This is a genomic window from Micromonospora sp. 067-2 (assembly GCF_046549295.1).
Taxonomy (GTDB): Bacteria; Actinomycetota; Actinomycetes; order Mycobacteriales; family Micromonosporaceae; genus Micromonospora.
The window spans coordinates 226,879-648,664 of record NZ_JAJPWB010000002.1 but is presented as its reverse complement, the minus strand read 5'-3'; the positions used below and the strand labels follow the sequence as shown (position 1 = coordinate 648,664).

Below are 421,786 nucleotides of genomic sequence, written 5' to 3'. Positions count from 1 at the left end.
GGTGGTTGGGGTTGTGGGGCTTGGACGGTGGTGGTTGGGGTTGTGGGGCTTGGACGGTGGTGGTTGGGGTTGTGGGGCTTGGACGGTGGTGGTTGGGGTTGTGGGGCTTGGACGGTGGTGGTTGGGGTTGTGGGGCTTGGACGGTGGTGGTTGGGGCTGTGGGGCTCGGACGGTGGTGGTTGGGGCTGTGGGGCTTGGACCGTGGTGGTTGGGGCTGTGGGGCTTGGACCGTGGTGGTTGGGGCTGTGGGGCTTGGACCGTGGCGATTGGGGTTGTGGGGCTTGGGCCGTGGTTGTTCGGGCCGTGGTGATGTCGCAAACGATTCAGCTCCAAAGGGCCCGCGGAGTAGGCCGTCCACCGGCCGGGAAGGTTGTCCACAGCGTTATCCACAGCTCTGGTCGGGGCGTTGATTGCTTGCTGGCCGGCGGGGAACATCGACTTGTGACCGAGTCGACTGACCGTGCCGACGCAGCGGGCGCCGACGCAGCGGGCGCCGCCGATCTCGGCGGGGTGCTTCGTGCTCTGCGCCGTCGCGCAGACCTGAGCCAGCGAGAGTTGGCCGAGAGAGCCGGGGTGCCGCAGCCGACGCTGGCCCGGATCGAGTCGGGGCGAGCGATCGATCCTCGGCTTCGGACGGTGGAGCGGCTCGTCCATGCTGCGGGCGGAGAGGTTCGGATCGGCGTGCCGGAGGCAGTCCCCGCCATCTCCGTGCCGACGTCGGTTCCGCACGACGACATGCGGGACCAGGCAGGGCGGCGGTACCCGGCTCACCTGGACGTCTGGCCGGTCCACGAGCCTCGGGACTGGCCGGGTGCGTAGTGGGCGGAGTGGTACCGGTTGCCGCCCGAGCGGTATCCGCTTCCGTTGCCGCCGGCGGCGTACGAGGTGAATCGGCGGTATCGGGACAACCGACGCTGGGGTGCGGAGGTGCGCCGTTCGGCCCGGGTACGGCGGGTCACCGGCGGCGAGGTGCCCGACACCTGCTGGCGGTTCGTTGCCGAGCTTCCGGGCGGTGAGCTGGTCGGTGAGTTGCGGGCCCATGAGCGGTCCCCGCACCTGGAGTACGGAGAGTGGTACCCAGGCATGCCGGAGCGGGAGATGGTGCTCGACGGAGTGCTCGTCGCTGCCCGATACCGACGGTTGGGGCTTGGGCGCCGGTTGGTGACGGCGCTGATCACCGAGATGCGCGCGGCGGGAATCGACGGTGCGGCTGCGGTCGCCGAAAACCTCGGGATCGAGCTGCTGCTCGCGTGCGGCTTCGAGATCGAGGCCCGCCGGCCCGCTGCGCTACGGCTGGATTCCCCACGACGGCGTTTCGGCTGAGGTCGAGGGCTTCGGCCGGCGCTGCGGCTGCGGTCGGCGACACGCCAGGGCCGCGCGGTCAGCGCAAAGCTGGCGCAGCCGTGGTCAGGGCCGTGAGGGCCTCGCGCAGCCGCCACGCGTCGCGGTCCCGCGGGCCGATCGGGTTGGAGATGGTGCGCAGCTCGGCGAAGGGAACCCCGGCCTGCGCTGCGGCCACGGCCACCCCGTACCCCTCCATGGCCTCCGCGACCGCCTCCGGATGCCGTCGACGCAGGGCCTCGGTGCTGGCGGCGGTGCCGGTGACCGTGCTGACCGTGAGCACCGGGCCGCTCGTGGCCGCCGGAAGGGCGGCCCTCAACAAGGCCAGCAGCTGGGGGTCGGCCGGTACGACACTGCCGCCGCCGAGCAGCGCGGGCGGCATGCCCAGGTCGTCGAGGGGGATGAAGCCGTCCGGTGACTCGGCGCCCAGATCCGCGGCGATGGCGGCGGTGCCGAGAACGGTGTCGCCGACTGCGGCCCGACCGGAAAAGCCGCCGGCCACGCCGGCGCTGACCACCGCGCGGTACGGGCGGCCGGCCGCCTCGGCCAGGGCCAGCAGCCGAGCGGTGGCGGCGCCGGCCACGGCAGGGCCGACCCCGACCGGAGTCACCGTCACGCTGGCGTCGGCCAACCCGGCCCGGACCGCGTCGGCCTCCGCGGGCACCGCGGTCACGACGAGCAGACCGGTCACGACAGAGGCCCGGGGGATTCCCGGCGGGTGTCGTCGTCCACGCCTCCGCCCGGCCCGCCGACCGCTGACGAGGGACGGTAGATGTGGTAGCCCGGTGGGGCGAGCCCAGGGTCGTCGTAGTGCGGCGAGCCGGCCTGGTTGGGCGCCGGTGAGGTGGGTGTGTCGTCCGCCGGCTCGTCGGTCGGCTCGTCGTCGGTCAGTTCGTCGTCGCCCAGCGGGCGGCCGGCCAGCTTCTCGCCACGCAACCGGGCGGCGACCAGCACACCCCGGGCGGCGGCGAGCACCCCGACCCCGGCGGCGACCGCGATGCCGATGCGGCCATCGAACGGGACCAGCCCGAGCCCGCCGCCGGCGACGAAGGCGAGCATCAGCACCGTCTCCGAGTGGGCGAAGGAACTGGCCCGCAGCCGCTCCGGGATGCGCTCCTGGATCGAGGCATCCACGGCCAGCTTGGCCACACCGCTGGCCAGCGCCGTGACCAGGCAGAGCAGGGCGACCAACGGCAGCGAGAACTGGATGACCGCGAGCACGGCCACCCCGGCCACGATGATCATGCTGCTGGACTGGATGGCGGTTGGCCGGTGGATGCGCAGCCGGGTGCCGACGGCCGTGGCCAGGAAGCCGCCGACCGCCAGCGCGCCACCGACCAGCCCCAGCGCCCACTCGGCGCCCAGATCCCGGCCGAACACGACGGTCGTCAGGTCGCCCTTCTTGATCGCGAAGGCGAGGAAGAGCAGCAGGAAGCCGTACACCGCGCGCAGGGTCGCGGCACCGATCAGGGTGGCGATCACCAGCCGGCCGGCCGGGCGGCCCCGGCCCAGCGGCCGATCTCGCCGGCGTACGCCCAGCGCACGCAATGCCCGAGGGACCCGCTCCGGTGGCTCGGAGTCGGCCTTCGGTGGCAGGCGCAGGGAGATCACCATGCCGACCAGGAAGATCACTGACGCGACCCGCAGGGGCCACTGCGGCCCGAACCAGAACGCGGCCAGCCCGATCGGCGCCACCAGTGCGCCCGCCACCGTGCCGTAGACGCTGGCCCGGGCACCCACCTGTGAGAGGCCGAGCCCTTCCGGCAACAGACGGGGTACGGCCGCCGACCGGGCCACGCCGTACGCCCGGGACAACGCGAGCACCCCGAACGCGGCCGGATACAGCCCGAAGCCGTGGATGTAGTCGGAGATCAACCAGGCCAGGAACGCTCGCCCGAGCATGGTGGCGGCCAGGGCGTACCGCCGGCCGTGTCGAAAGTGGTCCAGCAGCGGACCCACCACGGGGGCGAGCATCGCGAAAGGCACCATGGTCACCAGCAGGTAGAGCGCGACCTTGCTGCGGGCCTCGCCCAGCGGCACGTTGAAGAAGATCGTCCCGGCCAGGCCGATGGCGATCAGGGTGTCGCCGGCGCAGGAGACGGCGTGCAGGTCGAAGAGGCGGACCATGCCGACCTCGCCGCCGGCGCCCCGGGCCCGGGCCCGGCCGGCCCGGGAGGTCATCCAGCGTCCGCTGCCCACGGACCCGCGCAGCAGCAGACGGATGGCGCGGATGCCGGTGCCGACGGTCCGCCCGAGGACGGATCGCCCGGAGCGGGAGTACGACGGCATGTGCACCATCCTCGCCCATCCGATCCAGGTGCGCCGCACCACTGCGGCGATTCACCGGGAGTCCCTGTCACCTGTATCGAGCGCATGGGGAACAATGGTGAAGTGACCAGGCCCGCCTCCACCCGTGCCGCCCGCCTCGACCAGGTCTGCGCCGCCGCCGTCGAGACGGCCCGCGCTGGCATCACCGAGGTGGATGCCGACGATGTCGGCGACCACCTGCAGGTCGTGGCCGAGGGCGATCGGCTGGTCACCCACTACTTCGAATGCCGGCTCGCCGGCTACTGCGGCTGGTGGTGGGCGGTCACCGTCACCCGGGTGCCGCGTAGCCGGACGGTGACCATCTGCGAGACGGTGCTGCTGCCCGGTCCGGACGCGCTGCTCGCGCCCGGCTGGCTGCCCTGGCAGGAGCGGTTGAAGCCCGGCGACCTGGGCCCGGGTGACCTGCTGCCGACCTCGCCCGACGACGATCGGCTGGCCCCCGGCTACCTGCTCTCCGACGACCCGGCCGTCGAGGAGACGGCCTGGGAGTTGGGCCTCGGGCGGGCCCGGGTGCTCTCCCGGGAGGGACGCACCGACGCGGCACAGCGCTGGTACGACGGCGACCACGGCCCGGCCGCGGCCATCTCCGCCGCCGCGCCGGCCGCTGCCCGCTGCGGCACCTGCGGGTTCTACCTGCCGCTGGCCGGCGCCATGCGGCTGGCCTTCGGCGCGTGCGGCAACTTCTACGCCCCCGACGACGGCCGGGTGGTGAGTGCCGACCACGGGTGCGGCGCCCACTCCGAGACGCTCATCGAGGTGGCCGAGAGTGTCGTCGAGGAGTTGCCCACGGTCTACGACGACAGCGCGATGGAGGCCATGTCGGTCAGTCGCGCCCCGGGCTCGGTGGAGGCCGCCGAGCCGTCGGAGCCGTACGGGCACCCCTGACGTTCCGCGTCGGGTGTCCCGCCGCGGCCGCCCGGCTCAGCTCGCGCGGCGGCGGCGTCGGTTGGCGTCGTGCCGCATCATCGTGGCGAGACCGGGAAAGCCCCACAGGAACCCGGCCAGACAGGTCCAGAGCCAGTTCTCGTGGTGATGGTCGGTCAGCCAGCCCCGGAAGAAGATCAACAGGATCAGACCGGCCACTGCCCACACGATCAGCCCGGCGACGGCGAAGGGCACCATCGGCGGATCCAGCGGCGCGGGCCGCAGTGGCTGCTCGTTCGGCACCGGGCAAGCGTACGCGATCAACTTTCCCTGCCGGCCGGTGATCTGGGACGATGCGCGCGACAAACCGGAAGATCACCTGCGAGGACCCGATGGCAGTAGCGCCGCCCGAGAACGGCACACGACCTGACCCCGCTCACCCCCGGAACGGTTTCGACCGGTTCTTCGAGATCTCCGCCCGCGGCTCGACGCTGAGCCGTGAGGTCCGGGGTGGCCTGGCCACCTTCTTCACGATGGCGTACATCGTGGTGCTCAACCCGCTCATCCTCGGTGGCGCCGTCGACGGGGACGGCAAGACCCTTCCGATTCCCGCGCTGGCCGCGGCCACCGCGCTGGTCGCCGGCCTGATGACCATCCTGATGGGTGTGGTCGGCCGGTTCCCGTTGGCGCTGGCCGCCGGCCTGGGCGTCAACGCCCTGGTGGCGTACGAGATCGCCCCCGAGATGACCTGGGCCGACGCCATGGGCCTGGTGGTGATCGAGGGTGTGATCATCGCGGTGCTGGTGCTCACCGGCCTGCGTACCGCGGTGTTCCGCTCGGTGCCGACGCAGTTGAAGACGGCGATCGGCGTCGGCATCGGCCTCTTCCTGACCATCATCGGCCTGGTCGACGCCGGCTTCGTCCGGCGCGTGCCGGACGTCGCCAACACCACCGTGCCGGTGGGGTTGGGCATCGGCGGCAAGCTGGTCAGCTGGCCGCTGCTGGTCTTCGTGGTGGGCCTGCTGGTCACGCTGGTGCTCGTGGTGCGCCGGGTGAAGGGCGCGATCCTGATCGGGATCCTGACCTCCACCGTGCTGGCGGTCATCGTGGAGGCGGTCGCCAACATCGGCCCGTCGTTCGTCGACGGCAAGCCCAACCCGAAGGGCTGGGCGCTGAACGTGCCGGAGCTGCCGAAGACGGTGGTGGACGTGCCGGACCTGTCGCTGCTGGGCAAGTTCAACGTGCTCGACTCGTGGGGCCGCGCCGGCTGGGTGGTCGTGCTGATGTTCGTCTTCACCCTGCTGATCACGGACTTCTTCGACACCATGGGCACGATGGTGGCCGTCGGCCAGGAGGGTGGTCTGCTCGACGAGCGCGGCACCCCACCGAAGGCCAAGGAGATCCTGCTGGTCGACTCGATCGCGGCGGCTGCCGGCGGTGCTGCCAGCACGTCCAGCAACACCTCGTACATCGAGAGTGCCGCCGGTGTCGGCGAGGGCGCCCGGACCGGCGTGGCCAGCCTGGTCACCGGCGTGCTCTTCCTGCTGGCGATGTTCCTGGCGCCGCTGGTGGTGATCGTGCCGTTCGAGGCGGCCTCGACGGCCCTGGTGGTGGTCGGCTTCCTGATGATGACCGCGGTGCGGACGATCGACTGGTCCGACTACGAGATCGCGATCCCGGCGTTCCTCACCATCGTGCTGATGCCGTTCACCTACTCGATCTCCAACGGCATCGGTGCCGGCCTGATCACCTTCGTGCTGCTCAAACTGGCCAGGGGTAAGGCCCGGGAGATCCACCCGCTGCTGTACGGGGTGGCCGCGTTGTTCGTGCTGTACTTCCTGCGCGGACCGATCGAGTCTCTGGTGCTCTGACATCTGCCTCCGGGCGGGGCAACAGAACCGGATTCCCCGCCCGGAGCAGCATGAACCTCCTCGTGAGCCTGGCCATATCGGATGTCGTTAGCCAGGCTCATTAGTTAAGCTAACTATCGTGACGGAGCGGACGGTGACGGCGGAACGCGTGCCACCGGCGCAACTGGCTCCCCAGTTGCGTGATGCGATCACCCGACTCAACCGGCGGGTCCGCCAGGCCCGACCGGTCGGCGACCTCACGGTCACTCAGGTCTCCGCGCTCACCAGCCTGCGGCTGGCGGGCGCGTTGACGCCGAGGGAACTGGCCGATGTGGAACGGGTGCAGCCACCGACGATGACCAAGATCGTCGCGAAGTTGGAGGACCGCGGCCTCGTGCAGCGGACCCCCCACCCGACCGACGGCCGGCAGGTCATCCTCGCGGCGACCGAAGGAGGGCAGGCCGTGCTCGACCAGTTCGAGCGGGCCCGCGACGAGTGGCTGGCCCACCGGCTGGCCGCGCTCGACGAGGACGAACGGGAGACCCTGCACAGGGCCGCCGAGATTCTCCAGCAGCTCGCTCGCGCCTGAGCAGGCCCGCGCCACCGGGCCGTGCCGTCACCTGTCGATGACGCGTACGTCCTTGAGGAGGCGCACCAAGAGTGCAGGCCAAGCTGAGCACGATGTTCCAGTCCCTACAGGTCCGCAACTACCGGCTCTTCGCATCCGGGCAACTGATCAAGCTGATCGGCGTCTGGATGATGTTCATCGCCCAGGACTGGCTCGTTCTCGAGCTCTCCGACAACTCGGCGACCGCGCTCGGCGTGGTCACCGCGCTGCAGTTCACCCCGGTGCTGCTGCTCACGCTGCTCTCCGGCCGGCTCGCCGACCGGTACGACAAGCGGGTGCTGCTCTTCGCCGCCAACGCGTTCTGGACCGTGCTGGCGCTCGGCATGTCCCTGCTGGTCCTCACCGACATGGTGCAGCTCTGGCACGTCTTCGCCTTCGCCGCGCTGCTCGGCACGGCCAACGCCGTGGAGACCCCGGTCCGCCAGGCGTTCGTCTCCGAGCTGGTCGGCACACCGCTGCTGCCCAACGCGCTGTCGCTCAACGCGGCCGTGTTCAACTCGGCGCGGATCATCGGCCCGGCCGTCGCCGGTCTGGCCATCGCCGCCTTCGACGTGGGGCCGGTCTTCCTCTTCACCGCGCTCAGCTCGATCGCGCCGCTGGTCAACGTGGTACGGATGCGCACGACAGAGTTGCACCGCGACGCCCTGCTGCCGCGCGACGAGCGGGCATCGGCCCGTGTGGTCGACGGGCTGCGGTACGTGTGGCGCCGGCCCGACCTGCTGCTGCCGATGGCGGTGATGTCGGTGATCGGCATGTCCCTGTTCAACTTCCAGCTCACCCTGGCCGCGCTGGCCAAGACGGTCTTCCACACCGGCGCCGCCTCCTTCGGTCTGTTCAGCACCGCGCTTGCGGTCGGCGCGCTGGGTGGCGCCCTCAGCGGCACCGGTCGGCGCAGCCGCCCGTCGGTCTGGCTGGTGCTCGGTGCCGCGATCGCCTGCGCCAGCTTCGGGACCCTGGTCGGCTTCGCGTCGACCTACTGGCTGGTCGTGGTGCTGCTGGTGCCGACCGGTTTCTTCATGGTCTTCTTCGCCCAGGCCGCCAACCAGCGGGTCCAGCTCGGCGTGGACGCCGCCTTCCGGGGACGCGTGATGGCCCTGTGGGTGCTGGTGTTCCTGGGCACCAACCCGGTCGGCGCACCGCTGATCGGTTGGGTCGCGGAGCACTTCGGTGCCGGTGCCAGCATCTGGATGGGCGGGCTCGTCTCGCTGACGGCCGCGCTGATCGGGCTCACCTGGCAGCTGCGCCACTCCGGTGCCCGGCTGCGCTTCCGGGTGCTGCCGATGCCCCGGTTCTACGTCACCTCCACCGACTGACGGAGGCGGCGGGAGGGTCCCTTGACATCGGACTTCGCCTGACAAGGGGCCCTCGCGCACCGTCGAGACATGGCACGTCCCGTTGAGCGGATGGCGCGGATGCGGCCAATCTGGTGGCGGGGCGGCACGCCGCGGCTTAGCGTCGATACGTGGGAGTCGGACGCGCGCTGATGCTGGCCCTGGCGTTGCTCGCCGTGGCCAGTCTGCCGGCGGCCTTCGCCCTGCTCTTCTGTGCCGACGAGATCATGGACCGGGTGGTGTGCGGGTGGTCCGAGTGGCGTGAACGCCGGCGGGAACGACGCACCATCGCCCGTCTCGACCGTGCCATCGAAGCCGACGCGCTGACCCGGGACATCGATCTCAGCGAGTTCGACAGGACCGACCGGCGCTCCCTGGAACAGCTCGCGGCCGACCTGCGCCGCCTCGGCGGGCAGCGGCTCGGCGGCACCGGCCGGTCGATGGTCTGGCACGGCGCGGTGCTCCAGGCGTACGACGACAGGCTTCGGCTGGCCTGCCGCGCCCTCGGCATCGCCGAACACCTCGCCGAGTTGACCGGCGTCGACCAGGAGATCGAGCGGGTCCGGGTGGAGGGCGTGCTGCACGCCGCCGGTCTGGCCCTGCCGGCGGCCCGGGCCGGGCGCCGTAACGGCACCGCCGAGCGGCGCGACGGTCGCGGGGCCTGATCATCCGGCACGTCGAGCGCCCCCGCGCCGACGGATGACGACACAGCCACCCGTCGACGCGAAGCGTCAGGAGGACTCGCGGGCGGCCGGACCGCTGCCGAACAGCACGTCGTCCCAGCTCGGCAGCCGCTTGCGTGGCTTGCCGTTGGCGTCGGTGGACTCGCCGCCGGCGGCAGCGGCCGCGCCCGTCCGGCGGGGCCGCAGCACCGCCAGCGACGGCACGGCCGGCACCTCCTTGGGCGCGTCCGAATCGTCGTCGAAGGCCGACCCCTGGCCACCGCCGAGCAGCGCCGCGGCGCCACCGCCGACCGGCCGCTGCCGGGGTGCGTCGGACCCGCCGAGGGCGGCCGGGGTACGCGGCTCCAGGCCGCGCCCCGACGAGTTGCCGAGCGGGCGGTCCAGCGAGGCGAGCAGGGCGTCCCGCCCGGCCCGGATCGGGTCCCGCGCGGTGCGCGGGTGCTCGGAAGCCGCCGGCAGCCCGTGCCCACCGCGGCTCGGCTCGCCGCGCGACGGACCGGGCAGGGCATGCCCGCCCCGCTCCGGCGCCGGCTCCTGGCCGAGGATCGGCGTGGGCCGCTCGGCGCACAGGTACTGCGCCATGTCGTCGTGCGGGGTGACAGCCTGCCTGGTCTTGTCGAGATCCCAGATCGCCTGCGCGGTGGCCTTGCCGGAGGGCCAGGTGGCGACGATCCGCCAGGTGCCGTCGTCGCGCCGGTATGCGTCCCAGGAGATCTTCTCGGTGTCGATGCCGTGCTGGCTCAGTCGGCCGTTGACCACCTCGGCGAGCGGGGTGGGCTTCTCCGCGCCCTTGAGCCGGGTGCGGCGGGCGTGCTGGGCGAGCATCGCCCGCTCCTGGAGGACCGGGCCTGCGTACCGCAGCACGCGGTCGACCGGCACACCGGCGATCCGGGCGACGTCCTCGGCGGACTCCCCGGAGCGGATGCGGGCCTGGATGTCTCGAGGGGACAGTGAGGGGATCGTTTCGGCGGTGCTCGGCGCCACGGCTAGCGGCGGAGCCCCCGGCTCGGCGTGCAACGCGCCGGAGATCCGGTCGTCGATCGGCAGGGCGAGCAGCCGCCCGACCTCGTCGGCGAGAACCAGAGCATGGCCGTCCTCGGAGAGGGCGACGAAGCGTACTGGGCGCATAACGTTGCCTCCGTCCCGCTTCGCTGGCCGCACGCCACGAGTCGGCCACCCAGGCGTCTCGGACCACCGTACGCGCATCTGCTTCGGGGTGGGGGAAGCGACACCCCGCATGTCGCGACTGAGCTGCAACGATGATCACGGTCGGTGTCCGCCGAGGCCCCGGCGAACACCGTCCGTGACGATCGTCTCAGAGCCGTTCGACCACGTAGTCGATGGACGCCGTCAGGGCCTCGACGTCAGCCGGCTCGATGGAGGGGAACAGAGCCACCCGCAGCTGGTTCCGACCGAGCTTGCGGTACGGCTCCGTGTCGACGATGCCGTTCGCGCGCAGTGCCTTGGCGATCGCCGTGGCGTCCACCTCGTCGACGAAGTCGATGGTGGCGACCACGTTGGACCGCAGTGCCGGGTCGCTGACGAACGGGTTGGCCACCGTGGACCGCTCCGCCCAGCCGTAGACCGTCGCGGCGCTCTCCGCGGTGCGCTTCGAGGCCCAGGCCAGGCCGCCCTGCGCGTTCATCCAGTCGGTCTGCTCGGCGGCCAGGAAGATGGTGGCCAGCGCCGGGGTGTTGTAGGTCTGCTGCAACCGGGAGTTGTCGATCGCGGTGACCAGGTCGAGGAAGGCCGGAATGTACCGCCCGGACGCCTTGATTTCGGTGGCCCGGTCCAGTGCGGCCGGCGACATCAGGGCCAGCCAGAGACCGCCGTCGGAGCCGAAGCACTTCTGTGGCGCGAAGTAGTAGACGTCGGTCTCGCCGACGTTGACCTCCAGACCGCCGGCGCCGGAGGTGGCGTCGACCAGCAGCAGGGAGCCCTCGTCCGCCCCCGCCACACGGCTGATCGGCACCGCCACGCCGGTGGAGGTCTCGTTCTGCGGTGTCGCGTAGACATCGACACCGGCCTCGGCGACCAGGGTCGGGGCGCCGCCCGCGTCGGCCTTGCGGACGGTCGGCTCGCCCAGGAACGGAGCGTCCCGGACCGACGTGGCGAACTTGGCGCCGAACTCGCCGAAGCTGGCGAACTGCGCGCGGTCGCGGATCAGACCGAAGGTGGCGACCTCCCAGAACGCGGTGGTGCCACCGTTGCCGATCACCACCTCGTAACCCTCGGGCAGCGAGAAGAACTCGGCGATGCCGGCGCGCAGCCGGGCCACCTGGTCCCGGACCGTCTTCTGCCGGTGCGAGGTGCCCAGGTAGCTGGTGGCCACCTCGGCGAGGGCGGACACTGCCGCCGGACGGACCTTGGACGGGCCGCAGCCGAAGCGTCCGTCGGCGGGCTTGATCTCGTCGGGAATCCGGATGGTCGGTGCGTCAGCCACGGTTCTGTTGGTCCTTCCGCAAGGGCGAGGGCGGGCCCGGCGACACTGCCGACCCTCATCCTCGCACCCTGGCCGGTGCCGGAAAGTCGGGGTCCCGAGGGCCGGTCTGAGTCCTTCGCCACATCCGGTGCCGCCCGCTCGGGCGGTGGTCAGGAAGGAGCCCCTCCTCGACGGCGGACGTCGAGAAGGGGCTCCCGTACGCCTCAGACGCCGTGCGGAACGGCGCCCCAACCCTCGACGTCGCTGGGCTTGCGGGTGTCCGGGCCCATGTAGCGGGCGGACGGGCGGACCAGCCGCTGCAGGCGCTTCTGCTCCAGGATGTGCGCGCTCCAGCCGCCCATCCGGGCGCAGGTGAACATCGAGGTGAACATGTGCGCCGGTACCTCGGCGAAGTCCAGCACCACGGCCGACCAGAACTCGACGTTGGTGGCGAGCACCCGGTCCGGGCGGCGGGCCTGCAACTCGGCCAGGGCCGCCTTCTCCAGCGCCTCGGCGATCTCGAAGCGCGGCGCGCCCAGCTCCTTCGCGGTGCGCCGGAGCACCCGGGCGCGCGGGTCCTCGGCACGGTAGACCCGGTGGCCGAAGCCCATCAGCCGCTCACCGCGGTCGAGTACGCCCTTGACGTAGCCCTCCGCGTCACCGCTGCGCTCCACCGCCTCCAACATGGTGAGCACCCGGGACGGGGCGCCGCCGTGCAGCGGGCCGGAGAGGGCGCCGATGCCCGACGAGATGCAGGCCGCCGCGTCCGCCCCGGTGGAGGCCACGATGCGGGCGGTGAAGGTGGAGGCGTTCAGGCCGTGCTCGGCGGCCGAGATGAAGTACGCGTCGACGGCCTTGACGTGCCGCGGGTCGGGCTCGCCCCGCCAGCGCTTCATGAACCGCTCGACGATGGTCTGCGCCTTGTCGATCTCCTTCTGCGGCACTGCCGGCAGACCGAGGCCGCGGGCGGACTGGGCGACGAAGGACAGCGCGGTCACCGAGACCCGGGCCAGGTCCTCGCGGGCCTGCTCGTCGGAGATGTCCAGCAGTTGGCTGAGCCCCCAGTACGGCGCCAGCATGGCGACCGCGGACTGCACGTCGACGCGGATGTCACCGGAGTGCACCGGCACCGGGAACGGCTCCGCCGGCGGCAGACCCGGCCCGAACCGACCGTCGACCAGCAGCGCCCACACGTTGCCGAACGAGACCTGGCCGATCAGATCCTCGATGTCGACCCCGCGATAGCGCAGCGCGCCACCCTCGCGGTCGGGTTCGGCGATCTCGGTCTCGAAGGCGACGACGCCCTCCAGTCCGGGTTTGAAATCGGCCATGTCGCTCTCCTGGATCTGGTCGGTGCGCCCGATCAGCTCATCCGGCCCGGTCGGCCGAGCGCCTTAGGCGACCCTCAGGGATGTGTTCGGAACATCTTGCCTGCTGAGTAACCGGATACGCGACCCACTGCGACTGTGCTGCACACGACATCCCCGAACGCGCATTCTGCGCGCCGCTCGGTGAGACTGGGTGGCGCGGGCTGGCCAGCGCGGGAGGGCGTCGCCGGGGCCGCCGAGAGGGAGTGGGGACGTGACGGGCGACACACCCGCCCCGGCCGCGATGCGTAACGAGTACGACGCGGACCTGGGCCTGACCGAAGCTGATCTGGCCGTCGACTGGCACACCCAGTTCGACCGCTGGTTCGCCGACGCGGTGGCCTTCGGGCTGCCCGAGGTGAACGCGATGGTGGTGGGCACCGCCGACGCCGCCGGGCGGCCGAGCGGCCGGACGGTGCTGCTGAAGGGGTACGACCCGGACGGTTTCGTCTTCTTCACCAACCACCTCTCCCGCAAGGGCGTCGAGGCGTCCGAGAACCCGTACGCCAGCCTGGTCTTTCCGTGGTTTCCCATGCAGCGGCAGGTGGTGGTCAGCGGGCGGGTGACGCCCGTCGACCGGAACGCCACCGAGGCGTACTTCGCCAGCCGGCCGCGCGGCTCCCAGCTCGGCGCGTGGGCCAGCCCGCAGTCGCAGGTCGTGCCGGACCGGGCGGCACTGGAGGAGCGCTACCGGACGGCAGCGGACCGGTTCGCCGACACCGCCGACATTCCCCCGCCGCCGCACTGGGGTGGGCTGCGGGTCCGGCCGGACATGGTCGAGTTCTGGCAGGGCCGGGCCGGCCGGCTGCACGACCGGCTCCGCTTCCGCCGCACCGACGAGGGCGCCTGGGCCGTCGAGCGGCTGGCACCGTGACCGGTGTGCGGCAAGCCCGGCCGCGCGGGACGCGGCGTTGGGCGATCGACCTGCGCCCGTTGGGCGTGCCCACGTACCGGCGGGTGTGGTTCGGCAACGGCGTCGCGATGTTCGGCTTCCAGTTCACCGCGGTGGCCGTACCGGTGGAGATGTTCGGGCTGACCGGGGGATCGTTCTGGGTAGGTCTGCTCGGCATCGCGGGGTTCCTGCCGCTGCTGGTGTTCGGGCTCTGGGGCGGCGCGGTGGCCGACGCCCGGGACCGGCGTCGGGTGCTGCTCGGCGGCGGCGTGCTGCTCTGGGCGTCGACGGTGGCGCTGCTGGTGCAGGCCCTGCTGGGCGTGGGCAGCCCGCTGTTGCTGCTGCTCCTCGTCGCGGTGCAGTCGACCGCCTTCGCGATCACCTCGGCCAGCCGGAGCGCGATCCTGCCGCGCCTGGTCCCGGAACACCTGGTGCCGGCCGCCAGCACGCTGAACTTCACCACGTTCACCGCCACCTCGGTCTTCGGGCCGCTCGCCGCCGGTCTGATCTTCGCGATCTGGCGGACGGACGTGGGACTGCCGCTCGCGTACGCGGTGGACGCGCTGCTGTTCGGCGCCTCGTTCTGGGCGACGTGGCGGTTGCCCGCGATGCCGCCGGAGCCGGATCCGGAGGCCGGGGTCGGCCCGCGTCGGGCCGGCCTGGCCAGCGTCATCGACGGATTCCGCTACCTGGCGACGACGCCGGTGCTGCTGATCTCGTTCGGGGTGGACCTCATCGCGATGGTCCTGGCCATGCCCCGGGCCCTCTTTCCGGAGATCGCCACCGAGCGGTTCCACAATCCGGCGACGGTCGGCTGGCTCTACAGCGCCATCGCGATCGGCTCGATGCTCGGCGGGCTCACCTCCGGCTGGATCGGCCGGCTCCGCCGGCAGGGGCTCGGGCTGGTGCTCGCGGTGGTCGGCTGGGGGTTGGCGATCGCGGCAGCCGGCCTGGCTCGGCAGCTCTGGCTGATGGTCGCCCTGCTCGCCGTGGCCGGGGCCGCCGACCTGGTCAGCTCGGTGCTGCGCCAGACGATGCTGCTGGTGTACGCGCCCGATCGGATGCGCGGGCGGCTCCAGGGCGTCAACACGGTGGTGGTGGCCGGTGGCCCGCGCCTGGGCGACCTGCGGGCCGGCACGATGGCCGCCGGTCTCGGCGGCGGGGTGGCCTGGGTGGCCGGCGGGCTCGCCTCGGCGGTGCTCGTGGTGGTGCTCGCGGTCGCGTTCCCGGCGCTGCTGCGCTACCGGGCCGCGACGGCGTCGAGCGGTGACCGGACGTGACCGGTTAGGGTCGCCGGCATGGAAAGACCCGATCAGCGCCCGTTCTCCGGCGCCCAGTGGACCATCTCCGCCGCCGGCCACGAGGCCGTCATCGTCGAGGTGGGCGGCGGGCTGCGGACGTACCGGCAGGACGGTGTCGACCTGGTCGACGGGTACCGGACCGACGAGGTCGCCCCGGGCTGCGCCGGGCAGGTGCTGGCGCCCTGGCCGAACCGGATCCGGGATGGGCGTTACGTGTTCTCCGACCGGACCCACCAGCTCCCGTTGACCGAGCCGGAGCGGCACGTCGCCATCCACGGGCTGGTCAACTGGGTGCCGTGGCGGCTGCTGGAGCAGTCCGCGGACGCGGTGACGGTCGGCTACGACCTGCCGCCGCAGCCGGGCTACCCGTGGCCGCTGCGGCTGCACAGCCGGTGGAGCGTCGGCCGGGACGGGCTGCGCGCCGAGCACGAGGTCACCAACATCGGCGATGACCTGGCGCCGTTCGGTTTCTCCGTGCATCCGTACCTGCAACTGCCCGGCGTCGCGGTCGACGACCTGATCATGCGGCTGCCCGCCCGTACCCGGCTGCTGGTGGACGGGCGGCTGCTGCCGGTCGGGGCGACCCCGGTGACCGGCACCGAGTACGACTGGACCAGCCCGCGCCGGATCGGTGCCGCACAGCTGGACCTGTGCTTCGGTCAGGTGGTCCCCGACGCCGACGGCGGTTCGTCGGTGAGCCTGGCCGCGCCGGACGGGTCGGCTCAGGTGAGCATCTGGGCGGACGAGGAGTTCGGCTGGTGGCAGGTGTTCACCGGGGACGCGCTCACCGGTGAGCGGCACCGCCGCTCGGTGGCGGTCGAGCCGATGACCTGTCCGCCGGACGCGTTCCGCTCCGGCAAGGACGTGCTCACGCTCAAGCCCGGCGCGACCTGGCGGGGCGCCTGGGGCATCCGGCCCGGGGCCTGATGGAGTTCGCCGAGGTCGTCCGCCGGCGGCGGATGGTGCGCAACTACGACCCGGACCGGCCGGTCCCGCCCGACGTGGTGAACCGGCTGTTGGAGCACGCGGTCCGCGCGCCGTCGGCCGGGTTCGCCCAGGGCTGGGGTTTCCTGGTGCTGGAGGAGGCGGCCGACCGGGAGCGGTTCTGGGCCGCCACCACGCCGGACGGTGGCGGGCGGGAGCGCTGGCTCACCGGGATGCGCCGGGCGCCGCTGATCGTGGTGCCGCACTCGAACGAGTCGGCCTACCTGCAGCGGTACGCGGAGCCGGACAAGGGTTGGACGGATCGGTCCACCGACCGCTGGCCGGTGCCCTACTGGCACGTCGACACCGGCTTCGCCGCGTTGCTGATGCTGCTCACCGCGGTGGACGAGGGTCTGGGCGCGTGCTTCTTCGGCATCCCGCCGCAACGGCTGCCCGACTACCGGAACGCGTTCGGCGTGCCGACGGAGTACCAACCCATCGGTGCCGTCACAATCGGTTACGGACTGACCGACCATCGGTCACCATCGCTACGCCGCGGCCGTCGTCCGATGGGCGAGGTCGTGCGGCGTGGCCGATGGGATTGAGCGCGGCGTCCCGTACGTCCCGGTCCGGGATCGGGCGAGCGGTAGCGAAACTGACATCAGGGAGCAGAACGGAGCGTGCGCTGGGCGGCTAGGCTGGCATGGTCATCGGTGCCGCGCCACGCGGCGCCTGCCGCGGCCCGGCTCGCCGCCGCCGGTCGGCCCGGCCACGGGGAGGGGAGCGTGCCGTCGTGATCTTCAGAGCGGTCCGGGACGGGCGTCCCTATCCGGAGCACAACCTGACGCTCAAGCAGTGGGCGGAGATTCCGCCACGACCCCTGCGCCTGGACCAGTTGATCACCACCAAGCGTGAGCTGGCGCTCGACAAGCTCCTCGCCGAGGACTCCACCTTCTACGGCGACCTCTTTCCGCACGTGGTGCAGTGGAACGGCGGGCTCTACCTGGAGGACGGCCTGCACCGGGCGTTGCGCGCCGCCCTGCAACAGCGCAACCAGATCCACGCCCGGGTGCTGGTGCTCTCCGAGGCGATCGAGTGACGAGCCCTTCTGCCACGGCTTGAGCCTTCGTTAAGGTGACGTCCATGACCGCTGCGCTGGACCTGCTCGACCTGGACCCGTCGCTCACCCAGGAGGAACGGCAGATCCGGGACGTCGTACGCCAGCTCGTCGACGACCGGGTGCGCCCGCACGTCGCCGACTGGTACGAGGAGGGCCGGGTGCCGGCCCGCGAACTGGCCCGGGAGTTCGGCAAGCTCGGGCTGCTCGGCATGCACCTGACCGGCTACGGCTGCGCCGGTGCCTCCGCCGTCGCCTACGGGCTGGCCTGCCAGGAGTTGGAGGCCGGCGACTCCGGCGTCCGTTCGCTGGTCTCGGTGCAGGGCTCGCTGGCCATGTACGCCATCTGGCGCTACGGCAGCGAGGAGCAGAAGCAGCGCTGGCTCCCGTCGATGGCGACCGGCGAGGCGATCGGCTGTTTCGGCCTGACCGAACCGGATCACGGCTCCGACCCGGCGTCGATGGCCACCCGGGCCCGCCGCGACGGCGACGACTGGGTGCTCACCGGCGGCAAGATGTGGATCACCAACGCGCCGATCGCCGACGTCGGGGTGATCTGGGCGCGCACCGACGAGGGCGTTCGGGGCTTCGCCGTACCCATGGACACACCCGGTGTCACGGCCCGGGAGATCCGTCGCAAGATGTCGCTGCGCGCGTCGGTGACCGGCGAGATCGTGCTCGACGACGTCCGGCTCCCGGCGGACGCGCAACTGCCCGAGGCGGTCGGGCTCAAGGCCCCGCTGAGCTGCCTCACCGAGGCCCGGTACGGCATCATCTGGGGCTCGGTCGGTGCGGCCCGCGACTGCCTGGAGACCGCGCTGACGTACGCCACCACCCGCACCCAGTTCGGTCGACCGCTGGCCGGCTTCCAGCTCACCCAGGCCAAGCTCGCTGACATGGCCGTCGAGCTGGTGAAGGGGCAGCTGCTGGCCCTGCACCTGGGTCGGCTTGCCGACAACGGCCGCCTGCGGCCCGAGCAGGTCAGCGTGGGCAAGCTGAACAACGTGCGGGAGGCCCTGGCCATAGCCCGGCAGTGCCGCACCATCCTCGGCGCCAACGGCGTCTCCGGTGAGTACCCGGTGATGCGGCACGCGAACAACCTGGAGAGCGTGCTGACGTACGAGGGCACCACGGAAATCCACCAGCTGGTCGTCGGACAGCGGCTCACCGGGCTCTCCGCCTTCGCCTGACCTGCCCGTTTACGCAATCCGGGCGCTCGCCGCGCGGCTGTCGTACCGGGGCCGTACCGTCAATGGCAGACGACGTGTCTGACGAGGACGGTGAGCGTGATGGCCCGCGACGCTGGCATCAACGAGCCCACGAGGGAGTTCCCCGGTTATCCGACCGGCGACGATCTCAAGGAGCGGTCGGCGGCGAAACCTGAGCCGACCACGGACACAAGGGGCGGCTCCGGCGGCCCGTCGACCGGCGGCCCGTCGACCGGCGGCCCCTCTGCCGGCGGCCCGTCGACCGGCGGCGCCGGTGGGCCGGCGCGCGGTCTGCTCATGTTGCTGGGGGCCGCCGCGCTGGCCGTGGTGGTGCTGCTCGGCATCCAGGCCACCGGGCTCCTGCCGGAGTTCCGCAACCCGTTCGCGAAGGAACAGACCGACCGCAGCCAGCCGCCGCTGCTGAAGTCGATCCAGGACCTGAGCCGCTACGTGGCCGCCGAGGGCAACTTCCAGGTCGTGGTCGACACCCAGAACGACCGGCGCAACGTTCCGGATTTCCTGCTCAACGAGCGCACCCTGTTCGTCGGGGCCGGCAGCGTCGAGGCCTACGTCGACTTCGGCAAGATCGGCGAGGGTGCTGTGGTCACGTCGGCCGACGGCAAGTCCGTCGAGATCAAGCTGCCGGCGCCGCAACTCGGTGAGACCAACCTCGACCTGGAAAAGAGCTACGTCTTCGCCGAACGGCGCGGTCTGCTCAACCGACTCGGGGACCTGGTCGGCAACGACCCCAACCGGCAGCAGCAGGTCTACAAGCTCGCCGAGGAACGAATCACCGGCGCCGCCCGGGACAGCGGGCTCTCCGCACGCGCCGAGGAGAACACCCGCAAGATGCTGGAGGGGCTGCTGCGTTCCCTGGGCTACCAGCAGGTCACGATCACCTACACCGCACCCTGACCCGCCGCGTACCCCGAACGCGAAGCGCCCGCCCCGACAGTCGTCCAGGGCGGGCGCTTCACCGTGCAGGTTCGGTGATCCGGGGTCAGTGCTGGGTGGACGACAGGTAGCGGCCCTCGTCCGGCATGAGGATCCACAGGATCAGGTAGACGATCACCTGCGTGCCGGGCAACAGCAACGACAGCAGGAACAGCAACCGGACCATCCCTGCCGACATCCCGAACCGCTGACCGAGGCCGGCGCAGACACCGGCGATCATGCGCCCCTCGCGGGGCCGAACCAGTTTGCGACTCATCGTCGTACTCCCACTCTGCGGCGGTACGCCGCGTCTGCAATCCACGGTAGAAAGGGATGGCCAGCTCGCCCTCCGTCCCGAGGAGGACCGGCTTTCCGTGGACCCGTAGGTGCTTACCCGTGCGGCGTCCCTCCAACGCACCACGCCCATCCACACCGCCCGCGTTCGGCCCCGCGCGATGATCGTGCTCGATCAAGGATGTAGTGGCATCGCAGTCGCGCGGAGGCCACTACATCCTGGATCGAGCACGATCATGCGGGCGGCCGGGCGGCCGGGCGGCCGGGCGGCAGGGCGGCAGGGCGGCGGGGCGGCGGGGCGGCGGGGCGGCAGGGCGGCAGGGCGGCAGGGCGGCCGGGCGGCGGGGCGGCGGGGCGGCGGGGTGGCGGGGTGGCGGGGTGGCGGGGCGGCGGGGCGGTGGGGTGGCGGGGTGGCGCGGTGGCAGGGTGGCGGGGCGGTGGCGGTGCGACGGCCGGGGGGTGGATCTCCGGCGGCGGTGTCGCGGCGGCGGGGTGGGCCGTGACCTGGGCGGGTAGGCTCGCTGGTTGGGCACCCACACCCCGGGTGGCCGGCGGCCGCCAACCCGGGCCGCCACGAGCGGGGCCGCCCTGACCGGGCGGCTAGACCGGGCCGGATCCCACACGACGGGACGACGGCGAGGAAGCGCAGCCATGATCAGTGTTTTTGACCTCTTCAGCGTCGGCATCGGGCCGTCCAGCTCGCACACGGTGGGGCCGATGCGGGCCGCTCGCACCTTCGCGGCCGGGCTCAAGGCCGACGGGCTGCTCACCGACACGGCGCGGGTGCAGGCCGAGCTGTTCGGTTCGCTGGGCGCCACCGGTCACGGCCACGGCAGCGGGCCGGCAGTGCTGCTCGGGCTGTCGGGTGAGTCGCCGGAGACGGTCGACACGGACACCGTCGGCCCTCGGGTCGAGCGGATCAAGGTCGAGCGGCGGATCAGCCTGCTGGACGCGCACGAGATCGATTTCGACCCGGCCCGGGACCTGACCCTGCACCGCCGCCGGTCGCTGCCGTACCACCCGAACGGCATGACCTTCACGGCGTACGACGGCAGTGGCTCTGAACTGCGCAACCGCACCTACTACTCGGTGGGTGGCGGTTTCGTGGCGGACGAGGCGGCCGCCGGCGCGGACCGGATCAAGCCGGACAGCACCCGGGTGAAGCACCCCTTCCTGACCGGGGCGCAGCTGTTGGGGGTGACCACGGCGACCGGTCTGTCGATCAGCGAGGTGATGCTGGCCAACGAACGCTCCTGGCGTAGCGAGGCGGAGATCCGCGCCGGCCTGCTGGAGATCTGGCGGGTGATGCGGGAGTGCGTGGAGCGCGGCTGCGAGCGCGACGGCGTACTCCCTGGTGGGTTGAAGGTCCGGCGGCGCGCGGCGGAGCTGCGGCGCAGCCTGGAGGCGGACACCGGCACCACCGACCCGCTGCGCGTGATGGACTGGGTGACGCTGTTCGCCCTGGCGGTGAACGAGGAGAACGCCGCCGGCGGTCGGGTGGTCACCGCGCCGACCAACGGCGCGGCCGGGATCATTCCGGCGGTGCTGCACTACTACACCCGTTTCGTGCCGGGCGCCGACGACGACGGCGTGGTGCGGTTCCTGCTGACGGCCGGTGCGATCGGTGTGCTGTTCAAGGAGAACGCCTCGATCTCCGGTGCGGAGGTCGGCTGCCAGGGTGAGGTCGGTTCGGCCTGCTCGATGGCGGCGGCGGGGCTCGCCGAGGCGCTGGGCGGAACCCCGGAGCAGGTGGAGAACGCCGCCGAGATCGGCATGGAGCACAACCTCGGGTTGACCTGCGACCCGGTGGGTGGCCTGGTGCAGATTCCCTGCATCGAGCGGAACGCGGTGGCTAGCATCAAGGCGATCACGGCCGCCCGCCTGGCGCTGCGCGGCGACGGGGTGCACGCGGTGTCGCTGGACAAGGTCATCAAGACCATGCGGGAGACCGGCGCCGACATGAAGGTCAAATACAAGGAGACGGCGCGCGGCGGTCTGGCCGTCAACGTGATCGAGTGCTGAACCCGGTGGATGCGGGGCATTCGTTCACCGACTGCTAACCTGTCGTCCGTTTCAGGAGGCGGGAGGCTGCGGTGACCTCTGGCGTCGCGGCGTTGTGGTCGCACCGCAGCTCGCTGCGCATCCTGGTGAGACGGGACCTGGCGGTCAAGTACCAGCAGTCGGTGCTGGGCTATTTCTGGTCACTGATCGAGCCGCTCGGCATGGGCGCCATCTACTGGTTCGTCTTCGGCGTGCTCTATTCCCGCGACACCGGGCGGCACCTCGGCGAGGCGGCCGGGTCGTACCCGCTCTTCCTGATCACCGGGATCTTCGCCTGGATGTGGACCAGTTCGGCGCTGAGTGAGGCGACCAACGCCCTGACCGGCCAGTCCCGGCTGATCACCACGATGAACGTGCCGCGTCAGGTCTTTCCGATCGGCCGGGTCACCGGCCGGTTCGCCGAGTACGTGGCCGGCCTGCCGATCCTGATCGCGATCGCGGCGATCTACGCGGCACACGGGCGGGTGCACGTGGGCTGGTCTCTGCTGGCCCTGCCGCTCGCGGTGGTCGTGCAGGGGATCCTGTTGATCGGGCTGGCGCTGCTGCTCTCCGCGTGGAACGTGCTGATGCGCGACGTGGAACGGCTCATGCGGCTGTTCATCCGGGTGCTCTTCTACGCCACGCCGATCATCTATCCGCTCAGCCTGGTCCGGCAGTCCGGTCTGCCCGGCTGGCTGAAGGTGCTGTACGAGCTGAACCCGCTGGTCGGGATCTTCCAGCTGCACCACGCGATCTGGTACCCGGACGAGTTCCCGGACGCCCGGCTGCTCGCCACCACGATCGCCGGCAGCCTGCTCGTGCTGGCCGCCGGCTGGTGGTCGTTCCGCCGGCTGGAGCCCGCCGTGCTCAAGGAACTCTGAGATGGCCGCGCCGATCATCGAGGCCGACGGCCTGGGCATCCGGTTCGTCCGCAACCGTCGCCGCCAGCTGCGGCTGCGGGAGTTGTTCATCCACCGGGGTGGGCGGGGTGCCCTGCCGGGCCAGTTCTGGCCGTTGCGCGACGTCTCGTTCACCGTCGAGCCGGGCGAGACGGTCGGGGTGATCGGCCGCAACGGCACCGGCAAGAGCACCCTGCTGCGGCTGATCGCCGGGGTGCTCATTCCGGACGAGGGCAGCATCCGGGTGCACGGCGCCGTGGCCCCGCTGCTGGAGCTGTCCGCCGGTTTCTCCAACGACCTGACCGGCCGGGAGAACCTGCACCTGGTCGGCGGACTGCACGGCCTGTCCACGGGCTATCTGAAGCGGCACTTCGACGAGATCGTCGAGTTCGCCGGTGAGCAGGTGGAACGGGCCATCGACACGTCGGTGCGGCACTACTCGTCGGGGATGAAGGTACGACTCGGCTTCGCGATCATCTCGCACCTGCCGCACCCGGTCCTGCTGATGGACGAGGTGACCGCGGTCGGGGACGCGGAGTTCCGCAAGAAGTGTTACGCGACGATTGATCGTCTGCTCGGGGAGGGGCGCACGCTGGTGTTGGTGTCACACAACGAAAAGGACCTGACCCGGTTCTGCCGTCGGGGGTTGTATCTCGACGCGGGCCGGTTGACGCTCGACGGCACCATCGCCGAGGCGCTCGACGCGTACCACGCCGCGGTTCCACGGTGACGCTCGCGATCGTGCTCGCCGGCGGGACGCCCGCGGCGGGCCTCACCACCGCGACCGGCGAGCCGTTGGCCGACCGTATCGCGGCCCAGCTGCGCCGGGCCGGCGCGGACGAGGTGCGCTTCGCCGCCACCCTCGAGGAGTTGGCCGCGCTGGCGGACACCGCCACCGGTTCGCTGCTGGTGACGGGCACCGACCTGGTCGCGCACACCGCCGTGCTGCGGCACCTGGCGACCAGCCCGGTGGGCCCGACGGTCGCATTGGTGCTCGCCGACCCGCCGGTGCCCGGGCGGACAGCCGTGCGCGAGGAGCGCGGCCAGATCACCGACGCCGACGCGGTGGACGCCCTCGACGGCGACGCGACCGGGGTGTTCGGTGGCGCGCTGCGGGTCGGCGTGGACGACCTGCCGACCCTGGCCGCGGCCGCCCGTGCCGCGGCGGCCGGCATGCTGCCCATCGTCACCCCACTCGGCCCGGCCGGGGACGTGTCGCCGCTGCCACCGGCCGGCGGCGGCGGGCCGACCGGTTCGGTCGCGGCCGGTGGCCCCGGGTCCGCCGTGGACCGGCTCGTCGCGGGCCTCGCCGCGCTGGGCACCCTGATCTTCGCCCAGCGGGTACGCCTGCTCGTCGCGCACCGGGTCGACGACGCGGCCGGGCTGGCCGCTGCCGAGGCGGCGGTGACGGCGGTCGACGAGGACCGGGCCGAGTTGCGGCTGTCGGTCAAGGAGAAGGACGACTTCTTCTCCACGTACTTCGTCAGCACCTGGTCGCCGTACGTGGTCCGGCTGGCGGCCCGGCTCCGGCTCACCCCGACCGGGGTGACGGTGATCTCGGTGCTCTTCGCGCTGGCCGCCGCGGTGCTGTTCGGTGTCGGCGGGCGACCCGCGCTGGTCAGTGGCGCGGTGCTGCTCTACCTCGGTTTCGTGCTGGACTGCGTGGACGGCCAGCTGGCCCGCTACACCCGGCACTTCAGTGCCTGGGGTGGCTGGCTGGACACGATGGCAGACCGCGTGAAGGAGTACGTGGTCTATGCCGGGCTGGGCTTCGGGGTGAGCCACGCCGGGCTGGGCAACGGCTGGGCGCTGGCGATCGCCGCGATGACGTTGCAGACCGTCCGGCACATGACCGACACCTGGTACGGGGTGCTGCACGACGAGGCGGCCCGCCGTCCCCGGACGACCGGTGCCAGCGGTGGGATCGGTGACCGGCTGAACGCCGCGTCGACGCGGGTGCAGGCGGACACCGGCTCGCTGTCGTACTGGCTGAAGCGGACCGTCGTCTTTCCGATCGGCGAGCGGTGGGCGCTGATCGCGCTGACCGTGGCGCTGTTCAACCCGCTGGTCAGCCTGATCGCGGTGCTGGTCTGGGGTGCGCTGGCGTTCGCGTACACCGGGGCTCTGCGGACGTTGCGGGCGCGCTGGATGTGGGTGCCGGTGCTGGACACGGTCGATGCCACCCTGCATCGGGACGACGGCCCGTTGGCGCGCCGGCTGCCCGTGGTCCGCCCGATGGGGCCGCTCACCCTGGCGGTGATCGCCACGCTCGGCCCGGCGGCGCTGCTGGTGGTGGCGCTGTTGGCCGACACGCCCGACCGGTTGCGCTGGGTGGTGCCGGTGGCGTTGCTGGTGCTGCTGGTCGGCGGCCTGGGCTCGGGGGCCGCGCACAACGGCCCGCTGGACTGGCTGGTGCCCGCCGCGCTGCGGGCCGCCGAGTATCTGTTCGCGATCGCGGCCGGGGTGGTCGGCGGTGCACCGGGATGGCTGATCTTCGGCTATGTCCTCGTGCTCACCGTGCACCACTACGACCTGACCGCACGGCTGGAGAAGCGGCAGGCGGCGCCGCCACTGCACCCGGCGACGCTGGGCTGGGAGGGTCGCTCGGCGCTGGTGACCCTCGCGGCGATTGCCGGAATCGTGAGTATCGGTCTGGTTACACTCGGTGCGTACCTTCTCGTGGTTTTCGTGGTGAGCGTGGTCCTGGCCTGGTTCGTCCGGCCGGCCCGGAGCGCGCGGGCGTCGGCCGCGCCGGTGGGCGCGGGAGGTGTCGCGCCGCGCTGACGGAGGGACGGCCGGATGACCCTGATCAGCTTCGTGGTACCGGCCTTCCGGGTGCAGGGATACCTGCGTGAGTGCCTCGACTCGATCCTCGGCCAGCCGGAGACCGACCTCGAAGTGATCGCTGTCGACGACTGCTCACCGGACTCCAGCGGCGAGATCATCGACGAGTACGTGGCCCGCGACCAGCGGGTCCGCTCGGTTCGGCTGCGGGAGAACGTCGGCCTCGGTCCGGCCCGTAACCTCGGGCTGGACCGGGCCGTCGGCGAGTACGTCTGGTTCCTCGACGGTGACGACTGGCTGGCGCCGGTCTGCCTGCCCGTGGTGGCCGACCGGCTGCGCGGCACCCGACCGGACGTGCTGCTGGTCGACCACGTCCGGGCGCACTGGAACGACACCGCCACCCGCAGCGCGATGGCCGAGGTCTTCCCCGAGTCGCCCGGCGCGGACACGTTCCGGCTGCGGGACCGGCCGGAGGCGATGCGGTTGCTGCACACCGCGTGGAACCGGCTGGTCCGCCGGGAGTTCCTGGTCGAGGTGGGGCTGCGCTTCGCGCCCGGCTGGTACGAGGACGTCTCGTTCAGCTACCCGGTGCTGATGGCGGCGCAGCGGATCGGCGTCCTCGATCTGGTGTGTGTGAACTACCGGCAGCGTCGCGCCGGTGCGATCACCCGCACCAGGGGGGACCGGCATTTCGAGGTGTTCCCGCAGTGGCACCGGGTCTTCCACCTGATGGACGACTGGGGACCGGCGGTGGGTGGCCTGCGGCCGGCGGTCTTCGAGCGGATGATCTGGCACTACCTGACCGTGCTCGGCAACGGCCAGCGGATCGCCCCGGAGCTGCGGCCGGCCTTCTTCGCGCAGATCACTGCCGACTACGCACGGTGGCTGCCGGGCGGCGGCTACCCGGCGCCGGACGGGGTGGAGGGGATCAAGCACCGGCTGGTCGCCACCGGCCGATGGCGGACGTTCAGCGCGTTGCGGGCCGCCAGCCGGGCCCGCGACCTGGCCCGCCGGCAGGCCCGCACCGCGCGACGCCGGTTCGGCCCGGCCGCCCGGCGGGGCGCCCGGCTGACCCGCGACGGCCTGCTGCGCGAGTACTACCGGGCGGAACTGCGCCGTCCGGTGGATCCGACGCTCGCGGTGTACGCGGCCTACTGGTACCGGGGGTACTCCTGCAACCCGGCGGCGATCTACGAGGTCGCCCGCCGGCTCGCTCCCGGGGTGCGGGGCGTGTGGATCGTGCGCCGGGACCGGGTGGACACCGTCCCGGCGGGCGCGGAGTACGTCGTCGCGGGCACCCCGGCGTACTACCGGGCGCTGGCCCGGGCCCGGTGGCTGGTCAACAACGTCAACTTCCCGGACTTCGTCCACAAGCGGCCGGAGCAGGTGCACGTGCAGACCCACCACGGCACGCCGGTCAAGGTGATGGGGCTGGACCAGCAGCGCTACCCGATCGGTGCGGGCCGGATGGACTTCGCCGGGCTGCTGCGCCGGGTGGACCGCTGGGACTACAGCGTCAGCGCGAACAGCTTCTCGACCCAGATGTGGGACCGGGCCTACCCGGCGTCGTACACCACGCTGGAGGTGGGCTACCCGCGCAACGACCGGCTGGTCACCGCTGGTCCGGATGAGGTGCGCCGGCTGCGTGCCGACTTCGGCATCGGCCCTCACGAGCAGGTGGTCCTGTACGCCCCGACGCACCGCGAGCACCTGCCCGGCTACCGGCCGCCGTTCGACCCCGACCGGTTCCTGACCGCGCTCGGTGACTCCGGTCGGCTGCTGATGCGCAGCCACTACTTCCACGACCGGGACCGCCACCCCCGCCGGCTGGTGGATCGGGAGCGGGTGAGCGACGTCAGCGGCTACCAGCGGGTCGAGGACCTCTATCTGATCGCCGATGTGCTGGTCACCGACTATTCCTCGGCGATGTTCGACTACGCGGTGCTGGACCGGCCGATCGTGCTCTACGCGCCGGACTGGGAGGCGTACCGGCTGGCCCGGGGGGTCTACCTCGACGTCACGGCGGAGCCGCCGGGCGCCGTGACGACGACCTTCGCCGACCTGCTCGACCTGTTCCGTACCGACGGGGTGCGCTCGGACGCGGCGACCAGGGCACGCGAGCACTTCCGGGTCCGGTTCTGCGCGCTGGACGACGGTCGTGCGGCGGAGCGGGTGGTGCGCCGGGTGTTCCTGGGCGAGCCGGCCGGGCTGACGCAGCCCTGCTGAAACCGCGTCTCGTAATGCCGCGTTTCGATCGATGGCGGCGTCATTCGTCGAACATGAGACGTTCACCCGATGTGCTGATCCAATGATCCTGGTCACAGTCTTGGGGGGCTGACCGCCGGCAGCAGGTCGACCGGATCGGCCGACGAACTGGGGGAGGAGACGGTGACCACCGTCGCGCTCAAGGATGTCACCAAGATCTTCAAGGACGGCACGTTGGCCGTCGACAGCGTCAACCTCGACGTGAACGACGGCGAGTTCATGGTCCTGCTCGGCCCGTCCGGCTGCGGCAAGTCCACCGTGCTGCGGATGATCGCGGGGCTGGAGGACCCGACCCAGGGCGCGGTGCTGCTCGACGGTGAGCTCGCCAACGACCTGCCGCCACGGGACCGGAAGATCGCCATGGTCTTCCAGGACTTCGCGCTCTACCCGCACATGTCCGTCGGCGACAACATCGCCTTTCCACTGCGGCTGGCCGGGGTGGAACCGACACCGCGGGGTGAGCGGGTCGGCGACGTGGCCAGTGCGCTGGGCATCGGCGACGTGCTCGCACGCAAACCCGGCCAGCTCTCCGGCGGGCAGCGCCAGCGGGTCGCGATGGGCCGGGCGATCGTCCGCCGGCCCGGGCTCTTCCTGATGGACGAGCCGCTGTCCAACCTCGACAGCGGCCTGCGCGCCGAGCTGCGCGCGGAGATCTCGGGCCTCACCCGCGAGTTGGGCGTCACCACCGTCTACGTCACCCACGACCAGGCCGAGGCGCTCACCATGGCCGACCGGGTGGCCATCATGCGCCGCGGTGTGCTCCAGGACGTGGGCACCCCCACCCAGGTGTACGGCCGGCCGGCGACGCTCTACGTGGCCGCCTTCCTGGGCAGCCCACGGATGAACCTGTTGGAGGCGTCGGTCTACGTCCACCTCGACCGGTACGTCACGCTCAACCTCGGGGAGCAGTCGCTCTACCTGCCCTGGAACGACATCCGCAGCCGGGTGGTGGCCCACTACCACGGTGAGCGGATCGTGGTCGGCATGCGCGCCGAGGCGCTCACACCGGTCTCCCCGGACAGCCCCGGCGACGTGCTGCGCGGCCGGATCCGCTATCTGGAGCACCACGGGCACGAGTCACTGGCGTTCCTGGACATCGGTGCCACCGCCATCGTGGTCGACGAGATGGGGGCGCCGCTGGATCCGCCACCGTTGGGCCAACGCGGCCTGCGCCGGTTCGGCTCGGTGATGCAGCGGCTCACCGGCAAGCCGGTGGAGGCGGTCGACGAGCCGGGTGAGGGCACCCGGACGAGCGTGCTTCCCGATCCGGGCCGGCACCACCGCCGTCCGGCGGAGCTGGCGGTGCGGCTGGCGCCGTACCCGGCGGTCGCCGCTGGTCATCCGCTCGCCGTGTCGGTCCGGATGGACGCGCTGCACTTCTTCGACGAGCGCGGAGCCCGGATCGACATCGGGTGGCGGTGACACCACGCCGAAGCGGGGTGGCGGCACCCCTGCCCGTTGTCCTACCGTCTGCGCACCGAGTCCACATCGAACGCCACCGAGAGGGGGCCACCCGTGTCGGGTGACCGTCCCAGCCCGCTCGTCATCGAGCGCATCCTTCGCGACCGGCAGGGCATCTGGCAGCAGATCGTGGCCGAGCATGACCTGAACCGGTTGACCGGGCGGATGCTGGCCAGCTCCGCCATCGCGCTCGCCTGCTACGGCGCGGTGCTGGGGGCATTCCACAGCCCGCTGATGGCGCTGACCTCCGCGCTGAAGCTGCCGCTGCTGTTCCTGGTCACGCTCGCCATCTGCCTGCCCACGCTCTACCTGTTCAACCTGGTCTTCGGCGCCCGCCTGTCGGTGCGTCAGTCGCTGTCGCTGGTGATGGTGGCGATCACGGTCACCTCGATGCTCGCGGTGGCGTTCGCCCCGATCAGCCTCTTCTTCCTGATCACCGCACCCGACTACGGGTTCTTCAAGCTGCTCAACGTGGCGATCCTGACCCTGTCGGCGGTGGTCGGGCTGCGCTTCCTGACCGGCGGGATGCAGGTGCTCAACGACCACGGCCTGCTCGCGCCGGAGGCGGCCCAGGCCCAGACCGCCCAGGCGGCGCTGCCCGCGGCCGCACCGGACTCCGGCCAGGTCGCCGCGCCGGTGGCCGTACCGGTCGGCGCAGCGGTGGCCGGCTCGGCCGGTTCGGTCCCGAACGGCGCGACCCCCGACGCCACGTCGTCCGCCGTGGCGGCCCCGGCGCAGGTCCCGGCCCAGGGGGCGCCCGCCGGCGTCTCGTTCCCGCCCGGCATGCTGCCCCCCGGCCACCCGGCGTCGCAGCACCAGTGGAGTGCCCGGCCGGTACGGCGGGGCGAGCCCACGGAGCGGCCGGCCAGCATGACGCTGCTCTACATCTGGATCCTGCTGTTCGGGTTCGTCGGCACCCAGCTCGCCTGGACGCTGCGCCCGTTCTTCGGCGACCCGGATCGGGACTTTGCCCTCTTCCGCAGCATCGACGGCAATTTCTACGCGGAGATCCTACGGACGATCGCCAACCTCTGAACACCTGCCGAACCTGGTAAACGGCTGATTGCGGGGCAGGTTACCGGCCGTTAACGTCGGGCCATGACCATCGACTCCCGCCAGGTGGCGGCCGGCATGTTGGAAGCCGTGCCGTTCGCCCGCACGCTCGGCTTCGAATTCGTCGAGGTGGCACCCGAGGCGGAGGGCGGGGTCCGGGCGGTCGTCCGGCTCCCCGACCTCCCGGCCACCCACAACCACGTCGGCGGGCCGCACGCCGGGGCCATGTTCACCCTGGGTGAGACGGCCTCGGGTGCGGTGGTGCTGGCCGCCTTCGGGCAGTTGCTCGATCGGGCCGTGCCGCTGGCCGTCCGCGCCGACATCGCGTACCGCACGTTGGCCCGGGGGCCGGTGCTGGCCACCGCGCGGCTCGGCCGGCCCGCTCTCGAGGTGATCGACGAGCTGGAGTCCGGCCGGCGGCCCGAGTTCCCGGTCGAGGTCGAGATCACCACCGAGGACGGCACGCCCACCTCGGCGATGACCGTCATCTGGACGCTCCGACCGAACTGAGCCGCGCGGACGGCGGCGGAAACGGGGTTTAGCGGCCCGGCTGGGTGGTTAGATTCTTAGCGTGCTGGGCCTACCTGCTCATGTGACCGCCTGTCTCTTCGATCTGGACGGTGTGCTGACGCAGACCGCCCGCGTGCACAACGCCGCCTGGACGGAGACGTTCGACGAGTTCCTGCGGCAGCGCGCGTCGGCCACCGGCCAGCCGTTCCAGCCGTTCGACCCCGGTCCGGACTACAACCGCTACGTCGACGGCCGTCCCCGCGCCGACGGCGTCCGGGCGTTCCTCGCGTCCCGCGGGATCGTGCTGCCCGAGGGCGGCCCGGACGACCCCCCGGACGCCGAAACGGTCAACGGCGTCGGCAACCGCAAGAACGTCCTGCTGCTGGAGCGCCTGCGGACCGCCGGCGTCGAGGTCTACCCGGGTTCGGTCCGCTATCTGCAGGCGGCCGCCGACGCGGGGTTGCGCCGGGCCGTGGTGACCGCGAGCGCCAACGGCCACGAGGTGGTCGCCGCCACCGGGCTGGAACCCCTGCTCGAGGCGCGGGTCGACGGCCTGGTCACCCGGGCGCAGGGGCTGCGCGGCAAGCCCCACCCGGACACGTTTCTGGCCGGCGCCCGGCTGCTGGGTGTCGACCCGGCGCAGGCCGCCGTCTTCGAGGACGCGCTCTCCGGGGTGGCGGCCGGCCGGGCTGGTGACTTCGGCTACGTGATCGGGGTCGACCGGGTCGGCCAGGCCGACGAGTTGCGCGCGCACGGCGCCGACATCGTGGTGAAGGATCTGGCCGATCTCCTCGACGCGGGCGACGTCGAGCCGCCGACACCGCAGCCGACAGGCCGGCGGGGTCCCGCGTGATCCGGGAGCGGGCCTATCCGGTCGAGCCCTGGCACGTCCGCGAGACCCGGCTGGACATGGACGTGCTGGCCCAGTCGGAGTCGGTCTTCGCGCTCTCCAACGGTCACGTCGGGCTGCGCGGCAACCTCGACGAGGGCGAGCCGCACGGCCTTCCCGGCACCTACCTCAACTCGTTCTACGAGTTGCGGCCGCTGCCGTACGCGGAGGCCGGCTACGGTTTCCCCGAGTCCGGGCAGACCGTCGTCAACGTCACCAACGGCAAGCTGATCCGGCTGCTGGTCGACGACGAACCGCTGGACGTGCGCTACGGCGAGCTGCTCGGCCACGAACGGATCCTCGACCTGCGGGCCGGCACCCTGCACCGGGAGGTGCACTGGCGCTCGCCGGCCGGCCGGGAGGTCAAGGTCCGCAGCACCCGGCTCGTGTCGTTCACCCAGCGATCGGTCGCCGCCATCAGCTACGAGGTGGAGGCCGTCGACGGCCCGCTCCGACTGATCGTGCAGTCCGAGTTGGTGGCCAACGAAACGCTCCCTCCGCAGAGCAAGGACCCCCGGGTCGCCGCGGTGCTGGAGTCGCCGTTGCAGGCCGAGGAGGAGCTCACCACACCCGACGGCGGGCAGATGATCCACCGCACCAAGGTCTCCGGCCTGCGGGTGGCCGCCGCCATGGAGCACGAGGTGCACGGCCCGGACCACACCACGATCGAGTCCGAGGGGTACGAGGACTGGGTCCGCACCACCATCGGCTGCGTCCTCAAGCCGGGCGAGAAGCTCCGGGTGGTCAAGTACCTGACGTACGGGTGGTCGAGCCGTCGCTCGCTGCCCGCCCTGCGCGACCAGGTCGGCGCGGCGCTGGCCGGGGCACGACTGGACGGGTGGGACGGGCTCTGCCGGGAGCAGCGCGGCTATCTCGACGAGTTCTGGGACGCGTCCGACGTGCGGGTCGAGGGTGACCCGGAGGTGCAGCAGGCCGTCCGGTTCGGCCTCTTCCACGTGCTCCAGGCCGGTGCCCGTGCCGAGCGGCGGCCGATCTCCGCGAAGGGGCTGACCGGCCCCGGCTACGACGGGCACGCCTTCTGGGACACCGAGATGTTCGTCCTCCCGGTGCTCACCTACACCCAGCCGAGCGCGGTACGCAACGCCCTCTACTGGCGACACAGCACCCTCGAGCAGGCCCGTGAACGGGCGGAGACGCTCAACCTCAAGGGCGCCGCCTTTCCCTGGCGGACCATCGAGGGCCCGGAGTCCTCCGGATACTGGCCGGCCGGCACGGCTGCCTTCCACATCGCCGCCGACATCGCCGATGCGCTGCGCCGGTACGTGCTGGTCACCGGGGACACCCAGCTGGAGCAGGAGATCGGGCTGGAGCTGCTGGTGGAGACCGCCCGGCTGTGGCGTTCGGTCGGCCACCACGACCGGCACGGGCAGTTCCACATCGACGGGGTCACCGGCCCGGACGAGTACACGGCGGTCAAGAACGACAACGTCTACACCAACCTGATGGCGCAGCGTAACCTGCTCACCGCCGCCGACGTGGTGATGCGCTACCGGGACGAGGCGTTCCGTTTCGGGGTGACCGACGAGGAGGCGGCGAGCTGGCGGGACGCGGCCATCTCGATGCACATCCCGTACGACAAGGAACTCGACGTCCACCAGCAGGTGGAGGGGTTCACCCGGCTTCAGGAGTGGGACTTCGGGCACACGCCGGCCGAGAAGTACCCGTTGCTGCTGCACTACCCCTACGTCCAGCTGTATCGCAAGCAGGTGGTCAAGCAGGCGGACCTGGTCCTTGCCATGCACTGGCGGGGAGACGCGTTCACCCCCGAGCAGAAGCTTCGCAACTTCCTCTACTACGAGCGCCGCACCGTACGGGACTCGTCGTTGTCGGCCTGCACCCAGGCGGTGCTCGCCGCCGAGGTCGGCTACCCCGAGCTGGCGCACATCTATCTGCGCGAGGCCGCGCTGATGGACCTGCACGACCTCAACGAGAACACCCGCGACGGGGTGCACATGGCCTCGCTGGCCGGTGCGTGGCTCGCCCTGGTCGGCGGGCTGGGCGGGTTACGGGACCACGACGGGCAACTGTCGTTCGCGCCGCGGCTCTCCAGCCGGCTGAGCCGACTGGAGTTCTCCCTGCAGTGGCGCGGGCTGGCCCTGCGGGTGGACGTCCGGCCACACCAGACGACGTACACCCTGCGTCATGGCGGCCCGGAGGATGTCGTCGAGCTGCGCCACCACGACCAGGTGGTGCGGGTCACCTGCGACGAGCCGGTGACCGTGCCGGTGCCACCGGCCGACCCGGCCGGCCCCCCGCCGGAGCATCCGCCGGGCCGGTCGCCGCTGCTGCGGTTGCCCGAAAGCCACGAGTGACGGCCGGGGCGGGAGTGCTCCCGCCCCGGCCGCCAATCAGCGGGCCGATCGCCCGGTTGCGGACGCCGAGGTCAGATGGGCTCGCCCTGGGAGGGGCGCCCGATCGCGTCCCGCGGGGCCATCGCCTTGGGATCGTCGGGTAGGCGGGCCGACGCGGCCTCGTCTCCGAAGTCCCGGTTCCGCTCGGCGTCCTGTTCCCGCCGGTTCCGTTCGTCCATCTGCTGCTGCCGGGAGGGCTGCTGCTGGGCCATGGCGATCCTCGCGATCCGTCGGGGCGCGGTTGCGCCGACACGGTCTGCGGTCGCTCGTCGCGTACCCGCCGGCCCAGCCGACAAACGGACCCCGATGCTCGACCGCGCCCTGGGCGCGGCGTGGGGTGGGCCGGGTGGGGTAACCGGGCGGAAGTCGAGCCAGCGGAGGTGGGCATGCAGGGGTGGCAGGACGAGGTGCGGATTCCGGTCGGGGACGTCGAGCTTCCGGCCGACCTGACGATGCCCGCCGGGGCGAGCGGAGTGGTGCTCTTCGCGCACGGCAGCGGAAGCTCCCGGCACAGCCCGCGCAACGTGGCGGTGGCCGGCACGCTCCACCGGCATGCGCTCGGCACGGTGCTGGTCGACCTGCTCACCCCGGCCGAGGACGAGGTGGACGCCCGCAGCGCCGAGCTGCGGTTCGACATCGGCCTGCTGGCGAGCCGGTTGGCGGGTGTCGTCGACTGGCTGGCTGCCGAGCGCCCCGCCGGCACCGTGCCGATCGGGCTGTTCGGCGCCAGTACGGGTGCCGCCGCCGCTCTGGTCGCGGCGGCATCGCGGGCCGACCGGGTGGGCGCGGTCGTCTCCCGGGGCGGCCGACCGGATCTGGCCGGCGACGCGCTGCCGCAGGTGCGTACCCCGACGTTGCTGCTGGTCGGGGGCCTGGACGACGAGGTGATCACGCTCAACGAGCGGGCGTTGGCCGAGTTGGGCGACGTCGGTGAGCTGCGGGTGGTGCCGGGCGCCACCCACCTCTTCGAGGAGCCCGGCACCCTGGAACAGGTCGCCGACCAGGCAGCGACCTGGTTCGAGACCCGCCTCGCCCCGACGTCAGCCTCCTGATCACCCAGCCGGGGCCGGAGTGGGGCCCGCGGGTGTGGTGCGGTGGCTCTGGATGGTGTCGATGACACGCCAGAGGACGGCGGTGATCGGGACGCTGACGAACGCGCCGGCGATGCCGGCGATCAGGGTGCCGGCGGTGACCGCCACCAGGATCACCGCCGGGTGCAGCCGGACCTGCCGCTTCATGACCAGCGGCTCCAGCAGGTTGCCCTCGATCTGCTGGACGGCGACCACGGCGGCCAGGGTCAGCAGCGCCGTTGTCGGGCCGTTGGCGGCGAGCGCCACCAGCACCGCGACCGCGCCTGCCACGGTCGCCCCGATGATCGGGACGAAGCCACCCAGGAACGTGATGAGCGCCAGCGGCAGGGCGAGCGGCACCCGGAGCACCACCAGGGCGACACCGATGCCGATGGCGTCGATCGCGGCGATCAGCATGGTGCCCCGGCTGTAGGCGCCCAGCGTCTGCCAACCGGCCCGGCCGGACTCCGCCACCACCTGTCGGTTGGGGCCGGTCATCCGGGACAGCACCCAGTGCCACATCGAGCGGCCGTCCTTGAGCAGGAAGAAGAGAAGCACCAGGGCGAGCAGCGCGGAGCCGAGCACCTCGGTGGCGGTCCGCGCACCGGCGATCGGGTCGACCGATCCGCTGCCCGCGGCCTGCCGAGCCTGGTCGACGAGGTCGTCCAGTTGCGCGTCGGTGACCGGCAGGCTGGAGGTGACGAAGTCCCGGCTACGTTCCAACCCCTGGGTCAACTGCTGGCTGAGCTGGTCGAACTGGCTGGCGGTCAGGTTCCACACCAGGGCACCGACCCCGACCAGGATGCCGAGCAGCAGCAGCACGGTGAGCAGCGCGGCCAGTGCCGCCGGCAACCGTAGCCGGCGCAGCAGGAGCAGCACGGGGTCGAGCAGCGCGGTGAGGAAGAGGGTGGCAGCCAGCGCGATGGCCAGCGGCGCCAGCAGCACGGCGATCTTTCCCAGCAGGTAGAGCCCGGCGACGATCACCACCAGGCAGGCGCTCCACAGCACCGCGGACCGGACCGGCCAGGGCAACCCGGACCACGCCTGCCGTGGCCCTGGCCCGCCCGAGGCCTTCCTCGCCCCGGTGTCCGTCCCGGGATCGCCTGCCACCATGTCGGTCCTCCTCGATCTCGGCGAGGTCGGTACCCGCCCGGGCTCCCGCCGACACCCCCGCGCCACCATCGGTCCGGAACGGGCCGGCGTGTCGGGTCTTGTCAGGACACTCCGGGCCAGGCCGCCAGGTAGCCGGCGCCGCCGGCGGGCAGGCCGCCCGACTGCACACTGTGGGTCCGCCAGAACTGACCCTTGTCCACCCGGGCCGCGGCCGCCGCGATCCCGGAGCCGGCGGCCACCGCGCGTACCGCGCCGGCGCCGCCGTCGGTGAAGACCGTCCAGGTGGTACGCCTGCGCAGGTCCGCCGACAGCACCAGCACCCAGGCGTCCCCACCGGAGTACGGGGCCAGTCGCCTGCCGCCGAGGGTGGCCCGGGTGCGGCCGGCGATCTGGTACGCCGACACGCCACCCGCGTACACCCGGCCGGACTCGTCTGCGGTGATCGCGTACGGCTTGATGGTGTTGCCCAGATTGCCCTTGGTGTCGATCCTGGCCAGCACCATCTGCCCGGCGAGCTGGCGGCCGGTGGCCGGATCGAACCGGGCCAGATAGGTGAGGTGCGCGTTCGAGGTGTTGGACGCCTCGGTGAACGAGTCGATCACCACGTTCGGCGCCGGCCTGGACGGGTCGGCGGCGGACCGGTTGAAGATGGTGTTTCCGCCCGCGGTCTCCCCGGCCAGGTAGAGGCGGCCGTCGCGGCCCACCGCGATCCGATCGGCCCGGCTGTCCGCGCAGAGATCGCCGAGCCGGTCGGCCGCGTGGTCGTACGCCCGCCAGCGCAGTGCGCCCCGCCGGTCGTAGGCGTGCAGGTAGGCGATCTGCACCGGTACGCAGCGGCCGGCATTGACCTGCCGGAACCCGCTCACGTAGATCAGGCCGGTGCGGTCGTCCACCGCCACGTCGCTGACCGTGCGGCCGGTCGGGCGGATGGTGGCGAGGGTGGTGCCCCTGAGGTCGTACACCCGCACGGTGTTGCCGGTGAGGGCGGCGACCGTGCCCGCGCCGCCGACCGCGACCCGGGTCGCCGCGCCGTCGCGCCGCCAGCGGGCGGCCGTGGCGCGGGGGTCGAGCAGGAACACGCCCCGGTCGGTGGCGACCGCGATCTCGCCGCCGCCGCGACGTACCTCCAGGTCTTCCACCACGCCGGCGAGCCGGGTCGTGCCGAGCGGCTTGCGGCCGGTGGCGTCCAGCCGGAGCACCGCGCCGGCGCCACCCTGACCCAGCGTGGACGCGGTGCCGCCGGAGAACCCGGTGAACCGGCCGCCGACCACGATCGCGCAGTCGTCGGAGATGTCGACGGCGTTGGCGCTGTCCGCGCCGTCCCGCCCGAGGTAGCTGGCGGCGGTCGGGTCCAGCACGCTGGCCGAGCGGGGAGCCGGGCCGGGATCGGGACAGTCCACGGTGGTCGCGGCGGGCGTACCGGTAACGGCGGGAGTGGCGGCTGTCGACGGCGGCGCGGCGGCGGTCGGTGTCACCGGGGCGGCACCGGACCAGCGCCCGCCCTGTGCCGGTGTCCCGTCGGCACAGCCGGCGAGGGTGACGACGAGCAGTGCCACGGTCAGGGTCGACCGCAAGCGGTTCGGGTTCCGGTGCACGCGCCTGCCCCTCTCCGGAGAGATACCGCAGCGGATCGTACGCGCAGTGCCGGGTGGGTGTCGCCGGCCCGATCCGGCCCCGGGTGCCCGGTTTCTCGGTGTTTGCGCTGGCCGGGCCAGGGAACTCGAACAACACGGACGAATATTCGAGGAGGATCGACCATGGGTGACTTCATGGACAAGGCCAAGGACTTCGCGGACAAGCACGACAAGCAGGTCGACCAGGGGTTGGACAAGGCCGGCGACCAGGTCGACAAGCGCACCGGTGGCAAGTACGGCGACCAGATCGACAAGGGCGTCGACCAGGCCCAGGCGCGCACCGGCGAGGGCGACCAGGTTCGCTGACCACCCCGACGTCTCCCGGGTCACCGCCTCCGCGGTGGCCCGGGAGTGTCTGTGTGGACAGCTGTCGTCGACGAACGTCCGGGGCGTTGTCCGCGACGGTGTGCTGCCGTACGCTTCTGCTCGGCCCGCCCTCACGGTTTCCAGTGAGGAGCAGTCATGCCCGTGAACCGCCTGCTGACCCTCGGGGTCGGCGCGTGCGCGGCGGTGGCGCTGAGCGTCCCCGTGGCCGCGGTGCCCGCCTCGGCCCACCCGTCCCACTCGCGCGGCGGCAGCCTGGTGCTGGTCGGTGGCGCGCTCGCCGACGACAACGCGGCCGTCTACAACGACATCGTCCGGCTGGCCGGGGGTGCCGGCACAGCACGGATCGGCATTTTCACCGCCGCTGCCCCGGTGCCCAGCGAGGACCCGGACGCGGACACCCCGGACTGTAACAACAGCGTCTGCAATGGTGACTACTACGCCAAGCTGTTCCGCACCTACGGGGTGGCCGACGCGCAGTGGATCCCGATCGACCTGGACCGGCCGGGCGCGGCCGAGGACCCGGCGGTGGTGCGGCAGATCAACTCGATGACCGGGTTCTTCTTCGGTGGTGGTGACCAGTACCGGTACGTCACCACGTTGACCCGGGGCAGCGCCCAACGGGACACCCCGGCGCTGGCCGCGGTACGCCGCAAGCTGCGCGGCGGCGCGGTGGTCGCCGGCACCAGCGCGGGCGCCCAGATCATGGCCGGCCGCGACATGATCACCGGCGGCTCCACCGAGCCGGGCCTGCGCGACGGCTCGCGGCCGGGCTACTTCGACGACGGGGACATCCTCGCGTACCTGCCGAAGGGTGGCTTCGGGTTCTTCACCGACGGTCTGCTGGACACCCACTTCTCCCGGCGTGGTCGGGAGGCCCGGTCGATCCGGCTCGCCTCGGACACCCGGCACGACCGGGTGTTCGGTCTGGACGAGAACACCGCGCTGGAGGTGACCGGCGTCGGTTCGCGGCACCGGTCGCTGCGCGTGCTGGGGCAGCGTGGGGTGAGCGTCCTCGACCTGCGCCGGGCCCGGGTGACCGACTCGGCGGTCTGGGGGATCGACGGTGTGCGGTGGAGCCGGCTCACCGATGGTGACCGGTACCGGGCCGACCGCTGGCAGCCGGTCGTCGCGCCGGGCAAGGAGCCGGTGCGTGGCGCCGAGGGCCCCTGCGCGGTGGTGCCGTCGGAGGACGTCTTCTACAACTACGAGTTGGTCGGCCTGGCCGAGGGCCTGATCGGCAACCGCGGCTGTGCCTCGGTCTCCGGCACCTCCTACGAGAAGGATCCGCAGTTCGAGGCGCGGTTGACCCGCGGGCGGGACTTCGCCGCCTGGCGGGCGGGGGAGAGCACCTCGTTCAGCGGTGTGGTGATCGGCATCGGCGCGGCCTGACCTGGGCAACCACGGCGACCCCGGGCCACCTGCCACCCGGGGTCGCCGTCGTGCCCGCCGTCGGGCTCACAGTGTCGAGTGGTTCACGAACCTGTAACAGAAGTTACGTATTGAGCAGTGAACGTGATGGATGTAACTTCTGTTTCATCGCTTCGTGGCCCCTCGGAGGTGCCCATGTCCCATTCCCGCAACCCCCTGCGTACCCGGCTCGCGGTTCTCACCGCCACGACCCTGCTGCTGACCGTCGCGCCGATCGGGGTGACCGCCGCCCAGGCCCAGGTCACCCGGAGCCGGCAGGGCAGCTCGACCGACGTCAGCCGAGCCACCTGGTCCGGCCCGGCCTTCACCATGAACGGCTCGGGCGGCATCATCACCGCCACCATGAACCAGGCGATCAGCGCGATCCGTGGCGGCTCCGGCTCGATCGATGTGGCGGTCGTCGCCGGGTCGGGCACGAGCACCCCGGAATGTGACGTGATCACCGGGTTGAGCGGCGTGAACTCCTGCACCACGCTCACCCTGACCGCCACCGCCGACGGCAACAACAGCCAGGTCAACACCGATATCCGCAACGCCGAGTTCGTCTACTTCGCGGGCGGCGACCAGTGTCGCTACGTCGCCTGGAAGGGCACCGCGTTGGAGGCGTCCGTGGAGTCGGTGGTCGCCAAGGGCGGCGGGGTCGGCGGCGGCAGCGCCGGGCACCACGTCAACAGCGACATCGTGTACGACGCCTGCGGCGGCAGCGCCACCTCGGCGATCGCCCTCGACGACCCGTACGACCAGTCGATGACCTTCACCACCGGCATGTTCCGCTGGCCGAACTACGCCAACACCATCAACGACTCGCACTTCGTTACCCGGGACCGGATGGGCCGGCTCATGGCCTTCGTGGCCCGTGCCGTCAAGGACGGTCGGACCAGCGGCGGCAAGGCGTGGGGGGTGGGGGTCGAAGAGGGCGCCTCGCTCTTCATCGACCGCAACGGGCTGGCCACGCTCAGCGGACCCAGCGCGTACGTGGTGCTCGGCGACCACCAGCCGGAGGTGGCCAGCTCCGGCCAACCGCTGACCTACTCCAACTTCAAGATCTGGAAGCTGGCCAGCGGCCAGAGCTACAACTTCGCCAACCGGCCGACCTGCGGGTACTACCTCAAGAGCGTGACCAACGGGTCGCCCAGCAGCAGCCTCTACAGCGGCACGCCGGTCACCGACTGCTCCAATCCACCGCCCACCAACCCTCCCGGCGGCGGGTCGAGCTATGCCGAGGTGGAGTCGAACGACTCCCGCACCGCGGCCAACGACGTGAGCGGTCTCAGCTACCCGCTGACCATCACCGGGGACATGAAGAGCGGCAGTGACCGGGACTACTTCGGGGTCAGCCTCGCCAGTGGACAGACCCTGTCGGTGGACTGCGCGGTGCCCAGCGCGTACGACGCGGACCTCTACCTGCTCAGCTCGACCGGAAGCACGCTGACCCGGTCGGTCAACAGCGGTGCGGGTGCCGACGAGTCGGCATCCACCACCCGTACCGCGTCCGGCTCGGCGACGTACTACGTCGAGTTGGAGGCGTACTCGGGTTCTGGCAGCGCCGACTACAGCTGCACCGTCAGCAGGTCCTGACCCCGCCCCGCGGCTGGAGCACGCCGGCCCGCCCCTCGGCGGGCGTGCCTCCGCCGCCGGAAGGAGTGGCCACCGGTGTGCCCGGGGTGGCCACTCCTTTCGGGTCGGCCCGGCCTCGCGGCGCTCCGAAGTCCCGTGCGCGCCGCGATTAGGCTCAGCCCGTGTTGACCTCCGATCCTGCCGGCGGGCCCGCCGGCGCAGTTCCCGACCCCGCCGTGGCCGCAGAACCGTCCGCCGTGCCCGCGGTCGGGGTGGCAGCCCTCATCCGGCAGCGCCTCGGTGAGTGCAGCCCGGCCGAGCGACGGGTGGCGCGGGCGTTGCTCGCCGCCTATCCGGCGGCCGGGTTGGGCACGGTGGCCGCACTGGCCGAGCGCGCCGAGGTGAGCGCCCCCACCGTGTTGCGCCTCCTGAGTCGCCTCGGGTTCGGCGGTTACCCGGAGTTCCAGCGCGCGCTGCGCGACGAGCTGACCGAGCGCGAGACATCGCCGCTGACCGCGTACCGGGCGGCGGAACGCACCGGCGATCCTCCGGCGGACGCGCTGGCCCGGGCCGCGGCCAGGCTGCCCGAGGCTGTCGCCCGTACGCTCGTCGACCTGCCACAGGGCGAGCTGGACGCGGCGGCGCGGCTGCTCGCCGACCAGCAGTTGCGCGTCACGGCGGCCGGTGGCCGGTTCTCCGGGCTGCTCGCCCACTACCTGGTGCTGCACCTGATGCAGGTGCGCGGCGGCAGTCGACTGTTGCCGATCAGCCCGGTGGAGCGCACCGACATGCTCGTCGACGTGGGCCGGCGCGACGTGGTCGCGCTCTTCGACTTCCGCCGGTACGAGGAGCCGACGCTGGCGTTGGCCCGGGAGGTGACCGCGCGCGGTGCCCGGGTGGTGCTGTTCACCGACCGGTGGATGTCCCCGGTGGCCGGGCTGGCCGAGGTGGTGCTGCCCGGTCGCGCCGAGTCGCCCTCGCTGTACGACAGCTTCGTTCCGGCATTGGCCCTGGTGGAGACGGTGGTGGCGGCGGTGATCGACCGGCTCGGGCCGATCGCGGGCACCCGGCTGAAGGCGATGGAGCAGGCGCAGCAGGAGTTCCACGTCGGCTGATCCTCATTACAGAAAACTGTAACCCCACCGAAATAGTAATGTGCGTTACAGTCCGGGAGCTGGTACGTCTGGCACCCGGAAGGACACCCCCATGCGCATCCGTCAGCTCGCCCTGGCCACCTCGGCCTCGGCCCTCCTCGCCGTCACCGCCGGCTGCGGCGGCACCTCCTCCACCGCCGCCGGCTCCGGTGACAAGGCCGCCGGCTCCGGTGGAAGGGCCGCCACCGTCACCATCACCGTCGAGGGCGTCGGCCCGATCAGCACCGACGCCAACCTCGCCGGAAAGGTCCCCGGCGACCTGCGCTCCCGAGGCACGGTGACGGTCGCCACCAACGCCCCCTACCAGCCGTTCATCGACTTCAAGCAGGAGGGACGGACCGACGAGTTCAAGGGTCTGGACTACGACCTCTTCCTCGCCGCCTCCGCCCGGCTCGGCATCAAGGCCACCTTCACCCAACAACCCTTCGACGGGCTGGTGCCCGGCCTGCAGGCCGGCAAGTACGACGCCATCGCCGGCGGCATCACCGACAAGAAGGAACGCCAGCAGGTCGCCACCTTCGTCGACTACTCCGCCTCCGGCACCGGCTTCCTGGTGCGCACCGGCAACCCGCTCGCCGTGAAGACCGTCGCGGACCTCTGTGGGCGCAAGGTCGCCGTGCAGAAGGCCAGCAACCAGGCGAAGAACCTGGCCGCCTACAGCAAGGACAGCTGCGCGGGCAGGGCGATCGAGGTCAAGGAATACCCGGAGAACCCGCAGGCGGTGCAGGCGCTGATCGCCGGCAACGTCGAGGTGGTCGCCGCCACCAGGGTCAACCTGGTGGACACCGCCGGCGCCCTGGCCGGCAAGGCCGACCTGGTCACGGACCCGGCCGCCCCCAACGGCTGGCTCGCCAGCCCGAACGGTTTCGGCTTCCTGAAGAGCAAGAAGGACGTCGCCGAGGCGTACCGGGCCGCCGTGCAGTCGCTGATCGACGACGGCAGCTACGCCAAGATCCTCGGCCAGTGGAAGCAGACCCCGATCGCCGTCAAGCAGGCCACGGTCGACCAGGCCATCGACTGACCTCGGCGGAGACGACCCCCTGAACCGCGGTCGCCGGGCGCCCTTCCGACTCCGTGAGGGCGGGCCCGGGAGGCGCCCGGCGACCGCTACACCGTTTCCGCAGGAGGCACTGCATTGAGCGAGACCGAGACCGTACGGGTGGTCCCCGTGCGGCACTACGGCCGCTGGCTGACCGCGCTGCTCGTGGTCGGCCTGGCGGCCCTGTTCCTCCGGGCGCTGCTGGACAGCCCCAACCTCGAACCCGCCACCATCGGCGACTATCTGTTCAAGGACTACATCCTCGACGGCGTGGTCACCACCCTGTGGCTGACCCTGCTGGCGATGGTGCTCGGCACCGCCGGCGGCGTACTGCTCGCCGTCATGCGCCTGTCGCCCAACCCGGTGCTGCGCGGCGTCTCCTGGGCCTTCATCTGGGTCTTCCGGGGCACCCCGCTGCTCGTCCAGATCATCTTCTTCGGCTTCCTCGGCGCGCTCTTCCCCCGGCTGACGTTGAGCCTGCCGTTCACCGGCACCGTCCTGTTCGACCAGCCGACCAGCGTGGTGGTCACCGGCACGGTCGCCGCCGTCCTGGCCCTGTCGCTCAACGAGATGGCGTACGCCGCCGAAGTCATCCGGGGCGGCATCCTGGCCGTCGACGGTGGGCAGACGGAGGCCGCCGCCGCGCTCGGCATGAGCCCGACGCTGACCCTGCGCCGGGTGGTGCTGCCCCAGGCGATGCGGGTCATCATCCCGCCGATGGGCAACGAGACGATCACCATGCTCAAATCCACCGCACTGGTGTCGATCATCGCGGGGCGTGACCTGATGACCGCCGTGCAGACCGTCTACCAGGGCAACTACAAGGTGATTCCGCTGCTGGTGGTCGCCGCGATCTGGTATCTGGCGCTGGTGAGCCTGCTCTCCGCCGGGCAGTGGGCGATCGAACGGCGATTCGGCCGCGGCTTCACCCGGGGAGGAGTGCGATGACGGTTACGGCGCACGACAGCGTGAAGTCCGAGACCGATTCGGATCGGCCGATGGTGCGCGCGGAGGCGGTCACCAAACGGTTCGGCGCGATCGAGGTGCTCACGGGCGTCGACCTCACGGTGGCACCCGGAGAGGTGTCCTGCCTGCTCGGGCCCTCCGGCTCCGGCAAGTCCACCTTCCTGCGCTGCGTCAACCACCTGGAACGCATCGACGGCGGCCAGCTCTGGGTCGACGGCGAGCTGGTCGGCTACCGGCGCAGCGGCGACAAACTCTACGAGCTGAAGGCACCCGAGGTGGCCCGCCGTCGCCGGGACATCGGGATGGTCTTCCAGCGTTTCAACCTCTTTCCGCACCTGACCGCGTTGGGCAACGTGATCGAGGCGCCGGTCCGGGTGCTCGGCGCCGCCCGCGAGGCGGCCCGCGCCGAGGCGATGCGGCTGCTCGATCGGGTCGGGCTGGCGGAGAAGGCGCACGCCTACCCCGGGCAGCTCTCCGGTGGGCAGCAGCAGCGGGTGGCGATCGCCCGTGCCCTGGCAATGCACCCGAAACTGATGCTCTTCGACGAGCCCACCTCGGCGCTCGACCCCGAACTGGTGGGTGACGTTCTGGACGTGATGAAGGGCCTCGCCGCCGACGGGATGACGATGGTCGTGGTGACCCACGAGATGGGCTTCGCCCGCGAGGTGGCCGACTCGGTGGCCTTCCTCGACGGCGGTGTGGTCGTCGAGACCGGCCCACCGGCAGAGGTGCTCGGCAACCCGCGGCACGAGCGCACCCGCGCCTTCCTGGACAAGGTGCTCTGATGGATCCTCTGCTCAGCGCCGCTGGCGACCGGCTCACCGCCTACCACGGGCGGCTGGCCGAGCTGGTCGGCATCGACTCCGGATCCGGGCACGTCGACGGGCTGCGCGCCGCAGCCGATCTGCTGCAGACCTGGTGTTTGACCGCCGGCATGGCGGTGGAACGGAAACCGGTCACCGACCCGTCCGGGGCACCACTGGGCGACGTACTGATCGCCCGCCGGCGCGGACGCGGCAACCGGCGGATCCTGCTCGCCGGCCACCTCGACACGGTCTTTCCGCCGGGAACGGCCGCCGCCCGCCCGTTCTGGGTGCAGGACGGACGGGCGTACGGGCCGGGGGTCAGTGACGACAAGGGCGGTGTACTCGCCGGCTTGGCCGCGATCGAGGTACTGGCCACGTTGGAGCTGGCCGAGTACGGCGAGCTGATCCTGGTCTGCACACCGGACGAGGAGATCGGCTCGCCCGGCAGCCGGGCACTGCTGCGTGAGCTCGGGTCGGAGGTCGACGTGGCGCTCTGCCTCGAGTGCGCCCGAGACAACGGAGACCTGGTCTCCGCCCGAAAGGGCGTCGCGGACCTGGAGATCACCCTGCGCGGCCGGGCAGCGCACGCGGGCATCGAGCCGGAACGCGGCGTCAACGCGCTACTCGCCGCCGCCCGGCTGACCGTCGCTCTGGACGCGCTCAACGGCCGTTGGCCCGGTGTGACGGTCAACGTCGGGCACCTGCACGCCGGAGACCGACCGAACGTGGTGGCCGACCGGGCCAGGATGCTGGTCGACCTGCGCGCCTGGCGTGTCGGCGAGTACGAGGCGGCGCTGGCCGAGATCCGCCGGATGGTGGCCGTGCCGACCGTTCCCGGCATTCGGGCCGAGGTGGCCGTGCACGCGCCCACCCCGCCCTGGGAGCCGGACCGGGCCGACCGCCGGCTCACCGAGCTGGCGGCGAAGGTCGGGGCAGGGCTGGGCGTACCGGTGTCACACACCGCCACCGGCGGATGTGCCGACGCGAACCTGCTGGCCGAGGCGGGCGCGGCGGTGCTGGACGGCCTCGGCCCGGTCGGCGGCGCGGACCACAGCCCGTCGGAGTGGCTGGACCTGGACTCTGTCGTGCCCCGCACGGCCCTGCTCGCCGGCCTGATCGACCAGGTCAGTCGGGACACCGGCGGCTGACATCAGGCAGGCCGTCCGCCCCGCCGGACAGCGCGGGTGGTGCCGGCGGTGTCGATGGTGCCGGCGGGGCGGACGGGCACGATTGCCCGGTCGACGCCGGGGTAAGCGCCGCCATGGCCGACGATCGCTCACCAGCCGACCGCGACCGGATGCGGCTCGGCGAGGCCGCCGAGCGGGGCGGTCAGGTGGTCGAACGGGTGCGGCACCGCAGCGGGCGCGCCAGCCGGGTCCGGGTCCGGCAGTTGGAGGTCACGGTGGTGATCGCCGTCCAGTCCGGGCTGGCCGCGGCACTCGCCGCCCTGATCGCCAAGAACTTCCTCGGCCCCGGAGCGCACGTATTCGCCCCCGCCGCCGCCGTCGGTACGATCGCCACCGCCATCGGGCAGCGGGCCCGGCGCACCTTCGAACTGCTGGCCGGTGTGGCCCTGGGCATCGTCATCGGAGACGGGCTGCGCTTCCTGGTCGGCTCGGGGCCGTGGCAGACCGGCGTGGTGGTCGCCCTGGCCATCGCCTCGGCGTTGCTGGTCGCCGGAAAGGGTGGCCCCCTGGTGGGTCAGGCCGGCGGTACCGCGGTGCTGATCGCCACGCTGGCCCCGACGAACAGCGGTCTGGAGGTGCCCCGGATCTTCGACGCGCTGGTCGGGGGACTCGTCGGCCTGGTGGTGGTTGCCCTGTTGGTGCCGGTCAACCCGATGCGGGTACTGGACCGGGCCGCGGCACCGATCTTCACGGTCCTCACGGAGCAGCTCGCCGAGCTGGCCGAGGCGTTGCGGGAGCGCGACGCCGACCGGGCCATTCGCGTGCTGGGGAGGCTCCGTGGCACCGACGACGACCTCGGTCGGCTGCACGACGCGCTGAGCGGGGCGGAGGAGGTGGTGACGATCGCGCCGGCCCGCTGGCACCGCCGGCAGCAGTACCACCGGTACGCCCGCAGCGCGGACCACCTGGAACGGCTGCTGCTGGTCACCCGTGCCATGTCGCGCTCGTCGACGACCGCGCTCCAGTACGACGAGCCGATCCCGCCGGAGTTGTCCGACGCGATGCAGCGGCTGGGCCAGGCGGTGGCGGAGATGCGGACTGACTGCCGTTTCGACAACGACCCGGGGCGGACCCGCGAACTGGTGGAACAGTGCGCCGAGTTGGCCGGGCGGGCCGCCGCCAAGGGGGTCAGATCGTTCGGCGACGCGCTCGTCACCGGCCTGCGCACCGCCTCCAGCGACCTGCTCCGGGCCACCGGCTGTGAGCCCGACGACGCCAACCGGATCGTGCGCCGAGCCGCTGGCGCTGGTGAGGCAGCGATCCACCCGCCGGTCCGGCTACACCTGCACCGTGCTCGGCCGACCCGGACCGCGGGCGCCCGGAGACGGTCGCACCTGGAGGCCCGCCAGCGCCACGAAGCTCGGGCCGGTCCCCCCGGCGGAGGGAGACCGGCCCGGTGAACTGCCCGGATCAGGAGGAGTAGCCGCGCTCGGCGATCCAGTTGGCGACCTTCGGCAGGCTCACCCAGTACTCACCGAGCGCCGGGTCGGCCGGGTCGGCGACCCGGATGGTGTCCCCACCATCGCGGTAGCCGACGAGGGTCAGGTAGTGGCCGCCCTCGTACGAGTGCGGATTGCCGTCGGTGTCCACGGTCGTGCCCTTGATGTTGGCCACCACCGGCCGTCCGGCGTCCACCGCGACCAGCACGTCCCGGCGCAGCTGCTCGACCTGCCCGGGGCGGGCCACCGAGTCACGGATCTCGGTGGTCCGGTACTTGCCGCCGGTCAGTTCGTTCAGCACCCGGGTGGTGTCCAGGGCCGAGGGGGTGCCCGCCTCGGTGGTGCCGAGAAGGCTGGCCACCTGGTCCTGCGGCACCGCCTTGCCCTGGGCGGACAGCGCGATCCGCGTCGCCGCCGGGCCGCAGTAGTAGAAGTTCGGCTGGGCCTGGTAGTCGATGCCGAGGATCCGTTCGGCGGTGCGGCCGGGCTGGCTGGCCGCGTCGTTCTGGCTCGACGAGGTCGGGATGCCGTGCACCGGGGCGGCCTGCGCGGCCACCGCGGGACCAAGAGCGCAACCGCCGGCGACCAGCAGGCCGGCGACGGACAGGCCGCTCTTCTGGATGATCGGGTTCATGGTCGAGTCTCCGTTCGGGGGTTGGCACCTCCGACTGGGCGGAGGGCAGCAGCACCGGGAATGGCGCTCGGCTCGTCGAATGGGCGACAGCCCGCGCAGGCTTCGCGACCTGGTGCAACGGCTGCCGGCCGGCTGGGATTCCGGGCTCTACGTGCGCCCGCTCACGGCTCTCGCGGATCAGGGCCGAAAAGCCGGTCACCGGGTCGCGAACCGTTCAGAAGCCGACGAACCGGACGCGGAGAACGGCGTAGGCCACGGGTCGCAGTTGCGACGGGTAGGTGGCGCTGGTCAGAGACTGCCCAGCAGGCCGGTCACGGTGATCTCGATGACCGCACGCTCCGGATTCGGGCGCGGAGTCCGGTACCGCTCGGCGTAGCGCCGCTCCGCCTCCGCCACGGCGGCGCGGTCCGTCCGGAGCACCGCACGGCCCTCGATCGTCAGCCAGCGGCGGCCATCCACGGAACAGACGGCCACCGGCGTGCCCGCCGCGCCGGCGGCGGCCACCAGGCGGGCCTTGCGGGAGGTGCCGGAGGTGATCACTCGGGCGAGCCCGGCGGTCGGGTCGAGGGTGACCCCCACCGGCACCACGTGCGGGGTGCCGTCGGCGCGCATCGTGGTCAGCGTCGCGAGGTGCCGCTCCGCGCAGAAGGCGGCGACGCGGTCGTCGCGTACGTCCAGCTGATGATCGCCCGTCATGCCCGTCCCCTGTCCGCCGAACCAACCTCGATCATGGCACGCGGCGGCGTACCCGGTCCGGGTCCGGCGGCGCGTCCGGCTGCCCGGGCAGGCGGCGATCCGCCGCCCGGCGCTTCGCAACCAGCCGGCTCAGATAGATCAGCGCGCCGGCCAGAACGCCCATGTCGTCCAGGTAGATCGGGTCGGGAAGCAGGTCGATCGGGAAGACCGTGTAGATCAGCGCCCCGTAGAAGGCGACCTTGCCGCCCGCGCCGAGCCCGGTCAGCAGACGCCGGGTCCGCACCACCCGCACCGCCAGCAGCACCGCGCCGACCAGAGTGGCGATGGCCAGAATGCCGGCGATCACCACGAGCACCCACGCCTGTCGGGACATGGCGTCACGCTAGCCCACCCGCGCCTCCCCGGCCCGGTCAACGGGGCCGGCCGGCCACCCGCTCAGAACGCCGGCACGGTGGCGCGACCTCGGGCGACCACCGCGTTCTCCCTGGTCTGCTCGGCCGCCGGCCGGACAACCTCGCTCAACGGCAACACGGACGCGGACTCCGCCACCCGCCGCCCGGTCGCCGCGTGGGCCTCCTCGCGCAGGCTGCGGGCCGCCGCCACGGCCAACTCCGCAGCCCGCCAGGCGGCCCGCTCCCGCTCCACGGCGGCGGCGTGCCGAGCCGCGAGGTTGTCGCGGATCGCGCGCTGCAGCACCAGTTCCTGCTCGACCGGGTGCAGCCGCGGGTCCCAGCCGTCGCGGTGCGCGAAGACATCACTGAGCTGCTCCACCGACAGTTCCCGCCGCCAGTACGCGTCCAACGCGGCCCGGTGCAGGTAGCGCTCGCGGTCGACGTACTCCGCCGGGGTCCGGGTGGTCTGCGGCGGCGGCACCGCGGCGGCGGCACCGAATCGTCGGACGCCTGCCTCGGCTGCCTCGTACGCGTGCCACGCGGCCTCGAGGGTCTCCTGCGCGGCCAGCCATTCCGCGCGGCGGCGCTGGGCGGTGGTGGTGGCCCGCCCGGAGGCCACCGAAACCTCCTGCGCGTAGCGGCTCTGCTCCCGTTCCTCGTGCGCCTGTTCGAGCTGGCTGGGCATGGCGGCGCGACGGATCAGGGATCCGGGGTCGAGGCGGAACCTGGCGGGCCGCAGCAGCAGGGCGGCGACAGCGACCACGACCACCCCGAGCAGGCTCAGCCAGATGGCGGCGGCCCGGGGCACGTCGGGCAGGACGGCGGAGAGGACGGTCTGCATGATCAGCACCTCGCGGTCGAACGACGGGTATCGACGGGTGGTGACGGACGGGTGTCCCGCTGGCGCGGGCCGGGTGAGCCGGCCGTGGGCGGGAGAGCTGCCAGGTCCTCGGGGTGGTCGACGCTGTGGGTCGCCTGCCGGCGGAGCGCAGTTCGAGTGGTCTCCGGCCGGCGTGATCACACCGACGACGTCCGGCACCGGGACAGGTGCCCCGTACCGGACCGCGTGGGTCGCGGGCGCGGGTGGCCGGCCGAGGTCAGCGAGTGGGCGGGCCGCGTCGGGCCGGGGTGCCGCGGCCGGGCTCGTTTGCGGTCGCGCGCTCTGAGCTGGCGGGGACCGGGCCGGTGGCGGCGTCGACGACCGTGCTGACCGGTCGGGGAGCGGCGGGCTGACTCGCCCGCTCGGTTGCCGCGGCGGCGGCGGGCCGGACCGTGTCCACCCGGCTGCTCACGGCGCTGGGCCGAAGCTGCGTGGGCGCGGGAGGTGAGGTGGCGGCGAGCGCGCCGCCGACGCCGACCGCGAGCACCAGTGCGGTGAACGCCAGCCGGGTCAGCTCACGCAGCGACCGCAGCACGACCCACCGGGCCGGGCGGACGACAGCTGCGGAGGACACCTGACCAACCTAACGCCCGCCCTGCGGTGACGCAGCTCCGTAACCGCCCGCATGGGCGTGATCGCCACCACCCCGCGCACTGTGGACGCAACGGTCGACGGCCTCATGACGGCGGCCCCGGGCTGGATGGTTGCGGTGGCGCCACCCGGTGGTCCGACGAAGTGGTGCGCCGGAGGTGGATTGGTCAGTCGGTGGTGCCGAGCACCGGTGGCGCAGCGTCCCCCTTGTCCCGCCACACCATGTCGTCCTCGGTCAGCCAGGTCAGCCGCTCGTCGGAGTCGTCGGCCTCCGGCCGGCCGTGCCCGCCGAGCACCCCCGGGCGTCGCCCGCCGCTGCCGCTGCCGCTGCCGCTGCTTCCGCTTCCGCCCGCCGCGCGGCCGGCGCTCTCGCCACGTCGACCGTCGATGCTGCGCCCGACCCCGGTGGCCGGGCGGTTCTCGGCTGCGGTCGGGCCAGCGGTCGGCTTGGCCGAGGCGGTGGGGGTGCTGCCCGAACCGGCGAGCGCGGTGGTGCGGAGCACCCCACCGGCCGGAGCCCCGCCCGGCGATCCGAAGAGCAGACCCGGCCCGGCACCGGAACCGGCACCGGCGATCGCGGCGGTCGGCCCGGACAGGCCGACCAGACCTGCGGCCCCGCCAGCGAGCAGTGCCCCGCCGACCACCGGGTCCGCGCCGGCCAGGGAGGTGCCTGCCCCGGAGTCGGAGCCGCCGCCAGGGCCGGTGACGACGCCCGGAACGCTGCCGGTGCCGGTGCCCACCGGAACGGCGACGGACCCGTCGCCGGCGACCGGTGGCACGGCGGCGCGGACGGGCGTCCCGATGGTCGCGTCGCCGGTGTGCGCGGTCTGCCGGGTGGCGGTGGGCGCGGCGCTCGGCGTGTCACTGTGCGGTGTGCTGCGTGGCTTCGTCGGGTCCTTGCGGGCCGTCTCCGGTGTGTCCGGGTCGGGAGCGGGCGGGTCGACCACCCGGTCGTAGGCGGACAGGTGGTAGCCGTCGGCCAGATCGGCCACCACCTTCACCATCCGCTGGTGGGCCTTCTCCTGCTCCTTCTTGTCCTGCTGGTGACCCATGAAGGCGCCGACCACCGCGCCGGGCACGCCGGAGGTGACTGCGCCGCGCAGCGCGCCACTGATCGCCTGGTCGTTGTCGTCGGTCGCCTCCGGGCTCTCCGACTGGATGTGCGCGGTGCGCAGATGGCCGGCCATCATGGTCAGGCCCTGCTTGACGCCGGCCATCCCCTCACCCAGCGCCTCGGAGTGGGCGACGATCAGCGACAACCGTCGCTGGAACTCCCGACCAGCCGAACCCGTCCAGGTGTTGCCGAGCTTCTCGAGGTCGCCGCCCAACTCCCGGCCCAGGCCGTCCAGGATGCCCTTGAGGGCGGTCCACTGGGCGGCCACGCCGTCGATCTGCTCCGGCTTGCCGGCCATCACACCGTCGTAGAGCTCCTGGTGGCTCTTGCCCTGGTAGCGCTGGGTGTATTCAGACACGCCCGTCCCCCTTCGGCTCCAGCGCCTGGTCGACACCGGTCAGCGCGGCGGTGATGTCGGTGGCATTGGCCGCGTTACGCGCCTCGGCGGTGCGGTAGCTGGTCAGGATCGTGCTGGTCGCCTGCTGTGCCGCCAGCACCGCCTGCCGAAGCCGCTGCGCCTGGACCACATAGGACTGGTGGACGTCGCTGTATCGGCGTGCGTTGTCGGTGGCGTCGAAGAACGAGCCCAACGCCGGGGGGCGGCACTGCATCTCGGTGTTGAGCTTGCGCAGCACCGACTCGGCCTGGCTCAGCCGCGCGGCCAGATGCTGGTGGAAATCCTCAAGGGACAGCAGGTCGACTTCCGTACGCCCGGTCATGGCAACATCCCCGTCGTTCTGGTTGACAACCGACAGCCACTCTCAGGTTAGTCCACCAGTGCGACACGAGGCGACCCGTCCGGGCCGCTCAGTCGTCGGCTCCGGTCGATGTCGTCGGCACGCCACCGCCCGCCCCACCGCTCGCCGGGGTGCCGTCGGGCGCGGAGGGCGGCGTCGTCGCCGGCGCTGCCGGGCCACCGGGTGCGAAGAAGTCCGACGCGTCCTCGCGGTTCAGGCTGGGCCCGGTCGGGATCAACGAGAGCAGCGAGCCGGGCACCGCCAGCGGGGTGATCCCGCCGTAGCCGAGGACGGCCAGCGTTTCGCTCGACCCGAGCGGGTAGCGGATGCCCTGCGGGCTGATCAGGTAGATCGTCGACCCGACGGCGACCGATCCGCTGGCCCCGGCACCGGGCGCGGCCTGGGCGAGCACGCCCTTGCCGCCGGGCAGCAGCACCGCCTCGGCCGTACGCACCGAGTCACGGGCGGTCTGGTTGACCGGCAGCGCACCCGACGCGCTGGCGGTCAGCTCCACCGGCACCCGGTCGAAAACCTCGACGGTGGTGGTCGGCGGGCCACCTCCACTGCCCGCCCGGTACGTCGCGCACAGCACGGTCTGCCCGGACCGGGTCGTGTACAGCGCGGGCAACCTCGGCGGCAGGCCCTCCTCGTCCACCCGCTGCTTGACCAGCCGCTCCCCGGCCTGATCGGGCGTGATGTCGGTGATCTGACCGCCGCCGCCGATCATCAACAGTGCGGTGATCTCGCTGATCGAGACGAGTCCTTCGCGGGTCAGCACGTAGTGCTGCCCGGCCGCCTGGAACACCTGACCGATGGTGGCCGGTCGACCGGTCGGCGACAGGCCGCTGGGCTCGCCCTCACCGGGCAGGGACGGCTTGCGCAGCGGCGGCCCGGCAGGCACGGCGTTGAGCAGTTGCTGGCCCACCGGCAGTGGTGCCGTGCCGGTCATCCTCAACGCCGCGATCGCCGGCTGGCCGCCGAGCACCTGGAGGCGGGCGCCGCCGGTGAGCAGGTACTGCTGCCGGTCCACGGTGACCAGCACCGCGCGGTCGCCCAGTGGTGTGCCGCCGGGCAACGCACGGTCGATCACCACCTGCGTGGAGTGGCGCTGGTCAGCCGGGTCGGGCACGTCGCAGACCGACCAGGGCAGGCCGGTCAGCGACTTGCGGCCGGGCAGGTCGTCCGGCGCGCCGACGATACCGACGGTGCGCCCGCGCGGCCGCTCCCGTAGCGACGCCTGGGACATCATCCGCACCGTCGGATCCGCCTTGTCCAGCACCAGCCGGGCCGACGTGTAGTTGAGCGTCGGAATCAGTTTCCCCTGCCTGAACACGTACGTCGCGCCGCTCTCGCGTTCGATGACCAGTGTGTCCTCCGCGAGCGGCGCGGCATTCCCGGTCAGTTGGCCGTACGCGCCCACCCCGCCGAGCACGATGGCGGCGGCGATCACACTGCCGAAGATCGCCATGCCGAGCCGTCGCATCGGCAGGTTGGTGGTCTCCGGATCGCCCGACAACACCGCGGAGACGATCCGGCGGGTGACGAAGCGGTACGCCTGCACCTGATCGCGGCGGGTCCGCATGACTAACCTCCGACGGGGTGGATCCGCGACGATCAGGTCGGAGCGCCGTCGCGGGCTTCCCTACGATAAGGGGCCGACGGCGGGTCTCCGGGACCACCGCCGGTGGCCGACGCCGGAACGACCCGGCGTGCAGCCGTACCGTGCAGGAGGGACAGTCACCGATGACGCAGGTTCAGGCGCGACCCGACCGAGTGACCGAGAACCCCTCCGGCGGCACGGCGCGGGCGATGCCACCGGCCGACCGGTCCGGCCGGGGCAGGGTCGGTCCGTTGCTGGTCGGGCAGCTCGTCGTGCTGGAGATGTGTGCGGTCGCCGTCTGGGCCGCGACGGCGGGACCCACGTGGCTGCTCGCCGCGGTGGGTACGGTGGCGGCGTTGGTCGTGGTTGCCGCGTTCGCCCGTCGGGGTGGCCGCTGGTGGTTCGAGGACCTGCTGCTGCGGCGGCGGCTGCGGCGTCGCCGTGAGCAGGCTGCGGCGGCGCTGGCCGACGGAACGGCGGTGGACCCCCGGTTGGCCGCGCTCGCGCCCGAGCTGAGCGTCATCGAGCTGACCGACCGGGGCACGCGCCTCGGGATCGGGCAGGACGCCCAGGGCTGGTTCGCCGCGGTCGCGTTGCAGCCGGCCCCCGGCACGACGGTCGGCTCGATGGACGCGTCGACGGTGGACCGGGCGCTGGGAGTGCTCGCCGACTTCGCCGCGCCGATCTCGCGGTCCCAGGTCGTCGCGCACACCCTGGTCTGGTACCCGGCGCCCGGCGCGCCACCGGCAGCCCACCGGACCGTGTGGGTGGCACTGCGGCTCAGCATCCAGGACGCCCGAGCGGAGACGGTGAGCCGGGGCGGCGGGCTTGCCGGCGTACACCGGACGATGGCCACCGGGATCGGTCGGTTGGGTAAGGCACTGACCGCCGCCGGGCTGGCCCACCGGCCACTGGGCCGCGACGAGCTGCGCGCGGCCGTGGTGTCGGCCGCCGGTCTGGACCTGGTGCCGGAGCCGCCCGCGGAGACCTGGTGGGGGCTGCGCGGTGGCGGCTGGACGCACCGCTGCCTGTCCCTGCGCGGCCGATCGGATGCCCCACTCGGTCCGCTGGTGGAGGCGATCACCGCGACCTCCGCGCCGTCGCACACGGTGGCCGCGGCGGTCTCGCCGGACGGTCGGGTGGCGCCGCCGTTGCTGCGCGTCGCAGCCATGGACAACCACGTCGAGGCGCTGGTCAAGGTGGTCGGGGACGTCGCACGGCGGGCCGGCGCGTCGACCCGGCCGGTGGACGGGCAGCACGCTCCCGGCGTGTACGCCAGCGCACCTGTCGCGTCGGCACTGGGCGGTGCAGCCCGCCCGGAGCCCCGCTGACCGTCCGTCCGGCCGGCGGTGCGTCAGGGGCGCAGGTTGACGATCCAGCCGTACAGGCCGCAGACCCAGACGGCGAGCGGAACCAGCGCGATGATCAGCAGGATCTCGACGATGTCGAGCAGTCGACCCCAGACCGGAGAGATGCGCTTGCCGGCCACGGTCAGGCCGTAGATCAGGCTGACCACGGCAGCCAGCACCAGCCCGCCGAGGATCAGGCCCAGTCGGACCGGCAGGGACCCTCCGGCGTAGGTTGCCGCGGCGGCCAGGCCCAGTCCGACAGTGCCGGTGAGCAGCACCGGAGTGCGCTGGGCGCGGCCCAGGAGCGGACGGGCCCGCAGCAGTGAGAGCAGGGCCAGCACCAGGCAGAGCAGCACCGCCGGCAGTCGGCCGTCCAGGGCCAGCACCAGTTGGGCGCCCAGCACCAGCAGTGACACCGTCCACAGCAGACCGATCAGGAACTGGTCGGCGCGCTCGCTGAGTTGCAGCACCTGCCTGCCGTCGACCGACTCGCTGTCGGTCTTCAGGTCCTCCGGGCCGGTCGGGATCGACGGCACCGGCAGCCGGGCCAGCCGGTAGGCGGCCATCGGCAGCGCCGGCACCGCGCCGAACGCGACCGCCGCCACCACCGAGGCCGCAGCCGGGGCGTCCATGCCGAAGACCAGGCAGAGCATCGCGCCCAGACCCGTGGCGGCACCCACCCCGACCGCGCCGAAGAAGAGCGGATAGCGGTCGCCGACCGCCAGCGCGGCCACCGCCCCGGCGATCACCACCGCGGTGGCCGCGAGCAGCACGTGCGGGCTGGCCAGGTCGGTCAGGGACCGGTCACCGGCGAGCAGCAGCAGACCACCGGTGCCGGCGTACACCAGGCCGACGACGGCCAGCACCGCCCCGGTCCCGCTGTCACCGGCGGCCCTGGACAGCACCGCGGCGCCCACCAGCAGCGCCACCGTGACGAGCAGAGCGGCCAGAGCGCCGGGCAGGTGTGGCGGGCCGGCGAAGAGCGTCGCGAGGGCTCCCGCGCCGAACGCCGCCGCGGCGAACAGCACCGCGAAGGACCGGGTCGAGCCGGCCTGCCAGGCGCCGGGGCGTTGGTTGGTGGCGGTCGCGACGGCGTCCACCACGTCGTCGAAGACGATCTCCGGCGCGGCGGCCGAGCGGGGGTTGAAGTACAGCACCTCACCGTCCCGGACGCTCAGCTGCGCGGCGGTGCGCCCGCCGTCAAGGGGTGCGCCGCCCAACCTGGAGAGTGCCCATCCGCCGTGCCGCACGCCCTCGTCGGCCAGATCCTCCCCGGCGTAGCGCAGCAGGGTGGGCAGCAGGTCGGCCATCGGCACGTCCGACGGTAGGGCCAGATCCATCCGGGTACGGGGAGCCACGATCGTGATTCGGCTCAGACCACCGGTCGCCGTCTTCGTCGCCACAGTGGCCTCCAGGTGTCCGTCTACGATCGGCTGGCCGTGGTGCCGCGATGCGGGTCCACCGCGCCCACGGGAGATTACCTACGATGGCGGGCACGTACGATGCCCACCCGCGGACTTCGGTTCGTGACGGCACGTCATCAGGGCCGCTTCTGGGGAGGAGACAGCCGTGAGCACGGTCGTGTTCCGCCGGCTCCCGCGTCAACCGGGGCCGGCTCTGCCACGCGGTGAGGTGCTGCTGGAGTCCCCTCCTGAGCTGCCCGAACCGACGCCCCGCGGGATGGGGCAGCTGCTCATGATCCTCCCGATGTTCTGCGGCGTCGGCGCGATGGCCTTCCTCTACGTCGGCAAGGGCGGCGGCAGCACGATGACGTACGTCGCCGGCGGCCTGTTCGGCGTCTCGATGCTCGGGATGGCCATCGGCTCCCTCAGCAACAGTGGCGGCAAGGACAAGGCCGAGCTGAACGCCGACCGCCGCGACTACATGCGGTACCTGGCCCAGATGCGCAAGCGCACCCGGCGCGCGGCCGAGCAGCAGCGCGCGGCGATGGCCTGGCGGCACCCGGAACCCGACGCGCTCTGGTCGATCGGGGCCTCCCGACGGCTCTGGGAGCGGCGGATCACCGAGGACGACTTCGGCGAGACCCGGATCGCGCTCGGCCCGCAGCGGCTGGCCGTGGAGATCGTTCCCCCGGAGACGAAGCCGGTGGAGGACCTGGAGCCGATGAGCGCCATCGCGCTGCGCCGGTTCGTCCGCGCGCACTCCACTGTGCCCGACCTGCCGACCGCGTTGTCGGTGCGCGCGTTCAGCAGGGTCGTGCTGCGAGGTGACCGGGAGCCGGTGCTCGACCTGACCCGGGCGGCACTGGGCCAGCTGGCCACGTTCCACGCACCGGAGGACCTGGTGATCGCCGTGGTCGCCGCGCCGGACCGGCAGTCGGCCTGGGGTTGGGTGAAGTGGCTGCCGCACGCCCACCACAGCGGGCGTACCGACGCCGCCGGCGCCCGTCGGCTGGTCTTCGCGAGCCTTACCGAGGCCGAGGAGTCGCTCGCCGGTGAGCTGGCCGGGCGGCCCCGGTTCGCGCCCGAGGCCAAGCCGCTCACGACCGCGCCGCACCTGGTCGTGGTGATCGACGGTGGCGAGATCTCACCGACCTGCCAGCTGGTCGGCCAGGGGCTGCTCGGCGCCACCATGATCGACCTTTCCGGAACGGTGCCGCGCGACGCCGGCCGCTGGCTGCTCTGCCTCGACGTCGGCGACGGAAGCACCCTCGACCTGGTCCGGGGCACCTCGTCCTCCCAGCTCGGCCGACCGGACCGGCTCAGCGCCGAAGCCGCCGAGGGGCTGGCCCGTCAGATCGCCCCCTTCCGGCTCTCCCAGCAGCAGACCAGTGACGACGAACCGCTGGCCCGCAGCACGGAGCTGCCGGACCTGCTCGGCGTCGGCGATGCCGCGGCGGTGGACGTCCGGCAGACCTGGCGCCCGCGCGGTCACCGGGACCGGCTGCGCATCCCGCTCGGCGTCGGCCCGGACGGCAACGTCGTCGAACTGGACTTCAAGGAGTCGGCGCACGAGGGCATGGGGCCACACGGCCTGGTGATCGGTGCGACCGGGTCGGGCAAGAGTGAGCTGCTGCGTACGGTGGTGGCCGCGCTGGCGGTGACCCACTCGTCGGAGGAACTGAACTTCGTCCTGGTGGACTTCAAGGGCGGCGCGACGTTCGCCTCACTGGAGGCGCTGCCACACACCAGCGCCGTCATCACCAACCTGGCCGACGAGCTGCCACTGGTCGACCGGATGCGCGACGCGCTCGCGGGCGAGATGGTGCGGCGGCAGGAGTTGCTGCGGGCGGCCGGCAACTACGTCTCCCGCTTCGAGTACGAGAAGGCCCGTGCGGCTGGTGAACCGCTGGCGCCGATGCCCAGCCTGCTGATCATCTGTGACGAGTTCAGCGAGCTGCTCGCCGCCAAGCCCGACTTCATCGACCTCTTCGTGATGATCGGCCGGTTGGGCCGTTCGCTCGGCGTGCACCTGTTGCTGGCCAGCCAGCGGCTGGAGGAGGGCAAGCTGCGTGGCCTGGACACCCACCTGTCGTACCGGATCGGTCTGCGTACCTTCTCCGCGGTCGAGAGCCGGATCGTGCTGGGCGTGCCGGACGCGTACGAGCTGCCGAACGCACCCGGTCACGGCTATCTGAAGACCGACACCAGCACGATGCTGCGGTTCCGGGCCGCGTACGTGTCGGGGGCGTACCGGGCGCCGGGGCAGCAGGCGTCCGCGTCGCAGGCCCTGGTGCAGCGCCGGATCGTGCCGTACGGCCTCGACTTCATCCCGGCGCAGCTCCCGCAGATGCCGGTCGACACCGCACCCGAGCCGGAGCAGCCGGCCGACGGCAAGGCCGTGGCGATGCTCGACGTGCTGATCGACCAGCTCAGGGGCCGGGGCCGCCCGGCGCACCAGGTGTGGCTGCCGCCGCTCGCCGACCCGCCGGGCCTGGGCGAGCTGCTCGGCCCGCTGGCGGTCGACCCGACGTACGGGTTGTGCACCGCCTCCTGGCCGGGCCGGGGTCGGCTCACCGTGCCGGTCGGCGTGGTGGACCGCCCGTACGAGCAGCGCCGTGACCCGATGATGGTCGAGCTGGCCGGGGCCGGCGGCAACGTGGTCATCGTGGGTCGTTCACTCAGCGGCAAGAGCACCATGCTGCGCTCGCTGCTCGCCTCGCTGTCGCTCACCCACACGCCTCGTGAGGTGCAGTTCTTCTGCCTGGACTTCGGCGGCGGCGCGCTGCGCAGCCTGGAGCGGCTGCCACACATGGCCGGGGTGGCCGGCCGGCGTGACGTCGAGGCGGTGCGCCGCACGGTTGCCGAGGTGGTCGCCGTCCTGGACGAGCGGGAGGCGCGCTTCGCCCAGCACGGCATCGACTCGGTGGCCAGCTACCGCCGTCGACGGGCCGCCGGTGAGTTCGCCGATGACCCGTTCGGTGACGTGTTCCTGGTGGTGGACGGCTGGAACACGCTGCGCCAGGAGTACGAGGAGCTGGAGCAGACCATCACCACGCTGGCCAACCGTGGTCTCGGTTTCGGCGTGCACGTGGTGCTCACGGCGGTGCGGTGGGCGGAGATCCGGATCAACATGCGGGACCTGCTCGGCACCAAGCTCGAGCTGCGCCTGGGTGACGCGTCGGAGTCCGAGATCGACCGTCGCTCGGCGATGAACGTGCCGGAGAAGTCGCCCGGTCGCGGCCTGACCCGCGACAAGCTGCACTTCCTCACCGCGATCTCGCGGATCGACGGGCGCCGCGACATCGAGGACCTGAGCGAGGCGTCGCTCGCCCTGGCCGGGCACGTGGCGGCCAACTGGCCGGGCCGGCCGGCGCCGAAGGTGCGGTTGCTGCCGCGCCGGCTGCCGGTGGCCGAGCTCGCCCGGATCATCGACCGGTCGGCGCCCGGCCTGCCGATCGGCGTGAACGAGTCGGCGCTGGCGCCGGTCTACCTCGACCTGGCCAACGAGCCGCACCTGACGGTCTTCGGCGACGCCGAGTGCGGCAAGACCAACCTGTTGCGGCTGATCGCCCGGGGCATCACCGAGCGGTACACGCCCGCCCAGGCCCGGCTCGTGATCGCCGACTACCGGCGCGGGTTGCTGGGTGCGGTGGAGGGCGACCACCTGCTGGACTACGCCCCGTCGAACCAGGCGTTCGCGCAGGGGCTCGGCTCGATCCGCAGTGCGCTGACCAACCGGTTGCCCGGCCCGGACGTGACCACCGCCCAACTGCGTGACCGCAGCTGGTGGAAGGGCCCGGACCTCTACATCCTGGTCGACGACTACGACCTGGTGGCCTCGGGTGGCAGCAACCCGCTCAGCGCCCTGCAGGAGCTGCTGCCGCAGGCCCGCGACATCGGTCTGCACCTGGTGGTCACGCGCCGGGTCGGCGGCGTGTCCCGGGCACTCTACGAGCCGGTGCTGCAGCGGCTGCGGGAGCTGGATTCGCCCGGTCTGCTGATGTCCGGCAACCGGGAGGAGGGTGCGGTCTTCGGCACGCTGCGGCCGAGCCCGCAGCCGCCGGGTCGGGGAACCCTCGTGCGCCGCCGCGACGGCCAGCAGCTGATCCAGACCGCCTGGTCCGAACCAGCCTGACGGGTCGGCCCGGCCCAGCCGTTCGGTACGTCGACGCTGACCTGATTCACCACTATCCATCGAAGGGCAGCGGTGAGGGCTGCGGAGGCTGGACAGGTTCCGCTACGGTCTTCACTGGAGTGTCCGTCGGTGGGGTGTCGCCACCTTGCCGCGGGGGAGGGGTGCGGCAGAGCCGCCACCACAACATGACGGAAGGGTGTGAAGCATGGCGTTCGAGGTCGAAGCTGCGACTCTGCATACCGCCGCGAGTGACGTGCGGTCCACGCGCAGCGAGGTCGACGGCGAGCTGAAGAAGCTGTGGAACGTGGTCGACGACCTGGCCATAGCGTGGAAGGGTCAGGCGTCCACGGGCTTCCAGTCGTTGATGACGCGCTGGAACGAGGACACCGTCAATCTGCTGACGGCGATGGACAACATCGCCGACCTGCTCGACAAGTCGGGTACGACGCACCAGGTCAACGACGAGGAGCAGCAGCAGATGCTGGACAAGTTCCACTCTGCTCTCAACCCGTGATCCGCAGACAGCAGAGGAGGAAACCGTGACGATCAAAGTTGACTACGCTGTCCTCGAGAGCAGCAACCAGCAGATGCAGGCCATCTCGAAGACGCTCGAGGAGAAGCTCGACACGCTGCGGTCGATGCTGACCAAGCTCCACTGGGACGGCGAGGACCGGGCTGCCTACGAGCAGCACCAGGCAAAGTGGGACGCGTCGGTCCGGGACATCAACCGGATCCTGAACGAGATCGGCGGCGCCGTCGGCATCGCCCGGGAAAACTACCTCACCACGGAGATGAGCAACTCCAAGGTGTGGGGCTGACGCGTAACACCGTGCGGCTCCGGTCCGGTTCCGCCGGGCCGGAGCCGCATTGCGTTGTGCCGCAGTCCTGTGCCGACGCCGTCAGCCGGTGATCGGCGCGTCGGGGCGCCGGCCAGGGCGCCAGCCCCGCCGACGACCGCGGACCAGGATCGGCCGGGCGACCAGCAGTAGTGCGGTGAGCAGGCCGCCGAGCAGCGCCGCCCAGATCGCGGCGGTGCGCTGCCAGCTCAGCGGGTCCTCCGTCCGGGTTGGTGCCGCAAGCGCGCCGGCGGGCGGGTCCGTCCGGGTGCCCAACAGGCTCGACAGCGCCCGGTACGGGTTGACCACGCCGTAGCCGACCTCCTCGTTGTGCCCGTCCGGCGGGTTGTCCGCCGTCCGTTGCAGCCGTTCGGTGACCTCCTGCGGGCCGAGGTCGGGGTAGGCCGACCGCACCAGCGCGGCCACACCCGAGACGTACGCGGCGGCGAAACTGGTGCCGCCCGTCGGCTCGATGCGGTAGCCGCTGCCGGACGGCGCCGGGCCGATGAGGTTCAACCCCGGGGCGGCGATGTCGACGTACGACCCGCTGATCGAGGTGCCCACGTGGCCGCCCTGCTCGTCCACGCCGGCGACCGCGAGAACACCGGGGTACGCGGCCGGGTAGGCGGGCCGGTTCTCCTGAGCCTGCTCCTGCTGGTTGCCGGCGGCGGCGACCAGGACGACGCCCTTGGCGAGCGCGTCCTCGACGGCCTTCGCGAGTGCGGGGTCGGGCAGGGTCACCAGGGACAGGTTGATCACGCTGGCGCCCTTCTCGACCGCCCAGTCGATGGCTGCGGCGATCTGTCCGGGTACGGCCTTGTCTCTGGTGTCCTTCTCATCCGGCAGCACCCGGATCGGCAGGATGCGTGCCGCCGGGGCGATGCCGCTGTAGGGGACGCCGGTGCCCTCCCGGCCCCCGATGATGCCGGCCACCATCGTGCCGTGGCCGGCCAGGTCGCACCGGCCCTGGTTGGCCGGCAGGCCGTTGAAGTCGCGACCCTCGAGCACCTGGCCCTGGAGCAGGGGGTGGCTGGCGGAGACCCCGGAGTCGATCACGGCCACGGTCACCCCGGCTCCCCGGGACAGTGGCCACGCCGAGGAAGGCTCCAACCGACGCAGCGCCCACGGCATCTCCGTGAGGGCGTTCTTGCCCGTCGGGCCGCAGGTGGGCGGTGCCGCGGCCGCCGGTGGGGGTGCCACCAGGGCGGTGCCGAGCAGGGCCGCCAGCATTCCACCGAGGACTCCGCGGACGGCACGGCGGGACGGCTTGGTCGCGCTCGACGGCTGGCTTTCGCGCACCCGCAGAGATTACCGCTGTGCCGCGTCGGGCTGCGGCCCGGCGACGCGGTCCGGACGGCCGGCTGCCGCGCCGGGTGGGTCGGCGAAGAGCGCGAGGAGGTCGCCGACCTGACGGTCCGCTTCGGCGGGGTGCCGGAACCGGCCGGCCGGGTTGAGGGTGTATTCGTTGCGCCGCCCCACCCGGGTGCGGTGCAGGTAGCCCTCGGCCTCCAGGTCGGCGACGATCCCCTGTGCGGCCCGCTCGGTGACGCCGACCTCGGCCGCCACGTCCCGCAGCCGGGCGGTGGGGTTACGGGCGATGGACAGCAGGACGTGCCCGTGGTTGGTGAGGAACGTCCAGTTCCGGCCGCCGCCGGTGTCGCCTGCCGTGCTCGCCATCCTGGGGCCGCCTTCCCGGTTGCCCGCCCTGCCGCCGCGCGTCGCCGGAGGACGCGCGGAGGGGCCGACGTATGAAATCTAACTCACGCATATCTTGACGCAACTTGTGGTGCGTGTGAGCGTGGAGCCGAGCCACCGCCCGCCCCCGGCTCGGCCTAGGAGCCGGTTGAGCAGGCCTGACGCAGAAAACGAGGTGTGGGATGAGTCGTCCCGGGACGTCCGGCGGGCAGCCGGACGCGCAGCGGACCGACGGGGCGCCGACGCTCACCGAGCCGGCCCGGGCGTACGCCGAGCTGGCCGCCGGCAACCAACGCTTCGTCAGCGGCTCCCCGCACCACCCCAACCAGGACGCCGGGCACCGGACGGCGGTGGCCGACGGACAGCACCCGTTCGCGGTGATCGTCGGCTGCTCCGACTCCCGGTTGGCCGCCGAGATCATCTTCGACCGAGGGCTGGGCGACCTCTTCGTGGTCCGTACGGCCGGGCACACCGCGGGCCCCGAGGTGCTGGGAAGTGTGGAGTACGCGGTGACAGTGCTCGGCACCCCGCTGGTGGTGGTGCTCGGCCACGACTCGTGCGGCGCGGTCCAGGCGGCCCGGGAGGCGGCCATCACCGGCACCTCGCCCCCGGGGCACCTGCGCGCCGTGGTCGACGCCGTGCTGCCCAGCCTGCGCCGTGCCGAGGCCGAGGGGGTGGACGACATCGACGGCATCGTCGACATTCACATCGCGCAGACCGTCGAGACGCTGCTCGCCCGGTCGCCCGTGCTGGCTGCCGAGGTGGCGCAGGGCCGGTGCGCGGTGGTGGGGCTGTCGTACCGTCTGGCCGCCGGGGTGGTCCGCCCGGTGACCGCCGTGCCGGCGGGTGCCGCGACGCTGGACGTACCGACCGGACCCGACGGGTCGGCCGCCGCCTGAGACGCGTCGAGGGCCGCCCCGCGACGCGGGACGGCCCTCGACGGGGAGATCTGCGGTTCAGAGCAGCGACATGTGTACGTGGTCGGTGTGGTTCGACGGCCCGCTGTACGACTTCCAGCCGGTGGCCGGGAACCAGATCTGCCGGTTCCAGATCACGTAGTAGATGCCGAGCCGATCGGCGTTACGGATGAGGAACGCGGCCACGTTGTTGCCGTACGTCCGGGTGTCCTCGTTGTGCCACGGGGCGAAGCCGCTCTTCTGCAGCGACCAGTCGCAGGCGCGGCCCTTCGGGTGCTCCCAGGGGCCGCCGGAGCGGAAGCAGCCGACGAACCGGTTGAAGCCGGCCCGCTTGACCTCCTTGTACGCGTGCAGGGTGCGCGGCGTGACGCAGCCGGAGGTGGTGGGGTCCTTCTCGCTGCACGACTCGGACTTCCAGTCACCGTCGGCGCTGCGGCCCGGGCCGACCCGGGCGACCGGCGAGGTCGCCGACACCAACCCGCCGGTGAAGCCCTTGCCGCCGACCAGCGCGAGCGCCTTGTCGGCGTCACGCTTCTCCTTCGCCATCAAGGCGGTCTGCTTCTGCTGCTCGCGGACCTCCGCGTCGAGGGCCAGCTTGGCCTGCTCGGCGAGGGTCTTCACCGCGTTGACCTCGGCGAGCTTCTTCTCATTGACCATGTTCATCTCGTCGAGCGCCGCGGCCCGTTGGACGAACGTGTCGGGGGCGTCGCTCTCCAGCAACATCGCGATCGCACCGATCCGGCCGGTCCGGTACGACTGGGCGGCGATCTGCCCGACCTGGGGAGCCAGCTTGTCCAGGTCTGCCTTGGCCCGGTCGACCTCCTGCGCCCGCTCGAGCTGCCGCTTCTTGGAGCTGTCCAGCTTGGACTTGGCGGAGGAGTAGTCGCGGTTGGCCTTCTCGATGACGTCGTTGAGCAGCGTCGGTTCGCCGTCCTCCTCGTGCCCGGATGGCGTGGGGGTCGCCGGGGCGGCGTGCGCGGGGAGAGGGCCGGCGAGCACGGTCAGTGCGGCGATCACGGCCACCACGGGTGTCAACCAGCGGCGTAGGGGTGCCGTCACAATATTCCCTTCCGTCGACCGCCGACCGGGTTAGCTGACGGGTTCGGGGCGGAAGTGGCCCCTACCGCTGACGCGGATTCACCCCACGTGCCTGGGTCCCCGGCTCGCCGGCTGGCGATTGGGCGGCGGCACCGCAGACGCTGCGTCGCGCCTTCAGCGGTGACCGGCAGCGAGGTTACCCGAGAGTCGACCGGCTGAGCTACGTCCAGATGCCGACTAAAAGCGTCATTTCGCCATGGCGTTGAGTGACCAGTGACGCGGTTCTCAGGGCGGGTGCCCCACCTCGTCACACTGAGGAGTGTCACCATGCCGTATCCGTGCTCCTGTCCGGCTCGGGCCACCGGTCGGTGGCGCTGGATGGGGGTCCGGTCCGCGTCGGGTCCGGTCCGGTCTCGTCGGTTCGACCGGTGCGGGGGGAGCTGAGGGCGGCCAGCGCTTCCGCGCGATCCGGCCTGGGTCGTCCATCGGGCGGGTCGGCCCTCGGAGCGGTATCCGGCCGCCCGGCGGCGGTCACCAGCGCGGCGAGTCCGGTGGTCAGCGGTACGGCGGCGATCAGGCCGAGCGTGGCGACCGCACTGCGGACGATCTCCTGCGCGAGGAACTCGCTGGTCAGGATCTGGCCGATGGGCCGCGTGTCGGCGGTGAGCAGGAGCAGCAGCGGTAGCGAGGCGCCCGCGTACGCCAGCACGATGGTGTTGACGGTGGAGGCGATGTGCGCCCGGCCGACGCGGGTGGCCGCCCGGTAGAGCTGCAAGCGGGTCAGCCCGGGGTTGGCGTTCGCCAGCTCGGTGACGGTGGCCGCCTGGGTGACGGTCACGTCGTCGAGCACCCCGAGCGAGCCGATGATGATCCCGGCGAGCAGCAGACCGTGCAGGTCCACGTTGGCCTGGAACATCGACAGGGTGGTGGCGTCGTCGCTGCCGAAGCCGGTGAGGTGGGTGGCGGCGGTGGCGATGGTGGCGAGCACGCCGGTCAGCACCAGGCTGCCCAGGGTGCCGAGGACCGCGACCGAGGTCTGCGCGGTGACACCGTGCGTCAGGTAGAGCACCACGAACATGATCAGGGCGGCACCGACCACCGCCACGAGCAGCGGTGACTGCCCGGCGGCGATCCCCGGCAGCACGAAGGCGAGCAGGATGGCGAAGCTGGCGGCCAGGCCGGCCAGCGCGGCGAGGCCCCGCCACCGGCCGAACGCGATGATCGCGGCGGCGAAGACCACCGCCAGCCAGACCAGTGGCGTGCCGCGCTGGTGCTCGGCGATGTTCCAGGTGCTGCTGGCGGGATCGGCGGGGTCGGTCAGTTCGACCAGGACGACCTTGTCGCCGACGTCGACCCGCGGTGCCCCGGGGCCGTCCGGCACCGGCGTCTGCACCTGCCGGCCGGCGGCAGGCCCGTCGGTCATCCGGACGTCCACGGTGCCGCACCGTCCGGCCCCGACATCCGGAGTGCCTTCGGGGCTGGGCGTCGGCGGGCACGGCTCGGTGACCACCCGGGTCACCGTGCCGTGGTACCGCGGCACGTCCGTGCCACCGGTGGTCTGGGGTGACCCGTCACGCGGCCAGAGCACCACCGCGGCGAGCACGGTGGCGACGAAGAGCGGCACCACCGTCGCGATGAGGATCCGTCGCACCCGGGGTGGGGCGGACGGAGCGGAATGGCTGTGGTCGGAACCCAATGCGGAGACTCCTCGACGATCCGGTGCGGGGTACGTGCCGGCGGGCCGGTCGGTTCACCGCCGCCGTGGGAATGCGACGACAGGCACGGCGGAGCGCTGGAGGGCGACGGCGGGACCACGGACGGTGAGTGCCCGGCTCGATCGGTCGGAGGCGACGCCGTGTCGTGGCGACGCTCGACCGTGCGGCAAACTCCGGAGGGTCATCGTGGGGAATGCTAACCACCGGGACCCGTGGACGCAGGTCGTGCCGGAGTGTCGTGCGGTCGACCGCTCCGCGCGGCCGCGTGCCGGGGTGGCGTGACGACCGGCGCTGGCGCGTTCAGCCGCGCTTCATCAGCCTGCCGACGGCCGCCATCATCTCGGTGGCCATCTCGTCGGCGCGGCCCTCGGCGGCCCCCTCGTGCATGCAGTGCCGGGCGTGCCCGTCGAGCAGGCCCAACGCCACCTTGTCCAGCGCGGCCTGGATCGCGGAGATCTGGGTGAGCACGTCGATGCAGTAGCGGTCGTCGTCGACCATCTTCTCGATGCCCCGAACCTGCCCCTCGACGCGGCGGAGCCGCGTGAGCAGCTGATCCTTGCTGGCGGTGTATCCGCGAATGGGGGTGGGTGCGGTCATGACGACCAGGATAGCGTACCCCCAGGGGGTATGGTACGGTCGTCCCGGCGGATACCCCCACCGGGTACCGGTAACGGGCGCGGGGCCTGACGCCACAGGCCCGGCGCCGACGGAGGGAGAACAGTTCGATGGTCAACACCACGACGTACCAGGTGCGGGGCATGACCTGTGGGCACTGCGTCACGGCGGTCAGCGCCGAGGTCGGCGCCATCGCGGGAGTGAGCGACGTCCAGGTCGACCTGGCCACCGGCCGGGTCACCGTCGCCAGCGACCGGCCGCTGGACGTGGAGACCGTCCGGGCCGCCGTCGACGAGGCCGGCTACGACCTCGCCGGCGCCTGATCACCGGGAGGCCGACATGAACACGGTGACCAGACTCGGCGGGTTCGCCCTCGGCCTCGCGGGGATCTTCGGCACGGCGTACGGGATCGGCCACGTGACCGGACCCTCCGCCCCGGTCGCCGAGAGTCGACACGGCGGCGGGGCCGCCCACGGGGAGGGTCCCGCGGGCCACGGGGAGCACGACGAGACGGCCGACCGGTCGCCCGGTGGCCTGCTCGTCTCCGACCAGGGCTACACCCTCGAACCGGTCGCCGCGCCGGTCGGCGAGTTCGCCTTCCGGATCGGCGGCCCCGACGGACGGCCGGTGACCGGATACGAGGTGGCGCACGATAAGCGGATGCACCTCGTCGTCGCCCGGCGGGACCTCTCCGGCTTCCGCCACGTGCACCCCGAGCTGGCGTCGGACGGCACCTGGCGGGTCGCCACCCCGCTGACCGGTCCGGGGCAGTGGCGGGCGTTCGCCGACTTCACCCCGACCGGGGGTGAGCCGCTCACCCTCGGTGTGGACGTGACCGTCCCCGGAGTGCTGACCGAACGGCCACTGCCCGCCCCGGCGACCAGCACGACCGTCGACGGTTACACCGTCACCCTGACCGGCGCGCCGCAGCCCGGGCGCACCGCACCGCTCACCCTGACCATCAGCAGGGACGGGCAGCCGGTCACCGACCTGGAGCCCTACCTGGGTGCGTACGGGCACCTGGTGGCGCTGCGCCGGGGCGACCTGGCGTACCTGCACGTGCACCCGGACGGAACGGCCGGAGACGGGCGGACGCCTCCCGGCCCGGCCGTGACCTTCGTCGCCGAGGTGCCCTCGGCCGGCAGCTATCGGCTCTACCTCGACTTCCGGCACGGCGCGGCGGTGCACACCGCCGAGTTCACCGTCGTGGCCGGCGCGCACGGGCACAACTGACGGGACCGGACGATGACCCCCACCAACAGACCGCTGCCCGAGGCGCCGAACCGGATCGAACTCGCCATCGGCGGGATGACCTGCGCCGCCTGCGCCGCCCGGATCGAGAAGAAACTGAACCGGTTGGACGGGGTCGCCGCCACCGTCAACTACGCCACCGAGAAGGCCACCGTCCGGTACGCCGACGGCATCACGCCGGACGAGCTTGTCGAGACCGTACGCAAGACCGGGTACACGGCCGCGCTGCCGTCCCCGCCAGCCACCACCGAGGAGCCGGTGGACGTGCTGCGCGGCCCGCGTACCCGGCTGTGGGTGTCGGGGGCACTCAGCGTGCCGGTGGTCGTGCTGGCCATGGTCCCGGCCTGGCAGTTCGACTACTGGCAGTGGCTGTCGCTGACCCTGGCCGCTCCGGTGGTGGTGTGGGGCGGGCTGCCCTTCCACCGGGCGGCCTGGACCAACCTGCGGCATGGCGCGGCGACCATGGACACGCTGGTGTCGCTCGGCACGCTCGCCGCGTTCGGCTGGTCGCTCTGGGCGCTCTTCCTCGGCGACGCCGGGATGCCCGGGATGACGCACCCGTTCCGCTTCGACATCACCCGCACCGACGGCGCGGGCACCATCTACCTGGAGGCGGCCGCCGGGGTGACGGTGTTTCTCCTGGCCGGCCGATATTTCGAGGCCCGATCCAAGCGAACCGCCGGTGCCGCCCTGCGCTCCCTGCTCGACCTCGGCGCCAGGGAGGTTGCGGTGCTGCGCGACGGGGTGGAGACCCTGATGCCGGTGGACCGGCTCACCGTCGGGGACCGCTTCGTGGTCCGCCCCGGCGAGAAGATCGCCACCGACGGGGTGGTCGACGAGGGCACCTCGGCCGTCGACGCCAGCATGCTCACCGGTGAGTCGGTGCCGGTCGAGGTCGGCCCGGGGGATGGCGTGGTGGGTGCGACGATCAACGCCGGTGGCCGGCTGGTCGTCACCGCCACCCGGGTCGGCGCGGACACCCAGCTCGCCCGGATGGCCGACCTCGTCGAGCAGGCGCAGAGCGGCAAGGCCGCCGTGCAGCGGCTGGCCGACCGGATCTCCGGCGTCTTCGTGCCGATCGTCATCACCCTCGCGGTGGGCACCCTCGGCTGGTGGCTCGGCACCGGGGCCGGCCCGACGGCCGCCTTCACCGCCGCGGTCGCGGTGCTGATCATCGCGTGCCCGTGCGCGCTCGGGCTGGCCACGCCGACCGCTCTCCTGGTCGGCACCGGGCGCGGCGCCCAGCTCGGCGTGCTGATCAAGGGGCCGGAGGTGCTGGAGTCGACCCGGCGGGTGGACACCGTCGTGCTGGACAAGACCGGCACCGTGACGACCGGCCGGATGACCCTGGTGGACGTGGTGCCGGCGAGCGGCGAGGACAGCGTCGAGCTGCTCCGGCTCGCCGGTGCGGTGGAGGCCGCCTCCGAGCATCCGATCGCCCGTGCGGTCGCCGCGCGTGCCGCCGAGGCCGGGCCGCTGCCCCCGGTGACCGGCTTCGCCAACCTCGATGGACTGGGCGTGACCGCGACGGTCGACGGGCGGGTCGTGCTGGTCGGCCGGTCCCGGCTGCTGCGGGAGCGCGGGCTCGACGTACCGCCGGAGGTCGAGTGGGCCGTCACCGACGCGGAGGCCGCCGGCCGCACGGCGATCGTCGCCGGCTGGGGCGGACGGGCCCGGGGCGTGCTCACGGTCGCCGACGTGGTCCGGCCGACCAGTCGTGCCGCGGTGGCCCGGCTGCGCGCTCTGGGGCTGACCCCGGTCCTGCTGACCGGGGACAACGCCACCGTGGCGCGGGCGGTCGCCGCCGAGGTGGGTGTCGACGAGGTGATCGCCGAGGTGCTGCCGGCCGGCAAGGTCGACGTGATCAGGCGCCTCCAGGCCGAGGGTAGGTCCGTGGCGATGGTCGGCGACGGCGTCAACGACGCGCCGGCGCTGGCCCAGGCCGACCTTGGTCTCGCCATGGGCACCGGCACCGACGTGGCGATCGAGGCGTCCGACCTCACGCTGGTCCGCGGCGACCTGAACGCCGCGGTGGACGCCATCAGGCTGGCCCGACGCACGCTCGGCATCATCCGGGGCAACCTGTTCTGGGCGTTCGGCTACAACGTGGCGGCCCTGCCGCTGGCCGCCGCCGGGCTGCTCAACCCGATGATCGCCGGCGCCACGATGGCCTTCTCGTCGGTCTTCGTGGTGGCCAACAGTCTGCGCCTGCGGCGGTTCCATTCGGCGGCCCCGACGACAGCTCGGAACGGGTCATCAGATCGGGATGATTGGACTGAGGATGGCCGGGGTACTGCTGGTGATGTAGCGACGCTTGCAGACGGAGGTTCGCAAATGGGTATCGACGACAAGATCAGCAACGCCGGCGAGGACGCGGCCGGTAAGGTCAAGGAAGGCGTCGGTCGCGCCACCGACGACGAGCAGCTCGAGGCCGAGGGCCGCGGCGACCAGGCGAAGGCCAGCCTCAAGCAGGCGGGCGAGAAGATCAAGGACGTCTTCAAGAGCTGACGTACGACGCGCTCCACGCGCCGGGCCGGTGATCGTTCACCGGCCCGGCGTGCTGTCTGTCCCGCCCCGTCCGCCGACCCTGAGAATCCCCGCGCGGCGCCGGGCTGGTCTCACCGTTGCCCCGCCAGTCGGGCGGCTCGCAGTTCCAGGTACCGCTGCTCGGGCAGGCTGGTCGTGCCGCGTGCCGCCGCCAGATAGGCGTCCCGCGCCGCGTCGGGCTCCCCGGCCAGCTCGAGCAGGTGGGCCCGGACCGCGGCGAGCCGGTGGTGCCCGGCGGTGCGCTCGTCGGCGTCCAGGGGTGTGAGCAGGGTGAGCCCGGCTTCCGGCCCGTCCACCATGGCGACGGCCACCGCCTGGTTGAGGGTGACCATCGGGTTCGGCGCGATCCGGGCGAGAAGCCGGTAGAGCGCGACGATCTGCGGCCAGTCCGTCGCCGCCGCCGTCGGCGCCTCGGCGTGCACCGCGGCGATCGCCGCCTGCAGTTGGTACGGGCCGGGCGGCGACCAGGTCAACGCCTCGGTGATCAGCGCGATCCCCTCCGCGATGGCCGTCCTGTCCCACCGGGTGCGGTCCTGCTCGGCCAGCGGCACCAACTCACCGTCCGCGCCGACCCGGACCGCGCGGTGCGCGTCGGTCAGCAGCATGAGCGCCAGCAGCCCGGCCACCTCGCCCTCGTCGGGCAGCAGCCCGTGCAGGACGCGGGCCAACCGGATCGCCTCGCCGGTCAGCTCGGCCCGGTGCAGGTCCGGCCCGCTGGACGCGGTGTAGCCCTCGTTGAAGATCAGGTAGAGCACCCGGAGCACCGTTCGCAGCCGCTCGTTCCGTTCGCCCGGTGCGGGCATGGTGAACCGGGCTCCGGCGACCTCGATCCGCTGTTTGGCCCGGCGGATCCGCTGGCTCATCGTCGCCTCCGGCACCAGGTGCGCCCGGGCGATCTGGGCGGTGCTGAGACCGCCGACCGCGCGCAGGGTGAGCGCCACCTGCGCCGAGGGAACCAGCGCGGGGTGGCAGCAGAGGAAGAGCAGCGTGAGCGTGTCGTCGGTGTCCGCCACCGCCGGCTGCGCGTCGGCTGCCGGTGCCATCCCGGCGTACGCCGGCTCGCGCAGCGCGACGGCCAGCTCGCGGTTCCGACGGGCGCTCTCACTGCGCCACTCGTCGGTGAGCCGGCGGGTGGCGACGGTGAGCAGCCAGGCGCGGGGGTTGTCCGGCAGGCCCTGCCCGGGCCACTGTGTCGCGGCGGCGAGCAGTGCCTCCTGGACCGCGTCCTCGCACCGGTCGAACTGCCCGTGCCGGCGGACCAGCAGGCCGAGGACCTGCGGCGCGAGTGTCCGCAGCAGGTCCTCGGCCGTCCGGTCGTCGGTCACATCTCCGTCCCGGCCTCATCCATGATCGGGCGGACCTCCATGGCGCCGCCGAAGCGCACGTCCGGCCAGCGGGCGGCGATCTCGGCGGCCCGCTGCGGGTTGGGGCAGTCGACGGTCAGGTAGCCGGCGAACTGTTCCTTGCTCTCCATGAACGGCCCGTCGACGATCTCCGGGTGGCCGCCCGCGAGCCGGACCGTCACCGTCTGCGACGGGTTGGCCAGCGCCTGGCCGCCGACGAACTCGCCGGTCTCGGTCAGCTCCTTCATGATCTCGTCGACCTCGCCGAAGAGCGCGGCGCGTTCCGACTCGGTCAGCTCCTCGGTGAAGCCGGGCCGGTTCCAGATCAGCAGCATGTACTTCACGGCGATGCTCCTCGGTTCCTGGTCGCACCCCGATCGGGGCGCGGCTCACCGGAGGGTCGGAGCCGACGGCCCGTTCCCTACCGCGCTCCGAAGGAGATCGCAGAATGTCTCGACGGTGGCGGTCCCACGCCGGGCGGATCAGCTCCGGTCGGGTCGGCCGGGTATCTGTCGGGGTTTCCGCCCGCCGCCGACATCCAGCGACGCCCGGTCGGCGGCAGAGGTGCCGGACGACCAGCCTTCGGCGTCACGGACGCTGAGCCGGTGCCGGGTGACACCGGGAAAGAGGGTGACCAGCCGCTCCTGGACCGCCTCGCCGCGGGCCGCGAGCACCGGCAGCAGCCGCTCCGGACCAGCCGCCTCGGCCGCCGCCCGGTCCGCCGCCTCGGTGGCCGCCCGCAACCGCTCGCCGATCCGCAGCGCGAACGCGTTGAGGAAGGACTCGTCCCAGACCTTCGTCCGGCGTCCCGCTCCCGGCCGGCGCTCGGCCCGCCCGCGCAGCATCGCGCCGGTGGCCTGGACCAGCAGCGAGGTGTACAGCAGTTCCACCGCCACCAGGTCGGCCGGCCAGCCCAGCACCGTGGCGAAACCGAGGTCGTCGGACCAGACCGCCTCGCACCGGTTTGCCGCCGCGACCTCCTGCACCAGCAGCGCCTTGGCCCCGGCGTACGGGCTCTCGGTGCCGAGCCGCACCCCGCCGGGCAGGTCACCACGGTCGGACCCGGCGGCCAGCAGAGCCTCGTCGATGCTGTGCCGGGCGATCAGCTCCTGCGCCTTGCCGGTCAACGCCTCCGCCTCGGCCGGGAAGGTCGTCGACTCGGCCTTGGCCAGCAGCGCCCGCACCCGGTTGAGCATCCCCGATCCGCTGCGGGTCGCGCCGGCCGGTCGGCTGGTGACCGCCGCACCGGTCGTGCCGGGTGGCGGGCGCAGCACCGCGATCGGCGGCAGGCTCTCCACCAGCGCGATCGTGTCCACGGCCGCGCGCAGCGCGTCGACCCGGTCCAGCCCGACACGTGTCGACCAGCCGGCCAGCACGCCCCGGTCGTCGTCCCACCACACCTCGGCGGCCAGCTCGCGTAGCTGCTCGTCCCACCAGTCCGGGACCGGTCCGGGCTGCTCGCGCCGCTGGGCGGCCATCGCGTCCCGGACGAGCCGGGCCGGCCGGGCGCCGAGCCGCCGGGTGGTGAGCCGGTCCAGGTCGGCCGGCTGCCAGCCGCGAGGCCAGAGACGTCCGACGCCGCGGACCAGGCGACGCAGCAGCGCCGCGTCCACCGCCGCCGCGCCGTCCGCCGCGCCGGTACCGACCATCAGCCGGTCCAGCTGCCGTTCGGCCTGACGTACGTCGGTGCCGCGCACCGCCCCGAGCACCTCGGCGACGAGTTCGTCCGCGTCCGGCACGTGCACCTCCTCCTGTGAACTCCGTGGCCGGCGCGGGTCCGCTGCCGGGTTGGTCGGTGGACGCCGCTGCCGGCATGGCGTTGGCCGTTCCGTTCCATGATCATGCCGCTAGTCGTGCCACCGGCGCGAAACGGGGATGTCGTCGCCCGCCCGAAAGCGGCGGCAGGCTGATCAATGGGCATTTTGCGGTAGTTTGGGCTTTGACCCGAGGCGAGATGCGAGGTGTGGGGTGGTCGGTTCACACCAGCCGGAGGCGCGCGTCAGCGCCGCGCCGGACGTCCGCTCGTCCATCCTCGCCGGCGTCCTGATCGGCGTCGCGGTGATGGCCGCGGTGGACGAGATCGTCTTCCACCAGCTGCTGGCCTGGCACCACTTCTACGATCGGTCCACCCCGACCGTGGGGCTGCTCTCCGACGGGCTGCTGCACGCCGCCGAGGTGCTGGCCCTGGTCGGCGGGTTCTTCTGGTTCGCCGACCTGCGCCGACGGGCCGTCCTGTCGGCCCGGCCGACCTGGGGTGGCGTCCTGCTCGGCGCCGGAGGGTTCCAGCTCTTCGACGGGCTGGTCGACCACAAGGTGCTCCGACTGCACCAGATCCGCTACGGCGTCCACCTGGTGCCGTACGACGTGTTCTGGAACGTGGGGGGCGCCGTGCTGCTGCTCGCGGGCGCCGCGCTGGTCTGGCGTACGCGGAACCGACGGCCACGCGACGGCCGGCGGTGACGGCGTCGCTCGCCGCCGGCACGGCCTGGTTCGCGGCGCCGGCGCTCCCGTCCGGCGGGAGCGCGACTGAGGCCCCGGCCTGGTTCGCGTCGTCGGCGCTCGCGCGCGGGGGGCACGCGGCGGATGCTCCGCCCTGGTTGCCGCTGGCGGTGGTTGGCCTGCTGGCTGGCGGTTACCTCGTGGCCGCCACACACGACCGAAGGGGCTGGGACCACCGACGCAGCGCTGCCTGGCTGGCCGGCTGTGCCGTGCTGGCGGTCGCGGTCGGGCCGCTCGCGCGGCTGCCCGACGACCCGCGGGGGCACATGGCCATGCACCTGCTGCTCGGCATGGTGGCCCCGCTCGGGCTGGTGCTCGGGGCTCCGGTGACCCTGCTGCTGCGGATCGCGTCCACGCCCACGCGCCGGCTCGTCGGCCGGCTGCTGCGCGCCCGTCCGCTGCGCCTGCTCGCCCACCCGGTCACCACGGCGCTGCTCGGCACGGGCGGGCTGGCCGTCGTGCTGCTCACCCCGCTCTACGCCGTGGCGGAGCGCCAGCCGGCCCTGCACCACGCCCTGCACCTGCACTATCTGGCCGCCGGTTATCTGTTCGCCTGGTCGCTGGTCGGCCCGGACCCGGCGCCGCGCCGCCCCGGGCTGGCGGTGCGGCTCGGAGCGCTGCTCGGCGCGGCGGCCGGGCACTCGGTGCTCGCCAAATACCTCTACGCGCACGCCGGAAGCCTGCCGCCCGGCCTCCCGGATCCGGACCCGGCGGCGTTCCGGTCCGCCGCCCAGCTCATGTACTACGGCGGCGACATCGCCGAGCTGCTGCTCGCCGTCGCCCTCTTCGCCACCTGGTACCACCGCCGAACCCCGCGCACCGCCGTCACGCCTCGATTGATCAAGGGGTTGGCGTCACCAGAGGACAGTTCTCTGACGCACACCTCCTGATCAGCTCGGAGGTGTGGCGGCCAGGGCGGCGGCGAGGAGCGTCGCCAGTTTGGCCGCACGGGTGGGGTGAGCGTGGCCGACCCAGGCGACCCGGCCGGCCAGGTGGTCGGCGAACGCCGGATGACCGCCGTGGTTCTGCGCGGCCAACCCGGTGCGTGCGGCGTTGTGCAGGACGGCGCGCAGTCGGTCGTAGTCGGCGCGCGGCACCGCCGGCCGCTCGTTGACCACGAGCCCGGCGAGGAGTTGCCGGTCGGCTCGGCCTCGAACCCGGGTCTTGCCCGGGTGCACCCGGAAACCCTCGTCCCGGGTCACCTCGGTCACCGCGGCGAGCAGGTCGGCTACCCGCCGGGGTGACAGTTCACCGGAGAAGGCGAGATCGTCGGCGTACCGCTGATAGTCGACGCCGAAGGCGGCGGCCAACCCGGTCAGCCGGCGGTCCAGCCGGAACGCGCAGAGATTGGCCAGCGCGGGCGAGGTGGGCGCGCCCTGCGGCAGGTGCCCGCCGCGCAGCACGGCGAGCCGCCACGCCCGGTCGGGCAGGCCGGCCGGCGCGCCGCGGAGCACCGCCGGTGGCGTCCGAGTCGTGCAGAGGCCGGTGAGCGCGTGCGCGACCGGCTCCGGATATCCGGCGGTGCGCAGGAGCCCGTACACCCGCCGGGCCGGCACGCTGCCGAAGAACGCGGCCAGGTCGACGCGGACCACCACCGCCCGACCGGCGTGCGCGGCCGCGAAGGTGTGCGCCGACCGGCCGGGCACGAACCCGTGCGCCGCCTGATGCACCGGCAGCGGGCCCAGCAGCTCGGCCAGCAGCCGCCGGTGCAGCGCGCGCAGTCGGGGCTTCGGCGCCTCGATCAGCCGACCACCGGCGGCCCACCGGTATCGGTAGTGGTGCAGCCGGCGATCGGCGGCGCGGCGGTTCATCCCCCGGCGGTCGGCGTACCAGTCGAGCTGTTCCGGGGTCAGGTCGAGCAACCGGGCCAGGGCGTCGAGGTCGTCCAGGACCGGGGTCGACCAGGGCCGACGTACCGTGCGGGTCGACGTGACCGGCCGGGCGCGGACCGCGATCGGCCGGCCGCGCTGCCGCGCCGTGCCGACCACCTCGGCGAGCAGCGCAAGGTCCGCGAGGAAGGCGGCCAGCTCCCGGGGCCGGTCCCGCGGAGCCCGGGCGTACGCGCTGAGCACGGCGTCCGCGACCGGCCACAGCCACCGCCGGCGTACGCCCAGCACGCGCCCACCCGACTCGACCAGGTCGCCGCGCTGCCACCGCTGGGCGGCGAGGAACGCGTCGCCGAGCGCGACGGCCAGGGAGGCGACTGTCGTCACGACCACTCCGGGATGTGTGGCAGCGTGCCCCGACGATGCCCGGTCGTACGGGTGCACGGGCTCGCAAAGCGTGCCGACGCACCTGTGGTGTGCTGCCCAGGTGGATGTGACGCCCCCGGGGTTACCCCGGAGGGACCTCGGCCGCGTCCCCGAAGGGATCGTGGCCAGGTCAGCTCGGGGCACGCTGCCATCCGGGCAGCCTAGCGCCCGACACCGGGCAACCGCAGATCCGAGCAACGTCAAAGTTCCTGCTGTCCCACCAGGTCACCAGGCAGCGCCTTTCCCGAGGTTGTTCGGATCGTGGCGGGCGGGTGCGGGGTTGGTCACGACCAGCCGGCGAGGATCTCACCGACCGGCAGGGCGTCGCGTTCCGGGTCGGGGGCCGGGGTTGGCAGAGCGGTCGGCGTCCGGTCGAAACGCGGCGCCGGGGCTGGCTGGATCTCACCGCTCACCTCGACGAAGGTGCCCCGGGCGGCGTTGTGCGGATGCCGGTGTGCCTCGCCGGGGGTGAGCACCGGCGCGACACACGCGTCCAGGTCCTCGAAGACCGCCGTCCACTCGTCCCGGGTCCGCTCGGCGAACCGCGCGGTGAACCGCCGGCGCAGCTCGTCCCAGCCGCTCGGGTCGTACTGGTCGGGCAGGTCCTCCTCGTCGGCGAGGCCGAGGCCGGTGAGCAGCGCGGCGTAGAACGCCGGTTCCAACGCGCCGACGGCCAGGTGGCCGCCGTCGGCCGTGGCGTACGTGTCGTAGAACGGGGCGCCACCGTCGAGCAGGTTGCGCCCGCGCGGGGCGGCCCACAGCCCGGTGCCGAGCAGCCCGTGCAGGAACGCGGTGAGCAGCGCCGACCCGTCCACCATGGCGGCGTCGACCACCTGGCCGACGCCGGAGCGTTCCCGTTCCAGCAGCGCGGCCAGCACTCCCACGGCGAGCAGCATGCCGCCGCCGGCGAAGTCGCCGATCAGGTTCAGCGGTGCGTGCGGACGTTCGCCGGCCCGGCCCAGCGGCTCCAGTGCCCCGGCCACGGCGATGTAGTCGATGTCGTGTCCGGCCCGCTGCGCCAGCGGCCCGTCCTGGCCCCAGCCGGTCATCCGGGCGTACACCAGGCGGGGGTTACGGGTCTGGCAGACCTCCGGCCCGAGACCCAACCGCTCGGTCACCCCCGGCCGGTACGCCTCGACCAGCACGTCCGCCCGCTCCACCAGGCGCAGCAGGTCTTCCACCCCGGCCGGGCTCTTCAGGTCCAGTGCGGTGACCCGGCGACCACGCTGCAACGGCCCGCCGGTCGGCGCGGCCAACCGCCCCGCTCCCGGGCCGCCCGGCCGGTCCACCCGCACCACGTCCGCGCCGAGGTCGGCGAGCACCATGCAGCCGAACGGCGCCGGAGCGAGGCTAGCCAACTCGACGACGCGCACCCCGGCCAACGGCCCACCCGAGGCCGTCACGCGGCGCGCACCGTGCTGGCCACGCCGCACCTGGCCACGATCGTGCTCGATCCAGGATGTAGTGGTGTACGAAGCCCTCCGATGCCACTAGATCCCTGATCGAGCACGATCATGCTGCTGGCCCCCTCGGTTGTCACGCGACGCCTACCGGCTCGGCGGGGTGAGCGGCCGAGGCGGCGAGCCGGTCGGCCAGGTCGGCGGGAGGCGTGAACCGGGTGCCGTAACGGTCGGCCAGCTCCACCGCGCGGGCCGCGAAGCCGGCCGGCCCGCCCGCGTACTGCCGGACGTAGCGGATCACCCCACCCGTCCAGGCCGGAAAGCCGATGCCGAAGATCGAGCCGATGTTGGCGTCGGTCTCGGTGCGCAGCACCCCCTCGTCGAGGCAGCGCAGCGCGTCGAGCGCCTCGGCGAAGAGCATCCGTTCCTGGAGGTCGGTGAAGGGCACGGCCCGGCCCGCGTCGGTGGTCAGCTCGGCCAGACCCGACCACAACCGGCCCCGGGTGCCGTCGTCGTAGGAGTAGAAGCCCCGGCCGGCCGCACGCCCCGCCCGGTCGTACGCGTCGACCAGCTCGTCCACCAGACGATGCGCGGGCAGCGGCAGGAAGCCTTCGCTGGCGGCCTCGAACTGCCGGCGGATCCGCTGGATCAGGGTGAGGCTCACCTCGTCGGCCAGCGCCAGCGGCCCGGTCGGGTAGCCGGCCTGCAGGGCGGCCTGCTCCACCGAGGCGGCCGGCACCCCCTCGGCGACCATGCCGACCGCCTCGTCGAGAAATCGGCCGATGACCCGACTGGTGAAGAAGCCCCGGCCGTCGTTGACCACGATCGGGGTCTTGCCGATCCGCCGGCCCAGGTCGAACGCCCGTGCCAGCGCGGCGTCGCCGGTCTGCTCGCCGACCACGATCTCCAGCAGCGGCATCCGGTCGACGGGGGAGAAGAAGTGCATGCCGAGGAAGTCGGCCGGCCGGTCCACTCCGGCGGCCAGCGCGGTGATCGGCAGGGTGGAGGTGTTGGAGGCGAGCAGCGCGCCCGGTGCCAGCACCGGCAGCACCTCGGCGAACACCGCCTGCTTCAGAGCCGGATCCTCGAAGACCGCCTCGATGACCGCGTCGCAGCCGCTCAGCGCGTCCACCTGGTCGGTGGTGAGGATCCGGTCCAGCACGGCTTGGGCCTGCGCCTGGGTGGCGCGTCCCTTGCGTACCTCGCGGGTCAGCAGCCGCTCGGCGTGCTCCCGGGCCCGGCCGGCCGCCTCCGCCGAGACGTCCCGGACGACGACGTCCAGGCCGGCGCTGGCGCAGGCGTACGCGATGCCGGCGCCCATCATCCCGGCGCCCAGCACCGCCACCCGGCGCACCGGGGCGACGTCCACCCCGGACGGTCGGGCCGCGCCGCCGTTGACCGCCTTCAGGTCGAAGAAGAACGCGCCGATCATGTTCTTGGCGACCTGCCCGGTGAGCAGGCCGATCAGGTGCCGGGTCTCGACGGTGAACGCGGTCTCCAGGTCGACCTGCGCGCCCTCGACGGCGGTGGCCAGGATCGCCTCGGGTGCGGGCAGCCGGGCACCCTTGAGCTGTTTGCGCAGGGTGGCCGGAAAGGCCGGCAGCTGCGCTGCGAGGGAGCGGCTGGCCGGGGTGCCGCCGGGCATCCGGTAGTCGGGCCGGTCCCACGGCTGCCTCGGGTGCGGGTTGGCCGCGATCCAGGCGCGGGCGGAGTCCAGCAGCTCGTCCGGGGTGGCGACCACCTCGTCGACCAGCCCGGCGGCCAGGGCGTCGGCCGGGCGCATCCGCCGGCCGGTGAGCAGCACCGTGGTCAGTGCCCCGGCCAGGCCGAGCATCCGTACCGTCCGGGTGACGCCGCCGGCGCCCGGCAACAGGCCCAGGGTCACCTCGGGCAGTCCGAGCCGACTGTCGGGCGCGTCCAACGCGACCCGGTGGTGGCAGGCGAGCGCGATCTCCAGGCCACCGCCGAGCGCCGAGCCGTTCACCGCGGCGACGACCGGCCGGCCGAGTGTCTCCAGCCTGCGCAGATCCCGCTTGATCGTGCCGAGTAGTTCGGCGAGCGCTGGCGCGTCGGCGTGGGTCGCCCGGATCATCTCCGGCAGGTCCCCACCGGCGAAGAAGGTCGACTTGGCGCTGGTCACGATTACTCCGGCGAGATCGGGCTCGGCCTCCAGCCGGTCCAGCACGCTGGTCATCGACGCGGCGTATGCGCGGTTCATGGTGTTGGCGGACTGCTCGGGGTCGTCGAGCGTGAGCGTGACGATGCCGTCGGCGCTGCGGTCGTACCGGATGGTGGTGGTCATTGGTCTTTTCCCCCGGGTCAGCAGCGCTCGAGAACGGTGGCGACGCCCATGCCGCCGCCGATGCAGAGGGTCACCACGGCGCGACGCAGGTCGCGGCGCTCCAACTCGTCCAACGCGGTGCCGAGCAACATGGCACCGGTCGCGCCGAGCGGGTGGCCGAGAGCGATCGCTCCGCCGTTGACGTTCACCCGGTCCGGGTCGAGGCCCAGGTCGCGGACGTACTTGAGGACCACCGCGGCGAACGCCTCGTTGATCTCGAACAGGTCGATGTCGGCGAGGGTCAGCCCGGCGGCGGCGAGCGCCTTGTGGGTGGCCGGGATCGGGCCGGTCAGCATCAGCGTCGGGTCGGCGCCGGTGACCGCCGCGCCGACGATCCGGGCGCGCGGGGTGAGGCCGAGGTCCCGGCCGACCTGCTCCGAGCCGATCAGCACCAGCGCCGCGCCGTCCACGATGCCCGACGAGTTGCCGGCGTGGTGGACGTGCTCGATCGCCTCCAGCCAGTGGAACTTCTGCAACGCGACCGCGTCGAAGCCGGCCGCATCGCCCATCGTGGCGAAGGACGGGGTGAGCCGGCCCAGCGCCTCCCGGGTGGTCTCCGGGCGGGGGTGCTCGTCCGCGGTGAGGATGTCCAGCCCGTTGCCGTCGCGTACCGGGACCACCGAGCGGGCGAAGTGCCCGCCGGCCCACGCCTTGGCGGCCCGCTCCTGTGACCGCAACGCGTAGCCGTCCACGTCGTCACGGGTGAAGCCCTCCAGTGTGGCGATCAGGTCGGCGCTGACGCCCTGCGGCACGAACGAGGTGGCCAGCGCGGTCTGCGGGTCGGTGGCCCAGGCCGCGCCGTCGGAGCCCATCGGCACCCGGGACATCGACTCGACTCCGCCGGCCAGCAACAGGTGCTCCCACCCGGAGCGGATCCGGGCGGCGGCGGAGTTGACCGCCTCCAGCCCGGAGGCGCAGAACCGGTTGAGCTGCACCCCACCCACCTGATCGGGCAGCCCGGCCAGCAGCGCGGCGGCCCGCGCCAGATCGCCGCCCTGCTCACCGATCGGGGTGACGATGCCGAGCAGCAGGTCCTCCAGCCGGTTGACGTCCAGGCCGGGGTTGCGCTCGCGCAGCGCGTCGATCAGGCCGACCACCAGCGAGATCGGCTTGACCCCGTGCAGCGCGCCGGTGTCCCGGCCGCGTCCGCGCGGGGTGCGGACCGCGTCGTAGACGTACGCCTCAGAGGGCACGGGCGATCAACTCCTTCATGATCTCGTTGGTGCCGCCGTAGATCTTCTGGACGCGGGCGTCGGCGTACATCCGGGCGATCGGGTACTCCGTCGTGTAGCCGTAGCCGCCGAAGAGCTGCAGGCAGCGATCGACCACCTCGCACTGCCCGTCGGTGAGCCAGGACTTCGCCATCGCGGCGGTCGCCACGTCCAGCTCGCCACGGGCGTGCCGGACGATGCAGTCGTCCAGGAAGACCCGGCTGACGCGGGTGCGGGTGGCGCACTCGGCGAGCACCATCCGGGTGTTCTGGTGGCCCATCAGCGGCTTGCCGAAGGCGGTGCGCTCCTTGGCGTACGCGACGGTCAGCTCGACGGCGCGCTCCATCACGGCGACCGCACCGACGCCGATCACCAGGCGTTCCTGGGGGAGCTGCTGCATGAGCTGGATGAAGCCCAGCCCCTCGGCGCCGCCGAGCAGGTTGGCCGCCGGCACCCGGAACTCGTCGAAGAACAGCTCGGCGGTGTCGTTGGCGTGCAGCCCGATCTTGGACAGCAGCCGGCCCCGGCGGAAGCCGGCCGGGTCGCCACCGACCTCGCACACCAGCAGCGAGACGCCGGCCGCCCGCTGTTCGGGGTCCGTCTTGACGGCCACGATGACCAGGTCGGCGAGGCCGCCGTTGGTGATGAACGTCTTCGCCCCGGTGACCAGGTAGTCGTCACCGTCGCGGATCGCCCGGGTGCGCATCGCCTGAAGGTCCGAGCCGCCGTCCGGCTCGGTCATCGCGATCGCGCCGACCAGGTCACCGCTGCAAAGGCCGGGCAGCCAGCGCCGCTTCTGCTCCTCGCTGCCGTACGTCGCCAGGTAGCCGGTCACGATGCCACTGTGGACGGCCAGCCCGAGGCTGCTCTCCCCGGTGTACGCCTGCTCGTGCAGCAGGACGGCCTCGTGGGTGAACCCGCCGCCCCCGCCGCCGTACTCCTCCGGCACGGACAGGCCGAGCAGCCCCAGCTCACCGGCGCGCCGGTAGTGCTCGCGATCCGGGTGGCCCTGTGCCAGCAGGCGGTCGGTGTGCGGCAGCACCTCCTTCGTGAAGAAGGTGCGGGCCAGGTCGGCCAGGTCGTCGTGCTCCGGCTCGCGCCACGGCGAGGGGGGACCGTCGGGGGTCGGCATGTGCACCACCCTCGCGCGCTGTTGGCGGCATGTCAATAAGTCTGGATCAACAGCCGCTCACACCCTTCCGGGTCGTCCGCGAAGGGCAGGTGTCCGCAGCCCGGTAGCGGCACGTGCCGGGCCTCCGGCAGCGCCACGCGGGCGCGCCGGGCCTGACTTCGGTACGGCAGCACGAGATCGCGCGTACCCCAGGCGACCGTCACCGGGATCTCCCGCAGCGCCCCGCGCGGATCGGGTGCCGGTCCTTTTCGGAGCTGCCACTGGCCGAACGCCGTGCGCGCTGCCGCAAAGCCCGGCGCGTCGGCCAGCGCCGCTGCCGAGTCGACGCACTCGTCCCGGTCCAGCCGGCTCGGACGGCCGTAGAACAGCCCGCAGATCGCCACCCGGCCGGCCCGACTCGCCAGCAGACGGGGCAACGCCGGGCGCAGAGCGACGGCGGCCGACCGGGCGCCGCCGACCGCCAGTTGACACCAGCGCCGCCCAACCGGCCCCCAGAACCCGATCGGTGCGAATGCGACGACCGCGCGGGCCAGCCCGCGCCGGCCCAGCTCCAACGCGATGCCGCCACCCAGCGAGTTGCCGGCCACCACGGGATGGCGCACACCCGACGCGGCCAGGAACGCGGCAACCCGATCGGCCAGATGCTCGACCGAGCCAGGCGAGGTGCCTACCGGCGGGTCGGGCCACCGGGGCGAGTCGCCGAACCCGGGCAGGTCGAGTGCGATCACCTCCCGGTGCCGCGCCACCCGGTCCAGTACCGGCTCCCAGACCTGCCACCGACTGCCGATGCCATGGATGAGGACCAGCGGCGGGCCGCTGCCGCGCCGCGAGTGGGCGAGCCAGGCAGGGTCCGCACGTCGCACGGTCCGACCCTGGCACACCGTCGATGCCGTCGACCAGACCTGCGGCGGTACGCTCGCGGAAAGAATTGTCGTACACCTGTTCTAGTCTTTGGTCGTGGTCGAGGAGTTGTCGCAGGCGGAAGCCGCAGTGTCGGGTTGTTCCGACGCGGTTGTCTGGGCCATGTCCGACGCTGATCTGGTCGCGGTGATCGATGCGTCGCACCGACTTCAGCAGCGGCTGGCGGCGGTGCACCTGACGGCTGTGCGGGAGTTGGATGGGCGGGGCACCGCTGTGGCGCATGGCGCGTCCTCGACGGTGGTGTGGCTGCGGGAACGGTTGCGGTTGACCGGCTCCGCCGCACGCCGACTGGTCGACCTCGCCGCCCTGCTGGACACCGGTGCCCCCGACGTTCGTCACGCCCTCGCCAACGGCAGCATCACCGTGGAGCAGACCCAGGTCATCGCCGACACGGTCGACACGGTGCACGCCGTGGCCGGCCCGGAGGCCGCCGACAAGGCGGTGGGGATGCTGATCGACTGGGCCGGGCAGTTCGATCCGACGCTGCTGCGCAAACTGGGCAGCCGCATCCTCGAGCACGTCGCGCCCGAGGTCGCCGACGCCGCCGCCCGAGCCGCACTGGAGGCCGCGGCTCGCCGGGCCGCCCGCGACCGGCACGTCACCATCAGCGAGCAGTCGGATGGTCGGCTGCGCCTGACCGGCAGCCTCGACACCGAAGCGGCCGCGGTGCTGCGTGCCGCCATCGACCCGCTCACCACACCCACCGGCCCGGATGACACCCGCACCGCAGGGCAGCGTCGGCACGACGCCCTCGCCGACGTGTGCCGTCTCGCGCTGCGTACCGGTGAGTTACCCGAGCACGGCGGCGACCCGGCGCAGGTCGTGGTGACCACCGACTACGACGCCCTGCTTCAGCAGCTCGACGCGGGTGCCCTGGACACCGGCCTGCAGCTCACTCCGGAGGCGGTACGCCGCCTCGCCTGCGACGCGGCCATCCTGCCCGCCGTGCTCGACGGCGCGGCTCAGGTCCTCGACGTGGGCCGGCAACGTCGCCTCTTCACCGGCCCGCTCCGTCGCGCCCTCGTGCTGCGGGACCGGGGTTGCGCCTTTCCCGGTTGCGATCGGCCACCGCGATGGTGCGACGCCCACCATATCCGTCACTGGGTCGACGGCGGCCCTACCAGCCTCGCGAACGCGGTGCTGCTCTGCGGCCACCACCACCGGCACCTGCACCACGGCGACTGGATCGTCCGGCTCGCCGGCGACGGCCAGCCGGAGTTCGTGCCGCCGGCCTGGCTCGACCCGGACCAGCTACCCCGCCGCAACCACTACCACCAGCGGACATGAGTCGTGGTCAGCCCCGCACCTCTCACGAGGCGACCCGGCTCCGCAACGCCCTCGCGACGAAGTGGCGATTACGGTTGGCGGAAACGGCCAGGTGATCGAGGCCGCGACGGCCTGCCGGTGGACAGCAGTGCAGGCCAGTCTCGGGCATTGGCCCAGTCGACGAAGCGGTGCCAGCCGACCTCCGGGTAGTCGCGGCGTAGCGCGGCGACGTCGACCGCCAAGCCCACGACAGTGAAGTAGTCGAACATGGCCGCCAGGTCGGCGGACCGCTGTCGGACGTGGGCCAGGGGCACCTGCTGGTGGGTGATCGCGCCGCCGATGGCACCGGCGAGGATTTCGGCCATCTGGGCGGGAGTGCGCTCGTCGGAGGCGATGTCGATGCGACGGCTGGCGAACTCGTCGGCGCGCTGCAGGACGAGCGCGGCGAACGCGCCGATGTCGACTGCCGGGATGAGAGTGAGCGGCCGATCGGCGGGCATCGGCCAGGCGAAGGTCCCGGTGCGCAGGCCGTCGAGGGTCCAGCCGCTGGCGTAGTTGTCCATGAATGCGGCCGGCGCTATGACCGTCCAGGGCACACCGGAGGTGCGCAGGTGCTGCTCGATCAGGTGCTTGCTCTCGTAGTGCGGGATCCCGGTGCCGCGGTCGGCGTGGGCGGCGGTGGTGAGCACGACGTGGCCGAGGCCAGCGACTGTCGCGGCGTCGACGAGGGCCTTGCCGTGCCGCACTTCGGTGGCAAGGTCGGTGCCGAACGGCGTGGTGACCGCGAACAGCGAGTCGCACCCGGCGAGCGCGGCATCGAGAGAGGCGCGATCGTCGAAGTCGGCCTGGCATACCTCGGCACCTACGTCGCGCAGGGCTTCGGCGACTGGGGAGGCGGGCTGGCGGGTGAGTGCGCGTACCCGGTGCCCGGCCTTCAGCAGCGCGCGTGCCGTGGCCCCACCCTGGGCTCCGGTGGCCCCGGTGACGGCAACGGTGAGCATGACTCCTCCTGGAGATACGATAGCTGCGTGAAGAATTAACTGCGTCGCGCAGCAGATTATCAGAACCGCTGCGTGACGCAACTAGTTGGGATGTGATGCGGATGGCGGCGACGCGCCGGGCCAGGTTGTACGAGGAACTGTCGATGGCGTCCCGCCGCTATCTGGCCGCGTACGTGCTGTTCAACCAGGCCATCGCCGAGCATCTCGGGCTGCATCCGACGGATGTGCAGTTTCTGAGCCTGCTCTCGGCGGCTCCGGCACCGCTGACGGTCAAGGAGATCGCCGAGATGACCGGTCTGACCACGGGATCGGCGACCCGTCTGGTCGACCGGCTCGAACGTGGTGGCTACGTGAAACGCACGCCCGACCAGGATGATCGGCGTCGGGTGCTGGTCACCCAGGTGCCTGCCCGCGTCGACCGCGTCACCGCGGTCTGGGACGACCTCGGCCAGTCCTGGCAGGCAATCCTCGACGACCACACCGAGGAGGAGCTTGAGGTGATCACCCGCCACATGGGGCGAGCGCATGACCTCAGCCACGCCCAGATGCGTCGCCTACGCTCCCAACCGAAGCCCGACTGAGACCGTCGGGCGCCAGCCGCTGTCGCGGCACGCCCGGTGACAGCGACGTGAAGCCCGCGGGCCTGCCGATCGAAGCCGTACTCGGCCCCGACTGGCAGGTCGAGTACGTGCCCGAGTCTGCGCCGTCTGGAGGTTCAGGGTCGTGTGTCGAATTGGGCGCGGGCTTCGAAGACTCGATCCATGTGTGTCTCCGCCCAGTTCTTGATCGCGATCATGACTGGAAACAGCTCGTGACCGAGCGGAGTGAGTTCGTAGTCGACGCGGACCGGCACCGAGGCCGTGATCGTGCGGGTGACCAGGCCATCGCGTTCCAGCGTGCGCAGGGTCTGGGTGAGCATCTTCTGGCTGACCCCGGCGATGCGGCCGGCGAGTTCGCTGTGCCGCTGTGGGCCGCCGGCCAGAGCGGGGATCACCAGTGCGACCCACTTGTCGGTGAGCCTGCTCAGCAGCTCACGGGTCGGGCACTGCTGCAGGAACGCGTCGTAGTCGCGTTTGGCCTGTTCACGGCGTTCAGCCGCGGTTGTCGTCGCCATCTTTCCCTCCAACGGTGCCCTAGGTACTTCGAGGTACCTACTTTCTCATGGTGCCCCTGATTCGTACGGTCTTGGTGATCACGAGAATCGACCAGGGGGACAGCGATGCGCGCAGTCAGCTATGCACAGTTCGGCGGGCCGGAGGTCCTGCACGTGGCCGACGTGTCGGTGCCCGAGCCGGGGCGGGGGCAGGTACGGGTGAAGGTCAACGCGTCCGTCGTCCATCCCGTCGACCTGATGGTCCGCGCCGGTGGATTCCCGGCCCCGCTGCCCAACGGTCTGCCGTACACGCCCGGCTGGGACGTGGCGGGCGTCGTCGACGTGGTCGGCGCGGCGGTCGATCAGTTCACGATCGGCGACGAGGTCATCGGCTTCTCACCGTGGCTGCAGACCACGGTCGGCGCCCACGCGGAGTACGTGGTGCTCGACGCGGCCTGGCTGACGCACGCGCCCGCCGGCGTCCCTGCGACCGAGGCGGCGACCCTGCCGACGAACGGCCTCGCCGCGGCACAGGCCCTCGACCTGCTCGCGCTTCCGGCGGGTTCGACCGTGCTCGTCACCGGTGCCGCCGGGCAGGTCGGCGGGTTCGTCCTGGCGCTGGCTCGAGCGGCCGGCCTGCACGCCACGGGACTCGCCGGAGCCGACGACCGTACGTTCGTGGAGTCGCTGGGCGCGGCGTTCCTGTCGCGCTCCGACACTCCGGCCGGGACGTTCGATGCGGTCATCGACCTGGCGGTGATCGGTGCCTCGCTGCTGGACCTCGTCCGCGACGGCGGCGGCTTCGTGGCCGCGTCGCCGCCGCTTCGCCCGGAGACGGTACGGGGAATCCGGACGGTCGCGCTGGAGGTGCTGCCGGACGGGTCGCGACTGGGTGAGCTGGTCAAACTCGTCACCAGCGGCGACATCCCGCTTCGAGTCGCCGGCGTGTACCCCTTTGCCGAAGCCGCGGCCGCCCACGACAGGCTGGCCCAGGGCGGCGTACGCGGCGGCGTCGTGATCGTCCCATGACCCCGGCCAACCTCTGCCGTCACGACCAACCGACGCTTCCGCGGTGAATACGCCGTCCCGCCCGGACTGGGGTTCGCAACCCCCGGCGACGAACGCTCGCGGTGCTCAGTCGGAGGTCGGGGCGTAGGCGAGCACCGTGACACCGGAGGTGAAGGTGGTGGTGTCGACGAGCTTCAGGCCGGTGACGCTGTCGGGGCGGAACAGCGGCTCGCCCTGGCCCCTGAGGACGGGGTAGATCCAGATCCGGTACTCGTCGAGCAGCCCCGCCGTGGCCAGGTGGTCGGTGAGCCGGCCGTTGCCCCAGATGAGGATGTCGCTGCCGTCCTGCTCCTTGAGCTTGGTGATCTCAGTGGTGAGGTCGTCGCCCGGGACGACGACGGTGGGGTTCCATGCCGTGGTGTCGACGGGCTGGGAGGCCACGACGTACTTGGTCATCGCGTTGACGTGGTCGGCGAAGGGGTTGCCGCCCCTGCTCGGCCAGGCCTGAGCCATGCCCTCGTAGGTGATGCGGCCCAGCAGCAGCGCGTCGCAGCCGGTGGTCATGGCCAGGGCGTAGGCCATGGCCTCCTCGCTGCTGTAGCTCATCGACCACTCGTGGGGGTTGTCGATGAAGCCGTCGAGGGTGGCGTTGGTCGAGGCGATGATCTTGCGCATGATGGCTCCTCGGGAGTGCGTACGGCTGGGTGGTGAAGGTGGGGGTGCGGTCAGGCGGCCGAGCGATTCCGGTGCCACGGGGAGCTGTCGACGAAGTGGGTGTCGAAGCGGTCCTGGGTCGCCAGCAGATCCTCCGGGTCGGCGCGGCCGCGGCGGACGTGGTCCAGCAGGCGGAAGTAGGCGAACCGCTCCACGCCCGGCGTGATCACGATCCGCACGTCGGCACCTGTCGCGGGAGCGGCTGCGAAGGCGTGGACGGTGTGCGGCGGGACCACGAGCGTGCCGCCGGCCTCGACCTCCACCACCTTCTCGCCCACCAGGACCTGGAGTCGCCCGTCCAGGACGAAGAACAACTCGGCCGAACCGCGGTGATAGTGCGGGGTCGCGCCGTCCCTGCCGCGCCCCAAGGTCGTACGACTGACACCCAGCAGGCCGCCGGTGGCCGACGCGTCGGCCAGCAGCGCGATGGTGTCCGACCCGGCACCCAGGAACTCGGCGTCCTGCGGGTGTACGACCAGGGGATCAAACCCGGGTCGCTCGTCCGGCGGCCTCCCCGGCGGGTGCGCTTCGCTCATGCCGATGATGATTACACGTCAGATAGTACGGCGTCAAACTATACGGCTATGTTTGTATCTGGCATCGAACTAGGATGAGGGCATGAGCGCCGCAGACACCTCCGACCACGCCCCGGCTCCCACCTCGCCCGGCGCTGCCCCCGGCAGGCGCGTGAACAGTCCGACAGCCGCTCCGGACGCGGTGGACGCGGTGGTCGCCGCCTGGGAGCGGGAACGTCCGGACCTGGACCTCGCCGCGATCGCGGTGGTCGGCCGTCTGGGCCGCGTGAGCCTTCTCCTCGGCCCCGCCCAGGAGAAGGTGTTCACCGATTTCGGCCTGCAACGCGGCGAGTTCGACGTCCTTGCAGCGCTGCGCCGCTCAGGCACCCCGTACGTCCTCAGCCCTTCACGTCTGTCCGACCTGCTGATGCTCTCCAGAGCAGGGATGACCAACCGGCTGGACCGGCTGGAGTCCGCCGGAATGATCGAACGTTCCCTGGACCGCGCCGACCGGCGCAGCTTCCAGATCCGCCTCACCGAACGGGGCTACGCCACCGTCGACTCCGCCATGACCCGGCACGCCGCCAACGTCACCGCACTGCTGGCCGGCCTCACACCCCGAGAACTGACAAGCCTGGACACCCTGGCACGCAAACTCCTGCACGACCTGACCGCCGCTGCCCCATGAACTCCAGCGACGGTCATCCGGCCGCGATGCCTGGGCCCATGTGTGTGATTCCGTGTGCGTCAGTCGTCTTCCTGTAGCCAGTAGACGGAGATGGCGAGGAGCGGATCCGCTCCGTCGTTGCGAATCTGGTGCGGCACCTTGCTCTCGAACGCCGCGACATCGCCGGCGCACAGAACTCGGGTCTGGTCCGCGCACGTCAAGGTGCCGGTTCCGGATACGACGACCCACACCTCACGCGATCGGTGTACGTCGAAGTCGTTGGACGTTCTCGGAGCAACTGACCAGCGGGCTATTTCGAACGGAGCGGGCGCCGTTGACGGGAACGGCAGCAGCGCGCGGTGCACCGGGCCGCCCTCGGTGAAGTCGTACCAGTGTTCGAATCTGACCGGGCCGCTGCTCATGCTGGAGTTCGGTTTCGACACGTGTCCAGACTGGTTCGCTGAAGCTGGTGTGTCTCGCGGCAATCGGACGCGGCGCTGCAGGACGCGAGCGGAGGTGGTCATGGTGTCACGGGGTCCGGGTGAAGGCCTCCCGATGACGCTGAGCCCAGTCCCGGAAGGTCGCAGGGGAGCGTGACAGTACCTTCGCCACGTCCTCGGTGAGGATGCGGTTGCGACCGGCGCGTGCCCAGGCGGTCCCGATGGCGGTGGCCTCGACGGCTGCCGGGGGCATCCCTGAGGAAAGTAGCTGTTGGGTTGCGCTGCTCGGGGGGATGTCCACGGTTTCGACGGGGCGGCCGATGACCTCGGCGAGTTGGCTCGCCTGGTCGGGCACGCTGAGCAGTTCCGGACCGGTGAGCGTGTAGGTCTTGCCAGCATGGGCGGGATCAGTGAGGGCGGCAACCGCGACCGCGGCGATGTCGCGCGGATCGATGACGCCCTGCTCGCCGTCGCCGGTCAGGTTGGGTATGGGTTGTCCAGCCCGGATGGCGTCCGACCAGTAGAGGCAGTTCGAGGCGAAGCTCGACGGCCGCAGAACCGTCCATGCCAGGCCACTGGCGCGGACCGCTTCCTCAGCCGCTTGGTGCCACGCGCCGACGGTTGCGGTGCCGAATCGTTCGCCGGTGCCGATCGCGGAGAGCTTCACCACCGAGTTGACCCCCGCCGAACGGGCGACCGCCAGCAACGCCACGTCATGGTCTGGCGTAGGTGTGGCCGGAGCGGTCAGCAGGAACACAGCGCGTACGTCGGCTACCGCCCGACGCAGAGAGGAGAGGTCTTCGAAGTCGGCCTGCACCACATCGACGCCCGGCGGCACTGTGCGGCCGGAAGGGGCCCTGGTCATCGCGCGAGCGTGGTGCCCGCTCTGCTGGAGGAGCTGCATGACATGGCGGCCGATGGTGCCGGAGGCGCCGGTAACGAGGATCATGATCTCACCGTTGCAGGACAGCCGTGGTCAGGCCTAGGAACTTTCGGCACAACCCGACGCGGGCACCGGATGTTGTCCTGCGCCACGACGTACGGTGCTGAACTGTGCAGCGCGAAAAGTTGGTCGCCGCGGAGATGGCCGATCTGCTTCGGCCCTGGTTCTCTGACGTCACCGCAGGAGCGCAACCTGTCATCCACGATGCCCCGGCAGTATGGAACAGCCCGACCATGCCGTCACACTGACCTGGCGGGTGGGCTCCGACGACCCGTACGACATCGTGATCATGGGACCTCGGACGCACGCCAGGTATCACCTCGGACGGCCTGGCCGGGACTGCCTCCAACTGCGTTTCCGGCCAGGACGGGCTGCTGACTTTCTCGGCCTTCCCCTGCGCGACCTTGCCGACCGGGCCGTTGCCGCTGCCGATCTGGGCAGTAGATCGGTGACAGCGCTCGTCCAGACGATCGCCGACGGCGGCGCGCTGGTCGCTCCGCAGTCACACGCGGCACGACTACGCTCGCTGGCCGAAGCGTTACCGGTTGCCCCGTCCTCGCATGCCGACCGCGCCGCTCTACGCCGGCGCATCGTCGCCGAGGCGACGGCGCTGCTGTCTGTCGACGATGGTCTGACACGCGAATCCGTCCACCGCGTCGCCCGGCGCCTGAATGTCAGCGAGCGACATCTTCGCACCGTGTTCACCGATGGAGTCGGTCTGACACCCAGCCGGTTCGTGCGCATCGATCGCATTCGGACGGTGCTCGCGAACATCCAGCAGAAGCTGCCCGAGGTTTCTACCGGAGCGGGCTACTACGACCAGTCACACATGACCGCCGAGTTCCGCAGCGTCATGGGTACCACGCCGTACGCCTTCACCACACGACGCTGGCCGACCATCGAGGCATGCGCGGCCGGCAATGGCTGACCTGCCGGGTAGACGAGCGGTCATGCCGCGTTGAGGGTTCGGAGGTAGGGTCCAGCCCTTCGCCCTGCTGCACTAGCTGAGCCTTGCAGCGTCCACTCACCCGCGGCACCTACGCGGTGTCGTCGTCGGAATGACGCATGGCCACGTCGCCATTGGTGTCGACGACGATTGCGGTCATCTCACCGTCCGCGGTGGCTCCGAAAGTCGGTCGCTCTTCGCCGACCTGCTACGCGACGTGGCCAACATGGACGACGGCGGCCACGTTCATCTGGAGCACTTCGAGGGCCACTATTTCCTGTCACCAGACAGCGTGCCGCTCGTCGTCAACAGTCCGCACGCCGGGATGCCTCGGCGCTGATCAAGCGTTGGTCAGGTACGGGAACCGGTGCCTCGTGAGGGTTTCGTCGGTCAGGTCCGCCGGAGTTCCGAGGGGTGTGTCGGGTCCGGTGGGCCGTCGATTGCGAAGGGCGCCCGGTTGCGGCGATGTGCGCCTCCACGGGAAAGCCGCAGACCAATCGATCCGTGCGTTGTGCCGGCCGGTCGCCAACTCGACAAGGCTGTCCGGGTCGGCCTGGATGCGCCGCATGACTTGCCGCTTATACGACACGATCCAGTCCTGCACCGCGAGGACGGAGTGCGTTGCGGGGTCGCCTTCAGGCGGCGGGATGACGCCATTCCTTGAGCCTGCGCTCGGGGACGTCTCCGGCACACGGCCAGAGCTGCACCCGCCACCTGTCGCCGGGAGTCATCGAGCCCGGCCAGCCGCGGTTGACGAAGCCCCGACCCGATATTCGTACGGCGTACCGCCCACTCGACACCTCGAAGGTGGCGACCCCGTCCGTGGGGCTGGAGTAGTGGAGCACGTCATCGACGACCAGGAGGCTGGCCTCGAAGACCTCCTCCCACTCCTTCTGGTCATCAAACGGCCGGTCGTCCCACACCTCCAGGCGGAGCGGCATCTCGACGTTGTTCTGGTGAGGGGAGATAACGATGACCCCGTTGTCGTCTGCCGCGATGCCTGGGCCCTTGATCGCTTGTTCCAGCAGGGTCAGGTAGTCGGCATCAGGCGATGGATTACCGCAGAGGCAGAACTGCCCGTAGTCGAGCCGAACGGTTGTTTCCTCGACCCGGCGCGGTGCTGGAGCGGTCACACAGGGGATTGTGCCTCGATCGATCGTTCAAGCGAAGGCTTCGAAGCCGCGACAGTCAGCTACTCCGGTTCGTCGGCGTCGACGGGTCTCGGCGGGCGGTGCTCGGCGATCCACGCCTCCACGTCGGCGCGCAGCCACACCGTCGTGCCGTGCAGCCGTTGAAACGGCGGAGGGAAGGTTGGGTAGCGGATGAGCTGGCGCATTCGAGTCCGGCTCACGCCGAGCAGATCCTGCAGCTCGTGCGGACCGACCAGCGGACCCGGGACCTCACCCATCACCCGACCGTAGGGCGATCAGGGATGCCTAATTGCGTCTACCTACTTGCGCAGCCCCTTCGGATGGGTGAGAGTGGGGAGTGAATCGTCGACCGGCTGCGGCTCATGCCGGCTCATGAAGGCCGCAGCGGCGTGCTGGGAGGGTGGGCTTCGATGGATCAGGCGAGTGAGTTGGCGTGGTTGCGGGAGCGGGTCGGCGGTCTGGAGACAGCGTTGCACTGTGCCCGACGGGAGTTGTTCGACATGCGATGTCGACTGACGTTGATCGGGCGCGTGGTCCAGGACGTGGACCGCGTCCAGCGAGCGCCGGGGGTGGCGGTCGGTGCCATCAACGCGGCGCTCTACTCCGAGACACCCAACCTGCGGCAGGTCGGTCGCCACCTGGTCCGCCGGCGGCACGGCGTCCGATGATCAAGGTGGCGAGGGAGGGTCGGCGTTTTGCGCCTAGGCCGAGGTCGTGAGCTGCCGATAGGGTCGGGCAGGTGAAGGTCGAGACTGCGCCGCGTCGCCGACGGCTGGAGCCGGACGCCCGGCGCGGGCAGATCCTGACCTGCGCGGTCCGGCTGTTCGGCAGGCGCCCCTACCCGGACGTGTCGACCACCGACATCGCCCGCGAGGCGGGTGTGGCGCGCGGCCTGGTCAACCACTACTTCGGCACGAAGAAGGAGCTCTACCTGGAGGTCGTCCGGGTCATGGTGACCATTCCGGAGGTGGCCGTGGAGCGGCTGCCCAAGGGGGATGTGCGCACCCGGGTCGACGCCAGCGTCTCCTGGTTCCTCGACGTGGTCTCCCGGCACGGCACCTCCTGGCTGGCCGCCGTCACCGCCCGGGGGATGGGCGGCGACGCCGACGTGGAGCGGGTGCTCGCCGAGGCCGAGGAGGTCGCCGCCGACCGGATGCTGGTCGCCGTCGGCCTGGCCGGCGAGGCGCAGCACCGCGAGGAGTTGCGCGGGATGGTCCGGGCGTACGGCGGGCTGGCCACCTCGACCGCGCGCGAGTGGCTCCAGCGCGGCGCGTTGACCCGCGCCCAGGTGCATTTGCTGCTCACCACCACGCTGTTGACCATCGTCGAGCAGGTCATCCCGGAGGTCATCGCCCCTGGCGGTCAGAACCGCCGCACGGACCCGGCCGCGCGCGAAGCGCCATGACCGACGCCGCGTCGACCAGCGCCCGGCCCGACGGCAGCGCGCCCGACGGCAGCGCGCCCGACGGCAGCGCGCCCGACGGCAGCCGGTCTGGCGGCAACGCGACGGGCGGAGCACCACGCAGGCTGCGGGTGGCGATCATCGGTGCCGGGTTCGGTGGGGTGGCGGTGGCGGCCGAGCTGCGCCGGGGCGGTGACGCCGACGTGGTGGTGCTGGAACGGGCCGACCGGCTCGGCGGAGTGTGGCGGGACAACACCTACCCGGGCTGCGCCTGCGACATCCCGGCGCCGCTCTACTCGTACTCCTTTGCGCCCAACCCTGGCTGGACGCGGCGCTTTCCCCCGCACGCGGAGATCCTGGACTATCTGCACCGCTGCGTGGACGAGCTGGGGCTGGGCGACAGCATCCGGTTGCGTACCGACGTCACCGACGCCCGGTGGGACGAAGCCGCAGCCTGCTGGCGTCTGCGTACCGCCGACGGCGCGAAGCTGACGGCCGACGTGTTGGTGCCGGCCGTCGGCCAGCTCTCCCGACCGGTGGTGCCGGCGCTGCCCGGCGCGGAGCGGTTCGCCGGGCCGGCCCTGCACACCGCCCGGTGGGACCCGGCGGTCCCGCTGGACGGCGCCCGGGTCGCGGTGATCGGCACCGGGGCCAGCGCGGTGCAGCTGGTGCCGGCGATCGTGGACCGCGCGGCGCGGGTCACGGTCTTCCAGCGCACCCCGCCCTGGACGCTGCCCAAGCCGAACCGCCGGTACGGGCGGCTGGGCAGAATGCTCTACCGGCGGCTGCCGGCCCTGATGCGGCTGCCCAGGGCCGGGTTCTGGTCGCTCACCGTGTTCACCGGGCTGGCGGTGACCGGTAACCGTGCCGCCGCCGCGGTGCTCCGGGGTGTTTCGTGGGCGCAGCGCCGATGGCAGGTACGCGACCCGGAGTTACGGGCCCGCGTCACTCCTAACGAACCGATGGGTTGCAAACGGGTGCTGTTCACCAGTGACTGGCTGCCCACGTTGACCCGCCCCGACGTCGAGCTGGTCACCGACCGGATCGTCGAGGTGACCGAGGCCGGGCTGCGCACCGCCGACGGGCGGATCCACCCCTGCGACGTGCTGGTCTACGGCACCGGCTTCGCGGCCACCGACTTCCTGACCCCGATCCGGGTCACCGGGCGGGGCGGCCGGCGGCTCACCGAGGAGTGGCGCGACGGCGCCTACGCGTACCTCGGAATGGCGGTGCCCGGTTTTCCCAACCTCTTTCTGGTGTACGGCCCGAACACCAACACCGGTAACACCTCGGTGGTCTACTTCCACGAGGCGCAGGCCCGGCACATCGCCCAGGCGGTACGCCTGCTCGCCGCCGGTGGTCCGCCGCTGGAGGTACGCCCCGAGGTCGCCGCGAACCACGATGCAGAGCTGCAACGCCGGCTCGCCGGCAGCGTGTGGACCGCCTGCCAGAGTTGGTACCGCACGGCCAGCGGCCGAGTGGTCACCAACTGGCCGGGGATGGCCGACGAGTACCGCCGGCGTACCGCCCGGTTGGACCCGGCCGACTATGGCCGCGCCAACTAGGCGGCCTCAGGCGGCGCGGCGCTCAGTGCCCACGGCAGGGGCGGCGTGGCGGTCGGCGGCCTGTGCCGAGTACGGCTCGGACCGGACCACCCGCAGCGGCCGGTCGACCTCGTCGGTGCGGAACTGCCAGCGCGACGGCGTCGGCTGCCGCTGCGGCGCCGGGCCTCCCGGACGCAGGCCGGGCCGGGACAGCAGCACCGTGATCAGGTAACCGCTCACCAGGAACCCGTGGCTGACCAGCCGCGCCCCGCTCACCGTCCCGGTGACCAGGTCGTTGACCGAGAGCAACAGCAACGTGCCGACGAACGCGCTGAGCATCGGCAGCAGGCCGGCCGGCGGGCTGCGACGCACGGCCACGAAGAGGAAGCCGGCGCCCACCGCGACGTTCCAGGCGGCCGACTCGTGCCACAGGTGCTGACCGGACGTGTGCAGATGATCGGCGGTCGTGCCTCGGCCCACCTGCGCCAGACCGAGCACGAGCTGCACCGCGCCGAGCAGCCCGAGCGCCGCACGTAGCCCGGCGACCAGCCGACCGCGCCAGGCCGCGCCGGGGCCTGCCACCGCGCGCCAGGCCGTTCCGGGCCCGGCCACCGCGGGTAGCCACCGCCGCCGGGACCGGCGGGCCGGCGGAGCGGCGGCCGGTCCGGACCGGCGGGCCGGCGGAGCGGCAGCCGCGAGGATGGCGGCGGTCCGATCGGGCACATCAGCGACCAGTCGGGTACGAACCCGACGGGTCACCGACGCAGCCACCGTGAACCAGGCGCGGCATTCGGCGCACCCGTCGAGATGGTGCTGCGCCGCCGCCCGTTCCGCGGAGGTCTCCTCGCCGTCCAGCTGCGCCGACAGGACTTCCCGCCACTGCTCACACCCCATGTACGGGTAGTCGGTCCGACCCACGCCCAGGTTCCCGGCGGCCCGAAGAGGTTGTGGAATACTCGCCCGATCATGAACCGCTACGGCCTGCTGATCCTGCCCGCGACCAACCGGGTGTACGCCCGCTCCGCCGTCGACCTGACCCGGGCCGAGCTGGAGATATTCGGCCGGTCCGCGCTCGAAGGCCGGATCGGCGAGTTGGGCACCGCGACCGTGGGCGGGGCCAGCTACGTGACCTTCACCGGCGACGGGCTGACCGAGCGGGACCTGGCCGTGCTGGGCAACCTCTCCGCCGGGTACGCGCTGTTCGAGTTCGTCGGCGAGCTGCTGCGGCCGGTCGAGTGGAGCCGGCTGGACCGCTACGACGACGACCTGCTGACCATCCAGAAGTACCCGGGCAAGACCAACGAGCAGTTCACGAAGCTGCTGCTCAACGTCACCCTGCTCGCCTCGAACTGGGCCGGCGAGCTGACCAGCCGGCGGTTCCGGGTGCTCGACCCGCTCTGCGGCCGGGGCACCACCCTCAACCAGGCGCTGATGTACGGCTTCGACGCCTCCGGGATGGACCGCGACCAGAAGGACGTCGAGGCGTACCGGGCGTTCATCACGACCTGGTTGAAGCAGAAGCGGCTCAAGCATCGCGTGCTGGAGTCGGGGCCGGTGCGACGGGAGGGCAAGGTGGTCGGTCGCCGGGTGCGCATCGAGCTGGCGCCGACCCGCGAGGAGCACAAGGCCGGCAACCTCCAACTGCTGGACGTGGTCAACGCCGACACCACACGTGCCGGGGAGTTCTTCCGGCCGGAGACCTTCGACCTGATCGTCGCGGACGCTCCGTACGGCGTGCAGCACGGCAGCCGTACCGCCCAGCACGGGCTGACCCGCGACCCACTGGCGCTGCTCGCGGACGCCGCGCCGGTCTGGGCGCGGCTGCTGCGCCCCGGAGGGGCGCTCGGCATCTCCTGGAACACCCACGTCGCCGACCGGGACGCCGCCGCAGAAGCCCTGACCGCAGCCGGCCTGACCGTGGTGAACGCGGAGCCCTACCTGGCGCTACGCCACCGGGTAGACCAGTCGATCATGCGCGACATCCTGGTAGCCCGCCGCCCAACCTAACCCCGCCCCGCCCCCTGCCCCGCCCCCGCCCTCCATCCCCGTGGATCGAGGGCAAATCGGTGTGAGTGGATCTCCTTCACCACCGATTTGCCCTGGATCGACGGGGGAGGGGTGGGGGCGGCACTCGTTTGGGGCCTTGGTGTGAAAAGGGCGTGAAGAAACCGTTCGCCGCCGTCATGGTCGCGTTATGACCCTGCCGTCAGGCCCGGGGTGGGGCTTTGATTGCCCGGCGCGACCGGGAGGCGGTCGCGACGAACCTTTCCGGCTGAGGAGTCAGCGTGTCTGACGTGGTGTTCGTGATCCTGACGGTGGCGCTGTTCGCAGTGCTCGCCCTGGTGGTCCGGGCGGTGGAGAAGCTGTGAACGCGGTCAATGCCGTCGGTCTGGTGCTCGCGATCGTGCTGGGCGCGTTCCTGGTGTTCGCCCTGCTGTTTCCGGAGCGCTTCTGATGACCATGACAACAGCAGGCGTCATCTTCGTGCTGACGCTGGTGGCGGCCCTGGTCGCCGTCTACAAGCCGTTCGGTGACTACATGTTCCGGGCGGTCTCCAGCAGCAGGCAGTCGCGGGTCGAGCGGGGAATCTACCGCCTGGTCGGGGTCAACCCGGCCGCCGAGCAGACCTGGGGCGTGTACGCCCGCAGCGTGCTGGCGTTCTCGGCGGTCTCGATCCTGTTCCTGTACCTGTTCCAGCGGGTGCAGAACCACCTGTGGCTGTCGCTGGGCTTCGACCCGGTGGTGCCGCACGGTGCGTGGAACACGGCCGTCTCGTTCGTGACCAACACCAACTGGCAGTCGTACTCGGGTGAGTCGACGATGGGCCACCTGGTGCAGATGGCCGGTCTGGCGGTGCAGAACTTCGTCTCGGCGGCGGTCGGCATCGCGGTGGCGATCGCCCTCGTTCGTGGGTTCGCCCGCAGCCGCACAGGGCAGCTCGGCAACTTCTGGGTCGATCTGACCCGGATCACGCTGCGGATCCTGCTGCCGATCGCGGTGCTCGGCGCGATCGCGTTGATGATCGGCGGCGCGGTGCAGAACCTCTCTGCCGGCACCGACGTGAGCACGCTGACCGGGGGCACCCAGACCATCACCGGTGGTCCGGTCGCCAGCCAGGAAGTGATCAAGGAGCTGGGCACCAACGGTGGCGGCTTCTACAACGTCAACAGCGCCCACCCGTTCGAGAACCCCACCTCGTGGACGAACTGGTTGCAGATCTTCCTGATCTTCCTGATCCCGTTCAGTCTGCCCCGGGTCTTCGGCCGGATGGTCGGACAGAACCGGCAGGGCTACGCCATCGCCGCGGTGATGGGGATCCTCGCTGCCGCCAGCGTCGCCCTCACCAACATCTTCGAGCTGGCCGGGCACGGCACCGTGCCGCAGGCGGTCGGCGCCGCCCTGGAGGGCAAGGAGGTCCGGTTCGACGTGTCGAACTCGGCCACCTTCGCCGCCGCCACCACGTTGACCTCCACCGGTGCGGTGAACTCGTTCCACGACTCGTTCACCTCGTTCGGTGGTCTGATGACCATGTTCAACATGATGCTCGGCGAGGTGGCCCCGGGCGGTACCGGTTCCGGTCTCTACGGCCTGCTCGTCCTCGCGGTGATCACGGTCTTCGTGGCCGGGCTGATGGTGGGTCGGACCCCGGAGTACCTGGGCAAGAAGATCGGCTCGCGGGAGATCAAGTTCGCCTCGCTCTACTTCCTGATCACGCCGATCCTGGTGCTGGTCGGCACGGCGGCCGCATTTGCCACCGGCAACAACTCCACCGCGCTCAACGTCGGGCCGCACGGACTCTCCGAGGTGCTCTACGCGTTCACCTCGGCCAGCAACAACAACGGCTCCGCCTTCGGCGGCATCACGGTCAACACCACCTGGTGGGACACCGCGCTCGGGTTGTGCATGCTGTTCGGCCGTTTCCTTCCGCTCATCTTCGTGCTCGCCCTGGCCGGCTCGCTGGCCCGCCAGGCGCCCACACCCGCGTCCGAGGGCACCCTGCCGACCCACCGACCGCTGTTCATCGGCATGGTCGTCGGCGTCACGGTGATCCTCGTCGCGCTGACCTTCCTGCCCGCACTCGCGCTCGGCCCGCTGGCTGAGGGGCTGTGACCATCATGAGGAACGAGGACATGTCCGTCACCTCTGTGACATCCGGGACCGGCGAGCAACCGACGCCCGGCACCCCGGCCACCCAGGGCAACCGGGTCGGCGGGGGTCTGCTGGATCCCAAGCAGTTGGTCAGGTCCCTGCCGGACGCGGTGCGCAAGCTCAACCCGGCGACGCTGTGGCGCAACCCGGTGATGCTGATCGTGGAGGTCGGCGCCGCGTTCACCACCGTGCTGGCGGTGACCGACCCGTCGGTGTTCGCCTGGGCGATCACCGTCTGGCTCTGGCTGACCGTGGTCTTCGCCAACCTGGCCGAGGCGGTCGCGGAGGGCCGGGGCAAGGCCCAGGCCGCCGCGTTGCGGCAGGCCAAGCAGGACACCATCGCCACCCGGCTGATCAACTGGGCGCCGGGCGCCCGGGCGAACGCCTACTCCGACGAGGCGGTGCCCGCGGCGCAGCTGCGCCAGGGCGACATCGTGCTCGTCGAGGCGGGCGGCATCATCCCTGGCGACGGTGACATCGTCGAGGGCATCGCCAGCGTCGACGAGTCGGCGATCACCGGCGAGTCGGCCCCGGTCATCCGGGAATCCGGCGGCGACCGCAGCGCCGTCACCGGCGGCACCAGGGTGCTCTCCGACCGGATCGTCGTGAAGATCACCCAGAAGCCGGGGGAGAGCTTCATCGACCGGATGATCGCCCTGGTCGAGGGGGCCAACCGGCAGAAGACTCCGAACGAGATCGCGCTGAACATCCTGCTCGCCGCGCTCACGGTCATCTTCCTGCTGGCCGTGGTCACCCTCCAACCCCTCGCGATCTTCTCCAAGGCGTACCAGGCGGCCGCTCCGAACAGCGGTGCGATCACCGACTCCGGTGTCACCGGCATCGTGCTGGTCTCGCTGCTGGTCTGCCTGATCCCGACCACGATCGGCGCGCTGCTCTCCGCCATCGGTATCGCCGGCATGGACCGCCTCGTGCAGCGCAACGTCCTGGCCATGAGCGGACGGGCCGTCGAGGCGGCCGGCGACGTCAACACCCTGCTTCTCGACAAGACCGGCACCATCACCCTGGGCAACCGACAGGCCAGTGAGTTCGTACCTGTCGAAGGGGTGACCGCCGCGACCCTGGCCGACGCGGCGCAACTGTCCAGTCTGGCTGACGAGACCCCCGAGGGCCGCTCGGTGGTGGTGCTGGCGAAGAACGAGTTCGGGTTGCGCGAACGGGAGCCCGGCGTGATGCCGCACGTCACGTTCGTACCGTTCACCGCGCAGACACGGATGAGCGGCGTCGACATGACACCGGACGCCAGCGTGGACGCTGGCGCGGTGGGCACGGCCCGCCGGGTCCGCAAGGGTGCCGCCGCGGCGGTGATGAAGTGGGTTCGCGAGAACGGCGGGCACCCGACCGAACAGGTCGGCGAGATCGTCGACGCGATCAGTGGCACCGGCGGCACGCCGCTGGTCGTCGCCGAGCACGTCGACGGCGAACCCGCCCGTGCGCTCGGCGTCATCCACCTCAAGGACGTCGTCAAGTCCGGCATGCGGGAGCGGTTCGACGAGATGCGCCGGATGGGCATCCGGACCGTGATGATCACCGGTGACAACCCGCGTACCGCGAAGGCGATCGCCGACGAGGCCGGGGTGGACGACTTCCTGGCCGAGGCGACGCCGGAGGACAAGCTCGCGCTGATCAAGCGGGAGCAGGAGGGCGGCCGGCTGGTCGCGATGACCGGCGACGGCACCAACGACGCGCCGGCGCTCGCTCAGGCCGACGTGGGCGTGGCCATGAACACCGGTACGTCGGCCGCGAAGGAGGCCGGCAACATGGTCGACCTCGACTCCGACCCGACGAAGCTGATCGAGATCGTGGAGATCGGCAAGCAGTTGCTGATCACCCGGGGTGCGCTGACCACGTTCAGCATCGCCAACGACATCGCGAAGTACTTCGCGATCATCCCGGCCATGTTCGCCGGCCTCTACCCGAGCCTGGACGCGCTGAACATCATGCGGCTGACCAGCCCGGAGTCGGCGATCCTGTCCGCGGTCATCTTCAACGCCCTGGTGATCATCGCGCTGATCCCGCTCGCCCTGCGCGGCGTGCGGTACCGGCCGGCCGCCGCGTCGAAGCTGCTCAGCCGCAACCTCCTGGTGTACGGACTGGGCGGCATCATCGTGCCGTTCCTCGGCATCAAGATCATCGACCTGCTCATCCAGTTCATCCCGGGGATTTCGTGATGCGCCTACCCAACTGGCTCTCCCAACACCTCGCCGCCCTGCGCGCCGTGCTCGTCTTCACGGTGCTCCTCGGGCTGGTCTACCCGCTGGCGCTCGTCGCCCTCGGCAAGCTGCCCGGCCTCGACCACAAGGCCGACGGCTCGCTGGTCGACGCGGGCGGAAAGACGGTCGGCAGCTCGCTGATCGGCCAGCTCTTCACCGACGCCGACGGCAATCCCGTCCCGCGGTACTTCCAGTCCCGGCCCTCCGCCGCCGGCGACGGCTACGACCCGACCTCCACCTCGGCCAGCAACCTGGGCCCGGAGAGCGTCGTCGACACCATCGCCACCGACCCGGAGAAGTCCAGCGAGAGCCTGCTCACCCAGGTCTGCGGGCGCAGCAGGGCCGTCGGCGAGCTCGACGGCGTCGACGGCCGGCGCCCCTTCTGCACCACCGACGGGGTGGGCGCCGTGCTCGCGGTGTTCCGCGCCGACGGGCTGACCGGCCGGGTCACCCGGGTGGTCAGCGTCAACCAGGTCGCGCCGGCGACGCCGTTCCTCAGCTCGTACCAGGGAGTCCCGGTGCAGCTGGCCCAGCCCGACCAGGACTACGTGGCCGCCGGCGGCGTGGTCACCCCGATCCGCGGCGACGCCCCCGCCGACCCGGCGGTGCCGGCCGACGCGGTCACCGCCAGCGGCAGCGGCCTCGACCCGCAGATCAGCCCCGCGTACGCCGAGCTGCAGGTCAACCGCATCGCGCGCGAGCGCGGCGCGGACCCGACGGCGGTCCGCCGGCTGGTGGACGAGCACACCACCGGCCGGGCGCTCGGCTTCCTGGGCGAGCCGGGGGTCAACGTGCTGGAGCTGAACCTCGCGCTGGACAGGCAGTTCCCCGGACGCTGAGCACGGTAGGAAGGGCCCCTGGACAAGGGGCCCTTTCCTCCTGATCGGAGAGGATGGTGCCGTGCCACGCGGAGAACTGCGCATCTATCTCGGGGCCGCCCCCGGCGTCGGTAAGACGTACGCCATGTTGGAGGAGGCCCAGCGGCGTGCCGCGCGCGGCACGGACGTGGTGATCGGCTTCGTCGAGACCCACGGGCGTCAGCACACCGCGACCATGCTCGGCGACCTGGAGCAGGTCGCCCGCCGCACGATGAGCTATCGCGGCGCCGAGTTCACCGAGATGGACCTGGACGCGGTGCTGGGCCGCCGGCCGGAGATCGCGGTGGTCGACGAGCTGGCGCACACCAACGTGCCCGGCTCCCGGCACGACAAGCGCTGGCAGGACGTCCAGGCGCTGCTGGACGCGGGGATCGACGTGCTCTCCACCGTCAACGTGCAGCACCTGGAATCGGTGAACGACGTCGTCGCGCAGATCACCGGCACCACCCAGCGGGAGACCGTGCCGGACGAGATCGTCCGCGCCGCCGAGCAGGTCGAGCTGGTCGACATGACCCCCGAGGCGCTGCGTCGGCGGATGGCGCACGGCAACATCTACCGCCCCGACAAGATCGATGCCGCGCTGGGCAACTACTTCCGGGTCGGCAACCTCACCGCGCTGCGCGAGCTGGCGCTGCTCTGGTTGGCCGACAAGGTCGACGAGCAGCTCGACCGGTATCGCAGCCAGCAGGGCATCGCCACCACCTGGGAGGCCCGGGAGCGGGTCGTGGTGGCGCTGACCGGCGGCCCGGAGGGCGAGACGCTGATCCGCCGTGCGGCACGGGTCGCGGCCCGCAGCAAGGGCGCCGACCTCCTCGCCGTGCACGTCGCGCGCAGCGACGGCCTGGCCGGCGCGGACCCCGCGCAACTGGCCCGCCAGCGGGTGCTGGTGGAGAGCCTCGGCGGCACCTACCACCAGGTGCTCGGCACCGACGTGCCGGCCGCGCTGCTGGACTTCGCCAGTGGCGTGAACGCCACCCAGCTGGTGCTCGGTGCGAGCCGTCGGGGTCGCTTCGCGCAGATGTTCGCCCGGGGCGTCGGAGTGACCACCACCGCGCTCTCCGGTTCCATCGACGTACACCTGGTCACCCACACCGAGGCCGGTAGGGGACGCCGGGCGGCGGGCGTGCCGGCCGCGCTGTCCCGGCGTCGGCGGCTGCTCGGGTTCGCCCTGGCCGTGCTGGGCGTGCCGCTGCTCACCCTGCTGCTGACGACGCTGCCCGACCTCACGCTGACCAACGACATCCTGCTCTTCCTGGTGGCCGTGGTGGCGGTCGCCCTGGTCGGCGGGGTGTGGCCGGCGCTGGTCGCCGCGCTCGGCGGCTCGCTGCTGCTCAACTGGTTCTTCACCCCGCCCTATCGCACGCTGACCATCGCCGAGGCAGACAATCTGCTCGCCCTGGCTGTCTTCGTGGGCGTCGGCCTGGCGGTGAGCTGGATCGTCGACGTGGCCGCCCGACGCACCCGGGAGGCCGCCCGTGCCGCCGCCGACGCGCAGACCCTCGCCGCCGTCGCCGGTGGCGTGCTGCGCGGTGAACGCCCGCTGCCAGCCCTGCTGGAGCAGCTCCGCGAGACCTTCGGGCTGCGCGCGGTGAGCGTGTTGGAGTTGGCCGAGGAGGCCAGCGGCCGCCCGGCGCGGGCTCGCGAGGAGCACGCCTGGTGCGTGGTGGCCAGCGTCGGCGACCAGCCGGCCTCCACACCCGACAGCGGCGAGACGGCCGTGCCGGTGGACGAGCGGATCACCGTCGTGCTCAGCGGCCGGCGGCTGGAGGCCGCCGACCGACGGATCGTCGAGGCGTTCGCCGCCCAGGCAGCCGTCGCGTTGCGTCAGGAACGGCTGGCCGAGGAGGCGGCCACCGCCCGACCCCTGGCGGCGGCGGACCGGATGCGGACCGCGCTGCTCGCCGCGGTCAGCCACGACCTGCGTACGCCACTGGCGTCGGCCAAGGCGGCTGTGACGAGCCTGCGCAGCCACGACATCGAATTCGACGAGCAGGACCGCGAGGAGCTGCTGGAGACCGCCGAGGAGTCGCTGGACCGGCTCGCCCGGCTGGTCGGCAACCTGCTGGACATGAGCAGGCTCCAGGCCGGTGTCCTCGGCATCACCTCGACCGCGATCGGCCTGGAGGACGCCGTACCCCGGGCCCTCGACGAACTCGGCCCACCCGCCGCCGCGGTCGGCACCGACATCCCGGCCGACCTGCCCGCGGCCACCGCCGACCCCGGCCTGCTGGAACGGGTCCTGGTCAACGTCATCGCGAACGCGCTGCGGTTCAGCCCGCCCGGGCAACCGCCCACCGTCACCGCGAGCGCCCACGCCGGTCAGGTGGAACTGCGGATCATCGACCGGGGACCGGGCATCCCGGAGGACCAGTGGGAGCACGTGTTCCTGCCGTTCCAGCGCCTCGGTGACCGCGACAACCAGACCGGCGTCGGCCTCGGGCTCGCCCTGTCCCGGGGCCTGGCCGAGGCGATGGGTGGCAGCATCACCCCCGAGACCACCCCGGGTGGTGGCCTCACGATGGTGCTGCGGCTGCCCGCCGCCGTGCAGACCAGCTCCGAGGGGCCGCAGGAATGACGCGCATCCTGGTCGTCGACGACGAACCGCAGATCCTGCGGGCCCTGCGGATCAACCTGCGCGCCCGCCGGTACGACGTCGACGTCGCCGGCACCGGGGCCGCCGCGTTGAAGGCCGCCGCCAGCCATCCACCCGACCTGGTGGTGCTCGACCTCGGCCTGCCCGACATCGACGGGGTGGAGGTCATCCGCGGCCTGCGCGGCTGGACGGCCGTACCCATCATCGTGCTCTCCGGGCGGGCCGGCAGCGAGGACAAGGTCGCGGCGCTCGACGCCGGCGCGGACGACTACATCACCAAGCCGTTCGGGGTGGAGGAGTTGCTGGCCCGGATCCGGGCGGTGACCCGGCGGCTCGGCACGCCCAGCGAGACGACGCCCACGCTGCGGATCGGCCACCACACCGTCGACCTGACCGACCACAGCGTCCGGCGCGACGACGGCACCGAGGTCAAGCTGACCCCCATCCAGTGGAGCGTGCTGGAGAAGCTGCTGCGCCACCCCGGCAAGCTGGTCAGCCAACGTCAGCTCCTGCAGGACGTGTGGGGCCCGGAGTACCAGAACGAGACGAACTACCTGCGCCAGTACCTGGCCCAGCTGCGGCGCAAGCTGGAGGACGACCCGGCCCGGCCCCGGCACCTCATCACCGAGCCCGGCATGGGCTACCGCTACCGACCCTGACCGGCGGGCTCCGGTCGGGTTGACACCTGCCGGCAGAGATTGAAGAATTTCGTTCGCAGTCGCAGCGGCGTGCCTCTGTAACCGTCCCGTTCTCCGGTTACCCCCTCGGGAGCCCGCCGTGTCCTTGCCCCTGTCCCGCCGCCGCCTGCTCACCGCCGGCGGCGCCGGCCTCGTCCTGGCCGGTCTCAGCGACCCGTTCCGGGCCGGCCCCGCCCTCGCGGCCGTCACCACCGCCGACCTGGTCGTCTACGGCGCCACCTCCGGCGGGCTGGCCGCCGCGATCACCATGCGCCGTCTGGGCCGTACGGCCGTGGTGGTGGAACCCACCGGCCACGTCGGCGGACTGAGCACCGCCGGGCTGGGTGCCACCGACACCGGCGTGCAGGCGTCGATCGGCGGCCTGGCCGCCGAGTTCTACCGCCGGGTGTACGTCAAGTACCACGGCGGGACCCTCACGCCGACCTCGCCACTGCGGATGACCTTCGAACCGCACGTCGCCGCCGAGGTCTTCGCCGACCTGCTCGCCGACGCGGGCGTCCCGGTGGTCGTTCACGCCCGGCTGACCGGCCTCGGCCGCAGCGGCAACCGGATCACCGAGCTGCGCACCGAGGACGGGTCGATCTACCGGGGTGGCGTGTTCGTCGACGCCACCTACGAGGGTGACCTGCTGGCCATGGCCGGCGTGGGTTTCACCGTCGGGCGGGAGTCCAACGACACCTACGGTGAGACGATCAACGGGGTGCAGTCCCGCACCACCCACCAGTTCGCCTACCCGGTCGACCCGTACGTGACGGCCGGTTCGCCCGCCAGCGGCCTGCTGCCGGGGATCTCCGCGACCCCTCTCGCACCGCAGGGCAGTGGCGACGACCGGATCCAGGCGTACTGCTTCCGGATGTGCCTGACCCAGTCGGCCAACCGGATCCCGTTCGGCAGGCCGTCCGGCTACGACCCGATCCGGTACGAACTGCTGCTGCGGCACATCCAGGCCGGCTACACCGGCCCGTACTTCACCACCGGATCCATCGGCGGCGGCAAGACCGACTCGAACAACAACGGAGCGGTCTCCACCGACCACATCGGCTTCAACCACGCGTACCCGACGGCGACCTGGGCGGCGCGGGAGAGCATCATCGCCGAGCACCGCTCCTACCAGCAGGGGCTGATGTGGTTCCTGGCCAACGACCCCCGCCTGCCGGCCCCGGTACGCGACTCGACCGCCCGCTGGGGCCTGCCGGTCGACGAGTTTCCCACCACCGGCGGTTGGCCGCCGCTGCTGTACATCCGCGAGGCCCGTCGAATGGTCTCCGCGTACGTGATGACGGAGAACGACTGCCGGGGCCGGGTGCGGGTCGCCGACTCGGTCGGCCTGGCCAGCTACACCATGGACTCCCACAACTGTCAGCGGGTGGTGGTCGACGGCAGGGTGCGCAACGAGGGGGACGTACAGATCGGGGTGCCGGCACCGTACCCGGTGAGCTACCGCTCGATCGTGCCGCACCAGGCGCAGTGCGCCAACCTGCTGGTGCCGGTCTGTCTCTCGGCGAGCCACATCGCGTACGGCTCGATCCGGATGGAGCCGGTGTTCATGATCCTCGGGCAGGCCGCGGCCAGCGCGGCATCCCTGGCGCTCGCCGGGAACCTCGCCGTGCAGGCGGTGTCCGTGTCGGCCCTCCAGGGCCGGCTGCGCCAGGACGGCGCGGTGCTGGACTGGGCGCCGGCCGGGGAGGTGATCGTGGACAACGCGGCGGCCAGCGGGGTCACCCGGGCCGGAACGTGGCTACGCAGCACCAGCATCGGCGGCTACTACGGCCCGGACTACGAGCACGACGGCAACGTCGCCAAGGGGACCAACCGCCTGCGGTTCCGTCCGACGCTGCCGGCCTCCGGGTCGTGGACCGTGCAGTTGCGCTGGACCGCGGAGGAGAACCGGGCGACGAACGTGCCGGTGGACATCGTGTACTCCGGAGGGGTGACCACCCGGACGGTCGACCAGCGGCAGTCCGGCGGGCAGTGGGTCGCGCTGGGCACCTACCCGTTCGCTGCGGGCAGCGACGGGAGCGTGCTGATCCGTACCGACGGCACGGATGGCCACGTGGTGGCCGACGCGGTCCGCTTCCTGCGTGCCTGACCGCCGCCCCACGACGAGTAGCCTTCGTGCTGGATCAACGGTTGGCGTACGAGGAGGATCGGGTGCAGACGACGACGGTGGACGTCCCGACCAGCGACGGCGTGGCGGACGCGTGCCTGAGCCGGCCGGACTCCGGCGGCCCGTTCCCGGCGGTGCTGCTCTTCCAGGATGCCTTCGGCCCGCGCCCCCGCCTGGTGGAGATGGCGGAGCGGATCGCCGCGCGGGGCTACCTCGTGCTGATGCCCCACCTGTTCTACCGGGCCGGCCGGGCACCGCTCTTCGACCTGGCCCGACTCGCCGAGCCGGAGCAGCGCGGCGCGATCTTCGAGAAGATCAAACCCTTGATCGGTGCGCTGAACGCCGACGTGATCAGTCGGGACTCCGCCGCCCACCTCGACTTCCTGGCCGCCCGAGACGACGTCCGGCCCGGTCCGGTCGTGGCCGTCGGGTACTGCATGGGTGGCACGAACGCGCTGCGGGCCATGGAGGCGCACCCGGACCGGATCGCCGCGCTGGCCAGCTTCCACGGCGGCCGGATCGTCACCGACGCGCCGGACAGCCCGCACCTGGGCGTCGACTCGATCAGCGGCGAGGCGTACTTCGGGCACGCCGACTCCGACCCGTCGATGACGCCCGAGCAGATCGCGACGCTGGAGAAGGCGCTCGACGCGGCCGGCGTCCGGTACCGCTCCGAGGTGTACGCGGGCGCGCACCACGGCTTCACCATGGCCGACACGCCCGTCTACGACGAGCGGGCCACCGACCGACACTGGGCAGCCCTGTTCGACCTGCTGGACCGGACCCTGCCGGCGGGCTGACGAACCGTCGGCTCCGACGGCACGGCACGGCCCGGTCGGCGTCCAGGTGGTGGCGCGCGGTCAGCGGCGCAGCAGCACCGGCCCGGCGTCGATCCGGGTGCGGAACAGCGCGTACGGCTTGCGCCGCAAGTCCTGGCCCCGCTGGTACTGAGGTTGTCGGTGCAGCTGGTTGGCGGTCACGTAGAGGTGCCCGTCGACCGCCACCGACATGGTGTCCGGCCAGAGCAGTCGCGGGTCGTGGACCACCGTCTCGTACTCGCCGTCGGGCATCCGCCGCAGCACCGCGTTGTGTTCCCACGAGGTGAGGTAGAGCCGTCCGGCGTCGTCGCTCTCCAGACCGTCCGCCGCGGTGCCCTTGTCGCCCTCGTCGACCACGGTGGCCGCGACCGCCTCCTGGGTGACGCCCGGGTCGGCCAGGGCCTCGGTGGCGACGCTGTACCAGCGCCGGGACGCCAGCGGGCAGTAGTACAGCCGGGTGCCGTCGGCCGAGATGGCGATGCCGTCGGCGCCCATGGTCACCGGCTTCGGCGGCCCGTCCGCCGGCCGCTCGAGGAACGGCCGTCCCTCGGCCACCGGGCGGAACGTCGTCAGGGGCTCCGCCCTGGTGGACGGGTGGTCGTGCAACCGCCGCCAGGACGCTCCACTGGCCAGGTCGACCACGATGATCCCATTGGGTCCGGAGGCCGCCGAGTCGGTGATGTAGGCGACCCCCGCCTCGCCACGCCGCAGGTCGAAGCGAACGTCGTTGAGGTACGTCGTCGGCAGCGCCACGTCCGCCGGAAAGGTGATCACCTGGGCCACGCTGTCGCTGTCCAGGTCGACCCGCACCAGTTTCGGCCCGCCCGGCTTCGTGGGCTGGAACATCGGGCTGCCGGTGTCCAGTACCCAGAGCCGGTCGGCCGGGTCGACCACGATGCTCTGCACCGAGACGAACGCACCCGCGTCGTCGTCACCCGACGGGTCGTTCCACGGCTGGTCGGGGTAGGGCACCTCCCGGCCGTCGCGCAGCTCGACGACCGTGGCCGGCACCTCGTCGCCCCACTTCGGGAAGTTGACGAAGATCCGGCCCCGGTGCGAGACGCTCACCCCGGTCGGCATCGGGCCGGTGAAGGTGTGCACCAACTCCAACCCGCCAACCGGCTCGTCGCCGACCGGCCCGTTCATGACGCCCGCCCCACGGTGCTCATCGTCTCGCCCCCTGCCGGTGGGCCCGACCCACGCTGGTCGCGGGTGACCCGGCTGCCGCTATTCCCGCCCGGCCATCCGGTATGCCTCGTCGTGGTCAGTTCCGTCGGCTGTCCGGGTCGCGGTCAGCCCACCGGCGCGGCCGCCTTCGCGGTGGGCAGGCCGGGAACCGGGACGTCCACCGCGAGCAGCGCGCCGTCCTGCGCGCCCGCCGTGGACAGCCCCACCCGGGCGGTGCCGATGAAGAGGCGGCGCAGGTCGGGGCCGCCGAGGCAGATGCCAGCCGGCTGTCCTGCCGGCAGCCGGATCTCCCGGTCGAGTGTGCCGTCGGGCCGATAGCGGCGTACGGCGGAGCCGCCCCACAGCGCGACCCAGAGGTGGCCCGCCGCGTCGACGGTCATCCCGTCCGGGCCGCCGTCGTCGGCAGCCAGCCGCAGGAACGGCTCCCGCCCGTTCAGCTTTCCGGTGCCCGGGTCGACGGTGAACCGGTCGACCTCGCCGCGCGGCGAGTCCGCCAGGTACATGGTGGTGCCGGCGGCGTCGAACGCGGGACCGTTCGGCACGGTCAGCCCGGTCACCGCACGCACCGGCGCCGCGCCGGGGGTCAGCCGGTACAGCGACCCACCGCCGGGCACCCCGGCGTACGTCATGCTGCCGGCCCAGAAGCGGCCGTGCGGGTCGGCGACCGCGTCGTTCATGCGGGCCGGCTCCGGGTCGGCGGCGAGCAGATCGGCGACCGGTCGGAGCTCACCGGCGGCGGGCAGCAGAGCGACGCCGGTCCCGGCGGCCGCCAGCCAGTCGCCGGGACTGCCGGCGACCGGGGCAACCGCACCCAGCGGTACGGTCAGCCGACGCAGCTCCCGCAGCGGACCCGGCCGGTCGCCGTCGGTCTCCAGCAACCGCCCGGCCAGCAGGTCGACCAGGATCAGCCGGCCGTCCACCCAGCGCAGCCCCTCGCCCAGCTCCAGGCGGTCCATGCTCCACACGGTCGGTTCGGTCAGCTCCATCTCGCTCCTTCGATCGGCGCTGCGGTCGTCGCCCCAGGGGGTCAGCGCACCGTGCCGCCGGGGCCGTGGTCGAGCAGTGTCAGCTCCGCCCGGTCGGGCAGGCCCTCCCAGTCGCCCCGGGTGGCCACCGCGAACGCGCCGGTGGTGACCGCCCGGTCCAGCCGGGTCGGCGCGTCGGCACCGTCGAGCCAGCCGGACAGCAGCCCGGCCACGAAGGCGTCGCCAGCGCCGACGGTGTCCACCACCGGCACCGTCCGGGCTGGGCGGTGCACCGTGCCGGTCGCGCTGTGGCTGGTCGCACCGTCCGCGCCGTGCTTCACGACGACCTCGGCCACGCCGGCCGCGCGCAGCGCCGCGACCGGGTCGACCGCGTCGGTCAGCACGGCCAACTCGTCGTCGGAGGCGACCACCAGGTCGATCGAGGGCAGCAGGGGCCGCAGTGCCTCGGCGGCGTCGGCGATCGACCAGAGCCGGTGCCGGTGGTTGACGTCCAGGCAGACCGTGCTGCCCGCCGCGCGGGCGCGCCGAACGGCCTCCACCACGGCCTCGTACGGCTCCGCGCCCAGCGCGCAGGTGATGCCGGTGACGTGCAGCAGTCGGGGCGGCGGCCCGGGCGCGTCGAAGGCGCGGGTGACGTCGGCCGGGCGCAGCCGGGAGCCGGCCGACCCGGCGCGGTGGTAGGTGACGCGGTTGATGTCGGCGACCCGGGACTCGAAGAGGATCAGCCCGGTCGGGGCCGCCGGGTCGACCCGGGTGAAGGCCAGGTCGACGCCCTCGGCGCGCAGCGTACGGCGGATCAGCTCGCCGGGCTCGTCGGCGCCGGTGACCCCGACCCAGACGGCCCGGTGGCCGAGCCGGGCCAGCCCGATCGCCACCGTCGACTCGGACCCGGCGATCGAGATGCCGGCGGTGCCACCCAGCCGCAGCGGACCGGTGGTGCGGAAGGCCGCCATCGTCTCGCCGAGGGTCAGCAGGTCGGTCATGGCGCGACCGCCGCGAGGAAGGCGGCGGCGCGCTCGCGCAGTGCCGCCGGGTCGCCGCCCCGGACGGCGTCGCCGAGCAGCGGAGACCCGACGCCGACCGCGACCGCTCCCCGGTCCAGGTAGCGCCGTGCGCCGTCGACGTCGACACCGCCGACCGGCACGAAGGCGGTGCCGGGGAACGGGTCGCGCAGTGCGCCGAGGTAGTCGGGCCCGCCGAGCGAGGCCGGAAAGAGCTTGACCGCGGTGGCCCCGCCGCTGCTGGCCTGCACCACCTCGGTGGGGGTGAGCGCGCCGGCGAGCACCGGCAGCCCGAGCCGACCGGCCTCGGCGAGGCTCGGCGCCAGCGCCGGGGTGACCAGGAAGCCGGCGCCGGCCTCGGCCGCCGCTCGGGCGTCCTCGACGCTCAGCACGGTGCCCGCGCCCAGCGCGAAGTCCGCACCGAGTGCGGCCCGGGCACGCTGGATGGTGCCGAGCGCGTCGGCGCCGGTCAGCGAGACCTCGACCAGCGCCACGCCGCTGTCGGCCAGGGTGAGCACCGCGGCCAGCGCCGCGGCCGGGTCGGCGCCGCGCACGATGGCCAACAGCCGGTGGGTACGCAACTCGTCGAGCAGGTTCATCGCGAATGTCCTCGGTGGATGCGGTGGGCGGAGACGCTGAGCCGCCAGGCGACCTCACCGGCGGCCGGAACGACCGCAGCATCGGCCGGCCCGGCGTCGGCCAGGTCGAAAGCGGCGCCGAGCATCGGTTCGACGCCGATGCTGCGGTAGGGGGAGGCGGCCGGCCAGCCGCCCAGGTTGCGCCAGAGCGCGGTGCTGCGAGGCTGGTCGGTGCACTCCAGCTCGAGAGTCAGCCGGTCGACACCGTCGGTGAGCCGGACCCGGGGGCAGTCGAGCAGCACCGCGCCGAGCGCGGTCCCGTCGGCCGGGCCGAAGGAATCCAGAGTCAGCCCTGCGGGGGCGGGCCAGGGCCCGGTCAGCCAGGGACTGCCGTCGGGCCAGGTGCCCGGGGCAAGCAGCGCGGCGGCCTCGGGGTGCAGCCGCGTCGCTGTGCCGGCAGGCGCGTCGAGGCGGGCTTCGGGGGAGAGGTCGAGCAGGGCGTGCGCCGCCCAGACGAAGCGGTGACCCGGCTCGGCGGCGAGCAGGTAGTCGGCCACCACCGCGCCGGACCGGTCGCTGATCCGCCGGGTCAGGGTGAAGTCGGGGCGCTCGATGACCAGGGTTCCGGTGCCGGCCGCCCGCCACGGCCGGGACCACACCTCGCCGTGGTCGGGTCGACCGCGCACGGTGGGCAGGCACTCCTCCAGCCCGCCGGCGTCGACGAACGCGTCGTCGGGGCGTACCTCGCGACGGCCGGGCTCGGGACCGCGCCAGAGCCACTCACGGCCGCCGCCGCGCAGGCTGGTCCACCGCCCGCCGAGCGCCGCGTCGTACGCCATCCGCAGCGGCACCGGCTCCACCGAGGTCACCATTCGGCGAACGACCCGTCCCGGTGCTGCCAGACCGGGTTGCGCCAGGCGTGCGGGGTACGGGCGGCCTCGCGGACGGCTGCCTCGTCCACCGTGATGCCCAGGCCGGGCCGGTCGAATCGGGCGATGTGCCCGTCCACGAACCGGAAGGGCTCCGGGTCGACGACGTAGTCCAGCAACTCCGAGCCCGAGTGGTAGTGGATGCCGATGCTCTGTTCCTGGATCAGGAAGTTCGGTGTCGCGAAGGCCACCTGGAGGCTGGCTGCCAGGGAGATCGGGCCGAGTGGGCAGTGCGGGGCGAGCAGTGCCCCGTACGTCTCGGCCAGCGCGGCGATCCGACGGACCTCGGAGATCCCGCCCGCGTGCGACAGGTCCGGCTGGACCACGGCGACCCCGGCCTGCAACGGGCCGAGGAACTCGGAGCGGCCGTAGAGGCGTTCGCCGGTGGCCACCGGAATCGGGGTGCTGGCGACGATGTCGCGCAGGTGGTGGGCCTGGTCGGGCAGGACCGGCTCCTCCACGAAGAACGGCCGCAGCGGTGCCAGTTCGGGAAGGATCCGGCGTACCGCGGCCAGCCCGGCGCGGCCGTGGAAGTCCAGAGCGATGTCCCGGTCGGCACCGAGCACCTCCCGGGCGGCGGCGACCCGGCCGATCACCGCGTCCACCTCGGCGGACGTGGGGATGGCGGACAGCCGCCCCGAGGCGTTCATCTTGACGCCCGTGAAACCGGCGGCCACCTGCGCGGCGGCGCTGTCGGCGACCTCGTCGGGCTCGTCCCCGCCGATCCAGGAGTAGACCCGCACCCGGTCGCGGACGGCGCCACCGAGCAGGGCGTGCACCGGTGCCCCGTACGCCTGCCCGGCGATGTCCCACAGCGCCTGGTCGAGGCCGGCGACCGCGCTGGAGAGGATCGGCCCGCCCCGGTAGAAGCCACCCTTGGTGAGGATCTGCCAGTGCTGCTCGATCCGGAGCGGATCCTCACCGATCAGGTATTCGGAGAGCACCTCGACGGCGCTGCGCACCACCTCGGCGCGCCCCTCGACCACCGGTTCACCCCAGCCGACCAGCCCGTCGTCGGTCTCCACCCGGCAGAACAACCACCGTGGTGCGACCAGGAAGGTCTCGATCCGTTCGATCTTCACCGACTGCCCCTCTGTCCCCGTGCCTTCTCCACGTCCCGGACGGCCTTGTCCAGCAACTCACGCATGGCGGTCTCGGCCGCCGACTCGTCCCGGGCGCGCAGGGCGTCGACCACCGCGCGGTGGCTGGGCACCGGGTCGTCGTGGGCGGCGCCTCCGTGCACCAGCCGGTCCCGTTCGGCGAGCCCCGTCTCCATCACCACCTCCATGCGTTCCAGCAGCTCGTTGTGGGTGGCGGCGAGCAGCGCGCGGTGGAAGGAGAGGTCGGCGGCGACGGCGGCGGCCGGGTCGCCGTCGGCCTCGGCCATCTCGGTGAGCGCCCGGTCCAGGGCGGCCACGTCCTCCTCGGTGGACCGGCGGGCGGCCAGCCGGGCGGCGGCCGGCTCGATGATGGCGCGGACCTCGTGCAGCTTCTCCAGCAGGTGGTGGTCGGCGCCCTCGGCGAACTGCCAGCGGATCACGTCGCCGTCGAGCAGGTTCCAGTCGGCGCGGGGGCGCACGAACGTGCCGCGCTTCTGCCGTGCGTCGACGATGCCCTTGGCGGAGAGCACCTTCAGCGCCTCGCGCAGAGCGGTCAGGCTGACGTCGAACTCCTCCTGCAACGCGGCGATGTTGAGGGTGGCGCCGGCGGCGATGTCACCGGTGAGGATGCGGCGGGCGATGGCTTCCACGGTCTGCCCGTGGATGCCGCGCCGTGCGTACTGTGCCAATGCTGTCCTGGCCTTCTCGTTGGTCCGGATCGATCTCTCAGGCGGAGGCTTTCACCGCGGTCCAACCACCGTCCACCACGAGGCTCGCGCCGGTGACGAACGCGGCGTCGGGTGAGGCGAGGAAGGCCACCGTCGCGGCCACCTCGTCGGGGGTGCCGAACCGTTTCGCCACGGTCTCCGCGATGCTGCGCCGACGGTCCTCGTCGGACACGTCGGCCCAGGCCCCGGTGAGGATCGGGCCGGGCAGCACGGTGTTGACCCGCACCTGGGGGCCGTATTCCACGGCGAGCTGGCGGCCGAGCGCGACCAGGCCGCCCTTGGCGGCGGCGTACGCGGGTCGACCCGGCAGCCCGACCAGCGCGTGCACCGAGGAGACCAGCACCACCGCCCCGGCGCGTTTCCGCAGGTCGTCGAGGCAGGCTCGGACGCCGAGGAACGAGCCGGTGAGGCTCACGCCGAGCTGGTGGTCCCAGGACTGCCGGCTGGTCTCGTGGGCCGGTGCGACCTGCACGGCGTACGCGTTGCTGACCAGGACGTCCACCGGACCGAGATCGCCCCGCACCGCTGCCACGGCGGCCGTCCAGTCGGCCTCGTCGCTCACATCGGCGATCACGGACAGTGCTCGGCCGCCCCGTGCGGTCAGCTCCTCGGCCAGCGGCGTCGGATCGCACACGTCGAGCAGCGCAACGGCAGCTCCCTCGGCGGTGAGCCGCCGTGCGACGGCCGCGCCGATCCCGCCCATAGCGCCGGTGACCAGCGCGGTCCTGCCTTCTAGTCGGCGCATAGGCTGATTCACGTAACCTCGCCCCGGTCTCATCTAATCATTAATTACGAAGATATCTTGACAGCCGCCGGGGGCCGATGCAACCTTCTGGTCACCACCACTCACATGGATGACACACGGCAACGTCACGCTTCGTGTCGTAGAGGAAGGACACCCCCGTGAGCGACTTCGACCCCGGTCGCCGGCGATTCCTTGGGCACCTCGGGCTCGCCGGCCTGGGTGCGCTCGGCGCCAGCTCGTTCCTCAGCGCCTGCGCCAGCTCGGCCGGCGGGCCGTCGACCGGCAACGCGTCCGGCGCCGTCACCATCCAGTCCAACCTCTCCTCGCCGCAGGCCAAGGCGGCGATGGAGAAATTGATCTCCACCTTCAACGGGCAGGGCAAGGGCACGGCAAGCCTCAACACCATCGCGTCGGAGACCTTCCGCACCCAGCTGCCGACCTACCTGACCTCGGCCAACCCGCCGGACCTCTACACCTGGTACGCGGGCTCGGTCGCCAACGACTACGCCAGCCGAAACCTGCTGCTGGACGTCTCCGACGTCTGGAAGTCGTTGGGCGACTACCCCCAGTCGTTGCGCACCCTCTCCACCGACGCCAGCGGCAAGCAGATCTTCCTGCCGATGAACAACTACTGGTGGGGCTTCTTCTACCGCAAGTCCAACTTCGCAAAGTGGGGCGTGCAGGAGCCGAAGAACTGGGCCGACTTCCTGACGCTCTGCGAGACGCTGAAGAGCAAGGGCATCCCGCCGATCGGCATCGGCCTGGGCGACACCCCGTGGGTGGCCTCCGCCTGGTTCGACTACCTCAACATCCGGATCAACGGCGCCCCGTTCCACCGCGAGCTGCTGGCCGGCAAGCAGCGCTTCGACGACCCCAAGGTCAAGGCGGTCTTCACCCGCTGGCGCGAGGCGCTGCCCTACTTCGACCCCAAGGGCAAGGCGTACCCGTTCCAGGAGGCCACCACCGCGCTGCTGGCCGGCAAGACCGGCATGTTCCTGATCGGCACCTTCTTCGCCGACGCGGCGCCCAAGGACGCCCTCGGCGACCTGGACTTCTTCCAGTTCCCGATCATCGACCCGGCGGTGCCACTGGCCGAGGAGGCCCCCACCGACGGCTTCTTCGCGAGCGCGAAGACCGCCAACCCGACCGGCACCAAGGCGCTGCTCGGCTACCTGGCCTCGGTCGAGGCGCAGGAGGCGTACGTCAAGGCCAGCTCGGGCATCGTGCTGCCGGCCAACCCGAAGGCCAAGGCGTCCGACTCGCCGCTGGTGACCAAGGGCAAGGCGATGCTGGACGGCGCCAAGGAACTGACCCAGTTCTTCAACCGCGATTCCAGCGACGCGCTCCAGCCCACCGCGGACACCGCGCTGACCAAGTTCATCGACAAGCCGGACCAGATCGACGCGATCCTGCGGGAGTGGCAGGCCAGTGCCGAGAAGGTCTTCAAGGGCTGACGTGACGGCAACCATCTCCACACCTGCGGCAACGCCGGTCGTCCAGCGGCGGCGGCGGCGGTCCGCGGGACTGTCGCCGCTGCTTCTGGCATTTGTCCTGGTGCCCTTCGCGGTCGAGAGCATCTGGGTCTTCTGGCCGGCGCTGCAGGGCTTCTGGTTCTCGGTCACCCGCTGGGACGGCATGTCCCCGCCGTCCTTCGTCGGCGTCGACAACTACGTCGAGCTGGCCGGCGACGCCACCTTCCGGGGCGCGCTGCTCAACACGGTGATCTGGCTGGTCCTCTTCGGCGGGCTCTCCGTGGTCGGCGGCTTCGGCATGGCCCTGGCCCTGCAGCGCGAGCGGCGCGGGGTCGGCTTCTACCGCGCCGCCCTGTTCACCCCGGTGGTCTTCTCGATGGTGGTGACCGCGCTGGTCTGGCGGGTCTTCTACCAGCCCGACGGGGTCGCCGACTCGATCCTGCGCGGCGTCGGTCTGGAGCACCTGATCCGGCCGTGGCTCGCCGACCCGCAGACCGCGCTGTACGCGGTGATCCTGCCCGCGCTGTGGCGGCAGATCGGCTACGTCATGGTGTTGTTCCTGGCCGGGCTGAAGGCGATCGACCCGGCGCTGCACGAGGCGGCCCGGATGGACGGCGCCAACTCCTGGCAGCGGCTGCGACACGTGACCATTCCCCAGCTCAAGGGGGTCAACGCCGTCGTCCTCTCGGTCATCGTGATCGACTCGCTGCGGTCGTTCGACATCGTCTGGTCGCTCACCAGGGGCGGGCCGTACCACTCGTCGGAGTTGTTGAGCACGTACATGTACTCCACCGCATTCCAGAGTCTGCGGCTGGGCTACGCCTCCGCGATCGCCGTGGTGATCTTCGTGCTCGCGCTGGCGGTCATCCTCGGCTACCTCATCCGTGCGTTCCGGGAGGAAGCGTGATCTCCAAGCTCCGCACCGGGGCCTTCCACACCAGCATGATCCTGCTCTCGCTGCTCTGGCTCGGGCCGGTTCTCTGGGTGGTGGTGATGTCCACCCGGTCGTTCGACGACATCGCCGCGCACGGCGTCGGCAGCCTGCCCCGGTCGTTCACGCTCGACACGTACCGCCAGGCCTGGACCGACGGCGGTGAGCTGCGCGCCCTGGTCAACAGCCTGTTGGTCACCATCCCGTCGGTGGCGCTGAGCCTGAGCCTGGCCGCGGTGGCCGCGTTCGCGCTGAGTCGCTTCCGGATTCCCGGACGGCGGACCATCCTGCTGCTGATGCTCGCCGGCAACCTGCTGCCACCACAGATCCTGCTGATCCCGGTGGCCAAGTTCAGCGAGCTGACCGGTCTCTACGACACGCTCTGGGCGCTGATCGCGGTGCAGGTGGGCTTCGGGCTGGGCTTCTACACCTTCGTCCTGCACGGCTTCATGCGCGACCTGCCGGGCGAGATCCAGGAGGCGGCCACCATCGACGGCGCTGGTCCGGGCCAGATCTTCGCCCGGGTGATGCTGCCGCTGACCCGGCCGGCGTTGGCCGCACTCGGCGCGCTCTCCTTCACCTGGATCTTCAACGACCTGCTCTGGTCGATCACGGTGCTGCGCACCGACGACAAGATGCCGGTCACCCCGGCGCTGCTCGCCCTGCAGGGCCAGTTCGTCTCGTCCTGGAACGTCATCGCCGCCGGCACGGTCATCGCGGCCGTACCCACGGTCGCGGTCTTCCTGCGTTTCCAACGGCACTTCGTCTCCGGCCTGGCGATCGGGGCGGTCAAGTGAGCGCTCCAGAGGTGGCCGAGCGGCGCTGGACGCTACGCGGCACGACCACCGAGTACACCGTCACCGTGCCGGAGCACGGCCGGTGGCTGGAGCTGGTGGCGTGGGGTCCGCGCGGGGTCGCCGACGGGCCGTCCCCGGTGGCCTACGACGGCCCGGTGCCGTTCCTCACCCCCGGCGACGCCGCCCCGATCGAGTACGCCACCGACGCCGACCGGCCGTTCACCGGCGCCGACCTGGTGGTCGAGACGGCGGCCGGGGACCGCCGGGTGCGCCTCGGCTACACCGCTGCCCTGGCCCACGCCGACCAGCGCGAGCTGGCCGTCGACTTCGCCGACCCGGTCACCGGGCTCCGGGCCACCGTGCACTACCGGGTGCCGGCCGGCACCGACGTGGTGCAGCGGTGGGTCGAGCTGACCAACGACGGTAGCGGTCCACTGCGGGTGGTCCGGGCCGGCTCGGCCGGGTTCTGCGTACCCACTCCGCACGGCGCGCTGCTCAGCCACCAGTGGGGGCAGTGGGAACAGGAGTTCCAACTCTCCCACGTCGAGCTGGGCCACGGCGCGTTCAGCATCGGCAGCGCGCAGGGGGTGCCCGGCCACCTGCACGTGCCCTGGCTGGCCGTACGGGACACGGCCGAGCCCGCCGGGCCGGCCTGGGGGATCGCGCTGGCCTGGACCGGTTCGTGGGAGATCAGCGCCGAACGGGACACCGGCGGTCTGACCAGGGTCCGGGCCGGCCGCCAGTTGGTCGACGGTCCGCTGGAGCTGGCCCCCGGCGACCGGTCGACCCTGCCGGTGGTCACCGGGGCGTACAGCCAGGACGGCCTGGACGGGCTGGCCCGGGTCTGGCACACCCACCAACGGCTGCTCGCCGGTGACCGGCTCACCCCCCGGCCGGTGCTCTACAACTCGTGGGAGGCCACCTACTTCGCGGTCGAGGCGGCTAGCCAGTTGGCGCTCGCCGAGATCGCCGCAGAGTTGGGCGTCGAGACGTTCGTGGTGGACGACGGCTGGTTCGTCGGCCGCAACGACGACACCGCTGGCCTGGGCGACTGGACGCCCGACCCGGCGAAGTTCCCGGCCGGGTTCGACGCGTTCATCGCCGACGTCCGCGCGCTCGGGCTCAACTTCGGGCTCTGGGTCGAGCCGGAGTGCGTCAACCCGCGCTCCACGCTCTACGCCGAGCACCCGGAGTGGGTGTACGCCGTCGAAGGCCGGCCGCTCACCCCGGTCCGCAACCAGTACCTGCTCGACCTGGGTCGGCCGGAGGTCGCCGAGTTCGTGCACTCCACCGTGGACGGTCTGCTCCGCCGGTACGACATCGACTACCTGAAGTGGGACTTCAACCGGCCGCGTACCGAGCCCGGTCGGCCGGGCGGGGTGGCGCCGCTCGACCTGGACGGCGCGCACGTGGCCAACCTGCACCGGATCTACGAGCGGCTGCGCCGGGACCACCCCGGCGTGCTGATCGAGGCGTGCGCCGGTGGTGGGGCGCGGACCGACCTGGCGATGGCCGCCCGGGCCGACGTCTTCTGGCCCAGTGACAACACCGGCCCGCTCGACCGACTGGCCATCCAGTACGGCTTCCTGCACGCCAACGCCCCGCACCTGCTCAGCTCCTGGGTCACCGACGCGCCCGGCCTGTTCGACCAGCGCCCCCGGTCGCTGGCGTTCCGGTTCGTGCTCGCGATGGCCGGTGTGCTCGGCATCGGCGCGGACATCCGGTCCTGGACCCCGGCGCAGCGGGCCGAGGCGGCCGACTGGATCGCCCGCTACAAGGAGATCCGGGACGTCGTCACGCACGGCGAGGTGCACCTGATCGGCGGCCCCGACCAGACCCGCTGCGCGGTGCAGTACACCGCGCCGGACGAGCGCCGGGTGGTGGTGCTGGCGTGGCACACCGGCCGGTTGGACGGCGCCGGCCTGCTTCCGTCCCGCCCGGTCCGGCTGCCGCTGCGTGGCCTGGACCCGGCCGCCCGTTACCGGCACGGCGATCGGCACTACTCCGGCAGCCACCTCGCCGCGGTCGGCCTGCCGGTGCACTGGAGCCCGACCCACGACGCCGACCTCGTCGTCCTGCATCGCGACTGAGGCCGGGGCACCACCCGCACCCCACCCCCGAGGGACAGGAGTACCCCCATGCGCCTGAACCGACCCCTGACCGTCGCCCTGGCCGTCCTCGGCCTGGGCCTGGTCGGCCCCCTGCCGGCCACGGCCGGCCCACCGCACCACAGCCCACCCTCGGCCGGCGGCCACGGCGGACCCAGCAACGGCGGCCACGGCGATCCCGGTCACGGTGGCCCCGGCGCGCCGGGCCACGGTGGCCCCGGCCGGCCCGGCCACGGCGGCCAGGCCGCCACCGGCGCCGAGGACCAGGGCGCGCCGGCCTTCTTCAACAGCGGGCTCGCGCCAACGCCCTACCAGGGCTGGAACACCTACTTCGGTCTCGGTGGCGATCCCACCGAGGCCGAGGTCCGGTCGGTCACCGACTTCCTGGTCAGCAGTGGCCTGCGGGACGCCGGCTACACGTACGTCTGGATCGACGGGAACTGGGCCGCGCCCACCCCGCGTGACCAGGCCGGCCGGCTCGTCGCCGACCCGGCCCGGTTTCCCGGCGGGATGGCCGCGCTGGCGGCGTACATCCACGGCAGGGGGTTGAACGCCGGTATCTACACCGACGCCGGCCCATACCTGCCGGGCCAGTGTGGGTTGGGCAGCAACGGCCACTACCAGGCCGACGTCGCCCAGTTCGCCGGCTGGGGCTTCGACGCGCTGAAGGCCGACTGGCTGTGCGGTCGGGCCGCCGGCCTGGACCCGGAGACCACCTTCCGTCAGCTCGCCGACGCGGTACGCCGGTCGCCCCGGCCGATGCTGCTCAACATCTGCAACCCGGTCAGCGCCGACTGGGGTGGCGGCCCGTACACCCCGCAGCAGCTGTCCACCTGGAGCTACACCTACGCGCCCACCGTCGCGGACTCCTGGCGGACGTACACGGACGTGAACCTGACCGATCCCACTCCACAGTGGGCGTTTCCGTGGGTGCTGCGCAACATGGACGCCAACGCCTACCACCCGGCGGCCACGGGGCCGGGCCACTACAACGACCCGGACTACCTGCTGCCGATGCGCCCGCTGCCCGGCGGCGGGTTCGAGCTGAGCCTGGAGGAGTCCAAGACGCAGCTGGGTATGTGGGCCATCATGGCCGCGCCACTGGTGATCGGCTCCGACCCGCGCGGCCTGCCCAGCGAGATGGTCGCGGCGCTGACCAACCCGGAGATCGTCGCTGTGGACCAGGACCCGCTGGTCCGCCAGGGCGTCAAGGTCGCCGACACCGGCGTCGACGCGCAGGTCTGGAGCAAGGTGCTCACCGGCTCCGGCCGACGGGCGGTCGCGCTGCTCAACCGGCGTGACACCGCCCAGCAGATCACGGTGAACTTCGCCGACGTCGCGCTCGGCGGCTCGGTCGCGGTCCGCGACCTGTGGGCCCGCGCCGATGTCGACGCCGTTGCGGGCACCGCCGGCACGCAGCCGTTCACCGGCTCGTACACCGTTCAGGTGCCGGCGCACGGGGTGGCGATGCTGGGCCTGACGGGCACCGACCAGGTGGCCGGCGCCGACCTCGGTGGCCCCGCCACCGCAGGCCCGGCGCTGGTCCGGGTGGACGACACGAACGCCACCGCCTTCGTGCGCAACGCGCAGGGCGCACTGGCCGTGAACACCCGCGCCGGCGCGACGTGGGGGACGAGCTGGACGTCGCTCGGCGGCCCGGTCGGAGGCCGGATCCTCGGGCAGCCCGCGGCGTACGCCTCGGCGGGTGGCCGGATCGACGTCTTCGTGCGGGGCACCGACGACGCGGTCTGGCGGCGCAGTTACGTCGCCGGGTCGTGGGGGTCGTGGAGCAGCCTCGGTGGCACGGTGACCGACGCACCCACGGTGGCCTGGACCAGCCCGACCCAGTGGACGCTTCTCGCCCGCGGTGCCGACGGCAAGCTCTGGTCACGGACCCGGAGCACCGGCTGGACCGGGATCGGCGCCCCCGAGGACCGCCCGATCTACGGCCGGCCGAGCGCGGTCGTCGACGACGCCGGTGTGCTGCACGTGGCGGTCCGCAGCCGGACCGACGAGGTGTGGTGGCGCAGCCGGACCGGCACGACCTGGACGGCCTGGACCAGCCTGGGCGGCACCACCAGTGGCAGCCCGACCCTGCTCGCCACGTCCGGCCGGGTCTACCTGTTCGCGTTGGCCGCCGACAACCGGCTCTGGCAGCGCAACTTCGCCAACGGAGCGTGGGGCGGCTGGTTCCGCCGTGGCGAGTTCGCCACCGACGCGTTCCAGGGCGCACCGGGGGCCGCGGCCGGCGCCAACGGCAGTGCGTGGCTGGCGGTACGCGGTGTGGACGACCGGGTGCACCAGGTCGTCCTCTGATCCGTTGGTGGCGGGCCGCTGACCGGCGGCCCGCCACCAGCACGACCCGCAGTGGCTAGGCCGGAACGAGTTCCCGGCACCGGCGCAGGACCGTCAGCGCCAGCGGTGCGTCCCGGCCCTCGATACCCTCCGCCAGTTCGGCCACCGCGGTCGCGGCCCGCGCCGGGTCGCCCGCCGCATCGGCGGCCTCGGCAAGCACCAGCACCGCGTCGGCGGCCCACGCCAGGATGCCCTTGCCGCGTACCAGCGACAGCGCGTCGGTCGCGTGTCGGACGGCCTCGTCCGGCTGGCTGGCCAGGGTCAGCCGGGCCAGGGCCGAGAGCGCCTGCACCAGCGGCCAGATCGCGCCGACCCGTCGGGCGTCGGCCACCACGTCCCGCAGCGCCCGTTCGGCCACCCGCACCTCGTCGCCGGAGGCGGTACGTGCCAGCACCGTTGCCAGTTCGGAGCGTGCGTCCAGCAGCGTGACCGGCATCCGCCTGGCCTCGGCGACGAACCGGCTGAGCCGTTCGGCCAGGCCGTCCCACCGCCCAGCGGCCCGGTCCAGCGACAACTCGGTGACCTCCACCAGCGCCGCCAGCCGCTCGTAGCCGCTCTCGTCGACCAGTTCCCGGCCGTTTTGCAGGAGCAGGGCGGCCTGGTCCAGGTGCCCGGCGTGCAGCGCACCCTGAGCCCAGTTCAGGCAGGCCCGGGCGTGCTCGCGGGGCCGTTCGGCCAGCTCGGCGGAGGCGCGCAGCTCCCCGATGATCGCCCAGGCCGCCGGGTCGCCCAGCTCCAGCAGCAGCGAGGCTCGGGCGATGCGGACCGCGAGGTGCGCCGCCGGGTCCCCGCTGGCCGTCGCGGCGACCTCCGCCTCCGCGCACCGGGCCAGGTGGTCGTCGACGTGCCGGCCGACGACCGTGTCCGGTGCCGCCAGCACCGCCAGGGCCTGGGCACGGCGACGCGGCGCGCGCAGGTACGGCACGGCACGCTCGATCTCGGCGTACCCGCGCAGCGCCTCGCCCTGCTGGCGCAGCATCCGCCCGAGTACCAGGCCCAACTCGCCCCGGGCACCGGGTGGCAGTCGACGGTCGGCCAACAGCCGCTCCAGCACCGGAATCGCCTCCGCCTGGCTGAGCCCGTCGATGGCCGAGCGGCCCAGCTTGCCGGCCAGCCGCGCCCGCACCGGACGGGGCAGTTCGGCGACGTCCATGGTCTGGAGCAGGAAGCCGGCGGCGGTCGCGTCGTCGCCGCGCGCGGTGGCCAGATCTGCGGCCGCCTCGGCGTTGCGGACGAAGTCGGCTCCGCTGCCGGCCAGGCGGTAGTGGTGCGCCAACTGCGCGACCGGTCGGGGCAACTCCTGCTCCAGCACCCGGGCGACGCGCAGGTGCAGCCACTCCCGGTTCTCCCGGGGCACCAGGTGGTAGACCACCTGCCGGGCCAGGTCGTGGCGGAAACGCAGCCCGTCCCCGGCGTCGTGCAGCAGACCGGCGCGGTGGGCGTCGCTCAGCGCCGCGCTCACCGCCGCCCGGTCCACGCCGAGCACGGCGGTGAGGACGCGCTGGTCCGGCGTCAGGCCCAGCACGGCGGCGGCGCCGAGCACCTCCCGGGCGGCCTCGTCGAGCGGACGCAGCCGCCAGAGCAGCACATCGCGCAGGACGAACGGGACGCTGTCGTCGGCCAGTGGGTCGCCGCCCCGCTCGGCGAGCGTGCGCAGCACCTCCTCGACCACGAACGGGATGCCGGCGGTGCGCTCCAGCAGGGCGGCGGTGAGCCGTGGCGGCGGATCGTCCAGCCGCAGCGTCCGCGCGGCCAGTCGACGTACGTCGTCGGCGTCCAGCGGACCCAGCGGTACGCGGGTGACCGCCCCCGGCGGGATGCGCGCCAGCGCGTCGTGGATCGGCGTGCTGCCGCCGGGCATCGGGGAGCGGGCCGTCAGCAGCACGGCCAGGCCGTCCACCGGGTGGGTGCTCAGATAGCCGAGCACCTCACAGGTGACCGGGTCGGCCCAGTGCAGGTCCTCGAGCAGCAGCGTGGTGGGGCTCAACGCGGCCAACACCGCGCCGACGGCCCGGAGCAGCCGGTGCCGTTCGGCGGCCGGGTCGGTCAACGGAGGTGGTGCGGCGGGCAGCAGGTCGGCCAGTTCGGGCAGCAGCGGCGCCAGGGCGCCGGCCACCGGATTGAGTGGACCGATCCGGTCGGCGCCCGTGCGGACGGCGTCCAGCAGCACGCCGAGCGGAAAGGGTTCCGGCACGTCGTCGCACTCGCCGATCAGGTGGTGCCCGGGCAGTTCGGCGAGCAGTTCGGCGACCAGCCGGCTCTTGCCGATGCCGGGCTCACCCTCGAGCAGGACCAGGCACGGCGGGGCATCGACGAGTCGGCGCAGCCTGGCCAGTTCCGCCGTCCGGCCGACGAACTCGACGGGTCCGCGTAGACGCGCGGGGCGAACGGGAGTGGAACTCCCGCCGCCCCGCGCTGTGTCCTCGTCGCCGCCGATCACCGTGGGGCGAGCAGATCACCCCGATGCTGGCGGTCGGCTGGCCGGTCGACCGACGGTGACCCGGGTCACAGAACGGCCGACCGGTCCGGTGCCGCGGTCAGGACTGGACGGTGATCGGCACCGTCTTGAGCACACCGCTGCCGTTGCGGAACTCCAGCAACCCGACGTAGCGCTGCCCCGGAGCGAGCCCGGACCACCGCAGCGTCAGGTTCGCCGTTGCGCCAGCGCGTACGCTGCGCTGCTTCGGGTTGATGGTGAGCCTGCCGGTGGAGGTGCCCGGTGCTCCCGGCAGGTAGGTGGTGATGGTGTAGTCGTTGCCGTCCTGCCCCGCCGGCAGGTTCTCGGTGAACCCCTGCTCGACGACGAGAATGTAGTCGCCCGCGCCGTCCGGCAGCGTCACCTTCGCGCCGTCACGACCGCTGACCGTGGCGGTGACGAACTTTCCGGTGGTGTCGTACACGTTGACGCTGAACTCCGTGCACTCCTGCAACCCCTCCTCGTCGTCCCAGCCGATGTTCGAGCAGGTGGCCCGTTTCGAGGTCACCCGCACCTCGGGGCTGTGGGTACCGGCCGGCACGTGCACCGTGCTCCTGTCGATGGACGCGGGCAGCGGCACCGGCAGGTTGTTCGACGAGCTCCAGTCCCAGCTCTGCGCGTCGCCGTGCAGGGTGACCGTACGGGCGGTGCCGGCGGTCAGGCCGGCGAGCTGGGTGACCAGCTGACCCTGGTAGCCGACCTCGGCGGTGATCCGGGCGCTGCCGGAGGTGCCCTTGCCGGTGATCTCGTCGGGGGCGATCAGCCCGGAGTTGTGCACGATCAGTGGGGTGCGTACCTGGTGTGCGTGCTCGTCACGCCAGGTCAGTGCGCCGTCGGCCCAGGTGTCGAACGCGGCGCCGGTGTTGGTGACCTCGACGGTGAAGCGGGCGGTCGCACCGGGGCGGATGCGCATCTTCGCCGGGGTGATCTTCACCGTGTAGCCCGCCGGCGCCTGCACCGAGGAGGTGTAGGTGCTGGTCTTGTCGCTGACGTTGGTGACGGTACGGGTGATCTTCTGCTTGCCCACCATCCGACCCAGTGCGATCGACGGGTAGTTGAGCTGGGCGGTGTCGATCGCCCCGATCTCGTCACAGCCCGCCAGGTCGCCCAGCCCGAAGTCGCTGCCGCGATCGGCGGACACTCCGCAGAGGTACTTGATCCAGTCCTGCTGGTGGGAGTCGTAGACCAGGCCCGGGTCGAAGGCGCCGCCCGGCTTGACCTGACCGGCCCCGTAGTTGAGCGGGGTGGCGTCGTACGTGCCGATCTTGATGGGCTCGCCCTTGCCGGTGGTGTCCTGCGCGCTGGTCATGAGGGCCGAGCGGACAGCCGCCGGCGACCAGTCGGGGTGCTTGGCCAGCAGCAGGGCGGCGAGGCCGGCGATGTGCGGCGCCGCCATCGACGTACCCGACTCCATGGCGAAGTCGTTCCCACCCTGTGCCGGGGAGAACGCCGCCACGATGTCCTGGCCGGGCGCGCTGATGTCCGGCTTGAGCAGTTCACCGGCGTTCAGGTTCGACGGGCCCGCCGAGGAGAACGCCGCGACCGAGGGAGCGTCGACGATCTCCAGCTTGCTCGCCGAGATGGTCGCCGTGGCGTTGCCGGTCCCGACGTACGCGGTGACCGTGGCCAGGTCGACCTCGTTGATGTGCACGGTCGGCACGGTGTGCACGTCGGCGTTGAGGGAGTTCAGCGAGTCGTTGAAGAGCACCATGCCGACGCCGCCGGCTCGGGCCACCTCGATGCTCTTGTCGGTACGCGGGATCTCGCCGCGCAGGCAGAGCACGATCGCACCCTTGACCTTGGCCGGGTCCAACGTGTCGTCCGCGCAGAGTTCGGCGCCGTAGGTGTTGCTCTCGTCGAGCGCGCTGTCCTTGGCGAAGACCAGCCGTGCCGGCCCGACACCGGTGGTGCCCAGCCCCACGCCGGAGATGGTGGTGCCGTTGCCGAGGGTGAGTCTGCGGGTGTTCTGCTGGTCGGTGGTGCTCGCGGCCACCGTGGTCACCCACGGGGTCGAGTTGTCGACCGTGTTGGCGTACGGGCCGGAGTTGCCGGCGGCGGCGGACACGAACACCCCTGCGGCGGCGGCGTTGAAGAACGTCGCGTCGACCGCGCCGAACCGCTCGCTGTCGTCGCCGATCGAATAGTTGATCACGTCGACGCCGTCGGCAACCGCGTCGTCGATGGCGTGCACGATGTCGATGTCCGTGCCGGTGGCCGAGCCGGAGCCGTCGTCGTACAGCGCCTTGTAGATCGCCAACCGGGCGGCCGGCGCCATACCGGAGATGCTGCCCAGGTCCTGGCCGCCCGACGTCGCCGGTACGCCGTGGTCACCGGCTGCTGTGCTGGCCGTGTGGGTGCCGTGGCCGTTGCGGTCGCGGGGCGAGAGGTAGTCGTCCGGGAAGGCGTCGGCGATGCCGCTGTCGTTGTACCAGCGGGCTCCGATGACCTTGTTGTTGCAGGTGACCGGCGCCTCGGTGCCGGCGTCGCAGGTGCCCTTCCACTTGGCGTCGATGATCGCCTGATCCGGCCGGGGGGTGGGCAGCGGAGCGAAGCTGGCGCTCTCCGGCCAGTAGCCGCTGTCGATGACCCCGACGATGACACCCTCACCGGCGCGGGAGTCCCCGCCGAACTGCTGCTGCCACACCCCGCCCTTGCCGGTCAGGCCCAGGTAGTCCGGGGTGTGCGCGGTGGTCGCGTGCACCTTCTGGCTCTCGTACACCGCCCGGACGCCGCGGCTGGCGCGTAGCCGGGCGACCTGCGGCCCGGTCAGGTCGGCGGCGAAGCCGTTGAACGCGGTCTCCATGGTGACCCGGGTGCGGTTGGCCGGGACGCCGACACGGTCCAGCACGGCCTTGCGCTGCTGGCGCAGGTGCTCGCGGTAGGCCGTCGCGTTGCCGGAGGTCCGGTTCAGCTTGCTGCCGGCGGTCGCCTTGGTCGCCGCGATTCCGGGGACGCCGCCGGTGTAGGTGGCCAGCGGTTGCTCAGCGAGCTGGACGAGGTAGCGGGCGGTCGGTCCGCTGCTGGTCGGGGCGGCGGTGGCGCCCGTCGGCGAGCTCGTCAGGCCAGCTGCGGCCAGCGCGACGGCGGCCAGCATGCTGACTGTGCGCCTGGGCCGTCCGGGCCGATGTGCATTCGGTTGTGGCACGTCGTTTGCCTCCACGTTCGGTGCCGGCCGCCACGACTGATGACGGTGGCCGAAACGTAGGAGCGGTATCGATCAGCGAGAAGCACTCGCAACCTGGCTGTTACCTTGGAAACACGTTCGTAACGTCGCGGGTACTTTGCGCGTCATTTTGGGCGCTCGCGGGTCGCCCTCACGCGCTCCGGAGAAGGCCGGGCCCGCCGATGATGTCGATGTCGGCGTCGTCGACGTCGTGGCCGGCGGCGCACCGCAGCGTGGTCCGGACCTGGTGGCCGCAGTCCCGGTGGGTGGCGAGAATGGAGGGGCCGGCGTCGTCGGCGGCCCAGGTGTCGCCCCAGGTGCGCAGCGCGGTGATGACGGGCAACAGCTCGCGGCCCTTGCGGGTGAGCTGGTACTCGTGGCGGGTCCGTTGCCCCGGCTCCCGGTAGGGAATCCGTTCGAGCACGCCGGCCGTGACCAGCTCCTTGAGTCGCGCCGCCATGGCCGGCTCGCCGACCCCGACCCGGCGGACGAAGTCGTCGAATCGGCGCGTTCCGAACAGGGCTTCGCGCATGATCAGGATCGTCGACCTGCTACCCACGATGTCCATGGCGCGGGCTACCGAGCAGTTGGCACCTGACCAGGAGTCACGGTCGTCCAGAAGGTCATCCATGACCACCAGCGTACGACCTGACTTGTGTAGCGACTAGTCAGATGCTTCACTGCCGGACCCGGTTGCGAGCCACCGGGGTTCCGAGGTTGACGGAGTAAGTTTGTGAGTGCACACTTACAAACATGCGATCGACTGCCGAGGCCCGCCGGGTCACCGTTCTGAACGCCGCGGTGTCCGCGTTCGCCCGTACCGGCTTCCACGCCACCCCGGTCACATCCGTGGCGGCCGCCGCCGGCATCTCCGAGGCGTACGTGTTCCGGCTCTTCGCCGGCAAGCTCGGGCTGTTCGTGGCGGCCGCCGGTGCGTGCTTCGAACGCATCGTCACGGCGCTCGAAGCCGGGGCGGAACGTGCCGAGGGTGCCGGCCCCGAGGAGATCCTGACCTCGATGGGTGGCGCCTACGCGGAGCTGATCGCCGACCGTGACCTGCTGCTCTTCCAGGTCCAGGCGCAGGCCGTCACGGACATTCCGGAGATCGCCGAGGCGGTTCGGGCCGGCTACGGACGGGTCGCCAGGTTCGTGCAGGACCGGGCCGGCGCCGACGACGCGCAGGTGCAGCGGTTCTTCGCGTACGGCCAGCTCTGCCATCTGATCGTGACCGTGGGTCTCGAGCAGATTTCCGAGCCGTGGGCGCGCGCACTGACCGCCGGTATCCGCCACCCCTGACCCCACGCAGCCAGTGGGCCGCCGATGGCGGCCCACCTTTCGACCTACTGAAGTGTGTGAGTGCGCACTTACAAACTTAAGGAGATGTCCCATGACGACCGCTCTGATGACCGAAGTCGTGCTGCCCGGCGTGGTCGAGCCGGACGGGCTCCAGATCCACAGACGCGCCAGGCCCGTCCCCGCCCGCGGGCAGGCCCTCGTCGAGATCGAGGCCACCGGCGTCTCGTACGCCGAACAGGCCATGCGCCGTGACCTCTACCCCGGCCAGCCGAAGTACCCGTTCGTTCCCGGCTACGACCTGGTCGGCACGGTGCGGGCGGTCGGGCCGGGCGGCGACGACGCACTGATCGGCACACGGGTCGCGGCGGTCACCAAGACCGGCGCCTGGGCCACACACGCCGTGCTCGCCGTCGACGACCTGACCCCCGTACCCGCGGAACTGGACCCCGCCGCGGCCGAGACCGTGGTCGTCAACGGGGTGACCGCCTGGCAGATGGTGCACGGTGCCGACCTCCGGGCCGGGCAGACCATCCTGGTGCACGGCGCGAACGGCGGCGTCGGAACCGTGCTCGTCCAACTCGGACGTCACCTCGGACTCCGTGTCATCGGCACCGCCGCCCCGCGGCACCACGGGGCGCTGCGCGCCCTCGGGGTCGAACCGCTCGACTACCGCGACCCCGGCATGGCCGCTCGCATCCGAGAGCTGTCACCGCGCGGCGTCGACGCCGTCTTCGACCCGGTGGGTGGTCCGGGCGTCGAAACCTCGTACCGCCTGCTCGCGCCCGGCGGCAAGCTGGTCGTCTACGGCAACGCCGCCGCCCTGGGCTCCGCGGGGTCGATCGTGTGGGTCTTCATCAAGCTGCTGGCCCGCCTCTACACCTGGAACGCCCTGCCGAACGGACACCGGGCCGGCTTCTACAACTTCTGGGCCGGTCACCTCACCCGCCGTGCGGCGTTCCGGCGTCGACTGCGCGCCGATCTCGCCACCGTGCTCGACCTGCTGCGCCAGGGTGTCATCGTGCCGCAGATCGCCGCCCGTTTCCCGCTCACCGAGGTGTCCGCCGCACTGGTCTTCGCCGAGACGCGCAGCCGGCCGGGCAAGGTGGTCCTGGAGCCCTGACCAGCCACCGGTGCCCATGCAGCTCAGGCCATGAGGGCGTACGGTAGACATGTCGCCCGGGACCCCGGTGGCCGCCAGACACCGTCGCCACCAGCCCACCAGGGGCGTTACCGATCCTGATCCCCTCCGCTGCGACGTGCCTGTCGGCCCCGTTGATCGCCGCTCACGTCCCGCCAGGCGGATCTGTCGGTCACCACATCCGGGTTCGTGTGATGGCGGGTGATGGGATCCGAGCCGTGTTCACGCCGCCGTCCGCGGGCACCACCGTTGCGGGCGGCTCAACCAGGGAGCACCAGATGAGGATCGCCCGAGACAAGATCGTCAGCGCACTTCGCGAACGGGGCCAGCAGGCCAGGGCCGACTGGGTCGAGCGCGAGCTGCCCGAGCGGGTCGACCCGGCCAAACACTCCGGGCTGCTCGCCACCCTGCACCTCGATCCGGCCGAACTCGTCGACGCGCCGTCCCCGTGAGGGTGGCGCTGCTCGGCCCGGTCGCCTGGCGCACACCACCGCAGCACTACGGCCCCTGGGAGCAGGTGACCGGCCTGCTCGCCGAAGGGCTGGCCACCCGCGGCGTGGACGTGACCCTCTTCGCCACGCTGGACTCCGTGACCTCCGCGCGCCTCGACGGCGTCTGCCCCCGGGGGTACGCCGACGCCCCCGACATGGACGGGCGGGTCTGGGAGGCGATGCACGTCTCCCACGCGATGGCCCGCTCGGCGGAGTTCGACCTGGTGCACAGCCACCTCGACTGGCTGCCGCTGGCCTTCGCCGACCACTGCGACGCTCCGCTGCTCACCACCGTCCACGGCTTCTCCGGCGCGGGGATCCTGCCCGCGTACGCCCGGGCCCGCTCGTCCTACGTGTCGATCTCCGATGCCGACCGGAGTGCGGAGCTCGACTACGTCGCCACCGTGCACCACGGCGTCGACCTCGCCGGGCTGCCGTTCACGAGTAGTGCCGGCCCCGGGCTGGCCGTCTTCGGCCGGATCCATCCCGACAAGGGCACCCACACCGCCATCGAGATCGCCCGCCTCGCCGGACGGCCGTTGACCATCTGCGGCATCGTGCAGGACGAGCGGTACTTCGCCGAACAGGTGGCCCCGCACATCGACGGCGACCGGGTCGTCTTCCTCGGGTCGGTCGGCCCCCGACGACGTGCGGAGGTGCTGGGCGCCAGCACGGCCCTGCTGCACCCGATCGCCTTCGACGAGCCATTCGGGCTGTCGGTCGTTGAATCAATGGTGTGCGGCACGCCGGTCGTCGCGTACGCGCGGGGCTCCATGCCGGAGGTCGTCGACGAAGGGGTGACCGGTCTTCTCGTGCACACCGTCGAGGAGGCCGTCGACGCGGTCGCCCAGGTCGCCGGGCTCGACCGGGCCGACTGCCGGGCGCGGGCCCAGCAGCGGTTCAGCGCCGACCGGATGGTCAGCGACTATCTCCGCGTCTACGACAAGCTCATCCACCGCTGATCGGTTCCACATCCGTTCCGCCGGCCACACACGCTGGCCGGCGTGCGCCGTCACCGCGTGAGGTTCGCCCCCGTACTCCGGGGGCGGCCGACAACCGGAAGGCCCGACACCCATGCCCAGCTACGGATTTCTCAGCACCCACCCACCGACCCGGTGCGGACTGGCCACCTTCAACTCCGCCCTCGCCGCCCAGCTCACCGCCGACGGCACGCGTGGCGGCATCGTGCGGGTCACCGACCACGGCGATGACCAGCGGCCCGGCCCCGGGGTCGTGCACACCTGGTCGGCGCGAACCCCGGCCGGCTGGCGGGACGCCGCCGCCGCGCTGAACACCTTCGACGTGGCCATCGTGCAGCACGAGTACGGCATCTACCCCGGCACGGACGGCGAGGACGTCCTGCCGTTGCTGCGCCGGCTCACCGTGCCGAGCATCGTGGTCCTGCACACCGTGCTCCGCCATCCCTCCGCCCGGCAGAAGTCTCTGCTGGAGCAGATCGTCGCCACCGCCGGGGCGGTCGTCACGATGACCGAAACCGCCCGCGACCGGCTGCTCGTCGGGTACGCCGTGACCCCGGACAAGGTGACGGTCATCCCGCACGGCGCCGTCGACCACGTCGGCGTACCCGTCGCACGTCGTACCCGCCCACACCTGCTGACCTGGGGATTGATCGGCCCCGGCAAGGGCATCGAGTGGTCGTTGCGGGCCCTCGCGCGGTTGCAGGACCTGGAACCGGCACCCACCTACACCGTCGCCGGCCGCACCCACCCGAAGGTGATCGAGCAGCACGGCGAGGCGTACCGGGCGGGCCTGCACCAGCTCGGTGCCCAGCTGGGCGTCGCGCACTCCGTGGACTTCCAGGACGTCTACAACGACCAGGAGTCACTCGGCCGGTTGATCCGCTCCGCCGACGTGGTCGTCCTGCCCTACGACTCCCGCGAACAGGTCACCTCCGGTGTGCTCATCGAGGCGGTGGCCGCCGGGGTGCCCGTCGTGGCCACGGCGTTCCCGCACGCTGTCGAGCTGCTCACCGGCGGACCCGGCCTGGTCGTACCCCATCAGAATCCGGCGGCGCTGGCCGTGGCGATCCGGCGGATCCTGACCGAGCCGGGTCTGACCACCCGACTGGCCGGCCGCGTCCGGCCGTTGGCCGCCCACCTGCGCTGGCCGGCGGTGGCAGCCCGCTACGGTGCTCTCGCCGAGGGGCTCACCGAGGCCCGTCCGGCCGCCGTCAGCGCGGCGTCGGTATGACCGCGACCACCGACCGTCTGTCGGCGCCGGTCGTTCAGCGCTGGGTGACGGCGCCCGCCCCGAGCTTCGCGCACCTGACCCGACTGAGCGACGACACCGGCCTGTTCGAGCATGCGCGGCACGCCATCGTCCGCCGCGAGCACGGCTACTGCACCGACGACGTGGCCCGCGGTCTGGTCGTCACCAGCCGCGAGCCGGAGCCGACCGAGGGGGTGCTCCGGCTCGCCGAGCGCTACCTCGCCTTCCTGACCCACGCGCAGGACGACGGCGGCGCCTTCCACAACCGGCTCGGCTTCGACCGGCGGTGGACCGACGAGCCGGGGCTCGGCGACTGGTGGGGCCGGGCGCTGTGGGGGTTGGGCACGGCCGTCGCCCGTAGCCCCGCCACCTGGATACGCGAGGAGGCCCTGGTCGCCTTCAGCCGGGGCGCCACGCGGCGCTCCCCGGCCCCGCACGCGATGGCCTTCGCCGGGCTCGGCGCGGCCGAGGTGCTGCGCCGACACCCGGGCCACGTCGCCGCGGCCGCGCTGCTGACGGACGCGGCCGGTACGGTCGGCACCCCCGGATCCGACCCGCGGTGGCCCTGGCCACGGGAGCGGCTGACCTACGCCAACGCGGCCCTCGCCGAGGTGGTCATCGCCGCCAGCCAGCTGCGCCACGGCGGCCCGCCCCTCGACGACGGTCTGCGGATGCTGACCTGGCTGCGCGCCGTCCAACTCCGCGACGGACGGCTGTCGGTCGTGCCCGTCAAGGGTTGGCGGCACGGCGCGGTACGACTCCACCACGACCAGCAGCCGATCGAGGTGGCCGCCCTCGCCGACGCCTGTGCCACCGCCGCCACGGTCACCGGTGATCCCGCCTGGGAGGACGGGACACGGCAGGCGGTCGGGTGGTTCCTCGGCGACAACGACCTCGGCACACCGATGTGGGATCCGGCGACCGGCGGTGGCTACGACGGGCTGACCGCGCACGGACCCAACCTCAACCAGGGCGCGGAATCCACCCTCGCGCTCATCTCCACCCTGCAGCACGCCCGGCGGTGGTCGTGACCGGGGACCTCGCCGTCCGGCAGGCCGTCACCCTGAACCCGGATCCACGCCGGGTCATCGTCAAGCTCTTCGTCCCGGGTGAGGACGCCGCAGTGGTCCGCACGCGCGCACGGGCGCTCATCGACCGCGTCGCGCACCTCGACGACGAGGAGACCCGCCGGTTGCTGGGGGACACCCTCGACCGCTTCGGCCCCCGGCACCGTGACCTGGCGGGCACGTTCCAGCACCACTACGACCTCGTCCGGCACCGCGCCGCCCGGGCGCGGGACCTCTCTCCCGCCAGCCGACTCCTCGTCGGCGCCTACTTCAGCCACGAGTACGCCGTCGAATCCGCCGCCCTGTGCAACCCGTCGATGGTGGAGCACCCCGACCAGTCCGACCTGGACGCCGGGCAGCTGCGCGTCGCGGTCAGCCTGCGTCAGATCGGCGAGGGCCATGTGTCGTCCATCGGGTTCGCCGCCGCGGTCCTCGGACCCGGGCACCAGCTCACCGTCGCCGACCGGTCCGGCGCCCTGGCCGTCGGACAGCGGATGGGCGTACGGCACCGTCGGGACCTGCTCGCCGCCGGTCTGGCCGAGGAGGACTGCGACAACGAGGTGACCGCCACCGTCCTGGACGCCCTGCCCGACCGCTACGACGAGGCCACCTTCGAGCAGGTGCTCGGCAGCCTGCCACCGGACCTGCTCTCCCGCAGCACCGGGATTCGCACCCTCGAACAACTGCGTCGCACCAACGCCGGCAGCTACGGCACGAGTTTCTCCGCCGGGACGGCCCTGCACGAACGGGTGCTCTGGCCGGCCACCCCGGCCGAGAGCAACGGCATGGAGGACGCACGGTTCGTCAAATTCGTGGACGAGTCCGGCCCGGTGTACCGAGCCACCTACACCGCCTACGACGGGCGGAGCATCGCCACCCGCGCACTCGCCAGCACCGACCTGCGCCACTTCGAGACAACCCCGATGCGCGGGCCGGGCGCCCGCAACAAGGGGGTCGCGCTGTTTCCCCGTACCGTCGGCGGCCGACACCTGGCACTGTGCCGGGCCGACGGAGAGACCATCGGTCTGACCTGCCTGGACGGCGAGAACCGGTGGCAGACCCCGGTGCCGCTGCACGCCCCCCGCGACAGCTGGGAGCTGATCCAGGTCGGCAACTGCGGATCTCCCGTCGAGACCGACGCCGGCTGGCTCGTCCTCACCCACGGTGTCGGCCCGATGCGTCGGTACGCCATCGGCGCGCTCCTGCTCGACCTGCACCGACCGGAGCGTGTCGTCGCGCGGCTCCCCGGCGCGCTCCTGGCGCCCGACGAGACCGACCGTAACGGGTACGTGCCCAACGTCGTCTACTCCTGCGGCGGTCTCGTCCACGCCGGCGAGCTGTGGTTGCCGTACGGGGCCAGCGACGCGCGGGTCGGTTTCGCCACCGTGCCGGTGGCCGCCCTCATCGACGCGATGGTGGAGTCACCGTCGCCGGGCGCACGGACGGGGTGAGCGCGGCCGTCGCTCGGGTGGTGCTGCCGAGCGACGGCCCGTGGATGGTGCGGTGGTCTCAGGCGAGGTCCTCGGAGAGGTGGTGGCGCAACGTGGCCAGCGCCCGGGTGATGAGCCGGGAGACGTGCATCTGGGAGACGCCGATCTGGTCGGCGATCTGGGCCTGGGTCAGGTTGCCGTGGAAGCGCAGGCTCAGGATCTTGCGCTCGCGTTCCGGCAGGGTGGCGAGTGCCGGACCGAGGGCGACGCGGATCTCGACGACGTCGAATTCGTGGTCGGTTACGCCGAGGGTGTCGCCGAGCTCCATGGTGCCGTCGGCGCCGGTGGGAGTGGACAGGGAGGTTGCCCGGTAGGCCCGGGCCCCCTCCAGTCCCTCGAGGATGGCTTCCTCCGACAGGTCAAGGTACGTCGCGATGTCGGCCACGGTCGGCGAGCGGCCCAGGGTGTGGGTCAGGCTGCTGTTCGCCGCGCTGATCGACAGGCGCAGCTCCTGCAGGCGACGCGGCACCCGCACGGCCCAGGTGCGGTCCCGGAAGTACCGCTTGATCTCGCCGATGATGGTCGGGATGGCGTAGCCGCTGAAGTCGACGCCACGGCTGGCGTCGAAGTGGTCGACGGCCTTGATGAGCCCGACCGCGGCGGTCTGGGTCAGGTCCTCGTCCGAGGCGCCCCGCCCGGCGTAGCGGCGCGCCAGGTGGCGGGCGAGTGGCAACCACGCCTCGATGGTGCGTTCCCGCAGCGCCGACCGGCGAGGGTCGTCGACGGGGGTGGCGGCCAGCTCGGCCATCAGTTCGTCTGCGCGGGCGGTGCGCTGTGCGCTGCTGCGCGGGCTGACGCTGGTGGCGGTCGTCGGTTCGAAGGTGGTGACCATGGGTGGTCCTCCCGTGCGTGCCCGTCGACCGGGTCGACCGGAAGCTTCTCCGAACCGGCTGACGCCGGGGCGCACGTACGGGCGGGGTGCGCTGTCGCAAGAGCCACAACCGCGGGCCTCGCCCCGTGTCATGTCGTTCAGGTGATGGCGCGAACGCTACCCGAAGGTTTGAAATATTACTAGCCGAAAGGATGATGCTGTCTGGGGCGATGTTCGGTAAATCGCCGCCGTCGGCGGGCCCTAGGGGAGGATCGCGTCGACGTAGCCGCCGTCGACCCGTACGGCGGCGCCGGTGGTGGCGGAGGCGAGCGGGGATGCGAGATAGGTGACCATGTTGGCGATCTCCTCGGGCTCGATCAGCCGCTGGAGCAGGGACTGCGGCCGGTGCAGTCGCATGAACTTCCGCTGCGCCTCATCCCACGGCAGGTCGTCGCCCACGAGTTCGGTGACGAAGTCCTCGACGCCCCCGGTGTGGGTCGGCCCGGCGAGCACCGAGTTGACCGTCACGCCGGTGCCGGCGGCAGCCTTCGCGAAGCCGCGCGAGACGCCGAGCAGGGCCGTCTTGGAGACGCCGTAGTGGATCATCTCGGCCGGGATCACGACCGCCGAATCGCTGGCAATGTACTGCACCCGCCCCCAGCCGCGTTCCATCATCGCGGGCAGGTAGGCCCGGGTCAGCCGCACGCCGGCCAGCACGTTCACCTCGAAGTAGCGACGCCACTCGTCGTCGGAGATCTCCAGTGCCGGTGTGGGGCCGAAGATGCCGAGATTGTTGATCAGGATGTCGACGGTGGGTAGCAGATCGAGGATCCGCGCCGTGCCCTCGTCGCTCGACACGTCGGCGTCGACCTCGACGATGTCGGCGCCCGGGACCTCGCTCCGCAGGGCCGCCGCCGCCTGCTGCACACCGGCGGCGGTTCGACCGTTGATCGCCACCCGCGCCCCGGCACGGGCGAGCGTGACGGCGATGGCCGCGCCGATCCCCTGGGTCGAACCGGTGACCAGGGCGGTCCTGCCCGTGAGATCGATCTGCACCGTCATGTCCGCCTTTCGGGGTGCCCCGGGCCACTCCGGGTGGGGGAGCGACCTCGACCGTAACCGTGGCGCTCCTACCCAACAGCCCGAGTCGGGCAAACTCCGGCAGCCCGTCAGTCGAGGCGGAAGCTCGCGAAGGTGAGTCGCTGGCTCGGCTCCTGCGGTGCCCACTGGCTGTCGCGGGTGATCCAGGACAGGCTGTAGGCGCGGGTCTTGTTCTCGTTGATGAGCAGACGCCGGGCGTGCAGCCGCTCCCCGTCGGTTTGGTTGAAGGTGTACTCCCATTCGGCGGCGCCACCCGGGCGGATGACCGGACCGATGCTGACCTTCTTGTAGCCGGGAAGCTCACCGGAGCTCACCAGCTCTCGCTCCGCAGCCTGCCAGCGTGTCGACGGCACGGCGCTGGCCTCGGTGGCGGGGTCGACGGCGATCGCCCGCAACTCGACGGGGTCCCGGAAGCAGATCGCCCCGCCATCGACGTGTCGGGTCCACCCGGACGGCACTGCCAGCAGGAAGCCAGCCTCGTCCTGGTGCCACAGCCACCCGTCCGGCAGGGCGTACGGCGGTGGCGCGGTGGCCTGCTGCAACGGCTCATCCTCGCCGGTGTCACCCAGGCAGAGGTGCGCAGGCTGCGGCGCCGCCGCGGACTCCGTGACACCGGCCGCCACGCCGCCCGGAGCGGGCGTCGGCTCGCCGCTCTGTCCCTGCAGGCCGGCGATCACGGTGCCGCCCACCGCGACCACGACGCCCACCACCGACAGCAGCCCCAGCACCGCGCCGGCGAACGCCCACCCGGTGCGATCGCGGGTCGCCGGCGCCTTGACCGCTTTTACCGTGATGGCCGTGGTGTCGACCGCGTCGTCGTCAACCGTGACCGGCGGAGGCGGCGCGCTGGCCCGTTTCCTGAGGTGCGGGCCAACGGGCGCGCGCCACCACCGTCGGCTTCGCGGCCGCCCTGGAGCCTCGGTGGAGACGCTCGAGGCGGCCAGTGTCTCGAGTTGGCCCCGCGCCTCCTCAACCGTCAGCCGCTGGCGAGGGTTTCGGAGCAGGAGACCGGTGACCGTCGGTTCGAGGAGTTTGGCGTCCATGGGATCGGGAGACTCGGTGGCGAGGGCGGCGAGGGTGGCCAGAGTCGTCGGACGGTTCCACGGCGGCCGGCCCTCCGCGGCCACGTAGAGCGTCGCGCCGAGGGCCCAGAGGTCGCTGGCGGGAGAGGATCTACCGTCGCGGGATTGTTCCGGCGCACGGTACTGGATCGTCGACAGGGTCGCGTCGGCGACGGTCGCGGGGTCCCGACTGTCGAAGATCGACAACCCGAATCCGCCGAGCATGATCCGGCCATCGTCGGCGAGCAGGACATTCTGCGGACGGATCTCCCCGTGCACCACCCCGGCCGAGTGCGCGGCTCTCAGGGCGGCGAGCAGGTGCAGGCCCACCCGGGCCACCTCGGCGGGTTCCAGCGGCCCGCCCGCGTCGATCACCTCGGACAGGGGCCGGGAGGGTACGTGTTCCATGACGAGCCACAGATGGCCGTCCGCGCTCACCACGTCCCACATGCCGACGACGCCCGGATGATCCAGGCCGGCCAGGCCGCGGACCTCGCCGAGCGTGCGGTCCTGCAACCGCGCCCGCTCGGCGGTACTCAGCCAGCCTGGTACGGCGATCTGCTTGAGCGCGACGTGCCGATCGAGCACCTCGTCGCGAGCGAGCCAGACACGCCCCGGGGTCGCGGTGTCCCCGATCAGCAGTAGCCGGCGGTACCGGCCAGCGAGCAGGTCGTCCTTCATGTGGGTGATTCGGAGCGGAAGCCCGCCCGGATGGGTCGAGTGGACAACCGCACGTGGCGGACCGGGCAACGGGCAGTGCACAGGCCGGGGCCGGCCGACGGATGTCCCGTGGCCGGCCCCGGCGCAGCTCGGATCAGCTCAGCTGCACGGTGCCCAGGATCCGCGTGGGGGCGACGGAGCCGCCCGCGGGTTCGTTGGACACCCCGAACGTGCCGGCGGCGGCAACCGGACCGATCACCGTGGTCGACGCCCTGGCACCCTCGTCGAGCCGCCCGACCGAGCGGGCCGGCTCGCCGGTGCGGATGAGCCACAGCTCGTAGATCCGCCCGGGGCCGGGCTCGGGCAGATCGCGCAGCAGCACCACGCCCCGGTCCCGGTCCCGGGACACCACCACCGTCGCGGCCCCCCCGGGTTGCAGTGGCGTCTCGAAGACCCGGGCGTCCTGGGCGTCCAGCACGGCGGCGATCTGCCGAGCCTGGGTGCTGCTGGCCTGCTCGTCGCTGATCCGGTCGTTGCCCACCGACCAGGTGAGGGCGCTCGCGCCGCCCGCGACGACGACGGCCGCGGCAGCGGCAGCGGCGAACTGCCGCCATCGTCCCGCCTTCGGCCGGGCGTTGGCGCCACCGACACGGACATGGAGCTGCGGGGTCCGGGCCACCTGTGCCAGGGTCCGCTCCCGCAACCCGGGAGGGGTGGCCTCGACGACGGTGTCGTCGGCGAGCCGGGCGGCCGTCTCACGCAGTTCGGCCACCTCCTGGCGGCACGGTTCGCACTCGGACAGGTGCCGCTCGAACGCGGCGCCCTCGAGGTCGTCGACCGCGTCGAGGGCGTACGCGCCAGCGAGGGTGTGGATGTCGCCGCTCATGCCCGCCCCTCCAGTTCGATCCCCAGGCAGTCCCGCATCCGGATCAGTCCGTCACGCATCCGCGTCTTCACCGTCGGTAACGGGGTTTTCAGCCGTTCCGCGACCTCACGGTAGGTGTGGCCGCCGTAGTAGGCCAGGGTCACCGACTCGCGCTGCACCGGCGTCAACCGTCCCAGGCACCGACGGACCTGCTCCCGCTCCAACCGGGCGGTGACGTCCTCGACCACCTCGTCGTACGGGATCTGCGACTCGGTCGCGGCGACCTGCCACGCGCGGTTGGTGTGGGCCTGCTCGGAGCGCACCCTGTCCACGGCCCGGCGGTGCGCCATCGTCAGGATCCACGCCGAGGCTGAGCCGCGTCCGGCGTCGAAGCGGCCGGCGGTACGCCACACCTCGACCATCACCTCCTGCGTCACCTCCTCCGCCTGCGCCGGATCCCGCACCACCCGGCGGGCCAGCCCGAGGACCTTGCCCGCCACGGCGTCGTAGAGCGCCGTGAAAGCCGCCTCGTCACCCCGCGCCACCCGGGACAGCAGCTCATCGGCGTCCGGCGGACCCACGGCTTCCTGCGGTACCGACCGCAGGCGCCGCGCCTGTTCCCCCTCACCGCTCATCCTCGGCCTGTCCTTTCCGGTGCTGCTGACGGTCGGCTGTGCCGCCCTGGGCGACCTCGCGCTTCAGGCGGAGTGCGCGTGAGCGAGGCGTGCGTAGACGATGACATTGTCGCGATAGTGCTGCGTGGCGTTGTCGAACTCGCCGCCGCAGGTGATCAGACGCAGCGCGGCGTGGTCGGTGGCCCCGTACACCTCGTCGGTGGGGAAGTGGTCCTTGGGATACTGCTCGACCTTGGTGACGGTGAACGTGGCGGTGCTGCCGTCCTTGCGGTCGACCGTGATCCCGGCGCCGGGGGTCAGCTTGCCAAGGTCGAAGAACGTCCCCTTGCGGCCCTTCCAGTTGACGTGCCCGGCCAGCACGGCCGGGCCGAGTGCGCCGGGCATCGGGGCCTTCGTGAACCAGCCGACATCGGTGGCGCTGTCCGGCACCTGCATGGCACCGTCGGGCTGCAGGCCGAGGGCGACCGTTGTCGCGGTGGCCTTCAGCGACGGGATCGACACCCGCACCGGGGGTGAACTGGCCATCAGCGGGCCGGCGGTCAGTTCACCCGGCCGGGTGGCCGGGACCGGGGAGGCGTTCGCGGGCGGTGCCGCCGCCGACGCGCGCGGGCTGGGCGGATCGTCCTGTTGGCTCGCGACGGCGGCACCGATCGCTACGGCCGCGGTCACGGTGAGGATGCCGGCCACCGCCAGGAGCGTGTAACGCCCCCGGCGGCGGCCGGCCGGCTGTGGTGCGTCGCCGGTGTCCATCACGAAATGCTTCCGGCTCAGCGCTCGCCGGCGAACCGGCGTCGCGCGACAACCGCACCGGCGGCACCGAGCAGCGCGATGCCACCCACGGTGTACATCATCATCGGCGATCCACCGGAGGTGCTGCCGTCACCGGTGGCGACACCGCCGGCGGGTACGGAGCCGGCAGCCGCGCCGCTGACCATGCCGCACGTCGCGGGGTCGGTGGCCTCGGCGGGGATGCCGTTGACACCGATGGACTTGGCGAACGTCGACTCGCCGAGCGCCTCCATGTCGTACTTGCCGTTCTTGTTGGCGTCGATGCCGTGCTGCACGAGGTGCAGGTCCTTCAGGTGCTCGATGGTGCCCTTGGGCAGATCGGCGGCCGGGATGGTGCGCTCGTAGCTGAGGTTGCCCTTGGCGTCGGCCTTCGGCATCCGGTCCACCGCGAGCCCGCTGGCCTTGGTGGTGTCGCCGGTGGTGGTCAGCGAGATGAAGATGTCGCCGTACATCGGCAGGCCCTCTTCGGTGCTGACGTAGCCGTTGCCGTTGGTGTCGGCGGACTTGTCCGGGCAGTGGAAGTCCATGCCGTTGGCCGCGCCGTGGACGTGCTGGGCGTGCGGCGAGTTAGGCGTCATGCCCTTCGACCGGATCATGACCTTCAGGTCGCCGCCGTTCGTCGCGGTCAGCGTCGCGGTCCCGGTGGCGCCGGTTTCGTTGAGGTCCTGCAACTGGACCTGCACGCTCTCGTCGGCGTGTGCGACGCCCGGAAACGCGAGGATCAGCGCGGCCGCGGGCACGGCGAGCAGGGCTCGGGACAATCTCACGACAAATCTCCGTCTCCGCCGGTACGGCGTCATGGTGTGCTGTCGTGAGGGATTCGTCGCCTGCCGCCCGCCGGATTGGTGCTGGACCGGATTTCTTTCCGGGCGGTTCTCGCCCGGGAGCGTGGTGCTGAGCCGCCGCGGCGGATCAGTCGCGCTGATCCCGGTTGTCGCCGTCCTGCGTTGTCGGCCGGGACCCCTGCACCGCGAACGGGTGGCGCAGTCGCCGCATGGCCTCCTCGCTGCCGTCGACGAGCATGCCCGGGTCATCGAGCCCGTCGGCGGTCGCGGTGGCGAGAAACAACACCGGTCGATCGTTGTTGTTCGATGTCATGCGGAAGTCCTGTCCTGAGCAGAGGGGCGCGTCCGGGCCTGCGGCAACTCCTGCCGCACAACCTCGCGATGAGCCGGCGCTCACACTGGCGCCGGAGCGTGGTGTCCCGATCACGGGCGAGCGCCCGGTGACACCGACACCCCGCACCATACCCGGCCACGTCGACCGTCATGCGTCACCGTCGCGTGCCGCTCGCGCGCGCACCACGCCCGGCGTGCTGACCGAGGCGGGTGGCAGCGCGTGGCGTTCAGGCCGACGTCGGGTGGTCCGACTCGAACCGGGTGCGGGTCAGGAACGCCAGTTGGGCGCGCTTCTCCGGCATGTCGATCTCGGACGCGAAGGTGAAGCCCTCGATCTCCAGCCGGCGCAGCGCGAGGTGGTTGCGGACGTCCGGCTCGACCACGATCCGCTGGGCGGCGGGATCACGGAACAGGAAGCGGGCGAGGGCCGGGCCGACGGCGGTGGTGAGACCTCGGGCGAGGCGACGGTCGGGGCTGAGCAGGAGGTGCATACCGATGTCGCCCTGCTGGACGGAGTAGCGCTCGCCGACCGGGTCCGCCTCGGGTTGATAGCTCTGGAACAGGCCGACCGGCTCCGCGTCGATCAGGATGAGGTACGCGTGGTGCGTCGGCAGACCGTCGACGAACGCGTAGATCTCGCGTACCTGTTCCAGGGTGTGTGACCCCATTCCCCAGAAGGAGTTGCGAGGCTGGGTCACCCAACTGTGCAGCAGCTCGGCGTGCCGGTCGGGTTCCACGGTCAGCAGGGTCAACTCGCCGAGGCCCGCGATCTTCTCCTGGTACGTCATGTGGCGCCCGTCCTTCGCTGCGCGGTGGTGAGTGGGTCGAGCGAGGAGGATGCGCGTTCCGTCGAGCGCTGAACTTAGGTTACCCTCCCCTAACCAAAGGCAGACCTTACCTGGAGGGGTGCGTGAAACGGAACTGGGAGGCCCTGGTCCTCAAGGCCATGGGAGGCCGGGACTTCCGGTTGACCGTGCTGAGTACCGAGTCGGTCGACGGGCACTACCAGCGGCTGCTCCTGGACGGCGGCGGCCTGCTGGAGGCGTGCGAGGTTCACCCCACCATGTGGATCCGGCTGTGGTTCGACAACGACGGCCGGGCGCACCAGCGCGCGTACACACTGGTGGACCCCGACCCGGCCACCGGTCGGTTCAGCCTCGAATTCGCCATCCACGACGGCTGCGCCGCCCGCTGGGCCGCCACCACCCAGGTCGGCGACACCATCAGCGCCACCGTCCAGGGCAGTGCCTACCACCTGCCCGACCCGGCGCCCGAGCACCTCTATCTTGTCGGCGACGCGGCGTCGCTGCCCGCGGTGAACAGCCTGCTCGACGCCGGCGCCGACATCCCGGCCACGGTGTGGCTGGAGTACGCCCACGAGGGCGAGAAGGCGCTCACGCCGCGGGCCCGATCGCACCACGACGTCACCTGGGTGCCCCGACGCGACGCCGGACAACACCTGGTCGACACGGTCTGCGCGGCCCTGCCCGCCAGCGACACCGCCCACTACTGGGTGGCCTGCGAGGCGGCCAGCACCCGCGGCATCATCCGGCACATCCGCCGGACGCTGGGCGTCGACAAGGGCCAGCTGACCTCGCTGGGTTACTGGAGAGCGGCATGAGGGGTCGGCTCGGCACCTTGAGCGCGCTGTACGTCACCCAGTACCTCGGCATCGGCTTCATCACCGTCGGGCTGACCGCCATCCTGCGCGACGGCGGCACCTCGCTGGACACCCTGGCGCTGCTGCAGATCGTCGGTCTGATCTGGCCGATCAAGTTCCTCTGGGCACCGATCCTCGACCGGTACGGCTCCCGCCACCGCGGTCACTACCGGTCCTGGCTGCTCGTACTCCAGACCGCTCTGGTGCTCGCCCTGCTGGCGCTGCTGCCGTTCTCCCGTCCGGCCGAGGCGCTCGGCCCGGTCATCGCCATCTGCGCCGCATACGTCTTCTTCTCGGCCACGCAGGACATCGCCGTGGACGCGGTCGCCGTCCGGACGCTCACCGACTCTGATCGGGGGACCGGCAACGGCATCCAGGTGGCCGCGAGTTATCTCGGCAACCTGCTCGGCGGCGGCGTCTGCGTCCTGGTCTACGACCGGTTCGGCTGGGTGTCGGCGATCGGCCTGCTGGCCGCGTTGACGGCGGTCGGCCTGCTGGTGGTGTGGCGTTTCCGGGAGCCGGCCCGTACCGATCGGGTGGCCCGGGTCGGCGCCGCCTACCGGGCGTTGCTGTCCGTGTTCGGTCAGCCCGGGTGCCGGTGGTGGACCTTCGGTGTGGTGCCGCTGGTCTACGTGGGCGCTGGCATGGCGTACGCGCTGGTGACACCGGCCCTGGTCGACGCGGGGTGGTCGTTGGGCCGGATCGGCGTCGTGACGGGCGTCGTGACCAGCGCGCCGGCCATCGTGGCGGGTCTGGTGGCCGGGCTCGGGATCGGGCGGTTCGGGCGCGGGGGAGTGCTGGTGGCCGGCGGTGTGGCCCTCGCACTGTCGACGATGATGCTGCTGCCGTTGATGAACGGCCGCGCGCCGCTGGGCGGGACCGTCGTCGCGCTCTGCTGCTTCATGGTGGCCTACACGATTGCCAACGTCGTGCTCTATACGGTCAACATGGACTATTCGCGACCGGGCACCGGCGGCACCGACTTCACCGTCCTGTCGTCCTTCGGGCTGGTCTGCTCGTTCGTCGCCGCCTCCATCGGCCTGGCGGCTGCCGACCGGATCGGCTACCCGGCGGTCGCGGTCTCCGCCATCGTGCTGGTGGCCGCCGGGGTCGCCCTCGGCCTCGCACATCAGCGGCGGTTTCCCCGCACCCCCGCCTCCGTGCCCGGGCCGGCCGGTGAGCGCCGGTCGCCGCACGATGTGAAGGCCGTGGCGTGACCCGCGGGGGCGGACGCGGCGCGGCCGTCGGGACCCACCCGACGGTTCAACCGGCCGTCGTCGCCACCGCGTCCAGCCGACTGCCCCACCGGTGGCTGATCCTGGCGGTGCTCTGCGTCGCCCAACTCGTCGTGGTGCTGGACAACACGGTGCTGACCGTGGCGGTGCCGGTGCTGACCACCGAGTTGGGGGCCAGCACCGTCGACGTGCAATGGATGATCAACGCGTACGCGCTGGTGCTGTCGGGCCTGCTGCTCACCGCCGGCAGCGCCGCCGACCGATACGGGCGACGCCGGATGCTGCTCGTCGGGCTCGTCCTGTTCGGATTCGGCTCACTGGCCGCCGGGCTCGCCACCACCAGCGAGCACCTGATCGCCGCACGGGCTGGGATGGGCATCGGTGGTGCGCTGCTGGTCACCTCGACGCTCGCGGTGGCGATGCAGGTCTTCGACGCCACCGAGCGGTCCCGGGCGATCGGCATCTGGGCCGCCACCAGCGCGTTGGGCTTCGCCGTCGGACCACCGATCGGCGGCACCATTCTCGCTCACCTGCCGTGGGGTGCCATCTTCCTGATGAACGTCCCCATCGTGCTGGTCTGCCTGCTCGCCGGCCGCGCGTTGATACCCGAGTCCCGTCACCCGGCCGGTGGCCGTCTCGACGTGGTGGGCGCGGCGCTCTCCACCGCCGGCCTGACCGCGGTCGTCTGGGCGATCATCTCCGGGCCGGAGCGGGGGTGGGCGTCGGCCGACGTGCTCGCCGTGGCAGTCGTCGGCGTGGTCCTGCTCGGGCTCTTCGTCAGCTGGGAGCGGCGGGTCTCCCACCCGATGCTGGACATGCACTTCTTCCGGGACCGGCGTTTCGTCGGCGCGATCTCCGGGGTCGTCCTGATCACGTTCGGCGCGACCGGCGCGCTGTTCCTGCTCACCCAGCATTTGCAGTTCGTCCGCGGCTATCCCGCCTGGGAGGCCGGTCTGCGGATGGCGCCCTTCGCGCTGTCCATCGTGCTGCTCAACGTCAGCGGGGTCGCCGCGACTCTGATCCGTCGACTCGGCCTGGCGGGCGCCATCGCCATCGGCATGACGCTGCTCGCGGGTGGTCTCGCGGTGATCACCCTCGTTCCCTCCGACGCCTACTGGGTGCTGCTGGCGGGGCTGCTGGTCATGGGCGTCGGCTGCGCACTGGCCAACCCGGCGATCGTGGAGGCGGTGATGAGCGCGATCCCAGCGGAGAAGGCCGGCGCCGGCGCCGGTGTCGACGGCACCATGACCGAGGTCGGCAGCAGCCTCGGCATCGCCGTGCTGGGCGCCGTGTTGAACGCCCGGTTCGCCGCACTGCTGCCCGCCACCCTGGCCGGCGCCGGATCGTTCCCCGTGGCACTCGCCGCCGCCGGCGAGGGGCCGGAGCGGGAGGCTGTCACCGTCGCCTTCGCCTCGGCGTTGGAGACCGGGCAGACGGTGGGCGCCGCGGCCGTGCTCCTCGGCGGCCTGGTCGCCGCCGGGCTGCTGCACCGAGCACAGCGCACGGGGTCGTAGCGTAGGCGCCGCCGCGTGGAAAAGCTCCGACATTTCACATCGAGCTACCCACGATCGGACAATAAGGATAGGCTATCCTAATCGTGACGATCGTCGCCGATGACGGAGGCCTCATGCGGCTCTATCTGACCGCGCTCAACCCCACCGACGCCGTCCTGGAGGGCTTCCTGCCCGCGGCGGCCTCGCTCGGACTGCCGGTCACCGTGCTGACCGACCGGCCCGAGCAGTGGCCGGCCCACGTGCCGGCGGTGCGCTGTGCCATCCGGGACGCGGCAGCGGTGGTAGCGGCGACAGCGGGGGACCAGCCGGCGGCTCTACTGTCCAACAGCGACCACCTTCAGGAGGTCACCGCGATCGCCGCCCGCAAGCTCGGCCTGCCCGGCAAGGATCCCGAAGCCGCCCGTCTCTGCAAGGACAAGGCCGCGACCCGCCGGGCGATCACTGCTGCCGGGCTCGACCTGGTCCGTACCGTCACCGTCGACCCTGGTGCCGCACCCGCGGTGCCGGCCGAGATGTTCCCGGCGGTCGTCAAGCCCCGCGAGGGGGTGGCCAGCGAGGACGCCTACCTGGTGGCGGACCACCGGGACCTGACCAACCGGATCGCCGACATCCGCGACCGGCGGCCGGAGGCGGCACTGGTCGTCGAGGAGTACCTCACCGGAGAGCTGGGAACATTCGACACCCTGGGCGACGGTACGACGCTGGCCGTCCTCGGCGGGTGGCGCACCCGTCTCGGCCCGCCACCGACCTTCACCGAGGAGTGCCTCGACTGGTCACCCCCTCCCAAGCACGTCGACGCCCAACTACGGGTGTATCTGGCCGCTCTCGGTGTCGGTCTCGGCGCCTGCCACACCGAGTACGTCGTCCAGAAAGACCGGGTCCGGCTGATCGAGGTGAACTACCGCCTCATCGGCGACCGGATGGACCTGATCCTCGCCGACCTGCTCGGAGTGCCGCTGTTCGAGTACGTTCTCCGGCTGCACCTCGGCGAGCCGCTGGCCGCCCTCGGCCTGCCCGCCGCCGTGGACCGGCACGCCCGGGTCGAGTACGTCTGCGCGGACCGTCCCGGCCGGCTCGCCGCCGCACCCGGGCCGCTGGACACGGTCTTCGGCGAGGTCCGGCTGGGCTGTCGACCCCTGCGGGAGGTGGGCAGGATCGCCGACCACACCGGCACGAACCGCGACTACCTCGCGGCGCTGCACGCGATCGGCCCCGACCAGGACTCCGTCCGGGCATCCCTGGCCGCCTTCCGCGAGGGCCTACGGTGGACGATCGTCGAGTGAGCGACGACTCCGAGCGGGACGTGTTCGTCCGGGTGCTCGACGCCCTGCTGCGTGAGGACCACCTCGGTATGCTCAGTCGGGGCCGGCCGGACGGCCCCGACTGGTGGGAGGTGCCGCACCGCGCGGGGCTGCTGCGGATTCCGGTCCGCGCGGACGGCTTCCAGCAGGCCCTGCGCACCGCCGCACCGATGCTGCACGTCGTCGTGGACTCCGACACCCATCGAACCGAGAGCGTGGACGGACTCCTGACGGTTCTGGCTCCGCACGGAGACCCCGAGGCCGAGGCGGGCTGGCGCGAGTTCGCCGCCGAGTGCCGAGCAGACCTGCGGGCGCGGCGCCTCGCCGCTGCCGCCCGTCCACACGTCCTCGCCACGGTGGCCGCCGAACGCGCGATCAGTCCCACCGGGCTGCCGGGGGCACTCCTGGACGACGTGCTGGCCGCGCACCAGGGTCACCCGGTCTATCCCACCGACCGCTCCCGGCCGGGGCTCAGCGACGAGGAGTTGCTCCGCTACGGCCCGGAGCACGCGCCGCGCTTCCCGCTGAGCTGGTTCGCCGCTCCCGCCGGGAAGGTCCTTCTCACCGGTGACCTGCCGTCGTGGTGGCCGCGAGCGCAGCACCCGGACCAGCTGTTGATGCCGGTGCACCCGCTTCTCGCGGCGCGCGATGCGCTCCCGGTGGCGGACGTGCCGGCGTTCTCCGCGCGCCCCACCCTCTCCATGCGGACGGTGGCGCTGGAGCACGACCCGTACGTCCATCTGAAGTTGCCGCTGCCGACCGCGAGCCTCGGCGCCCGCAACCGGCGGACACTGCAGCCGGGCTCGCTCGCCGACGGCGCGGCGGTCGCCGGCCTGCTGGACCGGATCGTCGCCGCAGAGCCGGGCTTCGCCGGTCGGATCCGGCACGCGGACGAGAGCACCTACGCCCATGTCGACGGCGACGAGCGCCGGAGTTTCCTGCTGCGCCGGTTTCCGTCCGACCTGGCCGGCGTCCACGTGGTGCCGGTCGCGGCCCTCGCCGCACCGGATCCGGTCGCGGGCACCGTCCTCGAACGAATCGGCGCCGGGCGGCCCGAAGCGCTGTTCGAGTCCTACCTGGACCTGCTGCTCGACTGGCACGTCTGTCTCTGGCTCCGCCACGGGGTGGCCCTGGAGGCTCATCCGCAGAACATCCACCTGCTGGTGCATCCCGACGCAACGGTCGGCCTGCTCTACAAGGACAACGACGGCGCTCGGCTCGACGTCCGGCACGGCGGTCCCGGCGGGCTCGCGCTGCGGGACGACCGGATGTGGGCGCGCGACCCGCAGGAGCTCGCCGACGTGTTCATCACCATCACCCTGCACCTGGCCGCGGCGGCGCCCCTGATCGCCCTGGCGGCCCGAGGAATGTCCGTGCCGTCGCCGGCCGCCGCCCTGATGCCCCGGTTGGCCGCGGCCCGCGACCGTTGGGGCGGCGGATCGGCGGCGCGGTCCTTCACCGAGCGCGTCCTGCAGGCGTCCCGACTGCCCATCAAGGCGATGCTCACCGCCGGCACCCTGCTGCCCAAACAGCGGTTGGGCTGCGCCGACATCAACAAGTACTACCGGCGCACCGGCCCGAACTACCTTCAGGAGACACGATGACGAGCGCCCAGCTGCGCTCCCGGCCGGGCACCGACACCGGTCAGCTCGCCGACCTGGCCGCCGCGCACGCCGTGTTCGGCTGCCTGCTGCGCGAGATCGCCCTACCCGACGGCGACACGACCGTGGCCGGCGGTGCGGCGCGCCTGCTGCTGAGGCACCTCGACGTGACGCTGCGCTGCGCGGTCGCGCGAGCATCACCGCTGGGCGCGCACCGCTACGACGGGCCGGTGCAGCGGAGAACCGACGGTCGGTGGGAGGACCTGGACGCGGACGGGCTGGCCGACCTGGTCGCGGCGGAACTGGCCGCCCGTACCGGCCTGGCCAACGACGAGTTCGTCGGGCAGGTCCGGGCCAGCCGCGACACGGTGACGCGGCTGCTCGCCGAACGCCCGACGGAGGACCCCACCCCGACCGGCGAGCCGGCCATCGACGCGTACGTGGACTCCGAACAGTCGCTGCTCTTCGGCCATCCGCACCATCCCGCGCCGAAGTGGCGCAGCGGTGATCCGGACACCTGGCGGGGGTACGCGCCGGAGCTGCGTACCGCGTTCCGACTGCACTGGCTCGCCGTGCCGGACGACCTGGTCGCCGACGCCGGGCCGTTCGACCCGCTGATCGCCGGCCTCGACCCGCCGCGCCCGCCGGCCGGGCACCGGGTGCTGCCGGTGCACCCCTGGCAGCTCACGCTGATTCCGCCCGCGTACCCACGGCTGCGACACCTGGGTGCGGCCGGTGTGCCGGTCCGCCCGACGGCGAGCGTACGTACCCTCTACGCCCCCGACGCCGACCTCTTCGTCAAGACCAGCCTGCACGTACGGATCACCAACTGCCTGCGCAAGAACGCGCGGTACGAACTCAGCGGCGCGGTCGCCCTGACCGACCTGCTGGCCGGGGTTCCGATGCCGGCCGGGGTCGGCCTGCTGGCCGAGCCCGCCTATCGCACGGTCGACGTCCCGGGCGCGGACGAGGCGTACGGGACGATCCTGCGCACCGGTCTGCGCCCACACCTGCGCCCCGGGGACACCCCGATCCTGGCGGCGGCGCTGGCCGCCTCGCCCCTGGCCGTACCGGAACCGGTGGCCTGGTGGCGGGCGTACGTCGGCCTGCTCGTGCCGGCGGTGCTGCGGTGCTGGCTCAGCCACGGCGTCGTGCACGAGGCACACCTGCAGAACGTGGTCGTGGTGCTCGACCGGGAGCGCCACCCGGTACGGATGCTGCTGCGGGACCTGGAGGGGGTGAAGCTGGACACCGACCGGTGGCCCACCTGGCCCGACGGCGTCCCCCCGCAGGCCGGCTACGGTCCGGCGGCGGCCCGCCGCCGGATCGTCTACTGCCTCTTCGTCAACCATTTGGCTGGCGTCTGCGGTGCCCTCGCCGACGCGCGGCCGGGTATCGAGCGGCGGCTGTGGCGGGAGCTGCGCGCGGTCGTCGCGGCGGTGGCCGCCGATCTCGGTGATCCGTCCGAGCTGCGGACGCTGCTGAGCGGGGAACCGTTGGTGGCCAAGGCGAACCTGCTGGTGCGGTGGCACCGGGACGCCGACCGCGCCGCGCCGTTCGTGCCGGTGCCGAACCCGATGGGCGGGCCACGATGACCCGACCGGTCTACGTCCACGACCTCGACGGGCTGGCCGCGCACGCCCGGACCATCCGGGCGGTACTCCCGCGGCGGGTCGAGGTGCTCTACGCGGTCAAGGCGAACCCGGATCCGGGTGTGCTGCGGACGCTCGCCCCGGTCGTCGACGGGTTCGAGGCCGCCAGCCGGGGTGAGCTGCGGAGACTGGACGAGGTCCTGCCGGGGCGGGAGCCGGCCGCGTACGCCGGCCCGGGCAAGACCGACGAGGACCTCGCCGCCGCCCTCGCCGCCGGGACGCACCGAATCCATGTCGAGTCCCCGGCCGAGCTACGGCGTCTCGGTGCGCTGGCCGCCGCCTCCGGCAGGCCGGCCCAGGTGCTGCTGCGGGTGAACCTGCCGGTGGCCGCCCCCGGCGCGAGCCTCGTGATGGGTGGCGGACCCAGCCCGTTCGGCATGGACCCGGCCGACGCGGTGGAGTGTGCGCGACGTCCGCCCGCCGGCATCGAGGTACGCGGAGTCCACGCGCACCTGGCCAGCGGACTGGACGCTCCCCTCGCCGGCGAGGTCGCCGCCGCCGTGGTCCGCTGGTCCGTCGCCGAGGTCGGTGCCGCCGAGGTGGACGTCGGCGGGGGCATGGCCGTCGACTACGCCGACCCCACTGCACTGTTCGACTGGGCGGGTTACGGCCGGTCGCTGGGCAAGATTCTCGACGCGTACCCGCACCTGCGACTGCGCATCGAGCCGGGCCGGTCGGTCACCGCCTACTGCGGGGCGTACCTCGCCCAGGTGGTCGACGTGAAGCGCTCCTACGGCGAGTGGTTCGTGGTGGTGGCCGGCGGCACCCACCACCTGCGGACACCCGCGGCGAAGGGGCACCCGCAGCCGTTCACCGTGCACCGGCGACGGCAGGCCGACGGCCCGCGAACCGACGGAGGGCCGGTCACCGTGGTCGGGCAGCTCTGCACCCCGAAGGACGTGCTGTCCCACTCGGCCACCGCCGGGCCGATCGGCGTGGGAGACGTGCTGGCCTTCGCGATGGCCGGGGCGTACGCCTGGAACATCAGCCACCGCGACTTCCTGCTGCACGAGCCGCCACTGTTCCGGACCGGTGACCCGCAGAAGCTGGCTGCCGACTGGGCCTGAGCCAGCTCTCGATGTCGTCCAGCGCGGCTCTCGCCATGGGCGTCGGATGGCCGGTGAACCCGTGCGGTGAGGCGGGGTAGACCCGGAGGTCGACGTCGACACCGGCCGCCGAGAGTCGCCCGGCCATCGCCAGATTGTCGTCGAGCAGGACGTCGTCGGCCCCGACGACGACGAGCACCGGCGGTAGGCCCGTGACGTCGGCGTAGATCGGCGAGAGATCCGGGTGGGTGCGGTCCTCGACGGACCCGGCGTAGGCGTCGAGGAAGTACTCGTCGGCGATCAGACGGCCGGCCGGAGTCTGCGCGCTGAGGTCGTAGGTCCCGAACTGCAACACGGCGGCACCGTACGCCGTGATTCCCCGATCGCGCAGCCGCAGCAGCGTGGTCATCGCCAGGGTCGCGCCGGCCGAGAAGCCACCGATGGAGAGCGTGGTCGTGCCGAAGCGGTGTCCGGCGTGGTCGGCGAGCCAGAGCGCGGCGGTCTCGCAGTCATCGGGTGCGGCAGGCCAGGGGTGTTCGGGCGCCAGTCGGTAGTCCACGCTGACGACAGCGAGCCCGAGAGCATCGGCGAGGTTCCGGTTGCGGACGTCGCTTCCGGCCGCCGAACCCAGGTAGAAACCGCCACCGTGGATCTCCAGGAAGACACCGGCCACCTCGCCGCTCGCCGGCAGGTGGATCCGCACCGGGACGCTGCGGCCAGCGACGCGCACAACCTCGACGACCGGGGGCGGGTACGACGGGACGGGCGCGACCGCCAGGGCCCGGATCGCCAGCAGCTCTTCGAGACTGCGCGGACCGCGACCCGCGACCCGTTTGGCGTAGAAGGCGCGTGACTCCTCGACCAGGCCGCAGAGACGGGGATCAGTGAGATGAACCAGCCCGAATTCCACGGCGACTCAGCCTACGCGTCGCGGGCGGTGGGCCGTGCACCCGAGCGGGAGCGGTCCTGGGCCACCGAGCCCCCAAGCGAGATCGTGCGGCCGACCACCACCCGACCGGGTGGCGGGACCGTTTGTCCTGGCACCGATTGTTCAGCGTAGGCCGGCCACCCAGCGGGCGTTGCGCACGAACGTGCGCCGGATGGCGTCGGGGTCGCCGAGGAAACAGCCCACCATGAGGGCGTCACGCAGCATGGCGAGGGTCTCGGCTTTGGCGTCGACATCGTCGCGGCGGGCCTCGGTGAGCAGCCGCCGCAACTCGGCACGGAACCATGCGCGGTGCTCACCGATGACGCGGCGTACCGGGCTCGCGGGGTCGGGGAACTCGGCCGCTGCCTTGATGAACGGACAGCCGAGCGTGTGGTGTCGGTGGGCGTCGGTGGCGACGCCTTCGATGGCCAGTTCGAGGGCATGGTCGGCGGAGACGGCGTGGCCGAGCCCGGTGCTCCAGATTGCTTGAATCATCTGGTCCTCGCGTTCGAGGTAGGCCACGACGAGCGCTTCCTTGCCGGCGAAGTGTCGGTAGAGGGTCGCTCGGGTGACCCCGGCCTGCCGAAGGACGCGGTCGACCCCGACGCTGTTGATGCCCTCGCTGTAGAACAGCTGGCTCGCCGTGGTGAGGAGATGGTCGCGGGGCGCTGACCGCCCGGGGCTCGGCATCGCCTCATCCTACCTACCAGACCGATCGTTCTTTCTTTTTTGAACCTGTGATTTGCCCGTCTGCGTGATTGGTGGCTAAGTTGTCGCCCATAGAAGAACGATCGTTCTAGGGGGAGGCAGTCTTGGATACCACCGCCGATCAGATGGCGGCGGCGTACTTCGACGCCATCGAGATCCTCTGCCGGGTAACTCCGAAGGGCTGGTACGCCGAGCGGGGCACGGCCCGCGCGGCGGTGACCCACGCCGGCGTCGCGACGCTCAACGTGGCCTACGACACGACGACGGAGCCGGATCTCGGGTCGCTCGACGAGATGGCGACCGAGGTCGGCCGGCAGACCGCGCACTGGTCGATCATCGTGCGTGGCGAGGTGGGCGACGAGATCTCGGGTCTCGCGACCCGGCACGGGCTGCTCACGCGTAGTGAGCTGCCGTTTCTGACCTGCGCCACGGACGACATCGTGTTCCGGGCCGGCTCGACACAGCGGGCGTCGGTGCGCCCGGTCGGCGCTGCCGAGAACGAGATCTACACCGAGGCTCTTACCCAGAGCTTCGAGGCTCCCGAAGGCGCCTTTGGCTCGTTGATGGGTGGGGCTGTGCTGGACGCCGACGCCATCACCGGTTATCTGGCCGAGGAGTCCGGCCGTCCCGTTGGCACGGGGCTCGGGATGCGGACCTCCGGGGTGGTTGGCGTGTTCAACATCGCCGTCCTTCCGGCCGCCCGGGGTCGTGGCCTGGGCCGGGTGATCACCGAGACCGTTCTGCGGGACGGCATCGCGGCCGGCGCGGACGCCGCCTACCTGCAGACCAGCGCGATGGGCCGGCCGCTCTACGAATCGATGGGCTTCGCCCTGGTGGAGACCTGGACCGTGTTCTCGGCGGGCTGACGGACGAGATCGACCGATCTGCCGCTCGGTGACATCGATGGAAGAGAGAAAGCCCATGACCTTCAGTGAGAACGTGCGTTCCGCCTTCCGGCGTGGCGAGACCGACGCCGTGGTGCGGATGAGCGAGGCCGAGATCGAACGCGCTCAGGCGGCCGGTGACCCGGCGGCCGAGGTGGAAGCCCGGTACAGCCTCGCCCGGGTCGCCATTCGTGGCGGTGACCTGTCAGCCGGAGAAGCCCGAGCACGGGAGGCTCTCGCGGTGGCGCAGCGCTCCGGTGATCGCGGCCTCGAGGAACGGCCGAGGCACGTGCTCGCCGCCGTCGCGCGTATGTCCGGCGACCTGCTTCGCGCTCGGGATCTGTACCGGGAGAGCATCGCGCTCAACGAGACGCTCGACCAGCCCAAGATGGTCAATTCCGAGTATCACAACCTCGCGTTCTGTGAGCTGGGGCTGGGCAATCTCGACGCGGCGAGGAAACTGTTCGCCGAGAACCGCGAGCGGGTGTTCCGCGCCAACTGGGTCGACTTCGTGCCGTACGTCTGCGTCGCGGGTGCTGCACTCGCGTCGGCCGAGCATGATCATCCGCGTGCGGCGCGGATGACCGGTGTCGCGGACGCCGCGTTCGCGGCACTCGGTCAGGTACCGGATCCCGACGACGCGGCCGACCTCGCCACGGTGCGCGCCGCCGCGATCGAGGCGCTCGGCCCCACCGCCTTTGACGAGGAGTACGCCGAGGGTCGGCTCCTCGAACCGCGGGTGGCCTTCGGCGACTACCGGGCCTGACACGTCGGCAACACGCCGCCGGCTCCCCTTCGTACCTGCGGCCCTGCACCGACTGGACAACTCCGCGCCGCCGGTACGGACGATTGACCTTGACGTATAGGTCAAGCCATACCGTCCCTGATATGAGGACAACAGAGATCCGGCTGGTCCGGCGCCCCGCCGGCCCGCCCACGCCGGCCGATTTCGCGCTCGTCGAGACGACCGTTCGGGAGCCGCGGGATGGTGAGGTGCTGGTCCGCAACCAGTACATGACGCTCGCCGCCGTGATGCGGCAGCTGATCCGGGGTGGATCACCCGGCCTGCCGGAATACCCGGTCGGGCAGGTCATGTCCGCCAAGACCTGGGGCGAGGTCGTCGTTTCGCAGAGCCCACTGCTGCCAGCCGGCAGCCGGGTCCTGCACACGGCAGGCTGGCGGGAGTACGCGGTAGGTCCGGCGTCGGGCTTTCGGGTGGCACCGCCCGGTGACCCGCTCCTGCACCTGTCCAGCGGGCTGACCGTGTTCGCAGGTCTGCGACTGGTCGACCTACGCCCCAGAGAGACGGTGTACGTGTCCAGCGCCGCGGGTGCCGTCGGCAGCCTCGCCGGACCCATCGCCCGGGCGCTCGGCGCCGGCCGGATCGTCGGCAGCGCCGGCACCACCGCCAAGGTGACCGACCTGGTTGACCGGCTCGGCTTCGACGCCGGGTTCGACCGGAGCCGCCCGGTCGAGACCGAGCTGGCCCGGCTGGCGCCGGACGGCATCGACGTCTACTTCGACAACGTCGGTGGCGAGCACCTTGCCTCGGTCGTGACCGTGATGAATCCCAACGGCCGTGTCGCCCTCTGCGGTGCTCTCGCCCAACAGCTGGGTGACATGCCTGGCACCCAGCTCGACCTGCTGGCGGTCATCGGCAAACGGCTGACCCTGCGTGGCTTCACCGCCGCCGGGCATCCAGAATTCGAGTCGGGCTACCTCCAACTCATGGGTGACAATGGCATCACCGTTCCACACCGGATGGTGGACGGACTCGCAGCGGCTCCGCAGGCGTTGCTGGACCTGTTCGCCGGACGGCAGACCGGCACGGTCGTGGTTCGGATCGACCCGAAGGGGTGAGCCGCAGTTGCGGATCGGAGAACTGGCGGCCGCGACGGGAACGACGAACCGCGCGCTGCGTTACTACGAGCAGGAGGGTCTGCTGCACAGCGACCGGACACCCGCGGGTTACCGGGACTACCCGGAGCACACCGAGCTGCGGGTTCGGAACATCCGGGAACTGTTGGCCATCGGCTTCACCGTCAGCGACGTACGCGGCTTTCTCGACTACCTGGACAAACCCCTGCCGCCGGCCTTCGTTGAGATCAACGGCTGCGCCACCGCAGTGCAGATCGCACGGCAACGCATCGACCGCCTCCGGGATCGAATCGAGACCCTCACCCGGCTGCACGACAGCCTGGCTGCCCGGCTCGATCCGCACTGACCCTGACCAGGGTTCCTGCTCGCCGTCCAACACGTCCCATACGACGGTCGCACTCGTGGTGGTCAGCAGGCTGGCCGTGGAGTCATATTCGGCGCGGTACGGCTCCGTCCTGCCAGCGGTAGAGGTCGCGCAGCAGGGAAATTTCGGCGCCGTGATGGATCAGCTCCCTGTTGACGTGCAGGACGATGCCCTCCATGGGACGCCGCTCGGGACCCACCGTGGGCGGATTCTCCAGGTCGGCGTCCGAGAGTTCACGGACCCCCGCGTTCCATCTCCCGTACATCTCATCGAACTGTTCTAGCGCCTCGTCAGCGGTCCCCGCGTAGGCGAATGTCTGGGAGTCGACGTCCTGGCCGCCGAAGTGCCAGCCGACCCGATAGCCCAGGCACGAGACGATGACGTGCGCCAGCCGCCAGGCAATCGTGGTCACCGGCGCCGACACCGGGTCAGGGGACGCGGAGTCCACCGTCCACTCTCCCGAACCTGCCGACATCGGTGCGGCCGACGTGCCACGTGGGCGGATGTTCCAGCAGCCGCGTACCGGCTCCCAGAAGTACTCCTCGTCGGTAAGACCGTCCAGCCGCGGCCGTAGGTTCTTGTGCCAGTACCAGTCCAGCTGCTCCGCGAGCCGTTCGCTTCTTGCCATTTCCGGACCTTACCTACGTCGGGGACCCGGCTGGGACCCTCGCGGACGCCATCGCGGGTCTCGACTCAGGGGCATGGCATGGGACGACGAGTTCCGGGAGCTGCTCTCCAGCGAATGCCAACTCGGGTCAACCAGCGCCAACGCGGGTCACTGCGGGCCGCAAACCGGGTCCGTGTGCTCGGGCTGTGGCCCTGGGCTGGGAGAACGGGGGACCGGGTGACGTGGGTGAACGTGGGCCACTCCCTGCCACTTGAGGTGAACCCCAGGTCGCTAGACTAAGCCCTCGCGCCCTCGTAGCTCAGGGGATAGAGCATCGGTTTCCTAAACCGTGTGTCGCAGGTTCGAATCCTGCCGGGGGCACCTCGATACACAGCCAAAGCGCGATCTGAGCTGGTGATACGCATGCCGCTCGATGAGAACAGACGCGGAATGACCTTGCCGGCCAGAGCATCAGCGATCCTGTCGTTGACGGTGGCCCCCGCGCCGTCGACGCACGTGGCGTAGACCTTGAGCAGTACGTCCACGGGGCGTCCGGCCCGGTCGGCTACCTCGGTTGCCGGCCGGATCAAGGATATGTCGGCAAGACGGTGCGTGCGGCGGGCGGAGCTGCCCGAGGCGAGACGGCGACAGCCTGATCCGCAGGATCCGGAACATGCGCGGGATGATCAAGTGCTGCGTCAGTGAGTTCGCCTGTTCACGGCCGTGGAGCTGGAGATCGAATCGGCGGCCAGCTTGTGGATGGCTGGGTACAACGCACGGGAGAGGGCACTGTGCGGTGGCTCCCGGCGGGCGCCGGTGCGCTGTGGGCGCAGGCGGCCGAACGCCTCCGCCGGGCTGATGCGTAAACAGCGACGATCCTGAACTCGCGCAAACGCCCGGTCCTCGGATCCCGGCGGGGCTGGCGTTTTACGATCAGGCGCGGATGAGCGGCGGAGAGGGGCAAGCAGTGGCGAGGCCGGGTCTGAGTACGGCGGAACGCCTGTCCGGCTACACCGACGCCGTGTTCGCCGTCATCATCACCATTATGGTCCTGGAATTGCGGCCGCCCGAGTCGTCTGAGTTCAAGGCCATTCTCGGCCTGTGGCCGACCATTATCAGCTACATCGTCAGCTACATCTTCATCGCGATAATCTGGATCAACCACCACTATCTGATGACCTACGTCGACGTGCCGTCACCACGCGTGATCTGGCTCAACTTCGCGCATCTCTTCTTCGTGTCGCTGGTGCCGTTCGCCACCGCGTGGATGGCCGACACCAAACTCGCCCGCGCGCCCGTCATCACCTATGCTCTGCTCTTCGTCGCCACCGACGGAATGTACAACCTGTTCGAGATCGAGATCTTCCGTCATTCTGCGAAGATCTCGAAGACCAAGTACAAGACAACTCGTCGCAGATCGCTGGCCGCGTTGGCATTCTTCGTCACCGCCGCAGTCCTTGCCACCATCGAGAGTTGGCTCGGCTTCGGTCTCATCTGCCTCGCCCTTGCGCTACACCTTCGCCCCGACGCGAGCGCCCGCTGGCGACGTCGAAAGACCGAACCGACAGATTAGGCCCGCACACAGAGAGCGCCGTCGGCGAACTCTCGACGACGCTCCCGTGACGACTCGACCGCCTCAGAAGTACTTGTACATCTCCTCGGAGGCGTTCTCGATCTCGCTGGCCGGCGGTGCGGTCACCGTGACCGGCTTGCCGAAGTCGCTCATCTTCATCTCGGTGGTGAGGTCACCCAAGGTCTTCGTGGCGATCGTGTACGACAGCGCGGTGAGTCGGCCCTCACCGTCGACGGTCGCCTCGAACGGAATGGCCTTGGGGTCCTTCGCCAGCTTGGCGGACGACTCGAGACCCTGACGCATACCGCCGTCGGCGCTGGCGGCGGCGGCCGCCTTCTCCAGGTCGGCGGTGCCCTTGTAGCGCCCGTTGCCGGTCGCCTCGGCGGTCACGATGCCGCCGACGATGCCGGTCTGCGACTTGAGATCGAAGGACTGCCGCAGCGGGCTGTTCGGGCGGAGCTTGCTGAGGTCGAGCTTCATCCACGGCTTCTTGCTCTCGAGCGAGTCCGACTTGATGTAGGCCGCGTCGCCGATCAGCCGAGCCTCGATCGGCTCGGGGGCGTTGCCGGTGACGTGGATCGTCCGGGCGGCAGGGTCCGTCTTGCCGTTGAGGGTGATGGACTGGGTGCCGGCCTTCACCGAGGCGTCCATGCTGACCGTGCCGGCGAGGCTGCGGTCCATGCCCTGCTTGACGGCCACGACCGGGTCGGCGGCGGACGTCGCGGGTGCGGGTGAGGTCGGGGCGGAGCCGCCGCCGGAGTTGGTGCCACAACCAGCCACGAGGGCGGCGGCGAGGGCGATCGAGATGGCAGGGATCAGTCGACGCATAGACGTGACCCTAATGGGTGGGCGCCGTCAGGGTCGCCCCGCAGGCAGTTGCTCGGCCCGGCTGAGCACCTGGTCGATCAGGCCGTACTCGCGGGCCTGTTCCGCGGTGAACCAGCGGTCCCGGTCCCAGTCCCGCTGGATCTCCTCCACCGTCCGTCCACTGTGCTGGGCGGTCAGCTCCTGCATCGTCCGCTTCACGTGCAGCATGTTCTCCGCCTGGATGGTGATGTCCGAGGCGGTGCCGCCCATCCCACCGGACGGCTGGTGCATCATGACCCGCGAGTGCGGCAGCGCGTACCGCTTGCCGGCCGTGCCGGCGCAGAGCAGGAACTGCCCCATCGAGCCGGCGAACCCCAGCGCGAGGGTGGCGACGTCGTTGCGGACGTACCGCATCGTGTCGTAGACCGCCATTCCGGCGCTCACCGAACCACCCGGCGAGTTGATGTAGAGGTAGATGTCCCGATCGGCGTCCTCCGCGGCGAGCAGCAGCATCTGCGCGCAGATCTGGTTGGCCGCCTCCTCGGTCACCTCGGTGCCGAGAAAGACGATCCGCTCCCGCAGCAGCCGCTCGAACACCTGGTCACCGAAGGTCGGCTGCCCGCCGTCCAGCATTCGCACGCCGTACCCGATCATTCGCCGCAGCCCTCCACCGTGCCGGCGGGCAGCGGGACCGCCCGGTGGACCGGCACCCCCAGCGTGCGCGCGGCGGCAGCGCCCGGACCAGGGATTCTGCCGGCGGCAGATCCGCCGACAGCAGAAGCGGCGCGGCCTACGCGGCGCTCAGGCGCCACGTGCCCGCGCCGGCCACCGCACTGCCAGCCACAGCTGCGGTACGCGGACCGGGGCGCGAGCCCTCGGCGGTGTCCACCGCGTCGACGGGCAGGGTCGACACGCCCACCCCCGGCAGAGCGTGCAGGACCAGCCCACCGGTGCGCGGGCCCACCAGCAGAGTCGCGTTGCCGGTGTCACGCCGGATCATCTCGACCCGCTCCAACCGGGTGAGCACCGCGTGCGGTGCGGCCGGGAGGCGAGGCTCGACGTGACGCATATCGTCGCGGGCCTCGCCGAGCAGGTCGGCGAGGCTGATGCCGAGCGCCCGGCAGATCGCCGCGAGCACCTCCGAGGAGGCTTCCTTGCGCCCCCGCTCCACCTCGGAGAGGTAGGGCACCGACACGTCAGCCGCCTGGGCCACCTCGCGCAGCGTGCGGCCCTGACGCTGACGGTGGCGGCGCAGCACACCGCCGATCACTCGTCGCAGCAACGACATGCGGGCCTCACTTTCGCGGTCGTCGTCCGGGGGCACCCCCATCATGCCGGTTCCCGGTCGTCAGGACCGACCCGTCCGGGCCCGCGCCGCCGTGTCGGTGCGAACCTCGATGTGTCATCGGCGCAGGTGGGTGTGCCAGGTCGCCGGCTCGTTCGTCAGGCGGTCGGTTGCCCGGTCGGCCACCGGGGGGTGCGGGCCGCTCCGTACCCGCTATGTTGTGGGCGTGCAGGCGACGGTGGTGGAGCAGGTTCGACGGTGATCCATTTTCCCGCGCAGCGCCGGGGCCCGCTGAGCGCGCTGAGCCTCCGGCTGGCCGCCGCCCTGGGCCTGGTCTTCGCCGTGGTCGCCGCGGTCTACCTGGGCCGGGAGGGCTACCGCGACGTCAACGAGGATGGCCTCACCCTGCTCGACTGCTTCTACTACGCGGTCGTCTCGCTCTCGACCACCGGCTACGGTGACATCACGCCCGCCGCGCAGTCGGCCCGGCTGGTCAACGTCCTCTTTGTCACTCCGGCCCGGATTCTCTTCCTGATCATCCTGGTTGGCACCACCCTGGAAGTCCTGACCGAGCAGTACCGGACCGGCCGTCGCCTGTCGCGGTGGAGGAGAACCGTGAAGGACCACGTCATCATCTGCGGCTACGGCACCAAGGGTCGTAGCGCGGTCTCCGCGTTGATGGAGAACGGTCTGGACCGGTCGAGGATCGTGGTGGTGGAACGCAGCGGTCCCGCTCTGCGCCAGGCCACCTCCGCCGGACTGGTCGCCATCGAGGGCTCGGCGACCCGGTCGTCGGTGCTGGAGGAGGCCCACGTCCGGACGGCGAAGGCCGTGATCATCGCGACCGACAGCGACGACGCCTCGGTGCTGGTGGCGTTGACCGTCCGGCAGGTCACCGCCGGGCAGGTCCGGATCATCGCGGCGGCCCGCGAGGCCGAGAACGCCCCGCTGCTCAAGCAGAGCGGCGCGCACCACGTGATCGTCTCCTCGGCCACCGCCGGCCGGTTGCTCGGCCTGTCGACCTCGGCGCCGCCGCTGATCGACGTCGTGGAGGACCTGCTCACTCCCGGTCAGGGCATGGCGCTGGCGATGCGCTCGGCGGAACGTGACGAGGTGGGTCGTTCGCCGCGCGAGTTGGAGTCGTTGGTGATCGCGCTGGTCCGGCGGGGCAAGGTGGTCAGTCTGGCCGACCGTGCCGGCGCGGTGATCGAGACCGGCGACATGCTGGTGCACGTCCGCGACGACCGCCCCCAGTCGACCTCGGTGGTCTGAGTCGCCCGCCGCGGCGGCGTCAGCGGTTGTCGTCGGAGGGAACGTCGTCGAGGATCACCGTGGTGCAGGTGACCGTCGTCGCGCTGGCGGCCCGCCGGAGCAGTAGATAGAGCTTCTCCCGCTCGTCGGGCTCCAACGTCCCCAAAATCTCGTTCTCGGCGCTCGCGAGGGCGCACTCGGCCTCGTTGAGGCGTTTCGCGCCGTCGTCGGTGAGCTCGACGACGTGCCGGCGGCGATCCTCGGGCGAGCGCCGCCGCTCGACCAGCTGCATCGCCTCGAGGTCGTTGAGCAACCCGACGATGTTGGTGCCGTCCATGGCCAGGGTGCTGGCGAGCGACTGTTGGCTGATCTCGCCGACGTCCCGTAACACGGTGAGCGCGACCAGATGCCGCGGCCGTAGGCCCAGCGGCGTCAGCGCCGACTCGGACCGCAGCCGCATCCGCCGGGCCAGATGGTCCAGCAGCGGGCCGGAGCGGTGCTCCGATCGGTCGAGCGGCGCGGCGGACATGTGACCCATTCTACCGAGCGGATGAAACATCGCCCTGCTATAAATAGTTGGTGCTACACGAACGATCTTTGAGAGGAAGATAATGCATCTGCTGCATATCGATTCGAGCATCCGCGGTGACTGGTCGGTCAGCCGTCGACTCACCGCTCGCGCCGCCGCGGTGTGGCAAGCGGCACACCCGGACGGCACGGTGACCTACCGGGACCTGGGTGCCGAACCGCTCCCACACCTGGACAGCGCGGGAGGCCTGGCGCGGATGACGCCGACCGACCAGCACACCCCGGCCCAGCGCGAGTCCTGGGAGCTCAGCGAGCGGCTGGTGCACGAGGTGTTGCGGGCCGACGTGGTGCTGCTCGGGCTGCCGCTCTACAACTACGGCGTTCCCAGCAGCGTCAAGGCCTGGGTCGACCATCTGATCCTGCCCGGGCTGGCGTACGACCCGGAGACGTCGACCGGCCTGCTCGGTGGCCGCGAGTTCGTGGTGCTCGGCAGCCGTGGTGGCGGCTACGGCGAGGGAACGCCCCGCAACGGCTGGGACCACGCCGAACCGTGGCTTCCGCACGGGCTGTCGCCGACCGGCCTCGAGCCGCGCTTCATCAGCGCCGAGTTGACCCTCGCACCGGTGGTCCCGGCGATGGCCGAGCTGATCCCGTTGCAGGAGGCGAGCCTCGCGGCGACCGAGAAGGAGATCGACAACCTCTGGACGCCGGCCTCCGCCCAGCGCTGAGCGCCCGTACGACGAGAGCGGCCGCCCCCAGCAGGGGACCGGCCGCTCTCGTCATGGGAGTACGGGTCAGATGATCGTCCAGGTGTCGCCGCTGCCCAGCAGGCCGGCGAGCTGCTGCTCGGGCGTCTCGGTGACGGTCGCCCTGGCGGCGGCGAGCTGACTCTGCACCACGCTGTCGTAGGACGGCCGGTCCACCGAGCGGAACACGCCGATCGGGGTGTTGCGCAGGTCCAGACCGGGCAGCCGGGACAGCGCGAAGGCGTACGCCGGGTCGGCCACCGTCGCGTCGTGCACGACGATCTCCTCCGGGCGGACCGAGGCGGTCTCCCGGACCTCCAGGCCGAACCCGCCCGGCGGGTGCACCACGCAGAACTGCCCGTCGGCGCCGAAGGTGACCGGCTGCCCGTGCTCCAGGCGGATCAGGTAGTCGTCCCGGGTGGCCGGCTCCTTGAGCTGCTCGAACGCCCCGTCGTTGAAGATGTTGCAGTTCTGGTAGATCTCCACGAACGCCGAGCCCTCGTGCTCTGCGGCAGCCCGCAGCACCGACTGCAGGTGCTTGCGGTCGGAGTCGATGGTCCGACCGACGAAGCTGGCCTCCGCGCCGAGGGCCAGCGAGAGCGGGTTGAACGGAGCGTCCGCCGAGCCGGCCGGCGTCGACTTGGTGACCTTGCCAACCTCTGAGGTTGGGGAGTACTGACCCTTCGTCAGCCCGTAGATCCGGTTGTTGAACAGCAGGATCTTGAGGTTGACGTTGCGCCGCAGCGCGTGGATCAGGTGGTTGCCGCCGATGGAGAGCGCGTCCCCGTCGCCGGTGACCACCCAGACCGACAGGTCGGGCCGGGACACCGAGAGGCCGGTGGCGATCGCCGGGGCACGGCCGTGGATCGAGTGCATCCCGTACGTGTTCATGTAGTACGGGAAACGGGACGAGCAGCCGATCCCGGAGACGAAGACGGTCCGCTCCCGGGGAATGTTCAGCTCCGGCATGAACTGCTGGATGGCCGCCAGGATCGCGTAGTCACCGCAGCCGGGGCACCAGCGCACCTCCTGGTCGGACTTGAAGTCCTTGGCGGTCAGCTTGACGGCGACGGGCTCAGACATTCTTCAGCACCTCTTCCAGCGTCGTCTCCAGCTCCGCGGACGTGAACGGCAGGCCGCGAACCTGGTTGTAGCTGATCGCGTCGACGAGGTAGCGGGCCCGGATGACGTGGGCGAGCTGGCCCAGATTCATCTCCGGAATGACCACCCGGTCGTAGGAGCGCAGCACCTCACCCAGGTTGGCCGGCATCGGGGCCAGGTGCCGCAGGTGCGCCTGGGCGATGGACAGACCGCGCTGGCGCACCCCCCGGCACGCCGCGCCGATCGGCCCGTACGTCGAGCCCCAGCCGAGCACCAGCACCCGGGCGTCACCGTCCGGGTCCTCCACCTCGATGTCCGGTACCGGAATGGCCTCGATCCGGGCGGCCCGGGTACGCACCATGAAGTCGTGGTTGGCCGGGTCGTACGAGATGTCGCCGGTCTTGTCGGCCTTCTCCAGGCCGCCGATCCGGTGCTCGAGCCCCGCCGTTCCCGGGATCGCCCACGGTCGGGCCAGCGTCTCCGGGTCACGCAGGTAGGGCAGGAAGGTGGTGCCGTCCTCGCCGTTGGGCGTGGAGGCGAACTCGACCCGCAGGTCCGGCAGCGACTCGACGTCGGGCAGCAGCCACGGCTCCGAGCCGTTGGCGACGTAGTTGTCCGACAGCAGGATCACCGGGGTGCGGTACGTCAGCGCGATCCGGGCCGCCTCGAGTGCGGCGAAGAAGCAGTCCGATGGCGACTTGGGCGCGATCACCGCGACCGGTGCCTCGCCGTGCCGGCCGTAGAGCGCCATGTTGAGGTCGGCCTGCTCGGTCTTGGTCGGCATGCCTGTCGACGGGCCGGCGCGCTGCACGTCGACGATCACCAGCGGCAACTCCAGCGCCACCGCCAGGGAGATCGTCTCGCTCTTGAGCGCGACACCCGGGCCGCTGGTGGTGGTCACCCCGAGCGACCCGCCGTAGGAGGCACCAAGCGCCGCGCCGACCGCGGCGATCTCGTCCTCGGCCTGCACGGTGAGCACACCGAACCGCTTGTGCTTGCTCAGCTCGTGCAGGATGTCCGAGGCCGGCGTGATCGGGTACGCCCCGAGGAAGACCGGCAGACCGGAGCGGACCCCGGCGGCGACCAGACCCAGCGAGAGTGCCGCGTTGCCGGTGATGTTGCGGTAGGTGCCCGGCCGCATCTTGGCCGGCTTGACCTCGTAGCGGACCGCGAAGTCCTCCGTCGTCTCGCCGAAGTTCCAGCCGGCCCGGAAGGCGGCCACGTTCGCCGCGACCAGCTCCGGGCGGGCCGCGAACTTGCGCTCCAGGAAGCGCAGCGTCGAGGCGTACGGCCGGGAGTACATCCAGGAGAGCAGGCCGAGGGCGAACATGTTCTTCGACCGCTCGGCGTCCTTCTTGGACACCTGGTGCGTGGCGAGCGCGCCGACGGTCATCGAGGTCAGCGCCACCGGGTGCACGACATAACCGGCCAGTGAATCGTCGTCGAGCGGGCTGGTCTGGTAGCCGACCTTGGCGAGGCTGCGCTTGGTGAACTCGTCGGTGTTGACGATGATGTCCGCGCCACGCGGCAGGTCGGCCAGGTTGGCCTTGAGCGCCGCGGGGTTCATCGCCACCAGTACGTTGGGGGCGTCACCCGGGGTGAGGATGTCGTAGTCGGCGAAGTGCACCTGGAAGCTCGACACGCCGGGCAGGGTGCCGGCGGGAGCGCGGATCTCGGCGGGGAAGTTGGGCAACGTGGAGATGTCGTTGCCGAGCTGTGCCGTCTCGGAGGTGAACCGGTCGCCGGTCAACTGCATACCGTCGCCGGAGTCACCGGCGAACCGGATGACCACCCGGTCGAGTTGACGGATCTGCTTGGTCACTGTTCCACCTTCGTTCGCGACTGCGGGGCTCGCAGAACCGGCTCACTCCTCGCGCTCACGCTGCCACCTTCGTTCGCGACTGCGGGGCTCGCAGAACCGGCTCACTCCTCGCGCTCACGCTGCCACCTTCGTTCGCGACTGCGGGGCTCGCAAAACCGACTCACTCCTCGCGCTCACGCTGCCACCTTCATTCGCGACTGCGGGGCTCGCAGAACCGGCTCACTCCTCGCGCTCACGCCTGCACCTCGCTGCGCAGCACGCGGTCGCGCGGGCGGCTCAACATGATGGTGACCTCGCCTTGCCCGGCCACGGGACCTCCTTGACGCAACGCTGCAGCACACCGCCCAGGCCGGTCCGGTCCGCTGTCGTTCCTCACCTGAGAGCCTACGTCGAACGGACCCCCGACCCTCCCGGGAGGTCCGCCGACTGGGAACAGATCCAGCGGTAATTTAGTGGGTAATATGACGTTTCACCCGCCCCGCCGTAATCCAGATCACCGCTGACGGCCTCGGCCGCCGGCGGTGACCCGTCCCGGTCAGTCGGTGGGAGCGGCGGTCGGCTCGGCCAGCCGGTCACTGAGCCGGCGGCGCAGCGAGGTGGTCGCCAGCGCCAGGGCCAGCACCACCAGCACGACGGAAACCACGATCAGGATGATCGCGGTGCGCTGCACCGAGGTCATCGGGCCGCCGTTGGCGAGCCCACCACCGGCGAGTACGCCCTGAGAGCCGGTCGGCGCGGGCGGTGAGACGACCGGGGTGGCCAGCGCGGCGGCCGCGGTGATCCGGAAGCTCATCTGCATCTGCCGGGTCGGGCCACTGCGCGGGTCGAGCTGGCCGATCACCGCGCCGGACAGCGGCGCCTCCCGCTGGGCCTGCGGCGTCGCCTCCACCGGAAGCAGCACGTCGACGGCCCCGCCCGCCGGCACCAGGCCCGCGTCACACCGGGTGCGGGTCGGATCGACAGTTACGCAGCCGGCCGGCGGGGTCGGCACACTCACCCCGGCCGGCAGGACCACCTCGACCCGGCCCGCGGCGTCCGCCTCGCCGGTGTTGCCCAGCCGCACCGAGAGGGTGCTCGGGGCGCCGCTGATGTCGAAGGCCACCTCGCCGGCCGCCAGCGAGATCCCGGGTACCGGCGGGCCGGGCGGAAAGAGCACCGCGAAGCCCTGGTTGTCGGTCACGTCGCCGGCCACCCCCGGTGCGTCCGCGGCGACCTGCACGGAACCGCTGAGCGGCATCTGGCGCCAGGCGTTGCCGGCGACCCGCAGCCGGAGCACGCTACTGAACCGGGCGCCCGGTGCGGCGGCCGTCCAGGCCCCGCACTGGTACGCGCCGCCGCCGACGGCGGCGCATCCCTTGGTCCCGGCGTCGGCAAGACCGGCGGGCAGCGTGTACGCGAGCCGGATCCGCTGGACGGCGGTGCCGGTGTTGGTCACCGTGACCCGCAGCGTGACGGCCGTGCTGGCCGCGTTCCAGTACGCGCCCGGGACGGTGACGTCCTCGGTGCTGACCTGCACACCGAGCGGGCTCGGCGGTGGCGCCTCCGGGCCCGGGGCCGGCGGATGAACCGGGGGCACCTGGGGCGTCGGCGGCTTGGGCGTGGGCGGCCGGTCGGTGTTGACCGGCCCGGGCGCGGTGGTGGTCGGTGCCGGCGGTACGTCCGGCGCGGTGGTGACCGGTGCCGGTGGCGTCGTCTCCGGCGGCGGCGCGGTGGTTGCCGGGGCTGGGTCGGTAGGGGTCGGATCGCCGCCCGGCTCCTCGCTCGGGGTGGGCTCTTCCGCCGGGGTTGTCTCGGGGTCCGTCCCGGGTTCCGCTGCGGGCTCGGTCGCCGGTTCGGTCGCCGCCGCCAACGCGCCGGCCCGAGGCACCGCCGCGCTGGCCCAGGCCGGCCCGATGGCGAGCGCCGCGAGCAGGCCGAGCGAGAGCGAGGTCGCCAGCACGGGTGTGGGACGCCACCCCGCCACCCGGAGACCGGGTGCTGCCTTCACGCGGGCCATCTGGTCCTCCGGTGACGTTGGGTGGGAGTCCAATATTCGGTAACAGTTGCCTGAGTGCACTAGTCCCAGCTGGAAACGAATCCGTAACGTGTCCAGGGCTGCCATTCCAGGGGGGCGGTAGGCTCCCGGACGTGACCGGTTACCTGGGCTCGTACGCGACGCTCGGGCTCCTGCTGCTCGCCAGCGTGTTGTTCTTCGTTACAGCGTTCTCTGCCAACCGGCTGTTACGTCCCGCCCGCCCGGCCGATCCGGCCGGCAAACGGGCCAGCTACGAGTGCGGGATCGACCCGGTCGGGTCGGACTGGGCGCAGATGCAGATCCGCTACTACGTCTACGCCTACCTGTACGTCCTGTTCGCGGTCGAGGCGGTGTTCCTCTTCCCCTGGGCGGTGGTCTTCGATCGGCCGGGCTTCGGGCTGGTCACGGTGGTGGAGATGGCGGTGTTCGTGGCGGTGCTCGCACTCGGAATCCTCTATGCCTGGCGTAGGAACATCCTCCGCTGGACCTGACCGGCGGGGCCTCCGGCGATCGTGTCGGTCCGTCCGGCCGTTCGCGGCCCGTTGCCGCGACGACCGGACAGTCAGGCCAGGCCTCGGCGGGTCACCGCGGGCGGTCGGTTCCCGCGGATCGACGCCACCATGTCCAGCACCCGGCGGGTCGGCCCGACCTGGTGGGCTCGGAAGACCCGCGCGCCCAGCCAGGCGGAGATCGCGGTCGCGGCGAGCGTTCCCTCCAACCGCTCGGCCACCGGCAGGTCCAGCGTCTCGCCGACGAAGTCCTTGTTGGAGAGCGCCACCAGCAGCGGCCATCCGGTTCCGGTCAGCTCGTCCAGTCGTCGGGTGATCTCCAGGGAGTGCCGCGTGTTCTTGCCGAAGTCGTGCGCGGGGTCGATGAGGATCCCGTCGGGGCGTACCCCGGCCGCCACCGCACGCTCGGCGAGCCCGGTCACCGTCGCGACCACGTCGGCGACCACGTCGTCGAAGGCGGCCCGGTGCGGTCGGGTCCGCGGGACCAGCCCGCCGGCGTGTGAGCAGAGCAGGCCGGCGCCGGTCTGGGCGGCCACCCGCGCCAGTGTGGGGTCGGCGCCCGACCAGGTGTCGTTGAGCAGGTCGGCGCCGGCCGCCACGGCCTCCACGGCGACCTCGGCACGCCAGGTGTCGATGGAGATCACCACGTCCGGGAACGCGGCCCGCACCGCGGCGATGGTGTCCACGGTCCGCCGGATCTCCTCGGTGGCGTCCACCTCGGCGCCCGGCCCGGCCTTGACCCCGCCGATGTCGATGATCGCCGCGCCCTCGTCCACCGCCCGCTCGACCGCGCGTAGCGCGCTGTCGGCAGCGAAGGTGGCGCCCCTGTCGAAGAACGAGTCCGGCGTGCGGTTGACGATCGCCATCACCACCAGCTCGTCGGGAGCGAATATCCGCCCACCCAGCCGAAGCGACCCGGCCATGCCCGCCTCCTGAGAATCCGCACCGTCGCCGCCAGCGCCGGGCCGGTCCGACGCTAGCCGGTCGGTCGGTCGGCATGCCGCGCGGGCGGTAGGGCGGTTCGCGATCGGGGTGGTGGGCTCGCCCACGGCCGGCCGCCATGCCACGATCAGTGCATGGGTCAGCTTCTGCTCCTCCTGGTCGTGGCGTTGACGGTCGCGGCGGTGATCTTCGGCGTGACGATACTGGTCAGCGGCCGTGATCCCGGTTTGGTGCCGGCCGAGCCAGACTCGCAGGCCATGCCGCTGCCGGGCACCCGGCCGTTGCGGGAATCCGACGTGGGAGCGGTTCGTTTCGACACCGGGTTACGCGGGTACCGGATGGCCCAGGTCGATCAGGCGATGCGCCGTGCCGCCTACGACATCGGCTACAAGGCGGAGCTGATCGGCGTGCTGGAGGCGGAGGTCATCGCGTTGCGCGAGGGACGCACCACTGATGCGGACGCACTGCGCCAGGCCCGTGAGCAGTCTGCCGGCACGGCGACCGGCGAGGGCGTGATCGCCGAGCCGGGCGACGACCCGTCGCCCGATGTCTCCTCCTCTGCCGCGGACTCCGACGGCGCGGCGCCGGCCGACGGTGAGCCGACCACGGCCCCCGTCGTGTCGGTCGGCCCTGGCCCGTTACCCGACGCCACCTCCTCTCCGGCCGACTCCGACGGGGCGGCGCCGATCGTCGGCGAGCCCGCCGAGGGTGCCCTGAAGCACGGCGCGCCGGTCCGGTCGGAGAGCGGGTGACCGGGCCGGAGGGCGCCGACGACCTCCACGAGGCCGCCCAACCGGGCGCTGGCGAGGTGACCGCCACGGTGATCGTCAGAGCCCCGGCGGAGCGGGTCTTCGCCGCACTGCTCGCCTGGGAACGCCAGTCCGACTGGATCCCGTTCACACGCGTACGCGTGGTCGAGGGCGACGGCCGCGAGGGCAGCCGGATCGAGGCGGTGACCGCGCTCGGCCCGGCCGTGCTGCGCGACGAGATGCGGGTGGTCCGGGTCGACGAGCCGTACGAGATCGGCGTGGTGCACTGCGGTCAACTGCTGCGCGGCCCGGGGGTGCTGCGCTGCACCCAGATGGACCGGGACCGCACCCAGGTGGTCTGGCACGAGTGGTTCCATCTGCCGGGTGGCCGGGCCGGCCGGTTGGCGTGGCCGCTGCTCTGGCCCGGTTCCAAGGTCAGCCTCACACAGGCGCTGAAGAGGTTCGGCCGTCTGGTCGAGCAGGGCCGCCTGCCCTGACCCACCTCACGGCGGCGGTGCCCTGTCAGTGGGATGCCCTAGCGTGTGCGAGGTGACTGACCTGGTGATCGGTGCCGACGGGCTGGCCCGCTGTGCCTGGGGAGCGAGCACCCCCGACTACGCCGTCTACCACGACACCGAGTGGGGGCGGCCGCTGCGGGGCGACGACGCGCTCTACGAGCGGATGACCCTGGAGGCGTTCCAGTCCGGCCTGTCCTGGCTGACCATCCTGCGCAAACGCCCGGCGTTCCGGCTGGCCTTCGACGAGTTCCGGATTCCGGCCGTCGCCGCCTACGACGACACCGACGTGACCCGGCTGCTCGCCGACGCCGGCATCGTCCGTAACCGGGCCAAGGTCGAGGCGGCGATCGTCAACGCCCGCGCGGCGCTGGAGCTGCCCGACGGGCTGTCCGCGCTGCTCTGGTCCTTCGCGCCGACACCCCGGCCGGCCCGGCCCGCGTCGTTCGCCGAACTCGCGCCGATCACGCCCGAGTCGACGGCGATGGCCAAGGCGCTCAAGAAGCGCGGCTTCCGGTTCGTCGGCCCGACCACCGCGTACGCGCTCATGCAGGCCACCGGCATGGTCGACGATCACATCGTCGGCTGCCACGTCACGCTCCCTGCTGTGGCGTGATGTCATTGCAGACATGACGACCGAGACCGCCCACCGGGCCGGTGAGGCCGGCCACGCCGATCCGACGGGCACCTGGGCCGTGCTGCTGCCGGCCGAGCGGTACGAGGCCGAACGGCTCGTGCACCACGACGCCCTGGAGCTGACCGGGCTGACCGACGTCGGCCGGCCAGGCCCCGGTGACCCGGTGGCGGTGTTTGCCGACGCGCCGCTCCGGCTGGTGGCGCTCGGCCGGGTCACCGCCCCGGGTCGGCGGCACCGGGAAGATCCGGACGACCCCCAGTCTCCGGTCGAGCCCGGGGCGCTCGTCGTGGCGTACACCCGAAGGGCCTTCGACGAGCCGGTGCCGGCCGATCAGCTGACGCTCGACGGGCCGCTCAGCGCGCTGGACCCGGCGGCCTTCCGGGCGCTGGCCGACCGGCTCGGCCCGCCTCCGGCGCGGCGGACCTGGTTGGTCAGCCTCGATCTGCCGATCGAGGCCGACACACCGGCCGAGGCGGTCCGGCTGTTCTGGTCCTACGTGCAGGAGCTGGGGCCGCGTGAGCTGCCCGCCTTCGTGGCGCCGTCCGGGGACGAGCTGGCCATGCAGGCGTTCGTGCTGGGCGCGGAGGCCAACCAGGACCCGGAAGAGGACGACTAGAACAACCGGGCCAGCCGCCCCTTCCAGCCGGCGAGTACCGGACCCGGGTCGGTGTCCAGGACCCGCTCCAGCAGCGTGGCGTAGACGTCCCGGAAGTCGGTGGTGTATTTGAGGTCCCCGTCGTCGAGGTCGGTGAGGCTGGGCGCGTCGCCGTGCCAGCCGCCACGCACCCCGGCCCCCAACAGCAGCATGTCCGAGGCGGTGCCGTGGTCGGTACCGTCCGAGGCGTTGGCCTTGACCCGCCTGCCGAACTCCGAGTAGACCGCCACCACCACCCTGCGCCCCGCCTCGGTGCGACCCATCCGGTCGGCGAAGCCGGTCAGTGCCCGGTCCAGCTGACCCAGCAGCACGGCCTGCAACTGCTTCTCGTCGGCGTGCGTGTCGAATCCGCCCAGCGACACCGAGAAGACCCGGGTGGACACGCCGGCCTCCACGCACTGCGCGACCAGGTCCAGTTGAGCGTCCAGGGGCGTCCGGGCACCGCCGGTGGCCGTCGCCGGTGCCTGTTCGCCGTCCGCGTCCGCCGCATCCGGGTCGGCGGAGTCGCGGACCTCCCGGATCATCTCGTCCACCGACCGCATGTCGCCGAAGCAGGCGGCGGCCCGGGCTCGGGCCGGCGACTCACCGGCCTCGGCGGCGGCGAACGCGGTGAGCGTTTCCGCGGGCAGGCCCTTGGCGGCTCTGCGGTCGGTCACCGGCACCGCGGCGCCCGCGCTCCTGAGCCCGGCCAGCAGCGGCGGCAGCGCCGGCTCGAAGGAGACCGCCAGCCGGGGATCGCCGCCCGCACCGTCCAGCCAGCGCCCCAGCCAGCCGGTGTTGCCCGGTCGGTCAGGCTGCGCGGTCTGCCAGATGTCCATCGACCGGAAGTGACTGCGGTCCGGCTTCGGGTAACCGACTCCGCGCACGATCGCCAGCCCGCCGTTGGACCAGCGCTGGTGCAGGCCGGCCAGCGCCGGGTTGAGGCCGAAGTCGTCGTCCAACCGCCGCACCTCGGCATCCGGGTAGGCCAACTCCGGGCGGGCCGCCCGGTAGGCCGGGTCGCCGTACGGGATGACGGTGTTCAGGCCGTCGTTGCCGCCATAGAGCGTGACCAGCACCAGCGTGTGGGACTGCGGATCGTGGTCGCCGGAGGTGTCCAACAGGTCCCGCAGGCTGTACGCACCGGCGCCGGCGACCAGAGCGCCCGCGCCGACCACTCCGCTGGTCAGCAGGAACCTCCGTCGGGTCAGGGCATCCATGAGACTCGTCTCCTCCGCTCAGCTGACGGTGTACTCGGGGCTGACCAGGCCGGCTGCCAGCAGCTTCCTGGGATCGCCGGCCAACGGGGTCAGGGCGGCACGGGTCCGGGCACTCCAGCCGTCGACCACCAGCAGCCGGGCCAGCGCGTCCGACCTGCCGGCGGCAGGTGCGGCGGTCAACCGGGCCAGCACCGCCGGCGCCGTGGCGACGGCGAGCATGCCGGCCATCCGGAGCCGGACCTGCAACGACGAGGTGGTCAGCCAGGAGGCTCCGGCCGGCCAGCCGCCGACGCTGGGGGGTCGCAGCGGCACCTGGTCCAGCCCGTTCAGGCCGCCCAGCAGTTGTTTGCGTTGCTGCTCGGGCAGGGCGGACGGTCGGATGCCGAGCTGCCGCAGGGCACCGACCATCCACTCCACCGGTTGCTTGACGAGGGTTCCCCGGGTCGCCGCGAAGGCCGGTGAGGAGAGCAGCGTGCGGAGAGTGGCAACGGTGTCCGCCGCGGCCAGGTCGGCCGGTACCGGGACGTCGGCGCCGGCGTACCGGAACCAGAGCCGGCCAGCCACAAACGTCGCCGCCGTGGGTTGAGCGGTCAGGAGCCCGGCGTACGCCTCGGTGTCGAACTGGCCGCTGCGCCCGAGGATCGTCTTCTCTCCGGGATCGTGTCGGCGGGACTCGAAGCGGGCGACGCCGGTCTGCCGGTCCACCACCCAGCCGGTCAACGCCCGCGCGCCGGCCTTCACGTCGGCCTCGGTGTAGTTGCCGATGCCGAGGGTGAACAGTTCCATCAGCTCTCGGGCGAGGTTCTCGTTCGGTGCCTTACGGGTGTTCTTCTGCCCGTCCAGCCAAATGATCAGGGCGGGGTCGCGGACCATCGCGGCGACCAGCGGGCCGAGCGGGCCGCGCCCGTGCCGGCGCAGCGTCTCCAGCTGACCCAGCATCATCCGCGCCGACTTGACCTTCTGCGCGCTGGTCGCCCAGTGCCCGTGCCAGAAGAAGAGCAGCTTCTCGGTCAGCCCGTCCTCGGCGGCCACCATCCGGTCCAGCCACCAGGAGGTCAACCCCTGGAGCTGCTCCCGGCGCTGCGCGTTGGCCTTCTGCCGCTGCTCGCGGCTGGATTCCTTGGTCAGTGCGGCGTAGGGGTCCGCGGGCAGCGCCGGGATCGGGGTGGCGGCTGCACCCTGGTCGGCCCGGGTGGGGTTGAGGAGGTTGTCCAGGGTCGCCGCCGGTCCGAGGCGTTCCGCCGCGTCCACCTCGTCGGCGGTCGGCCCGAAGGTGGCCCGGCGCAGCAGGTGCGCCACCGCTTCACGCTCGCTCATGGGAGCGACGCTAGGCGGACCATGTTCGAGGACGGTATGGGTGGGGTGCGAATCGCGTTCAGTGTCCCTCGAAGACCGGTTTCTGCTTGCCGACGAAGGCGAGGGTGGCTGCCCGGTGGTCGGTCGTGACGCCGCAGATCGCCTGCGCCTGCGCCTCGGCGGCCAGCGCGTCGGCGAGGGTGCCGGCGTCGGCGATGGAAAGCTGCCGCTTGATGGCGCCGTACGCGACGGTCGGGCCGGCGGCGAGCCGGGCGGCCAGCTCCTGTGCGACTGGCAGCACCTGCTCGTCGTCGTCGGTCAGCCGGTTGAGCAGCCCCAGCCGGCAGGCCTCCTCGGCGCGGACCGGCTCGGCCAGCATCAGCAGCTCCACCGCCTTGGCGTGGCCGACCAGTCGGGGCAGCGTCCAGGAGGCGCCGGTGTCCGCGGCGAGGCCGACCTTGGCGAAGGCCATCAGGAAGCTCGTGGACGGCCCGCCGATCCGGATGTCGGCGAGAAAGGCCAGTGAGGCGCCCGCCCCGGCGGCCATTCCCCGGACGGCGGCGACCACCGGCTTGGGCAGGTTGGCCAGCCGGGCGGCGATCGGGTTGTAGTGCGCCCGCACGGTGTCCAGCGGGTTGCCCGTGTTGCCCTGCAGCGTCGCCACGTGCTCGCGCAGGTCCTGGCCGGCGCTGAACGAACCGCCCGCGCCGGCCAGCACGACCGCCCGGCAGGACCGGTCGGTCTCCAACTCTGCCAGGGCGTCGCGCAGCGCCTCCTTGAGCGCCACGTCGAGCGCGTTCATGGCGTTCGGTCGGTTGAGCGTGAGGGTGACGACGGCATCGGTCCGGTCGACCAGCAACGGCTCGGTCACGTGTCTAACGACCCTTCTGTCGGACGATGCGGTTACCAGCGTCGAGGCACTGCTCGACGTACCGGTCGGCGGCCGGACGCAGGCGGGCCGCGTGCCGGTCGAAGAAGGTGGCCGCGGCGGTGCCGGGCCAGCGTTCGGGCAGCAGCGCCGGGGGCAGCTGCGGATCCCGGAACAGGAAGGTACGCCACGCGTGCACGAGTCGGAACCGGGCGGCGTACGCCTCCTCGTCGGTGCTGCGCACGGTGACCGCGCCGAGCAGCGGACGTTGGTCGGCGACGAACCGCTCGTAGGCGCGGCCGATCTCGTGCAGGTCCCAGGCCCGGCGGACGACGCCCATCGCACCGGGGGTGCCGGCGAAGTGCGAGGCGGTGAACCGCTCGAACCGGACACCGGCCTCGGCGAGCAGCAGGTCGACGTCCTCGGCGGGCCGGGTGGCCACCCAGGTCTGCTCGTCGAGCGTGCCGTAGCCGAGGAAGCTGAGATTGGCGGCGAGTCGCTGCCGGTCCCGCCGGGAACCCGGCGCGTCCAGGACGAGCAGATCGAACCGGCCGTCCCAGCTGACCCGGCCGGTCCGGTAGATCCGGGCCGCTGCCTCGTCCAGCCGGCGGGCGGCTTTCGGTGTGATCGAATATCCCGGCCCGGATGCCAGTCGGAGCGGGTCGAGCCAGCCTTGACGCACCATCCGGGACACGGCGGTGCGAACGGCCGGCGGCGCGATTCCCAACGGCGCCAACAGCTTGACCAGGGCGGCGACCGGTGCCCGGCCACCCCTCGGCCGGAGGTGGTCGCCGTACAGGTCGAAGAGTGCCGACCGTGCCTGCATGACCGCACATTGTGACAGGCCTTCTCAAGATAAGCTAGATGCTGTTACATCAATGCTGCTCCGGTTTGGGTCCGGCGGTGTTCATCAGGGAAAATCGTCAGTCGACACCCCCGTGAGCGTTGCGGGTGGTCGTGACGAAGTGGCTGTGGGGCAACCCACCGACCCTGGTGTAGGTCTGAGGGGAGACAACATGGCGGCGATGAAGCCGCGGACGGGCGACGGTCCGCTGGAAGTCACCAAGGAGGGTCGGGGCATCGTCATGCGGGTCCCGCTGGAGGGCGGTGGCCGGCTCGTCGTCGAGATGACTCCCGACGAGGCCAACGCGCTCGGTGACGCGTTGAAGGCAGCGGCCGGCTGAGTGGGGAGTGATCCGGGCGGTGTGCACCGCCCGGACCGTTCCCCGGTCCCTGAGCCACCGGCGTCGCCGGTGGCTCAGGGACTTCATTCCTGCGTACAGGCGGGTCCGGTCCCGCTTCCCGACACCTTCCTGGAGGTACGGTCCCGCGTGCTCGCCATCCGACTGATCGCCGAGCCCGAGCGGGCCGACGTCCTCGTGTTACCCGTTCGTCCCGCCGAGCAGGCAGTCGGCGACAACACCGACGCCGAACCGGTGCCCACCGCCGTCGCGCCCCCGGACGGCACCGCCGAGGAGGCCGCCGCGCTGGCGCCGGTCGCCCGGCTGAGCGGTCGGGCCGGAGAGATCCGCACCCAGCTGCGCCCCGGGCGTACACCCGGCCGGCTGCTGCTGCTCGGTGTCGGCGACGGTGGCGAGGCGTCCTGGCGATCGGCTGGCGCGGCCCTGGCCCGTTCCGCCGCCGATGAGACGCACGTCACCATCATGCTGCCGGCCGACGTCACCCCGGCAGCCGTCCGCGGGCTGACCGAAGGGCTGCTGCTCGCCTCGTACCGGTTCCGGATGACCGACGCCGGGACCGCGCCCGCGCTCAGCGAGGTCGACCTCCTGCTCGCCGATCCGGCCGCGCACGAGACCACCATCGCCACGGCCCGGACGACCGCCGCGATGACCCACCTCGCCCGCGACCTCACCAACACCCCGTCCTCGGTCAAGAACCCGGAGTGGTTCGCCGACCAGGTGGCCTCCGCCGCAGCCGACCTGCCCGACCTGCGCCTACGGGTCCGTGGCCCGGCCGAGTTGGCAGCCGAGGGCTTCGGCGGGATCCTCGCCGTGGGAGGCGGCTCCGCCAGCGGTCCACGCCTCGTCGAACTGGACTGGCACCCCGCCGACGCACGTACCCACGTGGTGCTGATCGGCAAGGGCATCACCTTCGACACCGGCGGCATCTCGATCAAGCCGGTGCCGGCCATGAAGCTGATGCGCAAGGACATGGCCGGCGCGGCGGCGGTCGTCGCGGCGACCCTCGGCGCCGCGGCGCTGCGGCTGCCGGTCCGGGTCACCACGCTGGCCCCGCTGGCCGAGAACATGGTCAGCGGCTCGGCGTTCCGCCCCGGCGACGTCATCCGCCACTACGGCGGGACGACCAGCGAGACGACCAACTCCGACGCCGAGGGCCGGCTGGTCCTCGCCGACGCCCTGGCGTACGCGGTGCAGCAACTCGCACCGGACCTGCTGCTCGACCTGGCCACCCTCACCGGCGCGAACGCGGTGGCACTGGGCAAGCGCACAGCCGCCCTGTACACCGAGAACGACCAGTTGGCTGCCGACGTGCTGGCCGCGGCCGAGGCGGCCGGCGAGGCGGCCTGGCGAATGCCGCTGCACACCGACTACGTCGAGTACCTGGGCAGCGAGATCGCCGACCTGTACAGCGCGCCCACGCAGGGCGCCGGCTCGGTGCTGGCCGCGCTCTACCTGCGCGAGTTCACCGGCGAGCTGCGGGATCGCTGGCTGCACCTGGACATGTCGGCCCCGTCGTGGGCGGACGGCGACCAGGCCGAGGTCAGCCGCGGCGCGACCGGCTGGGGCGTCCGCTCACTGCTGCGCTGGCTGGCCAGCGTCAACTGACCGGGTCAGCACTTCACCGCGGCGAGCACCCCGTGACCGACGGGTAGCAGCGCGGGGATCCAGTGTTCCGACTCCCGGACCGCCTTGATCGTCTCGCGGACCGTCACCGTCTCCGCGTCCCGGGCGGCCGGGTCGGCGATCCGGCCACCGGCCAGCATGCCGTTGAGCGCCAGCACGCCCCCGGGGCGCAGCAGCCGCAGTGCGGCCTCCACGCAGGCGTGGAAGCCGGTCGCTTCGGCGTCCACGAAGACCAGGTCGTACGCCCCGTCGGCGAGCCGGGGGAGCACGTCCAACGCGCGACCGGTGATGATCCGGGTACGACCGGCCGCGTAGCCGGCCTCGGTGAAGATCCTCCGAGCGATCCTCTGGTGCTCCACCTCCACGTCGATGGTGGTGAGCACGCCGTCGGCGCGCATGCCGCGCAGCAGCCAGACCCCGCTCACCCCGGTTCCGGTGCCGATCTCGACCACCGCCCGGGCGTTACCGGCGGCGGCCAGCAGCCGCAGCGCCGCCCCCGCGCCGGGGGTGACCGCGTCGAGGCCCACCTCGTGGGCCAGGCTGCGGGCGGTACGCAGGACGAGATCCTCGGTCACGTACGACTCGGCGAACTGCTGAGCCTGGATCGTCGAACTGCCGGAACCGGCGACCGTGGCGATGGGGCACCTCCGGGGGCGGTGCGTGGTGCGGGGGCGGGTTGGCACTGTGAGCGTAGAGGCGACCGTCGCGGGGCGCAGCCGCGCCTCCGCCCTCCACGATCACCGGGGGCAACCGCTGACTCCACCGCGCGCATCCGTGCAATCCTGGAGGCGGTATCCCGTCAGCCGCGACCGCGCCGATCCGTGGCCGGGCGGTGCGGCGCGGGATCCGGGGACGGACTGGGAGGCACCTACGTGACCGACGGCTGGGACTGGCGCCGGGGCGGTGAGACTCCGGCTCCGGCAATCCCGTCCGGGGCAGGGTCCCCGCCGACGGGGTCGCCGGCCGTGCCGGGGGCCGGCAGCGCGTCCGAAACCTCGCCGTGGTGGTCCGACGCGCTCGCCGACCCGTGGCGGGACCCGGCGGCACCGGCCGCGGTGGTGGTGCCCGCGGTGGTGGTCGCCGGCACCGAACCCGAGCCGGTCACCGACCCGGACGCCCCCGGCCGGCCGACGTTGCGCCAGCTTCTGCTCATCCCCGTGATCACCGCCCTGCTGGCCGGCACCCTCGGTGGCGCGCTGGGCTACGCCTTCGCGGTGCGGGGCGGGGCCAGCGGTACGGTGCTCGGTGGTGCGCCGGCGCAGGCACCCGCGCTGGCTCAACGCAAGCCGGAGTCGCTGGCCGGGGTGGCCGAACGGGTCCTGCCCAGCGTGGTCACGGTGCGCGTGAGCAGCCTCGGAGGAACGAGTGAGGGCTCCGGCTTCATCGCCAGCGCGGACGGCCATGTCATCACCAACGACCATGTGGTGGCCGGCGGAAACGGCAAGGCCTCGGTGATCTTCAACGACGGCAGCTCCGCGCCGGCGACCCTGGTCGGTCAGGACCCGGAGTCGGACATCGCGGTGATCAAGGTGAACCGCACGGGGCTGCGGCCGGTCGAGTTCGGTGACTCCGACGCACTGGCCGTCGGCGACCCGGTGCTGGCGATCGGCTCACCGCTCTCGCTGGCCAACACCGTCACCGCCGGCATCGTCAGCGCGCTGGACCGGACGATGCAGGCCGGGGACCCGGGCGGCCCGGTGCGTTACTACGCGGCGATCCAGACCGACGCCGCCGTCAACCACGGCAACTCCGGGGGCCCGCTGGTCGACGGCGCCGGGCGGGTGGTCGGCGTGAACTCCACCATCAAGTCACTGGTGGCCGAGGGGCAGGAGGCGGGCAACATCGGCCTCGCCTTCGCCATCCCGATCAATCAGGCCAAGCGGGTGACCCAGGACATCATCGGCACCGGCAAGGCCCGGCGGACGGTGATCGGCGCACAGGTCGGCGGCCCGGGCGCGGGGGCCGGCGGGGGCGTACGGCTGGCCGCCGTGGAGCCGTCCGGGCCGGCGGCCGCCGCCGGGTTGCGGGTCGGCGACGTGATCACGAAGCTCAACGGCCGACCGATGACCGAGCCGACCGACCTGATCGCCCTGGTTCGCAAGTTCGCGCCCGGCTCGGTGGTCACCGTCGAGTTCCGGCGGGGCGCCGACCGGCAGAACACGTCGGTGACCCTGGCCGCGGACGCCAAGTGAACTGCGGTCAACCCCCTGCCCGAAAACCGTTCGGCGTGCGTAGTCTTGCTGCTGACGCCGAGAGGAGGCCCGCGGGATGCTCGACAACCTGAACTGGTGGGAAATCGGTGCGCTGCTGCTCCTGGCGCTGTTGATCTTCGGTGAGCGGCTGCCCGGAGTCATCACGGATGGCCTGCGGCTCGTGCGCAACCTGCGCAACATGGCCCGCAGCGCAACGGGTGACCTCAGCCGGGAGCTGGGCACCGACATCCAGCTGGAGGATCTGCACCCGAAGGCCTTCATCCGCAAGCACCTCCTCAGCGAGGAGGACGAGGCCGCGATCCGCAGACCGTTGCAGGGCGTCTACGACAACCTGCGCGCGGACGTCAGCGGCGTGCACGACGAGCTGAAGGACGTGGCCAACGCCGCGGACCCACGGTCGAGCCGGAACCGGTCCGGGACGGCCACCGGCACCCCGTCGGCGCCGGCCCCCCGGGCCAGCTACGACGACGCCACCTGAGCTCAGCGACCGGCGGGCTTGAGACCGAGCGGCTTGCCGAGCAGTGACTCACGGCGTAGCGCGAGCCGGTCGGCGATCGTGCCGAGTGCCTGCGCGGCCGGCGACTCCGGCTCGGCCAGCACGATCGGGTTGCCGGCGTCGCCGGCCTCCCGGATCCGGGTGTCCAGGGGGATCTGCCCGAGCAGCGGCACCTGCGCGCCGATGGTCCGGCTCAGCGACTCGGCCACGGCCGCACCGCCGCCGGCACCGAAGATCTCCATCCGTGAGCCGTCCGGCAGCTCCAGCCAGGACATGTTCTCGATGACGCCGACCACCCGCTGGTGGGTCTGCAGGGCGATCGACCCGGCCCGCTCCGCCACCTCGGCGGCGGCGGTCTGCGGGGTGGTGACGATCAGGATCTCCGAGTTGGGCAGCAACTGGGCCAGCGAGATGGCCACGTCGCCGGTGCCCGGGGGCAGGTCGAGCAGGAGCACGTCCAGGTCACCCCAGTAGACGTCGGCCAGGAACTGCTGCAACGCCCGGTGCAGCATCGGGCCGCGCCACACCACGGCGGCGTTGCCGGAGGTGAACATGCCGATCGAGATCACCTTCACGCCGTGCGACTGCGGCGGCATGATCATGTCTTCGACGCGGGTCGGTCGGCCGTCCGCGCCGAGCATCCGGGGCACCGAGTGGCCATAGATGTCGGCGTCGACGACGCCCACTGCCAACCCACGGGCGGCCAGCGCCGCCGCCAGGTTGACCGTCACGCTCGACTTGCCGACGCCGCCCTTGCCGCTGGCCACCGCGTACACGCGGGTGCGCGAGCCGGGCTGGGCGAACGGGATGACCGGCTCCTCGCTGGCGCCGCCACCGCGCAGTTGCGACTGCAACGACTGCCGCTGCTCCGGGCTCATCACACCGAAGTCGATCTCCACACCGGTCACCCCGGGCACCGCGGCGACGGCCGCGGTGATGTCCGTACGCAGCTTGTCCTTCAGCGGGCAGCCGGCGACGGTGAGCAGCAGCTCGACCCGTACGACACCGCTGGCACCGATCGTGGCGGAGCGCACCATGCCCAGCTCGGTGATGGGCCGGCGGATCTCCGGGTCGTTGACGGTGGCCAGGGCGGCCTGGATGGCGTCCTCGACGGTGCTGACGGGTGCTGACATGCCCGCAATGCTACGTCGCGGGGCATCCGCTTCGGCCGCTGCCCGGCAACGGTGTGAGCCAGTCGATGGCCGGTCGCCGGCCCCCGGCTCAGCCGTCCTGCGGGCGGTGTCCGATGCCGTCCGGCCGGGTGCCGTGGGCGAAGTCGCCGTCCAGGTCGTCGCGGGGCTCGCTCAACCCCGCACCGTCGGACGGCCGCTTGCCGCGCCTCTCCTGCCGGCCGGCCTTCTCCTGCTGGCGGCGCTCCAACCGCTGCCGGCGCTGTCCCGCCTCGTCCAGCTCCTCGGCGAGCCGGGCCAGCTCGGAGCGGAGGAAGTCCCGGGTGGCGACCTCGCCCAGCGCGATCCGCAGCGAGGCGATCTCCCGCGCCAGGTACTCGGTGTCCGCCTTCTGCGCGGTGGCCCGTCGCCGGTCCTCCTCCAGCGCCACCCGGTCCCGGTCGGCCTGCCGGTTCTGCGCCAGCAGGATCAGCGGCGCCGCGTAGCTGGCCTGCAACGACAGCACCAGGGTGAGGAACGTGAACGTGTACGGGTCGAAGCGCACGGCCGCCGGGGCCAGCGTGTTCCAGCCGAACCAGATCGCGATCACCACCGTCATGACGACGATGAAGTTCGCGGTGCCCATGCCGCGGGCGATGCTCTCCGACCATCGGCCGAACGCCTCCGCGTCGAACCGGGGCAGCTTGAGGCGTCGGGGCTCGCGTGGCTGGTCGAGCCGTTCCGACCGCCGCTGGTCAGCCATCCGCGCCGTCCAGCACCGGGTCGGTGGCTCCCGCTGCGCCCAGGGCGTCACGATCCCGCCAGTCCGGCGGCAGCGAATGGTCCAGCACGTCGTCCACCGTCACGGCGCCGACCAACCGGTTGTTCCGGTCGATGACCGGCATGGCGACCAGGTCGTAGGTGGCCATCCGACGGGTGATCTCCGGAAGCGGGGTGGTCGGACGCAGCGGATCGATGTCGTTGACCACCACCTTGCCCAGCAGGTCGGCCGGCGGCTCGCGCAGCAGCGACTGGAAGTGCACCATGCCCAGGTAGCGGCCGGTCGGGGTGTTCTGCGGTGCCCGGGTCACGAAGACCTGGGCGGCGACGGCGGGTGAGAGCTGTGGCTCCCGGATCCGGGCCAGTGCCTCGGCGACGGTGGCATCCGGCGGCAGGATGACCGGCTCCGAGGTCATCACACTGCCCGCCGTGCCGGGCGTGTACTTGAGCAGCTGACGCACCGGGTCGGCCTCGTCCGGTTCCATCAGGTCCAGCAGCACGTCCTGCTCCGGCGGGGGCAGCTCGTTGAGCAGGTCCGCGGCGTCGTCCGGGTCCATCTCCTCCAACACGTCGGCGGCCCGTTCCCGGTCCAACGCGGCGAGGATCTCCACCTGGTCGTGCTCCGGCAGCTCGCTGAGCACGTCGGCGAGACGCTCGTCGTTCAGCGCCGCCGCGACCTCGTTGCGTCGCGCGTCGGGCAGATCCTGCAAGGCGTTGGCCAGGTCCGCCGGGCGCATGTCCTCGAGAACGGCGAGCAGGTTCGCCGTACCCCGGTTGTCGGCGATGCCGCTGAGCCCGCGCACCCGGTCCCACTCCACCTGGTGCAGGTGGCCCCGACGGGTCAGCCGGTTGGTCTGCTCGCGGACCGCGACCCGGGTGAGCGACCACTCGCCGCCCCGGGCGCATTCCATGGCGACGTCCACCACCGAGCCGGGCTGGCCGCCCGGCTCGAGCTGCACCCGGCGGTCCAGCAGCTCCTGGAGCACCAACAGCTCGTTCGGGCGCTTCTCGAAGCGCCGCAGGTTGAGGGTGCCGGAGCCGAGCACGACGGCGTCCGCGTCGATGGAGGTGATCCGGTTGATGGACAGGAAGATCCGGCGACGCATCGGCATCTCGGCGACCAGGCCCACGACCTCCGGGGGACGCTTGGTCGCCCGCAACCGGCCCACGGCGTCGCGAACCCGGCCCACCTGGTCACCGTTCGGGTCGAAGACGGCGACTCCGGCGAGGCGGGCGATGTAGACCCGGGTCGGCGTGCTCACGGGCACCAGCCTAAGCGCCTAGTGTTTATCAACATGTCGACCCTGGCCTACGAGATCGTGGACGTCTTCACCGACCGCCCGTTCGCCGGCAACCCGCTGGCCGTGGTGTTCGGAGCGGAGGCGTTGGCCACCGAGCAGATGCAGGCGCTCGCGGTGGAGTTCAACCTCTCCGAGACGGTGTTCGTGCTGCCGCCGACCCAGTTCGGTGCCACCTACCGAGCCCGGATCTTCACCCCGGTCGAGGAGCTGCCGTTCGCGGGGCACCCCAGCGTCGGCGCGGCGGTCACCGCGAGCCGGCGGGGGATGTTCGGTGTGGGGCAGGTCACTCAGGAGTGCGGTGCCGGCGTGCTGCCGATCGAGGTGACCGCGTCCGGGGCGACGCTGACCGGCGGCAGCGTCACCCTCGGCCCCGAGTTGGACCTGGAGCCGCTGCTGGAGATCGTGGGGCTGGCCGCGGACGACCACGCCGGGCCCGCACCGCGCGTCGCCGGCTGTGGGCTCGAGTTCCCGTACCTGCCGGTGCGGCCGGAGTCGGTGGCCCGGGCGCGACTGAACCCGGTGGCGGCGGAGCGGTACGGGGTGGCGCACGTCAGCGTCTTCTCCTGGGACGGGGCCACGCAAACGGCCCACGTCCGGGTCTTCGTGCCGGGCCTCGGCGTACCGGAGGACCCGGCGACCGGCTCGGCGGCCCTCGGCCTGGGCGTCTGGCTGGTGGCCGGCGGCCTGCTGCCCGGCGAGGGGTTGTCCCACTACGCGGTGCGCCAGGGCGTGGAGATGAACCGTCCGTCGGCGCTGGCCTGCACGGTCACCGCGGCGAACGGCGCGGCGATCGGCGCGACCGTCGCCGGCCAGGTGATGCAGGTGGCCCGCGGCGAGATCGCCGTGCCGCCCTTCGTCGGCTGAGGTGTGAGAAGGGCTGCCTGCCAACGGTTGCGGTAGAGCGGGGGTCCCCTGTTGACAACCGACCCACCCGTCAACCGTCGAGGTGCGGCAGGATGCGGATGTGACCGACGACGCTCAGGGTTCGACGCCGCTGGTGGACGAGGCGATGAAGAAGGCCGCGGTGGCCTGGGTCAGGGTGTCCGACGGGCCGGCGTTGGCGCTCTGGTGCGCCCCCCTGGAGGGCGCGCTGTACGTGGTCAGCGGGCCCGGCGAGCAGGCCGCGCCCGGTCTGGCTGACGCGACCGAGGCGCAGGTCACCCTGCGTGGCGACCACGGCGGTCGGATTGTCACCTGGCCGGCCCGGGTCACCCGGCTCCAGCCGGGCACCGGGGCGTGGGACACCACCGCGGCGCTGGTGGCGGGCAAGCGGCTGAACGCGACCGGCCCGACCGCCGACCTGGTGGCCCGGTGGGCCGCCGACGGCTGCGCGGTGAACCGGCTCGCCCCGGCCGGTACGCCTCTGGCCGGCCCCGACCTGCCGGCCGACGCGCAGGCCGAGACTCCGCGGGAAACCCCGGCCGTCCGGGCCACCCGCAAGCCGTTCCGCCTGCACCGGGTCCGCCGCCGCTGACCCGACCGCCCACGCGTGCGGCAACCACGACAACCTGGCCCGGCTTCGCCGCAGGTGCCGGCGTGCCCGCCGGTCGTTCCGCCGGTGGCCGGCACGCTCAACCGGACCGGCCGCCGGCCGCCACGACCTCGGCGTCGACGAGGTCGAGCACCTCCGCCAGCCCATCGAGCACCCGCCCCCGCCAGTCCAGGTCGGCGTTGAACACCATGTGCTCACCGAGGTCGGGTGCGGCCAGCCGGACCGCTGTCATTCCGGCCCGCTCGGCGCCGGTCAGTTCCTGGCTGCCGCCGTCGCCCACGTACAGGCAGTCCGCGGGCGCCAGCCCCAGGCGTTGGCAGGCGGCCAGGTAGAGCGCCGGATCCGGTTTGCACCGTCCGACCTGAACGGAGAAGACCCGCACGTCGAGCAGGGGTGCCACCGCCAACTGGGGTAGGAAGGCCGGCAGTTCGTGCGTACAGTCGCTGATCACACCGGTGCGCAGGCCGCGCTGGCGCAGCGCCGCCAGCACGGGCACCGCGTCGTCCCGCAGCCTGGTGTCCGCGCGTACCGCCCGGTGCCGGGACGCCACCGCCGCGCGCAACGCACGGTCGCTCGGGTCTACGCCGGCCTGGGCGCACACCCAGCGCAGGGTCGCCTCCGCGTTGCCGAACCGACCGGTGGCCCGCTCGTAGTACGTGCGGTTCAGCACCTCGATCAGCGTGTCGGTGGGGCACCCCAGCAGCTCGGCGGTGCCGACGTGCGCGGTGCCCCGCTGCACCGAACGGGTCAGCGTGCCGAAGAAGTCGAACAGCACCGCCTGGTAGCTGTGCATGGGGGCAACGCCTCCGGGCGGTCGAGGGTCGGCGGCGGGACCGCGTGATCGTAACGGAGTGCTGACGGTATGTGGTCGCTGTCGACGTGTGAGGATTGCTTCCCGTGCCCACTCCTTCACCTCGCCCGCCCCTGGATCCGCTGACCACCGGCGCTGTCGGCCTGGCCGTGGTCGCCGTGTCGTCGTCCGCACCGTTGATCGCCTATGCCGCCGCTCCCGCGCTGGCCATCGCGTTCTGGCGCAACATGCTCGCGGTGGCCGTGCTGGGCCCCTTCTCGCTGGCCCGGCGCCGCGCCGAGTTCCGCAGACTCACCGTGGGAGTGGGCCGGCGGGAGGGGTTGTTCTGCGTCCTCTCCGGGGTCGCCCTGGCCGCGCACTTCGCCACCTGGATGCCGAGCGCCAAGCTCACCGCGGTCGCAACGGCCACCGCCCTGGGCGCCACCCAGCCGGTCTGGCAGGGGCTGATCGCCCGCGCCCAGGGCCGAGGGCTGCCCCGGGTGGTGTGGATCGGCATCGCGGTGGCCGTGGGCGGTGCGGTGATCGCCACCGGAGCGGACGTGGGCATCTCGGGGCGGGCCGTGGCCGGTGACCTGCTCGCGGTGGCCGGGGGCATGTTCGCAGCCGTCTACACCGCCTTCGGAGAGCGGGCCCGAGCGAGCATCAGCACCGCCACCTACACCACCATCTGCTACGGGGTCTGCGCGCTGATCCTGCTGGTGGTCTGCCTGCTCGGCGGCGTACGGACGACGGGCTTCGACGGGCGCACGTGGCTGGCCATCCTGGCCCTGGTGGCGGGCGCCCAACTGCTCGGGCACTCGATGTTCAACTACGCCCTGCACAAGATCTCGGCGACCACGGTGAGCGTGTTGATCCTGCTGGAGGTCCCCGGCGCCGCCCTTCTCGCCTGGGTCTGGCTGGGTCAACTGCCCCGCCCGTACGCGCTGCTCGGAATGGCGCTGCTGCTGATCGGAGTCTCGGTGGTGGTGCTCGGCGGCGCCCGGGCCGGCCGCCGGGCCACGCCCACGCCACTGCCGGCGGACCCGGCGCCGCTGGCCGACTGACGGCGGTGCAGGGCGATGCCTCCGGCCGCGGACGGTCAGACTTCGTGGACCTCGATGACCCTGGTGGTCGGTGCGGACTCGCCGAGCGCGTCACGCAGCGCCGCCCGCTCCGGGTCGGCGAGAAACGATTCGTACCCGGCCCGGCCGTCGAATTGGATCACGTGCACCTCGGCCTGCCCGTCGGTGCCGCGCAGCCGTCGTTCCAGCCGACCATGGTGCCGGCTGAGCAGGGCCAGCACGGTGTCCTCGTATCGTTGCCCGGTGGCCTCGGCTCCGGCGGAGAACTCGACGAGTGCGACAAGGGTCAGCATGGCGGCCAGGCTAGCCAGTGATGCCGACGGCCGTGGCGCTCGCCGCCCAGAGCCGCGCGGCGAGCTGCTGGTCGACGGCCTTGCGGTACGGCCGGCGCAGTCGACGGTCGGCGTAGTAGCCACCGCCGACCAGCCGGGTCGGGTCCTGGTTGGCGAGCCAGACCAGGGTCTCGGCACCCTTCTCCGGGCTGCGGAACGGCAGGAACCGCATGCCCAGGGCGACGAGCCGGCTGTCGTTGGCGAACCGGGTGCGCACCACGCCGGGGTGGAAGCTGTGTGCCGGGGTGCCCGGCCATCGGCGGGCCGCCTCGGCGGTGAACAGGATGTTCGCCTGCTTGCTGGTGCCGTACGCGCCCATGGGCTTGTAGCCGCGCAGTGGCGCGTTCAGGTCGTCCGGGTCGAGCGCGCCGAAGCGGTGCGCACCGGAGGCGGTCACCACCATCCGGCCCACCCGGTCGGCGAGCAGATTGGTCAGCAGGAACGGGGCCAGGTGGTTGGCCTGGATCGACAGCTCGAAGCCGTCGACGGTGACGAGTGGTTGCAGCGCGATCGCGCCCGCATTGTTGACCAGCACGTCGATCCGGTCGTACGCGTCCCGCAGCCGCTCGGCGAGCCCACGTACGTCGTCGAGCACGGCGAAGTCGGCCCGGAACAACTCCGGGCGCTCGCCGGAGGTCTCCCGCACCCGTTCCGCCGCGGCCTGCAACCGTGCCGGATCTCGACCGACCAGGACCACCCGGTCACCACGGCAGGCCAGGTTCACGGCGGCCGCCAACCCGATGCCGGAGCTGGCCCCGGTCACCACCACCAGTCGACGCTCAGTGAGATCTTCCACAGGTCCATTCACCCCGGTCATGGCGCGAGGTTACCGTGGCGTCACCCCGCCCTTTGGGATCGTTAAGTTTCCGGATCTGTCGCCAGGTGGCGTCGGCGTGCCCGCCGGACGCTGGAAGGAGCGCCTCCATGACCGCTGTCGGTCGTCCCCGCCGGTCCTGCCTCGCCGTACCGGGTTCCAGCGTCAAGATGCTCGGCAAGGCGCAGGGACTCCCGGCCGACCAGGTCTTCCTCGACCTGGAGGACGCCGTCGCCCCGCTGGCCAAGCCGGACGCGCGCAAGAACATCGTGGCCGCGCTCAACGAGGGTGACTGGGCCGGCAAGACCCGGGTGGTACGGGTCAACGACCTGACCACCTCGTGGACCTACCGGGACGTCATCGAGGTGGTCGAGGGCGCCGGCGCGAACCTGGACTGCATCATGCTGCCCAAGGTGCAGACCGCCGAGCAGGTGCACTGGCTGGACCTGCTGCTGACCCAGATCGAGAGGACGCTCGGCCTGGAGGTCGGCCGGATCGGCATCGAGGCGCAGATCGAGAACGCCGCCGGTCTGGTCAACGTGGACGCGATCGCCGCCGCCTCACCGCGCGTGGAGACCATCATCTTCGGCCCGGCCGACTTCATGGCGTCCATCAACATGAAGTCGCTGGTGGTCGGCGCCCTGATCCCGGACTACCCGGGCGACCCGTACCACTACATCCTGATGCGGATCCTGATGGCCGCCCGGATGCACGACCTGCAGGCCATCGACGGCCCGTTCCTGCAGATCCGCGACGTGGACGGCTTCCGCGAGGTGGCCAGGCGTTCCGCGGCGCTCGGCTTCGACGGCAAGTGGGTGCTGCACCCGGGCCAGATCGACGCCGCCAACGAGGTCTACCAGCCGGCGCAGGCCGACTACGACCATGCCGAGCTGATCCTCGACGCCTACCAGCACTACACCTCGGAGGCCGGCGGCCGACTCGGCGCGGTGATGCTCGGCGACGAGATGATCGACGAGGCGTCCCGCAAGATGGCGCTGGTGATCGCCGCCAAGGGCCGGGCGGCCGGGATGAGCCGTACCTCGTCGTTCACCCCGCCGGCGCAGTGAGCACCGCGGGCGGCGACGGCCGCCGCGAGCCGTCGTCCCGTCCCGACAACCGGCGGTACGCCGGCCCGCGCACTGATCAGTAGCTGTTGCCGTCCTCGCGGATGCCCGAAACGACCCCGTAGATGATCGCGGCGGCGTAGGCGACGATCAGCAGCACCAACAGTCCGGTGAAGATCTAGCCGATGATGATGGCTGCCTTCGCCATTCCGTCACCGCCCTCGCCGCTGACCCGGATCTGCTTGCGGGCCACATGACCGAGGATCGCACCGACCGGTGCCGTGAGGCAGGACGTGATGCCGACCAGGGCCAGCACGAACGCCGCGATGGCCATTCCGTTGGTCTTGGGCGGGGTCGGGTAGCCGTAGCCGGGGTACGGCGGCGGATAGCCGGGCGGCGGGTACCCGGGAAGCGCGTACCCGGGCATGGGCGGCGGGCCGGGTTGGGTTGGCACCGGAGGGCCGGCCACCAGGGTCGGGTCCACCGGTGGGCTCGACTGCGGACCCGACCACGTGGGATCGGGCCAGCCGCCGGGCGGTGGGGGATCGGTCATGCGAACTCTCCGTCACGTCGGTTGCGCCCGTCAGGGTAGCCAGCGACGGCGAAACCCGATGCCCCCGCTACCGGGTGCCGCGTTGCCCCGGGCCGGTCGCAACGGGCAGGATCCAGGCATGGCAAACGAGGCGCGCGCCGCGGACCGATCCGGCAGTCGACCCAGGCGGGACGTCAGCCGCCCGGGCGTGGCCCGGCGCGGCCGTGCCGCACCGCCCGCCGGCGCCTCCGGCCCGGACGAGCCGGTGGCGCTCGCCGACCCGGTGACCATGCGGCTCGACGGGCGGGTCGCCCTGGTGACCGGGGCGGGCAGCCCGGACGGCATCGGGTACGCCACGGCCCGCAGGCTCGCCGACCTGGGTGCTCGGGTGGCCATCGTCTCCACCACCCGGCGCATCCACGAGCGGGCCGGCGAGCTGGGGGTGACCGGTTTCGTCGCGGACCTGACCGACGAGTCCGAGGTCGGCGCGCTGGCCGACGCGGTCGCCGAGCAGTTGGGTGACGTCGAGGTGCTGGTCAACAACGCCGGCCTGGCCAGCCGGGCCAGCCAGGGAGTGCTGCGGCCGGTCGCACAGCTGACCTACGACGAGTGGCGTGGCGAGATCGACCGCAACCTGAGCACCGCGTTCCTGTGCAGCCGGGCCTTCATCGGCGGGATGGCCGAGCGGGGCTGGGGACGGATCGTCAATCTGGCGGCCACCGCCGGCCCGGTCAACGCGCTGCCCACCGAGGCCGCGTACGCGGCGGCGAAGGCCGGGGTGGTCGGCCTGACCAGGGCGCTGGCCATGGAGATGATCGCCGACGGGGTGACCGTGAACGCCGTCGCGCCCGGCACCATCTACACCGCGGCGTCCACCATGGCCGAGATCAAGCAGGGGCTGGGCACACCGGTCGGTCGGCCGGGCACTCCGGACGAGGTGGCCGCCGCGATCAGCTTCCTCTGCTCGCCGGCCGCGTCCTACATCACGGGGCAGATGTTGGTGGTGGACGGCGGCAACAGCGTCCGTGAGGCCCGGTTCCGCTGATTCGGTCCGGTGCGTCGGCCCGCTCAGTAGCCGCCGGTGGTGCCGTTGTTGTGAACGAGAAGCAGGGCCAACCAGCCGCAGCAGGCCAGCACGGTGATGCCGGTGAAGACGTAGCCGAGAATCAGCCCCCAGGTGGCGAGCTGGTCGCCCTCCTCGCCGCTGGCGCGGATCTGCCGCTTGGCCACGTGCCCGAGGACTGCACCGGCCGGCGGGACCACGAAGGCGAACACCAGCGACAGGATCGCCAGCACGTTGGTGCCCCGACCCGGTCCGGTCTGCGGAGGCCCGTACTGACCGTAGGGGCCCTGCGGAGGGTACGGAGGTTGCTGTCCCCAGTGCGCCGACTGGTGCGGCCCCTGCTGCCCGTACGGCGACTGGTCCCGGGGTGGCTCGTAGGGTGACGGCGGCTGCTCGTCTGCCGGCGGTCCCGACGGCGGCGGGTAGCTCACGGCTGTCCTCCTCCTGCCGGTGCCGGAAAAGTCCCTCTTGCCGGACGCTACCCGCAGCGGTGAACCTTTTCACAGCGGTTGTGTGGACTGGTTACCTTGGCCGCGGCGGCCCCGGAGGCCGATACTGACCGAGCGTTCAGTTACCCATCAGTAGTGCGCTGATCCCCGGAGGCTGAGATGGCCCGACTCGCCCAGACGCCCGGCCTGACCGATGTGCAGCGGTCGATCCTGGAGACGGTCCGGGAGTTCGCCGACAAGGAGATCATCCCGCACGCGCAACGGCTGGAGCACGCCGACGAGTACCCCACCGACATCCTCGACGGGATGCGCGAGATGGGGTTGTTCGGTCTCACCATCGACGAGGAGTTCGGCGGGCTGGGCGAGTCGCTGCTCACCTACGCGCTGGTGGTGGAGGAGTTGTCGCGGGGCTGGATGTCGATCTCCGGCATCGTCAACACGCACTTCATCGTGGCCTACCTGATCTCGCAGCACGGTTCGCCCGAGCAGAAGGCCCGGCTGCTGCCGAAGATGGTGACCGGCGAGGTGCGCGGCGCGTTCTCCATGTCCGAGCCCGAGACCGGCTCCGACGTCTCGGCCATCAAGACGCGGGCGGTCCGCGACGGCGACCGCTACGTGCTCGACGGGCAGAAGATGTGGCTGACCAACGGCGCGTACTCCTCTGTGGTGGCCACCCTGGTCAAGACCGACACCGGCGCCGAGTCGGTGTACGGCAACATGAGCACCTTCCTGCTGGAGAAGGAGCCGGGCTTCGGCGAGACCGCGCCCGGGCTGACCATTCCCGGCAAGATCGACAAGATGGGCTACAAGGGCGTCGAGACCACCGAGATGGTGCTCGACGGCGTGAGCGTGCCCGACTCGGCGATCCTCGGCGGCGCCGACAGGGTGGGCCGGGGCTTCTACCAGATGATGGACGGCATCGAGGTGGGCCGGGTCAACGTCGCCGCCCGCGCCTGCGGCATCTCCATCCGCGCCTTCGAGCTGGCGGTCGGCTACGCCCAGCAGCGCAAGACCTTCGGCCAGCCGCTCGCCCAGCACCAGGCCATCGCCTTCAAGTTGGCCGAGATGGGCACGAAGATCGAGGCCGCGCACGCCCTCATGGTCAACGCCGCCCGTCTCAAGGACGCCGGCCAGCGCAACGACGTCGAGGCCGGGATGGCCAAGCTGCTCGCGTCCGAATACTGCGCCGAGGTGGTCCAGGACGCGTTCCGCATCCACGGCGGCTACGGCTACTCCAAGGAGTACGAGATCGAGCGGCTGATGCGGGAGGCCCCGTTCCTGCTCATCGGCGAGGGCACCTCGGAGATCCAGAAGACCATCATCTCCCGTGGCCTGCTCAAGGAGTACAAGCTCTGACTCACACCTGCCGCGGCGCGGCCTGTGGGGGTGGGGTCGGTCGCGAGCGTGATGCCCCTGAGGCATCAAAATGACTCAGAGGCATCACGCTTGTGTCCCGCCATGGTCCGCGGCAGGAGTGTCTCGGCCAGGACCGCGAGGGCCAGCCGGCCCTGGCCTACCCAGAACCCGCTGACCGCCGCCACCGGGCAGGGCCAGCAGCCGACGCGGCCACGGCCGGTCGCCCGACGACGGCGCGGCCGAGGATGAACACGGCCGCAGCGTCCCGTGGGGCGCGCTCAGCCGAGGCGGGTCAGGTTGGCGGCGGCGCGTTCGACGATGAGGCAACGATCCTCGACGTAGTCCATACCGGCCTCCTCGGCGATCCGCCGCGCCTCGGCCGAGACGATGCCCAGCTGCAACCAGACGGCCGGGGCACCGATCGTCGCCGCGTCCCGGACGACCTGCACGGCGTCGACCGCCGGCCGGAACACGTCCACCAGGTCGACGGGGTGCGGAATGTCGGCCAGCGTCGGGTACGCCCGCTCTCCGAAGAGTTCGTCGACGGTCGGGTTGACCGGGATGATGCGCCAGCCGTACCGCTGCATCTGCAAGGGCACGCCGTGCGCGGCCTTGCGCGGGTCGCGGGACGCGCCCACGACGGCGATCACGGCGGAGTCGGCGAGGATCTGCTGAGCGCTACGCACCCGCCGACTGTAGCGCCGCCGCCCCTGCGTCACAGCAGGGTCAGCTGCTCAGCGGTGGGCGGCGGTGGTGGCTCGGGCAGGCTTCGGTTGTCGCCTGACTCGGCGCGGTGCAGCCCATGACGGCGGGCCGCGATCCGCACCCGCGCGGTCAGCTCCCGCTGGTACGCCTGTGGGGCGTAGGAGCCGGCCCGGTAGAGCTCGCGATAGCGCGGCACGAGGTGCGGATGCTCCCGGGCCAGCCAGTGCGCGTACCACTCCCGGGCGCCGGGCCGTAGGTGCAGGGCCAGGGGCGTCACGCTGGCCGCCCCGGCGGCGGCGATCGCCGACACGGTCGCGTCGATCGACTCGTCACTGTCGCTCAGCCCGGGAAGGATCGGGGCCATCAACACCCCCACGGAAAAGCCGGCGTCGGCGAGCGCCCGGACCGCGTCCAGCCTGCGGCGTGGGTGCGGTGTGCCCGGCTCGACGCCACGCCAGAGCTGCTCGTCGACGAAGCCCACCGAGAAGGAGATGCCGACCCTGGTCACCTCGGCGGCCTCGCGCAGCAGTGGCAGGTCCCGCAGGATCAGCGTGCCCTTGGTCAGGATCGAGAACGGGTTGGCGAAGTCGCGTAACGCCGCGATGATCTGCGGCATGAGTCGGTAGCGGCCCTCGGCGCGCTGGTAGCAGTCGACGTTGGTGCCCATCGCCACGTGCGCACCCCGCCATTTCGGCGCGGCCAGCTCGCGCCGGACCAGCTCGCCAGCATTGACCTTGACGATCACCTTCCGGTCGAAGTCCGCGCCGGTGTCGAGATCGAGGTAGGTGTGTGTGTTTCGGGCGAAGCAGTAGACGCATGCATGGGAACAGCCCCGGTAGGGGTTGACGGTCCACTCGAACGGGACGCGGGACTGCCCGGGCACCCGGTTGAGGATGGACTTGGCCTGCACCTCGTAGAAGGTCATCCCGGCGAACTCGGGGGTGTCGAAGGTGCGGACGACGGCGCCGGGCAGCGCCAGCGGCAGGGGTGGCGTCGCTGGCGCTGCCCGCTCGGGGTCTCCCTCAACCGGGGGAGCGGTGAGGTTGTCCCAGCGCATGGGCACTATTCGAACACGTGTACGAGCATCACGCAAGTGACCCGCCGGACACCGGTGCCCCGGTTCGACCGTCGTGGAGAGAGGATGGACGCCATGAAGACGTCGACCTTCGTCTACGACGGGGACTGCGCGTTCTGCACGCGGTGCGCGGAGTTCATCGAGCGCCGGATCCCCACCGGCGCGAGGGTGGTGCCGTGGCAGTTCGCGGACCTGGACGCGCTCGGCCTCACCGCCGACGAGTGCGAGGAGGCCGTGCAGTGGGTAGGCGCGGACGGCTCCCGGGCGGCCGGCCCGGACGCCATCGCCAAGCTGCTGGGCGACAGCGGCCCGCTGTGGCGGGTGGCCGGCGCTGGCCTGCGATTTCCCCCGGCCCGGGCGGCGGCGTGGCCGGCGTACCGCCGGGTTGCCCGCAACCGGCACCGGCTGCCGGGCGGCACCGCGGCCTGCGCACTGCCCCAGGAGGCCCGGGAACGCCTCTACGGTCCGACCGGTCGCCCCACCACCGGCGCCTGATCGACCACCGGAGTCCGCCCGGCCGCCGACGGCGGCACTGCGACTGACGGCTGGGCCGGCACCGTGTCGACGTCGTCGGGATGGGGCCCCGCGTCCTCCTCGGCCGGCCCGCGGTGGCCGGCGAGCCGGCGGGCCCACACCAGCGGGCGGACCCGTTCCAGGGGCAGGAAGCTGGTCATCGCGGCCAGGTGCGGGGCGAACGAGATGGTGATGGTCGCGATGGTCACCGCGTGGAACGAGTAGAAGAAGCCGACCATGGCTCCTCGCCAGCGGGCCGGCAGCAGGAAGACCACCGGGCTGAACAGCTCGAAGGCCACGATGCCGAACTGGGCGACGATCAGCAGGTACGGCACCTGGGCGATCAGGTCGGCGAAGTCGGTGCCGCGGCGGATGATGGCCCGCGCCAGCACCGAGCCGGTCAACCAGTCCAGTCCGCCGAAGCGCAGCTTGGCCCAGGCGGCCAGGAAGTACGTGCAGATCACCGCGATCTGGGTGACTCGCAGCGCCCAGCCGCCGGCTTCGGTGCGGGTGGTGTCACCGTGTCGCGCCCGACCCGCGGTGGGCAGCACGGCCAGCGCGACGAGCAGCCCGAAACGGTCGTGGTCGACCTTTCCGTAGCTCATCGCGATGATCATCCACTCCAGGTACAGCGCGCAGACCGACCAGCCGAGCAGTCGGGGCGCCCGTCCGGTCGCGGCGAGCAGGGCGAGCAGCAGCAGCGCCCAGAAGATCACCGCCACGAGGGCCGGGGTCGGTGTGGGCAGCGGCAGTATCCGGCCGACCAGCAGCGGTTGGTACAGCTCACCGGGCACGCTGGCCCGGGTGCGCACCCAGGGAGTGAAGACCACCAGGTCGGCGGCCACGAAGAGGTAGATCAGTGTCCGGAAGGCGGCCACCCGGCCCCGCGGCACCGCCTCGGTCAGCCAGCTGGTCATCGGGGCGCCTGCCAGCGGACCACTGTCTCATCGGTATGCCGCCCGGTCGGCCGGCCGGCGCGGATGCCGTGCCAGCGGGTGACGATGCGGACCTCGACCAGCGCGGGGGCGTCGGGGTGGCGTTCGGCGTACGCGTCGGCGACCTCGGCGAGCCGCGCCGGGTCGGCGGCGTAGCGGTCCTGTTGACCCTCGATCTCGGCTCGGCGGATGCCGGTCGCGTCCTGGTCGAGGTCGATCACGGCGCCGGTGCTGGTCACCCCCTCCACGCGAGTGTCCGGGGCGGGTGCGTTCGGCGGGTTGGACGTGGAGTACATCCGGAACGGGCCGAACGGGAAGTCGTCATCGTTGCCCCAGAGGGTGCCGACGAGCAGCAGGACGAGGGCGAGTGCGGTCACGCCCAGCCGGGTGGTGCGGCCGCGGGTGGTCAGGTTCTCCATCAGGTCGTGACGATACGGGATGTACCGGCCGCGCCGGGTCCGTCCGATGGTCAGATCCGGTTGCCCGGGTCGGCGACGTGACGACTCCGTGCAGGTGAGCGGTCACGAAGGAGGCCGGGCCCCACGTCGGGGCCCGGCCTTTCGTGCCGTCGAGGACGGCTCAGTGGTTGTGCTCGGCCAGCTGCTTGCGGACGTCGTCCATGTCCAGTGCCTCGACCTGCTCGATCAGGTTCTCCAGCGCGGACTCGGGGAGGGCGCCCGGCTGGGCGAAGACGATGACGCCGTCGCGGATCGCCATGATCGTCGGGATCGACCGGATGTCGAACTTGGCGCCCAGCTCCTGCTGCGCCTCGGTGTCGACCTTGCCGAAGACGATGTTCTGGTGCTTCTCCGAGGAGCGCTCGTAGACGGGGGCGAACCGCTTGCACGGACCACACCAGTCGGCCCAGAAGTCGACCAGGACGATGCCGTCGTTGCCGGTCACCTCGTCGAAGTTCGTCGAGGTCAGCTCAACGGTTGCCATTGCACTCTCCGATCACCGCGGTTTATCTACGTCCCGTAGAACCAGGGCTGACCGTATCCAATTCCCGGGCGGTGGGGCACGAAACGTGCCCGGGGCTGCCCGGCGGCACCAAGGGTCATCGATTGACGTCTGTCCGTTGCGGTGTGCGGAACGCAAGTGCATGACGCACTTGCGTGACCAGCCGTAATGGGAGCGCTTCCAGGAAGATCCACGCGATTGAGCGCTACGAATCGGTAACTTGACCCTTGACAAGGAGGTATCGGGCCTGCGGAGATCGCTGATCAACCGGCGTCCGACTACCGAGAGTAGTGTTACAAAAGAATAAATGTGACGCCGGTCTCTGTTGAACCTACGCTGCCGTAGGGCAGAATTCACCGCATCAGAGCGTGGGCGGCGGGTGCCGGGGAGGGCCCCGCCGCTCATTGCGTCTCCCCCCGTGCACGTGACCGGTGTGACATTTCCGCCGGGCTCGCGCCCCCGCAGTCGCCTTAACCACCGGTAAGGCATGCTGTGCCGAACTCCATCGCCGCCCGTCGAAGGGGACCAGGATGCAGTTCGGCCGCTACTACGAGGAGTTCGAGGTCGGCGCGGTCTACCGGCACTGGCCGGGCAAGACCGTCACCGAGTACGACGACCACCTCTTCTGCCTGCTCACCATGAACCACCACCCGCTGCACATGGACGCGCACTACGCCGCTACGGCCAGCCAGTTCAAGCGCAACGTGGTGGTCGGCAACTACATCTACTCGCTGCTTCTGGGCATGTCGGTGCCGGATGTCAGTGGTAAGGCCATCGCCAACCTGGAGGTCGAGTCGCTGCGGCACGTGGCGCCCACCTTCCACGGCGACACCGTCTACGGCGAGACCACCGTGCTCGACAAGCGGGAGTCCGGCTCCAAGCCCGACCGGGGTGTGGTGTCGGTGGAGACCCGCGGCTACAACCAGGACGGCACGATGGTCTGCGTGTTCCGGCGCAAGGTGATGGTTCCCAAACGGGAGTACGCGGCCAGCGCCGTGCCCGAGGGAGTGGATCCGGAGCGGCCCAGCTTCCCCGAGCCCCGCTGAGCGGCACGTTCCGGGGCATATGCTGGCGCCGGAGGTTCCGATGAGCCACTCCGTCGCGGGAGAGCCGCCCTCTGCCGGCCGCCGAGCCGCACCCCTGACAACCGCTGTCTATTCCGCCTCCGAGTGGGACCTGCTCACCAGCCTGCCCGGTCGGGTTCTCGTGGCCGCCGCCGCACCCGGCCCCGGTCGCCCGGAGCGGGGCGTTCTGGCGGGCCTGGCCGGCCTGGACGCGTTGGCCGCCGGCAGGGCGTTCGACAGCGATCTGGTCCGCGCGGTGGTCGCCGCGATCTACGCCCGCCACGACGGCACCCCGGAGCCCGCCGAGCGCCTCACCGACCTGGTTGATCTGCTGGCTGCCTGCCGGGCGGCGTCCCGGGTCCTGCACCGGCGGGCCGATCCCGCCGACTCAGCGGCGTACCGGCAGTGGGTGCAGTCGGTGGCGGCCCGGGTCTGCCGAGCGGCGCCCCGGGCCGGCGAGCGTCCGGCGAGCCGGCCGGCCAGCCCGGCCGACCGGCGCTTCCTGGACCGGCTCGGCGGCGCGCTCGGGCTGGGCTGAACCCGGCGGGCCGTCGCGGCGAGCGCCGGCCGTGCCCGTACCCTCTGATGACCGTGACCGACGACCAGCTCGAAGTGGGCGTGGGCCCCTGGCCGGGGCACCCGCCGGACGGCCCGCGCTACGACCCGCAGTTGCTGGCCGAGGGGGACCGGCGCAACGTGGTCGACCGCTACCGCTACTGGCGGCGCGAGGCGATCGTCGCCGACCTCGACCTGCACCGGCACGGTTTTCACGTCGCCATCGAGAACTGGCAGCACGACTTCAACATCGGCACCGTGGTCCGCAACGCGAACGCGTTCCTCGCCGCCGAGGTGCACATCGTCGGACGGCGACGGTGGAACCGGCGCGGAGCCATGGTGACCGATCGCTACCAGCACGTCCGGCACCACGAGACGATCGAGGAGTTCGTCGCCTGGACGGGCGAGCGGGGGCTGCCGGTGTTCGGTATCGACAACCTGCCCGGCTCGCGCCCGCTGGAGACCGGCACCCTGCCGAGGGAGTGCGTGCTCCTGTTCGGCCAGGAGGGACCCGGCCTGTCCGAACCGGCCCGCACCGCCTGCGCCCAGCTCTACTCCATCGCCCAGTACGGCTCCACGCGGTCGATCAACGCGGGCGTGGCCAGCGGCATCGCCATGCACGCCTGGATCCGGACCCACGCCGGCCCGCCACCGGACTGACTCCCGACCGCCAGGATCGGTGTCGGCGGCGACGCAACTCCACTGTGGCTTGTTCACGCACCGATCGAAGCGTGTACGTCGGCGAGGCTCGGTGAATGTGGCTGTATGCGATAGCCTGGCCGGCGAGTGCGGGTCACCTGCGCTCGTGTAGGGCGCACCGTCCCCGTATCTGCCCGGGAGGGCTTGACAACCTCCCCGGATTGACGGAGAACGGACGCAGATATTCACTGTACGACACCACACTGATACTCTGGGTGCCGCTGCGGTAATGGGACCCGGCGCCGCGCGAGAGGATGGCCCGCCATGGTCAAGAAGGTCCTCACCTGGGCCGGAATCGCATTCTTGATCTTCTTCGTCGCCTACCGGCCAAACTCGGCGGCGGATGTGTTCAAGTCTCTCGGCGGAGGGGTCGTCGACATCGCCCAGGGTTTCGGCGACTTCTTCACCAGCCTCGTCGCCTAGCCGTCGATGGGCAGCCCCTCCGGTCCACCCTTCGACCCGGACGACCCCGACCGGGCCCGCCGGGAACGCGACACCGAACCGATCCCGCGGATCGGGCCCGACGACGGCCCGGGCTACGGGGCCGGAGCCGGCCTGTCCGACGGTCCGTCCCTATCGGACGACGTCGGTTACGGCGACGGGCCCGGCTATGCCGGTGAGGGTCGTTCGGGTCGAGCTTGGATCCGTGATCCGGAGGCCGCCTACCAGCCTCCGCAGATCTCCGAGGACGAGCTGGCCGGGCTGCGCGCCGACGCCACCGGAGCGGCGCCCCGCCGGGTGCTGCCGCTGGAGGACGAGCCCAGCTCCCTGGTCGCCCGCTACCTCTTCCCCACCGAGCGCTACCGGGGTGAGTGGAAGCGGCACTGGATCCACCTCACCACCCCGCTGTTGATCGGCATCGCGGCGACCTTCGTGCTCGGCTACCTCTCCGGCTTCCTCGCCGGGCAGGACGTGGGCGCGCTGACCACCGTCGCGGTGCTGCTCTGGTTCGCGGTGATGGGCTGGGTGGCCTGGAAGATCGCCGACTGGTGGTACGACCGGTTCATCCTGACCAACAAGCGGGTCATGGTGGTCAACGGCATCATCACCCGCCGCGTCGCCATGATGCCGCTGGTGCGGGTCACCGACATGAAGTACGAGCAGACGCCGACGGGCCGGGCGCTCAACTACGGCACGTTCGTGCTGGAGTCCGCCGGCCAGGAGCAGGCGCTGCGCGAGGTCAAGAACCTGCCCAACCCGAACGAGCTCTACCTGCGAGTCGTCGAGGAGATGTACGAGCCGCAGGCGGTCGAGGCCCGGCTGGGCAAGGAGGCCGACGAGGCCAAGGCCGACGACGGGGCGTGAAACTTTTCGTCCGAACATCGGAGCAAGTGCGCACCTTCCGTCATGGACCGGAGTGCCTCTGACGTGGCACCCTGCCAGGACGGCTGGGGTGCGGAGGTGCGGTGGTGGCGAGCAGGGACCCGTTGGAGGAAGAGTTCCGCGACTTCGTCGCGGCTCGCTCCGCCGCTCTGCTGCGGACCGCGTACCTCCTCGCCGGCGACTGGGCCACGGCCGAAGACCTGCTCCAGACGGCCCTGACCAAGACCTACCTGGCGTGGAAGCGGCTCGGCGGGATCGAGGCTGTCGAGCCGTACGCCCGACGCGTGATGGTCAACACATCGACGAGCTGGTGGCGACGTCGCTGGCACGGTGAACGCCCCACCGAGGTGCTGCCCGAGCGGGCCGGTGTCGACGAGATCGCCCAACACCTGGACCGCGACCTGCTCTGGCGGCACCTCAGGGAGCTGCCCGTCCGGCAGCGGGCGGTGCTGGTGCTGCGCTACTACGAGGACATGTCGGAAGCGCAGACCGCCGCGATGTTGGACATCTCGCCGGGCACGGTGAAGAGCCAGGCATCCCGGGCGCTGTCCACGCTTCGGAAACGGATGGGCCCCGACGCGCCGGACCTCGCCGCCGAGCCCACCGCCGAAGGCCGTGCGGCCGCCGATCGCCGTACCGCGGGCCAGCGCCGTACGGCCGCCGATCGCCGTGTCACCGCTGCGGGCCCCGCCCGGACCGGCAACGCGGGCACCTCGACCGGGTCGACCCCTGCCTCCGGCGCCACGGCTGCCGGTCGACCCCGCCCCGCCCCCGTCCGGGCGGCGCCACGCCGGGCAGCGCCCCAACCGGGCGGACCGCCGGTCGAGCTGTCCGCAGCCCCGGCGGCCGTGCCGGTCGGCACCGGCTCCGGCGAGCAGCGGTGAAGGCATTCCCGGGCCGGCCCGACAACCCGACGGGCCACCCGCCGCGTCCTTACCAGGTGCGACGTGACGAGCTGGCAGGGGCGGTGCGGGACACCCTCTCGCACCAGGTCGCCGTCGCCCGCCCCCTGAGCGCCGACCCGGCCGGCCAGGCCATCCGTCGGGCGAAGCGGATCCGGCGCAGGCGGACGGCTGCCGGCCTCGCCCTCGCGGCGGTCGCCACCGTGCTGGTCAGCACCGGCGTGGCTCGTTTCGGCGACGGCTCCGGCAGGCAGGGCGAGCCCATCGTCGTGATCGGTGATCCGGGCCGATCGGCCCTGTCGACTCCCTCGCCCGCGGCGTCCGCCGCTCCGCCCACGCCCGGAACGCCCGTGGACGTGCTCGCCGGCGCGACGCTGATCGGCGTGAACGGTGTGCGGCTGGACCTTCCCGGTGTCGGGCCGGCCGAGCGCGTCCACCTGCTGCCCGGCGGCGGCGGCTGGCTGGTGGTCGGCGCGCCGACGGCCGCCGGCCGATCCCTCTGGGTCGCGCAGCGCGACGGGCTGGTGCAGGTGCTGCTGGCGGGTGCGGGGCCGATCGTCGTGGCACCCGACGGTCGCCAGGTGGCCTGGAGGGACGGCACCGGCCTGCTGGCGGCGGCAGTGATCGGCACGCAGCTCATCGGGCTGGTGCGCATCCCGGTGCCGAGCGACGCGGAGCCGGTCCGGTTCGTCGGCGACAACGTGCTGGTCCGCCTCGATCCGGACGGCGCGGGTCACAGCCTGTGGCGGCCGGGCGGCGAACTGGGCACGGGCACCGACCGGAGCACGTTGAACGTCTACGGCACGCTGCCGGACGGACGGCTCCTCGGTCAGGTGACCACGGCCGACCAGGTCAAGACCTGCCTGGCCGTGCTCGACCCGAAGCGTGAGCTGAAGCCGGTCCGCACCGGCTGCGGCCCGGAGCTGAGCCAGGACGGCACCGGTGGGGTCTCCGCCGACGGCCGATGGCTGCTGGTGAACGGCGGGGCGGGTAAGGCCCGCAAATCCCTGCTGGTCGACCTGCGCAAGCTCGGGGCGGGCCTGACCGCCGTGCCGGCCGGGCCGCCGATGACCGGCGAGATCGCCTGGACGACCGACTCGGACGCCACCTACGTGGACGACGCCGGCGAGCTGGTCCGGGTCAACGTCGACCGGGTACGGGCCGGAAAGTGGGCCGAACCTGTCTCGGTGCCCGGCGTGCGGCCCAGCGACCGGCTGGTCCTGGTGACCAGCTGACCGCCAGCGGTCACGCCCGCGTGGGCCTTGGCGCGTACGGGTCCGTGGTCCTCGATAGCGTCGAGAGGTGACCTCGCGTACCGGCTCCTCCCCGCGGATCGACCTGCACACCCACTCCACGGCCAGTGATGGCACGCTGAGCCCGACAGAGCTGGTTCATGCTGCTGCACAGGCCGAGCTGGACGTGCTGGCGATCACCGACCACGACACCACCGCCGGGTGGGAGCCCGCCGTGCGGGCGCTGCCGCCCGGTCTGCGCCTGATCCGGGGCGCCGAACTGTCCTGCCGCTGGTCCGGTACGCAGCCGCCGGTGCCGCTGCACCTGCTGGCGTACCTGTTCGACGCCGACCACCCCGAGCTGGTCGCCGAGCTGGCCCGGGTGCGGACCGCCCGCGAGGAACGCGGCGAGCGGATCGTCACGCTGCTGCGCGCCGACGGGATCGACGTGAGCTGGCCGGAAATCCTGGCCGGCGCGGGCGGTGGCACGGTGGGGCGGCCGCACATCGCGCAGGCGCTGATCCGGGCCGGCCTGGTCGGCAGCACCCGCGAGGCGTTCGGCCCGGACTGGCTGGGCGAGCGGTACCGGCTGCCCAAGGAGGACATCGACGTGTTCCGGGCGATCCGGTTGGTCCGGGACGCCGGCGGGGTGCCGGTCTTCGCCCATCCACGCGCCACGCGACGCGGTCGGGTGGTGCCCGACGAGGTGATCGCCGAGCTGGCCGCCGCCGGGTTGGCCGGCCTGGAGGCCGACCACGAGGACCACAGCCCGGCCGAGCAGGCGCACGTACGGGCGCTCGCCGCCGAGCTGGGCCTGCTGGTCACCGGCTCTTCGGACTTCCACGGCACCCACAAGACCGTCCAGCTCGGCGCGTTCGGCACCAGCGTCGAGGCGTACGAGCGGATTGTCGCCGCCGGAGTGACCGAGGTCGCTTCGGGCTGATCCCCGTTTCGGCCGACAGCCGCGCGGCTAGGTTGATCACGTGGATCTGAAGCTGTTCGGCGAGGTTTTCGTGACCCTGCTGGTGATCACCGACCCGCCGGGCATGGTGCCGATCTTCCTCGCGCTGACCGGCCCGCTGCCGGCTCGGGACCGCAACCGTGCGGCCTGGCAGGCGGTGGCGCTGGCGCTCGGCGTGATCGTGGTCTTCGCGGTGGCCGGGCAGACCCTCCTCGACTACCTGCACGTGGACCTGCCGGCCCTGCAGGCGGCCGGCGGGCTGCTGCTCGTGCTGGTCGCCCTGGAGCTGCTGACCGGCAAGACCGACGGCCCGAGCCAGGACGCCACCTCGAACATCGCGCTGGTGCCGCTGGGCACCCCGCTGCTGGCCGGGCCGGGCGCCATCGTGGCGACCATGCTCTTCGTCCAGCAGGCCGACGGGTTCGGCGACCACGTCGCCATCGCCGTGGCCATCCTCGCCGTGATGGTCGCGGTCTGGATCGTGCTGCGCTTCTCCGGCGGCATCGTGAAGATCCTGCGACCCGGAGGGATCGAGGTGCTGACCCGGATCGCCGGCCTGCTGCTGGCCGCGATCGCCGTGCAGCTCATCGCCGACGCGGTGGCCGCCTTCGTCACGCAGTACGTGAACATGACCTGACCGGGTCACCCGTGATGTCGGGGGTGGATGGCAGGATCGCAGGTGTGCGACGAGCCTCCTCAGCCGGACGCCCAGCCGCTGGCGGCCGGGCCCCTCAACAGCGTGCGGGTGGCGCCGAGCAGCTCGGGTTCGAGGGCATGCCGGAACGGCTCTTCGTCTGCACCCCGAGCAAGCTCGGCGCGTACGCGGACTGCCCGCGCCGCTACCGCTACTCCTACGTCGACCGGCCGACCCCGCCCAAGGGCCCGCCGTGGGCGCACAACTCGCTCGGCGCCAGCGTGCACACCGCTCTGAAGAACTGGTATGCGCTGCCCGCCGGGCGGCGCCGTCCCGAGGCGCTGGCCGCCCTGCTCAAGGGCACCTGGGTCCGCGAGGGCTACCGCGACGACGAGCAGGAGCGGGCCGCCTACCGGCGGGCGCTGGGCTGGCTCGAGGCATACGTCGAGACGCTGGAGCCGGACGCCGACCCGCTCGGCGTGGAGCGGGTGGTGGCCGTCAAGACCGCCGTGCTGGCGTTCAACGGCCGGGCCGACCGCATCGACTCCCGTTCCGGGCCCGAAGGCCCGGAGCTGGTCATCGTCGACTACAAGACCGGCCGCACCGGGCTGGACACGGACGACGCCCGCGGGTCGCAGGCGCTGGCGCTCTACGCGTACGCGGCCGAGCGGGTGTTCCGCCGACCGTGCCGACGGGTGGAGCTGCACCACCTGCCGACCGGCACCGTCGCCGCCCACGACCACACCGTCGAGTCGCTGGGCCGCCAGCTGACCCGGGCCGAGGAGACGGCCCGCGACATCATGGCGGCCGAGCGGGCGGTCGCCGACGGCGGCGACGCGGATGAGGCGTTCCCGGTGGCGCCCGGCGCCCGTTGCGGCTGGTGCGACTTCCGGCGCCACTGCCCGACCGGCGCGCAGACGCCAGCTAAGGCGCCGTGGGCGGCCATGGACCGTCCCGCCGACGGCTGACCGCGGCCAACCCTCGGGCGGCCTCGTGCTCGCCAGGCAGCCGGGCCAGTTCGCCGACCTCGCGGCGGCGGTCCGTTCAGCCGGCCGGCGGTCCGTTCAGCCGGCCGGCGGTCCGGTCAGCCGGCCAGCGGGGCGACGAGCCGTTCGGCCCGTTCTTTGGCGGCCTGCAGCAACGGCCCCTCGAGATAGCGGCGGGGCACCGCGCCGAGCGCCAGCCGCAGCGCACGTACGCTCAGGTCCGCCGTCAGGGCGGTGGTGGGCAGCCCCAGGCCGCCGTACATCCGGCGGGCCCAGGCCGGCAGCAGCCCGAGCGCGGTCCCGGCGATCCCCAGGTACACCCAGCGCGGCGGCCCGAGGGTGAGCCCCAGCCGCGCCGGCAGGCTGAGCTTCCACGGCAGCGGCGGCGCGGTGAGGAAGAGCGCGGTCTCGGCGGCCTCCCGGGTCATCCGCAGCTCCGGCCGTACGGTGCGGTAGTACGCCGCCACCTCCGCGGCGGTGCCGGGGACGGTGGACGGGTCCAGCCCGACCAGCTCGGCGGAGCGGCGTTGCTCGGTGTAGTAGCCGTCCACCTCGTCGTCGGTGAGTGGCAGGCCGGCCCGTCGGGCCGTGCTGAGGAACGACTCGACCTCGGTGACGTGCACCCAGCGCAGCAGGTCCGGCTCGTCGATCCGGAACTCCTCGCCGGTGAGCCGGTCGGTGGCCCGCAACCGGGCGTGCAGCCGGCGCAGCCGCGCTCCGGCCTCCTCCGCCTCGGCGGTCGTCCCGTACACGGTGGTTGCCACATAGGTGGCGGTGCGGACCAGGCGGCCCCAGGCATCGGTGCGGTAGTTGCTGTTCTGCGCGACCCCGGCCATCGCGCGGGGGTGCAACGCCTGAAGGTAGAGCGAGCGCAGGCCGGCGACGATCAGGATCGGCTCCTCGTGCACCTTCCACGTGACCGACCCGGGACCGAAGAGACCGAGGTCATCGGAGTCCACCGCCCAAGAGTGCCACGGCCCGGCCCTCCTCGCCGCTCGGCTTCCGGCGGCGCGGCAGGTCAGCTGTCGGCGGAGCGGCGGGCCTGGCAGCTCGGGCAGAGACCCCAGAAGGTCACTTCCGCCTCGTCCACCTCGAAGCCGTGCGCGACGTTCGGCTCCAGACAGGGGGCGCTGCCCACCGTGCAGTCGATGTCGGAGATCTCGCCGCAGCCCCGGCAGACCACGTGGTGGTGGTTGTCGCCGGCACGCGCCTCGTAGCGGGCGGGACTGCCGGCCGGCTCGATCCGGCGGGACAGCCCGGCCCGGGACAGCGCCCCCAGCACGTCGTAGACCGCCTGGGTGGAGACCGAGTCGAGGCGTTCGCGGGACCTGCCGGGTGATCTCGTCGACCTCCAGGTGGCCACCGCCGGCCAGCACGTCGAGGACCGCGAGGCGCGGTCGGGTGACGCGCAGGCCTCTCGATCGCAGCAGCTCCTCGGCAGCGGACATGCGCCAATGACAGCCTGTGCGACCAGCGCCGACAACCGACGTCCGGTCGGGGTGGCCACGGACACAGCCGACGGGCGCGGTGGCCAGATCGGGTCGCGGTGAACCTGATCGGGGCAGCGCACGTGTGTCCGGTCGAGAGCCTGGGGACGATCCGCCGGACCGTAGGCTGGCGATCCCGTGACCGCGATCCACCTGGAGGCGTCGATGTTCGAGGAGATCCTGGGTCTACCGGCACACGTCCTGGTGATCCATGCGGTGGTCGTGTTCGTGCCGCTGCTCGCCGCGGTGGCCATCGCGTACGTGGGGCTGCCGCGCTGGCGGCACCGGCTGGACTGGGCGTTGGGCCTCCTCGCCGTGGCCGCGCCGCTGACCGCCTTTCTGGCCGTCCAGTCGGGTGAGGCGTTCACCGATGCGCTGGTCGCCAGGGGTTTCCAGGGCAAGATCCTCGACCAGATCTTCGAGCACTCCCGGTACGGCGACATCCTGTTCCGGATCGTGGTGGCGCTCGGGATCGTGGCGATCCTGCTGCTGGTGGCGACCAGCGGACACCCCCGGGTGCCGCGGCTGCCGGCGTTGGTGATCCCGGTGCTGGCGGTGGCGGCCGTCGCGCTGTCCATCGCCGCACTGGTCTACGTCTATCTGACCGGCCACTCCGGTGCGGAGGCGGTCTGGGGCACCACCCTCTGAGCGGCGAAGATGGCGTGGGTCAGAAGATGACCCGCGCGCAGAGCAGGCAGACCAGCACCACGAGCACCACGCCGGCTGCCGCGCCGAAGCCGTAGGTGACCCGCTGCGAGCGCTGCTCGGCCGCGTCCAGGTCGGCCATGTCCTGCGGCGGTAGCCGCCGGGGCGCCGCCGGCTCCAGGTGTACGGGTGGACGCCATCCCGCCGGCGGCGGCGTGCTCGGCGGCGGGCCGGCGTACGCGCTCGCCGGGGCGGGTCCGGATGCGGCGGGCGGTTGGGCCGCTGCGTCCCCGGTGGGCGGTTGGGCGGCCGCTGCGTCCCCGTCGACGGTGGGCCGTTTCCAGTAGTCGTCCGGGGTGCTGCCAACGCTGGGGGTCGTCACGTCGTCCGACGCTACCAACGTGGTCGGCGGTCCGGTCGCTTCTGGCCGGCACGCCATCGTCCGCGACCGGTCCGCTGGCGTCGGCTGCGCTAGTCTTGCCGCTCGTGAGCACCGAGGACCCCGGCACGCAGGGCGCGCGCGGCGACGAGGACCGCACCGTCGACCTGAGCGAAGACTTCGTGGTGCTGCCCGAGCAGACCGCTGACGACACCGACCAGGGCTGGGGCGAGCGGCCCGGCGGCAACGACGACTGGCTGCTCGCCGAACGCCCCCCACACTGGGACTGACCGACCCGTCGCCGGGCCGCGCCAGCCAGGTCGGCTGCTGCGGTGTCCAGGCGAGTCCCCTCGGTCAGCCGCGGACGACGATGGCGAAACGGCTTCCCTCGGGTAGCCCGACCGCACGGTGCGCCTGGTCGGGGCGCAACGCCAGGTAGAGCGCCGCGGACCCGTCGCTCGCCCCGGCACCCAGCACGTCCAGGACGAGCGCTGCGGGGGCGAGCAGGGTTGCGTCGGCGCCCGCCCCACCAGGGGGTGCGGCCAGGAGGTCGACCCGTGCCCCGGGGCGGACCACGGCCAGCGCGGCCGGCTCGGCCAGCCGGACCGGCACCCCCACCGAGCCGCTGGGCAGCGGTAGGGGCCCGGCTGTGGCTCGCGCGCCGTCGGCTGCTGCACTCGTCGCGGTGGGCCGCGGACCGTCGACCGCGCCGTTCGCGTCAGTCGGCCCGCTTCCGTCGACCCTCTGGCCGCCGTCGGCCGAGCCGTCCGCGCCGGCCCTCGGGGACCGTGCGGCGGTGGTGGGTGGGCAGGCGGTCGGGGTGTACAGGACGGCGGCGGCGAGGCCGAGCAACGCGGCGACCAGGCCGGCCCGGAACAGGGTGCGCCCGCCCGGCAGGGCGAGCCGGCGCAGCGGACGCAACGCCCGCGCGGAGTCTGGATCACCGGTCGCCATCTGCGCCTCCCGTCCGGGCGCCGCAGCGACACCCCTTCGGCGGCAGGTTAGGCCGTTCGGTGCCCGCTCAGCGGGCAGTCCGTCGGCGCCTGTGGAAAACCGGCCGGCCTGTGGACGAACGCCCACGTGCCGGCCGGACCTGCTAAGAGGGTGTGCCGCGACCGACGGGTCTGCCAGCGGTTGGTCAGGAGGTGGAGCTGGCCGCCGGAGCCTTGCCGCCGCTCGACCCCCCGCTCGACGACGACCCGGACGAGGACGACCCGGACGACGACGACCCGGACGAGGACGACCCGGACGACGAGGAGGAACCGGACGACGAGCCCGAGGACGACCCGGACGACGCGCCCGAGGACGACCCGGAGTCGCCACCCGAGGACGACTCGGACTTGGCCGGCTTGCCCGCCGTGCCGGCGGCCGTCGTCTCGGCGGTGGAGGCCCGGGAGTCGGTGCGATAGAAGCCGGAGCCCTTGAAGACGATGCCGACCGAGTTGAAGACCTTGCGCAGCCGCCCCTGACACGTCGGGCACTCGGTCAACGGCTCGTCAGAGAAGGACTGCACCGCCTCGAGCTGGTGACCGCACGCGGTGCAGGCGTACTGGTACGTAGGCACGTTCTCCTCCGGATCTGGACTCGGCCAGTTGGCACTCGACCTGTTCGAGTGCCAATCGTGCGTCATTCGCCCCGGGTTCGTCCAGCAGACGTGTGGGGCGCGACACCATGCGCCGCACCCGGGCCGCCGTCAAGCGTACGCACCCCGTCGGCGGGAGTGACGACCGCGCGGACCGGGCGATCGTGGGGCTCGACGGGCAACGCCTCGACCAGCTCGCCGTCGTGCAGCGGGACCACGGTCAACGTCGCGGTGGGCACTCGTGCCAGCGCCCTGTCGTACGAGCCGCCGCCTCGGCCCAGTCGCCGGCCGTGCCGGTCGACCGCCAGAGCCGGCAGCACCACCAGTTCCGCGCCGGCCACCGCGGCCACCCCCAGTCGCGCCCCGGCGGGCTCCCGGATGCCCCGGCCGGCAGCGACCAGAGCGGCCGGCCCGGCATAGGCCGCCCAGTCCAGGTCCAGGTCGGCGCGGAGCACCGGCAGCAGCAGTTCGGCGCCGGCCGGTAGCGCCGCCCGCAGCACCTCCGGCAGGTCGGGCCCGCCCGGTTCGGAGCCGACCGGCACGTACGCCGTCATCCGGCTCGGGCGCAGCCGGCGTACCAGAGCGACCAGCTCGGCCTGGACGCGCCCGGCGGCGGCGGCCCGGGCCGGGCCGGTCAGCGCCCGACGGCGGGCGAGCAGCTCAGCGCGGGTGTTCCGCTTGGCCACACCTGTCACTTCGGCTTCACCAGAAAAATCCGGCACGCAACACTCCTGACGCAACGCCTCTCCCGCGGTTGCACTGTGTCAGCATCGCAAGCAACGGAGGCGGAACTTCCGGGGGGACCGAGTGACGCTACGCGGGCGGTTGACGGCAGCCTTCCTCGTGGTGGTGCTCGGCCCCGTCCTGCTCGGCGCGTTCTTCGTCGCCTCCATCGTCACCGCCGTCGACCGCAGCCGCTCCACCGAGCGTCTGGCGGTGGCAGCGTCCACCGTGCGCACCTCGGTCGACGCGCTCTGCCAGCAGTTGCGGGCCACGGCCGACGCGGTGGCGCTCACGCCCGACCCGGCCGGCGCAGCCGCCCAGCTGGTCGGCCGTGGGTTGGCCGCCGGGGTGCAGATCACCGACAGGTCCGGCCGGGTCAGCTACGCCTCGCCCGGCGCGCCGTCGACCCCGTGGGGAGACTGCGCCGGCCCTGCCGCGGCCGCACCCGGCCCGGTCCGCGCGCTGGCGGCCCGGGTCGACAGGCGCGACCCGGCCGGCGCCCCGCTGGGCACGGTGGTGGCCGTGCAGCTGGTCGACCCGGCCTTCGTGGCCCGTCTCGCGGCGGTGACGGGGGTGGCGGTCACCCTGCTCGACGGCGGTGCGAGCGCCGCACGGGTCACCCACACCACCGAGACACGCGAGGTACGGGACGCGGTGCTGGCCGCCGCCGGCACGGTCGACAGCGCGCGGGTCACCGAGACCAGCGAGGGCCGGTACGTGCGGAGGATCGGCCCGTCGGTCGGGCAGCCGCTGCCGCTGGTGCTCTCGGTGCCCAGCGAACGGCCACGAGGACTGCGCGCCACGCTGGCCGGGGTGGTCGTGCTGGCCGGGCTGCTCGCCGTACTCACGGCGTGGCGGTTGGCCCGGGTGACCACCCGGCCTCTGGTGGAGCTGGCTGGCGCGGTGGACCGGGTGGCGCAGGGCGACCTCACCGCCCGGGTGCCGGTGCGCAGTCGCGACGAGGTGGGCCGGCTGGCCGCCGCGTTCAACCGGATGACCCGGGAGACCGGGTCGTACGTCGCGGCGCTGACCAGTAGCAGGGACCAGCTACGTGGGCACCTCGCGGTGCTCGGCGACACCCTGGCCAGCACACACGACCTGCAGCGCATCCTGCGGGTGATCCTGCACAGCGCGATCGCGGCAACCGGTGCGCGGGCCGGGGCGGTGCTGCTGGTGGAGGCCGGTGGCGTCCTCGTCGCGCAGTGCACCGAAGGGCTGGAAGGGCGCGTACCGGAGGGGGACCCGGACGGGCCACCGGAGCTGCGGGTTCCGGTCGGCGACGGCGTGGTCGGCGCGGTGGCCGCCACCGGGGAGCCGCAGCGGGGGCGGGAGCCGATCGACGCGACGACGGGTGAACCGCGCTGCCGCACGTACGTGGCGGTCCCGTTCGCCGCACCTGGTGGCGGCGCCAACGCCACCCCGGGCGGTCCCGTCGGGCCGGTCGGCACTGCCCCGGGCACCACCGAGGAGGGCAGCGCTCCGGCGGCGGCGCTCGGCGTGCTGGCCCTCTACGACCGGCTGGGCGCCGACGAGTTCGACGACGACGACCTGGTCACCCTGCGCACCTTCGCCGGGCACGCGGCGGTGGCGGTGGACAACGTACGGGTGCACGAGGAGGCGCAGCGACTCTCGCTCACCGACCCGCTCACCGGGCTGTGGAACTACCGGTACCTGCGCGAGTCGATCCGGCGGGAGGTGGAGCGGGCCAGCCGGTTCGGTCGGATGCTCAGCGTCCTCGCCCTGGACCTGGACCGGTTCAAGGACGTCAACGACACGTACGGGCACGCGGCGGGGGACACCGTGCTGGCCGAGTTCGCCCGGCGGATGCGCGGCGAGATCCGCGAGGTGGACCTGGCCTTCCGGCAGGGCGGCGAGGAGTTCGTGCTGCTCCTGCCGGAGACCGACGCCCGGGGCGCCGCGATCGTGGCGGAACGGTTGGGGGCGGCGGTGCGGGAGACGCCGATCGCCGTCGAGGCGTACGCGGGCCCGATCGTGGTGACCGTGTCGGTGGGCATCGCCGTCTTTCCGGACCACGGCAGCACCGGGCGGGAGGTGCTGGAAGCCGCCGACGACGCGCTCTACGCCGCCAAGGCCGCCGGCCGGGACACCTACCGTGTCGCCGAGTTGTGCCCGGACGTGCCGACGCAGGAGATCCCGGTTCCGGCGGGGGCGGTGAGCCCGACCGACGGGCTGCCGCGCGCCGGCCGGCCCGTGCAGGTCATCCGGGAGCCGGGCGGGCACGCCCGGTCCGAGTCGGCTGTGGGCGTACCGGAATCGTCGTCGGCGGGGTCGGCGCACGCCCGGCCGGAAGCGGCCGGTGATCCGGCGGACAGCGCGGTGGACGCGGCCCCGGCCGGCCCGGATGCCGCCCTGCCGGGGTCGGGCGGCGGCGCGTCTTCTGGGCCACACCCGCCGCGGCAGAGTCGTGGCCGATAGTCTCGCGGCATGTCGGAGCACTCAGCGAACCCCTCATCGACGGTCGCCGCAACCGGTCGTCCCCTGGCGGTCAAGGCCGTCATCCCGGCCGCCGGACTGGCGACCCGGTTCCTGCCCGCCACGAAGGCGGTGCCCAAGGAGTTGTTGCCGGTGGTGGACCGGCCGGTGTTGCAGTACATCGTCGAGGAGGCCACCCAGGCCGGCATCGCTGACGTGTTGCTGATCACCGGTCGGGGTAAGACGGCGATGGTGGACCACTTCGACCGGCGCCCCGACCTGGAGACCAGGCTGGCGGAGAAGCCCGACATCCTGGCTGCCGTGCGCCAGACCAGCGAGCTGGCTGAGATCTACACCCGCCGGCAGCCGGAGCAGCTCGGGCTTGGCCACGCCGTCGGGTACGCCGAGTCGCACGTCGGCGACCAGCCCTTCGCGGTGCTGCTCGGTGACGAGTTCGTCAAGCCGTCCGAGCCACTGCTGCCCGCGATGCTGGAGTTGCAGGCCCGCACCGGAGGCGTGGTGCTGGCCTTCTTCGAGGTCGACCCGGCCGAGACCAAGCGCTACGGCATCGCCTCCGTGGAGCCCGCCGAGTCGGAGCTGAGCGACATCGGTGAGGTCGTGAGGGTGACCGGGATGGTGGAGAAGCCCCAGCCGGAGGACGCGCCGAGCAACCTCGCGGTGCTGGGCCGCTACGTGCTGCCGGGCGCGATCTTCGACGCGATCCGGCGGACCAAGCCGGGCAGCGGCGGCGAGATCCAGCTGACCGACGCGATGGAGTTGCTGCGTACCGAGGGCACCCCGGTGCACGCGATCGTCTATCGGGGCACCCGCTACGACACCGGCATGCCGCTGGGCTACCTCCAGACGGTGGTGCAGATCGCCGCCGAGCGCGAGGATCTCGGCGCCGAGTTCCGCTCCTGGCTGGCCGACTTCGTCAAGGCCGACGCGGCAGGCGGATCTGGTACATGACCGCGACGGCCGACGCCGAGGCGGCCGCGAACGAGTTGACGCCGCTCGCCGACTACCTGGGCAGTGTGCTGCGCAGGTTACGGGCGCTGCCGCCACTCGACCTCGAGCTCACCCAGGCGCACGGCAACGTCCTCGCCGAGGACGTGGTCGCGCCGCACGCCTTCCCGGCCTTCGACCAGGCGGCCGTGGACGGGTACGCGGCCCGCTGGGAGGACATTTCGGGAGGGGGTCGGGGGCCGAGCTACGTCCCGGCCCCCTCCGGCACGCCCGGCGGCCGGACCATCCGGCTCAACGTGGTCGGTGACCTCGGCGCGGCCAGCTGGCGACCGGTCCGGCTCACACCGGGCTCGTGCTTCTCGGTGGCCGCCGGTGCGCCGCTGCCGGTCGCCGCCGACGTGGTGGTGCCGGTGGAGTGGACCGACCAGGGCATGGCCGCCGTGGAGATCTTCCGCACCCCCAAGCGGGGGTACGGGGTCCGCCGCGCCGGTGAGGAGTTGCCGGCCGGCACCTTGCTGGCCCGGGCGGGCACCTACGTCTCCCCGGCGCTGGTCGCGGTCTTCGCCGCCACCGGTATCGGGCACGTGGTGGTGCGGCCCAGCCCACGGGTGGTCATCGTGGCCACCGGCGACGAACTGGTCGACGTGGGCCGGGGCAGCCAGCCGGGGCAGGTGGTGGACGCGAACTCGCACGCGCTGACCGCCGCGGCGGCCGAGGTGGGCGCACTGGCGTACCGGGTGGGGATCTGCGACGACGACCCGGAGGGGCTGCGTGGGCTGCTGGAGGACCAGACCCTGCGCGCTGACCTGATCATCACGACCGGGGGGACCGGCACCGGCCCCGGCGACATGGTGCGCCGGATCCTGTCCCGTCGGGAGGGTGGCCGGGCCGGGCCGGTCACCTTCACCGGCGTGGCGCTCTATCCCGGCACCGCGCTCGGGTTCGGCACGGTCGGCGCCGAGGAGGTGCCGGTGGTCTGCCTGCCCGGCGACCCGGGGGCCGCCCTGATCGGCTTCGAGGTGCTGGCCCGGCCGGCCATCCAACTGCTCGCCGGCGCCGAGCCGGTGTTCCGGCCCAGCGTGCGGGCACATCTGCTGGAGACCGTGTCGTCCCCGGGTGGGCTGCGCGAGTTCCGGCCCGCCCACGTCGCCGAGCGGCGCGGCGGCGGTTACACGGTGCAGCCGCTCAGCGGTGGGCCGTTCACCCTGTCCGGCCTGGCCGAGGCGAACGGGTTGCTGGTGCTCGGCGAGCGTGTCACCACCGCTGCCGCCGGCTCCACGGTGGACGTGCTGCTGCTGGACCGTCGCCGGTGACGATGCCCCGATCCGTCCGCTTTCGGTCTGCTTCCGCGTCGTACGGCCGTCGGGACGTCGCGGGTCCACTTGCGCGCCTCCCGGTCCCGCGCGGGAGACTGTCCGGGTGAGTCTCTTCGGTCCCGCGCGGGCACCCGGCTGGCCGGCGGTGCTGGTCGACGGTCCGGTGCTGCTGCGGCCCTACCGGCGCTCGGACGCCGCGGCGTGGTCGGAGGTGCGCCGCGCCAACCGGGCCTGGCTCGCACCCTGGGAGTCGTCGCTGCCCGGCGGCTGGGACGAGCTGAACTCGCCGACGGCGTTTCGCTGGGTGCACCGTGACCAGCGGCGCTCGGCCCGCGAGGGTGAGGGCATGCCGTTCGCCGTCTGCCTGCGTGAGGCCGACCGGGACCGGCTGGTCGGGCACCTCAACGTGGGCAGCATCGTGCGGCGGGCGTTCTGCTCCGGGTACGTCGGCTACTGGGTGGACGCCCGGGTCGCCGGCCAGGGGGTGATCCCGACGGCACTCGCGCTGGCCGTGGACCACGCCTTTGGTCAGGGTGGGCTGCACCGGGTGGAGGTCAACATCCGTCCGGAGAACCGGCCGTCCCGGCGGGTGGTGGAGAAGCTGGGCTTCCGCGAGGAGTCGTACCACGTGCGCTACATGCACATCGACGGCGCCTGGCGGGACCACATCGGATACGCGATGACCAGCGAGGAGATCGCCCCCGAGGGTGGCCTGCTGGCCCGCTGGCACCGGCTGCGCGCCACCGCGCGCTGATCTCGTCCCACGTACGGGATCGGCGCGGCGCGGTGGCATCACGGTCGGCGCGCCGTAACCTCAAGTAACTGCAAGCTGCGGCAAGCGCTGCCCGTCCGGACGATCCACGCACCCGAGCGCGATCGGTGGAAGATCCTGCGGTCGGATGGCGGTTGCTCCGAATTCGGTGACGGGAGGGGTGAGGGTGCCGACCTCGGTGCTCCTCGCCGTCCTCGCCGCCGCCGGCCTGCTCGCCCTGGCCCCGGCGCTGGTCCGCCGGTACGACGCCACCGAGCGGCTGGTGGCGGAGCGGGCGCAGTCGACGGCGCGGGTGCTCCAGCGCCGCCGACGACGCCGCACTGTCCCAGGGCGACGACCCGTCCACCCGCCGCGCTCCCTGGTCATCACGCTCAGTGAACACGCGGCTACCGGTGTGCTGGCCGCGCCGGTCTCCGCGCCGCCCGCCGCCCGCCGTTCGGGCCGGCTGCGCGCCGTGCCCCCCGCCCCGAAGGGGTCCCGCCGCCGCCCGCCGCCCCGCCGGCAGCACACCCCCGCCGTGTACCGACGACGCCGGGTGCTCGCCGCCCTCCTCCTGCTCAACGTCGTCGAGCTGATCGGGGTGCTGCTCGTCAGCCCCGGCTTCTGGATCGGCTTCTCGGTCACGTTCCTGCTGCTCGCCACGTACGTCGTCCACCTACGGGGTCGAGCCCTGGCCGGCCGACGTCGACGGCGTGCCCGGGCACGCGAGGCCGCATGGCTGGCCGCCCGGCAGGCCGAGGTGCGCCGCGAGCAGGCCCGCCGGGCAGCGGCCCGCCGGGAGGCGCAGCGCCGCCTGGCAGCCCAGCGCGAGGGGGTGCGCCGAGCCGCCATGGGTCTGGACCGCCCGGGTGACCTGCCGGCCGCGGTGAATGGTGGCTCGGTCTCGTACCGCCGGTCGGGTGGATTGCGGGGCCGTCCGTACGAGGCCGGTCGCGGCGCCTGATCGTCTCCCGCGCCGTACTCGGCGCGTGATCGGATGCCGGCGCTTGATCGACTCTGCATCCTGAAGGTCGGGGTGTCGCGGCGTCCTTGATGCCCCGATTTCGTGGATGTCGAGTGGATCTCTGAGTGGGGTGAGCGCCGAGCCGGGGGCGGATTCGCGGTGAGGGCCGGCGACCTGTTAGCCTTGCTGCCGGCCCGCCCGGTGTTAGCCGGGTGGGACCGAAGCCGGTCCGCCGGCGGAGGGGCTGTGGCGCAGACTGGTAGCGCACCTCGTTCGCATCGAGGGGGTCAGGGGTTCAAATCCCCTCAGCTCCACCCATCTCAAAGGCCGTCCCCGCTTGCGGGGACGGCCTTTTTCGATCTTGTGCGTCGTCGCTGAAGCACGGCAGTCATCCGAGCTGGGCCGTCAGAACGAGGTAACCAGAGGCGGCGGCGACCTGTCCCTCAACCGCAACTCCCCAAAGTCCGGTACGTCCGAGCGGCCCTGCCCGGGTGCGCGCGGATGCAGATCACCGGCTGTTGGAGCCCCTCGGAGCCTGTCCCGAACAAGCTCGAACAGGTCCGAACAGGCTTTCTGTCCGCAGCGGGTCCCGTCGATGCTCTACTCGATCTCGCGGCGGCAGCTTCCGCAGTCCTAACAGGACGGTGGCGAGATCGGCCAGCGGAACACTCACCCGGATCGTCGATCGCGAACCGGCAACGACCGCCGCAGCTCACACCGACACGCTGCGCGCCAGCGCGTCTGTGGAGTCCTTCGTGTCTCGAGGATCGTCAAGGGGGAGTTGAATGCTCAGGTTGTTACCGACTGCGGGTGGGCGACGGCGTGCCACCGGCGCCGCACTGGGTGTCCTACTGGCGTCGACGTCCGGTCTGGTGGTCGCTCCGGCGCACGCCGCGCCGCCGCAGACGGCCGCGAAGCCCGCCCAGGCTCCGCCGGCCCAGCCCGCGTCACCCGGCGCACCGGACCGGCGGGTGCTGGGGCCGTCGAACGCTCCGGTCAGCCAGCTCGACGGACCGATCTCGGTGCCGCTCGGCACCGGGCCGGTGCGCAACGGCACGTTCAGCACGTTCCGACTGACCGACCGGTTGACCGCCGAGGTGAACACCGGCTCGGGGAATCTGCTCATCCGCAGTACCGACCTGGTCCTGCCAGGCATCGCGGACAACCTGGTGCTGGGCGCTGCGTACAACAGCCTCCTCACCGGCAGCGAGGTGCCGACCGGCGCGCTCGGCTACAGCTGGCGTACCCGCGTCGGTGTGGACGTCAGGCTGATCAGGGCGGACGACAACTCCCTCACGTACGTCGCGGCCGACGGTGTCATCGGGCGGTTCACCCCGAGCGGGTCCGGCTACACCGCCGCGAAGGAGTTCAAGGCGACGCTCACCAGCGACGGCGCCGGATGGAAGCTGGTCGAGCACGACAGCGGACGCAAGCTCTTCTTCACGTCCACCGGACTGCTGGACCGCAGCCTGGACCGCAACGACAGCGTGACCGACTACAGCTACGACGCCAGCGGCCGGTTGACCACGGTGACCTCCGACCGGGGTGCCACGCCCGTTCGTAGCGCGAAGGTGTCGTACGGCTCGAACGGTTACCTCTCGACCGTCGAGCAGACTGTCGCCGGCGGGCAGTACCGCAGCGTCAGGTACAGCTACGACGGCAGTGGAAATCTGACCCAGATCCGCTCCGCCACCGGAACGGACACCCGGTTCGAGTACGACTCGTCGCGCCGGGTCACCAGGATCTCCGGCGGTATCCAGGGTTCCGCCCTGGGAAACGCCACCACGATCACCTACGACGCGGCACACCGGGTGACCTCGGTGACCCGGGCCTTCAAGCCGGAGAACCCGGCGGTGGGCGCCACCACGAGGTGGGCGTACCCGTCGGCAACCCAGACGATCGTCGCCGACGCCAACACCAACCAGTCGCAGCCGGTCACCTCGGTGCCGCGCAGCACGTACACCGTCAACGCCGACAAGCGGGTGACCACGCTGGTCGACCCCGACGGCAAGACCCGCAGCTTCTCCTACACCCCGCACCTGGACGTGGCGTCCGTGCGGAACGGCACCGGCGGCACCACCAGCATTTCGTACGCCGCGAACGGTGGGCAGTCACCGACCCTGGTCGTCACGCCGACCGGTGCGGACTCCTCTCTGGCCTACACGAACGTGGCGACGCCGACCAACCCGACGGCGAACTTCCAGGTTTCGTCCAGTTCCGACGCGCAGGGAAACACCAGTGCCTACGCGTACAACGGTGCGGGTAACCGGTTGTCGACGACGGACGCCCTGGCCGCTCAGGCCACGGTGGAGTACAACGCCGACGGCACGATCTCCTCCTCGTCCGACCCGGGCAACGGTGCGAACAAGACCATTTACCGGTACGACGCCGACAAGCAGCTGACCACGCTCACCCCACCGACCGGTACGACGATCGGGGTCCGTCGGTTCAGCTACGACGCGTTCGGCCGGGTACGCACGACGACCGACGGCACCGGGCGCACCGTGCAGTACGAGTACGACCTGGACGACCGGATCACCCTGCTCACGTACCCGGACATGCCGAAAGTCGCCTACGAGTACGACGGCGGTGGCAACGTCTACGCCCGCATCGACGGCAACGCCTACCAGAACTTCTTCTACGACCGGCTCAACCGGTTGACCGGGCGGCGGACCGGCAGCGTGGACGGACTGTGGTACGTCTACGACCCGGTCGGCAACCTCATCGAGCAGCAGGACGAGCGCGGCAGCTCGTACTACACCTACAACGGCCGCAACCTGCTCACGAAGCTGGTTGCCGGCAACGGCACCTACACCTTCGGCTACGACGACGACGGGCGACGCACCTCCACCAGGCTGGCCGTCTCCTCGGTGACCGTCGCCGAGACCGTCAACACCCTCGACCAGTCCGGCCGGATCACCCGCACCACCAGCAAGCGGTGGCAGGGCGGCACGGCCAGCACCGTCTTCGACGTCTCCTACTGCTACGCCAGGCGGGTCGGCACCGCCGCCTGCTCCACGGCCACCGCCGACGACACCGGCCTGCGGCAGTGGCAGACCGACCACCACCGCGCCGGCGCCGTCAGCCTCTACACCTACGACCAGGGCAACCGGCTCACCAAGGCCACCGGCATCGACGGCAGGACCTACGACTACGCGTACGACAGCAACGGCAACCGCACCTCGGAAAAGGTGAACGGCGCCACCACGCAGACGCTGACGTACAACGCCGGCAACCAGATCACCAGTTCCGGCTACTCCCACGACGGGGCCGGTAACCAGCTCGGCGGTTCGGCCCTGCGCGACTTCGAGTACAACTCCGCCGGGCAGCTGGTGCGCGGCTTCACGGCCGGAGGCGCCGAACTCGGGTGGGCGTACAACGGACCCGACCAGATCGAGTTGGGCTGGAAGGGCACGCCGCGGTTCGAGTACGAGTACTCCTTCGGCCGCAACGACCAGAACGGTCAGAGCGTGGTGCAGAGCTACACCGTGCCGGGGACCTACGGCCGGCACTACGTCGAGCGCGACCAGCTCGGCACGCCGGTCGGCTTCCGGGGCAGGACCGGCAGCACCTTCCACCACTACTTCTACGTGTTCGACGGGCTCGGCTCGGTGGTCGCCCTGATCAGGTACGACGGAACGCTGTCCGGCTCCTATACCTACGACCCGTACGGCAAGGTGATCAGGACGGTCGGCAGCAACAACGAGATCATCGACAACGCGATCGGTTTCGCCAGCGGCACCCGTCACGATGACCTGACGAAGTTCGGTCGGCGCTGGTACGACCCGAACACCGGTCGCTTCACCCAACAGGACAGCCTGAGCTTCCTCGCGGACCCGGCCATCGGCAACCGGTACGCGTACGCGGCCGGCAACCCGGTGAACTACGTCGACCCGACCGGCCTCGCTACCGTCGACTACGGCGAGGCATGCACGATCGGCGCTGCAGGCGGCGCCATCGCGGGGGCCTTCGCCGGGCCGGGCGGAATCGCCGGCGGAGCGGTGCTCGGGTGCGCCGGCGGAGTTGTCGGGAAGCTCCTGACCGACGAGGCCGCGAAGGACTGACGGCGCGCGGTCGTCCGGACCTGCCAGACCGGCACAGCCCTACCTGAGCGCGGAGGGGGCGGTGGACTTCCACCGCACCCTCCGTCGACAACTGCGCCGACGACCTCGACCACAGCTAGTAGTGGTTGTCGATCGGCCGGCGTGCCTCGTCGAACAGCGCCGGGCCCTCGTACCGCACCGGGGGCAGCGCTGGGCTGGCCGGTTTGATGTCCTCGAACTGTTCGGTGGACAGGGCGTACACCACCCGGCCGAGGCCGGAACGGTCGATCGCGGTCGCGCACATCGGGCAGGGTTGGCAGCTGGTGTACATGGTGGTGCCGGCGGCCACGTCCGGGGCGAGTTCCCGCGCGGCCCACCGGGCCAGCTTCAGTTCCGGGTGCGCGCTGATGTCCGAGTCGGAGACCACCGTGTTGTGGTCCTCGATCAGGACGGTGCCGTCCGCGGCGACGAGCAACGAGCCGAACGGCCGTTCGCCGGATGCTCCGGCCTCGCTGGCGATGTCCACGGCACGGCGGAGAAACGTCTCGTCGTCGGGCGTCATCGGGCCTCCTGGGTCGTGGTGTACGCGGCCACGGCAGCGAGTGTCTGCCAGGCGCGTTCGGGTTGGCGGATCTCGGTCAGGTCGCCGTGAAACGGGTCGAGCACCACCGTCTCGGCGCCGAGCAGACGGATCTGGTCGAGATCGGCGGTGATCTGCTCGATGGTGCCGACACCGGCGAGCCGGTCCGGGGCGGTGACCGGTTCGCGGGTTTCCTGGAGTGCGATGCGCGGCATCAGGGCGGGCACGGGGCGGCCCAGTTCGTCGGCGATGGTCTTGAGCCGTCCGGCCGCCTCCACCAGCCATCCGGGTGTGATCCGCAGCGGGTGCCACCCGTCTCCGAGTCGCACGGCGCGACGCATGCCGGCGTCGCTGTTGCCGCCGACCCAGAGGGGGATGGGTTCCGTGTCGTAGTCGTCGGTGTTGCGCCAGGCATCCCGCATGGTGTGCAGGTATTCGTCGGTGAGCGCGCCGCGCCGGTGGTACGGCACCCCGAGCGCCTCGAACTCCTGCCGCGCCCAGCCGACGCCGACGCCCAGGACGAGCCGGCCACCGCTGAGCCGGTTGAGGTTCGCCGCCATCCGGGCGGTGAGCAACGGGTGCCGGTACGGAACGATGAGCACGGTGGTGCCCAGCCGGACCCGGCGGGTCACCCCGGCCAGCCAGGACAGCGTGGTGAACGGCTCGTAGAACGGCGCGGGATACTGCTCGGCCACGTCCGGGGTCACCGCGATGTGGTCGGAGACCATCAGCAGGTCGAAGCCGAGGCCCTCGACCGTCTGCGCCCACTGTCGCAGCACGCCGGGGTCGGTGCCCGGGGCGAAGTTCGGTACGTTCACGCCAATGTGCACAGGTCTGAGGCTAGCCAGCGGCGCTCTGGCCTGTGAACACCTTGTTCCCTGCCCTTGCCGGTCTTTGCCGTGGATCCGCCGGTAGATTGGCCCGATGGCCGAGAATCTCGATGCTGTCGACTGGTCCATCCTGATCGAGTTGCAGGACGACGGCCGCCTGCCGATCACCGAACTCAGCCGCCGGGTCAAGCTGAGCGCGTCGGCCACCACCGAACGGGTGAGACGGTTGGAGGCGACCGGCGTGATCAGCGGCTACCGCGCCGAGGTGGACCTGGCCAGGGCGGGCTTCGCCGTACTCGCGGTGGTGCGGTTGAAATATCCCGGCAGCCGGCACGAACCCCTGCGCCAACTGCTGGAGCGACGGTCGGAGATTCTGGAGTGCCTGCGCACCACGGGGGACGACTGTTACGTGCTGAAGGTCGCCGCGACATCCATGGCACACCTCGAACAGGTCATCAACGACCTCGCCGCGTTCGGCAGCACCAACACCAATGTGGTCTACAGCGCCACCCTGCCCTACCGCGGCCCACGCCCGGCGTGAGCCGAACGGACCGGAGCCGGTTCGGCGTTCATCGGGCGGGTGCGGACGCTGCCCGGACTATCTCCAGGTCAACCTGGCCAGCTCGTCCTCGAACTCCTGCAGGCTGAACGTGCCGCCCTCGGATGGCATCAGCTGCAGGGCGTACGTCAGGTCGCCGACCTTCCACCGCACCGTCCAGAAGTGTCCGGCCGCACCGGTGACGGTGCCCTGGTGCGGGCCGACGGGGATGGTGGCGACAGGGGAGGACCGGTCCGCTCCGGCCGTCCGGCTCGCGCTGGCGAGCAGGTTGGAACCGTCCGGGCCGTTGTAGCCCTGGCACCAACCCTCGGAGCAGTCCGTCGGGTGCGGGGTCCACCGGGTGCCCGACGACAGGTCTGGGAGGTTGCGTTCGAAATAGATCGGTGGCGGTGTCGCGGAGGCGGCGTCGCTGAGCACCCGGTCACCGAGGGGTTTCCGCAGCGACACGACGAGGCGTACGCGGTTGCCACTGGTGGTGCAGTCGACCGCGTCCACGACGCGGGCGCTCACCTCGACGACCACCTGGGCGTCCGTCTGCTCGGTGACCGCGGCCCGCGGCTGCACGAGCTCCTTGCACCGTGCGTCGCCCGTGCCGACGTACACCGTGATGGTGGTGTCGGTGCGGGCGACCAGCGCGGCGTTCCATGGCAGCGCGGCGGGCACCTGCGGTGACGGCACCGAGGGGTGGGTCGCGGCCTGGCTGGAATCGCGGCGGCTGACGTAGATGCCGGCGACGAGCGCCACGGCGATCGCGACCGTTGCGACAGTCACCCGCCCGGCACGGCCGGCCCGACCTGCGGGTCGCGTTGCCGGCAGGTGCCCGGCTGGTACGGCCCCGACGGTGCTGGCCGTCTCTGCGGGGGAACGATCGTCGGTCGTCACAGTCGCCTCGTCATGCCGTGGAGTGCGTGGGAGCGGATCCTACGTGCCCGGTCGCTGCTCCCGCTGCCTCCGCCCCGGCTGATCACTGGGCAACGTGGCGGGGCAGGCCATGGGTGGGCCCACTAGCATCCGGATCTCGACGTGAGGAGCCCGCATGAATTCCACGGCCCAGACCCGGTTCGGCATGGTCGGCAGCGGCTGGCGAGGTGAGTTCTTCCTGCGCCTGGCCAGACTGCTGCCCGAGCGGTTCCGGGCAACCGGGGTGGTCACGCGTACCGGAGATCGTGGTGACGCGGTGACGGCCGAGTGGGGCGTGCGGACCTTCCGCACGGCGGCCGAACTGCTCGCCCATGAGCGGCCGGACCTGGTCATCGTGTCGGTGCCCTGGGCGGTGACGCCCGACGCGATCCGCGAGTTGGTCGCGGCCGGCGTGCCGGTGCTCGCCGAGACGCCCCCCGCACCTGACGTGGCGGGGCTGCGGTCGCTCTGGTCCGACGTCGGCGGCAGCGGTCTGGTGCAGGTGGCCGAGCAGTACTCGCTGATGCCCGGGCACGCGGCCCGTCTGGAGCTGGTCCGCGCAGGTGTGCTCGGCGAGCCGACCTCCGTGCAGATCTCCTCGACGCACCTGTACCACGCGGTCGCGCTGATCCGTGGTCTGCTCGGCGTCGGCCACGACGCCGCCGAGGTCAGCGCGCGGGCCTTCGTGTCGCCGCTCGCCAACCCGTTGTCGCCCGCCGGATGGAGCGGCGACGCCACCCCCCAGCAGCTCACCACCACCCTCGCGACGATCGACTTCGGCGGGCGGATGGGGCTGTACGACTTCACCGACAACCAGTGGTGGAATCCGCTGCGTACCCGCCGGTTGGTGGTGCGGGGTTCGCTCGGTGAGTTGGTGGACGACCGGGTCGTCCGCCTGGTCGACCCGACCACGCCGGTGGAATCGTCACTGGTGCGGCGGCAGACCGGCATCGACCTGAACCTCGAAGGGCTCGACCTGAAGCACATCAGCTTCGACGGCGACGTGGTCTGGCGCAATCCGTTCGCCGGCAGCGGATTGTCCGACGACGACATCGCGGTGGCCGACATCCTGGCTCGCGCGGGCGCCTGGGCACGGGAGGAAGGCCCGGCGCCCTATCCGCTGGCCGAGGCGTGTCAGGACCACCTGATCAGCCTCGCCATCGAGGATTCGGTACGCACCGGCCGCCCGGTCTTCACCGCCGAGGAGGCGTGGGCAGGTTAACCGGCACCCGCCTATCCGCCCTGTTCCCACTGTGGTCGGCGCTGCCGCGCCCCCGTCGCCGGATCCCCCGTCGGCGCGGGCCACCCGTCCTGCGGTAGCAGGATCGGCGGATAGACCTCGCCGATCCCGATCACGAACGCGACCACGTCGACGATCACGTGCGTGGTCCGTGCGGCGTAGATGGAGATGCGATCGGTGTTCCAGTTGACCGCGGACATGAAAGCGTTCGACAGGGTCTGGTTGGATCCGAAATTGATCGTCGAGAACGCCGCCGGACGCGGTATGCCGCTTGGAAAGATCTGCAGGAAGCTGGCCGCGACCGAACCGGTGACCGTCACGGTGCCGAACACGGCCTCGCTGACGAAGGCGTAGCGGGCCAGGATGACGTCGATGGTACGACCGCCGAGCAGCCGGCCAGCGCTGTCCAGGTTGCTGGTGTCCCAGTCACCGTCGGGAGTGACGATGTTGGTTCGTCCCTGGGGAGTGCGGGTGTCGACGACCCGTTGCGGTATGACCGGCACGATGCGGTTGGAGTTCGTGCTGGTGTGGATCCGGTCAGCCTGGTAAGACCTGCCGGTGGACGCCCAGATGGTGCCTGCGGTGTCCATGCCGATCGAGCCGACCTCGGCTCGACTGGAGAGCCCGTTCCCGTTGGGGGCCAGCCGCAGAGCGGGCGCGGTCAACACCTTGCCGTTCGGCTCGGTGGTCACCCTGGTGTTGGCCAGCCGGAGGGTCGCGGCGTCGGAGGAACTGCGCACCGTGGTGGCGCTGCTGCCGGCATCGTTGTCGGCACCCTTGAGGACGGGGTCACCGGGGGCGGCCTGGGCCGACGTGGCGGCGGCTGCGCCGACCACGCCGGTGCCGGCCAGCCCTGCGGCGACGGTGCCGGCGCGTTGCAGCAGCCGACGGCGGTCGACGGTGTTGTCCTGGTCATTGCTCATCCGGACCCCCCGTGGGGTATCGACAATCCTCGACACCATCGATCCTCGCCCCCTTCCCGGACGGCCACATCGACCGAACGGCCCGTGCCTTCCGCTGCCGGGCGAACGAATCCGGTTGTGTCACTCATCAGACACCTGGCAGCCGTGAATACTCCTCAGGCGTGCGGCAAGCGTCAGTCGATCTTTACCAAGGTCCGGTGGGATCTGCGGGACCGCTCGTACACGGCGCCGGACCAGCAGCTGGAGTGGCTGGAGGACGGCAACGCCCGAGGCGTGGTCGTGGGCGGCGAGCGGGTCGCGCGTGGTGCCCCCTCCGGAGACTCGGTCCGCGATCGGAGCACCGGCTACCGAACGACGAGGGCGAGCACCGCACCCGGGGTTCGCTCTCCTGGCAGGACGAGATGGGACGCCGGGGCGGGCCTCGCCTCGCTGGCGGCGCGCTTCACGCTGATGACCGCCGCCACGATGCCGCCGGCACAGATCAGCAGGGTGAGCACGGCGGCGGTGACCGCGACGACCACCACCGTCCTCGTGGAGTTCTTCGCCGGTACGGGTGGCGGCACGGTGAGCGGGTGGCCAGCGGCCGGGTAGGCGCCGCCGGAGAACGGCGGCTGTGGCCAGCGCTGGCCGGGTGATCCCGGGTAGGGCGCGCTGGCGAAGGGTTGCCTCGGCCGCTCCGGGGTCGGCTGCTGAGTGTCCTGCGGCCCGACGAGGGGCGGAGGGTGGGTCACCGTACTCCTTGGCGCTTCGGTACCTGCGGTTCGGGAACCCGCCGACGCTACCGTGCGTCGCGGATCGTCCGACCGTCACGGCGGACCCCGTCCCACGTGGCCGTCGGGTGCGGTGTGCGGCGGCGGACCGACCAGCGTGGACGGTGTCGGTGTCAGCCGATCGGAAGGACGGCGGCGGTGCGGACCAGCCCGTCGGCGACCGCGAACCGCCCGGCGATCGTGGCGGGCGGGTCGGCGACCGCTGCCGCGTCCACCCGGGCCGGTGCGATCCGAGCCGTGAACGTGCCGGCGTCTGGATTCAGCTCCAGTTGGGCGTCGTGGAAGTCGAGCCAACTCCCCACGACCGGGTACCAGACCTTGTAGACGGTCTCCTTCGCGCTGAACAGCACGACCGGCCAGGAGGTGCCGCTGGGCAGCCGGGCGCAGATCTCCTCCTCCTCGGGCAGCAGCACGAGTCGGCGTACCCCCGCGTTGATCTCGCGGTGCTGCTCGGCGTCCATGCCGAGGGACCGGACGTCGGTGGTGCGGGCCGCGGCGGCGGCGCAGTAGCCGGCGGTGTGGGTGATGCTCCCGACGATCCCGGCGGGCCAGACGGGCGCCCGGTCGGCGGCGGCCGGCACGGCCAATGGCGGTAGACCGAGGCCGGCCATCGCCCGACGGGCGCACACCCGCCCGGCGGTGAAGTCCCGCCGACGGGTCTGCACCACCCGCTCACCGAGGCACGCCTGCTCGGCGGCCAGCAACTCCCCGGTCCAGTCGCCCGGGCCGGCGACGACCACCGCCACCGTCGCGGGCAGCAGGTCACGCATGGTCGGCTACCCGTCGGTAGGGATGGACGCGATGCGAGGACATTCGGTCAACCGTCAACTTTCCGACTGTCACGAGGGGAGAAGGTACCGCAAAGATGTAACACCGGGGGTACGCGCCGCGTTCCCCCGACAGCACCGGGGGATCGATCATCAACCGCTGACCGGGGCACGGCAACCGCCAGTCCCGCGGACATCTGGAGAGGACGCGCGATGACCCATGGTGCGGAACGGCCGGGGCTACGGGTCGACGACCACGCGCCGACGACCCCCGGCTGGAGCTGCGGCTCCTGCGGCGACGAGTGGCCGTGCGCGACCAAACGCGGTCGGCTGCTCGCCGAGTACGGGGGTGACCGGGCGATGCTGAGCGTCTACCTGGGGTCCTGTCTCGCCGCCGCCACGGAGGACCTGCGCGCCGCCCCGGTGATGTCGCTCCAGGAACGCTTCATCGGCTGGCTGCCGCGCCGTTCCCGGCGCCGCTGAGGTCGCCGGTGGCCGCCCGTCGCCGGCGGCCACCGACCCGGTGTTCAGCGACGCCGGGGCCGCCGGGTCAGGGCGAAGCCGACCACGCCGGCCACCGCGGCGAGTACGCCGCCGATGCTGGTCCAGACCCAGCGCGAGCCGAGATCCGGCAACCAGTCGGCCGGTGACCCAGCTCCGTCATCGCCCTCCGAGTCCGCCGCCGGCACGGCGTCGAGCACCGCGCCGGCTCTGGTGTTCGGCACCAGAGGCGCGGCCAGCTCGCCGTCGTCGCCCGAGGCGCCCCGGTCCGCGACGACGCCGACCAGCAGGTCCACGTCGATCGGCGCGCCCAGGTCCGGTTCCGGCAGCTCCACCACGGAGAGCCGGACGACGTACGCACCGGGCAGCGGGTCGGCCGACCACGGCTCCGCCCAGGAGCGCACCTCCCGAAGGGTGCAGCCCAGCGTCACGCTCGACGCCTGCGCGTCCACCGTCGGGGTCTGCGCTCCGGCGGTGCACGCCTGCCGGCGCCGCAACCCGTCGAACACGTCGATGGTCCAGGTGGAGGCCCCACTGCGCGCCCTCGGGAAGGCGACGGTGGCGCTGATCCCGTGCACCTGGCCGGCGGTCGCCGGAAACGACCAGTAGAGGCGGTCGCCGAGCGCGGCGTCCACCCGCACCGGTTGCCCGGCGGTGATCGGAGTGGCGCTGAGGAACGACGTACCGGCCCGGGTGACCGGCGTGGCACCCGGCGAGGGGGTGGGTGCGGCGGCAGCCGCCGTCGGCAGCAGCGCGGCCCCGCCGGCGGCGAGCAGCGCCGCCAGCGACCGGAACAGTGGGGTACGCATCAGTTCTCCCTCCAGGTGGCGACCCACCAGCGGGTGAGCAGGCCGGCGATCAGGCCAGCCAGCAGGCCGACCACGGTGAGCAGAGCGAGCAGCACCCAGCCCCGGCCGAGGTCCGGCCCGTCCGGCGCGGGCGCTGCGGCGACCACGTCGACGGTGAGCTCCACCGGCATGCCGGGGGTCGCCGCGGTGCCGGGGAGCGGCGCGAAGGAGTTGCTCACCACCAGGCAGACGGTGGTGGCCTCGGCTGCCGTCGGGGTCGCCGCGGCCTCGGTGGCGTCGTCGTCGGTGCTGGCCGACCAGCGCAGCCCGGCGGAGAGCACGTCGGCCCGCCCGCTGCCGGCGTCCGCGCCACGGACCAGTTCCCGGCCGTCCGCAGCGGTGGCCCGCAGCAACACCCCGTAGTCCCGGTTCACCGGCCGGTCCAGCGCCATGCTCACCGACGCGCGCAACTCCTGCCCGTCGCGCACCGGCACCCGGTAGTACCGGTGCTCGGAGAACATCTCCCGGTCGGCGTACACGCCGGGTGCCAGCAGGGGCGCCGACTCGCAGGCGTTCGCACCGCCGACCACGGTCGGAGTCAGGGTGTGCGTGTCACTGGCACGCTCGACGAGCTGCTTGATCCGATCGGTCAGCTCCGCGGCGCTCTGCGCCGCCGTGTAGGTGCCTCCGGTCGCACCGGCTATGCAGAGCAGCTGCCGGCGGACCTTCTCGTCGGGGGCCAGGCCGAGCGTGTCGACCACCAGGCTGGTGCCCTGAGCGGCCAACTCCCGGGCCACCTCGCACGGGTCCGGCGGGGCGCACGTGTCCTCCCCGTCGGTGATCAGGACGATCCTCCGGGTGGTGGCCCCGGCGCCCAGATCCTGCGCGGCGGACCGCAGCGCCAGGCCCACCGGTGTGAACCCGGTCGGCCGCAACGTGGCCACCGCCGCCTTGGCCCGGCCCCGGTCGACCGGCCCGACCGGGACGATCTGCTGGGTGTCCTGGCAGCCGACCTTCTTGTCCTTGCCCCGGTAGGTTGCGCCGAGCACCCGGATGCCGAGTTGGGTCTCCGCCGGCAGCGCGTCCACCACCTCGCCGAACGCCTGCTGGGCGACCGAGATACGGCTGCGCCCGTCGATGTCCGCGGCCCGCATGGAGCCGCTGACGTCGAGCACCAGCTCGACCCGGGGCGGCTCGGCTACCGGTTCCTCGTCGTCGGCCGCCGCCGGAACCGGCCCGGTCAGCGCGGTGGTCGCCAGCAGCCCGAGAAGGACGGCCGCCGATCGTCTGAAGTTGATCACGGCGGCAGTGTAGTTACGTCCACTTTGGATGATCGTCCGGGTGGGCACACGACTGCGACGTCCGGTCCCGGCGAGCCTAGCGCCCCGGGCCGCTCGACAGCGGTCGCCGAACCCGCCGACGATGGCCCTCGACCGGCCCGTTCCGGGCGCTGGGTCCACGTCGGGTCACCCTCGGTCAACTGCGCGGAGGCAGGGGTCGGTCCGGCCGACATCCGTCGGAAATCTGACCCAAGTCGACCCGTTGTGCCACTGGTGCGCGGTGGTTAAGCTCTTCTTGCGCGCCCCAATCGCCCGCTTCCCCCGTGGCAGGCGATCGGGGCGCGCGTCTCTGTGCAACGGGCCCCCACGCCGAAGCGTGGGGGCCCGTTTTCGTCGCGCTGTGCGGCGCGTCGCCTGTCGAGGCTTATATCCAGCGACCGTCCAGCCACATCCGGGACAGCCAGTCCGAGTACGGCATCAGTCGGCCCACGAAGATCGGGTAGAAGTACGCGAAGCAGAGCGCCACCAGCAGCACGTACGCCCCGGCCGCGATGCTGCCCACCAACCGGCGTTCGTAGCCCGGGTCACCGGGGACCAGCGGCGCGACCTCGCCGACGTCACCCCCGGCCGGGGCGATCAGCGCGCCCAGGACGTACACCACGGCGAGCACCAGGAAGGGCAGCGCCGGGGCGGCGTAGAACGAGAACATCGTGCGGCCGTCGAGGGCGAACCAGAACCAGGGCAGCAGCCCCGCCGCCACGCTGAGCAGGATCGCGCCGGCCCGCCAGTCCCGACGAGCCACCCCGAGCCAGCCCAGCGCCACCAGGGCGGGCAGGAACGACCACCAGAGCAGCGGGGTGCCGAGCAGCAGGATCTCCGAGGCGCAGCTCGGCGCACCGCAGGCGCCGTCGCCGGTGTAGTAGAACGCCACCGGGCGGCCCAGCAGCAGCCACTGCCACGGCCACGACTGGTACTTGTGCGGATCGTCGAGGGTGGTGTGGAAGTGCAGCGCCGCGCGGTGGTACTCGAAGAGGTTGATCAGCGGACCGATCACCGGCGTGTCACTGAGCGGGGCGCTCGGGTAGGACGACGCGAGCCGGTAGTAGCCGTCGTCGGTCAGCAGCCAGCCCGACCAGGTGGCGAGGTAGGTGCCCACCATCAGCACGCCGGCCAGCACCAGCCAGGGCAACTCGTCGAGCAGGGTGTCCCGCCAGGGCCGGCGGACCCCCGCCGAGCGGCGGACGCCGACCTCCCAGAGGAGCACCAGCAGCGCGAAGGCCGGCACGAAGTACAGGGCGCTCCACTTCACCGCACACGCGCAGCCGATCAGCACCCCGGCGGCCAGCCGCCACCACGGCCAGGTGCGCCAGCCGCCCGGTGGTCGGCCGGCCCGGCCCGGTCGGCTCGGGTCGAGCCCGTCGTCCAGTGCCCGTCCCCACCGGCGGCGGCGGGCGTCCCGGTCGAGCACCAGCGCGCCGAACGCGGCCAGTACGAAGAAGAGCAGGAAGATGTCGAGCAGCGCCGCCCGGGACAGCACCAGGTGGAAGCCGTCCAGGGCGAGCAGCAGACCGGCCGCGCAGCCCAACACCGTGGAGCGGAACATCCGTCGGCCGATGCGGACCAGCAGCAGCACCGACAGGGTGCCGACCACGGCCGCGGAGAACCGCCAGCCGAACTCCGGTGCGGTGGTGAGCAGGTGCCCGGGAACGGAGACCTTCGACTCCGCGTCCTGGTAGCCGAAGGCCCACTCGCCGAGACCGATCAGCCACTTGCCCAGCGGTGGGTGCACCACGTACGACGGGGCGTTGTCCTTGTAGTTCCACTCGACGCCACGGCTGATCAGCCCGTAGGCGTCCTTGGCGTAGTACGTCTCGTCGAAGATCTTGCCCTTGGGACGGGACAGGCCGACGAAGCGCAGGATCGCCGCGATCGCCACCACCACGGCGGTGGCCAGCCACGAGAACCGGTCCAGCCGTGAATCGACGGTGGCGAACCGCCGACGGAGCACGCCGGAAACCCCGCCCCCGTCGGCGGAGGGCACCGCGGCCTCCTGATCGGGGCGGTGCTCGCCCGCCGTCACTTCGACCGTCTTTGCCGGCTCGGCGCTCGGGCTCTGCGCTGTCGACGCACTCGTCACCCGGCGATCGTAGGCTGCCAACGTGTCCTGTGGCGCCTGTCGTCCCTGATACCGGTATCCGCTGTCGATGAAGGAGACGATCTCGTGGGTGAAATGTCCGAAGCTGGGCGCCTGATCCTGCTCGGTGCCCCGCTCGGCAACCCCGCCGACGCCTCGGCCCGTTTCCGCGAGGTGCTGACCAGCGCCGACGTGGTGGCCGCCGAGGACACCCGGCGACTCACCCGACTGGCCCGCGACCTCGACATCACCGTCGGCGGTCGGATCGTCTCCTACTTCGAGGGCAACGAGGAACGCCGGACCCCCGAGCTGGTCGAGGTCATCCTCGGCGGGTACGTGGTGGCCCTGGTGACCGACGGCGGCATGCCGAGCGTCTCCGATCCCGGTTACCGGCTGGTGCGGGCCGCGTTGGACGTCGGGGCCCCGGTCGGCGTCGCTCCCGGGCCGAGCGCGGTGACCACCGCGTTGGCGGTCTCCGGGCTGCCCGTCGACCGCTTCTGCTTCGAGGGCTTCCTGCCCCGCACCCCCGGAGCCCGCCGGGCGCGGCTGCGCGCCCTCGCCGCCGAGGAGCGCACCCTGGTCTTCTTCGAGGCGCCGCACCGGGTCGGCGCTGCGCTCGCCGACCTGGCCGAGTCGTTCGGCGCGGACCGCCCGGCGGCCGTCTGCCGCGAGCTCACCAAGACCTACGAGGAGGTGCTCCGCCGCCCCCTCGGCGAGCTGGCCCGGTGGGCCGCCGAGGGCGATCCGCGTGGGGAGATCACCCTGGTGGTGGCCGGCGCGTCGGTGAGCGCCGCGGAACGGCCCGACGACGAGACCCTGCGCGCGGCGGTCGCCGAGCGGGAGACCGCCGGCCGGTCCCGCCGCGACGCCATCACCGACGTCGCCACGGAGTACGCGCTGCGCCGCCGCGACGTCTACGCGATCGTGCACAGCTGACCCCCGCTCCCGCCGAGTCCGGTGCCGCGGCGGTTCACCAGGCGGCGGCCAGGAAGCCGAGGGTGAGAAGGGCCGGCCCGGCGACCGCGACGGTCACCGCCCACCGGCGGTTCCGTCGGCCGGCCAGCCTGGTCGACCCGGTCCACCGGGCGATGCCGGCCGCGCAGGCGAGGATCACCAGCAGGCCGGGCACCCACCGCAGGTGCCGGCTCAGACCGGTGTCGGCGTACGCGGTGGCGCTGTTCGGGCCGGTCATCCGAGCTGGCAGGGCCGTCCCCGGCGCATCCTTTCCGGCGGGCACACCGCTGACCCGGATCCCGTGTGCCAGCAACCGCCCGTCGTCGGAGGCGAAGATCCCCCGGCACCGTTGGGTGAGCCCGCCGCCGGTGCAGTCGTCGATCAGCACGGTGCCGACCCGGGCGTGACCGACCGCGAGCCAGAACGGGCCGGCGCTGACCCAGGCGAAGAAGGCCACGACCAGGCTCAACAGCACGAGCGCGGTGAGCCCGGGCAGCGGGTCCGGCGGTGGGGCGGCACGGGCCGGTGCCCGGCGCCGCGCCGCGCCGGAGCTGCCGCCCCGCCGCTGCGCGGGCTCCTTCCTGATCGGGGTGCCGTCCCAGTGCACCTGCTCGATCGGCGCCCAGAAGACGCCGTCGCCGTCCGCCATCGTGTCGCCGTCGAGCGGACGGGCGCCGCGGTGGAAGCGGCTCTGCTGCCGCACCGGCACCCTGCGGGGCACGGCGTCCACCGGCGCCCCGGTGGTCGGCTCCACCTCGACGGCGCCTGCGGCGGGTTCCCCGCCGTCCGTCGACGGGTCGTCCGTGGAGCCCGACGAGGCGGGCCGGGCCGGGCTGGACGCCGGGGCGGCAGGAGTGGGCCGGTCCGGGCCGGGCGCCGGCGCGGCCGGGGTGGGGCGGGCCGGGGTTGGCGGCGGCGCGGCCGGTGCCGGACGGGCCGGGGTGGCGGTGAGCCCCGTCGCGTCGTCGCCGGGCACCGGGCGGGGCTGGGGAGCCACGGTCGCGCCCCGGGAGCCACCGGGAGTCGGTTCGTCGCCGACCGTCGGCCCGGTGGGACGGTCGCCGTGATCCCGGGCCGCTCGTCTGCCAGTCACGACGTTCATTGCACACCGGTCCACGGGGCCGACCGGGCAGCTCACCCGCGTGTCGGCGACAAATCGGACCAATGGCCGGGGTGGTCGGCCCGGTCCGTCGGCGCGGCACCCCCTATTGGTTCGCGGGCACACCGGAGAGGTCATTAGGCTTGCTGCTCATGAGTCATGTTCTCGCGGCAGTGGCCTGGCCGTACGCCAACGGGCCCCGCCACATCGGTCACGTTTCCGGTTTCGGCGTTCCCTCCGACGTCTTCGCCCGGTACATGCGGATGGCCGGCCACGACGTGCTCATGGTCTCGGGCACCGACGAGCACGGCACTCCGATCCAGGTGCAGGCCGACGCCGACGGGGTGACCCCGCGCGAGCTGGCCGACAAGTACAACCGGGTGATCGTCGAGGACCTGCACGGTCTCGGCCTCACCTACGACCTGTTCACCCGCACCACCACCCGCAACCACTACGCGGTGGTGCAGGAGCTGTTCGAGGGGATGTACCGCAACGGCTACATCGTCCCGAAGACCACCATGGGTGCCATCTCCCCGTCCACCGGGCGCACCCTGCCCGACCGCTACATCGAGGGCACCTGCCCGATCTGTGGCTACGACAGCGCCCGAGGCGACCAGTGTGACAACTGCGGCAACCAGCTCGACCCGATCGACCTGATCGACCCGAAGTCGCGGATCAACGGAGAGACTCCGAAGTTCGTCGAGACCGAGCACTTCTTCCTGGACCTGCCCGCCCTGGCCGAGGTGCTGAGGCAGTGGCTGGACACCCGGGAGGGGTGGCGGCCCAATGTGCTGCGGTTCTCCCGCAACCTGCTCGACGACCTCCAGCCCCGGGCGATCACGCGGGACCTGGAGTGGGGTGTGCCGATTCCGCTGGACGGCTGGCGCGACCGGTCGGACAAGCGGATCTACGTCTGGTTCGACGCGGTGATCGGCTACCTGTCCGCCTCCATCGAGTGGGCCCGCCGCTCCGGCGACGCGCAGGCGTGGCGGAAGTGGTGGTCCGCCGACGCGGAGGGTAAGGACTCCCGGGCGTACTACTTCATGGGCAAGGACAACATCGTCTTCCACTCGGTGATCTGGCCGGCACTGCTCTCCGGTTATTCCGGCGAGGGCTCCCGCGACGGCGAACCGGGCGAGCTGGGCCGGCTCAACCTGCCCACCGAGGTGGTCTCCAGCGAGTACCTGACCATGGAGGGGCGGAAGTTCTCCTCGTCGCGAAAGGTGGTCATCTACGTCCGGGACTTCCTCGAGCGGTACGACGCCGACGCGCTGCGCTACTTCATCGCCGCGGCCGGCCCGGAGAGCAACGACACCGACTTCACCTGGGCCGAGTTCCTCCGCCGCAACAACGACGAGTTGGTCGCCGGCTGGGGCAACCTGGTCAACCGGTCCGTCTCGTTGGCGGCGAAGAACTTCGGCGCGATCCCGCCGATCGACGCGGCCGGGCTCACCGAGGCCGACGAGGCACTGCTCGCCGTTGCTCGGGCCGGCTTCACCGGAGTCGGCGACCTCATCGGCCGGCACCGGCAGAAGCAGGCGATCGGCGAGGCCATGAGGGTGGTCGCGGAGGCGAACAAGTACCTCTCGGAGCAGGCGCCGTGGAAGCTCAAGGACGAGGCGGACAAGCCTCGGATGGGCACGATCCTGCACGTCGCCCTCCAGGTGATCAGCGACGCCAACACGCTGCTCACCCCGTTCCTGCCGCACTCCGCGCAGCAGGTGTACGAGCTGCTCGGCGGCAGCGGCGTGCACGCGCCGATGCCCGTCATCGAGCAGGTCGACGACCTGGACGGCGGGCCGGCGTATCCGGTGTTGACCGGGGACTACACCGTCGGGGCCCGGTGGGAGTCGGTGCCGCTGGAGGCGGGGCGAGCGCTGGCCACGCCGAAGCCGGTGTTCCGCAAGCTCGACCCGTCGATCGTCGACGAGGAGCTGGCCCGACTGAGTGGCTGAGCGCGGCACCGCTCGACTGCGCGCGGCCCCGGGGAATCCCCGGGGCCGCGCCTCGTATCGCCTGGCTGGCGCCGCTCGCCTGGCTGGCGCCGGGCGGCCGGTCGGCTCAGCGGCGGGCCATCGCGGGCTGGCGGATGAAGTCCAGCATCGCCTTGTTGATGTCGTCGGCGTGGGTCCACGGGATGCCGTGCGGGGCGCCCTTCATGTAGATCCAGGTGCTGGTCGGCAGCATCGGGCCCAGCCGGAGACCGGAGGACGGCGGCGGTAGCACCCTGTCCTGGTCACCCTGCATGATCAACACCGGAATGTCGATCTTCGGCAGGTCGCCCCGGAAGTCCTCCTGCCAGGAGTTCACCGAGTCGTGGGTGGCTCGGCCGGAGGCCATCACGCCGATCTGCCAGTGCGCCCGGTACGCCTCGTCGCTGACCCGCTTGCCCATGTTCTGGTCCGGGTTGAAGAAGTCGTTGCAGAACGACGTCACGTACGCGAAGCGGTCCTTGATGATGGACTGCTGGATGCCGTCGAAGACGCTCTTGTCGACACCCTCCGGGTTGTCCTTCGTCTTGAGCAGGAACGGCGCCAGCGGGCTGAGCATGACCGCCTTGCTCACCCGCTGCGAGCCGTAGCGGCCCAGGTAGCGGGTCACCTCGCCGGTGCCCATCGAGTGACCCACCAGAATCGTGTCGCGCAGGTCCAACTCGGTCATCAGCACGTCGAGGTCGGCCGCGAAGGTGTCGTAGTCGTAACCGGACGCCGGCTGGGCGGAGTTGCCGTAACCGCGCCGATCGTAGGTGATCGTCCGGTATCCGGCGTTGAGCAGCGCGTTGGTCTGCTTCTCCCAGGTCGCCCCGTTGTACGGGAAGCCGTGGATCAGCACCACCGGCTGACCGGATCCGTGGTCCTCGTAGTACAGGTCGATGGGTGCGGAGTTCTCGGTCCCCACGGTGAAGAAAGGCATGGTCGTCTCCTGACGGTTGGGCTCCGTCTGTCGCCCCGCGCATTCCCGCCCCGTCCGCAGCCATGCCGCCGACCGCCGTCACATGGTGTAGCGGGTGTCCATCACCTGGTCGTCGGTCACCTCGGCCCCCGGAGCCCAGGCCTCGTAGACGCCGCGATCGTGGCACTGCGCACCGGTAGCGAACACCCCGTCCGGATCCGGGAAGCGCAGCCGCAGCCGCAGCCAGCCAGCCTCCTCCCGCAGCACCAGGCAGGGCACGCCCCGCCACTGCGCGAACCGGAGCCGTCGGGCTACCGCCTCCACCGGGTAACGGGCCGCCCGGGTCATCGCCAGCACCCGGAACCCGCCGGGCAGGTCGGCCACCGCCTCGTACTCGCTCTCGCCGTGCACTCCCACCAGTTGGGTGGAGCGCGCGACGTCCCCGGTCGGCACGTACTCCTGATCCGGGGAGAGACCCGGCACCGCCGACAGCAGGTGCCGCCACTGCGGGCCCACCATCCGTAGCCAGCCGCGCTGCTCGGCCTGGTAGGTGTAGAGCACCACCTCCACCCCCTCCGCCGGATAGGCGAGCAGGGCGGCGTTCGCCGGCATCGGCAGGTCGGCGAAGTCCCGCGTGATGAACTCCGGGATGAGCTGGCCACTGCTCGGCACGAAGCCCGTGCCCAGCACCGGCGGACCCAGCCGGTCCCGGGGAGCCATCGCCGCCAGGCCACGGTGCGCCTCGCCCACCGGTACGTCGTAGTCACCCGGGTCGGCGGCCCGCCAGCGCAGGGCGTACGCCACGTCCAGGCCGTCCTGGCCGACCTCGCCGTCGGTACGCAGCACGGTGGTGGCACCCGGCGTGCGCAGGTGCGCCATGTCGTGCTCGCGGTAGCAGAAACCGTGCGGCAGCCACCCCCGCACGTATCCGGCGAGCTGTCGGGGGGAGAGCACCTTGACCATCCGGGTTCCCCGCCGGATCACCGCCGACCCGCGCGCCGCGATCAGCATCGGGTCGCCGGCCGCGGCCGGCTGCTGGCTGAGCTGCTGCAGCTGCGCCCAGCCTCGCTCCCGGTGCGCCGGCATCATCAGCGGCGTCTCCGGCTCGTCGGTCGGCTCCCCCGCCCCGTGCACCGCGGTCACCTCGGTGACGTGCACGAACCGGCGCCACGGCAGGGCGCTGCCCGCTCGGGGTGCCCAATCGAAGCCCTGCACCTCGTTGGCGCTGAACAACTCGTACGCGGCACCCCGGGCGATCTCCTCGGCGGGGTAGACGCCGCCGCCGTACGCCACGCGCAGCCCGGTACGTTCGCCGGCGGCGTCGCTGGCCTGGGGGCTGGCGCTCACGCCGTCACCGCCCTTCGCGTAGCGGAATGCGGGGCGTGACGTCGCCGGACCGGCCGGGTGGCGCATTCAGTGACGTTCACGCGGCGACGGTAGAGTCGCGCGGCGTAATCGAGGTGAACGTCGGGTGGCGGTCGGGTGGACAGCCCCGATGTGTGATGCTGTCGCTGATGAGCGAGCCCACTGAAACCCGCCGAGAGCGTGCCGCCCGGCGGGCCGGAGAGTTCCCGCCCGCCCCCGAGCCGCTGCCCCGGCCGGTGCTGGACAGCCACACCCACCTGGACATCACCGTCAGTGAGGCCGGCGTACCCGGCGGCGGGTCGGCCGACGACCCGGTCGCCGTGGCTATCGCCCTGGCCACCGGGGTCGGCGTGGACCGCCTGGTTCAGGTGGGTGTGGACGTCGCCTCCTCCCGGTGGGGCGCGGACACCGCCGAGCGGCACCCCGCCGTGCTCGCCACGGTGGCCCTGCACCCCAACGAGGCGCCCCGGCTGGCCGATCTCGACGAGGCGCTGCGGGAGATCGAGTCGCTCGCCGCCCGGGACCGCGTCCGGGGGATCGGCGAGACCGGAATGGACTTCTTCCGTACCGGCGAGGAGGGTCGCGCCGCGCAGGAGGCGAGCTTCCGGGCGCACATCGCGATCGCCAAGCGGTACGGCCGGGCGCTGGTCATCCACGACCGGGACGCCCACGCCGACGTGCTGCGGATCCTCGACGACGAGGGTTCTCCGGACACCGTCGTGCTGCACTGCTTCTCCGGGGACGCCGACTTCGCCCGGACCTGCGTCAGTCGCGGTTACCTGCTGAGCTTCGCCGGCACCGTCACCTTCGGCAGCGCCACCGCGCTGCGCGAGGCCGCCGCGCTCACCCCCGTGGACCAACTGCTGGTCGAGACCGACGCCCCCTATCTCACCCCCACGCCACACCGGGGTCGGCCGAACGCGTCGTACCTGATCCCGCTCACCGTTCGCTCCCTCGCCGCGACCACCGGCACCGACCTCGACGAGCTGTGCGCGGCCATCTCCGCCAACGGCGACCGGGTCTTCGGCCCGTGGTGAGCCCGACCCGACGGTCGGTGCCGACGCCGCCGCTACGCTGCCAGCCATGACCGGTCTCCTCGGCCCGGCGGAGATCCGGGAACTGGCCGCCCGGCTGGGCGTCGCGCCCACCAAGAAGCTGGGCCAGAACTTCGTGCACGACCCGAACACCGTGCGCCGGATCGTCACCGCCGCCGGCCTCACCCCGGACGACGTGGCCCTGGAGGTCGGTCCCGGGCTCGGCTCGTTGACCCTGGGGCTGTTGCCGGTGGCGGGGCACGTGCACGCCGTGGAGATCGACCCGGTGCTCGCCGGCGCGTTGCCGGAAACCGCCGCCCGACACGCCGGGCCGGACGCCGGTCGGCTCACCGTGCACCGTGCCGACGCGCTGCGCATCGACGCCGCCGAGTTGGCCGACCCGCCGCCGACCGCACTGGTGGCGAACCTGCCCTACAACGTGGCCGTGCCGGTGGTGCTGCACCTGCTCGCCGAGCTGCCCAGCCTGCGGCACGGCCTGGTGATGGTGCAGAAGGAGGTCGCCGACCGGCTGGTCGCCGGTCCCGGCTCCAAGGTGTACGGCATCCCGTCGGTCAAGCTCGCCTGGTACGCCCAGGCCCGGAGTGCCGGTCGGGTTCCGCCCAACGTGTTCTGGCCGGTGCCCAACGTCGACTCGGGTCTGGTCGCCTTCACCTGCCGCGAACCACCCCGTGCCGACGTACCCCGGAAGGCGGTTTTCGCCGTGGTGGACGCGGCCTTCGCGCAGCGTCGCAAGACCCTGCGCGCCGCGCTGGCCGGCTGGGCCGGCGGCGCGGACCGGGCCGCCGCCGCGCTCACCGCGGCCGGCGTCGACCCCGGCGCCCGGGGAGAGTCGCTGACCGTCGAGCAGTTCGCCGCCATCGCCGCGTCGGCTCCGGCCGGTACGCCGACCGCGAAGTAGGCTGACGCCGTGCCCGCCGAGGAGCTGATCGTGACCGAGCCGTTCGACATCCGCCTGCACGTTTGGGACATCACGCCGTGACCGAGGCCTGGCGAGGCGACGAGGACGAGCGTCTGGCGGTCAGTGGCCCGGTCAGGGTTCGGGTGCCCGCGAAGGTCAACCTGCACCTCGGGGTGGGCCCGCTGCGCCGCGACGGCTATCACGAGCTGAACACCGTCTACCACGCCATCTCCGTCCACGACGAGTTGACCGCCCGTCGGGGTGACACGCTCGCGCTGACCATGGAGGGCGAGGGCACCGGCGAGCTGGCGCTGGACGACACCAACCTGGTGATCCGCGCCGCGCACGCCCTCGCCGGGTACGCCGGGGTGCAGCCGCACGCCCGGCTGCACCTCCGCAAGCAGATCCCGCTCGCCGGCGGGCTGGCCGGCGGCAGCGCCGACGCGGCCGCCGCGCTGGTGGCCTGCGACGCGTTGTGGGGCACCGGGCTGTCCCGTGACGAGCTGGCCGAAATAGCCGCCGATCTGGGTTCCGACGTGCCGTTCCTGATCTACGGCGGCACCGCGCTGGGCACCGGCCGCGGCGAGGCGATCAGCCCCGTGCTGGCCCGCCCCACCTCGTGGCACTGGGTGGTGGCCATCGCCGACGTCGGTCTGTCGACCCCGGCCGCGTACCGCGAGTTGGACCGGCTGCGCGACTCCGGTGCGGCCGGCGCCCCGCTGGGCAGCACGGACGCGCTGCTGGGCGCGCTGCGTCAGCGCGACCCGCGGGTGCTCGCCCGTACGCTCGGCAACGACCTCCAGGACGCCGCGTTGGCCATGCGCCCGGCGCTGGCCGACACCCTCAAGGCCGGCGAGGCGGCCGGTGCGCTCGCCGGCGTCGTCTCCGGCTCCGGCCCGACCTGCGTCTTCCTCGCCGCCGACGCCGCCGACGCCGAGCGGATCGCCGGCGAGTTGGAAGCGGCCGGCGTCTGCCGGGAGGCGCGGGTCGCGCACGGCCCCGTGGCTGGCGCCCGCATCGTCTGAAACCCGCTGTCCAGGATCTCGAGTGGATCATGCGGTACGGGTGGGCCGGCGCGGGTTGGTTGGCCGCCGCGGCGGCCGGGCGGCGCGCCCGCGTACCCTTGGGAAAGGCGTCCAGGTGCCCGCCGGCACCGGGACGCCTTGATCATGGAGGGTGGGAGTGTGGCCAACATCGTCAATCTGGACCGGGTGTCCAAGGGGTACGGCGCCGCCGGGCGGCTACTCACGGACGTCTCGCTCGGTCTGGACGACACCGACCGGATCGGCGTGGTCGGCCTGAACGGTGCCGGCAAGTCCACCCTGCTACGGCTGCTCACCAAGCAGGAGGAGCCCGACGACGGCCGGGCCACCCACCGTCGTGACCTGCGGGTGCTCTGGCTGCCGCAGCAGCTCACCCTCGCCCCCGACGCCACCGTCCGGGACGTCGTGCTCGGCACCGCCTGGCTCCGCGAGGGCATGGGCGCCGAGCACGAGTGGGCCGGCGACGCCGGGGTTCGCGCCATCCTCGACGGCCTCGGCATGCCGCACCTCGGCCTCGACCAGCCGGTCGGCCCGATGTCCGGTGGCGAACGGCGCCGAGTGGCGCTCGCCGCGCTGCTCGTCCGCGACTCCGACCTGCTGATCCTCGACGAGCCCACCAACCACCTCGACGTCGGCGGCGTCGACTGGCTGGCCCGGCACCTGGTCGGCCGCAGGGGTGCCCTGGTCGTGGTCACCCACGACCGGTGGTTCCTGGACGCGGTCTGCACCACCACCTGGGAGGTCGCCGACCAGACCGTCCGCGCGTACGAGGGAGGCTTCGCCGCCTGGACCCTCGCCCGCGTCGAGCGCGAACGCGTCGCGGCCGCCACCGAGGCCCGCCGGCAGAACCTGCTCCGCAAGGAGATCGCCTGGCTGCGCCGTGGCCCGCCCGCCCGCACCTCCAAGCCCCAGTTCCGTATCGACGCCGCGAACGCGTTGATCGCCGACGTGCCGCCGGCCCGCGACACCATGTCGCTGCAGCGGATGGCCACCTCCCGGCTCGGCAAGCAGGTGTACGACCTGGAGAACGTCGAGCTGCTCGCCGGCCCCAAGGAGATCCTGCGCGACGTCACCTGGCAGGTCGGCCCCGGCGATCGGATCGCCATCCTCGGCGCCAACGGTGCCGGCAAGACGACGCTGCTGCGGATGCTCGCCGGCATCACCCGCCCCGACGGCGGCCGGCTCGGCACCGGCTCCACCGTGCGGCCGGCGTTCCTGTCCCAGGAGCTCACCGAGCTGCCCGGTCATTTGCGGGTGCTCGAAGCCGTGGAAGAGGTCGCCCGTCGGGTCCAGCTCGGCGACCGGGAGGTCTCGGCCGCCCAGCTCGCCGAGGTCTTCGGCTTCGACGACCGCCGACTCTGGACCCCGGTCAGCGACCTCTCCGGTGGGGAACGCCGCCGGCTGCAGATGCTGCGGCTGCTCGCCGGCGAGCCCAACGTGCTGCTCTTCGACGAGCCCACCAACGACCTGGACACGGACACCCTGGCGTCCCTGGAGGACCTGCTCGACTCCTGGCCCGGCACGATCATCGTGGCAAGCCACGACCGCTATCTGATCGAACGGGTCACCGAGTCGGCGTACGGCATGTTCGGCGACGGTCGGCTGGTGCACCTGCCCGGCGGCGTCGACGAGTATCTTGCCCGCACCGCGGAGCGGGCCGGCTCGGCCCGCGTCGGCCCCGCCTCGGTCTCCGCGCCCACCGGCCCCTCCGCCGGTGGCATGTCCGCCGCCGAGGTCCGGCAGGCCCGCAAGGAGCTGAGCCGGCTGGAACGGCAGCTCAGCAAGCTCGACCAGCGCGAGACCACGCTGCTCGACCAGCTCGCCGCGGACGCCACCGACTACGCCCGGGTCGCCGAGTTGGACACCCAGCTCAAGGATCTGCGCGCCGAGCGTGAGCGGATCGAGGAGACGTGGATGGCCCTCGCCGAGGATCTGCCCGAGAGCTGACCAGGCAGGCTCGCCCGGCCGGGGGCCGTGTGCGGCGTCACACCGCCACATGCGGGACAATCGTCGACGACACCTCACCCCACGGCGTTGGAGACTCGACATGGCCCACACCCCCGTCAACCATCCCGCGCGGCCGATCTACCGGGCGATCGGCGGGCTGACCGGTCTGTACCTGGTGGTCTTCGGTGTGCTCGGCATTCTCGAGAGCGCGGGTGACGACATCCTCGCCCAGGACGGCACGCGGGTCCTCGGTCAGGGCACCAACCTCGGCTTCGCGCTGTTCAGCGTGCTGGTCGGGCTCGTCGTGCTGGCCGGCACCGTGCTCGGCCGCAACATCGACGTGGCGATCAACCAGTGGCTGGCGTACGCCCTGATGGTGGTCAGCCTGGCCGGTCTGGCGTTCATCCGCACGGATGCCAACATCTTCAACTTCAGCATCGCCACCGTGATCGTGGTGATGACGGCCGCCCTCGTCCTGCTCATGGTCGGCATGTACGGCAAGGTCGGCTCGGACGAGGAGTCGGAGGCCTGGCACAAGGCTCGCCTGGTGCTCTGAGTCCTTCGGTTGCGGTGTGGTTTTCGCCGGAGCCCGAGCTGCTCCGGACGGTCGGGCTTGATTCCTGCGCAGCTCGGGCTCCGGCGAGAACCTGACTCGGTCCCGCCGTCGGCGGACCCTTCCGGCTTCGTGGTTTCCCGGACAGTCGCGGCTGCCTCAGGTGACAATCCTCCTGAAATGGTCTTTCTCGGGTGGACGGGGAATCAGGGGTATGCCGCACTTTCCGGTCAACCATCCGGCACGGCCGCTCTACCGGGTTCTCTCCGGCCTGATCGGCGTCTACATCCTGGTCTTCGGCGTCTGGGGCGTGGTCGAGACGATCGGCAACCCGCTGTTCGACCGGGGCAGCCACTGGGCCCTCGGGCTGCGCACCAACCTGGGCTTCTCACTCGCCTCGGTGATCTTCGGAGTCGTCCTGATCATCGGGGCGTCCCGGCGCAGCAATCTCGGCCACTACATGAACCTCACCGCCGGCGTGGTCTTCCTGGTGACCAGCATCCTGATGATGTCCGTGCTGCAGACCGGGGCGAACTTCCTGAACTTCTCGATGTCGACCGTGGTCGTGTCGATGCTGTTCGGCCTGATCCTGCTCGGCACCGGCCTGTACGACAAGGTCGGCCCCGACGAGCACGCCGAGGAGGAACGGCGCAACCGCAGCCACCCGGTGGCCGAGGCGCACCGTCGTTGACGGGCGTCAGCGGCGGCGGGAGGTGATCAGCGTGGGCTTCGCCTCCAGATGCGACAACCCGTTCCAGGCGAGGTTGACCAGGTGCGCCGCCACCGTCTCCTTGCGCGGTTTGCGCACCTCCAGCCACCAGCGGCCGGTCAACGCCACCATGCCCACCAGGGACTGTGAGTACAGCTCGGCGAGCTTCGGGTCGTACCCGCGGCTCTTGAACTCGGCGCCCAGGATGTGTTCGACCTGGTGCGCCACGTCGTTCATCACGCTGCTGAAGTTGCCCGTCGCGGACATCAGCGGTGACTCGCGGACCAGCACCCGGAAGCCGCTGGTCTCCTCCTCGATGTAGCCCAGCAGGGCCATCGCCGCCTGCTCCAGAAGCTCCCGGGGGTGCCCGGCGGTCAACGCAGTGGTGATCCGGTCCAGGAGAGCCAGGACCTCCCGGTCCACCACCACCGCGTAGAGCCCCTCCTTGCCGCCGAAGTGCTCGTAGACCACCGGCTTGGAGACCTTGGCACGGGCCGCCACCTCCTCGATGGAGGTGGCGTCGAAACCACGCTCGGCGAACAGTTGCCGACCGATCGCGATCAACTGCTCTCGCCGCTGGGCCGCGGACATGCGGACCCGGGAGGTGGGTTTGGGTTTGGACGCCGGGGCTGGAACGGCACGCGGAGCGCCGTCGCCGTCAGTCATCTCGGGCATGTCGCCGCCTTGCTGGCGCTCGGTGACGCCCTGCCGTTGGATGGTGCCTCCGCTGTGCCCGTTCACGTCGTCGCCTCACTGGCCGGCGGGCGGTCCGACCGCCCGGCCCCGCCGTCCGACCGTACCCGGATCGGGCCCGGCTCCCCGTCTGCCGAGCCGTCCGGTTGCCCGGGTCGCTCGGTCACCCGGCCATCCTGCCAGGCGGCTTCCCGGAGCACTGCCCGCTTTTCAGCGGGGTGCGACCGGCTTCACCAGCTTGGCGGCGAGGCGATCCGGCTTCGGCCAGCGGACCTGCGACGCCGCGCCGAACTTCTCGAACAGCCAGATCACCCGGGCGGAGATGTCCACCTGACCGCGCAGCACCCCGTGCCGGGCGCTGGTCGGGTCGGCGTGGTGCAGGTTGTGCCAGCTCTCGCCGAACGACAGGATCGCCAGCGGCCAGAAGTTCGACGCCCGGTCGCCCTGGCGCATGGCGAACGGGCGCTCGCCGTAGACGTGGCAGACCGAGTTGATCGCCCAGGTGACGTGGTGCAGCAGGCCGATCCGGACCAGCCCGGCCCAGAAGAACGCGGTCAGGGCGCCCTGCCAGGACCAGGTCACCAGACCGCCGATCAGTGCCGGGCCGAGCAGTGAGATGGCCACCAGCATCGGAAAGAGCTTGTCCACTCTGCTGATGTCGCGGTCGGCGAGCAGGTCCGGGGCGAACCGCGCCCGGTTGGACAGTTCCCGGCGGAACAGCCAGCCGACGTGCGCGTGGAACAGGCCGCGGGTCAGCGCCCAGAAACTGGTGCCGAAGCGCCACGGCGAGTGCGGGTCGCCCTCCAGGTCGGAGAAGGCGTGGTGCCGCCGGTGGTCGGCCACCCACTGGATGATCTCGCCCTGCACCGCCAGCGAACCCGCGACCGCCAACGTCACCCGCAGCCAACGCTTGGCCTTGAACGAGCCGTGCGTGAAGTAGCGGTGGAAGCCGACCGTGATGCCGAGCCCGGAGACCACGTACCAGACCAGGCCGATGACCACGTCGCTCCACCCGAGCCAACCGCCCCAGGCCAGCGGGACGGCGACCAGCAGGGCGACGAAGGGGATCACCACGAAGGCCCAGAGGGCGGCCAGGATCCCGGAGGACTGACTGCCGTCGGTGAGCGGTTTCGGCCCGGGGCCGGCGGTGTCGGGTTCGAGCAGGGCGGTGGACATGGCACCTCGCAGAGGGGGAGAAAACGATCACGAAGCTACGCCTACGTCACCGTAACTTACGGCACCGTAGATCGCACGCGGAAGTTCCCGAACGGCGTCGTCAGCCGCGCTGGAACGCAGGTCAAGCCCCAGACAGGTCACCTCTTGGCGGGGCGGCCGTCGCACGAGTCGCTCGCTAGGGATCCCACCGTGGCTCCGCGATCGTGCTCGATCGTGAATGTAGTGGTGACGCCTTTCTTTCGAGGCCACTACATCCACGATCCAGCGCGATCTTCAGCAGGCCCAGCACTTCTGGGCCCCGGGGTCGTCGCCTCGGCGGGCCGCCGTCGTCCGGGCGTGCGAACTGAGCGCTGGCGGCTGGCAGGCGGGACGCTAAGGTGTAGCGGCGGGATGTTCATCCCTCACGCGATGTGCGCTGCCGCACGTCGTCGATCGGCCGTGGTGTAATTGGCAACACCCGGGTCTTTGGTACCCGTATTTCAGGTTCGAACCCTGGCGGCCGAGCTGTTCACCTACGTCCGTTTCAGGACCTGGTGGGGGTAAGACGGGAACGTGCCCGGCACCGCGGTTAGCATGGCCGCGAGAGTGTCCGCCGTTTCCGACGGGAGCCACGTCGTGCCCCAGCCCCACCTCCGTACCGTCGTCGTACTTGCCGCGGGCGAGGGAAAGCGGATGAAGTCGGCGCTGCCCAAGGTGCTGCATCCCCTGCTCGGTCGGACTCTGCTCGGCCACGTGCTGAGCGCGGCCGCGCCGCTGGCCGCGGCGCGCACCGTCGTTGTGGTGGGACACGGCGCGGACCAGGTCCGGGAGCACCTCACCGAGGTCGCCCCGGATGCCACACCGGTGCTCCAGGCCGAGCAGCTCGGCACGGGCCACGCCGTCCGGATCGCGCTGGAGGCCGTGCCGGACGGCGCCGGCACGGTCGTGGTGATCAACGGAGACGTCCCGCTGCTGCGCCCGGAGACGGTGGGTGCGCTGGTCACCGCGCACGAGGAGGCCGCGGCGGCGGCCACCGTGCTGGCCGCCGAGGTGCCCGACCCGACCGGCCTCGGGCGGATCGTCCGGGACACCGACGGCCGGCTCGAACAGATCGTCGAGGAGCGCGACGCCGACGCCACGCAGCGCGCGATCCGGGAGATCAACGCCGGCATCTACGCCTTCGACGCGGTGCGGCTGCGTGCGGCGCTGGGCAAGCTCTCCACCGACAACGACCAGGGCGAGGAGTACCTGACCGACGTCTTCGGGCTGCTCCGCTCCGCTGGCGAGCCGGTCGCGGTGCACGTGGCCGTCGACCATGTGGAGACGTTGGGCTGCAACGACCGGGTGGAACTGGCGACGCTGCGCCACCTGCTGCGCGACCGGGTCAACGAGGCGTGGATGCGTACCGGCGTGAGCCTCCTGGACCCGGCGACCACCTGGATCGACGTGACGGTGGCGCTGGACCGCGACGCGATCGTCGACCAGAACACCCAACTGCGAGGCGGGACCGTGGTCGGCGCCGGTGCGCTGATCGGGCCGGACGTCACGCTGGTCGACACGATCGTCGGCCCCGACGCGTCGGTGGTCCGCAGCCACGCGGTGGGCGCCGAGGTGGGCGCGGGCGCCAGCGTCGGGCCGTACGCGTACCTGCGGCCCGCCGCGCGGCTGGCCGAGAGAGCGAAGGTCGGCACGTTCGTCGAGGTGAAGAACTCGCAGATCGGTGCCGGCTCGAAGGTGCCACACCTGACGTACGTGGGTGACGCGACGATCGGCGAGCAGAGCAACATCGGCGCGGCGTCGGTCTTCGTGAACTACGACGGGGTCAACAAGCACCGCACGGTCATCGGCAGCCACGCCCGGACCGGAGCGGACAACATGTTCGTGGCACCCGTCGAGGTGGGCGACGGCGCGTACACGGCGGCCGGCTCGGTGATCGTGGACGACGTGCCGGCGGGCGCGATGGGCGTCGCCCGGGCACGCCAGCGCAACATCGAGGGCTGGGTGGTGAAGCGGCGGGCCGGCACGGCCGCGGCGGAGGCCGCGCAGCGGGCCCACGGCACCGAGGGCGCCGCGGGCGCCACGGCAAGCCACAGTGAGGCAATGCACGGGCAGGCCGAGACGGTGGGCGGTGCGTCCGGCACGGGAGATACTGCAACCGAATAGTCCCCGACCCACCACCACCACCGGGCTGGGTACCACCGACAAAACGGGAGCAGACGGGCCCATGGGCAGCATCGTCGCCGAAAACCGCAAAAGCCTGATGCTCTTTTCCGGACGTGGCTTTCCGGAGCTGGCCAAGGAGATCGGTGAGGTGCTCGGCGTGGCGCCGACGCCGGCCGACGCGTACGAGTTCGCCAACGGCGAGATCTTCGTGCGGTTCAAGGACTCGGTGCGTGGTTCGGACGCCTTCGTGGTGCAGTCCGTGACGCACGGGGTGAACACCTGGGTCATGGAAACCCTGATCATGGTGGACGCGCTGAAGCGCGGGTCGGCCAAGCGGATCACCGTGGTGCTGCCGTTCTACCCGTACGCGCGTCAGGACAAGAAGCACCGCGGTCGTGAGCCGATCTCGGCACGGCTGGTGGCGGACCTGCTGAAGACGGCCGGCGCGAACCGGATCCTCACCGTCGACCTGCACACCGCGCAGATCCAGGGCTTCTTCGACGGTCCGGTCGACCACCTCTTCGCGATGGACATCCTCGCCGAGTACGTGGAGCACAGGTACGCCGGCCGGCCGATGACCGTGGTGGCACCGGACTCGGGCCGGGTACGGGTGGCCGAGCGGTGGACCGACCGTCTGGGCGGCTGCCCGCTGGCGTTCATCCACAAGACCCGCGACCCGATGAAGCCCAACCAGGTGGTGGCGAACCGCGTGGTCGGCGAGGTCGAGGGTCGGGTCTGCCTGATCGTCGACGACATGATCGACACCGGTGGCACGATCACCGGCGCTGCGGACATCCTCAAGGAGTCGGGGGCGGCGGAGATCGTGGTCGCGTCCACCCACGCGCTGCTGTCCGATCCGGCCACCGAGCGGTTGAAGAACAGCCCGATCAGTGAGGTCGTGGTGACCAACACGCTGCCGTTGCCGCCGGAGAAGCAGCTCGACAAGCTGACCGTGCTGTCGATCGCGCCGCTGCTGGCGCGGGCGATCCGGGAGGTCTTCGACGATGGCTCGGTGACCACCCTCTTCGGTGGCCTGAGCTGAGCGTCGCGGTGCGGTGAGCCCCGTTTCCGGCATCCGCCGCGCCGACGGAGCCGGGCTGGCAGGCTGGTGAGAACAGGGCTGGCACGCTGGTGGGAACACCACCGGCGCGCCGGCCTGGAGCCGTGAACGGGGACTGCCGGCAACCCCGGAATCAGCTCGGGTAGACTGGTGCGGTTGCCACGGCGAGGGTGCCCGGCGGGCCGCTGAACAGCGCCGCACGGAGGCACCGTCATCGACGCGGTGCTCCGGGCAGTCGTTCATGACGCATGAGCCCCAAGCGAGCCCCTCGCCCCAGCACCGCCAGACGACAAGCCGCCGCAGCGAAAAGCATCAGGAGTTTCCCCGTGTCCGAGGTAAAGATCAGCGCCGAGCCCCGCACCGAGTTCGGCAAGGGTGGTGCCCGCCGTACCCGCCGGGCCGGCAAGGTGCCCGCCGTGCTGTACGGCCACGGCGAGAAGCCGAAGCACATCGCGCTGCCGTCCCGTGAGTTCGCCGCCGCGATCCGCAAGGGTGGCGCCAACCAGCTGTTCGCGATCGACATCACCGACGGCACGCAGGTGCTGGCGCTGCCGAAGGCGATCCAGCGTGACCCGATCAAGGACACCTTCGAGCACGTGGACCTCCTCCTGGTCCGCCGAGGCGAGAAGGTCACCGTCGAGGTCCCGGTCCAGCTGACCGGTGAGGCCGCGAGGGACACCCTGATCGTGCACGACCACGACACCCTCTCGGTGACCGCCGACGCCACCAAGGTGCCGGATCACCTCGAGGCGTCGATCGAGGGCCTGGAGGCGGGCTCGCAGGTGACCGCCGCCGACGTGACGCTGCCGACCGGTGTCGAGCTGGTGGCCGACTCGGAGCTGACTGTCGCCTCCGTGACCGCCGCCCCGACGGCCGAGCAGCTCGAGGCGACGCTGCCCGAGATCGAGGTGGCGACCGAGGAGGACGAGGCCGAGGTCGGCGAGGTCACCGAGGGTTCCGAGGGTGCGGACGCCGCCCCGACCGCCGAGGGCGGGGAGAACACCGAGGCGCGCACCGAGGCCTGATCGGTTCGTACTGTGCGGCAGGCGTCCCCGAGCGTTCGGGGGCGCCTGTCGGCGTATCGGGTGTCGGTGAAACGGACGGCGGGAGAGGCGGGGTCGTGACGGACGAGGCGGGGCCGTGGCTGGTGGTCGGCCTGGGCAACCCGGGTCGGGAGTACGCCGGTAACCGGCACAACGTCGGGTTCATGGTGGCCGACCTGCTGGCCGGTCGGGTGGGCGCGAAGTTCGGCCGGCACAAGCGCGCCGTGGCCGAGGCGGGCGAGGGTCGACTGGGTTTCGGCGGGCCGAAGCTGGTGTTGGCCAAGCCGTTGACGTACATGAACCTCTCCGGAGCGCCGGTGGCGGCGCTCGCCCAGTTCTACAAGGTGTCGCCCGCGCAGGTGATCGCGGTGCACGACGAGCTGGACATCGAGTTCGGCCAGGTGCGGGTCAAGTGCGGGGGCGGTGAGGGCGGGCACAACGGCCTGCGCTCGATGTCGAAGTCGTTGGGTACCAAGGAGTACGTGCGGGTGCGGTTCGGCATCGGCCGGCCGCCTGGGCGCCAGGACCCGGCGGACTACGTGCTGTCGGATTTCGGCGCGACCGAGCGCAAGGAGCTGGATTTTCTGGTCGACCGGGCCGCTGATGTGGTGGAGTCGGTGGTCGTCAAGGGCGTGGAGCCGACGCAGAACCTCTACCACGGCGGTTGAGCCGGGCGGGGCGTACCGGATCGGGGTTGTTGGGCCGGTAGTCTGCGCCTTTCGGCGTGCCGCGACCGACGACGCGGGTCGCGGCGGAGCGCCGTGCGGCACGGGTCGCGGCGAAGGCGACGGGAGCAGGCGAAATGACCAGTCCTCCGATGATCGACGGCGCGTTCGCCCGGTGGCTTGCGGCCCGGGCCGGCCAGGCGCTGCTCGACCTGCGGACGGAGCTGGGCTTCGCTGACGGCGGCGCGTTGAAGTCGGCCGGGGACAAGGTGTCGCACGACCTGATCCGCACCGAGCTGGCGAGGTGGCGGCCGGGGGACGCGGTGCTGTCCGAGGAGGACGAGGGGTCGCGGCTGTCCTGGGCGGCGGAGCTGGACGCCGGGGCGGTGTCCCGGCTGACCGCGGACCGGGTGTGGATCATCGACCCGTTGGACGGCACCCGGGAGTTCGCCGAGGAGGGCCGTTCGGACTGGGCGGTGCACGTGGCTCTGTGGGCGCGTAACGCGCCGAGCCCACACGGGTTGGTCGCCGGGGCGGTGGGGCTGCCGGCGCAGCATCGCGTGTTGGGCACTGACTACCCGCCGGCGTACCCACCCATGACGGTGGAGGCGGCGACGGCCGGCGTCCGGGTGATCCGGTTGGCGGCGAGTCGGAGTCGGCCGCCGGTGTTCCTCACCGACCTGGCCGAGGACATCGGTGCGAAGCTGGTGCCGATGGGGTCGGCCGGCGCGAAGATCGCTGCGGTGGTCACGGGTGAGGTGGACGCGTACATCCATGCCGGTGGGCAGTACGAGTGGGATTCGGCCGCGCCGGTGGCTGTGGCGACGGCCACGGGACTGCACGCTTCCCGGATCGACGGTTCTGCGCTGAGATACAACGAGGCGGATCCGCGGCTGCCTGATCTGCTGGTCTGCCGCAAGGATCTCGCCTCTCGGTTGCTTGCAGCGTTGCAGAGGCATTCCGGGTAGCCTGAGCGCACTTCTAGACATGCCCGACCGGAAAGGTCTGGAAATCGGATGAGCGAGCGAATCGAGCCGGGGTCGTGACCGCCCCCGCCGCCTACCGGGTCTCCCACCTGGACGCTCTGGAGGCGGAGAGCATCTTCGTGATGCGCGAGGTGGTCGCCGAGATGGAACGCCCGGTGCTGCTCTTCTCCGGCGGCAAGGACTCGATCGTCATGCTGCGGCTGGCGCAGAAGGCGTTCGCTCCGGCCAACATCCCCTTCCCGGTCATGCACGTCGACACCGGGCACAACTTCCCCGAGGTCCTGGAATACCGCGACCAGCGGGTCGCCGAGCTGGGGTTGCAGCTCGTGGTGGCCAGCGTGCCGCAGGCCCTGGCCAGCGGGCTGGTCCGGGAGTCCGGCGACGGGATGCGCAATCGGATCCAGACGCCGGTCCTGCTCGACGCGGTGGAGAGGCACCGCTTCGACGCGCTGTTCGGGGGTGCCCGCCGGGACGAGGAGAAGGCCCGGGCCAAGGAGCGGGTGTTCAGCTTCCGCGACGAGTTCGGCCAGTGGGACCCGAAGAACCAGCGGCCCGAGCTGTGGTCGCTCTACAACGGCCGGCACCACCCGGGCGAGTCGATCCGGGTCTTCCCGCTGTCCAACTGGACCGAACTGGATGTCTGGCACTACATCGCCCGCGAACGGATCCCGCTGCCGTCGATCTACTACGCGCACGAGCGCGAGGTGATCGAGCGCGACGGGATGGTCTACGCGGTCAACGAGTTCTTCCGTCCCCGGGCGGGGGAGGAGCGGTTCAAGGCGCAGGTGCGCTACCGCACCGTGGGCGACGCCTCCTGCACCGCGGCGGTCCGCTCGGACGCGGACACGGTGGAGAAGGTCATCGAGGAGGTGGCGGCCACCCGGATCACCGAGCGCGGCGCCACCCGTGGTGACGATCGGGTCAGCGAGGCCGCCATGGAGGACCGCAAGCGGGAGGGCTACTTCTGATGACCGACCTCGACGAGGTCCGGGCCGCCGACGCGGCGGACGGCCCGGCTGCCACCGCCGATGCGGCGGACGGCCCGGCTGCCACCTGGGCCGGGCCGGAGGCCCGAAGGATGGACCTGCTGCGCTTCGCCACCGCCGGCAGCGTGGACGACGGCAAGTCGACCCTGATCGGCCGGCTGCTCTACGACACCAAGTCGCTCTTCACCGACCAGTTGGCGGCGGTGGAGGCGGTCAGCGCGGCGCGCGGCGACGAATACACCAACCTGGCGCTGCTCACCGACGGTCTGCGCGCCGAGCGGGAGCAGGGCATCACCATCGACGTGGCGTACCGGTACTTCGCCACGCCGCGGCGCAAGTTCATCATCGCCGACACCCCCGGGCACATCCAGTACACCCGGAACATGGTCACCGGCGCGTCCACCGCCGACCTGGCGCTGATCCTGGTGGACGCCCGCAAGGGCCTGGTCGAGCAGTCCCGTCGACACGCGTTCCTCTGCTCGCTGCTGCGGGTGCCACACCTGGTCCTCTGCGTCAACAAGATGGACCTGGTGGACTGGTCGCAGGAGGTCTACGAGCGGATCGCCGACGAGTTCACCGCGTTCGCCGCGAAGCTCGACGTACCGGACCTGACCGTGGTGCCGGTCTCCGCGCTGCGCGGAGACAACATCGTCACCCGGTCGGAGAACATGCCGTGGTACGAGGGCTCCTCGCTCCTGCACCACCTGGAGCGCGTGCACATCGCCAGCGACCGCAACCTGGTCGACGTCCGGTTCCCGGTGCAGTACGTGATCCGGCCGCAGTCCACCACGGTCACCGACTACCGCGGCTACGCCGGTCAGGTGGCCTCCGGAGTGCTCAAGCCGGGCGACGAGGTGATGGTGCTGCCGTCCGGCTTCACCAGCCGGATCGCCGCGGTGGAGACCGCCGACGGGCCGGTCGCGGAGGCGTTCCCGCCGATGTCGGTGACGGTACGGCTGGTCGACGAGATCGACATCTCCCGTGGTGACATGATCTGCCGTCCCAACAACGCCCCCGCGGTCGCCCAGGACATCGAGGCGATGGTCTGCTGGATGGACGAGACCCGCCCGTTGCGGGTCGGCGGCCGTTACGCGATCAAGCACACCACCCGTTCGGCGCGCGCGATCGTGCGCGGCCTGCACTACCGGCTGGACATCAACTCACTGCACCGCGACGAGTCGGCCGACGAGCTGCGGCTCAACGAGATCGGCCGGGTGCGCCTGCGCACCACGGTGCCGCTGCTGGCCGACGAGTACCGGCGCAACCGCACCACCGGCGGTTTCGTCATCATCGACGAGGCCACCAACCGCACCGTCGGCGCCGGCATGATCGTCGAAGCCAGCTGACCTGCTCCATCCACGCCGCCCTGGCCGGGCTGTCTCGTGCCGCCGGCAAGATCACGCTCGATCAATGAACTAGTGGCCTCGCCCACCGGGTGAGGCCACTAGTTCCATGAACGACCACGATCTTCCACCCGGCGGGCGTGTCGAAGGGCGCCACCCCGCGACCGCGGCGGGTGTTGTGGGTCAGTCGATGCGGGTTGCGCCGGGGGCGGGGACGACCGGGACGGTGTCTGGTGCGGTGAAGCCGCGTTCCGCGTACGCGGCCGTTACGGCGGCGGCCACCTCGTCGGACCGGTCGGCCTCCACGAGGGCGAGGACGCAGCCGCCGAAGCCGCCGCCGGTCATCCGGGCGCCCAGCGCGCCGGCCGCCAGCGCGGCCTCGACCGCGGTGTCGATCTCCGGCACGGTGATCTCGAAGTCGTCGCGCATCGAGACGTGCGATGCCGTGAGCAGCGGCCCGATGTCCCGGACCCGGCCGGCGCGCAGCAGCGCCACGGTGTCCAGCACCCGCTGGTCCTCGGTGACCACGTGCCGGACCCGCCGCCGGGTCTCCTCGTCGTCGAGCCGGGCCAGTGCGGCATCGAGCTGGTCGACGGTGACGTCGCGCAGCGCGGTCACGCCGAGGGCCCCGGCTGCCGCCTCGCAGGAGCGGCGGCGGGCAGCGTACTCGCCGTCGGCATGCCGGTGCGGCGCCCGGCTGTCGATGACCAGCACGGCCAGCCCGGCCGCGTCCAGGTCGAACGGGATGTGCTCGACCGACTCGTCGCGGCAGTCCAGGAAGAGGGCGTGCCCGGCGCGGCAGCGGATCGCCGCCGACTGGTCCATGATCCCCGTCGGCGCGCCGACGTAGACGTTCTCGGCGCGCTGCGCCAGCCGGGGCTGCCGCTCGGTGGGCAGCTCCAGCCCACCGAGGTCGAGCAGCGCGGCGAGCACGGCCGACTCCAGCGCGGCCGACGAGGACAGCCCGGCGCCCAGGGGCACGTCGGAAGCGATCGCCAGCCGCGCGCCGGGCACCTGGTGACCGGCCTCGCGCAGCGCCCAGACCACCCCGGCCACGTACGCGCCCCAGCCGGTGACCCGGCCCGGCTCGGCCACGTCGTCCGCGCCGAAGGTGATCGTCTCGCCGGACAGCTCGGACCAGACCGTCCAGCGGTCGCCGTCCTGCCGGTCGGCCGCGACCACGGTGCGTAGCGGCAACGCGAAGGGCAGCACGAACCCCTCGTTGTAGTCGGTGTGTTCGCCGATCAGGTTGACCCGGCCGGGAGCCGCCCAGCGGCCAGCCGCCCGGTCGGCGTACTGCTCGACGAAGCCGGCGGCGGCCCGCTCGGCGACGTCACCGGTGGGGCCGGTCACGACTGCTCCAGGATGTGCGTGCGGTAGAAGGCCCAGGCGTCGCCGACCATGTCGTGCAGGGTCGCCTTCTGCGGCACCCAGCCCAACTCGTCGCGGGCCAGTGCCGAGGAGGCGACCAGCTCGGCGGGGTCGCCGTCGCGGCGTGGTGCCACCTCGACCGGCAGCGGGTGCCCGGTGACCTCGCGGACCACGTCGGCCACCTGCCGGTTGGTGAAGCCGTTGCCGTTGCCCAGGTTGTAGATCCGGTGCTGGCCTCCGGTGGCCGCGGCCAGTGCCAACAGGTGGGCACGGGCCAGGTCGGCGACGTGGATGTAGTCGCGGACGCAGGTGCCGTCCACGGTGGGGTAGTCGTCGCCGAAGAGCTGGAGCTTCTCGCGCCTGCCCGCGGCGACCTCCAACGCGATCGGGATCAGGTGCGTCTCCGGGTCGTGCCGTTCGCCGAGCGCGATGTCGCCATCGAGGTGCGCGCCGGCGACGTTGAAGTAGCGCAGCGACACGGCGGCCAGTCCGTGCGCGATCGCCTCGGACGTGAGCGCCATGTCGACGGCGAGCTTGGTGGCGCCGTACGTGTTGGTGGGCGCCTTGACCGCGGTCTCTGCGATGGGCAGCTCGGTGGGATTGCCGTAGACGGCGGCGGTGGAGGAGAAGACCATCCGGGGCACCCCGGCGGCCCGGACCGCGTCGATCAGGGCGAGGGTGCCGACGGTGTTGGTCTGCCAGTACAGCTCCGGCTTGACCATCGACTCGCCGGCGGCGATCAGGGCGGCGAAGTGCAGCACCCCGTCGAAGCCGGCGTCGGGGGTGACGACGCGGGCGGCATCGTGGATCGACGCCTCGACGTGCGTCGCGTCGGGAGCGAGTGACTCGCGGTGGCCGGTGCGCAGGTCGTCCAGGACCACCACCTGGTGGCCCGCGTCGAGCAGCATCCGGGTCACCACGCTGCCGATGAAGCCAGCGCCCCCCGTGACGAGCAGTTTCACGTCGTTGCCTCCTGCCTGGCCCGCCCGGGACGTGGCCCTTCGGTGATCACCCTACGGCGGTGGTCGGCACCCCGACCGACCACGCTGACATCCCTATTCCATCATAATCTCTCACGTTTAAACAGAGCCGAACATGAGTGGTGGCGCGCCTGATGCCCGGTGCGGTGGGCTGTCGGTGTCTACCATCTCTGTCATGCGGGAAGCGGCCCGTACCGGGCTCAGGCGACGCGCGCGGGGACGACCCCGTCGCGATCCCGGCCCGCTCGCCCGGGCCGTCGCCCGGGTGGTGGTCCGCGCCGCCGACGGTGCCACCCGCCTCGTCACCGACCTGCTCGGAGCCGGCCCCGCGGCCGGCCGGGAGCGCATCTCCGAGGCCGAACTGCGGGACCTCGTCGCGGCGAACACGCTGCTCGACCCGGACGAACGGCGGATCATCGACGAGGTCCTGGTGGCCGGTGCAAGCCTGGTCCGCGAGGTGATGATGCCCCGCACCGAGGTCGTCTTCCTGCCCGCCCGGCTGACCATCGCCGAGGCCGCCCGGTTGGTCCGCGCCGAGACGCACACCCGCTACCCGGTCACCGACGGCACCCACGACGACGTGGTGGGATTCGTCCACCTGCGCGACGTGCTGCTGCGTCCGGACGTCGACCCGTGCGTCACCGTCGGCGAGCTCATCCGCGAGGTGAAGCGGCTGCCCGGCACCAAGCGGGTGCTGCCCGCGCTCAGCGAGATGCGCCGGGAGGGCCAGCACCTGGCGGTGGTCGTCGACGAGTACGGCGGCACCGCCGGGATCGTCACCCTGGAGGACCTGATCGAGGAGCTGATCGGCGAGATCCACGACGAGTACGACACCGCGCCGGACCCGGTGCACGGCCTGCCCGCCGTGGTGGACGGCCGGCTCAACCTGGCGGACTTCGCCGAGCGGACCGGGCTGGCGCTGCCCGTCGGGCCGTACGAGACGGTCGGCGGCTTCGTGATGGCCGCGCTGGGTCGTCTTGCGGTGTGTGGCGACGAGGTACCGGTGCCCGCTGAGCCGGCCGGCGGACCCGTCCCGGCCGACCCGCAGGGTGGCTGGTTGCTGCGGGTGCTGGCCCTGGACGGACGCCGGGTGGCCAGGCTCGCGGTCTCCGCCGTCCGGATGCCCGAGCAACGCCGCGAGGTCGGCACCGGGCAGCCCCGTGGCGCGGGGCGTTCTCCCGAGCCCGTGGCCGGGCAGCACCGCGGTGCCGCGGTTGGGCCGACCCGCCGGGTCGACGCGGGGGAGCCGCGCGAGGTCAACACCCCGACTTCGGCGGGCCGCGGCCGACCCGCCGGCCCGTCATGACGGACCCCGTTGCTTGCTGACAGAATTGTCGCCATGTCCGACGTTCCCGCCCGCCCCCGCGTCTTCTCCGGCATCCAGCCGACGGCCGACTCTTTCCACCTCGGCAACTACCTGGGCGCGGTGCGGCACTGGGTGGCCCTGCAGGAGACCCACGACGCGTTCTACTGCGTGGTGGACCTGCATGCGATCACCGCGGGCCATGACCCGGCGCTGCTGCGCCAGCGGACGCGGGTGGCCGCCGCCCAGCTCTTCGCGGTTGGTCTGGACCCGGAGCGCAGCACCCTGTTCGTGCAGTCGCAGGTGCCCGAGCACCCTCAGCTGGCCTGGGTGCTCGGCTGCATCACCGGCTTCGGCGAGGCCAGCCGGATGACCCAGTTCAAGGACAAGTCGCAGAAGCAGGGCAACGAGCGGGCCAGCGTCGGGCTGTTCACCTACCCGATCCTGCAGGCTGCCGACATCCTGCTGTACCAGGCCAACGCGGTGCCGGTCGGCGAGGACCAGCGCCAGCACCTGGAGCTCTCGCGGGACCTGGCCCAGCGGTTCAACTCGCTGTTCGGCCCGACGTTCACGGTGCCCGCGCCGCACATCGTCAAGGACACCGCGAAGATCACCGATCTGCAGGACCCGACGGCGAAGATGTCCAAGTCGTCGTCCTCGCCGGCCGGCATCATCGACCTGCTGGAGGACCCGGCCCGCTCGGCCAAGAAGATCCGCTCGGCGGTGACCGACACCGGCCGGGAGATCGTCTTCGACACCGAGACCAAGCCGGGAGTGTCCAACCTGCTGACCATCCACTCGGCGCTGAGCGGGCGCGGCATCGACGAGCTGGTGGGGGCGTACGCCGGACGCGGTTACGGCGACCTGAAGAAGGACCTGGCCGAGGTGGTGGCGGAGTTCGTCCGCCCCATCCAGGAGCGCACCCGCACCTATCTCGACGACCCGGCGCAGTTGGACAAGCTGCTCGCCACCGGGGCGGAGAAGGCCAGGGCGGTGGCCGCACCGACCGTGCGATCCGCGTACGAGCGGGTCGGTTTCTTTCCGCCGGTACGCGGCGAATAGCGCCCCGGGACAGGTGGGCGGGTCGGTGGCCGGAGCGGCGCGGAGCGTGGATCGCAGTGGCGGGGTGCCGCCGACCGGCGACACGATCCAGATCGGCATCGCGGTGGACATCCCGGAACCGTGGGGAGCCGACCTCACCCTGCGGCGGGTCAAGGCCGGCGACCCACTGGCGGTGCCCGCGCACGTGACGTTGCTGGGCCCGACCGAGATCCCGACGACCGCCCTGCCGGCCGTCGAGCGTCACCTGGCCTCCGTCGCCGCCGCGCACCTGCCGTTCGCGCTGCACCTGCGGGGCACCGGAACGTTCCGCCCGGTGACCCAGGTGGTGTTCGTGGCGGTCGCCGCCGGGATCAGTGAGTGTGAGTTGTTGGCCGCCGCCATCGCGCAGGCGCCGGCCCTGCACCGTGAGGCCCGCTTCCCGTACCATCCGCACGTCACCGTGGCGCAGGACGTGGCACCGGAGGCGTTGGACAAGGTCTACGAGGACCTGGCCGACTTCTCCGCGATGTTCGAGGTCGACGGGTTCACCCTGTTCTCGCACAGCGGGCAGGCCCGGTGGCAGCCGCGTCGGGATTTCCGCCTCGGCGGCTGACCGGTCGGCGACGCGCCGGTCGGCGAGCACCGGAAGCCGGTTGCTCCTGTGGCGGTGGAAGATCGGCGAGGATGACCGCGTGAACGTGATGGGGTCGATCGAGGCGGGCATCGACCGCTGGGTGAGCGCCGCGCGCTGCCGGTCGGCGCTCTTCGACCATGTGTGGCGGGCCGGTGCGCTCTACGCGGAGCTGCTGGCCGGGCGTCTGGCCGCCGCGATCGCCTACTACGGCTTCTTCGCGGTGTTCGCCCTCGCGCTGGTCGCATACTCGATCTTCGGTGCGATCCTGGAGGACAACGACGACGTCAGTGCGGCTGCCGCCGGTTTCCTGAAGGAGAATCTGCCCTTTCTGGACGCCCAGCAGATCGCCAACTCCAGCGGCACGGTCGGCGTGATCGGCCTGGTCATCCTGATCTTCACCGGAATCGGCTGGGTCGAGGCGATCCGCTCCTCGCAACGATTGATGTACCGGCTCAACCAGCAGCCCGGCAACCTGGTGATCCGACGGCTGGTCGACCTGGGCGTGATGATCGGCGTCTTCGTGCTGCTCGGTGTCTCCGTGGCGGCGGTGGACGCGCTGGAGTCGCTGCTGCGTTTCCTGCTGCGCAGCACCGGCTCGGTCGGTCTCACCACGGTCAGCGCCGTGCTCAGCGTGCTGGTCAACGCGGTGCTCGCGACCGCGCTGCTGGTCGCGGTGCCCCGGCTGCGGGTGAGCCGGTCCCGGCTGCGCCCGGTGGTGCTGCTGGTCGCCGTCGGTATCACGCTGCTCAACACTGTCGGGCGGTACTACGTGGTGCGCACCGAGCGCAACCCGGCGTACACCGTGGTGGCCGGCGCTGTCGGCCTGCTGCTCTATCTCTATCTGCTCAACCAACTGGTGCTGTTCGGGGCGGCGCTCCTCGCGACCAGTGGGCGTGGGCGGGTGCTGGATCTGGCGGAGGCCGCCCCGCTGGCGGCACCCGACGAGGACACCGACCCCGGTACGCCGGGAGGTGCGGGCTGATGGCCGAAGATGCGCAGATGACGGTCTCGGTCGACGCGGATTCGTCGGTGCCCCCGTACGAGCAGGTGCGCGGGCAGCTCGCCGAGCTGATCGGCGACGGTCGGTTGCCGGTGGGCAGCCGCCTGCCCACCGTCCGGCAGCTCGCCGCCGACCTGCGGCTGGCCGCCAACACGGTGGCCCGGGCCTACCGGGAGCTGGAGGCGGCCGGGCTGCTGGAGACTCGGGGACGCAACGGCACCTTCGTCGCCCCGGGCCGGGACGACGCCGTGGACCGGCTGCACAGGGCGGCGGCCGGTTACGCGGCCGAGGCGACGCGGCTCGGTGTGTCGCCCGCTACCGCGCTCGCCCTGGTCCGCGCCGCCCTGGACGCCGCCCGACCCGGCTGACCGTAGCCGATCGGGTGCCGGACGGGCGAAAACTGAGGCGAACGGCGTCGGCGCTCGCGTTCGCCGCTCAGAATGAGCCGGTGGGCGCACTCATGACACTGGACCTGCCAGCCGACTCGCCGCTGCTCGGCCTGCCGTGGATCATCACTTTCGGTCCGCTCGGTGACCTCGACGAGTGGGAGCCGGTGGTCTGCGGGCCGTACGAGCGGCCGCACGCGCTGGCGCTGGCGGAGGCGGTGGTGGCCGACGAACAGTTGATCGCCGTGGTGGAGCCGCTGCTGCCGGCACTGTCGCCCGACGAGATCCGTAGCGAGATCGCCGCTGCGCAGGTCGCCGCCGAGGACGAGGAACGCCAGGTCGAGGGCGCCGACCTGTACGGCGACTTCGAGGACGTGATCGACGAGGAGTTGGACGCCGCCGCCGACGAGGCGGGCCACGGCGCGCCCGTCGAGCCGCCGGACGAGGCTGAGGTTCGGGAGGGCTTCACCCGCATCGCGGCGCTGCTCACCGCGAAGTGACGGTCGGGCGCGACTAGCCGTCGGGACGGACACCGGCGCCACGCGGAGCGGACTCCGCGTGGCGCCAGCGCCACCTCACCCCCCACCACAAGGGGCCGGTAGCCCAGTCGCCCGTTGGCGCGGGGCACGACGGACGACCAGGTTGGTGACGGGTTACCCGCTCAACGCCGTTCCAACCAGGCTGCCGCGTCGACGGGCAGCAGATGGCCGGAGCCCTGCCCGGTGAGCGCCTCGCTTTCGACGAGCGGTTCGGCGTACCCGTCGATCAGGACCGGCGCGCCGCTGAGGTTGACCACGCAGGTCAGCACGGTCGCCCCGGAGGTCCGGGAGAAGGCCAGCACGCCGGGGCCGCTGTCCAGCCAGGTCAGGCCGTCGGCCTCGACGGCGAGCGCCGGGTGCTCGTGCCGGATCCGCGGGGCGGCCCGGTACAGCTCCAGCGTCGAGCCGGCCACGCCGGTCTGCGCGGTGACCGACAGGGCCCGCCAGGTCGCCGGGGCCGGTAGCCAGCTCCGTTCGCTGCCGGTCGGCGCGAAGCCGTACGGCGCCAGCTCGCCGCTCCACGGCGTGGGCACCCGGCAGCCGTTCCGACTCTCGCCGGTGCACAGGAACGCCGGATCCTGACGCAGCTCGTCAGGGAGGTCGAGCCCGAGCAGCTCGAGCTGGCGTTGGCCGGTCGTCATCGTGCTGAAGCCGACATCCGGCAGGAGCAATGCCGGTCGGCATCTGCAAGAGTCAAGCAGATCGTGCGTAAGGAAGCCGCACGACGGCCGGGGCGACCGCGGTGGAACCACGTACCACCAGCTCCGGGCGGAACAGGTACTCCGAGTGCGGGGCACCGTGCCCGTTGATCTCGTCCACCAGGGCTCGGACCGCTGCCACCGCCATCGCGGTGACCGGCTGCCGCATGGTGGTCAGCGGCGGGTCGGTGAAGGCCATCAGCGGCGAGTCGTCGTAGCCGACCACGGAGAGGTCGTCGGGGACGCTCAGGCCGCGCTGGCGGGCCGCCCGGACCGCGCCGAGCGCCATCAGGTCGGAGCCGCACACCACGCCGGTGACGCCGCGGTCCAGCAGGCGGCCGGCGGCGGCCTCGCCACCCTCCACACCGAACAGGGACAGCTCGGCCAGCGGACCCAGGTCGGCTTCGGCGACGCCGGCCAGCCGGGTCATCGCCGCGCGCCAGCCGGCCACCTTGCGCCGCACCGGAACGAAGCGGTCCGGGCCGGTGATCAGGCCGATCCGGCGGTGCCCGAGTGCGACCAGGTGGGCCACGGCCAGCTCGGCCGCCTCCCGGTCGTCGCAGGAGACGAACGGGGCGCCGATGCCGGGGACGTACCCGTTGATCATCACGACCGGTAGTGGCCGGGCGAGCAGCGCCCGGTAGCGGTCGTGGTTGGCCGCGGTGTCGGCGTGCAGACCGGAGACGAAGGCGATCCCGGAGACCTGCCGGTCCAGCAGCATCTCCACGTACTCGTCCTCGGTGACGCCGCCGGCGGTCTGGGTGCACAGCACCGGGGTGAACCCACTCTGCGCCAGGGTCGACTCGATGACCTGGGCGAAGGCGGGAAAGATCGGGTTTTCCAGCTCCGGCACCACCAGGCCGACCAGCCCGGCACTGCGCTTGCGCAGCCGGGCCGGGCGCTCGTAGCCGAGCACGTCGAGGGCGGTGAGGACGGCCTGTCGGGTCTCCGAAGCCACGCCGGGGCGGTCGTTCAGCACCCGCGACACCGTGGCCTCGCTGACTTCGGCCTGCTGGGCGATGTCGGACAGTCGAGCGCGCATGGCGGCACTTTAGCCCACCGGCAAGTTCTTGCGGGGGTCTCTGCAAGCCCTCCCATTCCTTGCACCGTCTTGCTAAGGCACCATACGACAGCAGCGGCGTGGCATCGATGCGCCGGATTGACTTTCAGACCCGGACCTGGCTGGCCCAGGGCTGGAAGGTGAGCTTCGGGTTGCGCAACCTCACCCGGGTGCTCACCGACCGGACCATCTCCGGCCCTCGCGATCGTCGGTCTGACCCTGGTCAACGCGGCGGTGGCGGTCTTTTGGCGGTAACGTCCGAGGCGGGGGTCACCCCCCGAAACCGGACTTTCGTGACGCCTCGGCTGCTCGCCTACCAGCACGAAGAGTGATGTGCCCCACGCAAGGGTTACACCCGGGTAACAGGCGTTCAACAGTCGTGCACGATTATCGGCCGGTGGGTGGGCGCGGGCGTACGCTCCCGTCCGTAACGTGGGACAGCCGGCGGCACACCGCAGGTCGGCTGATGGGCTGCCACCGCACTAGGCGCGGTGTGCAATGGGAAGGAGACGTCTTGCGTTCGGTGCGTGGGATGCGGATCGCCTCGATCTTCGCGGTGGGTGGGCTCGCGCTCACCGCCGCCGCTTGCGGCGAGGCCCCCAAGGATGACAACAACGCCGGCAGCGGCGCGAAGAAGTTCAGCGCCTGCATGGTGACCGACGTCGGCGGCATCGACGACAAGTCGTTCAACACCTCGGCCTGGAAGGGCCTGCAGCAGGCCAAGGCCGCCAACGACAACATCGACATCAAGTTCGTCGCGTCGAAGGCCGAGGCCGACTACGAGCCGAACCTGACGCAGTACGTCAACCAGAAGTGCAACTTCATCCTGGCGGTCGGTGGCCTGATGGCCAACGCCACCAAGAAGATCGCCACGGCCAACCCGAACCAGGAGTTCGGCATCGTCGACGCGAACCCGGGTCTGGACAACATCTACCCGATGCAGTTCGACACCGCCCAGGCCGCGTTCCAGGCCGGTTACCTGGCCGCCGGGCTGTCCAAGAGCGGCAAGGTCGGCACCTACGGTGGCCTGCCGATCCCGCCGGTGACCATCTTCATGGACGGCTTCGTCGACGGCGTGGCGTACTACAACACCACCAAGGGCAAGAACGTCCAGGCGCTCGGCTGGAACAAGGAGACCCAGAAGGGGTCCTTCACCAACGACTTCGCCAAGCAGGACGAGGGCAAGAAGGTCTCCGACGCGCTGGTCGCGCAGGGCGCCGACATCATCATGCCGGTCGCCGGCGGCTCCGGCCTCGGCACCACCTCCGCGGCCAAGGCCTCGGGCGGCAAGTACAGCACCATCTGGGTGGACGTCGACGGCTGCGAGAGCACCCCGGACTGCTCCGCGATCGTGACCACCGTGGTCAAGAACATCCCGGACGCCGTCAAGGAGGCCGTGGTCAAGGCCGCCGCTGGCGACAAGCTCCCGGCCAAGCCCGGCTTCGTCGGCACCCTGGCCAACAACGGCGTCTCGATCGCCCCGTACCACGACTTCGACAGCAAGGTCCCGGCCGAGCTGAAGACCGAGGTCGACAAGATCAAGGCGGACATCGCCGCCGGCACCATCACCGTCTCCTCGAAGGCCCAGCCGACCAAGTGACAACCGGCTGATCCTCCCGGTGAGATCATCGGGTAGGTCGGCGGAGACAGGTACGACCGATCCGGCCGCTCCGACCCCGCGGGTCACCACCCGCAGGGCCGGGGCGGCCGATCGCGCGCCACGATGACCGGGCCGTTCCGGCTCGGTCAACGGCAGCTACGCTGCACCATCGCTCGCACTCCAGGAGGTTGCGCTGAGACTCGAACTGCGCGGCATCACCAAGCGATTCGGTGATCTGGTCGCCAACGACCACATCGACCTGACGGTGGAGCCTGGAGAGATTCACGCCCTGCTCGGCGAGAACGGCGCGGGCAAGTCGACCCTGATGAACGTCCTCTACGGGCTCTACCAGCCCGACGAGGGCGAGATCCTGGTCGACGGCCAGCCGCTGAGGCTGAAGGGCCCGTCCGACGCGATCGGCGCCGGGATCGGCATGGTGCACCAGCACTTCATGCTGGTGCCGGTCTTCACCGTGGCGGAGAACATCATGCTCGGCGCCGAGCAGGTCAGGGGCGGCATCGCCGGTTTCCTGGACCGGCGGCGGGCGCGGCGCGAGGTCGCCGAGGTGTCCGAGCGCTACAACCTGCGCGTCGACCCGGATGCGTTGATCGAGGACCTGCCGGTCGGCATCCAGCAGCGCGTCGAGATCGTCAAGGCGCTCACCCGCGACGTCGACCTGCTCATCCTGGACGAGCCGACCGCGGTGCTCACCCCGCAGGAGACCGAGGAGTTGTTGACGGTCATGCGGTCGCTCAAGGCGGCCGGCAAGTCGATCGTCTTCATCACCCACAAACTGGGCGAGGTCAAGGCGATCGCCGACCGGATCACCGTGATCCGGCGCGGAAAGACCGTCGGCACCGCCTCGCCGGAGGCCAGTCGGGACGAGCTGGCCGCACTGATGGTCGGACGCAGCGTCCGGCTGACGGTGGAAAAGTCCCCGGCGACGCCGGGCGAGCCGGTGCTGGAGGTGGCCGGGCTGGTCGTCGACGACGACCGTCAGATCCGCGCGGTCAACGGAGTGGACCTGACCGTACGCGCCGGCGAGGTGCTCGGCGTGGCGGGCGTACAGGGCAACGGCCAGACCGAGCTGATCGAGGCGATCATGGGACTGCGTCCGGTGCTCGCCGGCACGGTCAGCCTGGCCGGCGACCGGATCGACGGCTGGAAGACGAAGAAGGTGCTCCGCGCCGGCGTCGGCTACGTGCCCGAGGATCGCAGCGTGGACGGCCTGGTCAAGGAATTCAGCGTCGCCGAGAACCTGGTTCTGGACATCTACGACCGGCCGCCGTTCGGCACCGGGCTCGCGCTCAAGCCGGACGCGATCGCGGCGTCGGCGAAGGAGCGCATCGAGCAGTTCGACGTCCGCACCTCGTCGGCCGACGCGCCCGTGGGCACCCTGTCCGGCGGCAACCAGCAGAAGGTGATCGTGGCCCGGGAGCTGTCCCGGCCGCTGAAGCTCTTCATCGCCGCCCAGCCGACCCGGGGCGTGGACGTCGGGTCGATCGAGTTCATCCACAGCCGGATCATCCACGAGCGGGACGTCGGCACCGCCGTCATGGTGGTCTCCAGTGAGCTCGACGAGGTCATCGGGCTGGCCGACCGGATCGCGGTCATGTACCGGGGCCGGATCATCGGCATCGTCGGCCCGGACACTCCGCGTGAGGAGATCGGCCTGCTGATGGCCGGTATCAGCCGCGACGAGGCCCAGCAGGACGCGCCGACCAATGACGCGCCCGCGAGCGAGGACGAGGCATGAGCGAGCGTCAGCGAGCGAATCATCGTTGCAGTGCGGTGGTGCCTCGTGGCGTCACGCAGCGAAGCGGAGTGACGGCATGAGCGAGCGTCAGCGAGCGAATCATCGTTGCAGTGCGGTGGTGCCTCGTGGCGTCACGCAGCGAAGCGGAGTGACGGCATGAGCGACCTGAACCCGCAGTTGGGCTCCCCGGACAAGGAGCCGGCGAGCGAGGCGCAGGCGGCCCAGACCGCGCTCGGCAACACCGAACGGGCCGGCACGACCACCGCGCCCAAGGAGCCGGAGCCGAAGCCCTCGCTGGGCCGGCTGTTCCTGGACAATCTCTGGGCGGCCAACACCTTCACGGTGACCCTGCTGTCGCTGGTGCTGGCGATCGTGGTCGGCGCGGTTCTGATGATCGTCTCCGATCCAGAGGTGCTCTCCACCTACTCGTACATCACCTCCCGACCGTCCGACGCGTTCACTTCCAGTTGGACGCTGGTCAGTGGGGCGTACGCGAACCTGTTCAAGGGTTCGATCTTCGACCCGGAGGCGTTCTCCGGCTGGCTGAACGGCACCAACGGCTGGGAGAACGTGCTCGCGCCGATCTCCGAGACGCTCACCTACACCGCGCCGCTGGTCTTCACCGGCCTGTCGGTGGCGCTGGCCTTCCGTGGCGGCCTGTTCAACATCGGCGCCCAGGGCCAGGCCACCATCGGCGTGATCTTCGCTGCGTTGGCCGGCTTCCTGCTGCCGCTGCCGCCCGGCCTGCACCTGCTGGTGGCGGTGCTGGCCGGCGCTCTGGGCGGTGCGGTCTGGGGTTTCATCCCCGGCATCCTCAAGGCCCGTGCCGGTGCGCACGAGGTGATCAACACGATCATGCTCAACTACATCGCCACGTACTTCCTGACCTGGCTCATCGTGCAGAACGGCGTGCAGGACCCGACCCGTACCGACGCGATCAGCCGGACGGTGGACAACTCCGCGCAGTTGCCCCGACTGCTCGGCGACAACCTGCGGGTGCACGCCGGCATCCTGCTCGCGGTGCTGGCCACCTGGGCGGTCGCCTGGCTGCTCAACCGTTCGACGCTCGGCTTCGAGCTGCGTGCGGTCGGCGCCAACCCGGACGCCGCCCGTACCGCGGGTATCAGCGTCACCCGGACGTACATCCTGATCATGGTCTTTGCCGGGATCCTGGCCGGCCTCGGCGGTTCGAACATGGTCCTCGGTTCCACCGCCAGCGCGTTGACCCCGCTGGTGGTGGCGCAGATCGGCTTCGACGGCATCCTGGTGGCGTTGCTCGGCCGGGTGAAGCCCTGGGGGGTGCTGCTGGCGGCGCTGCTGTTCGGGGCGCTCCAGGCCGGTGGCAACCGCATGCAGTCGTACTCGGGGATCTCGCTGGAGCTGGTCACGGTGCTCCAGGCGCTGATCGTCATCTTCATCGCCGCGCCGGCCCTGGTGAAGGCGATCTTCCAGCTCCGGGCCGCGCGTGCCGCGCGGTTGCAGACGAGCCTGGCGAAGGGCTGGTAACTCATGTCCACCATGGCTGTCCCCGACATCGCGGTCGCCCCGGTCGACGAGGGCTTCTGGACCCGTAGCCGCAAGGTCGGCCTGACCCTGCTGGCGCTCGGCCTGCTGGCGGCGGTGCTCTTCGGCGCGCTCGCCACCGACCAGGAGGCCCGGTTCACGCTCAGCGACGACGCGGCCGGCGCCGCACTGGAGATCAACGGCACGATCGGCGCGATCCTGTTCGGGATCATCACGATCGCCGCTGGTGCGGCCCTGCTCGCCGGGGTACCGAAGCGGTGGTTCCTTCCGGTGCTCGGCGTCGGGCTGGTCGGCTTCGTGCTCTCCTTCCTCTGCTGGCAGGTCTCCGCCGCGCCGACCGGGCAGAACTTCATGCCGCTGGTCAACATTCTCCGCGGCACCTTCGTCCTGGCGCTGCCGCTCATCTTCGGCGCGCTGGCCGGTGTGCTCTGTGAGCGATCCGGTGTGGTCAACGTGGCCATCGAGGGGCAGTTGCTGATGGGCGCGTTCAGCGGCGCGCTCTTCGGGAGCATCTCCGGCAACGTCTGGGTGGGCCTGGTGGCCGCCGCCCTCGGCGGCGCGTTCATCTCGCTGCTGCTGGCGATCTTCGCCATCCGCTACCTGGTCGACCAGGTGGTCATCGGCATCGTGCTGAACCTGCTGGCGGTCGGCGTCACCGGTTTCCTCTACGAACGGCTGATGCAGACCAACATCGAGCGGTACAACAGCGCGCCCCGCTTCGGCAACTGGGAGATCCCGCTACTCAAGGACATTCCGGTGCTCGGCCCGGCGCTGTTCCGCGGCAACATCTTCCTCTACCTCGGCCTGCTCCTCGTGCTGGTGATCCACATCGCGCTGTTCCGTACCCGGTGGGGGCTGCGCACCCGCTCGGTCGGTGAGCACCCGACCGCCGCCGACACGCTCGGCGTCAAGGTGCTGCGTGTGCGCTACCGCAACGTGCTGCTCGCTGGCGTGGTCGCCGGCATCGGCGGCGCCTCCTACACGCTGGCGCTCTTCTCGTTCACCAAGAACATGATCAACGGCAAGGGCTTCATCGCGCTGGCCGCGTTGATCTTCGGCCGATGGAACCCGACCGGGGCGCTGCTCGCCGCACTCTTCTTCGGCTTCGCCGACCAGCTCGCCACCTACCTGGGTGCGATCAACAGCGTGTTCCCGAGCCAGTTCCTCGCCATGCTGCCGTACCTGGCCACGATCCTGGCCGTGGCCGGTCTGGTCGGTCGGGTGCGGGCACCGGCCGCCGACGGCAAGCCGTACATCAAGGGTTGAGCTTGCGCCGTGCCTGGCGCGCCCTCCGACCGGGCCGGGTGATCGATCGGGCGGCCCCAGCCAACGAGACCTGTTCGGCCGCTTCGTGGCCTGGGGACTGTTCCGCACGTCGATCGTCGAGGATCGGTGAAAGTGCGGGCAGCGGCACCCTACCCGCTTCTGACCTGGGCTACTTCGGCAGAATGACGGCATGACCGACATTGACTGGCCGCGTCTGCGGGCTGCCGCCATCGAGGCGATGCGGCACGCGTACGCGCCGTACTCGACGTTTCCGGTGGGTGCCGCCGCCCTGGTCGACGACGGCCGCGTCGTGGTGGGCTGCAACGTCGAGAACGCGGCCTACGGGGTCACCCTCTGCGCCGAGTGCGGGGTGGTCTCCTCGCTGCACGCCACCGGCGGTGGCCGGCTCGTCGCGATGTCCTGCGTCGATGCCACCGGTGAGCCGCTGATGCCCTGCGGCCGGTGTCGGCAGCTGCTCTGGGAGAACGGCGGGCCGGAGTGCCTCGTCGAGACCAGGGGCCGCCCACTGTCGATGGCCGAGCTGCTGCCGCACGCCTTCGGTGTGGAGGATCTGGAGGCGGTGACCGGTGAGACGCCGGTGCCGGTGGTCCCGGAGCGGCTGGCCGCCTGGCGTGGGCGCGGCACGGTCTTCGTGCACCCGGACATGTCCGCCGGCCAGCAGGTCTGGACGGCGTACTGGGAGCGGTCGGCCGGGGACGACGCGGGCGCCGAGACCGGCGTGCTGGAGGAGGCCCCGAGCTGGGACGACCCGGCAGAGGCGATCACCTGGGGCCTGGCCCGGACACCGCGTGTGGTGGTGGTCGACGCAACGGGCACCATCTTCTGGGCGGGCGAGGGTGAGCCGCCGCTGGAGATCCCTGTTCGCTGGCCCGGCAACTGACGAGGAAGAACAACTGATGAGTAGTGGTTTTGCTGCTGTTGACGTCATCCGGACGAAGCGGGACGGGGGTGTGCTGTCGGACGCGCAGATCGACTGGGTGGTGGACGCGTACACCCGGGGGGTGGTCGCCGACGAGCAGATGTCGGCGCTGGCCATGGCGATCCTGCTCAACGGCATGACCGGCCCGGAGATCGCGCGGTGGACCGCCGCGATGATCGCCAGCGGTGAGCGGCTGGACCTGTCGGCGGTACGTCGTCCGACCGTCGACAAGCACTCCACCGGCGGCGTCGGCGACAAGATCACTCTGCCGCTCACCCCGCTGGTGGCGGCGTGTGGCGCGGCCGTGCCGCAGCTGAGCGGGCGCGGCCTCGGGCACACCGGCGGCACGCTCGACAAGCTGGAGTCGATCCCGGGTTGGCAGGCCACCCTGAGCAACGACGGGTTCATCGCCCAGCTGGACGAGGTCGGCGCGGTGATCTGCGCCGCCGGCGCCGGGCTCGCCCCCGCCGACCGCAAGCTGTACGCGCTGCGCGACGTGACCGGCACCGTGGAGGCGATTCCGCTGATCGCCAGCTCGATCATGAGCAAGAAGATCGCCGAGGGCACCAGCGCACTGGTCCTCGACGTCAAGGTCGGCTCCGGCGCGTTCATGAAGTCCGTCGACCAGGCCCGCGCGCTGGCCCGCACCATGGTCGAGCTGGGTGGCGCGCACGGCGTGCGCACGGTCGCCCTGCTCACCGACATGTCCACCCCGCTGGGTCTGGCGATCGGCAACGCGGTCGAGGTGACCGAGTCGGTCGAGGTGCTGGCCGGTGGCGGGCCGGCCGACGTGGTGGAGCTGACGGTGGCCCTGGCCCGGGAGATGCTCGACGCCGCCGGCCTGCCGGACGCCGATCCCGCGGCGGCGCTGCTCGACGGCCGGGCGATGGATTCCTGGCGGGCGATGGTCCGCGCGCAGGGCGGCGACCCGGACGCACCGATGCCGGCCGCCGCTGAGGTCGAGGTGGTCCGCGCCGAGCAGGACGGGTACGTCGCCGCCGTCGACGCGTACGCCATGGGGGTGGCGGCCTGGCGGCTCGGCGCGGGTCGCGCGCGCAAGGAGGACCCGGTCAGTGTGCCGGCGGGGGTGGTGTTGCACAGGCGGCCGGGCGACCCGGTGCGGGCCGGCGACCCCCTCTACGAGCTGCGTGCCGAGGACGCTGCGCGGATCCCGGCGGCGCTGGCGGAGGCCGCCGGTGCGGTGCGGATCGCGCCGACCGCACCGGTGGCGACCCCGTTGGTCATCGAGCGGATCGGCTGACCGGGCTAGAGAGCGGGGTGGGCGTGGTGCTGGTCACGCCGGAGCGCTATTCTCCCAGGCCAAGGGGGGCCCAGTCGGCCTTGAGCCGTCGCGAGCAGACAGGAAGTTCCGCCGTGACCGTAGCTGCCCCCGACCCCCGTGAGGTGCGTGAGGCGAGTCTGGACGAGCTGTCCCGGCTCGGTCTGCCGTTGCCGCCGGCCCAGTTTCCCCTCGTGTGGGAGCCGGGTGACCAGATCGAACTGCGCCCCACCGCGGAGGTCGAGGCACGGATCGCCGTGCTGCACCTGATCCTGGCCCGCTGTTTCGGGATGCCCCCGCAGGCGGCGATGAGCTGGCTGCTCGGGTCGCACCTGGTCGAGATGGTGACTCCGCCGGAGTGGCAGTTCGTGATGGGCGGCAAGGGCGACCACCGCTCGTTCGTGCTGCACCACGACGCGCTCTTCGCGCTGTCCTGGGTGCTCGGGCTGACCAAGCAGCTCGACCCGACCCTGGCCGTGGACGAGAGGCTCATGGAGCGGTTGCCGCACATCGCGGCGGGGGAGACGTTCCCGCGCTGGCGGTCCCGCATCCTCACCGCGCCGCAGCACCCCGCCGACGCGGCCGCGCTGCTCGACCTGCACTACTGCCTGGACTGGGCGTACCTGGAGACCGAACGGAGCGGGCGGGCGATGCCCGGACTGGTCGACGCGAACGCGATCGGGCAGCGGCGCTGGGCGCTGGAGTGGGCGGTGATCCTGCGGGGGCCGTACCACGACGAGCCGCCCGGCTGGGAAGAGGTCGACCTCTCCACCTGAGTTCAGCGGGGTCGTAGGGTGTCGAGCCGGACCGCCACGGTCACCCGGACCGGTTCGGGCAGCGCGGCCAGCCGGGCGGCGAGGGCCGCCCGGTCGGTGTGCCAGGCGCTGGGGCCCATCCCGACCAGGGTGGCGACGTCCGGCCGGGCCAGCGTCAACTCCGCACGGTGCACCGCCGAGCTGACCGGGGTGAAGTGCCCGCCCAGGCTGCCGGCCACCCGTTCGGCCTTGTCCGGGTCGACGCGCAGCAGGTCGAGGGCGTCCACCAGTTCGGCGAGGTGGTCGGCGGCGGGGGTGACCACCAGCAGCGTGCCGGCCGGATCGAGCACCCGGTGGAACTCCGGGCCGTTGCGCGGGGCGAAGACGTTCAGCAGCACGGCGGTCGAGGCGTCCGCGAGCGGCAGCCGCTGCCAGGTGTCGGCCAGCGCCGCGGCCGCCCGGGGATGCGCGCGGGCCGCCCGGCGCAGCGCCGGCTTGGAGACGTCCAGGGCCAGACCCACGGCATCCGGCAGCGCCGCCAGCACCGCACCGAGATACCGGCCGGTGCCGGCGCCGGCATCCACCACTAGGGGGTACGTCCCGAGGGCCCGCTCCGTCCCGCGGGCCGGAGCCTCCCCGCCTGCTTCGTGGGCGGGAGCCGTCCCGACTGTTTCGGCGGCGGCCCCGGCGAGCGCGGCGCAGATCAGGTCGTAGTGCCCCGCCGCCAGGAAGTCCGCCCGGGCGGCGACCATCTCGGCGCTGTCGCCGGTGTGCGGGGCGCGACCTGCGAGCAGGTTGACGTACCCCTGCCGTGCGATGTCGAAGCTGTGCCGGCGCGGGCAGCGCAGCGCCCCGGTGGTGCCGGCCGTCGTCTCGGTCAGCGGTTCGCCGCAGACCGGGCAGCGCAGCCGGTCGAGGATGTGCGGGTCCACGTCAGGCTGCCGCGCCGTGCGGTGGGCGGGTGGCCGGGCGGTCGGGGTTGGCGAGGTGGTCGACCACGCGGTGGGTGAGCGCGCCGAGCGCGTCGACCTCCGCCGGGGTGAGCAGGTCGATGAGGTGTCGGCGGACGGCGGCGACGTGGCCGGGGGCGGCTGATGCGACGGCGTGCCGGCCGGCCGTGGTGAGCACGACGACCGAGCCGCGGGCGTCGTCGGCGCACTCCTCGCGGGTCACCAGCCCACGTTGCTGCATCCGGGTCAGGTGGTGGGAGAGCCGGCTGCGGGACCAGAGCATCCGGTCGGCCAGTTCGCTCAGACGCAGCCGGCCCCGCGGTGTCTCGGACAGGTCGGAGAGCACGTCGTAGTCGGGCTCGGAGAGGCCGGCGTCCTGGGTCAGCTCCCGCGCCAGTTCCAGGTCGAGCAGTCGACGCATCCGGCGGTAGCCGCGCCAGGCCCGGTCCTCCCGCTCGTCCAGCCAGCGTGGTGCGTCCATACACCGATCCTAGCCGTTTGGTTGACATGTCATCGAGCTGGGTCCTACGGTCGATGACATGTCAACGAAATCTGTCCGTGGCGCCTCCGCTCCGTCGCGGACGCCGTGACGAGCGACCGGCTGTGGGAGCTCTTCGGCGAGCGCGGACGCGGCGTGTTGGTCACCCTGCGCCGCGACGGTCGGCCCCAACTGTCCAACCTCGACTATCTGGCCGAGCCCGGGCTGATCCGGTGCTCCACCGTCGGTGACCGGGCCAAGGCTCGCAACCTGCGCCGCGACGCCCGGGCCAGCTTCCACGTGACGACCCCGGACGGCGGGGCGTACGCCGTCGCCGAGGGCACGGCCGTTCTCACCCCGCCCGCCGCCACCGTGGACGATCCGACGGTGCAGGAGCTGGTGGAGGTCTACCGGCGCATCCGTGGCGAGCACCCGGACTGGGCGGAATACCGGTCGGTGATGGTCGGCGACGGCCGGCTGGTGATCAGGCTCAGCGTGACGCGCGTCTACGGCTGGCGACCCTGATCAGCGCCGCCCGATGCGGCAGGCCCGCCGCGCCGGTCAGCGAGGCCCACTGCGGCCCGGCGTCGACCCCCAGAGCTGTCGGTCGTCAGTCATGGGGCGCCCTCCCACCCCTGTCGTGTCCGTAGCCGGCGGGGTGGTTCCCGTCGCCGCCGGGACGGTCCCGTCCCAGGGCCGGCCGGAGGCTGACTAGGGTCTGAGCATGGCCGCAACAATCCGATACGAGGACATCGTCAAGGTCCCGAAGGCCCTGCTGCACGATCACCTAGACGGCGGGCTCCGGCCGGCGACGATCGTCGAGCTGGCCGCGGAGGTGGGCCACGAGTTGCCCACCACCGACGCGGAGGCGCTCGGGCGCTGGTTCGTCGGCGCGGCCGACTCCGGTTCCCTGGAGCGGTACCTGGAGACGTTCGCGCACACCGTGGCGGTGATGCAGACCGCGCCGGCGCTGCGCCGGGTGGCCCGCGAGTGCGCGTTGGACCTGGCCGCCGACGGGGTGGTCTACGCCGAGGTGCGGTTCGCCCCGGAGCAGCATCTGGAACGGGACCTGAGCCTGGACGAGGTCGTCGAGGCGGTGTTGGCCGGGTTCGCCGAGGGCACCGCCCAGGCCGTCGAGGCGGGTCTGAGTATCCGGGTGGGCACCCTGCTCACCGCGATGCGGCATGCGGCCCGATCACAGGAGATCGCCGAGTTGGCCGTACGGCACCGGGACGGCGGCGTGGTCGGCTTCGACATCGCCGGCGCAGAGGCGGGCTTCCCGCCCACCCGGCACCTGGACGCCTTCGAGTACCTGCAACGGGAGAACTTCCACTTCACCATCCACGCCGGCGAGGCGTTCGGTCTGCCGTCGATCTGGCAGGCGATCCAGTGGTGCGGCGCGGACCGACTCGGCCACGGCGTACGGATCGTGGACGACATCACCCCCGGCGGGGCGCCGGTGCTCGGCCGGCTGGCCGCCTACGTCCGGGACAAGCGGATCCCGCTGGAGCTGTGCCCGTCGTCGAACGTGCAGACCGGCGCGGTGGACTCGATCGCCGACCACCCGATCGGCCTGCTGCGGGACCTGCGCTTCCGGGTCACCGTCAACACCGACAACCGGCTGATGAGCGGCACCTCCATGTCCCGGGAGATGGCGCTGTTGGTGGAGACGTTCGGCTACGGCTGGCGAGAGTTGCAGTGGTTCACGATCAACGCGATGAAGAGCGCCTTCATCCCGTTCGACGAGCGGCTGCGGATCATCGATGAGGTGATCAAGCCCGCGTACGCGAAGCTGCTGGCCTGACTGGTCAACCGCGGGGGTGGCCGGCGAGGAGGCCGGCAACCCGGCGCAGGACCTCCCGGGCCCGGGCCGCCTCCGCGCCCAGCCCGGTCTGCCGGCGCAGCACCGCGGGCTCCGCGCGCAGCAGCGCCACCCCGCGACGGACCAGCACCCGGGGAGCCTTGCGCTGCTCGGACAGGTCGCGGGCCAGCCGGCGCAGGAAGGTCGCCCCGCGCGGGCGGCGCAGCGCGTACGCGCCGGCGAGCAGCCCGCGTCGCCGGCACTCCTCGACGATCTCGGCAGCGAAGATCCCTTCGGCCACAAAAAGTGGAGATCCGGCGACGTCAAATGGCCGGGTGGCCACCCGTCGATCTGCGCCGATCGCATAAACCGGCACATCCGCTCGACCTTCACGGGCGAGCCGGGCAATCGTTTCCACCGCCGTCGGGGCGTCCCAGGAGTCGGGTGATTCCCAATCCACCTGGCCGTTTCGTTGCGGCAACGTAGGGTCATCACCGTCTTTGTAGAAGTCGTCCAGACACAGCACCGGCAGGCCGGTTTGCTGCGCTATGTAGGACTTTCCGGAGCCAGAAGGGCCGGCGAGCAGGACAACGCGGTGCGGATGTTCCATTACCTTCAGTTACTCCGGCCAGACGGACTGCTATCAAATCGTCTCAACATCTCATCACACCTTCGGCGGGTGACAACCTGGGCTTTCTTCTTGCCGGGCGGCGTGATGGAATCTCGGGGGTCCGACCCGCCGGGTCGGTCGCTCAGCGTTGCCCGGGGCAACGCGTTGAAGCTGTAATCGCGAGGGCGGTGACGTGAGCAAACGGCCAAAGACGGCGGGCTCCTTCCTGTCGCGGCTGCGCCGGCCGGCCAGCCGGCTCCGGGACATGCCGATCTGGTCCAAGCTCGGTCTCATCATGATCGTGCCGACCATCGCCACGGTCGTCGTGGGCACCAGTGGTCTCGTCGACCACCTGGAGACGCTCAACAATGCCAACCGGGCCGGCGACCTGGCCAACCTGTCGAGCTACTCGGGTGACCTGGTCGACACGCTGCAGGACGAGCGGACCGCGGCCGTGCTGCTGTCGGCCGCCGAGGGGACGCAGCCGACGGCGCAGTACAAGGAGGCCTACAACCGGGTCAACTCCCGCGTCGACCAGGCGAAGAGCCCCTACCTGCAACAGCGGGCCGACATCCAGGACCTCCCTGCCAGCCTGGAGAGCCTGCTCGACCAGATCGACCAGGACCTGAAGGATCTGCCGGGCACCCGCAGTCAGGTGTTCAGCGACAAGCTCAAGCTCACCGAGACCGTCCAGGCGTACGAGGGTCTGATCAACAACCTGCTCGCCATCCGTGAGTCGGCCACCCAGCTTGCCGGTAACAACGAGCTGAGCGACCGGATGCGCGCCGCCGCGGCCGTCGCCCGGGAGAAGGAGTTCCTCTCCGCCCGCCGGGTCGTCGTGCACCGCGCGCTGGACCAGAAGCAGCTGACGCCGGTGCTGCGCACCGACTACATCGCCAGCGGCACCGGCCAGCGACAGGCGGAGCAGAGCTTCAAGGCCGTCGCCACCCCCGAGGAAGCCGCGTTCCACGATCAGACGATCGCCGGCGGTGACCGCCGCGAGGCGCAGAACTACATCGGCTGGATGGACGGCAACACCACCGGCGACATGCGCGGCGCGCCCTTCGGTCCGGACCAGTGGGATTCGGCCATGACGGCCAACGCCAAGCTGATCCGCGCCGTCGAGACGAAGCTCGACGGCGACGTGGTCGCCGAGGCCGACGATCTGCGCTCGGACGTGCAGCGCCAGGTGTTCCTGGAGACCGGCCTGCTGCTCAGCATGCTGCTGCTGGCCATCCTCTTCGCCTACCTGGTCGCTCGCTCGATGGCCCGCTCGCTGCGTGAGCTGCGGCAGGGCGCACTCTCCGTGGCGCAGTACGGTCTGCCGCAGGCGGTGGCCCGGCTGCGGGACCCGCAGGTCGTCGGGCAGCTCTCCCCGGTGCAGCTGGCCAACCAGATCGCCGAGCCGCTGCCGGTCCGGAGCAAGGACGAGTTCGGTCAGGTGACCGAGGCGTTCAACGCCGTCCACCTGGAAGCCGTCCGGACGGCCGCCGAGCAGGCGGCGCTGCGCGCCTCCGTCGCGACGATGTTCGTCAACCTGGCCCGCCGTTCGCAGATCCTGGTCGACCGCCTCATCGGTCACCTCGACCGGCTGGAGCGCGGCGAGGAGGACCCGGACCGGCTGGCTGAGCTGTTCCAGCTCGACCACCTGGCCACCCGGATGCGCCGTAACGACGAGAACCTCCTCGTCCTCGCCGGTGCCGACTCCACCCGTGTGCAGCGCGAGCCGGCTGCGCTGATCGACGTGCTGCGCGCCGCCCAGTCCGAGGTCGAGCACTACACCCGGATCGAGTTCGGTGTCATCGACCGGGACATCGAGGTCGCCGCGCACGCGGTCAACGACCTGGTGCACCTCGTCGCCGAGCTGTTCGACAACGCCACCGCGTTCTCCCCTCCGGATTCGCAGGTCATGGTCGAGGCCCGGCGGGTCGGCGACCGCGCCTCGCTCTACGTGGAGGACCGCGGCATCGGCATCAGCCGCGACCAGCTGTACGAGCTCAACGAACGGCTCGCGACGCCACCGCAGGTGGACGTCGCCGTGTCCCGGATGATGGGCCTCGTCGTGGTCGCCCGGCTGGCGTCGCGGCACGGGGTCCGGGTCGAGCTGCGTCCCGGCGGTGACCGTGGCACGGTCGCCGACGTGACCCTTCCCACCTCGGTGCTGGTGCCCCGGGCGCTCTCCGGTCGGGTCCAGCAGCCGCCAGCGCTGCCCTCGGCCAACGTTGCACAGCAGCACGGTGGGCCAGCCCCGGCCTTCGGCGCGCTGCCCGCACTGGGCAACGGACCGCGCCCGGGCGAGTCCGGCAACCAGGTCACTCTGGGTGGTCGCCCGTTCGATCCGGCCTCGCGTAACGGTGCCGGCGCCCCCGCCAACGGCGGTGCATACCGCTCGATGCCGGCCTGGTCGGACCTGACGGGTGCGGCCGGGACGAACGGCGGCGACGGGTTCACCCCGCGCACGGCCAACGGCCAGCCGATCGACCCGCTGCCGCAGCGCCGATCCGGTGACGAGCCGCAGAACACCGGCCAGCAGCAGGCCATCCCGCGGCAGCTGCCGAGCAGCCCGGAGGCGCGCCCGTACTCGCCGCCACCGGTCTCCGCGCCGCCGCTGCCGCCGGTCTCGGCCCAGCCCTACTCCGGTGCGCCGGTCTCGGCCTCGCCGGCCTCCGGCCAGCCGTACTCCGGGCAGCCCTACTCGGGCCAGCCGTACTCTGCCCAGCCCTACTCGGGCGTCCCGTACGCCGGTCCTCCGGTGTCCGCGGCCCCGGCCTCCGGGCAGTCGTACGCCGGTCCTCCGGTGTCCGCGTCGCCGGTCTCGGCCGCTCCCGCCTCCGGTCAGCCGTACTCGGCGCCCCCGGCGTCCGGTCAGTCGTTCAGCGGCTTCGCTCCCCGATCCGCACCGCCCGCGTCGGCGCCCAGCGCCCCCGCGCCGCCGGCCTGGCCGCCGGTGCCGGGCAGCGACCGGGACACGGCGACCCCGCCGGTGCCCGAGCGGCTCGCCGCCGCCCTGGACATGACGACGGAGCTGCCACGGGTGCGGCCCGAGCAGCACGCCCCGGCCAAGCCGGCAGCGCCGACCCCTGCGGCACCACCGCAGAGCCGGCCCGCGCCACAGCAGCCGCAGCAGCCGCAGGGTCAGAACCGGCAGCGGTACGCGGACGAGACGATGGAGCTGCCGATCTTCCGGGAGCTCGAGTCGGCCTGGTTCCGCACCCGCCGGCCGGGTCCGGAGGAGGCTGCTGCCGCCCAGCCGGCGGCGAACGGCACCCCGACCCAGCAGTTCGCCACGGTCGAGGCCAGCGGTCGCCCAGTCCACAAGACACCACCCGGGACGACAGGTAACACACCGATGGCAGACACTCCGACGGCCGGAGGAGCGCCGCGGGACAACGGGCCGACAGCGAACGGGGGCGCCCGCCCCAGCCTCGCCGAGAGCCTGCCGAACCGCCGGCCCCAACCGCAGACCAACGGCTGGCAGACCGCAGCCGACGACGGCTGGCGTGCCGCCTCGGCAGCGGCCAGCGCGACGCCGGTGAGCGAGACCACCACGACCGGTCTGCCGAAGCGCAAGCCGATGGCACAGCTCGTCCCGGGCGCGGTGGAGAAGCCGGTCATCTCGGCCCAGCGCCGCACCCCGGAAGCGGTCCGTGGTCTGCTCTCCGCCTATCACCGGGGTGTTCAGCGGGGGCGTACCACCTCGGACAACCCGACCAGCCCGGAGGCGACTCCGGGAGGGCAGCAATCCTCGCAGTCTGGCTCAGGCTCAGCGGCCGGGAGCGGGCAGAAGGAGCAAGAAGGATGACAACTACGCAGGATCTTGGTTGGCTGCTGGCCAACTTCGCCGACCGGGTGCCCGGTGTCGCGCATGCGGTCGCCGTCTCGGCGGACGGCCTGCTCCTCGCGTCGTCACGGGATCTGCCACGGGACCGGGCCGACCAGCTCGCCGCGATCGCGTCCGGTCTGGTCAGCCTGACCCAGGGTGCGGCTCGCTGCTTCGAGGGAGGTGCGGTGCTGCAGACCGTCGTGGAGATGGACAATGGCTTCCTGTTCCTGATGTCCATCTCGGACGGCTCGTCCTTCGCCGTGCTGGCTGCCCGCAGCTCCGACGTCGGGCAGGTCGGCTACGAGATGGCGCTGTTGGTCGATCGGGTGGGCGACGCGTTGACCCCGCAGCCGCGCGCGGCTGCGGGAATGCTGGGCTGACGCGTCGTCGACCGTGAGGTCGGCGCGACTGCAACGACAACAACGACGAGTTTCACCGGTGGGAGCCGGTACGGGGTACGAAGGAGGTGAGCGGCGACATGGCCGATCGTGACGAACCGACCGGGGCGTTGGTCCGTCCATACGCCGTGACCCGTGGTCGTACCCGTCCCCGGCTGGACATCGCGCTGGAGGCGCTCGTCGAGACGACGGTGCGCGGCCGGACCGCTGCCAATGGCAACGGCGGTGGCCGTGAACACCAGTACATCGCCGCGCTGTGTGACGGACGCGTGCAATCGCTCGCCGAGATCGCGGCGCGGATGCAGCTCCCGCTCGGTGTGGCCCGGGTGCTCATCGCCGACATGGCGACGGACGGCCTGGTCGCGGTCCATGAGCCGACCATCCTGGACGACTCCGACGACGCGGTGGGCACTGAACTGCTGGAGAGGGTGCTGAGTGGACTTCGCAGGCTCTGACATGTCGCACCGCCCGCCGAACCCGAGCGCGCGCGTGACGTCGGCGAAGATCGTTATCGCCGGTGGATTCGGCGTCGGTAAGACGACGCTGGTCGGCTCGGTCTCGGAGATCACGCCGCTGACCACCGAGGCCATCATGACCTCCGCTGGCGTGGGCGTCGACGACACCCGGCAGGTGCCGGGTAAGACGACGACCACGGTGGCCATGGACTTCGGCCGGATCTCGATCGACCGTGACCTGATCCTGTACCTGTTCGGTACGCCGGGTCAGACCCGATTCTGGTTCATGTGGGACGAACTGGTTCGGGGTGCCATCGGCGCGGTCGTGCTGGTGGACACTCGCCGGCTGGCCGACTGCTTCGCGGCGATCGACTTCTTCGAGCACCGGCGGCTGCCGTACCTGGTGGCCATCAACTGCTTCGACGGGATGCAGTACCACGACCCGCAGGACGTCCGGGACGCGCTGGCGATCTCGAGTGACGTGCCGGTGGTGGCCTGCGACGCCCGTAACCGGGAGTCGACGAAGCACGTGCTGATCTCGCTTGTCGAGTACGTGCTCACCATGCGCCGTACGCGCGCCGTCGCCCCGGCCTGACAAGGGCGATCGCGCCCGGTGGTGGCTCCGGCCGTCACCGGGCGCGTCATGCTGTCCAGCGGCGGTCGGCGTTCGACGCTTCCAGGGTCCTTGTTGAAACGGGCGCGGCGACGGCGTCCTGGGCGCGTGTTCCGCCCCGGGACGCCGTCGCCGGTGTGCGCGTGCGCCACCGAACTGTCGGCGTTGACATCAGCCGTCGGTGGCGGGCACCGGGTAGGTGCGAGTGGTCAGGACTGGTAGCCGGCGGAGCGGTACTCGTACTCCCGGTCGTCGTCGCGGTCGCCGTGGTCGCGGCTGAAGTCCCAGCCGCCAGCGGCCTCGCGACCCGGCCGCCCGCCGACGGCGAACCCGCCGATCTCCTGCCCGCGGCGCCACCCGCGGAAGTAGCCGGTGGTGTTCTCAGCGAGGCTCGCAGCGTCACGCACTATGCGCAACGGACGCTCCTCGCGCAGCGGGGAACCCGGGACCAGGTTGGCCTGCGGCACCCGCTTCGGCAGCCCGGCTGTCGTCTCGGCACCCACGGCGGGGCGGGCGGCCTGCTCGGCGGCCTGCCACCCGGTGTCGGCCTTGGTCGACCAGTCCAGGTCAGACTCCTCGGTCTGCCCGACGAACCATGCCGACTTGGCCTGCGCGAAGATCAGCAGATCCCCGTCGCCCTCGTCGGCGACCGGTGGTGGCCGGTGCTCGACCGGGGGCGCCGGCCGGTACTCGGGCGCGCGTTCGACGCGGGGGTCGAGTCGGGGGTCGAGGCGGCCGTTGCGCGCGGCCTGCTCGCGGTCGACGAGTCGCAGCGGCGGCGTCTCCAGGCGCGGGTCGGCGGCCGGGTTGAGCCCTCCGCGCAGCGCCCGGTCAGCCAGCGGCGGCGGCTCCACCAGCCGCAGCATCGGTGGCTCCTGGGGCAGGTCGTCGGCCAGCCAGGGCGGGGTGACCCGGCCGTCGGCGCGGCCCGGATCGGTCGGCGCGTCGATGCCACGGCCACCGCCGTAGGAGTAGGCGGCCGGGTTGTTCGGCGAACTGTCGGCCGGGTCCTCCGGGTTGTTGACCAGCGGCCAGTTGGCCCGCGAGCCCGGGGGTGCGGACTCCTGGCCGGGCCGGGGGGCTGGCACCGGAATGCTGAGATCCGTGGCGCTGAAACCACCGGTGGGCGGCTCTTCGATCGGGCGCTGCAGGGGGCTCGCCCGAGGATCGCCGTTGGTCTTGGGGCGGGGCGGGATGACCGTGCGCTGCCGCTCGGCCCGCGCGTTGTTGATCGCGGCGGTGGTCAGCGTCGGCCGGAACGGCTCGCCAGCCTCGGCCGGTGGCACCGTGCCGCGCTGCGCCGGTGCGATCGGGGTGATCCCGGGCGGCGGGGGCGGTGGCGAGGAGACCGGCCGGTTGGTCGGACCGTCGATCCGGCTCGGCGCGAACTCGGCACGCCCGGGCTGGGCCGACACCGGCGGACCGGCGTGCGCGGCCGGGGCAAGGGGTGCCGGCGCGACCGGCGGTGGGGTGACCGGAGCCGGTGCGACCGGCGGCGGCCCGAGTGGGCGTGGTGACGCCAGCGGGGGACCGCCCGGAATCGGCTCGGGGCGACTGCGCCGGCCACCGGTGGGTGTGGGCTCGGCGGCGGCCGGGGTCGGCCGGACCGCTCGCAACCCGGTGCCGGTGTTGGCCGGGACGGCCAGGTCGCTGATCGGCTCACCGCGGCGTGCGGCGGCCCGGCGCCCCGGTGCCGGTGCAGGAACGCTGACCCGCGCGCTGAGCGCGCTGACCAGAGCCTCGCAGCCGGCGTCGCAGGCCCGTACGGAGGCGACCGCCTGCCGGACCGTCTCGGCCACGGCCGAGGTGAGCGCCCGGTTCACCGCAGCGCGGCGGGGTGTCTCGGAGATGGCGACCCGCAGGGCGGTGACGGCTTCGTTGATCTCTTCGGCGTCGGCCACCCCGTCCGCGGCGAGGTGCGCGGTGATGGCGTCCGCCGCGACAGAGACCTCGCGGCCCCGGGCGACGGTGCCGCCGAGCATGCCCGGCTCGGGCAGGGCGTCCAGGACGGCCAGCGACACCGGCTCGGCCGGGTCGGGGTACGCGCGCAGTGCCGCCGGGTACAGCTCGCGCAGCACCTCGCGCAGTGCCACGGCGGCGGAGTGTCGACCGCTGGCCAGTGCGGCGTGCGCGGAGAGCACCTGCTTGTAGCCGGCCAGGTCCCGGGGTGCGGGCAGGGTGACGGCGGAGAGCGCGCCGGCCTGCAACGCGCGGGCCAGGCCGACAGCGCGGCGTTCGGCCGGCGGCGACTGCATCTCCTCCAGGGAGTCGTCGTCGGCGAACCGCTCGGCGAAGTCGTCGACCGAGTCGTCGTCGGCGATCGCCAGGGGTCGACCCGCCGCGCTCAACAGCGAGATGACCGTGTGGTCGTCGCTGTCGGCGGCGATGGCCGCACCGCTCGGCCCGCCCGACCGCTCCACGAGCAGCGCGACGAGCTGGGCGTAGCCAGCCGCGTCGTCGCCGATCTCGCAGACAAGCAGCAGACGGCCTGCGTCATCGACCACAGCGGACGTCAGCGTCGTACCGGCCGAGGCCGGTCGATCAGCCGGGTCCGCCGAGGCCAGACCGCAGTAAACGCGCACGAGCGCCACGGCGTCGTCCTCCTCCCGGGACAGGTCTTTCCTCTGCCAGCAACTGATGCTCCCCGGTGCGGGTCAGTCGCGCCAGTCCACGACCGCAGAGATCTTGCCGACAATGGTGCGCCAACCCAGGCTTGCGGTTTGCGCCCCGATCTTCTTCAGTCGCCGGCGGCCCATGAAACCGCCGACCCCGCCGTTGACGGTGGCCCGCAGCGCCTCGTCCAGATCGTCGAGGCTGGAGCCGGCGGAGAGCATGTCCAGGACCGCAGGCAGCCGCAACGCGTACGACAGGTCACGGGCGACCTCGCCAGCCTCGATCAGCAGGGTCGAGTCCCAGGTGTCGTGACCGCCGCGGAGGTTCTCCACCACCAGGTCGAGTTCGTAGGTGTCCTCGTCGAGTGGCGCGATGTCGGCCGGCTCCACCCGTTCGGACAATTCATTCCAGCTGTCCAGTTGGGACAGATCGTTTTCAGCGCCGGATCGGATGAAACTGACCAATGACTCGGGGGTCTTGAACAGCAGCAGCTTGCCCCGCTGGCTGAGGAAGACCGGCACCTCCTCGTCGTCCGCCTCGTCCGCGACTTCCTCGTCCTGGTCGTCGTCCTCGGTGGTCGCGTCGGCGTCCGGGGTGCCGTCGCGGCGACGGCGCGACGGTTCCTCGTCGCTGTCGGCGAACTCTTCGGCCAACTCCTCGTCGAGGATGACGACGGCCTCGTCGTCCTCCTCCGCGATCACCTGACGGCGAGCGAGGAACGGGTCGTCCTGGTCGCGCTCGGTCACGTCGGTCGGGGTCAACGCGCCCGCCGGCCGGTACGCCCGCAGCGTGAAGCCGGTGCCGGAGGGCAGGGCGATCTCCACCGGGTCGATGCGCACCTCGTCCCAGAGCGACCGGTCGGCCGAGGTCGACGGGTGGCCGGTCTCGTCGACATCGTCTGGCTCGGCCGGGCCGGTGGTGTCGTCGAGCTCGGGCTCGTCGGCGTCGGGCCGTTGGGGCGACTGGCGGGCCACGCTGACCTCCGTGTGCTTCGGGTTTGCCCACCCACCGGCGTCTCCGACCGACAGGTGACTCTGGGCACACACCCTAGTCGTCGGCCCTGGGTGGCCGATGCCCGCACCCCGGCGGCCGGGCGGCGCACCGGTCCGGGCCTGCGGGTCACCGCTGGTCGCAGCAGCGTGGGCCTGGCGTGTCCGGTGGACTGTCGGTGGCGGACCAGCGGTCTGACAAGTAGCGTTGCTACGCATGAAGGCCCAGGCGCTGCACGGCCACCTCGACGCCCTGCTGCTCGCCGTTCTCGAACAGGGCGCGCTGCACGGCTACGCGATCATCGAGGCGCTGCGGGCGGGCAGCGACGGCAACCTCGAACTGCCGACGGGCACCATCTATCCGGCACTGCGTCGGCTGGAGCGCGCCGGGCACGTCGACAGCACCTGGAGCACGGTCAACGGTCGGGAGCGGCGGACGTACCAGCTCACCGACTCCGGCCGGCGGGCACTCGCCGGGGAGCGCGCCGGTTGGCGCGAGTTCAGCACGACGGTCGGCCAGTTCCTCGACCCGGGCAACCCACCCCCCGTGGCCCCGGTCTGAGGGCGCCCGCCCACCCAACCGGACGGTGGCCCGCAACCAGCCGCCCGCGCACTCAGCGGACGGCGGCCCGCAACCAGCCGCCCGCCGCGCGGGTCAGGGAGAAGTAGGCGCCGCCGACCAGCACCGCTCCGACGATCATTGGTGGCCAGGTCAGCGCCGCGTCCCAGAGCCTGATCGACCAGGCGAAGAGGGCGCCGCCGGCCAGCATGCCGAGGCCCAGGGTGCCGGTCAGGCCGGCGCCCACCGCGCGCTGCGCCACCGCCACGCCCGGCCGCGCGGAACGGGCGCTCACCGCCACCACCAGCAGGCCGGCCACCGAGAGCAGCAGCGCGCCCATCCAGATCCAGTCGACCGAGGCGGAGAGCAGCCGGTAGACGGCCGGCGGATGCGGGCCGTCGCTCCAGCTCGCGCCGCGCCAGGTCAGGTCGCCCGCCACCACCAGCACCCCGGCAACCGCCAGCATCCGCAGCGAGAGCCCGCGCAGCGCACCCACCGCCAGCTCGGCCTGCCAGGAGGGGACCAACTGCGCCGGTGAGCCGAACTCGGCCACCGCCCGCCGCTGCGCCTCCGCGGGCGGCACACCGTCCTCCCGGTACGCCTCGACGGCGTCCAGCAGCCCGTGCCGCGCCTCGGTCAGCAGGTCGGACTTCAGTCGTGCCGGCCCCTGTAAGCGGGCGGCCAGGTCCCGGAGGTGCTCCTCCACCAACGCGTCCCCAGAGCACGGCATGGCACCACCCTGTCACGGGACGCCGGCTCGTGACGTCCGGGAGAACCCTGGTCGGCCCCGGAGGGCGGTCAGGGGACGAGCGCCAGGTACCCGCGTTCGGCCGCAGCCTGGAGCAGCCACTGGTCCCGGTACCAGCCGGGGGCGGCGACCAGTTCGGCGTGCCGGCCGCGCTGGATAACCCGACCACCGTCGAGGACGACGATCTCGTCCAGCTCGTCCAGCCCACTGAGTCGGTGGCTGATCAGCAGCACCGAGTGCCCGGCGGGGATGGCGGCGAGGGCCGAGGCGAGCACCGAGTCGGCGGCGCTCGGGTCCAGCCCTTCGGTGGGCTCGTCGAGCACCAGCACCGGGGCTGCGGCGAGCAGGGCCCGGGCGAGCGCGAGCCGCTGTCGCTGCCCACCGGAGAGCTGGCCGCCCTCCTCGCCGACGACGGTGTCCCAGCCCGCAGGCTGGGCGCGTACCCAGTCCAGCAGGCCAGCGGCGGCGGTGGCGCCGGTCAGCTCCTCCTCGTCGGCGGTGGCCCGGCCGAGCAGCAGGTTCTCCCGGACCGTGGCGTGGAACACGTACGCCTCGGCGAGCAGCCCGCCGACCATGCGGGGCAGCTCCTCCTCGGCGTACGCCGACAGGTCGTGGTCGTCGAGGGTGACGCGGCCGGAGGTGGGGCGGACCGCGCCGGTCAGCACGGCGGCCATGGTGCTCTTGCCGGCGCCGCTCGGGCCGACCACCGCGATCCGTCTCCCGGGCGGCAGGTCCACGCTGACGCGGTCGAGTGCGGGTGCGGCGCCGACCCGGTACCGCACGGTCACGTCGACGAAGCGCAGCTCGTGCGGGCCGGCGGTGGGCCGGTCGGCCGGGTCGACGGCGGCGGGTGGGGCAGGCGTGTCGGCGTCGAGCAGGGCGGCGACCCGGGTCAGGCCGGGCCGCAGCTGGGTCCACTGCCGGGCCGCCGCGACCAGGGCCAGTGCCACCTCGACGGCGGCCAGCGTGCCGACGGCCAACACGCCGGTCAGCACCCCGGACACGTCGGCGGCCAGCGCGGCCAGCACCACCGCCGCGGCGGTCAGCCCTGCGATCAGCACCCCGGCCGCGTCCACGGCGAAGCCGGTGGCGGCCAACCGGCGTTCCAGTCGGGCCAGCCGCCCGGCCCGCTGCTCGGCGGCGCGCAGGGCGGCTCCGGTCGCGCCGAACGCGGCCAGGTCGGCGGCGCCGTGGGTGAGATCGACCGCGTCGGTGGCCAGCGCGCCGCGCAGCGGGGCCACCTCGGCCGCGCTGCGTCGGGTGACCGCGGTGGCCAGCGCGGGCAGCGCCACCGCGGCGACGAACAGGCCGAGGGCGAGCACACCGGCGGCCGGCGGCGAGATCAGTGCCGCCCCGGCGACCGTCACCAACCCGACCAGGGCCGCCGCCGAGGCCGGCACCAGCACGCGCAGCAACAGGTCCTGGACCGCCTCGACGTCGGAGACCAGCCGGCTCAGCACGTCCCCCGAGCGGTGCCCCACGGTGCGGCGGGCGGCGAGGGTGGCGAAGACCCGGGCCCGGACGTCGGTGATCATGCGGAGGACGGCGTCGTGCCCGGCGAGCCGTTCGCTGTACCTGAAGACGCCCCGGCTGATCGCCAGTGCCCGGACCGCGACGATCGCCACGGTGAGCCGGTCCAGCGGCGGCCGACCGGCGGCGCTCATCAGCAGCCAGGTGGCGGTGGCCATCAGGGCGAGCCCGGCGAACTCGGTGGCGGCGGCGAGCAGCCCCGCGCCGACGAGCCGGCCCAGGTAGGGCCGGGCCAGCCGCAGCACCGCCCGTTCGGCGGTCATCCGCCCGGCCGGTGTCGCGCCGGCCGTCGACTCCGGTATCGCGTCCAGCGGGCCGGGCCCGAACGCCGGCGGCTCCGGTGCCGTGCTCATCGGGCCACCTTTCCGCTCGGCTCGGGCGTCAGCTCGGTGACCCTGCCGTCCTCGATCCGCAGGATCCGGTCGGCGTCGGCCAGCAGCGCCGGCCGGTGCGCGACCAGCAGCGCGGTTCGCCCGGCCACCAACCGGCGGGTGGCGTCGAGCACCACCGCCTCGGCTGCGGTGTCCAGCCGGGCGGTGGGCTCGTCGAGCAGCACCACCGGGGCGTCCCGGAGGAACGCCCGGGCCAGGGCCACCCGTTGCCGCTGCCCGCTGGACAGCCCGTGCCCGCGCTCGCCGAGCAGGGTGTCCAGCCCGTCCGGGAGGCCGGACACCACGTCGTCCAGGGCCGCGTCGTGCACGGCGGTGGCGAGCGCCTCGGCCGGGGTGTCCGGAGCGCCGAGCCGGATGTTGTCGGCCAGCGAGGCGGCGAAGAGGTGGGCCCGTTGCGGCACCCAGGCCACCTGCCGGCGCCAGGCGTCCGGGTCGGCGGCAGCGAGGTCGACCCCGCCGACCGTGATCCGGCCACTGGTCGGCGTAACGAAGCCGAGCAGCAGGCCGAGCAGGGTGCTCTTGCCGGCGCCGCTGGGCCCGATGATGGCGATCCGCTCACCGGGCGCGACGGTCAGGGTCACGTCCCGCAGGGCGGTGGTCCGCTCGTACGCCACGGTCACCGACTCGAACCGGATCCCACCCCGCCCGTCGGGGGTGGCCGCGCCCTCGGACGCCCGGGGTGCGGTGGGCGCAGCCGAGGTGGTGAGCGCCTCGTCCAGCGCGGTGAGCCCCTCCATGCTGGCGTGGAAGCGGCTGCCGGCGGCCCGCAGCGGCAGGTACGCCTCGGGGGTGAGCAGCAGCACCAGCAGCGCGGTCTGCAGGGCCAGGCCACCACCGAGCAGCCGGATGCCGACCGGCACCGCGACCAGGGCCACCGAGAGGGTGGCGACCAGTTCCAGCACGAGCGCGGAGAGGAACGCGATCCGCAGCGTCTTCATGGTGGCGACCCGGTGCCCGTCGGCCATCCGGCGGACCACGTCGGTCTGCGCCCGAGCCCGTCCGAACGCGCGCAGCGTGGGCAGCCCGGCGACCATGTCGAGGAAGTGCCCGCCCAGCAGGGAGAGTCGACGCCACTGCCGGTCGGTGGCGGCCTGCGCCTGCCAGCCGAGCAGAGCGCCGAAGACCGGGATGAGCGGCAGGGTCAGCGCGATGATCACCGCCGAGCTCCAGTCGGCGACGACGACCCTGGCCAGCACCGCCAGTGGCACCGTCACGCTGAGCACCAGTTGCGGCAGGTACCCGGTGAAGTACGCGTCCAGCGCGTCCAGCCCACGCCCGGTGAGGGTGGCGAGCTGCCCGGCCCGCTGCCCGGCCACCCAGCCCGGCCCGTGTCGCCCCACCGCGGCGAGCAGGTCGGCCCGCAGCGCGGCCTTGACCGTGGCGGCGACCCGCGCCGAGACGGTGCCCTGCGCCCAGACCAGCGCGGAACGCGCGGCGACCGCCACCACGAACCCGACCAGCGCCGGTCGGTCCAGCCGGCCGTCGACGGCGGTGGCCAGCACGGCCGCCAACGCGGTGGCCTGCGCCACGATCAGCCCGGCGGCGAGCACGCCGAGGAGGGCGAGCACGGCAAGATCGCGCCGGGCCGCGGGGACCCGGCGCAGCAGACGCGGGTCGAAGGGACGGCGGCTCACCAGTACACCGGTGCCCTGCCGTCGGTTCGTCCCCGGAAAACCCACCAGCACATCGCCTGGAAGCCTAGTAGGGCCGGCAGCAGCGGTAGCGCCACCCAGCCGAGCAGCCGCAGTGTCGGTGCGCTGGCGGCGGCGTCGGCCACCGTCAGTGACGCGCCCGGGTCGGTCGTGGACACCAGCACGTAGGGCCAGAGGGCCGCGCCGACCAGCGCCACGGGCAGCGCCAGGGCCGCGCCGGTGGCGACCAGCGCCCACCCCGGCCGCCGCCGGTCGAGCGCCGCGCGGGCCACCAGCAGCGCCGCCACCAGCAACACCGGCAGGAGTACGGCCGGAGCCGGCCGCTGGACGGCGTCGCGTACCCGGTCGGAGAGCAGGCCCACGACGGTGGCCAGGGCAACCGCGGTGAGCGCCACCGGCACCAGGCGGCGGGCCGTGCGGCCGACCTGGGCGGCGTCGGCGGCGGGCAGGCGCAGGGTGAGGAACGTCGCACCGTGCACCGCGACCAGCGCGAGCATGGTCAGCGCGGTGGCGGCCGCGAACGGCGTGGCCAGGTGCGACATCCCGGTGACGTGCCCGGCGGCCTGCCGGGGTACGCCCTGCAGCAGCGCGGCCAGCAGCACGCCCCAGCCCGACGCGGCGAGCACGCTGCCGACCACCACGACCCGGTCCCACCGGGCCCGGATCCGTTCGTCGGTCGGTCGGCTGCGGAGCTGCACCCCGACGATGACCAGGATCACCCCGACCAGAGCGCCGGCGACCGCCGGATAGCACCCGGAGAGCAGCTCACCCTCCAGCACCGGGAAGGCGCCGAAGAGGATGCCCACGGCTGCCACCAGCCAGACCTCGTTGCCGAGGAAGTACGGGCCGAGAGCGGTGAGGGCTGCCCGCCGACCGGCTGGGCCGCCCCGCGCGAGCAGTAGCCCAATGCCGTAGTCGTAGCCGGCCAGCACCAGGTAGCCGGCGAAGAAGAAGCCGAGCAGGGCGTACCAGGCGAGGTCCACGATCATCTCCTCAGGCGAGGGCGGGTTCGGGGTGGGCCGGCTCGGTCGGCGGTGCCGGCGGGCGGCCGAGCGCCGGGTCGACCGCGCCCCGGGCCGCATGCCGGGCGAGCAGGACCCAGTTGGTGGCGGCGAGGGTGCCGAGCAGCAGGCTGAACCCGATCAGCGAGGCGAGCATCACCGGTGCGCCGACCGGGGAGACCGCCCGGTCGGTGGGGAGCAGCCCGTACGCCACCCAGGGCTGGCGGCCGACCTCCCGGGCGATCCAGCCGAGGATCACGGCCACGAAGGGCAGCGGCAGGGCGAACAGGACGATCCAGAGCGGAAAGCGCAGCCGGATGATCCAGTCCCGGAAGAGCAGTGGCAGCAGCAGCCAGACACAGCCGAGGGTGACGCCGACGAGGATCATGAAGCCCAGCCCGACGCTCGCCAGCGCCGGTGGGGTGTAGTCGCCGGGACCGAATCGCGCCGTCCACTCGGCGATCAGGGCCCGGGCCTGCGGGCTGTCTCCGCCGAACTTGGTCGGCTGCACCGCACCGACCGGGCCGAACTGGGCGAAGCCGAACCCCTGCACCAGGCTGATCGCGAGCGCCGCGGTGACCAGGCCGATCCGCAGCGAGGTGCGGAAGAGCGCGTGGTCTCCGGTACGCCGGATCAGGTGCCAGGCGCTGACGGCCGCCATCAGCATCCCGCCGACCAGCAACCCGGCCGAGACCACGTGCCCGAACGCCATGCCGAGGCTGGGGTTGGTGAGCAGCGCGCCGAAGTCGGTGAGGTGGGCGATCCCGTCGCGGACCTCGTAGCCGACCGGGTGCTGCAGCCAGGAGTTGGCCACCATGATCCAGAAAGCCGAGGCGTACGCGGTGATGGCCACGCCCCAGAGCAGCGAGAGGTGGACGCCCCTGCCGAGCCGGTGCCAGCCGAAGATCCACATCCCGAGGAACGTGGACTCCAGGAAGAACGCCACGAGTGTCTCGATGGCGAGCGGTGCGCCGAAGACGTTGCCGACGTAGCGCGACAGGCCGCTCCAGTTCAGCCCGAACTGGAACTCCAGCACGACGCCGGTGGCGATGCCGAGCACATAGTTGATCACGTAGAGCTGGCCCCAGAACCGGGTCAGCCGCTCCCAGGTCGGGTTGCCGGTGACCACCCAGGCGGTCTGCATCCCGACCAGCAGGGTGACCAGTCCGAGCGTGACGACCAGGAACAGAAAGTGGATCGATGTGGTGGTGGCGAACTGCAGGCGGGCGAGGAGCAGCGTGTCCATGGCCGGCTCTCCGTAGGTTGGCTCCCTTGGCGTAGCAACCCTACACGTAGGATTCCTACGCATTTGCTACTACGCTGCGTCGTAGTAAATCCTACGACAGTTTGTAGTAGTTAGGGGTCCAGGGCTTCGCTCTCGAACCGGGCGGGCTGCGGTGCTGTCGGTCGGTCAGCTCAGGAAGAGGCTGACCGGCAAGGCGACGAGCGTGGTGGCGACCGCGAGAGCGATGCCACCGAGCAGGCGGGGCGGCCGGTCGCTGACCAGCAGTCGCTGCACGCGTACGTCCAGGTCCCGATCGCCCATTCCCAGCGCGCCGGCCGGCGTGACGCGGTGGCCGGCGGCGGCGAAACGGCGCAGCGCCCCGGCCAGCGGCTCCTCCGCGTGCAGCTCGCGCGCCTTGTCGTCGGCGCGCATCTCCACCAGCAGGGCGACCCGCTCGTGTGCGTCGCGGACCCAGCCGAACCACGGCAACGCGCGGCACAGCGCGGTGAACGGCAGAAGTACCAGGTCGTGCCGCTCGTTGGCGTGCGCGCGCTCGTGGGTGAGCACGGCGGCCAGCTCGGCCCGATCCAGCAGGCTCAGCGTCCCGGCGCTGACCACCACCTGCGGCTTCACGCCCGGCAGGCAGTACGCCGCAGCGCTCGGATGGTCCAGCACCAGCGCACCGGGTGCGGCCGGGTCATCCCTGGCGACCAGCGTGAGCAGGTCCCGGTGGCGGCGCTGGGCGCGTACGGTGCCGTGGATGCTGCGCACGGTCGTGGTGACCAGCACCGCCCCGATGCCGAAGCCCACCCCGACGCCCGCCAGGTGCAAGGCCGTCACCCCGATCGGCAGGGTGCCTCGGCCGAGGTCGGCGGCCAGGGCGAGCAGTGCACCGCCGGTCGGCTGGTCGTACGCGCTCACGCCGAGCGCCATCGGCAGGCCCATCGCGGAGAGGCCCAGCGCCAACCCGACCGCCTGCCAGCAGACGATCGCCACCCGGGGGCTACGCCACGTCCAGGTGGACCGGGCCAGCACCTGAGCGGTCAGGTAGCAGGCCACCATGGTTGCGGCGAAGTGCACGGCGTAGGCCATGGCGCTCGCCCTACCGCTCCGCTGCCTCGTCGGCAGGACGGCGGCCGGTAGGCCCGTCCACCCGGTCGGTCAGCTCGACACCCGCCTCGGGAGTGCTCGGCCGGCTCGCCCCGGTCCCGCCAACGGCGGTGCCCGGCCCTGCCGGCCCGGCATCGCCTCCGCTGGCGCTCGACCCGGTCTGTCCGGCCTCGGCGCTCAGGGCCGCCCGGAGCACGTCGGCTTCGGTGCCGGTCACCGAGTGGGCGAAGCGCACCAGCGCGGCGTCCCTGCTGCCACCCAGGTCGAGGGCGTCGAGCATGAGCTTGGCGATGTGCGCCTCGCGGGTGGCCGCGGGCCGGTACCGCCAGGCCCGACCCTCCCGCTCCCGCTGCACCATGCCCTTGCCGGCGAGCCGATCCAGGACGGTCATCACCGTGGTGTAGGCCAGCTCGCGGCCGTCGAGCGCGTCGGCGACCTCGCGCACGGTGACGCCGTCCGACGTGCCGGGGACCACATCCCACAGCACGTCCATCACCGCACGCTCAAGATCGCCCAACCGAGTCACCCCGCAATCCTACCCCCCGTAGTAGACCCCCGACCCACCCGACCAGGTCGATCATGAGGTTGACGGGCCCTCAGAAGATCATCCGCCCCGCCAACACCATGATCACCCCCGCCGACGCGGCCGGCACCACGGGCCGGAAGCCCCGCTCACACGCCCTTCGGGTGCCAGACCGTCTTGGTTTCCAGCAGGGCGGTCATCGGGGTCAGGCCCGGGTCGGCGGACCAGTCGTGGTTGGCCTGGGCCGGGCGGAGCACCCGCTTCAGGTTGTCCGCCGCCTTGACCTCCAGGTCGGTCGCCAGCTCGGCGTCGGCCAGCCCGGTCAGGTCGATCGCGTTGACGTCCATGTGCGCGGCCAACGTCGGCGCGGTCTCGGCGATCCTCCCGGTGAGGATGTTGACCACTCCGCCGGGCAGGTCGGAGGTGGCCAGCACCTCGGCCAGCGTCACCGCCGCGAGCGGCTCGGTCGCCGACGCCGCCACCACCACCGTGTTGCCGGTGACGATCGCCGGTGCGATCACGCTGACCAGGCCGAGCAGCGCCGGGCGCTCCGGGGCGACGACGGCGACCACGCCGGTCGGCTCGGGCGCGGACAGGTTGAAGTACGGGCCCGCGACCGGGTTGGCGCCGCCGTACACCTGGGGGAGCTTGTCGGCCCAGCCGGCGTACCAGACCCAGCGGTCCACCGCGGCGTCCACCTCGTCGCCGGGCACACCGAGGGCGACGAACTGCTCGCGGCGGCCCTCCAGCATCTCGGCGGCGCGGTAGAGGATCTGACCACGGTTGTACGCGGTCGCCCCGGCCCAGCCCTTGACGGCGGCGCGGGCGGCGACCACCGCGTCCCGGGCGTCCTTGCGGGAGGCCAGTGACACATTCGAGGACTGCACGAGATACGACCGTCCCGACTCGCTGCGCGGGAACTTCCCGCCGATGAAGAGCTTGTACGTCTTGCGTACCGCGACCCGCTCAGACATTGAGGTACCCCTCCAGCCCGTGCCGGCCGCCCTCGCGACCGTAGCCCGACTCCTTGTAGCCACCGAACGGCGAGGTGGGGTCGAACTTGTTGAACGTGTTGGCCCAGACGACTCCGGCCCGCAGCCGGTCGGCCGTCCACAGGATCCGGGATCCCTTGTCGGTCCAGATTCCGGCCGACAGCCCGTACGGCGTGTTGTTGGCCTTCTCGACGGCCTCGGCCGGAGTGCGGAACGTGAGCACCGACAGCACCGGCCCGAAGATCTCCTCACGGGCGATCCGGTGCGCCTGGGTGACGCCGGTGAAGATCGTCGGCGCGAACCAGAAGCCCCGGTCGGGCAGCTCGCACGGCGGTGACCAACGCTCGGCGCCCTCGGCCGAACCGGCGTCGGACAGCTCGCGGATCCGCTCCAACTGGGCGGCCGAGTTGATCGCGCCGACGTCGGTGTTCTTGTCCAGTGGGTCGCCCACCCGCAGGTGGGCCATCCGCCGCTTCAGCGACTCCAGCACCCGGTCGGCGACGTTCTCCTGGACGAGCAGCCGGGAGCCGGCGCAGCAGACGTGCCCCTGGTTGAAGAAGATGCCGTTGACGATGCCCTCGACCGCCTGGTCGATCGGCGCGTCGTCGAAGACGATGTTGGCGGCCTTGCCGCCAAGCTCCAGGGTGAGCTTCTTGTGGGTGCCGGCGACCGAGCGGGCGATGGCCCGGCCGACGTCGGTGGAGCCGGTGAAGGCGACCTTGTCCACCCCGGGGTGCTCGACCAGCGACCGGCCGGTGTCACCGGCGCCGGTGACGATGTTGACGACGCCTGCTGGCAGGTCGGCCTGCTGGCAGATCTCGGCGAACAGCAGCGCGCTGAGCGGAGTGGTCTCGGCGGGCTTCAGCACCACCGTGTTGCCCGCCGCGAGCGCCGGGGCGATCTTCCAGGCCAACATGAGCAGCGGGAAGTTCCACGGGATGACCTGCGCGGCCACGCCGACCGGCCGCGGGTTGGACCCGAAACCAGCGTGACCCAGCTTGTCGGCCCAGCCCGCGTAGTAGAAGAAGTGCGCGGCGACCAGCGGCAGGTCGACGTCGCGCGACTCCCTGATCGGCTTGCCGTTGTCCAGTGACTCGAGCACGGCCAGCTCGCGGGAGCGCTCCTGGAGAAGCCGGGCGATCCGGAACAGGTACTTGGCCCGGTCCCGGCCCGGCATCGGACCCCAGACCTTGTCGTACGCCTTCCGGGCGGCCCGCACCGCACGATCCACGTCCTGGACGCCGGCCTCGGACACCTCGGCCAGCACCTCCTCGGAGGCGGGGTTGATCGACTTGAAGCTGCCGCCGTCGGTCGGGTCGACGAACGTACCGTCGATGAAGAGCCCGTAGGAGGGTTTGAGGTCCACCACCGAGCGGGACTCGGGGGCGGGTGCGTATTCGAACATCGGCTATCAGTCCAGGGTGAAGTAGTCGGGACCGGAGTAGACGCCGGTCGTCAGCTTGGTGCGCTGCATCAGCAGGTCGTTGAGCAGGCTGGACGCGCCGAAGCGGAACCAGTCCGGGTCGAGCCAGTCCGGGCCGACGGTCTCGTTGACCATCACCAGGTACTTGGTGGCGTCCTTGGTGGTCTTGATGCCGCCGGCGGGCTTCACGCCGACCTGCCGCCCGGTCGCTTCGCGGAAGTCGCGGACCGCCTCCAGCATCACCAGGGTCACCGGCAGCGTCGCGGCCACCGGGACCTTGCCGGTGGAGGTCTTGATGAAGTCGCCGCCGGCCAGCATGGCCAGCCACGAGGCCCGACGGACGTTGTCGTAGGTGGCCAGCTCGCCGGTCTCCAGGATCACCTTGAGGTGCGCGTCCCCGGAGGCCTCCTTGGTGGCCACGATCTCGTCGTAGACCTCGGAGTAGCGCCCGGCCAGGAACGCACCCCGGTTGATGACCATGTCGATCTCGTCGGCACCGGCCGCGACGGCGGCCCGGGTGTCGGCGAGCTTGATCTCCAGCGGCGCCTGGCCCGACGGAAAGGCGGTCGCGACGCTGGCCAGGTGCACGTTGCTGCCGCGCAGCACCTCGGCGACGTACGGAACCATCGCCGGGTAGACGCAGACCGCGCCGACGTGCGGGCAGGACGGGTCGGCCGGGTCGGGGCGCAGGGCCTTCGCGGCCAGTGCGCGCACCTTGCCGGGGGTGTCCGCCCCCTCCAGGGTCGTCAGGTCGACCATCCGGATCGCCAGGTCGATCGCCTGCGCCTTGGCTGTGGTCTTGATGGAGCGGGTGCCGAGCTGTGCCGCCCGCTGCTCCACGCCAACCTGGTCCACGCCGGGCAGGCCGTGCAGGAAGGTCCGCAGAGCGGTCTCGGATCGTCCCAGCTCGGAGAGCTCCGACCGGGCCGACGTCGTTGTCGCCGTCATGCCCCGAAGTCTACGCACCGGGAAGCCGAGTGATCTTGCTCACGATCGCCGCGCGGGGGGTGAGCGGATGCGCGCGGACGTGAGCGGCGTCGCTGGTCCGACCGCACCCGCACCGCCCTGCCGAACGGACCGGTAGGTTGAGCGATCGTGGACGTACACGTCATTGACCACCCGCTGGCCCAGTCTCGGCTGACCGCCATGCGGGACGCGCGCACCGATTCCTCGACGTTCCGGGAGGCGCTGCACGAACTGACCACGATGCTGGTGTACGAGGCGGCGCGCTCCTTCCCCGTCGAGCGGTACCCGGTGCAGACGCCGGTCACCGGCACCGAGGGCACCCGGCTGGCCAACCCGCCGCTGCTGGTGCCGGTGCTGCGGGCCGGCCTGGGCATGGCGGACGCCGCGCTCGGCCTGCTGCCGGAGTCCTCGATGGGCTTCGTCGGCCTGGCCCGCGACGAGCAGACCTACGAGCCGCGGGCGTACATGGAGTCGCTGCCCCGCGACCTGGCCGGCCTGCCGGTGCTGGTGCTCGACCCGATGCTCGCCACCGGCGGCTCGCTGGAGCACTGCTGCCGGCTGCTCGCCGACCGGGGCTGCACCGACATCACCGTGCTCTGCGTGCTGGCCGCACCGGTCGGCATCGAGCGGCTCGAGCGCTCCGGCCTGCCGTTGCGCCTGGTCACCGCAGCGATCGACGACGGGCTGAACGACTCCATGTTCATCGTTCCCGGTCTGGGTGACGCCGGCGACCGGCAGTTCGGCGGCATGCCGCGCTTCTGATGCGCCACCCGGTCGGTGACCGGTCCCGGCGGGTCCGTGCGCGGTGGTGCGCGGACCCGCTACCGTCTCGGGCCATGACTGGTGTTGCGCTCGCCGAAGAGCTGCTGCTGCTCGCGTACGACGACTCGACCGGCAAGGCGACCATGCCGCGGATCAGTCTCGACCTGGGCATGGCCGCCGCGGTCCTGGTCGAGCTGGCCCTGGCGGGCCGGATCGCGTACGGAGACGGGTCCCTGACCGTGGTCGACCCGACGCCCACCGGCGAACCGGTCACCGACGAGGTGCTCGGCCGGATCGCCGCCGACACGCCGCACACCCCGGCCTCGTGGGTGCAGCGCCTGCGGCACGGCCTGCGCGACCGGATCCTCGGCGACCTGTGCCGGCAGGGCGTGGTCCGGGACGTCGACGAGACCGAGCTGGGCTTCATCCACGTGCACCGCTACCCGGTGGTGGACCGCTCCGTCGAGGCGGAGACCCGGCTGCGGCTGGCCGAGGCGCTGACCGGCGCGGCCGCCCCGGACGAGCGGACCGCCGCGCTGGCCACCCTGGTCGTGGTGCTGCGGATGGAATCCGCGCTCGGGGTGAGCGGCGACGCCGCGGCGGACGCCCGTCGGCGGTTGACCGATATCGCCACCGGCGCCGGCTTCTCCGGCGAGGTGAGCACCGACGACTCGGTGGTCCGCCCCTCGGTCGGCCTGGTGGTCGCCGCCCTGGCGAAGGCCGTGGACCAGGCCCTCGGCCCCCGCCGCTGACCGCCGCCCTCAGATGCCGAGAGCAGCGCCGACGTCGGCGCGAAGTCCGGCGACGGCCTGCGCCGCCCGGCTGCGGGCCGCCGGGACGTCACCGTCGGTGACCGGCTCCACCACCTCGAGGTACGCCTTGAGCTTCGGCTCCGTCCCGGAGGGGCGGATCACCACCCGGGCCACCCCGGTGCGCAGGATCACCACGTCTGCCTCCGGCAGCAGGTCCTGGATGGTGTCGACCGGGTGCCCCGACAGCGTGGTGGGGGTGGCCGCCCGGATCCGGGCCATCGCGTCGGCGATCTCCCGCAGGTCGTCCACCCGTACGGAGAGCTGGTCGGTGTGGTGCACACCGAACTCGGCGGCCAGCTCGTCCAGTCGGTCGGTCACCGTACGACCCTGTGTCTTGAGGCCGGCAGCCAGCTCGGCCACGGTCAGCGCGGCGGTGATGCCGTCCTTGTCCCGTACGTGCTCCGGGGCGACGCAGTAGCCGAGCGCCTCCTCGTAGCCGAAGACCAGTGGCGCGCTTCCGCCGCCGGCCCGGACGATCCACTTGAAGCCCGTCAGCGTCTCGTCGTACGGCAGCCCCCGCGCCGCGCACATGGCCCGGAGCAGCGACGACGAGACGATGGTGGTGGCGTAGAGACCGGTCACCCCACGACGCATCAGGTGGTCGGCGAGCAGCGCGCCCACCTCGTCGCCGCGCAGCATCCGCCAGCTCTGCCGACCGTCCGAGACGCCGTCGCGGACCACCACGGCGCAGCGGTCCGCGTCGGGGTCGTTGGCGATGGCCAGGTCGGCGCCGGTGGAGTCGGCCAACGCGATCAGCCGGTCCACCGCCCCCGGCTCCTCCGGGTTGGGGAACGACACGGTGGGAAACGCCGGGTCCGGCTCGGCCTGCTCGGGAACCAACCCGGGCACCGGGAAGCCGGCCCGGGCGAAGACGGCGGTGAGCACCGCGGCGCCCACCCCGTGCAACGGGGTGTACGCCACCGTGAGGTCGCGTGGCCCGTCCGGCGCGATCACCGCGACAGCCCGCTCGACGTACGAGGCGACGACGTCGTCACCGAGCACCTGACCGGGTGGGCCCAGTGGCACCTCGCCCAGCGGGCCGACCGCCCGGATGGCCGCCTCGATGCCGGCGTCGGCGGGAGGCACGATCTGCGCACCGGCGCCCAGTTCCCCACCCAGCTCCGCGCCGAGATAGACCTTGTACCCGTTGTCCTGGGGCGGATTGTGGCTGGCCGTGACCATCACGCCGGCCACCGCTCCGAGCTGGCGCACCACGTACGCCAGCACGGGGGTGGGCAGTGGGCGGGGCAGCAGCAGCGCCGGTCGGCCGGCACCGGTGCTCACCTGGGCGGTGCGCTCGGCGAACTCGCGGGAGCCGTGCCGTGCGTCGTACCCGATGACCAGTGGGCCGGTGCCGCCCTGGGCGGCGAGCCAGCCGACCAGGCCGGCGGCGGCCTGCGTGACCACGGCGAGGTTCATCCCGTTGGGGCCGGCGCGCAGCGGGCCGCGCAGGCCCGCGGTGCCGAAGGTCAACGGACCGGCGAACCTGTCGGCCAGCTCCGGGGCGCTCGCCGGCAGCCGGTCGAGCACCGCCGTCAGCTCGTCCCGGCTCGCCGGGTCCGGGTCGTCGGCGAGCCAACGCCGGGCTCGCTCGCGAATGTCGTCGATGTCAGTGGTGTCCGCCGCCATGCCCCTTGATAGCACGGCGGCGGATCACCGCTGTCGGTTCCTCCCGGCTCAGCCGTCGCCGGTGAGCTGGAACGTCCGCACCATCTCGTCGAAGATCGGCTTGCTCTCGCCGTACCGGGCGTCGCTGGAGGACAGGTAGAACGAGTAGGCCTTGCCGTCGTTGACCACCGCGTGCCACACCCCGTGGCGCATGTCGCCACCCTCGCCGCAGGTGTACTCGAACTCGACGCCGGGGCTGCCCGCCGACTCGCCCTCGTTGAGCGCGACCTGCGCGTACGGCTTCTTGCAGGACGTGCTCTTGGTGCGGAGGAAGTTCTGTGCGCTCTCCGCCCAGCGGGTCGGCGTACCGGTCCACTTCTCGGTGAGAATCCGGATCTTGCGACCCTCGTCCTCCGGGTCGACGTAGTCGGTGTAGCTGCCGCCGGTGGCCTTCTTCCAGCCCTTCGGGACCATCACCTGGACGCCCCGGCCGGAGTGCTCCTGCATCTCCACTGCTGGGCCAGCCGGGGCGGACGGGGAGGGCTGGGCCTGCGGGGTGCTCGGCGTGGAATCGTCGCCGCTGGTCAGCACCACCACGGCGAGCAGCAGCACCACGGCCAGCCCACCGGCCGCGGCGAGCTGCACCTTGCGGGGCCAGCCCTTGACCGTGCCGACCAGCTGGCCCCCGGTGGCGCGGACCTTGTCCAGGGCGCCGCCGCCGGATGCGGTGGCCGACGTGGCCCAGGGCTGGCCGGTGCCCGGCACCGACCACTGGTTGCCGCCGCCGTAGGTGCCGCCGATGCGTTGGGTGGCCTCCGGCGTGCCGCCGTAGCCGACCTGCTGGGTGGCGTCGGGCTGACTGCCGTAGGCGACCCGCTGGGTGGCGTCCGGGTGGCCACCGGCGTCCACCCGCTGGGTGGCGTCCGCGTTGCCGCCGTAGGTGCGCCCGGTGGTAGGTCGGCCGGGTGCCGGCATCGCGCCGGTGGGGGTGTGCAGCGGGCCGGCCAGCGCGTCGGCGCTGGTGTCGTCGAGCCCGGTCGCACCGACCTGCTGCGGGCGTTTGCCCCGGCGCAACGAGGCCAACCGGTCGGTCAACGACTCGCCGGGGGCCAGCATCGCCCGGCCGCCGATCTGGTTGTCCGACTTCGGGTCCGGCTGGGCCGGCGGCGGAACGGGCGCCGGGCGCTGCTGCACCGGCACCACGGCGTACGGGTCGGTGACCGAGTGCACGGCGGTGGCGGTGCTGCCCAGGGCGCCGGCGAGCAGCTCGCGCAGCATGGACCGGGAGGTGTGCACGTCCAGCCGGCGGGCGGGGTCCTTCTCCAACAGACCCATCAGCACCCGGGTCAGCGGCCCGCTGCGTTGCGGCGGAGCGGGCGGATCCTCGACCACGGCGTGCATGGTCTCGATCGGGTCGCCCTTGTCGAACGGGGGCCGCCCCTCGACGGCCGTGTAGAGCGTCACACCCAGCGAGAAGAGGTCGCTCGGCGGCCCGAACTCCTGGCCCATGGCGCGTTCGGGCGAGATGAAGTGCGGCGAGCCGAGCACCATGCCGGGGGTGGTGAGTTGGACGTCGGTGGGCATCCGGGCGACCCCGAAGTCGGTCAGCACGCAGCGCCCGTCGGTGCAGATCAGCACATTGGCCGGTTTGACGTCGCGGTGCAGCACGCCGATCGCGTGTGCGACCTCCAACGCGCCGAGCAGCGCGATGCCGATCTTGGCGACCGCGCGGGGAGCGACCGGCCCGTCCTCGATCACCATGTCGGCGAGGCTGCGGGCGTCCAGCAGCTCCATCACGATCCACGGCCGGCCGGCCTCGGTGACCACGTCGTACACCTGCACCACCGAAGGGTGCTGGATGGCGGCCGCCGCGCGGGCTTCGCGCAGGGTGCGTTCGTACATGGCGTCACGGTCGCTGGGGGCCAGCCCCGGGGGCAGGACGACCTCCTTCACCGCCACGTCTCGGCGCAGCAGGGTGTCGGTGGCGCGCCACACCGTACCCATGCCGCCGTTGCCCACCGAGGATCGCAGCGAGTACCGGCCACCGATGGTGGTGCCGGGCGCCGCTCGTCCGTTGGCGGGACTGACCGGTCCGCCGCTCCACGTCGGGATCTGAGTCACAGAAAAGCCACCGGGGGAAATCGAGGGGGGCTGGGACACAACCCCCCTATCTTGCTGGTTCCGACGCCCGATGCGAAAGCCGACGCGGCGGACGTTTACCTAAGTCGACAGAACGTGCCCGGTCGTTCACCTCCTGTCGACCCGTCGGGACGCGCTGTGCGGTATCCCTCACCCGACGGCACGCCCACGCGTCCTACCATCCGGGGATGAGTGAACGGCGGTCAAGCGAGTCCGGTTTTCCGATCAAGGGCGTCTACACGGCGGCCGACCTTCCGGAGGACCTGGACGCCCGCTCGGGCGCACCGGGCGAGTTCCCGTACACCAGGGGGGTCTATCCCACGATGTACACCTCGCGCCCGTGGACGATGCGCCAGTACGCCGGCTTCGGCACCGCCACCGAGTCCAACGCGCGGTACCACCAGCTGCTGCGCGCCGGCACGATGGGCCTCTCGGTCGCCTTCGACCTGCCGACCCAGATGGGCTACGACTCCGACGAGCCGATCGCGCACGGTGAGGTCGGCAAGGTGGGCGTCGCCATCGACTCCATCGAGGACATGCGGCTGCTCTTCGCCGACATCCCGCTGGACAAGGTCTCCACCTCGATGACGATCAACGCACCCGGATCGGTGCTGCTGCTGCTCTACCAACTCGTGGCCGAGGAGAACGGCGTCGCCGGCGCGGCCCTCAACGGCACCATCCAGAACGACATCCTCAAGGAGTACATCGCCCGGGGGACGTACATCTTCCCGCCGAAGCCGTCGTTGCGCCTGGTCGCCGACACATTCGCGTACTGCCGCACCGAGGTGCCGAAGTGGAACACCATCTCCATCTCCGGCTACCACATGGCGGAGGCCGGCGCGACGCCCGCGCAGGAGATCGCGTTCACCCTGGCCAACGGCGTGGAGTACGTCCGGGCGGCACTGGCGGCGGGTCTGGCCGTGGACGACTTCGCGCCCCGGCTGTCGTTCTTCTTCGTGGCCCGCACCACGCTGCTCGAGGAGGTGGCGAAGTTCCGCGCCGCCCGGCGAATCTGGGCCCGGCTGATGCGCGACGACTTCGGCGCCAAGGATCCCAAGTCGACGATGCTGCGGTTCCACACCCAGACCGCCGGCGTGCAGCTCACCGCCCAGCAGCCGGAGGTGAACCTGGTCCGGGTCGCGGTGCAGGGGCTGGGCGCGGTGCTCGGCGGCACCCAGTCGCTGCACACCAACAGCTTCGACGAGGCGATCGCGCTGCCGACCGAGAAGGCCGCGCGGCTCGCGTTGCGTACCCAGCAGGTGCTGGCGTACGAGACGGATCTGACCGCCACCGTCGACCCGTTCGCCGGCTCGTACGTGGTCGAGGCGATGACCGCCGAGATCGAGGCCGCCGCCGTCGAGCTGATGGAGCGGGTGGCCGACCACGGTTCGGCGGTCGACGCCATCGAGGCCGGGTTCCAGAAGCGGGAGATCGAGCAGTCCGCGTACCGGATCGCCCAGGAGATCGACTCGGGTGAGCGGGTCGTGGTGGGGCTCAACCGGTTCACGGTGGACGAGGAGGAGCCGTACGAGCCGCTACGGGTCGATCCGACGATCGAGGCGACCCAGGCCGAGCGGCTGGTCCGGCTGCGCGCCGAGCGGGACGCCGAGGCCGTGGCGGGTGCCCTCGCCCGGTTGCGGGCCGCCGCCGACGGGACGGAGAACGTGCTGTACCCGATGAAGGAGGCCCTGCGCGCCCGGGCCACCATCGGTGAGGTCTGCGGAACGCTGCGCGAGGCGTGGGGGCTCTACCGGCCCACCGATCGGTTCTGATCGCCCGTCCGGACGTTCTCGCAGGTCAGCACCGGTTTGGTTGCCCATTGCGGCGCTACAGTCGAAAGCGGACCCGGTTTGGGGGTTACCCGCTCGGGTGAACGGGGACGCACACCGTGTGCGGTCATGGCCGACAAGCGCGTGTGAGCGTCCTTATCCGGTCGCTGCGGAGCGTGGTCGGCTAATTGTCGGAGTGTCAGTTCATCACCCCGACTAATGCGACAATTCGCAATGTGGGCCCGTGCGAGGCGCCGAGGATTCCTGGCCGCCGCGATCGGTTACGCGTTGTAGGAGGTGAGGGGCAGATGACGGCGTTCGACCGCGATCTACCTGCTGTCCCGCAGATCTCCGAGCGCTCCCAGCAGGGCATACGTGACGCTGCGCGGTCCGATCATTACCGGAACGAGGTTGCGCAGCGTCACCGCCGGAGGTCTAGGCTGTCTGCTGTCCCCGATGATCCATCCATCTCCAGTAATCGAGAATTCGACGTGACGAGTGCGTTGACGCTGCCCACGGGTAGTCAGCTGGCGTCGTCCTGGCCGGAGACACCGCCAGGGTCCCAGCCCCTGCCCCGCGATCTGGACCACCTCCTCGCGCTCCGGGTACCGGGGCTGATCGCCACGCGCCGTCACCTCCACTCGCACCCTGAGCTCTCGGGCACCGAGTTCGAGACGGCCGCCCTCATCGCCCGGGAGCTCTCGCTGGCCGGGCTGCACCCACGGCTGCTGCCCAAGGGCAACGGCGTGATCTGCGACGTCGACGGCCGCGCGGACGGCCCGGTCATCGCGCTGCGCGCCGACATCGACGCCCTACCGCTGCACGACCCGAAGGACGTGCCCTACCGGTCCACCGTGGAGGGCGTCTGCCACGCCTGCGGCCACGACGTGCACACGACGATCCTGCTCGGCGTCGGCATGCTGCTGGCTCAGCTCGCCGACCTCGGCGAGCTGGACGGCCGGGTCCGGCTCATCTTCCAGCCGGCCGAGGAGATCCTGCCCTGCGGCTCGCTCGAGGTCATCGAGGCCGGGGGGCTGGACGACGTGGTGCAGATCTTCGCGCTGCACTGCGACCCGAACCTGCCGGTCGGCCAGGTCGGCCTGCGGGTCGGCCCGATCACCGCGGCCGCCGACAACGTCACCGTGCGGCTGTCCGGCCCGGGCGGGCACACCGCCCGCCCGCACCTGACCGTCGACCTGGTGGACGCGCTCGGCCGGCTGATCACCGAGGTGCCCGCCCTGGTCAGCCGTCGGGTGCCGGCCAACAGCGGGCTGCTGCTGGTCTTCGGCCACGCCGCGGCCGGCACCCGTTACAACGTCATCCCCTCCGAGGCGTGCGCCTCCGGCACCCTGCGGGTGATGGACCGCGACACCTGGGAGCAGGCTCCCAAGATCGTGGCCCAGGTGGTCCGCGACGTCATCGCCCCCACCGGCGCCACGGTCGACCTGGAATACCTGCGTGGCCGGCCGCCGGTCAGCAACGATTCCCGTGCCATCCAGGTGCTGACCGCGGCCACCGCCGCCGCGCTCGGCCCGGAAGGGATCGCCGAGACGCCGCAGAGCATGGGCGGCGAGGACTTCTCCTGGTACCTGGAGTACGTCCCCGGCGCCCTCGCCCGCCTCGGCGTGGGCCGCGCCGGCCCCAACGTCGACCTGCACCGCGCGTCCTTCGACGTGGACGAACGGGCCATTCAGGTCGGCGTACGCGTCATGGTGCAGACCGCGCTGCGGGCACTGGCAGCGGTGCGCTGACCGGTGCGACCTGGGCGGGAGCCTTCCGCCGTCGGCGCAGCAGCAGTAGCAGTACCGCAAGCGGGACGCCGAGCGTCACCAGCCAGGGCAGCAGCGCACCCAGCACGGTGAGCAGGATGGTCAGCGAGGCGACGAACGCCCTCCAGCCGCCCTTCAGCCCGACCAGGAAGCCGGTCTCGGCCTTCTCTTCGGCGGTCTTCGCCGCCGGGCCGGCCAGCGACACGGTGATCGTGGACAGGGCGGTCAGGTCGGCCAGGCGCCGTTTCTTCGCCTCCAGCGAGGCCAAGTCGGCCTCCCGGCGACCCAGCTCGTTCTCCAGCGAGACCAGGTCGGTGATCGAGGAGGCGCGGGCGAGCAGGCGGCGGGCGCTGTCCACCCGGGCGCGCTGACTGATGATCCGCGCGTCCAGGTCGACGGTCTCCTCGGTGACGTCCTGGGTGCTGATCTCCCGGCTCTGCGGCTCGCCGAGCTTCGCGATCTCCTCCACCACCCCGGCGAACTTCGCGGCCGGCACCCGCAGCTGCAACTCCGCCACCGCGTCGGCGTTGGCACTGCGCCGCTGGTCGCCACCGATGAAGCCACCGGCCCGGGTGACGACGGCGGCGACGTCGCGGGCAGCGGCGTCCACGTCGTCGACCTGGACCCGCATGGTTCCGGTGTAGATGATCGCCCGTTGGTCGATGCGGAGGTCCGGTGCGCCGGCCCCGGCCGCCTCCGGCGCGCCCGCGGCGCTGTCCTTGTCCGCAACGCCGCCGTTCGCGGGCGGCGCCTCGGCCGCCGATCCCGCCGCGTCCCGCGCCCCACTGTCACCGGAACCGCACCCCGCCAGGGCCAGCGCCGCCACCAGTATCGTTGCCGCCACCAGTACCCCGTGGCGTCGTCCCGCTCGTCCGTCCATCCCCGCTCCCATCGTCATCAGCCGGTGTGGCGATACCTCGGACGCGACGCGCCCGCCGGCTGGTTCCGGCAGACTGCGCTGAGGACGTCACGATTCGATAATCGAGGAGTCACGATGCGGCTCACCAAGTACGCCCACTCCTGCCTCCGGGTGGAACACGACGGGGGCGTGCTCGTCGTCGACCCCGGAGTGTTCAGCGACCCTGCGGCGCTGGAGGGTGCGGACGCGGTGCTGGTCACCCACGAACATGCCGACCACCTCGACGTGGCGGCGGTGTGCCACCAGCTCGACCGGGGGCCGCTCCCGATCCACGGGCCCGCGTCGCTTGCCGGCATCCTCGGCGACGCGGCCGAGGCGTTGCACCCGGTCGTGGCCGGTCAGTCGTTCACCGCGGCGGGGATCGCCGTGCGCGCGTACGGCGGGCGGCACGCGGTGATCCACCCGGACATCCCGGTGGTGGACAACCTCGGCTTCCTGATCAACGACGTGGTCTACCACCCGGGCGACGCCCTGGTGGTGCCGGACGAGACGCCGGTCGACACGCTGTTCGCGCCGATCCACGCCCCCTGGTCGAAGTTCTCCGAGGTGGTCGACTTCATCCGGGCGGTCGCTCCACGGCGTGCGTACGCGCTGCACGACGCGCTGCTCAACGCCAACGGGCTGGGCGTGCTCAACCGGCAGTACGCCGCGCTGTCCGGCACCGAGTACCAGCGGCTGGAGCCCGGCAGCCGGGTGGACGTCTGAGGCGATGCCCGGCCCCTCACCTGAGCTGGTCGAGCAGCTCTACCGCATTCCACCGGAGCGGTTCGTGGCCGCCCGGGACGCCGCCGTGTCCGAGGCTCGCCGGGCGGGGGACCCGACCACCGCCCGCCAGTTGGCCCGGCTACGCCGACCCACGGTGGCCGCCTGGCTGGTCAACCTGCTCGCCATCCACCGCCCCGAACTGGTCGCCGACCTGGTCCAGCTCGCCGACGCGCTGCGCGCCGCCCAACGGGAGCTGCGCGGGCCCCGGCTGCGGGAGCTGTCCGCGCAGCGCCGGGCGGTGGTGGCAGCCCTGGTCGCCGAGGTCCGCAAGCTCGCCGCGGCGGAGCCAGACGCCCCGCCGGCCGGGAAGCTGCCGCTGGCCGAGGTGGAGGCGACCCTCAACGCGGCGCTCTCCGACACCGGGGTCGCCGAACAGGTCCGGGCCGGCCGCCTGCTCCGGGCCACCAGCTACGCCGGCTTCGGCGAGGTGCCCCGGCCGCAGCTGCGGCTGGTCACCGCCGACGACGAGGAGCCGGCCGACGACGAGGAGCCGGCCGCTGAAGCACCGGCCCGCCGCCCCGGCGCCCAACGGGCCCGCCCCGAGGCGGCCCCCCGCACCGACCGGGCCGCCGAGCGCGCCGAGCGGGCGGCGCAGCGGGCAGCCCGCGCCGAGCAGGACCGGCAGCGCCGGGCACTGGACCGGGAGCTGGCCCGAGCCCGCGCCGACCAGGAGCGGGCGGAAGCCGAGTTGACCGACGCGACCGGGCAGGAGCGCGACGATGCTGCCGTCCTCGATCGGATCGAGACCGAGTTGGCCGACCTGGAACGGCGGCGGGCCGTCGCGGAGCAGGATCTGAGCCGAGCCAAGCTGGCCCGCCGCGCGGCCGAACGGGCGGTCACCGTGGCCCGGCGGCGCGCGGGCGAGGTCGAGGCGGCGGTCGAGGCACTGGCGGCCGAAGAGGGGGCTGCGGACTCCAGGGGTCGCCCGGCAGACTGACCATCGATGGACGACGACGAGCGGGCGGGCCGTCCCGAGCTGGCGGCCCCGGAGCGGAAGGCCGGCCAGAGCGGTGGGCCGGTGCGTCCGAGGGCGGCGCTCGGATGACACCGGAGCAGGTCGCCGCCGCGAGCAAGCCGGTCGTGCTCGACCTGGGTGACGCGTTCAGCCGGTGCCCGACCACGCTGCGCCGGGCACGACTGCTCGGCATCTCCGGCTGGGCCTTCTACATCAGCGGCAGGGCTGGTGCGCTCGGCGACGTACGGGCCGAGACGGCCGCCGCCGCTCTCGGCTTCCTCGCCCCGGACGCGGTCGCCGACGGCTGGGACGCTGCCGCCCGAGCCCTCCGGCCGGCCGAGGTGGCCGCCGCGAGTCTCGCGGAGTGCTGCCGATGGGGGGTGCAGCGGCTGGGCGCCCTGCCCGGCACCGAACGCCTGGCCGGGCTGGTCGAGCGGGCGGTGACGGCGGCGGACGCCAGCGGGATGCCGCTCTTCGCCGCCTGGCGGGCCATGCCGCTGCCGGAACTCTCCGCCGGTGCCCGCAGCGCCGCGGGGCTGCGGATGCTCCGTGAACACTTCACCGGCGCCTATCTGCTGGCGGTACGCGCCGCCGGGATGACCCCGTTGGAGGCGGTGCTGGCCGGCCCCGAGGGGGAGGCCGGCGCGGTGGCCTGTGGTTGGCCGCCGCCGTACCCGCCGGTCGGGCCGCTGGTGCGTCGGCGGCTCTGGGCGGAGGCGGTGACCGACCGTCTCGCCTCGCCGGCGTTCGCGGCGCTCGGCCCCGCCGACGGCGCCGAGCTGGTGGAGCTGCTGCACCAGACCCGGGCCGACCTCGCGCCCGCACAGCCCTCCGGCTGGTGACGGCCGCCGCAACAACCGGCCGCCGGTGTGTGATTGACGACCCCGAGCGGGGCCGACGGGCGTTCCGGCCGCCGACGGTTGCAGACTGGTGAACGTGCGATACGCGCTACGCCGACGCGGTGCCGGTGGGGCGGGTCCGCAGCTCGGTGACGTAGTCGTCCGGCGCGCCCGCCTTCTCGGCGGCGTTCGCGATCTCCGAGAGATACCACGACGTCGGCAGGCCGCCCTCGTACCCGTCGAAGACGTAGATCCACGCGGTCACGTCGCCGTCGAGGGCGGAGACGCGGACGGTCAGCCTGCGGTACGTCCCGGCGGCCACCCCCTCGAGCTCGTCGAGTTGGGCCGCGTCGTACGGGTGGATGTCGTAGATCGCCACGAAGACGCGGTCACCGGGGGACTCGACCAGGGTGCTCACCGCGCCCTCCCAGCCGATCTGGTCCGCACCGGCGAAGGTCAGCCGCCACCCCTCCAGCCAGCCGGTGCCCACCATGGGCGAATGCGGGCAGTAGGCGCGCATCCGGGCGGGGTCCAGGTTTGAGCCGTAGGCGGCGTGATGACGCACGGCGATGACGATAGCCCGACGGACGGGTGGGGGAGAATACGACTGTGCGTGTCGGGTGCGTTCGGGAAAACAAAGTCACTGTGAGCATCAACGAAGGGCGAACGCTGTGAGCCGGATCGTGATCATCGGCGGAGGGCCGGCCGGGTACGAAGCGGCCCTGGTCGCCGCCCAGCTCGACGCCGATGTCACCGTGGTGGAGGCCGACGGCGCGGGCGGGGCCTGCGTGCTGTCCGACTGCGTACCGTCGAAGACCTTCATCGCCAGCTCAGGGGTCGTCACCGGTTACCGGGACACCGAGGAGTTCGGGGTGCACTCGGACGGCCTGGAGGCGGTCACCGTCGACGCCCGGGCGGTGCACGAGCGGGTCAAACGGTTGGCGTTGGCGCAGTCCGCCGACATCCACACCAAGCTGCTCAAGGCGGGGGTCACCTTCGTGGCCGGCACCGCCCGGTTGGGCGAGGACGCCCTCGGCCACACCCACCGGGTCGTCGTCACCCCGGCCGACGGCGGCGAGGAGTACTCCATCGCCGCGTCCACCGTGCTGGTGGCCACCGGCTCGACGCCCCGCCAGCTCCCCACCGCCGTACCGGACGGCGAGCGGATCCTGACCTGGCGCCAGGTGTACGACCTGCCCGAGCTGCCCGAGCACCTGATCGTGGTCGGCTCCGGCGTGACCGGCGCGGAGTTCGCCAGCGCCTACCTGGCCATGGGGGTCGAGGTCACCCTGGTCTCCAGCCGGGACCGGGTGATGCCGCACGAGGACGCCGATGCGGCATCAGCCATCGAACGGGTGTTCCGCAACCGGGGCATGAGCATCCTCAACAACTCCCGGGCCGACGCGGTCCGGCGTACCGCCGACGGTGTCGAGGTGACGCTCTCCGACGGCCGCAGGGTCGCCGGCTCGCACGCGCTGATCGCGGTCGGTTCGATCCCGAACACCCTGGACCTGGGCCTGGCCGAGTACGGCGTGGAGCTGGGCCGGGGCGGTTACGTCACGGTCGACCGGGTCTCCCGGACCAACGTGCCCGGCATCTACGCCGCCGGTGACTGCACCGGGGTCCTGCTGCTGGCCAGCGTCGCCGCCATGCAGGGTCGGATCGCGATGTGGCACGCCCTCGGCGAGGCGGTCCGCCCGCTGCGGCTGCGGACGGTCGCGGCGAACGTCTTCACCGACCCGGAGCTGGCCACCGTGGGTGTCTCCCAGGACGAGGTGGACGCCGGCAAGGTGCCCGCCCGGCAGGTGATGCTGCCGCTGTCCGGCAACGCCCGGGCCAAGATGGACGGCCTGTCCGACGGCTTCGTGAAGCTGTTCTGCCGTCCGGCCAGTGGCCAGGTCGTCGGCGGTGTGGTGGTCGCCCCGAAGGCCAGCGAGTTGATCCTGCCGATCACGATGGCGGTGGAGAACAACCTGACGGTCAACGAGCTGGCCCAGACCATCACGATCTACCCGAGCCTGTCCGGCTCGATCACCGAAGGCGCCCGGCAGCTCATGCTCCACGAGTTGGAGTGACGGCGGCGGGCGTTCAGCCCCAGAAGCACTTCCTAGAGGGCGATGGTTCGGGTCGATGATCCGGAGCGGGCGAGGACGAGTGCCACTGCGGTGAGCACACCGACCTCGGTGAGAATGAGCAGACGCTCGGCCAGTCCGATCAACACGCGCTCCCCCGGATAGGCCGACCACACCATGGCCGCGGCCAGGACGAGACTGGCCACCGCCAACCCGCGCAGCCATCGGGCGGCCGGTGTCAGCTGGTCCCGGCGGGCGAGCAGCCAGCCGCCCACCGGCAACGCCAGGAAGGCGACCACTGACGCGTACCGGTGCAGGTAGGCGGCGGTGGTCATGGCGGTGCCCGGCTCGTTGGTCGGCACGACGGCGGCCAGCAGCAGCCCACCCACCCATGCGCCGAGCAGCAGCTCGACCGCTCGACCGGAGCGCGGTCGTGGTGGGCCGGCGCGGCGCAGCCCGTACAGCAGCGCCACCGTGGCGAGCGCGAGTGTCACCATGGCGGCGTCGATGACCCCGCCCCGGTCGGAGACCGCGAAGTCGCTGACGGTCAGCGCCCACGGGTCGAGGTCGTCGTTCGCGTCGAGGTGGCCGATCACGGTGAGCACCGTCGCCAGGGCGATCCCACCGAGGGCCAGTAGACCGGTGTTCCGGGTTCCAGGCATGCCTCAGCCTGTCGCCGGATGCACCCGAGCCGGATCCGGGACAGCCACCGAAATCCGACCCCGGAACCACCCCTACAGACCCCGCTAGCCAGGGGCGCGGCAATCTTGGACAGTTTCCGTCATGTCCTGACGGTAACTGTCCAAGATCTCCAGGTCGCGGCCGGTGAGGGCCTTCCCCGCCGGGTTGCGGGCTGCGAGGTCACTTCACCGGCAGGTCTGCGGCGGCGCGGGCGTGCCGGGCGCTGACCAGGGTCATCGCCCATCCGGCCGCGGCGAAGCCGGCCGCCGCGGCGGTGGCGATGACGGCCAGTCGCCACGCCGACTCGGTCAGCGCGGTGCCGCCCAGATGCCCGACCAGCGCGCCGTAGGTGGCCCAGCCCAGCGCGGCGACCGTCTCGTAGAGCACGAACAGCCGGTACGGATAGCGGCTGCGGCCGGCCGAGAAGCAGGCCGCCATCCGTCCGCCGGGCACGAATCGGCACAGCAGGATGACCAGCGGCCCCGGTTGTCGTAGCCCCTGGGTGACCCGACTGGCGACCCGCCGGGCCCGGCTCGGCTCGGCGTGCCGGGGCGCCCGACGGTCCGGCGCACCACGTCCGAGCAGGTAGCAGGCCAGGTCCCCGGCGAACACCCCGAGCGCGCCGACGGCGATGGTGATCGGCAGGCTGAGCTCGCCGTAGACGGTGAGCGCACCGCTGGTGATCATGATGATCTGGGTGGGAATCACCGGAACGAAGGCGTCCGCGATCAGCAGACCGAGCAGAGCGACATACGCCCACGTCGGCGATGCGACGTCAGTCAGAAGTTCGGGCACGCCTGCCACCTCGCCGGATGCGGCCGATTGGGTGTCTCGAGCCTGACGGCGTGTCCGGCGTCACCGTGGACAGGCCCGCCCGGTCGTGACTGTCGACACGACCGGCCACCCAGCTACAACGAGGCGAACCGTCCTCGGGTGACGGCTCAACGGCCGTCCCACCGGGCCGCCGCAGGGTCGCCGGATCGGCGTTCGTCGGCGTACCGTTGTTGGCGCGGCCCCGCCCGTCGGGTCCCCCGTTCCTGACGATTCGGGCCGCCCAGGGCCGCCGGCGGGTCCCGCGCCGGCGGCCCGCCCCCCTTCCCACCGGAACAAATCCGGGTGCGTCCGTGGCCGCCCGGCGAGTAGCGTCGCGGCATGCGCAGCGCGGCAGTAGTGACCACGACGCCGGGTGTCCCCGGCGCGCCGCTCTGACGTAACCACCGTCGACCAGGCCCCGGGGCGATCCGCCCCCGAGGGCCGCGCGGCGTTCGGAGTCCAGGTCGCTCCCGGGGTCGTACCCACCCAGGAGCGCGACATGATCGACCACCGCAGGCTCGGCCGGGAGCTGGACCTGTTCGTCTCCGATCCGCTGGCCGGCGCCGGCCTGCCGATCTGGCTGCCGGCGGGCGCCGCCGCCCGGCACGCCGTCGAGGAGTACGTCCGGGAGTTGGAGCGCCGCTCCGGCCACCAGCACGTCTACTCGCCGCCGCTGGGAAAGCGCCAACTCTTCGAGCTTTCCGGGCACCTCGACTACTTCGCCGACGACATGTTCCCGTCGATGCGCCTGAGCGCCGACGACGAGTTCGTGCTCCGGCCGGCGCTCTGCCCGCACCACGCGCTGGTGTTCCGGGCGCGGGGCCGCTCCTACCGGGAGCTGCCACTGCGGATCGCGGAGCTGGGCGGAATGTACCGCTCGGAGCGCTCGGGGGTGCTCGGCGGGCTGTCCCGGGTACGCGCCATCTCGCTCAACGACGCCCACACCTTCTGTGCCCCCGACCAGGTGGGCGAGGAGGTCGCGGAGATCCTCGGGTTGATCCGCGCGGCGCACACCGCGCTCGGCGTCCGCCCGGCGGGCTTCCGGCTGTCGCTGCGTGGGCCGGAAGGAAAGTACGTCGGGAACGACGCGCAGTGGGCTCGCGCCGAGGAACTGCTCCGGGGTGCGTTGGCCGGGGTGGAGTACGTCGAGGCGCCGGGGGAGGCCGCGTTCTACGGCCCGAAGATCGACATCCAGATCGTCGACGCGGCCGGTCGGGAGTCGACCATCTCCACCATCCAGCTGGACTTCGACAAACCGGAACGGTTCGACCTGTCGTACACCGACTCTGACGGCAGCCGACGGCGGCCGGTGATGGTGCACCGAAGCCTGGTCGGCAGCATGGAGCGGTTGTTCGCGTACCTCATCGAGGTGCACGAGGGGGCCTTCCCGGCCTGGTACGCGCCGGTCCAACTGGTGCTGCTGCCGGTCGCCGACGGCCAGGTCGACGCGGCGGCCGGGCTGGCCCGGCGGGCTCTCGACGCCGGCCTGCGGGTCGAGGTCGACGCCGCCGGTTCGCTGGGCGCCCGGATCCGGGACGCGGCCCGCCGCCGCGTGCCGTACCTCGGGGTGCTGGGTGCCCGGGAGGTGGCCGACGGCCACCTCGCGCTGCGCCTGCGCGACGGCCGCACCCTGCCTCCGATGCCCGCCGCCACCGCGCTCGCCTCGATCACCCACCAGGTCGCCACCCACGCGCCCGACCTGTTCCCACCCCACTAACCCACCCCCCACCCCCACCCCCGCCGTCGACCCACCCGCCGATCTAGGGCGGATCGCTGTCAGTTGATCTCCGATCACGGCGATCTGCCCTAGATCGACGCGGGCTGGGGGGTGAGGGAGGGTTGCTCACTGACGAGGGACGCGCCGGTGAACTGGGAGCGGTAGAGGCGGTGGTACGCGCCGTGGGCGGCGAGCAGCTGCTCGTGGGTGCCCTGCTCGACGATCTGGCCGTTCTCCATCATGAGGATCAGGTCGGCGTCGCGGATGGTGGAGAGCCGGTGCGCGATGACGAAGCTGGTCCGGTCCGAGCGCAGCGCCGCCATGGCCCGCTGCAGCAGCACCTCGGTGCGGGTGTCCACCGAACTGGTCGCCTCGTCCAGGATCAGCAGCGACGGCTCGGCGAGGAACGCCCGGGCGATGGTGATGAGCTGCTTCTCGCCGGCGCTGACATTGCTGCCCTCCTCGTCGACGACCGTGTCGTAGCCGTCCGGCAGGCTGCGCACGAATCGGTCCACGAAGGTGGCCCGGGCCGCGGCGAGGATCTCCTCCTCGGTCGCGTCCGGCCGGCCGTAGGCGATGTTGTCCCGGATCGTGCCACCGAAGAGCCAGGTGTCCTGGAGCACCATGCCGATCCGGCCACGCAGGTCGTCGCGGCGCATGGTCGTGATGTCCACCCCGTCGAGCGTGATCCGCCCGGCATCCAGCTCGTAGAAGCGCATCACCAGGTTGACCAGTGTGGTCTTGCCGGCGCCGGTCGGGCCGACGATGGCCACCGTGTGCCCCGGCTCGGCGACCAGCGACAGGTCGTCGATCAGCGGCTTGTCCGGCTGGTAGGAGAACGAGACGTGCTCGAACTCGACCCGGCCGTGCGGGTCGGTGACCCGGGCCGGCCTCACCGGCCCGCGGCTCTGTTCGTCGGCGTCGAGCACCGCGAAGACCCGCTCGGCCGAGGCCACCCCGGACTGCAGCAGATTGGCCATCGAGGCGAGCTGGGTCAGCGGTTGGGTGAACTGGCGCGAGTACTGGATGAACGCCTGCACGTCGCCGAGGCTCATCGTCCCGGAGGCCACCCGCAGCCCGCCGACCACGGCGATGCCCACGTAGCTGAGGTTCCCGATGAACATCATCGACGGCATGATGATCCCGGAGACGAACTGGGCGCCGAAGCTGGCCCGGAACAGCTCGTCGTTCTTCGCGGTGAAAGCGGCCTGCACCTCACGCTGCCGGCCGAAGACCTTCACCAGCTCGTGACCGGTGTACGCCTCCTCGACCTGCCCGTTCAGCTCGCCGGTGTGCTTCCACTGGGCGATGAACTGCTTCTGCGAGCGCTTGGCGATGCGCTGGGTGACCAGCACCGACAGCGGCACCGCGACCAGGGCCACCAGGGCCAGCAGCGGCGAGATCCAGAACATCACGGCCAGCACGCCGACCACGGTCAGCAGCGAGGTGAGCAGTTGACTCAGGGTCTGCTGGAGGCTGGTCGAGATGTTGTCGATGTCGTTGGTGACGCGGCTGAGAAGCTCGCCGCGGGGCTGCCGGTCGAAGTAGGGCAGCGGCAGGCGGTTGAGTTTCTCCTCGACCTCGGCGCGCAGCCGCAGCACGGTGCGCTGGACCACACCGTTGAGCAGCCAACCCTGCCACCACGACAGCAGGCTCGCCGCCAGGTAGAGCCCGAGCGCCAGCAGCAGCACCCTCTTCAGGGCGCTGAAGTCGATGCCCACGCCGGGCACCACGTCCATCCGGCCCAGCAGGGCGGCGAAGCTGTCGTTGCCGCTGGCCCTGGCCGCCGCGACGGCCTGCTCGGTGGTGGTGCCCGCCGGAAGTCGCCGGCCGATCACCCCGCTGAAGATCAGGTCGGTGGCGTGGCCGAGGATCTTCGGCCCGGCCACGCTGAACCCGACGCTCACCACGGCCAGCGTGATGACCGCGGCCAGGTGCAGCCGGTGGGGGCGCAGCCGGCCGAGCAGCCGCCGAGCGGACGGCCCGAAGGTCATCGACCGTTCGGCGGGTATCCCGGCGCTCATCCACGGCGGACCGCCGCCCGGGCGACCGGGAGGAAGCCGCTTCGGCGTCGGCCCGTCCGTGGGCGTCTTCTGTTCGGGTACGGCCGCGGTCCGCGGCGCGTCGCGCTCGCTCATGCCGGCACCTCCGCCGTCTGCTGCGAGGCCACGATCTCGGCGTACGTCGGGCAGTTGTCCAGCAGGTCCTCGTGTCGTCCCACTCCGACGACACCCCCGTCCTCGAGCACGATGATCTGGTCGGCGTCGGCGATCGTGGAGACCCGCTGTGCCACGATCACCACCGCGGCGTCGGCGGTGACCGGCCGCAGCGCAGCCCGCAGCCGCGCGTCGGTGCCGAGGTCGAGCGCGGAGAACGAGTCGTCGAAAAGATAGATCTCCGGCCGCCGGACCAGGGCGCGGGCGATGGCCAACCGCTGGCGCTGCCCACCGGACACGGTGGCGCCGCCCTGGGCGATCGGCGCGTCCAGCCCGCCGGGCATCTGGGTCACGAAGTCCCGGGCCTGCGCGATCTCCAACGCGGCCCACAACTCGTCGTCGGTGGCGTCCGGGTTGCCGTACCGCAGGTTGCTGGCGACCGTGCCGGTGAACAGGTACGGCCGCTGCGGCACCAGCCCGATCCGGCGCCACAGCTCGTCGGGCGCCAGGTCCCGTACGTCCACCCCGTCGACCAGCACCGCGCCGCCGGTGACGTCGACCAGGCGGGGGATCAGCGACAGCAGGGTGGTCTTGCCGGCCCCGGTGCTCCCGATGATCGCCGTCGTGGTGCCGGGGGTGGCCCGGAACGAGATGTCGCGCAGCACCGGCTCGACCGCGCCCGGATACTGGAAACGCACCCCGCGCAGCTCCAGCTCGGCCCGGGTGGCCAGCTCGGTGACGGGGGCGGCGGCGGGGACCACGGACGAGTCGGTGTCCAGCACCTCCTCGATCCGTTCGGCGCAGACCGCGGCCCGGGGCACCATCATCAGCATGAAGGTGGCCATCATGACGGCCATCAGGATCTGCATCAGGTACTGCAGGAAGGCGGTCAGCGCGCCGACCTGGATCGCACCGGAGTCCACCCGCTGGGCGCCGAACCAGAGCACCGCGACGCTGGACACGTTCAGCACCAGCATGACGACCGGGAAGATCATGGCCATCAGCCGGCCGGTCCGCAGCGCGGTCGCGGTCAGGTCGGCGTTGGCGACCGCGAAGCGGTCGGTCTCGTAGGGCTCGCGGACGAACGCCCGGACCACCCGGATGCCGGTGATCTGCTCGCGCAGCACGCGGTTGACCGTGTCGATGCGGGTCTGCATGAGCCGGAAGCCCGGCACCATCCGCCGGATGATCATGCTGAGCGTCACCGCCAACACCGGCACGCTGACCAGCAGCAACCAGGAGAGCCCCAGGTCCTCCCGGAGTGCCATCACCACACCGCCGACGCTCATGATGGGCGCGGCGACCAGCATCGTGCAGCTCATCAGCACGAGCATCTGGACCTGCTGCACGTCGTTGGTGTTGCGGGTGATCAGCGAGGGCGCACCGAACCGGGCCACCTCACGGGCCGAGAAGCGATTGACGTGCCCGAACAGATTCGCGCGGACATCCCGCCCGAAGCCCATGGCGATCCGTGCGCCGAAGTAGACCGCGGTGATCGAGCAGATGATCTGGATCAGGCTGACCAGCAGCATCCAGCCGCCGGTGCGCACGATGTAGTCGGTGTCGCCCCGGGCCACGCCCTGGTCGATGATGTCCGCGTTGAGGCTCGGCAGGTAGAGCGAGGCCATGGTGCCCACGAACTGGAGCAACACCACGGCCGTCAACGGTCGGTGGTAGGGGCGCAGATGCCCGCGCAGCAGTCGGATCAGCACGCCGGATCCTTCGGGTCGATGGTGTCGCGTCCGGTCATCCGCGGGTCGTCCCCGCTGCCGACGACTTCGAGCAGGAACTCCCGGATCACCTGAGCCTTCGCCGGGTCGGCGTCGACCGAGGTGATCGGGCGTCCGGAGTGGATGACGGCGGTGAGCGCCGCAACCCGCTCCCGCCCGGCGGGGGTGATGGCGAGTCGGACGCTGCGCCGGTCGCTGTCGTCGCGCTGCCGCTCGACCAGCCCGTCCCGGGCCAATGTGTCCACGATGCCGGTCAGGGTCGCGGGACGGACGAAGCCACGCGCGGCCACCTGCCGGTGGGGCAGCTCGCCGTGCCGGGCGAGCGTCAGGAGCGTCACCATGCCGGCGTGGGTGAGACCGTGCTCCTCGGCGAGATAGCGGTTCCACCGCTGTTCGACGAGGTGCGCGGCCACCACCAGCAGCCGGCCGAGCGGCACGTCCTTGAGGGTGACGAGGTCCACGACCGCAGATTAGCTCCCTGATGGTCAGGGGCCAAACGATATAGCGCCCGCAGTGGCCACGAACACGATCTGCAGGGCGGTGCGCTGCCCGAGCGGTGACACGGGGCGGCCGGCGAGGGTCAGCCCTCGTCGAGCGGCCGAGACGTTGGCCGGGAACATCGCGAGCATGAGCAGGCCGAGCCCGGCTGCGGCCAGGCGGGCGGTCGCCGGCACGAGCAGGCCGATCGCGCCGACCAGCTCGAGCACGCCGGTCAGGGTGACCAGCAGGTCCGGTCGGCGCAGGCCCGGCGGGACCATCGCGATCAGGTCGGGGCGCCGTCGGTCGGCAAAGTGCGCGATCCCGGTCAACACGAACATCAGGGCCAGCCCGACCCGCAGTGCGGGGTGCCAGCCGTCCAGGGCGCCGATTCCGGCCAGGCCGCCCAGCCGGGCCAGTGCGGTGCCCAACACCAGGGCGATCAGGGGTGCCATCGCGATCTTCCTCCTGAGAACTTGTCAATGACAAGATTGCCGCTCAAGGGCCAATCTTGTCAATGGCAAGATAAGCTTCGGGGATGACCGGAACGCGCACGTACCACCACGGCAACCTGCGCCAGGCCCTGCTCGCCGCCGCACTGGTGGCGATCGAGGAGGTCGGGCCGGCCTCTCTGAGCCTGCGCGACCTCGCCCGGCGCGCCGGCGTCTCGCACGCCGCGCCCGCACACCACTTCGGCGACAAGGCGGGCCTGCTCACCGCGCTGGCTGCCCAGGGCTTCGACCTGTTGGCGCAGGCGCTGGCCGAGGCACGTGACGACCTGCTGGATGCCGGTGTCGCATACGTCGATTTCGCGGTCGGGCACCGCGCGCACTTCGAGGTGATGTTCCGGCCCGAGCTGCAGCGGACCGACGATGCCGAACTGGTCACCGCGCAGGGGCGGGCCCGCGCCGCGCTGCGGGCCGGAGTGGCAGCGTCACTGGCCTCCGGCGAGCCCGCCGACAGCGACCGAAACTCGCTCGCGGCCTGGTCGATCGCGCACGGCTTCGCGACCCTCTGGCTGGCGGGCGCACTGCCCGACCGGGTCGGCGACGACCCCCGCGAGGCCGCCCGCGCGGTCCTGCGCCGCCTGTTCGCCTGACCCTCCGCCCGGAGAAGAGATCACCAACTGGTCGGCAGCGGCATGCCCTCGGTGAAGCCGGCGGCGCTCTGGACGCCGACGGTCGCGCGCTCGTGGAACTCCGCCAGGTTGCGCGCTCCCGCGTAGGTGAAGGCGCTGCGGACCCCGGCGATGATCTCGTCGATCAGGTCCTCGACGCCGGGGCGGGCCGGGTCCAGGTGCATCCGGGCCGAGGAGATGCCCTCCTCGAACACCGCCTTGCGGGCCCGGTCGTACGGGCTGTCATCGGCGGTCCGGGCGCTGACCGCCCGCGCCGACGCCATCCCGAAGCTCTCCTTGTACCGCCGACCGTCGGCGTCCGTGTACAGGTCACCGGGTGACTCGTAGGTGCCGGCGAACCAGGAGCCGATCATGACGTTCGAGGCGCCGGCGGCGAGCGCGAGCGCCACGTCGCGCGGGTGCCGCACGCCGCCGTCGGCCCAGACGTGCCGGCCGAGTTCGCGGGCGGCCGCCGAGCAGTCGAGCACGGCGGAGAACTGCGGACGGCCCACACCGGTCATCATCCGGGTGGTGCACATCGCCCCGGGGCCGACGCCGACCTTGATGATGTCGGCGCCCGCCTCCACCAGGTCGCGTACCCCCTCGGCGGTGACCACGTTGCCGGCCGCCACCGGCACCCCCGGGTCGAGCTTGCGGACGGCCCGCAGCGCGGAGATCATGCGCGCCTGGTGGCCGTGCGCGGTGTCCACGACCAGCGTGTCCACCCCCGCCTCCAGCAGTGCGGCGGCCTTGCCCGTGACGTCGCCGTTGATGCCGACCGCGGCGGCGATGCGCAGCCGACCCCGGTCGTCCACCGCCGGTGTGTAGAGGGTGGCCCGCAGCGCGCCCTGCCGGGTCAGCACCCCGACAAGTCGGCCGTCGGCGTCCACCACGGGGGCGAGTCGCCGCCGGCCCGCGGAGAGTCGGTCGAAGCCGGTACGCGGGTCCGCGTCCGCCGGAACGGTGTGCAGTTCGGTGGACATAACGTGCCGCAGCTGGGCAAAACGGTCAACGCCCAGTGTGTCCGCCTCGGTGACCACGCCCATCGGCCGACCGGCCTCGTCGACCACGATCACCGCCCCGTGCGAACGCTTTGGCAGGAGGTGGATGGCGTCGCCCACGGTCTCGGTCGGGCCCAGGGTGATCGGCGTGTCATGGACGAGGTGCCGCTGCTTGACCCAGGCGACGACGTTCGCGACCACCTCGATCGGGATGTCCTGTGGAATCACCGCGATCGCGCCCCGCCGGGCCACCGTCTCGGCCATCCGCCGGCCGGCGACCGCGGTCATGTTGGACACCACCAGCGGAATGGTGGTGCCGGTGCCGTCGCCGGTGGACAGGTCGACATCGAGCCGGGAGGCAAGATCGGAGCGACCCGGGGCCATGAAGACGTCGGTGTAGGTCAGGTCGTGCGCGGGAACCGCGCCGTTTAGGAACTGCACTCGGCCCATCATCCCTGCCCCCGGGCACCTTCGCCCAGGTCGGTGCCGCAAACCACCCGTGCCCCTACCGACGAAGCGGCCGGACGGGCCCTTTCGGTCAGGCGATGGTGCAGATCGCCGCGCCCGCGGTGATCACGGCACCGACCTCGGCGGTGAGCCCGCTGACCGTGCCCGCCTTGTGGGCGTGCAGCGGCTGCTCCATCTTCATCGCCTCCAGCACCACCACGAGGTCGCCCTCGGCCACCGTGTCACCGTCGGCGACTGCGATCTTGACGATGGTGCCCTGCATCGGCGAGGTGAGCGCGTCGCCGCCGACAGGTGCGCCGGCCTTGGCACCACCGCCGCGCCGGGTCGGCTTGCGGGTGGCTGGCGCGGCGACGGTCGTACCCCCGCCGAAGCCGGCGGGGAGGCTGACCTCGAGGCGCTTGCCACCCACCTCGACCACCACGGTCTCGCGCTTGGCCGGCGCCTCGGCGGCGCCGGCGGCGGCGAACGGCGGCACGGTGTTGTGGAACTCGGTCTCGATCCACCGGGTGTGCACGGTGAACGGCTCGGCGGTGAACGCCTCGTCCCGGACCACCAGGCGGTGGAACGGCAGCGCGGTGGCCATCCCGTCGACGACCATCTCGTCCAGCGCGCGGCGGGCCCGCTCCAACGCCTCGGTCCGCGTCTCACCCGTGATGATCACCTTGGCCAGCAGCGAGTCGAAGTTGCCGCCGATCACGTCGCCGGCCGAGATGCCGGTGTCCACCCGTACGCCGGGGCCGGTGGGCAGCCGCAGCGCGGTGACCGTGCCGGGGGCGGGCAGGAAGTTGCGGCCCGGGTCCTCGCCGTTGATCCGGAACTCGATGGAGTGCCCTCGCGGCGTCGGGTCCGCGGTGATCCGCAGCTTCTCGCCGTCGGCGATCCGGAACTGCTCGCGGACCAGGTCGATGCCGGCGGTCTCCTCGGTGACCGGGTGCTCGACCTGGAGCCGGGTGTTGACCTCCAGGAAGGAGATGGTCCCGTCGACGCCGACCAGGTATTCCACCGTGCCGGCGCCGTGGTAGCCGGCCTCGCGGCAGATCGCCTTGGCGCTGTGGTGGATCTGCGCCCGCTGGGCGTCGGTGAGGAAGGGCGCGGGTGCCTCCTCGACCAGTTTCTGGTGCCGGCGCTGCAACGAGCAGTCCCGGGTGCCCACCACGATCACGTTGCCGTGCTGGTCGGCGAGGACCTGCGCCTCGACGTGCCGGGGCTGGTCGAGGTAACGCTCGACGAAGCACTCGCCCCGGCCGAAGGCCGCGACCGCCTCCCGGGTGGCCGACTCGAACAGTTGGGGGATCTCCTCCATCGTCCGGGCCACCTTGAGGCCGCGTCCGCCGCCACCGAAGGCGGCCTTGATGGCGACCGGCAGACCGTGGTCGACGGCGAACGCCATCACCTCGTCCGGACCGCCCACCGGGTCGGGGGTGCCGGGGACCAGTGGCGCGCCGGCGCGCTGGGCGATGTGCCGGGCGGTGACCTTGTCGCCCAGGTCGCGGATCGCCTGCGGGGTGGGACCGATCCAGGTCAGCCCGGCGTCGATGACCGCCTGGGCGAAGTCGGCGTTCTCGGACAGGAAGCCGTAGCCGGGGTGCACGGCGTCGGCACCCGCCCGGCCGGCCACGTCGAGCAGCTTGTCGATGCGCAGGTACGTCTCGGTCGCGCTGTCGCCGCCGAGGGCGTACGACTCGTCCGCGAGCGTGGCGTGCAGGGCGTCCCGGTCGGAGTCGGCGTAGACCGCGACGCTGCCCAGGCCGGCATCACGGCAGGCGCGGATCACCCGGACGGCGATCTCGCCCCGGTTGGCGATGAGTACCTTGCGCACTGTCGTGGCTCCTCCCGGCAGGTTACTGACCGGGAGTTTATAGGCCACCCTGGCGACCCTAACGATGGCTCAGTGTGGGATGCCGCACTGCCGGCCGTCGTGTCTAGTCAAACTTGGCTATTACGCTTGTCCGGTGTCTGCGACTCGGATGATGATCCTCGGGCTGGTGCGGTGGATGCAGCCCGTGCACGGCTACGACGTGCGCCGTGAGCTACTGAGCTGGGGTGCCGACAAGTGGGCGAACGTGCAGCCCGGCTCGATCTATCACGCCCTGCGCAAGCTCACCGAGGAAGGCCTGCTCAGGGCCGTTGCCACCGAGCAGGTCGGTGCCCGCCCGGCGCGTACGACGTACGAGGTGACGGCCGTGGGGGAGGACGAGTTCCAGACGCTGCTGCGCGGCTTCTGGTGGGGCTTGTCCGAGCCGCTGGACCCGTTCTCCGCGGCGTTCGGTTTCCTGCCCGCGCTGCCCCGTTCCGAGGCGGCGGCGGCGCTGCGCAACCGGGCCAATCTGCTGCGCGCCAGCGTGGCCTCGATGCGGGCCTCGTTGGAATCCGACTGGATGCGGAACAGCAAGCCGGTGCACGTCGGTTGGTTGTTCGAGCTCTGGGCGGCGCGGGCGGAGGCGGAGTTGGGCTGGTGCGAGCGGGTCGCGGAGCGGATCGAGTCCGGAGTGTCGTACCTGCCTGCTGAGCTGGAGAACGCCGAGGGCTGGTCGGCCTGGCGGGAGGGTGGAACGCCACCCGCCTCCAACACGGAATAATCAACGTTGACTAAAGAAGTTATATCGCGTTAGCCTGCTGGCGGCACAGCGGGGGAGTGCGCCGTCCGGCGTCGTCCCCCTCGACGGCCGGCGCGGCCGGCCCGGACGACCAGGAGCAGAAATGATCGAGACCAGGGGGCTGCGGAAGTCGTTCCGCTCCCGCGCGGGTCGAGAGACGAAGACGGTGGACGCCGTCCGGGGCGTCAACCTGGATGTCGCCGAGGGCGAGATCTTCGGCTTCCTCGGCCCGAACGGCGCGGGCAAGACCACCACGCTGCGGATGCTCGCCACGCTGATCGAGCCCGACGGCGGCGACGCCACCATCGCCGGCGCCAACCTGCGCAAGGACCCGGCCGAGGTGCGCCGCCGGATCGGCTACGTCCCGCAGGGCGGCAGCACCTGGGACGAGTCCACCGCCCGCGAGGAGCTGGTGCTGCACGCCCGGATGTACGGCATCGGCAAGGCCGACGCCCAACGCCGCGCGGCCCGCGCGCTGGAGGCCTTCCAGCTCACCGAGTACGCCGACCGCAAGTGCAAGACCTACTCCGGCGGCCAGCGTCGACGGGTGGAGATCGCGCTCGGCATCATCCACGAGCCGAAGATCGTCTTTCTGGACGAGCCCACCACCGGCCTCGACCCGCAGAGCCGGGCGCACATGTGGGACGAGATCCGCCGGCTGCGCAACGACGGAATGACCGTCTTCATCACCACGCACTACCTCGACGAGGCCGACGCGCTCTGCGACCGGATCGCGATCATGGACAACGGCGAGGTGGTGGCCGAGGGCACCCCGGCCGAGCTCAAGCGCGAGATCTCCGGTGACGTGGTGCTGGTCGGCCTCGACCTGGCCGCCACCCCGCAGGCCGCCCAGGTGCTCGACGGTGAGCCGTACGTCAACAAGCTGGAGACCGCCGACGAGGGCGGCCTGCGCCTCTACGTCGACGAGGGCGCCACCGCCATTCCGCAGGTGCTGCGCAGACTCGACCACGCAGGGCTGGAGCTTCGCTCGATCGAGCTGCACCGGCCCAGCCTGGACGACGTCTTCCTCACCAAGACCGGCCGCTCGCTGCGCGAGTCCTGAGCACCCATCACAGGAGAATCCTCATGAAACTCGCCCGCGACACCTGGCTCATCTTCCAGCGTCAGATCCAACTGCTGCTGCGCAACCCGGTCTGGGTCTTCGTCGGCGTCTTCCAGCCGGTGATGTACCTGCTGCTCTTCGCCCCGCTGCTCAAGCCGGCGCTGAACGCCCCCACCCAGGCCGCCGCCTACAAGATCTTCGTGCCCGGTCTGCTGGTGCTGCTGGCCATCTTCGGTGGCCTGTTCCAGGGCTTCGGCCTGATCGCCGAACTGCGCGCCGGGGTCATCGAACGTTCCCGGGTCACCCCGATCAGCCGGCTCTCACTACTGCTCGGCCGCTCGTTGCGCGACGTGGTCTCACTCATCGTGCAGGCGATCATCATCACCCTGCTCGCGCTCCTCTTCGACCTGCGCGTGTTCATCGGGGACCTGCTGCTGGCATACCTGATGCTCGCCCTGATCGCACTGATGACCTCGGCCGTCTCCTACGGCGTCGCCCTCAAGGTCAAGAGTGAGGACGCGCTGGCGCCACTGATGAACACGGTGGCCCAGCCGGTGCTGCTGCTCTCCGGCATCCTGCTGCCCCTGACGTTCGCACCCGGCTGGCTGCAGGGCATCGCCGACTGGAACCCGTTCTCCTGGGCCGTCGACGGCACCCGGGCGCTGTTCGCCGGGGACCTGGGCAGCGACAAGGTCTGGCAGGGCCTGACCATCACCGCGGTGCTCGCCGCGGCGGGGGTCTTCTGGGCCGCCCGGCAGTTCGCCCGTAGCGTGCGCTGACGCGATGTGGGGGTGTCCCCGCTCACGAGGACACCCCCACACTCGTCCAGTGGTTGCCGCCGTTCACCGCACCCGGGCGAGAGTCAGGCCGTCGGCGACCGGCAGCATCACCGGGTCCACCCGCACGTCCGCCAGCACCTCGTCGTTGAAGGCGGCGATGGCCCGATCGCCCTCGTTCTGCGGGGCGATCACCCGCCCGCCGCGCAGCACGTTGTCGATGGCGATCACCCCACCCGGGCGCATCCGGGGCACCAACTCCGCCCAGTAGACCGGGTAGCCGGTCTTGTCGGCGTCGATGAACGCGAAGTCCAGGTACCGCTCGTGCGGCAGCTCCCGCAGCCGGTCCCCGGCCGGGCCGATGCGCAGCTCGATCTGGTCCTGCACGCCTGCCCGGGCCCAGTAGCGTCGGGCGATGCCGGTGAACTCCTCGGAGATGTCGAAGCAGGTCAGCCGCCCGCCCTCGGGCAACCCTCGCGCGATCGCCAGCGACGAGAGCCCGGTGAACGTGCCCACCTCCACCGCCTGCCGCACGTCGAGAAGTCGGGTGAGGAAGGTCAGGAACGCGGCCTGCTCCGGGGCCACCTGCATGGTGGCGTGCTCCGGCAGCACCGACCGGGTCTCCTCGGCCAGATCCCGAATGATCTCGTCGGGCGGGGCGCCGTGCGCGACAAGGTACGCGTGCAGTTCCTCGGTGAGCGGAATCGACTTGGTGGTCATGACCGGACGTTACCGAGCGGCTCGACCGTCTGGCCACCCGGCGCGACCTTCGTCCACAGGTCGGTAATGTGCAGACCCAGCTCGGTGAGAAGGTTGCGCAGCAACGGCATCGACAGCCCCACCACCGTCCCCGGGTCACCCTCGATCCGCTCCACGAACGGCCCGCCCAGCCCGTCGATGGTGAACGCGCCCGCAACGGCCAGCGGCTCACCCGTGGCCACGTACGCGGCGATCTCGTGGTCGCTGACATCGGCAAAGTGGACGGTTGTCGACGCGACCGCCTCCGCCCGACGCCCGGCCACGACGTCGACCAGGCAGTGCCCACTGTGCAGGACGCCGCTGCGCCCCCGCATCCGCAGCCACCGCCGGGTCGCGTCCGCCGGATCCGCCGGTTTGCCGAGAATCTCCCCGTCGAACGCGAGCACCGAATCACAGCCGATCACCAGCGTCCGCTGGTCGGCGGCCGGGCTCAGCCGGGTCAGCACCGCCTGCGCCTTCAGCCGAGCCAGCTCCAGGCACAGCTCCTCAGCCCGCTCGGCGACGACCAGGGACTCGTCCACCCCGCTGACCAGCACATCCGGCTCGATGCCGGCGGCCTGGAGCAATTTACGACGGGCAGGGCTCGCTGAGGCGAGCACGAGGCGGAGCGGCAGGGAAGCAGACACCCAACCGACGTTACCGGCTAACCACCCCGCCACGACCATCCAACCCGCAGCCCGACGCACCAGGGTTCGCCGCTGGTGCACGCCGCACGCCGCGTTGCGCACCTTGATCCACTCCGCATCACCGATATCGGGCTATCCCATCACCGGGGACACGGCGACTTCAGTAATACCGAGTCGATCACCGGCAGTCGACCATCAGCGGCCAATACGGGGTGGCGGATCGTCGCCGCGCCGCCTCCTCCGCACCACCAGCGCCCAGACGACACCCCCAACCACGATCACCCCGAGGGTGGCCAGGCCACGCACGGTCGCTCCGTCGTCGTCACCCGGCTGCGCGCCGGCCGTCGTGGTCGGGCCAGCACCGGCCGGCGGGCTCACCGACTCAAAACCCAGCGGGGGTACGTCTGCCGTCAGTGCCGCCACGAGGTCGATCACGCCGTAGCCGTACTCGTCGTCGCGCCCGGGCGGACCCTTGTCGATGGCCGTGGCCGTCAGCCGGTGCGCCACCTCCTGGGCCGGCAGGTAGGGGTACTTGGATCTGATCAGCGCCGCAGCCCCAGCCACGATCGCCGTTGCACTCGAAGTACCGGTTCCCTTCGAGTACTTCCCGTCATAGCTGGTGCTGTAGATGTCGACCGCCGGTGCGACCACGTCGATCTGCGGCCCAGTTACCGAGACAGCAGCGTGCTGTCCAGCACGGTCGACACCGCCAACGGCGATCACGCCTTCCTCACTGGCCGGGTACCCAACGGTCTGATCTCTAGGTAGATTGCCGACACCCGCGACGATTATGATATTCGCATCGAGGGCAGTCAGAATCGCTTGGTGCAGTCGTGAACTGCTTCCGCCGACGGAGGAAATGCTAATGACATCCGCGCCATTTGCGATTGCATATTCAATGCCTCGTGCGAGATCGTCTGGCTCGCCGTCTCCATGCGGCGGAGAGTTGTATATAGGTAATATCTTCGCTTCGGGCGCAATGCCAAGCGCGCCAAGCCGTCCGCCTCGGCCGTGAGCCGCGATTAGTCCTGCCATGGACGTTCCATGGCTATCTCTGTCATCTCGCCCGTCACCACCTCCGCCAGTGATAACATCCGTTCCGGCGAGCAGGTTATTGCGCAAATCCGGGTGTGGATCTACTCCGGTGTCTGGCACGGCGACAATGACTCCATTGCCGCGGCTTATCTCTTGGGCCTTTGCCGTGCTTAGATAGCCGAGGTGCCATTGTTCCCCCCGGATTTGAGTGGCCGCATCAGGTGATTGGTCGGATTGTGGTAGTAATTCCGTTGATGTCGATAGCGCGACGAGCGCGGACAGCGAAGTCAGCGCCATTGTCATGCGACTTGTCACCGATTAAAGCCAATGGCCGGCCCGGGGTCGATCGGGCCCTGCTCATCTTGTTGGCGGAGTACAGGGTTTACCCCTTGGTCGGTCTCCCAGGGGCTGTCTGGATTCCAAAGACGCGCCTCGTCACTGTCGCGCTGCTGTCGGTCGTGGCGTCGGGTAGGCGGAGCAATTCCTCCGCTCCCCAAAGAAGGTGCGCCGCCAATCGGTGCCAGCCCGCCGGGCAAACTGCCAGATGCGCGCCCGCCGCCCGGCCGAGATCCAGCACCCCCTGAAGGCCCGGTGCCGGCAGCGCCTCCGCCCCCACCAATTACGCCACCTATCGGATTAACTTTACGGGGTTGGCTTGCGCTCGGACTTGACGGACCAAGACCCGGGCCAAGCGGACCGCCGATCAGCCCGCTAGGAGGCATCAAGCGTGGTGGTGGGGTCGGGGACGTTGCCTGAGGCCGACTCGCGCTGCCACCCGGTGGCCGAACAATCGAACTTGATGGGCCGACCACACGCGATTGGGCAGGCGAACTGGGTGGCAGTGCAGGCCCTAATTGTGGGCCGGTCGGCGTGGGCAGAGGCGAACCCGCTGTGTTCATGCCGACAGGACCGCTGGCTAGGCCGGCTCCTGCACTGCCGAGAACCGGTCCAACGCCTTGCGCTTGCGGCATGGGTACTGCGACTTCGGCTGCTGTGAATCGGGATGCTACAGACCTGCCGACCGTCGGCATCGGAATAGCAACGATTGGCGGGATAGCGGGTGCTATGGCGGTAGGCCCTAATGCATCAGGATCTCCAGATTGAATCGGAGAGCGTGGTGCTGGTGGTTTTTGGAGGGTGGCTTGGGCTTGTTGGAGTTCGCCGCTGAGGTTGAACATCATGGCCCGTGCCTGCACGTTCAGCCGTTCCAGTTCGCCGTCGGTCACTGGTGACTCTGTGACCCGGTTACCCATGATGACCTTCGGGTCGGCGGCCATTGCCTCGAACGCCTGTTTCCGTTGGAGCTTGCCCGCGTACTCCTCGTAGACCTTGCGGAGTTCGGCGCGGGTGGTGCCGATGGCCTGGGTGGCGGCGGACAGTGCGGTGTAGTTGGCGGCGGCGGCGTCGTGGGTGTGCCGCACCTTGGCGATCAGCTCGTCGAGTTCGGCGAGGTACGTGACGGAGGCGGCGCTGGTCTCCGGTGGCCATGCCTCGGCCAACCCGCGGCGGTATTCCTGAAGCCGGCCGAGGTGTGTCTGCGCGAGGTCGCAGACCTTGCGCCAGCCGGCGACCTGCTTCCAGTGGTTGGCGGTGTCGTGGTCCTGCAGGCACGCCCACATGCTGTTGACGTCCATCAGCTGCCAGTTGGTGATGCCGGAGGTGCGGCCGCCGCCCCGTTCGATCACGGCAGGACCACCGGCCTCTGGGTGTCGGGGCCGGTCGGGTCGGTGAGCATCGGTGTCGGGCCGCCGGGCAGGACGGTCCCCGGGTCGGTGAGGGCACGCTGGACGTCCACCACCCGGGCGGCCGAGAAGGCGTCGGTGTCGGCGTACTGCGTGGCGACCCGGTCGGCGACGGCGGCCAGGTGGCCGGTGGCGCCGCGGACCGCGTACACCATGTCGGTTGTCGCCTGCTGGGTCTCGTGGTGAGCGTGCAGGAAGGTGACCAGCTCGACGAAGGCGTCGCAGGGGTTGGGCACTGTCGCGGACATGTCGTCGGCGATGTACGACAGGTGCGGCGCGTAGTTGCTTTCGACCTCCACGGCGAGCCGGTCGGCGAACTCCCGGAGCTGGCGGATATCGGCCTCGATGCCGCCGTAGTTGCGCAGCCAGGGCGTTGGTCGGTCCTCTTCGGGGATCATCGATCCTCCCTAGCCGTCACTGCACCGTTTCCCTGAGTGAGATTAACGGCTTCGGGCCACCCTGGCAGCCCCCGTACGGCAGATCGGGTCAGCGGGGCAGGCCGGCGGAGCGCCACCCACCGGGACCGGCGGCGAGCGCCGTGCCGGCCGGACGAGCGCTGCGGGCCCAGGCGGATGCGGTCACCGGCGCGGGGGCTGCGGCTGGGCGGGATCGGACGACGATCGCCCCGACCAGAGCGGCCAGTTCCTCGGCGGTGGGCACGCCGCGGACGACCCGGAACAGGGGCTCTTCGGCAGACATGACGCCAGGGTACGCGGCCCGAAGTTACCGGGAACGCACAGTGGCGTGCCGGCGGTGTGACGGTCAGGCAGTCCGGGTACCGTCTCAGCGATGTCGAACGCGCTTCCCCAACTCGTCGCTGACCGATACCGGCTTCTGTCGCCGCTCGGCCAGGGCGGCATGGGCCGGGTGTGGAAGGCACGCGACGAGGTGCTGCACCGGGACGTCGCCATCAAGGAGTTGGTGCCCCCGCCCGGTCTCACCGACGAGGAGCGCCGCGAGATGCGGGAGCGCTCTCTGCGGGAGGCGCGGGCCATCGCCCGGCTCAACCACGTCAATGTCGTACGCATCTTCGACGTGCTGCGCACGGACGGCGACCCGTGGATCGTCATGGAGTACGTGGCGTCGAGGTCGTTGCAGGACACCCTCGCCGAGGACGGGCCGGTGTCGGTGGCCCGCACGATCGAGATCGGGCTCGGTGTGTTGGGAGCCCTCAACGCTGCCCACAAGGCGGGCGTCATGCACCGCGACGTCAAGCCCGGCAACGTGCTGCTCGGCGACGACGGCCGGGTGGTGTTGACCGATTTCGGTCTCGCCACGATCCCGGGCGACCCGAACGTCACCCGCACCGGTATGGTGCTCGGTTCGCCCGCGTACATCTCGCCGGAGAGGGCACGGGACGGCACGGCGGGGCCGGAGGCCGACCTGTGGTCGCTGGGCGCGACGCTCTACGCCGCCGTCGAGGGCAAGTCGCCGTATGCCCGACCGTCGGCGATCGGCACCCTCGCGGCGCTGGCCACCGAACCGATTCCGCCGCCGAAGAACGCCGGCCCGCTCAAGGCCGTGCTCAACGGGCTGCTGCGCAAGGACCCGAACGAGCGGATCACCGCCGAGGTGGCGGAGCGACTGCTGCGCCGCGCCGGGGGCAAGCGGGCGCGCGGCATCTCACTGCTCGATGGCGTACGCCGGCCGGGGCCGAACGGCCCGCGCGAGCCGCGCCCACCGCACGTGCCGGCACCGCGACCGGCCGAGGAGCAGACCGAGCGCCCGGCCTCACCGCCCGCGCCGCGTACCCCGCCGGCAGCCGCAGCCGCCGCAGCCGCGATCTCCGCCGCCGACGCCACGCCGACGGCCGTCGTGCCCTCCGGTGCGGACGCCGACCCCACCGCCGTGGTGCCCGCCGAGCCGACCGCCGCGATCGACAGCCCAGATCTGTCCGAGGCCGAGCCGACGGCGAGCGTCGCGGTCCCGGCCGACACAACCGACGACGGTACGACGACAGCCGACGACGCTACGGCGGCAGTCGATGACGACACGACGGCAGTCGATGACGACACGACGGCAGTCGACGACGAGCCGACCGTGGTCGACGGTGCTCCGGTGGCACCGGAGCAGCGCCGGCCGACCGCCACCCCGACGTCGGTCATGCCGGCCGCGGTGGACCCGGTGGGGCGTGCGGCGGTGCCACCGTTTGACGGAACGAAACCGAACAACACCCGACGGAACCTGCTGATCGGTGCCGTGGTGGCCCTGCTGCTGATCGGCCTCGTGGTGATCGTGCCGCTGCTGGGTAAGGATAACGACGGGAGCCCGCAGGCCGGCCCGACCGGTGCGGCCGCGACCTCGGCGCCGGCACCGCAGACGTCCGGGCCGGCGGTGCCCCCGCCTACCAGCGGTGCTCCCAGCCCGACACCGTCGGCCACCCCGTCGGTCGACCCGAACGCGCTGCCGCCAGGCTGGAAGCTGCACAGGGATCCGGCCGGCTTCGCCCTGCCGCTGCCCGACGGCTGGACGCGCAGCGACGCCGGCGACAAGACGATCGTCTTCAATCAGTCCAACGGTCCCGGTGTGCTGCTGATCCAGTGGACCAGTGACCCGAAGGCAGACGCGGTCGCCGACTGGAAGAGCCAGGAGTCGGCCCGCAAAGGTCTTGTTAGGAACTACCAGTACCTCAGCATCAAACGGTGCACCTTCTGGAAGACCTGCGGCGACTGGGAGTGGCTGCAGACCGCCCGGGACGGCACCCGGATCCACGTTCGCAATCGTGGGTTCGTGACGGCCAGCAACCGTGGTTACGCCATCCGCTGGGAGATCGCGGAGAAGGACTGGCAGGCCAACCTGCCGAACTTCGACCGGATCGCCAACGGGTTCGTGCCCGACCGCAAGGACTGAGCCTCTACGCGCGAAATCTTTTCGCATGACCTTCCGTCGTCCGGGGTAATTGACCTTTCGACGACGGAAGAAGGTACGACATGAACCACCGACGGAGAGACGGCCGCACCCGGCTGGCTTTGTGGATGCTGGTCGCGCTCGGCGACGCTGTCCTGCTGCTGATCAGCGCGGGGGCGTCGGTGCTGATCGCGCTGCTCGCGGTGGTGACCGTTGCCGTTGGCGGGGTCGGTGCCTGGAAGCTGATTCGGCGCGGCACTCAGGTCCACGAGGACGCGCGGCCAACGTCGGCGATGGTGCCGGTGGCGGGCCGGGTCGGGACCGACGCCTAGGACTGCCGGGGATCCATCCGGCGGAAGGCCCGACGGTAGTCGTACGGGCTGGTGCCGACGTGCTGGCGGAACCGGTCCCGGAAGGCGGTCGGTGAGCCGAAGCCGACCGTGGACCCGATGCTCTCGACCGCCTCGTCGGTGGTCTCCAGCAGTATCCGGGCTCGCCGCAACCGGGCCTGGTGCAGCCACTGAAGTGGGGTGGTGCCGGTCTGCTCCCGGAACCTCCGGTTGAGCGTACGGATGCTCATCCGCGCCTGCCCGGCGATCTCGGTCAGGGCCAGCTCGCGGTTCGCGTTGCGTTCCAGCCAGGCCAGCACCGGCTCGAGGCTGGAGCCGTCGGCCGTCGGCGGCTCGTGCACGATGAACTGCGCCTGCCCGCCGGAGCGTTCGGGCGGCATCACGGAGAGGCGGGCCACGTCGGCGGCCACCGCCGCACCGTGGTCATTGCGGATCATGTGCAGGCAGAGGTCGAGGCCGGCGGCGGCGCCCGCCGAGGTGAGCAACTGGCCGTTGTCGACGTAGAGGACGTCCGGATCGACGTGAATGGCCGGGTGTCGCGCGGCCAGCGTCGGGGCGGCCAGCCAGTGGGTGGTCGCCCGCTGCCCGTCGAGCAGGCCGGTGGCGGCCAGGGTGAACGCCCCGACGCAGATCGACGCGAGGCGTACCCCCCGGGCGGCAGCCATTCGGAGCGCGTCCAGCACGTCGTCGGACACCTGCACTGACGGGTCGCTCATCCCGGGGATGACGATGGTGTCCGTAGCGCGCAGCGCGTCGAGCCCGTGCGGCACCAGCAGGCTGATCGGCCCGGCGGGCACCTCGCGGGCCGGCCCGCAGACCAGCACGGAGTACGCGACTGTGCCGTCGGCCAGTCGGGTGCGGCCGAAGGTCTCCAGCGGAACGGACAGGTCGAACGGGACGACGTCGGGCAGGGCGAGAACCGCCACGGTGTGCATCGGCCAACTGTAGGCCAGAACCAGTTGATGCCTGGCATTCCAGCCACTGGCTGGTCCTCGGCGACCGGCCTAGCGTCGTTGCTGGCGAGCGAGCACGCCGCCCACCGCTACCTCGAAAGATCCTTTCTCATGACGAAATTCCTGCTCAGCCTGCACGTGGTGGCCGCCATTCTTGCGATCGGCCCGGTCACCGTCGCGGCGAGCATGTTTCCCCGGTCGGCCCGTGCCGCGCTCGCCGAGCCGGCCGATCCCCGGGCAACGGCCAGTGTGGGCACGCTGCACCGGATCACCCGGGTGTACGCGATCCTCGGCATCTTCGTGCCGGCCTTCGGCCTCGCGACGGCGATGCGGCTGGGTGTTCTCGGCGACGGCTGGCTCCTGTCCTCGATCGCGCTGACCGCGCTGGCGGCGGCGGTGCTGATCGGCGCGGTGCTGCCGGGTCAGCGGCGGCTGCTCGGGCGGATCGAGGCGGCTCGCGCGGCCGGTGCCGATCCCGATCCGGCCGACGGTCGGCGTCAGGCGGGGATGCTCGGGGCGGTGTCCGGGGTGTTCGCCTCGCTGTGGGTCGTGGTGACGGTGCTGATGATCGTGCGACCTGGCTCGACGACGGGGGCCTGACCATGGGTGACCTGCCACGTCGGCTGCTCGGGCCGATCGCCGCGCTGGAGTTGGCGACGGTGACCGTGCTGCTGGTCAACCTGGTCACCGTGCACGTGCCGGCGGTGGCCTCGGCGGTCGGCCCGGTGCACGGGCTCATGTACGTCACGGTCATCGTGCTGGCCCTGCTGGTGCCCGAGCAGCCGGCCCGATCCCGGTGGCTGGCGGTGCTGCCGGTCGTCGGTGGCGTGCTCGTGCTGCGCGCGTTCCGGACCGCCGACGACGGCCGCGCGGCCGTCGTCGCCCGGCGGTAGAGCCGGCCGGCGGCGACCCGTGACGCCCGGCGGCCCGGGCGGTGGGCGGCCCGGGCGGTGGGCGGCCGAGAAGCCCTCGGCCGCCCACCGACACGGTCAGGTGTTGTTGGCTAGGGCGATGAGCCGGTTCCGGTCGCCGTTCCAGTAGTTGCGGTCCACGTTGCCGCTGATCCCGGAGACCGCGCCGGAGCTGGTGTACTGCCAGAAGCTCCACACCGGCGCACCCGCCGGAAGGGCACCGGGAGCGCTCGCCCAGCGGGCCAGCCAGAGCGGGTGGTTGGCCCACGGGCCGGTCCAACTGCCGGTGCACTGGTTCCACCAGCTCGTGGTGGTGTAGATGACCGCGTACCGGCCGGTGCGGGAGCGGTAGGTGTTCAGGAAGTCCTGCACCCAGTTGCGCATCCCGGTGGTGCTGAGCCCGTAGCAGTAGCCGCCGCTGTACGGGTTGGCCTCGATGTCGAGTGCCGCCGGCAGGGTGCGGCTGTCCGCCGACCAGGCGCCGCCGTTGGAGGCCAGGTAGTTGGCCTGGGTCGAGCCGGCAGAGATGTTCGGCCGGGCGAAGTGGTACGCCCCGCGGATCACCCCGGCGTTGTACGAGTTGACGTAGTTGGTGTTGAAGTTCGCGTCCTTGTAGCTGGTGCCCTCGGTCGCCTTGATGAAGGCGAACTGGATGCCGGCGTTGCGGACGCTCGTCCAGTTGATGGTGCCCTGGTAACGGGACACGTCGACGCCGGGCGTGGTCGCCGCGGACGCCGGACCGGCGGTCGCGACCAGGGCCGCCGCCGCGGTCGCGAGGACGGTGAGGCCGGCCGCGAGCACGCGGCGCAGCGGTGATCTGGTACGGGCCATGGCTGCCTCCAAGGGCGTGAATGTATTGACGCCCATCTTTGGAGTTAACTGCCCTAGATCGCAAGGGTGATTGAAGAAACTTTCATCGACGAATGTCGGTCGGCCCGGGACATTGCGGTGAACGGTTCAGCGCAGGCTGGCCGGGTCGAACTGCCAGCGGAACGGCTCCACAATGGTCAACGTCTCGCCGGCCTTGGCCACCTGGTCCTCGACGTAGTGCTCACCGTCCAACCGGAACAGCCGCAGCTGTTCGCCAGTCGGCGCGACACCCGCTGGTGTCGTCGGCTCGGGGCAGGGCTCTCGATCAGGCTCCCGTCGAGCAACTCGACTCGGTCATGGGTCTCGCCCAGTGCGAGGTAGTCGGCCTCGGTCCAGAGCCCGACATGGTGCCCCAGGGGTTCGGCACTCACCGACGGTCACCTCCCGATCCGCTCGCCACCCGATCAGTCTTCCACGATACGAGCCGGCGGCCCCGGATCGACACGGAACCACACCGGTAGGCTCGCGCCCCATGATGTCGATCGACGGGCTGGGCGAGGCGTGGGACACCCTCTTCGGCGCACAGCCGGGCCCGCCCCCGCTGCTGGTGCTGATCACTGCTGCCGTCGCGCTGGTGGTGGTGGCCACCCGGCTGCCGTGGCGGATCGCCCGCAACGCCATCACCATCGCGCACGAGGGCGGGCACGCACTGGTCGCCCTGCTCACCGGCCGTAAGCTGCGCGGCATCCGACTGCACTCGGACACATCCGGGCTGACGCTCTCCGCCGGCCGGCCCACCGGACCGGGCATGATCCTGACCCTGCTCGCCGGTTATGTCGCCCCGCCGCTGGTCGGCCTGGCCGGCGCCTGGCTACTCGGCGGCAACCGGATCACCCTGCTGCTCTGGGTGGCGGTGGCGTTGCTGCTCGCCATGCTGGTCATGATCCGCAACGCGTTCGGCATGGTGTCGCTGCTGGTCACCGGCGCACTGGTGCTCGCCGTCTCCTGGTACGCCACGCCGCAGGTGCAGGCCGCGTTCGCGTACACCGGGGTGTGGTTCCTGCTGCTCGGCGGGGTGCGGCCGGTGGTGGAGCTGCAACAGCTGCGGTCCCGCGGCCGGATGCCCGCCTCCGACGCCGACCAGCTCGCCGGGCTCACCCCGTTTCCGGCGTTCTTCTGGGTGACGGTCTTCGCCCTGGTCAACCTGGCCGCGCTCGTCGCCGGCGCGCTGCTCCTGACCAGCTCCCTGCTCACCAACACCCCCTAGACGGGCAGAATGACGGCATGCGGTACGTGATCATCGGGGCGGGCGCGGTCGGCGGAACCATCGGCGTACGGCTGGCCCAGGCAGGCGGGGACGTGACCCTGGTGGCCCGGGGTGCGCACCTGGACGCGATCCGCGCCCGGGGTCTGACCCTGCGGCAACCCGACGGGGAGGTCCGCGCCCGGCTCGCCGCCGTGGACGGCCCTGGCGAACAACCCCTGCCGGCGGACACGGTGCTGATCCTCACGGTCAAGTCGCAGGACACCGCTGCCGTGCTGGCCACCTGGGTGGACGCGCCGGTGGTGGGTGGCGGCACGGCGGGCGAGCGGCTGCCGCTGGTCACGGCGCAGAACGGGGTGTCGAACGAGCGGGCCGCGCTGCGGCTCTTCGCCGACGTGCACCCGGTCTGCGTCTGGCTGCCGGCCACCCACCTGGAGCCGGGAGTGGTGGTGGCGAACGGCCATCCGCACCCCGGGATGCTGCACCTCGGGCGGTACCCGGCCGGCGCGGACGGAACCGACCGGGCGGTCGCCGACGACCTGACCGCCGCCGGGTTCGTCGCCCCGATCCGGACCGACGTGCTGCGCTGGAAGTACGGCAAGCTGCTCAACAACCTCGGCAACGGCCTACAGGCGTTGCTCGGTCAAGACATCCCGGAGGCGCTGACCGAGCGGGTACGCGCCGAAGGCGTCGCCGCGTTCGCCGCCGCGACCATCGCGCACACCTCGCCGGAGGAGGAGAAGGCCGCACGCGGTGACCTGGTTCAGCAGCGTCCGGTCGCCGGCGAGGGCCGTTCCGGCGGTTCCACCTGGCAGAGTCTCGCCCGGGGCGCCGGCTCGACCGAGGTCGACCACCTGAACGGAGAGATCGCGCTACTGGGCCGGCTGCACGGCGTCCCGACGCCGGCCAACGTGGCCGTGCAGCGCGCAGTGCGACGGGCGGCCCGGGAGCGGATTGCAGCCGGTGCGTTCCCGCTCGCCGAGTTGGAAAAGATGATCGCCTGACCGTGGCAACCGACAGCCCCGCCCGGCGCGTGTTCCCTGCGACCGATACGGGGAGGTAGCGGGTGCCGGACGTCGACGGCTTCGACGAGTTCTACCGCGGGAGCCGACAACGGCTGCTCGGGTTCGTCTACGCGCTCACCGGCGACCGGATCGAGGCGCAGGACGCCGTGCAGGAGGCGTACATCCGGGCCTGGCAGCGCTGGTCGACGGTCAGCCGGTACGACGAGCCGGAGGCGTGGGTGCGGGTGGTGGCCAGCCGGATCGCGGTCAGTCGGTGGCGCAGCCTGCGCAGTCGCGCCCGGGCGTACCTGCGGCACGGAGCGACCGAGACGGTCGCCGGCCCGGGCACCGACACGGTCGAGGTGGTCGCCGCGCTGCGCCGGCTACCCGAGGAGCAACGCGTCGCCATCGCCCTGTACTACCTGCTCGGCATGCCGGTCGCCGAGGTGGCGCGGGAGACCGCCGCCCCGGTGGGCACCGTCAAGGCCCGACTGTCCCGGGGGCGCGCCGCGCTCGCCGGACTGCTCGCCGTCTCTGATCTGGAGGAGGCCACCGATGCATGACGACCTGGCATTCGTCGATCAGGTCCACCGGGACCTCGGGGCGGTTCGCTGGCCGGAGCCGCACGAGATTCGTGCCCGGGCCCGACGACGTAGCCATCGCAGGATCGTCGTGGCCACCGTCGTGTTGGCCCTCGCCGGGGTGTCCGCCGTGGCGGTCGCCGCTCCGGGGACATCCCCGTCACCGGCTCTGCCGGCTGCCTCCGCCCTGCCGACCCGACACGAGATCGCCTTGGCCGCCCTGCTGCAGCCGACCGACCTGTCGCAGCCGGTCGATGTGCAGCTCAGCCAGTCGGGGCTGGGCGAGCCGGTCCAGCTGGATCACCTGCTCGGCTACTGCCGGACGAGCCAGGGGCGCTCGGATGGCTGGCAGATGTCAATCTTGTCCCGCTCACAGACCCTGATGCGGAAGCACGCTACGAGCATCCGGACGGAGAGCGGCGGCCTGGTCACGCAGGATCTCTTCAGGCTGGTACCCGAGGCGGCCACGCAGCTGTTCGACAGCCTGGACGACCTGATCGCCCCGTGCGCCGAGTGGCGAAGCGTCGGGCCGGTGCGGACGGCAGGGAGCACCCGCACGGCGGAGATGGTCCACCGGTGGTCGGTGGTTCAGCGAGATTTCGCCGGGGACGACGCCGCCATCGTGCGGGACTCGCCCACGGCCGTCCGGGACGTACGGACCGGGCAGACGATCCGCGACACCCCGCCGCCAATTCTCCTGGCCGTCGTCCGGGTCGGCGACACCGTCTCGGTGCTCCGCCTCGGGAAGGACGGCACGGAGGCCGAACTCCGCCGGCTGACCGGGGTGGCGGCCCGCCGCATGTGCGTCGCCGCGAACCCATCCTGCTGACCGGGCAGTGCTGATCCGCGCAACGTCAGTGCTGTTGCTGCCTCACGGCTACCAGGAGGCAGCAGTTTCCCCGAGGTTGCGCGGATCAGGGGGCGGGGCGGGCTGCTCGTCAGAGGGGGATATTGCCGTGCTTCTTGGGCGGGAGGGTCTCGCGCTTGGTGCGCAGGACGCGTAGCGCCCGGACGATCTGGGTGCGCGTCTCGTGCGGCGCGATCACCGAGTCGATGTAACCGCGCTCGGCCGCCACGTACGGGTTCGCCAGGGTGTCCTCGTACTCGGTGATCTTCTCGGCGCGGACCGCCGCGGGATCCTCGGCGCCGGCCAACTCGGAGCGGTAGAGGATGTTCACCGCGCCCTGCGCGCCCATCACGGCGATCTGGGCGGTGGGCCAGGCGAAGTTCAGGTCCGCGCCCAGGTGCTTGGAACCCATCACGTCGTACGCCCCGCCGTAGGCCTTGCGGGTGATCACGGTGACCTTGGGGACGGTCGCCTCGGCGTACGCGTAGATGAGCTTGGCGCCCCGGCGGATGATGCCGTCCCACTCCTGGCCGGTGCCGGGCAGGAAGCCGGGCACGTCCACGAAGGTCAGCACCGGGATGTTGAACGCGTCGCAGGTGCGGACGAACCGGGCGGCCTTCTCGGAGGCGGCGATGTCCAGGGTGCCGGCGAAGTGCATCGGCTGGTTGGCCACCACCCCGACCGGGCGCCCCTCGACGCGGCCGTAGCCGACCACGATGTTCTGTGCGTAGAGCGGCTGGACCTCCAGGAACTCCCCCTCGTCGAGGACTCCCTCGATGACCCGGTGGATGTCGTACGGCTGGTTGGCCGAGTCCGGGATGAGCGTGTCGAGTTCGCGGTCCTCGTCCGTGATCTCGAGCGAAGCGGGAGCGTCGAGGACCACCGGCTCGTCGAGGTTGTTCGACGGCAGGTACGACAGCAGTGCCTTGACGTAGTCGACCGCGTCGGACTCGTCGCTGGCGAGGTAGTGCGCGTTGCCGCTGCGCGAGTTGTGGGTACGGGCGCCGCCCAGCTCCTCCATGCCGACGTCCTCGCCGGTCACCGTCTTGATCACGTCGGGGCCGGTGATGAACATGTGCGAGGTCTGGTCGACCATCACGGTGAAGTCGGTGACCGCCGGGGAGTAGACCGCGCCGCCGGCGCAGGGCCCCATCACGAGCGAGATCTGCGGGATCACGCCCGAGGCACGGACGTTGCGGAAGAAGATCTCGCCGTAGAGGCCGAGCGAGACCACGCCCTCCTGGATGCGCGCCCCGCCGGAGTCGTTGATGCCGACCACCGGGCAGCCGATCTTCATGGCGAGGTCCATCACCTTGACGATCTTCTCGCCGAAGACCTCACCGAGCGAGCCGCCGAAGACCGTGAAGTCCTGGGCGAAGACGCAGATCTGGCGGCCGTCCACCGTGCCGTAGCCGGTGATCACGCCGTCGCCGTACGGGCGGTTGCGCTCCAGCCCGAAGGCGGTGGACCGGTGCCGGGCCAGTTCGTCCAGCTCGACGAAGGAGCCCTCGTCGAGCAGCATCTCGATCCGCTCGCGGGCGGTCTTCTTACCCCGCGAGTGCTGCTTCTCTACCGCGCGAGCCGACCCGGCGTGCACCGCCTCGTCGACCCGGCGCTCCAGGTCCGCCAGCTTGCCCGCGGTGCTGTGGATGTTGGTGCCGGTCTCGGTAGTCACCCAGGGAATATAACGATGGTTCAGGTCGCCGCGGCTGTGCAGTACACCTCAGTGCCGGTGTGGGTGCCGCCGTAGGCTGGCGGGATGCCGGGTTCCCCGTACACCGATCTGGATCGCCCGCCGCTGTCGGTCACCCGGCTGCGGCGCGCGTTGGTCGCCTCGCACGGCCCGTGGGCCCGACTGGAACTGCGCACCGAGACCGGTTCGACGAACGCCGACGTGGCCGAGGCGGCCCGGGCCGGCGAGCCGGAGGGCCTGGTGGTGGTGGCCGAGCGGCAGACCGCCGGGCGTGGCCGGCGCGGCCGGGTCTGGCAGTCGCCGGCCCGGGCCGGGATCGCCACCAGCGTGCTGCTGCGGCCCGGCGAGGCCGTGCCGGAGCGAGGGTGGCCGGCGGCGCCACCAACGGGGTACGGGTGGCTGCCGCTGCTGGCGGGCGTCGCGCTCGTCGAGGCGGTGGCCCAGCTGGCCGAGCTGGAGGCCACCCTCAAGTGGCCCAACGACCTGCTGATCGGCGACGCCAAGTGTGCCGGCGTGCTGGCCGAGGGTATTCCGGGGCGCTCGTCGGCCCAGCCTCCGGCCATCGTGCTCGGCATCGGGCTCAACGTGACGCTGCGCGCCGACGAGCTGCCGGGAAACCCCACCGGGCTGCCGGCCACCTCGCTGCAACTGGCCGGTGCCGCGGCGACCGACCGGGATCCGCTGCTCCGGGCGCTGCTGCGTGCCGTCGCGGACTGGTACGACCGCTGGCGGTCCGCCGGCGGGGACGCCACGGCCAGCGGCCTGCGAGACGCCTACCTGGCGGCCTGCGCCACGGTCGGCCGTGAGGTGCGGGTCCTGCTGCCCGGCGGCGACGACGTGACCGGCACCGCTACCGGGGTGGACCCGGACGGCCAGCTGCTTATCACCACCGCGAGCGGCGACCGCGTGCTGGCCGCCGGTGACGTCCTGCACCTCCGCTGACCGCTGGTGCACGCTCCCGACGGGTGGGGTGGGGCCGCGTGGCGGATGTCGCGTACGGGCATGGGGGGTTACGGTCAGCGCGTCGTTTCTGCGTTGGAGGTTGCCGTGGCGTTCCCCGAAGACGTGCTCACCGAGGACGAGCACGTCGTGCTGCACCTACACCCGCACTGGAAGGCGCTGATCCGGCCGATCGCGGTGCTGGTGCTGGCCATCGCCGCGGTGGTGGTCGGTGTGCTCCTGCTGCCCGAGAGCAGCGGGGGTTCGATCGCGTTGGCGGTGATCGGAGTGATCGCCCTGGTCGGAGCACTCTGGCTCGGGCTGTGGCCGTTCCTGGTCTGGCGCACCACGCACTACCTGTTCACCGACGAGCGGGTGCTGCTGCAGCAGGGTGTCTTCTCCCGGGATCGGCGGGACCTCCCGCTCACCCGGATCAACGACCATTCGATGAACCAGCGCTTCCTCGAGCGGGTGCTCGGTTGCGGCACGCTCACCATCGAGTCCGCCGGCGAGCGGGGTCAGTCGGTTCTCTCGGACGTCCCGGGCGTCGGTCGGGTGCAGACCAAGCTGTACGAGCTGGTCGAGGCTCAGCACGACAAGCACTCACTGGGCGACGGGGAGATGCGCGACATCCTCGCCGACATGCGCGAGGGCAAGCCGCTGCGCGACACCACGAGCTGACCCGCCCCGGCCGTCGGGTCGGGGTGACTCAGTCGGACGGGACCGTCTCCGGCCCGTCGGTCGCAGGTGCGCCGTCGTCTGAGGTGGGCTCGACGGGGCGTAGGGCGAACCAGCCACGGAAGCGGGTCCGCAGCACCTCCTGCTCGGGTCGGTCGTCCGGCCCGAGTCGGAGCATGGTGCCGGTGAGGCTGGCGGTGCCCAGGCCCGGTCGGGCGTCGGACAACCGGGCGCCCATCACGTCCACCCGGACGGCGAGTCGGTCTCCGGCACGCACCGGGGCGAGCCAGCGCAGCTCCTCCAGACCGGGGGAGGCGTCCGCCGCCGCCCGGGACAGCAGGTGGTCGACGTACGCCCGCATGAACAGACTGATCGTGTAGAAGCCGCTGGCGATCAGCCCGCCGTGTCGGCTCGCACCGGCCAGTTCGGCGTCGATGTGGTACCACTGCGGGTCGAAGCGGCGGGCGTAGGCGACCATCTCGTCGCCGTCCACGGTGACGACGCCCAGGTCGACCGTGAGCCCCGGCACGAGGTCTTCGAAGAACAGCTCTGCGGGGGCTCCGGTGCCGGAACGCGCGGGAGGTGCGGTCACCGGCGGGGCGCGCGGCGCGTGCCGGCGTGCAGCTCCGCGGCGAGTTCCGCGTCCAGGTTGGCGGTGAGGCCGGCGGTCATCGGCATGGACCGCCCCTGGCTGGGAGTGCCGTGCGGGCCGGGTGAGGGGGCCGGCGCCGGATGATCATCGTCCTGCGCCTCCTCCAGCTCGGTGACGGATTCGGCGAGTTCGGCGACCGGGTCCATTCCGGCCATGGTGTCCCACTCGTCCCGGGGGATGTCGTGCCAGCTGGGCTCGGGCTTTGTCTCGTCCGGAGCTGGTTCGACGGGCTGGAAGACGAAGGTCCGGTAGGACCAGAACCGGAACAGCGTGCCCAGCAGGACACCGCCGGTCTTGGCCACGTTCAGCGCCAGCAGCCCGTGTAGGCCGAGCCCGTACTTGGCCGCGGCCAGCACACCCAGTTCGATGATGAGGCCGGTCGCGTTAAAAAGGAAGAAAAGGACGTATTCTCGCCTGAGCGCCGATTTCGGGCGATCACGGTACGTCCAGTGACGATTCATTAGATATGACGTGATCGTGGCGACGATGGTGGCGATCGCGGTGGCCTTCAACTGCCCGTCGGCAAAGACGGTGAGTGCAAGTGCATTGAACACCGCGTAATTGATGACCGTGTTGATGCCGCCGACGATGCCGAATTTGAGCGCCTCGTGGATGAACTTCTGCCAGCGCTCAGGCAGCAGACGGACAAGACGCATGCGAAACACCTTAGGTCAGTCGGTGCAGCCGGTGATCACCGGCCGAGCAGGATGGGCGGCAGGTCACGCCCCGTGGTCACGGTCGAGATCCACCTGCGGAACTGTCCGGGTTCCCGCTTCGACGAAGACGAACCGCCGGTAGGACCAGAATCGGAACAGCGTGCCGAGGCCGGTGCCGACGACGAAGCTGGCGATGTTGTCGGCCAGCCGCGTCTGGAACACGTCCGGCCAGATGCTGCCGAGCCCGTACCGGCTGATGGCGAGGCAGCCCACCGCGATGCCGAGGCCGACAGCGTTGAAGAAGAAGAAGAGCGCGTACTCCCGGGCCGGGTTGCTGCGCTGGCGGTGCCGCCAGGTCCAGAACCGGTTGCCCACGAAGGCGACGGTGGCCGCGATCACGGTGGAGATCGTCTTCGCCGTCACCTGCTCCATGCCGCGTGCGGTCGTCAGGTAGTTGAAGAGTGCGAAGTCGAGGAGGAAGGCGATGCCGCCCACCGTGGCGAACTTGCTCAGCTCTCGGACGAGGTGACCGAAGCGGTCGAGCAGTGCGCGGACCAGACCCGGTCGGGTCTGCCGGGGACCCGGTTGCTCCCCGGTCATCGTGGCGGCCACGGGCCGAGCCTACCGGCTGTCCACCAGCCAGCGGGGGAGCAACGGCGAGCAGGCGTCGTCACTCGTGCCGACCTTTCGCCCGGTGCGCCGCTGTTGAACGCAGCGTAACCAATTCGCAGGACTGACACGCCCCGGAACGGGAATCACCCACCTGGTCGGCGGGACCGATCCGGCCCGACCGCCACCCACTCCGGCCGGGGTGCACAACAAGATTTGCGTGAAACTGCGCGGAAAAGCGGGTATCAGCTCGTGATACCGCAGCGCGGCCGTACCTTGTGCAGTTCTTCACAACCAGTCCCACTGCCTCGGAAGGCTGTCCGGTTTACGCTGAGCCCAATCCCAGGTTTCCACGAAGGCGACGCATCGCGCCGCTGAGACTCGTGCATCCCATAGATCGGTCAGCGTCGACCACAAGGAGATGTGTCATGGTTGCTCCGGCTGTTGTGCGGGGTATCGATCAGGCCCCGACGTCCCATCCGAAACTGCTCGCCTGGGTCCGTGAGGTCGCGGAACTGACCACGCCCGACCGTGTCGTGTGGGTGGACGGTTCCGACGAGGAGTGGCGCCGCCTCACCGACGAGCTGGTCGAAGCTGGGACCCTGATCCGGTTGAATCCGGAGAAGAAGCCCAACTCGTTCTACGCGCGTACCGACCCGACGGATGTCGCCCGGGTCGAGGAGCGCACCTTCATCTGCTCCGTCGACGAGGCGGACGCCGGCCCCACCAACAACTGGATGGCGCCGGCCGAGATGAAGCGGACGATGACCGATTTGTACCGCGGCTCGATGCGCGGTCGCACCATGTACGTCATCCCGTTCGTCATGGGGCCGGTCGAGTCCGAGAGCCCGATGTTCGGCGTCGAGATCACCGACAGCCCGTACGTGGTGGCGTCGATGCGCATCATGACGCGGATGGGTGCGTCGGTCCTCGACGCCCTGGGAAACGATGCCGACTTCGTGCACGCACTGCACTCGATCGGCGCCCCGCTCGCCCCCGGTCAGCAGGACGTGGCCTGGCCGTGCAACGAGACGAAGTACATCTCGCACTTCCCGGAGTCCCGTGAGATCTGGTCGTACGGGTCCGGTTACGGCGGCAACTCGCTGCTCGGCAAGAAGTGCTACTCACTACGGATCGCCAGTGTGATGGGGCGGGACGAGGGCTGGCTCGCCGAGCACATGCTGATCCTCAAGATCACCTCGCCGGAGGGCAAGGTCCACCACATCGCCGGTGCGTTCCCGTCGGCCTGCGGCAAGACCAACCTCGCCATGGTGGAACCGACCATCCCGGGCTGGAAGGTCGAGACCATCGGCGACGACATCGCCTGGATGCGGTTCGGCGCCGACGGCCGGCTGTACGCGGTCAACCCGGAGTACGGCCTCTTCGGCGTGGCGCCGGGCACCGACTGGAAGACCAACGCCAACGCGATGCGCACGCTGGACCGGGGCAACTCCGTCTTCACCAACGTCGGCCTCACCGACGACGGGGACATCTGGTGGGAGGGCATGGGCGAGCCCCCGGCGCACCTGATCGACTGGAAGGGCAACGACTGGACGCCGGAGAGCGACAGCCTCTCCTCCCACGCGAACAGCCGGTTCTGCACCCCGATCACCCAGTGCCCGATCCTCGCCGACGAGTACTTCGACCCGAACGGCGTACCGATCGACGCGATCCTCTTCGGCGGCCGCCGCAAGGACACCATCCCGTTGGTGACCGAGGCCCGCGACTGGGTGCACGGCGTCTACATGGGTGCCACCCTCTCCTCCGAGACGACCGCCGCCGCGTCCGGCGCGGTCGGCGTGGTCCGCCGCGATCCGATGGCCATGCTGCCGTTCATCGGCTACCACGCCGGTGACTACTTCCGGCACTGGATCGAGATGGGCAAGGGCACCGACGGCGACGAGGCCAAGCTGCCCAAGATCTACTACGTCAACTGGTTCCGCAAGGACCCGGAGGGCTCCTTCCTCTGGCCGGGCTTCGGCGAGAACTCCCGGGTGCTCAAGTGGATCGTCGAGCGGCTCGAGGGCCGGGCCGACGCGGTGGAGACCCCGGTCGGCATGGTGCCCGCGCCCGACGCGCTGGACGTCGAGGGCCTCGACATGACCCCGGAGGACGTCCGGATCGCGCTGAAGGTCGACCCGGACGAGTGGCGCAACGAGCTGCCGCTGGTCACCGAGTGGTTCGAGAAGTTCGGCGACAAGCTGCCGGGCGTGCTCTGGGCCGAGCTGGACGCGCTGCGCGCCCGCCTGGACGCCGTACAGCCGCAACGGTAGGTGTGAGCGACGCCCTTCGCGGGCACCATCGGATCCCATGAGGACGGCCGCCGAGACCGAGGTCCGGCGGCCGTCCGCCGTCCGGATGCTCACCATCCTGCTCACGACGACCGCGGCGGCCACCGTCGTGGTCGAGCTGCTCAACTGGTGGTACGCCCCGGAGCAGGGCTTCGGGCTGGCCGTGCGTACCGGTTGGGCGATGCTGCGTTCGTTCGGTTTCCTGCTGCTGATCGGGCACGTCCGCCGAGGCCGGACGGTGGCCCGCCCGTTCGGGCTGATCCTCGCGGTCACCACGATCTTCGCCGTCGGCCGGCTGATCGTGCCCCGACAGGGGGTCCCGCCGCTTCCCGGGCTGCTCGGCTTCGCCGCGCTCACCGCGCTCTGCGCGGCGGTGGTGTGGCTGCTCTACCGCTCCCCGGCGCTGGCCGGTCACCTGGTCCGGCACCGGCCCCGGCTCGTTCTCGACCGGGCCGGCATCTCCTGGCGGGAGATCCCACCGCGCCGCCCGCAGGCCAGTGCCTGGCTGTTGACCAGCCGGGTTGCTGCGTTCACCTACAGCCCGCTGATGCTGGTGCCGGCGCTGGTGGCGGGGGGATCCATCCTGGATGGGCGGTTGACCGCCGTGCCGGCCGTGCTGTTCTGGTTCGGCGCCGGCATCGCGGCCAGCTACGCGGTCCTCTTCTGCACCGCGTTCCTGATGCGCGGCAGGGACTGGGCGCGTGGCCTGCTCGTCGTCGTCACGGCGGCCGTACTCGCGGTGGACCTGCCGCTGTGCTGGTGGCTGCTGGGTGTGGACGGCCTGGTCCGCGACGGCGCCCCGTTGCTCGCCGCCGCAGCCCTCACGCTGTACGCCCTGCGCCGCGCAGCCCGCACCGAGGATGCCCAGCCCACCTGACCCCGCGGGTACGCGATCCCCGACGCAGCTCGTCATCCGGCTGCGGCCACCCGCCCGGCGCAGCACGACGAGTGGAACACCATTGCTGTGTCGGGGTGGTTCGGACGCACCTGTCGTTCCACCCGTCGTCGCGCCATCGCGGCGTCGGTGGGGTATCGGTGTTGGTGAGCGTCGGCGGGGCAGGATGGCGGGTGACGCCGATCACCGGTCGGCGTCGGTGGCGTGGGTGGACTGCCGTACGAGGCGGGGCCGTCGCGCCGGACGCAGGGTTGTCCGGGGCGGACGGAACGGCCTGCGCCGCGCCGGCCGGAGGGAGGCACGCAGTGAGCGACGAGTTCGATGTGGTGGTGGTGGGGGCGGGGCCGGCTGGTGCGGCCGCCGCGCTGACGGCCCGCCGGGCCGGAGCCAGCGTGCTACTGCTGGACCGGGCCGACTTTCCCCGGGACAAGGCGTGTGGCGACGGGATCGCCGCGCACTCGGTGGACGTACTCACCGAGCTGGGGGTGACCGAAGCGGTCGCGGGCTACGCCCCACTGCCCGCGCTGCGCATGATCGCCCCCGGCGGTGGCGCGGTGGCCCGCGCGCTGCCCCGCCCGGCGTACACCGTGCCCCGGCAGGTCTTCGACGCGCGGCTGGTGGCGGCGGCGGTGGCTGCCGGGGCGCAGCTGCGCCGGCACAGCGTCCGGCGGGTCGAGCCGCGCGCCGACCGGGTGGTGCTCGACGGTGAGGTGTCCGGCCGGGTCGTGGTGGGCGCGGACGGCGCCAGCTCGGTGGTGCGCCGAGCCCTCGGCCACCCCGTGAACCCCGACCGGCACCTGGCGCTGGCCATCCGGGGATACGCGCCGGCTCTGCCGGGCCCGTCCGAGCAGCTCATCGTCACCTCGCACGCACGCTGGCCGGCGTACGCCTGGTCGTTCCCGATCGGTGACGGGCGGGCGAACATCGGGTACGGAGAGGTGCTGCGTGGCGAGCCGTTGAGCCGGGACTACCTGCTGGACCGGCTGTCCGCGCTGCTCCCCGGTACGGACCTGGCGACGGTGACCGCGCTACGCGCCCACCACCTGCCGCTGTCCACCCACCGGCCCGCGCCGGCGCGGGGTCGGATCCTGCTCGCCGGGGACGCGCTGTCGCTGATCAACCCGTTCACCGGGGAGGGCATCTTCTACGCGTTGCTCTCCGGTGCGCTGGCCGGGGCTGCGGCGGCCCGAGCGCCGGAGAATGCCGGCCGCCGGTACGCCGACGGGTTGCGCGGCCGGCTCGGCACGCATCTGCGGCACAGTTCGGTGGCGGCCTGGTTGGCGCGGCGTCGGCGGGTGGTCGACGCGGCGGTCCGGGCGGCCCGTCGGGATGACCGGGTATTCGACGACGTGGTCGAGTTGGGGCTCGGCGACGGACGGCTCACCGCCCGTACGCTCGCCATGATCGGTATCGGGTTGCCCGGCGGGGATGGGGCTCCGAGGCGGTGATCGGTCCGGGAGGTCGCTACGCTGCTAGGTGATGACGCTGCGGAACCTTATCTACTCCGTGTACGAGCGCCGGCTCACGGCGAAGCTCGCGGGCAAGCCGGTGCCCCGGCACGTCGGGGTCATGTGCGACGGCAACCGCCGCTGGGCGAGGGAGATGGGCTTCGTCGACCCCAACGACGGGCACCGGGTCGGCGCGGCAAAGATCAAGCACGTCCTCGGCTGGTGTGACCAGGCCGGTGTCGGGCACGTCACGCTCTACCTGCTGGCCACGGACAACCTGCGCCGGCCGGCCAGCGAGCTGGACCCACTGCTGAAGATCATCGAGGATCTGGTGGTGGAGCTGGCCGAGGAGGGCAACCCCTGGCGGTTGCGCATCGTCGGTGCGCTCGATCTGCTGCCCGCCCAGACGGCGGCGGCGCTCAAGGGCGCCGAGGAGCGCACCCGGGAGCGCAGCGGCGGCGCGGAGGTCAACATCGCGGTGGGCTACGGCGGCCGGCGGGAGATCACCGACGCGGTCCGCTCGCTGCTGCTGGAGCACGCCGCAACCGGCGGCACCCTCGAGGAGTTGGCCGAGGTGCTGGACGTCGAGCACATCGCCGAGCACCTCTACACCCGCGGCCAGCCCGACCCCGACCTGGTGATCCGCACCAGCGGCGAGCAGCGCCTGTCTGGCTTCATGCTCTGGCAGTCCGCCCACTCGGAGTTCTACTTCTGCGAGCTCAACTGGCCGGACTTCCGGCATATCGACTTCCTGCGGGCACTTCGCTCGTACGCCACCCGGCAACGCCGCTACGGGGCCTGAGCGGGCGGCCGTTCGACGGCCGGGCTCAGGGCAGGTGGGTCAGCGCGCGGGTGAGGAAGTCACCCAGAGCAGCCGGCGACTCGATGGTCAGATCCGCGGCGTCGGCCACCTCGTGGCCGGTCTCCGGGTTGGCCACCGCGACACAGACGCCGAGAAAGTCCGGGTCGGTGGCAGCTCGGGCGCGCAACGCCGCGAACGCCTTGATGTCGGAGACGTCGTCGCCGAAATACCACGCGCCGGTGGCGTTCTGGATCACCTCGCCGATGACCATGCCCTTGTCCCGGTCGACGGGTGGCTTGAGCTCCAGCACCATCCGCCCGGCCTGCACCCGTAGGCCCAGCCGGTCGGCCTGCGCCTGCCCCCACTGCTGCACGGTGGGCCCGAGCTGCGGCGCGGTACGCCAGTGCAGCGCGACGGAGAGCCGCTTGTACTCGACCAGCGTGCCCGGCGGCAGCTCCGTCCGGGCCAGGTCGGCCAGCTCCGCCATGGTCGGCACCCAGGGCAGCGCGGCCGGTTCGGTGACGGTCTCGCCACCGGAGTGGCTGTGCTCCAGCCCGTAGAGGCCGTAGAGATCCACGCCGACGAGCCCGCCGAGTCGGTCCCGGAGGAACTCCACCGGCCGGGCGGAGACGATTGCGACCCGCTGCACCACCGGGGCCAGCGCCTCGATCGCGGCGAGCGCGTTGGGAGCGGGGCGTACGGCGGTCGGATCATCATCGACGGGCGCGAGCGTGCCGTCGAAGTCGAAGAAAAGAACGGTCCCCGCGGCCCGGCCGGCGGTGGTCCGCCAGGCCTGGTCGGCGTTCAACGGGGTCCTCGGCTGCTGATTGCCCAGATTCAACGGCGGCACGCGCGTCAGCGTACCCCGACGATCGTGGCTCATTCCTGGCCGAGCGGATGCGCCCAGCGGCGCCTGTTCACCGTTCGGCGGCCCCCCGTCCACGGCGGCCGAACGGCACCACCGCCGCCTCCTGTCCGTGGCTCAGCAGATATCCCTCCACGAACCCGGTGTTGCGATCACCGGTGTGGTGCTCGATCTCGTTGAGCCGGGCGACCAGGAACTCGGTGAGTGCGCTGATCCGGTCGTTGAGCCGCTCGTGCAGCTCGGCGACGACGGCCAGGACGACCGAGGTGCCGGCGGTGATGAGCACGAAGAGATTGACGAACAGCGGAAGCTGACCGCCATCGACCGCGAGGGTCACCACGTTGCCGGTCGCCCACAGTGTCATCGACACGGTGGCGACCACGACTGCCAACCACTTCAGGGTCATGGACAGACCCCTCCTTCTGTCCCGCAGGGCTGGGTTCGGCCTTGTCCCGTCCCCCCGCCGATGACGAGCCCAAGCAGTACGAATAGGGACGCTAGCGTGCCCGTTCCGGCCCCGGAGGCAAACGAATGAACCCGACCAGGCGTTCTTTCGCCATCTGAGGAACTACCCTGCTTGATTCCCTCTTTTTCGGACATCGACCGGCAACGTTGGGCGGTATGCGAGGTAACGAATGGTTTCGCGGATGTGGAACTTCTCCGCGTCTGACACGTTCGGGTCGACCAGGCGGCGCAGCAGCGCCTCGACGTCCGGGTCCATCGGCGGTGCCGGTTGGCCGGCGCGGGGGCCGGCGGCGGTTCGGTCCCAACCGAGCGCGGTGAAGGCCGCGGCCGGGTTCAGCCCCAGGCCCTCGCAGAAGGCGACGACACGTTCGGCCTCCGGGTCACTGGCCCAGTCGCCCCGGACCCACCGGTTGATGGTCTGCCGGGAGACCCCGGTGCGTCGGGACACCTCGGTGCCGCTCCAGGCGCGGGTCGCCCGTGCCTCGTCGAGCGCACGCCGGACGAAGGTGGCGAAGGCGATCTTCCGCGCATTGGCCGTCTCGGTCACCCCGTGACGGTACGGCCACCCGGGCGTGGGCGCGCGCCCCGGCACGCTACTGTCACGTGAACGTGACGGTCTCCTCGGGTTTTCGGTAAACGATTCAGTGCCGCTCTTGAGGGGTGTCACCCGGGCAGAATAGATGCCCGTAGTGGCGACGGTAAACGGCCGGAAAGCTGATACTGTCACGCTCATGGGACAATCTACGGTGTGTCTCGTGTCTGAGACGACTGGTGCTCACATGCGTTCTGCCTCCGATGCCGGGGAGGTGTGGTGACCGAGCTCGCCACCCGTGCCCAGGCCTTCGGGCTGATCGCCGAGGGAGTGGCCGCGGGGCTGAGTGCCCCGTGGCGCCTCTACCTCGCCCGAGGTTGCCGCTACCTGTCGCTGAGCGTGGGCGACCGCACCGAGTGGAACGCCTGGCGTACCCATCTCGGGTGCCCGGAGCTGAGCGTCCGGGTCTACGACGCCGGCGGCGAGATCCGCCGGTCCTCCGTGGCCGAGGTCGTCCTCGACGGCTGTCGGGTCAGCGTCGAACTGGTCGAGGAGGTCAGCACGGACGACCTGGACCGGCTGCTCGTGGCCGATCCCACCACGGTCGAGCCCACCACGGTCGAGCCGGAGGAGCGATGACCCGCCGTCCGGGGCCGGCCGGAGCCGCCCGATGAGCCCGTTCCTCGCGGTCTTCCTCGTCCTGGTCCTCGGTGCGACCAGCTATGCGGCCGGTCGTCTGCACGGGCAGCTCAGCTATCGCATCGGCTACCGCTTCGGCTATCGGCAGGGCTACTTCGACGGCGACCGGGGTGCCTGGAACCGGCGCCGCCGTGACGCGCAGGCGGCGATCGCCTCCGCTCTGTCGGTCTCTCCGGCCGGCGTCGTCCGCTCCGCCGGTACCGTCGCGCGCCCCGGCTCCGGTGCCAGCGCTGTCGTCGGCCCCGGCACCACCTACACCGGCTCGTCGTTCACCGCGCCGGCCGCCCCGATCACCGGGCGGCACCCGACCGGCACGCTGGTCCGACGAGTCGGCTGAGGTCGGTCGGCGGGCCGCCCGGCGCGGTCCCGCCGGCCGGCCCCACGAACGCGGTGCGTCGTCCGCGGCGGACACGCACCGTCGGGGCCACGTCAGACCGGTGACGGTGGCCCCGCCGGCCGGGGTGCGCGCAGGGGGCATGCATCCCGGCCGGCTTCGCCGCGCCCGACTTCCGGCCCGGCCGCGTGTTCAGATGCCGGTCTCCGGAGATCCACGATCGCCCACTAGCCGCGACGGGCCGCCGCCGCTAGCGTCTAGGCATGGCACGGGGTTCTCCCGAGCCAACCGGCCCGCCCGGGCCTGCGACCTCGCGCACGGGGCCCGCATCCGACCCCGTGTCTCCCGGGCACCGGACGAGGCGGAACACGGGTGGCCGGGTGCCCATCCGTCGGAGCAGGCCTGTGACGACTCGCCGTACCACCGCCGGTGCCGACCAGACCCCGGCCGCGACTGCCACGACCCGCCGTGCCACCCGGAGCCGCCGTACGGCGGCCGCCGCGCCGGCTGACCCGAAGGAGCCGCGACCATCGGGCCAGGCGTTCGTCCTGGACACCTCGGTGCTGCTCTCCGATCCGGCGGCGTTCCACCGGTTCGCCGAGCACGAGGTGGTGCTGCCCCTGGTGGTGATCACCGAGCTGGAGGGCAAGCGTCACCACCCGGAGCTGGGCTGGTTTGCGCGGCAGTCGCTGCGGATGCTCGACGAGCTGCGCATCCAGCACGGCCGGCTGGACCGGCCGGTGCCCGCCAACGACGTCGGCGGCACGCTGCGGGTGGAGCTCAACCACACCGATGACGGGGTCCTGCCGCCCGGCTTCCGCTCCGAGAGCAACGACGCCCGGATCCTCTCCGTGGCCCTCAACCTCGCGGCCGAGGGACGGGAGGTCACCCTGGTCAGCAAGGACATGCCACTGCGCGTCAAGGCCGCCTCGGTGGGTCTGCGGGCCGACGAGTACCGGCACGGTCAGGCCAGCGACCCGACCTGGACCGGCATGGCCGAGCTGGAGCTGGGCGAGGAGCAGATCGCTCGGCTGTACGCGGGTGAGGCGCTCGACGTCGACGAGGCGTCCGGGCTGACCTGCCACACCGGTCTGGTGCTGCACTCGGGGCGCGGCTCCGCACTCGGCCGGGTGCTGCCGGACAAGTCGGTCCGGTTGGTCCGGGGTGACCGGGAGGCGTTCGGGCTGCACGGTCGCTCGGCCGAGCAGCGGGTCGCACTCGACCTGCTGCTCGACGAGACGATCGGAATCGTCTCGCTGGGCGGTCGGGCCGGCACCGGTAAGTCGGCGTTGGCGCTCTGTGCCGGGCTGGAGGCGGTGATGGAGCGCCGCCGGCACAAGAAGGTGATCGTGTTCCGCCCGTTGTACGCCGTCGGCGGCCAGGAGTTGGGCTACCTGCCGGGGTCCGAGTCGGAGAAGATGTCGCCGTGGGCCCAGGCGGTCTTCGACACCCTCGGCGCGGTGGTGCACGAGAACGTGCTGGAGGAGGTCACCTCGCGGGGCATCCTCGAGGTGCTGCCACTGACCCACATCCGTGGGCGCAGCCTGCACGACGCCTTCGTGATCGTGGACGAGGCCCAGTCACTCGAGCGCGGGGTCCTGCTGACCGTGCTGTCCCGGATCGGGCAGGGCTCCCGGGTGGTGCTCACCCACGACGTGGCCCAACGGGACAATCTGCGGGTGGGTCGGCACGACGGTGTGACCGCCGTCATCGAGGCGCTCAAGGGCCATCCACTGTTCGCCCATGTCACGCTCAGCCGTTCGGAGCGGTCGCCGATCGCGGCGATGGTGACGGATCTTTTGGAGGACATCCCTCTCTGAGGGTGTTTATGTAGGCCTTTATCCACATTCACTTTGTGGCACAGATCACAAACACGTCGGTTGGTTTCCCATCAGCCTCACTGTGCGCGATGGTGTCCCACGAGCGTCCACGCATGTCAGGCATCGTTACTGATCGTTCGTCCCGGAATGGGCGGACATTGGCGAAGGTCGGTGCGTCGGCGCGACCGGTCACCGGTCGGGGCGCTCGCGGTACGTCCGACGGCCCTTCGGTGGCCTGACGTCGCACCGCGTCCTTGCCCCCGACGAAGGGACCACTTCGTGAGTCGGCTGTGGAGCCGGTTGGGCGCCCGTACGGCTGCTGTCGCGTTGCTCTCCGTGGGCGTTGCCGGTGGCTTCTACCTGGGCGAAGACCGGGAAACCCAGCAACAGGGCCTGACCGCCCAGGTCGGCGTCGAGGTCGACCGCGCGGACTTCGCCTACCAGCGCGAACGGCAGTCCGCCCACCAGGTCAAGTTTGCCCAGCAGCGTGCCGCCGAGTACCAGGCCAAGCTACGGGCGGCTCAGGCCGCCAAGGAGGCCGCCGAGCGGGCCCGCAGGGCCGAGGCAGCCGCGGCGTCCCGCAAGCGCGAGCGGGCAGCCCAGGATGCCGCCCCCAAGCCGTACGACGGGCCGATCCCGGCGTCCTGCGCGGAGTACAGCGGCAACCGCAAGACCGGCTGCGCCATGATGATCTCGGCGGGTTTCGGCATCGCCGAGTTCCCGTGTCTGGAGAAGCTCTGGACCAAGGAGAGCGGCTGGAACCACAAGGCCAGCAACTCCGGATCCGGCGCCTTCGGCATCCCGCAGGCCCTGCCGGGCAGCAAGATGGGTACGGTCGCAGCCGACTGGCGGACGAACCCGGCCACCCAGATCACGTGGGGTCTGCGCTACATCAAGGGCAGGTACGACACGCCCTGCGGGGCCTGGGGCTACTTCCAGAGCAACGGTCACTACTGATCACGTCGACGGCGGGGCGGGTGGGCGACCACCCGCTCCGCCGTTTCGCGTACCGGGCATCTTGGGACGGGACGCGAGTGGCGGTCTGCCCCTTTTGCTGATAGCAGTTGGGGGGTGACCCTGCACCCCGATAGCGGCGACCCCCACCGGTTCGGCACCGAGGCGTTCTACGCCGCGCTCGGCCGGGCCTTCGTCGCGATGTGCGCGGTGGTTCCGTTCCTCTTTCTCATCGAGGCCGTCGACCAGGGGCTCGCGTTCGGTCTGGACGCCACCGCCGGCATCATTCCGCACCGCATCGACGGGCTGGACGGGGTCTTCTTCTCCCCGTTCCTGCACCACGGCTTCGACCACCTCTACAGCAACAGCATCCCGCTGATCCTGCTGGGCACGTTCGTCCTGGCGGCCGGCGCACGCCGGTTCCTGTGGTCGACCCTGATCATCATCCTGGTCAGCGGGCTCGGCGTCTGGTTCACCGGCTCGCCGAACTCCGTCGTGGTCGGCGCCAGCGGCGTGATCTTCGGCTACCTGGGCATCCTGCTCACCCGGGGCATCGTCGAGCGCAGCTGGTGGAACTTCGCCGTCTTCCTGCTGGTCGGTCTGCTCTACGGCTGGCAGCTGGTCGGCATCCTTCCCACCGACGAGCGGATCTCCTGGCAGGGGCACCTGTTCGGGTTGCTGGGCGGGGTGGTGGCCGCGATCCTGTTCCGCCGTCGGCGGCCGGTCGTCGGGGGTTCCGACTACTCCGGTTCCACGCTCAGCCTGCCCTGAATCGTTTTCCGGCGCGCCTCTGGGACGTGCTTGCCGGGCCGCTGTCACCCGCCTACGGTCGAGATCAGCAAGCGTTGATCCGTGAGCGGAAAGCGACGGTACGCCATGCGCGAGGTCGACATCGCCGTGATCGGGGCCGGGCCGGCCGGCCTCTTCGCCGCGTACTACGCGGGGTTCCGAGGGCTTTCGGTGGCGGTGATCGACGCGCTGCCGGAGCCCGGCGGACAGGTCACCGCGATGTATCCCGAGAAGCTGATCCTGGACGTGGCCGGATTCCCCGCCGTGAAGGGGCGCGACCTGGTGGCGAACCTGGTCGCCCAGGCCGCCCCGTTCGGGCCGCAGTACCTGCTCGGCGCCCGGGCCGAGAAACTCTCGTACGCCGACGAGCGGCCGGTCCTCGGCCTGGCCGGTGGTGATCAGCTCACCTGTGGCGCGGTCGTGGTCACCGGAGGGCTCGGCAGCTTCAGCCCCCGGCCGCTGCCCTGCGCCGACGGCGCGCCCGGCTCGGGGATCGTCTACTTCGTCACCGAGCCGACCGAGCTGGCCGACCGGGACGTGCTGATCGTCGGTGGCGGTGACTCCGCCTTCGACTGGGCGTCGACCCTGCAACCGCTCGCCCGCTCGGTGACCCTCGTGCACCGGCGGGAGAAGTTCCGGGCGCACGCCTCGACGGTCGCCCGGGTGCTGTCGCTGCCGGTGCGGGTGGTGGTCAACGCCGAGGTCACCCGGTTGATCGGGGACGGCGCCGTGACCGCCGCCGAGGTGACCGTGCGCGGTGGCACGGTCGAGACGCTGCCGGTGGACACCGTGGTGGCCGCGTTGGGCTTCACCGCCGACCTGGGCCCGCTCGCCGAGTGGGGGCTGCGACTGGACCGGCGGCACATCCTCGTGGACAGCGCCATGGCGACGAACCTGCCCCGGGTCTTCGCGGCCGGTGACATCACCGAGTACTCGGGCAAGGTCCGGTTGATCGCCACCGGCTTCGGCGAGGCCGCGACGGCCGTCAACAACGCGGCGGTGGCCATCGACCCGAGGGCCCACCTGTTTCCCGGGCACTCATCCGACGCCGGCTGAGAACGGGCGATGCCGGATGAGGGCCGCTTCGTGTCCGCGCCGAGACTGGGTTCCGTAAATCTGAGGGGGTGATCGGTCTCCCGGCATCTCGTGACGGTGCGCCCTCGGCCCTGGCCTGGCTGTGTCACCCGGTCACGCTGCTCTCCCTGGTCCTTCTGCTGGTCAACGACCACCTACTGAAGCCGGCCTTTCCCGGCCTACTGACCGGGAAGCTGAGCGACGTCGCGGGTCTGCTGCTCGCACCGCCGCTGGTCGCGGTGTTGCTGACCCTCCTCGTACCGCGGCTCCCGGCCCCGGCCGCCGCGCCGGCCGGGCTGGTCCTGGTGGGTGTCGGGTTCGCGGTCGTCAAATCGAGCGGGTACGCCGCAGAGGTCGCCTCGTCGGCCTGGAGCGCTCTCGCCGGGCCGTCGCTGGTCCGCGTCGACGGGACCGACCTGCTCACCCTGCCGGCGCTCGCCCTGACCTGGTGGACCTGGACCCGGGCCCGGCAACGACCGGTGCGCCACCGGATGGCCCGGCTGGTCCGGGTGCTCGTGGTGCTGCCGCCGGCACTCGTGGCGGTGGCCGCCACCAGCGCTGTCTACTACCCCTATGCGGTGGGAACGGCCCTGCTCGACGGCCAACCGGCGGTCTCGGTCGGTCAGGGCTACGGCAGGTCGAACTGGCCGGCCGGACCGGCGGACGGTCGGTGGGCGGTCAGCGAGGACGGCGCGACCACCTGGCGGCGCGCGACCGAGGCCGAGCAGGCGCGGCTGTCGGACCCGCGCCTCGCACAGGAGCGGGCATGCGTACCGGCGCAACCGCAGCGGTGCTACCGGGTGAGCGCCGGTCATCTGCGGGTGGACCAGAGCGACGACGCCGGTGCGAGCTGGCGGGTGGCCTGGGAGTTGTCAGACGCGCGGCGCGAGGAGTTGGCGCGCCGGTCTCCGAACCCGGGCGACATCCGCCGGCATTTCTCCTCCCGCGACCTGATCGTGTATCCAGCCGCCGGCGGCGGTCACGAGGTGCTGGTGGCGAACGGGCGCGACGGCTTCCTGCGCCGCCTGCCGGACGGCGCGTGGCGGCGCGAGGGCTTCCCCGTCCGGCGCTCCGATGCGGTCTCCGAGTGGGAGGATCCGTCCTCGCTGGACGCCGGCGGCGCTGCCGACCATCAACCGGACCTGCTGCTCGCCGTGATGCTCGCGCTGACCCTGGGATTCCTGGTCGCCGTGGTCGCTGCGCAGGTCGCCATCGTTCGCAGTGGCAACTCGCGCTGGGAGGGCATCGTCGGCGGCGTGCCGACGTTGCTCGCCGGGCTCCTGCTGGCGCTGCTCTGGCGCCGCGACGACGATTTCCTCCTCCTGCCGTCGATGCTGTTCGCCGTCCTGCCGCTGGGTGGGCTGCCGCCGCTGGTGCTGCTCATCCGCGCCCGGTTGGCGGGCGCGCCGGCCGGCTGGCTCGGCTGGGTACTGGGCGACGTGCTGCTCACCGCCCTCCTGACCGGGCTGCCGCTGATCGGCTGGATGTACGGTGTGCCGCCGCAGAGCCGAGTGGCGCTGGCGTTGGCCCTGGTGGCCACCCTGCCGGGCTTGCTGCTGGCCGTCCGGGCCGGCGGGCTGGTCCGTGACCAGAGCCGGTCGATCCGCCGGTCCGACCCGCCCTACCCGCTCACGCCGGCTTGATGATCGCCGGGTGACCCGGCCGGGGGTCGACGGCGGACGGGCGGCGCCACAGCGGTGATCAGCACGGCCACCATGGTCAGCGCCGCTCCCAGCAGGGTGTTCACGCCGGGATGCGAGGCCGCTGTCGGCAGCACCAGGTCCAACAGGACGGCTCCCACGATCTGCCCGGCGATCGTGGCCAGGCCGAGCAGCAGCACCCCCGTGAAGCGCACGATCGCGGCGGCGATCGCGATGAACACGATGCCGATCGGGCCGCCCAGGTAGAGCCACGGCTCGGTGGGTGGATGGCCGGTCGGCCAGCCGCGGACGGCGATGTCGATCGCGAACGCGACCAGCAGAGCCACCGTACCCACGGTGAAGTTGACCAGAGTGGCGGTCAGCGCGCTGTCGGCCGCCGCCCGGACCCGGCCGTTGACCGCCTGCTGCCAGGCGATACCCACCCCGGCCAGCAGGGGCAGCAGGGCCAGTCCCAACGTGCCCGGGTCCCCGAGTCGATCGCCGACCGCCAGGCCGACCGCCAGCACGGTCAGCACCGCGCCGGCCAGCCGCTGCCGGGTGACCGCCTGCCGGCCGGTCGGGCCGATGCCCGCCCGATCCACCGCGAGGCTGCTGCCGGACTGGCCGGCGACCACCGCCACGGTGAAGACCGCCACGCCCAACGAACCGATGGTGAGCCCCTGCGTGGCCACCAGGAACGCCCCGCACACCCCTCCGAGGCACTGCCACGGCCGCAGAGCGCCTGCCCCGAGGGCGGCCCGCAGCGCCACCAGGCCCCGCCGCCCGCCGGGGGTGGCGGGAACCAGCACCAGCAGCACCGTCAGGCCGATGCCGAACGAGACCACCGCTGCGGCGAAGCCGTCGGCCAGGCGTACCCCGAGTTCGCCGTTGATCCGGGACTGCACCGCCACCGCGACCCCACCGACCGATGCCAGCGCGACGCCGGTGATCCGGCGGGTGGCGGCGAGGGCCTGCGGTGTCGCGGCGCCGGCGGTGGTCACTCCTGCTCGGCCAGCGGCCGACCGTCGAAGTCGACCGCCGAGTAGAGCGCCAACTTCTCCAGCCGGTGGTACGAGTCGATCACCCGGATGGTGCCGCTCTTCGACCGCATCACGATCGACTGGGTGTACGCGCCGCCGGCCCGGTAGCGGACCCCGCGCAGCAGGTCGCCGGAGGTGACCCCGGTCGCCACGAAGAAGCAGTTGTCACCCGTGACCAGGTCGTCGGTGCCCAGCACCCGATCCAGGTCGTGCCCGGCGGCGAGCGCCTTCTCCCGCTCCTCGGCGTCGCGCGGCCAGAGCTTGGCCTGCATCGCCCCGCCCATGCACTTCAGGGCGCACGCGGAGATGATGCCCTCGGGGGTGCCGCCGATGCCCATCAGCACGTCGACGTCCGACTCGCCCCGGGCGGCCGCGATGGAGCCGGCGATGTCACCGTCGGAAATGAACCGGATGCCCGCCCCGGTCCGGCGGATCTGCGTGACCAGGTCGTCGTGGCGGCTGCGGTCCAGCACACAGACCGTCACCTCCGACACGTCGGTGCCCTTGACCTTGGCTATCCGGCGCAGGTTGTCGGCCACCCCGGCGTTGATGTCCACCACGTCGGCGTACGCCGGGCCGACGGCGAGCTTCTCCATGTAGAACACCGCGCTCGGGTCGAACATCGCACCCCGCTCGGAGACCGCGAGCACCGCCACGGCGTTCGGCATGCCCTTGCTCATCAGGGTGGTGCCGTCGACCGGGTCGACGGCGACGTCCACCTCCGGGCCGGTGCCGTCACCAACCTCTTCGCCGTTGAAGAGCATCGGGGCGTTGTCCTTCTCGCCCTCGCCGATCACCACGACGCCGCGCATCTGGATCGAGTTGATCAGCTTGCGCATGGCGTCGACGGCGGCCCCGTCACCGCCCTCCTTGTCGCCCCGGCCGACCCAGCGGCCGGCGGCCATCGCCGCGGCCTCGGTGACCCGGACCAGGTCGAGGGCGAGGTTACGGTCGAGATCCTGCGGGATCCGCGTCCTGGTGTTCGTCATGACGGCTCCTCCTCGCGACGGTGCGGGGACGACCGGCGTGGGGCGTTCCCCACCGCCGGCTTTGTCGCTGATCCTCACACGATGGCGGAACCGGCGGCGGCGCGGGGCGGTGATGGGCCGGATACCGCCGGTCGGGCGGCTGCGAAGATGGCAGGGTGGAACCCGCACAGCCAGCCGACCGCGTACCCGCCGATCGCACGCCGCCCGGCGGCCAGCCGCCGGGTGACCTGCCAGCCAGCGGTGGGGAACCTGCCGCGACCGACCCGACACCGCCGGCCGGTGAGCCGGCCCTCGTCGCGTCGGGTCCGGCCGACGCGCCGGCGACGGACGAACCGACCCCGGGCCGGCCCGTCGCCGGGGTCGACACCGCGGAGACCGGTGAGCGGCCCGCGCCGCCGCCGCGGGTGGAGAAATCGGCCCGGTCGGAGCGGTCACCGAAGGACATGGCGATCTCGCTGCTGGTGCTGCTGATCCCGATCGCGCTGCTGCTGGCGTTCTATCGGGGTTTTCTCGGCGGTGACCAGGCAGCGCCCGTCGACCCTGCCCCGGCGATCGAGCAGGCCGTGTCGACGAACGCCTTCCCGGTGGGCCAGCCGCAGGGGCTCGGCTCCGGCTGGCGCACCGTCAGCGCCCGCTACCAGACCGTCGCGGACGGCGCGAACCTGCGGCTCGGCTACCTCACGCCGGAGGGGCGGGGAGTCCAACTGTTGCAGAGCAACGTGCCGGCCGAGCGGCTGCTTCCCGCCGAGCTGACCGGCCAGGCCCAGCCGCAGGGCCCGACGGAGTTGGGCGGGCGCACCTGGCAGCGCTACAGCACGCGGGGCAACCAGCAGGCGCTGGTCCTGCTGGAGCCGACCCGTACGGTGATCGTCGTCGGTGACGCCCGGGAGAACGAACTACGGGAACTCGCCGCCGCGCTGCGCTGACGTCACGTCGGTAATTCGGGACGCAAGGGCGGTTGTCCGACCCGTCGAACGGGAACAGAGGGAAAGGCGATCCGGGTGCGTTGCCCGGTCCGGGTCGCCCGACGCAGCCGACGGTGCTGCTGCGTCGTCGGAGTTTCCGGCGCCGTCCAGGTCGTCGGGTGACCCCCCTGGGAGACACGCATGACTGTTCGACGCCTCAGCGCCGGCCTGGTAGCCGCCGCTCTGTTCACGCCCGCCCTGGCGGCCTGCGCCAGCGGCGGGACCGGCACGGCCGGATCGACCGCGTCCCCGACGACGGGCGCATCCGCCACGGCGAGCGCGTCCGGCGCGCCCGTCGCGGGCGACGCCAAGCAGGCGCTGCTCGACTCCACCAAGGAGATCAGCAACGGCAACTTCCGGTTCACTCTCGCCGGCGCCGGGTCGACGGCGGAAGGTCAGGTGCACCAGCCGAGCCAGAGCGCCGCCATGAAGATCTCCATCGGTGGCCCCTCATCCGACCTGGCCATGAAGCTCGACGTGATCCACTCCAAGCCGGACAGCTGGGTGAAGCTGGAACTGACCGGCCCGACCGCCAACAGCCTGCCCGCCATCAAGCAGCTCAACCTCGGCAAGTACCAGCACCTCGACCAGACCCGGATCAAGGGCAACCGGAGCCTCGGCTTCGACTTCGACCAGGTCGACCCGGCCGGCAGCGCCGTGTTGACCCAGGGCATCACCGAGGTCCGGAGCACCGGCACCGGCGCGTACGCCGGCACCATCGACGTGACCAAGGCGGCCGAGGCCGGCTCGCTGAACGCCGCCACGATCGCCGCGCTGGGCACGCAGGCGAAGACGGTTCCGTTCACCGCGCAGGTGGACCCGCAGGGCCGGCTCACCCAGCTGGTGCTGCAGCTGCCGGCCGCCGGGCAGACCGCCGCCCAGGAGATCCGGCTGACGTACTCCGACTACGGTGCCGCCACCGCCGCGCAGAAGCCGCCGGCGGACCAGGTCGTCGAGGCGCCGGCCGAGCTGTACAGCCTGTTCAACTGACGGTCGTACGCGGGTGGGGCGACAGCGGTCGCCCCACCGGCGGTCAGGCTGCGGGCTCCTGCCGGGCCGCCTCGATCCGCGCCCGCGCGCCGTCCAACCAGCGCTGGCAGATCACCGCCAGCGCCTCGCCGCGCTCCCAGAGCGCCAGCGACTCCTCCAGAGACGTGCCGCCGGCTTCCAGCCGCTCCACCACCGAGGCCAGCTCGGCGCGGGCCTGCTCGTAGTTGAGCCGCTCGTCCGGCCCGGCCTTCGTGTCGTCAGTCATCGCGTCCATCTCAGCACATCACCCATCGGCCGCCGCGCCCCGCCACTCAGCCGTCCACCGTGGCGGCCAGCTCACCATCGGCCAGCCGGACCCGCAGCGGGTCGCCCTTGCCGACCTCTGCCGCCGCGCGGACCACGTGGCCGTCCGCGCGCTGCACGATGGCGTACCCCCGGTCGAGGGTGGCGGCGGGGGAGAGTGCGCGCAGCCGGGCAAGGGTGTGGCGCAGCTCGTCGTCGGCCGCGCCGAGCCGGTGGTCCAGGCATCGCCCGGCACGCTGACGCAGCGCGGTCAGCTCGGTCGCCCGCTGCTCGATCATCGCCTGGGGGCGGGCGAGAACCGGCCGGGACCGGAGCCCGTCGAGCCGGTGGGACTCACGGTCGACCAGGTTGCGCACCGCCCGCTGCAGGCGGTGCCGGGCCTGGCCGATGAGGCGTACCTCCTCGGTGAGGTCGGGGACCACCCGCTTGGCCGCGTCGGTCGGGGTGGAGGCGCGGACGTCGGCGACGTAGTCGACCAGCGGCGCGTCCGTCTCGTGGCCGATCGCGCTGACCACCGGGGTACGGCAGCCGAACACCGCGCGGCACAGCGCCTCGTCGGAGAAGGGCAGCAGGTCCTCGATGCCGCCGCCGCCCCGGGCGATGATGATCACCTCGATGCTCGGGTCGGCGTCCAGCACCTTGAGCGCGTCGATGATCTGCGGCACCGCGGACGGGCCCTGCACGGCCACGTTGACCGTGCGGAACTCCACCGCCGGCCAGCGCCGTCGTGCGTTGGTCAGCACGTCCCGCTCGGCGGCCGACGCCCGGCCGGTGATCAGCCCGATCCGGCCGGGCAGGAACGGCAGCCGACGCTTGCGGGCCCGGTCGAACAGCCCCTCGGCGGCGAGCAACTTCTTGAGCTTCTCCAGCCGGGCCAGCAACTCGCCGAGCCCCACCTGACGGATCTCGTCGGCCCGCAGGCTCAGCGTGCCGCGCGCGGCGTAGAACTCCGGCTTGGCGTGCAACACCACCCGAGCGCCCTCGCGCAGCTCCGGAGCGCCCGTGTCCAGCACGTCCCGGTTGGTGGTGACGGTCAGACTCAGGTCGGCCGACGGGTCACGCAGGGTGAGAAAGACGGTGCTGGCCCCCGGCCGACGGCTAATCTGGGCCACCTGCCCGTCCACCCACACCCAGCCCAACTTGGCGATCCAGGCGCCCACCTTCTGGCTGACCACCCGAACAGGCCAAGGCTCCTCAGCGCTGCTGCCACCCACCCGCGCCGTCCCATCACTCACCCGCCCACCCTACGACCCGCCCCACCAGGCCCGTCGATCATGAAGCTATTGCCCTCCGTGGCGGCGTGTCGCGGCTACAACTTCGTGATCGACGCCGGTAGTGGGGGCTGCGCACAGGGTCTCGGCCGCTGTCGGTCGGGGGCCGGGCACGTACGATGGGGGGGTGATTGAGGCTCAGGCGACTCCCCGGACCCGCAAGCGCGTGCTCCTGGCCAAGCCCCGCGGCTACTGCGCTGGCGTCGACCGTGCGGTGCAGACCGTCGAGGAGGCGCTGAAGCTCTACGGCGCCCCGATCTACGTCCGCAAGCAGATCGTGCACAACCGGCACGTCGTGCAGACCCTGGAGTCCCAGGGCGCGATCTTCGTGGAGGAGAACGAGGAGGTGCCGGAGGGCGCCACCGTCATCTTCTCGGCGCACGGCGTGGCCCCCGAGGTCTACGAGCAGGCGAAGCAGCGGTCGCTGAGAGCGATCGACGCGACCTGCCCGCTGGTCACCAAGGTGCACCAGGAGGCGAAGCGGTTCGCCGCCGAGGACTACGACATCCTGCTGATCGGCCACGAGGGGCACGAGGAGGTCGTCGGCACCGCTGGTGAGGCTCCCGCGCACATCCAACTGGTGGACGGCCCCGACGGCGTCGACAAGATCACTGTTCGTGACCCGGAGAAGGTGGTCTGGCTCTCCCAGACCACGCTGTCGGTGGACGAGACGCTGGAGACGGTCGCCAAGCTCAAGCAGAGGCTGCCACTGCTCCAGTCCCCGCCCAGCGACGACATCTGCTACGCCACCTCCAACCGGCAGCACGTCGTCAAGGAGATCGCCCCGGAGTGCGATGTGGTGATCGTCGTCGGCTCGACGAACTCCTCCAACTCCGTGCGGCTGGTCGAGGTGGCCCTGGACGCCGGTGCCCGCGCCGGTCACCTCGTCGACTTCGCCCACGAGATCGACGACGCCTGGCTGGCCGACGCGCGCACCGTCGGAGTGTCCTCCGGCGCGAGCGTTCCGGAGGATCTGGTTCGTGACGTGCTGGCGCACCTGGCGGCGCGCGGTTTCGCCGACGTCGAGGAGATCACCACCGCGAACGAGCGGCTCACCTTCTCGCTCCCCCAGGAGCTGAAGCGGGACATGAAGGCCGCGGCGGCCCGCGGTTGATCAGAGTCGGTCGGGAGGTGGTGGGAACGCCCCGCCACTGCGACGCGTCGAACCGGGCATGAGGACATTTCGGCTCGTCGTCCCCGCCCTGATGGTCTGCGCGGCGCTGAGCGCCTGCGGCGGCACGGACGGCCCCGCCACCCCCACCCCGAGCGGGCCGTCACCGGTCACCGGGCAGCCCACCCCCACCGCATCCGGCCCGGCAACCCCCGGCACCTCGACCCCCGGCCCCGCGACACCAACCTCCACCGGGAAGCCCAAACCACCCGGCGGACCCAGCGTCCCCCCGCCGGTCGGTGCCACCGAGCTGACCGGCACCATCACCTCCGGGGTGGAGCCGAACTGCGTGCTGCTGGACGGCTACCTGCTGATCGGCGGCCCCCGGGACGTCCTGGCCGCGGGTGCCCGGGTGACCGTCACCGGCCGGGTGGCGCCCGACATCATGACCACCTGCCAGCAGGGCACCCCATTCGCCGTGGAGACCGCGCGCCGCAGCTGACCCGAGCTGCCGTTCCGCCGCGCCCGCCGGCCGGTCTCCGTGTCGGCTGGCGGCGGGTGGTCAGCGGTCGCGGTCGGCCGGGATGGCGTCGTCCAGCAGCTCGGGTGCCTGGGGCTGGCGGGGAGCCAGCTCGACCTGGGCCGGGCTGGCCAGCTCTTCGTCCGAGACGCCAAGCTCGGCGAGCTTCCGGGCGCTGACCAGCACCCGGGCCTCCAGCGAGCCGACCGCCCTGTTGTACGCGGTCACCGCGCCGGCCAACGACGACCCGAGCTTGCCCACGTGGTCTCCGAGGGTGGAGAGCCGGGTGTACAGCTCCCGTGCCAGCGTGTGCACCGCGAGGGCATTGCGGGCCAGCGCCTCCTGCCGCCAGGAGTAGGCCACCGTGCGGAGGAGGGCGACCAGGGTGGCCGGCGTGGCCAACACCACGTTGCGGGTGAAGGCGTGCTCCAGCAGCGTCGGGTCACGCTGGAGCGCCACGTCGAGGAACGGGTCGGCGGGGACGAACAGCACCACGAACTCGGGCGAGCTGTCGAACGCGGACCAGTAGGACTTCGCGGCCAACGCGTCGACGTGCCCGCGCAGGTGCCGGGCGTGCGCGTCGAGGTGGGTGTCCCGGCCGCGCTCGTCGCGGGCCTCCATCGCGGTGAGGTACGCGTCGAACGGCGCCTTGGCGTCCACCACCACCGACCGGCCACCGTGCAGCCGGACCACCAGATCCGGGCGGACGACCTGCTCGTCGGTGGCGGCGGTGACCTGCTCGGAGAAGTCGCAGTGCTCCAGCATGCCGGCCGCCTCGACGATCCGGCGTAGTTGGTGCTCGCCCCAGCGACCTCGCACCTGGGGCGCGCGCAGGGCCGCCACCAGCTGCTTGGTCTCGGTGCGTAGCTCGCCGGAGACCGCGTTCATCGAGCGGACCTGCTCCCGCAGCTCGGCGTACGCGTCGACCCGGTCGTGCTCCAGCTCGGCCACCCGCTGCTCGTAGCGTCGCAGGGTGTCGTGCAGCGGTGCCACCGCGCGGGCCACCGCCTCCTGGGACTGGGCGGTGGCCTCGTAGCTCAACGCCCGCATGGACTGCTCCAGCCGGCCCTCGCCCTCCCGGGTCGCGGTCAGCGTGGCGTCCAGCCGGGCGATGTCGACCGCCGACCGGGACCGGGCCGCGAGCCAGCCCACCGCCCCGCCGGTGCCGAGGCACAGGATCACCAGGAGCAGCGTCGAGACGTCCATCACCGGAGCTTGCCAGACGGATACGACGTGACAGCCGGGGGTACGTTCGAATACATGGAAACTGTGCTGTGCCTTGTCGTCGTGCTGGTGGGCGCGCTGGGCGCCGCGGCGCTCATCCGCACTCAGGCCACCGCCCGTCGACGCACCGAACTCGGCGACGCCCGCGCGGAGGCGCAGCGCTGGTACGAGCGCCTCGGCGGCCAGTTGATGAACCTGCAGGGCGACGACCCGGCGGTCCGGCAGGCCCTCTCCGACGCCGGTGAGCGGTACAACGCGGCGGGGTCGCAGCTGGAGCAGGCGCGTACGTCGAACCAGTTCGCGTTGGCCCGGGAGACCGCGCTGGAGGGCCTGGCGTACATCCGGGCGGCACGAACGGCGTTGGGTATCGATCCCGGCCCCGAGGTGCCGCAGTTGGCTGCGGCGCGCGGCGTCGGGCAGCTCACCAAGGAGCGCGAGGTCGACGTGCAGGGGCAGACCTTCCGGGCCGGCCCGCAGCCCGGCCGGGAGACGCCGTACTACTACCCCGGTGGGCGCTACCAGGGCCGGGGAGTGCCGGCCGGTTGGTACTCGACACCGTGGTGGAAGACGGCGCTCGGCACCGGTGCCGGTGTGCTCGGCGGCATCCTGATCGCCGACGCCCTGTTCTCGCCCGCCTTCGCCGACCCGGGTTACGGCTACGACGCCGGGTACCAGGAGGGCTTCGGCGACGGCGTCGACCAGGGTGGTGACGGCGGCGACCAGGGTGGTGACGGCGGCGACCAGGGTGGTGACCAGGACTTCGGCGGCGGTGACCAGGGCGGCGACTTCGGTGGCGGCGGCGACTACGCGGGCGGCGACTTCGGTGGCGGCGGTTTCGGTGGCGGCGACTTCGGCGGCGGCGGGGACTTCGGCGGTGGGGACTTCGGCGGTGGGGACTGGTGACCGTCGCTGAGTGAGGACGCGGACAGGCCCCGGTCACCGTGACCGGGGCCTGTCGCTCGCCGTCGCTCAGCCGGTGTTGCGCATTCCGGCGGCGATGCCGTTGACCGTGGTCAGCAGCGCCCGCTCCAGGGCCGTTCCGTCGCTCGGGGCGCGCCGCCCTCCGGGTGCGGTGGCCACCGCCCGTCCGGCGGCACCAGACTCCCGGTACTGCCGCAGCAACGCCACCTGAAGGTGGTGCAGCGGCTCCAGGTAGGTGTCCCGGACGGCCAGGGTGCGCTGGAGCACCGGCGAGTTGTCCAGTAGGGCGGGGGAGGCGGTCACCGCCAGCACCTCCCGCTTGGTCAGCTCGTACTCCTGCTCGATCTGCTCGAAGATCGGGTGCAGCTTCTCCGGGACCAGCGTCTCGACGTACCGGCGGGCGATGCTCAGGTCGGTCTTGGTCACCATCATCTCGACGTTCGACAGGAACGTGCGGAAGAAGTGCCAGTTGCGGTTCATCTCGGCCAGTACGTCCGCCAACCCGGCCTCTCGGGCCGCGGCCAGCCCGGAGCCCACGCCGAACCAGCCCGGCACGATCTGCCGGGTCTGCGTCCAGCCGAACACCCACGGGATGGCCCGCAGCCCGGACAGCCCCGCGCCGGTGTTGGGGCGCTTCGCCGGCCGGGAGCCGATGTTCAGCGCGCCCAGCAGTTCGGTGGGGGTGGACGCCCAGAAGTACGCCGGCAGGTCCGGGTCCTCGACCAGCGACCGGTACGACCGGAAGGCCGACTCGGACACCACGTCCATCGTGGCGTCCCAGCGCTCCAGCATCTCTGCCGGCTGCCGGGGAGCGGTGTGCAGCAGCGTCGCCTGGAGCACCGCCGCGAGGGTGAGCTCCAGGTTCTCCCGGGCCAGTGACGGCAGGGTGTACTTGTCGGAGATGACCTCGCCCTGCTCGGTCACCTTGATCGCGCCGTCCAGCGTGCCGTACGGCTGAGCGAGGATCGCCTCGTGCGTCGGGCCGCCGCCGCGCCCCACCGTGCCGCCCCGGCCGTGGAACAGCCGCAGGTGCACCCCGTGCCGGGCGGCCACGTCGCGAAGGGCGCGCTGCGCCCGGTGGATGGACCACTGGCTGGTGGTGATCCCGGCCTCCTTGTTGGAGTCCGAGTAGCCGAGCATGACCTCCTGCACGTCGCCCCGGGCCGTCACCAGCGCCCGGTACGCGGGCAGCGACAGCAGCTCGTCGAGGAGTTCGCCGCCGGCGTTCAGCTCGGCCGGGGTCTCCAGCAGCGGCACGAATCCCACCCGTGCCCGCCCGCTGTGCACGTCGACCAGCCCGGCCTCGCGGCCCAGCACCACCGCGGCCAGCACGTCGTCGACGCCGAGGGTCATCGAGATGATGTACGACTCGATCACCTCGGTGCCGAACCGGTCCTGTGCCTCCCGAATGGTGCCGAAGACGTCGAACGTCTTGCGTGCCGACTCGGAGAGCGGGGTGTCGACCGTGGACAGCGGTCGTCGACCGGTCAGCTCGTCGGCGAGCAGCTTGGTGCGCTCCAGCCGGGTCAGGGCCGGGTAGTCGGTGATCTCACCGATGGCTCCGTACAGCTGGGCCAGAACCGCGTGGTGCGCCTCGGCGTGCTCCCGCACGTCCATGGTGGCCAGGTGCAGACCGAATGCCGAGACGGTCCGGATGGTGGACGCCAACCGGCCGACGGCGGTGAGCTGCCCGGAGTTGCGGGCCAGCGAGGCGCGCAACAGCTCCAGGTCGGCGATCAGCTCGGCGGAGCCGTGGTAGTCCCGGCCCGGCACGTGCGCCGTGCCCTGACGCAACCGCTGCCGGGTGTTGGCCAGCTTCGCCTTCACACAGCGCGCCTTGAGCCGGTACGGCTCCTCGGCGTTGACCCGGCGGAACCGCGCTGCCACCTCGGGCAGCGCGTCCAGGTCGGTGGCGAGGCTGGCGGAGAGGTCCAGTGACACGCCGCGCAGCCGGCGGGAGACCGACACCTCGTTGATCAGGTGGTCCATCGCCTTCTCGGTGGCGGCGATGCCGTGCTCGTGCTGGATGGTGAGCACCTCACGGGTGACCGCCGGGGTGACGAACGGGTTGCCGTCGCGGTCGCCGCCGATCCAGGTTCCGAAGCTCAGCGGTCGAGCGGTGGGTGAGGTCTCCACGCCGAGCGTGCGCAGCGTGTCGGCCAGGTCGTCGAGCACCTGCGGGGCGGCCTCGGCGTACAGGTCGCGCAGGTAGTAGATGGCGTTGCGGGCCTCGTCCGTCGGGTCCGGGCGGTCCAGTCGCAGCTCGTCGGTCTGCCACATCAGGTCCAGCAGCTCGGCCAGCCGGCGGTTCGCCGGGCCCTCGTCGCTGGCGCCGTAGAGGATCGCGTTCGCGGTCTCGGTGTCCAACTCGTCGGCGATGGCCCGCAGCTTCGACAGGATCGAACGGCGGGCCGCCTCGGTCGGGTGGGCGGTGAAGACCGGCCGGACCGCCAGCCGACGGGCCGCGGCGGCGATCTCCTCGGCCGGCACCCCGCGCTCGGCGATCATCTTGGCTGCCTGGTCCAGCCAGCCGCCCTGCACGGCGCGGCGGCGGCGCAGGTCCCGGGCGCGGTGCACCTGCTCGGTGATGTTGGCCAGGTGGAAGTAGGTGGAGAAGGCGCGGGCCAGCTTGGTGCCGGTGGTCACGTCGAGCCCGCCGAGCCGCTGCGCGGCTGCCGGGGCGTCGGTGCGGACCTGGGCGCGGATCTCTTCGACCAGGTCGAGCAGCGGGCCGCCCTCCTGGCGGGCCAGCGTCTGGCCGAGCAGGGTGCCGAGCCGGCGGATGTCGGCGCGCAGCGCGGCGTCCGGGCCGTCGTGGTCATGCTGGTCGGTCACGATGCGCTCCTCACGTGAGTACGAAGGACAGCGCTGTCCGACTCCCTGGATGGTATCCGCGCGAGGTTGGGTGGCAGCAGGGGCTCTCCGCATGGTGCGCCGTGACGCGGAACACCCGGGAGATCACCTCAGCGGCTCGCTCGGGGTGTCGCCCGGCTGCCCCGGACCAGGGCGGCGGCGATCAGCGCGACGAGCCCGACCACCGACCAGAGCGCCAGCCCGGTGATCGACCAAGCGGCCGAGCGCCGGTCGAAGTACACCGCCGACTTGATCAGATCGGTGGTCAGCCCGGGCACGTTCCACCGGTGCATCCCGCGCAGCCAGGTGGGCAGGAACTCGGGCGCGTAGATGCCGCCGGAGCCGGGGTTGCCGAGCACCACCAGCAGCAGGATGACCAGTCCGGTGCCGAGGACGCCCAGCCAACCCTGGATCGCGGCGGCGACCATCGCGGCGGCGAAGGCGGCGAGCACGCCGGTGCCGGCGATGGCCGGCAGGTCGTGGTTCCAGACGTCCAGCACCGGGCCGACGATCACCGCTCCGATGATGCCGAGGACCACGCTGTACACGGCGAGCGCGCCGATCCGCAGGCCGGCGCGGCGCAGGCTGCGCGGGGCGGTGCCGAGGGAGATGCCGAGCGCGGTCGAGGCCAGATAACCGCCGAGGACGTACCCGATGGCCAGGTAGAAGGGCACGAGACCGCGCGGGTCGGTGCTGGCCACCGGCACCTCGTCGGTCACCCGCAGAGGCAGTCGGGCCTGCTGGGCGGCGGCGGTGAGCACCTGGACGACGAGATCGGTGGCGGCCGGGGCACCGGCACTGGCGGTGGTCAGGACCAGCCCGCCGTCGGGCGTGGAGCCGAGCACCGCGTACACCTCGCGGCTGGTCAGGCCGTCGTCGGCGGCGCCCGTGTCGTCGTACCCGATGGCTTTGATCTTGTTGGTCCGGTCGCGGACGGCGGCCAGGACCGCCCGCGCGGGTCGGTCGGCCGCCGCCACCCCGACCGGCACGTCCCGGGGCTTGGGCTGGTGCAGGGCGCCGACGTAGGCGGCGATGAACGCGGTGGCCAGCGCCAGGGTGCCGAGCAGCAGGCCGACGGTACGGGGTAGCCAGTCGCGAACCCGGACCTCCGATGCCTCGTCCATTCCGCCAGCCTATGGTGGCCTTCACCCTGTTTAAGGCTTTTCGTGGGGCAGAAATGCGCTGGTCCCGACCGCTACCGTCTGATCATGATCGTGCCGCGTTATCCCGCCAAGCCGCAGCCGGGCGACCGGGTCGCCGTCGTCTCACCCTCCGCCGGCCTGCCGGGTCTCTTTCCCCAGGTGTACGAGTTGGGCCTGCGCCGGCTGCGCGAGGAGTTCGGACTGGAGCCGGTGGAGTACCCGACCACCCGGGTGATGGGGGCCGACCCGCGCGACCGGGCGCGTGACCTGAGCGCCGCCTTCGCCGACCCGACCATCACGGCGGTGCTGGCCACCGTGGGCGGGCAGGACCTGATCACGGTCACCCCGCACCTCGACGACGACGTGCTGCGGGCCAACCCGAAGCCCTACTTCGGCTACTCGGACAACACCAACGTGCTCAACCACCTGCACCGGCTGGGGATCGTGGCCTACCACGGCGGGTCGGTGCTGGTGCACCTCGGCCGGCCCGGCACGCCGCACCCGTTGACCTTCGACTCGCTGCGCGCCGCCCTCTTCACCTCGGGCTGGTACGACCTCACGCCCGCACCCCAGTGGGGTGACCGACCGAACCCGTGGACCGAACCGGAGACGTTGGCGCACGAGCCGGAGATGCTGCCGGGGGAGGGCTGGCACTGGCAGGGGCCGGCACGGGTGGTGCGTGGGCGTACCTGGGGCGGCTGCCTGGAGATCCTGCACTGGCTGATGGCCACCGACCGGGTCGCCCCGGCCGCGACACTGGCCGGCTCGGTGCTGCTGATCGAGACCTCTCAGGAGTTGCCCTCGGACACCGAGGTCTACCGGATCCTGCGCAACATGGGCGAGCGAGGCCTGCTCGCCGGGTTCCCGGCCATCCTGGTCGGTCGGGCCAAGGCGTGGGACTTCGACCAGCCGCACACCCCCGACCAGCGCCAGGCGTACCGGGCGGCCCAGCGGGCCGCGGTGACCCGGGCCTGCGCCGAGTACGCCCCGCAGGCGGTGGTGGTCTTCGACGTCGACCTCGGGCACACCGATCCGCAACTGATCATCCCGTACGGCGGGGAGATCCTCGTCGACGCTGTCGAGCGCCGGATCGCGGTGCGCTACTGACCTCTCCGTCGACGTGCGGTGGTGCTCAGCCGCCGACGACGGCGAAGGCGCGGACCGGGAAGGTGCCCATGCCGGCCACCCTCGGCGGCGCCGCGGTGAACCGGAAGCCGCTCGGCGGGAGGTCGTCCAGACCGGTCAGGTGCTCCACGATCGGGATGCCGGCGGCGAGCAGAACACTGTGCGCGGGGCGTGTGCCGCCCGCCGCCGGGCTCATGTCGTCGAGGTTGATCGAGTCGATGCCGACCAGCACGGCGCCGGCGTCGGCCAGCGCCTGAGCGGCGTCCCCGGTCAGGTACGGCGCCTCCGGCGCGCCGTACCGCTCGGTGCCGAAATGCTCGTCCCATCCGGTGTGCAGGAGCACCGCGCGCCCGGCCACCTCGTACGGCGCCAGCATCAGCCGGTCCACGGCTCGAGTACCGGTCGGCACCCGGACCACCACGCCGGGCAGGTCGGCGAGCCGATCCAGTCGTACCCCGGCCAGGTCGTCGCCACCAGCCCAGCGGTGGCCGGGAGCATCCAGGTACGTGCCGGTGTTGGCGATCATGTCGATCTCGGCCACCCAGAACTCGGTGCCCGGCGCGTAGTTCGCCCGGGACGCCTCGAAGGTCAGCCAGTCGCCGATCCGGGGCGCGGGCCAGCCGGGCAGCGTGATCATCCCGTCGCTGATCACGTGGTTCAGCTCGACGTACCGGCGGTCGGTGGTCGGCTCGGCAGCGGCGACGCCCCGCCCGCCCTTGTGCGGCTCTTCGATGATCGTCTTCGCGCTGATCCGTACCTCGGCGACCATCAGCAGCCCGAGATGCCGGACGAACGACGCGGCCAGGTCCTCGTCGGTGATCTCCCGACCCGGGATGTCCAGGCGGAACCCCTCGGTCCGCAGACCGCCGCCGTTGGCGAAGTCCACCTCGGCATCGAACCGTGCTCGCCACTGCTCACCCATAACCAACCTGATCACGGCCATCCGGCCCCGGTCAAGATCGCGCCGGCCGCTCGGCAGGATCCGCGTGGGCCGGTTCGGCGAGATCCGCGCGGGGAGAGGGGGGAGAGGGCAAGGGCGCGAGGTGTGGGGCGCGAGGTGTGGGGCTCGGGGCGCGGGCTCGGGGCGCGGGGTGGCCGGGGGCGGCGTGGGACCTGGCAGAAGGGGACGAGTGTCGGTCGGCGGGGATAGGCTGGGTGTCGTGCACCCCCCGTCCAACCGGACGAGGGGCAGCCGTCGTGTGCCTCGACTCCCCTGGAAGTGATTGCCTTGCTCACCGGTCTGTTCTCCGCCGCCCTGGCCGACCCCGGGCTGGCCCGGGCACGTGACCTGGCGCGCTCCGGTGCCGCGCAGGTCGACGGCCTCGACATCACCGCCCCTGCCGCGCTGCGCCCGTTCGCGGTGGCCGCCGTCGCCGCCGATCCCGACGGTGGCGGGGCCGGGCGGCCGGTGCTGGCCGTGACCGCCACGACCCGGGAGGCCGATGACCTGGCCGCCGCGCTGGCCGGGTTGCTGCCGGCCGACCAGGTGGCGGTCTTTCCGTCCTGGGAGACGCTGCCGCACGAGCGGCTCTCCCCACGCTCGGACACCGTCGGCCGTCGGCTTGCCGTGCTGCGTCGGCTGGCGCACCCGGCCTCGGCCGACGCGCACGGCCGCACCGGGCCGTTGCGGGTGCTCGTGGCCCCGGTTCGTTCGTTGCTCCAGCCGCAGCTCAAGGGGCTCGGTGACCTGGAGCCGGTGCAGCTCGCCGCGGGCGAGGAGGCGGACCTGGAGGAGGTCGCCCGCCGACTGATCGACATGGCGTACGCCCGGGTCGACCTGGTCACGAAGCGCGGTGAGTTCGCGGTGCGCGGCGGCATCCTGGACGTCTTCCCGCCGACCGACGAGCACCCGTCGCGGGTCGAGTTCTGGGGTGACGAGGTGGAGGAGATCCGCACCTTCGCCGTCGCCGACCAGCGGACCATCGATCAGGTGCCGCTGCTGTGGGCACCGCCGTGCCGGGAGTTGCTGCTCACCCCCGAGGTGCGGGAACGGGCCGCCGCGCTGTCTCAGGAGCACCCCGAGCTGGCCGAGATCCTGGACAAGCTGGCCGAGGGCATCCCGGTGGAGGGCATGGAGTCCCTGGCGCCGGTGCTCGTCGGCCCCGACTCGCTGGAGCTGGTGCTGGACGTCATGCCGTCCGGCACCCACGTCCTGCTGTCCGACCCGGAGCGGATCCGCACCCGGGCGCACGACCTGGTGCGTACGTCGGAGGAGTTCCTCCAGGCCAGCTGGGCCGCCGCCGCGGTTGGCGGTCAGGCCCCGGTGGACGTCGGCGCGGCCGCCTTCCGCACCCTGGGTGACGTGCGCGCCGCCGCCGGCAAACTGGGCCAGCCGTGGTGGACGCTGTCCCCGTTCGGCCTGGTCGACGACCCTCATTCGGTCCGGAGTGCCGGCTCCCGGCGGGGAAACCGAACGACGGTCGAGGCGGCGACCGTCGAGACGCGGCAGCCCTGGGAGGACGCGCCGGAGGAGGCCGCCGTCACCCCGGACGACGCCATCGCGGTGACCCTGGCCGCCCAGCCGGCCCCGCTCTACCACGGCGAGACCGCCCGGCTGGTCGACGATCTCAAGCGCTGGGCCGGCGAGGGCTGGTCGATCGCGTTGGTCTTCGAGGGGCACGGCTCCGCCCAGCGTGCCGTGGAGGTGCTGCGCGACGCCGGGTTGGGTTCCCGGCTCGCCGAGGAGGTGCCGACCGCGCCGGCCCCCGGCGAGTTGGTGGTCACCTGCGGCGCGCTGGGCAGCGGGTTCGTCGACGAGGCGTCCCGCTTCGTGTTGCTCACCGGCAACGACGTCAGCGGCGGTCGGGGCACCTCGACCCGGGACATGCGCAAGATGCCGAGCCGTCGGCGTAACACCATCGACCCGTTGGAGCTCAAGGCCGGCGACCACGTGGTGCACGAGTCCCACGGCATCGGCCGGTACGTGGAGCTGGTGCAACGCACCGTCAACGGCGCGAGCCGGGAATACCTGGTCATCGAGTACGCGGCCAGCAAGCGGGGTCAGCCCGGCGACCGGCTCTTCGTCCCGACCGACCAGCTCGACCAGCTCTCCCGCTACGTGGGCGGCGAGCAGCCGACCCTGCACAAGATGGGCGGGTCGGACTGGCAGAAGTCCAAGGCCCGCGCCCGCAAGGCGGTGCGGGAGATCGCCGCGCAGCTGATCCAGCTCTACGCCGCCCGCAAGGCGTCGAAGGGTCACTCGTTCGGCCCGGACACTCCCTGGCAGCGGGAGTTGGAGGACGCGTTCCCCTGGCAGGAGACGCCGGACCAGCTCGCCGCGATCGACGAGGTCAAGCGGGACATGGAGCAGACCGTCCCGATGGACCGGTTGATCTGCGGCGACGTCGGCTACGGCAAGACCGAGATCGCGGTTCGGGCGGCGTTCAAGGCGGTGCAGGACGGCAAGCAGGTGGCGGTGCTGGTGCCGACGACGCTGCTGGTGCAGCAGCACTACAACACGTTCGCCGAGCGGATGAGCCAGTTCCCCGTGGAGATCCGGCAGCTGTCCCGGTTCCAGACCCCGAAGGAGACCGAGCGGACGATGGAGATGGTCGCCGACGGCACCGTCGACATCGTCATCGGCACCCACCGGCTGCTGCAGACCGCCACCCGGTTCAAGCAACTGGGTCTGGTGGTCGTCGACGAGGAGCAGCGCTTCGGTGTCGAGCACAAGGAGCACCTGAAGACGTTGCGCGCCTCGGTCGACGTGCTGAGCATGTCGGCCACGCCGATTCCGCGCACCCTGGAGATGGCGATCACCGGCATCCGGGAGATGTCCACCATCGCCACGCCGCCGGAGGAACGGCACCCGGTGCTCACCTTCGTGGGCGCGCAGGACGACCGGCAGGTGGCCGCGTCGATCCACCGGGAGCTGCTGCGCGACGGGCAGGTCTTCTATCTGCACAACCGGGTCGAGTCGATCGACCGGGCGGCGCGGCGGTTGCGCGAGTTGGTGCCCGAGGCCCGGGTCGCGGTGGCGCACGGCCAGATGGGCGAGGACGCCCTGGAGAAGGTCATGGTGGGCTTCTGGGAGAAGGAGTTCGACGTCCTGGTCTGCACGACGATCGTGGAGTCCGGCATCGACATCCCGAACGCCAACACCCTGATCGTGGAGCGCGCCGACCTCCTGGGTCTGGCCCAGCTGCACCAGATCCGTGGTCGGGTCGGCCGGGGCAGGGAACGGGCGTACGCCTATTTCCTCTACCCGCCGGAGAAGCCGCTCACCGAGCACGCCCACGAGCGGCTGGCCACCATCGCCCAGCACACCGAGCTGGGCGCCGGCATGTACGTGGCGATGAAGGACCTGGAGATCCGGGGCGCCGGCAACCTGCTCGGCGGCGAGCAGTCCGGGCACATCGAGGGTGTCGGCTTCGACCTGTACGTGCGAATGGTCGGTGAGGCGGTCTCGGCGTTCAAGGGCGAGCGGCCGGAGGAGGAGGCAGACGTCAAGATCGACCTGCCGATCGACGCGCACCTGCCGCACGACTACGTGAGTGTGGAACGGCTGCGTCTGGAGATGTACCGCAAGCTCGCCGAGGCCCGCGACTCCGAGCGGTTGGGCGAGGTGGTCGCCGAGATGACCGACCGGTACGGCGAGCCGCCGGCTCCGGTGCAGAACCTGGTCGAGGTGGCCCGGTTCCGTCTGCTGGCCCGCCGCTACGGTCTGTCCGACGTGTCGATGCAGGGCAAGCACGTGCGGTTCGCGCCGCTGCCGCTGCCCGACTCGAAGCAGCTGCGGCTGAAGCGGTACCACCCGGACGCGGTCTACAAGCAGGCCACCGACCAGGTCAGTGTGCCCCGACCGAGCACCCGTCGGATCGGTGGCGAACCGCTGCGCGACCAGGTACTGCTCCAGTGGTGTGCGCAACTGCTCTCCGACGTGCTGGGCGCTCCCGCCCCGGCCGTGCCGGCGGGGGCGACCGCCTGAGCCGGGGACGGTGTCGGCGCCGGGTGCGCCGACACCGTCCCGACCGCGGGGCGGGCGAGGTGGGGGGCGTCACAGCGACGCGTACCGCCGTGAGAGAGTGACCGTCATGCGTGCTCGCCGTCTTGTCGCCGTCGCCACCGTGGCGGTCGGTCTCGTCGCCCTCTCCGGTTGCCGTGCCGAGCCCGGCATCGCCGCCTACGTCGGTGACCACCGCATCACCGATGACAGGGTCGCCGCCGTGCTGAAGGATGCGCGCGACAAGAACCCGAAGCCGACCGCGTCGCCGACCCCGTCGTCCACGCCGGCCGAACAGCCCACCCCGCCGGAGCCGCAGCTGCCCGGGGCCGTCCAGGTGGCCAGCGTCCTGGTGCTCAGCGAGGTGTGCGAGCAGATCTCCGACGAGAAGAACTACCAGCCGCGCAGCCAGGTGGCGCCCGAGCAGGTCGCCGAGGGTCTCGGGCTGACGGTCGGGACCGGGTACGTGCGGGAGGTCGCCCAGCTCTACACCTGCCTGTCCGGGGTGCCGTCCGAGCCGGTCGCGCCGACCCAGCAGGAGCTGGCCGCTGTGATCGCGGTCGGCCGCGAGGCGGGCCTGATCCCGGCGACCACGACCGACGAGGCCGCCGCCAGCCAACTCGACGGCGACCAGCTGCGCGGTGCGCTGGCCGCCCGACGGTCGCTGGTCGAGGCTGCCAAGGGCTACGACGTGACGGTCAACCCCCGGTACCGCCCACTGGAGTTCCCGGTGCTCAGCTTCCCCAACAACGTGGCCGCGGTGAGCGTGCCGCTGGGTGAGCTGGGTTCCGAGGCGGTCACCGACATCTCCACCCCGGAGCCGGCGTCCTCGAGCGCGGCCCCGGAGGCCGAGGGCACGGCCAGCTGAGTATGTCGGCACGGATCGTCCTGCTGGTCACGTCGCCCCGGCTGCCGGCCGGGCTGCTGACCGCCGCCGCGTGGGACGTCGTACGCCAGCACCCGGTGCTGACCGGCGCGGAGAGCGAGCTGGTCACGGCCGTGCGCCACGCGGGCGCCGAGGTCACGGTGGTGGACGGGTCGGCGACGCAGCCGCTGCTGGACGCGATGGCGGCGCACGGCGCGGCGGTCTGGTTGGCCGGCCCGGCCGGCGACGAGTCGTTGGCCCGGGAGCTGGGTCTGCGGCTGGCCAGGCAGCCGGGGTTGGCCGAGTTGGAGCTGATGTACGGCTCGTGGGATCCGCCGGGCGCCCGACTGCTGGACGCGGTGGCCGTGCTGGACCGGCTGGCCTCCCCGGGCGGCGATCCGTGGAAGCGGGCACAGACGCACCGCAGCCTCGCCGGTTTTCTGCTCGAGGAGTGCTACGAGGCGTACGACGCGATAAGCGCCGGCGACACGGACGCGCTGCGCGAGGAGTTGGGTGACGTGCTGCTGCAGGTGGTGCTGCACGCCCGCCTCGCCGAGGAGTTGCCCGAGGGTGAGCGTTGGAACGTCGACGACGTGGCCGGTGGGTTGGTCGACAAGATGATCCGGCGTAACCCGCACGTGTTCGCCGGTGCCGAGGCGGGCACCTTGGAGGAGATCACCGCCAACTGGGAGCGGATCAAGCGGGCCGAGAAGGCGCGTGAGTCGGTGCTGGACGGCGTGGCGCTGAGCCAGCCGGCCCTCGCCCTGGCCGCGACGATCCTGGACCGCGCCGCCCGGGTGGGTCTGGCCGTCCCACCCCCACTGGCCGACTCCCAGGTGGACGCGGAGGCGAGGCTAGGTGCCAGCCTGTTGACCACGGTAGCGGCGGCCCGGCAGGCCAACCTGAACCCCGAGGCAGCCCTGCGCCGCACCACCCTGGCCTATGCCGAAGCAGTCCGCGCCGCCGAAACCCAACCCCCCACCGCCTCACCCCCTACACCTCGTTGATCATGAAGTTGTTGCCATGACACGCCGGTGCGGTTGGCAATAACTTCATGATCGACGGGAGTAACCCGCGGGGGAGGGGGCGGTCGGTAGGGTTGGCGGGTGGAAGCGTTTGGGGTTCTGGCCGAGCGGGTTGTCGAGGCGTTGCTGGAGAGCCGGCCTGGGGTGGCCACTGCGGCGGGGGATCACCGGTTCGACGACCGGCTGCCGGACCTGTCCGCCGACGCGCTCGCCGCCGACCGGGCGATGCTCTCCGACGCGGCGAACGCGCTGTCCGAACTGGACCCCGACTCGCTCGACGTCGAGGAGCAGGTCGATCATGCGCTGCTCACCTCCTTCGTGGACCGGGAGTTGTTCGAGCTGACCGAGATCCGGTCGCACGAGTGGGACCCGTTGCACCACAACCCCGGCCCGCTGCTCCATCCGCTGCTGGCCCGCCCGTATGCCCCGGTCGAGGTGCGGCTGACCCAACTGGCGGGCCGGCTCGACGCCGTACCGGACGCCCTGGCGACCGCACGCGCGACGCTGCGGGACATGCCGCGGATCCATGCCGAGACGGCCGTCGGGCAGTTCACCGGCACGGCCGCGCTGATCCGCGACGAGCTGCCGGGGCTGCTCGCCCAGGCGACCGGCGGCTTCGACCGGGTGGAGCCGGCCGCAACGGCGGCGATCGCCGCGCTGGAGGAGTTCGTCGCCTGGCTGCGTGCCGGCCTGGCCGCCGACGCCGGCCCCGGCCGCGACCCCCGGTTGGGCCGCCGCCGCTGGGAGGCCCGCCTCTGGCACACCCTGGACACCGAGCTTGGCGCCGCCGAGATCCAACGCCGGGCCTGGGCCAACCTGGACCGGGTCACCGGCCAGATCCGCGAGGCCGCCGTCGAGCTGGTCGGTGGCCGGGCCGACGACGCAGCGGTACGTCAGGCGCTGGGCGTGCTCGCCGCCGAGCATCCGGACGACCGGACCATCGTCGAGCTGGCCGGGGTGACCCTGGACCAGGCGACCGACTTCGTCCGTGCGCACGACCTGGTCACCCTGGTCGCCGACCAGTGCGTCATCCAGGAGATGCCGGAGTTCGCCCGGGGCGTCGCGGTGGCGTACTGCGACGCGCCCGGCCCGCTGGAGACCGCCACCCTGCCGACCTTCTACTGCATCGCACCCACCCCGACGGACTGGCCGGCGCGGCGGGTGGAGTCGTTCTACCGCGAGTACAACGACCACATGATCCGGAACCTCACCGTGCACGAGGCGATGCCCGGGCACTTCCTGCAGCTCGCCCACGCCCGTCGCTACGTCGGCGGCACCCGGGTGCGGGCGCTGGCCGAATCCGGCCCGTTCATCGAGGGCTGGGCCGTGTACGCGGAGGAGTTGATGGTCGGGCTCGGCTTCGGGGGCCTGCCGGTGCGGTTGCAGCAGCTCAAGATGCAGCTTCGGATGACCATCAACGCGCTGCTCGACCAACTGGTGCACGCCGAGGAGCTGCCCGAGGCCGAGGCGATGGCGCTGATGACGGGGCGCGGCTTCCAGGAGGAGGGCGAGGCGGCCGGCAAGTGGCGCCGCTCGCTGCTCACGTCCACGCAGCTCTCCACCTACTTCGTCGGCTACAGCGAGGTGGCCGAGATCGCCGCCGCCCGCCCGGACGGGGTGCCGGTGCGCGACTGGCACGACTCGATGCTCGCTCACGACTGCCCGCCCCCGCGCCACCTGCGTACCCTGCTCGGGGTCTAGCCCAGCCCGGTCACGAGCCGCCCGGCCGGCGGTCCACCACGCCCGCGCCGGCGGGCGGGTCGAACGCGTCGGTCGGCACCGTCGGGGAGTAGCGGCTCAAGGCCAGCTCCATCGGCTTGCCGTCGACCGGCCCGACGAAGCTGCCCAGCACGCCCTCGGTGGTCACGCAGGCGGTGAAGTCGCCGTCCGACCGCTTGACCTCGACGCAGGTGGCGTGGTGCCCGGCGACCGTGGTGTCGCTCTGCGTGAGGACGGCCTGCGGGTCGAGCGCGGCGGCGGTCAGCAGCCCGACCACCACCGGCGGCGTGATGAGGCCCTGCCGGTTGGCCTCGTCGAAGAGCGCCACTGTGGGTTTGCTGCCCGGGGTCGGTGGCGTGACCATCGTGCACGCCGTACGGTTGCCGGTCGCCGTGCACCGGGTGATCGCCTCCGGCGTGACGGTGAGTCGCCCGCCCGGATAGGTGTACGCGGAGCGGGCCGGGTCCTGCGCCTGGACGATCGCGGCGCTCTCGCCACCGGGGAGCTGGTAGTCGGCCGAGTAGGTCGACTCCAGTGCCCGGTCGAGCCGGGTGGCGAGGTCGTTGACGAGGTCGGAGCGGCCCATGGCTCGTCCGGCGTCCTCGAATGTCTGACAGCCGGTGACCGTGAGCGACGCGATGACCGACACGGCGAGCATGCGGAGGGTGGTCGAGGCGGCGGGCATGGCGACCAGCCTGGTGGATCGGGTCGGCGCAGCGCAAACCAGTTGCCGGTTGACGCCCGGAAATCCGGGAATGTCCGTCAGCGCGGGGCGACTCGGGTGTGCGGGCGACGCCGTGTCCGTTCCCGAGGCCCGATACGCTGCGTTCAACACCTGCCTCAGCCGCACCGTCGCGGCCCACCCACGGACCGGATCACAACAACGAGGAGCGACTCAGTGGCAACCATCGAGGGAATCGTCGCCCGGGAGATTCTCGACTCGCGGGGCAACCCGACGGTCGAGGTCGAGGTCGGCCTGGACGACGGCACGGTGGCTCGCGCCGCGGTGCCCTCCGGCGCCTCCACCGGCGCCTTCGAGGCGATCGAACTGCGCGACGGTGACGCCGACCGTTACCAGGGCAAGGGCGTGGAGAAGGCGGTCTCCAACGTCGAAGACAAGATCGTCGACCAGATCATCGGGTACGAGGCCAGCGAGCAGCGGCTGATCGACCAGAAGATGCTGGACATCGACGGCACCGACACCAAGTCGGAGCTGGGCGCGAACGCCATCCTCGGGGTCTCCCTCGCGGTCGCGAAGGCGGCCGCCGGCAGCGCCGAGCTGAGCCTGTTCCGCTACCTGGGCGGCCCGAACGCGCACCTCCTGCCGGTGCCGATGATGAACATCCTCAACGGTGGCGCGCACGCCGACTCGAACGTCGACATCCAGGAGTTCATGGTCGCGCCGATCGGCGCGCCCACCTTCCGTGAGGCGCTGCGCTCCGGCGCGGAGGTCTACCACGCGCTCAAGTCGGTGCTGAAGAAGAAGGGCCTGTCGACCGGGCTCGGCGACGAGGGTGGCTTCGCGCCCAACCTGCCGACCAACGCCGCGGCACTGGACCTGATCGCCGAGGCGGTCGAGAAGGCCGGCTACCGGCTGGGCACCGACATCGTGTTCGCGCTCGACGTGGCGGCGACGGAGTTCTTCGACAAGGGCACCTACACCTTCGAGGGTGCCGCGAAGTCCGCCGAGGACATGAGCAACTACTACACCAAGCTGGCCGGCGACTACCCGATCGTGTCGATCGAGGACCCGCTGGCGGAGGACGACTGGAGCGGCTGGCAGACGCTGACCGCCTCGATCGGCGACCGGGTGCAGATCGTCGGCGACGACCTGTTCGTGACGAACCCGCAGCGCATCGCCCGCGGCATCGCGGAGAAGTCGGCGAACGCGGTGCTCGTCAAGGTCAACCAGATCGGTTCGCTGACCGAGACGCTGGACGCGGTGGACCTGGCCCACCGGGCCGGCTTCAAGTGCATGATGAGCCACCGTTCCGGCGAGACCGAGGACACCACCATCGCCGACCTGGCGGTGGCCACCGGCTGCGGCCAGATCAAGACCGGCGCGCCGGCCCGCTCGGACCGGGTCGCGAAGTACAACCAGCTGCTCCGGATCGAGGAGGAGCTGGCCGACGCGGCGCGCTACGCCGGCGCCGGCGCGTTCCCGCGCTACCGTTCGGCCTGAGCGGGCGAAGCCTCGGGGGAGGGGTGTGACGACGATGCAGCAGCGCCGCACACCGGGTGGTCAGCGTCCCGCCCGCCGGCCGGGCGGCAGTCGGGCCATGCGGGGCTCGGTCCGGGAGGCCGGCGTGCGCGCCGAGCCTCGGGGCGCCGCCGGTCGGGCGCCGGGCGCGGCCCGGGGCGCCGAGGGCGTCCGCTCCGCGAACCGTCCCGGCGCGGCCCGGCGGACCGCCGGCGGTGGTGCCGTCAAGCGGCTCGCCGCACCCCATCCCCGCCGCTTCACCGGCCGTGCCACCGTGCTGTTCGCGGTGCTGATCGCGCTGGCCCTCGCCTACACCTACCCGGTGCGGGTCTACCTGGATCAGCAGGCCGACATCGAGCGGATGGAGGCCGCCCAGGCGGCTCAGGAAGCGGAGATCGCCAAGCTCGCCGGCGAGGCGGCCAAGTGGCAGGACGACGAGTACATCAAGACCCAGGCTCGGGAACGGTTCTTCATGGGCCGGCCGGGCGAGAAGATGATGGTGGTGCTGCACGACCCCGCGGGCGCGGCCCGGGACGCCGGTTCGTCCGCGCCCGGCACCCCGGCCGGGCCGGTGACCTGGTACGACACGCTCTGGTCGAGCGTGCAGGCGGCGGACAGCCAACAGCCGGGCAAGTGATCCACCGACCAGCGCACCAGGAGAGATGGCACCGTGACTGTCGCACCACCGCCGGAGTCGGCGGCGGATTCCGTACCCCCGCCGCAGCGGGAGCCGGCCACCGAGGCTGACCTGACCGCGGTGGCCGCGCAGCTCGGACGCCCGCCCCGCGGCACCCGGGCGGTGGCCCACCGCTGCCCGTGTGGCCTGCCGGACGCGGTGGAGACGACGCCCCGCCTCGCCGACGGCACGCCGTTTCCCACCCTGTACTACCTGACCTGCCCCCGGGCCACGGCGGCCTGCAGCCGGTTGGAGTCGGCCGGGCTGATGAAGGAGATGGCTGACCGGCTGGCGACGGATCCGGAGTTGGCCGCCCACTACCGGGCCGCGCACGAGGATTACCTCGCCCGCCGGAAGGCGATCGGCGAGGTACCGGAGATCGCCGGCATCTCGGCCGGCGGGATGCCCGGCCGGGTGAAGTGCCTGCACGTCCACCTGGGGCACGCGCTGGGCGCGGGTCCCGGGGTGAACCCGTTCGGCGACGAGACGCTGGAGCTGGTCGAGCCCTGGTGGACGACCGGCCCGTGCGTGGACGTGCCGGCGGCCGAGTGAGCGGGCAGGCCGGACCCTCGGCTGCCAAGGGCCAGATCCTGGTACGGCGGGCCCGCACCGGGGACGTACGGGGCATCCGCCGGCTGGTCGACACGTACACCGACGACCGGCGGCTGCTCAGCAAGGCCACCGTCACCCTCTACGAGCAGGTGCAGGAGTTCCGGGTGGCGGTCCGGGCCGAGGACTCCGCCGTGGTGGGGTGCGGCGCGCTGCACGTGATGTGGGAGGACCTGGCGGAGATCCGTACGGTCGCGGTGGATCCGTCCTGCCGGGGTGGACGGATCGGTCACCGGCTGGTGGGGGAGCTGATCGACGCGGCCCGGGAGGTCGGTGTGGCGCGGATCTTCGTGCTGACCTTCGAGACCCGGTTCTTCGCCTCGTTCGGGTTTCGGGAGATCGACGGCGCGCCGGTGCCGCAGCCGGTCTACGAGCAGTTGCTGCGCTCGTACGACGAGGGTGTCGCGGAGTTTCTGGACCTGGAGCGGGTCAAGCCGAACACGCTGGGCAACAGCCGGATGCTGCTGCGCCTGTAGTTCACGCCCGACGGGGGTGGGTCTTGAAGAACTCCCACATGAGGTCGGTGGCCGACAGGCCCGCGGCGGGTGCCGCGAGCTGACCGGACGTCGCCCCCGGCCAGCTGTGGCCCATGTCGGTGATGGTGTGCACGCTGACCTCGCTGCCGTCCGCGCAACGGGCCACGGTCTGGCTCACCCCCCGTACGTTCGACGCCTTAGCGGCCGGCTGGCACCTGAGTCGCCGCTGCCAGGTTCGCACGCCGGTCTGGAAGGTCGCGGCGTACCGGTCCTGCCCGCCGATGAAGGTGATCACGGAGACCGGGGCCTTCGGCACGTAGTCCTCGGCCCTGGTCAGCGCGCCGCTGTAGCCGCCGCTGACCACGGCGATCGCGGCGAACCTGCCGGCGCCCTCGACCGCCGCCCGGAAGCTCATGTCGCCGCCGTTGGAGATGCCGGTGAGGAAGACCCGATCGGGGTCCGCCCGCCAGGTCCGCACCAGGTGGTCGGTGAGCGCGGTCAGGAATCCGACGTCGTCCGCGCTGCCGCAGCAGACCAGCGCGTTGAAGCCGCCGCCCTGCCCGTCGGGGTAGGCGACCAACGCGTTGTCCTGGTCGGCCCTGGCGTCCAGGCCGGTCAGCTCGCGCATCGAGGCCCCGGCTCCGGGATAGAAGTGCAGTGCGATGACCAGGGTGGACGGGCGGTTGGGGTCGTACGAGGGTGGGGCGTGCAGCAGGTAGGTGCGGTCCAACCCGTTGTGCTGCAGGGTGAGCTGGTGGTCGCCGGGTGCCGGGCGCACGCTCGACGCCGAGGGTTGGGCGGACGGGGTCGACGAGGGTTCCCCCCGCTCCCCACACGCCGCGACCACCGCGATGAGGCACAGCCCCGTCAGCACTGCCAGCATCCGCCGCACGTCGGCCACCCCTCGTCGACTCCGCGTCCACACTGGAGACCTCCCACTCGTGGAGCAACCCTTTCGGTCCAGGGCGAAGGCGGGCAGGCTGGTGCCATGCTTCGCCTTCAGCTCGGGCCGGCCGACCTGTGCCGGGTGCGGTTCGCCGACCGGCTGCACCCGGTCGGGACGGCGCTGCTGGCCGGTCAGTGGCTGCGCGACCCCACGGTCGCGGCGATGGCGCCGGCCCTGGCCGAGCGGGCGGTGGCGGCCGAGGTTGCCGGTGACGCCCAGCCCGCCACCGCGATCCTGCGGCACCTGCTGCCGGACCGGGGGCGTCTGCCGGACTTCGTCACCCCCTTCGAGGGTCTGGAATCCGTGGAGGCCGGCCTCGAGGCGATCCGGGCCACGCCCCTGCGGCGGGTCCGCGCCGAGGTCACCGACGCGTACGCCGACACGGCCGGCACTCTGCTGCGGCGGCGATTCGCGGCGGCCGACCCGGAGGTTCTCGACCTGTTCGGTGGTGCCGTACGTGCCTGGTTCGACGCGGTCCTCGCGCCGCACTGGCCCGACCTGGTGTCCACGCACCGCCAGCAGGTGACCCGTGCCAGCCAGCGACTGGCGCTGCACGGCCTCGCCGGTCTCCTCGGCAGCCTGCATCCGGCGATCCGGTGGCGTGAGCCGGTGCTGGAGGTACGGACCTGGTGGGGTGGGGAGGTGGAGGGCACCGGCCACGGGCTCGTCCTGCTGCCGTCACCGTTGGCCGGCACCCGCCCCCGGGTGCTGGTCGAGCCGGAAAACCCGATCCTGGTCGTCTATCCGGTGCCGATGCCGCGCCGGGCCGCCCCGGCGGGCGGCGAATCCCTCGGGCGGCTGCTCGGCGCGACCCGGGCGCTGGTGCTGCGGCGGCTCGCCGACGAGGGTGGGCTGAGCACGACCGTGCTGTCCCGAGCGGTCGGGATCAGCCTCTCGTCGGCGTCGGAGCACGCCACCGCGCTGCGGGAGGCCGGCCTGGTCACCAGCGAGCGCGACGGGGGAGCCGTCCGACACCACGTGACACCACTCGGTGCGGGTCTGTTGGGAGTCGGCCCGGAGCAGGCGTGCTCCGAGGCGTGACAAGCCGCCGGAGGGCTGCCGGCCCTGCCGTAGGGTTGCTGCCGTGACGAAGCGTGTGGCGGCCATCGACTGCGGGACCAACTCGATCCGACTGCTGGTCGCCGACCTTCCGGACCCGTCTGCCGGGCCGCAGGCCCCCCTGGTCGACCTGACCCGGCGCATGGAGATCGTCCGGCTCGGGCAGGGCGTGGACCGGACCGGCCGTCTGGCACCGGAGGCGATCGAGCGGACCCGGATCGCGCTGGCGTCGTACGCCGCCGACATCGAGAAGCTGGGTGCGCAGCGGGTGCGGATGTGCGCCACGTCCGCCTCCCGGGACGCCGCCAACGCCGCCGACTTCACCGACATGGTGCAGCGCACCCTGGGGGTCGCGCCGGAGGTGGTCACCGGCGACGAGGAGGCCCGGCTCTCCTTCACCGGCGCGGTCCGTGGGCTCCCCGCCGACGCGAAGGAGCCGTACCTGGTCGTCGACATCGGCGGAGGCTCCACCGAGTTCGTGGTCGGTGACCGGGTCGGCGGGGTGCGGGCGGCGATCTCCGTGGACATCGGCTGTGTCCGGATGACCGAGCGGCACCTGCCCGCCGACCCGCCGACGGCCGAGCAGGTCGCCGCCGCGCAGGCCGACATCGCGGCGGCGGTGGACCGGGCGCTCGCCGTGGTGCCCGGCCGGGAGGCCGCCACGCTGGTCGGCCTCGCCGGGTCGGTCACCACCGTGGTCGCCATCGCCCAGGGCCTTCAGGGGTACGACCCGGAGCGCATCCACCACGCCCGCGTGTCGCACGAGTCGGTGGCGCAGGTGACCGCGGATCTGCTCGGTCAGACCCGCGAGCAGCGGCTGGCGCACCCGGTGATGCACCCCGGCCGGGCGGATGTGATCGGTGCCGGTGCGCTGGTGCTCCGCGTGATCATGGAGCGGGCCGGGATGCCGTCGGTGGTCGCCTCGGAGCACGACATCCTCGACGGCATCGCCTGGAGCCTCGCGCCGGCCGCAGCGTAGTTAGCCGGCCTACGTGCGGACGGTATGATTCCCATATGGTCACCACGGTCAATCTGCCTGACGGGTTGCACGAGCGGCTCAAGCAGCTCGCCGATGACGAGCATCGGTCGATGAACGCCACCATCGTTGTGGCGGTCGAAGAGTATGTCTCGGCGCGCAGTCGTCGTGCCCGCGTCCAGGATCTCGCGCGTGAGGTTGCCGACCGCGACGCCGAACTGCTGCGGCGGCTGGCGGAGTGACCAACTATCTGGACGTCGACGACCTCGTCGAGGTCGCCTCGATCGTGTTGGGCGAGACGCCGCAGGTCCGTGACTTCGGTTTGCTGTCGTCGGCGGCCGTCCGCCCGGCTACGGTGGCGTTCGGTCAGGAGGCTTACCCCGATCTGTGGAGCAAGGCTGCCGCACTGCTGCACTCGGTCTGCATGAACCACGCACTCATCGATGGAAACAAGCGTCTCGCCTGGGCGGCTGCGCGAGTTTTCCTGGCCCTCAACGAGGCGCCGATTCAGGACGTCGACGTGGATCAGGCCGAGGTCTTCGTGATGTCGGTGGCCAGTGGTGCGCTGACCGACGTCCCGGACATCGCCCGCGAGCTCCGCAAGCTGTATCTCTGAGCTGTCCAGCACAGATTTGTCGCAGATGTCGGACGGCATCTCCTGGAGCCTCCAGCCGGCCTGAGCGACGTGCTACGCCGAGGGCAGTCAACCTCTGAGCTGGTCGTCTGGCAGGCGCGCTGTACTGCGGGACCTGTGGGCAAGCGAGTTCCAAGGCAGGTTTGATCTACGTTTCGCCAACTCGGCGACTGCGGACGGCTGGGAGCACTTGGCCGGGCAGGTGCCGGCCAACCTGCGGCGAGCCCACGAAGTCATCCGTGCTGCCCCCTGGGGCCCGGGTTCGCCCGATCGGCACCACCGGTTGAAGGGCTCGTTGGGCGCTGGCGTCTGGAAGGGCCAGTCGCACGAGCGCTGGCAGTACGAGGTCACCGGAGGCGGCAGGATCTGGTACCTCGTCGACGACGAACGCGGCACCGCCCGGATCACCTACGCCGGCACCGGCCACCCGAGCGAAACCGACTGACGCACACCGAATGCCGTCGGCGTGTTTCCGTTGACGGTACTACGCACTGCGCACTACTGTGCAATGCGTGGACACCACACAGTTGTTGAAGGGCGTGCTCGATCTGGCCGTCCTGGCCGTGCTCCGGGAGGAGGACGGTTACGGTTACGACATCCTGCGCCGGCTGCGCGAGGCCGGCCTTGAGGAGGTCGGGGACGCGTCGGTCTACGGCACGCTTCGCCGCCTCTTCGCCGCCGGCCTGCTCACCACGTACGTGGTGCCGAGCGAGTCCGGCCCGCACCGCAAGTACTACGCACTCAACGCCGCCGGGCGTGACCAGTTGACCCGCTCCGGCAAGCTCTGGCGCTCGTTCGCCACCACCATGGACAGTCTGCTCGACGATCGGGGGCTGGCGGCATGACCGTCACGGAGCAGGAGATCACCGACTACGTGGCGCGGGTCCGGGCCGCCCTGGCCGACCTGCCACCCACCCAACGTGACGAGCTGACCGAGGACCTGCCCGACCACCTCGCCGAGGTGGCCGCCGAGGCAGAGGGCACCCTCGTCGAGCGGCTGGGCGAGCCCGAGGCGTACGCCGCCGAGCTTCGTGCCGCGGCCGGCGCCCCGGGCGGTGGCCGCAACCTCGACCAGCGGCTCGCCACCGCGCTGGTCCGTGGCCGTCGCCGGCTGCGCGCGGTCGACACCCGTCTCGGCCCACCACTGGGGTACGAGAAGGCCACCGACTTCCTCCGGTTGCTGCGCCCCGGCTGGTGGGTGCTGCGCGGCTACCTGGCGGCGATGCTGATCACGGTGATTTCCGACGGCGGCAATTATTTCAATCTGCTGCCTCGGTTCGGTGGAGAGTTGTTCGCCGGCATGATCATGCTGGTCGGCTTCGTGCTCGCCTCCATCTGGCTTGGCCGCCGTTCCGCCAGTCTGACCCGCTGGCCCCGTTCGGCGGTGCAGGTCGGCAGCGCCGTGCTGGTGGTCTTTGCGTTCGCCGCACTGGTCAATACCGAGGACCGGCTTGATCGCGGCTACTACTACGACCAGACGTCGGTCGACAATCCGTACGACCGGATTCGGGACGTTTTCGTCTACGACAGCGAGGGTCGGTTGGTGGAGAACGCCCGACTCTTCGACGAGAACGGCAATCCGATCAAGCTCGGTTACCCGGCCTGCGACGACCCCGTCTACGGCTACAACAACGCGGCGCTGCGGCCGTACCCGTACTGCCCAGACCGCGCGCCCTTCGGGCCAAGGGCCCCGGGCGCGCCCATCCTGCCCACGCCACCGGCCGCGACGCCGTTGCCGAACGCGACGCCCAGCGGTGAGACCCCGACCGAGACCCCGACCGAGACCCCGACGGAGACGGCAACCGCGACGCCGAGCGGTGTGCCGAGCCCGACCCCTACCGGCTGAGTGGTGGTGTGAATTGGATCATGCAGGCGAAGCTGGGAAATAACTGAACGGACGAGGCGAGCGGGACGGCACCGAAAATCAATGATCGTTACGGTGTCGTCTGCTCATCAACCCCTCGGAAGGAACACCCCCGTGTCAGAGCAGGCCGCACCGCCCCCCGCGACCGACAGCACGCCGCCCCAGCCCGCCGTCGACACGCCCCAGTCGACTGTCGACACGCCGCAACCGGCCGTCGACGCGCCGCAGTCCGCCGTCGACACGTCGCAGCCGGCCGTCGCGACGCCGCCGCCGGCCGAGCCGGAGGACAAGAAGTCCGGCGCGAAGAAGGCGCTCGGCATCATCGGTGCGATCGTCGTGTTCCTCGTGATCGCGGGCCTGAAGTTCGGTATCGGCTCGGCGATCGGCAACTACCTGAACAAGGACGAGACCGCCGACGCGAAGGCCGGAGACTGCATCGCCGAGATGCCCGAGATCACCGGCAACGAGGAGGAGAAGGTCGACGGCGCCAAGGTCGTCGAGTGCACCTCCACGGACGCCGCTTACAACGTGATCGGTCGGTTGGACGGGCAGACCGAGGCCCAGGCCAAGGCCACCACCGCGTGCGACCAGTTCCTGAAGGAAGGCGAGGAGGGGTACGCCTTCTACAGCATCAAGCCGGGCAAGACCGGTTACCTGCTGTGCCTCACCAAGAAGGCCTGACCGGAGCACCGGCGGGCCGCACCAGCATCGACGGCGGCGGGGAACGGTCCCCGCCGCCGTCGATGTACCCGGAGTCACCGCCGGGGGAACGGGAGGTGAATGCCACTGTTCCCGCGTCTTCCCGGCGGCGGCGTGGCGTGGCAGGCTACCGGCACCTGGGACCACTGGGCGACCAGCCAACGATGACTGACCGCTAGGAGGACGGCCGATGGGCGAGATGGTGAGCTACCGCAGCAACGGGGGCACGAGCGAGGGGTATCTCGCGATACCCGCCAGCGGCCCGGCCAGCCCTGCTGTGATCGTCATCCAGGAGTGGTGGGGCCTGGTCCCGCACATCCGGTCGGTTGCGGACCGGTTCGCCGAAGCCGGTTTCGTCGCTCTCGCCCCGGACTTCTACCACGGTGAGACCACCAGCGAGCCGGACGAGGCGCAGCGGCTGCTGATGGCGATGCGGATGGACGAGGCGGCAAAGGACATCGCCGGGGCAGCCGACTACCTCACGGGGCGGCCGGACGTCACCGGCAAGGTCGGTACGGTGGGTTTCTGCGCCGGCGGCAGCCTGGCCCTCTGGTCGGCGACACTCTCCGACCGGATCGTTGCCACCGCGGGCTTCTACCCGGTGCTGCCGTGGCAGTCGATGCGCCCCGACTGGGCCGACTACGCCGGCAAGGCCGCCGTCATCCACTGCTCCGAAGAGGACGGGACCTCGACCGCCGAGGGCGTGCAGACCGCCCGCCAGGCCATCGAGGACGCCGGCGGCACCTGCCAGCTCTACGACTACCCGGGCACCTCGCACGCCTTCTTCAACGACGACCGGCCGGAGGCGTTCGACCAGCGTGCCGCCGCCAGCGCGTGGGCGCGCACCCTGGAACTCTTCCGGGCCAAGCTTGGCTGAGCCGCGTACCCCCGATCAGGTGGTCGCCCGCGCAGCGTGGGCGACCGACCTGGCCGGCCTGGACGCCGCGGTGAGCGACTGTTTCGCCTGCCCACGGCTGGTCCGGTGGCGGGAGGAGGTGGCCCGCACCCGCCGGGCCGCGTTCCGCGACCAGGAATACTGGGGCCGCCCGGTGCCGGGTTTCGGCACCTCCGACGCGCGGATCGGCATCCTCGGGTTGGCCCCCGCCGCGCACGGCGGCAACCGCACCGGCCGGATCTTCACCGGTGACCGCTCGGGTGACGTGCTCTTCGCCGCCCTGCACCGGGCCGGGCTGGCCAACCAGCCGACCAGCGTCGCCGCCGACGACGGGCTGACCCTGCGGCACACCCGGATCTTCGCGGCCGTCCGGTGCGCGCCACCGGACAACAAACCCACGCCGACGGAACGGGACACCTGCGCGCCCTGGCTGCACCGCGAGCTCACGCTGATCCGGCCGACCCTGCGCGTCGTGGTCGCGCTGGGAGCGTTCGCCTGGGCCGCGTGGTGGCCGGTGCTGCGCCAGGTGTACGGGCAGCGCCCGCCCAGCCCGCGACCGGCGTTCGGCCATGGGGCACACTGGTCCGGCACGGCCGCACCGGAGTTGCTCGGCTGCTACCACGTCAGCCAGCAGAACACCTTCACGGGACGGCTGACACCAGAGATGCTGGACGATGTCTTCGGTCGGGCCAAGCAGCTGGCCGGAGTGGACTGAGACTGCGTGGGGTGGTGGCGATGACGGACGGAACGCGCCCGCCCACGCCGTCCCCGGCCGTCGAGCCGGGGGTGCTGCCCCCGGTCCTCGGCCTGCTCCGTCGGTGGTGGCCGGTGGGTGCGGTCGCCATCCTGCTCGGCGGGGCCACGCTGGCCGCAGCGCACTCGTCGATCGGTGCCAGCCGGATCCCGCCGGTGGAGCAGGTCCCCTGGGTTCCCGAATATCCCACCGCCGAGCCGCCGCCGTCGATCCCGGTCGAGCCGCGCGACGCCGGCGAGGTCAGCCAGGCGCACATCCCGCAGTGGATCGCGACGGCGGCGATCGGGCTGCTCGCGCTGGCCGTCCTCGCCGCGTTCTGCTATCTGACCTGGATCCTCATCCGCGGCGCGGTGCGCCGGACCACCCGGGCGCTGCCCGCTCAGGGAGCCCGGCGTACGGCCGAGGGCACCGCCCGTGAGGTGGTTGCCGCCCTCGACGCCGGCCTCGTGGAACTGGACGACCGGGACACCGATCCCCGGGTCGCGGTGATCGCCTGCTGGGTACGCCTGGAGGAGGCCGCCGCCACGGTCGGTGTCACCCGACGGGCCGGCGACACCCCCACCGACCTGGTCACCCGGTTGTTGCGCGGCGACCCGTCGGCGGGGGTGCCGCCGATCGTCAGCGCCGACGTGCTGGCCGAGCTCGCACACGTCTACCGCGAGGCCCGGTACGCCACCCGCCCGGTCGACGAGCGCACCCGCGACCAGGCGCGGGCCGCGCTGCGCCGACTGCGCCACGAGCTGACCGCGGTAGCCCCCGCCCCGGTGGCACCGTGAGCGCGAGGAGTGAGCCGGTGTTGCGAGCCCCGCAGTCGCGAACAAGGGTGGCACCGTGAGCGGTAGCACCAGCATTGACGACCTGCTCGCCTTCGATGAGGAACCGGCGCCGAGCGGTCCGCGCCCGCGCCGCGGTGGGGCGGGCCTGGTGCTGCGCTCGCTGGCGATCGCCGCCGCGCTGGTCGCGGTGCTCGTCGCCGTGCTGCGCGCGGTTGGCTTGAAGGTCTCGCTGCCCGTGCTGATCGCCGGGGTGCTCGCCGTCCTGGTGGTCCGTCGGGTCACCGCCCTGCTCGCGCCGCCACCTCCACCGCGGTCGGGTGGCCGGGTCGCGAGGGGCGAGGAGGACGGCAGCTACAACTGGGGTGCCCGGGACGCGCTGCGCACCGCGATCAACCGCTGGGAGTTGCCGCTCGACTGGTCCACTACCCACCCCGAACGCTTCAGCCGTGTGATCCTGCCCCGGATCGCCGAACTGGCCGACGAGCGGATGCGCCTGGAACACGGCGTCACCCGTGAGTCGGACCCTGCCCGCGCCCGTGTCCTGCTGGGCGACCGGCTGTGGACGTTCCTGGAAAGCCCGCCTCGCCGCCCCCCGTCGCCGCGCGATCTCGCGGTGATCGTCGCCGAACTGGAGAAAGTCTGATGAACGACGTGGACCGGAGCATGCCCGCCGACGAGGTCGGCCACCTGGCGCGGGCGGTCCTGGACGCGGTCGGCACCGTGGTGGTCGGCAAGCGGGACGCGTTGGAGCTGGTCCTCGCGGGGATCCTGGCCGGTGGGCACGTGCTGCTGGAGGACCTGCCGGGGTTGGGTAAGACCCTCACGGCGCGCTCCTTCGCCCAGGCGCTCGGGCTGGATTTCCGCCGGCTCCAGTTCACCCCGGACCTGCTTCCCGCCGACGTCACAGGCTCGTTCCTCTACGACCAACGCAGCGGCGACTTCACCTTCCGGGCCGGCCCGGTCTTCACCAACCTGCTCCTCGCCGACGAGATCAACCGGACGCCGCCGAAGACCCAATCCGCGCTGCTCGAAGCGATGCAGGAGAAGCAGGTCTCGGTGGAGGGGGTGACATACAAGCTGGACGAGCCGTTCCACGTGCTGGCCACGGCCAACCCCATCGAGTACGAGGGCACCTACCCGCTGCCCGAGGCGCAGCTGGACCGGTTCCTGCTGCGGGTCTCCTTCGGCTACCCGGAGCACGACGAGGAGTGGGAGGTGCTGCGCCGCCGGATGAGCCGTCGCCGCGAGGAGGCGGACATCAAGCCGGTGGTCAACGCGGCCACCCTGCGGGCGATGCAGGCCGCACTGGAGGACGTGGTGGTGGAGGATTCCATCGGCCGTTACATCGTGTCCCTCACCGCGGCCACCCGGGAACACCCGTCGGTGCTGGTCGGTGCCTCGCCGCGTGGCTCGTTGGCGCTGCTGCTGCTGGCCCGTGTGCGCGCGGTGTTCGGCGGCCGGGACTACGTGGTGCCCGAGGACGTCAAGGAGGTGGCGGCACCCGCGTTGGCCCATCGGATCACCCTGCGCCCGGAGATGTGGCTGCGCCGGGTCGACCCGGCGTTCGTGGTTGGCGAGGTGCTGGAGGCGACCCCCGCGCCGGCCAGCGGCGCACTGCCCAGCTACGCCGCCGGCGGGCCTCGGCGCTGATGACCGGCCCGACCGTGCCACTGCAGCGATCCGCCGAGCCGGAACCGGCTGCCGGTTGGGCGCCCACCTGGGCGCTCGGCCGGGCGGTGCTGCTCGCCGGTCTGCTGCTGGTGGCGGGAGTCCTGCTGGGGCGGGTCGACCTGATCGTGCTGGCTGCCCCGTTCGCGCTGGGCACCGCGTACGCGCTGCGCCGCCGGCCCAGCGCGTTGCCGCAGGTCTGGATCACCCCTGCCAACGACGGGCCCCTGGTCGAGGGCGGCGAGGTGACGGCGGCGGTGAGCGTCGGCAACCCGGACACGGTCGACTACGACCTGGTGGTGCTGCGGTCCCGGGTGTCGCCGTGGCTGCGGATCGAGCGGGCCGGCTTCGGCCGTGGCGGCTCCGACGGCGACGAGCCGGCAGCCGCTGCGACGGCGGCTGACACTGCCGTACCAGCCGTCGGTCCGGTACGGGCCGGCCGGTCCGTCGTCGACCGGCCGTTCGTGACCTCGCTGCCCACCGCCGAGGCGGTCGACCTGGAACTGGCCGGTCGGGCGCTGCGCTGGGGCCGGCATCCCCTCGGGCCGGCCGGCGTGCGGGTCGCCACGGCGGGTGGCCTGCTCGTCTCCCGCGCGGTGATCACTGAGCCGGTCGGCGTACGGGTCTATCCACGTACCGAGCCGTTCGAGGCGGTGGAGGCGATGCCCCGTGCCGCCGGCCTGGTCGGGGCGCACCACTCACGCCGACCGGGCGAGGGCGGCGAGTTGGCCGGTGTCCGGATCTTCGCCCCCGGAGACCGGCTGCGCCGCATCGACTGGCGGGTGTCGCTGCGTGCCCGGCAGTTGCACGTGGCGGCCACCCTCTCCGACCGGGACGCGGAGGTGGTGGTGCTGCTCGACGTGCTCGCCGAGGCGGGCCGTTCCGGTGGGGTGGGCGGTGCCGCCTCGGTGCTGGACACCACCGTGCGGGCCACCGCGGCGATCGCCGAGCACTATCTGCACCGGGGTGACCGGGTCTCGCTGCTGGAGTACGGGCCGGGAGCCCGCCGGTTGCGCCCGGCGGCCGGCCGCCGGCAGTACCTGACGGTGCTGGAGTGGCTTCTCGACGTCCGCGCCGACTCGGCGCCGCACGAGCCGTACGACCAGGTGTTCGGCCCGCAGTTGCTCTCCTCGGACGCACTGGTGGTGGTGCTGACCCCGCTGCTGGACGAGCGGTCGGCGCAGATGCTGGCCCGGTTGACCCGCGCCGGGCGGTTCGTGGTGGCGGTCGACACGTTGCCGACGGACCTGGCGCCGCCGAAGGACCGGGGATGGGCCGAGGTGGCGTACCGGCTGTGGCGACTGGACCGGGAGATCATGATCGGGCAGCTTCGGGAGCACGGCGTGCCCGTGGTGCGCTGGGCGGGAGCCGGCAGCCTGGACCAGGTGCTGCGGGACGTCGCGCGGCTGGCCACCGCCCCGCGGGTCGGTGGCCGGTGAACGAAGGGCTGGTGCGGTGAACGCCGTTGTCGAGCGGGTCAGGGCGGCCCAGTACGCCCTCGCCCGGGTCAGTGCTGCCCCTCTCCTGGTGCGGGCCGGGATCTTCGGCGTCGTGCTGGCCGGTTTCGCGTTGGCGTTTCCCGCCGAGGTGCTGACCGGGCGTCCGCTTCTCTTCATGGCGGTGGCCGCGCTGCTGCCCGCGGTGGGTCCGCGCCGGCTCTGGCCGACCTTCGCGGCCCTGGTCACGGTCGGTGGCTGGCTGCTCGCCACCGACGGGTACGGCCGGCCGGTGGCGCTGTGGCGGCTGCTTGCCCTCGCCGCGCTGCTCTACCTGGCGCACACCCTGTGCGCGCTCGCGGCACTGCTGCCCTACGACGGGGTGGTCGACCCGGAGCTGGTCACCCGCTGGCTGCTGCGGGCGGGCGCGGTGCTGCTGGGTACCGCGGTGCTGGGGGTGGTGCTGTTGCAGATCGCCGGTCTGGGCGGCGAGACCGGCCACCAGTGGGTCACCGTGCTGGGGCTGCTGGTGGCGGTGGGGACAGCAGCGTTGCTGGGCTGGCTGCTGCGCCGCAGGTAAACCACTGGGAGACCAGGGTTACGCAGGTCACAGGGGTTGTGCTCCGTCACAGATGGGGGGCGCGAGCGGGATTACCTGAGCCGGCCGGGGAAAGATAGATAACGTGAATCCGAAGCGGATCCTTGTGGTGGGTGCCGGGCACGTCGGCCTCTATGCCGCCCTGCGCCTGTCGAAGAAGCTCAGCTCCCGTGAGGCTGAGGTCATCGTGGTTGACCCTCAGCCGCACATGACCTATCAGCCCTTCCTGCCCGAGGCGGCGGCGGGCAACATCTCCCCACGGCACTCCGTGGTGCCGCTGCGGCGGGAGTTGCGCCGGTGCAAGGTGGTGGCGGGAACGGTCACGCGGATCGAGCACGACCGCAAGGTGGCCACCGTCCAGCCGATCATCGGCCCGGCCCGGGAGATCACGTACGACCACGTGATCGTGGCCCCCGGTTCGGTGTCCCGGACGCTGCCGATCCCGGGCCTGCACGAGCAGGGCATCGGGTTCAAGACCATCGGCGAGGCGATCTACCTCCGCAACCACGTGTTGGACCGGCTGGACGTCGCGGCCGTCACCCCGGACCCGGAGGTCCGCCGTTCGGCGCTGACCTTCACGTTCGTCGGTGGTGGTTACGCCGGCATCGAGGCGCTCGCCGAGATGGAGGACATGGCCCGTGACGCCCTGCGCTACTACCCGGAGCTGAAGCCGGAGGAGATGCGGTGGGTGCTGGTCGAGGCCACCCAGCGGGTGCTGCCCGAGGTGGACCGGGACATGGGCGCCTACACGGTGCAGCAGCTGCTCAAGCGGAACATGGACATCCGGCTGGACACCCGACTGGAGTCCTGCGTCGACGGGGTGGTCAAGCTCTCCGACGGTGACAGCTTCCGCTCCGACACGATCGTCTGGACGGCCGGCGTGAAGCCGTCGCCGATGCTGGACGCCACCGACTTCCCGCGCGACGACCGGCGGCGGGTCACCTGCCTGCCCACCCTCCAGGTGGTCGACGGTGACCGGGTGGTCGAGGGCGCGTGGAGCGCCGGTGACTGCGCCGCGGTGCCCGACCTGACCAAGGAGCCGGGCAACTTCTGCTCGCCGAGCGCGCAGCACGCGGTCCGTCAGGCCGCGCGGATGGCCGACAACATCGCCGCGGTCGTCCGTGGCCGCGAGCCGGTCAACTACAAGCACAAGCACGTCGGCAGCGTCGCGAGCCTCGGCCTGCACAAGGGCGTCGCCCAGGTGTACGGCATCAAGATGACGGGCTGGCCGGCCTGGTTCATGCACCGGACGTACCACATGAGCCGGATCCCGTCCTTCAACCGCAAGGTCCGGGTGGTGGTGGACTGGTCCCTGGCGTTCTTCCTCAAGCGCGAGGTGGTCGCCCTGGGTCAGCTGCACGACCCGCGCGAGGAGTTCGTCGAGGCGTCTCAGCCGGTCGGCGCCCCCCGCGTCTGACCTGATCAACGAGCAGGGCCTCCGCCGCACCGGTTCCGGTGCCGCGAGGGGCCCTGTTCGACGTCCGGGTCAGACCCGCCAGATCCAGACGTCGCTGATCCGGGTGGCCGGGCCGTAGAGCTGCTCCAGGGTCTTACGCAGGCTGTCCACGTGCGGGGTGTCGTCGGCCAGCGCCACGCAGGACGCGCCCCAGAAGTCGGCGTCCCGGGCGGCCTGCCGGCGCTGCTCGTCGCCGATGGCCGGCTGGTCGCCGCGTCGGGCGACGTCCGCGAGCAGCGCGGAGGTGGGCTGCTTGAAGGTGCCCATCGCCGCGGTGCCACCCCGGCCGTACGGGCCGATGAAGAACCCTTCGGGCAGGCCGAAGTCGGCGTCGGCGGCGGCTGCCCAGCGCATCGGCCAGGGCTCCTTGGGCGTGGGCAGCGGCACCGTGACCAGCACCCCGCCGGGTTGGACGCACTGCCGCCAGTGCCCGCCGGTGATGAACTCCGGGATGGCGGGGCGCTCGGCGGTCGGCAGCGGGGCGGGGAAGATCGGCAGCAGCGCCGCGACGACCGCCAGCGGCACCAGGCGTCGTGTGCGGCCGGTGCTGCGCAGTGCGCGGTCGACCGCCAGCACCAGCAGCGTCGCGATGATCGGGACCAGCGCCAGCCCGAACCGCATCGGCAGCGCGCCGTCCACCACCGGCAGCCCGGCCAGCAGGGCGTACGGGCCCGGCAGCGCGGTCCGGGTGCCGCCGAGAACCACCTCCGGACCGAGCGAGAGCGTGCCCATGACCACCGCGGCCGCCACACAGGCGAGCACCAGCCGGCGCCGACCGGCCCAGATCGCGCAGGCCGCAGCGACCAGCAGCAGCGGCCAGCCGAGGAACGTGTTGTACTCGGCCGCGCCGGTGGTCAGTCGGGCGGATTCGTCGCTGCCGGCCACCGACAGCGGCGAGAGCGTCCACCAACTGCTCAGGTCGGCCGAGAAGTATTCCGGGCTGAACATGCCGTCGGAGACTCCCTGCGGCCCGGCGAACTGGAACCACAGCGGGTAGCCGAGCACCAGCAGGGCGAGCCCGGCGGCGACCGCCAGCCCGCCGGCGAAACCGGGAAACGCCCGACGGGCCAGGTCCCGGTCCGCCACGGCGTAACTGACCGCCATCACCAGCAGCGTGACGGCGGCGAGGAAGAGGACCTCCTCGCCGATGAAGACCTGCGCGGTGACCGCCGCGGCCAGCCCGGCCGCGGAGCTGAACACGCGCCGCCGGTCCAGCCCGGCGGGCCGGAGGCGATCGGTCCCGCTGTCCGCGCCGGTCGAGCTGTCTGTGCCGGTGGAGGCGGGCCCCGGGTCGGACGCCCGCAGCAGGCGGATCACCAGCCAGACGATCACCGGCACCAGCCACTGGGCGGTCATGTGCAGGTGGCTGTTGGTCTGCGAGATCATGCCCGGCCCGAAGCCGCAGAGCCCTCCGCCGAGGGCGGCGGCGAGCCGGCGGGCGCGCAGCATCCGGTGGAACAGCAGGTACCAGGCGACGGCGGTGCCGGCCAGGTTGGCGGCGGCGAGCAGCGCGAAGGTGACCGGAGCGCCGAGCAGCAGGGTGACCGGTGCGCAGACGACGCCGAGTGCGATGACCGTGGTGTTGGCCATCAGGTTGACCCCGTCGGGGGCGTTGAGCCGGTCGGTGAGCAGGCTGAAGTCGCCGAGCAGCGCCCGCGCGTCCACCGCCAGGAACCACTCGTAGAGGGCCTGGTCCTCGGGGTTGAGCGCCATGACCCGGCCGGCCGGGTCGGGCCACAGCCCGTGGGTCAGCCAGCCGGCCAGCACCAAGAAGATGAGGGCGACCAGCAGGTCCGTCCGGTGCCGGCGGCCGGCGGCCGACAGCCGGACGACCCAGGCTCGGCCGGTGATCTGATCGGCGCGCCGGAGGGCCTGGTCAGGGGCGGCGTCGGGGGCCGTGGGGGCTGCGCTGCTCACGGCATCGACCCTAATGTGGCCAGGCTGGCGGGGTACGCCGGGTCGCCATCGACCGGCTACGGTGACAATGCACCGTGCGCGTCGGCGCGCCGGTGCCACCCGCCCGGGTGGTGGAAAGGCAGACACGGCCGCCTTAAAAGCGGCTGCCGCAAGGCGTGCGGGTTCGACCCCCGCCCCGGGCACAGGTCGGCTCGCACGCATTCCCATTCGTGATCACCAGGACTTGGCCGGGCCGTTTACTCTTGGAGGGCACGTTCACGTGCAAACGACCCCCTGAGGGAGGCCAGAAAGTGAAGACCTCGAACCCGGTGCTCGCCCGGCTCGGCCAGGCGGCCGAGCGGGAGCGCTCCGCCGGGTACGCCCCGACCGGGCCGTACGGACAGCCCGGTATTCCCCAGCAGTACCCGTCCCAGGCCGGCTACCCGGCCGCGCCGCCGACCGTGGCGCCCATGACCGTCGACGACGTCGTCGTCAAGACGGTCGCACTGCTCGGCATCCTCGGCGTCTCCGCCGCGGCCGCCTGGGTGCTCGTGCCGGACGCGCTTGTCGGTGCCGCCTGGATCGGCGCGGCGGTCGTCGGGCTGGTGCTCGGCCTGATCATCTCGTTCTCCCGGATGGCCAACCCGGCGCTCGTCATCACGTACGCGGTCGTCGAGGGCGTCTTCGTCGGCATGGTCAGCAAGGCGTTCGAGTCGGCGTACGACGGCATCGTGCTCCAGGCCGCCGCGGCAAGCTTCGGCATCTTCTTCGTGATGACCGCGCTCTACAAGGCCAAGGTCATCCGGGCGACGCCGAAGTTCGTCAAGGGCATGATCGCGGTGATGGTCGGCCTCTTCGCCGTCATGCTGATCAACCTGGTGCTGGCGCCCTTCGGCATCAACAGCGGTCTGCGCGACGGCAGCAAGCTGGCCATCGGCTTCAGCCTCGTCTGCATCGTGGTGGCGTCGCTGAGCTTCGTGCTCAGCTTCAAGGAGGTCGAGGACGGCGTCCGGATGGGCCTGCCGCAGCGCTACTCCTGGACGGCCGCCTTCGGCATCCTGGTCAGCCTGGTGTGGCTCTACATCGAGATCCTGCGCCTGCTGAGCTACTTCCAGGGCGACGACTGATCCCGTCCGTGCTGCTGACCGGCGCCCGCCCCCGCATGAGCGGTGGCGGGCGCCGTCGTCTGCACCGGGCGCGCTGTTTGCCCGTCGCCACCGGTCCGCGCCGGGCAGAGTGACTGCCAGGGGTACGCGGGCGAAGGAGGCGGCGGTGCGCAGCAACAACCCGGTGCTCAACCGGCTGAACGAGACCGGCCGGTTGGAAGCCCGGGTCCTCGGTACCCGCGACGCCGAGGCGATGACCGTCGACGACGTGGTGGTCCGTACCGTCGGGCTGCTGGTGATCACCGGCGCGACAGCTGCGGTGTCCTGGGCGGTGGTGCCGGAGGCGGGGTGGCTGCCCGCCGCGCTGGCCGGCAGCGCCCTCGCCTCGATCGCGTTGGTCCTGGTCATCTCACTGCGCGGTATCTCCAACCCGGTGCCGATCGTCGGGTACGCGGTGCTGCAGGGGCTGTTGCTCGGGGTGGCGAGCCGCGCCTTCGAGCTGGTCTACCCGGGCATCGTGGTGCAGGCGGTGGCCGGCACGTTCGGTGTCTTCCTCGGCATGGCGGCGCTCTATCGTGCGCGGGTGATCCGGGCGACGCCCCGGCTGGCCCGGCTGGTGATCGGCACGCTGCTCGGCATCGCCGTGCTCAGTGTCGTCAACCTGGTGTCGTACCTGATCTCCGGGCGCCCCGGACTGGCCGTCTACAGCGTCAGCGGGGAGGTCGGCTGGCTGCCGTACGCCTTCTCGGTGGTGGCCATCATCGCCGGCGCGTTCAGCTTCATTCTCGACTTCGACCTCATCGAGCGCTCGGTACGCGACGGCCGACCCCGTCGCTACGCGTGGCTGAGCGCGTTCGGCCTGCTCACGGGGTTGGTCTTCCTCTACTGGCAGCTGCTCAGGCTGCTCAGCTACCTGCGCCGCTGACCGGCCCCACCTGGTGCGGTCGGCACCGGCCGTAGACTCGGCGGCGATGAGCGCAGCGGAGTTGGATCAGGCCGTGCAGCTGCTGGTCCGTCAGATCGGGCACTGGGAGCAGCCGCGGTGGGCGGCGGTCGCGACGACCGGCAACGTGCCACGTGCCGACCTGGTGCACCGGCTGGTGCAGGAGATCGCCAACCTGGCCGCCGACGCCGAGGGGGAGCCCCGCCGGGTGGTCCCCCGGCTGGACAACGACCTGGCCCTGCCCGACCAGGTGCGGGTGGTGACGGCGGATCTGCTGGCCGCCGGGGCGGGTGCCGAGGTGCTGGCCCGGGCCGCCGCCGAGGTGACGGCGACCCGCGGCGCGCTCTGAGGTCGGCTCAGCTCAGCCGCTCCAGCACCATGGCCATGCCCTGGCCGCCGCCGACGCACATCGTCTCCAGACCGATGGTCTTGTCGTGCCACTCCAGCGCGTTGAGCAGGGTGCCGGTGATGCGTGCGCCGGTCATGCCGAACGGGTGGCCGACCGCGATGGCGCCGCCCATCACGTTCAGCTTCTCCTCCGGGATGCCCAGCTGGCGGTAGGAGGGGATGACCTGTGCGGCGAACGCCTCGTTGATCTCGACGAGGTCGACGTCGTCGATGGTCATGCCGGCGCGGCGCAGTGCCTGCCGGGACGCCTCGACCGGGCCGAGACCCATGATCTCCGGCGAGAGTGCGGTCACCCCGGTGGAGACGATCCGGGCCAGTGGGGTCAGCCCGAGTTCCTCGGCCCGCTGGGCGCTCATCACCACCACGGCGGCGGCGCCGTCGTTGAGCGGGCAGCAGTTGCCGGCGGTGATCCGGCCGTCCGGGCGGAACACCGGCTTCAGGCCGGCGACCGCATCGAGGGAGACGCCGGCGCGCGGCCCGTCGTCGGTGCTCACCACGGTGCCGTCCGGCGTGGTCACCGGGGTGATCTCCCGAGCCCAGAAACCGTCGGCGATGGCCTTCTCGGCGAGGTTCTGGCTGCGTACGCCGAACTCGTCCATGTCGGCGCGGGTGACGTCGTACACCTGGGCCAGGTTTTCTGCGGTCTGCCCCATGCTCAGGTAGATGTCCGGCAGCTCGCCGGCCTCGCGCGGGTCGGTCCACACCTCGGCGCCGCCCTGCGCGCGACGCTTCGAGCGCTCACCGGCGGCCGCGAAGCGCGGGTTCCCCCAGCCGCCACCCACCAGCGCCTGCGCATCCGGGGGTAGGCCGTCGGAGCTGCCCCGGGCGTAGCGGGAGACCATCTCCACGCCGGCGGAGACGAACACGTCGCCCTCGCCGGCACGGATCGCGTGCAAGGCCATCCGGGTGGTCTGCAGTGAGGAGGCACAGTAACGGGTCAGCGTGGCGCCGGGCACCGTGTCCAGCCCGAGGAGGGTCGCCACCACGCGGCCCATGTTGAAGCCCTGCTCACCGCCGGGCAGGCCGCACCCGAGGTAGAGGTCGTCGATGGTGGTCGGATCGAGCTGGGGGACCTTGTCCAGGGCGGCCTGCACGATGGTCGCGGCGAGGTCGTCGGAGCGGACGTCGCGCAGGGACCCCTTGTGTGCCCGGCCGATGGGGGAGCGGGCGGTGGCGACGATGACGGCGTCGCGGGACGACTCAATCGGCATGGGCCAACGTTAACCCGCCGGTAACATGGCGCGGAAGAAGCCCGCCCGGCGGGAAATGTCACCCCGGACCGGGCAGATCTAGCGGCGTGGCGCGACCGCCGCCGCCGCCGCGACGGCGGGCAGCAGGGCATGCGCCCACACCCGGTAGCCGTCGGCGGAGGGGTGGAAGCCGTCGTGGCAGAGCGTCCCCGCGTCCGCCCGGAACACCGGCCCGGTCTCCGTGGCCAGGTCGACGACCGCGCCGCCGGCTTCCAGCACGGCGGTGGTCTGGGCGTGGGCGATCCGCCGCCCGGACCAGCCGACCAGCTGGCGCAGCGGCGGTGCGATGGCGCGGACGGCGCCGAGGTCGGGGCAGGTGCCGACCACCACCTCGACCCGCGCCTCCCGCAGCCGGTGCACCGCACCACCCAGATAGGCCGCCGCGTCGGCGGGCCGCCGCAGCATGGTGGCGTCGTTCGCGCCGATCAGGATCAGCGCCACGTCGGGCCGCTCGCCGAGCAGTGCCCGCGCCACCTGGGTGGCCAGGTCGGTCGAGCGGGAACCCGAGACCCCGACGCTGGACAGGTGCACCCGCCGGCCGGCCGGACCCTCGGCGAGCAGGTTTGCCAACTGCCCGCCGATGGTCTCGTCGAGCCGGTCGACACCCACGCCCAGCGCCGAGGAGTCACCGAGTAGCACCAGCCGCAGCGGGGGCGCCCCGGCCCGGCCGACGGTGGCCCGCAGGGCCAGCCCCAGCTCCGGCTGCGCATAACGTCGATGCCGCGCGGCGAACGCCTCGCCGGCCAGGACGGCGGCGCCTCCCACGGTGCCGGCGAGCAGCGAGAACGCCGCCGCCCGACCCAGTCGGCCCGGGAGGCCGGCGGTCACGCCCCGCTCGCTGCGCTCGTTCATGCCAGTCCCTCCACTGTCGAAGTGTCCGGTGCGGAGCCGCGCTGCGGCACCGCACCGACACCGAAGAACGCCCGGCGGCGCAACTGCGCCCACCGGCCGGCCGGCCCTCGGTCGCGTCCCCTGACCTGGGTGCCGCTGACCTCCGTGCCGGCGTGCCGGGCCGCCTCCTGCGCGGCCTCTGGCAGCGACCGTACGCCCTCGCCCGAAACAGGTGTGACCCGTCGTCCCTGCCCCGCGTCGAGCGCGGAGAGCATCGTCGGCAGCAGTGCGGCGGCGGCCACCGCGTACCCCTCGGCGGAGGGATGGAACCGGTCCCAGGCGAACATCCGGGTCGGCTCGGCGACGAACCGGGGGCCGAGCAGGTCACCGAGTGAGACCGTCCAGCCGCCGGCCTCGACGACGGCCACCGTCTGGGCGGCGGCGAGCTGCCGGCTCCACCGGTGCGCCAACCAGCGCAACGGAGGTTGGATCGGGCGGATCGCGCCCAGGTCGGGGCAGGTGCCGACGACCACCTCGCAGCCGGCGTCGCGCAGGCTGTGGACCGCCTGGACCAGGTAACGCACGGCCAGCCCGTGCGGGGTGCGGTTGGTGATGTCGTTGCCACCGATGAGGATCACCGCGATGTCGGGCTGGCAGTCCAGTGCGGCCTCCACCTGGTGCCGCAGCGCCGCCGAGATGGCTCCGACCACCGCGAAACGGTGCAGCCGCACCGGTCGGTGCAGCCGGCGGGAGAGGCCGGTGGCGAGCAGCGCGCCGGGCGTCTCCCGTCGACGGTGCACGCCGTAGCCGGCGGCCGACGAGTCGCCGAGCACGACCACGGTGAGCGGCGGGCCGGGGAACTTCGCGCCGTACACCCCGTCGCAGCGCGGCGGCGGCGCCTGAGCCATCGGGATGGTGCGCCGAGCCTGGCGGGCCTGCCCGAGCAGCACCCCGCCGGTCGCGATCATGGCCGCCGCGGTGGCGCCCGTGCCGATGGCAGCCAGGCGAGCGACCCGCCGGGCGAGCCGCCAGCGCGGACCAACGGGTACGACGGAACCAGCCACCCCCATACCGCGAGATTATCGCGCCGGCCCGACACGCCGCTGTCGTCGTGACGGCTCTCGGATGCCTGGAAACCGACGCGGCGGGGTACCTGTCCCGGTGAGGCCGGCCGACTTGCGCCGACCCGCCACGATGATCCGGCGGAGAGGAGCGCGACGATGGCTAAGACACTGAAGCGCAGCGCGGCATTCACGGCCCTGGCCCGGGCACTGGCGGCCGGGGCGCGCGGTGGGCCGTCGCTGGGCGCCCGGTTGGCGGCGCTGCCCCGGATGATCCGCGCCACTGCCCGGGGGCAGTACGACGGTGGTCTCCGGCTGGCCCTGATGACCGCGGCGACGGCGTACATCGTCTCGCCGATCGACCTGCTGCCCGAGATCCCACTGGCGATCTTCGGGCTGGCCGACGACGCCGTCATGATCACCTGGCTGGCCGGCAGCGTGCTCGCCGAGACCGACCGCTTCCTCGAGTGGGAGAAGCGGCGCAACTCCATCATCCCCGGCGGGCTGGTGCCCTGACGGCACGTACCCTGGGCGGCGAGGAAACGTCTGCCCGGCCGCCGTCGCCGGCGCCGCAACGAAGGGCACACCGTGCAGTACTACGACAATGTCGTCGACATGATCGGCAACACCCCGCTGGTACGTCTGCGTAACGTCACCGAGGGCATCCAGGCCACCGTGCTCGCCAAGGTGGAATACCTCAACCCGGGTGGCTCGGTGAAGGACCGGATCGCGCTGCGGATGGTGGAGGACGCCGAGGCCGCCGGCCTGCTCAAGCCCGGCGGCACCATCGTCGAGCCGACCAGCGGCAACACCGGCGTCGGGCTGGCCCTGGTGGCCCAGCTCAAGGGCTACCACTGCGTCTTCGTCTGCCCCGACAAGGTCAGCCAGGACAAGCAGGACGTGCTGCGGGCGTACGGCGCCGAGGTGGTGGTCTGCCCGACCGCCGTCGCCCCGGAGGATCCACGCTCCTACTACAACGTCTCCGACCGGCTCACCCGGGAGATCCCCGGCGCCTGGAAGCCCGACCAGTACAGCAACCCGGCCAACCCGCGCTCGCACTACGAGACGACCGGCCCGGAGCTGTGGAAGCAGACCGAGGGTGGGCTCACCCACTTCGTGACGGGCGTCGGCACCGGCGGCACCATCTCCGGCATCGGCCGGTACCTCAAGGAGGCGTCCGAGGGCCGGGTGCGGGTCATCGGGGCCGACCCGGAGGGCTCGGTCTACTCCGGTGGCACCGGCCGTCCGTACCTGGTGGAGGGCGTCGGCGAGGACTTCTGGCCGGAGACGTACGACCGGGGTGTCGCCGACGAGATCGTCGAGGTCTCCGACAAGGCGTCCTTCGAGATGACCCGGCGGTTGGCCCGTGAGGAGGGGCTGCTGGTCGGCGGCTCCTGCGGAATGGCGGTGGTCGCCGCGCTGGAGGTGGCCCGTCGGGCCGGCCCGGACGACGTGGTGGTCGTGCTGCTGCCCGACGGCGGCCGGGGCTACCTCTCGAAGATCTTCAACGACTCGTGGATGGCCCGGTACGGCTTCCTCGACAACTCGGGCACCGAGCCGACCGTGGCCGACGCGCTGGCCAGCAAGCCGGGTGGCATGCCCGAGCTGGTGCACGTTCACCCGACCGAGACGGTCCGCGACGCGATCGACTACATGCGCGAGTACGGCGTCTCGCAGCTGCCGGTGCTCAAGGCCGAGCCGCCGGTGGTGACCGGCGAGGTGGCCGGCTCGATCGCCGAGCGGGACCTGCTCGACGCGCTCTTCACCGGCCAGGCCCACCTGCACGACACCATCGAGCGGCACATGGGTGACCCGCTGCCGATGATCGGTGGCGGTCAGCCGGTCAGCGAGGCCGTCGGCCTGCTGGAGAAGTCCGATGCCGCGCTGGTCCTCGTCGACGGCAAGCCCAAGGGCGTCCTGACCCGTCAGGACCTCCTAGCCCACCTCGGCGCCCACTAACCCCACCCCACCCACGCCCCACCCGCCCCGCCCCCGCCGTCGATCTAGGGCTGACTGCTGTCAGTTGATCTCCTGCCACCACGAAAATCCCTAGATCGCGGGGGGTGTTGGGCGGGGATGGGTTCGGGGCGGTGGGTGGGTGGGTTGCCGGCGGGCACCCTCGGTTGGCCGATCCGCAGGCGGTCGGCGTCTTCGGTTGCACCGGGGGACTGTGGTCTAGACCGGGCGGGTGAGGCGGAGTTGGCGGACGAGGGCGGTGCCGATGTGCTCCTCGCGCTCGATCCCGGTGGGTGTCCAGCCGCCGCGCTCGTAGAAGGCGCGGGCGTGGGCGTTGTCCCGGAGGACCCAGAGCACCGCGCGCCGCCAGCCCCGGGTGCGCATGGCGTCGAGCGCATCGACCATCAGCGCGCGGCCGACGCCCCGGCCCTGCTCGGCGGGGTCGAGGTGGATCGCGTTGAGCAGCCCGGTCGTCAGGTCGTCCTCGTCGTCCGGGCCCAGGTAGCTGAACCCGACCACCGATCCGTCGCGCTCCGCCACGGTCAGCCGGTGGGTGTCGCTCTCCCAGTGCCACCGTTCCGTCCAGTACCCCCCCATCGCCTCCGGTGTCGGATCGGCCAGCGCCTCGGCCGGCAGAAAGGGGGAGTACGCGGCGACCCGTGAGCGCTGGTGCAGGGCACCCACCCCCATCAGGTCGCCCTCAGTCGCGGGGCGGAGCGTGGCGGTCATCCGGCCGAGGCTACCCGGCGTGGCGGTAGCTGCACCGTGGTCAGGTCCTCGGCGATGATCAGGTCGCCGTCGAAGTGCGCGCGGGCCTCGTCGTGGAAGCGGCGCGGGTCGGCGTACCGCTGCGAGAAATGGGTGAGCACCAGCCGGCGTACCCCGGATTCGGTCGCCACCCGCGCGGCCTGCGCCGCCGTCAGATGGCCGACCTCGGCGGCGAGCGCGGCCTCCGACTCCAGGAAGGTCGACTCGATGACGAGCAGGTCGGCGTGCTCGGCGAGGGCGTACACCCCGTCGCAGAGGCTGGTGTCCATCACGAAGGCGAACCGCTGCCCCGGCCGGGGGACGCTCACCTCGTCGCGGGTGACGCGGCGCCCGTCGAGGTCCAGGTGCCCGGCCCGGATCAGCTCGCCGACGGCTGGCCCACCGATGCCATACGCGGCCAGCTTCGCCGGCAGCATCCGGTGGCCGTCCGGCTCGACCAGCCGATAGCCGTACGTCTCGATGGGGTGCCGCAGCCGGCGGGCCTCCAGCGTGCCGCAGCCCAGGGCGATGCGCTGCCCGTCGGCCTCGATGGGCTCGACGCGCAGCTCAGCGGTCTCGTAGAAGGAGGTCGCGTGCCGCAGGCGGGCGAAGTATTCGGCGCCGCCGGCCGGGAAGTGCACGGCCACCGGGTGCGCCACCCGGTCCAGCGAGAGCCGCTGGATGGTGCCGGGCAGGCCGAGGCAGTGGTCGCCGTGGAAGTGGGTGACGCAGATCCGGGTCAGATCGGTGGCGGTGACCGTGGTGTGCAGCAGTTGACGCTGACTGCCCTCACCCGGGTCGAAGAGGATCACCTCGTCGTCCCAGCGCAGCACGTACCCGTTGTGGTTGCGCCGCCGGGTGGGTGTCTGGCTGGCCGTCCCGAGCACCACCAGCTCGCGCATCGACACGGTGATCTCCCGCAGATATGAAGCGACCCCCGGGGGTCTCCGCGCTCTCGCGCGGGCCGGCTGGACTGAGGCCGGCACCCCGGGGGTCGGGTGGCTGTCGTGGATTCGCCGCACCGCTGCCACACGGTCTCGACGCTGGTGCTGTTGCCCGCCTTGCGGCGGACGGATCACTGTCGAGGACAGCGGCTAGCTGACAGCCACCTCACGAGTCCGATTGCTATACAAGTCTGGACCACCTCCTTTCACGTGTACGGCCAACCTATCGAGTCCCCGCGGGGTCGGCAACGGATTTCGATCACATGGCCAGACGGGAATGCCCGGCCGCCTCGTTCGGCGGCCGGGCATCCGACGTGGTGCGGGTGGGCGGTGGTCAGCCAGCGGTACGGGCCACGCCGACCGGGCAGCTCAGCCCGTTCGGGCCGTGGTTGCAGTAGCCGTTCGGGTTCTTCGTCGGCGCCAGGTACTGCTGGTGGTAGTCCTCAGCGAAGTAGTAGCTGGCAAGCGGGGCGATCTCCGTGGTGATCTCACCCTTGCCGGCGCGCGCCACGATCGGCTGGAACGCGTCCCGGGAAGACTCCGCGATGGTCCGCTGCTCATCCGTGGTCGTGTAGATGGTCGACCGGTACTGGGTGCCCACGTCGTTGCCCTGACGCATGCCCTGGGTCGGGTCGTGGTTCTCCCAGAAGACCTTCAGCAGATCCTCGTACGCGATCTTGCTCGGGTCGTAGACCACCTGGACGACCTCGGCGTGCCCGGTCCGGCCGGAACAGGTCTCCTCGTACGTCGGGTTCTTGGTGCTGCCACCCGCGTAGCCGGCGGAGGTGGTGAACACCCCGGGCAGCGTCCAGAACAGCCGCTCGGCGCCCCAGAAGCAGCCCATACCGAAGACGGCCACCTGGAGGCCCTCCGGGTACGGACCCTTCAGCGGGGTGCCGAGCACCTCGTGCCGGTCGGCTACCGGCATGGCGATCGGGCGGCCCGGCAGGGCCTGGTCGGGGGTGGGCAGCTCAGCCTTGGACTGGCGAAGGAACACGGTGGAACTCCTCTCGTACCTCTGCCGCATGCAACGCTGGCGGGCACTGGTTCCTTACCCGCGAAGCTGGAACTCAGGCTCCATCTCCACGTGATCGACACGAGGGCGGGCGGGTCAGAGCGCGGCGGCGATCCGGTCGGCGACGGCCCGGGCCTCGGCGTCGTCGGAGTAACGGCTCCGCGGCCAGAAGAACCCGCGCAGCCCATCCCCCTTCGTGCGGGGCACCACGTGGGTGTGCAGGTGTGGCACCGACTGGGACACCTTGTTGTTCATCGCCACGAACGTCCCACCAGCCCCCAGACCGGTCTCCACCGCCACCGCCACCCGCCGGACCAGCGCGAAGTAGCCCGGCAGCAGGTTGGCCGGCAGGTCGGCCAGGGTCACCAGGTGCACCCGGGGCACCACCAGCACGTGCCCCGGAAATACCGGCCGGGTGTCCAGGAACGCGACCCCGTCCGGCTCGTCGGTCACCCGGAACGCCGGCACCTCGCCGGCCACGATCCCGCAGAACACGCAACCAGCCATCGGCCCAGGCTAGCGCTCGCCGGTGCCGCGACATGCGGGCTGGTCGCGCGGGTCACTGGAGGTCGAGGCAGGCGTCCCAGCCTCCGAGCTCCGGCAGCCGCTGCTCCCAAAGCCTCACCAGGCGGCGGCTGGCTCGTGTGGGAGTGCGGGCGGGGTCACCGCGACAGTATCGCCGACCACTACGACAAGCCGCTGGAGCGACCCACGCCGGGTCACGCCCGAAGCACCGGTGACGCGGACTAACGTCACGGGCATGAACCACGGCTTCGAGACGCTCGCTATTCACGCCGGTCAGGACCCTGAGGCCCGCACCGGCGCGGTGATCCCACCGATCTACCAGACCAGCACGTACGCCCAGGACGCCGTGGGCGCGCCCCGGCTCGGCTACGAGTACAGCCGCTCCGGAAACCCGACCCGGGACGCGCTCCAGGATTGCCTGGCCGCGCTGGAGGGTGGGCCGGTCGGGCTCGCCTTCGCCAGCGGTCTGGCTGCCGAGGACACCCTGCTGCGGGCCGTCTGCCAGCCGGGGGACCACGTGATCATCCCGGACGACGCGTACGGCGGCACGTACCGGCTCTTCGCCCGGGTCGCCCAGCGCTGGGGCCTGGAGTTCACACCGGCCAAGGTCTCCGACCCGGCCGCGATCCGGGCCGCCGTGCAGCCTGGCCGGACCAAGATCGTCTGGGTGGAGACGCCGACGAACCCGCTGCTCGGCATCGCCGACATCGCCGCCCTGGCCGGCGTCGCGCACGACGCGGGCGCGCTGCTGGTGGTCGACAACACCTTCGCCTCGCCGTACCTGCAGCAGCCCATCGCGTACGGCGCGGACGTCGTGGTGCACTCCACCACGAAGTACATCGGTGGGCACTCGGACGTGGTGGGTGGCGCGCTGGTCGTGGCCGACGCCGCGCTCGGTGAGGAGTTGCGCTACCACCAGAACGCGATGGGCGCGATCAACGGCCCGTTCGACGCGTGGCTCACCCTGCGCGGCATCAGGACCCTCGGCGTACGGATGGACCGGCACTGCGACAACGCCGAGCGGCTCGCCGCCTACCTGGACGGGCACGCGAAGGTGGCCCAGGTGATCTACCCGGGGCTGCCCTCGCACCCCGGTCACGAGGTGGCCGCCAAGCAGATGCGCCGGTTCGGCGGCATGATCTCCTTCCGCGCGGCCGGCGGCGAGGACCACGCGGTCCAGATCTGCAACCGGACCAAACTCTTCGTACTCGCCGAGTCGCTGGGCGGGGTGGAATCCCTGATCGAGCACCCGGGCCGGATGACACACGCAAGTGCTGCCGGCTCGCCGCTTGAAGTTGCCGGCGATCTCGTGCGACTGTCTGTCGGCATCGAGACGGTTGACGACCTGCTCGCCGATCTGGAGCAGGCACTGGGCTGACCGCTGGGGAGGATGGCCGTGCAGGACATCATGGCGACCTGGGTCGGGGCGACCGCCAAGCAGATCGCCCGGGGCGTACGCCGGGGCGATGTCTCGGCCACGCAGGTCGTCGCGGACCACCTCGAATACATCGCCCGGGCCGACGGCGAGCTGGCCGCGTTCCGCGCCGTGCGCGGCGGTGAGGCGATCACCGAGGCGGAGAAGGTCGACGAGCAGGAGGAGCTCGCCAACCTTCCGTTGGCCGGGGTGCCGGTGGCGGTCAAGGAGAACACCCCCGTCGCCGGTCTGCCCACGTGGAACGGGTCGGCGGCGGTGCGTACCGGTGTCGCCGAGGCCGACCACGAGGTGGTCCGCCGGCTGCGCGGCGCCGGTGCCGTGATCCTCGGGGTGACCCGGATGCCCGAACTGGGACTGTGGGCGCTCACCGACGACGACAGCGCGGTGACGCGTAATCCGTGGGACAGCGCGCGTACCCCCGGTGGCTCCTCCGGCGGCGCCGCCGCCGCGGTGGCCGCGGGGCTGGTGCCGATCGCGCACGGCAACGACGGCCTGGGTTCGATCCGGATCCCGGCGGCGTGCTGCGGCCTGGTCGGGCTCAAGCCCGGCCGGGGTGTGGTGCCCTGTCAGCTCGGCGCGGACGACTGGTTCGGCCTGACCGAGCACGGCCTGTTGACCAGCACGGTCGCCGACGCGGCCGTCGGCTTCTCGGTGCTCGCCGGTCGACGACCGGAGAAGCTGGTCCCGCCGCAGCGGCTGCGGGTCGGCGTCTCGTTGCGCTCCCCGGTGCGTGGCGTCGCACCGGACGCACCGAACCGCGACGCGGTCGCCGCCGCCGGCCGGCTGCTCGCCGCCGCCGGGCACGACACCGTGCCGGCCGATCCGGTCTACCCCACCGCGCTCGGCCTGCAGGGCATCGCCACCTGGTTCGCCGCCGCTGCCGCCGACGTCCGGGCCGGCGGGCTGGACCGGCGCGACCTGCAGCGGCGTACCCGGCGGCATGTCGCGCTGGGCGAGTGGGCGCAGCGCCGCGGCTACGTCCGGGAGGCTGACCGGGCCGCCTGGCGGCAACGGTCGACCGACTTCTTCACCGACCACTCGGTCGATCTGCTGCTCACCCCGGCGTTGGCCAGCGCGCCGCCGGAGGCCGCCCGCTGGTCCGAACGGTCCTGGCGGGCGAACATGACGGCCAGCATCCGGTACGCCCCGTACGCCGCGCCGTGGAACATCGCCGGCCTACCGGCGATCGTGGTGCCGGTGGGCCGCCGCCCGGACGGGCTGCCGGTGGCCGTGCAGCTGGTCGGTCCGCCCGGCTCGGAGCTGCTGCTGCTCGGCGTGGCCGGCCAGTTCGAGATGGCTGCCCCGTGGTCACGGCACGCCCCCGGTTATCCCCGCGTCGGAACGGGGTCGCCGGCCGCCGCGTGATCCTCCACGGTGTCCGCGCATCTTCGCGCCGACCCGCGGCCGAACCCGTGCTGGCCGGTGCCCCGCGGCGACACCGCGCCGCAGGGGACGTCCGGGGAGGGTGGCACGATCGGGGGCATGACGGAACTGGTCGGTCTCGACGACGTGCGGGCTGCGCGGGAACTGCTGGCCGGTGTCACCCGGACCACCCCGTTGGAGCCCTCCCGGCCGCTGAGCGCGGCGCTGGGCGGGCCGACCTGGCTGAAGTGCGAGAACGTGCAGCGGGCCGGCTCGTACAAGGTGCGCGGCGCGTACGTGCGGATTTCCCGGCTGTCAGCCGCCGAGCGGGAGCGTGGCGTGGTCGCGGCGAGCGCGGGCAACCACGCGCAGGGCGTGGCGCTGGCCGCCGGGCTGGTCGGCACGCACGCCACGGTCTTCATGCCGATCAACGCGCCGTTGCCGAAGGTGGCGGCCACCAAGGGGTACGGCGCACAGGTCGAGCTTGCCGGCAACACGGTCGACGAGTCGCTGGTCGCCGCGCACACGTACGCCGAGCGCACCGGGGCG

Annotated in this window: 404 protein-coding genes, 4 tRNA genes, 7 pseudogenes and 1 riboswitch (1 of these 416 cut by a window edge); of the genes and pseudogenes, 238 read left to right on the top strand and 177 right to left on the bottom strand. The window is 71.9% G+C overall.

The annotated features are described in order from the left end of the window. Positions 1–441: 441 nt before the first annotated feature. Complete coding sequence (locus ACLJN9_RS06665) at positions 442–819, top strand: helix-turn-helix domain-containing protein (protein ID WP_410810184.1); 378 nt, start codon at positions 442–444, stop codon at positions 817–819. A gap of 108 nt (positions 820–927) precedes the next feature. Further along, positions 928–1,323: a GNAT family N-acetyltransferase gene (locus ACLJN9_RS06660; RefSeq protein WP_410810183.1), complete on the top strand. Its 396-nt coding sequence runs from the start codon at positions 928–930 to the stop codon at positions 1,321–1,323. 58 nt (positions 1,324–1,381) lie between these two features. Here the strand turns inward: ACLJN9_RS06660 and ACLJN9_RS06655 are convergent, their stop codons facing one another. Then, positions 1,382–2,032 carry a futalosine hydrolase gene (locus ACLJN9_RS06655; RefSeq protein WP_410810182.1) on the bottom strand — a complete coding sequence of 217 codons (651 nt, stop codon included), beginning with the start codon at positions 2,030–2,032 and terminating at the stop codon, positions 1,382–1,384. Then, a complete protein-coding gene (locus ACLJN9_RS06650; protein ID WP_410810181.1) occupies positions 2,029–3,630 on the bottom strand; it encodes an MFS transporter in 1,602 nt (533 codons plus the stop codon). The genes ACLJN9_RS06655 and ACLJN9_RS06650 overlap by 4 nt, the downstream gene beginning before the upstream one ends. Before the next feature lie 84 nt (positions 3,631–3,714). Here ACLJN9_RS06650 and ACLJN9_RS06645 point away from each other — a divergent pair, with 84 nt between their 5' ends. Beyond that, positions 3,715–4,554, top strand: coding sequence for a DUF3027 domain-containing protein (locus ACLJN9_RS06645; RefSeq protein WP_410810180.1), 840 nt, complete (start codon positions 3,715–3,717; stop codon positions 4,552–4,554). Between the two features lie 36 nt (positions 4,555–4,590). Here the strand turns inward: ACLJN9_RS06645 and ACLJN9_RS06640 are convergent, their stop codons facing one another. Then, complete coding sequence (locus ACLJN9_RS06640; protein WP_410810216.1) at positions 4,591–4,791, bottom strand: DUF2530 domain-containing protein; 201 nt, start codon at positions 4,789–4,791, stop codon at positions 4,591–4,593. A gap of 134 nt (positions 4,792–4,925) precedes the next feature. On the opposite strand from ACLJN9_RS06640, the gene ACLJN9_RS06635 reads away from it, so the two are divergent. The 4 genes from ACLJN9_RS06635 to ACLJN9_RS06620 all read left to right on the top strand — a co-directional run bounded on the left by ACLJN9_RS06635 (position 4,926) and on the right by ACLJN9_RS06620 (position 9,007). Then, positions 4,926–6,404 carry an NCS2 family permease gene (locus tag ACLJN9_RS06635; RefSeq protein ID WP_410810179.1) on the top strand — a complete coding sequence of 493 codons (1,479 nt, stop codon included), beginning with the start codon at positions 4,926–4,928 and terminating at the stop codon, positions 6,402–6,404. 118 nt (positions 6,405–6,522) lie between these two features. Then, complete coding sequence (locus ACLJN9_RS06630) at positions 6,523–6,972, top strand: MarR family winged helix-turn-helix transcriptional regulator (RefSeq protein WP_377531295.1); 450 nt, start codon at positions 6,523–6,525, stop codon at positions 6,970–6,972. Between the two features lie 71 nt (positions 6,973–7,043). After that, positions 7,044–8,324 (top strand): MFS transporter, encoded by a 1,281-nt coding sequence (locus ACLJN9_RS06625; protein WP_410810178.1) that lies wholly within the window; start codon positions 7,044–7,046, stop codon positions 8,322–8,324. Positions 8,325–8,473: 149 nt separating this feature from the next. Further along, positions 8,474–9,007: a hypothetical protein gene (locus tag ACLJN9_RS06620; protein WP_410810177.1), complete on the top strand. Its 534-nt coding sequence runs from the start codon at positions 8,474–8,476 to the stop codon at positions 9,005–9,007. A 66-nt stretch (positions 9,008–9,073) separates the two neighbouring features. Here ACLJN9_RS06620 and sepH read toward each other — a convergent pair whose 3' ends face one another. From sepH to ACLJN9_RS06605, 3 genes are all read right to left on the bottom strand, one after another. Further along, the gene (sepH, locus tag ACLJN9_RS06615) at positions 9,074–10,153 is read right to left on the bottom strand and encodes a septation protein SepH (RefSeq protein WP_410810176.1); all 1,080 of its coding nucleotides are present in this window, start codon (positions 10,151–10,153) and stop codon (positions 9,074–9,076) included. 187 nt (positions 10,154–10,340) lie between these two features. Continuing rightward, positions 10,341–11,468, bottom strand: coding sequence for a phosphoserine transaminase (gene serC, locus ACLJN9_RS06610; protein WP_410810175.1), 1,128 nt, complete (start codon positions 11,466–11,468; stop codon positions 10,341–10,343). Positions 11,469–11,671: 203 nt separating this feature from the next. Next, on the bottom strand, positions 11,672–12,778 hold the full coding sequence (locus ACLJN9_RS06605) for a citrate synthase 2 (RefSeq protein ID WP_410810174.1): 1,107 nt from the start codon (positions 12,776–12,778) through the stop codon (positions 11,672–11,674). Between the two features lie 280 nt (positions 12,779–13,058). Here ACLJN9_RS06605 and pdxH point away from each other — a divergent pair, with 280 nt between their 5' ends. The 7 genes from pdxH to ACLJN9_RS06570 all read left to right on the top strand — a co-directional run bounded on the left by pdxH (position 13,059) and on the right by ACLJN9_RS06570 (position 19,171). Next, positions 13,059–13,688 (top strand): pyridoxamine 5'-phosphate oxidase, encoded by a 630-nt coding sequence (pdxH, locus tag ACLJN9_RS06600; protein WP_410810215.1) that lies wholly within the window; start codon positions 13,059–13,061, stop codon positions 13,686–13,688. Further along, positions 13,685–14,986 carry an MFS transporter gene (locus ACLJN9_RS06595; RefSeq protein WP_410810173.1) on the top strand — a complete coding sequence of 434 codons (1,302 nt, stop codon included), beginning with the start codon at positions 13,685–13,687 and terminating at the stop codon, positions 14,984–14,986. Before pdxH ends, ACLJN9_RS06595 begins: the two co-directional genes overlap by 4 nt. Positions 14,987–15,004: 18 nt before the next feature. Continuing rightward, positions 15,005–15,934, top strand: a complete 930-nt coding sequence (locus ACLJN9_RS06590; protein ID WP_410810172.1) for an aldose 1-epimerase family protein — start codon at positions 15,005–15,007, stop codon at positions 15,932–15,934. Continuing rightward, on the top strand, positions 15,934–16,536 hold the full coding sequence (locus ACLJN9_RS06585; protein WP_410810171.1) for a nitroreductase family protein: 603 nt from the start codon (positions 15,934–15,936) through the stop codon (positions 16,534–16,536). The genes ACLJN9_RS06590 and ACLJN9_RS06585 overlap by 1 nt, the downstream gene beginning before the upstream one ends. 188 nt (positions 16,537–16,724) lie before the next feature. Beyond that, positions 16,725–17,030: a type II toxin-antitoxin system VapB family antitoxin gene (locus ACLJN9_RS06580; RefSeq protein ID WP_410810170.1), complete on the top strand. Its 306-nt coding sequence runs from the start codon at positions 16,725–16,727 to the stop codon at positions 17,028–17,030. 44 nt (positions 17,031–17,074) lie between these two features. After that, positions 17,075–18,238 carry an acyl-CoA dehydrogenase family protein gene (locus ACLJN9_RS06575; RefSeq protein WP_410810169.1) on the top strand — a complete coding sequence of 388 codons (1,164 nt, stop codon included), beginning with the start codon at positions 17,075–17,077 and terminating at the stop codon, positions 18,236–18,238. 99 nt (positions 18,239–18,337) lie between these two features. Beyond that, a complete protein-coding gene (locus tag ACLJN9_RS06570) occupies positions 18,338–19,171 on the top strand; it encodes a DUF4230 domain-containing protein (RefSeq protein WP_410810168.1) in 834 nt (277 codons plus the stop codon). Positions 19,172–19,256: 85 nt separating this feature from the next. On the opposite strand, the gene ACLJN9_RS06565 is transcribed toward ACLJN9_RS06570, so the two are convergent. Beyond that, positions 19,257–19,466, bottom strand: a complete 210-nt coding sequence (locus ACLJN9_RS06565) for a PspC domain-containing protein (protein WP_410810167.1) — start codon at positions 19,464–19,466, stop codon at positions 19,257–19,259. 668 nt (positions 19,467–20,134) lie between these two features. Between ACLJN9_RS06565 and ACLJN9_RS06560 the strand changes: the two genes are divergently transcribed. The 10 genes from ACLJN9_RS06560 (at position 20,135) to ACLJN9_RS06515 (ending at position 33,717) form a co-directional block, all read left to right on the top strand. After that, entirely contained in the window at positions 20,135–21,505 is a 1,371-nt protein-coding gene (locus ACLJN9_RS06560) for an L-serine ammonia-lyase (RefSeq protein ID WP_410810166.1), read from the top strand. Between the two features lie 71 nt (positions 21,506–21,576). Next, a complete protein-coding gene (locus ACLJN9_RS06555) occupies positions 21,577–22,404 on the top strand; it encodes an ABC transporter permease (protein WP_410810165.1) in 828 nt (275 codons plus the stop codon). A gap of 1 nt (position 22,405) precedes the next feature. After that, entirely contained in the window at positions 22,406–23,152 is a 747-nt protein-coding gene (locus tag ACLJN9_RS06550; protein WP_410810164.1) for an ABC transporter ATP-binding protein, read from the top strand. Further along, positions 23,149–25,206, top strand: a complete 2,058-nt coding sequence (locus tag ACLJN9_RS06545; protein WP_410810163.1) for a DUF5941 domain-containing protein — start codon at positions 23,149–23,151, stop codon at positions 25,204–25,206. Before ACLJN9_RS06550 ends, ACLJN9_RS06545 begins: the two co-directional genes overlap by 4 nt. A gap of 15 nt (positions 25,207–25,221) precedes the next feature. Then, on the top strand, positions 25,222–27,432 hold the full coding sequence (locus tag ACLJN9_RS06540) for a CDP-glycerol glycerophosphotransferase family protein (RefSeq protein WP_410810162.1): 2,211 nt from the start codon (positions 25,222–25,224) through the stop codon (positions 27,430–27,432). Positions 27,433–27,594: 162 nt separating this feature from the next. Then, entirely contained in the window at positions 27,595–28,893 is a 1,299-nt protein-coding gene (locus ACLJN9_RS06535; protein WP_410810161.1) for an ABC transporter ATP-binding protein, read from the top strand. Between the two features lie 93 nt (positions 28,894–28,986). Continuing rightward, complete coding sequence (locus ACLJN9_RS06530; protein WP_410810160.1) at positions 28,987–29,967, top strand: hypothetical protein; 981 nt, start codon at positions 28,987–28,989, stop codon at positions 29,965–29,967. Positions 29,968–30,030: 63 nt separating this feature from the next. After that, positions 30,031–30,495, top strand: coding sequence for a DUF4442 domain-containing protein (locus ACLJN9_RS06525; protein WP_410810159.1), 465 nt, complete (start codon positions 30,031–30,033; stop codon positions 30,493–30,495). 61 nt (positions 30,496–30,556) lie between these two features. Beyond that, entirely contained in the window at positions 30,557–31,348 is a 792-nt protein-coding gene (locus ACLJN9_RS06520; protein WP_410810158.1) for an HAD family hydrolase, read from the top strand. Next, the gene (locus ACLJN9_RS06515) at positions 31,345–33,717 is read left to right on the top strand and encodes a glycoside hydrolase family 65 protein (RefSeq protein ID WP_410810157.1); all 2,373 of its coding nucleotides are present in this window, start codon (positions 31,345–31,347) and stop codon (positions 33,715–33,717) included. The genes ACLJN9_RS06520 and ACLJN9_RS06515 overlap by 4 nt, the downstream gene beginning before the upstream one ends. 71 nt (positions 33,718–33,788) lie before the next feature. On the opposite strand, the gene ACLJN9_RS06510 is transcribed toward ACLJN9_RS06515, so the two are convergent. Next, complete coding sequence (locus ACLJN9_RS06510; protein ID WP_410810156.1) at positions 33,789–33,968, bottom strand: hypothetical protein; 180 nt, start codon at positions 33,966–33,968, stop codon at positions 33,789–33,791. Between the two features lie 174 nt (positions 33,969–34,142). Here ACLJN9_RS06510 and ACLJN9_RS06505 point away from each other — a divergent pair, with 174 nt between their 5' ends. Continuing rightward, positions 34,143–34,808 carry a dienelactone hydrolase family protein gene (locus ACLJN9_RS06505; RefSeq protein ID WP_410810155.1) on the top strand — a complete coding sequence of 222 codons (666 nt, stop codon included), beginning with the start codon at positions 34,143–34,145 and terminating at the stop codon, positions 34,806–34,808. Here the strand turns inward: ACLJN9_RS06505 and ACLJN9_RS06500 are convergent, their stop codons facing one another. Together ACLJN9_RS06500 and ACLJN9_RS06495 are read right to left on the bottom strand one after the other, a co-directional pair. Further along, the gene (locus tag ACLJN9_RS06500; RefSeq protein ID WP_410810154.1) at positions 34,809–35,939 is read right to left on the bottom strand and encodes an AI-2E family transporter; all 1,131 of its coding nucleotides are present in this window, start codon (positions 35,937–35,939) and stop codon (positions 34,809–34,811) included. It lies immediately after the preceding gene. Positions 35,940–36,040: 101 nt separating this feature from the next. Next, positions 36,041–37,534: a hypothetical protein gene (locus ACLJN9_RS06495; protein ID WP_410810153.1), complete on the bottom strand. Its 1,494-nt coding sequence runs from the start codon at positions 37,532–37,534 to the stop codon at positions 36,041–36,043. A 162-nt stretch (positions 37,535–37,696) separates the two neighbouring features. Here ACLJN9_RS06495 and ACLJN9_RS06490 point away from each other — a divergent pair, with 162 nt between their 5' ends. The 9 genes from ACLJN9_RS06490 (at position 37,697) to ACLJN9_RS06450 (ending at position 47,437) form a co-directional block, all read left to right on the top strand. Further along, on the top strand, positions 37,697–37,879 hold the full coding sequence (locus ACLJN9_RS06490) for an antitoxin (RefSeq protein ID WP_410810152.1): 183 nt from the start codon (positions 37,697–37,699) through the stop codon (positions 37,877–37,879). Between the two features lie 156 nt (positions 37,880–38,035). Next, complete coding sequence (locus tag ACLJN9_RS06485) at positions 38,036–39,289, top strand: cyanophycinase (RefSeq protein WP_410810151.1); 1,254 nt, start codon at positions 38,036–38,038, stop codon at positions 39,287–39,289. 174 nt (positions 39,290–39,463) lie between these two features. After that, positions 39,464–40,906, top strand: a complete 1,443-nt coding sequence (locus ACLJN9_RS06480; protein WP_410810150.1) for a hypothetical protein — start codon at positions 39,464–39,466, stop codon at positions 40,904–40,906. Between the two features lie 161 nt (positions 40,907–41,067). Next, positions 41,068–42,000 carry a MurR/RpiR family transcriptional regulator gene (locus ACLJN9_RS06475; RefSeq protein ID WP_410810149.1) on the top strand — a complete coding sequence of 311 codons (933 nt, stop codon included), beginning with the start codon at positions 41,068–41,070 and terminating at the stop codon, positions 41,998–42,000. A 91-nt stretch (positions 42,001–42,091) separates the two neighbouring features. Then, entirely contained in the window at positions 42,092–43,060 is a 969-nt protein-coding gene (locus tag ACLJN9_RS06470; protein ID WP_410810148.1) for a transporter substrate-binding domain-containing protein, read from the top strand. A 114-nt stretch (positions 43,061–43,174) separates the two neighbouring features. Continuing rightward, a complete protein-coding gene (locus tag ACLJN9_RS06465) occupies positions 43,175–44,026 on the top strand; it encodes an amino acid ABC transporter permease (RefSeq protein ID WP_410810147.1) in 852 nt (283 codons plus the stop codon). Continuing rightward, complete coding sequence (locus ACLJN9_RS06460) at positions 44,023–44,829, top strand: amino acid ABC transporter ATP-binding protein (RefSeq protein WP_410810146.1); 807 nt, start codon at positions 44,023–44,025, stop codon at positions 44,827–44,829. The genes ACLJN9_RS06465 and ACLJN9_RS06460 overlap by 4 nt, the downstream gene beginning before the upstream one ends. Then, on the top strand, positions 44,829–45,998 hold the full coding sequence (locus ACLJN9_RS06455) for a M20 family metallopeptidase (RefSeq protein WP_410810145.1): 1,170 nt from the start codon (positions 44,829–44,831) through the stop codon (positions 45,996–45,998). The genes ACLJN9_RS06460 and ACLJN9_RS06455 overlap by 1 nt, the downstream gene beginning before the upstream one ends. A gap of 113 nt (positions 45,999–46,111) precedes the next feature. Continuing rightward, complete coding sequence (locus tag ACLJN9_RS06450; protein WP_410810144.1) at positions 46,112–47,437, top strand: FUSC family protein; 1,326 nt, start codon at positions 46,112–46,114, stop codon at positions 47,435–47,437. A 10-nt stretch (positions 47,438–47,447) separates the two neighbouring features. On the opposite strand, the gene ACLJN9_RS06445 is transcribed toward ACLJN9_RS06450, so the two are convergent. The 8 genes from ACLJN9_RS06445 to eccB form a co-directional block, all read right to left on the bottom strand. Continuing rightward, positions 47,448–48,110, bottom strand: a complete 663-nt coding sequence (locus tag ACLJN9_RS06445; protein ID WP_410810143.1) for a C39 family peptidase — start codon at positions 48,108–48,110, stop codon at positions 47,448–47,450. Positions 48,111–48,398: 288 nt separating this feature from the next. After that, entirely contained in the window at positions 48,399–48,806 is a 408-nt protein-coding gene (locus ACLJN9_RS06440) for a pyridoxamine 5'-phosphate oxidase family protein (RefSeq protein WP_410810142.1), read from the bottom strand. Between the two features lie 31 nt (positions 48,807–48,837). Continuing rightward, positions 48,838–49,179: a hypothetical protein gene (locus tag ACLJN9_RS06435; RefSeq protein ID WP_410810141.1), complete on the bottom strand. Its 342-nt coding sequence runs from the start codon at positions 49,177–49,179 to the stop codon at positions 48,838–48,840. A 62-nt stretch (positions 49,180–49,241) separates the two neighbouring features. Beyond that, the gene (locus ACLJN9_RS06430) at positions 49,242–50,039 is read right to left on the bottom strand and encodes a hypothetical protein (protein ID WP_410810140.1); all 798 of its coding nucleotides are present in this window, start codon (positions 50,037–50,039) and stop codon (positions 49,242–49,244) included. A 256-nt stretch (positions 50,040–50,295) separates the two neighbouring features. Further along, the gene (locus ACLJN9_RS06425) at positions 50,296–50,652 is read right to left on the bottom strand and encodes a hypothetical protein (RefSeq protein ID WP_410810139.1); all 357 of its coding nucleotides are present in this window, start codon (positions 50,650–50,652) and stop codon (positions 50,296–50,298) included. 184 nt (positions 50,653–50,836) lie between these two features. Next, the gene (locus tag ACLJN9_RS06420) at positions 50,837–52,141 is read right to left on the bottom strand and encodes a WXG100 family type VII secretion target (RefSeq protein WP_410810138.1); all 1,305 of its coding nucleotides are present in this window, start codon (positions 52,139–52,141) and stop codon (positions 50,837–50,839) included. Continuing rightward, positions 52,134–52,502, bottom strand: a complete 369-nt coding sequence (locus ACLJN9_RS06415; RefSeq protein ID WP_410810137.1) for a hypothetical protein — start codon at positions 52,500–52,502, stop codon at positions 52,134–52,136. Before ACLJN9_RS06415 ends, ACLJN9_RS06420 begins: the two co-directional genes overlap by 8 nt. Positions 52,503–52,590: 88 nt before the next feature. Next, positions 52,591–54,102 carry a type VII secretion protein EccB gene (gene eccB / locus ACLJN9_RS06410; protein WP_410810136.1) on the bottom strand — a complete coding sequence of 504 codons (1,512 nt, stop codon included), beginning with the start codon at positions 54,100–54,102 and terminating at the stop codon, positions 52,591–52,593. Between the two features lie 161 nt (positions 54,103–54,263). On the opposite strand from eccB, the gene ACLJN9_RS06405 reads away from it, so the two are divergent. Next, positions 54,264–55,451 (top strand): type VII secretion protein EccE, encoded by a 1,188-nt coding sequence (locus ACLJN9_RS06405; RefSeq protein ID WP_410810135.1) that lies wholly within the window; start codon positions 54,264–54,266, stop codon positions 55,449–55,451. A 23-nt stretch (positions 55,452–55,474) separates the two neighbouring features. Here ACLJN9_RS06405 and eccD read toward each other — a convergent pair whose 3' ends face one another. After that, positions 55,475–56,872 (bottom strand): type VII secretion integral membrane protein EccD, encoded by a 1,398-nt coding sequence (gene eccD / locus ACLJN9_RS06400; RefSeq protein ID WP_410810134.1) that lies wholly within the window; start codon positions 56,870–56,872, stop codon positions 55,475–55,477. Positions 56,873–57,038: 166 nt separating this feature from the next. On the opposite strand from eccD, the gene eccCa reads away from it, so the two are divergent. From eccCa to ACLJN9_RS06385, 3 genes are all read left to right on the top strand, one after another. Then, complete coding sequence (eccCa, locus tag ACLJN9_RS06395; protein WP_410810133.1) at positions 57,039–61,007, top strand: type VII secretion protein EccCa; 3,969 nt, start codon at positions 57,039–57,041, stop codon at positions 61,005–61,007. Between the two features lie 205 nt (positions 61,008–61,212). After that, positions 61,213–61,521, top strand: a complete 309-nt coding sequence (locus ACLJN9_RS06390) for a WXG100 family type VII secretion target (RefSeq protein ID WP_410810132.1) — start codon at positions 61,213–61,215, stop codon at positions 61,519–61,521. A 25-nt stretch (positions 61,522–61,546) separates the two neighbouring features. Then, the gene (locus ACLJN9_RS06385) at positions 61,547–61,825 is read left to right on the top strand and encodes a WXG100 family type VII secretion target (RefSeq protein WP_410810131.1); all 279 of its coding nucleotides are present in this window, start codon (positions 61,547–61,549) and stop codon (positions 61,823–61,825) included. An 81-nt stretch (positions 61,826–61,906) separates the two neighbouring features. Here ACLJN9_RS06385 and mycP (ACLJN9_RS06380) read toward each other — a convergent pair whose 3' ends face one another. Both mycP (ACLJN9_RS06380) and ACLJN9_RS06375 read right to left on the bottom strand, forming a co-directional pair. After that, on the bottom strand, positions 61,907–63,142 hold the full coding sequence (gene mycP, locus ACLJN9_RS06380; protein WP_410810130.1) for a type VII secretion-associated serine protease mycosin: 1,236 nt from the start codon (positions 63,140–63,142) through the stop codon (positions 61,907–61,909). A gap of 9 nt (positions 63,143–63,151) precedes the next feature. Continuing rightward, the gene (locus ACLJN9_RS06375) at positions 63,152–63,520 is read right to left on the bottom strand and encodes a helix-turn-helix transcriptional regulator (protein ID WP_410810129.1); all 369 of its coding nucleotides are present in this window, start codon (positions 63,518–63,520) and stop codon (positions 63,152–63,154) included. Between the two features lie 200 nt (positions 63,521–63,720). Between ACLJN9_RS06375 and ACLJN9_RS06370 the strand changes: the two genes are divergently transcribed. Then, positions 63,721–64,437 (top strand): carbonic anhydrase, encoded by a 717-nt coding sequence (locus ACLJN9_RS06370; RefSeq protein ID WP_410810128.1) that lies wholly within the window; start codon positions 63,721–63,723, stop codon positions 64,435–64,437. A 57-nt stretch (positions 64,438–64,494) separates the two neighbouring features. On the opposite strand, the gene ACLJN9_RS06365 is transcribed toward ACLJN9_RS06370, so the two are convergent. From ACLJN9_RS06365 to ACLJN9_RS06355, 3 genes are all read right to left on the bottom strand, one after another. Continuing rightward, positions 64,495–65,514: a coiled-coil domain-containing protein gene (locus ACLJN9_RS06365; protein ID WP_410810127.1), complete on the bottom strand. Its 1,020-nt coding sequence runs from the start codon at positions 65,512–65,514 to the stop codon at positions 64,495–64,497. 3 nt (positions 65,515–65,517) lie between these two features. Further along, a riboswitch (cyclic di-AMP (ydaO/yuaA leader) is annotated at positions 65,518–65,649 on the bottom strand. Between the two features lie 166 nt (positions 65,650–65,815). Continuing rightward, on the bottom strand, positions 65,816–67,189 hold the full coding sequence (locus ACLJN9_RS06360; protein WP_410810126.1) for a YibE/F family protein: 1,374 nt from the start codon (positions 67,187–67,189) through the stop codon (positions 65,816–65,818). A 319-nt stretch (positions 67,190–67,508) separates the two neighbouring features. Further along, positions 67,509–67,805 carry a metal-sensitive transcriptional regulator gene (locus tag ACLJN9_RS06355; protein WP_088951268.1) on the bottom strand — a complete coding sequence of 99 codons (297 nt, stop codon included), beginning with the start codon at positions 67,803–67,805 and terminating at the stop codon, positions 67,509–67,511. Positions 67,806–67,933: 128 nt separating this feature from the next. Between ACLJN9_RS06355 and ACLJN9_RS06350 the strand changes: the two genes are divergently transcribed. From ACLJN9_RS06350 to ACLJN9_RS06340, 3 genes are read left to right on the top strand one after another with little or no spacing between them, the layout of a single operon-like run. Then, positions 67,934–68,146 carry a heavy-metal-associated domain-containing protein gene (locus ACLJN9_RS06350; protein ID WP_410810125.1) on the top strand — a complete coding sequence of 71 codons (213 nt, stop codon included), beginning with the start codon at positions 67,934–67,936 and terminating at the stop codon, positions 68,144–68,146. A 16-nt stretch (positions 68,147–68,162) separates the two neighbouring features. After that, positions 68,163–69,056, top strand: a complete 894-nt coding sequence (locus tag ACLJN9_RS06345) for a hypothetical protein (RefSeq protein WP_410810124.1) — start codon at positions 68,163–68,165, stop codon at positions 69,054–69,056. A 12-nt stretch (positions 69,057–69,068) separates the two neighbouring features. Next, positions 69,069–71,582, top strand: coding sequence for a heavy metal translocating P-type ATPase (locus tag ACLJN9_RS06340; protein ID WP_410810123.1), 2,514 nt, complete (start codon positions 69,069–69,071; stop codon positions 71,580–71,582). A gap of 110 nt (positions 71,583–71,692) precedes the next feature. On the opposite strand, the gene ACLJN9_RS06335 is transcribed toward ACLJN9_RS06340, so the two are convergent. The 3 genes from ACLJN9_RS06335 to ACLJN9_RS06325 all read right to left on the bottom strand — a co-directional run bounded on the left by ACLJN9_RS06335 (position 71,693) and on the right by ACLJN9_RS06325 (position 74,703). Beyond that, positions 71,693–72,946, bottom strand: a complete 1,254-nt coding sequence (locus ACLJN9_RS06335) for an RNA polymerase sigma factor (protein WP_410810122.1) — start codon at positions 72,944–72,946, stop codon at positions 71,693–71,695. After that, a complete protein-coding gene (locus ACLJN9_RS06330) occupies positions 72,943–73,299 on the bottom strand; it encodes a YciI family protein (protein ID WP_410810214.1) in 357 nt (118 codons plus the stop codon). The genes ACLJN9_RS06335 and ACLJN9_RS06330 overlap by 4 nt, the downstream gene beginning before the upstream one ends. 147 nt (positions 73,300–73,446) lie before the next feature. Continuing rightward, positions 73,447–74,703: a DUF2786 domain-containing protein gene (locus ACLJN9_RS06325; RefSeq protein ID WP_410810121.1), complete on the bottom strand. Its 1,257-nt coding sequence runs from the start codon at positions 74,701–74,703 to the stop codon at positions 73,447–73,449. 229 nt (positions 74,704–74,932) lie between these two features. Here ACLJN9_RS06325 and ACLJN9_RS06320 point away from each other — a divergent pair, with 229 nt between their 5' ends. Beyond that, complete coding sequence (locus ACLJN9_RS06320) at positions 74,933–75,424, top strand: DUF2243 domain-containing protein (protein WP_410810120.1); 492 nt, start codon at positions 74,933–74,935, stop codon at positions 75,422–75,424. Beyond that, positions 75,421–76,353, top strand: a complete 933-nt coding sequence (locus ACLJN9_RS06315; protein WP_410810119.1) for a cytochrome c oxidase assembly protein — start codon at positions 75,421–75,423, stop codon at positions 76,351–76,353. Before ACLJN9_RS06320 ends, ACLJN9_RS06315 begins: the two co-directional genes overlap by 4 nt. On the opposite strand, the gene ACLJN9_RS06310 is transcribed toward ACLJN9_RS06315, so the two are convergent. From ACLJN9_RS06310 to ACLJN9_RS06285, 6 genes are all read right to left on the bottom strand, one after another. Further along, positions 76,354–77,676, bottom strand: a complete 1,323-nt coding sequence (locus ACLJN9_RS06310; protein ID WP_410810118.1) for a reverse transcriptase family protein — start codon at positions 77,674–77,676, stop codon at positions 76,354–76,356. Between the two features lie 323 nt (positions 77,677–77,999). Continuing rightward, positions 78,000–79,118, bottom strand: a complete 1,119-nt coding sequence (locus ACLJN9_RS06305) for a CaiB/BaiF CoA transferase family protein (RefSeq protein ID WP_410810117.1) — start codon at positions 79,116–79,118, stop codon at positions 78,000–78,002. 133 nt (positions 79,119–79,251) lie between these two features. Further along, entirely contained in the window at positions 79,252–81,417 is a 2,166-nt protein-coding gene (locus tag ACLJN9_RS06300) for a 3-hydroxyacyl-CoA dehydrogenase NAD-binding domain-containing protein (protein WP_410810116.1), read from the bottom strand. 17 nt (positions 81,418–81,434) lie between these two features. Continuing rightward, positions 81,435–82,649: an acetyl-CoA C-acetyltransferase gene (locus ACLJN9_RS06295; RefSeq protein WP_410810115.1), complete on the bottom strand. Its 1,215-nt coding sequence runs from the start codon at positions 82,647–82,649 to the stop codon at positions 81,435–81,437. Next, positions 82,639–83,799 (bottom strand): acyl-CoA dehydrogenase family protein, encoded by a 1,161-nt coding sequence (locus ACLJN9_RS06290; RefSeq protein WP_410810114.1) that lies wholly within the window; start codon positions 83,797–83,799, stop codon positions 82,639–82,641. The genes ACLJN9_RS06295 and ACLJN9_RS06290 overlap by 11 nt, the downstream gene beginning before the upstream one ends. A 32-nt stretch (positions 83,800–83,831) precedes the next feature. Further along, positions 83,832–84,662: an alpha/beta fold hydrolase gene (locus tag ACLJN9_RS06285; RefSeq protein WP_410810113.1), complete on the bottom strand. Its 831-nt coding sequence runs from the start codon at positions 84,660–84,662 to the stop codon at positions 83,832–83,834. A 94-nt stretch (positions 84,663–84,756) separates the two neighbouring features. Between ACLJN9_RS06285 and ACLJN9_RS06280 the strand changes: the two genes are divergently transcribed. Further along, positions 84,757–86,007: a DUF222 domain-containing protein gene (locus ACLJN9_RS06280; protein WP_410810112.1), complete on the top strand. Its 1,251-nt coding sequence runs from the start codon at positions 84,757–84,759 to the stop codon at positions 86,005–86,007. Positions 86,008–86,075: 68 nt separating this feature from the next. Here the strand turns inward: ACLJN9_RS06280 and ACLJN9_RS06275 are convergent, their stop codons facing one another. Then, positions 86,076–86,987, bottom strand: coding sequence for an NmrA/HSCARG family protein (locus tag ACLJN9_RS06275; RefSeq protein ID WP_410810111.1), 912 nt, complete (start codon positions 86,985–86,987; stop codon positions 86,076–86,078). A 101-nt stretch (positions 86,988–87,088) separates the two neighbouring features. Between ACLJN9_RS06275 and ACLJN9_RS06270 the strand changes: the two genes are divergently transcribed. Further along, positions 87,089–87,568, top strand: a complete 480-nt coding sequence (locus ACLJN9_RS06270; RefSeq protein ID WP_410810110.1) for a MarR family winged helix-turn-helix transcriptional regulator — start codon at positions 87,089–87,091, stop codon at positions 87,566–87,568. Between the two features lie 134 nt (positions 87,569–87,702). Here the strand turns inward: ACLJN9_RS06270 and ACLJN9_RS06265 are convergent, their stop codons facing one another. Further along, entirely contained in the window at positions 87,703–88,101 is a 399-nt protein-coding gene (locus tag ACLJN9_RS06265; protein ID WP_410810109.1) for a winged helix-turn-helix transcriptional regulator, read from the bottom strand. A 105-nt stretch (positions 88,102–88,206) separates the two neighbouring features. On the opposite strand from ACLJN9_RS06265, the gene ACLJN9_RS06260 reads away from it, so the two are divergent. Beyond that, entirely contained in the window at positions 88,207–89,109 is a 903-nt protein-coding gene (locus ACLJN9_RS06260; RefSeq protein ID WP_410810108.1) for an NADP-dependent oxidoreductase, read from the top strand. Between the two features lie 105 nt (positions 89,110–89,214). Here ACLJN9_RS06260 and ACLJN9_RS06255 read toward each other — a convergent pair whose 3' ends face one another. Beyond that, positions 89,215–89,763 carry a dihydrofolate reductase family protein gene (locus tag ACLJN9_RS06255; protein ID WP_410810107.1) on the bottom strand — a complete coding sequence of 183 codons (549 nt, stop codon included), beginning with the start codon at positions 89,761–89,763 and terminating at the stop codon, positions 89,215–89,217. Between the two features lie 50 nt (positions 89,764–89,813). Then, positions 89,814–90,338 (bottom strand): cupin domain-containing protein, encoded by a 525-nt coding sequence (locus tag ACLJN9_RS06250; protein ID WP_410810106.1) that lies wholly within the window; start codon positions 90,336–90,338, stop codon positions 89,814–89,816. A gap of 82 nt (positions 90,339–90,420) precedes the next feature. Between ACLJN9_RS06250 and ACLJN9_RS06245 the strand changes: the two genes are divergently transcribed. Continuing rightward, entirely contained in the window at positions 90,421–91,005 is a 585-nt protein-coding gene (locus ACLJN9_RS06245; protein WP_410810105.1) for a MarR family winged helix-turn-helix transcriptional regulator, read from the top strand. A gap of 59 nt (positions 91,006–91,064) precedes the next feature. On the opposite strand, the gene ACLJN9_RS06240 is transcribed toward ACLJN9_RS06245, so the two are convergent. Both ACLJN9_RS06240 and ACLJN9_RS06235 read right to left on the bottom strand, forming a co-directional pair. Then, positions 91,065–91,427 (bottom strand): cupin domain-containing protein, encoded by a 363-nt coding sequence (locus ACLJN9_RS06240; protein WP_410810104.1) that lies wholly within the window; start codon positions 91,425–91,427, stop codon positions 91,065–91,067. Positions 91,428–91,512: 85 nt separating this feature from the next. Further along, positions 91,513–92,373: an NAD(P)H-binding protein gene (locus ACLJN9_RS06235; protein ID WP_410810103.1), complete on the bottom strand. Its 861-nt coding sequence runs from the start codon at positions 92,371–92,373 to the stop codon at positions 91,513–91,515. A gap of 211 nt (positions 92,374–92,584) precedes the next feature. On the opposite strand from ACLJN9_RS06235, the gene ACLJN9_RS06230 reads away from it, so the two are divergent. Beyond that, positions 92,585–93,295, top strand: a complete 711-nt coding sequence (locus ACLJN9_RS06230) for a helix-turn-helix domain-containing protein (protein ID WP_410810102.1) — start codon at positions 92,585–92,587, stop codon at positions 93,293–93,295. Positions 93,296–93,425: 130 nt separating this feature from the next. Next, on the top strand, positions 93,426–93,653 hold the full coding sequence (locus tag ACLJN9_RS06225; RefSeq protein WP_410810101.1) for a hypothetical protein: 228 nt from the start codon (positions 93,426–93,428) through the stop codon (positions 93,651–93,653). Between the two features lie 295 nt (positions 93,654–93,948). Here ACLJN9_RS06225 and ACLJN9_RS06220 read toward each other — a convergent pair whose 3' ends face one another. Both ACLJN9_RS06220 and ACLJN9_RS06215 read right to left on the bottom strand, forming a co-directional pair. Then, positions 93,949–94,446: a hypothetical protein gene (locus ACLJN9_RS06220; RefSeq protein ID WP_410810100.1), complete on the bottom strand. Its 498-nt coding sequence runs from the start codon at positions 94,444–94,446 to the stop codon at positions 93,949–93,951. 59 nt (positions 94,447–94,505) lie between these two features. Beyond that, positions 94,506–94,721: a helix-turn-helix transcriptional regulator gene (locus ACLJN9_RS06215; RefSeq protein WP_410810099.1), complete on the bottom strand. Its 216-nt coding sequence runs from the start codon at positions 94,719–94,721 to the stop codon at positions 94,506–94,508. Between the two features lie 153 nt (positions 94,722–94,874). On the opposite strand from ACLJN9_RS06215, the gene ACLJN9_RS06210 reads away from it, so the two are divergent. From ACLJN9_RS06210 to ACLJN9_RS06200, 3 genes are all read left to right on the top strand, one after another. Beyond that, on the top strand, positions 94,875–95,132 hold the full coding sequence (locus ACLJN9_RS06210; RefSeq protein ID WP_410810098.1) for a hypothetical protein: 258 nt from the start codon (positions 94,875–94,877) through the stop codon (positions 95,130–95,132). A 71-nt stretch (positions 95,133–95,203) separates the two neighbouring features. After that, on the top strand, positions 95,204–95,869 hold the full coding sequence (locus ACLJN9_RS06205) for a TetR/AcrR family transcriptional regulator (protein WP_410810097.1): 666 nt from the start codon (positions 95,204–95,206) through the stop codon (positions 95,867–95,869). Continuing rightward, positions 95,866–97,431, top strand: a complete 1,566-nt coding sequence (locus ACLJN9_RS06200; protein WP_410810096.1) for a flavin-containing monooxygenase — start codon at positions 95,866–95,868, stop codon at positions 97,429–97,431. The genes ACLJN9_RS06205 and ACLJN9_RS06200 overlap by 4 nt, the downstream gene beginning before the upstream one ends. Positions 97,432–97,437: 6 nt before the next feature. On the opposite strand, the gene ACLJN9_RS06195 is transcribed toward ACLJN9_RS06200, so the two are convergent. Beyond that, the gene (locus ACLJN9_RS06195) at positions 97,438–98,304 is read right to left on the bottom strand and encodes a zf-HC2 domain-containing protein (protein WP_410810213.1); all 867 of its coding nucleotides are present in this window, start codon (positions 98,302–98,304) and stop codon (positions 97,438–97,440) included. A gap of 72 nt (positions 98,305–98,376) precedes the next feature. Between ACLJN9_RS06195 and ACLJN9_RS06190 the strand changes: the two genes are divergently transcribed. From ACLJN9_RS06190 to ACLJN9_RS06150, 9 genes are all read left to right on the top strand, one after another. Continuing rightward, on the top strand, positions 98,377–99,417 hold the full coding sequence (locus ACLJN9_RS06190; RefSeq protein ID WP_410810095.1) for a TRM11 family SAM-dependent methyltransferase: 1,041 nt from the start codon (positions 98,377–98,379) through the stop codon (positions 99,415–99,417). Positions 99,418–99,775: 358 nt separating this feature from the next. Further along, complete coding sequence (kdpF, locus tag ACLJN9_RS06185) at positions 99,776–99,865, top strand: K(+)-transporting ATPase subunit F (RefSeq protein WP_036390805.1); 90 nt, start codon at positions 99,776–99,778, stop codon at positions 99,863–99,865. Continuing rightward, complete coding sequence (gene kdpA, locus ACLJN9_RS06180; protein WP_410810094.1) at positions 99,865–101,520, top strand: potassium-transporting ATPase subunit KdpA; 1,656 nt, start codon at positions 99,865–99,867, stop codon at positions 101,518–101,520. The genes kdpF and kdpA overlap by 1 nt, the downstream gene beginning before the upstream one ends. Positions 101,521–101,540: 20 nt before the next feature. After that, positions 101,541–103,748: a potassium-transporting ATPase subunit KdpB gene (gene kdpB / locus ACLJN9_RS06175; protein WP_410810093.1), complete on the top strand. Its 2,208-nt coding sequence runs from the start codon at positions 101,541–101,543 to the stop codon at positions 103,746–103,748. After that, on the top strand, positions 103,748–104,629 hold the full coding sequence (locus ACLJN9_RS06170) for a potassium-transporting ATPase subunit C (protein ID WP_410810092.1): 882 nt from the start codon (positions 103,748–103,750) through the stop codon (positions 104,627–104,629). Before kdpB ends, ACLJN9_RS06170 begins: the two co-directional genes overlap by 1 nt. Positions 104,630–104,690: 61 nt before the next feature. After that, entirely contained in the window at positions 104,691–107,243 is a 2,553-nt protein-coding gene (locus tag ACLJN9_RS06165) for a DUF4118 domain-containing protein (protein WP_410810091.1), read from the top strand. Further along, on the top strand, positions 107,240–107,920 hold the full coding sequence (locus tag ACLJN9_RS06160; protein WP_410810090.1) for a response regulator: 681 nt from the start codon (positions 107,240–107,242) through the stop codon (positions 107,918–107,920). The genes ACLJN9_RS06165 and ACLJN9_RS06160 overlap by 4 nt, the downstream gene beginning before the upstream one ends. A gap of 118 nt (positions 107,921–108,038) precedes the next feature. Continuing rightward, positions 108,039–110,048: an FAD-dependent oxidoreductase gene (locus tag ACLJN9_RS06155; protein ID WP_410810089.1), complete on the top strand. Its 2,010-nt coding sequence runs from the start codon at positions 108,039–108,041 to the stop codon at positions 110,046–110,048. A gap of 62 nt (positions 110,049–110,110) precedes the next feature. Further along, entirely contained in the window at positions 110,111–110,866 is a 756-nt protein-coding gene (locus ACLJN9_RS06150) for a dienelactone hydrolase family protein (protein WP_410810088.1), read from the top strand. A gap of 60 nt (positions 110,867–110,926) precedes the next feature. On the opposite strand, the gene ACLJN9_RS06145 is transcribed toward ACLJN9_RS06150, so the two are convergent. From ACLJN9_RS06145 to ACLJN9_RS06110, 8 genes are all read right to left on the bottom strand, one after another. Further along, positions 110,927–112,030 (bottom strand): L-dopachrome tautomerase-related protein, encoded by a 1,104-nt coding sequence (locus ACLJN9_RS06145; protein WP_410810087.1) that lies wholly within the window; start codon positions 112,028–112,030, stop codon positions 110,927–110,929. Positions 112,031–112,176: 146 nt separating this feature from the next. Then, positions 112,177–113,058 (bottom strand): SMP-30/gluconolactonase/LRE family protein, encoded by an 882-nt coding sequence (locus ACLJN9_RS06140; RefSeq protein ID WP_410810086.1) that lies wholly within the window; start codon positions 113,056–113,058, stop codon positions 112,177–112,179. 41 nt (positions 113,059–113,099) lie between these two features. After that, positions 113,100–114,041, bottom strand: coding sequence for a sugar kinase (locus tag ACLJN9_RS06135; protein ID WP_410810085.1), 942 nt, complete (start codon positions 114,039–114,041; stop codon positions 113,100–113,102). After that, positions 114,038–114,658: a bifunctional 4-hydroxy-2-oxoglutarate aldolase/2-dehydro-3-deoxy-phosphogluconate aldolase gene (locus tag ACLJN9_RS06130; RefSeq protein ID WP_410810084.1), complete on the bottom strand. Its 621-nt coding sequence runs from the start codon at positions 114,656–114,658 to the stop codon at positions 114,038–114,040. The genes ACLJN9_RS06135 and ACLJN9_RS06130 overlap by 4 nt, the downstream gene beginning before the upstream one ends. Further along, a complete protein-coding gene (locus ACLJN9_RS06125; RefSeq protein WP_410810083.1) occupies positions 114,655–115,509 on the bottom strand; it encodes a hypothetical protein in 855 nt (284 codons plus the stop codon). The genes ACLJN9_RS06130 and ACLJN9_RS06125 overlap by 4 nt, the downstream gene beginning before the upstream one ends. Then, entirely contained in the window at positions 115,503–116,648 is a 1,146-nt protein-coding gene (gene dgoD, locus ACLJN9_RS06120) for a galactonate dehydratase (RefSeq protein WP_410810082.1), read from the bottom strand. Before dgoD ends, ACLJN9_RS06125 begins: the two co-directional genes overlap by 7 nt. Continuing rightward, positions 116,645–117,355, bottom strand: a complete 711-nt coding sequence (locus ACLJN9_RS06115) for a FadR/GntR family transcriptional regulator (RefSeq protein ID WP_410810081.1) — start codon at positions 117,353–117,355, stop codon at positions 116,645–116,647. The genes dgoD and ACLJN9_RS06115 overlap by 4 nt, the downstream gene beginning before the upstream one ends. A 37-nt stretch (positions 117,356–117,392) precedes the next feature. Continuing rightward, positions 117,393–118,139: an SDR family NAD(P)-dependent oxidoreductase gene (locus ACLJN9_RS06110; RefSeq protein WP_410810080.1), complete on the bottom strand. Its 747-nt coding sequence runs from the start codon at positions 118,137–118,139 to the stop codon at positions 117,393–117,395. 158 nt (positions 118,140–118,297) lie between these two features. Here ACLJN9_RS06110 and ACLJN9_RS06105 point away from each other — a divergent pair, with 158 nt between their 5' ends. From ACLJN9_RS06105 to ACLJN9_RS06085, 5 genes are all read left to right on the top strand, one after another. Further along, positions 118,298–119,593, top strand: a complete 1,296-nt coding sequence (locus ACLJN9_RS06105; protein WP_410810079.1) for an ABC transporter substrate-binding protein — start codon at positions 118,298–118,300, stop codon at positions 119,591–119,593. A gap of 100 nt (positions 119,594–119,693) precedes the next feature. Beyond that, complete coding sequence (locus ACLJN9_RS06100; protein WP_410810078.1) at positions 119,694–120,518, top strand: carbohydrate ABC transporter permease; 825 nt, start codon at positions 119,694–119,696, stop codon at positions 120,516–120,518. Beyond that, positions 120,515–121,339, top strand: a complete 825-nt coding sequence (locus ACLJN9_RS06095) for a carbohydrate ABC transporter permease (protein ID WP_410810077.1) — start codon at positions 120,515–120,517, stop codon at positions 121,337–121,339. The genes ACLJN9_RS06100 and ACLJN9_RS06095 overlap by 4 nt, the downstream gene beginning before the upstream one ends. Beyond that, positions 121,336–123,429 carry an alpha-galactosidase gene (locus tag ACLJN9_RS06090; protein ID WP_410810076.1) on the top strand — a complete coding sequence of 698 codons (2,094 nt, stop codon included), beginning with the start codon at positions 121,336–121,338 and terminating at the stop codon, positions 123,427–123,429. The genes ACLJN9_RS06095 and ACLJN9_RS06090 overlap by 4 nt, the downstream gene beginning before the upstream one ends. A 48-nt stretch (positions 123,430–123,477) precedes the next feature. Further along, complete coding sequence (locus tag ACLJN9_RS06085; protein ID WP_410810075.1) at positions 123,478–125,763, top strand: glycoside hydrolase family 27 protein; 2,286 nt, start codon at positions 123,478–123,480, stop codon at positions 125,761–125,763. 55 nt (positions 125,764–125,818) lie between these two features. On the opposite strand, the gene ACLJN9_RS06080 is transcribed toward ACLJN9_RS06085, so the two are convergent. The 3 genes from ACLJN9_RS06080 to ACLJN9_RS06070 form a co-directional block, all read right to left on the bottom strand. Continuing rightward, complete coding sequence (locus ACLJN9_RS06080) at positions 125,819–128,242, bottom strand: ATP-binding protein (RefSeq protein WP_410810074.1); 2,424 nt, start codon at positions 128,240–128,242, stop codon at positions 125,819–125,821. A 97-nt stretch (positions 128,243–128,339) separates the two neighbouring features. Next, positions 128,340–131,372, bottom strand: a complete 3,033-nt coding sequence (locus tag ACLJN9_RS06075; RefSeq protein ID WP_410810073.1) for a S8 family serine peptidase — start codon at positions 131,370–131,372, stop codon at positions 128,340–128,342. Positions 131,373–131,592: 220 nt separating this feature from the next. Next, complete coding sequence (locus ACLJN9_RS06070; protein WP_410810072.1) at positions 131,593–132,072, bottom strand: winged helix-turn-helix transcriptional regulator; 480 nt, start codon at positions 132,070–132,072, stop codon at positions 131,593–131,595. A 122-nt stretch (positions 132,073–132,194) separates the two neighbouring features. On the opposite strand from ACLJN9_RS06070, the gene ACLJN9_RS06065 reads away from it, so the two are divergent. From ACLJN9_RS06065 to ACLJN9_RS06035, 7 genes are all read left to right on the top strand, one after another. Then, positions 132,195–132,737 (top strand): TetR/AcrR family transcriptional regulator, encoded by a 543-nt coding sequence (locus ACLJN9_RS06065; protein ID WP_410810071.1) that lies wholly within the window; start codon positions 132,195–132,197, stop codon positions 132,735–132,737. Between the two features lie 91 nt (positions 132,738–132,828). Further along, a complete protein-coding gene (locus tag ACLJN9_RS06060) occupies positions 132,829–133,857 on the top strand; it encodes a medium chain dehydrogenase/reductase family protein (protein WP_410810070.1) in 1,029 nt (342 codons plus the stop codon). A 296-nt stretch (positions 133,858–134,153) separates the two neighbouring features. Then, positions 134,154–134,327 carry a hypothetical protein gene (locus ACLJN9_RS06055; protein ID WP_410810069.1) on the top strand — a complete coding sequence of 58 codons (174 nt, stop codon included), beginning with the start codon at positions 134,154–134,156 and terminating at the stop codon, positions 134,325–134,327. Then, entirely contained in the window at positions 134,324–135,328 is a 1,005-nt protein-coding gene (locus ACLJN9_RS06050; RefSeq protein ID WP_410810068.1) for a glycosyltransferase family 4 protein, read from the top strand. The genes ACLJN9_RS06055 and ACLJN9_RS06050 overlap by 4 nt, the downstream gene beginning before the upstream one ends. 112 nt (positions 135,329–135,440) lie before the next feature. Next, the gene (locus tag ACLJN9_RS06045) at positions 135,441–136,577 is read left to right on the top strand and encodes a glycosyltransferase (protein WP_410810067.1); all 1,137 of its coding nucleotides are present in this window, start codon (positions 135,441–135,443) and stop codon (positions 136,575–136,577) included. After that, positions 136,574–137,626, top strand: a complete 1,053-nt coding sequence (locus tag ACLJN9_RS06040; RefSeq protein ID WP_410810066.1) for a glycosyltransferase — start codon at positions 136,574–136,576, stop codon at positions 137,624–137,626. Before ACLJN9_RS06045 ends, ACLJN9_RS06040 begins: the two co-directional genes overlap by 4 nt. Continuing rightward, positions 137,623–139,113, top strand: coding sequence for a glycoside hydrolase family 130 protein (locus tag ACLJN9_RS06035; protein WP_410810065.1), 1,491 nt, complete (start codon positions 137,623–137,625; stop codon positions 139,111–139,113). The genes ACLJN9_RS06040 and ACLJN9_RS06035 overlap by 4 nt, the downstream gene beginning before the upstream one ends. A gap of 58 nt (positions 139,114–139,171) precedes the next feature. Here ACLJN9_RS06035 and ACLJN9_RS06030 read toward each other — a convergent pair whose 3' ends face one another. The 9 genes from ACLJN9_RS06030 to ACLJN9_RS05990 form a co-directional block, all read right to left on the bottom strand. Next, positions 139,172–139,984: a SigB/SigF/SigG family RNA polymerase sigma factor gene (locus ACLJN9_RS06030; RefSeq protein WP_410810064.1), complete on the bottom strand. Its 813-nt coding sequence runs from the start codon at positions 139,982–139,984 to the stop codon at positions 139,172–139,174. 240 nt (positions 139,985–140,224) lie between these two features. Further along, on the bottom strand, positions 140,225–141,025 hold the full coding sequence (locus ACLJN9_RS06025) for an SDR family NAD(P)-dependent oxidoreductase (RefSeq protein WP_410810063.1): 801 nt from the start codon (positions 141,023–141,025) through the stop codon (positions 140,225–140,227). Positions 141,026–141,132: 107 nt separating this feature from the next. Beyond that, positions 141,133–142,806, bottom strand: a complete 1,674-nt coding sequence (locus ACLJN9_RS06020) for a serine/threonine-protein kinase (protein WP_410810062.1) — start codon at positions 142,804–142,806, stop codon at positions 141,133–141,135. A 133-nt stretch (positions 142,807–142,939) separates the two neighbouring features. Continuing rightward, a complete protein-coding gene (locus ACLJN9_RS06015; protein WP_410810061.1) occupies positions 142,940–143,671 on the bottom strand; it encodes an anti-sigma factor domain-containing protein in 732 nt (243 codons plus the stop codon). After that, the gene (sigK, locus tag ACLJN9_RS06010; RefSeq protein ID WP_410810060.1) at positions 143,668–144,285 is read right to left on the bottom strand and encodes an ECF RNA polymerase sigma factor SigK; all 618 of its coding nucleotides are present in this window, start codon (positions 144,283–144,285) and stop codon (positions 143,668–143,670) included. The genes ACLJN9_RS06015 and sigK overlap by 4 nt, the downstream gene beginning before the upstream one ends. A gap of 63 nt (positions 144,286–144,348) precedes the next feature. Then, positions 144,349–145,035: a class F sortase gene (locus ACLJN9_RS06005; protein ID WP_410810059.1), complete on the bottom strand. Its 687-nt coding sequence runs from the start codon at positions 145,033–145,035 to the stop codon at positions 144,349–144,351. Positions 145,036–145,052: 17 nt separating this feature from the next. Further along, positions 145,053–145,841 (bottom strand): hypothetical protein, encoded by a 789-nt coding sequence (locus ACLJN9_RS06000; RefSeq protein WP_410810058.1) that lies wholly within the window; start codon positions 145,839–145,841, stop codon positions 145,053–145,055. Positions 145,842–145,986: 145 nt separating this feature from the next. Further along, the gene (locus tag ACLJN9_RS05995; protein WP_410810057.1) at positions 145,987–146,172 is read right to left on the bottom strand and encodes a hypothetical protein; all 186 of its coding nucleotides are present in this window, start codon (positions 146,170–146,172) and stop codon (positions 145,987–145,989) included. 247 nt (positions 146,173–146,419) lie between these two features. After that, positions 146,420–146,980: a GNAT family N-acetyltransferase gene (locus tag ACLJN9_RS05990; RefSeq protein WP_410810056.1), complete on the bottom strand. Its 561-nt coding sequence runs from the start codon at positions 146,978–146,980 to the stop codon at positions 146,420–146,422. 122 nt (positions 146,981–147,102) lie between these two features. Here ACLJN9_RS05990 and ACLJN9_RS05985 point away from each other — a divergent pair, with 122 nt between their 5' ends. From ACLJN9_RS05985 to ACLJN9_RS05955, 7 genes are all read left to right on the top strand, one after another. After that, positions 147,103–147,813: a siderophore-interacting protein gene (locus ACLJN9_RS05985; protein WP_410810055.1), complete on the top strand. Its 711-nt coding sequence runs from the start codon at positions 147,103–147,105 to the stop codon at positions 147,811–147,813. After that, positions 147,810–149,069, top strand: a complete 1,260-nt coding sequence (locus tag ACLJN9_RS05980) for an MFS transporter (RefSeq protein WP_410810054.1) — start codon at positions 147,810–147,812, stop codon at positions 149,067–149,069. Before ACLJN9_RS05985 ends, ACLJN9_RS05980 begins: the two co-directional genes overlap by 4 nt. A gap of 80 nt (positions 149,070–149,149) precedes the next feature. Next, positions 149,150–150,601 (top strand): MFS transporter, encoded by a 1,452-nt coding sequence (locus ACLJN9_RS05975; RefSeq protein WP_410810212.1) that lies wholly within the window; start codon positions 149,150–149,152, stop codon positions 150,599–150,601. Between the two features lie 113 nt (positions 150,602–150,714). Next, a complete protein-coding gene (locus tag ACLJN9_RS05970) occupies positions 150,715–151,884 on the top strand; it encodes an acetyl-CoA carboxylase biotin carboxylase subunit family protein (RefSeq protein ID WP_410810211.1) in 1,170 nt (389 codons plus the stop codon). Next, positions 151,881–153,506, top strand: coding sequence for an IucA/IucC family protein (locus ACLJN9_RS05965; protein WP_410810053.1), 1,626 nt, complete (start codon positions 151,881–151,883; stop codon positions 153,504–153,506). Before ACLJN9_RS05970 ends, ACLJN9_RS05965 begins: the two co-directional genes overlap by 4 nt. Further along, positions 153,503–155,098, top strand: coding sequence for an IucA/IucC family protein (locus ACLJN9_RS05960; RefSeq protein WP_410810052.1), 1,596 nt, complete (start codon positions 153,503–153,505; stop codon positions 155,096–155,098). The genes ACLJN9_RS05965 and ACLJN9_RS05960 overlap by 4 nt, the downstream gene beginning before the upstream one ends. After that, on the top strand, positions 155,095–156,222 hold the full coding sequence (locus ACLJN9_RS05955; protein ID WP_410810051.1) for an alanine racemase: 1,128 nt from the start codon (positions 155,095–155,097) through the stop codon (positions 156,220–156,222). Before ACLJN9_RS05960 ends, ACLJN9_RS05955 begins: the two co-directional genes overlap by 4 nt. On the opposite strand, the gene ACLJN9_RS05950 is transcribed toward ACLJN9_RS05955, so the two are convergent. Next, entirely contained in the window at positions 156,140–157,111 is a 972-nt protein-coding gene (locus tag ACLJN9_RS05950) for an alpha/beta hydrolase (protein ID WP_410810050.1), read from the bottom strand. The two genes, ACLJN9_RS05955 and ACLJN9_RS05950, sit on opposite strands and share 83 nt — an antisense overlap. A 141-nt stretch (positions 157,112–157,252) precedes the next feature. After that, complete coding sequence (locus tag ACLJN9_RS05945; RefSeq protein WP_410810049.1) at positions 157,253–157,819, bottom strand: TetR/AcrR family transcriptional regulator; 567 nt, start codon at positions 157,817–157,819, stop codon at positions 157,253–157,255. A 122-nt stretch (positions 157,820–157,941) separates the two neighbouring features. Between ACLJN9_RS05945 and ACLJN9_RS05940 the strand changes: the two genes are divergently transcribed. The 4 genes from ACLJN9_RS05940 (at position 157,942) to ACLJN9_RS05925 (ending at position 160,945) form a co-directional block, all read left to right on the top strand. Then, positions 157,942–158,703 carry a GNAT family N-acetyltransferase gene (locus ACLJN9_RS05940; RefSeq protein WP_410810048.1) on the top strand — a complete coding sequence of 254 codons (762 nt, stop codon included), beginning with the start codon at positions 157,942–157,944 and terminating at the stop codon, positions 158,701–158,703. 55 nt (positions 158,704–158,758) lie between these two features. Next, complete coding sequence (locus ACLJN9_RS05935; protein WP_410810047.1) at positions 158,759–159,487, top strand: tetratricopeptide repeat protein; 729 nt, start codon at positions 158,759–158,761, stop codon at positions 159,485–159,487. Between the two features lie 122 nt (positions 159,488–159,609). Further along, the gene (locus ACLJN9_RS05930) at positions 159,610–160,581 is read left to right on the top strand and encodes a zinc-binding dehydrogenase (protein ID WP_410810046.1); all 972 of its coding nucleotides are present in this window, start codon (positions 159,610–159,612) and stop codon (positions 160,579–160,581) included. 7 nt (positions 160,582–160,588) lie between these two features. Beyond that, entirely contained in the window at positions 160,589–160,945 is a 357-nt protein-coding gene (locus ACLJN9_RS05925) for a MerR family transcriptional regulator (RefSeq protein WP_410810045.1), read from the top strand. 82 nt (positions 160,946–161,027) lie between these two features. On the opposite strand, the gene ACLJN9_RS05920 is transcribed toward ACLJN9_RS05925, so the two are convergent. Next, entirely contained in the window at positions 161,028–161,591 is a 564-nt protein-coding gene (locus tag ACLJN9_RS05920) for a DinB family protein (protein WP_410810044.1), read from the bottom strand. A 287-nt stretch (positions 161,592–161,878) separates the two neighbouring features. Here ACLJN9_RS05920 and ACLJN9_RS05915 point away from each other — a divergent pair. Together ACLJN9_RS05915 and ACLJN9_RS05910 are read left to right on the top strand one after the other, a co-directional pair. Further along, positions 161,879–161,951: transfer RNA gene (locus ACLJN9_RS05915), tRNA-Arg, on the top strand. Between the two features lie 562 nt (positions 161,952–162,513). After that, complete coding sequence (locus ACLJN9_RS05910) at positions 162,514–163,143, top strand: TMEM175 family protein (protein ID WP_410810043.1); 630 nt, start codon at positions 162,514–162,516, stop codon at positions 163,141–163,143. Between the two features lie 63 nt (positions 163,144–163,206). On the opposite strand, the gene ACLJN9_RS05905 is transcribed toward ACLJN9_RS05910, so the two are convergent. The 3 genes from ACLJN9_RS05905 to ACLJN9_RS05895 all read right to left on the bottom strand — a co-directional run bounded on the left by ACLJN9_RS05905 (position 163,207) and on the right by ACLJN9_RS05895 (position 165,238). Beyond that, positions 163,207–163,971 carry a hypothetical protein gene (locus tag ACLJN9_RS05905; RefSeq protein ID WP_410810042.1) on the bottom strand — a complete coding sequence of 255 codons (765 nt, stop codon included), beginning with the start codon at positions 163,969–163,971 and terminating at the stop codon, positions 163,207–163,209. Positions 163,972–163,998: 27 nt separating this feature from the next. After that, positions 163,999–164,604 (bottom strand): ClpP family protease, encoded by a 606-nt coding sequence (locus ACLJN9_RS05900; protein ID WP_410810041.1) that lies wholly within the window; start codon positions 164,602–164,604, stop codon positions 163,999–164,001. Between the two features lie 136 nt (positions 164,605–164,740). Continuing rightward, complete coding sequence (locus tag ACLJN9_RS05895; protein ID WP_410810210.1) at positions 164,741–165,238, bottom strand: helix-turn-helix domain-containing protein; 498 nt, start codon at positions 165,236–165,238, stop codon at positions 164,741–164,743. Between the two features lie 255 nt (positions 165,239–165,493). Between ACLJN9_RS05895 and ACLJN9_RS05890 the strand changes: the two genes are divergently transcribed. After that, a complete protein-coding gene (locus ACLJN9_RS05890; RefSeq protein WP_410810040.1) occupies positions 165,494–166,507 on the top strand; it encodes a potassium channel family protein in 1,014 nt (337 codons plus the stop codon). Positions 166,508–166,526: 19 nt separating this feature from the next. On the opposite strand, the gene ACLJN9_RS05885 is transcribed toward ACLJN9_RS05890, so the two are convergent. Next, on the bottom strand, positions 166,527–167,015 hold the full coding sequence (locus ACLJN9_RS05885) for a MarR family winged helix-turn-helix transcriptional regulator (RefSeq protein WP_410810039.1): 489 nt from the start codon (positions 167,013–167,015) through the stop codon (positions 166,527–166,529). Between the two features lie 82 nt (positions 167,016–167,097). On the opposite strand from ACLJN9_RS05885, the gene ACLJN9_RS05880 reads away from it, so the two are divergent. Continuing rightward, a complete protein-coding gene (locus ACLJN9_RS05880; protein ID WP_410810038.1) occupies positions 167,098–167,742 on the top strand; it encodes an FMN-dependent NADH-azoreductase in 645 nt (214 codons plus the stop codon). 66 nt (positions 167,743–167,808) lie between these two features. Here ACLJN9_RS05880 and ACLJN9_RS05875 read toward each other — a convergent pair whose 3' ends face one another. The 3 genes from ACLJN9_RS05875 to ACLJN9_RS05865 all read right to left on the bottom strand — a co-directional run bounded on the left by ACLJN9_RS05875 (position 167,809) and on the right by ACLJN9_RS05865 (position 172,679). Then, positions 167,809–168,843, bottom strand: a complete 1,035-nt coding sequence (locus ACLJN9_RS05875; RefSeq protein WP_410810037.1) for a 2-oxoacid:ferredoxin oxidoreductase subunit beta — start codon at positions 168,841–168,843, stop codon at positions 167,809–167,811. After that, on the bottom strand, positions 168,836–170,683 hold the full coding sequence (locus ACLJN9_RS05870) for a 2-oxoacid:acceptor oxidoreductase subunit alpha (RefSeq protein ID WP_410810036.1): 1,848 nt from the start codon (positions 170,681–170,683) through the stop codon (positions 168,836–168,838). Before ACLJN9_RS05870 ends, ACLJN9_RS05875 begins: the two co-directional genes overlap by 8 nt. A gap of 535 nt (positions 170,684–171,218) precedes the next feature. After that, complete coding sequence (locus ACLJN9_RS05865) at positions 171,219–172,679, bottom strand: hypothetical protein (protein ID WP_410810035.1); 1,461 nt, start codon at positions 172,677–172,679, stop codon at positions 171,219–171,221. 131 nt (positions 172,680–172,810) lie between these two features. Here ACLJN9_RS05865 and ndhC point away from each other — a divergent pair, with 131 nt between their 5' ends. Further along, a complete protein-coding gene (ndhC, locus tag ACLJN9_RS05860) occupies positions 172,811–173,188 on the top strand; it encodes an NADH-quinone oxidoreductase subunit A (RefSeq protein ID WP_410810034.1) in 378 nt (125 codons plus the stop codon). 71 nt (positions 173,189–173,259) lie between these two features. Here the strand turns inward: ndhC and folP are convergent, their stop codons facing one another. Further along, positions 173,260–174,129 carry a dihydropteroate synthase gene (gene folP, locus ACLJN9_RS05855; protein ID WP_410810033.1) on the bottom strand — a complete coding sequence of 290 codons (870 nt, stop codon included), beginning with the start codon at positions 174,127–174,129 and terminating at the stop codon, positions 173,260–173,262. A 153-nt stretch (positions 174,130–174,282) separates the two neighbouring features. On the opposite strand from folP, the gene ACLJN9_RS05850 reads away from it, so the two are divergent. The 4 genes from ACLJN9_RS05850 to ACLJN9_RS05835 are packed head-to-tail and all read left to right on the top strand — an operon-like array spanning position 174,283 to position 176,665. Then, entirely contained in the window at positions 174,283–174,900 is a 618-nt protein-coding gene (locus ACLJN9_RS05850; protein WP_410810032.1) for a DivIVA domain-containing protein, read from the top strand. Further along, positions 174,897–175,394: an SRPBCC family protein gene (locus ACLJN9_RS05845; protein WP_410810031.1), complete on the top strand. Its 498-nt coding sequence runs from the start codon at positions 174,897–174,899 to the stop codon at positions 175,392–175,394. The genes ACLJN9_RS05850 and ACLJN9_RS05845 overlap by 4 nt, the downstream gene beginning before the upstream one ends. Positions 175,395–175,446: 52 nt before the next feature. Next, on the top strand, positions 175,447–176,028 hold the full coding sequence (locus ACLJN9_RS05840) for a DNA-3-methyladenine glycosylase I (RefSeq protein ID WP_410810030.1): 582 nt from the start codon (positions 175,447–175,449) through the stop codon (positions 176,026–176,028). A gap of 13 nt (positions 176,029–176,041) precedes the next feature. Continuing rightward, a complete protein-coding gene (locus tag ACLJN9_RS05835; protein ID WP_410810029.1) occupies positions 176,042–176,665 on the top strand; it encodes a hypothetical protein in 624 nt (207 codons plus the stop codon). On the opposite strand, the gene ACLJN9_RS05830 is transcribed toward ACLJN9_RS05835, so the two are convergent. From ACLJN9_RS05830 to ACLJN9_RS05815, 4 genes are read right to left on the bottom strand one after another with little or no spacing between them, the layout of a single operon-like run. Further along, a complete protein-coding gene (locus ACLJN9_RS05830) occupies positions 176,662–177,903 on the bottom strand; it encodes a DUF1501 domain-containing protein (RefSeq protein ID WP_410810028.1) in 1,242 nt (413 codons plus the stop codon). The two genes, ACLJN9_RS05835 and ACLJN9_RS05830, sit on opposite strands and share 4 nt — an antisense overlap. Positions 177,904–177,921: 18 nt before the next feature. Then, positions 177,922–179,220: a DUF1800 family protein gene (locus ACLJN9_RS05825; RefSeq protein ID WP_410810027.1), complete on the bottom strand. Its 1,299-nt coding sequence runs from the start codon at positions 179,218–179,220 to the stop codon at positions 177,922–177,924. 58 nt (positions 179,221–179,278) lie between these two features. Beyond that, a complete protein-coding gene (locus ACLJN9_RS05820) occupies positions 179,279–180,070 on the bottom strand; it encodes an enoyl-CoA hydratase-related protein (protein WP_410810026.1) in 792 nt (263 codons plus the stop codon). A 4-nt stretch (positions 180,071–180,074) separates the two neighbouring features. Further along, positions 180,075–180,893, bottom strand: a complete 819-nt coding sequence (locus tag ACLJN9_RS05815) for a PaaX family transcriptional regulator C-terminal domain-containing protein (RefSeq protein WP_410810025.1) — start codon at positions 180,891–180,893, stop codon at positions 180,075–180,077. A 190-nt stretch (positions 180,894–181,083) separates the two neighbouring features. On the opposite strand from ACLJN9_RS05815, the gene ACLJN9_RS05810 reads away from it, so the two are divergent. Both ACLJN9_RS05810 and ACLJN9_RS05805 read left to right on the top strand, forming a co-directional pair. Further along, entirely contained in the window at positions 181,084–181,251 is a 168-nt protein-coding gene (locus tag ACLJN9_RS05810) for a DUF3117 domain-containing protein (protein WP_007455245.1), read from the top strand. A gap of 147 nt (positions 181,252–181,398) precedes the next feature. After that, positions 181,399–182,874 carry a leucyl aminopeptidase family protein gene (locus tag ACLJN9_RS05805; RefSeq protein ID WP_410810024.1) on the top strand — a complete coding sequence of 492 codons (1,476 nt, stop codon included), beginning with the start codon at positions 181,399–181,401 and terminating at the stop codon, positions 182,872–182,874. Between the two features lie 5 nt (positions 182,875–182,879). On the opposite strand, the gene ACLJN9_RS05800 is transcribed toward ACLJN9_RS05805, so the two are convergent. Beyond that, a complete protein-coding gene (locus ACLJN9_RS05800; protein WP_410810209.1) occupies positions 182,880–183,467 on the bottom strand; it encodes an O-methyltransferase in 588 nt (195 codons plus the stop codon). Positions 183,468–183,749: 282 nt separating this feature from the next. On the opposite strand from ACLJN9_RS05800, the gene ACLJN9_RS05795 reads away from it, so the two are divergent. Both ACLJN9_RS05795 and ACLJN9_RS05790 read left to right on the top strand, forming a co-directional pair. After that, the gene (locus ACLJN9_RS05795) at positions 183,750–185,084 is read left to right on the top strand and encodes a S1C family serine protease (RefSeq protein ID WP_410810208.1); all 1,335 of its coding nucleotides are present in this window, start codon (positions 183,750–183,752) and stop codon (positions 185,082–185,084) included. A gap of 76 nt (positions 185,085–185,160) precedes the next feature. Continuing rightward, a complete protein-coding gene (locus ACLJN9_RS05790; RefSeq protein WP_410810023.1) occupies positions 185,161–185,583 on the top strand; it encodes a preprotein translocase subunit TatB in 423 nt (140 codons plus the stop codon). A 2-nt stretch (positions 185,584–185,585) separates the two neighbouring features. Here ACLJN9_RS05790 and ACLJN9_RS05785 read toward each other — a convergent pair whose 3' ends face one another. From ACLJN9_RS05785 to ACLJN9_RS05775, 3 genes are all read right to left on the bottom strand, one after another. Continuing rightward, entirely contained in the window at positions 185,586–186,734 is a 1,149-nt protein-coding gene (locus tag ACLJN9_RS05785; RefSeq protein ID WP_410810022.1) for an Mrp/NBP35 family ATP-binding protein, read from the bottom strand. A gap of 88 nt (positions 186,735–186,822) precedes the next feature. After that, complete coding sequence (locus ACLJN9_RS05780) at positions 186,823–187,473, bottom strand: DUF1003 domain-containing protein (RefSeq protein WP_410810021.1); 651 nt, start codon at positions 187,471–187,473, stop codon at positions 186,823–186,825. Beyond that, positions 187,466–188,752, bottom strand: coding sequence for a magnesium transporter MgtE N-terminal domain-containing protein (locus ACLJN9_RS05775; RefSeq protein WP_410810020.1), 1,287 nt, complete (start codon positions 188,750–188,752; stop codon positions 187,466–187,468). The genes ACLJN9_RS05780 and ACLJN9_RS05775 overlap by 8 nt, the downstream gene beginning before the upstream one ends. A gap of 33 nt (positions 188,753–188,785) precedes the next feature. Between ACLJN9_RS05775 and ACLJN9_RS05770 the strand changes: the two genes are divergently transcribed. After that, positions 188,786–189,655, top strand: a complete 870-nt coding sequence (locus ACLJN9_RS05770) for a PhzF family phenazine biosynthesis protein (protein WP_410810019.1) — start codon at positions 188,786–188,788, stop codon at positions 189,653–189,655. 100 nt (positions 189,656–189,755) lie between these two features. Next, the gene (locus ACLJN9_RS05765) at positions 189,756–190,265 is read left to right on the top strand and encodes a hypothetical protein (protein ID WP_410810018.1); all 510 of its coding nucleotides are present in this window, start codon (positions 189,756–189,758) and stop codon (positions 190,263–190,265) included. A 97-nt stretch (positions 190,266–190,362) separates the two neighbouring features. On the opposite strand, the gene ACLJN9_RS05760 is transcribed toward ACLJN9_RS05765, so the two are convergent. Then, positions 190,363–191,076: an HAD family hydrolase gene (locus ACLJN9_RS05760; RefSeq protein ID WP_410810017.1), complete on the bottom strand. Its 714-nt coding sequence runs from the start codon at positions 191,074–191,076 to the stop codon at positions 190,363–190,365. Between the two features lie 104 nt (positions 191,077–191,180). Between ACLJN9_RS05760 and ACLJN9_RS05755 the strand changes: the two genes are divergently transcribed. Beyond that, positions 191,181–192,137 carry a DMT family transporter gene (locus tag ACLJN9_RS05755; protein ID WP_410810016.1) on the top strand — a complete coding sequence of 319 codons (957 nt, stop codon included), beginning with the start codon at positions 191,181–191,183 and terminating at the stop codon, positions 192,135–192,137. A gap of 35 nt (positions 192,138–192,172) precedes the next feature. Here the strand turns inward: ACLJN9_RS05755 and ACLJN9_RS05750 are convergent, their stop codons facing one another. Both ACLJN9_RS05750 and ACLJN9_RS05745 read right to left on the bottom strand, forming a co-directional pair. Further along, entirely contained in the window at positions 192,173–192,448 is a 276-nt protein-coding gene (locus tag ACLJN9_RS05750; protein ID WP_410810015.1) for a hypothetical protein, read from the bottom strand. A 10-nt stretch (positions 192,449–192,458) separates the two neighbouring features. Next, complete coding sequence (locus ACLJN9_RS05745; RefSeq protein ID WP_410810014.1) at positions 192,459–193,283, bottom strand: SDR family NAD(P)-dependent oxidoreductase; 825 nt, start codon at positions 193,281–193,283, stop codon at positions 192,459–192,461. A 128-nt stretch (positions 193,284–193,411) separates the two neighbouring features. Between ACLJN9_RS05745 and ACLJN9_RS05740 the strand changes: the two genes are divergently transcribed. After that, complete coding sequence (locus tag ACLJN9_RS05740) at positions 193,412–194,368, top strand: HpcH/HpaI aldolase/citrate lyase family protein (RefSeq protein ID WP_410810013.1); 957 nt, start codon at positions 193,412–193,414, stop codon at positions 194,366–194,368. Between the two features lie 76 nt (positions 194,369–194,444). Here the strand turns inward: ACLJN9_RS05740 and ACLJN9_RS05735 are convergent. Beyond that, positions 194,445–194,918 (bottom strand): annotated as a pseudogene (locus ACLJN9_RS05735) (DUF4190 domain-containing protein). A gap of 187 nt (positions 194,919–195,105) precedes the next feature. Here ACLJN9_RS05735 and ACLJN9_RS05730 point away from each other — a divergent pair. Then, entirely contained in the window at positions 195,106–195,942 is an 837-nt protein-coding gene (locus tag ACLJN9_RS05730; RefSeq protein ID WP_410810207.1) for an SDR family NAD(P)-dependent oxidoreductase, read from the top strand. Positions 195,943–195,965: 23 nt separating this feature from the next. Here the strand turns inward: ACLJN9_RS05730 and ACLJN9_RS05725 are convergent, their stop codons facing one another. After that, positions 195,966–196,391, bottom strand: a complete 426-nt coding sequence (locus ACLJN9_RS05725) for a DUF4190 domain-containing protein (protein WP_410810012.1) — start codon at positions 196,389–196,391, stop codon at positions 195,966–195,968. 177 nt (positions 196,392–196,568) lie between these two features. Between ACLJN9_RS05725 and ACLJN9_RS05720 the strand changes: the two genes are divergently transcribed. Next, positions 196,569–197,765 carry an acyl-CoA dehydrogenase family protein gene (locus ACLJN9_RS05720; RefSeq protein WP_410810011.1) on the top strand — a complete coding sequence of 399 codons (1,197 nt, stop codon included), beginning with the start codon at positions 196,569–196,571 and terminating at the stop codon, positions 197,763–197,765. 278 nt (positions 197,766–198,043) lie between these two features. On the opposite strand, the gene ACLJN9_RS05715 is transcribed toward ACLJN9_RS05720, so the two are convergent. Then, a complete protein-coding gene (locus ACLJN9_RS05715) occupies positions 198,044–198,451 on the bottom strand; it encodes a CoA-binding protein (RefSeq protein ID WP_410810010.1) in 408 nt (135 codons plus the stop codon). A 29-nt stretch (positions 198,452–198,480) separates the two neighbouring features. Then, positions 198,481–199,527, bottom strand: a complete 1,047-nt coding sequence (locus tag ACLJN9_RS05710; RefSeq protein ID WP_410810009.1) for an Rv2578c family radical SAM protein — start codon at positions 199,525–199,527, stop codon at positions 198,481–198,483. 93 nt (positions 199,528–199,620) lie between these two features. On the opposite strand from ACLJN9_RS05710, the gene ACLJN9_RS05705 reads away from it, so the two are divergent. Beyond that, positions 199,621–200,040, top strand: a complete 420-nt coding sequence (locus ACLJN9_RS05705) for a thiol-disulfide oxidoreductase DCC family protein (RefSeq protein WP_410810008.1) — start codon at positions 199,621–199,623, stop codon at positions 200,038–200,040. Here the strand turns inward: ACLJN9_RS05705 and ACLJN9_RS05700 are convergent. The 3 genes from ACLJN9_RS05700 to trxA all read right to left on the bottom strand — a co-directional run bounded on the left by ACLJN9_RS05700 (position 200,004) and on the right by trxA (position 201,935). Then, positions 200,004–200,975, bottom strand: a complete 972-nt coding sequence (locus tag ACLJN9_RS05700; protein WP_410810007.1) for an MFS transporter permease — start codon at positions 200,973–200,975, stop codon at positions 200,004–200,006. The genes ACLJN9_RS05705 and ACLJN9_RS05700 overlap by 37 nt on opposite strands. Continuing rightward, positions 200,972–201,412 carry a hypothetical protein gene (locus ACLJN9_RS05695; protein ID WP_410810006.1) on the bottom strand — a complete coding sequence of 147 codons (441 nt, stop codon included), beginning with the start codon at positions 201,410–201,412 and terminating at the stop codon, positions 200,972–200,974. The genes ACLJN9_RS05700 and ACLJN9_RS05695 overlap by 4 nt, the downstream gene beginning before the upstream one ends. Positions 201,413–201,572: 160 nt before the next feature. Then, positions 201,573–201,935 carry a thioredoxin gene (gene trxA, locus ACLJN9_RS05690; protein ID WP_007455291.1) on the bottom strand — a complete coding sequence of 121 codons (363 nt, stop codon included), beginning with the start codon at positions 201,933–201,935 and terminating at the stop codon, positions 201,573–201,575. A gap of 548 nt (positions 201,936–202,483) precedes the next feature. Here trxA and ACLJN9_RS05685 point away from each other — a divergent pair. The 10 genes from ACLJN9_RS05685 (at position 202,484) to ACLJN9_RS05640 (ending at position 210,291) form a co-directional block, all read left to right on the top strand. After that, a complete protein-coding gene (locus ACLJN9_RS05685) occupies positions 202,484–202,999 on the top strand; it encodes a MaoC family dehydratase (RefSeq protein WP_410810005.1) in 516 nt (171 codons plus the stop codon). A 19-nt stretch (positions 203,000–203,018) separates the two neighbouring features. Beyond that, the gene (locus tag ACLJN9_RS05680; RefSeq protein ID WP_410810004.1) at positions 203,019–203,555 is read left to right on the top strand and encodes a hypothetical protein; all 537 of its coding nucleotides are present in this window, start codon (positions 203,019–203,021) and stop codon (positions 203,553–203,555) included. Between the two features lie 53 nt (positions 203,556–203,608). After that, positions 203,609–204,232, top strand: coding sequence for a TrmH family RNA methyltransferase (locus ACLJN9_RS05675; protein WP_410810003.1), 624 nt, complete (start codon positions 203,609–203,611; stop codon positions 204,230–204,232). A 303-nt stretch (positions 204,233–204,535) separates the two neighbouring features. Beyond that, the gene (locus ACLJN9_RS05670; RefSeq protein WP_410810002.1) at positions 204,536–204,694 is read left to right on the top strand and encodes a hypothetical protein; all 159 of its coding nucleotides are present in this window, start codon (positions 204,536–204,538) and stop codon (positions 204,692–204,694) included. A 6-nt stretch (positions 204,695–204,700) separates the two neighbouring features. Further along, positions 204,701–205,576, top strand: a complete 876-nt coding sequence (locus tag ACLJN9_RS05665) for a PH domain-containing protein (protein WP_410810001.1) — start codon at positions 204,701–204,703, stop codon at positions 205,574–205,576. 104 nt (positions 205,577–205,680) lie between these two features. Beyond that, a complete protein-coding gene (locus ACLJN9_RS05660; protein ID WP_410810000.1) occupies positions 205,681–206,478 on the top strand; it encodes a SigE family RNA polymerase sigma factor in 798 nt (265 codons plus the stop codon). A gap of 56 nt (positions 206,479–206,534) precedes the next feature. Further along, the gene (locus tag ACLJN9_RS05655; RefSeq protein ID WP_410809999.1) at positions 206,535–207,731 is read left to right on the top strand and encodes a hypothetical protein; all 1,197 of its coding nucleotides are present in this window, start codon (positions 206,535–206,537) and stop codon (positions 207,729–207,731) included. A gap of 67 nt (positions 207,732–207,798) precedes the next feature. Then, positions 207,799–208,671 carry a PHP domain-containing protein gene (locus tag ACLJN9_RS05650; protein ID WP_410809998.1) on the top strand — a complete coding sequence of 291 codons (873 nt, stop codon included), beginning with the start codon at positions 207,799–207,801 and terminating at the stop codon, positions 208,669–208,671. A 40-nt stretch (positions 208,672–208,711) separates the two neighbouring features. Continuing rightward, positions 208,712–209,326, top strand: coding sequence for a MarC family protein (locus tag ACLJN9_RS05645; protein ID WP_410809997.1), 615 nt, complete (start codon positions 208,712–208,714; stop codon positions 209,324–209,326). Between the two features lie 14 nt (positions 209,327–209,340). After that, positions 209,341–210,291, top strand: coding sequence for a RecB family exonuclease (locus ACLJN9_RS05640; RefSeq protein ID WP_410809996.1), 951 nt, complete (start codon positions 209,341–209,343; stop codon positions 210,289–210,291). A 116-nt stretch (positions 210,292–210,407) separates the two neighbouring features. On the opposite strand, the gene ACLJN9_RS05635 is transcribed toward ACLJN9_RS05640, so the two are convergent. Both ACLJN9_RS05635 and ACLJN9_RS05630 read right to left on the bottom strand, forming a co-directional pair. After that, complete coding sequence (locus ACLJN9_RS05635) at positions 210,408–211,268, bottom strand: oxygenase MpaB family protein (protein ID WP_410809995.1); 861 nt, start codon at positions 211,266–211,268, stop codon at positions 210,408–210,410. Positions 211,269–211,327: 59 nt separating this feature from the next. Continuing rightward, positions 211,328–211,757, bottom strand: a pseudogene (locus tag ACLJN9_RS05630) (Fur family transcriptional regulator). Positions 211,758–211,961: 204 nt separating this feature from the next. Between ACLJN9_RS05630 and ACLJN9_RS05625 the strand changes: the two are divergent. After that, on the top strand, positions 211,962–212,444 hold the full coding sequence (locus tag ACLJN9_RS05625; RefSeq protein ID WP_410810206.1) for a DUF2231 domain-containing protein: 483 nt from the start codon (positions 211,962–211,964) through the stop codon (positions 212,442–212,444). Between the two features lie 19 nt (positions 212,445–212,463). Here the strand turns inward: ACLJN9_RS05625 and ACLJN9_RS05620 are convergent, their stop codons facing one another. Next, positions 212,464–212,823, bottom strand: a complete 360-nt coding sequence (locus tag ACLJN9_RS05620; protein ID WP_410809994.1) for a hypothetical protein — start codon at positions 212,821–212,823, stop codon at positions 212,464–212,466. Between the two features lie 104 nt (positions 212,824–212,927). Here ACLJN9_RS05620 and ACLJN9_RS05615 point away from each other — a divergent pair, with 104 nt between their 5' ends. Continuing rightward, the gene (locus ACLJN9_RS05615) at positions 212,928–213,110 is read left to right on the top strand and encodes a hypothetical protein (protein ID WP_410809993.1); all 183 of its coding nucleotides are present in this window, start codon (positions 212,928–212,930) and stop codon (positions 213,108–213,110) included. A 64-nt stretch (positions 213,111–213,174) separates the two neighbouring features. On the opposite strand, the gene ACLJN9_RS05610 is transcribed toward ACLJN9_RS05615, so the two are convergent. Next, positions 213,175–213,774 carry a flagellar biosynthesis protein FlgA gene (locus ACLJN9_RS05610; RefSeq protein WP_410809992.1) on the bottom strand — a complete coding sequence of 200 codons (600 nt, stop codon included), beginning with the start codon at positions 213,772–213,774 and terminating at the stop codon, positions 213,175–213,177. Between the two features lie 152 nt (positions 213,775–213,926). Between ACLJN9_RS05610 and ACLJN9_RS05605 the strand changes: the two genes are divergently transcribed. Then, a complete protein-coding gene (locus ACLJN9_RS05605) occupies positions 213,927–214,229 on the top strand; it encodes a hypothetical protein (RefSeq protein WP_410810217.1) in 303 nt (100 codons plus the stop codon). Between the two features lie 14 nt (positions 214,230–214,243). Here the strand turns inward: ACLJN9_RS05605 and ACLJN9_RS05600 are convergent. Then, a pseudogene (locus tag ACLJN9_RS05600) lies at positions 214,244–214,450 on the bottom strand (FmdB family zinc ribbon protein); the annotation flags it as partial. Then, complete coding sequence (locus ACLJN9_RS05595) at positions 214,447–215,124, bottom strand: 5-formyltetrahydrofolate cyclo-ligase (RefSeq protein WP_410809991.1); 678 nt, start codon at positions 215,122–215,124, stop codon at positions 214,447–214,449. The gene ACLJN9_RS05595 and the pseudogene ACLJN9_RS05600, both read right to left, overlap by 4 nt. Positions 215,125–215,209: 85 nt before the next feature. Here ACLJN9_RS05595 and ACLJN9_RS05590 point away from each other — a divergent pair, with 85 nt between their 5' ends. From ACLJN9_RS05590 to ACLJN9_RS05560, 7 genes are all read left to right on the top strand, one after another. Next, positions 215,210–217,561 carry a diguanylate cyclase gene (locus ACLJN9_RS05590; protein WP_410809990.1) on the top strand — a complete coding sequence of 784 codons (2,352 nt, stop codon included), beginning with the start codon at positions 215,210–215,212 and terminating at the stop codon, positions 217,559–217,561. A 9-nt stretch (positions 217,562–217,570) separates the two neighbouring features. Then, a complete protein-coding gene (locus tag ACLJN9_RS05585; RefSeq protein WP_410809989.1) occupies positions 217,571–218,527 on the top strand; it encodes a UTP--glucose-1-phosphate uridylyltransferase in 957 nt (318 codons plus the stop codon). After that, a complete protein-coding gene (gene glp, locus ACLJN9_RS05580; protein ID WP_410809988.1) occupies positions 218,524–219,837 on the top strand; it encodes a gephyrin-like molybdotransferase Glp in 1,314 nt (437 codons plus the stop codon). Before ACLJN9_RS05585 ends, glp begins: the two co-directional genes overlap by 4 nt. 106 nt (positions 219,838–219,943) lie before the next feature. Continuing rightward, positions 219,944–220,594: a GNAT family N-acetyltransferase gene (locus tag ACLJN9_RS05575; protein WP_410809987.1), complete on the top strand. Its 651-nt coding sequence runs from the start codon at positions 219,944–219,946 to the stop codon at positions 220,592–220,594. A 184-nt stretch (positions 220,595–220,778) separates the two neighbouring features. Continuing rightward, positions 220,779–221,555: a hypothetical protein gene (locus ACLJN9_RS05570; protein WP_410809986.1), complete on the top strand. Its 777-nt coding sequence runs from the start codon at positions 220,779–220,781 to the stop codon at positions 221,553–221,555. Between the two features lie 240 nt (positions 221,556–221,795). After that, positions 221,796–221,869: transfer RNA gene (locus ACLJN9_RS05565), tRNA-Ala, on the top strand. A 471-nt stretch (positions 221,870–222,340) separates the two neighbouring features. Beyond that, positions 222,341–225,619 carry an RHS repeat domain-containing protein gene (locus ACLJN9_RS05560; protein WP_410809985.1) on the top strand — a complete coding sequence of 1,093 codons (3,279 nt, stop codon included), beginning with the start codon at positions 222,341–222,343 and terminating at the stop codon, positions 225,617–225,619. 115 nt (positions 225,620–225,734) lie between these two features. Here the strand turns inward: ACLJN9_RS05560 and ACLJN9_RS05555 are convergent, their stop codons facing one another. Both ACLJN9_RS05555 and ACLJN9_RS05550 read right to left on the bottom strand, forming a co-directional pair. Continuing rightward, positions 225,735–226,160: a nucleoside deaminase gene (locus tag ACLJN9_RS05555; RefSeq protein ID WP_410809984.1), complete on the bottom strand. Its 426-nt coding sequence runs from the start codon at positions 226,158–226,160 to the stop codon at positions 225,735–225,737. After that, positions 226,157–227,008 (bottom strand): LLM class flavin-dependent oxidoreductase, encoded by an 852-nt coding sequence (locus ACLJN9_RS05550; RefSeq protein ID WP_410809983.1) that lies wholly within the window; start codon positions 227,006–227,008, stop codon positions 226,157–226,159. The genes ACLJN9_RS05555 and ACLJN9_RS05550 overlap by 4 nt, the downstream gene beginning before the upstream one ends. A 94-nt stretch (positions 227,009–227,102) precedes the next feature. On the opposite strand from ACLJN9_RS05550, the gene ACLJN9_RS05545 reads away from it, so the two are divergent. Next, positions 227,103–227,549, top strand: coding sequence for an Lrp/AsnC family transcriptional regulator (locus ACLJN9_RS05545; RefSeq protein ID WP_410809982.1), 447 nt, complete (start codon positions 227,103–227,105; stop codon positions 227,547–227,549). Positions 227,550–227,606: 57 nt separating this feature from the next. Here the strand turns inward: ACLJN9_RS05545 and ACLJN9_RS05540 are convergent, their stop codons facing one another. After that, positions 227,607–228,449 (bottom strand): hypothetical protein, encoded by an 843-nt coding sequence (locus ACLJN9_RS05540; RefSeq protein ID WP_410809981.1) that lies wholly within the window; start codon positions 228,447–228,449, stop codon positions 227,607–227,609. Positions 228,450–228,603: 154 nt separating this feature from the next. Between ACLJN9_RS05540 and ACLJN9_RS05535 the strand changes: the two genes are divergently transcribed. Then, positions 228,604–229,689 (top strand): Gfo/Idh/MocA family protein, encoded by a 1,086-nt coding sequence (locus ACLJN9_RS05535; protein ID WP_410809980.1) that lies wholly within the window; start codon positions 228,604–228,606, stop codon positions 229,687–229,689. Positions 229,690–229,700: 11 nt separating this feature from the next. On the opposite strand, the gene ACLJN9_RS05530 is transcribed toward ACLJN9_RS05535, so the two are convergent. From ACLJN9_RS05530 to ACLJN9_RS05520, 3 genes are all read right to left on the bottom strand, one after another. Next, entirely contained in the window at positions 229,701–230,630 is a 930-nt protein-coding gene (locus tag ACLJN9_RS05530) for a hypothetical protein (RefSeq protein WP_410809979.1), read from the bottom strand. A 344-nt stretch (positions 230,631–230,974) separates the two neighbouring features. Beyond that, positions 230,975–231,361 (bottom strand): hypothetical protein, encoded by a 387-nt coding sequence (locus tag ACLJN9_RS05525; RefSeq protein WP_410809978.1) that lies wholly within the window; start codon positions 231,359–231,361, stop codon positions 230,975–230,977. Between the two features lie 152 nt (positions 231,362–231,513). Continuing rightward, complete coding sequence (locus ACLJN9_RS05520; RefSeq protein ID WP_410809977.1) at positions 231,514–232,170, bottom strand: 4'-phosphopantetheinyl transferase family protein; 657 nt, start codon at positions 232,168–232,170, stop codon at positions 231,514–231,516. A gap of 210 nt (positions 232,171–232,380) precedes the next feature. Here ACLJN9_RS05520 and ACLJN9_RS05515 point away from each other — a divergent pair, with 210 nt between their 5' ends. Next, entirely contained in the window at positions 232,381–232,650 is a 270-nt protein-coding gene (locus ACLJN9_RS05515; RefSeq protein WP_410809976.1) for a hypothetical protein, read from the top strand. A gap of 44 nt (positions 232,651–232,694) precedes the next feature. Here ACLJN9_RS05515 and ACLJN9_RS05510 read toward each other — a convergent pair whose 3' ends face one another. From ACLJN9_RS05510 to ACLJN9_RS05500, 3 genes are all read right to left on the bottom strand, one after another. Then, on the bottom strand, positions 232,695–233,477 hold the full coding sequence (locus ACLJN9_RS05510; protein ID WP_410809975.1) for a peptidase: 783 nt from the start codon (positions 233,475–233,477) through the stop codon (positions 232,695–232,697). Next, positions 233,477–234,757: a VWA domain-containing protein gene (locus ACLJN9_RS05505; RefSeq protein ID WP_410809974.1), complete on the bottom strand. Its 1,281-nt coding sequence runs from the start codon at positions 234,755–234,757 to the stop codon at positions 233,477–233,479. The genes ACLJN9_RS05510 and ACLJN9_RS05505 overlap by 1 nt, the downstream gene beginning before the upstream one ends. A 403-nt stretch (positions 234,758–235,160) precedes the next feature. Beyond that, positions 235,161–236,873 (bottom strand): dolichyl-phosphate-mannose--protein mannosyltransferase, encoded by a 1,713-nt coding sequence (locus tag ACLJN9_RS05500; protein WP_410809973.1) that lies wholly within the window; start codon positions 236,871–236,873, stop codon positions 235,161–235,163. Between the two features lie 93 nt (positions 236,874–236,966). Between ACLJN9_RS05500 and rsmI the strand changes: the two genes are divergently transcribed. Beyond that, positions 236,967–237,806 carry a 16S rRNA (cytidine(1402)-2'-O)-methyltransferase gene (gene rsmI, locus ACLJN9_RS05495; protein WP_410809972.1) on the top strand — a complete coding sequence of 280 codons (840 nt, stop codon included), beginning with the start codon at positions 236,967–236,969 and terminating at the stop codon, positions 237,804–237,806. Between the two features lie 34 nt (positions 237,807–237,840). Here rsmI and ACLJN9_RS05490 read toward each other — a convergent pair whose 3' ends face one another. Further along, entirely contained in the window at positions 237,841–238,917 is a 1,077-nt protein-coding gene (locus ACLJN9_RS05490; protein WP_410809971.1) for a hypothetical protein, read from the bottom strand. A gap of 158 nt (positions 238,918–239,075) precedes the next feature. Between ACLJN9_RS05490 and metG the strand changes: the two genes are divergently transcribed. Further along, entirely contained in the window at positions 239,076–240,878 is a 1,803-nt protein-coding gene (gene metG / locus ACLJN9_RS05485) for a methionine--tRNA ligase (protein ID WP_410809970.1), read from the top strand. Between the two features lie 106 nt (positions 240,879–240,984). On the opposite strand, the gene ACLJN9_RS05480 is transcribed toward metG, so the two are convergent. Together ACLJN9_RS05480 and ACLJN9_RS05475 are read right to left on the bottom strand one after the other, a co-directional pair. Further along, positions 240,985–241,836 carry an alpha/beta fold hydrolase gene (locus ACLJN9_RS05480; RefSeq protein WP_410809969.1) on the bottom strand — a complete coding sequence of 284 codons (852 nt, stop codon included), beginning with the start codon at positions 241,834–241,836 and terminating at the stop codon, positions 240,985–240,987. Positions 241,837–241,914: 78 nt separating this feature from the next. Continuing rightward, a complete protein-coding gene (locus ACLJN9_RS05475) occupies positions 241,915–243,162 on the bottom strand; it encodes a hypothetical protein (protein ID WP_410809968.1) in 1,248 nt (415 codons plus the stop codon). Between the two features lie 155 nt (positions 243,163–243,317). Between ACLJN9_RS05475 and ACLJN9_RS05470 the strand changes: the two genes are divergently transcribed. The 6 genes from ACLJN9_RS05470 to ACLJN9_RS05445 all read left to right on the top strand — a co-directional run bounded on the left by ACLJN9_RS05470 (position 243,318) and on the right by ACLJN9_RS05445 (position 249,367). Further along, positions 243,318–244,217, top strand: coding sequence for a TatD family hydrolase (locus ACLJN9_RS05470; RefSeq protein ID WP_410810205.1), 900 nt, complete (start codon positions 243,318–243,320; stop codon positions 244,215–244,217). A gap of 46 nt (positions 244,218–244,263) precedes the next feature. Further along, the gene (gene rsmA, locus ACLJN9_RS05465; protein WP_410809967.1) at positions 244,264–245,133 is read left to right on the top strand and encodes a 16S rRNA (adenine(1518)-N(6)/adenine(1519)-N(6))-dimethyltransferase RsmA; all 870 of its coding nucleotides are present in this window, start codon (positions 244,264–244,266) and stop codon (positions 245,131–245,133) included. 77 nt (positions 245,134–245,210) lie between these two features. Beyond that, the gene (locus ACLJN9_RS05460; protein ID WP_410809966.1) at positions 245,211–246,158 is read left to right on the top strand and encodes a 4-(cytidine 5'-diphospho)-2-C-methyl-D-erythritol kinase; all 948 of its coding nucleotides are present in this window, start codon (positions 245,211–245,213) and stop codon (positions 246,156–246,158) included. Positions 246,159–246,317: 159 nt separating this feature from the next. After that, entirely contained in the window at positions 246,318–248,123 is a 1,806-nt protein-coding gene (locus ACLJN9_RS05455) for an ABC-F family ATP-binding cassette domain-containing protein (protein WP_410809965.1), read from the top strand. 100 nt (positions 248,124–248,223) lie between these two features. Next, a complete protein-coding gene (locus ACLJN9_RS05450) occupies positions 248,224–248,679 on the top strand; it encodes a DUF4383 domain-containing protein (protein WP_410809964.1) in 456 nt (151 codons plus the stop codon). A gap of 211 nt (positions 248,680–248,890) precedes the next feature. Then, a complete protein-coding gene (locus ACLJN9_RS05445) occupies positions 248,891–249,367 on the top strand; it encodes a DUF4383 domain-containing protein (RefSeq protein WP_410809963.1) in 477 nt (158 codons plus the stop codon). A gap of 6 nt (positions 249,368–249,373) precedes the next feature. Here ACLJN9_RS05445 and ACLJN9_RS05440 read toward each other — a convergent pair whose 3' ends face one another. Then, complete coding sequence (locus ACLJN9_RS05440) at positions 249,374–250,051, bottom strand: TetR family transcriptional regulator (protein WP_410810204.1); 678 nt, start codon at positions 250,049–250,051, stop codon at positions 249,374–249,376. A gap of 237 nt (positions 250,052–250,288) precedes the next feature. Next, positions 250,289–251,254 carry an acyl-CoA desaturase gene (locus ACLJN9_RS05435; RefSeq protein ID WP_410809962.1) on the bottom strand — a complete coding sequence of 322 codons (966 nt, stop codon included), beginning with the start codon at positions 251,252–251,254 and terminating at the stop codon, positions 250,289–250,291. Positions 251,255–251,686: 432 nt separating this feature from the next. Here ACLJN9_RS05435 and ACLJN9_RS05430 point away from each other — a divergent pair. From ACLJN9_RS05430 to ACLJN9_RS05395, 8 genes are all read left to right on the top strand, one after another. Next, positions 251,687–251,758 (top strand) — tRNA-Gln (locus tag ACLJN9_RS05430). 69 nt (positions 251,759–251,827) lie between these two features. Beyond that, positions 251,828–253,396 carry a bifunctional UDP-N-acetylglucosamine diphosphorylase/glucosamine-1-phosphate N-acetyltransferase GlmU gene (gene glmU, locus ACLJN9_RS05425; RefSeq protein ID WP_410809961.1) on the top strand — a complete coding sequence of 523 codons (1,569 nt, stop codon included), beginning with the start codon at positions 251,828–251,830 and terminating at the stop codon, positions 253,394–253,396. Positions 253,397–253,457: 61 nt separating this feature from the next. Then, positions 253,458–254,438, top strand: a complete 981-nt coding sequence (locus ACLJN9_RS05420; RefSeq protein ID WP_410809960.1) for a ribose-phosphate diphosphokinase — start codon at positions 253,458–253,460, stop codon at positions 254,436–254,438. A gap of 344 nt (positions 254,439–254,782) precedes the next feature. Continuing rightward, complete coding sequence (locus tag ACLJN9_RS05415; RefSeq protein WP_410809958.1) at positions 254,783–255,481, top strand: 50S ribosomal protein L25/general stress protein Ctc; 699 nt, start codon at positions 254,783–254,785, stop codon at positions 255,479–255,481. 95 nt (positions 255,482–255,576) lie between these two features. After that, entirely contained in the window at positions 255,577–256,167 is a 591-nt protein-coding gene (gene pth, locus ACLJN9_RS05410) for an aminoacyl-tRNA hydrolase (protein ID WP_410809956.1), read from the top strand. 134 nt (positions 256,168–256,301) lie between these two features. Beyond that, positions 256,302–257,132, top strand: a complete 831-nt coding sequence (locus ACLJN9_RS05405; protein WP_410809954.1) for an inositol monophosphatase family protein — start codon at positions 256,302–256,304, stop codon at positions 257,130–257,132. A 74-nt stretch (positions 257,133–257,206) separates the two neighbouring features. Further along, positions 257,207–258,118, top strand: coding sequence for a sulfate adenylyltransferase subunit CysD (cysD, locus tag ACLJN9_RS05400; RefSeq protein WP_410809952.1), 912 nt, complete (start codon positions 257,207–257,209; stop codon positions 258,116–258,118). 110 nt (positions 258,119–258,228) lie between these two features. Continuing rightward, positions 258,229–259,482, top strand: a complete 1,254-nt coding sequence (locus ACLJN9_RS05395) for a sulfate adenylyltransferase subunit 1 (RefSeq protein WP_410810203.1) — start codon at positions 258,229–258,231, stop codon at positions 259,480–259,482. Between the two features lie 180 nt (positions 259,483–259,662). On the opposite strand, the gene galK is transcribed toward ACLJN9_RS05395, so the two are convergent. Continuing rightward, the gene (gene galK / locus ACLJN9_RS05390) at positions 259,663–260,832 is read right to left on the bottom strand and encodes a galactokinase (RefSeq protein ID WP_410809950.1); all 1,170 of its coding nucleotides are present in this window, start codon (positions 260,830–260,832) and stop codon (positions 259,663–259,665) included. Next, complete coding sequence (gene galE, locus ACLJN9_RS05385; RefSeq protein ID WP_410809948.1) at positions 260,829–261,812, bottom strand: UDP-glucose 4-epimerase GalE; 984 nt, start codon at positions 261,810–261,812, stop codon at positions 260,829–260,831. The genes galK and galE overlap by 4 nt, the downstream gene beginning before the upstream one ends. Positions 261,813–262,005: 193 nt before the next feature. On the opposite strand from galE, the gene ACLJN9_RS05380 reads away from it, so the two are divergent. From ACLJN9_RS05380 to ACLJN9_RS05355, 6 genes are all read left to right on the top strand, one after another. Beyond that, on the top strand, positions 262,006–263,136 hold the full coding sequence (locus tag ACLJN9_RS05380; RefSeq protein ID WP_410809946.1) for a hemolysin family protein: 1,131 nt from the start codon (positions 262,006–262,008) through the stop codon (positions 263,134–263,136). A gap of 33 nt (positions 263,137–263,169) precedes the next feature. Further along, a complete protein-coding gene (gene trpS / locus ACLJN9_RS05375; RefSeq protein ID WP_410809944.1) occupies positions 263,170–264,195 on the top strand; it encodes a tryptophan--tRNA ligase in 1,026 nt (341 codons plus the stop codon). 25 nt (positions 264,196–264,220) lie between these two features. After that, the gene (locus tag ACLJN9_RS05370; protein ID WP_410809942.1) at positions 264,221–264,787 is read left to right on the top strand and encodes a 2'-5' RNA ligase family protein; all 567 of its coding nucleotides are present in this window, start codon (positions 264,221–264,223) and stop codon (positions 264,785–264,787) included. A 79-nt stretch (positions 264,788–264,866) separates the two neighbouring features. Further along, complete coding sequence (locus ACLJN9_RS05365) at positions 264,867–265,790, top strand: YihY/virulence factor BrkB family protein (protein ID WP_410809940.1); 924 nt, start codon at positions 264,867–264,869, stop codon at positions 265,788–265,790. Continuing rightward, on the top strand, positions 265,790–266,176 hold the full coding sequence (locus tag ACLJN9_RS05360) for a GntR family transcriptional regulator (RefSeq protein ID WP_410809938.1): 387 nt from the start codon (positions 265,790–265,792) through the stop codon (positions 266,174–266,176). Before ACLJN9_RS05365 ends, ACLJN9_RS05360 begins: the two co-directional genes overlap by 1 nt. Before the next feature lie 80 nt (positions 266,177–266,256). Further along, entirely contained in the window at positions 266,257–266,694 is a 438-nt protein-coding gene (locus tag ACLJN9_RS05355) for a hypothetical protein (RefSeq protein ID WP_410809936.1), read from the top strand. Between the two features lie 161 nt (positions 266,695–266,855). On the opposite strand, the pseudogene ACLJN9_RS05350 reads toward ACLJN9_RS05355, so the two are convergent. Both ACLJN9_RS05350 and ACLJN9_RS05345 read right to left on the bottom strand, forming a co-directional pair. Further along, positions 266,856–267,338: pseudogene (locus tag ACLJN9_RS05350) on the bottom strand (DUF3459 domain-containing protein); the annotation flags it as partial. An 88-nt stretch (positions 267,339–267,426) separates the two neighbouring features. Next, entirely contained in the window at positions 267,427–268,473 is a 1,047-nt protein-coding gene (locus tag ACLJN9_RS05345; protein ID WP_410809934.1) for a LacI family DNA-binding transcriptional regulator, read from the bottom strand. A 107-nt stretch (positions 268,474–268,580) separates the two neighbouring features. On the opposite strand from ACLJN9_RS05345, the gene ACLJN9_RS05340 reads away from it, so the two are divergent. From ACLJN9_RS05340 to ACLJN9_RS05305, 8 genes are all read left to right on the top strand, one after another. Beyond that, positions 268,581–268,823 (top strand): hypothetical protein, encoded by a 243-nt coding sequence (locus tag ACLJN9_RS05340; protein WP_410809932.1) that lies wholly within the window; start codon positions 268,581–268,583, stop codon positions 268,821–268,823. Positions 268,824–269,023: 200 nt separating this feature from the next. Beyond that, entirely contained in the window at positions 269,024–270,091 is a 1,068-nt protein-coding gene (locus tag ACLJN9_RS05335) for a BMP family lipoprotein (RefSeq protein ID WP_410810202.1), read from the top strand. Between the two features lie 193 nt (positions 270,092–270,284). After that, the gene (locus ACLJN9_RS05330; RefSeq protein ID WP_410810201.1) at positions 270,285–271,847 is read left to right on the top strand and encodes an ABC transporter ATP-binding protein; all 1,563 of its coding nucleotides are present in this window, start codon (positions 270,285–270,287) and stop codon (positions 271,845–271,847) included. A 156-nt stretch (positions 271,848–272,003) separates the two neighbouring features. After that, the gene (locus ACLJN9_RS05325) at positions 272,004–273,353 is read left to right on the top strand and encodes an ABC transporter permease (RefSeq protein ID WP_410809930.1); all 1,350 of its coding nucleotides are present in this window, start codon (positions 272,004–272,006) and stop codon (positions 273,351–273,353) included. A gap of 3 nt (positions 273,354–273,356) precedes the next feature. Further along, positions 273,357–274,637 (top strand): ABC transporter permease, encoded by a 1,281-nt coding sequence (locus ACLJN9_RS05320; protein ID WP_410809928.1) that lies wholly within the window; start codon positions 273,357–273,359, stop codon positions 274,635–274,637. Positions 274,638–274,827: 190 nt separating this feature from the next. After that, positions 274,828–275,538 (top strand): cytidine deaminase, encoded by a 711-nt coding sequence (locus ACLJN9_RS05315; protein WP_410809926.1) that lies wholly within the window; start codon positions 274,828–274,830, stop codon positions 275,536–275,538. A gap of 16 nt (positions 275,539–275,554) precedes the next feature. Next, complete coding sequence (locus tag ACLJN9_RS05310; protein WP_410809924.1) at positions 275,555–276,838, top strand: thymidine phosphorylase; 1,284 nt, start codon at positions 275,555–275,557, stop codon at positions 276,836–276,838. A gap of 113 nt (positions 276,839–276,951) precedes the next feature. Further along, positions 276,952–277,632, top strand: a complete 681-nt coding sequence (locus ACLJN9_RS05305) for a DUF4272 domain-containing protein (RefSeq protein WP_410809922.1) — start codon at positions 276,952–276,954, stop codon at positions 277,630–277,632. 2 nt (positions 277,633–277,634) lie between these two features. Here ACLJN9_RS05305 and ACLJN9_RS05300 read toward each other — a convergent pair whose 3' ends face one another. After that, positions 277,635–278,543, bottom strand: a complete 909-nt coding sequence (locus tag ACLJN9_RS05300) for a putative RNA methyltransferase (protein ID WP_410809920.1) — start codon at positions 278,541–278,543, stop codon at positions 277,635–277,637. A gap of 1 nt (position 278,544) precedes the next feature. Further along, complete coding sequence (locus ACLJN9_RS05295; protein ID WP_410809918.1) at positions 278,545–279,042, bottom strand: MarR family winged helix-turn-helix transcriptional regulator; 498 nt, start codon at positions 279,040–279,042, stop codon at positions 278,545–278,547. Between the two features lie 105 nt (positions 279,043–279,147). Here ACLJN9_RS05295 and ACLJN9_RS05290 point away from each other — a divergent pair, with 105 nt between their 5' ends. Beyond that, positions 279,148–279,564 carry a PPOX class F420-dependent oxidoreductase gene (locus ACLJN9_RS05290; RefSeq protein ID WP_410809916.1) on the top strand — a complete coding sequence of 139 codons (417 nt, stop codon included), beginning with the start codon at positions 279,148–279,150 and terminating at the stop codon, positions 279,562–279,564. A gap of 199 nt (positions 279,565–279,763) precedes the next feature. Further along, on the top strand, positions 279,764–280,843 hold the full coding sequence (locus ACLJN9_RS05285; protein WP_410809914.1) for an adenosine deaminase: 1,080 nt from the start codon (positions 279,764–279,766) through the stop codon (positions 280,841–280,843). Positions 280,844–280,847: 4 nt separating this feature from the next. On the opposite strand, the gene ACLJN9_RS05280 is transcribed toward ACLJN9_RS05285, so the two are convergent. Continuing rightward, positions 280,848–281,141, bottom strand: coding sequence for a hypothetical protein (locus tag ACLJN9_RS05280; RefSeq protein WP_410809913.1), 294 nt, complete (start codon positions 281,139–281,141; stop codon positions 280,848–280,850). A gap of 502 nt (positions 281,142–281,643) precedes the next feature. On the opposite strand from ACLJN9_RS05280, the gene ACLJN9_RS05275 reads away from it, so the two are divergent. From ACLJN9_RS05275 to ACLJN9_RS05260, 4 genes are all read left to right on the top strand, one after another. Further along, on the top strand, positions 281,644–285,252 hold the full coding sequence (locus ACLJN9_RS05275) for a nitrate- and nitrite sensing domain-containing protein (protein WP_410809912.1): 3,609 nt from the start codon (positions 281,644–281,646) through the stop codon (positions 285,250–285,252). After that, the gene (locus tag ACLJN9_RS05270) at positions 285,249–285,653 is read left to right on the top strand and encodes a roadblock/LC7 domain-containing protein (RefSeq protein ID WP_007455462.1); all 405 of its coding nucleotides are present in this window, start codon (positions 285,249–285,251) and stop codon (positions 285,651–285,653) included. Before ACLJN9_RS05275 ends, ACLJN9_RS05270 begins: the two co-directional genes overlap by 4 nt. 98 nt (positions 285,654–285,751) lie before the next feature. Further along, positions 285,752–286,126, top strand: coding sequence for a DUF742 domain-containing protein (locus ACLJN9_RS05265; RefSeq protein WP_124820399.1), 375 nt, complete (start codon positions 285,752–285,754; stop codon positions 286,124–286,126). 1 nt (position 286,127) lies between these two features. Beyond that, positions 286,128–286,721: a GTP-binding protein gene (locus ACLJN9_RS05260; protein WP_328423405.1), complete on the top strand. Its 594-nt coding sequence runs from the start codon at positions 286,128–286,130 to the stop codon at positions 286,719–286,721. A 227-nt stretch (positions 286,722–286,948) separates the two neighbouring features. Here the strand turns inward: ACLJN9_RS05260 and ACLJN9_RS05255 are convergent. The 3 genes and pseudogenes from ACLJN9_RS05255 to ACLJN9_RS05245 form a co-directional block, all read right to left on the bottom strand. Further along, positions 286,949–287,656: pseudogene (locus ACLJN9_RS05255) on the bottom strand (transposase); the annotation flags it as partial. Positions 287,657–288,393: 737 nt separating this feature from the next. Next, a pseudogene (locus tag ACLJN9_RS05250) lies at positions 288,394–289,354 on the bottom strand (transposase); the annotation flags it as partial. 39 nt (positions 289,355–289,393) lie between these two features. After that, complete coding sequence (locus ACLJN9_RS05245) at positions 289,394–290,326, bottom strand: DNA primase (RefSeq protein ID WP_410809911.1); 933 nt, start codon at positions 290,324–290,326, stop codon at positions 289,394–289,396. Between the two features lie 232 nt (positions 290,327–290,558). Between ACLJN9_RS05245 and ACLJN9_RS05240 the strand changes: the two genes are divergently transcribed. Next, entirely contained in the window at positions 290,559–290,903 is a 345-nt protein-coding gene (locus ACLJN9_RS05240; protein ID WP_410809909.1) for a PadR family transcriptional regulator, read from the top strand. A gap of 52 nt (positions 290,904–290,955) precedes the next feature. Here the strand turns inward: ACLJN9_RS05240 and ACLJN9_RS05235 are convergent, their stop codons facing one another. The 10 genes from ACLJN9_RS05235 to deoC form a co-directional block, all read right to left on the bottom strand. After that, positions 290,956–291,630 carry a permease prefix domain 1-containing protein gene (locus ACLJN9_RS05235; protein ID WP_410809907.1) on the bottom strand — a complete coding sequence of 225 codons (675 nt, stop codon included), beginning with the start codon at positions 291,628–291,630 and terminating at the stop codon, positions 290,956–290,958. A 68-nt stretch (positions 291,631–291,698) separates the two neighbouring features. Then, positions 291,699–293,531 carry a thiol reductant ABC exporter subunit CydC gene (gene cydC / locus ACLJN9_RS05230; protein ID WP_410809905.1) on the bottom strand — a complete coding sequence of 611 codons (1,833 nt, stop codon included), beginning with the start codon at positions 293,529–293,531 and terminating at the stop codon, positions 291,699–291,701. Beyond that, complete coding sequence (gene cydD / locus ACLJN9_RS05225) at positions 293,528–295,204, bottom strand: thiol reductant ABC exporter subunit CydD (protein WP_410809903.1); 1,677 nt, start codon at positions 295,202–295,204, stop codon at positions 293,528–293,530. The genes cydC and cydD overlap by 4 nt, the downstream gene beginning before the upstream one ends. Continuing rightward, positions 295,201–296,211, bottom strand: coding sequence for a cytochrome d ubiquinol oxidase subunit II (locus ACLJN9_RS05220; protein WP_410809902.1), 1,011 nt, complete (start codon positions 296,209–296,211; stop codon positions 295,201–295,203). The genes cydD and ACLJN9_RS05220 overlap by 4 nt, the downstream gene beginning before the upstream one ends. A 4-nt stretch (positions 296,212–296,215) precedes the next feature. Beyond that, a complete protein-coding gene (locus tag ACLJN9_RS05215; protein ID WP_410809900.1) occupies positions 296,216–297,469 on the bottom strand; it encodes a cytochrome ubiquinol oxidase subunit I in 1,254 nt (417 codons plus the stop codon). A 165-nt stretch (positions 297,470–297,634) separates the two neighbouring features. Continuing rightward, on the bottom strand, positions 297,635–298,540 hold the full coding sequence (locus ACLJN9_RS05210; RefSeq protein ID WP_410809898.1) for a M56 family metallopeptidase: 906 nt from the start codon (positions 298,538–298,540) through the stop codon (positions 297,635–297,637). Between the two features lie 10 nt (positions 298,541–298,550). Next, the gene (locus tag ACLJN9_RS05205; RefSeq protein ID WP_410809896.1) at positions 298,551–299,084 is read right to left on the bottom strand and encodes a BlaI/MecI/CopY family transcriptional regulator; all 534 of its coding nucleotides are present in this window, start codon (positions 299,082–299,084) and stop codon (positions 298,551–298,553) included. A gap of 146 nt (positions 299,085–299,230) precedes the next feature. Beyond that, positions 299,231–300,055 carry an aldehyde dehydrogenase family protein gene (locus ACLJN9_RS05200; protein WP_410809894.1) on the bottom strand — a complete coding sequence of 275 codons (825 nt, stop codon included), beginning with the start codon at positions 300,053–300,055 and terminating at the stop codon, positions 299,231–299,233. Further along, on the bottom strand, positions 300,048–301,478 hold the full coding sequence (locus ACLJN9_RS05195) for an aldehyde dehydrogenase family protein (protein WP_410809892.1): 1,431 nt from the start codon (positions 301,476–301,478) through the stop codon (positions 300,048–300,050). Before ACLJN9_RS05195 ends, ACLJN9_RS05200 begins: the two co-directional genes overlap by 8 nt. 6 nt (positions 301,479–301,484) lie before the next feature. Further along, positions 301,485–302,444 carry a deoxyribose-phosphate aldolase gene (gene deoC, locus ACLJN9_RS05190; protein ID WP_410809891.1) on the bottom strand — a complete coding sequence of 320 codons (960 nt, stop codon included), beginning with the start codon at positions 302,442–302,444 and terminating at the stop codon, positions 301,485–301,487. A 147-nt stretch (positions 302,445–302,591) separates the two neighbouring features. Here deoC and upp point away from each other — a divergent pair, with 147 nt between their 5' ends. Both upp and ACLJN9_RS05180 read left to right on the top strand, forming a co-directional pair. Continuing rightward, entirely contained in the window at positions 302,592–303,224 is a 633-nt protein-coding gene (upp, locus tag ACLJN9_RS05185) for a uracil phosphoribosyltransferase (RefSeq protein WP_410809889.1), read from the top strand. Positions 303,225–303,298: 74 nt separating this feature from the next. Then, positions 303,299–303,976, top strand: coding sequence for a GOLPH3/VPS74 family protein (locus ACLJN9_RS05180; RefSeq protein WP_410809888.1), 678 nt, complete (start codon positions 303,299–303,301; stop codon positions 303,974–303,976). Positions 303,977–303,985: 9 nt separating this feature from the next. Here ACLJN9_RS05180 and ACLJN9_RS05175 read toward each other — a convergent pair whose 3' ends face one another. Together ACLJN9_RS05175 and ACLJN9_RS05170 are read right to left on the bottom strand one after the other, a co-directional pair. After that, entirely contained in the window at positions 303,986–305,665 is a 1,680-nt protein-coding gene (locus tag ACLJN9_RS05175; protein ID WP_410809886.1) for a phospho-sugar mutase, read from the bottom strand. A gap of 48 nt (positions 305,666–305,713) precedes the next feature. Further along, positions 305,714–307,765, bottom strand: a complete 2,052-nt coding sequence (locus ACLJN9_RS05170) for a serine/threonine-protein kinase (protein WP_410809884.1) — start codon at positions 307,763–307,765, stop codon at positions 305,714–305,716. Between the two features lie 206 nt (positions 307,766–307,971). On the opposite strand from ACLJN9_RS05170, the gene ACLJN9_RS05165 reads away from it, so the two are divergent. Continuing rightward, positions 307,972–309,555 (top strand): methylmalonyl-CoA mutase, encoded by a 1,584-nt coding sequence (locus ACLJN9_RS05165; RefSeq protein ID WP_410809882.1) that lies wholly within the window; start codon positions 307,972–307,974, stop codon positions 309,553–309,555. Positions 309,556–310,043: 488 nt separating this feature from the next. Further along, on the top strand, positions 310,044–311,303 hold the full coding sequence (locus tag ACLJN9_RS05160; RefSeq protein WP_410809881.1) for an amidohydrolase: 1,260 nt from the start codon (positions 310,044–310,046) through the stop codon (positions 311,301–311,303). On the opposite strand, the gene ACLJN9_RS05155 is transcribed toward ACLJN9_RS05160, so the two are convergent. Continuing rightward, the gene (locus ACLJN9_RS05155; RefSeq protein WP_410809879.1) at positions 311,260–312,201 is read right to left on the bottom strand and encodes a DUF4349 domain-containing protein; all 942 of its coding nucleotides are present in this window, start codon (positions 312,199–312,201) and stop codon (positions 311,260–311,262) included. The two genes, ACLJN9_RS05160 and ACLJN9_RS05155, sit on opposite strands and share 44 nt — an antisense overlap. 114 nt (positions 312,202–312,315) lie before the next feature. On the opposite strand from ACLJN9_RS05155, the gene ACLJN9_RS05150 reads away from it, so the two are divergent. The 3 genes from ACLJN9_RS05150 to ACLJN9_RS05140 all read left to right on the top strand — a co-directional run bounded on the left by ACLJN9_RS05150 (position 312,316) and on the right by ACLJN9_RS05140 (position 314,802). Continuing rightward, positions 312,316–312,945: an MBL fold metallo-hydrolase gene (locus tag ACLJN9_RS05150; RefSeq protein WP_410809877.1), complete on the top strand. Its 630-nt coding sequence runs from the start codon at positions 312,316–312,318 to the stop codon at positions 312,943–312,945. Between the two features lie 4 nt (positions 312,946–312,949). Next, complete coding sequence (locus ACLJN9_RS05145) at positions 312,950–313,942, top strand: hypothetical protein (protein ID WP_410809876.1); 993 nt, start codon at positions 312,950–312,952, stop codon at positions 313,940–313,942. 104 nt (positions 313,943–314,046) lie between these two features. Next, positions 314,047–314,802, top strand: a complete 756-nt coding sequence (locus tag ACLJN9_RS05140; RefSeq protein ID WP_410809875.1) for an SCO6745 family protein — start codon at positions 314,047–314,049, stop codon at positions 314,800–314,802. Positions 314,803–314,908: 106 nt separating this feature from the next. On the opposite strand, the gene ACLJN9_RS05135 is transcribed toward ACLJN9_RS05140, so the two are convergent. Continuing rightward, on the bottom strand, positions 314,909–315,364 hold the full coding sequence (locus ACLJN9_RS05135) for a gamma-glutamylcyclotransferase (RefSeq protein ID WP_410809874.1): 456 nt from the start codon (positions 315,362–315,364) through the stop codon (positions 314,909–314,911). A gap of 106 nt (positions 315,365–315,470) precedes the next feature. On the opposite strand from ACLJN9_RS05135, the gene ACLJN9_RS05130 reads away from it, so the two are divergent. Continuing rightward, the gene (locus ACLJN9_RS05130) at positions 315,471–316,874 is read left to right on the top strand and encodes an NAD(P)H-quinone dehydrogenase (protein WP_410809873.1); all 1,404 of its coding nucleotides are present in this window, start codon (positions 315,471–315,473) and stop codon (positions 316,872–316,874) included. Positions 316,875–316,906: 32 nt separating this feature from the next. Here ACLJN9_RS05130 and ACLJN9_RS05125 read toward each other — a convergent pair whose 3' ends face one another. Together ACLJN9_RS05125 and ACLJN9_RS05120 are read right to left on the bottom strand one after the other, a co-directional pair. Next, positions 316,907–317,533: a DUF998 domain-containing protein gene (locus ACLJN9_RS05125; RefSeq protein WP_410809871.1), complete on the bottom strand. Its 627-nt coding sequence runs from the start codon at positions 317,531–317,533 to the stop codon at positions 316,907–316,909. Positions 317,534–317,732: 199 nt separating this feature from the next. Beyond that, complete coding sequence (locus ACLJN9_RS05120) at positions 317,733–318,347, bottom strand: DedA family protein (RefSeq protein WP_410809870.1); 615 nt, start codon at positions 318,345–318,347, stop codon at positions 317,733–317,735. Between the two features lie 517 nt (positions 318,348–318,864). Between ACLJN9_RS05120 and thrS the strand changes: the two genes are divergently transcribed. Beyond that, positions 318,865–320,082 (top strand): threonine--tRNA ligase, encoded by a 1,218-nt coding sequence (gene thrS, locus ACLJN9_RS05115; RefSeq protein ID WP_410809869.1) that lies wholly within the window; start codon positions 318,865–318,867, stop codon positions 320,080–320,082. A gap of 89 nt (positions 320,083–320,171) precedes the next feature. Here thrS and ACLJN9_RS05110 read toward each other — a convergent pair whose 3' ends face one another. From ACLJN9_RS05110 to ACLJN9_RS05095, 4 genes are read right to left on the bottom strand one after another with little or no spacing between them, the layout of a single operon-like run. Further along, a complete protein-coding gene (locus tag ACLJN9_RS05110) occupies positions 320,172–322,220 on the bottom strand; it encodes an ABC transporter ATP-binding protein (protein ID WP_410809867.1) in 2,049 nt (682 codons plus the stop codon). Beyond that, a complete protein-coding gene (locus ACLJN9_RS05105) occupies positions 322,217–323,950 on the bottom strand; it encodes an ABC transporter ATP-binding protein (RefSeq protein WP_410809865.1) in 1,734 nt (577 codons plus the stop codon). The genes ACLJN9_RS05110 and ACLJN9_RS05105 overlap by 4 nt, the downstream gene beginning before the upstream one ends. Next, positions 323,944–324,429, bottom strand: coding sequence for a MarR family winged helix-turn-helix transcriptional regulator (locus tag ACLJN9_RS05100; RefSeq protein ID WP_410809863.1), 486 nt, complete (start codon positions 324,427–324,429; stop codon positions 323,944–323,946). The genes ACLJN9_RS05105 and ACLJN9_RS05100 overlap by 7 nt, the downstream gene beginning before the upstream one ends. A gap of 24 nt (positions 324,430–324,453) precedes the next feature. Then, positions 324,454–324,900 carry a DoxX family protein gene (locus ACLJN9_RS05095; protein ID WP_410809862.1) on the bottom strand — a complete coding sequence of 149 codons (447 nt, stop codon included), beginning with the start codon at positions 324,898–324,900 and terminating at the stop codon, positions 324,454–324,456. Between the two features lie 83 nt (positions 324,901–324,983). Between ACLJN9_RS05095 and ACLJN9_RS05090 the strand changes: the two genes are divergently transcribed. After that, the gene (locus ACLJN9_RS05090; protein WP_410809860.1) at positions 324,984–325,544 is read left to right on the top strand and encodes a TetR/AcrR family transcriptional regulator; all 561 of its coding nucleotides are present in this window, start codon (positions 324,984–324,986) and stop codon (positions 325,542–325,544) included. Between the two features lie 20 nt (positions 325,545–325,564). Here the strand turns inward: ACLJN9_RS05090 and ACLJN9_RS05085 are convergent, their stop codons facing one another. Beyond that, positions 325,565–327,004, bottom strand: a complete 1,440-nt coding sequence (locus ACLJN9_RS05085) for a GuaB1 family IMP dehydrogenase-related protein (RefSeq protein WP_410809858.1) — start codon at positions 327,002–327,004, stop codon at positions 325,565–325,567. 97 nt (positions 327,005–327,101) lie between these two features. After that, positions 327,102–328,850 carry an acetyl/propionyl/methylcrotonyl-CoA carboxylase subunit alpha gene (locus tag ACLJN9_RS05080; protein ID WP_410809856.1) on the bottom strand — a complete coding sequence of 583 codons (1,749 nt, stop codon included), beginning with the start codon at positions 328,848–328,850 and terminating at the stop codon, positions 327,102–327,104. Positions 328,851–328,998: 148 nt separating this feature from the next. Between ACLJN9_RS05080 and ACLJN9_RS05075 the strand changes: the two genes are divergently transcribed. The 3 genes from ACLJN9_RS05075 to ACLJN9_RS05065 all read left to right on the top strand — a co-directional run bounded on the left by ACLJN9_RS05075 (position 328,999) and on the right by ACLJN9_RS05065 (position 331,470). After that, positions 328,999–329,610, top strand: a complete 612-nt coding sequence (locus ACLJN9_RS05075; protein ID WP_410810200.1) for a PadR family transcriptional regulator — start codon at positions 328,999–329,001, stop codon at positions 329,608–329,610. 121 nt (positions 329,611–329,731) lie between these two features. Further along, positions 329,732–330,691, top strand: a complete 960-nt coding sequence (locus ACLJN9_RS05070; protein WP_410809854.1) for an ATP-binding cassette domain-containing protein — start codon at positions 329,732–329,734, stop codon at positions 330,689–330,691. A gap of 23 nt (positions 330,692–330,714) precedes the next feature. Then, on the top strand, positions 330,715–331,470 hold the full coding sequence (locus tag ACLJN9_RS05065; protein WP_410809853.1) for an ABC transporter permease: 756 nt from the start codon (positions 330,715–330,717) through the stop codon (positions 331,468–331,470). Positions 331,471–331,533: 63 nt separating this feature from the next. Here ACLJN9_RS05065 and ACLJN9_RS05060 read toward each other — a convergent pair whose 3' ends face one another. The 6 genes from ACLJN9_RS05060 to ACLJN9_RS05035 all read right to left on the bottom strand — a co-directional run bounded on the left by ACLJN9_RS05060 (position 331,534) and on the right by ACLJN9_RS05035 (position 336,328). Continuing rightward, positions 331,534–332,187 carry an O-methyltransferase gene (locus tag ACLJN9_RS05060; RefSeq protein ID WP_410809852.1) on the bottom strand — a complete coding sequence of 218 codons (654 nt, stop codon included), beginning with the start codon at positions 332,185–332,187 and terminating at the stop codon, positions 331,534–331,536. Then, positions 332,184–332,852: a Maf family protein gene (locus ACLJN9_RS05055; RefSeq protein WP_410809850.1), complete on the bottom strand. Its 669-nt coding sequence runs from the start codon at positions 332,850–332,852 to the stop codon at positions 332,184–332,186. Before ACLJN9_RS05055 ends, ACLJN9_RS05060 begins: the two co-directional genes overlap by 4 nt. Positions 332,853–333,047: 195 nt before the next feature. Then, entirely contained in the window at positions 333,048–334,178 is a 1,131-nt protein-coding gene (mycP, locus tag ACLJN9_RS05050; protein ID WP_410810199.1) for a type VII secretion-associated serine protease mycosin, read from the bottom strand. A 20-nt stretch (positions 334,179–334,198) separates the two neighbouring features. Next, positions 334,199–335,572 (bottom strand): hypothetical protein, encoded by a 1,374-nt coding sequence (locus ACLJN9_RS05045; RefSeq protein WP_410809849.1) that lies wholly within the window; start codon positions 335,570–335,572, stop codon positions 334,199–334,201. Continuing rightward, positions 335,569–336,027, bottom strand: coding sequence for a hypothetical protein (locus tag ACLJN9_RS05040; protein WP_410809848.1), 459 nt, complete (start codon positions 336,025–336,027; stop codon positions 335,569–335,571). The genes ACLJN9_RS05045 and ACLJN9_RS05040 overlap by 4 nt, the downstream gene beginning before the upstream one ends. 88 nt (positions 336,028–336,115) lie before the next feature. Continuing rightward, positions 336,116–336,328: an acyl-CoA carboxylase subunit epsilon gene (locus tag ACLJN9_RS05035; RefSeq protein ID WP_410809847.1), complete on the bottom strand. Its 213-nt coding sequence runs from the start codon at positions 336,326–336,328 to the stop codon at positions 336,116–336,118. Between the two features lie 90 nt (positions 336,329–336,418). On the opposite strand from ACLJN9_RS05035, the gene ACLJN9_RS05030 reads away from it, so the two are divergent. Continuing rightward, entirely contained in the window at positions 336,419–338,479 is a 2,061-nt protein-coding gene (locus ACLJN9_RS05030; protein ID WP_410809845.1) for a protein kinase domain-containing protein, read from the top strand. An 80-nt stretch (positions 338,480–338,559) separates the two neighbouring features. After that, a complete protein-coding gene (locus tag ACLJN9_RS05025; protein ID WP_410809844.1) occupies positions 338,560–338,808 on the top strand; it encodes a hypothetical protein in 249 nt (82 codons plus the stop codon). Here the strand turns inward: ACLJN9_RS05025 and ACLJN9_RS05020 are convergent. Further along, the gene (locus ACLJN9_RS05020; protein ID WP_410809843.1) at positions 338,805–339,761 is read right to left on the bottom strand and encodes a GlxA family transcriptional regulator; all 957 of its coding nucleotides are present in this window, start codon (positions 339,759–339,761) and stop codon (positions 338,805–338,807) included. The genes ACLJN9_RS05025 and ACLJN9_RS05020 overlap by 4 nt on opposite strands. 129 nt (positions 339,762–339,890) lie before the next feature. Between ACLJN9_RS05020 and ACLJN9_RS05015 the strand changes: the two genes are divergently transcribed. Together ACLJN9_RS05015 and ACLJN9_RS05010 are read left to right on the top strand one after the other, a co-directional pair. Then, a complete protein-coding gene (locus ACLJN9_RS05015) occupies positions 339,891–340,379 on the top strand; it encodes a DUF2269 family protein (protein ID WP_410809842.1) in 489 nt (162 codons plus the stop codon). Positions 340,380–340,381: 2 nt separating this feature from the next. Next, positions 340,382–340,672, top strand: a complete 291-nt coding sequence (locus ACLJN9_RS05010) for a hypothetical protein (RefSeq protein WP_410809841.1) — start codon at positions 340,382–340,384, stop codon at positions 340,670–340,672. Between the two features lie 96 nt (positions 340,673–340,768). Here ACLJN9_RS05010 and ACLJN9_RS05005 read toward each other — a convergent pair whose 3' ends face one another. Next, a complete protein-coding gene (locus tag ACLJN9_RS05005) occupies positions 340,769–341,521 on the bottom strand; it encodes a GH25 family lysozyme (RefSeq protein WP_410809839.1) in 753 nt (250 codons plus the stop codon). Between the two features lie 511 nt (positions 341,522–342,032). On the opposite strand from ACLJN9_RS05005, the gene ACLJN9_RS05000 reads away from it, so the two are divergent. The 4 genes from ACLJN9_RS05000 to ACLJN9_RS04985 all read left to right on the top strand — a co-directional run bounded on the left by ACLJN9_RS05000 (position 342,033) and on the right by ACLJN9_RS04985 (position 345,178). Beyond that, positions 342,033–342,767, top strand: coding sequence for a M50 family metallopeptidase (locus ACLJN9_RS05000; RefSeq protein ID WP_410809837.1), 735 nt, complete (start codon positions 342,033–342,035; stop codon positions 342,765–342,767). A gap of 17 nt (positions 342,768–342,784) precedes the next feature. Continuing rightward, positions 342,785–343,768, top strand: a complete 984-nt coding sequence (locus ACLJN9_RS04995) for a ketopantoate reductase family protein (RefSeq protein WP_410809836.1) — start codon at positions 342,785–342,787, stop codon at positions 343,766–343,768. Between the two features lie 62 nt (positions 343,769–343,830). After that, on the top strand, positions 343,831–344,331 hold the full coding sequence (locus ACLJN9_RS04990) for a SigE family RNA polymerase sigma factor (protein WP_410809835.1): 501 nt from the start codon (positions 343,831–343,833) through the stop codon (positions 344,329–344,331). Beyond that, entirely contained in the window at positions 344,324–345,178 is an 855-nt protein-coding gene (locus ACLJN9_RS04985) for a hypothetical protein (RefSeq protein WP_410809834.1), read from the top strand. The genes ACLJN9_RS04990 and ACLJN9_RS04985 overlap by 8 nt, the downstream gene beginning before the upstream one ends. 109 nt (positions 345,179–345,287) lie before the next feature. Here ACLJN9_RS04985 and ACLJN9_RS04980 read toward each other — a convergent pair whose 3' ends face one another. After that, the gene (locus ACLJN9_RS04980; protein WP_410809833.1) at positions 345,288–346,871 is read right to left on the bottom strand and encodes an acyl-CoA carboxylase subunit beta; all 1,584 of its coding nucleotides are present in this window, start codon (positions 346,869–346,871) and stop codon (positions 345,288–345,290) included. An 84-nt stretch (positions 346,872–346,955) separates the two neighbouring features. On the opposite strand from ACLJN9_RS04980, the gene ACLJN9_RS04975 reads away from it, so the two are divergent. Next, positions 346,956–347,831 carry a biotin--[acetyl-CoA-carboxylase] ligase gene (locus ACLJN9_RS04975; protein ID WP_410809832.1) on the top strand — a complete coding sequence of 292 codons (876 nt, stop codon included), beginning with the start codon at positions 346,956–346,958 and terminating at the stop codon, positions 347,829–347,831. Positions 347,832–347,936: 105 nt separating this feature from the next. Continuing rightward, positions 347,937–348,509 (top strand): PH domain-containing protein, encoded by a 573-nt coding sequence (locus ACLJN9_RS04970; RefSeq protein WP_410809831.1) that lies wholly within the window; start codon positions 347,937–347,939, stop codon positions 348,507–348,509. Between the two features lie 28 nt (positions 348,510–348,537). Here ACLJN9_RS04970 and ACLJN9_RS04965 read toward each other — a convergent pair whose 3' ends face one another. The 4 genes and pseudogenes from ACLJN9_RS04965 to ACLJN9_RS04950 form a co-directional block, all read right to left on the bottom strand. Then, on the bottom strand, positions 348,538–349,098 hold the full coding sequence (locus ACLJN9_RS04965) for a MaoC/PaaZ C-terminal domain-containing protein (RefSeq protein WP_410809830.1): 561 nt from the start codon (positions 349,096–349,098) through the stop codon (positions 348,538–348,540). Continuing rightward, a complete protein-coding gene (locus ACLJN9_RS04960; protein WP_410809829.1) occupies positions 349,095–349,814 on the bottom strand; it encodes a GtrA family protein in 720 nt (239 codons plus the stop codon). The genes ACLJN9_RS04965 and ACLJN9_RS04960 overlap by 4 nt, the downstream gene beginning before the upstream one ends. Before the next feature lie 63 nt (positions 349,815–349,877). Next, entirely contained in the window at positions 349,878–350,414 is a 537-nt protein-coding gene (locus ACLJN9_RS04955) for a GtrA family protein (RefSeq protein WP_410810198.1), read from the bottom strand. Between the two features lie 211 nt (positions 350,415–350,625). Then, a pseudogene (locus tag ACLJN9_RS04950) lies at positions 350,626–350,715 on the bottom strand (GtrA family protein); the annotation flags it as partial. 136 nt (positions 350,716–350,851) lie between these two features. Between ACLJN9_RS04950 and ACLJN9_RS04945 the strand changes: the two are divergent. From ACLJN9_RS04945 to ACLJN9_RS04930, 4 genes are all read left to right on the top strand, one after another. Further along, a complete protein-coding gene (locus ACLJN9_RS04945; RefSeq protein WP_410809828.1) occupies positions 350,852–352,696 on the top strand; it encodes a phosphoenolpyruvate carboxykinase (GTP) in 1,845 nt (614 codons plus the stop codon). A 37-nt stretch (positions 352,697–352,733) separates the two neighbouring features. Further along, positions 352,734–353,591 carry a hypothetical protein gene (locus ACLJN9_RS04940; RefSeq protein ID WP_410809826.1) on the top strand — a complete coding sequence of 286 codons (858 nt, stop codon included), beginning with the start codon at positions 352,734–352,736 and terminating at the stop codon, positions 353,589–353,591. A gap of 323 nt (positions 353,592–353,914) precedes the next feature. Next, complete coding sequence (locus tag ACLJN9_RS04935; protein WP_410809825.1) at positions 353,915–355,057, top strand: NAD(P)/FAD-dependent oxidoreductase; 1,143 nt, start codon at positions 353,915–353,917, stop codon at positions 355,055–355,057. A 31-nt stretch (positions 355,058–355,088) separates the two neighbouring features. Continuing rightward, positions 355,089–355,859 (top strand): isoprenyl transferase, encoded by a 771-nt coding sequence (locus ACLJN9_RS04930; RefSeq protein ID WP_410809824.1) that lies wholly within the window; start codon positions 355,089–355,091, stop codon positions 355,857–355,859. 25 nt (positions 355,860–355,884) lie between these two features. On the opposite strand, the gene otsB is transcribed toward ACLJN9_RS04930, so the two are convergent. From otsB to ACLJN9_RS04915, 3 genes are all read right to left on the bottom strand, one after another. Beyond that, a complete protein-coding gene (gene otsB / locus ACLJN9_RS04925) occupies positions 355,885–356,709 on the bottom strand; it encodes a trehalose-phosphatase (protein ID WP_410809823.1) in 825 nt (274 codons plus the stop codon). Between the two features lie 67 nt (positions 356,710–356,776). Continuing rightward, complete coding sequence (locus ACLJN9_RS04920) at positions 356,777–357,130, bottom strand: hypothetical protein (protein ID WP_410809822.1); 354 nt, start codon at positions 357,128–357,130, stop codon at positions 356,777–356,779. A 162-nt stretch (positions 357,131–357,292) separates the two neighbouring features. Further along, positions 357,293–357,736, bottom strand: a complete 444-nt coding sequence (locus tag ACLJN9_RS04915; protein WP_410809820.1) for an XRE family transcriptional regulator — start codon at positions 357,734–357,736, stop codon at positions 357,293–357,295. A 264-nt stretch (positions 357,737–358,000) separates the two neighbouring features. Between ACLJN9_RS04915 and ACLJN9_RS04910 the strand changes: the two genes are divergently transcribed. The 7 genes from ACLJN9_RS04910 (at position 358,001) to ACLJN9_RS04880 (ending at position 365,034) form a co-directional block, all read left to right on the top strand. Further along, entirely contained in the window at positions 358,001–358,360 is a 360-nt protein-coding gene (locus tag ACLJN9_RS04910) for a hypothetical protein (protein WP_410809819.1), read from the top strand. A 31-nt stretch (positions 358,361–358,391) separates the two neighbouring features. Then, positions 358,392–358,757 (top strand): hypothetical protein, encoded by a 366-nt coding sequence (locus tag ACLJN9_RS04905; RefSeq protein ID WP_410809817.1) that lies wholly within the window; start codon positions 358,392–358,394, stop codon positions 358,755–358,757. Between the two features lie 401 nt (positions 358,758–359,158). Then, positions 359,159–360,574, top strand: a complete 1,416-nt coding sequence (locus ACLJN9_RS04900; protein WP_410809815.1) for a PhoH family protein — start codon at positions 359,159–359,161, stop codon at positions 360,572–360,574. 279 nt (positions 360,575–360,853) lie between these two features. Beyond that, positions 360,854–361,531 carry a lytic transglycosylase domain-containing protein gene (locus ACLJN9_RS04895; protein WP_410809813.1) on the top strand — a complete coding sequence of 226 codons (678 nt, stop codon included), beginning with the start codon at positions 360,854–360,856 and terminating at the stop codon, positions 361,529–361,531. 114 nt (positions 361,532–361,645) lie between these two features. Beyond that, the gene (locus tag ACLJN9_RS04890; protein ID WP_410809811.1) at positions 361,646–362,299 is read left to right on the top strand and encodes a rhomboid family intramembrane serine protease; all 654 of its coding nucleotides are present in this window, start codon (positions 361,646–361,648) and stop codon (positions 362,297–362,299) included. A gap of 105 nt (positions 362,300–362,404) precedes the next feature. Next, positions 362,405–363,373 carry an NAD(P)/FAD-dependent oxidoreductase gene (locus ACLJN9_RS04885; protein WP_410810197.1) on the top strand — a complete coding sequence of 323 codons (969 nt, stop codon included), beginning with the start codon at positions 362,405–362,407 and terminating at the stop codon, positions 363,371–363,373. Positions 363,374–363,441: 68 nt separating this feature from the next. Then, positions 363,442–365,034, top strand: a complete 1,593-nt coding sequence (locus ACLJN9_RS04880) for a hypothetical protein (RefSeq protein ID WP_410809809.1) — start codon at positions 363,442–363,444, stop codon at positions 365,032–365,034. On the opposite strand, the gene ACLJN9_RS04875 is transcribed toward ACLJN9_RS04880, so the two are convergent. Both ACLJN9_RS04875 and glpX read right to left on the bottom strand, forming a co-directional pair. Next, positions 365,013–366,032 (bottom strand): DMT family transporter, encoded by a 1,020-nt coding sequence (locus tag ACLJN9_RS04875; RefSeq protein ID WP_410809808.1) that lies wholly within the window; start codon positions 366,030–366,032, stop codon positions 365,013–365,015. The genes ACLJN9_RS04880 and ACLJN9_RS04875 overlap by 22 nt on opposite strands. Next, entirely contained in the window at positions 366,029–367,060 is a 1,032-nt protein-coding gene (glpX, locus tag ACLJN9_RS04870; protein WP_410809807.1) for a class II fructose-bisphosphatase, read from the bottom strand. Before glpX ends, ACLJN9_RS04875 begins: the two co-directional genes overlap by 4 nt. Before the next feature lie 155 nt (positions 367,061–367,215). Here glpX and ACLJN9_RS04865 point away from each other — a divergent pair, with 155 nt between their 5' ends. Both ACLJN9_RS04865 and ACLJN9_RS04860 read left to right on the top strand, forming a co-directional pair. After that, positions 367,216–367,986, top strand: a complete 771-nt coding sequence (locus ACLJN9_RS04865; RefSeq protein WP_410809806.1) for a DUF4245 family protein — start codon at positions 367,216–367,218, stop codon at positions 367,984–367,986. Between the two features lie 180 nt (positions 367,987–368,166). Beyond that, entirely contained in the window at positions 368,167–369,015 is an 849-nt protein-coding gene (locus ACLJN9_RS04860; RefSeq protein WP_410809805.1) for a hypothetical protein, read from the top strand. 43 nt (positions 369,016–369,058) lie between these two features. Here the strand turns inward: ACLJN9_RS04860 and ACLJN9_RS04855 are convergent, their stop codons facing one another. Beyond that, a complete protein-coding gene (locus ACLJN9_RS04855; protein ID WP_410809804.1) occupies positions 369,059–369,280 on the bottom strand; it encodes an exodeoxyribonuclease VII small subunit in 222 nt (73 codons plus the stop codon). Positions 369,281–369,326: 46 nt separating this feature from the next. Next, a complete protein-coding gene (gene xseA, locus ACLJN9_RS04850) occupies positions 369,327–370,553 on the bottom strand; it encodes an exodeoxyribonuclease VII large subunit (protein WP_410809803.1) in 1,227 nt (408 codons plus the stop codon). Positions 370,554–370,716: 163 nt separating this feature from the next. Here xseA and ACLJN9_RS04845 point away from each other — a divergent pair, with 163 nt between their 5' ends. Both ACLJN9_RS04845 and ACLJN9_RS04840 read left to right on the top strand, forming a co-directional pair. Beyond that, on the top strand, positions 370,717–371,703 hold the full coding sequence (locus ACLJN9_RS04845) for a 4-hydroxy-3-methylbut-2-enyl diphosphate reductase (protein WP_410809802.1): 987 nt from the start codon (positions 370,717–370,719) through the stop codon (positions 371,701–371,703). 58 nt (positions 371,704–371,761) lie between these two features. After that, positions 371,762–372,202 (top strand): hypothetical protein, encoded by a 441-nt coding sequence (locus tag ACLJN9_RS04840; RefSeq protein ID WP_410809801.1) that lies wholly within the window; start codon positions 371,762–371,764, stop codon positions 372,200–372,202. A 60-nt stretch (positions 372,203–372,262) separates the two neighbouring features. Here the strand turns inward: ACLJN9_RS04840 and ACLJN9_RS04835 are convergent, their stop codons facing one another. After that, positions 372,263–373,426, bottom strand: coding sequence for a DNA recombination protein RmuC (locus tag ACLJN9_RS04835; protein ID WP_410809800.1), 1,164 nt, complete (start codon positions 373,424–373,426; stop codon positions 372,263–372,265). A gap of 54 nt (positions 373,427–373,480) precedes the next feature. Here ACLJN9_RS04835 and ACLJN9_RS04830 point away from each other — a divergent pair, with 54 nt between their 5' ends. Then, positions 373,481–374,347 (top strand): hypothetical protein, encoded by an 867-nt coding sequence (locus ACLJN9_RS04830; RefSeq protein ID WP_410809799.1) that lies wholly within the window; start codon positions 373,481–373,483, stop codon positions 374,345–374,347. 66 nt (positions 374,348–374,413) lie between these two features. Here ACLJN9_RS04830 and ppc read toward each other — a convergent pair whose 3' ends face one another. Then, positions 374,414–377,200, bottom strand: a complete 2,787-nt coding sequence (ppc, locus tag ACLJN9_RS04825) for a phosphoenolpyruvate carboxylase (RefSeq protein WP_410809798.1) — start codon at positions 377,198–377,200, stop codon at positions 374,414–374,416. 128 nt (positions 377,201–377,328) lie between these two features. Beyond that, positions 377,329–378,342 carry a hypothetical protein gene (locus tag ACLJN9_RS04820; protein WP_410809797.1) on the bottom strand — a complete coding sequence of 338 codons (1,014 nt, stop codon included), beginning with the start codon at positions 378,340–378,342 and terminating at the stop codon, positions 377,329–377,331. Between the two features lie 84 nt (positions 378,343–378,426). On the opposite strand from ACLJN9_RS04820, the gene ACLJN9_RS04815 reads away from it, so the two are divergent. Beyond that, positions 378,427–379,467 (top strand): S66 peptidase family protein, encoded by a 1,041-nt coding sequence (locus ACLJN9_RS04815; protein ID WP_410809796.1) that lies wholly within the window; start codon positions 378,427–378,429, stop codon positions 379,465–379,467. 25 nt (positions 379,468–379,492) lie between these two features. Here ACLJN9_RS04815 and ACLJN9_RS04810 read toward each other — a convergent pair whose 3' ends face one another. Continuing rightward, positions 379,493–380,407 (bottom strand): cyclase family protein, encoded by a 915-nt coding sequence (locus ACLJN9_RS04810; protein WP_410810196.1) that lies wholly within the window; start codon positions 380,405–380,407, stop codon positions 379,493–379,495. A gap of 306 nt (positions 380,408–380,713) precedes the next feature. Here ACLJN9_RS04810 and mfd point away from each other — a divergent pair, with 306 nt between their 5' ends. The 4 genes from mfd (at position 380,714) to ACLJN9_RS04790 (ending at position 388,018) form a co-directional block, all read left to right on the top strand. Then, on the top strand, positions 380,714–384,412 hold the full coding sequence (gene mfd / locus ACLJN9_RS04805; protein ID WP_410809795.1) for a transcription-repair coupling factor: 3,699 nt from the start codon (positions 380,714–380,716) through the stop codon (positions 384,410–384,412). Positions 384,413–384,518: 106 nt separating this feature from the next. Beyond that, on the top strand, positions 384,519–385,295 hold the full coding sequence (locus tag ACLJN9_RS04800; RefSeq protein WP_410809794.1) for a hypothetical protein: 777 nt from the start codon (positions 384,519–384,521) through the stop codon (positions 385,293–385,295). Between the two features lie 2 nt (positions 385,296–385,297). Further along, the gene (locus ACLJN9_RS04795) at positions 385,298–386,299 is read left to right on the top strand and encodes a nucleoside triphosphate pyrophosphohydrolase (protein WP_410809793.1); all 1,002 of its coding nucleotides are present in this window, start codon (positions 385,298–385,300) and stop codon (positions 386,297–386,299) included. A 99-nt stretch (positions 386,300–386,398) separates the two neighbouring features. Beyond that, entirely contained in the window at positions 386,399–388,018 is a 1,620-nt protein-coding gene (locus tag ACLJN9_RS04790) for a DUF885 domain-containing protein (RefSeq protein ID WP_410809792.1), read from the top strand. A gap of 10 nt (positions 388,019–388,028) precedes the next feature. On the opposite strand, the gene ACLJN9_RS04785 is transcribed toward ACLJN9_RS04790, so the two are convergent. After that, positions 388,029–388,721 (bottom strand): hypothetical protein, encoded by a 693-nt coding sequence (locus ACLJN9_RS04785; RefSeq protein ID WP_410809791.1) that lies wholly within the window; start codon positions 388,719–388,721, stop codon positions 388,029–388,031. 213 nt (positions 388,722–388,934) lie between these two features. Between ACLJN9_RS04785 and eno the strand changes: the two genes are divergently transcribed. Genes eno through ACLJN9_RS04765 form a run of 4 tightly spaced genes read left to right on the top strand, consistent with a single transcriptional unit; the run spans position 388,935 to position 391,997 of the window. Further along, complete coding sequence (eno, locus tag ACLJN9_RS04780) at positions 388,935–390,218, top strand: phosphopyruvate hydratase (RefSeq protein ID WP_410809789.1); 1,284 nt, start codon at positions 388,935–388,937, stop codon at positions 390,216–390,218. Between the two features lie 34 nt (positions 390,219–390,252). Further along, positions 390,253–390,873 carry an FtsB family cell division protein gene (locus ACLJN9_RS04775; RefSeq protein WP_410810195.1) on the top strand — a complete coding sequence of 207 codons (621 nt, stop codon included), beginning with the start codon at positions 390,253–390,255 and terminating at the stop codon, positions 390,871–390,873. 33 nt (positions 390,874–390,906) lie between these two features. Continuing rightward, positions 390,907–391,464 carry a DUF501 domain-containing protein gene (locus ACLJN9_RS04770; RefSeq protein WP_410809788.1) on the top strand — a complete coding sequence of 186 codons (558 nt, stop codon included), beginning with the start codon at positions 390,907–390,909 and terminating at the stop codon, positions 391,462–391,464. After that, the gene (locus ACLJN9_RS04765) at positions 391,461–391,997 is read left to right on the top strand and encodes an amino-acid N-acetyltransferase (protein ID WP_410810194.1); all 537 of its coding nucleotides are present in this window, start codon (positions 391,461–391,463) and stop codon (positions 391,995–391,997) included. Before ACLJN9_RS04770 ends, ACLJN9_RS04765 begins: the two co-directional genes overlap by 4 nt. Before the next feature lies 1 nt (position 391,998). On the opposite strand, the gene ACLJN9_RS04760 is transcribed toward ACLJN9_RS04765, so the two are convergent. Then, positions 391,999–392,880, bottom strand: a complete 882-nt coding sequence (locus ACLJN9_RS04760; protein WP_410809787.1) for an alpha/beta hydrolase family esterase — start codon at positions 392,878–392,880, stop codon at positions 391,999–392,001. 105 nt (positions 392,881–392,985) lie between these two features. On the opposite strand from ACLJN9_RS04760, the gene ACLJN9_RS04755 reads away from it, so the two are divergent. The 16 genes from ACLJN9_RS04755 (at position 392,986) to ACLJN9_RS04680 (ending at position 405,719) form a co-directional block, all read left to right on the top strand. Further along, positions 392,986–393,984, top strand: a complete 999-nt coding sequence (locus tag ACLJN9_RS04755) for an ArsR/SmtB family transcription factor (protein ID WP_410809786.1) — start codon at positions 392,986–392,988, stop codon at positions 393,982–393,984. Between the two features lie 55 nt (positions 393,985–394,039). Then, complete coding sequence (locus ACLJN9_RS04750; protein ID WP_410810193.1) at positions 394,040–394,981, top strand: exopolyphosphatase; 942 nt, start codon at positions 394,040–394,042, stop codon at positions 394,979–394,981. 35 nt (positions 394,982–395,016) lie between these two features. Beyond that, positions 395,017–395,220 carry a ribbon-helix-helix domain-containing protein gene (locus ACLJN9_RS04745; protein ID WP_410809785.1) on the top strand — a complete coding sequence of 68 codons (204 nt, stop codon included), beginning with the start codon at positions 395,017–395,019 and terminating at the stop codon, positions 395,218–395,220. Next, positions 395,217–395,594, top strand: coding sequence for a type II toxin-antitoxin system death-on-curing family toxin (locus ACLJN9_RS04740; RefSeq protein ID WP_410809784.1), 378 nt, complete (start codon positions 395,217–395,219; stop codon positions 395,592–395,594). Before ACLJN9_RS04745 ends, ACLJN9_RS04740 begins: the two co-directional genes overlap by 4 nt. Positions 395,595–395,907: 313 nt before the next feature. After that, complete coding sequence (locus ACLJN9_RS04735; RefSeq protein WP_410809783.1) at positions 395,908–396,057, top strand: hypothetical protein; 150 nt, start codon at positions 395,908–395,910, stop codon at positions 396,055–396,057. Between the two features lie 67 nt (positions 396,058–396,124). Beyond that, positions 396,125–396,457, top strand: a complete 333-nt coding sequence (locus tag ACLJN9_RS04730) for a PadR family transcriptional regulator (protein WP_377508537.1) — start codon at positions 396,125–396,127, stop codon at positions 396,455–396,457. Then, positions 396,454–397,458, top strand: coding sequence for an HAAS signaling domain-containing protein (locus ACLJN9_RS04725; RefSeq protein WP_410809782.1), 1,005 nt, complete (start codon positions 396,454–396,456; stop codon positions 397,456–397,458). Before ACLJN9_RS04730 ends, ACLJN9_RS04725 begins: the two co-directional genes overlap by 4 nt. A gap of 132 nt (positions 397,459–397,590) precedes the next feature. After that, a complete protein-coding gene (locus ACLJN9_RS04720; RefSeq protein ID WP_410809781.1) occupies positions 397,591–398,157 on the top strand; it encodes a hypothetical protein in 567 nt (188 codons plus the stop codon). 208 nt (positions 398,158–398,365) lie between these two features. Further along, entirely contained in the window at positions 398,366–399,052 is a 687-nt protein-coding gene (locus tag ACLJN9_RS04715; protein ID WP_410809780.1) for a dienelactone hydrolase family protein, read from the top strand. 19 nt (positions 399,053–399,071) lie between these two features. Continuing rightward, complete coding sequence (locus tag ACLJN9_RS04710) at positions 399,072–399,785, top strand: uracil-DNA glycosylase (protein ID WP_410809778.1); 714 nt, start codon at positions 399,072–399,074, stop codon at positions 399,783–399,785. 20 nt (positions 399,786–399,805) lie between these two features. Then, complete coding sequence (locus ACLJN9_RS04705; protein WP_410809777.1) at positions 399,806–400,600, top strand: DUF4129 domain-containing protein; 795 nt, start codon at positions 399,806–399,808, stop codon at positions 400,598–400,600. A gap of 55 nt (positions 400,601–400,655) precedes the next feature. After that, complete coding sequence (locus ACLJN9_RS04700; protein ID WP_410809776.1) at positions 400,656–401,243, top strand: hypothetical protein; 588 nt, start codon at positions 400,656–400,658, stop codon at positions 401,241–401,243. Beyond that, positions 401,243–402,250: an AAA family ATPase gene (locus ACLJN9_RS04695; protein WP_410809775.1), complete on the top strand. Its 1,008-nt coding sequence runs from the start codon at positions 401,243–401,245 to the stop codon at positions 402,248–402,250. The genes ACLJN9_RS04700 and ACLJN9_RS04695 overlap by 1 nt, the downstream gene beginning before the upstream one ends. Continuing rightward, positions 402,250–403,707: a DUF58 domain-containing protein gene (locus ACLJN9_RS04690; protein ID WP_410809774.1), complete on the top strand. Its 1,458-nt coding sequence runs from the start codon at positions 402,250–402,252 to the stop codon at positions 403,705–403,707. Before ACLJN9_RS04695 ends, ACLJN9_RS04690 begins: the two co-directional genes overlap by 1 nt. Positions 403,708–403,723: 16 nt before the next feature. Further along, on the top strand, positions 403,724–404,284 hold the full coding sequence (locus ACLJN9_RS04685) for a hypothetical protein (RefSeq protein ID WP_410809773.1): 561 nt from the start codon (positions 403,724–403,726) through the stop codon (positions 404,282–404,284). Between the two features lie 103 nt (positions 404,285–404,387). Next, positions 404,388–405,719: an NAD(P)/FAD-dependent oxidoreductase gene (locus tag ACLJN9_RS04680; RefSeq protein WP_410809772.1), complete on the top strand. Its 1,332-nt coding sequence runs from the start codon at positions 404,388–404,390 to the stop codon at positions 405,717–405,719. 69 nt (positions 405,720–405,788) lie between these two features. Here the strand turns inward: ACLJN9_RS04680 and ACLJN9_RS04675 are convergent, their stop codons facing one another. After that, positions 405,789–407,675, bottom strand: a complete 1,887-nt coding sequence (locus ACLJN9_RS04675) for a hypothetical protein (protein WP_410809771.1) — start codon at positions 407,673–407,675, stop codon at positions 405,789–405,791. Between the two features lie 101 nt (positions 407,676–407,776). On the opposite strand from ACLJN9_RS04675, the gene ACLJN9_RS04670 reads away from it, so the two are divergent. From ACLJN9_RS04670 to ACLJN9_RS04655, 4 genes are all read left to right on the top strand, one after another. Further along, a tRNA-Leu gene (locus ACLJN9_RS04670) sits at positions 407,777–407,857 on the top strand. 108 nt (positions 407,858–407,965) lie between these two features. Then, on the top strand, positions 407,966–408,781 hold the full coding sequence (locus ACLJN9_RS04665; RefSeq protein ID WP_410809770.1) for a Bax inhibitor-1/YccA family protein: 816 nt from the start codon (positions 407,966–407,968) through the stop codon (positions 408,779–408,781). 145 nt (positions 408,782–408,926) lie between these two features. Next, on the top strand, positions 408,927–409,685 hold the full coding sequence (locus ACLJN9_RS04660) for a Bax inhibitor-1/YccA family protein (protein WP_410809769.1): 759 nt from the start codon (positions 408,927–408,929) through the stop codon (positions 409,683–409,685). 46 nt (positions 409,686–409,731) lie between these two features. Next, the gene (locus tag ACLJN9_RS04655; protein ID WP_410809768.1) at positions 409,732–410,052 is read left to right on the top strand and encodes a hypothetical protein; all 321 of its coding nucleotides are present in this window, start codon (positions 409,732–409,734) and stop codon (positions 410,050–410,052) included. 7 nt (positions 410,053–410,059) lie between these two features. On the opposite strand, the gene ACLJN9_RS04650 is transcribed toward ACLJN9_RS04655, so the two are convergent. The 3 genes from ACLJN9_RS04650 to ACLJN9_RS04640 all read right to left on the bottom strand — a co-directional run bounded on the left by ACLJN9_RS04650 (position 410,060) and on the right by ACLJN9_RS04640 (position 413,262). After that, entirely contained in the window at positions 410,060–411,322 is a 1,263-nt protein-coding gene (locus ACLJN9_RS04650; protein ID WP_410809766.1) for an acetyl-CoA C-acetyltransferase, read from the bottom strand. A gap of 78 nt (positions 411,323–411,400) precedes the next feature. After that, positions 411,401–412,213 (bottom strand): SGNH/GDSL hydrolase family protein, encoded by an 813-nt coding sequence (locus ACLJN9_RS04645; protein WP_410809765.1) that lies wholly within the window; start codon positions 412,211–412,213, stop codon positions 411,401–411,403. Further along, positions 412,210–413,262, bottom strand: a complete 1,053-nt coding sequence (locus tag ACLJN9_RS04640) for an SGNH/GDSL hydrolase family protein (RefSeq protein WP_410809764.1) — start codon at positions 413,260–413,262, stop codon at positions 412,210–412,212. The genes ACLJN9_RS04645 and ACLJN9_RS04640 overlap by 4 nt, the downstream gene beginning before the upstream one ends. Before the next feature lie 150 nt (positions 413,263–413,412). On the opposite strand from ACLJN9_RS04640, the gene ACLJN9_RS04635 reads away from it, so the two are divergent. Beyond that, on the top strand, positions 413,413–413,769 hold the full coding sequence (locus ACLJN9_RS04635; protein ID WP_410809763.1) for a YkvA family protein: 357 nt from the start codon (positions 413,413–413,415) through the stop codon (positions 413,767–413,769). Positions 413,770–413,841: 72 nt separating this feature from the next. Next, positions 413,842–415,212 (top strand): cystathionine beta-synthase, encoded by a 1,371-nt coding sequence (locus ACLJN9_RS04630; protein WP_410809762.1) that lies wholly within the window; start codon positions 413,842–413,844, stop codon positions 415,210–415,212. Between the two features lie 216 nt (positions 415,213–415,428). On the opposite strand, the gene ACLJN9_RS04625 is transcribed toward ACLJN9_RS04630, so the two are convergent. The 4 genes from ACLJN9_RS04625 to ACLJN9_RS04610 form a co-directional block, all read right to left on the bottom strand. Next, positions 415,429–415,938 carry a GNAT family N-acetyltransferase gene (locus ACLJN9_RS04625; RefSeq protein WP_410809761.1) on the bottom strand — a complete coding sequence of 170 codons (510 nt, stop codon included), beginning with the start codon at positions 415,936–415,938 and terminating at the stop codon, positions 415,429–415,431. Then, on the bottom strand, positions 415,935–416,864 hold the full coding sequence (locus tag ACLJN9_RS04620) for a ribonuclease Z (RefSeq protein ID WP_410809760.1): 930 nt from the start codon (positions 416,862–416,864) through the stop codon (positions 415,935–415,937). Before ACLJN9_RS04620 ends, ACLJN9_RS04625 begins: the two co-directional genes overlap by 4 nt. A gap of 370 nt (positions 416,865–417,234) precedes the next feature. Continuing rightward, entirely contained in the window at positions 417,235–417,897 is a 663-nt protein-coding gene (msrA, locus tag ACLJN9_RS04615) for a peptide-methionine (S)-S-oxide reductase MsrA (RefSeq protein WP_410809759.1), read from the bottom strand. A gap of 114 nt (positions 417,898–418,011) precedes the next feature. Then, positions 418,012–418,422: an HIT family protein gene (locus ACLJN9_RS04610; protein ID WP_410809758.1), complete on the bottom strand. Its 411-nt coding sequence runs from the start codon at positions 418,420–418,422 to the stop codon at positions 418,012–418,014. Between the two features lie 253 nt (positions 418,423–418,675). Between ACLJN9_RS04610 and ACLJN9_RS04605 the strand changes: the two genes are divergently transcribed. The 3 genes from ACLJN9_RS04605 to ilvA form a co-directional block, all read left to right on the top strand. Beyond that, a complete protein-coding gene (locus ACLJN9_RS04605; RefSeq protein ID WP_410809757.1) occupies positions 418,676–419,818 on the top strand; it encodes a cystathionine gamma-synthase in 1,143 nt (380 codons plus the stop codon). A gap of 12 nt (positions 419,819–419,830) precedes the next feature. Beyond that, positions 419,831–421,240 carry an amidase gene (locus ACLJN9_RS04600; protein WP_410809755.1) on the top strand — a complete coding sequence of 470 codons (1,410 nt, stop codon included), beginning with the start codon at positions 419,831–419,833 and terminating at the stop codon, positions 421,238–421,240. A gap of 117 nt (positions 421,241–421,357) precedes the next feature. Next, a protein-coding gene (gene ilvA, locus ACLJN9_RS04595; RefSeq protein ID WP_410809754.1) for a threonine ammonia-lyase crosses the window boundary here: on the top strand, positions 421,358–421,786 show its 5' end (the start). 792 nt of this gene lie beyond the right edge of the window; 429 of the gene's 1,221 nt are visible here — the first part of the coding sequence; its start codon is at positions 421,358–421,360; the stop codon falls past the right edge of the window.

What these genes read in the sequence shown, in the direction of transcription:
- ACLJN9_RS06650 (WP_410810181.1), bottom strand. Translation starts at nt 3,630, where the DNA reads ATGCCGTCGTACTCCCGCTCCGGGCGATCCGTCCTCGGGCGGACCGTC.
- ACLJN9_RS06645 (WP_410810180.1), top strand. Translation starts at nt 3,715, where the DNA reads ATGGGGAACAATGGTGAAGTGACCAGGCCCGCCTCCACCCGTGCCGCC.
- ACLJN9_RS06640 (WP_410810216.1), bottom strand. Translation starts at nt 4,791, where the DNA reads ATGGTGCCCTTCGCCGTCGCCGGGCTGATCGTGTGGGCAGTGGCCGGT.
- ACLJN9_RS06635 (WP_410810179.1), top strand. Translation starts at nt 4,926, where the DNA reads ATGGCAGTAGCGCCGCCCGAGAACGGCACACGACCTGACCCCGCTCAC.
- sepH (WP_410810176.1), bottom strand. Translation starts at nt 10,153, where the DNA reads ATGCGCCCAGTACGCTTCGTCGCCCTCTCCGAGGACGGCCATGCTCTG.
- ACLJN9_RS06605 (WP_410810174.1), bottom strand. Translation starts at nt 12,778, where the DNA reads ATGGCCGATTTCAAACCCGGACTGGAGGGCGTCGTCGCCTTCGAGACC.
- pdxH (WP_410810215.1), top strand. Translation starts at nt 13,059, where the DNA reads ATGCGTAACGAGTACGACGCGGACCTGGGCCTGACCGAAGCTGATCTG.
- ACLJN9_RS06590 (WP_410810172.1), top strand. Translation starts at nt 15,005, where the DNA reads ATGGAAAGACCCGATCAGCGCCCGTTCTCCGGCGCCCAGTGGACCATC.
- ACLJN9_RS06585 (WP_410810171.1), top strand. Translation starts at nt 15,934, where the DNA reads ATGGAGTTCGCCGAGGTCGTCCGCCGGCGGCGGATGGTGCGCAACTAC.
- ACLJN9_RS06575 (WP_410810169.1), top strand. Translation starts at nt 17,075, where the DNA reads ATGACCGCTGCGCTGGACCTGCTCGACCTGGACCCGTCGCTCACCCAG.
- ACLJN9_RS06570 (WP_410810168.1), top strand. Translation starts at nt 18,338, where the DNA reads ATGGCCCGCGACGCTGGCATCAACGAGCCCACGAGGGAGTTCCCCGGT.
- ACLJN9_RS06565 (WP_410810167.1), bottom strand. Translation starts at nt 19,466, where the DNA reads ATGAGTCGCAAACTGGTTCGGCCCCGCGAGGGGCGCATGATCGCCGGT.
- ACLJN9_RS06560 (WP_410810166.1), top strand. Translation starts at nt 20,135, where the DNA reads ATGATCAGTGTTTTTGACCTCTTCAGCGTCGGCATCGGGCCGTCCAGC.
- ACLJN9_RS06550 (WP_410810164.1), top strand. Translation starts at nt 22,406, where the DNA reads ATGGCCGCGCCGATCATCGAGGCCGACGGCCTGGGCATCCGGTTCGTC.
- ACLJN9_RS06540 (WP_410810162.1), top strand. Translation starts at nt 25,222, where the DNA reads ATGACCCTGATCAGCTTCGTGGTACCGGCCTTCCGGGTGCAGGGATAC.
- ACLJN9_RS06525 (WP_410810159.1), top strand. Translation starts at nt 30,031, where the DNA reads ATGACCATCGACTCCCGCCAGGTGGCGGCCGGCATGTTGGAAGCCGTG.
- ACLJN9_RS06510 (WP_410810156.1), bottom strand. Translation starts at nt 33,968, where the DNA reads ATGGCCCAGCAGCAGCCCTCCCGGCAGCAGCAGATGGACGAACGGAAC.
- ACLJN9_RS06505 (WP_410810155.1), top strand. Translation starts at nt 34,143, where the DNA reads ATGCAGGGGTGGCAGGACGAGGTGCGGATTCCGGTCGGGGACGTCGAG.
- ACLJN9_RS06500 (WP_410810154.1), bottom strand. Translation starts at nt 35,939, where the DNA reads ATGGTGGCAGGCGATCCCGGGACGGACACCGGGGCGAGGAAGGCCTCG.
- ACLJN9_RS06490 (WP_410810152.1), top strand. Translation starts at nt 37,697, where the DNA reads ATGGGTGACTTCATGGACAAGGCCAAGGACTTCGCGGACAAGCACGAC.
- ACLJN9_RS06485 (WP_410810151.1), top strand. Translation starts at nt 38,036, where the DNA reads ATGCCCGTGAACCGCCTGCTGACCCTCGGGGTCGGCGCGTGCGCGGCG.
- ACLJN9_RS06480 (WP_410810150.1), top strand. Translation starts at nt 39,464, where the DNA reads ATGTCCCATTCCCGCAACCCCCTGCGTACCCGGCTCGCGGTTCTCACC.
- ACLJN9_RS06470 (WP_410810148.1), top strand. Translation starts at nt 42,092, where the DNA reads ATGCGCATCCGTCAGCTCGCCCTGGCCACCTCGGCCTCGGCCCTCCTC.
- ACLJN9_RS06460 (WP_410810146.1), top strand. Translation starts at nt 44,023, where the DNA reads ATGACGGTTACGGCGCACGACAGCGTGAAGTCCGAGACCGATTCGGAT.
- ACLJN9_RS06455 (WP_410810145.1), top strand. Translation starts at nt 44,829, where the DNA reads ATGGATCCTCTGCTCAGCGCCGCTGGCGACCGGCTCACCGCCTACCAC.
- ACLJN9_RS06450 (WP_410810144.1), top strand. Translation starts at nt 46,112, where the DNA reads ATGGCCGACGATCGCTCACCAGCCGACCGCGACCGGATGCGGCTCGGC.
- ACLJN9_RS06445 (WP_410810143.1), bottom strand. Translation starts at nt 48,110, where the DNA reads ATGAACCCGATCATCCAGAAGAGCGGCCTGTCCGTCGCCGGCCTGCTG.
- ACLJN9_RS06440 (WP_410810142.1), bottom strand. Translation starts at nt 48,806, where the DNA reads ATGACGGGCGATCATCAGCTGGACGTACGCGACGACCGCGTCGCCGCC.
- ACLJN9_RS06435 (WP_410810141.1), bottom strand. Translation starts at nt 49,179, where the DNA reads ATGTCCCGACAGGCGTGGGTGCTCGTGGTGATCGCCGGCATTCTGGCC.
- ACLJN9_RS06430 (WP_410810140.1), bottom strand. Translation starts at nt 50,039, where the DNA reads ATGCAGACCGTCCTCTCCGCCGTCCTGCCCGACGTGCCCCGGGCCGCC.
- ACLJN9_RS06415 (WP_410810137.1), bottom strand. Translation starts at nt 52,502, where the DNA reads ATGACCGGGCGTACGGAAGTCGACCTGCTGTCCCTTGAGGATTTCCAC.
- eccB (WP_410810136.1), bottom strand. Translation starts at nt 54,102, where the DNA reads ATGCGGACCCGCCGCGATCAGGTGCAGGCGTACCGCTTCGTCACCCGC.
- ACLJN9_RS06405 (WP_410810135.1), top strand. Translation starts at nt 54,264, where the DNA reads ATGACGCAGGTTCAGGCGCGACCCGACCGAGTGACCGAGAACCCCTCC.
- ACLJN9_RS06390 (WP_410810132.1), top strand. Translation starts at nt 61,213, where the DNA reads ATGGCGTTCGAGGTCGAAGCTGCGACTCTGCATACCGCCGCGAGTGAC.
- ACLJN9_RS06375 (WP_410810129.1), bottom strand. Translation starts at nt 63,520, where the DNA reads ATGGCGAGCACGGCAGGCGACACCGGCGGCGGCCGGAACTGGACGTTC.
- ACLJN9_RS06370 (WP_410810128.1), top strand. Translation starts at nt 63,721, where the DNA reads ATGAGTCGTCCCGGGACGTCCGGCGGGCAGCCGGACGCGCAGCGGACC.
- ACLJN9_RS06355 (WP_088951268.1), bottom strand. Translation starts at nt 67,805, where the DNA reads ATGACCGCACCCACCCCCATTCGCGGATACACCGCCAGCAAGGATCAG.
- ACLJN9_RS06350 (WP_410810125.1), top strand. Translation starts at nt 67,934, where the DNA reads ATGGTCAACACCACGACGTACCAGGTGCGGGGCATGACCTGTGGGCAC.
- ACLJN9_RS06345 (WP_410810124.1), top strand. Translation starts at nt 68,163, where the DNA reads ATGAACACGGTGACCAGACTCGGCGGGTTCGCCCTCGGCCTCGCGGGG.
- ACLJN9_RS06340 (WP_410810123.1), top strand. Translation starts at nt 69,069, where the DNA reads ATGACCCCCACCAACAGACCGCTGCCCGAGGCGCCGAACCGGATCGAA.
- ACLJN9_RS06330 (WP_410810214.1), bottom strand. Translation starts at nt 73,299, where the DNA reads ATGCTGCTGATCTGGAACCGGCCCGGCTTCACCGAGGAGCTGACCGAG.
- ACLJN9_RS06300 (WP_410810116.1), bottom strand. Translation starts at nt 81,417, where the DNA reads ATGACCACCACCATCCGGTACGACCGCAGCGCCGACGGCATCGTCACG.
- ACLJN9_RS06290 (WP_410810114.1), bottom strand. Translation starts at nt 83,799, where the DNA reads ATGCCGACCCCCGACGGTCCCCCCTCGCCGTGGCGCGAGCCGGAGCAC.
- ACLJN9_RS06275 (WP_410810111.1), bottom strand. Translation starts at nt 86,987, where the DNA reads ATGCTCACCGTTGCCGTCACCGGGGCCACCGGAGCCCAGGGTGGGGCC.
- ACLJN9_RS06270 (WP_410810110.1), top strand. Translation starts at nt 87,089, where the DNA reads ATGGCGGCGACGCGCCGGGCCAGGTTGTACGAGGAACTGTCGATGGCG.
- ACLJN9_RS06265 (WP_410810109.1), bottom strand. Translation starts at nt 88,101, where the DNA reads ATGGCGACGACAACCGCGGCTGAACGCCGTGAACAGGCCAAACGCGAC.
- ACLJN9_RS06260 (WP_410810108.1), top strand. Translation starts at nt 88,207, where the DNA reads ATGCGCGCAGTCAGCTATGCACAGTTCGGCGGGCCGGAGGTCCTGCAC.
- ACLJN9_RS06255 (WP_410810107.1), bottom strand. Translation starts at nt 89,763, where the DNA reads ATGCGCAAGATCATCGCCTCGACCAACGCCACCCTCGACGGCTTCATC.
- ACLJN9_RS06250 (WP_410810106.1), bottom strand. Translation starts at nt 90,338, where the DNA reads ATGAGCGAAGCGCACCCGCCGGGGAGGCCGCCGGACGAGCGACCCGGG.
- ACLJN9_RS06245 (WP_410810105.1), top strand. Translation starts at nt 90,421, where the DNA reads ATGAGCGCCGCAGACACCTCCGACCACGCCCCGGCTCCCACCTCGCCC.
- ACLJN9_RS06235 (WP_410810103.1), bottom strand. Translation starts at nt 92,373, where the DNA reads ATGATCCTCGTTACCGGCGCCTCCGGCACCATCGGCCGCCATGTCATG.
- ACLJN9_RS06230 (WP_410810102.1), top strand. Translation starts at nt 92,585, where the DNA reads ATGGAACAGCCCGACCATGCCGTCACACTGACCTGGCGGGTGGGCTCC.
- ACLJN9_RS06225 (WP_410810101.1), top strand. Translation starts at nt 93,426, where the DNA reads ATGACGCATGGCCACGTCGCCATTGGTGTCGACGACGATTGCGGTCAT.
- ACLJN9_RS06215 (WP_410810099.1), bottom strand. Translation starts at nt 94,721, where the DNA reads ATGGGTGAGGTCCCGGGTCCGCTGGTCGGTCCGCACGAGCTGCAGGAT.
- ACLJN9_RS06210 (WP_410810098.1), top strand. Translation starts at nt 94,875, where the DNA reads ATGGATCAGGCGAGTGAGTTGGCGTGGTTGCGGGAGCGGGTCGGCGGT.
- ACLJN9_RS06200 (WP_410810096.1), top strand. Translation starts at nt 95,866, where the DNA reads ATGACCGACGCCGCGTCGACCAGCGCCCGGCCCGACGGCAGCGCGCCC.
- ACLJN9_RS06195 (WP_410810213.1), bottom strand. Translation starts at nt 98,304, where the DNA reads ATGGGGTGTGAGCAGTGGCGGGAAGTCCTGTCGGCGCAGCTGGACGGC.
- ACLJN9_RS06190 (WP_410810095.1), top strand. Translation starts at nt 98,377, where the DNA reads ATGAACCGCTACGGCCTGCTGATCCTGCCCGCGACCAACCGGGTGTAC.
- kdpA (WP_410810094.1), top strand. Translation starts at nt 99,865, where the DNA reads ATGACCATGACAACAGCAGGCGTCATCTTCGTGCTGACGCTGGTGGCG.
- kdpB (WP_410810093.1), top strand. Translation starts at nt 101,541, where the DNA reads ATGTCCGTCACCTCTGTGACATCCGGGACCGGCGAGCAACCGACGCCC.
- ACLJN9_RS06170 (WP_410810092.1), top strand. Translation starts at nt 103,748, where the DNA reads ATGCGCCTACCCAACTGGCTCTCCCAACACCTCGCCGCCCTGCGCGCC.
- ACLJN9_RS06160 (WP_410810090.1), top strand. Translation starts at nt 107,240, where the DNA reads ATGACGCGCATCCTGGTCGTCGACGACGAACCGCAGATCCTGCGGGCC.
- ACLJN9_RS06145 (WP_410810087.1), bottom strand. Translation starts at nt 112,030, where the DNA reads ATGAACGGGCCGGTCGGCGACGAGCCGGTTGGCGGGTTGGAGTTGGTG.
- ACLJN9_RS06140 (WP_410810086.1), bottom strand. Translation starts at nt 113,058, where the DNA reads ATGGAGCTGACCGAACCGACCGTGTGGAGCATGGACCGCCTGGAGCTG.
- ACLJN9_RS06135 (WP_410810085.1), bottom strand. Translation starts at nt 114,041, where the DNA reads ATGACCGACCTGCTGACCCTCGGCGAGACGATGGCGGCCTTCCGCACC.
- ACLJN9_RS06130 (WP_410810084.1), bottom strand. Translation starts at nt 114,658, where the DNA reads ATGAACCTGCTCGACGAGTTGCGTACCCACCGGCTGTTGGCCATCGTG.
- ACLJN9_RS06125 (WP_410810083.1), bottom strand. Translation starts at nt 115,509, where the DNA reads ATGGTGACCTCGGTGGAGCCGGTGCCGCTGCGGATGGCGTACGACGCG.
- ACLJN9_RS06110 (WP_410810080.1), bottom strand. Translation starts at nt 118,139, where the DNA reads ATGCGCCGACTAGAAGGCAGGACCGCGCTGGTCACCGGCGCTATGGGC.
- ACLJN9_RS06085 (WP_410810075.1), top strand. Translation starts at nt 123,478, where the DNA reads ATGCGCCTGAACCGACCCCTGACCGTCGCCCTGGCCGTCCTCGGCCTG.
- ACLJN9_RS06075 (WP_410810073.1), bottom strand. Translation starts at nt 131,372, where the DNA reads ATGCTGGCCGCCGTCGCGCTGGCCGCAGCTGGCCTGACGAGCTCGCCG.
- ACLJN9_RS06070 (WP_410810072.1), bottom strand. Translation starts at nt 132,072, where the DNA reads ATGGATGACCTTCTGGACGACCGTGACTCCTGGTCAGGTGCCAACTGC.
- ACLJN9_RS06065 (WP_410810071.1), top strand. Translation starts at nt 132,195, where the DNA reads ATGCGATCGACTGCCGAGGCCCGCCGGGTCACCGTTCTGAACGCCGCG.
- ACLJN9_RS06060 (WP_410810070.1), top strand. Translation starts at nt 132,829, where the DNA reads ATGACGACCGCTCTGATGACCGAAGTCGTGCTGCCCGGCGTGGTCGAG.
- ACLJN9_RS06055 (WP_410810069.1), top strand. Translation starts at nt 134,154, where the DNA reads ATGAGGATCGCCCGAGACAAGATCGTCAGCGCACTTCGCGAACGGGGC.
- ACLJN9_RS06045 (WP_410810067.1), top strand. Translation starts at nt 135,441, where the DNA reads ATGCCCAGCTACGGATTTCTCAGCACCCACCCACCGACCCGGTGCGGA.
- ACLJN9_RS06040 (WP_410810066.1), top strand. Translation starts at nt 136,574, where the DNA reads ATGACCGCGACCACCGACCGTCTGTCGGCGCCGGTCGTTCAGCGCTGG.
- ACLJN9_RS06030 (WP_410810064.1), bottom strand. Translation starts at nt 139,984, where the DNA reads ATGGTCACCACCTTCGAACCGACGACCGCCACCAGCGTCAGCCCGCGC.
- ACLJN9_RS06025 (WP_410810063.1), bottom strand. Translation starts at nt 141,025, where the DNA reads ATGACGGTGCAGATCGATCTCACGGGCAGGACCGCCCTGGTCACCGGT.
- ACLJN9_RS06020 (WP_410810062.1), bottom strand. Translation starts at nt 142,806, where the DNA reads ATGAAGGACGACCTGCTCGCTGGCCGGTACCGCCGGCTACTGCTGATC.
- ACLJN9_RS06015 (WP_410810061.1), bottom strand. Translation starts at nt 143,671, where the DNA reads ATGAGCGGCGACATCCACACCCTCGCTGGCGCGTACGCCCTCGACGCG.
- sigK (WP_410810060.1), bottom strand. Translation starts at nt 144,285, where the DNA reads ATGAGCGGTGAGGGGGAACAGGCGCGGCGCCTGCGGTCGGTACCGCAG.
- ACLJN9_RS06005 (WP_410810059.1), bottom strand. Translation starts at nt 145,035, where the DNA reads ATGGACACCGGCGACGCACCACAGCCGGCCGGCCGCCGCCGGGGGCGT.
- ACLJN9_RS05995 (WP_410810057.1), bottom strand. Translation starts at nt 146,172, where the DNA reads ATGACATCGAACAACAACGATCGACCGGTGTTGTTTCTCGCCACCGCG.
- ACLJN9_RS05990 (WP_410810056.1), bottom strand. Translation starts at nt 146,980, where the DNA reads ATGACGTACCAGGAGAAGATCGCGGGCCTCGGCGAGTTGACCCTGCTG.
- ACLJN9_RS05980 (WP_410810054.1), top strand. Translation starts at nt 147,810, where the DNA reads ATGAGGGGTCGGCTCGGCACCTTGAGCGCGCTGTACGTCACCCAGTAC.
- ACLJN9_RS05970 (WP_410810211.1), top strand. Translation starts at nt 150,715, where the DNA reads ATGCGGCTCTATCTGACCGCGCTCAACCCCACCGACGCCGTCCTGGAG.
- ACLJN9_RS05960 (WP_410810052.1), top strand. Translation starts at nt 153,503, where the DNA reads ATGACGAGCGCCCAGCTGCGCTCCCGGCCGGGCACCGACACCGGTCAG.
- ACLJN9_RS05955 (WP_410810051.1), top strand. Translation starts at nt 155,095, where the DNA reads ATGACCCGACCGGTCTACGTCCACGACCTCGACGGGCTGGCCGCGCAC.
- ACLJN9_RS05945 (WP_410810049.1), bottom strand. Translation starts at nt 157,819, where the DNA reads ATGCCGAGCCCCGGGCGGTCAGCGCCCCGCGACCATCTCCTCACCACG.
- ACLJN9_RS05935 (WP_410810047.1), top strand. Translation starts at nt 158,759, where the DNA reads ATGACCTTCAGTGAGAACGTGCGTTCCGCCTTCCGGCGTGGCGAGACC.
- ACLJN9_RS05930 (WP_410810046.1), top strand. Translation starts at nt 159,610, where the DNA reads ATGAGGACAACAGAGATCCGGCTGGTCCGGCGCCCCGCCGGCCCGCCC.
- ACLJN9_RS05920 (WP_410810044.1), bottom strand. Translation starts at nt 161,591, where the DNA reads ATGGCAAGAAGCGAACGGCTCGCGGAGCAGCTGGACTGGTACTGGCAC.
- ACLJN9_RS05910 (WP_410810043.1), top strand. Translation starts at nt 162,514, where the DNA reads ATGAGCGGCGGAGAGGGGCAAGCAGTGGCGAGGCCGGGTCTGAGTACG.
- ACLJN9_RS05905 (WP_410810042.1), bottom strand. Translation starts at nt 163,971, where the DNA reads ATGCGTCGACTGATCCCTGCCATCTCGATCGCCCTCGCCGCCGCCCTC.
- ACLJN9_RS05900 (WP_410810041.1), bottom strand. Translation starts at nt 164,604, where the DNA reads ATGATCGGGTACGGCGTGCGAATGCTGGACGGCGGGCAGCCGACCTTC.
- ACLJN9_RS05895 (WP_410810210.1), bottom strand. Translation starts at nt 165,238, where the DNA reads ATGTCGTTGCTGCGACGAGTGATCGGCGGTGTGCTGCGCCGCCACCGT.
- ACLJN9_RS05885 (WP_410810039.1), bottom strand. Translation starts at nt 167,015, where the DNA reads ATGTCCGCCGCGCCGCTCGACCGATCGGAGCACCGCTCCGGCCCGCTG.
- ACLJN9_RS05880 (WP_410810038.1), top strand. Translation starts at nt 167,098, where the DNA reads ATGCATCTGCTGCATATCGATTCGAGCATCCGCGGTGACTGGTCGGTC.
- ACLJN9_RS05875 (WP_410810037.1), bottom strand. Translation starts at nt 168,843, where the DNA reads ATGTCTGAGCCCGTCGCCGTCAAGCTGACCGCCAAGGACTTCAAGTCC.
- ACLJN9_RS05865 (WP_410810035.1), bottom strand. Translation starts at nt 172,679, where the DNA reads ATGGCCCGCGTGAAGGCAGCACCCGGTCTCCGGGTGGCGGGGTGGCGT.
- folP (WP_410810033.1), bottom strand. Translation starts at nt 174,129, where the DNA reads ATGGCCGGGTCGCTTCGGCTGGGTGGGCGGATATTCGCTCCCGACGAG.
- ACLJN9_RS05850 (WP_410810032.1), top strand. Translation starts at nt 174,283, where the DNA reads ATGGGTCAGCTTCTGCTCCTCCTGGTCGTGGCGTTGACGGTCGCGGCG.
- ACLJN9_RS05835 (WP_410810029.1), top strand. Translation starts at nt 176,042, where the DNA reads ATGACGACCGAGACCGCCCACCGGGCCGGTGAGGCCGGCCACGCCGAT.
- ACLJN9_RS05830 (WP_410810028.1), bottom strand. Translation starts at nt 177,903, where the DNA reads ATGGATGCCCTGACCCGACGGAGGTTCCTGCTGACCAGCGGAGTGGTC.
- ACLJN9_RS05825 (WP_410810027.1), bottom strand. Translation starts at nt 179,220, where the DNA reads ATGAGCGAGCGTGAAGCGGTGGCGCACCTGCTGCGCCGGGCCACCTTC.
- ACLJN9_RS05815 (WP_410810025.1), bottom strand. Translation starts at nt 180,893, where the DNA reads ATGCAGGCACGGTCGGCACTCTTCGACCTGTACGGCGACCACCTCCGG.
- ACLJN9_RS05810 (WP_007455245.1), top strand. Translation starts at nt 181,084, where the DNA reads ATGGCGGCGATGAAGCCGCGGACGGGCGACGGTCCGCTGGAAGTCACC.
- ACLJN9_RS05790 (WP_410810023.1), top strand. Translation starts at nt 185,161, where the DNA reads ATGCTCGACAACCTGAACTGGTGGGAAATCGGTGCGCTGCTGCTCCTG.
- ACLJN9_RS05785 (WP_410810022.1), bottom strand. Translation starts at nt 186,734, where the DNA reads ATGTCAGCACCCGTCAGCACCGTCGAGGACGCCATCCAGGCCGCCCTG.
- ACLJN9_RS05780 (WP_410810021.1), bottom strand. Translation starts at nt 187,473, where the DNA reads ATGGCTGACCAGCGGCGGTCGGAACGGCTCGACCAGCCACGCGAGCCC.
- ACLJN9_RS05770 (WP_410810019.1), top strand. Translation starts at nt 188,786, where the DNA reads ATGTCGACCCTGGCCTACGAGATCGTGGACGTCTTCACCGACCGCCCG.
- ACLJN9_RS05760 (WP_410810017.1), bottom strand. Translation starts at nt 191,076, where the DNA reads ATGCACAGCTACCAGGCGGTGCTGTTCGACTTCTTCGGCACGCTGACC.
- ACLJN9_RS05750 (WP_410810015.1), bottom strand. Translation starts at nt 192,448, where the DNA reads ATGCTGACCCTTGTCGCACTCGTCGAGTTCTCCGCCGGAGCCGAGGCC.
- ACLJN9_RS05740 (WP_410810013.1), top strand. Translation starts at nt 193,412, where the DNA reads ATGACCGCTGTCGGTCGTCCCCGCCGGTCCTGCCTCGCCGTACCGGGT.
- ACLJN9_RS05720 (WP_410810011.1), top strand. Translation starts at nt 196,569, where the DNA reads ATGGCCCGACTCGCCCAGACGCCCGGCCTGACCGATGTGCAGCGGTCG.
- ACLJN9_RS05710 (WP_410810009.1), bottom strand. Translation starts at nt 199,527, where the DNA reads ATGCGCTGGGACAACCTCACCGCTCCCCCGGTTGAGGGAGACCCCGAG.
- ACLJN9_RS05705 (WP_410810008.1), top strand. Translation starts at nt 199,621, where the DNA reads ATGAAGACGTCGACCTTCGTCTACGACGGGGACTGCGCGTTCTGCACG.
- ACLJN9_RS05700 (WP_410810007.1), bottom strand. Translation starts at nt 200,975, where the DNA reads ATGACCAGCTGGCTGACCGAGGCGGTGCCGCGGGGCCGGGTGGCCGCC.
- ACLJN9_RS05695 (WP_410810006.1), bottom strand. Translation starts at nt 201,412, where the DNA reads ATGGAGAACCTGACCACCCGCGGCCGCACCACCCGGCTGGGCGTGACC.
- trxA (WP_007455291.1), bottom strand. Translation starts at nt 201,935, where the DNA reads ATGGCAACCGTTGAGCTGACCTCGACGAACTTCGACGAGGTGACCGGC.
- ACLJN9_RS05685 (WP_410810005.1), top strand. Translation starts at nt 202,484, where the DNA reads ATGCAGTTCGGCCGCTACTACGAGGAGTTCGAGGTCGGCGCGGTCTAC.
- ACLJN9_RS05680 (WP_410810004.1), top strand. Translation starts at nt 203,019, where the DNA reads ATGCTGGCGCCGGAGGTTCCGATGAGCCACTCCGTCGCGGGAGAGCCG.
- ACLJN9_RS05670 (WP_410810002.1), top strand. Translation starts at nt 204,536, where the DNA reads ATGGTCAAGAAGGTCCTCACCTGGGCCGGAATCGCATTCTTGATCTTC.
- ACLJN9_RS05665 (WP_410810001.1), top strand. Translation starts at nt 204,701, where the DNA reads ATGGGCAGCCCCTCCGGTCCACCCTTCGACCCGGACGACCCCGACCGG.
- ACLJN9_RS05640 (WP_410809996.1), top strand. Translation starts at nt 209,341, where the DNA reads ATGTCGGGGGTGGATGGCAGGATCGCAGGTGTGCGACGAGCCTCCTCA.
- ACLJN9_RS05625 (WP_410810206.1), top strand. Translation starts at nt 211,962, where the DNA reads ATGTTCGAGGAGATCCTGGGTCTACCGGCACACGTCCTGGTGATCCAT.
- ACLJN9_RS05610 (WP_410809992.1), bottom strand. Translation starts at nt 213,774, where the DNA reads ATGGCGACCGGTGATCCAGACTCCGCGCGGGCGTTGCGTCCGCTGCGC.
- ACLJN9_RS05585 (WP_410809989.1), top strand. Translation starts at nt 217,571, where the DNA reads ATGTCGGAGCACTCAGCGAACCCCTCATCGACGGTCGCCGCAACCGGT.
- glp (WP_410809988.1), top strand. Translation starts at nt 218,524, where the DNA reads ATGACCGCGACGGCCGACGCCGAGGCGGCCGCGAACGAGTTGACGCCG.
- ACLJN9_RS05560 (WP_410809985.1), top strand. Translation starts at nt 222,341, where the DNA reads ATGCTCAGGTTGTTACCGACTGCGGGTGGGCGACGGCGTGCCACCGGC.
- ACLJN9_RS05555 (WP_410809984.1), bottom strand. Translation starts at nt 226,160, where the DNA reads ATGACGCCCGACGACGAGACGTTTCTCCGCCGTGCCGTGGACATCGCC.
- ACLJN9_RS05545 (WP_410809982.1), top strand. Translation starts at nt 227,103, where the DNA reads ATGGCCGAGAATCTCGATGCTGTCGACTGGTCCATCCTGATCGAGTTG.
- ACLJN9_RS05535 (WP_410809980.1), top strand. Translation starts at nt 228,604, where the DNA reads ATGAATTCCACGGCCCAGACCCGGTTCGGCATGGTCGGCAGCGGCTGG.
- ACLJN9_RS05530 (WP_410809979.1), bottom strand. Translation starts at nt 230,630, where the DNA reads ATGAGCAATGACCAGGACAACACCGTCGACCGCCGTCGGCTGCTGCAA.
- ACLJN9_RS05520 (WP_410809977.1), bottom strand. Translation starts at nt 232,170, where the DNA reads ATGCGTGACCTGCTGCCCGCGACGGTGGCGGTGGTCGTCGCCGGCCCG.
- ACLJN9_RS05515 (WP_410809976.1), top strand. Translation starts at nt 232,381, where the DNA reads ATGACCCATGGTGCGGAACGGCCGGGGCTACGGGTCGACGACCACGCG.
- ACLJN9_RS05510 (WP_410809975.1), bottom strand. Translation starts at nt 233,477, where the DNA reads ATGCGTACCCCACTGTTCCGGTCGCTGGCGGCGCTGCTCGCCGCCGGC.
- rsmI (WP_410809972.1), top strand. Translation starts at nt 236,967, where the DNA reads ATGTCCGAAGCTGGGCGCCTGATCCTGCTCGGTGCCCCGCTCGGCAAC.
- metG (WP_410809970.1), top strand. Translation starts at nt 239,076, where the DNA reads ATGAGTCATGTTCTCGCGGCAGTGGCCTGGCCGTACGCCAACGGGCCC.
- ACLJN9_RS05480 (WP_410809969.1), bottom strand. Translation starts at nt 241,836, where the DNA reads ATGCCTTTCTTCACCGTGGGGACCGAGAACTCCGCACCCATCGACCTG.
- ACLJN9_RS05470 (WP_410810205.1), top strand. Translation starts at nt 243,318, where the DNA reads ATGCTGTCGCTGATGAGCGAGCCCACTGAAACCCGCCGAGAGCGTGCC.
- rsmA (WP_410809967.1), top strand. Translation starts at nt 244,264, where the DNA reads ATGACCGGTCTCCTCGGCCCGGCGGAGATCCGGGAACTGGCCGCCCGG.
- ACLJN9_RS05450 (WP_410809964.1), top strand. Translation starts at nt 248,224, where the DNA reads ATGGCCCACACCCCCGTCAACCATCCCGCGCGGCCGATCTACCGGGCG.
- ACLJN9_RS05445 (WP_410809963.1), top strand. Translation starts at nt 248,891, where the DNA reads ATGCCGCACTTTCCGGTCAACCATCCGGCACGGCCGCTCTACCGGGTT.
- ACLJN9_RS05440 (WP_410810204.1), bottom strand. Translation starts at nt 250,051, where the DNA reads ATGACTGACGGCGACGGCGCTCCGCGTGCCGTTCCAGCCCCGGCGTCC.
- ACLJN9_RS05435 (WP_410809962.1), bottom strand. Translation starts at nt 251,254, where the DNA reads ATGTCCACCGCCCTGCTCGAACCCGACACCGCCGGCCCCGGGCCGAAA.
- glmU (WP_410809961.1), top strand. Translation starts at nt 251,828, where the DNA reads ATGGCCGCGAGAGTGTCCGCCGTTTCCGACGGGAGCCACGTCGTGCCC.
- ACLJN9_RS05420 (WP_410809960.1), top strand. Translation starts at nt 253,458, where the DNA reads ATGGGCAGCATCGTCGCCGAAAACCGCAAAAGCCTGATGCTCTTTTCC.
- ACLJN9_RS05405 (WP_410809954.1), top strand. Translation starts at nt 256,302, where the DNA reads ATGACCAGTCCTCCGATGATCGACGGCGCGTTCGCCCGGTGGCTTGCG.
- ACLJN9_RS05395 (WP_410810203.1), top strand. Translation starts at nt 258,229, where the DNA reads ATGGACCTGCTGCGCTTCGCCACCGCCGGCAGCGTGGACGACGGCAAG.
- ACLJN9_RS05380 (WP_410809946.1), top strand. Translation starts at nt 262,006, where the DNA reads ATGCGGGAAGCGGCCCGTACCGGGCTCAGGCGACGCGCGCGGGGACGA.
- trpS (WP_410809944.1), top strand. Translation starts at nt 263,170, where the DNA reads ATGTCCGACGTTCCCGCCCGCCCCCGCGTCTTCTCCGGCATCCAGCCG.
- ACLJN9_RS05360 (WP_410809938.1), top strand. Translation starts at nt 265,790, where the DNA reads ATGGCCGAAGATGCGCAGATGACGGTCTCGGTCGACGCGGATTCGTCG.
- ACLJN9_RS05345 (WP_410809934.1), bottom strand. Translation starts at nt 268,473, where the DNA reads ATGCGCGCTCGACTGTCCGACATCGCCCAGCAGGCCGAAGTCAGCGAG.
- ACLJN9_RS05340 (WP_410809932.1), top strand. Translation starts at nt 268,581, where the DNA reads ATGCGCCGGATTGACTTTCAGACCCGGACCTGGCTGGCCCAGGGCTGG.
- ACLJN9_RS05335 (WP_410810202.1), top strand. Translation starts at nt 269,024, where the DNA reads ATGCGGATCGCCTCGATCTTCGCGGTGGGTGGGCTCGCGCTCACCGCC.
- ACLJN9_RS05325 (WP_410809930.1), top strand. Translation starts at nt 272,004, where the DNA reads ATGAGCGACCTGAACCCGCAGTTGGGCTCCCCGGACAAGGAGCCGGCG.
- ACLJN9_RS05320 (WP_410809928.1), top strand. Translation starts at nt 273,357, where the DNA reads ATGTCCACCATGGCTGTCCCCGACATCGCGGTCGCCCCGGTCGACGAG.
- ACLJN9_RS05315 (WP_410809926.1), top strand. Translation starts at nt 274,828, where the DNA reads ATGACCGACATTGACTGGCCGCGTCTGCGGGCTGCCGCCATCGAGGCG.
- ACLJN9_RS05310 (WP_410809924.1), top strand. Translation starts at nt 275,555, where the DNA reads ATGAGTAGTGGTTTTGCTGCTGTTGACGTCATCCGGACGAAGCGGGAC.
- ACLJN9_RS05295 (WP_410809918.1), bottom strand. Translation starts at nt 279,042, where the DNA reads ATGGACGCACCACGCTGGCTGGACGAGCGGGAGGACCGGGCCTGGCGC.
- ACLJN9_RS05285 (WP_410809914.1), top strand. Translation starts at nt 279,764, where the DNA reads ATGGCCGCAACAATCCGATACGAGGACATCGTCAAGGTCCCGAAGGCC.
- ACLJN9_RS05270 (WP_007455462.1), top strand. Translation starts at nt 285,249, where the DNA reads ATGACAACTACGCAGGATCTTGGTTGGCTGCTGGCCAACTTCGCCGAC.
- ACLJN9_RS05265 (WP_124820399.1), top strand. Translation starts at nt 285,752, where the DNA reads ATGGCCGATCGTGACGAACCGACCGGGGCGTTGGTCCGTCCATACGCC.
- ACLJN9_RS05260 (WP_328423405.1), top strand. Translation starts at nt 286,128, where the DNA reads ATGTCGCACCGCCCGCCGAACCCGAGCGCGCGCGTGACGTCGGCGAAG.
- ACLJN9_RS05240 (WP_410809909.1), top strand. Translation starts at nt 290,559, where the DNA reads ATGAAGGCCCAGGCGCTGCACGGCCACCTCGACGCCCTGCTGCTCGCC.
- ACLJN9_RS05235 (WP_410809907.1), bottom strand. Translation starts at nt 291,630, where the DNA reads ATGCCGTGCTCTGGGGACGCGTTGGTGGAGGAGCACCTCCGGGACCTG.
- cydC (WP_410809905.1), bottom strand. Translation starts at nt 293,531, where the DNA reads ATGAGCACGGCACCGGAGCCGCCGGCGTTCGGGCCCGGCCCGCTGGAC.
- ACLJN9_RS05220 (WP_410809902.1), bottom strand. Translation starts at nt 296,211, where the DNA reads ATGATCGTGGACCTCGCCTGGTACGCCCTGCTCGGCTTCTTCTTCGCC.
- ACLJN9_RS05215 (WP_410809900.1), bottom strand. Translation starts at nt 297,469, where the DNA reads ATGGACACGCTGCTCCTCGCCCGCCTGCAGTTCGCCACCACCACATCG.
- ACLJN9_RS05210 (WP_410809898.1), bottom strand. Translation starts at nt 298,540, where the DNA reads ATGGCCTACGCCGTGCACTTCGCCGCAACCATGGTGGCCTGCTACCTG.
- ACLJN9_RS05200 (WP_410809894.1), bottom strand. Translation starts at nt 300,055, where the DNA reads ATGTCTGAGCGGGTCGCGGTACGCAAGACGTACAAGCTCTTCATCGGC.
- ACLJN9_RS05195 (WP_410809892.1), bottom strand. Translation starts at nt 301,478, where the DNA reads ATGTTCGAATACGCACCCGCCCCCGAGTCCCGCTCGGTGGTGGACCTC.
- deoC (WP_410809891.1), bottom strand. Translation starts at nt 302,444, where the DNA reads ATGACGGCGACAACGACGTCGGCCCGGTCGGAGCTCTCCGAGCTGGGA.
- ACLJN9_RS05180 (WP_410809888.1), top strand. Translation starts at nt 303,299, where the DNA reads ATGACTGGTGTTGCGCTCGCCGAAGAGCTGCTGCTGCTCGCGTACGAC.
- ACLJN9_RS05175 (WP_410809886.1), bottom strand. Translation starts at nt 305,665, where the DNA reads ATGGCGGCGGACACCACTGACATCGACGACATTCGCGAGCGAGCCCGG.
- ACLJN9_RS05165 (WP_410809882.1), top strand. Translation starts at nt 307,972, where the DNA reads ATGAGTGAACGGCGGTCAAGCGAGTCCGGTTTTCCGATCAAGGGCGTC.
- ACLJN9_RS05155 (WP_410809879.1), bottom strand. Translation starts at nt 312,201, where the DNA reads ATGGACGGACGAGCGGGACGACGCCACGGGGTACTGGTGGCGGCAACG.
- ACLJN9_RS05150 (WP_410809877.1), top strand. Translation starts at nt 312,316, where the DNA reads ATGCGGCTCACCAAGTACGCCCACTCCTGCCTCCGGGTGGAACACGAC.
- ACLJN9_RS05145 (WP_410809876.1), top strand. Translation starts at nt 312,950, where the DNA reads ATGCCCGGCCCCTCACCTGAGCTGGTCGAGCAGCTCTACCGCATTCCA.
- ACLJN9_RS05140 (WP_410809875.1), top strand. Translation starts at nt 314,047, where the DNA reads ATGACACCGGAGCAGGTCGCCGCCGCGAGCAAGCCGGTCGTGCTCGAC.
- ACLJN9_RS05125 (WP_410809871.1), bottom strand. Translation starts at nt 317,533, where the DNA reads ATGCCTGGAACCCGGAACACCGGTCTACTGGCCCTCGGTGGGATCGCC.
- thrS (WP_410809869.1), top strand. Translation starts at nt 318,865, where the DNA reads ATGATCGACCACCGCAGGCTCGGCCGGGAGCTGGACCTGTTCGTCTCC.
- ACLJN9_RS05110 (WP_410809867.1), bottom strand. Translation starts at nt 322,220, where the DNA reads ATGAGCGAGCGCGACGCGCCGCGGACCGCGGCCGTACCCGAACAGAAG.
- ACLJN9_RS05095 (WP_410809862.1), bottom strand. Translation starts at nt 324,900, where the DNA reads ATGGCACCCCTGATCGCCCTGGTGTTGGGCACCGCACTGGCCCGGCTG.
- ACLJN9_RS05090 (WP_410809860.1), top strand. Translation starts at nt 324,984, where the DNA reads ATGACCGGAACGCGCACGTACCACCACGGCAACCTGCGCCAGGCCCTG.
- ACLJN9_RS05075 (WP_410810200.1), top strand. Translation starts at nt 328,999, where the DNA reads ATGATGATCCTCGGGCTGGTGCGGTGGATGCAGCCCGTGCACGGCTAC.
- ACLJN9_RS05070 (WP_410809854.1), top strand. Translation starts at nt 329,732, where the DNA reads ATGATCGAGACCAGGGGGCTGCGGAAGTCGTTCCGCTCCCGCGCGGGT.
- ACLJN9_RS05065 (WP_410809853.1), top strand. Translation starts at nt 330,715, where the DNA reads ATGAAACTCGCCCGCGACACCTGGCTCATCTTCCAGCGTCAGATCCAA.
- ACLJN9_RS05060 (WP_410809852.1), bottom strand. Translation starts at nt 332,187, where the DNA reads ATGACCACCAAGTCGATTCCGCTCACCGAGGAACTGCACGCGTACCTT.
- ACLJN9_RS05040 (WP_410809848.1), bottom strand. Translation starts at nt 336,027, where the DNA reads ATGATCCCCGAAGAGGACCGACCAACGCCCTGGCTGCGCAACTACGGC.
- ACLJN9_RS05035 (WP_410809847.1), bottom strand. Translation starts at nt 336,328, where the DNA reads ATGTCTGCCGAAGAGCCCCTGTTCCGGGTCGTCCGCGGCGTGCCCACC.
- ACLJN9_RS05030 (WP_410809845.1), top strand. Translation starts at nt 336,419, where the DNA reads ATGTCGAACGCGCTTCCCCAACTCGTCGCTGACCGATACCGGCTTCTG.
- ACLJN9_RS05025 (WP_410809844.1), top strand. Translation starts at nt 338,560, where the DNA reads ATGAACCACCGACGGAGAGACGGCCGCACCCGGCTGGCTTTGTGGATG.
- ACLJN9_RS05020 (WP_410809843.1), bottom strand. Translation starts at nt 339,761, where the DNA reads ATGCACACCGTGGCGGTTCTCGCCCTGCCCGACGTCGTCCCGTTCGAC.
- ACLJN9_RS05015 (WP_410809842.1), top strand. Translation starts at nt 339,891, where the DNA reads ATGACGAAATTCCTGCTCAGCCTGCACGTGGTGGCCGCCATTCTTGCG.
- ACLJN9_RS05010 (WP_410809841.1), top strand. Translation starts at nt 340,382, where the DNA reads ATGGGTGACCTGCCACGTCGGCTGCTCGGGCCGATCGCCGCGCTGGAG.
- ACLJN9_RS05005 (WP_410809839.1), bottom strand. Translation starts at nt 341,521, where the DNA reads ATGGCCCGTACCAGATCACCGCTGCGCCGCGTGCTCGCGGCCGGCCTC.
- ACLJN9_RS05000 (WP_410809837.1), top strand. Translation starts at nt 342,033, where the DNA reads ATGATGTCGATCGACGGGCTGGGCGAGGCGTGGGACACCCTCTTCGGC.
- ACLJN9_RS04995 (WP_410809836.1), top strand. Translation starts at nt 342,785, where the DNA reads ATGCGGTACGTGATCATCGGGGCGGGCGCGGTCGGCGGAACCATCGGC.
- ACLJN9_RS04985 (WP_410809834.1), top strand. Translation starts at nt 344,324, where the DNA reads ATGCATGACGACCTGGCATTCGTCGATCAGGTCCACCGGGACCTCGGG.
- ACLJN9_RS04975 (WP_410809832.1), top strand. Translation starts at nt 346,956, where the DNA reads ATGCCGGGTTCCCCGTACACCGATCTGGATCGCCCGCCGCTGTCGGTC.
- ACLJN9_RS04960 (WP_410809829.1), bottom strand. Translation starts at nt 349,814, where the DNA reads ATGCGTCTTGTCCGTCTGCTGCCTGAGCGCTGGCAGAAGTTCATCCAC.
- ACLJN9_RS04955 (WP_410810198.1), bottom strand. Translation starts at nt 350,414, where the DNA reads ATGACCGGGGAGCAACCGGGTCCCCGGCAGACCCGACCGGGTCTGGTC.
- ACLJN9_RS04945 (WP_410809828.1), top strand. Translation starts at nt 350,852, where the DNA reads ATGGTTGCTCCGGCTGTTGTGCGGGGTATCGATCAGGCCCCGACGTCC.
- ACLJN9_RS04940 (WP_410809826.1), top strand. Translation starts at nt 352,734, where the DNA reads ATGAGGACGGCCGCCGAGACCGAGGTCCGGCGGCCGTCCGCCGTCCGG.
- ACLJN9_RS04930 (WP_410809824.1), top strand. Translation starts at nt 355,089, where the DNA reads ATGACGCTGCGGAACCTTATCTACTCCGTGTACGAGCGCCGGCTCACG.
- ACLJN9_RS04920 (WP_410809822.1), bottom strand. Translation starts at nt 357,130, where the DNA reads ATGACCCTGAAGTGGTTGGCAGTCGTGGTCGCCACCGTGTCGATGACA.
- ACLJN9_RS04905 (WP_410809817.1), top strand. Translation starts at nt 358,392, where the DNA reads ATGAGCCCGTTCCTCGCGGTCTTCCTCGTCCTGGTCCTCGGTGCGACC.
- ACLJN9_RS04885 (WP_410810197.1), top strand. Translation starts at nt 362,405, where the DNA reads ATGCGCGAGGTCGACATCGCCGTGATCGGGGCCGGGCCGGCCGGCCTC.
- glpX (WP_410809807.1), bottom strand. Translation starts at nt 367,060, where the DNA reads ATGACGAACACCAGGACGCGGATCCCGCAGGATCTCGACCGTAACCTC.
- ACLJN9_RS04860 (WP_410809805.1), top strand. Translation starts at nt 368,167, where the DNA reads ATGACTGTTCGACGCCTCAGCGCCGGCCTGGTAGCCGCCGCTCTGTTC.
- ACLJN9_RS04855 (WP_410809804.1), bottom strand. Translation starts at nt 369,280, where the DNA reads ATGACTGACGACACGAAGGCCGGGCCGGACGAGCGGCTCAACTACGAG.
- ACLJN9_RS04840 (WP_410809801.1), top strand. Translation starts at nt 371,762, where the DNA reads ATGAGGACATTTCGGCTCGTCGTCCCCGCCCTGATGGTCTGCGCGGCG.
- ACLJN9_RS04835 (WP_410809800.1), bottom strand. Translation starts at nt 373,426, where the DNA reads ATGGACGTCTCGACGCTGCTCCTGGTGATCCTGTGCCTCGGCACCGGC.
- ACLJN9_RS04830 (WP_410809799.1), top strand. Translation starts at nt 373,481, where the DNA reads ATGGAAACTGTGCTGTGCCTTGTCGTCGTGCTGGTGGGCGCGCTGGGC.
- ACLJN9_RS04820 (WP_410809797.1), bottom strand. Translation starts at nt 378,342, where the DNA reads ATGGACGAGGCATCGGAGGTCCGGGTTCGCGACTGGCTACCCCGTACC.
- ACLJN9_RS04815 (WP_410809796.1), top strand. Translation starts at nt 378,427, where the DNA reads ATGATCGTGCCGCGTTATCCCGCCAAGCCGCAGCCGGGCGACCGGGTC.
- ACLJN9_RS04810 (WP_410810196.1), bottom strand. Translation starts at nt 380,407, where the DNA reads ATGGGTGAGCAGTGGCGAGCACGGTTCGATGCCGAGGTGGACTTCGCC.
- ACLJN9_RS04800 (WP_410809794.1), top strand. Translation starts at nt 384,519, where the DNA reads ATGCGTGCTCGCCGTCTTGTCGCCGTCGCCACCGTGGCGGTCGGTCTC.
- ACLJN9_RS04795 (WP_410809793.1), top strand. Translation starts at nt 385,298, where the DNA reads ATGTCGGCACGGATCGTCCTGCTGGTCACGTCGCCCCGGCTGCCGGCC.
- ACLJN9_RS04785 (WP_410809791.1), bottom strand. Translation starts at nt 388,721, where the DNA reads ATGCCCGCCGCCTCGACCACCCTCCGCATGCTCGCCGTGTCGGTCATC.
- ACLJN9_RS04775 (WP_410810195.1), top strand. Translation starts at nt 390,253, where the DNA reads ATGCAGCAGCGCCGCACACCGGGTGGTCAGCGTCCCGCCCGCCGGCCG.
- ACLJN9_RS04760 (WP_410809787.1), bottom strand. Translation starts at nt 392,880, where the DNA reads ATGCTGGCAGTGCTGACGGGGCTGTGCCTCATCGCGGTGGTCGCGGCG.
- ACLJN9_RS04755 (WP_410809786.1), top strand. Translation starts at nt 392,986, where the DNA reads ATGCTTCGCCTTCAGCTCGGGCCGGCCGACCTGTGCCGGGTGCGGTTC.
- ACLJN9_RS04745 (WP_410809785.1), top strand. Translation starts at nt 395,017, where the DNA reads ATGGTCACCACGGTCAATCTGCCTGACGGGTTGCACGAGCGGCTCAAG.
- ACLJN9_RS04725 (WP_410809782.1), top strand. Translation starts at nt 396,454, where the DNA reads ATGACCGTCACGGAGCAGGAGATCACCGACTACGTGGCGCGGGTCCGG.
- ACLJN9_RS04715 (WP_410809780.1), top strand. Translation starts at nt 398,366, where the DNA reads ATGGGCGAGATGGTGAGCTACCGCAGCAACGGGGGCACGAGCGAGGGG.
- ACLJN9_RS04705 (WP_410809777.1), top strand. Translation starts at nt 399,806, where the DNA reads ATGACGGACGGAACGCGCCCGCCCACGCCGTCCCCGGCCGTCGAGCCG.
- ACLJN9_RS04695 (WP_410809775.1), top strand. Translation starts at nt 401,243, where the DNA reads ATGAACGACGTGGACCGGAGCATGCCCGCCGACGAGGTCGGCCACCTG.
- ACLJN9_RS04690 (WP_410809774.1), top strand. Translation starts at nt 402,250, where the DNA reads ATGACCGGCCCGACCGTGCCACTGCAGCGATCCGCCGAGCCGGAACCG.
- ACLJN9_RS04655 (WP_410809768.1), top strand. Translation starts at nt 409,732, where the DNA reads ATGAGCGCAGCGGAGTTGGATCAGGCCGTGCAGCTGCTGGTCCGTCAG.
- ACLJN9_RS04650 (WP_410809766.1), bottom strand. Translation starts at nt 411,322, where the DNA reads ATGCCGATTGAGTCGTCCCGCGACGCCGTCATCGTCGCCACCGCCCGC.
- ACLJN9_RS04645 (WP_410809765.1), bottom strand. Translation starts at nt 412,213, where the DNA reads ATGAACGAGCGCAGCGAGCGGGGCGTGACCGCCGGCCTCCCGGGCCGA.
- ACLJN9_RS04640 (WP_410809764.1), bottom strand. Translation starts at nt 413,262, where the DNA reads ATGGGGGTGGCTGGTTCCGTCGTACCCGTTGGTCCGCGCTGGCGGCTC.
- ACLJN9_RS04635 (WP_410809763.1), top strand. Translation starts at nt 413,413, where the DNA reads ATGGCTAAGACACTGAAGCGCAGCGCGGCATTCACGGCCCTGGCCCGG.
- ACLJN9_RS04625 (WP_410809761.1), bottom strand. Translation starts at nt 415,938, where the DNA reads ATGACCGCCACGCTCCGCCCCGCGACTGAGGGCGACCTGATGGGGGTG.
- ACLJN9_RS04610 (WP_410809758.1), bottom strand. Translation starts at nt 418,422, where the DNA reads ATGGCTGGTTGCGTGTTCTGCGGGATCGTGGCCGGCGAGGTGCCGGCG.
- ACLJN9_RS04605 (WP_410809757.1), top strand. Translation starts at nt 418,676, where the DNA reads ATGAACCACGGCTTCGAGACGCTCGCTATTCACGCCGGTCAGGACCCT.
- ACLJN9_RS04600 (WP_410809755.1), top strand. Translation starts at nt 419,831, where the DNA reads ATGGCCGTGCAGGACATCATGGCGACCTGGGTCGGGGCGACCGCCAAG.